Origin of the sequence: Aliivibrio fischeri ATCC 7744 = JCM 18803 = DSM 507, assembly GCF_023983475.1 — a bacterium.
GTDB classification, from domain to species: Bacteria; Pseudomonadota; Gammaproteobacteria; order Enterobacterales; family Vibrionaceae; genus Aliivibrio; species Aliivibrio fischeri.
Map to the genome: position 1 here is coordinate 2,245,510 of NZ_CP092712.1, position 461,373 is coordinate 2,706,882.

Annotated in this window: 379 protein-coding genes, 15 tRNA genes, 6 rRNA genes, 3 other RNA genes, 4 pseudogenes and 1 other annotated feature (1 of these 408 only partly in view); of the genes and pseudogenes, 151 read left to right on the forward strand and 256 right to left on the reverse strand. The window is 39.6% G+C overall.

The window, feature by feature from the left end:
• The 11 genes from lpxD to rpsB form a co-directional block, all read right to left on the reverse strand.
• Positions 1–296, reverse strand: partial view of a UDP-3-O-(3-hydroxymyristoyl)glucosamine N-acyltransferase gene (gene lpxD, locus AVFI_RS10380; RefSeq protein WP_054775628.1) — the 5' end (the start) only. It extends 724 nt beyond the left edge of the window; only the first 296 of its 1,020 coding nucleotides appear in the window; its start codon is at positions 294–296; its stop codon lies beyond the left edge, outside the window.
• Positions 297–304: 8 nt separating this feature from the next.
• Positions 305–820, reverse strand: coding sequence for an OmpH family outer membrane protein (locus tag AVFI_RS10385; protein ID WP_011262427.1), 516 nt, complete (start codon positions 818–820; stop codon positions 305–307).
• Between the two features lie 74 nt (positions 821–894).
• Positions 895–3,324: an outer membrane protein assembly factor BamA gene (gene bamA, locus AVFI_RS10390; RefSeq protein ID WP_012534273.1), complete on the reverse strand. Its 2,430-nt coding sequence runs from the start codon at positions 3,322–3,324 to the stop codon at positions 895–897.
• Positions 3,325–3,353: 29 nt separating this feature from the next.
• Positions 3,354–4,712: a sigma E protease regulator RseP gene (gene rseP / locus AVFI_RS10395; RefSeq protein ID WP_188863563.1), complete on the reverse strand. Its 1,359-nt coding sequence runs from the start codon at positions 4,710–4,712 to the stop codon at positions 3,354–3,356.
• A gap of 2 nt (positions 4,713–4,714) precedes the next feature.
• Positions 4,715–5,917 (reverse strand): 1-deoxy-D-xylulose-5-phosphate reductoisomerase, encoded by a 1,203-nt coding sequence (ispC, locus tag AVFI_RS10400; protein WP_054775626.1) that lies wholly within the window; start codon positions 5,915–5,917, stop codon positions 4,715–4,717.
• A gap of 106 nt (positions 5,918–6,023) precedes the next feature.
• Complete coding sequence (locus AVFI_RS10405) at positions 6,024–6,863, reverse strand: phosphatidate cytidylyltransferase (protein WP_188863564.1); 840 nt, start codon at positions 6,861–6,863, stop codon at positions 6,024–6,026.
• Between the two features lie 3 nt (positions 6,864–6,866).
• The gene (locus tag AVFI_RS10410; RefSeq protein WP_370539781.1) at positions 6,867–7,628 is read right to left on the reverse strand and encodes an isoprenyl transferase; all 762 of its coding nucleotides are present in this window, start codon (positions 7,626–7,628) and stop codon (positions 6,867–6,869) included.
• 133 nt (positions 7,629–7,761) lie between these two features.
• Entirely contained in the window at positions 7,762–8,319 is a 558-nt protein-coding gene (gene frr / locus AVFI_RS10415) for a ribosome recycling factor (protein WP_005420553.1), read from the reverse strand.
• A gap of 35 nt (positions 8,320–8,354) precedes the next feature.
• Entirely contained in the window at positions 8,355–9,086 is a 732-nt protein-coding gene (pyrH, locus tag AVFI_RS10420; RefSeq protein ID WP_005420555.1) for a UMP kinase, read from the reverse strand.
• Positions 9,087–9,238: 152 nt separating this feature from the next.
• Positions 9,239–10,084, reverse strand: a complete 846-nt coding sequence (tsf, locus tag AVFI_RS10425; protein ID WP_005420557.1) for a translation elongation factor Ts — start codon at positions 10,082–10,084, stop codon at positions 9,239–9,241.
• A 133-nt stretch (positions 10,085–10,217) separates the two neighbouring features.
• Positions 10,218–10,946: a 30S ribosomal protein S2 gene (rpsB, locus tag AVFI_RS10430; RefSeq protein ID WP_005420558.1), complete on the reverse strand. Its 729-nt coding sequence runs from the start codon at positions 10,944–10,946 to the stop codon at positions 10,218–10,220.
• A 359-nt stretch (positions 10,947–11,305) separates the two neighbouring features.
• Here rpsB and map point away from each other — a divergent pair, with 359 nt between their 5' ends.
• From map to AVFI_RS10445, 3 genes are all read left to right on the forward strand, one after another.
• Complete coding sequence (map, locus tag AVFI_RS10435; RefSeq protein ID WP_005420560.1) at positions 11,306–12,133, forward strand: type I methionyl aminopeptidase; 828 nt, start codon at positions 11,306–11,308, stop codon at positions 12,131–12,133.
• Between the two features lie 59 nt (positions 12,134–12,192).
• Positions 12,193–14,814: a bifunctional uridylyltransferase/uridylyl-removing protein GlnD gene (gene glnD / locus AVFI_RS10440; protein ID WP_012533646.1), complete on the forward strand. Its 2,622-nt coding sequence runs from the start codon at positions 12,193–12,195 to the stop codon at positions 14,812–14,814.
• A gap of 139 nt (positions 14,815–14,953) precedes the next feature.
• Complete coding sequence (locus AVFI_RS10445; RefSeq protein WP_005420564.1) at positions 14,954–15,334, forward strand: DUF3461 family protein; 381 nt, start codon at positions 14,954–14,956, stop codon at positions 15,332–15,334.
• 69 nt (positions 15,335–15,403) lie between these two features.
• Here AVFI_RS10445 and secF read toward each other — a convergent pair whose 3' ends face one another.
• The 5 genes from secF to queA form a co-directional block, all read right to left on the reverse strand.
• Positions 15,404–16,354, reverse strand: a complete 951-nt coding sequence (gene secF / locus AVFI_RS10450) for a protein translocase subunit SecF (protein ID WP_011262436.1) — start codon at positions 16,352–16,354, stop codon at positions 15,404–15,406.
• Between the two features lie 12 nt (positions 16,355–16,366).
• Positions 16,367–18,223, reverse strand: a complete 1,857-nt coding sequence (gene secD / locus AVFI_RS10455) for a protein translocase subunit SecD (protein ID WP_005420567.1) — start codon at positions 18,221–18,223, stop codon at positions 16,367–16,369.
• Between the two features lie 53 nt (positions 18,224–18,276).
• Positions 18,277–18,612, reverse strand: coding sequence for a preprotein translocase subunit YajC (gene yajC, locus AVFI_RS10460; RefSeq protein ID WP_005420568.1), 336 nt, complete (start codon positions 18,610–18,612; stop codon positions 18,277–18,279).
• 94 nt (positions 18,613–18,706) lie between these two features.
• On the reverse strand, positions 18,707–19,834 hold the full coding sequence (gene tgt / locus AVFI_RS10465; protein ID WP_005420569.1) for a tRNA guanosine(34) transglycosylase Tgt: 1,128 nt from the start codon (positions 19,832–19,834) through the stop codon (positions 18,707–18,709).
• A gap of 212 nt (positions 19,835–20,046) precedes the next feature.
• Complete coding sequence (gene queA, locus AVFI_RS10470; RefSeq protein ID WP_054775624.1) at positions 20,047–21,099, reverse strand: tRNA preQ1(34) S-adenosylmethionine ribosyltransferase-isomerase QueA; 1,053 nt, start codon at positions 21,097–21,099, stop codon at positions 20,047–20,049.
• 232 nt (positions 21,100–21,331) lie between these two features.
• Between queA and AVFI_RS10475 the strand changes: the two genes are divergently transcribed.
• A complete protein-coding gene (locus AVFI_RS10475; RefSeq protein ID WP_005420573.1) occupies positions 21,332–21,775 on the forward strand; it encodes a CBS domain-containing protein in 444 nt (147 codons plus the stop codon).
• An 80-nt stretch (positions 21,776–21,855) separates the two neighbouring features.
• Here the strand turns inward: AVFI_RS10475 and aceA are convergent, their stop codons facing one another.
• The 3 genes from aceA to AVFI_RS10490 form a co-directional block, all read right to left on the reverse strand.
• A complete protein-coding gene (gene aceA, locus AVFI_RS10480) occupies positions 21,856–23,184 on the reverse strand; it encodes an isocitrate lyase (protein ID WP_188863565.1) in 1,329 nt (442 codons plus the stop codon).
• A gap of 14 nt (positions 23,185–23,198) precedes the next feature.
• Positions 23,199–24,803 (reverse strand): malate synthase A, encoded by a 1,605-nt coding sequence (aceB, locus tag AVFI_RS10485; RefSeq protein ID WP_012534257.1) that lies wholly within the window; start codon positions 24,801–24,803, stop codon positions 23,199–23,201.
• A 574-nt stretch (positions 24,804–25,377) separates the two neighbouring features.
• Positions 25,378–26,277 carry a hydrogen peroxide-inducible genes activator gene (locus AVFI_RS10490; RefSeq protein ID WP_012533880.1) on the reverse strand — a complete coding sequence of 300 codons (900 nt, stop codon included), beginning with the start codon at positions 26,275–26,277 and terminating at the stop codon, positions 25,378–25,380.
• A 145-nt stretch (positions 26,278–26,422) separates the two neighbouring features.
• Between AVFI_RS10490 and AVFI_RS10495 the strand changes: the two genes are divergently transcribed.
• Together AVFI_RS10495 and AVFI_RS10500 are read left to right on the forward strand one after the other, a co-directional pair.
• A complete protein-coding gene (locus tag AVFI_RS10495) occupies positions 26,423–27,031 on the forward strand; it encodes a peroxiredoxin C (RefSeq protein ID WP_005420579.1) in 609 nt (202 codons plus the stop codon).
• Between the two features lie 281 nt (positions 27,032–27,312).
• Complete coding sequence (locus AVFI_RS10500; protein WP_012533098.1) at positions 27,313–28,056, forward strand: copper homeostasis protein CutC; 744 nt, start codon at positions 27,313–27,315, stop codon at positions 28,054–28,056.
• 56 nt (positions 28,057–28,112) lie between these two features.
• On the opposite strand, the gene AVFI_RS10505 is transcribed toward AVFI_RS10500, so the two are convergent.
• Both AVFI_RS10505 and AVFI_RS10510 read right to left on the reverse strand, forming a co-directional pair.
• Positions 28,113–28,475 (reverse strand): YgiW/YdeI family stress tolerance OB fold protein, encoded by a 363-nt coding sequence (locus AVFI_RS10505; RefSeq protein ID WP_011262443.1) that lies wholly within the window; start codon positions 28,473–28,475, stop codon positions 28,113–28,115.
• Positions 28,476–28,531: 56 nt separating this feature from the next.
• Complete coding sequence (locus AVFI_RS10510; RefSeq protein ID WP_054775623.1) at positions 28,532–29,167, reverse strand: AcfA family outer membrane beta-barrel protein; 636 nt, start codon at positions 29,165–29,167, stop codon at positions 28,532–28,534.
• Positions 29,168–29,474: 307 nt separating this feature from the next.
• Here AVFI_RS10510 and AVFI_RS10515 point away from each other — a divergent pair, with 307 nt between their 5' ends.
• From AVFI_RS10515 to AVFI_RS10525, 3 genes are all read left to right on the forward strand, one after another.
• Positions 29,475–30,404, forward strand: coding sequence for a LysR family transcriptional regulator (locus AVFI_RS10515; RefSeq protein ID WP_065597973.1), 930 nt, complete (start codon positions 29,475–29,477; stop codon positions 30,402–30,404).
• A 329-nt stretch (positions 30,405–30,733) separates the two neighbouring features.
• On the forward strand, positions 30,734–31,657 hold the full coding sequence (locus tag AVFI_RS10520; RefSeq protein WP_012534236.1) for a LysR family transcriptional regulator: 924 nt from the start codon (positions 30,734–30,736) through the stop codon (positions 31,655–31,657).
• Between the two features lie 397 nt (positions 31,658–32,054).
• Entirely contained in the window at positions 32,055–32,549 is a 495-nt protein-coding gene (locus tag AVFI_RS10525) for a hypothetical protein (protein WP_005420607.1), read from the forward strand.
• Between the two features lie 244 nt (positions 32,550–32,793).
• On the opposite strand, the gene AVFI_RS10530 is transcribed toward AVFI_RS10525, so the two are convergent.
• From AVFI_RS10530 to phoB, 8 genes are all read right to left on the reverse strand, one after another.
• Positions 32,794–33,354, reverse strand: a complete 561-nt coding sequence (locus AVFI_RS10530; RefSeq protein ID WP_005420608.1) for a VC2662 family protein — start codon at positions 33,352–33,354, stop codon at positions 32,794–32,796.
• A gap of 188 nt (positions 33,355–33,542) precedes the next feature.
• Positions 33,543–34,241 (reverse strand): phosphate signaling complex protein PhoU, encoded by a 699-nt coding sequence (phoU, locus tag AVFI_RS10535; RefSeq protein ID WP_011262448.1) that lies wholly within the window; start codon positions 34,239–34,241, stop codon positions 33,543–33,545.
• A gap of 39 nt (positions 34,242–34,280) precedes the next feature.
• Positions 34,281–35,099 carry a phosphate ABC transporter ATP-binding protein PstB gene (pstB, locus tag AVFI_RS10540; protein ID WP_005420610.1) on the reverse strand — a complete coding sequence of 273 codons (819 nt, stop codon included), beginning with the start codon at positions 35,097–35,099 and terminating at the stop codon, positions 34,281–34,283.
• Between the two features lie 4 nt (positions 35,100–35,103).
• A complete protein-coding gene (gene pstA, locus AVFI_RS10545; RefSeq protein WP_065597970.1) occupies positions 35,104–36,639 on the reverse strand; it encodes a phosphate ABC transporter permease PstA in 1,536 nt (511 codons plus the stop codon).
• 10 nt (positions 36,640–36,649) lie between these two features.
• Complete coding sequence (locus tag AVFI_RS10550; protein WP_188863566.1) at positions 36,650–38,857, reverse strand: ABC transporter permease subunit; 2,208 nt, start codon at positions 38,855–38,857, stop codon at positions 36,650–36,652.
• Between the two features lie 109 nt (positions 38,858–38,966).
• A complete protein-coding gene (locus AVFI_RS10555; protein ID WP_054775620.1) occupies positions 38,967–39,956 on the reverse strand; it encodes a PstS family phosphate ABC transporter substrate-binding protein in 990 nt (329 codons plus the stop codon).
• Between the two features lie 14 nt (positions 39,957–39,970).
• Positions 39,971–41,266: a phosphate regulon sensor histidine kinase PhoR gene (gene phoR, locus AVFI_RS10560; protein WP_188863567.1), complete on the reverse strand. Its 1,296-nt coding sequence runs from the start codon at positions 41,264–41,266 to the stop codon at positions 39,971–39,973.
• Between the two features lie 25 nt (positions 41,267–41,291).
• Entirely contained in the window at positions 41,292–41,984 is a 693-nt protein-coding gene (phoB, locus tag AVFI_RS10565) for a phosphate regulon transcriptional regulator PhoB (protein WP_005420619.1), read from the reverse strand.
• Positions 41,985–42,198: 214 nt separating this feature from the next.
• On the opposite strand from phoB, the gene rdgC reads away from it, so the two are divergent.
• The 3 genes from rdgC to AVFI_RS10580 all read left to right on the forward strand — a co-directional run bounded on the left by rdgC (position 42,199) and on the right by AVFI_RS10580 (position 44,998).
• Positions 42,199–43,110, forward strand: a complete 912-nt coding sequence (gene rdgC / locus AVFI_RS10570) for a recombination-associated protein RdgC (RefSeq protein ID WP_026029289.1) — start codon at positions 42,199–42,201, stop codon at positions 43,108–43,110.
• A gap of 241 nt (positions 43,111–43,351) precedes the next feature.
• Positions 43,352–44,740, forward strand: a complete 1,389-nt coding sequence (gene trhP / locus AVFI_RS10575) for a prephenate-dependent tRNA uridine(34) hydroxylase TrhP (protein WP_005420624.1) — start codon at positions 43,352–43,354, stop codon at positions 44,738–44,740.
• Positions 44,741–44,743: 3 nt separating this feature from the next.
• Positions 44,744–44,998: a YfhL family 4Fe-4S dicluster ferredoxin gene (locus tag AVFI_RS10580; RefSeq protein WP_005420626.1), complete on the forward strand. Its 255-nt coding sequence runs from the start codon at positions 44,744–44,746 to the stop codon at positions 44,996–44,998.
• An 81-nt stretch (positions 44,999–45,079) separates the two neighbouring features.
• Here AVFI_RS10580 and AVFI_RS10585 read toward each other — a convergent pair whose 3' ends face one another.
• The 5 genes from AVFI_RS10585 to grpE form a co-directional block, all read right to left on the reverse strand.
• Entirely contained in the window at positions 45,080–46,174 is a 1,095-nt protein-coding gene (locus AVFI_RS10585; RefSeq protein WP_190395213.1) for a DUF3541 domain-containing protein, read from the reverse strand.
• A 178-nt stretch (positions 46,175–46,352) separates the two neighbouring features.
• Positions 46,353–47,492: a molecular chaperone DnaJ gene (dnaJ, locus tag AVFI_RS10590; RefSeq protein ID WP_026029290.1), complete on the reverse strand. Its 1,140-nt coding sequence runs from the start codon at positions 47,490–47,492 to the stop codon at positions 46,353–46,355.
• Between the two features lie 380 nt (positions 47,493–47,872).
• Positions 47,873–49,777 carry a molecular chaperone DnaK gene (gene dnaK, locus AVFI_RS10595; protein ID WP_188863568.1) on the reverse strand — a complete coding sequence of 635 codons (1,905 nt, stop codon included), beginning with the start codon at positions 49,775–49,777 and terminating at the stop codon, positions 47,873–47,875.
• A gap of 221 nt (positions 49,778–49,998) precedes the next feature.
• Entirely contained in the window at positions 49,999–50,946 is a 948-nt protein-coding gene (locus AVFI_RS10600) for a hypothetical protein (protein WP_069582343.1), read from the reverse strand.
• Between the two features lie 241 nt (positions 50,947–51,187).
• Positions 51,188–51,772 (reverse strand): nucleotide exchange factor GrpE, encoded by a 585-nt coding sequence (gene grpE / locus AVFI_RS10605; RefSeq protein ID WP_005420631.1) that lies wholly within the window; start codon positions 51,770–51,772, stop codon positions 51,188–51,190.
• A gap of 177 nt (positions 51,773–51,949) precedes the next feature.
• On the opposite strand from grpE, the gene nadK reads away from it, so the two are divergent.
• The 3 genes from nadK to bamE all read left to right on the forward strand — a co-directional run bounded on the left by nadK (position 51,950) and on the right by bamE (position 55,191).
• Positions 51,950–52,834: an NAD(+) kinase gene (gene nadK / locus AVFI_RS10610; protein WP_026029291.1), complete on the forward strand. Its 885-nt coding sequence runs from the start codon at positions 51,950–51,952 to the stop codon at positions 52,832–52,834.
• A gap of 117 nt (positions 52,835–52,951) precedes the next feature.
• Complete coding sequence (gene recN / locus AVFI_RS10615; protein WP_188863569.1) at positions 52,952–54,619, forward strand: DNA repair protein RecN; 1,668 nt, start codon at positions 52,952–52,954, stop codon at positions 54,617–54,619.
• Positions 54,620–54,834: 215 nt separating this feature from the next.
• Positions 54,835–55,191 (forward strand): outer membrane protein assembly factor BamE, encoded by a 357-nt coding sequence (bamE, locus tag AVFI_RS10620; protein WP_005420634.1) that lies wholly within the window; start codon positions 54,835–54,837, stop codon positions 55,189–55,191.
• Positions 55,192–55,286: 95 nt separating this feature from the next.
• Here the strand turns inward: bamE and AVFI_RS10625 are convergent, their stop codons facing one another.
• Together AVFI_RS10625 and AVFI_RS10630 are read right to left on the reverse strand one after the other, a co-directional pair.
• The gene (locus AVFI_RS10625; protein WP_005420635.1) at positions 55,287–55,598 is read right to left on the reverse strand and encodes an RnfH family protein; all 312 of its coding nucleotides are present in this window, start codon (positions 55,596–55,598) and stop codon (positions 55,287–55,289) included.
• Entirely contained in the window at positions 55,585–56,022 is a 438-nt protein-coding gene (locus AVFI_RS10630; protein ID WP_005420637.1) for an SRPBCC family protein, read from the reverse strand. Before AVFI_RS10630 ends, AVFI_RS10625 begins: the two co-directional genes overlap by 14 nt.
• Before the next feature lie 296 nt (positions 56,023–56,318).
• Here AVFI_RS10630 and smpB point away from each other — a divergent pair, with 296 nt between their 5' ends.
• From smpB to AVFI_RS10645, 3 genes are all read left to right on the forward strand, one after another.
• A complete protein-coding gene (gene smpB, locus AVFI_RS10635) occupies positions 56,319–56,804 on the forward strand; it encodes an SsrA-binding protein SmpB (protein WP_005420639.1) in 486 nt (161 codons plus the stop codon).
• Positions 56,805–56,877: 73 nt separating this feature from the next.
• Positions 56,878–57,244, forward strand: a transfer-messenger RNA (tmRNA) gene (gene ssrA / locus AVFI_RS10640).
• A 164-nt stretch (positions 57,245–57,408) separates the two neighbouring features.
• Positions 57,409–58,647, forward strand: coding sequence for an integrase domain-containing protein (locus AVFI_RS10645; protein ID WP_188863570.1), 1,239 nt, complete (start codon positions 57,409–57,411; stop codon positions 58,645–58,647).
• A 59-nt stretch (positions 58,648–58,706) separates the two neighbouring features.
• Here the strand turns inward: AVFI_RS10645 and AVFI_RS10650 are convergent, their stop codons facing one another.
• From AVFI_RS10650 to AVFI_RS10685, 8 genes are all read right to left on the reverse strand, one after another.
• A complete protein-coding gene (locus AVFI_RS10650) occupies positions 58,707–61,823 on the reverse strand; it encodes an HsdR family type I site-specific deoxyribonuclease (protein WP_188863571.1) in 3,117 nt (1,038 codons plus the stop codon).
• 1 nt (position 61,824) lies between these two features.
• On the reverse strand, positions 61,825–63,006 hold the full coding sequence (locus AVFI_RS10655) for an AAA family ATPase (RefSeq protein WP_188863572.1): 1,182 nt from the start codon (positions 63,004–63,006) through the stop codon (positions 61,825–61,827).
• A 1-nt stretch (position 63,007) separates the two neighbouring features.
• Entirely contained in the window at positions 63,008–64,231 is a 1,224-nt protein-coding gene (locus AVFI_RS10660) for a restriction endonuclease subunit S (protein ID WP_054775616.1), read from the reverse strand.
• Positions 64,228–65,775: a type I restriction-modification system subunit M gene (locus tag AVFI_RS10665; RefSeq protein ID WP_054775615.1), complete on the reverse strand. Its 1,548-nt coding sequence runs from the start codon at positions 65,773–65,775 to the stop codon at positions 64,228–64,230. The genes AVFI_RS10660 and AVFI_RS10665 overlap by 4 nt, the downstream gene beginning before the upstream one ends.
• A 152-nt stretch (positions 65,776–65,927) precedes the next feature.
• Positions 65,928–66,503 carry a recombinase family protein gene (locus AVFI_RS10670; RefSeq protein ID WP_188863573.1) on the reverse strand — a complete coding sequence of 192 codons (576 nt, stop codon included), beginning with the start codon at positions 66,501–66,503 and terminating at the stop codon, positions 65,928–65,930.
• Positions 66,504–66,668: 165 nt separating this feature from the next.
• Entirely contained in the window at positions 66,669–67,769 is a 1,101-nt protein-coding gene (locus tag AVFI_RS10675) for a tyrosine-type recombinase/integrase (RefSeq protein WP_054775614.1), read from the reverse strand.
• Positions 67,759–68,646, reverse strand: a complete 888-nt coding sequence (locus tag AVFI_RS10680) for a hypothetical protein (protein WP_236782078.1) — start codon at positions 68,644–68,646, stop codon at positions 67,759–67,761. The genes AVFI_RS10675 and AVFI_RS10680 overlap by 11 nt, the downstream gene beginning before the upstream one ends.
• A gap of 390 nt (positions 68,647–69,036) precedes the next feature.
• Positions 69,037–69,348 carry a helix-turn-helix domain-containing protein gene (locus AVFI_RS10685; protein ID WP_236782079.1) on the reverse strand — a complete coding sequence of 104 codons (312 nt, stop codon included), beginning with the start codon at positions 69,346–69,348 and terminating at the stop codon, positions 69,037–69,039.
• Between the two features lie 375 nt (positions 69,349–69,723).
• On the opposite strand from AVFI_RS10685, the gene AVFI_RS10690 reads away from it, so the two are divergent.
• Positions 69,724–70,746 (forward strand): IS110 family RNA-guided transposase, encoded by a 1,023-nt coding sequence (locus AVFI_RS10690; RefSeq protein ID WP_065624874.1) that lies wholly within the window; start codon positions 69,724–69,726, stop codon positions 70,744–70,746.
• Positions 70,747–71,192: 446 nt separating this feature from the next.
• Here AVFI_RS10690 and AVFI_RS10695 read toward each other — a convergent pair whose 3' ends face one another.
• Together AVFI_RS10695 and AVFI_RS10700 are read right to left on the reverse strand one after the other, a co-directional pair.
• Positions 71,193–72,452 (reverse strand): type II toxin-antitoxin system HipA family toxin, encoded by a 1,260-nt coding sequence (locus AVFI_RS10695; RefSeq protein ID WP_054776109.1) that lies wholly within the window; start codon positions 72,450–72,452, stop codon positions 71,193–71,195.
• The gene (locus AVFI_RS10700) at positions 72,452–72,778 is read right to left on the reverse strand and encodes a helix-turn-helix domain-containing protein (RefSeq protein WP_054776108.1); all 327 of its coding nucleotides are present in this window, start codon (positions 72,776–72,778) and stop codon (positions 72,452–72,454) included. Before AVFI_RS10700 ends, AVFI_RS10695 begins: the two co-directional genes overlap by 1 nt.
• Before the next feature lie 541 nt (positions 72,779–73,319).
• On the opposite strand from AVFI_RS10700, the gene AVFI_RS10705 reads away from it, so the two are divergent.
• From AVFI_RS10705 to AVFI_RS10740, 8 genes are all read left to right on the forward strand, one after another.
• Complete coding sequence (locus AVFI_RS10705) at positions 73,320–74,453, forward strand: sugar ABC transporter substrate-binding protein (RefSeq protein ID WP_005420642.1); 1,134 nt, start codon at positions 73,320–73,322, stop codon at positions 74,451–74,453.
• A gap of 112 nt (positions 74,454–74,565) precedes the next feature.
• Complete coding sequence (locus AVFI_RS10710; protein ID WP_005420644.1) at positions 74,566–75,864, forward strand: carbohydrate ABC transporter permease; 1,299 nt, start codon at positions 74,566–74,568, stop codon at positions 75,862–75,864.
• A complete protein-coding gene (locus AVFI_RS10715) occupies positions 75,864–76,778 on the forward strand; it encodes a sugar ABC transporter permease (protein WP_065597554.1) in 915 nt (304 codons plus the stop codon). Before AVFI_RS10710 ends, AVFI_RS10715 begins: the two co-directional genes overlap by 1 nt.
• Complete coding sequence (locus tag AVFI_RS10720) at positions 76,778–77,914, forward strand: ABC transporter ATP-binding protein (RefSeq protein WP_065604881.1); 1,137 nt, start codon at positions 76,778–76,780, stop codon at positions 77,912–77,914. The genes AVFI_RS10715 and AVFI_RS10720 overlap by 1 nt, the downstream gene beginning before the upstream one ends.
• A 91-nt stretch (positions 77,915–78,005) precedes the next feature.
• Positions 78,006–78,629 (forward strand): hypothetical protein, encoded by a 624-nt coding sequence (locus tag AVFI_RS10725; RefSeq protein ID WP_047863475.1) that lies wholly within the window; start codon positions 78,006–78,008, stop codon positions 78,627–78,629.
• 89 nt (positions 78,630–78,718) lie between these two features.
• Positions 78,719–80,686: an amylo-alpha-1,6-glucosidase gene (locus tag AVFI_RS10730; protein WP_188863867.1), complete on the forward strand. Its 1,968-nt coding sequence runs from the start codon at positions 78,719–78,721 to the stop codon at positions 80,684–80,686.
• Positions 80,687–80,719: 33 nt separating this feature from the next.
• A complete protein-coding gene (locus AVFI_RS10735) occupies positions 80,720–82,552 on the forward strand; it encodes a glycoside hydrolase family 13 protein (protein ID WP_188863868.1) in 1,833 nt (610 codons plus the stop codon).
• Between the two features lie 69 nt (positions 82,553–82,621).
• Positions 82,622–83,557, forward strand: coding sequence for a LysR family transcriptional regulator (locus AVFI_RS10740; protein ID WP_005420656.1), 936 nt, complete (start codon positions 82,622–82,624; stop codon positions 83,555–83,557).
• 44 nt (positions 83,558–83,601) lie between these two features.
• Here the strand turns inward: AVFI_RS10740 and AVFI_RS10745 are convergent, their stop codons facing one another.
• Entirely contained in the window at positions 83,602–84,228 is a 627-nt protein-coding gene (locus tag AVFI_RS10745; protein ID WP_081301013.1) for a magnesium transporter, read from the reverse strand.
• 368 nt (positions 84,229–84,596) lie between these two features.
• On the opposite strand from AVFI_RS10745, the gene AVFI_RS10750 reads away from it, so the two are divergent.
• Together AVFI_RS10750 and AVFI_RS10755 are read left to right on the forward strand one after the other, a co-directional pair.
• Complete coding sequence (locus tag AVFI_RS10750; RefSeq protein ID WP_054776105.1) at positions 84,597–85,646, forward strand: hypothetical protein; 1,050 nt, start codon at positions 84,597–84,599, stop codon at positions 85,644–85,646.
• Positions 85,646–86,719 (forward strand): hypothetical protein, encoded by a 1,074-nt coding sequence (locus AVFI_RS10755; RefSeq protein ID WP_054776104.1) that lies wholly within the window; start codon positions 85,646–85,648, stop codon positions 86,717–86,719. Before AVFI_RS10750 ends, AVFI_RS10755 begins: the two co-directional genes overlap by 1 nt.
• Before the next feature lie 46 nt (positions 86,720–86,765).
• On the opposite strand, the gene AVFI_RS10760 is transcribed toward AVFI_RS10755, so the two are convergent.
• From AVFI_RS10760 to cadB, 4 genes are all read right to left on the reverse strand, one after another.
• Positions 86,766–88,151: a cytochrome-c peroxidase gene (locus tag AVFI_RS10760; RefSeq protein ID WP_054776103.1), complete on the reverse strand. Its 1,386-nt coding sequence runs from the start codon at positions 88,149–88,151 to the stop codon at positions 86,766–86,768.
• A 317-nt stretch (positions 88,152–88,468) separates the two neighbouring features.
• On the reverse strand, positions 88,469–89,338 hold the full coding sequence (gene pdxY, locus AVFI_RS10765; protein ID WP_065597560.1) for a pyridoxal kinase PdxY: 870 nt from the start codon (positions 89,336–89,338) through the stop codon (positions 88,469–88,471).
• Between the two features lie 76 nt (positions 89,339–89,414).
• Positions 89,415–91,553, reverse strand: a complete 2,139-nt coding sequence (locus tag AVFI_RS10770) for a lysine decarboxylase CadA (RefSeq protein WP_005420668.1) — start codon at positions 91,551–91,553, stop codon at positions 89,415–89,417.
• A 119-nt stretch (positions 91,554–91,672) separates the two neighbouring features.
• Positions 91,673–93,007: a cadaverine/lysine antiporter gene (cadB, locus tag AVFI_RS10775; protein ID WP_012533596.1), complete on the reverse strand. Its 1,335-nt coding sequence runs from the start codon at positions 93,005–93,007 to the stop codon at positions 91,673–91,675.
• Between the two features lie 658 nt (positions 93,008–93,665).
• Between cadB and AVFI_RS10780 the strand changes: the two genes are divergently transcribed.
• A complete protein-coding gene (locus AVFI_RS10780) occupies positions 93,666–95,135 on the forward strand; it encodes an alanine/glycine:cation symporter family protein (RefSeq protein ID WP_188863869.1) in 1,470 nt (489 codons plus the stop codon).
• A gap of 106 nt (positions 95,136–95,241) precedes the next feature.
• Positions 95,242–96,470, forward strand: a protein-coding gene (locus tag AVFI_RS10785; protein WP_408580437.1) for an IS3 family transposase whose coding sequence is annotated in 2 segments (ribosomal slippage) — positions 95,242–95,605 and positions 95,605–96,470 — 1,230 coding nt in all. Because the reading frame shifts where the segments join, the coding sequence is not laid out codon by codon here.
• Positions 96,471–96,541: 71 nt separating this feature from the next.
• On the opposite strand, the gene cadC is transcribed toward AVFI_RS10785, so the two are convergent.
• From cadC to AVFI_RS10800, 3 genes are all read right to left on the reverse strand, one after another.
• Positions 96,542–98,167, reverse strand: coding sequence for a lysine decarboxylation/transport transcriptional activator CadC (gene cadC, locus AVFI_RS10790; RefSeq protein ID WP_017019045.1), 1,626 nt, complete (start codon positions 98,165–98,167; stop codon positions 96,542–96,544).
• 522 nt (positions 98,168–98,689) lie between these two features.
• The gene (locus AVFI_RS10795; protein ID WP_188863574.1) at positions 98,690–99,115 is read right to left on the reverse strand and encodes a YeeE/YedE family protein; all 426 of its coding nucleotides are present in this window, start codon (positions 99,113–99,115) and stop codon (positions 98,690–98,692) included.
• A gap of 10 nt (positions 99,116–99,125) precedes the next feature.
• Positions 99,126–99,539 (reverse strand): YeeE/YedE family protein, encoded by a 414-nt coding sequence (locus AVFI_RS10800; RefSeq protein WP_065597563.1) that lies wholly within the window; start codon positions 99,537–99,539, stop codon positions 99,126–99,128.
• Between the two features lie 190 nt (positions 99,540–99,729).
• Between AVFI_RS10800 and AVFI_RS10805 the strand changes: the two genes are divergently transcribed.
• The 3 genes from AVFI_RS10805 (at position 99,730) to AVFI_RS10815 (ending at position 104,033) form a co-directional block, all read left to right on the forward strand.
• Positions 99,730–101,376 carry an FAD-dependent oxidoreductase gene (locus tag AVFI_RS10805; RefSeq protein ID WP_155662617.1) on the forward strand — a complete coding sequence of 549 codons (1,647 nt, stop codon included), beginning with the start codon at positions 99,730–99,732 and terminating at the stop codon, positions 101,374–101,376.
• A 122-nt stretch (positions 101,377–101,498) separates the two neighbouring features.
• Positions 101,499–102,440: a homoserine O-acetyltransferase MetA gene (metA, locus tag AVFI_RS10810; RefSeq protein ID WP_005420682.1), complete on the forward strand. Its 942-nt coding sequence runs from the start codon at positions 101,499–101,501 to the stop codon at positions 102,438–102,440.
• 264 nt (positions 102,441–102,704) lie between these two features.
• Entirely contained in the window at positions 102,705–104,033 is a 1,329-nt protein-coding gene (locus tag AVFI_RS10815) for an anaerobic C4-dicarboxylate transporter (protein WP_012533838.1), read from the forward strand.
• Between the two features lie 72 nt (positions 104,034–104,105).
• Here the strand turns inward: AVFI_RS10815 and AVFI_RS10820 are convergent, their stop codons facing one another.
• Complete coding sequence (locus AVFI_RS10820; protein ID WP_005420686.1) at positions 104,106–105,320, reverse strand: NupC/NupG family nucleoside CNT transporter; 1,215 nt, start codon at positions 105,318–105,320, stop codon at positions 104,106–104,108.
• Between the two features lie 387 nt (positions 105,321–105,707).
• Between AVFI_RS10820 and AVFI_RS10825 the strand changes: the two genes are divergently transcribed.
• Complete coding sequence (locus AVFI_RS10825; protein ID WP_054775663.1) at positions 105,708–106,271, forward strand: DUF2301 domain-containing membrane protein; 564 nt, start codon at positions 105,708–105,710, stop codon at positions 106,269–106,271.
• A 139-nt stretch (positions 106,272–106,410) separates the two neighbouring features.
• On the opposite strand, the gene rpoS is transcribed toward AVFI_RS10825, so the two are convergent.
• The 14 genes and pseudogenes from rpoS to rlmD all read right to left on the reverse strand — a co-directional run bounded on the left by rpoS (position 106,411) and on the right by rlmD (position 121,577).
• Positions 106,411–107,376 carry an RNA polymerase sigma factor RpoS gene (gene rpoS / locus AVFI_RS10830; RefSeq protein WP_188863575.1) on the reverse strand — a complete coding sequence of 322 codons (966 nt, stop codon included), beginning with the start codon at positions 107,374–107,376 and terminating at the stop codon, positions 106,411–106,413.
• A 54-nt stretch (positions 107,377–107,430) separates the two neighbouring features.
• On the reverse strand, positions 107,431–108,420 hold the full coding sequence (locus AVFI_RS10835) for a peptidoglycan DD-metalloendopeptidase family protein (protein WP_188863576.1): 990 nt from the start codon (positions 108,418–108,420) through the stop codon (positions 107,431–107,433).
• Between the two features lie 13 nt (positions 108,421–108,433).
• The gene (locus AVFI_RS10840; RefSeq protein ID WP_017019051.1) at positions 108,434–109,060 is read right to left on the reverse strand and encodes a protein-L-isoaspartate(D-aspartate) O-methyltransferase; all 627 of its coding nucleotides are present in this window, start codon (positions 109,058–109,060) and stop codon (positions 108,434–108,436) included.
• Positions 109,060–109,833: a 5'/3'-nucleotidase SurE gene (gene surE / locus AVFI_RS10845; RefSeq protein ID WP_081301018.1), complete on the reverse strand. Its 774-nt coding sequence runs from the start codon at positions 109,831–109,833 to the stop codon at positions 109,060–109,062. Before surE ends, AVFI_RS10840 begins: the two co-directional genes overlap by 1 nt.
• Before the next feature lie 7 nt (positions 109,834–109,840).
• Complete coding sequence (truD, locus tag AVFI_RS10850) at positions 109,841–110,896, reverse strand: tRNA pseudouridine(13) synthase TruD (protein ID WP_054775662.1); 1,056 nt, start codon at positions 110,894–110,896, stop codon at positions 109,841–109,843.
• 11 nt (positions 110,897–110,907) lie between these two features.
• Complete coding sequence (ispF, locus tag AVFI_RS10855; protein WP_012534026.1) at positions 110,908–111,384, reverse strand: 2-C-methyl-D-erythritol 2,4-cyclodiphosphate synthase; 477 nt, start codon at positions 111,382–111,384, stop codon at positions 110,908–110,910.
• Entirely contained in the window at positions 111,384–112,100 is a 717-nt protein-coding gene (gene ispD / locus AVFI_RS10860) for a 2-C-methyl-D-erythritol 4-phosphate cytidylyltransferase (RefSeq protein ID WP_155662619.1), read from the reverse strand. The genes ispF and ispD overlap by 1 nt, the downstream gene beginning before the upstream one ends.
• Before the next feature lie 3 nt (positions 112,101–112,103).
• On the reverse strand, positions 112,104–112,388 hold the full coding sequence (ftsB, locus tag AVFI_RS10865; RefSeq protein WP_005420699.1) for a cell division protein FtsB: 285 nt from the start codon (positions 112,386–112,388) through the stop codon (positions 112,104–112,106).
• Between the two features lie 172 nt (positions 112,389–112,560).
• Entirely contained in the window at positions 112,561–113,859 is a 1,299-nt protein-coding gene (gene eno, locus AVFI_RS10870; protein ID WP_005420700.1) for a phosphopyruvate hydratase, read from the reverse strand.
• Positions 113,860–113,937: 78 nt separating this feature from the next.
• Complete coding sequence (locus AVFI_RS10875; RefSeq protein WP_005420701.1) at positions 113,938–115,578, reverse strand: CTP synthase; 1,641 nt, start codon at positions 115,576–115,578, stop codon at positions 113,938–113,940.
• Positions 115,579–115,709: 131 nt separating this feature from the next.
• Positions 115,710–116,536, reverse strand: a pseudogene (mazG, locus tag AVFI_RS10880) (nucleoside triphosphate pyrophosphohydrolase).
• Between the two features lie 93 nt (positions 116,537–116,629).
• Positions 116,630–117,763, reverse strand: a complete 1,134-nt coding sequence (locus tag AVFI_RS10885; protein WP_005420704.1) for a flagellin — start codon at positions 117,761–117,763, stop codon at positions 116,630–116,632.
• 193 nt (positions 117,764–117,956) lie between these two features.
• Entirely contained in the window at positions 117,957–120,194 is a 2,238-nt protein-coding gene (relA, locus tag AVFI_RS10890) for a GTP diphosphokinase (protein WP_012533961.1), read from the reverse strand.
• Between the two features lie 66 nt (positions 120,195–120,260).
• Positions 120,261–121,577 (reverse strand): 23S rRNA (uracil(1939)-C(5))-methyltransferase RlmD, encoded by a 1,317-nt coding sequence (gene rlmD, locus AVFI_RS10895; RefSeq protein ID WP_054775661.1) that lies wholly within the window; start codon positions 121,575–121,577, stop codon positions 120,261–120,263.
• Between the two features lie 163 nt (positions 121,578–121,740).
• Here rlmD and barA point away from each other — a divergent pair, with 163 nt between their 5' ends.
• A complete protein-coding gene (gene barA / locus AVFI_RS10900; RefSeq protein ID WP_188863577.1) occupies positions 121,741–124,536 on the forward strand; it encodes a two-component sensor histidine kinase BarA in 2,796 nt (931 codons plus the stop codon).
• A 57-nt stretch (positions 124,537–124,593) separates the two neighbouring features.
• Here the strand turns inward: barA and acpS are convergent, their stop codons facing one another.
• The 11 genes from acpS to rpoE form a co-directional block, all read right to left on the reverse strand.
• Complete coding sequence (acpS, locus tag AVFI_RS10905) at positions 124,594–124,974, reverse strand: holo-ACP synthase (RefSeq protein WP_012533282.1); 381 nt, start codon at positions 124,972–124,974, stop codon at positions 124,594–124,596.
• Complete coding sequence (gene pdxJ, locus AVFI_RS10910) at positions 124,974–125,705, reverse strand: pyridoxine 5'-phosphate synthase (RefSeq protein WP_017019056.1); 732 nt, start codon at positions 125,703–125,705, stop codon at positions 124,974–124,976. Before pdxJ ends, acpS begins: the two co-directional genes overlap by 1 nt.
• Positions 125,702–126,418, reverse strand: coding sequence for a DNA repair protein RecO (gene recO / locus AVFI_RS10915; RefSeq protein ID WP_005420710.1), 717 nt, complete (start codon positions 126,416–126,418; stop codon positions 125,702–125,704). The genes pdxJ and recO overlap by 4 nt, the downstream gene beginning before the upstream one ends.
• A 176-nt stretch (positions 126,419–126,594) precedes the next feature.
• Positions 126,595–127,563 carry a GTPase Era gene (gene era / locus AVFI_RS10920; protein ID WP_012533166.1) on the reverse strand — a complete coding sequence of 323 codons (969 nt, stop codon included), beginning with the start codon at positions 127,561–127,563 and terminating at the stop codon, positions 126,595–126,597.
• A complete protein-coding gene (rnc, locus tag AVFI_RS10925; RefSeq protein WP_005420714.1) occupies positions 127,563–128,234 on the reverse strand; it encodes a ribonuclease III in 672 nt (223 codons plus the stop codon). The genes era and rnc overlap by 1 nt, the downstream gene beginning before the upstream one ends.
• Before the next feature lie 10 nt (positions 128,235–128,244).
• Positions 128,245–129,147, reverse strand: a complete 903-nt coding sequence (gene lepB, locus AVFI_RS10930) for a signal peptidase I (RefSeq protein WP_188863578.1) — start codon at positions 129,145–129,147, stop codon at positions 128,245–128,247.
• 122 nt (positions 129,148–129,269) lie between these two features.
• Positions 129,270–131,063: a translation elongation factor 4 gene (gene lepA, locus AVFI_RS10935; RefSeq protein ID WP_005420718.1), complete on the reverse strand. Its 1,794-nt coding sequence runs from the start codon at positions 131,061–131,063 to the stop codon at positions 129,270–129,272.
• 89 nt (positions 131,064–131,152) lie between these two features.
• Entirely contained in the window at positions 131,153–131,638 is a 486-nt protein-coding gene (locus AVFI_RS10940) for a SoxR reducing system RseC family protein (protein ID WP_012533636.1), read from the reverse strand.
• Between the two features lie 5 nt (positions 131,639–131,643).
• Positions 131,644–132,621 (reverse strand): sigma-E factor regulatory protein RseB, encoded by a 978-nt coding sequence (rseB, locus tag AVFI_RS10945; protein ID WP_017019059.1) that lies wholly within the window; start codon positions 132,619–132,621, stop codon positions 131,644–131,646.
• Positions 132,622–133,239 (reverse strand): RseA family anti-sigma factor, encoded by a 618-nt coding sequence (locus tag AVFI_RS10950; protein ID WP_054775660.1) that lies wholly within the window; start codon positions 133,237–133,239, stop codon positions 132,622–132,624.
• 29 nt (positions 133,240–133,268) lie between these two features.
• The gene (gene rpoE, locus AVFI_RS10955) at positions 133,269–133,847 is read right to left on the reverse strand and encodes an RNA polymerase sigma factor RpoE (RefSeq protein ID WP_005420724.1); all 579 of its coding nucleotides are present in this window, start codon (positions 133,845–133,847) and stop codon (positions 133,269–133,271) included.
• A 312-nt stretch (positions 133,848–134,159) separates the two neighbouring features.
• On the opposite strand from rpoE, the gene nadB reads away from it, so the two are divergent.
• Complete coding sequence (gene nadB, locus AVFI_RS10960) at positions 134,160–135,779, forward strand: L-aspartate oxidase (RefSeq protein ID WP_005420727.1); 1,620 nt, start codon at positions 134,160–134,162, stop codon at positions 135,777–135,779.
• 35 nt (positions 135,780–135,814) lie between these two features.
• On the opposite strand, the gene AVFI_RS10965 is transcribed toward nadB, so the two are convergent.
• Both AVFI_RS10965 and AVFI_RS10970 read right to left on the reverse strand, forming a co-directional pair.
• Entirely contained in the window at positions 135,815–136,096 is a 282-nt protein-coding gene (locus tag AVFI_RS10965; protein ID WP_188863579.1) for a hypothetical protein, read from the reverse strand.
• A gap of 79 nt (positions 136,097–136,175) precedes the next feature.
• Complete coding sequence (locus tag AVFI_RS10970) at positions 136,176–136,436, reverse strand: FAD assembly factor SdhE (protein WP_054775659.1); 261 nt, start codon at positions 136,434–136,436, stop codon at positions 136,176–136,178.
• Positions 136,437–136,619: 183 nt separating this feature from the next.
• Between AVFI_RS10970 and ygfZ the strand changes: the two genes are divergently transcribed.
• From ygfZ to AVFI_RS10985, 3 genes are all read left to right on the forward strand, one after another.
• A complete protein-coding gene (gene ygfZ, locus AVFI_RS10975) occupies positions 136,620–137,576 on the forward strand; it encodes a tRNA-modifying protein YgfZ (protein ID WP_188863580.1) in 957 nt (318 codons plus the stop codon).
• Positions 137,566–138,048 carry an aminoacyl-tRNA deacylase gene (locus AVFI_RS10980; RefSeq protein WP_054775658.1) on the forward strand — a complete coding sequence of 161 codons (483 nt, stop codon included), beginning with the start codon at positions 137,566–137,568 and terminating at the stop codon, positions 138,046–138,048. Before ygfZ ends, AVFI_RS10980 begins: the two co-directional genes overlap by 11 nt.
• Positions 138,049–138,454: 406 nt before the next feature.
• Positions 138,455–138,658, forward strand: coding sequence for a DUF1107 domain-containing protein (locus AVFI_RS10985; protein ID WP_012533528.1), 204 nt, complete (start codon positions 138,455–138,457; stop codon positions 138,656–138,658).
• A gap of 45 nt (positions 138,659–138,703) precedes the next feature.
• Here the strand turns inward: AVFI_RS10985 and AVFI_RS10990 are convergent, their stop codons facing one another.
• Genes AVFI_RS10990 through AVFI_RS11000 form a run of 3 tightly spaced genes read right to left on the reverse strand, consistent with a single transcriptional unit; the run spans position 138,704 to position 141,683 of the window.
• Positions 138,704–139,912 (reverse strand): FAD-dependent 2-octaprenylphenol hydroxylase, encoded by a 1,209-nt coding sequence (locus AVFI_RS10990; RefSeq protein ID WP_054775657.1) that lies wholly within the window; start codon positions 139,910–139,912, stop codon positions 138,704–138,706.
• A 2-nt stretch (positions 139,913–139,914) separates the two neighbouring features.
• Complete coding sequence (gene ubiH, locus AVFI_RS10995) at positions 139,915–141,102, reverse strand: 2-octaprenyl-6-methoxyphenyl hydroxylase (protein ID WP_188863581.1); 1,188 nt, start codon at positions 141,100–141,102, stop codon at positions 139,915–139,917.
• 11 nt (positions 141,103–141,113) lie between these two features.
• Positions 141,114–141,683 carry a YecA/YgfB family protein gene (locus tag AVFI_RS11000; protein WP_054775656.1) on the reverse strand — a complete coding sequence of 190 codons (570 nt, stop codon included), beginning with the start codon at positions 141,681–141,683 and terminating at the stop codon, positions 141,114–141,116.
• 253 nt (positions 141,684–141,936) lie between these two features.
• Here AVFI_RS11000 and zapA point away from each other — a divergent pair, with 253 nt between their 5' ends.
• The 5 genes from zapA to serA all read left to right on the forward strand — a co-directional run bounded on the left by zapA (position 141,937) and on the right by serA (position 145,278).
• On the forward strand, positions 141,937–142,263 hold the full coding sequence (gene zapA, locus AVFI_RS11005) for a cell division protein ZapA (protein WP_005420743.1): 327 nt from the start codon (positions 141,937–141,939) through the stop codon (positions 142,261–142,263).
• A 31-nt stretch (positions 142,264–142,294) separates the two neighbouring features.
• A non-coding RNA gene (gene ssrS / locus AVFI_RS11010) (6S RNA) lies at positions 142,295–142,475 on the forward strand.
• A gap of 1 nt (position 142,476) precedes the next feature.
• On the forward strand, positions 142,477–143,058 hold the full coding sequence (locus AVFI_RS11015) for a 5-formyltetrahydrofolate cyclo-ligase (protein ID WP_012533056.1): 582 nt from the start codon (positions 142,477–142,479) through the stop codon (positions 143,056–143,058).
• 140 nt (positions 143,059–143,198) lie between these two features.
• Positions 143,199–143,855 carry a ribose-5-phosphate isomerase RpiA gene (gene rpiA / locus AVFI_RS11020; protein ID WP_005420746.1) on the forward strand — a complete coding sequence of 219 codons (657 nt, stop codon included), beginning with the start codon at positions 143,199–143,201 and terminating at the stop codon, positions 143,853–143,855.
• Between the two features lie 193 nt (positions 143,856–144,048).
• Positions 144,049–145,278 carry a phosphoglycerate dehydrogenase gene (serA, locus tag AVFI_RS11025; RefSeq protein ID WP_005420747.1) on the forward strand — a complete coding sequence of 410 codons (1,230 nt, stop codon included), beginning with the start codon at positions 144,049–144,051 and terminating at the stop codon, positions 145,276–145,278.
• Between the two features lie 60 nt (positions 145,279–145,338).
• Here serA and AVFI_RS11030 read toward each other — a convergent pair whose 3' ends face one another.
• The 4 genes from AVFI_RS11030 to AVFI_RS11045 form a co-directional block, all read right to left on the reverse strand.
• The gene (locus AVFI_RS11030) at positions 145,339–146,031 is read right to left on the reverse strand and encodes an oxidative stress defense protein (RefSeq protein WP_005420748.1); all 693 of its coding nucleotides are present in this window, start codon (positions 146,029–146,031) and stop codon (positions 145,339–145,341) included.
• A 131-nt stretch (positions 146,032–146,162) separates the two neighbouring features.
• Positions 146,163–147,023, reverse strand: coding sequence for a small-conductance mechanosensitive channel MscS (gene mscS / locus AVFI_RS11035; protein WP_005420749.1), 861 nt, complete (start codon positions 147,021–147,023; stop codon positions 146,163–146,165).
• 244 nt (positions 147,024–147,267) lie between these two features.
• The gene (yaaA, locus tag AVFI_RS11040) at positions 147,268–148,047 is read right to left on the reverse strand and encodes a peroxide stress protein YaaA (protein WP_054775655.1); all 780 of its coding nucleotides are present in this window, start codon (positions 148,045–148,047) and stop codon (positions 147,268–147,270) included.
• Positions 148,048–148,161: 114 nt separating this feature from the next.
• Positions 148,162–149,595 carry an alanine/glycine:cation symporter family protein gene (locus AVFI_RS11045; RefSeq protein WP_188863582.1) on the reverse strand — a complete coding sequence of 478 codons (1,434 nt, stop codon included), beginning with the start codon at positions 149,593–149,595 and terminating at the stop codon, positions 148,162–148,164.
• 717 nt (positions 149,596–150,312) lie between these two features.
• Between AVFI_RS11045 and AVFI_RS11050 the strand changes: the two genes are divergently transcribed.
• Entirely contained in the window at positions 150,313–150,492 is a 180-nt protein-coding gene (locus AVFI_RS11050) for a DUF3545 family protein (protein WP_005420756.1), read from the forward strand.
• Between the two features lie 49 nt (positions 150,493–150,541).
• On the opposite strand, the gene AVFI_RS11055 is transcribed toward AVFI_RS11050, so the two are convergent.
• From AVFI_RS11055 to nfo, 3 genes are all read right to left on the reverse strand, one after another.
• Positions 150,542–151,069 carry a hemerythrin domain-containing protein gene (locus AVFI_RS11055; RefSeq protein ID WP_188863583.1) on the reverse strand — a complete coding sequence of 176 codons (528 nt, stop codon included), beginning with the start codon at positions 151,067–151,069 and terminating at the stop codon, positions 150,542–150,544.
• Between the two features lie 89 nt (positions 151,070–151,158).
• On the reverse strand, positions 151,159–151,833 hold the full coding sequence (gene ung / locus AVFI_RS11060) for a uracil-DNA glycosylase (protein ID WP_054775654.1): 675 nt from the start codon (positions 151,831–151,833) through the stop codon (positions 151,159–151,161).
• Entirely contained in the window at positions 151,833–152,681 is an 849-nt protein-coding gene (nfo, locus tag AVFI_RS11065; protein ID WP_012533615.1) for a deoxyribonuclease IV, read from the reverse strand. The genes ung and nfo overlap by 1 nt, the downstream gene beginning before the upstream one ends.
• Positions 152,682–153,043: 362 nt before the next feature.
• On the opposite strand from nfo, the gene grcA reads away from it, so the two are divergent.
• Positions 153,044–153,421 (forward strand): autonomous glycyl radical cofactor GrcA, encoded by a 378-nt coding sequence (grcA, locus tag AVFI_RS11070; RefSeq protein WP_005420764.1) that lies wholly within the window; start codon positions 153,044–153,046, stop codon positions 153,419–153,421.
• Positions 153,422–153,612: 191 nt separating this feature from the next.
• On the opposite strand, the gene thrC is transcribed toward grcA, so the two are convergent.
• The 4 genes from thrC to AVFI_RS11090 form a co-directional block, all read right to left on the reverse strand.
• Entirely contained in the window at positions 153,613–154,896 is a 1,284-nt protein-coding gene (gene thrC / locus AVFI_RS11075) for a threonine synthase (protein ID WP_017019070.1), read from the reverse strand.
• Positions 154,893–155,849, reverse strand: a complete 957-nt coding sequence (gene thrB / locus AVFI_RS11080) for a homoserine kinase (RefSeq protein ID WP_054775653.1) — start codon at positions 155,847–155,849, stop codon at positions 154,893–154,895. The genes thrC and thrB overlap by 4 nt, the downstream gene beginning before the upstream one ends.
• Before the next feature lies 1 nt (position 155,850).
• Positions 155,851–158,310: a bifunctional aspartate kinase/homoserine dehydrogenase I gene (thrA, locus tag AVFI_RS11085; RefSeq protein WP_017019071.1), complete on the reverse strand. Its 2,460-nt coding sequence runs from the start codon at positions 158,308–158,310 to the stop codon at positions 155,851–155,853.
• Between the two features lie 115 nt (positions 158,311–158,425).
• Positions 158,426–158,542 (reverse strand) — a sequence feature (Thr leader region).
• A 169-nt stretch (positions 158,543–158,711) separates the two neighbouring features.
• Positions 158,712–159,188, reverse strand: a complete 477-nt coding sequence (locus tag AVFI_RS11090) for a putative 4-hydroxy-4-methyl-2-oxoglutarate aldolase (protein WP_005420773.1) — start codon at positions 159,186–159,188, stop codon at positions 158,712–158,714.
• 448 nt (positions 159,189–159,636) lie between these two features.
• Here AVFI_RS11090 and arcA point away from each other — a divergent pair, with 448 nt between their 5' ends.
• Entirely contained in the window at positions 159,637–160,356 is a 720-nt protein-coding gene (gene arcA / locus AVFI_RS11095) for a two-component system response regulator ArcA (RefSeq protein WP_005420775.1), read from the forward strand.
• Between the two features lie 79 nt (positions 160,357–160,435).
• Here arcA and AVFI_RS11100 read toward each other — a convergent pair whose 3' ends face one another.
• From AVFI_RS11100 to AVFI_RS11110, 3 genes are read right to left on the reverse strand one after another with little or no spacing between them, the layout of a single operon-like run.
• A complete protein-coding gene (locus AVFI_RS11100; protein WP_054775652.1) occupies positions 160,436–160,882 on the reverse strand; it encodes a membrane lipoprotein lipid attachment site-containing protein in 447 nt (148 codons plus the stop codon).
• Positions 160,883–160,890: 8 nt separating this feature from the next.
• Positions 160,891–163,257, reverse strand: coding sequence for an aerobic respiration two-component sensor histidine kinase ArcB (gene arcB, locus AVFI_RS11105; protein ID WP_017019073.1), 2,367 nt, complete (start codon positions 163,255–163,257; stop codon positions 160,891–160,893).
• A 54-nt stretch (positions 163,258–163,311) separates the two neighbouring features.
• Positions 163,312–164,253: a TIGR01212 family radical SAM protein gene (locus tag AVFI_RS11110; protein ID WP_063652530.1), complete on the reverse strand. Its 942-nt coding sequence runs from the start codon at positions 164,251–164,253 to the stop codon at positions 163,312–163,314.
• A 565-nt stretch (positions 164,254–164,818) separates the two neighbouring features.
• Between AVFI_RS11110 and gltB the strand changes: the two genes are divergently transcribed.
• The 4 genes from gltB to AVFI_RS11130 all read left to right on the forward strand — a co-directional run bounded on the left by gltB (position 164,819) and on the right by AVFI_RS11130 (position 173,003).
• On the forward strand, positions 164,819–169,366 hold the full coding sequence (gene gltB / locus AVFI_RS11115; protein WP_188863585.1) for a glutamate synthase large subunit: 4,548 nt from the start codon (positions 164,819–164,821) through the stop codon (positions 169,364–169,366).
• Positions 169,366–170,838, forward strand: coding sequence for a glutamate synthase subunit beta (locus AVFI_RS11120; protein WP_188863584.1), 1,473 nt, complete (start codon positions 169,366–169,368; stop codon positions 170,836–170,838). The genes gltB and AVFI_RS11120 overlap by 1 nt, the downstream gene beginning before the upstream one ends.
• 168 nt (positions 170,839–171,006) lie before the next feature.
• Positions 171,007–171,438, forward strand: a complete 432-nt coding sequence (locus tag AVFI_RS11125; RefSeq protein ID WP_041941377.1) for a DUF1499 domain-containing protein — start codon at positions 171,007–171,009, stop codon at positions 171,436–171,438.
• 336 nt (positions 171,439–171,774) lie between these two features.
• A protein-coding gene (locus AVFI_RS11130) for an IS3 family transposase (RefSeq protein WP_408580437.1) occupies positions 171,775–173,003 on the forward strand; the annotation gives its coding sequence in 2 pieces (ribosomal slippage) (positions 171,775–172,138 and positions 172,138–173,003; 1,230 coding nt in all).
• A 218-nt stretch (positions 173,004–173,221) separates the two neighbouring features.
• Here the strand turns inward: AVFI_RS11130 and rrf (AVFI_RS11135) are convergent.
• From rrf (AVFI_RS11135) to AVFI_RS11150, 4 genes are all read right to left on the reverse strand, one after another.
• A 5S ribosomal RNA gene (rrf, locus tag AVFI_RS11135) occupies positions 173,222–173,337 on the reverse strand.
• A 114-nt stretch (positions 173,338–173,451) separates the two neighbouring features.
• A 23S ribosomal RNA gene (locus AVFI_RS11140) occupies positions 173,452–176,342 on the reverse strand.
• A gap of 369 nt (positions 176,343–176,711) precedes the next feature.
• Positions 176,712–176,787, reverse strand: a tRNA-Glu gene (locus AVFI_RS11145).
• A gap of 67 nt (positions 176,788–176,854) precedes the next feature.
• Positions 176,855–178,407, reverse strand: a 16S ribosomal RNA gene (locus tag AVFI_RS11150).
• Together the 16S, 23S and 5S rRNA genes with 1 tRNA gene alongside form the textbook arrangement of a ribosomal RNA operon.
• A 466-nt stretch (positions 178,408–178,873) precedes the next feature.
• Between AVFI_RS11150 and mtnN the strand changes: the two genes are divergently transcribed.
• The 4 genes from mtnN to AVFI_RS11170 all read left to right on the forward strand — a co-directional run bounded on the left by mtnN (position 178,874) and on the right by AVFI_RS11170 (position 182,740).
• A complete protein-coding gene (gene mtnN / locus AVFI_RS11155; RefSeq protein ID WP_005420787.1) occupies positions 178,874–179,569 on the forward strand; it encodes a 5'-methylthioadenosine/S-adenosylhomocysteine nucleosidase in 696 nt (231 codons plus the stop codon).
• A 66-nt stretch (positions 179,570–179,635) separates the two neighbouring features.
• Positions 179,636–180,589 carry a cobalamin biosynthesis family protein gene (locus AVFI_RS11160; protein WP_188863740.1) on the forward strand — a complete coding sequence of 318 codons (954 nt, stop codon included), beginning with the start codon at positions 179,636–179,638 and terminating at the stop codon, positions 180,587–180,589.
• Between the two features lie 42 nt (positions 180,590–180,631).
• A complete protein-coding gene (locus AVFI_RS11165; RefSeq protein ID WP_005420789.1) occupies positions 180,632–181,243 on the forward strand; it encodes a TRIC cation channel family protein in 612 nt (203 codons plus the stop codon).
• Positions 181,244–181,429: 186 nt separating this feature from the next.
• Complete coding sequence (locus AVFI_RS11170; RefSeq protein ID WP_026029310.1) at positions 181,430–182,740, forward strand: peptidoglycan DD-metalloendopeptidase family protein; 1,311 nt, start codon at positions 181,430–181,432, stop codon at positions 182,738–182,740.
• Between the two features lie 40 nt (positions 182,741–182,780).
• Here AVFI_RS11170 and AVFI_RS11175 read toward each other — a convergent pair whose 3' ends face one another.
• The 3 genes from AVFI_RS11175 to erpA all read right to left on the reverse strand — a co-directional run bounded on the left by AVFI_RS11175 (position 182,781) and on the right by erpA (position 187,475).
• The gene (locus AVFI_RS11175) at positions 182,781–185,879 is read right to left on the reverse strand and encodes an efflux RND transporter permease subunit (protein ID WP_155662802.1); all 3,099 of its coding nucleotides are present in this window, start codon (positions 185,877–185,879) and stop codon (positions 182,781–182,783) included.
• Between the two features lie 9 nt (positions 185,880–185,888).
• Positions 185,889–187,001, reverse strand: coding sequence for an efflux RND transporter periplasmic adaptor subunit (locus tag AVFI_RS11180; RefSeq protein WP_012532887.1), 1,113 nt, complete (start codon positions 186,999–187,001; stop codon positions 185,889–185,891).
• 132 nt (positions 187,002–187,133) lie between these two features.
• A complete protein-coding gene (gene erpA / locus AVFI_RS11185; RefSeq protein WP_005420796.1) occupies positions 187,134–187,475 on the reverse strand; it encodes an iron-sulfur cluster insertion protein ErpA in 342 nt (113 codons plus the stop codon).
• 226 nt (positions 187,476–187,701) lie between these two features.
• Between erpA and hemL the strand changes: the two genes are divergently transcribed.
• The 14 genes from hemL (at position 187,702) to AVFI_RS11255 (ending at position 210,074) form a co-directional block, all read left to right on the forward strand.
• Positions 187,702–188,997 carry a glutamate-1-semialdehyde 2,1-aminomutase gene (gene hemL, locus AVFI_RS11190; protein ID WP_054775905.1) on the forward strand — a complete coding sequence of 432 codons (1,296 nt, stop codon included), beginning with the start codon at positions 187,702–187,704 and terminating at the stop codon, positions 188,995–188,997.
• A 340-nt stretch (positions 188,998–189,337) separates the two neighbouring features.
• Positions 189,338–190,423 (forward strand): AI-2E family transporter, encoded by a 1,086-nt coding sequence (locus AVFI_RS11195; protein WP_012533785.1) that lies wholly within the window; start codon positions 189,338–189,340, stop codon positions 190,421–190,423.
• Positions 190,424–190,540: 117 nt separating this feature from the next.
• Entirely contained in the window at positions 190,541–191,560 is a 1,020-nt protein-coding gene (gene rsmC, locus AVFI_RS11200; RefSeq protein WP_012533401.1) for a 16S rRNA (guanine(1207)-N(2))-methyltransferase RsmC, read from the forward strand.
• A gap of 165 nt (positions 191,561–191,725) precedes the next feature.
• A complete protein-coding gene (locus AVFI_RS11205; protein ID WP_155662803.1) occupies positions 191,726–195,106 on the forward strand; it encodes a hybrid sensor histidine kinase/response regulator in 3,381 nt (1,126 codons plus the stop codon).
• 621 nt (positions 195,107–195,727) lie between these two features.
• Positions 195,728–197,401: an ABC transporter substrate-binding protein gene (locus AVFI_RS11210; protein ID WP_017019173.1), complete on the forward strand. Its 1,674-nt coding sequence runs from the start codon at positions 195,728–195,730 to the stop codon at positions 197,399–197,401.
• A 148-nt stretch (positions 197,402–197,549) separates the two neighbouring features.
• Complete coding sequence (locus AVFI_RS11215; protein WP_012534180.1) at positions 197,550–198,536, forward strand: ABC transporter permease; 987 nt, start codon at positions 197,550–197,552, stop codon at positions 198,534–198,536.
• A 2-nt stretch (positions 198,537–198,538) separates the two neighbouring features.
• Positions 198,539–199,564 (forward strand): ABC transporter permease, encoded by a 1,026-nt coding sequence (locus AVFI_RS11220; RefSeq protein ID WP_065595746.1) that lies wholly within the window; start codon positions 198,539–198,541, stop codon positions 199,562–199,564.
• A 1-nt stretch (position 199,565) separates the two neighbouring features.
• On the forward strand, positions 199,566–200,549 hold the full coding sequence (locus AVFI_RS11225) for an ABC transporter ATP-binding protein (protein WP_005420813.1): 984 nt from the start codon (positions 199,566–199,568) through the stop codon (positions 200,547–200,549).
• Positions 200,550–200,571: 22 nt separating this feature from the next.
• Positions 200,572–201,567, forward strand: a complete 996-nt coding sequence (locus AVFI_RS11230) for an ABC transporter ATP-binding protein (RefSeq protein ID WP_005420816.1) — start codon at positions 200,572–200,574, stop codon at positions 201,565–201,567.
• A gap of 48 nt (positions 201,568–201,615) precedes the next feature.
• Positions 201,616–203,334 (forward strand): glycoside hydrolase family 9 protein, encoded by a 1,719-nt coding sequence (locus AVFI_RS11235; RefSeq protein WP_054775904.1) that lies wholly within the window; start codon positions 201,616–201,618, stop codon positions 203,332–203,334.
• 2 nt (positions 203,335–203,336) lie between these two features.
• Positions 203,337–204,212: an N-acetylglucosamine kinase gene (locus tag AVFI_RS11240; protein ID WP_188863741.1), complete on the forward strand. Its 876-nt coding sequence runs from the start codon at positions 203,337–203,339 to the stop codon at positions 204,210–204,212.
• 20 nt (positions 204,213–204,232) lie between these two features.
• Complete coding sequence (locus AVFI_RS11245) at positions 204,233–206,137, forward strand: beta-N-acetylhexosaminidase (protein ID WP_188863742.1); 1,905 nt, start codon at positions 204,233–204,235, stop codon at positions 206,135–206,137.
• A gap of 38 nt (positions 206,138–206,175) precedes the next feature.
• Positions 206,176–208,581, forward strand: coding sequence for a GH36-type glycosyl hydrolase domain-containing protein (locus AVFI_RS11250; RefSeq protein WP_063650479.1), 2,406 nt, complete (start codon positions 206,176–206,178; stop codon positions 208,579–208,581).
• Positions 208,582–208,661: 80 nt separating this feature from the next.
• The gene (locus AVFI_RS11255; protein WP_005420824.1) at positions 208,662–210,074 is read left to right on the forward strand and encodes a phosphoglucomutase/phosphomannomutase family protein; all 1,413 of its coding nucleotides are present in this window, start codon (positions 208,662–208,664) and stop codon (positions 210,072–210,074) included.
• Positions 210,075–210,150: 76 nt separating this feature from the next.
• Here AVFI_RS11255 and AVFI_RS11260 read toward each other — a convergent pair whose 3' ends face one another.
• From AVFI_RS11260 to AVFI_RS11285, 6 genes are all read right to left on the reverse strand, one after another.
• Positions 210,151–211,191 carry an ABC transporter ATP-binding protein gene (locus tag AVFI_RS11260; RefSeq protein ID WP_065624700.1) on the reverse strand — a complete coding sequence of 347 codons (1,041 nt, stop codon included), beginning with the start codon at positions 211,189–211,191 and terminating at the stop codon, positions 210,151–210,153.
• Entirely contained in the window at positions 211,191–212,822 is a 1,632-nt protein-coding gene (locus AVFI_RS11265) for an ABC transporter permease (protein WP_065597629.1), read from the reverse strand. The genes AVFI_RS11260 and AVFI_RS11265 overlap by 1 nt, the downstream gene beginning before the upstream one ends.
• 67 nt (positions 212,823–212,889) lie before the next feature.
• A complete protein-coding gene (locus AVFI_RS11270) occupies positions 212,890–213,903 on the reverse strand; it encodes a Fe(3+) ABC transporter substrate-binding protein (RefSeq protein ID WP_005420827.1) in 1,014 nt (337 codons plus the stop codon).
• 167 nt (positions 213,904–214,070) lie between these two features.
• Entirely contained in the window at positions 214,071–215,300 is a 1,230-nt protein-coding gene (locus AVFI_RS11275) for an ammonium transporter (RefSeq protein WP_005420828.1), read from the reverse strand.
• Between the two features lie 17 nt (positions 215,301–215,317).
• Entirely contained in the window at positions 215,318–215,656 is a 339-nt protein-coding gene (locus AVFI_RS11280) for a P-II family nitrogen regulator (protein ID WP_005420830.1), read from the reverse strand.
• A gap of 162 nt (positions 215,657–215,818) precedes the next feature.
• The gene (locus tag AVFI_RS11285; protein WP_005420832.1) at positions 215,819–216,187 is read right to left on the reverse strand and encodes a YacL family protein; all 369 of its coding nucleotides are present in this window, start codon (positions 216,185–216,187) and stop codon (positions 215,819–215,821) included.
• Positions 216,188–216,329: 142 nt separating this feature from the next.
• Between AVFI_RS11285 and AVFI_RS11290 the strand changes: the two genes are divergently transcribed.
• The 3 genes from AVFI_RS11290 to AVFI_RS11300 all read left to right on the forward strand — a co-directional run bounded on the left by AVFI_RS11290 (position 216,330) and on the right by AVFI_RS11300 (position 220,011).
• Positions 216,330–217,475 (forward strand): sugar diacid recognition domain-containing protein, encoded by a 1,146-nt coding sequence (locus AVFI_RS11290; protein WP_012533915.1) that lies wholly within the window; start codon positions 216,330–216,332, stop codon positions 217,473–217,475.
• 127 nt (positions 217,476–217,602) lie between these two features.
• The gene (locus tag AVFI_RS11295; protein WP_012533727.1) at positions 217,603–218,868 is read left to right on the forward strand and encodes a GntP family permease; all 1,266 of its coding nucleotides are present in this window, start codon (positions 217,603–217,605) and stop codon (positions 218,866–218,868) included.
• Between the two features lie 12 nt (positions 218,869–218,880).
• Positions 218,881–220,011 (forward strand): glycerate kinase, encoded by a 1,131-nt coding sequence (locus tag AVFI_RS11300; RefSeq protein WP_012533094.1) that lies wholly within the window; start codon positions 218,881–218,883, stop codon positions 220,009–220,011.
• A gap of 67 nt (positions 220,012–220,078) precedes the next feature.
• Here AVFI_RS11300 and acnB read toward each other — a convergent pair whose 3' ends face one another.
• The 9 genes from acnB to AVFI_RS11345 form a co-directional block, all read right to left on the reverse strand.
• Entirely contained in the window at positions 220,079–222,667 is a 2,589-nt protein-coding gene (gene acnB / locus AVFI_RS11305) for a bifunctional aconitate hydratase 2/2-methylisocitrate dehydratase (RefSeq protein WP_005420841.1), read from the reverse strand.
• A gap of 221 nt (positions 222,668–222,888) precedes the next feature.
• Positions 222,889–225,150, reverse strand: a complete 2,262-nt coding sequence (locus AVFI_RS11310) for a patatin-like phospholipase family protein (RefSeq protein ID WP_017019162.1) — start codon at positions 225,148–225,150, stop codon at positions 222,889–222,891.
• Positions 225,151–225,307: 157 nt separating this feature from the next.
• The gene (locus AVFI_RS11315; RefSeq protein WP_199414946.1) at positions 225,308–226,630 is read right to left on the reverse strand and encodes an IS4 family transposase; all 1,323 of its coding nucleotides are present in this window, start codon (positions 226,628–226,630) and stop codon (positions 225,308–225,310) included.
• A gap of 673 nt (positions 226,631–227,303) precedes the next feature.
• Positions 227,304–227,380: transfer RNA gene (locus AVFI_RS11320), tRNA-Asp, on the reverse strand.
• An 81-nt stretch (positions 227,381–227,461) separates the two neighbouring features.
• Positions 227,462–227,577: ribosomal RNA gene (gene rrf, locus AVFI_RS11325) — 5S ribosomal RNA — on the reverse strand.
• 136 nt (positions 227,578–227,713) lie between these two features.
• Positions 227,714–230,604: ribosomal RNA gene (locus AVFI_RS11330) — 23S ribosomal RNA — on the reverse strand.
• 325 nt (positions 230,605–230,929) lie between these two features.
• Positions 230,930–231,005 (reverse strand) — tRNA-Ala (locus tag AVFI_RS11335).
• Between the two features lie 36 nt (positions 231,006–231,041).
• A tRNA-Ile gene (locus AVFI_RS11340) sits at positions 231,042–231,118 on the reverse strand.
• A 69-nt stretch (positions 231,119–231,187) separates the two neighbouring features.
• Positions 231,188–232,740 (reverse strand): 16S ribosomal RNA (locus AVFI_RS11345).
• Between the two features lie 667 nt (positions 232,741–233,407).
• Between AVFI_RS11345 and AVFI_RS11350 the strand changes: the two genes are divergently transcribed.
• Entirely contained in the window at positions 233,408–235,033 is a 1,626-nt protein-coding gene (locus AVFI_RS11350; RefSeq protein WP_005420844.1) for a methyl-accepting chemotaxis protein, read from the forward strand.
• A gap of 141 nt (positions 235,034–235,174) precedes the next feature.
• Here the strand turns inward: AVFI_RS11350 and AVFI_RS11355 are convergent.
• The 5 genes from AVFI_RS11355 to hrpB all read right to left on the reverse strand — a co-directional run bounded on the left by AVFI_RS11355 (position 235,175) and on the right by hrpB (position 240,581).
• Positions 235,175–235,250 (reverse strand) — tRNA-Asn (locus AVFI_RS11355).
• A 29-nt stretch (positions 235,251–235,279) separates the two neighbouring features.
• Positions 235,280–235,355: transfer RNA gene (locus AVFI_RS11360), tRNA-Thr, on the reverse strand.
• A gap of 52 nt (positions 235,356–235,407) precedes the next feature.
• Positions 235,408–235,483: transfer RNA gene (locus AVFI_RS11365), tRNA-Phe, on the reverse strand.
• 235 nt (positions 235,484–235,718) lie between these two features.
• The gene (mrcB, locus tag AVFI_RS11370; protein ID WP_188863887.1) at positions 235,719–238,091 is read right to left on the reverse strand and encodes a penicillin-binding protein 1B; all 2,373 of its coding nucleotides are present in this window, start codon (positions 238,089–238,091) and stop codon (positions 235,719–235,721) included.
• 24 nt (positions 238,092–238,115) lie between these two features.
• Positions 238,116–240,581, reverse strand: a complete 2,466-nt coding sequence (hrpB, locus tag AVFI_RS11375; protein WP_188863886.1) for an ATP-dependent helicase HrpB — start codon at positions 240,579–240,581, stop codon at positions 238,116–238,118.
• A 59-nt stretch (positions 240,582–240,640) separates the two neighbouring features.
• Here hrpB and sfsA point away from each other — a divergent pair, with 59 nt between their 5' ends.
• The 7 genes from sfsA (at position 240,641) to panC (ending at position 246,553) form a co-directional block, all read left to right on the forward strand.
• Complete coding sequence (gene sfsA / locus AVFI_RS11380) at positions 240,641–241,348, forward strand: DNA/RNA nuclease SfsA (protein ID WP_054776184.1); 708 nt, start codon at positions 240,641–240,643, stop codon at positions 241,346–241,348.
• A gap of 165 nt (positions 241,349–241,513) precedes the next feature.
• Positions 241,514–241,963, forward strand: coding sequence for an RNA polymerase-binding protein DksA (gene dksA / locus AVFI_RS11385; RefSeq protein ID WP_005420851.1), 450 nt, complete (start codon positions 241,514–241,516; stop codon positions 241,961–241,963).
• Positions 241,964–242,027: 64 nt separating this feature from the next.
• Positions 242,028–242,921 (forward strand): tRNA glutamyl-Q(34) synthetase GluQRS, encoded by an 894-nt coding sequence (gene gluQRS / locus AVFI_RS11390; protein ID WP_005420853.1) that lies wholly within the window; start codon positions 242,028–242,030, stop codon positions 242,919–242,921.
• A 20-nt stretch (positions 242,922–242,941) separates the two neighbouring features.
• Positions 242,942–244,369 carry a polynucleotide adenylyltransferase PcnB gene (pcnB, locus tag AVFI_RS11395; protein ID WP_035457698.1) on the forward strand — a complete coding sequence of 476 codons (1,428 nt, stop codon included), beginning with the start codon at positions 242,942–242,944 and terminating at the stop codon, positions 244,367–244,369.
• Entirely contained in the window at positions 244,366–244,851 is a 486-nt protein-coding gene (gene folK, locus AVFI_RS11400; RefSeq protein ID WP_005420858.1) for a 2-amino-4-hydroxy-6-hydroxymethyldihydropteridine diphosphokinase, read from the forward strand. The genes pcnB and folK (AVFI_RS11400) overlap by 4 nt, the downstream gene beginning before the upstream one ends.
• A 22-nt stretch (positions 244,852–244,873) precedes the next feature.
• Positions 244,874–245,668: a 3-methyl-2-oxobutanoate hydroxymethyltransferase gene (panB, locus tag AVFI_RS11405; protein ID WP_012533595.1), complete on the forward strand. Its 795-nt coding sequence runs from the start codon at positions 244,874–244,876 to the stop codon at positions 245,666–245,668.
• 9 nt (positions 245,669–245,677) lie between these two features.
• On the forward strand, positions 245,678–246,553 hold the full coding sequence (gene panC, locus AVFI_RS11410) for a pantoate--beta-alanine ligase (RefSeq protein ID WP_012532890.1): 876 nt from the start codon (positions 245,678–245,680) through the stop codon (positions 246,551–246,553).
• A gap of 100 nt (positions 246,554–246,653) precedes the next feature.
• Here the strand turns inward: panC and AVFI_RS11415 are convergent, their stop codons facing one another.
• The 3 genes from AVFI_RS11415 to AVFI_RS11425 form a co-directional block, all read right to left on the reverse strand.
• Entirely contained in the window at positions 246,654–247,388 is a 735-nt protein-coding gene (locus tag AVFI_RS11415) for an ABC transporter permease (RefSeq protein WP_188863888.1), read from the reverse strand.
• 35 nt (positions 247,389–247,423) lie between these two features.
• On the reverse strand, positions 247,424–248,341 hold the full coding sequence (locus AVFI_RS11420; RefSeq protein WP_054776183.1) for an ABC transporter ATP-binding protein: 918 nt from the start codon (positions 248,339–248,341) through the stop codon (positions 247,424–247,426).
• Between the two features lie 152 nt (positions 248,342–248,493).
• Complete coding sequence (locus AVFI_RS11425) at positions 248,494–250,149, reverse strand: SulP family inorganic anion transporter (protein ID WP_054776182.1); 1,656 nt, start codon at positions 250,147–250,149, stop codon at positions 248,494–248,496.
• Between the two features lie 292 nt (positions 250,150–250,441).
• Here AVFI_RS11425 and can point away from each other — a divergent pair, with 292 nt between their 5' ends.
• Positions 250,442–251,098, forward strand: coding sequence for a carbonate dehydratase (can, locus tag AVFI_RS11430; RefSeq protein ID WP_012533718.1), 657 nt, complete (start codon positions 250,442–250,444; stop codon positions 251,096–251,098).
• A gap of 120 nt (positions 251,099–251,218) precedes the next feature.
• On the opposite strand, the gene AVFI_RS11435 is transcribed toward can, so the two are convergent.
• On the reverse strand, positions 251,219–251,470 hold the full coding sequence (locus AVFI_RS11435) for a hypothetical protein (RefSeq protein ID WP_005420873.1): 252 nt from the start codon (positions 251,468–251,470) through the stop codon (positions 251,219–251,221).
• Positions 251,471–252,004: 534 nt separating this feature from the next.
• Complete coding sequence (gene hpt, locus AVFI_RS11440) at positions 252,005–252,535, reverse strand: hypoxanthine phosphoribosyltransferase (RefSeq protein ID WP_054776181.1); 531 nt, start codon at positions 252,533–252,535, stop codon at positions 252,005–252,007.
• Positions 252,536–252,909: 374 nt separating this feature from the next.
• Here hpt and AVFI_RS11445 point away from each other — a divergent pair, with 374 nt between their 5' ends.
• Positions 252,910–253,515 carry a TetR/AcrR family transcriptional regulator gene (locus AVFI_RS11445; protein ID WP_011262617.1) on the forward strand — a complete coding sequence of 202 codons (606 nt, stop codon included), beginning with the start codon at positions 252,910–252,912 and terminating at the stop codon, positions 253,513–253,515.
• A 61-nt stretch (positions 253,516–253,576) separates the two neighbouring features.
• On the opposite strand, the gene AVFI_RS11450 is transcribed toward AVFI_RS11445, so the two are convergent.
• The 6 genes from AVFI_RS11450 to ampD all read right to left on the reverse strand — a co-directional run bounded on the left by AVFI_RS11450 (position 253,577) and on the right by ampD (position 262,810).
• Positions 253,577–254,748, reverse strand: a protein-coding gene (locus AVFI_RS11450) for an IS3 family transposase (RefSeq protein ID WP_139073841.1) whose coding sequence is annotated in 2 segments (ribosomal slippage) — positions 253,577–254,478 and positions 254,478–254,748 — 1,173 coding nt in all. Because the reading frame shifts where the segments join, the coding sequence is not laid out codon by codon here.
• Between the two features lie 117 nt (positions 254,749–254,865).
• Positions 254,866–256,293 carry a dihydrolipoyl dehydrogenase gene (gene lpdA, locus AVFI_RS11455; protein WP_005420880.1) on the reverse strand — a complete coding sequence of 476 codons (1,428 nt, stop codon included), beginning with the start codon at positions 256,291–256,293 and terminating at the stop codon, positions 254,866–254,868.
• Between the two features lie 275 nt (positions 256,294–256,568).
• Positions 256,569–258,455: a pyruvate dehydrogenase complex dihydrolipoyllysine-residue acetyltransferase gene (aceF, locus tag AVFI_RS11460; RefSeq protein WP_155663041.1), complete on the reverse strand. Its 1,887-nt coding sequence runs from the start codon at positions 258,453–258,455 to the stop codon at positions 256,569–256,571.
• Positions 258,456–258,482: 27 nt separating this feature from the next.
• Complete coding sequence (gene aceE / locus AVFI_RS11465; protein WP_065621851.1) at positions 258,483–261,146, reverse strand: pyruvate dehydrogenase (acetyl-transferring), homodimeric type; 2,664 nt, start codon at positions 261,144–261,146, stop codon at positions 258,483–258,485.
• Positions 261,147–261,201: 55 nt separating this feature from the next.
• Positions 261,202–261,972: a pyruvate dehydrogenase complex transcriptional repressor PdhR gene (gene pdhR, locus AVFI_RS11470; protein ID WP_005420885.1), complete on the reverse strand. Its 771-nt coding sequence runs from the start codon at positions 261,970–261,972 to the stop codon at positions 261,202–261,204.
• A 286-nt stretch (positions 261,973–262,258) separates the two neighbouring features.
• A complete protein-coding gene (ampD, locus tag AVFI_RS11475; protein ID WP_155663039.1) occupies positions 262,259–262,810 on the reverse strand; it encodes a 1,6-anhydro-N-acetylmuramyl-L-alanine amidase AmpD in 552 nt (183 codons plus the stop codon).
• 113 nt (positions 262,811–262,923) lie between these two features.
• Here ampD and nadC point away from each other — a divergent pair, with 113 nt between their 5' ends.
• The 8 genes from nadC (at position 262,924) to yacG (ending at position 270,089) form a co-directional block, all read left to right on the forward strand.
• Positions 262,924–263,811 (forward strand): carboxylating nicotinate-nucleotide diphosphorylase, encoded by an 888-nt coding sequence (nadC, locus tag AVFI_RS11480; protein ID WP_012533422.1) that lies wholly within the window; start codon positions 262,924–262,926, stop codon positions 263,809–263,811.
• Between the two features lie 343 nt (positions 263,812–264,154).
• Positions 264,155–264,559, forward strand: coding sequence for a pilin (locus tag AVFI_RS11485; protein ID WP_054775673.1), 405 nt, complete (start codon positions 264,155–264,157; stop codon positions 264,557–264,559).
• A 2-nt stretch (positions 264,560–264,561) separates the two neighbouring features.
• Positions 264,562–266,250 (forward strand): type IV-A pilus assembly ATPase PilB, encoded by a 1,689-nt coding sequence (pilB, locus tag AVFI_RS11490; protein WP_188863586.1) that lies wholly within the window; start codon positions 264,562–264,564, stop codon positions 266,248–266,250.
• A gap of 19 nt (positions 266,251–266,269) precedes the next feature.
• Positions 266,270–267,508: a type II secretion system F family protein gene (locus tag AVFI_RS11495; protein ID WP_188863587.1), complete on the forward strand. Its 1,239-nt coding sequence runs from the start codon at positions 266,270–266,272 to the stop codon at positions 267,506–267,508.
• Positions 267,509–267,612: 104 nt separating this feature from the next.
• Positions 267,613–268,500 (forward strand): prepilin peptidase, encoded by an 888-nt coding sequence (locus AVFI_RS11500; RefSeq protein WP_017019492.1) that lies wholly within the window; start codon positions 267,613–267,615, stop codon positions 268,498–268,500.
• The gene (gene coaE, locus AVFI_RS11505; RefSeq protein WP_188863588.1) at positions 268,497–269,120 is read left to right on the forward strand and encodes a dephospho-CoA kinase; all 624 of its coding nucleotides are present in this window, start codon (positions 268,497–268,499) and stop codon (positions 269,118–269,120) included. The genes AVFI_RS11500 and coaE overlap by 4 nt, the downstream gene beginning before the upstream one ends.
• Before the next feature lie 5 nt (positions 269,121–269,125).
• Positions 269,126–269,872 carry a cell division protein ZapD gene (gene zapD / locus AVFI_RS11510; RefSeq protein WP_005420900.1) on the forward strand — a complete coding sequence of 249 codons (747 nt, stop codon included), beginning with the start codon at positions 269,126–269,128 and terminating at the stop codon, positions 269,870–269,872.
• A 7-nt stretch (positions 269,873–269,879) separates the two neighbouring features.
• Entirely contained in the window at positions 269,880–270,089 is a 210-nt protein-coding gene (yacG, locus tag AVFI_RS11515; protein WP_012534335.1) for a DNA gyrase inhibitor YacG, read from the forward strand.
• 70 nt (positions 270,090–270,159) lie between these two features.
• On the opposite strand, the gene mutT is transcribed toward yacG, so the two are convergent.
• Positions 270,160–270,561 carry an 8-oxo-dGTP diphosphatase MutT gene (gene mutT, locus AVFI_RS11520; protein ID WP_012533258.1) on the reverse strand — a complete coding sequence of 134 codons (402 nt, stop codon included), beginning with the start codon at positions 270,559–270,561 and terminating at the stop codon, positions 270,160–270,162.
• 91 nt (positions 270,562–270,652) lie between these two features.
• Positions 270,653–273,376: a preprotein translocase subunit SecA gene (gene secA, locus AVFI_RS11525; protein WP_012533557.1), complete on the reverse strand. Its 2,724-nt coding sequence runs from the start codon at positions 273,374–273,376 to the stop codon at positions 270,653–270,655.
• 335 nt (positions 273,377–273,711) lie between these two features.
• On the opposite strand from secA, the gene AVFI_RS11530 reads away from it, so the two are divergent.
• A complete protein-coding gene (locus tag AVFI_RS11530) occupies positions 273,712–274,179 on the forward strand; it encodes a DUF721 domain-containing protein (RefSeq protein ID WP_063663670.1) in 468 nt (155 codons plus the stop codon).
• 63 nt (positions 274,180–274,242) lie between these two features.
• Here AVFI_RS11530 and lpxC read toward each other — a convergent pair whose 3' ends face one another.
• The 16 genes from lpxC to rsmI form a co-directional block, all read right to left on the reverse strand.
• Positions 274,243–275,160, reverse strand: a complete 918-nt coding sequence (lpxC, locus tag AVFI_RS11535) for a UDP-3-O-acyl-N-acetylglucosamine deacetylase (RefSeq protein WP_011262630.1) — start codon at positions 275,158–275,160, stop codon at positions 274,243–274,245.
• Positions 275,161–275,265: 105 nt separating this feature from the next.
• Positions 275,266–276,516, reverse strand: a complete 1,251-nt coding sequence (gene ftsZ / locus AVFI_RS11540) for a cell division protein FtsZ (RefSeq protein WP_012532918.1) — start codon at positions 276,514–276,516, stop codon at positions 275,266–275,268.
• A 32-nt stretch (positions 276,517–276,548) separates the two neighbouring features.
• The gene (gene ftsA / locus AVFI_RS11545) at positions 276,549–277,811 is read right to left on the reverse strand and encodes a cell division protein FtsA (protein ID WP_005420913.1); all 1,263 of its coding nucleotides are present in this window, start codon (positions 277,809–277,811) and stop codon (positions 276,549–276,551) included.
• Between the two features lies 1 nt (position 277,812).
• The gene (locus tag AVFI_RS11550) at positions 277,813–278,583 is read right to left on the reverse strand and encodes a cell division protein FtsQ/DivIB (protein WP_005420915.1); all 771 of its coding nucleotides are present in this window, start codon (positions 278,581–278,583) and stop codon (positions 277,813–277,815) included.
• Positions 278,584–278,789: 206 nt separating this feature from the next.
• Complete coding sequence (gene murC / locus AVFI_RS11555) at positions 278,790–280,253, reverse strand: UDP-N-acetylmuramate--L-alanine ligase (protein ID WP_017019495.1); 1,464 nt, start codon at positions 280,251–280,253, stop codon at positions 278,790–278,792.
• A gap of 15 nt (positions 280,254–280,268) precedes the next feature.
• Positions 280,269–281,333, reverse strand: coding sequence for an undecaprenyldiphospho-muramoylpentapeptide beta-N-acetylglucosaminyltransferase (murG, locus tag AVFI_RS11560; protein WP_065604427.1), 1,065 nt, complete (start codon positions 281,331–281,333; stop codon positions 280,269–280,271).
• On the reverse strand, positions 281,317–282,519 hold the full coding sequence (gene ftsW / locus AVFI_RS11565) for a cell division protein FtsW (protein ID WP_005420920.1): 1,203 nt from the start codon (positions 282,517–282,519) through the stop codon (positions 281,317–281,319). The genes murG and ftsW overlap by 17 nt, the downstream gene beginning before the upstream one ends.
• Positions 282,520–282,521: 2 nt before the next feature.
• Positions 282,522–283,844 carry a UDP-N-acetylmuramoyl-L-alanine--D-glutamate ligase gene (gene murD, locus AVFI_RS11570; protein ID WP_012533363.1) on the reverse strand — a complete coding sequence of 441 codons (1,323 nt, stop codon included), beginning with the start codon at positions 283,842–283,844 and terminating at the stop codon, positions 282,522–282,524.
• 1 nt (position 283,845) lies between these two features.
• Positions 283,846–284,928, reverse strand: coding sequence for a phospho-N-acetylmuramoyl-pentapeptide-transferase (mraY, locus tag AVFI_RS11575; protein ID WP_012533666.1), 1,083 nt, complete (start codon positions 284,926–284,928; stop codon positions 283,846–283,848).
• On the reverse strand, positions 284,928–286,286 hold the full coding sequence (locus AVFI_RS11580; protein WP_054775671.1) for a UDP-N-acetylmuramoyl-tripeptide--D-alanyl-D-alanine ligase: 1,359 nt from the start codon (positions 286,284–286,286) through the stop codon (positions 284,928–284,930). Before AVFI_RS11580 ends, mraY begins: the two co-directional genes overlap by 1 nt.
• Positions 286,283–287,764 (reverse strand): UDP-N-acetylmuramoyl-L-alanyl-D-glutamate--2,6-diaminopimelate ligase, encoded by a 1,482-nt coding sequence (murE, locus tag AVFI_RS11585; RefSeq protein WP_155663031.1) that lies wholly within the window; start codon positions 287,762–287,764, stop codon positions 286,283–286,285. The genes AVFI_RS11580 and murE overlap by 4 nt, the downstream gene beginning before the upstream one ends.
• 7 nt (positions 287,765–287,771) lie before the next feature.
• On the reverse strand, positions 287,772–289,511 hold the full coding sequence (locus AVFI_RS11590; protein ID WP_012533967.1) for a peptidoglycan glycosyltransferase FtsI: 1,740 nt from the start codon (positions 289,509–289,511) through the stop codon (positions 287,772–287,774).
• Positions 289,508–289,834, reverse strand: coding sequence for a cell division protein FtsL (gene ftsL / locus AVFI_RS11595; protein WP_005420933.1), 327 nt, complete (start codon positions 289,832–289,834; stop codon positions 289,508–289,510). Before ftsL ends, AVFI_RS11590 begins: the two co-directional genes overlap by 4 nt.
• Positions 289,831–290,781 carry a 16S rRNA (cytosine(1402)-N(4))-methyltransferase RsmH gene (gene rsmH, locus AVFI_RS11600; protein WP_005420935.1) on the reverse strand — a complete coding sequence of 317 codons (951 nt, stop codon included), beginning with the start codon at positions 290,779–290,781 and terminating at the stop codon, positions 289,831–289,833. Before rsmH ends, ftsL begins: the two co-directional genes overlap by 4 nt.
• Before the next feature lie 165 nt (positions 290,782–290,946).
• An RNA gene (gene rnpB, locus AVFI_RS11605) (RNase P RNA component class A) lies at positions 290,947–291,355 on the reverse strand.
• 56 nt (positions 291,356–291,411) lie between these two features.
• A complete protein-coding gene (gene rsmI / locus AVFI_RS11610; RefSeq protein ID WP_054775676.1) occupies positions 291,412–292,275 on the reverse strand; it encodes a 16S rRNA (cytidine(1402)-2'-O)-methyltransferase in 864 nt (287 codons plus the stop codon).
• A gap of 178 nt (positions 292,276–292,453) precedes the next feature.
• On the opposite strand from rsmI, the gene AVFI_RS11615 reads away from it, so the two are divergent.
• Genes AVFI_RS11615 through AVFI_RS11630 form a run of 4 tightly spaced genes read left to right on the forward strand, consistent with a single transcriptional unit; the run spans position 292,454 to position 295,803 of the window.
• Entirely contained in the window at positions 292,454–294,265 is a 1,812-nt protein-coding gene (locus AVFI_RS11615; RefSeq protein WP_188863589.1) for a penicillin-binding protein activator, read from the forward strand.
• A complete protein-coding gene (locus AVFI_RS11620) occupies positions 294,246–294,617 on the forward strand; it encodes a YraN family protein (protein ID WP_005420941.1) in 372 nt (123 codons plus the stop codon). The genes AVFI_RS11615 and AVFI_RS11620 overlap by 20 nt, the downstream gene beginning before the upstream one ends.
• A gap of 3 nt (positions 294,618–294,620) precedes the next feature.
• Positions 294,621–295,211 (forward strand): phosphoheptose isomerase, encoded by a 591-nt coding sequence (locus AVFI_RS11625; protein ID WP_005420943.1) that lies wholly within the window; start codon positions 294,621–294,623, stop codon positions 295,209–295,211.
• A 4-nt stretch (positions 295,212–295,215) separates the two neighbouring features.
• The gene (locus AVFI_RS11630) at positions 295,216–295,803 is read left to right on the forward strand and encodes a BON domain-containing protein (protein WP_005420945.1); all 588 of its coding nucleotides are present in this window, start codon (positions 295,216–295,218) and stop codon (positions 295,801–295,803) included.
• Positions 295,804–295,872: 69 nt separating this feature from the next.
• Here AVFI_RS11630 and sspB read toward each other — a convergent pair whose 3' ends face one another.
• The 8 genes from sspB to zapE form a co-directional block, all read right to left on the reverse strand.
• The gene (gene sspB / locus AVFI_RS11635; RefSeq protein ID WP_005420947.1) at positions 295,873–296,337 is read right to left on the reverse strand and encodes a ClpXP protease specificity-enhancing factor; all 465 of its coding nucleotides are present in this window, start codon (positions 296,335–296,337) and stop codon (positions 295,873–295,875) included.
• On the reverse strand, positions 296,337–296,972 hold the full coding sequence (gene sspA, locus AVFI_RS11640; protein ID WP_005420949.1) for a stringent starvation protein SspA: 636 nt from the start codon (positions 296,970–296,972) through the stop codon (positions 296,337–296,339). The genes sspB and sspA overlap by 1 nt, the downstream gene beginning before the upstream one ends.
• Positions 296,973–297,114: 142 nt before the next feature.
• Positions 297,115–297,852, reverse strand: a complete 738-nt coding sequence (locus AVFI_RS11645; protein WP_012533586.1) for a cytochrome c1 — start codon at positions 297,850–297,852, stop codon at positions 297,115–297,117.
• On the reverse strand, positions 297,849–299,117 hold the full coding sequence (locus AVFI_RS11650; protein WP_005420953.1) for a cytochrome b: 1,269 nt from the start codon (positions 299,115–299,117) through the stop codon (positions 297,849–297,851). Before AVFI_RS11650 ends, AVFI_RS11645 begins: the two co-directional genes overlap by 4 nt.
• Positions 299,117–299,710 carry a ubiquinol-cytochrome c reductase iron-sulfur subunit gene (gene petA, locus AVFI_RS11655; protein ID WP_005420954.1) on the reverse strand — a complete coding sequence of 198 codons (594 nt, stop codon included), beginning with the start codon at positions 299,708–299,710 and terminating at the stop codon, positions 299,117–299,119. Before petA ends, AVFI_RS11650 begins: the two co-directional genes overlap by 1 nt.
• Before the next feature lie 394 nt (positions 299,711–300,104).
• Complete coding sequence (gene rpsI / locus AVFI_RS11660; protein ID WP_005420956.1) at positions 300,105–300,497, reverse strand: 30S ribosomal protein S9; 393 nt, start codon at positions 300,495–300,497, stop codon at positions 300,105–300,107.
• A 15-nt stretch (positions 300,498–300,512) separates the two neighbouring features.
• Positions 300,513–300,941 carry a 50S ribosomal protein L13 gene (gene rplM, locus AVFI_RS11665; RefSeq protein ID WP_005420958.1) on the reverse strand — a complete coding sequence of 143 codons (429 nt, stop codon included), beginning with the start codon at positions 300,939–300,941 and terminating at the stop codon, positions 300,513–300,515.
• A gap of 279 nt (positions 300,942–301,220) precedes the next feature.
• Positions 301,221–302,327, reverse strand: coding sequence for a cell division protein ZapE (gene zapE, locus AVFI_RS11670; RefSeq protein WP_188863594.1), 1,107 nt, complete (start codon positions 302,325–302,327; stop codon positions 301,221–301,223).
• Between the two features lie 124 nt (positions 302,328–302,451).
• On the opposite strand from zapE, the gene zapG reads away from it, so the two are divergent.
• The 3 genes from zapG to degS all read left to right on the forward strand — a co-directional run bounded on the left by zapG (position 302,452) and on the right by degS (position 305,536).
• Positions 302,452–302,907, forward strand: a complete 456-nt coding sequence (gene zapG / locus AVFI_RS11675; RefSeq protein WP_005420963.1) for a Z-ring associated protein ZapG — start codon at positions 302,452–302,454, stop codon at positions 302,905–302,907.
• Positions 302,908–302,986: 79 nt separating this feature from the next.
• Positions 302,987–304,354, forward strand: coding sequence for a Do family serine endopeptidase (locus AVFI_RS11680; protein ID WP_188863590.1), 1,368 nt, complete (start codon positions 302,987–302,989; stop codon positions 304,352–304,354).
• Between the two features lie 114 nt (positions 304,355–304,468).
• Entirely contained in the window at positions 304,469–305,536 is a 1,068-nt protein-coding gene (gene degS, locus AVFI_RS11685) for an outer membrane-stress sensor serine endopeptidase DegS (protein ID WP_012533742.1), read from the forward strand.
• 54 nt (positions 305,537–305,590) lie between these two features.
• On the opposite strand, the gene parC is transcribed toward degS, so the two are convergent.
• The 6 genes from parC to nudF all read right to left on the reverse strand — a co-directional run bounded on the left by parC (position 305,591) and on the right by nudF (position 312,389).
• Positions 305,591–307,867 (reverse strand): DNA topoisomerase IV subunit A, encoded by a 2,277-nt coding sequence (gene parC / locus AVFI_RS11690; RefSeq protein WP_188863591.1) that lies wholly within the window; start codon positions 307,865–307,867, stop codon positions 305,591–305,593.
• A 2-nt stretch (positions 307,868–307,869) separates the two neighbouring features.
• Positions 307,870–309,750, reverse strand: coding sequence for a DNA topoisomerase IV subunit B (parE, locus tag AVFI_RS11695; protein WP_005420972.1), 1,881 nt, complete (start codon positions 309,748–309,750; stop codon positions 307,870–307,872).
• Between the two features lie 143 nt (positions 309,751–309,893).
• Positions 309,894–310,478: an esterase YqiA gene (yqiA, locus tag AVFI_RS11700; RefSeq protein WP_054775670.1), complete on the reverse strand. Its 585-nt coding sequence runs from the start codon at positions 310,476–310,478 to the stop codon at positions 309,894–309,896.
• Complete coding sequence (gene cpdA / locus AVFI_RS11705; RefSeq protein WP_012533436.1) at positions 310,478–311,302, reverse strand: 3',5'-cyclic-AMP phosphodiesterase; 825 nt, start codon at positions 311,300–311,302, stop codon at positions 310,478–310,480. The genes yqiA and cpdA overlap by 1 nt, the downstream gene beginning before the upstream one ends.
• Before the next feature lie 15 nt (positions 311,303–311,317).
• Positions 311,318–311,749 carry a DUF1249 family protein gene (locus tag AVFI_RS11710; protein WP_054775669.1) on the reverse strand — a complete coding sequence of 144 codons (432 nt, stop codon included), beginning with the start codon at positions 311,747–311,749 and terminating at the stop codon, positions 311,318–311,320.
• 1 nt (position 311,750) lies between these two features.
• On the reverse strand, positions 311,751–312,389 hold the full coding sequence (gene nudF, locus AVFI_RS11715) for an ADP-ribose diphosphatase (protein ID WP_065623500.1): 639 nt from the start codon (positions 312,387–312,389) through the stop codon (positions 311,751–311,753).
• Positions 312,390–312,621: 232 nt separating this feature from the next.
• Between nudF and tolC the strand changes: the two genes are divergently transcribed.
• Entirely contained in the window at positions 312,622–313,947 is a 1,326-nt protein-coding gene (gene tolC / locus AVFI_RS11720; protein WP_012533958.1) for an outer membrane channel protein TolC, read from the forward strand.
• Between the two features lie 94 nt (positions 313,948–314,041).
• Here the strand turns inward: tolC and hldE are convergent, their stop codons facing one another.
• The 3 genes from hldE to AVFI_RS11735 all read right to left on the reverse strand — a co-directional run bounded on the left by hldE (position 314,042) and on the right by AVFI_RS11735 (position 320,273).
• Positions 314,042–315,472, reverse strand: a complete 1,431-nt coding sequence (hldE, locus tag AVFI_RS11725; RefSeq protein WP_054775668.1) for a bifunctional D-glycero-beta-D-manno-heptose-7-phosphate kinase/D-glycero-beta-D-manno-heptose 1-phosphate adenylyltransferase HldE — start codon at positions 315,470–315,472, stop codon at positions 314,042–314,044.
• A 135-nt stretch (positions 315,473–315,607) separates the two neighbouring features.
• The gene (gene glnE, locus AVFI_RS11730) at positions 315,608–318,466 is read right to left on the reverse strand and encodes a bifunctional [glutamate--ammonia ligase]-adenylyl-L-tyrosine phosphorylase/[glutamate--ammonia-ligase] adenylyltransferase (protein WP_188863592.1); all 2,859 of its coding nucleotides are present in this window, start codon (positions 318,464–318,466) and stop codon (positions 315,608–315,610) included.
• Between the two features lie 205 nt (positions 318,467–318,671).
• Entirely contained in the window at positions 318,672–320,273 is a 1,602-nt protein-coding gene (locus AVFI_RS11735) for a methyl-accepting chemotaxis protein (protein ID WP_054775667.1), read from the reverse strand.
• A 106-nt stretch (positions 320,274–320,379) separates the two neighbouring features.
• Here AVFI_RS11735 and AVFI_RS11740 point away from each other — a divergent pair, with 106 nt between their 5' ends.
• Positions 320,380–321,144: an ion transporter gene (locus AVFI_RS11740; protein WP_012532909.1), complete on the forward strand. Its 765-nt coding sequence runs from the start codon at positions 320,380–320,382 to the stop codon at positions 321,142–321,144.
• Positions 321,145–321,217: 73 nt separating this feature from the next.
• On the opposite strand, the gene AVFI_RS11745 is transcribed toward AVFI_RS11740, so the two are convergent.
• Positions 321,218–322,735, reverse strand: a complete 1,518-nt coding sequence (locus tag AVFI_RS11745; protein ID WP_005420998.1) for a CYTH and CHAD domain-containing protein — start codon at positions 322,733–322,735, stop codon at positions 321,218–321,220.
• A 185-nt stretch (positions 322,736–322,920) separates the two neighbouring features.
• Between AVFI_RS11745 and AVFI_RS11750 the strand changes: the two genes are divergently transcribed.
• From AVFI_RS11750 to AVFI_RS11760, 3 genes are all read left to right on the forward strand, one after another.
• Positions 322,921–323,601 (forward strand): TIGR00153 family protein, encoded by a 681-nt coding sequence (locus AVFI_RS11750; protein WP_005421000.1) that lies wholly within the window; start codon positions 322,921–322,923, stop codon positions 323,599–323,601.
• A gap of 27 nt (positions 323,602–323,628) precedes the next feature.
• A complete protein-coding gene (locus AVFI_RS11755) occupies positions 323,629–324,909 on the forward strand; it encodes an inorganic phosphate transporter (protein ID WP_005421003.1) in 1,281 nt (426 codons plus the stop codon).
• A gap of 168 nt (positions 324,910–325,077) precedes the next feature.
• Positions 325,078–325,689 (forward strand): TIGR04211 family SH3 domain-containing protein, encoded by a 612-nt coding sequence (locus tag AVFI_RS11760; RefSeq protein ID WP_012533660.1) that lies wholly within the window; start codon positions 325,078–325,080, stop codon positions 325,687–325,689.
• Between the two features lie 63 nt (positions 325,690–325,752).
• Here the strand turns inward: AVFI_RS11760 and AVFI_RS11765 are convergent, their stop codons facing one another.
• Both AVFI_RS11765 and AVFI_RS11770 read right to left on the reverse strand, forming a co-directional pair.
• Positions 325,753–326,433 carry a general secretion pathway protein GspB gene (locus AVFI_RS11765; RefSeq protein WP_054775666.1) on the reverse strand — a complete coding sequence of 227 codons (681 nt, stop codon included), beginning with the start codon at positions 326,431–326,433 and terminating at the stop codon, positions 325,753–325,755.
• 1 nt (position 326,434) lies between these two features.
• Positions 326,435–327,991, reverse strand: a complete 1,557-nt coding sequence (locus AVFI_RS11770) for an ExeA family protein (protein WP_012533328.1) — start codon at positions 327,989–327,991, stop codon at positions 326,435–326,437.
• Positions 327,992–328,128: 137 nt separating this feature from the next.
• Here AVFI_RS11770 and AVFI_RS11775 point away from each other — a divergent pair, with 137 nt between their 5' ends.
• The gene (locus tag AVFI_RS11775; RefSeq protein WP_188863593.1) at positions 328,129–329,352 is read left to right on the forward strand and encodes a multifunctional CCA addition/repair protein; all 1,224 of its coding nucleotides are present in this window, start codon (positions 328,129–328,131) and stop codon (positions 329,350–329,352) included.
• A 129-nt stretch (positions 329,353–329,481) separates the two neighbouring features.
• On the opposite strand, the gene AVFI_RS11780 is transcribed toward AVFI_RS11775, so the two are convergent.
• From AVFI_RS11780 to folB, 4 genes are all read right to left on the reverse strand, one after another.
• A protein-coding gene (locus tag AVFI_RS11780; RefSeq protein WP_139073841.1) for an IS3 family transposase occupies positions 329,482–330,653 on the reverse strand; the annotation gives its coding sequence in 2 pieces (ribosomal slippage) (positions 329,482–330,383 and positions 330,383–330,653; 1,173 coding nt in all).
• A gap of 184 nt (positions 330,654–330,837) precedes the next feature.
• Positions 330,838–331,641, reverse strand: a complete 804-nt coding sequence (locus AVFI_RS11785) for an undecaprenyl-diphosphate phosphatase (RefSeq protein ID WP_012533074.1) — start codon at positions 331,639–331,641, stop codon at positions 330,838–330,840.
• Between the two features lie 9 nt (positions 331,642–331,650).
• Entirely contained in the window at positions 331,651–332,139 is a 489-nt protein-coding gene (folK, locus tag AVFI_RS11790) for a 2-amino-4-hydroxy-6-hydroxymethyldihydropteridine diphosphokinase (RefSeq protein ID WP_017020010.1), read from the reverse strand.
• The gene (gene folB / locus AVFI_RS11795; RefSeq protein WP_005421018.1) at positions 332,136–332,489 is read right to left on the reverse strand and encodes a bifunctional dihydroneopterin aldolase/7,8-dihydroneopterin epimerase; all 354 of its coding nucleotides are present in this window, start codon (positions 332,487–332,489) and stop codon (positions 332,136–332,138) included. The genes folK (AVFI_RS11790) and folB overlap by 4 nt, the downstream gene beginning before the upstream one ends.
• Before the next feature lie 145 nt (positions 332,490–332,634).
• Between folB and plsY the strand changes: the two genes are divergently transcribed.
• A complete protein-coding gene (gene plsY, locus AVFI_RS11800) occupies positions 332,635–333,231 on the forward strand; it encodes a glycerol-3-phosphate 1-O-acyltransferase PlsY (RefSeq protein WP_017020009.1) in 597 nt (198 codons plus the stop codon).
• A gap of 51 nt (positions 333,232–333,282) precedes the next feature.
• Here plsY and tsaD read toward each other — a convergent pair whose 3' ends face one another.
• On the reverse strand, positions 333,283–334,299 hold the full coding sequence (gene tsaD, locus AVFI_RS11805; protein ID WP_054775336.1) for a tRNA (adenosine(37)-N6)-threonylcarbamoyltransferase complex transferase subunit TsaD: 1,017 nt from the start codon (positions 334,297–334,299) through the stop codon (positions 333,283–333,285).
• A gap of 227 nt (positions 334,300–334,526) precedes the next feature.
• On the opposite strand from tsaD, the gene rpsU reads away from it, so the two are divergent.
• From rpsU to AVFI_RS11830, 5 genes are all read left to right on the forward strand, one after another.
• Positions 334,527–334,742 carry a 30S ribosomal protein S21 gene (gene rpsU / locus AVFI_RS11810; protein ID WP_005421025.1) on the forward strand — a complete coding sequence of 72 codons (216 nt, stop codon included), beginning with the start codon at positions 334,527–334,529 and terminating at the stop codon, positions 334,740–334,742.
• 29 nt (positions 334,743–334,771) lie between these two features.
• On the forward strand, positions 334,772–335,215 hold the full coding sequence (locus AVFI_RS11815; RefSeq protein ID WP_005421026.1) for a GatB/YqeY domain-containing protein: 444 nt from the start codon (positions 334,772–334,774) through the stop codon (positions 335,213–335,215).
• Between the two features lie 74 nt (positions 335,216–335,289).
• A complete protein-coding gene (dnaG, locus tag AVFI_RS11820) occupies positions 335,290–337,053 on the forward strand; it encodes a DNA primase (protein ID WP_017020008.1) in 1,764 nt (587 codons plus the stop codon).
• A gap of 99 nt (positions 337,054–337,152) precedes the next feature.
• Positions 337,153–338,994, forward strand: coding sequence for an RNA polymerase sigma factor RpoD (rpoD, locus tag AVFI_RS11825; protein ID WP_012533512.1), 1,842 nt, complete (start codon positions 337,153–337,155; stop codon positions 338,992–338,994).
• 153 nt (positions 338,995–339,147) lie between these two features.
• Positions 339,148–339,223, forward strand: a tRNA-Ile gene (locus AVFI_RS11830).
• 48 nt (positions 339,224–339,271) lie between these two features.
• Here the strand turns inward: AVFI_RS11830 and AVFI_RS11835 are convergent.
• Positions 339,272–339,421: a hypothetical protein gene (locus AVFI_RS11835; RefSeq protein WP_005421029.1), complete on the reverse strand. Its 150-nt coding sequence runs from the start codon at positions 339,419–339,421 to the stop codon at positions 339,272–339,274.
• Positions 339,422–339,605: 184 nt separating this feature from the next.
• Here AVFI_RS11835 and AVFI_RS11840 point away from each other — a divergent pair, with 184 nt between their 5' ends.
• From AVFI_RS11840 to AVFI_RS11860, 5 genes are all read left to right on the forward strand, one after another.
• Positions 339,606–340,226 carry an outer membrane beta-barrel protein gene (locus tag AVFI_RS11840; protein WP_054775335.1) on the forward strand — a complete coding sequence of 207 codons (621 nt, stop codon included), beginning with the start codon at positions 339,606–339,608 and terminating at the stop codon, positions 340,224–340,226.
• Positions 340,227–340,369: 143 nt separating this feature from the next.
• Entirely contained in the window at positions 340,370–341,914 is a 1,545-nt protein-coding gene (locus tag AVFI_RS11845; RefSeq protein ID WP_188863414.1) for a long-chain-fatty-acid--CoA ligase, read from the forward strand.
• An 82-nt stretch (positions 341,915–341,996) separates the two neighbouring features.
• The gene (locus tag AVFI_RS11850; protein ID WP_011262672.1) at positions 341,997–342,398 is read left to right on the forward strand and encodes a hypothetical protein; all 402 of its coding nucleotides are present in this window, start codon (positions 341,997–341,999) and stop codon (positions 342,396–342,398) included.
• Positions 342,399–342,783: 385 nt separating this feature from the next.
• Positions 342,784–344,196: a pyruvate kinase PykF gene (gene pykF, locus AVFI_RS11855; RefSeq protein WP_005421033.1), complete on the forward strand. Its 1,413-nt coding sequence runs from the start codon at positions 342,784–342,786 to the stop codon at positions 344,194–344,196.
• A gap of 140 nt (positions 344,197–344,336) precedes the next feature.
• Complete coding sequence (locus AVFI_RS11860) at positions 344,337–344,999, forward strand: GntR family transcriptional regulator (RefSeq protein WP_041941381.1); 663 nt, start codon at positions 344,337–344,339, stop codon at positions 344,997–344,999.
• A gap of 311 nt (positions 345,000–345,310) precedes the next feature.
• Here AVFI_RS11860 and AVFI_RS11865 read toward each other — a convergent pair whose 3' ends face one another.
• The 7 genes from AVFI_RS11865 to AVFI_RS11895 all read right to left on the reverse strand — a co-directional run bounded on the left by AVFI_RS11865 (position 345,311) and on the right by AVFI_RS11895 (position 356,793).
• Positions 345,311–347,206 carry a sensor domain-containing diguanylate cyclase gene (locus AVFI_RS11865; RefSeq protein WP_065623484.1) on the reverse strand — a complete coding sequence of 632 codons (1,896 nt, stop codon included), beginning with the start codon at positions 347,204–347,206 and terminating at the stop codon, positions 345,311–345,313.
• Between the two features lie 132 nt (positions 347,207–347,338).
• Positions 347,339–347,833, reverse strand: a complete 495-nt coding sequence (ilvN, locus tag AVFI_RS11870; protein ID WP_011262676.1) for an acetolactate synthase small subunit — start codon at positions 347,831–347,833, stop codon at positions 347,339–347,341.
• Positions 347,833–349,554: an acetolactate synthase 3 large subunit gene (locus AVFI_RS11875; RefSeq protein WP_011262677.1), complete on the reverse strand. Its 1,722-nt coding sequence runs from the start codon at positions 349,552–349,554 to the stop codon at positions 347,833–347,835. Before AVFI_RS11875 ends, ilvN begins: the two co-directional genes overlap by 1 nt.
• A 273-nt stretch (positions 349,555–349,827) precedes the next feature.
• Entirely contained in the window at positions 349,828–351,666 is a 1,839-nt protein-coding gene (locus AVFI_RS11880; RefSeq protein ID WP_017020002.1) for an AMP-dependent synthetase/ligase, read from the reverse strand.
• A gap of 246 nt (positions 351,667–351,912) precedes the next feature.
• Positions 351,913–352,884, reverse strand: coding sequence for a transcriptional regulator LeuO (gene leuO, locus AVFI_RS11885; RefSeq protein WP_054775334.1), 972 nt, complete (start codon positions 352,882–352,884; stop codon positions 351,913–351,915).
• Positions 352,885–353,209: 325 nt separating this feature from the next.
• Positions 353,210–355,627: a bifunctional aspartate kinase/homoserine dehydrogenase II gene (locus tag AVFI_RS11890; protein ID WP_054775333.1), complete on the reverse strand. Its 2,418-nt coding sequence runs from the start codon at positions 355,625–355,627 to the stop codon at positions 353,210–353,212.
• Complete coding sequence (locus AVFI_RS11895; RefSeq protein WP_012533250.1) at positions 355,627–356,793, reverse strand: O-succinylhomoserine (thiol)-lyase; 1,167 nt, start codon at positions 356,791–356,793, stop codon at positions 355,627–355,629. The genes AVFI_RS11890 and AVFI_RS11895 overlap by 1 nt, the downstream gene beginning before the upstream one ends.
• A gap of 346 nt (positions 356,794–357,139) precedes the next feature.
• Between AVFI_RS11895 and metJ the strand changes: the two genes are divergently transcribed.
• The 4 genes from metJ (at position 357,140) to AVFI_RS11915 (ending at position 362,245) form a co-directional block, all read left to right on the forward strand.
• The gene (gene metJ, locus AVFI_RS11900; protein ID WP_005421050.1) at positions 357,140–357,460 is read left to right on the forward strand and encodes a met regulon transcriptional regulator MetJ; all 321 of its coding nucleotides are present in this window, start codon (positions 357,140–357,142) and stop codon (positions 357,458–357,460) included.
• Positions 357,461–357,579: 119 nt separating this feature from the next.
• The gene (locus AVFI_RS11905; RefSeq protein WP_188863413.1) at positions 357,580–359,601 is read left to right on the forward strand and encodes an alpha-amylase family glycosyl hydrolase; all 2,022 of its coding nucleotides are present in this window, start codon (positions 357,580–357,582) and stop codon (positions 359,599–359,601) included.
• A 399-nt stretch (positions 359,602–360,000) separates the two neighbouring features.
• Complete coding sequence (locus tag AVFI_RS11910) at positions 360,001–361,344, forward strand: carbohydrate porin (protein ID WP_012533801.1); 1,344 nt, start codon at positions 360,001–360,003, stop codon at positions 361,342–361,344.
• 73 nt (positions 361,345–361,417) lie between these two features.
• A complete protein-coding gene (locus AVFI_RS11915; protein ID WP_065604414.1) occupies positions 361,418–362,245 on the forward strand; it encodes a MalM family protein in 828 nt (275 codons plus the stop codon).
• 73 nt (positions 362,246–362,318) lie between these two features.
• On the opposite strand, the pseudogene AVFI_RS11920 reads toward AVFI_RS11915, so the two are convergent.
• Positions 362,319–363,567, reverse strand: a pseudogene (locus AVFI_RS11920) (malic enzyme-like NAD(P)-binding protein).
• A gap of 265 nt (positions 363,568–363,832) precedes the next feature.
• Positions 363,833–364,051: a 50S ribosomal protein L31 gene (gene rpmE / locus AVFI_RS11925; RefSeq protein ID WP_005421061.1), complete on the reverse strand. Its 219-nt coding sequence runs from the start codon at positions 364,049–364,051 to the stop codon at positions 363,833–363,835.
• Between the two features lie 239 nt (positions 364,052–364,290).
• On the opposite strand from rpmE, the gene priA reads away from it, so the two are divergent.
• From priA to hslU, 5 genes are all read left to right on the forward strand, one after another.
• Positions 364,291–366,492, forward strand: a complete 2,202-nt coding sequence (gene priA, locus AVFI_RS11930; RefSeq protein WP_012533325.1) for a primosomal protein N' — start codon at positions 364,291–364,293, stop codon at positions 366,490–366,492.
• Between the two features lie 192 nt (positions 366,493–366,684).
• Positions 366,685–367,692, forward strand: a complete 1,008-nt coding sequence (cytR, locus tag AVFI_RS11935; protein WP_012533023.1) for a DNA-binding transcriptional regulator CytR — start codon at positions 366,685–366,687, stop codon at positions 367,690–367,692.
• Between the two features lie 171 nt (positions 367,693–367,863).
• Positions 367,864–368,439: an SPOR domain-containing protein gene (locus AVFI_RS11940; protein WP_017019998.1), complete on the forward strand. Its 576-nt coding sequence runs from the start codon at positions 367,864–367,866 to the stop codon at positions 368,437–368,439.
• 179 nt (positions 368,440–368,618) lie between these two features.
• The gene (hslV, locus tag AVFI_RS11945; RefSeq protein ID WP_005421069.1) at positions 368,619–369,143 is read left to right on the forward strand and encodes an ATP-dependent protease subunit HslV; all 525 of its coding nucleotides are present in this window, start codon (positions 368,619–368,621) and stop codon (positions 369,141–369,143) included.
• Positions 369,144–369,162: 19 nt separating this feature from the next.
• Positions 369,163–370,497 carry an HslU--HslV peptidase ATPase subunit gene (gene hslU, locus AVFI_RS11950; protein ID WP_005421071.1) on the forward strand — a complete coding sequence of 445 codons (1,335 nt, stop codon included), beginning with the start codon at positions 369,163–369,165 and terminating at the stop codon, positions 370,495–370,497.
• 81 nt (positions 370,498–370,578) lie between these two features.
• Here the strand turns inward: hslU and AVFI_RS11955 are convergent, their stop codons facing one another.
• The gene (locus tag AVFI_RS11955; protein WP_012534317.1) at positions 370,579–370,983 is read right to left on the reverse strand and encodes an OsmC family protein; all 405 of its coding nucleotides are present in this window, start codon (positions 370,981–370,983) and stop codon (positions 370,579–370,581) included.
• Between the two features lie 245 nt (positions 370,984–371,228).
• Between AVFI_RS11955 and crp the strand changes: the two genes are divergently transcribed.
• Complete coding sequence (gene crp, locus AVFI_RS11960; protein WP_005421074.1) at positions 371,229–371,861, forward strand: cAMP-activated global transcriptional regulator CRP; 633 nt, start codon at positions 371,229–371,231, stop codon at positions 371,859–371,861.
• Positions 371,862–371,934: 73 nt separating this feature from the next.
• Here the strand turns inward: crp and AVFI_RS11965 are convergent, their stop codons facing one another.
• From AVFI_RS11965 to pilM, 17 genes are all read right to left on the reverse strand, one after another.
• A complete protein-coding gene (locus tag AVFI_RS11965; protein WP_188863412.1) occupies positions 371,935–372,729 on the reverse strand; it encodes a DUF1338 domain-containing protein in 795 nt (264 codons plus the stop codon).
• Between the two features lie 11 nt (positions 372,730–372,740).
• The gene (astD, locus tag AVFI_RS11970) at positions 372,741–374,198 is read right to left on the reverse strand and encodes a succinylglutamate-semialdehyde dehydrogenase (protein WP_065597672.1); all 1,458 of its coding nucleotides are present in this window, start codon (positions 374,196–374,198) and stop codon (positions 372,741–372,743) included.
• Between the two features lie 12 nt (positions 374,199–374,210).
• Positions 374,211–375,227, reverse strand: coding sequence for an arginine N-succinyltransferase (astA, locus tag AVFI_RS11975; RefSeq protein WP_155661802.1), 1,017 nt, complete (start codon positions 375,225–375,227; stop codon positions 374,211–374,213).
• 67 nt (positions 375,228–375,294) lie between these two features.
• Complete coding sequence (locus AVFI_RS11980; RefSeq protein WP_017019996.1) at positions 375,295–376,509, reverse strand: aspartate aminotransferase family protein; 1,215 nt, start codon at positions 376,507–376,509, stop codon at positions 375,295–375,297.
• A gap of 304 nt (positions 376,510–376,813) precedes the next feature.
• On the reverse strand, positions 376,814–377,392 hold the full coding sequence (locus AVFI_RS11985; protein ID WP_012533856.1) for an aminodeoxychorismate/anthranilate synthase component II: 579 nt from the start codon (positions 377,390–377,392) through the stop codon (positions 376,814–376,816).
• Positions 377,393–377,480: 88 nt separating this feature from the next.
• The gene (gene trpS / locus AVFI_RS11990; RefSeq protein ID WP_005421081.1) at positions 377,481–378,497 is read right to left on the reverse strand and encodes a tryptophan--tRNA ligase; all 1,017 of its coding nucleotides are present in this window, start codon (positions 378,495–378,497) and stop codon (positions 377,481–377,483) included.
• Positions 378,498–378,616: 119 nt separating this feature from the next.
• The gene (locus tag AVFI_RS11995) at positions 378,617–379,300 is read right to left on the reverse strand and encodes a phosphoglycolate phosphatase (protein WP_065597674.1); all 684 of its coding nucleotides are present in this window, start codon (positions 379,298–379,300) and stop codon (positions 378,617–378,619) included.
• A 5-nt stretch (positions 379,301–379,305) separates the two neighbouring features.
• The gene (gene rpe / locus AVFI_RS12000) at positions 379,306–379,983 is read right to left on the reverse strand and encodes a ribulose-phosphate 3-epimerase (protein WP_005421083.1); all 678 of its coding nucleotides are present in this window, start codon (positions 379,981–379,983) and stop codon (positions 379,306–379,308) included.
• A gap of 167 nt (positions 379,984–380,150) precedes the next feature.
• Positions 380,151–380,981: an adenine-specific DNA-methyltransferase gene (dam, locus tag AVFI_RS12005; protein ID WP_012534276.1), complete on the reverse strand. Its 831-nt coding sequence runs from the start codon at positions 380,979–380,981 to the stop codon at positions 380,151–380,153.
• An 82-nt stretch (positions 380,982–381,063) separates the two neighbouring features.
• On the reverse strand, positions 381,064–382,587 hold the full coding sequence (locus AVFI_RS12010; RefSeq protein ID WP_005421087.1) for an SPOR domain-containing protein: 1,524 nt from the start codon (positions 382,585–382,587) through the stop codon (positions 381,064–381,066).
• An 8-nt stretch (positions 382,588–382,595) separates the two neighbouring features.
• The gene (aroB, locus tag AVFI_RS12015; RefSeq protein ID WP_011262699.1) at positions 382,596–383,684 is read right to left on the reverse strand and encodes a 3-dehydroquinate synthase; all 1,089 of its coding nucleotides are present in this window, start codon (positions 383,682–383,684) and stop codon (positions 382,596–382,598) included.
• A 36-nt stretch (positions 383,685–383,720) separates the two neighbouring features.
• A complete protein-coding gene (gene aroK / locus AVFI_RS12020) occupies positions 383,721–384,239 on the reverse strand; it encodes a shikimate kinase AroK (protein WP_005421091.1) in 519 nt (172 codons plus the stop codon).
• A 224-nt stretch (positions 384,240–384,463) separates the two neighbouring features.
• Complete coding sequence (locus AVFI_RS12025) at positions 384,464–386,152, reverse strand: type IV pilus secretin PilQ (RefSeq protein WP_012533907.1); 1,689 nt, start codon at positions 386,150–386,152, stop codon at positions 384,464–384,466.
• A gap of 86 nt (positions 386,153–386,238) precedes the next feature.
• Positions 386,239–386,757 carry a pilus assembly protein PilP gene (locus AVFI_RS12030; RefSeq protein ID WP_005421095.1) on the reverse strand — a complete coding sequence of 173 codons (519 nt, stop codon included), beginning with the start codon at positions 386,755–386,757 and terminating at the stop codon, positions 386,239–386,241.
• A complete protein-coding gene (locus AVFI_RS12035) occupies positions 386,750–387,328 on the reverse strand; it encodes a type IV pilus inner membrane component PilO (RefSeq protein WP_005421098.1) in 579 nt (192 codons plus the stop codon). Before AVFI_RS12035 ends, AVFI_RS12030 begins: the two co-directional genes overlap by 8 nt.
• Entirely contained in the window at positions 387,328–387,894 is a 567-nt protein-coding gene (locus tag AVFI_RS12040) for a PilN domain-containing protein (protein ID WP_011262703.1), read from the reverse strand. The genes AVFI_RS12035 and AVFI_RS12040 overlap by 1 nt, the downstream gene beginning before the upstream one ends.
• Entirely contained in the window at positions 387,879–388,880 is a 1,002-nt protein-coding gene (gene pilM / locus AVFI_RS12045) for a type IV pilus biogenesis protein PilM (RefSeq protein ID WP_054775331.1), read from the reverse strand. The genes AVFI_RS12040 and pilM overlap by 16 nt, the downstream gene beginning before the upstream one ends.
• 138 nt (positions 388,881–389,018) lie before the next feature.
• Between pilM and AVFI_RS12050 the strand changes: the two genes are divergently transcribed.
• Positions 389,019–391,517, forward strand: coding sequence for a penicillin-binding protein 1A (locus AVFI_RS12050; protein WP_026029395.1), 2,499 nt, complete (start codon positions 389,019–389,021; stop codon positions 391,515–391,517).
• Between the two features lie 66 nt (positions 391,518–391,583).
• On the opposite strand, the pseudogene oxyR reads toward AVFI_RS12050, so the two are convergent.
• Positions 391,584–392,476, reverse strand: a pseudogene (oxyR, locus tag AVFI_RS12055) (DNA-binding transcriptional regulator OxyR).
• A 179-nt stretch (positions 392,477–392,655) separates the two neighbouring features.
• On the opposite strand from oxyR, the gene AVFI_RS12060 reads away from it, so the two are divergent.
• The 3 genes from AVFI_RS12060 to AVFI_RS12070 all read left to right on the forward strand — a co-directional run bounded on the left by AVFI_RS12060 (position 392,656) and on the right by AVFI_RS12070 (position 395,297).
• Positions 392,656–393,384: a redoxin family protein gene (locus AVFI_RS12060; RefSeq protein ID WP_011262707.1), complete on the forward strand. Its 729-nt coding sequence runs from the start codon at positions 392,656–392,658 to the stop codon at positions 393,382–393,384.
• 94 nt (positions 393,385–393,478) lie between these two features.
• Positions 393,479–394,945 (forward strand): dihydrolipoyl dehydrogenase, encoded by a 1,467-nt coding sequence (locus tag AVFI_RS12065; RefSeq protein ID WP_199414888.1) that lies wholly within the window; start codon positions 393,479–393,481, stop codon positions 394,943–394,945.
• A 103-nt stretch (positions 394,946–395,048) separates the two neighbouring features.
• Positions 395,049–395,297, forward strand: coding sequence for a DUF3624 domain-containing protein (locus AVFI_RS12070; protein WP_054775330.1), 249 nt, complete (start codon positions 395,049–395,051; stop codon positions 395,295–395,297).
• Between the two features lie 167 nt (positions 395,298–395,464).
• Here the strand turns inward: AVFI_RS12070 and argH are convergent, their stop codons facing one another.
• From argH to argC, 4 genes are all read right to left on the reverse strand, one after another.
• The gene (gene argH / locus AVFI_RS12075) at positions 395,465–397,339 is read right to left on the reverse strand and encodes an argininosuccinate lyase (protein WP_005421119.1); all 1,875 of its coding nucleotides are present in this window, start codon (positions 397,337–397,339) and stop codon (positions 395,465–395,467) included.
• Between the two features lie 297 nt (positions 397,340–397,636).
• Entirely contained in the window at positions 397,637–398,848 is a 1,212-nt protein-coding gene (locus tag AVFI_RS12080) for an argininosuccinate synthase (RefSeq protein WP_054775329.1), read from the reverse strand.
• Positions 398,849–398,904: 56 nt separating this feature from the next.
• Positions 398,905–399,687 carry an acetylglutamate kinase gene (gene argB, locus AVFI_RS12085; RefSeq protein ID WP_155682459.1) on the reverse strand — a complete coding sequence of 261 codons (783 nt, stop codon included), beginning with the start codon at positions 399,685–399,687 and terminating at the stop codon, positions 398,905–398,907.
• Positions 399,688–399,702: 15 nt separating this feature from the next.
• Positions 399,703–400,707, reverse strand: coding sequence for an N-acetyl-gamma-glutamyl-phosphate reductase (gene argC, locus AVFI_RS12090; RefSeq protein WP_188863411.1), 1,005 nt, complete (start codon positions 400,705–400,707; stop codon positions 399,703–399,705).
• Positions 400,708–400,915: 208 nt separating this feature from the next.
• Between argC and argE the strand changes: the two genes are divergently transcribed.
• Together argE and ppc are read left to right on the forward strand one after the other, a co-directional pair.
• Complete coding sequence (gene argE / locus AVFI_RS12095; protein WP_054775327.1) at positions 400,916–402,052, forward strand: acetylornithine deacetylase; 1,137 nt, start codon at positions 400,916–400,918, stop codon at positions 402,050–402,052.
• Positions 402,053–402,231: 179 nt separating this feature from the next.
• A complete protein-coding gene (ppc, locus tag AVFI_RS12100; RefSeq protein ID WP_005421129.1) occupies positions 402,232–404,862 on the forward strand; it encodes a phosphoenolpyruvate carboxylase in 2,631 nt (876 codons plus the stop codon).
• Positions 404,863–405,012: 150 nt separating this feature from the next.
• Here the strand turns inward: ppc and metF are convergent, their stop codons facing one another.
• The 8 genes from metF to nsrR form a co-directional block, all read right to left on the reverse strand.
• Positions 405,013–405,900, reverse strand: coding sequence for a methylenetetrahydrofolate reductase (metF, locus tag AVFI_RS12105; RefSeq protein WP_005421132.1), 888 nt, complete (start codon positions 405,898–405,900; stop codon positions 405,013–405,015).
• A 268-nt stretch (positions 405,901–406,168) separates the two neighbouring features.
• A complete protein-coding gene (gene rplI, locus AVFI_RS12110) occupies positions 406,169–406,618 on the reverse strand; it encodes a 50S ribosomal protein L9 (protein ID WP_005421134.1) in 450 nt (149 codons plus the stop codon).
• A 40-nt stretch (positions 406,619–406,658) separates the two neighbouring features.
• The gene (gene rpsR / locus AVFI_RS12115) at positions 406,659–406,886 is read right to left on the reverse strand and encodes a 30S ribosomal protein S18 (RefSeq protein ID WP_005421136.1); all 228 of its coding nucleotides are present in this window, start codon (positions 406,884–406,886) and stop codon (positions 406,659–406,661) included.
• A gap of 15 nt (positions 406,887–406,901) precedes the next feature.
• Positions 406,902–407,204, reverse strand: coding sequence for a primosomal replication protein N (gene priB / locus AVFI_RS12120; RefSeq protein WP_005421138.1), 303 nt, complete (start codon positions 407,202–407,204; stop codon positions 406,902–406,904).
• Between the two features lie 8 nt (positions 407,205–407,212).
• Complete coding sequence (gene rpsF / locus AVFI_RS12125) at positions 407,213–407,593, reverse strand: 30S ribosomal protein S6 (RefSeq protein ID WP_054775326.1); 381 nt, start codon at positions 407,591–407,593, stop codon at positions 407,213–407,215.
• 254 nt (positions 407,594–407,847) lie between these two features.
• Complete coding sequence (gene rlmB / locus AVFI_RS12130) at positions 407,848–408,591, reverse strand: 23S rRNA (guanosine(2251)-2'-O)-methyltransferase RlmB (protein WP_012533283.1); 744 nt, start codon at positions 408,589–408,591, stop codon at positions 407,848–407,850.
• A 66-nt stretch (positions 408,592–408,657) separates the two neighbouring features.
• The gene (rnr, locus tag AVFI_RS12135; RefSeq protein WP_188863410.1) at positions 408,658–411,165 is read right to left on the reverse strand and encodes a ribonuclease R; all 2,508 of its coding nucleotides are present in this window, start codon (positions 411,163–411,165) and stop codon (positions 408,658–408,660) included.
• 93 nt (positions 411,166–411,258) lie between these two features.
• Entirely contained in the window at positions 411,259–411,684 is a 426-nt protein-coding gene (nsrR, locus tag AVFI_RS12140) for a nitric oxide-sensing transcriptional repressor NsrR (protein WP_017019986.1), read from the reverse strand.
• Between the two features lie 106 nt (positions 411,685–411,790).
• Here nsrR and hmpA point away from each other — a divergent pair, with 106 nt between their 5' ends.
• Entirely contained in the window at positions 411,791–412,975 is a 1,185-nt protein-coding gene (gene hmpA, locus AVFI_RS12145; RefSeq protein ID WP_199414887.1) for an NO-inducible flavohemoprotein, read from the forward strand.
• Positions 412,976–413,076: 101 nt separating this feature from the next.
• Here the strand turns inward: hmpA and motX are convergent, their stop codons facing one another.
• From motX to tsaE, 11 genes are all read right to left on the reverse strand, one after another.
• Entirely contained in the window at positions 413,077–413,709 is a 633-nt protein-coding gene (motX, locus tag AVFI_RS12150; protein WP_017019984.1) for a flagellar protein MotX, read from the reverse strand.
• A gap of 299 nt (positions 413,710–414,008) precedes the next feature.
• Positions 414,009–415,325, reverse strand: a complete 1,317-nt coding sequence (locus tag AVFI_RS12155; protein ID WP_005421150.1) for an adenylosuccinate synthase — start codon at positions 415,323–415,325, stop codon at positions 414,009–414,011.
• Between the two features lie 177 nt (positions 415,326–415,502).
• Positions 415,503–415,688: a DUF2065 domain-containing protein gene (locus AVFI_RS12160; protein ID WP_005421152.1), complete on the reverse strand. Its 186-nt coding sequence runs from the start codon at positions 415,686–415,688 to the stop codon at positions 415,503–415,505.
• A gap of 97 nt (positions 415,689–415,785) precedes the next feature.
• On the reverse strand, positions 415,786–416,670 hold the full coding sequence (gene hflC, locus AVFI_RS12165) for a protease modulator HflC (protein ID WP_005421154.1): 885 nt from the start codon (positions 416,668–416,670) through the stop codon (positions 415,786–415,788).
• Positions 416,671–416,672: 2 nt separating this feature from the next.
• Positions 416,673–417,881 (reverse strand): FtsH protease activity modulator HflK, encoded by a 1,209-nt coding sequence (gene hflK, locus AVFI_RS12170; RefSeq protein ID WP_012533421.1) that lies wholly within the window; start codon positions 417,879–417,881, stop codon positions 416,673–416,675.
• 36 nt (positions 417,882–417,917) lie between these two features.
• Positions 417,918–419,219, reverse strand: coding sequence for a ribosome rescue GTPase HflX (hflX, locus tag AVFI_RS12175; RefSeq protein ID WP_011262724.1), 1,302 nt, complete (start codon positions 419,217–419,219; stop codon positions 417,918–417,920).
• Positions 419,220–419,259: 40 nt separating this feature from the next.
• Positions 419,260–419,526 (reverse strand): RNA chaperone Hfq, encoded by a 267-nt coding sequence (gene hfq, locus AVFI_RS12180; RefSeq protein WP_011262725.1) that lies wholly within the window; start codon positions 419,524–419,526, stop codon positions 419,260–419,262.
• A gap of 104 nt (positions 419,527–419,630) precedes the next feature.
• Positions 419,631–420,563 carry a tRNA (adenosine(37)-N6)-dimethylallyltransferase MiaA gene (miaA, locus tag AVFI_RS12185; protein WP_065604441.1) on the reverse strand — a complete coding sequence of 311 codons (933 nt, stop codon included), beginning with the start codon at positions 420,561–420,563 and terminating at the stop codon, positions 419,631–419,633.
• Entirely contained in the window at positions 420,556–422,541 is a 1,986-nt protein-coding gene (gene mutL, locus AVFI_RS12190) for a DNA mismatch repair endonuclease MutL (RefSeq protein ID WP_065623469.1), read from the reverse strand. The genes miaA and mutL overlap by 8 nt, the downstream gene beginning before the upstream one ends.
• A gap of 11 nt (positions 422,542–422,552) precedes the next feature.
• Positions 422,553–424,292 (reverse strand): LysM peptidoglycan-binding domain-containing protein, encoded by a 1,740-nt coding sequence (locus AVFI_RS12195; protein WP_065621823.1) that lies wholly within the window; start codon positions 424,290–424,292, stop codon positions 422,553–422,555.
• Positions 424,286–424,750, reverse strand: coding sequence for a tRNA (adenosine(37)-N6)-threonylcarbamoyltransferase complex ATPase subunit type 1 TsaE (tsaE, locus tag AVFI_RS12200; RefSeq protein ID WP_005421169.1), 465 nt, complete (start codon positions 424,748–424,750; stop codon positions 424,286–424,288). The genes AVFI_RS12195 and tsaE overlap by 7 nt, the downstream gene beginning before the upstream one ends.
• A gap of 218 nt (positions 424,751–424,968) precedes the next feature.
• On the opposite strand from tsaE, the gene queG reads away from it, so the two are divergent.
• Entirely contained in the window at positions 424,969–426,078 is a 1,110-nt protein-coding gene (gene queG, locus AVFI_RS12205) for a tRNA epoxyqueuosine(34) reductase QueG (RefSeq protein ID WP_188863416.1), read from the forward strand.
• Between the two features lie 558 nt (positions 426,079–426,636).
• Here queG and AVFI_RS12210 read toward each other — a convergent pair.
• The 8 genes from AVFI_RS12210 to orn form a co-directional block, all read right to left on the reverse strand.
• A tRNA-Gly gene (locus AVFI_RS12210) sits at positions 426,637–426,712 on the reverse strand.
• Between the two features lie 32 nt (positions 426,713–426,744).
• Positions 426,745–426,821: transfer RNA gene (locus AVFI_RS12215), tRNA-Met, on the reverse strand.
• A 60-nt stretch (positions 426,822–426,881) separates the two neighbouring features.
• Positions 426,882–426,957: transfer RNA gene (locus AVFI_RS12220), tRNA-Gly, on the reverse strand.
• Between the two features lie 32 nt (positions 426,958–426,989).
• Positions 426,990–427,066 (reverse strand) — tRNA-Met (locus AVFI_RS12225).
• Between the two features lie 60 nt (positions 427,067–427,126).
• Positions 427,127–427,202: transfer RNA gene (locus tag AVFI_RS12230), tRNA-Gly, on the reverse strand.
• A gap of 32 nt (positions 427,203–427,234) precedes the next feature.
• Positions 427,235–427,311, reverse strand: a tRNA-Met gene (locus AVFI_RS12235).
• A gap of 71 nt (positions 427,312–427,382) precedes the next feature.
• Positions 427,383–427,458: transfer RNA gene (locus AVFI_RS12240), tRNA-Gly, on the reverse strand.
• 137 nt (positions 427,459–427,595) lie between these two features.
• A complete protein-coding gene (gene orn, locus AVFI_RS12245) occupies positions 427,596–428,141 on the reverse strand; it encodes an oligoribonuclease (RefSeq protein ID WP_005421173.1) in 546 nt (181 codons plus the stop codon).
• Positions 428,142–428,239: 98 nt separating this feature from the next.
• Between orn and rsgA the strand changes: the two genes are divergently transcribed.
• The 3 genes from rsgA (at position 428,240) to AVFI_RS12260 (ending at position 431,230) form a co-directional block, all read left to right on the forward strand.
• Positions 428,240–429,304 carry a small ribosomal subunit biogenesis GTPase RsgA gene (gene rsgA, locus AVFI_RS12250; protein ID WP_188863409.1) on the forward strand — a complete coding sequence of 355 codons (1,065 nt, stop codon included), beginning with the start codon at positions 428,240–428,242 and terminating at the stop codon, positions 429,302–429,304.
• 79 nt (positions 429,305–429,383) lie between these two features.
• Positions 429,384–430,247 carry an archaetidylserine decarboxylase gene (asd, locus tag AVFI_RS12255; RefSeq protein ID WP_054775323.1) on the forward strand — a complete coding sequence of 288 codons (864 nt, stop codon included), beginning with the start codon at positions 429,384–429,386 and terminating at the stop codon, positions 430,245–430,247.
• Between the two features lie 95 nt (positions 430,248–430,342).
• A complete protein-coding gene (locus AVFI_RS12260) occupies positions 430,343–431,230 on the forward strand; it encodes a DMT family transporter (RefSeq protein WP_188863408.1) in 888 nt (295 codons plus the stop codon).
• A gap of 36 nt (positions 431,231–431,266) precedes the next feature.
• Here the strand turns inward: AVFI_RS12260 and epmA are convergent, their stop codons facing one another.
• Entirely contained in the window at positions 431,267–432,241 is a 975-nt protein-coding gene (gene epmA / locus AVFI_RS12265; protein WP_188863407.1) for an elongation factor P--(R)-beta-lysine ligase, read from the reverse strand.
• Between the two features lie 407 nt (positions 432,242–432,648).
• On the opposite strand from epmA, the gene frdA reads away from it, so the two are divergent.
• Genes frdA through frdD form a run of 4 tightly spaced genes read left to right on the forward strand, consistent with a single transcriptional unit; the run spans position 432,649 to position 435,957 of the window.
• The gene (gene frdA / locus AVFI_RS12270) at positions 432,649–434,454 is read left to right on the forward strand and encodes a fumarate reductase (quinol) flavoprotein subunit (protein WP_005421181.1); all 1,806 of its coding nucleotides are present in this window, start codon (positions 432,649–432,651) and stop codon (positions 434,452–434,454) included.
• A complete protein-coding gene (locus AVFI_RS12275; protein ID WP_005421182.1) occupies positions 434,454–435,197 on the forward strand; it encodes a succinate dehydrogenase/fumarate reductase iron-sulfur subunit in 744 nt (247 codons plus the stop codon). Before frdA ends, AVFI_RS12275 begins: the two co-directional genes overlap by 1 nt.
• A 2-nt stretch (positions 435,198–435,199) precedes the next feature.
• The gene (frdC, locus tag AVFI_RS12280; RefSeq protein ID WP_005421183.1) at positions 435,200–435,583 is read left to right on the forward strand and encodes a fumarate reductase subunit FrdC; all 384 of its coding nucleotides are present in this window, start codon (positions 435,200–435,202) and stop codon (positions 435,581–435,583) included.
• Positions 435,584–435,594: 11 nt separating this feature from the next.
• Positions 435,595–435,957 carry a fumarate reductase subunit FrdD gene (frdD, locus tag AVFI_RS12285; protein WP_005421184.1) on the forward strand — a complete coding sequence of 121 codons (363 nt, stop codon included), beginning with the start codon at positions 435,595–435,597 and terminating at the stop codon, positions 435,955–435,957.
• A gap of 129 nt (positions 435,958–436,086) precedes the next feature.
• Here the strand turns inward: frdD and efp are convergent, their stop codons facing one another.
• Positions 436,087–436,653 carry an elongation factor P gene (gene efp, locus AVFI_RS12290; RefSeq protein ID WP_005421186.1) on the reverse strand — a complete coding sequence of 189 codons (567 nt, stop codon included), beginning with the start codon at positions 436,651–436,653 and terminating at the stop codon, positions 436,087–436,089.
• Between the two features lie 32 nt (positions 436,654–436,685).
• Here efp and epmB point away from each other — a divergent pair, with 32 nt between their 5' ends.
• Complete coding sequence (gene epmB, locus AVFI_RS12295; RefSeq protein ID WP_054775320.1) at positions 436,686–437,708, forward strand: EF-P beta-lysylation protein EpmB; 1,023 nt, start codon at positions 436,686–436,688, stop codon at positions 437,706–437,708.
• A 63-nt stretch (positions 437,709–437,771) separates the two neighbouring features.
• Here the strand turns inward: epmB and pfkA are convergent, their stop codons facing one another.
• The 3 genes from pfkA to AVFI_RS12310 form a co-directional block, all read right to left on the reverse strand.
• Positions 437,772–438,734: a 6-phosphofructokinase gene (gene pfkA / locus AVFI_RS12300; RefSeq protein WP_005421189.1), complete on the reverse strand. Its 963-nt coding sequence runs from the start codon at positions 438,732–438,734 to the stop codon at positions 437,772–437,774.
• A 219-nt stretch (positions 438,735–438,953) separates the two neighbouring features.
• Positions 438,954–439,859, reverse strand: coding sequence for a CDF family cation-efflux transporter FieF (gene fieF, locus AVFI_RS12305; RefSeq protein ID WP_005421191.1), 906 nt, complete (start codon positions 439,857–439,859; stop codon positions 438,954–438,956).
• A gap of 158 nt (positions 439,860–440,017) precedes the next feature.
• Entirely contained in the window at positions 440,018–440,509 is a 492-nt protein-coding gene (locus AVFI_RS12310) for a CpxP family protein (protein ID WP_005421193.1), read from the reverse strand.
• A gap of 205 nt (positions 440,510–440,714) precedes the next feature.
• Between AVFI_RS12310 and AVFI_RS12315 the strand changes: the two genes are divergently transcribed.
• The 3 genes from AVFI_RS12315 to AVFI_RS12325 all read left to right on the forward strand — a co-directional run bounded on the left by AVFI_RS12315 (position 440,715) and on the right by AVFI_RS12325 (position 443,390).
• On the forward strand, positions 440,715–441,398 hold the full coding sequence (locus tag AVFI_RS12315) for a response regulator (RefSeq protein WP_005421194.1): 684 nt from the start codon (positions 440,715–440,717) through the stop codon (positions 441,396–441,398).
• Between the two features lie 3 nt (positions 441,399–441,401).
• A complete protein-coding gene (gene cpxA / locus AVFI_RS12320; protein ID WP_188863406.1) occupies positions 441,402–442,790 on the forward strand; it encodes an envelope stress sensor histidine kinase CpxA in 1,389 nt (462 codons plus the stop codon).
• Positions 442,791–442,910: 120 nt separating this feature from the next.
• The gene (locus AVFI_RS12325) at positions 442,911–443,390 is read left to right on the forward strand and encodes a tRNA (cytidine(34)-2'-O)-methyltransferase (protein ID WP_005421198.1); all 480 of its coding nucleotides are present in this window, start codon (positions 442,911–442,913) and stop codon (positions 443,388–443,390) included.
• Between the two features lie 77 nt (positions 443,391–443,467).
• Here AVFI_RS12325 and cysE read toward each other — a convergent pair whose 3' ends face one another.
• The 4 genes from cysE to AVFI_RS12345 form a co-directional block, all read right to left on the reverse strand.
• Positions 443,468–444,289, reverse strand: a complete 822-nt coding sequence (gene cysE, locus AVFI_RS12330; RefSeq protein WP_188863415.1) for a serine O-acetyltransferase — start codon at positions 444,287–444,289, stop codon at positions 443,468–443,470.
• Between the two features lie 18 nt (positions 444,290–444,307).
• Positions 444,308–445,339 carry an NAD(P)H-dependent glycerol-3-phosphate dehydrogenase gene (gene gpsA, locus AVFI_RS12335; protein ID WP_188863405.1) on the reverse strand — a complete coding sequence of 344 codons (1,032 nt, stop codon included), beginning with the start codon at positions 445,337–445,339 and terminating at the stop codon, positions 444,308–444,310.
• Between the two features lie 150 nt (positions 445,340–445,489).
• On the reverse strand, positions 445,490–445,960 hold the full coding sequence (gene secB, locus AVFI_RS12340; RefSeq protein WP_130043838.1) for a protein-export chaperone SecB: 471 nt from the start codon (positions 445,958–445,960) through the stop codon (positions 445,490–445,492).
• A 129-nt stretch (positions 445,961–446,089) separates the two neighbouring features.
• Positions 446,090–446,527 (reverse strand): rhodanese-like domain-containing protein, encoded by a 438-nt coding sequence (locus AVFI_RS12345; RefSeq protein WP_130043837.1) that lies wholly within the window; start codon positions 446,525–446,527, stop codon positions 446,090–446,092.
• Positions 446,528–446,749: 222 nt separating this feature from the next.
• Here AVFI_RS12345 and AVFI_RS12350 point away from each other — a divergent pair, with 222 nt between their 5' ends.
• Positions 446,750–447,895 carry a murein hydrolase activator EnvC family protein gene (locus tag AVFI_RS12350; protein ID WP_188863404.1) on the forward strand — a complete coding sequence of 382 codons (1,146 nt, stop codon included), beginning with the start codon at positions 446,750–446,752 and terminating at the stop codon, positions 447,893–447,895.
• Between the two features lie 168 nt (positions 447,896–448,063).
• Here AVFI_RS12350 and AVFI_RS12355 read toward each other — a convergent pair whose 3' ends face one another.
• On the reverse strand, positions 448,064–448,597 hold the full coding sequence (locus tag AVFI_RS12355; protein WP_188863403.1) for an FxsA family protein: 534 nt from the start codon (positions 448,595–448,597) through the stop codon (positions 448,064–448,066).
• 430 nt (positions 448,598–449,027) lie between these two features.
• Here AVFI_RS12355 and aspA point away from each other — a divergent pair, with 430 nt between their 5' ends.
• Positions 449,028–450,476, forward strand: coding sequence for an aspartate ammonia-lyase (gene aspA, locus AVFI_RS12360; protein WP_130048542.1), 1,449 nt, complete (start codon positions 449,028–449,030; stop codon positions 450,474–450,476).
• A gap of 166 nt (positions 450,477–450,642) precedes the next feature.
• Positions 450,643–451,942: pseudogene (locus tag AVFI_RS12365) on the forward strand (anaerobic C4-dicarboxylate transporter).
• Between the two features lie 66 nt (positions 451,943–452,008).
• On the opposite strand, the gene AVFI_RS12370 reads toward AVFI_RS12365, so the two are convergent.
• Positions 452,009–452,434: a universal stress protein gene (locus AVFI_RS12370; protein WP_054775318.1), complete on the reverse strand. Its 426-nt coding sequence runs from the start codon at positions 452,432–452,434 to the stop codon at positions 452,009–452,011.
• A 228-nt stretch (positions 452,435–452,662) separates the two neighbouring features.
• On the opposite strand from AVFI_RS12370, the gene AVFI_RS12375 reads away from it, so the two are divergent.
• Together AVFI_RS12375 and nagB are read left to right on the forward strand one after the other, a co-directional pair.
• Positions 452,663–454,516 carry a protein-disulfide reductase DsbD gene (locus AVFI_RS12375; protein ID WP_188863402.1) on the forward strand — a complete coding sequence of 618 codons (1,854 nt, stop codon included), beginning with the start codon at positions 452,663–452,665 and terminating at the stop codon, positions 454,514–454,516.
• Positions 454,517–454,621: 105 nt separating this feature from the next.
• Positions 454,622–455,422, forward strand: coding sequence for a glucosamine-6-phosphate deaminase (gene nagB, locus AVFI_RS12380; RefSeq protein WP_054775317.1), 801 nt, complete (start codon positions 454,622–454,624; stop codon positions 455,420–455,422).
• Positions 455,423–455,509: 87 nt separating this feature from the next.
• On the opposite strand, the gene arsJ is transcribed toward nagB, so the two are convergent.
• The 4 genes from arsJ to AVFI_RS12400 all read right to left on the reverse strand — a co-directional run bounded on the left by arsJ (position 455,510) and on the right by AVFI_RS12400 (position 458,665).
• A complete protein-coding gene (gene arsJ / locus AVFI_RS12385) occupies positions 455,510–456,721 on the reverse strand; it encodes an organoarsenical effux MFS transporter ArsJ (protein ID WP_054775316.1) in 1,212 nt (403 codons plus the stop codon).
• Positions 456,722–456,789: 68 nt separating this feature from the next.
• Positions 456,790–457,287 (reverse strand): phosphatase domain-containing putative toxin, encoded by a 498-nt coding sequence (locus tag AVFI_RS12390; RefSeq protein WP_054775315.1) that lies wholly within the window; start codon positions 457,285–457,287, stop codon positions 456,790–456,792.
• 30 nt (positions 457,288–457,317) lie between these two features.
• The gene (locus tag AVFI_RS12395) at positions 457,318–458,319 is read right to left on the reverse strand and encodes an ArsJ-associated glyceraldehyde-3-phosphate dehydrogenase (protein WP_054775314.1); all 1,002 of its coding nucleotides are present in this window, start codon (positions 458,317–458,319) and stop codon (positions 457,318–457,320) included.
• A gap of 16 nt (positions 458,320–458,335) precedes the next feature.
• Positions 458,336–458,665 (reverse strand): metalloregulator ArsR/SmtB family transcription factor, encoded by a 330-nt coding sequence (locus AVFI_RS12400; RefSeq protein WP_012533435.1) that lies wholly within the window; start codon positions 458,663–458,665, stop codon positions 458,336–458,338.
• Between the two features lie 129 nt (positions 458,666–458,794).
• Between AVFI_RS12400 and AVFI_RS12405 the strand changes: the two genes are divergently transcribed.
• A complete protein-coding gene (locus AVFI_RS12405) occupies positions 458,795–459,703 on the forward strand; it encodes a substrate-binding domain-containing protein (protein WP_054775313.1) in 909 nt (302 codons plus the stop codon).
• Between the two features lie 65 nt (positions 459,704–459,768).
• Here AVFI_RS12405 and AVFI_RS12410 read toward each other — a convergent pair whose 3' ends face one another.
• Positions 459,769–461,286: a DUF1254 domain-containing protein gene (locus tag AVFI_RS12410; RefSeq protein ID WP_188863401.1), complete on the reverse strand. Its 1,518-nt coding sequence runs from the start codon at positions 461,284–461,286 to the stop codon at positions 459,769–459,771.
• Positions 461,287–461,373: the final 87 nt, after the last annotated feature.

The window sequence follows — 461,373 nt, forward strand, 5'->3', positions numbered from 1 at the left end:
TCACTAGCAGGAGCAGGTGTTGTGTCCAATGCTTGTGCTGCTAGTGCAAAGCCTAAATATGGGTCTCGCATTATTAGAGCGTTAGATTGACAGAATTCCACATCTGCTTCTTTAACAATAACAGCAGAAGCTTGGCACTCAACTAAATGTTTACGATACTTAGCATCAGAAAGGAAAGTAATATCCCCTTCCTTTGCCTTGCTCATCGAAGCGATTGAGTGAACCACAACAGTGCCATCACCATGAACTGTTGCATCTAATTTTTCTGCCAATTCAGCAAGCGTAATACGAGACATATTCAACCTTATTTAATTGCTTTAATAACTTTTTCTGATAGGTTGTCTTCTGGTTTAGCCCAAAGCAATGTTGCAGCGTCAACAACCATATCGTAGCCTTCTTTATTTGCTACTTTCTCTACAGTTTGTTGCACTTGCATAATTAACTTTTGACGCTCTTCACCTTGACGACGACGGTTATCTTCATCTAAAGCTTGTGCTTTTAGTTTGTAATCAGACTGAAGTGAAGCGATTTCACGCTCAAGCTTCGTTTTACCTGATGCACCTAATAACTCACCATCGCGTTTGATAGTTTCAACTTTATCTTTAATTTTTGATTCTAAACCACGTAACTCATCAATACGATCTTTAAATTCAGCACGAAGCTTTTCTGAAATAGCTTCACGTTGTGGCATTTGCTGAACAATTTGAGCCATGTTTACATAACCAACTTTGGTTGCTGCTTCTGCTGCATTAGCAAAAAAAGAACCACTTACCAGAACTGCGCCTAAAGCGGCTACTTTCACTAATTTTTTCAAAATCATATCCTTACTTAACTATTATCGTATATAAACCAATACAGTTTACATTAACACTTTTCTATTAGAGCTATCAATGCTTAGAAAGTTCGACCAATGGTGAAACTGAAGAATTCTTCATCATCACCTTCATAAATTTTCACTGGTTTCGCAATTGAGAATACTAATGGTCCCATTGGTGACATCCATTGTACGGCAGCACCATACGATGAACGGAAGTTTGATGGGTCAGAGTAATCATAGTAGTACTGTTTGCCATCCATTCCCGGCTTAGGTTCTTTATAATCAAATTCAGTATCCCAAACACTTGCCATATCAAAGAAAACGCTGGTTCGAATTTGATTTCGAGTCTCTTCACTTGCAAACGGTGTTGGAACGATTAATTCAATACTTGCTAATGCTGTTGCGTTACCACCAACAGAGTCATCTGTTGCCGCATACGAAGTATTGTTACCTATACCACCATTTGAGCCTTGCGCATATACTGCTTTTGGACCCGCAGAGTTTGAACCAAAACCACGTAGCGTAGTGAAGCCACCCGCATAGAAGTTTTCATAGAATGGATACAGGTTATCATTACCATCAGTTTGACCATAACCATTACCATAACCCGCCTTACCACGCATTAATAAAGCAAACTCATGCTTCTTAGTTAATGGGAAGTACTGTCGAACTTCATATTGTGCTTTAAAGAACTGTGAATCAGAATTTGGCGTTGTAATTTTATACGACGCACGTTGGTAGTTACCCGCAGTTGGGAAATACCCTTTATTCAAGTTATTACGTGTCCACGACAAGGTGACATCAAAATCACTAACGATTAAGGTTTGATCACCACTATCATATGCATCGCCTACAGATTGTAGATACTGTTCAATCTGTACATAACCTTCTAAGTTTGAAATTTTATTGTGCGTATAACCCACACCAATTTCAAAATAGTTCAATTCATCAAATGGGAAACCCCAAGTTAAACTACCGCCATAACTTTGGTTGGTGTAGTCAACAATACCTGCATCTGATGCTTCAAACTCATTATAGAAGATCTTACCGCCAAGACTGACACCATCAAGGTTCCAGTATGGATCACGGTAGTCTAAACTGATGTTCTTTTGATAATCGTTCATCATCGCATTAATACCAACACGATTACCTGAACCAATAAAGTTATCTTGTTGTAAACCTACTTGGAAACTTATGCCTGACTCCGTACCATAACCGACACCAAAGTTAACACTACCGGAGTTCGCTTCTTTTACAGAATAAACCAGATCCACTTCATCATCAGAGCCAGGAACACGAACAGTTTGAACATCAACAGTTTCAAAGAAGCCCAAACGATTTAGACGGTTTTTACCTGTTTCAATTGACTTAGAGTTTAACCAAGCCCCTTCCATTTGACGCATTTCACGACGTAATACTTCATCTTTTGTCGATGTATTACCAACAAATCGAATATCACGAACGTACATACGATTACCTGCTTCAACATTGATGATTAATGATACCGTTTGGTTTTCATCATCAAATTCAGGCATGGTACGAACTTGAGGATAAGCGTAACCCGCTTCCCCTAAAATACGCTTTATGTTTTCTTCTAAACTCGTTACCGCAGAACCGTTGTAAACTTCACCATTTTCAAACGGGATCAGTTTTTTAAACTCTTCTTCTTTCCCAATTAATTCACCTTGGAATTTAACACCGCTTACAGTGTAAGGTTCGCCTTCATCAATCGTTAAAGCGATATACACACCTTTTTTGTCAGGTGAAATAGACACTTGGGTTGAGTCAACTTGAAATTTTAGATAACCGCGATCAAGATAATATGAACGTAATGCTTCGATATCACCAGCAAGCACTTGTTTTTGATATTTTTCATCAGCTAAGAAGTTCCACCAAGCAACATCAACATTTAAGTTAAAACGGCTTAATAGTTGCTCATCAGTAAAAACTTCATTTCCAATAAAGTTAATTTGTTGGATCTTTGCCGATACACCTTCGGTGAACACGAATTTAAGATCTGCACGATTACGAGGAAGTGGCGTTACAACTGCATGAACCGTCGCGTTGTATTTACCTACGCTGTAATAGAAATCTTCTAACCCTTTTTCAATATTACTTAAGGTTGTTCTATCTAGCGCTTCACCAACTCGAATAGAAGAAGCCTCTAGATTTTGCTGCATCTGCTCTTCTTTGATCGCTTTGTTACCAGAGAAAGAGATATTTGCAATCGTTGGGCGTTCAGTTACCTTAATAAGTAATGCATTACCATCACGGAACACTTTTACGTCTTCAAAGTTGCCAGATGCAAAAAGAGCCTGAATAACCTGAGCTACATCTTGTTGGCTCATCGTATCACCAACACGAACAGGTGTTTTAAGTAGTGCAGCACCTAATGCAACACGCTGTAATCCCTCAAAGCGTATGTCATCAATAACAAATGTTTCTGCACTGTGCGCTGCAACACTGCCAAACAGCAGTGAGGCAATCAACAATTTTTTCATCGCCATAATACGTCTAATAATTCCCTTGCTACTACTTAAAGGCGCATAAAGTCGTTAAATAAAGCTATCGCCATCAATGACATAATCATTGCTGTTCCTACTTTATAACCAATTTCTTGAACTCGTTCCGATACTGGCTTACGCGTAATCCCTTCAATAGCAAAGAAGAGTAAATGCCCGCCATCCAATACAGGAAGAGGTAATAAGTTAATAATGCCTAAGTTAACACTGATTAACGCTAAAAATCCTAAAAATGAGACTAAACCATATTCAGCAGTCGTACCAGCCCCTTTTGCAATAGAGATGGGACCACTTAAGTTATTCAGTGCAACATCACCAGTAAAGAGTTTCTTTGTCATGGTGAGGGTTAAATCAATAATATCGCCAGTTTTTGCTAACGCTTTTTCAAACGCAACAATTGGGCCATACTGTTTTTCATAACGGTAGCCTTCTGGCCATTCTTGATATAGAGGAGAAACACCTGCAAATCCGATAACTTTGCCATCTGCAATCTCTTTGCTATCTGGTATTAATACCAAATCAACAGTTTGACCTTCACGAGAAATAACCAAATCAACCGCTTTGCTCGGATTACCTTGTATAACATCAACCATTTCTTGCCATTTCGTTAATGCATTACCATTAACTGAAACCAAACGGTCACCAACTAATAAACCCGATTTTTCAGCTGCACTGTTACTACTAACATTTGCAACATCAAGAGTTAAAGCTGGACGATAAGGAAAAAAGCCTAACGATAATAGTGGCGAATCTTTCTCTGGGTCAAAATTCCATTGGGATAAATCCAAACGCTTCGTTACTTCAACACCAATATTATTTTCATCACTATAAGTCACCGTCATAGAGTCATCACCAATGTGTGACACTATCGCCATGCTTACGGCTTCCCAATCGGATGTTTGGATTCCTGAAATGGCTTTTAGTTCAACACCAGCTGTAATTCCTGCTTTAGAAAAAATAGAGCCATCTTCAACTTGACCTACAACTGGTTTCAATGCGGTTACGCCGATCATAAAAGCAAGCCAGCATGCAAATACAGCAAACAGGAAATTCGCTATTGGTCCAGCAGCAACAATAGCACTGCGCTGCCATAATGGACGATTATTAAACGCTCTTTCTTTTTGCTCTTCTGGAACATCATCAACACGCTCATCTAACATTTTTACGTATCCACCAAGTGGGATCATCGAAATGTTATATTCAGTGGCGTCTTTGCCTTTTTTGCTCCAAAGAGATTTGCCAAAACCAATTGAAAATTTCTCAACAATAACACCACAACGGCGCGCTACCCAGAAGTGGCCAAATTCATGTACTGCAACAAGAATACCCAGTGCAATAATGAATGATGCTAAATTCCATAGAAGTTCTGACATAATTAAACCTTATTAATTGCCTCATCGGCATAACGACGCGCCATTCTATCTAGGTCAATCAGGCTTTCCAAGCTATCTAGCTCAAGGTTTTGGAAGTTTGCACATACTTTATGCAAAACAGCCTCATTAATTCGAGCGATATCCGTAAATTTTATTTTATTGGCTAAAAAGGCAGCAACAGCTTGCTCGTTCGCAGCATTTAGCCCCGTAGTTGCATGTTGACCTAAATAACACGCATCAATGGCTAGTTTCAAACAAGGGTAGCGAGAAAAGTCAGGAGCGATAAACGTAAACTCTCCAACCTTAGTAAAATCTAAAGGTTCAACACCTGCATTGACTCTTTTTGGGTAAGACATAGTACACGCAATGGGTGTTCTCATATCTGGCAATCCCATTTGTGCCAACACAGAACCGTCTTTATATTGGACCATTGAATGAATTACTGATTGTGGATGAATAACAACCTTTAATTGCTCTTTACTCGCATTGAATAACCAACGAGCTTCAATATACTCAAGGCCTTTGTTCATCATCGTTGCTGAATCGACAGAGATCTTTGGCCCCATAGACCAATTAGGGTGCGCAATTGCCATTTCAGGCGTTACGGCTTCAAGCTCTGACACATCGGTATAACGAAAAGGGCCACCAGAACCAGTTAATAAAATAGAACTAACACCGTGTTCCTCTAAATCGCAACGACCTAAATTGGTTTGAATTGATTGCGGTAAACATTGAAAGATAGCGTTATGCTCGCTATCTACTGGCAACAATTCAGCGCCATACTTTTCAACCGCATCAATAAATAGCTGCCCAGACATGACCAAAGCTTCTTTATTAGCAAGCAAAATACGTTTACCAGCTTTAACGGCCGACATGGTTGGTAGAAGCCCTGCTGCTCCTACAATTGCAGCCATCACAGTATCAACTTCGTCAAGTTGCGCAATATGACATAAGCCATCTTCACCAGAGAATACTTCAGCATTAATCGCATGAGCTGATAATAGCTCTTTTAACGCATCTGCCGCTGGTTGAGTTGCCATTGCGACGTATTTTGGTTTCCATTCAAGGCATAGCTCCAACATTTTATCGACATTAGTGCCAGCGCCTAATGCAACAATTTCAAATTGATCGGAATTTTGTTTTGCGACTGATAGTGTGCTACTACCAATAGAGCCTGTCGCTCCTAAAATGGTTAACTTGCGCATAATGAAATGACCATGGTGGTTTAAAGATAGAAAAACGGCAGATAATCCTATCTACCGCATAACTTAAAAATGGATATGGTATTTGTCGTCAAATACCTAATATCAGCTAGAAGAAATATAAAAAAGCAAAAACAGGAAAAGCCGCTGTTAAGCTATCAATGCGATCTAAAATACCGCCATGACCTGGAATAATCGTGCCACTGTCTTTTATTCCTGATGCTCGCTTAAACATGCTTTCTACTAAGTCACCTAAAACAGAGATGATAATTGTTGCAATAAAAATACCTAACATTGACGATGTACTTTCAAATTGAATATTGAATGCACTTGCTGCCCCCCAACCAATAATGATTGCGGTAATCACACCACCAATAAGACCCTCAATGGTTTTATTTGGGCTAACTGCAGGTGACATTTTGCGCTTACCAAATGACTTACCAGCAAAATAAGCACCGCTATCTGCTGCCCATACTAATAAACAAACAAGCAATACAAGTTTAGCGCCATAATAGCTATCTAGCATATAGTGATCAGCACGAAGTAATAAAATACTCCATAGGAAAGGAATCATAGTTAGCCAACCGAAAATATGCTTTAAAGGTAAGTTGCTATACCATAATTTTTTACTGTTTGGGAAAGTGAGTACTAACCCCGATACAATTAACCACCATGTAAAACCAACTAATAATATTATTTGGTGTTCATTACTAGGTATTGTCAGTTCTAACGTTGATGTTGGAAGAAAAAACAAAGACGCTGCTAAGACAGCAACAGAAGGGATAATAGCTAAATAGCGAGATTTTGATTCTGTAAACTGAGTCCACTCCCAGAATCCAACCAATGTAATTGCTGTGATAGCAATTAAGAACCCTTGCATTGGCAACATGAAGATCCCTGCAATAACAAGGGGCGCCAAAATAAGAGCAGTAATAATACGCTGTTTCAAACTTTATTGATCCTTTTCGTTCATTAGAGCTTGGATTTGTTCACCTGTACAACCAAATCGTCTTTCTCGACTAACAAACCAAGCAACAGCATCAGCTAAGCTTTGTTCATTAAAATCAGGCCAATATTGGTCAGTGAAATAGAACTCAGCATAAGCCATTTGCCACAGCATAAAATTGCTGATACGACATTCACCGCTCGTTCTAATCATCAAATCCACTTCAGGCAAATCTGACATCGTCAGTTTAGATGCGATAAGACTTTCATCAATATCATCTGCCTGTAAATTGCCTCGTTCCACTTGATATGCGAGGCGACGTACTGCTTGTGTAATATCCCATTTGCCGCCATAGTTTGCAGCAACGTTTAGTACTAACCCTGTATTTTCAGAAGTTAATGTTTCCGCTTCAACAATTTTCTTCTGAAGGCGAGAACTAAACTGAGAAGTTTCACCAATTATACGCAATTGAATATTATTTTTATGAAGACGTTTTACTTCACGAGAAAGCACCGTGATAAACAACTCCATTAGAACACTTACTTCTTCTTCAGGTCGACGCCAATTCTCACTACTAAAAGCAAAAAGTGTTATGGCATTGATCCCAAGCTTGCTGGCTGCTGAAATGGTTTTTCTTACCGCATCAACACCTGCTTTATGACCAAATACACGAGGTTTTCCCTGAGCCTTAGCCCAGCGTCCATTACCATCCATAATTACCGCAATATGCTTAGGTAATACTTCTAATGATAAAAACTCGTTATTAATTTGACTGGTCATATAACTCCCTTAAAAATAAAAGCGCTGATGTCTCCACCCAGCGCTTCTTATGGTGTTCGTCGCCGACATCATATCATTAATTTAATGAAAAGATCAGTGAGAACAATGAGTATGAAAGCAATTATACTTCCATTAACTCTTTTTCTTTTACTGCAAGTACTTCATCAATACTCTTAACTGCAGCATCTGTAAGCTTTTGAATCTCATCTTGTGCACGGCGATCATCATCTTCAGAAATCTCTTTCTCTTTAAGAAGTGCTTTCACATCACCATTAGCATCACGACGGATATTACGAACAGCTACACGGCCATTTTCAGCTTCGCCACGAACAATCTTAACTAGGTCTTTACGACGCTCTTCTGTTAGCGGTGGAAGTGGTACACGGATTACTGTACCCGCTGACATTGGGTTTAGACCAAGATCTGACATCATGATTGCTTTTTCAACAAGACCAGCAAGTTCTTTATCGAAAACCGTAATTGCAAGAGTACGAGAATCTTCAGCTACAACGTTAGCAACTTGATTTAGAGGTGTTTTTGCACCGTAGTATTCAACTGAAATACCAGATAGAAGACTTGGGTGAGCACGACCTGTACGAACTTTTAACAGGTTGTTTTTCAGTGCTTCAACACTTTTTTCCATACGCTCTTGCGCATCTTTTTTAATTTCGTTAATCACAAGATCACCTTGATTATTTTTGATTCGTAGGAGAATTATTCAGCGTTGCTGATCAGTGTGCCTTCAGTTTCACCCATAACTACACGACGTAATGCACCAGGCTTGTTCATGTTAAATACACGAATAGGCATGTTGTGGTCACGAGCAAGAGTAAACGCTGCTAAGTCCATCACTTTTAATTCTTTTTCAAGAACGCTGTTGTAAGACAGTTTATCATACAATTCTGCATCAGGGTTAGATACTGGATCAGCAGTAAATACACCATCTACTTTTGTTGCTTTTAAAACAACATCAGCTTCAATTTCAATACCACGTAGACATGCAGCAGAATCTGTTGTGAAGAATGGGTTACCTGTACCAGCTGAGAAAATAACCACACGGCCTTGACGTAATTGAGCGATAGCATCAGCCCAGTTGTAATCGTCACATACACCTTTAAGAGGGATAGCTGACATTACTCGAGCATTTACGTATGCACGGTGTAGTGCATCACGCATCGCTAAGCCATTCATTACTGTCGCTAGCATACCCATGTGATCACCTACTACACGGTTCATGCCTGCTTCTGCAAGACCTGCACCACGGAAAAGGTTACCACCACCGATAACAACACCAACTTGAACACCAAGCTCGATCAGCTCTTTTACTTCTTGAGCCATACGATCAAGCGTTGCCGGGTCAATACCAAAACCCTCTTCGCCTTGAAGTGCTTCACCACTAAGTTTTAATAGAATACGCTGATATACTGGTTTCGGGTTCGTCGTCATGGATTTTACCTTTTCACTAGAGTTGTCAAAATAACGGTCACCATTTAGTACTGGATTATTTTCTATTAATAATTCAATAGTAAAAGGTAACAGCTATTCACAAAAAGACCGCAGCATAGCCACGGTCTCTTTCAGTTACAATACAGAAGGGATTAACCTTTTTGTACTGCAGCTACTTCATCAGCAAAGCTCATTTCTGCAGCTTTCTCGATACCTTCACCAACTTCTAGACGTACGAAGTTAGATACTGAAGCGCCTTTCTCTTTAAGAATTTCAGCAACAGTTTTCTTAGGTTCCATGATGAAAGCTTGACCTGTTAGAGAAACTTCGCCCGTGAATTTCTTCATACGGCCGATAACCATTTTCTCAGCGATTTCTTGAGGTTTGCCTTCGTTCATAGCGATTTCAACTTGAACCGCTTTTTCTTTTTCTACTACGTCAGCAGGTACGTCAGATGGGTTAACGTACTCAGGCTTAGAAGCAGCAACGTGCATAGCGATGTGCTTAAGAGTTTCAGCATCGCCTTCACCAGCTACAACAACACCGATTTTCTCGCCGTGACGGTAAGAAGCTAGTGCAGAACCAGCAACGTATTGTACGCGACGGATGTTGATGTTTTCACCGATTTTAGCTACTAGAGCAACACGAGTTTCTTCGAATTGTGCTTGAAGTTCTTCAACAGTCGCTTGAGAAGCAACAGCTGCAGCAGCAACTTCTGCAGCGAATGCTGTGAAGTTAGCATCTTTAGCAACGAAATCAGTTTGACAGTTAACTTCAAGAAGAGCAGCAACGCCGTTTTCTTCTTTGATGATGATTGCGCCTTCAGCAGCAACGTTACCTGCTTTTTTAGCAGCTTTAGCAGCGCCAGATTTACGCATGTTTTCGATCGCTAGTTCGATATCAGCGTTCGCTTCAACTAGCGCTTTTTTACATTCCATCATGCCAGCGCCAGTGCGCTCACGAAGTTCTTTTACAAGAGCAGCAGTTACAGTTGCCATTCTCAATTCCTCAATTTAATTGGTGGAGTTAAAAATCAGGGGCCAAATTGGGCCCCTGCTAACTATTTCAGTTTACTACGAAACGAAAAGACTCACTAGGAGCAAATAATAATTTCGACGAATCGAAAAAATATTATTCAGCTTCTACGAAACCGTCTTTTTCAGCTACAGCTGCAACGTCTTGGTTACGACCAGACTTAACAGCGTCAGCAGCAGCGTTCAGGTAAAGTTGGATAGCGCGGATTGCGTCATCGTTACCTGGGATAATGTAGTCAACACCGTCTGGGTTTGAGTTAGTATCAACAACAGCAAATACTGGGATACCTAGGTTGTTTGCTTCTTTAATAGCGATGTGTTCGTGATCAGCATCGATAACAAATAACGCGTCTGGAAGACCGTTCATGTTTTTGATACCGCCTAGAGATTTCTCTAGTTTTTCCATATCACGTGTACGCATTAGCGCTTCTTTCTTAGTTAGTTTCTCAAAAGTACCGTCTTGAGATTGAACTTCGAAGTCTTTTAGACGCTTGATAGATTGACGAACAGTTTTGTAGTTAGTAAGCATGCCACCTAACCAACGGTTGTTCACGTAGAACTGGTCGCTGTTGATTGCAGCTTCTTTAACAGCTTCAGATGCAGCGCGCTTAGTACCAACGAAAAGTACTTTACCTTTTTTGCTACCGATTTTAGCAAGTTCTGCTAAAGCTTCGTTAAACATTGGTACAGTTTGCTCTAGGTTGATGATATGAACTTTGTTACGAGCACCAAAGATGAATGGCTTCATTTTTGGGTTCCAGTAACGAGTTTGGTGACCGAAGTGAACACCAGCTTTAAGCATATCGCGCATTGATACAGTTGCCATTTTGAGAATTCCTCTGTTAAATGGGGTTAAGCCTCCACATACCCCGCTGATAATCCGACTCTAATTTAAGATTAAACAATCAAAAAAATGAGCACCCCGGACTGCGTGTCGGTATGTGTGTGATTTAAAATAAAAGTATAGTTGGTATTGAGAACAACAAATTGTTCATCAATCCGGCGCGCTTTATACCATAAAAACGCTGTTAAAATCCACTATTTTTCTCTTATAACTCATTTTTAAGGGATCATTTTACTGATCTAGGTATTCCCATCACCTTATAATTGAAAGATACAAGCTGCCTAGGTAAACTTAGAGACATTATCGTTTAATACGATTTAATTTTAGATAGAGAAAAGCCCATGTCAGTAAAGATTAAAAACGCTGCAGAAATTGAAAAAATGCGCGTAGCCGGCCAATTAGCCGCTGAAGTACTTGAAATGATTGAACCTTATGTGAAAGCAGGGGTAACAACAGAAGAACTTGATCAAATTTGCCATAAGCACATTACTGAAGTTCAAGGCGCAATCCCTGCTCCATTAAATTACCATGGTTTCCCTAAATCTATCTGTACATCAATTAACCACATTGTTTGTCATGGCATTCCTGCATCACAAGATGAGCAATACAATGGTTTTGTAAAACCTGCAGTATTAAAAGATGGTGACATCCTTAATATTGATATCACAGTAATCAAAGACGGTTACCACGGTGATACTTCTAAGATGTTCTTAGTTGGTGATGTAAGCCCTACAGATAAGCGTCTGTGTCTAATTGCACAAGAGAGCTTATATGTTGGTATGCGTAAAGTGAAACCAGGTGTAAAACTGGGTGAAATTGGTACTGCCATTCAAAAATACATCAAAGGTACAACACCAAAATGTTCTATCGTACGTGATTACTGTGGGCATGGTATTGGTTCTGAATTCCATGAAGAACCACAAGTTGTTCATTACAAAAACAGCGATCGTACTGTATTAAAAGCAGGCATGACATTTACTATTGAGCCAATGATCAACTTAGGTAAATTCGGCTGTCTTCAAGACGACAACGATGGTTGGACGGTATACACAGGCGACGGAAAAAATACCGCTCAATGGGAACACACTATTTTAGTAACCGAAACCGGTTGTGAAGTGTTAACGTTACGTGCTGAAGAAACCATTCCTCGCCACATGAATAACAAATAACAAAATCGTAAATAAACAGAAGGCTTCGGTCTTCTGTTTTTTTATCAGCAAGGATTGCTATGAAATATCTATCCCCCCTATCCTTATCCGATACTCAACTTAATATTACCGAACTAAAGCAACAACTTACCCTTTTCTCTCAATACCAAATTAACGCTTTTCATCAACACAAAGCCGTTTCAGATTTAGTATTTGAACGATCTCACTATTTTGATCAATTACTCTCTCGACTGTGGCAATTTTTTAAATTTGATGACATCGCAAATACATCCTTGATCGCCGTCGGTGGTTATGGACGAAGTGAACTTCATCCTCTTTCAGATATTGATATTCTCATTTTAACTGAGAACAATACCAATGATACATTCTGCCAAAAAGTAGGAGAGTTAGTCACTCTACTTTGGGACTTAAAATTAGAAATTGGCCATAGTGTTCGTTCAATAGCAGAGTGTATAGAAATAGGTCAGAATGATTTAACTGTGGCAACTAACTTACAAGAAGCCCGCTATATCTGTGGTAATAAAGAACTGTCCCACCAACTAAAATTAAAAATACATTCAGACAGTTTCTGGCCAAGTGAATCTTTTTATCAAGCAAAGATTGATGAGCAAAAAAAACGTCACAGCCGTTACCATGACACCACATACAACTTAGAACCTGACATAAAATCAAGTCCAGGAGGGCTAAGAGACATTCATACTCTAAGCTGGATTGCTCGACGCCACTTTGGAGCAACGTCCCTACTTGAGATGAGTCAAGCCGGTTTTTTAACTGATGCTGAATATCGCGAATTATTAGAATGCCAAGAGTTCTTATGGCGTGTTCGCTTTGCATTGCATATTGAACTGAAACGATACGACAATCGACTCACCTTTGGTCACCAAGCTTCCGTTGCTGAGCATTTGGGTTTCATTGGTGAAGGAAATCGCGGTGTAGAGCGTATGATGAAAGAGTTCTATCGAACTTTACGCCGTGTTGCTGAGCTAAATAGCATGCTGCTCAAAATTTTTGACCAAGCAATCCTTCATCAAGGTGAGCAAGATGATGCCATTATCATAGATGATGATTTCCAACGCCGTGGACGATTAATTGAAGCTCGAAAGCCAGCTCTATTTCAAGCTCGTCCAGACACCATATTAGACATGTTTTTATTAATGGCGAACGACTCTACCATTGACGGAGTTGCGCCTCCTACCATGCGTCAATTACGAACCGCTCGACGTCGACTTAATCGTTTTTTATGTGAGATACCTGAAGCCAAAGAAAAATTTCTACAATTAACTCAGCACCCAAATGCATTAAACAATGCCTTTAGTTCCATGCATAAATTAGGGGTTCTTTCCGCTTATTTACCTCAATGGAGCCATATTGTAGGACAAATGCAATTTGATTTATTTCATGCTTATACGGTTGATGAGCACAGCATTCGTCTGCTTAAGCATATTAATAAATTTTCGGATACTACAAACCGAGATAAACACCCTATCTGTTGTGAAATCTTCCCTAAAATAATGAAAAAAGAGTTACTTATCATAGCTGCCATTTTTCATGATATAGCAAAAGGCCGCGGGGGCGATCACTCTGAATTAGGTGCCGTAGATGCCTATGATTTTTGTATTAGCCATGGACTATCAAAACCGGAAGCCAATTTAGTTTCTTGGCTCGTAAAAAGCCACTTGCTCATGTCTGTTACAGCACAACGTCGTGATATTTACGATCCTGATGTAATTACTGAGTTTGCAAAACAAGTTAGAGATGAAGAACGCTTAGATTATTTAGTGTGTTTAACTGTTGCTGATATCTGTGCGACTAATCCGGATTTATGGAATAGTTGGAAACGATCACTTATCGCAGATTTATACAATGCCACCCAGCGAGCACTGAGAAGAGGACTAGAGAACCCGCCAGACTTACGTGATCGCATTCGTCATAATCAACAAATGGCTTCTGCACAACTTCGTAGTGAAGGATTCACACAGTGGGAAGTCGATGCTTTATGGCGTCGATTTAAAGCGGATTATTTCTTACGTCATACTCATAAACAAATTGCATGGCATGCTAGCCATCTTCTTCGTCATCAAGATAAAGAAAAATCATTAATACTCATCAGTAAAAACGCCTCTCGTGGAGGAACTGAAATTTTTGTTTACAGTAAAGATCAACCGCATCTTTTTGCAACTGTAGCAGCAGAGTTAGATAGACGTAGTATTACTATTTATGATGCTCAAGTTATGTCCAGTAAAGATGGCTATGCACTCGATACCTTTATGGTTCTTGACCAAAATGATGACCCTATTGATGAAGAACGACAACAAAGATTAATTGATCAACTTTACGACGTTAAACTAAATGACCAAGCAACGCACATTAAAACCCGTCGACCGCCACGCCAGCTTCAACATTTTAATGTGAAAACACGCATGGAGTTTTTACCAACTAAAACAGGGAAAAGGACGTTAATGGAGTTTGTTGCATTAGATACTCCAGGGTTATTAGCGACGGTTGGTGCCACATTTGCTCAATTAGGGATCAATTTACATGCCGCCAAGATCACCACAATTGGTGAGCGAGCTGAGGATTTATTCATCCTAACATCTGACGTTGGTGGTCGCCTTGATGATGATAAACAAGCAGAACTTGAAATAGCATTAGTTAAAAATGTGGCGAGATTAAGCTCGTAATATAAATACCTAAAAGCAATAAGTGGGATAGACAAGATCTATCCCACAACTTTCATTCACAGCAGTTGTGATATCCGCTTTCATCGTTAATGCTCATTTAGAGGAATCTGATAACTATATAATAATATTGGAGTAAGCCATGTACCCACACCTTGTTAGCCTTGGAATTTCTGAACCAGAAAAAATTGAACGTTATTCTCTACGACAAGAAGCTCATAAAGACATATTGAAGATCTATTTTTCTAAGCAGAAAGGTGAACTCTTCGCTAAAAGCGTAAAATTCAAATACCCTCGCCAAGTTAAAAATGTACTTGTAGATAGCGGCAGTCATCGCTATAAAGAAACAACTGAAATCAATCGAAATTTAACCCTTATCATTGATGAATTAAACAAAATTACTCGCCCAGAAAAAGAAACACCAACCGACGTGAAAAAGAAAATTCTAAAAGATTTAAGACATTTAGAAAAAGTGGTCGCGAGCAAAATAGAAGAAATAGAAAAAGATTTAGAGAAACTTTAAAGCTTTTAGTAGACATAAAAAAATGGACCATAATGGTCCATTTTTTATTATATAGTTAACAAAATACCGCTAAGGCATCTGTTCAAACTCTTCTTCACCTTCTTTATCAATAGGCGTTGGCATTAAGTGTTCACGAGTGATACCTAATTTCAGAGCTAACGCTGATGCTACATAGATAGAAGAATACGTACCGATAGTGATACCTAACAGCAATGCAAGAGCAAAGCCATGGATCATAGCCCCACCTTGAGTAAATAGAGCGATAACTACAAATAGCGTCGTTGCTGATGTAATCAATGTACGGCTTAATGTTTGCGTAATCGCATCATTAATAATGTCGTTAGAATCCCCCTTACGCATTTTCAAGAAGTTTTCACGAATACGGTCAAATACAACAATGGTATCATTCAAAGAATAACCCACCACCGTTAATAGCGCCGCAATGATCGTCAAATCAACTTCAATTTGTAAGAAAGAAAAAATACCTAACGTAATAATGATATCATGCGCCAAAGCAAGTACCGCACCAGCAGCTAAACGCCATTGGAAACGCATCGAAACATAAGCCAAGATACATAACAGAGAAACTAGGATAGCTAAACCACCCGCTTCGGTAAGTTCATCACCCACATTTGGGCCAACGAACTCAATACGACGCATCTCTACTTGCTCACCAGTACCTTCTTTAATTGCACTGATGATTTGGTTACCTAACTCTTCACCTTTTACGTTTTCACGAGGTTGAAGACGAACGATAACATCACGTGCAGTACCAAAGTTTTGAACCGTAGCATCACCAAAACCTTTCGCTTCTAATGCACTACGGATATCTGGTAATTGTGCAGGCTGTTCAAAGCCAACTTCAATAAGTGTTCCACCCGTGAAGTCTAAGCCCCAGTTTAACCACTTTGTTGATAATGTAGCTATAGAAGCAATAATCATCAACATTGAGAAAAGGAAGGCAGCTTTAGACCAACGCATGAAGTCGATCGTTTTCTCTGCTTTCATTAATTGAAACATAATAATGAGTCCTTAGATCGACAGCTTGTCTACGCGCTTACCGCCGTAAACTAAGTTAATCACACAACGAGTACCAACAATCGCAGTAAACATTGACGTTAAAATACCGATAGATAACGTAACAGCGAAACCTTTAATTGCACCTGTACCAACAGCAAACAAGATAATTGCAGTAATCAGGGTTGTGATGTTCGCATCAGCAATCGTACTAAAGGCATTCGCATAACCTTGGTGAATTGCTTGTTGTGGATTACGCCCATCACGCAACTCTTCTCGAATACGCTCGAAAATAAGTACGTTAGCATCGACCGCCATACCAACCGTTAATACGATACCGGCAATACCTGGAAGCGTCATTGTTGCACCTGGGATCATCGACATAACACCAATGATTAATACCAAGTTTGCCATTAAGGCTAGGTTTGCAACCAGACCAAAACCACGGTAATAAACCAGCGTAAAGATCATTACAGCAACCATACCCCAAATACACGCTTGAATACCCATGTCGATATTCTGTTGACCCATTGATGGACCAATCGTACGTTCTTCAACAATCGAGATAGGCGCAATTAGAGCACCAGCACGAAGTAGAAGAGCTAGGTTATGAGCTTCAGCTTGAGAGTCGATACCGGTAATACGGAAACTACGACCAAGAGCGGATTGAATCGTTGCTTGGTTAATCACTTCTTCCGTTTTAGACAGAATAACGCGACCTTCAGGTGTACGACGACCGCTGTCTTTGTACTCTGTAAATACCGTCGCCATTAGCTTACCGATATTTTTACGAGAGAACGCAGTCATCTTGCTACCACCTTCGCTATCTAGCGAGATGTTTACTTGAGGACGACCATATTCATCAGCACTTGAGCTTGCATCTGTAATGCTTGCACCACCAAGAATAATACGTTTTTTAAGAACAACAGGACGACCATTACGATCTTCTTTGATTTCACTACCCGCAGGAGCTCGACCGCTTGCTGCTGCAGCTAAATCCGCCTTATCATCCACTTCACGGAACTCAAGTGTCGCTGTCGCACCTAAAATTTCTTTAGCACGCGCAGTATCTTGAACACCCGGTAGCTCAACAACAATACGGCTTGCGCCTTGACGTTGAACTAATGGTTCAGCAACACCTAATTCATTAACACGGTTACGAATGATCGTGATGTTTTGCTCAACAGCGTAATTACGAATTTCTTGTAAGCGTTGCTCAGTAAACGTTGCAATTAACTTAAATTGACCGTTTGACTCTGATTCAACAAATGTCATATCACGGTGAGCATCAGATAATACTTTTTTCGCTTCAGCTAATTGCTCTTCGCTGCGAAGAACCACTTCTACGGAATCTTTACCTGAGTCACGAATTGCGCGGTAACGGATCTTAGCTTCACGAAGATCAGTACGGAATGATTCTTCTTGCTGACCAATCAACTTGCTCATTGCTGCATCCATATCCACTTCCATTAAGAAGTGAACACCACCACGTAAATCAAGACCAAGTTTCATTGGTGCAGCACCAATAGAGGTTAACCAGTCAGGAGTTAACGGAGCAAGGTTTAATGCAACAACGTAATCTTTACCTAAAGACTCATTAATAATATCACGAGCACTGATTTGAGAATCAGTATCGTTAAATCGAACAAGAACAGAGCCATTTTCAAATGCAATTGACTTATAATCGATGTCATTGTTCTTTAAATTTTCAGCGACAACATCCAGCGTAGAGGTTTGAACCTCTGTACCACGGCTACCCGTGATTTGAACTGCTGGATCTTCACCATAAAGGTTTGGAAGTGCATAGAGAGCTGAGATAAGTAGTACAGAAACTACCATCAAATACTTCCATAAAGGGAAACGGTTTAGCACAGCGATGTCCTTAACGAAAAATACCCCCTAACCGAAGTTAGAGGGTACAGTTTTTATAGTGATTTCAGAGTGCCCTTTGGCAGAACAGCTGAAACAAAATCTTTCTTAATTGTTACTTCGTTGTTTGCGTTAAGCTCAATTACGATGTAATCATTTTCTTCAGATACTTTAGTGATTTTACCTACTAAGCCACCTGCAGTAAGAACTTCATCACCTTTGCCCATAGAAGCCATTAGGTTTTTGTGTTCTTTTTGACGTTTCGCTTGTGGGCGGTAGATCATAAAGTAGAAGATAACAGCAAACATACCAAGCATGATAAACATTTGCATACCACCGCCTTGTGGCGCTGCTTCACCAGCTGCGTGAGCTTGAGAGATGAAAAAACTCATTTAATAACGTCCTCGTATCTAAGTTTCTAATTTCCAGTTTCTAAAATGTGACCATACACATATCTAATTAGATATATGGGTGATTACTCTGTTTTTAAAGGTCTTTTAATGGTGGAACTTCACGATCACGACGTGCGTAGAATTCTTCTACGAACTGCTCAAAACGATCTTCTTCCAACGCCTTACGAATGCTCGCCATAATACGTTGGTAATAACGTAAGTTATGAATCGTATTTAAACGAGCACCTAAAATTTCATTACAACGGTCTAAGTGATGTAGGTAAGACTTGCTGTAGTTTTGACAAGTATAACAATCACACTCAGGATCCAGTGGTGTTGTATCTGTTTTATGTTTCGCATTACGGATCTTGATCACACCACCAGTCACAAATAGGTGACCATTACGTGCATTTCGAGTTGGCATAACACAGTCAAACATATCAATACCGCGACGAACACCTTCAACCAAGTCTTCTGGTTTACCAACACCCATTAGGTATCGTGGCTTATCTTCAGGTAATTGTGGACATGTATGCTCTAAAATGCGGTGCATGTCTTCTTTTGGTTCACCAACAGCTAGACCACCAACAGCGTAACCATCAAAACCAATCTTAGTTAATGCTTCAACAGAAACATCACGTAAATCTTCGTACACGCCGCCTTGAACAATACCAAACAATGCATTCGGGTTTTCTTGGCGATCAAACTCGTTACGGCTACGTTCAGCCCAACGAATTGAACGTTCCATTGAAATGCGAGCTTCATCGTGAGTTGCTGGGTATGGAGTACATTCATCAAAAATCATAACCACGTCAGAACCAAGATCGTATTGGATTTGCATTGATTTCTCAGCATCCATAAAGATCTTGTCACCATTTACAGGGCTACGGAAATGAACACCCTCTTCAGTGATCTTACGTGTTTTACCAAGACTAAATACTTGGAAACCACCTGAATCCGTTAAGATAGGGCCTTTCCAGTTCATGAAGTCATGTAAATCACCGTGTAATTTCATGATTTCTTGACCAGGACGTAACCATAAATGGAACGTGTTACCTAGTAGGATTTCAGCACCAGTACCTTTTACTTCTTCAGGTGTCATACCCTTAACAGTACCGTAAGTACCTACAGGCATGAACGCAGGAGTTTCAACCGTACCACGGTCAAATTGAAGTTGACCACGACGTGCGCGACCTTGTTTTTTGATCAGTTCGTATTTCACGAAACCTCCAATAAGCCAGAGAAACAATCTGACGACTTGTTTAATTTGCTACATTAATAATAGATTAATGCAGCACCTCCATGAAAACAGTTAAAGCAGTTAACATGGTCGAAAACGTCCTGTTTTCCTAAATATTTCACTGGCTCCGTGAGTGAAATGAATATGTTATTTAACCAGTAATAATAAACCGTACATTACTGGAATCGACATTACTATGCGGTTTTCTTTGTGATGAACATTGCATCACCGTAGCTAAAGAAACGATACTTATTATTTACCGCTTGCTCATACGCTTTCATTGTATTGTCATAACCTGCAAATGCACTCACTAACATGATAAGTGTAGACTCAGGTAAGTGGAAGTTTGTCACCAAAGCGTCAACCACTTGAAATTCATAACCTGGGTAGATGAAGATTTCAGTATCATCAAAAAATGGCGCTAACTCTGTACCTTGTTTTAATGCATGCTGCGCAGCACTTTCTAAAGAACGTACTGATGTCGTACCCACAGAAACTACTCGGCCACCACGCGCTTTTGTTGCGTTGATAGCATCGATAACTTCTTGGGAAACTTCTGCGTATTCAGAGTGCATGTGATGTTCTAAAATATTATCAACACGAACAGGTTGGAATGTACCAGCACCAACATGAAGGGTAACGTAGGCGAATTCTACCCCTTTTGCCTTCATTTTCTCTAAAATCTCTGTATCAAAGTGTAAACCTGCGGTTGGAGCAGCAACTGCACCCGGTTTTTTATTATAAACCGTCTGGTAACGCTCTTTATCCGCATCTTCATCAGGACGATCAATATAAGGAGGAAGTGGCATGTGGCCAATTTCATCTAAAATATCTAAGACTTTCTTATCTGAAGTAAAACGAATCTCAAACAAAGTATCATGACGAGCAACCATTTTAGCTTCATGCTCTTGGTTTTCACCCAATAAAAGCATAGTGCCTGGTTTTGGTGATTTAGAACAACGTACATGAGCTAATACTGAATGCTCATCCAATACACGTTCAACCAACACTTCTAATTTACCACCAGAAGCCTTCATACCGAACATACGAGCAGGGATCACTCGAGTATTGTTGAATACCAATAAATCACCAGCCTGAACTAAATCAAGAATATCAGTAAACTGCCCATCATTAAGTTCGCCACTATTGCCATTTAATTGTAATAGTCGGCTTGCTGTACGCTCAGGTTGAGGGTAACGTGCAATAAGTTCATCAGGTAATTCAAAATGGAAATCGGATACTTGCATGGTTTACTTCTTCATCAAAAATGGCAGACAGAGTAGTATATTCACGCCCAGAGCAATAGCAAGGGATGAAGCTATATACCTCTCACTTTTTCAAAAAATATATCAAAATTGACCTCAAACAGAGAAAGTTTCATCAGTCTCTTTATGTAGTAAAAAATCTAGCTAGCTCGCACTTTTTTATTCTTTAGCATTCTATATTTAGATAAGGACAAAAAAATAGCAGGAGCATACTATGTTTACCGTAAAAGACATGATGACAACACATCCTCATACCCTGCTTCGTTCACACTCTTTAGAAGATGCCAAAGCGTTAATGGACGAGCACTGTATTAGACACATTCCTATCGTCGATACTGACGGCGCTTTAATTGGGCTTGTTACTCAACGAGACTTACTTTCAGCTCAATCGTCATGCTTAGAAAAGCCCACTTTTGAAGAAGTATCAACACTCGATATTCCATTAAATAGCATCATGCATGAAAACGTCATGAGCATTGCTCCATATGGCGGATTAAAAGAAGCGGCGCTGTTTATGCAAAAACATAAAGTTGGTTGCCTACCTGTTGTGGAACGTGGCAAGTTGGTGGGAATTATTACTGATTCTGATTTTGTTTCTATCGCTATCAATTTGTTAGAGTTACAAGAAGAAGTTGATCCATTAGAGCTTGACGAATAACAGCCAAAAAGAAAGGGAGACTCCATTCTCCCTTCAAATCCAGTTAGTGCTATTTATTTTAATTATTGATTACTTAATTCCTATGCACTGGTTTTAAATTGCTCTTCTTCTGTCGACCCCGTGAGTGCGGTTACTGATGATTGACCACCTTGAATGGTATTGGTCATCTTATCAAAATATCCGGTACCAACTTCTTGTTGGTGCGCTACAAAAGTATACCCCTTCTCTGCTGCTTCAAATTCTTTACGTTGAACCATTTCAACATAGTGACGCATGCCTTCACCTTGAGCATAAGAGTGAGCCAATTCAAACATGTTAAACCACATGTTATGAATACCTGCGAGCGTAATGAATTGGTACTTATATCCCATATCCGCCAACTCTTGTTGGAATTTCGCAATCGTTTCTGAATCCAGATTTTTCTCCCAGTTAAATGACGGAGAACAGTTATAAGCTAATAGCTGATTTGGGTATTTTGCATGAATTGCTTCTGCAAATTTACGTGCTTCTTCTAAACAAGGTGTCGCCGTTTCACACCACACCAGATCCGCATAAGGAGAATAAGCCAATCCTCTCGATATTGCCTGATCAATCCCCGCCGTTACCTTATAAAAACCTTCAGGTGTTCGCTCACCTTCAATGAACTCTTGATCGTATGGATCACAATCTGATGTCAGCAAATCAGCCGCATTAGCATCGGTTCGAGCAATTACCAGAGTTCGAGTTCCAGTCACATCAGCAGCAAGACGAGCTGCTACCAGTTTTTGCACCGCTTCTTGGGTTGGTACTAACACCTTTCCTCCCATATGACCGCATTTTTTCACTGATGCTAACTGATCTTCAAAGTGAACACCTGCGGCACCGGCTTCAATCATATTACGCATCAATTCGTAACCATTAAGCACGCCACCAAATCCTGCTTCTGCATCCGCTACAATCGGCAAAAAGTAATCAATGCCCTCTTCAGGAGTTCCACCTGTAGACCATTGAATTTGGTCTGCTCGACGGAATGCATTATTAATTCGTTTCACTACCGATGGTACTGAATCTACCGGATATAAAGATTGGTCTGGGTACATGGTTGATGCGGTATTGTTATCCGCCGCAACTTGCCAACCTGACAAGTAAATAGCCTCAATTCCTGCTTTTGCTTGCTGGACTGCTTGTCCACCAGTCAGCGCACCAAGACAATTCACATACCCTTTTTTAGAAGAACCATTGACTAGGTCCCACAATCTGTCTGCACCCTTTTGTGCTATGGTATTTTCTGGAGCAAAAGAGCCACGAAGATTAATCACTTCTTCAGCTGTATAAGGACGAGTCACCCCATCCCAACGCGGATTTTCAGCCCAATCTTTTTCCAGTGCATCAATTTGCTGTTGGCGAGTTTGTGGTTTAAATGTCGTCATAATCGTTCCCTCTCTTATAGGTATTGGTAGCCAGGTAGTGTTAAAAAGTCCGTAAGTTGATCACTGGTGGTTAGTTGCTCCATCAGCTTTGCAGCTTGAGTGAATTGGCCAGAATCAAAACGCTCTGTTCCCAACTCTTTCTCTATTACTTTCATCTCTTCCAGTAACATGGTTCTAAATAGTTCAGCAGTAACAACTGCACCACTATCTAGTGTTTTTCCATGTTGTATCCATTGCCAAATAGACGTTCGTGATATTTCTGCGGTAGCCGCATCTTCCATTAATCCGTAAATAGGTACGCAGCCATTTCCTGATATCCAAGCTTCAATGTATTGCACTGCAACTCGAATGTTATGACGCATTCCTTCTTCTGTTCTTTCTCCTTCACATGGTGCCAGTAATTCCTCTGCAGTAATTGGAGCATCAGTATCTCGGGTAATATCCAGTTGATTCATTCGTTCACCTAATACTGAGTCAAACTCTGCTCTTGCCGTATCAGCTAAACCAGGGTGAGCGACCCAAGTACCATCGTGTCCATTATTGGCTTCTAAGGATTTATCGGTTTGAATCTTATTGAGTACCCAATCATTTTGTTCTGGATCTTTTGATGGGATAAAGGCGGCCATTCCCCCCATCGCAAATGCGCCTCTTCTGTGGCATGTTCGAATGAGTAATCGTGAATACGCATTGAGAAACGGTTTTTCCATGGTTACCACTTGTCGATCCGGTAATACACGGTCTGGGTGATTTTTTAATGTTTTGATATAACTGAAGATATAATCCCAGCGTCCACAATTTAAGCCCACAATATGCTCTTTTAAGCTATATAAAATTTCATCCATCTCAAATACAGCAGGCAGTGTTTCAATAAGAACAGTGGCTTTAATTGTTCCCTGTTTTAAACCAAATTCACGCTCAGCAAAACTGAACACATCACTCCACCACGCCGCTTCTTGATACGCTTGTAATTTAGGTAAATAAAAATAAGGACCACTGCCTTTTTTTAAGGACGTTTGATAGTTGTGATAAAAATAAAGGGCAAAATCAAACAAAGCTCCAGGTATTGCAACACCATTAAAAAGCACGTGTTTTTCAGGAAGGTGTAAACCACGAACTCGACAAATCAATACTGCCGGATCTTGCTTTAATTGATACACCTTTTGAGTTTGAGGGTTGGTGTATTGGATCGTGCCATCCATAGCATCTCTAAGATTAATCTGTCCATTAAGTACCGCCTCCCAAGACGGAGATAATGAATCTTCAAAATCAGCCATGAATACTTTTACATTGGCATTAAGTGCGTTAATCACCATCTTTCTATCTGTTGGGCCAGTAATTTCTACTCGTCGATCTTGCAAATCTGTTGGAATACCTTGAATACTCCATTCAGACTCTCGGATAGAACGTGTTTCACTTAAAAAATTAGGTAACTGCCCTGCATCTATCTTTTTCTGACGTAGCTGACGAGTTTCTAACAACTCAGGAACTCGGTGTGCAAATTTTTCGACAACATGAGTAAGAAATCGAACAGCACCCGCAGTTAACACCTCTTCAACTTGAGGCAAATGCGGCTTAGTAATGGTTATTTGTTGTTCTTTAATTGTCATGGTATCAGTCATAGTTTGCGCCTCCGGCAAAATTACATTTGTAACTAAAACACTACGATTTAGTATTTATGTATCATCCTGTGGATTACTTTTCTGGCTTACGCTTATTACATTCTCGAAAGTCCGAATCAATTACAACCCCGACTAAAGGCTAATAAAGACTCGAAAAGCCAATAAAACATCAGTAAAAATCCGTAAATTGAGTTATGAGTAAATGCTCTATAGATATGATTGTCAAAATTTAATTTTTACAATCAAGCAACATTAAAACGCTCGTAAGATCTAAATATTACGTAATTAAATTACAAAAAATAAAGTTGTAAAATTTAACATGTAAAATTCACAGTTTTAATTTCACAAGTAAAACAGCAGGATAGAAGTGAATATTATAAAAGGAGGTGTCACAACCTAAGCACACAAGTCAGAAGTGATGACTGACAACAAGAAGAGATAAAACAAACTGATTTGAAGTAATATTATTTAAATATAAAGAAGTGAGAATGCGATCACGATTTTCTTTCATTATTCAAAAGTAGAAAGGCGACTATTTATAAAAATAAATAATCGCCTTGTATAAAGAAATTCACTATAAAATATCTTCGACAATATCAGCTAACTGATGAAATGCTTGTAAACGAGATGAACTTGGACGCCATACTAAGCCAATATCACGTGATGCTTCTTGGCCTGGCGGCTCAACGACAACTAAGTTTTGATTATCGAGTAATCCATGCTTAATCGCCATTTGAGGAATAAAAGTAGTGCCTAACCCATTAGCAACCATCTGTACTAATGTGTGCAAACTTGTCGCTGTGAATGGATTAATTTTTTCTCGTTTCGTTAACTTACACGCTGAAACAGCATGTTCTGTTAAACAATGCTCTTTCTCTAGCAAGAAAACAAACTCATCAGGCAAATCATCATAGCGGATAGGCGTAGAAATAGAACTCGCTTGGTCTTTGCTAATTACCATTTTAAATGGATCTTGACCAACAATCAGACTTTCCATTCCTGCAATATCAACAGGAAGAGCAAGAATCAATACATCTAATTGCCCTTGTCTTAATGCCGCTAATAAATTCGTTGTCGTATCTTCTCTTAGTAATAAAGTGAGTTGAGGGTATTTTTCATTCACCTCTTGCACTAAATCACATAATAAAAAAGGCGCAATAGTCGGTATGCAGCCAACACGTAATTGACCTTGCATTGAATCACCTTGACATAAAGACCCTAACTCAATCAGGTCTTGGCCTTTTGCCAACAATTCTCGTCCTTGCTCTACGACTCTTTCACCTACAGGGGTGAAAACAAGTGTTTTTTTATCTCTTTCATATAATGTACAACCGATCAATTCTTCAAGGTTTTGTATCCCTTTACTTAGGGTTGATTGGCTAACAAAACATTTTTCTGCAGCTTCACCAAAATGACGCGTTTCGTGCAGAGTAATGAAGTAGTGTAGCTGTTTTAATGAGGGCCATTTATTCATCGCTTTTCTCGATTACATCAATCTATTTAATTCGCTTTTTTCAATCATACCTTTTGTACTATAGTTTGTCCCGTCGAAACATTTGTTATGAAAAAACAAAGCCAAACAAGAAGTTTGGATATCTAACTTTTTAGGAGATTCAAAAATGGTACTAGTAGGTCGTCAAGCACCAGACTTTACTGCTGCAGCTGTTCTAGGTAACGGTGAAATCGTTGATAACTTCAACTTCGCAGAATTCACTAAAGGTAAGAAAGCGGTAGTATTTTTCTACCCACTAGACTTCACTTTCGTTTGTCCATCAGAGCTAATCGCTTTTGACAACCGTCTAGAAGATTTCCAAGCGAAAGGCGTTGAAGTAATCGGTGTTTCTATCGATTCTCAATTCTCTCACAACGCATGGCGTAACACTGCTATCGAAGATGGCGGTATCGGTCAAGTTAAGTACCCTCTAGTTGCTGACGTTAAGCACGAAATCTGTAAAGCATACGACGTTGAGCACCCAGAAGCTGGTGTTGCTTTCCGTGGTTCTTTCCTAATCGATGCAGACGGTCTTGTTCGTCACCAAGTAGTTAACGACCTTCCACTAGGCCGTAACATTGACGAAATGCTACGCATGGTAGACGCACTAAACTTCCACGAGAAGAACGGTGAAGTTTGTCCAGCACAATGGGAAGAAGGCAAAGCAGGTATGGACGCATCGCCAAAAGGTGTTGCATCGTTCCTATCTGAACACGCTGACGACCTAAGCAAGTAATTCTATTAGAGCTCTTACCACAAAGAGCTCGATGCACCTAATGCTCAACGGTGCATGTGGCTAGAATATTAAAAGCATATAAATGCGACAGCCAAAAATCAGAAAGTTTGCCTAATACGAAAAGCCCTAAAGTTATCTTTAGGGCTTTTTCTTTGTTTTCAGCAAAATTACACATTTCTGCCTTATTAACTCTAATATAGATTCAATTCTGACGCCCTCTTCACACTACTTTCTTTGTTTATCCCTTACACTACGGGTATCTTTCTTTATCTTTTTATATCATGTCTATCCAAATTGAAGTCTGTATCGACAATCTAGAATCTCTACATAACGCAATAACTGGTGGCGCTGACCGCATTGAACTTTGCTCTTCTTTAGCTCTTGGTGGTTTAACTCCAAGCTTTGGCTTTATGAAAAAAGCCGCTGAGATCTCACCTATTCCTGTCTATGCAATGATAAGACCTCGCCAAGGTGATTTCTTATATGATAACGATGACATAGCAGCCATGATCTCCGATATTCAAGCTGCTAAATTGGCAGGCTTACAAGGCGTGGTATTTGGCGTATTAAAAGCCAATGGCGATATTGATATGCCACTTTCTGCACGCTTAATGAAAATAGCTAACGACAATGATTTAGGCGTGACTTTTCATCGAGCCATAGACCAATGCTCTAACTATAAAAAAGCCATCGAAAATATTGCAGAGCTTGGTTGTGAACGCATTCTAACCTCAGGGTTAGCAGCAAATGCCTATGACGGGATAAATGTATTAGCAGATATGGTTAAACTGGCCAATGGACGTTTTGATATATTAGCAGGTGCTGGTGTTACTGCGGAAAATGCAAAAGAAATAATAGAGAAAACAGGTGTGAAAGAGGTTCACTTATCAGGTAAATCCACACGACCAAGTAAAATGAAATTGATTTTAGATGGCGTAAAAATGGGTGCCGGTGATTTGGATGATTTCATTGTCCCAGTGACAGACGCTAAAAAAATTGATGCCGTTAAGCAACGCATAAAATAAAAACAAAAAAGCCAGAGCATCAAAACTCTGGCTTTTATAACTAAAATGACGAGTAATTATTTAGCTAATTGAACCGTATTCACGTCAATTGTTGTCTCAGTCCACTCTTTATCCACTTCACCATGAATTACCAATTTTGTTTCTGGTGTAGCTTCAATACCATTCCAATCTTTATTATCAATTTCGATTCTAACTTCACCCGTCGCATCTTTAAATTGGTATTCTTCATTACCTAAAGAAGACGTGATGTAGCCAGTTAATACAACCGCCGCATCATCATCAGAATCAAGTGCAGCTCTAACCGTACTAACAGAAACTGAACTAGGGCCAGTAAAACCACCTTTAACTGGTGCATTCTGAGCAGCAAAAACACTTGAAGAAGCGAAAACTAATGCACTAACTAATACGATTTTTTTCATTTTATTGTGTCCAATTAACTTAGATTTGTAATCTTTAACTATTCGATGACGCTATATTAAAAGTAATAAGCTGAACTCAACATGAACGATGTAGAATTAGCAATACTATCTACTTGGTAACTTGCTGAAGCACCTAAAGCAAGATTAGGAATTACCATGTATTCAATGCCAACGCTTGCGATACCACCGAAGACACTTTCTGATTTTGAATCACCAGCAACATAATCCGTTGTATACTCATGATCAGTTAAATCATTTTCATATTCAGTATTCGCAGATGAATCAAATTTATATTGAGTATAAGTTAAACCTAAACCTGTTTTTAATTGTACTTTGTCATTGATATTATAAAAATACACTGGCTTAAAGGTAAATTGAGTTGCATCTAAATCAGCATCCCACTCACGTTCTTTTGTATAACCAACTTTATCTGATTTCAACATTTGACTACGAGAATCATCACTTTCAAATTTTTTGTAGCCAAGCTCAAGACCAAATTCATTAAAACGATAGCCAACAAAACCACCAAAAGCAGAACTAGAGTCATCAGGAGTTAATGACACATTATCATTTGAAAAAGTTGTTGAATAATCGTGGCTCATGTTTGTTAGACCGTATTCTAAACCTACGTATGGAGCAGCAATTGTTGCTGTTGAAGTGGCAGCCATTAGCAAAAATAAATACTTTTTCATTGTAATTCAATCCTATAGTTATGATGTTGAGCTTGGTGTTAATTCGTTAATGTCGCTACTATAAAGAAGAGATCGTGAAGAAAGCGTGAAGAACACTTTCATATAGATTTACAATTCATAATTACATTCATTCTAAATATTTTTACAGCTGTAATAATTTACAGGATGTGATGAAGTGAAATTTATTTTCTTTACTAATTCAATACGATAGTAATAAATTTAATCTTGGTCTTAAGTAATAATATAAGTACTATAGAAAGAAGCCTAAAGGAAGCACACCAAATTATTTATAAGGAAATAAGTAAATATGGCAAAAGATCTATTCGCAACATTGGATTTAAATTTGCTGAGAACATTTTTAATTCTCTCCCAAGAGTTAAATATGCGAAAAGCCTCTGAGCGCTTATTTGTTTCTCAACCAGCAATCAGCCAAGCACTACAAAAATTACGAAACCATTTTAATGATGAGCTATTCATAAAAGTTCGTCATGGGTTAAAACCTACCCCTTTTGCTGAAGAGTTAGCTGAAAATATCCAACCTTATTTAGATGGCCTATCGTCAGTATTAAATGCATCTCAAGAATTCAAACCTGAAAATTTAAATAAAACAATTAAGATAGCCTTAGCCCCTCAAGTGCTAACCTGCTTGTCTGGTGCCTTATTTCATGACATAAAAGAAAAAGCACCGAATGTCGATCTACAACTTGTAAACTGGTCAGAATCAACCTTTGATGATCTTGCTAAAGGTAAGTTAGATCTGGCGATCAATTACGAATATGACAAAGTTCCTAAAGAGTTACTTTCAAAAAATCTAATCACAATAACAGGTTGTGTAATCGTTAGAATAAACCACCCAATTGAAAAAACAGTCGCTACACCTTATGATTTTGAAGGGTATGAACTTGCTTCATTAATTATCCCAGGTTGGAATGATAATAAAAGTTTAGCCAGTGAAGTATTAACCAATATGGATATCGAGCATAAAATAGGATTTCGCTCAGAGCTTCCGATGGCATTGATCGATGTGGTTCAACATACAGATATGTACTTCCCTTCCACTTCGCTTTTCCCTATTCACCAATATTCAAGTTTAAGACGAATCGATTTATCTCTTGATGATGTGCCATTAAATTACCCTATTTATACCTATTATCACCAAAGACATAAAAAAAATGCACTGCACGCTTGGATAAATCAACTTATTACCGATTTATTATCAGAAGCAAATATCAAATAATCATTATAAATAAAACCAAAAACACACTAAAAAATAAGTACTCCTTATAACTTATATAACCACAGGTGATTAGTTTCCTTTCATTAATATTTATATTATCTAGACCAGTCAACAGGAGTGATACTCAGGCGTATTACTACTGTAACTGCGACATTTTCTTTATCAGGGAATGATGAAGTTTTTAAAAAAGATTTATTGCAACTCTACTTTCCGTCTTTGACACTTTACCATTAGGTAACTTCGCCTCTGTTCTCTCATCCAGAGGCTTTTTTTCTTTACCCTTATCACTTTCTTTGCTCAAATAAAGAAAACATCAACGGATTGATATTATGGCTAAAGATTTATTCTCTACTTTAGATTTAAACTTATTACGAACATTTATCGTTCTTCACCAAGAACGAAATATGCGTAAAGCCTCTGAGCGTTTATTTGTTTCTCAGCCTGCAATAAGTAAGGCTCTACAACGCTTACGTGACCATTTTAATGATGAATTGTTTGTCAAAACCCATCACGGGCTGCGTGCAACTGAATACGCAAACCAGCTAGCAGAAAGCATCTCCCCAATACTTGATGATCTTTCTTCTACATTAAATGAAAGTAATGAGTTTAACCCTCAAGAACTTGAAGGTGTGATAAAACTAGCACTATCTCCTTTTCTTTTAAGCGCTATTGCCAATAAATTATTTCAAGCAATCAGAGCTGAAGCACCCAATGTGCAGGTACAGTTATTAAACTGGTCAAAATCTACTATGACCGACATCATTAATGACGAAGTTCAACTCGGTCTTAATTACGAAATTAGTCATGCCCCAAAAGAACTCATCCAAAAGCCTATCGCACAAGACAGCTTTAAAGCGTACGTAAGACAAAATCATCCATACAAAGAGACAGAAATAGAAGTTAAAGATGGGGTTAACTTTGAACTAGCAACAGTAATAGCAGTAGATTGGAACTCTCACCAGTCTCTAGCGGAGAAAATCCTAAAAATTAAAGGCTTAGAAGCCAATGTCGGTTTTCGTTCAGAATTACCTTCAGCCGTAATCGATGTGGTTAATAACTCAGACATGATGTTCCCAGCCTCTAAATTCTTAGATATTGAGCATAATAAACAGCTACGAAGCATTCAAATACTCTTTGATAATAAAGATATTAATCCGAAAGTATGTGCTTATTACCACCATAAAAATCGCAATAACCCCACCATGCTATGGTTAAAAACCATTCTTCAATCATTACTCATTGATAACCAGTAGTTATTAGGTAAATTCACTTCAGTCATTAATAACTCAACATTAAAGCCTCTATTCTTTTAAGGGATTAGAGGCTTTTTTGTGCATTTTATATACTTCTCTCATCGGCTAGGAACGCCACAGATAAGCAAAGACGCTCAAACGGTTAATGAAATACTTAATTATTATGAAAACACTATTCATCTTATCTATCCCTTTTATCCTTCTAATTTTAAGCATCAAATCAATGATAAACGATAAAGAATAGAACTAATTATTTATTAATAACTAGTGATTATCATTGAAATAACGACATGTAATTAGTCCCAAATGAACAATTTTCTTACTATACCCCTATCAAAACACATTACATAAACAAAGCACGGATGCTTTTTTTTAAACAATTATGAGAGTATCCAAAATGAAAAAATCACACCTAGTTCTCGCTATCGCCACCCTATTTAGTGCAAACACTTTTGCTAATAATATTCACTTATCTCCTGAAGTTAAAATTGGCCCTTATGGCGGCTTTGGTATTCAAGCTGGTGTTACTGATGCTTTAGGTTTTGATGCAGCTTATCTTAGTTACGGCCGTACCGTTTACAGCAGTTCAACTTATGATGAAACAATCGATTCATACCGTTTTGGTGTTCAACATATGTTTGGTGCATCTCAAATTCACGGTTTACAACTTGAAGTTGGTTTTGCTGATTACGATGGCAAAAAAACGAGTAAAGGCGAAACAACGAAAGAAAGAGCTTTAGGTTCAAGTATCGGAGCATCTTATGTATTTCAAGCTACTGACCAATTAGGATTAAGAGCAGGGGTAGATCTTAACTACTTCCCAATGAGTGATACGTATATTCCTTATGACTTAGCAACTAACTTTAATCTTGGTATGACATTCACTTTTTAATGAATATCACCGTGATTAGTTATACCAATCGTAGTAAATAACTGATCGCTCTAACTTGTTAAAATGCTCGATAACTACGTTAGAATTTTTGATTGTAGAGTAACTACTTATCAAAAAATTCTGTCTTGTTCTCAAGCATTTTTCCTTCGCTATTTCTGATCACTTACTTACTGTGATTGGTATTAGATACAAAAATGGCGCTGTTTTAAAAAACAGCGCCATTTTTATTTAGTATTTAATCAAATTACATCGCAAAGTTTACGATTGGGAAACAAGGTAAGAAACCATTTTCAGCACAGTTAATAAGACCTACTTGAACCCCTTTAATATCAGACGTCATGTTAAAGAAACCAACTTGAACATGAGAGTCATTTGAAAGGTTAGCAACACCTACATCAACCATTGTGTAGCCTTCTGAATAGTTAACAGCAGATACGTTTGCACCTTTCACATTATTTGTCAGGTTAACAAAGCCTAGGTTAGCACCTAAGTCATCACCTTTGTGCCAGTTAAACAGGCCAAAAGATGCACCAGTCATATTACCGTTAACCTTATTTGCACCGATAAATAGCGGGAAGTTTACACCAGTTAGGTTATCACTTTCAGACATACCGATTGCAAAATCAACACCAGTAACATCACCAGTCTTACCATGCAGTGCAGCTAGACGTACACCTTTTACTTCACTTGCTGCTGGAGCATTAAAGCCATTAAGAGATGAGAACATCACAGGCGTGCTATCAGCCATCGCAAATGATGAAACCATAGATAGAGCAGCGCAAGTACCAACTAAAATCTTCTTCATAATATTTCCTTTATTACTTAGTTTATGATTCTTTGAATCAATTGTTTTATCTATTATTAATCGCACAATAAATGCAATAACTCACAATATACTCGTATTAAGTGATAAATAAAGCATAGTTCAAAAAGTTAGCATGTGATTATTATTTTTAAGTCAATCGGTTATCTAATCTAAACTCTGAATAAAAATCACTTAATTACATCATCAATATTTTGCTCACCAATATGACGAACATCCTTTCCTTTCACAAAATAAATGATGTATTCACAAATATTCTGGCAACGGTCTCCGACACGTTCAATGGCGCGAGCGGCCCACATCACTTTCATAACACTAGGAATAGAACTTGGATCTTCCATCATATAAGTCATTAATTGACGTACAACCGCTTCATATTCCGCATCGATTTTATCATCAAATTTATACGCCTCAGTGGCTGCTTTTACATCCATTCGCGCATAAGCATCTAAAACTGAATGCATCATCTTGACGGATTGACGTCCTAATGACTCTAAAGAGACCAATAACGAATGCTGTTTATTCGTGAAATTTTCCAGTGATACTTTTGCAATTTGAGATGCAACATCACCAATGCGCTCTAAATCAGTAATGGTTTTTATAATCGCCATAACTAAGCGTAAATCACTTGCTGTAGGTTGACGTTTGGCAATGATTCGAGTGCACGCTTCATCAATAGCGACTTCCATAGCATTGACTTTATGGTCTTCATGCATGACGCGTTTAGCTAGCTCTGCATCATGATTATGCAAAGCTTCTAATGCATAGGTGAGCTGCTGTTCCACCATTCCACCCATGGTTAAAACATGAGTACGAATCGCTTCGAGCTCTGAATTGAATTGGCCTGAAATATGTCGACCAAGATGCATGATATGTCCTTATCTTATAAGTGGCCTATCATAGGGTTATTACCCATAACGACCTGTAATATAGTCTTCTGTTTGTTTATGTATAGGGGAAGTGAAAATGGTATTTGCATTGCCATATTCCACTAACTTTCCTTGGTTAATAAAAGCAGTGTAATCGCTTACCCTCGCAGCTTGTTGCATATTATGTGTAACAATAACGACGGTATATTTACTTTTTAATTCGTAAATAAGCTCTTCTATGGTTAGTGTTGATATTGGGTCCAAAGCTGATGTTGGTTCATCAAGTAATAACACTTCAGGCTCAATAGCTATCGCTCGAGCAATAACCAAACGTTGTTGCTGACCACCTGAAAGACCAAATGCATTTTCATGTAAACGATGCTTAACTTCATCCCATAACGCCGCAGCTTTCAGAGCTTCCTCAACCGCTTCATCTAATACTCGCGCTTCTTTAATCCCTTGTAAACGTAAACCGTAAACTACGTTTTCATAAATTGACTTAGGAAACGGATTTGGGCGTTGAAACACCATTCCAACTCTTCGACGCAAGGAAGGAATATCCGTATCAGGGTGATAAATATCATCACCAAATAGCTTAATTGAACCTTTAATTTTGCAGTTATCTACCAAATCATTCATTCGATTAATACAGCGTAATAACGTTGATTTACCACAACCGGATGGCCCAATGAAAGCCGTTACCTGACCTTTTGGTATTCGCATTTCTATATTTGATAGTGCTGATGTCTTGCCATAATTCAAACAAAGATTATTAATTTCTATCGCGGTATTCTCATCAGACAGGTGATTAACATCCATCGGTGATAGAAAAGAAAGATCAGGAGATAATGAATACATATAACTATAACTCCAAAGTTCGGTATTTTTCTCGTAAGTTATTACGAATAGCAATAGCCGCAAGGTTTAACCCGATGATCACTGTGACAAGTAAAAAAGCCGTTGCATACACTATTGGACGAGCAGCTTCTACATTTGGACTTTGAAAACCCACATCATAAATATGATAACCAAGGTGCATGAATTTTCTGTCTAAATGCAAGTAGGGAGCAACGCTATCAACAGGTAACGATGGCGCTAACTTCACTACCCCTACTAACATTAAAGGAGCCACTTCACCTGCTGCACGAGCAACCGCTAAAATTAACCCAGTCATGATAGCAGGACTTGCCATAGGTAATACGATCTTCCACAAAGTTTCAAACTGGGTAGCACCTAATGCTAATGAACCATGTCGAACCGAATTAGGAATACGACTTAAGCCTTCTTCTGTCGCAACAATCACAACGGGTAAAGTTAAGATAGCTAATGTTAACGCTGACCATAATAAACCTGGCGTCCCAAATGTAGGGGTTGGCAACTCATTAGAATAAAAGAGTTGATCAAGTGTTCCACCTACCACATAAACAAAAAAGCCTAACCCAAATACACCATAAACAATCGATGGCACACCTGCTAAGTTAATTACAGCGATACGGATCAATCGAGTTAACACATTTGGTTTTGCATATTCATGTAAGTATATAGCAGCTATCACCCCCAAAGGCATTACGATAACCGACATTAACAACACTAATAAAATAGTACCAAATATCGCAGGAAACACCCCTCCCTCAGAATTAGCTTCACGCGGAGGTTCTGACACAAACTCATAAACAGACTCAAGCCAATGATACACTTTTTCTTTAATCGTCATCGCATTTGGAAACCAAATATCCAACACGTTATCACTGCTTAGTTGATAGCGTGAACCTTGGCTATCTTCTAGTACCAAATAGCTGTGGCTCAACTGCTTAGATATTGCATCAACCTCGTTATTAAGTGCTTTTTCTTGCGTTATAATTTCATTTTTAGAAAGAGCAGAACTAGGTAAAGCATCTAACAAACGATAAAGTTTATAGCGCTCTTGCTCAAGTAAATCGATCTTTGCTTTTTCACTACGAACCCAAGCTTCGACCTGCTGTCGATTTAACTCAAGACCATTTGATGTCTCTATAATCTTGCCAAAATATTTACCATGCTGAACACGATCTACCACCACGAGCTCTTCTGGTTTACTTACCGTTTTAATTTTATCTTTATCAATATTAATAAAGTCAAAACCATTAATATCTCGGTTCCCAACCTTGATAACAAGTCGATCTCTTTTATCCGCATTCGCATCATGTACTTTTTGTACATCGTATAACTGACCAACAATGACCTTCCCATCAACGGTTTGCCATTGCTGTAATGGTGTTGGCCAAAAATAAGAGAGACCTTTCCAACCAATTAACAGCAAAATACCCAATACCGAAATCATACTGATACTTACAGAACCGGCTGTAAGCCATATCCATGGTGATCCTGATTTTATCCACGTTTTCATTTTTATTTTCATTCAGATACACCTACAAACTGCGGTATTTTTCACGTAACCCTTGGCGGATCCATTCAGCCAATGAGTTAACAAAAAAAGTGAAAACAAACAATAAAAATGCAGCTAAGAACAACATTCTAAAGTGCGTACTACCCATTTCCGACTCTGGCATTTCAATAGCAATATTTGCAGCTAAAGTCCTCATACCCTCTAAAATATTACCGTCCATAATTGGCGTATTTCCGGTAGCCATTAACACGATCATCGTCTCTCCAACGGCTCGACCTAGTCCCATCATCACAGCAGAGAAAATACCTGGACTGGCAGTCAATAACACAACCTTTGTGAGCGTTTGCCACTGTGTTGCTCCCAACGCTAATGAACCTTCAGATAAATGTTTTGGCACAGAGAAAATAGCATCTTCCGCAATGGTATAAATGGTCGGAATGATCGCCGCTCCCATCGCAATACCAACAACCAACGCATTACGCTGATCATACGCAACGCCGTTGTCACCTAAATAATTTCGTAAATCACCACCAAACAACCAATCTTCAATCACATATCCATACTTAAAAGTAAAGTAACCAATTACCACTAAAGCGGGGATTAATAAAATTGCATGCTGCCCACGAGGCAACTTACGCATAATATGAGCAGGTAAAATGTGCCATACAAACGCGATAATAATCATACTTAATGGGAAAAACACCAATATACTAAAGACCGCAATTAAGTTATTTTCGACTATTGGGGCTAACCAAATACCAGCTAATAACCCAATAATCACTGTCGGTAGCGCTTCCATAATTTCAATGGTCGGTTTTACATAACGACGCACATTGGCAGACATAAAATACGCGGTATAAATCGCACTACCTATGGCAATCGGCCCTGCAAAAATCAACGCATAAAATGCCGCCTTTAATGTACCAAACGCTAACGGCATTAAACTAAATTTTGATTCAAAATCATCGTTGGCGGCTGTTGATTGCCAAATATAAGCTGGCTCTGGATAGCCTTCATACCATACTTTCCCAAACACAGACTGAATGCTCACTTCTGGATGAGGATTCGTAATATCAAAACATTTCCATCCAGATTTTGTCAGTGTTATTAATTTTTCACCATTTGGTGGTTGAGTAGCAGCCAAAACAACATCATTAAATAAATGCTGTTTAAATAATGCTTTTTCTGTTGTGGTATGAATTAAGGTCAAATTACCTTTTTCATCAATCACACTTACCCCTTTTCGGTATACCTCAGGAGAAAGTTGCTCGATAGGCGCATCAAAATTAAAGGTTCTAATTAAAGTAAGTGAGCGTTTTTCATGATTAATAGTATCGAACCACTGAGAAAAGCTACCATTATCAAACTGAACAAGTACCGAATGGGCTCCAGCTAATAAAGTGAGTTTTTGTGCCGATTCTTTCAAAGGGATACTTTCACGTAGTGAAGCTTGATGATCATTTAAGCTCCACACTTGCAATTCATGTTGATACAGTAAATAAAGAAAATCATTATTAGGAGTGATCACCATTGAAAGCAGATTTTTTACTTCATTTACGTCATTAAAGTGAATGGGAATAGCCTCCCAAAGCGTGTCACCAGTCATTTGATTAACGCTAGCGTCTAACTCAAAACCAAGAAGACGATTATCTTCCGTTTTAGCTAATACAACGCCTTTATTTGGAGTCAAACTTAAAGCCAGTTGAGTTAATGCTTTTTGTTTATCATCCATTTGAAGCGTAGGAAAGGGAAGGAATGATTCAACATAAGGAATAAGCTGACGCTCTCCTTTAGCATAATTTGTTTGAAAGCCTATTTGAGCAAATTGAACTCGACCTTTTTTATCTCCAAAAGCAAACCAATCTTGGCTCTCAATTGTCGTTGTAAATGCCGTTGGGTTACTTATTATTTGTTGCTCACTCACCTGATTTTTATTAATCAAATCAATAAACTGAACTTTTCCTGATTCATCAATACGGTAAACCATTTTGCCTTGTTCATCAGAGCCAATAGCGAGAGTCGAATGAGTGTAATTCACTGCGTATTGATTTATAGGTTCTACATTTACAGAAGTAAAGATAGGAGAGATCACCGCCAATAAATAAAAACAAATAAGTAGAAGCGCAGCAATGATCCCAACACCACTCGATTTAACCCAGACACGCATAATCAGATCAACAACACGACGCTGTTTATCTCGAGCTCTCTGATTAGGTTTGGCGTATGCCATGATGGGTTAACCTCAATTTTGATAATATGGATAAATGGTATTTTTCATTACAGGGGTGACACTATAATGACAAACAAAACCAATCTAGTTAAGTAGATTAATTTTCGTGTTAGTGTAAATTCAATTTTGATAATTCTTGTAAAACAAATCGCTCAGGAAGCGCAATATAACCATCCTGTTCAACTCTATTTTGTCCTTCTCTAGATAACATATAACGAATAAATTCAGCATCAAGAGGAGGCAACTTCGCTGTTGGTGACTTATTTATATAAATATATAAGAAACGCGCTAATGGGTATTGTCCATTAATAATATTGTCTGTGGTTGGTTCAATATAATCGGTTCCAGTTTTACTGATAGGTAAGAGTTTCACTCCCGACATTTGATAACCAACACCAGAATAACCAATACCATTTAAAGAGGCAGAGATCCCTTGAACAACAGATGCCGATCCCGGTTGCTCATTAACATTAACCTTAAAATCTCCATTACATAGCGCATTATTTTTAAAGTATCCGTATGTGCCAGAGACTGAATTTCGACCAAATAATTGAATTCGATGTTTTGCCCAACTGGTATGCACGCCAAGATCTTGCCAACGATTAATCGACTTTAACGCACCACAACGCAAAGTGGCAGAAAAGATAGCATCAAGCTGGGTAAAATTTAGCCCTTTAACTGGGTTATCCTGATGAACAAAAATTCCGAGAGCATCAATTGCGACTCGGATTTCAGTTGGAGGGTAACCAAATTGTCTTTCAAATGCGGCTTTTTCACTTTGCCGCATTTTTCGGCTCATGGGTCCAAATTGCGCAGTACTTTCAATAAGAGCTGGCGCTGCGGTCGAAGAGCCTGATGCTTGAATTTGTATATGAACTCTAGGGTAAATACGTTGAAAATCTTCAGCCCATAGCGTCATCATATTTGCTAACGTATCAGAACCAATTGAAGATAAATTGCCAGAAATACCCGACACTCTCTCATAAGGAGCAAGTTTCCCCTCATAAGCCAAACCATTATTTGCAAAGCACAACCAAAGTAATCCCACAGGGAACAATCCCTTAAACCACTTTTTAATTCTACTTTGCATATTAATCATGATTCTGTACTTACTTAAAGAATGAGTTTTTTAGGTAATGTAAATGAGAAAGTACTGCCTTTTCCTAACTTACTTTTTATTTCAAGCTGAGAGTCATGATGACTAAGTGCATGCTTAACAATTGCTAGCCCTAATCCACTACCACCCGTTTCTCTAGAACGTGCTTTATCTACACGATAGAAACGCTCCGTCAAACGAGGAATATGTTGCGGCTCTATCCCTTGTCCACTATCGGTAACTTTTAACTCAGCACCACTGAATGTTGATTGCCAATCAACAATAATTTCAGCACCATCTGTTGTGTGTTTTACGGCGTTATACACTAAATTTGAAATAGCACTACGTAATTGATCTTCATCGCCTTTAACTTTGAGATTATGATCAACATTAAAGGTGATTTTATGATTTCTTTCGCCGCTTAGCGCTACGGCTTCTTTCTCTAAAATATCCAACATTGAAGGAACATCTACACTATCTTCTAGCATTGATGTTGCTGCTGCTTCTATTTTAGATAAGGTTAATAGTTGTTCGACTAAGCCTTCCATACGAGACAACTGCTCAGTCATTACACCATGCGCACGATTCCACATAGGTCCAACTAACATGTCAGGATCTTCCGACATTTCCAAATAACCACGAAGAACCGTCATTGGTGTACGTAATTCATGAGATACGTTAGCAAAGAAGTTACGACGCATACCTTCAAGTTGCTTAATTTGAGAAACGTCACGTACCACCATTAGATATTCACCATCACTGTATGGCGCAATACGTATTTCTAACGTTTTATCACTATTGATTGGTGATTTCATATCCAATGGAAAATCAAAATGTTGATCCATCAAATACTGCACAAAATCAGGCGTTCTAATCAAGTTAGTGATCGGTTGACCAGAATCATCAGGCCAACGAAAACCTAATAACGATTGTGCTAATGTGTTACACCAAACGATATTTCCTTCGTGGCGAAAAACCACTACCGCATCAGGTAAGGCTTCTGCACCTTGACGGAATCGACGAATCAAACCTGATAACTCTTTGCGACGCTTCTTATGTCTTTTTTGCAGACGGTACGTCTCATCAAAAATAGGTTCCCAACTACCAGATGCAGATGGAGGCGTCGCCTTTCGGCCTTCATGTAACCAACGTGACATCTTAATTTGGTTATGAAGATGCCAAATTAATAAAATAAAAGAGGCAAGGAACAGCAATGGCCATAGAGCATCAAACAGATACCCTACGATGACCCAAGGAACATAGAAAAAAACCAATTCTCCAATCAATTTTTTCCATGATAGACGTTCAACCATTACCCTTTACCTTACAAAAATTAAATTATGACGCTTGTACAGAGAAGCGATAGCCCGCACCACGAACCGTTTGAACTAAACGATCATGACCTTCTACTTCCAACGCTTTACGTAAACGACGAATATGAACATCTACCGTTCTATCTTCTACATACACATTGGTGCCCCATACGTTATTTAATAACTGTTCACGACTGTATACGCGTTCTTGGTGTGTCATAAAGAAATGCAGCATTTTAAACTCAGTTGGCCCCATATCTAACGGCTTATCATTTGCCGTGACACGATGAGATACAGGATCAAGTTTAAGACCTTGCACATCAATGAGTTCTTCAATTGAAGTTGGAGAAACACGGCGGATCACCGCTTTTAAGCGTGCCATTAATTCTTTTGGTGAAAATGGTTTTGTAATGTAATCATCCGCGCCCACTTCTAAGCCACGAACCTTGTCTTCTTCTTCACCGCGTGCAGTTAACATGACCACAGGGATCTTTTTTGTGAACTCATCACGCTTAAGGTGTTTTATTAAATTAATGCCTGAACCACCAGGTAGCATCCAATCTAGCAAGATCAGATCAGGATAAGGTTCACAAAGTAGGGATAGCGCAGAGTCATAATCTTCTGCTTCGATAGGTTCATAACCTTTTTGTTCTAGTACAAAACACAACATTTCACGAATTGGTGCTTCATCTTCTACAACAAGGATCCTTCTAGCCATTCTCTTTTACCTAAGTTAACCAACAAAAATTGTGAAGCTATTATTAAAGCTAATTATGACACTTTTGTGACTATTGAAAAGAAAAGTTCATATTCTATGCAATGAAAAGTCACTTCGTAGGGATTTCTTTAAGATCCTAAAAACTCTACAAGCATAATCCTTCAAAATTTCATATCATAGGCACACTAAAAAAAGATAGGAATTCAGCATCATGATGTGGTTTAAAAATTGTTTAATTTATCGTTTTACTAAAGAGATTGATCTCAATCCAGAACAACTTGAAAAACAACTGAACGATTTTCGTTTCACGCCATGTGGCAGCCAAGATATGCAAAAATTTGGCTGGGTGACAGCAATGGGCCGACACGGTGATATGCTGACTCACGTAGCAAGCAATAATATTCTTATCTGTGCCAAGAAAGAAGAAAAAATGCTTCCAGCATCTGTTATTAAAGAATCAATGAATGCAAAAATTGATGCGCTTGAAGCAGAACAAGGCCGCCCTCTAAAGAAAAAAGAAAAAGACGCAATTAAAGACGATATCGTGGTTGATTTGCTTCCTCGTGCATTCAGTAAGCACCAACAAACGTATGCGTTAATCCTCCCTGAATCTGGCTTTATCATTGTAGATGCAGGTAGTTACAAAAAAGCAGAAGACGTTTTAGCACTGCTTCGTAAATCTATTGGTAGTCTACCTGTTGTTCCTCTAACATCGACTCAACCAATTGAGAATGCATTAACGGAATGGGTGAAAACAGGCACTTGCCCTCAAGGTTTTGAAATGGGTGAAGAAGCCGAGCTAAAAGCAATTTTAGAAGATGGTGGCGTGATTCGTTGTAAGCAACAAGAACTTGTATGTGATGAGATCCACGCTCACATTGATGCGAACAAAGTAGTGACAAAATTAGCGCTAACTTGGCAAGAGCGTTTAGAGTTTATCCTTGCCGATGACCTGTCTCTAAAACGTTTAAAATTCAGCGATGAAATTAAAGATCAAAACGAAGATATTGGTTTTGAAGACAAAGCAGCACGCTTTGATGCCGATTTCTCTCTAATGAGTTCTGAGCTTGATGCACTTTTACCTGATCTTTTCAAAGCGCTTGGTGGCATTGAAGAGAAAGAGTAAGGCGATACGCTTCGCTAACTATAACGCTTCGCGTCTAGAAACTATAAAAGCAGTGTGCATCCGCTCTTATAGTTTCTAGACGCGTAGCGTATAGTCTCTATGCCTATAACTCTTGTTTAAATACAAATCCCCGCCCTCAACCCTAGCACTTCCCTCACTTTCCATGTAAAATCCGGCCTCCTTCATATCTTCAGTGATATGAACTGACTTGAGATCAGAATACTAAAATTGGGAAGCAATCATGTTTAAACCAGAACTACTTTCGCCTGCGGGCAGCCTTAAAAATATGCGTTACGCGTTTGCCTACGGTGCAGATGCTGTATATGCAGGCCAACCACGTTACAGCCTTCGTGTTCGTAACAACGAATTCAACCATGAAAACCTACAAATCGGTATTAATGAAGCGCACGCGCAAGGTAAAAAACTGTATGTGGTATGTAATATCCAACCACATAACTCAAAGTTAAAAACCTTCATTCGTGACTTAAAACCAATCGTAGATATGGGTCCTGATGCCCTAATCATGTCAGATCCTGGTTTAATCATGATGGTTCGTGAAGCTTTCCCTGATGTAGTTATCCACCTATCAGTTCAAGCTAACGCTGTAAACTGGGCTACTGTTAAGTTCTGGGCTACCCAAGGTGTTGAGCGTGTGATCTTATCTCGTGAATTATCACTAGAAGAAATTGAAGAGATCCGTGAACACTGCCCTGATACTGAATTAGAAATTTTCGTACACGGTGCATTATGCATGGCGTACTCAGGTCGTTGTCTGCTATCTGGTTACATGAACAAGCGTGACCCTAACCAAGGTACGTGCACTAATGCATGTCGCTGGGAATACAAAACAGAAGCAGCAAAAGAAGACGAAAATGGTCAAATCGTTGAAGCTAATCCAACTGGTGTTGAGATCCAAGACGTTGAAGTTCAAAACGAACGTCCAGACAACACTCTAGGCTTAGGTAAACCAACAGACGAAGTAGTTCTTCTTTCTGAATCTCACCGTCCTGAAGAGAAAATGGCTGCATTTGAAGATGAGCATGGTACTTACATCATGAACTCTAAAGATCTTCGTGCAATCCAACACGTTGAGCGTCTAACTAAAATGGGTGTTCACTCTCTTAAAATTGAAGGTCGTACTAAGTCTTTCTACTACTGTGCTCGTACAGCTCAAGTTTATCGTAAAGCGATTGATGATGCCGTTGCAGGTAAACCATTTGATGAAAGCCTAATGGGTACGCTAGAAAGCCTAGCTCACCGTGGCTACACAGAAGGTTTCCTACGTCGTCACACACATGATGCATACCAAAACTACGATTACGGTTACTCTATCTCTGACTCTCAACAATTCGTTGGTGAATTCACAGGTAAACGTCGCGGTGATTTAGCTGAAGTTGATGTTAAGAATAAATTCCTATTAGGTGACTCTGTTGAGATCATGACACCACAAGGTAACCTAACACTGACTCTAGATGTAATGGAAAACCGTAAGAGTGAAGCTGTTGAAGAAGCAAAAGGCAATGGCCACTTTGTTTTCATTCCAGTACCTGCAAATGTGGATCTAGAATACGGTCTTCTAATGCGTAACTTACACACGGGTGAAGATACTCGTAACCCACACGGCAAGTAAGTAATGGCGTTATTGATCAATAAAAAATGCATTAACTGCGATATGTGTGAACCTGAGTGTCCAAATGAGGCAATCAGTATGGGTGATGAGATTTACGAAATTAATCCAGATCTTTGTACTGAGTGTAAAGGCCACTACGATGCGCCAACGTGCCAATCAGTTTGCCCTATCAGTAACTGCGTTATTTCAGATCCAGATAATGTAGAAACAGATGAAGAGTTATTAGAAAAATTCGTTAAGATCCAAGGTCTAGCGTAAAGTAATCATCTCTTCTGAACCAAATAAAAATGCCCAGCGATATCACTATCGCTGGGCATTTTTGTATCAGGCTTACAGAGCTTACTTTTTCACAAGGCCGTATGGCTTACTCATGAATATTTTGGGTTGATTTTGAATCGTTGGGGCAGCATTAGGTGTTTGCCAATCCAATAACATAATCGCTAATACATTCCTATGCTCACCTTCTTTCAAATTAGTACCATTCGACGTTGATGGCACCATATTCTTTTCACGATTAATCGCGTTTTGAATGTGCTTTTGTGTTTTATAGACCACAGGATCATCTTCTAACCCTGCAAGTAAAAAAGTAATACCGACTTCTGCAATAATATCTTCTTTGGTTCTTTTTAAAATGATATCGATATTATTACGCAGGTAATCGTATATCCATTGGTGATCGGACTCTTTAATTGGATGCTGATAATACTGAGAATCCGCCAATAAGATATGAGTCAATCCATAAATCTTATTGCCAAATTGCTGATCAGATAACTGCTCATCTTGAGCATCAGGATAAGTTAATCGAAACGCATCTACAAAGTCATTCACCACATCTTGCTCACCGAGTTGACGTAGCCAATATACTTGATTCGCTAACTGAGCCGCCCACGCTTTAATCATCGCGGGATCTGTTGCGTATTTTTTAAAATCGTAACGACGAATTATTTCTCTTAGCTGTTTATCATTCTTATGCTTCAACCCATATTCATCCGCTCTGGCCATAGAACCCAGTAAATCGACACCTAAGTACAAATATTCAGGCATTGTTTTAGTTGCGTTATAACGCAAAACACTTCGTTCATCCGTATCATCAATATACGTATTTAATCGTTTTTTTGCATAAGCTTGGATTTGCTCTGGTGTATGAACTTCAGAAGAAAATTGATTCAAACGACTTGCCACACGAGCCATATCAGACCAAATCGCAGCGCTATACTTTGGATCCATGGTTTGACGATACATACGCAACCCATAATGACCCGATTTAAAAGCTGGTAATGTATAGAGTTGTGTTTCATAGGTATGACGGATTGAAGCTGCATCTTGAGCAAAACTAGGAACAGTCTTGCCACCTTCCATTATTTCAGCATTTACAAATGTTGAGCTCAACAGCACCAACATACATAAATAAATCGTTCTTTTGAATAACGTCATATATCCCTCTTTATTCAATTCGGCCATAACTTACTGGTTAGATATTAAGCTAAAGAGAATAAAAATAGTCAATTGGGTGTCAAAGAATTGAGACGTTAATTAATAGTAGGCATAAAAAAAGAGCAATGACGCTGACTAGCATCATTGCTCTTTTTTAGTATTTAACGAATAAACTAAATTATTTAGTTAAATCATCAAAGAAGTTTTTCACTCCAGATAAGAAGCCTTCTGATTTTGGATTATGCTTTTTCGCATCTTTACCATCAAAAGATTCTTGGAACTCTTGCAGTAATTCTTTTTGGCGTTTAGTTAACTTAACTGGCGTTTCAACAATAAGTTTAACGATTAAGTCACCTGCACTGTGTGTACGAACGCCTTTCACGCCTTTACCGCGCATACGGAACATACGTCCTGTTTGCGTTTCTAGTGGCACTTTTAAGCTTACACGACCATCAAGAGTAGGAACTTCAACTTCACCACCTAATGCAGCCATCGTAAAGCTTACTGGTACTTCACAGTATAAGTTGTTGCCGTCACGCTCAAAAATATTGTGTTCTTTTACGTGAACTTGTACGTATAGATCACCTGCTGGAGCGCCGTGCTCTCCCGCTTCACCTTCGCCAGATAGACGAATACGATCACCGGTATCAACGCCAGATGGGATCTTAACGTTAAGTGTTTTCGTTTTATGGACTCGACCTTCACCATGACATGAATTACATGGGTCTTTAATGATCTTACCTTTACCGTGACACGTTGGACATGCTTGCTGTACAGCAAAGAAGCCTTGACGCATCTGAACTTGGCCTTGACCGTGACAAGTACTACATGTTGTTGATGATGTGCCTTTCTTAGCACCTGTTCCTTCACATGGGTCACAAGAGACTAAAGTCGGTACTTCAATTTCTTTATCACAACCACGAACCGCTTCTTCTAAAGTCAGTTCCATGTTGTAACGTAAATCAGAACCACGCTGTGCACGTTGCTGACCACCACGGCGACCACCACCGAAGATATCACCAAATACATCACCGAAGATATCACCAAAATCTGCACCGCCGCCGCCAAAGCCGCCGCCGCCCATACCACCTTGTTCAAAGGCTGCATGGCCATATTGATCATAAGCTGAACGTTTTTGAGCATCAGTTAAGATTTCATACGCAACTTTAACTTCTTTAAACTTCTCAGCAGCTGTATCGTCACCCTGATTACGGTCAGGGTGGAACTTCATTGCTAAGCGCTTATAGGCTTTCTTAATATCACGCTCTGAAGCATCACGGCTTACGCCCAACACTTCATAAAAATCACGTTTAGACATGCTTTAGTCACCAATTCTTTTGATACCGCCGGTTACAAGCACCATCGGCATGAGTTCAATCTAGATAATCAGGTTCAGGTTCGAGAATGATTATCTAGATTGACCTAATAATATATCAACCTAAACAAGTACCAACTCATTCTTGCTTGTTAGATATTCAGGTTGATATTACAAACTTGCGGGCGGTAGAGAAAACTCCAACGCCCGCAATATATTTTCCATTCGAAGCATTCAAGATATAGGGCTTTTGCTCTTTTCTTAAATAGCTAAGGCAATGATTTCTTTAAGCTAGAAGTGTTAAGTTCAAGGAGAAAGCACGGAGTTTACGTTAGTAAATGAGTACTTTCGACGCAGGAATTAACCCTTCTAGCGACAAGAAATTACTTGTCTTTTACTTCTTCGAATTCAGCGTCTACTACATCGTCATCTTGCTTAGGTTGCTCACCTGCGTCAGCACCTTGTTGTGCTTGAGCTTTCTGTTGAGCAATTTCCATTAGCTTTTGCGCTGCTTGCATTAGCTCTTGAGTTTTCGCATCAATCGCTTCTTTGTCGTTACCAGATTTAACTTCTTCTAACGCTTTGATTGCTGCTTCAATTTTCTCTTTCTCATCAGCTGGAAGTGCATCGCCTGCCTCTTCGATTTGCTTTTGAGTACCGTGGATCATTTGGTCTGCTTGGTTACGTGCTGTTACTAGCTCTTCGAACTTTTTGTCCGCGTCTTTGTTAGCTTCAGCTTCTTGTACCATTGCTTCGATTTCTTCGTCAGTTAGACCGCCTGAAGCTTGGATTGTGATCTTCTGCTCTTTACCAGTAGACTTATCTTTTGCTGATACGTTTAGGATACCATCTGCATCTAGGTCGAATGTTACTTCGATTTGTGGCATGCCACGTGGTGCAGGTTGGATACCTTCTAGGTTAAATTGACCTAGAGACTTGTTGTAAGTCGCTTGTTTACGCTCACCTTGAAGTACGTGGATAGTTACCGCACTTTGGTTGTCTTCAGCTGTTGAGAACGTTTGATCCGCTTTTGTTGGGATTGTTGTGTTCTTTTCGATTAGCTTAGTCATCACGCCACCCATCGTTTCGATACCGAAAGATAGAGGAGTAACGTCTAGTAGTAGAACGTCTTTAACGTCACCAGCTAGTACACCACCTTGAACTGCAGCACCCATTGCTACTGCTTCATCAGGGTTCACGTCACGACGTGCTTCTTTACCGAAGAACTCTGCAACTTTAGCTTGAACCATAGGCATACGTGTTTGACCACCAACTAGGATAACGTCAGTGATTTCATCTACAGATAGATCTGAATCTGCAAGAGCTACTTTTAGTGGCTCAAGAGAACGAATTACTAGGTCTTCAACTAGAGATTCTAGTTTTGCACGAGTAACTTTAACGTTCATGTGCTTAGGACCAGTAGCATCTGCAGTAACGTAAGGTAGGTTTACGTCAGTTTGTTGTGCAGAAGAAAGCTCGATTTTTGCTTTTTCAGCAGCTTCTTTAACACGTTGCATCGCAAGAGGATCGTTCTTAAGGTTGATGCCTTGCTCTTTTTCAAACTCAGATACTAAGTAGTTGATTAGACGGTTATCAAAGTCTTCACCACCTAGGTGTGTGTCACCGTTAGTTGCAAGAACTTCGAACGTTTGCTCGCCATCAACGTTGTCAATTTCGATGATAGAGATATCGAATGTACCACCACCAAGGTCGTAAACAGCGATAGTGCGATCGCCACCTTTTTTGTCTAGACCGTAAGCTAGTGCAGCTGCTGTTGGTTCGTTGATGATACGTTTAACATCAAGACCTGCGATACGACCAGCATCTTTAGTTGCTTGACGTTGAGCATCGTTAAAGTAAGCAGGAACAGTAACAACTGCGCCAGTTACTTCTTCACCTAGGAAGTCTTCAGCTGTTTTCTTCATTTTCTTAAGAACTTCAGCAGATACTTGAGGAGCAGCCATTTTTTGGCCTTTCGCTTCTACCCATGCATCACCGTTGTCAACTTTAACGATTTTGAATGGCATGATTTCGATATCACGCTGTACTTCTTCATCTTCAAAACGACGACCGATAAGACGCTTAATAGCAAATAACGTGTTTTGCGGATTAGTTACCGCTTGACGTTTAGCTGGTTGACCTACAAGAGTTTCGCCATCTGTGTATGCAATTACCGATGCCGTTGTACGTTCACCTTCTGCGTTCTCCAAAACACGTGGCGTATCGCCATCAAGAACAGCAACACAAGAGTTAGTAGTACCTAAGTCAATACCAATGATCTTACCCATCAGGTTATCTCCAAATTTATCTATTCAAACTTACCCAAAACAACTTGAGTAAGGGTTGGGAGTGAATCCCATAATTCATTCTATGACTAATTAATAAGGGCGCTAAATCACAATTCAAGGGATGAAATAAAAAAAATTCAATTTTATTTCCATCTGAGCAAAAAAAAGCCTAACAATCATGTCAGGCTCAATCATTCTAGGTAATTTTCAGTTCATATTAACTAATAAGAATCATTACAACTCATTGGTTCAAAATGAATGGGAGGCGGGTTTTTATGCCATTCTTCTTTTGTTAAATAAGTTTTGCCACCTGATTTAATGTATGGACTGTTATCGTCAACAATAGATAAATCATCAGGAGCTACCGTCCCCATATAATACCAAGTTGGTGTTGTGGTTAAATATTGAAAACGGCTTCCGCCAGCACCTGGAAGGTAATTAGCATTAGATAAATCGCCATGCGAAACGGAAGTATTTACTGTTGGATAATAATCGGCACCCGTACTTATCAATACTTTTGCTGTAGCAACATCTTGTTTGCCTTGTAGCTTATCAGGTACAAGCCAAGCTTTCATTCGAACAAATGCAGCAAGAACGTTTTCTCCATCAATTTCAACTTTACTGGTTCCACCGTGTAATGGGTAATGCTCAGTGTGTAACTCGTATTCTTTAAACCCTTCAGCATTACGACGATAAGGCACATCTTCAATATACTTAATGATGTTATGAGAATAGTAAGCAGCCCAGTTAACTTGTGCTTTAGTTACCGTAACATTTACCCACTCAGCAGTCAGTGGGTCCATCGAACCATCGGTAGATTGAAGCAGCCACATGTCCGCATCACCAATCACCACTCGAACGTTTCTTGATGTATTTTTTTGATCTTCAAAAACCGTAAACCATTGAGTCATTCCACTCCATGGCTCAGAGGTTGTCATACTTTTATCTATGATCTCATCAGCCCAATACGAAGGGGCCGCATCACCTCTAGGGATCCCTTGAACTATTGTTGCTCCACTTGCCCATCCAGAGGTTGTTGGTGCGTTATATAGTTTGGCATCATTAGGTAAGGCCATTGACGAATAAGTGTCTGACGCAACCACATGCTCAGCCAAACTCAATGGGCTGTATAAGCATAATGCACTAAGAAGTATCGATGCTAATTTCATGTTCTTTTCCATATATTTTATATTTAACTCATCTCATTCCATGATGATTAAAATGTAGTAAAAAACAAAACAAATAACGACACTAAATACAATGGATATTCAAACCTTTGAGGTTCATTCCTTATTTATAAGGCAAATTCCAAAAACAAAGACAGTACATCTTAAAAAAAAGACAAAAAAAAGCGATTCCGAACTCGGAACCGCTTGATTTTTAATCATAATTTGAATCAAAAAATGATGATTATTGAGCAACCATTACCATTGCTGGACGTAATACTTGGTCGTTCAACGTATAGCCTTTTTGCATCACGATCATAACTGTGTTTGATTCATGATCTGGGCTTGCTTGCATACCAATCGCTTGGTGAAGTTCAGGATTAAACGCTTCACCCATTGGGTTAATTACCGTTAAACCGAATTTCTCAACCGTCGATACAAACGTTTGAAGTGTTAGCTCAACACCTTCAAGCAGTGCTTTTGCTGCTTCGTTTTCTTTATCGCCGTTTTCAAGAGCACGCTCTAAGTTATCTAGAACAGGAAGAAGCTCACCAGCAAATTTCTTCAGTGCGTATTTACGCGCTTTATCAACGTCTTCTTCAGCACGACGACGAACATTTTGCTCTTCAGCTTTTGCTCGTAGAACCGTATCTTGTTGTTCTTTAATCTGAGCTTGGCTAGCAAGTAGTGCAGCTTCTAGTTCTGCAATTTTTGCTTCTTGGCTGTCTTCAGCAGATTCATTCCATTCCACATCGGCTTCTGTGCCAACTGCTTCAACTTGCTCTTCTACTACTGCTTCTTCGTTTACTTTGTTTTCTTCGTTACTCATTACTGCTTTCTCCAGAATGCTAATGACTAGCTATATAAAGCGATCTTAATACAAACCAAGGCGTCGCTCTATACGCAAATTAAAACTTTGACATTATTATGGGGACTAAATAGTGCGATTCAAGCATAATAGTACGAATTGTAACATTTGTTCCCCATTTCATGATGGATGATGGATATGAAAAGAGCCTTTAACGTTATTGCTATCATTGGTAAACCAAGAGATCCTAATGCGATAAAAACGCATTTATCGATTTATCACTGGCTTACTGATCAAAATTATACGGTCCTTCTCGACGACCGTTTACGTGAAGCCCTACCTGAAATTCCAGCTGACCGTTTCAATCATCTATTAAAGTTAGGGGAATTAGCTGATCTTGCCATTGTTGTTGGTGGTGACGGTAATATGCTAGGTGCCGCTCGTGTACTCTCTCGATTTGATATTTCAGTCATTGGCGTTAATAGAGGTAATCTTGGTTTCTTAACTGATCTTGATCCAGATAATTTTGAAGAACCTCTGCAAGCGGTATTAAATGGTGACTTTGTAAAAGAAGAGCGCTTTTTATTAGAAGCTGAAGTTCATCGCCATGGACAAGTTAAAAGCCATAATTCAGCCTTTAATGAAGTGGTACTTCACCCAGGCCAAGTCGCACATATGATTGAATTTGAAGTGTATATTGATGACACTTTTGCTTTCTCTCAACGCTCAGATGGTTTGATTATCTCAACACCTACAGGATCAACAGCCTATTCACTCTCTGGCGGCGGCCCTATTCTGTCTCCAAACTTAAATGCCATCTCAATTGTACCAATGTTTCCACATACACTTTCAAGTCGCCCTTTGGTGGTCGAAGGGAAACGTCACATTAAGTTGTGCATATCTCCAGAGAACCGTACCACGTTAGAAGTCAGCTGTGATGGGCAAGTCTCTCTGCCTGTTAGTCCGGGTGATGAAGTGCATATTTTCCAAAGCCCATCAAGACTAAAACTGATCCATCCTAAAGATTACAGCTACTATCATATACTTAGAAATAAGCTAGGTTGGTCAAGTAAGTTGTTCTAACAAGTAAAGTTAAGTTAGTCACAAAAAATTTAAATTCACTTTACTGTATAAAGAAACAGTATATACTGTGTCTATATACAGTGTTTTTCGTATTTTAAATTTCGCAGAGACTGACTTATGTTGGCACATATTAAAATTACTCATTTTGCTATCGTAAAATCTTTAGAGCTTGACCTAACCAAAGGCATGACAACCATCACAGGTGAAACTGGTGCTGGTAAATCCATCGCCATTGATGCCCTTGGTTTATGTCTTGGTGATCGCGCAGAAGCTTCCATGGTTCGCCAAGGGGAAGAAAAAGCAGAAATCACCGTTCTTTTTACTCTAGAAAACAACATTAATGCCAAACGCTGGTTAGAAGATAACGAACTTTATGATGGCAATGATTGTATTTTACGTCGTGTCATTACCAAAGAAGGTCGCTCGCGTGGCTTTATCAATGGTAGCCCTGTCCCTGCTGCTCAGCTAAAAACATTAGGCCATTTGTTGATTAACATTCATGGCCAACATGCTCACCATGAACTAATGAAACCTGAATACCAACTCAATATGTTGGATCAATATGCAGGACATGTTTCATTATTAAATAAAACTCGCAGCCGTTATCAAGCATGGCGACAAGCTGACAATGCGTTAAAACAAATGATTAAGCATAGTCAACAAAACGAAGCTCAAAAACAGCTGATCGAATACCAAATAAAAGAGCTGAATGAGCTTGCATTAGGTGAAGAAGAATTCACTCAATTAGAAGAAGACCACAAGCGCCTTTCTAATTCTGGTGAATTGGTTGAATGCAGCCAACAAGCCATCTCTATTTTATATGAAAATGATGAAGTGAATGCGCTTCAATTACTGCAATATGCCAATAATCATATTCAACAATTAGGTCAATTAGATCCTCAACTTGCCCCTTTATCTGAAATGTTGAATGAAGCCATGATTCAGGTTGAAGAAGCCAATCATGAAATCAAAAACTATCTTGATAATATTGATGTTGACCCTGAACAAATTGCTTTTGTTGAAGAGCGCTTTAGTCGAGTAATGTCGATGGCAAAAAAACACCATGTTCTTGCTGACGAATTATATGAACATCACCAACAATTATTAGCAGAATATGATCGCCTTGATTGCTCTGATGAAAAACGTGAACAGCGTGAACAAGAAGTGGAAGAACTAAAACAGCACTTCTTAGAAGCGGCGCATAAGTTAACGAAAAGTCGTCAACGTTACGCAAAAGAATTAAACAACAAAATTACCGACAGCATGCAAACTTTAAGCATGGAAAAAGCGGTATTCGACATTCAAATTGAAAGTGATGCACATACGAAGATTTCACCTCTCGGTATCGATACCTTGTGCTTTAAGGTATCCACAAACCCGGGACAACCACTGCAGCCTATTGCTAAAGTGGCTTCAGGTGGTGAGTTATCACGTATTTCACTGGCTATCCAAGTGATTACAGCGCAAAAAGTCGATACACCAAGCCTGATTTTCGATGAGGTTGATGTGGGTATTAGCGGACCAACTGCAGCAGTAGTAGGTAAAATGCTACGCACTCTAGGTGAATCAACTCAAGTGTTGTGCGTAACTCACTTACCTCAAGTTGCAGGTTGTGGCCATAACCAATTGTTTGTTGCTAAGTATACCAAATCAGGTAAAACGGAAACCCAAATGCGAGCATTAAACTTAGAAGAACGTGTAGAAGAGCTAGCTCGCTTACTTGGCGGAACTCAAATCACTGCTCACACATTAGCCAACGCAAAAGAATTACTGAACGCGGCTTAATATCTACAGCATTCATTTATCGACTCAAAAAGCCAATATTATTTTATTAATATTGGCTTTTTTAATGAAAGTAATCACTAAAATCGAAAGAATCAATGCAACTAGATTCAAAATTTAGGGTCAAAACACACTAGAACACGCTTAACCTTTTTACTTCTTAGGTCAGCTTGTTTATCATCTGTTTAATTATTTAAAAGGCTAAAGCTGTACGAACTATGCAATTCAAAAAATGGATCATTGCTCTACCCCTCGCTGTTGGACTACTGGGTGGTTGCTCGTTATTAGAGCCATTGGTATATCGAATCGATATTGCCCAAGGTAATTACGTTGAACAAGAAGCTGTCGACAAACTGCGATTTGGCATGACCAAACAACAAGTACAGTTTGTAATGGGTTCACCAATGCTTGTTGAGTCTGGTTATCCAAATACGTGGTACTACATTTATCACTTTACTCATGGCCACGAAAAAGCCATTCAAAAGAACTTAATCGTTCACTTTGATGACAATGGTAACCTAACGAATATGGAAGGCGACTTCCCGATGAGTGACAGTTTCTTCGAGAAGCTTTAATTTCCTCACCGTATTTCAAACACAAAAAAACCGGATCTCGTTTAACGAAATCCGGTTTTTTATTTCTATAGCTAATTATCTGTTTATTATTGAAATTACTTTTTTGCCGCTTCTTTCTTAGCTTGCTCAGCTCTTTTACGACGGATTTCTTTTGGATCAGCTAATAGTGGGCGATAGATTTCAATGCGATCTTTATCTCGAATTGTCGCATCTAGTTTAACGTTACGGCTAAACACACCGACTTTATTCACTTTTAAATCAATCTCAGGGTAACGTTCTAATACGCCAGATTGAACAATGATCTCTTCTACGGTTTGTTCTGCTTTTACCGCTAATTTAAATACTACTTGTTCCGTTGGCAGAGCATAAACAACTTCTACGTGGATCATTTCGTTAATTACAGTCATATACTTGCTTCGCTCTTTGAGTAAATGAATTCACCATATTATTAGTTAATTCTTGAAACACTTTCCCAAATGCCATCGCAACTAACGCATTGGAAAATTCAAAATCTAACTTTAACTCAACCTTACAAGCGGTTTCATCGAGTGCCATAAAATGCCAGCCGCCAGTTAATGATTTAAATGGACCATCAACAAGGTTCATTCCAATCATTTCAGAGTCAATTAAGGTATTTTTGGTTGTAAATGTTTTCTTTATGCCCGCTTTTGCGACATCAACAGACGCTACCATTGTACTTTCTGTTTGCTCTAAGATCTTAGAACCTGAGCAACCAGGTAAAAACTGAGGGTATGACGCAACATCATTGACTAAATCGTACATCTGCTTTGCGCTAAACGGCACTAATGCAGATCGGCTAACCTGAGGCATAAATTATCCTTTACATTATAGAGGTAAGCATCATACCATCTTGAATTAGCTTGAGTATATATAACCTGAACTCGAGATAAAAAAGGCTATTAAATACCTATATCTATCATGTAAAGCATTCTATTCAGTGCTGTAATTTTAGATGCATAACTAGGCAAAATCATAAGTCAATAGCGAGTCTATTGCGTTGATTTTAACAACGTTAGGCGCTAAACGTACGGTACTGAAAGGCTTAAGTTGTCTCGAGTTCAGGTTATCTAGTCAAACCACTTCCCTATCAGTATAATGTGGGCATTATGGCAAAGAAAAAATCAAAAGATAAAGCGGGCAGTAATACCATTGCTATGAACAAGCAAGCTCGCCACGAATATTTCATTGATGATGAAATCGAAGCTGGGATTGAACTCCAAGGCTGGGAAGTTAAATCTCTTCGTTCTGGTAAAGTGAACATCGCTGAAAGTTACGTTTACGTACGCGATGGCGAAATTTTTATTAGTGGTATGACAATCACGCCACTACAAGCAGCATCGACTCACGTTGTAGCGAATCCAACTCGTATTCGTAAATTACTGATGAGCCGTAAAGAAATTGATAACCTCATTGGCCGTGTAAATCGTGAAGGTATGACACTGGTTGCAACGACAATGTATTGGGTTCGTTCTTGGGCGAAAATCAAAGTTGGCGTAGCTAAAGGTAAAAAACTGCACGATAAACGTACAGATTCAAAAGAAAAAGACTGGAACCGAGATAAAGCACGAATTATGAAGAGTAGTTTGCGTTAATTTCAACCAGTTAGATTGATACTAGCTAGACAGACGCTGTTTTTCTGTTAGTATCATCTGGTAACAAAACTTTGGGGCTGATTCAGGATTCGACGGGAATTTTGAAACCCGAGGAGCATGTCGTGGGGCGGTTGGCCACGTAAAAAGCCGCAAAAAAATAGTCGCAAACGACGAAAACTACGCACTAGCAGCTTAATAACCTGCTGAGAGCTCTCCTGCCCTAGCTTCTGCTTGTAAGACGGGGAATAACAGGGGATCAAACCCAAACGAGCTAGAACGGATTCTCCCGCCTGAGAGATGAACTTCGAATTATAATTCAGGATAGCCATAAGATAGCGTGTCGGTTCGCAGTTTTACGGTGAAATTAAAGATCGACTAAACATGTAGCGCCAACGGTGAACGATTTTCGGACGGGGGTTCAAATCCCCCCAGCTCCACCAAATACACATTTAAAGACGTCCTAGGGCGTCTTTTTTTGTATCTGAATAACGAAAAATCAATGACTTAGTATCTATTAAGGTCTTTTAGTGTCCTACTGCTTCTTTGATTTTTAGGTACACTACAAGGTACACTGATTTTATTACGTTAACTTGGTGTACCCATTATGGCAAAAATCATAACTCCCCTTACAGACAAAGAAATCAAGGCATCAAAACCAAGCGATAAAGAATACAATCTTTTTGATGGTGATGGACTGCGTTTAAGAATTAAACCTAATGGTTCTAAGCTATGGTTACTGAATTATACTCACCCTATTAAAAAGAAACGCTCCAATCTAAGCTTGGGAAAGTATCCTGACTTATCTCTAGCAAATGCTCGTAAAAATGCATTAGAGGCTAAAGAGTTAATTGCCCAAGGCATTGACCCTCAAGAAAATAAAAAACGCCAACAGCTAGAACATAAATCAATTCATGAACACACTTTTCTTAATGTCTCTACAAAATGGTTTGAAATTAAAAAAGATTCCATAACACCTGATTATGCTGTCGATATCTGGCGTTCTTTGGAATTACATATATTCCCAAGCTTATCCACCACACCAATCAAAGAAATCACTGCACCACTTATCATTGATCTATTAAAACCAATAGAGGCAAAAGGGAGTTTAGAAACCGTTAAACGATTATCACAACGTTTAAATGAAGTGATGAACTTCGCTACCAATTGCGGATTAATTCAAGCAAACCCATTAACAGGTATTAAAGCTGCTTTCAAAAAGCCTAAGAAAGAGAATATGGCAGCTCTTGCACCAGCGGAGTTACCAGAGCTCATGAGTGCGATAGCAAATGCCAGTATTAAGCGCACAACTCGATGCTTAATTGAATGGCAGTTACATACAATGACTCGCCCTAGCGAAGCCTCTGGTACTAAATGGGAAGAAATAAATTTAGAGACAAAAATCTGGACGATTCCCGCAGAACGAATGAAAAAACGAAGAGAGCACCGTATTCCACTAACAGAACAAATGCTTGAGTTATTAGAGGTAATTAAACCTATCAGTGGACATAGAGAATTTGTTTTTCCATCAGATAGAGATCCGAAAAAGCCATGTAATAGCCAAACAGCGAATATGGCACTTAAACGAATGGGATTTGCTGGACGGTTGGTTAGTCACGGATTACGTTCATTGGCTAGTACAACTTTGAACGAGCAAGGATTTGAAGCTGACTTAATTGAAGCGGCCTTAGCTCACGTTGATGATAACCAAGTACGTAGTGCTTATAACCGAACGGACTACTTAGAACGTCGTATTCCAATGATGTACTGGTGGAGTGGGCGTATAGACGAGGCTGCACAAGGCAGCCTCTCTGTTACGGGGACTAAGCAATTGAAAGTGATTTAACTCCCAGAACTTCAGGTGGCAACTGTTGAAGTTGCCGCCCTTGTCTAAACATATTTCGGCTAGAACTTCCCACCAACGCCTTTAAACTTCTCAACAAAAGCAACAATCTTTTGAAAAACAGTCTGCTTCTTCGTTTTGTACTGTGGGTTGAGAGGGCTCATCTTAGGCAAGGTAGAATTTAGCTCTGTACCGTTTTCACTCGCATACTCACGTTTTAACGATGCTGTGATATAACGCTTAGCGGCTTCTTCGTTCAGGTTTTCAGTGCTGATCAGTTTCTCAGCTTCACGCTTTTGTTCAGCTTGAGCAAACTTAAAGAAAGCATCAATGATGCTGGCTTTATCACCGATGTCATCTAAGTTAGTTTGATTAATGAAATCAACAATTAGACTTTCTTTAGCACGGTTGCCAAGACTGGCACGAATCAAGCGGCGTACTTCTTCGATTAACTCAGCTTTGCCTTTACGCTTTTTGTTGTGCTCAAAAATCAGTTCAAGGATGTAGTCTAGGTTGATCTCTTGTGACTTAAGCAAATCGACCTCAAACACCACATCATCCCAATCAATGGTCGACTCATTTTTTTGGTTTGCTGCTTTTTCATGACGTAGCCAGTCACGTGTATCGTTGTAGGTTGAACGATAGTCTTGAACCACACGCTCTGGCGGGACGTCAATCGCTTGCATCGCCTTGATACCGTCGTCATCGACGTAATATTTAGCCTTAAATGCCTCAACCGATTCTGCGTCTTCCATATCGACACTTTGCAGAGCTTTTAGGCCCGCGAACTCATCGTAATTTTGCAATACATTTTCAATGCGTAGGTATTCACCAAACAACTTAGCAAAGGCTTTTTTGTCTTTTTCCGTTTCAATGGCTGACGGGTCAGGAAAACGTTCTTTCAGCTCAGCAACCACCGCCTGATAACCGCGACGAGCCTCACCTGTAGCAATGTCTTTAAAGCCTTCCATATACTCTTGGTAGCTTTTTTCTAGCACGACATTCTTAGTGTTCTTATCACCAAATAGCGTAATCGCATCAACAGTCGCTTTCTCAAGATCGCGGAAGGTAACAATATTGCCAAAAGACTTAGTGGCATCATAAATTCGGTTAGTGCGTGAGTACGCCTGCATTAAGCCGTGGTAGCGCAAGTTCTTATCTACAAACAGAGTATTGAGTGTTGGCGCATCAAAACCAGTGAGGAACATACCGACCACAATCAGTAGGTCTACTTCCTGGTTCTTAACGCGTTGCGCTAAGTCACGGTAGTAGTTTTGGAATCCTTTACTATCCACACCAAAATTGGTTTTAAAGTGAGTGTTATAGTCCGCAATAGCTGCGCTCAAAAACTCCTTAGCACTACTGTTCATCGCTGACACATCGAAACTTTCATCAGTAATGTCACCAATCGCATCTTGCTCTTCGTTAGCAGCAAAAGAGAAGATGGTCGCAACCTTAAGTGGGTGTTTACTGGCTTTGCCCGTTTCGCTTTCACTTTGTAGCGCACTAAAGCACTCGAAGTAAGCTTTTGCGGCATCGACACTACTTACGGCGAACATAGCATTAAAGCCTTTACCACCCGCCTGTAATCGATGCGTCTTTTGGCGGTAGTTGTTTAAGATGTACTGAGAAATCTCACGAATACGATCTTTATGTAAAAAGGCTTTCTTTTTATCAAGCGCAGTTAGCTTGCTCTCGTCGGTCTCAGTTTCAATCGCTTTAAACTGAGGGCGAACATCGTTGTAGTCGACCTTAAACTTCAGCACTTTTTCATCACGGATAGCATCGGTAATGACGTAGGAGTGCAATTGACGACCAAACACATCACCAGTTGTCTCAGCACCTAATGCATTCTCAGGGAAGATTGGTGTTCCAGTAAAACCAAACTGGTAGTATTTTTTAAACTTCTTCTTAATATTCTTCTGCGCTTCGCCAAACTGGCTACGGTGACATTCATCAAAAATAAACACCACTTGCTTATTGAAGATAGATAGACCGCTTTCGCTTTTAATCAGGTTGTTGAGCTTTTGAATGGTTGTCACGATAATTTTATTATCGTCTTTATCTAAGTTGCGCTTCAATCCAGCAGTGCTCTCAGAGCCATTTACGCTGTCTGGTGAGAAGCGTTGATACTCTTTCATCGTTTGATAGTCGAGATCTTTACGGTCAACAACAAAGAATACTTTATCAACAAAATCCAATTCGGTAGCCAAACGCGCTGCTTTAAAGCTAGTGAGTGTTTTACCTGAACCTGTCGTGTGCCAAATGTAGCCGCCGCTCTCAGTATTAGCCCAACCTTTAGTTTGATAAGAACTATTGATCTTCCACATGATGCGCTCAGTAGCCGCAATCTGATATGGGCGCATAACCAGCAATGTGTTACTCACATCGAATACGCAATAATTCAGCAATACATTAAGCAAAGTGTTTTTCTGAAAGAACGTAGCCGTAAAGTCTTTGAGATCTTTAATCAAAGCATTATCTGACTTCGCCCAGTTCATGGTGAAATCAAAACTGTTTTTGTTACGCTTAGTGGTATTAGCAAAGTAACGGGTATCTGTACCGTTGGAGATCACAAATAACTGAAGGTATTTAAACAGCGAGTTTTCAGCGTTAAAGCTCTCTTTGCTATAACGATGCACCTGATTAAAGGCTTCTCTAATCGCGACACCACGTTTTTTAAGTTCAACTTGTACTAATGGCAAGCCATTGACCAAAATGGTTACATCGTAGCGGTTAGCTGCACTACCTGTCTGCTCAAACTGCTTTATCACTTGCACTTTATTGCGAGCGATATTCTGCTTATCCACCAGATAGATGTTTTCAATATGTCCATCATCAAACACAAAATCAAAGATGTAGTCCTCATGAATTTTGCGAGTTTTATCGACGATGTTGTCACTAGGGCTATCTAAGAACTGCTCAACAAAGCGTTGCCACTCTCCATCAAGAAAGCTCACATTGTTCAGTGTTTGCAGCTGATTGCGCACATTCGCTAGCATTTTCTCTGGGCTATTTAAGCCTGCTACGTATTCGTAACCCTGGTTTTGAAGGTCTTCAACTAGCTCACGTTCAAGATCGGCTTCGCTCTGGTAACTTTCTTTGACTTGCCACTCTTTGTTGTACTTATCTAGAACAATAAAGTTATTTGATTCTGCAATGGTTTTGTAATCAATCATTTTATGCTTCCGGTTTCCAGAATTTATATTCACTGCTCAAAAAGCTGACCAATGCTTCCAGGTTATCTTTATCTGAATCTTCTATGATCGCGATCTCTTCTCCGGCATGCGCAGAATGGCTAGAAAGGTTTAGAATTCGATTCGCAAATGGATCAGGACTACCATCAGCAAGCTTAGGTAGTAAAATCTCCCACCTACCGTGACCTAAAAATGTAGCTGTTTTCTCTAAAATATTCCTTAACAAATTGAAGTGATATTTTCTTATATCATTATTGTGAATAGCCATTCTTAACTCGGACAATAAAAACAAGTGATATGAGAAAGGTCTGTCATTTGACTTGGTAAGGGCGAAAGCGTCATTTCCCTTCTTTTCTAATAGATACTTTTCTGATTGCGCACGTTTATAAATCCATCTTTGAGTTCCATCTGGATTGGGTTTTTCAAGATCACTGTTTAACTCATTGTGCAACACATTGTAAAAAAGAGGACTATGAGTTGTAAGAATAAACTTCAGGCCATTGCCTTCAAAGTAAGTACTTTTCTTGACTAATTTAGCCAACTCAACTGCAAGCTCAATCAGGTGATTATCATCAAGAGAGCTCACTGGATCATCAATAAATATATACTTTAAGCCATTGAAACTTTCATCTCTATCATCCTCAGCGCTGCCTAGCTCATCAATGATTAACTCTAAAAAGCTATAAAAAACACTCCAAATAAAGTTACTTTCTTCACCTTTAGAGATCTTTATTGGGGGTTCTTCATCACTTCCTGGTATTTTAAAAGTGACATATGAATAATCTGGGCTGAACACGGGCTCTATACTACTGCTTGTTAACCTTTGGAAGTAGTCGATAATTGCGGGGCCCCGCCCTTGATCTTCCAGCACCCATTTGGTGAACGCGTTCGGATGAATTTTTAGCTTCCTATCTTCATCACCATTTAAGTCGTTATCCCAATAAAACAGGTCTTCGGTAAAGGCGTTGTAGTACAGAATATTCTTGCGAGAGAGCTCTGATGCTTCCGTATCATCGCCGTCTTGAGTATCGATTTCTGCCTCTAGTAGCTCTTTAAACTCTCTAGAAAGGCGTGTTTTTCCTGTTCCGTTAAAGGCATAGATCAACTGCACTTTCTTTGGCGATCCTTTCAGGTCTCGTGCAATCTCTGTTAGTGTTTTGGTCATGCTACACCCCTTCCGTCATTTCTGGCTTAGGGAAGCTGAGTAACAAATCACGGTAGTATTCATACTGCTTTTGACGTAGCTCGATTTCCCGAGGTAAACCTTCTTGGATTGAAGTGGTCAAAGTGTCGAACTTGTCCAAAATAGAGACAATACGTGCCTGTTCAGCAAGTGATTTCTCTGCATCATTTGCATAAGGGATAGGTAACCTAAAGTTCTTAATTATTGTCGAATTAAGATCTCCTCTTGCCCCTTGTCCTAGGTTTTTTATATTTTCATAATTAAAACTGACCCAATGGAAAACATATCGATATAGAGCCTTCTTGCTATCGATTTCCAAGCAACCACAGTGCTGGTTAGTTGTTAATGGTATTTTATTGATTGCAGATCTACCTGCAGTTGCTCCAGAAATAGCAATTATCACGCAATTTTCTGGAATCCATTTGGCTGATGAGTTTTGCAAAGCAGCAAGAGTTACCTTCACCTCTGTTTCTAGGATATTAGTAAATCTAACCTCCTGAGTTCTCAGCCAAGGAATATCGCCGCCTTCGTAATACTCTGGGGTACCAGCTCTTGGTGTACCGCCTGAATACCATTTTTTGGTTACATCACCTAACGTCTTCCACTCAACTTCGCCTTCATCAAAACTAAGTAATTGGTCTCGATAGTAGTTGTATTGCTTTTTGCGTGCGCTAAGCTCGGTTGTCAGCTCGGTTGTCAGCTCGGTTGTCAGCTCGGTAAAAGCATCCAAAATTCGAACGATTTCTGCTTGGATCTCCAGCGACTTTTCTGGGTTGTTTGGGCATGGAATTGGGATTTGAAGTTTTTCAAACCCTATTTTAGATAAACGAGGGATACTAGCCCTTCGAACCTTGGATAAAATCTTATACTGCTGTGTAAGTAAAAAGTGATAAAGGTATTTACTATTTATTTGGCTATTTTTCAGAAAATAGTAGACATCATCAGCAGCCCAAAAATCATCATGACTATAACCGATCTCACCAGCCGATCCCGCGCATATTATAAATGTAGTATCAGAATCAACATTGCTCTCGTGAAAGTATCCCAGCGGAGTCATGCTATTTTGATAAACCGCATATTCTCCTGATTCTTGAAGCTGACTCTTAACAAGCCTTCTCCCGCGCTTAGCTTCAATAACCGCACCAAGCTCCTTCCACTCAACTTTAGCTCCATCAAGTAATTCTTCCATAAAGCTTAATTGGCTCATGCCTCAATCTCCGCAACGATCGCATCAATATCAACACGCAATTGATCAATCTTGGCAACAGTACTTGTTATCTCTCTATTAAGTTGAGTGATATCGACCTGTTCACGAGTGTCTTTAGCTTCAACATAGCTGCTTACTGATAAGTTGTAATCCTTATCCACTACCCCTTCATAGCTAACTGATTTCGCCACATGCTCAACATCAGCTTTGCTATCGAACATGTCCATAATCTGTTTGATATGGTTATTGTTTAGTTCATTGTTATTGGTTTTTTTATCGAAGAAGTCCTCGCCGCTGGCATCGATAAACTGGGTAGTGGTATCGGCTTTACTCTTAGACAACACCAGAATATTTACTGCAATGGTGGTGCCAAAGAACAGGTTAGGGGCAAGCGAGATCACTGTTTCTACATAGTTGTTATCCACTAAATATTGACGGATTTTCTTTTCCGCACCGCCACGATAGAAAATACCTGGGAAGCAAACAATCGCCGCACGGCCTTTGCTGGATAGGTAGTTAAGCGCATGAAGAACAAAGGCAAAATCAGCTTTGGATTTTGGCGCTAATACACCTGCTGGTGCAAAGCGTTCATCGTTGATAAGCGTTGGATCATCGCTACCCACCCACTTCACCGAATAAGGTGGATTAGATACGATGGCGTCAAAAGGCTTGTCGTCAATAAAGTGCGGTTCGGTCAACGTATTGCCCAACTGCATATTGAACTTGTCGTAGTTTATGTTGTGCAAAAACATGTTCATACGTGCAAGATTAAAAGTGGTGTGGTTGATCTCCTGACCAAAGAACCCATCTTCGATGATGTGATTATCAAAGTGTTTTTTTGCTTGCAGTAGCAAAGAGCCCGAACCAGCAGCTGGGTCATAAATTTTATTGACGCTGGTTTGCTTGTGCATGGCTAGCTGTGCAATCAATTTTGAGACATTTTGCGGGGTAAAAAACTCACCGCCAGACTTACCTGCATTAGCGGCATAATTAGAGATTAAAAACTCGTAAGCATCACCAAAGAGGTCGTTTTCATTCTCTTCAAACTGATGAATATTGAGGTCTGCAACCCCTTTTAGCACGGCTGCAAGACGGCTATTTTTATCTTTTACCGTGTTACCTAAGCGGTTACTGGTAGTATCGAAATCGGCAAACAAGCCCTTGATATCCGCCTCTGACGGGTATCCATTAGCTGAGTTTTCAATCGCTTTAAAAATGTTAGCCAAATCGGTATTTAGATTTTCGTTCTTGTTAGCAGTAGCAGCGACTTTTACAAACAGCTCACTTGGGTAGATAAAGTAGCCTTTGGTCTTAACTGCATCTTCAATGATCTCTTCGGTGATAATATCATCGCTTAGTTCAGCATAATTAACGCTATCATCACCACCCTGAATGTAGTTAGCAAAGTTTTCACTGATAAAACGATAGAAAAGCGTACCTAGCACATACTGTTTAAAGTCCCAGCCATCGACTGAGCCACGTACATCATTAGCAATTTTCCAGATTTGATTTTGCAAAGCCTTGCGCTGTTCGGTACTTGTCATTCTTATTATTCCTATTTAATTCTTCTGGATATCTACCAGTTTTTCTACTTAATATTATAACCAGTTGATGAACTTCAACCTAATTACTTATTGGAAAAATAGTAACTATATTGATTAAAATATTTAAAAAGCAAAAATAACCAAACATTATTTTAACTATTCATTTTATTCCAATGTCTTTTCACCGTAGCTATCCCTAGCCCTAACGCTTCTGCAACTTTTGACTGAGATAAGCCTTCTGCTTTTTTTGACTGAACTAAATTTGTTGTGGCATGAGCTTGCGGTCTACCTAACTTTTTTCCTTGAGCTTTAGCTCGTTCAAGCCCTTCTTTTGTTCGCTCTCTAATTCGATTTCGCTCGAACTCCGCAAAAGCCGAAAACATTTGCAACATCAACTTTCCTTCCGAGCTTGCTAGATCGGATACGGGCAAATCTAAGCAAACAACTTTTATCTGCTTTTCAATGAGTAAGTTAATGGTATTTTGAACATCAATGTTATCTCGCCCTAAGCGATCTAGTTTTAAAACTACCAACATATCACCACTTTCCATCTGGTGATTAATAAGCATCTTGAACTTTTCTCGCTTCATAGCTTCAACTGAGCCAGAAACCGTTTCGCTAATAGTTCGAGATTCATTAACGTCATAGCCTTTTTGACCAATCGCTATGATTTGGTTCTCTGTTGTTTGTTCTGTGGTGGATACACGACAATAAGCAAATATACGCATTAGAACTCTCAATCATCAGTTTAGTATCAAATATTAAGGTATCATATAATTTCAGTATCATTAAAACCACCACCTATTTTATTGATACCAATAAAAAGTAAAAAAACTGGTGTCAAAATACGAATGTTTTTTGATACCAGCTTAGTTAGGTTAACTTGATGGGTATTACTTGTTTCCCATCATTTTTTGAAACTCTATGAACTTCTTAAATTGCTCCTCCATATCTGATGGAGTGTTTTCAGCTGGTTTTGCTAGTTTTCGTAATAACTCTGCTTGTTTGTAGTCAGGAACATCACCATAACTGTAAAAACTAGTCAGTACACTTTCATGTCCTAAGTTTTGACTCCATGCTTTAAACTCCTCAGGTGTTCGACAAAGCCTTTCACCCAATCTCACTAAAGTATTCCGAAAGCTATGAGGATTAAAATATGGCAAACCAGAATCTTCAAAAGCTTGAGCAAAAACTTTACGGATTGGGTTTGCATTACTCCAATGATCTTTAAGTAAACCAACAGCTTCAAATTGCTGATTTTTGTTGTGTGCCAATTTAGTCTTAGGAAATAAAGGATCATTTTGCTTGTATCCAAGCTCATTAGTTAAATAATCAATCCATTCATTCAAGACCTTTAATGGCAATTCACCTACAGGGAAAAAATACGAAATGAAGGTTTTACTAAATTTTGTATTTACGTCCCTAGCATCTTGGTAAAAACTTTGCTCAGCAAAATCAATATGTTTTATCTTCGCTGATGCTACAGCACCATCTCTTGCACCAGTCAAAATAATAAAAGCCACCAATGCCCTATTTCGCATTTCAATTGGATTAGAGCAATGCATCTCCTCCAAGACTTTCATTATTTGTTCCAGTGTCGCTACATTTCTTTTTCTCTTAGCATTAGCTATACGAGTGTCTTTTTCAGACAAATTGAAATACTCAATATCACTGTAGTTAATTTTTGCTCTATAGCCTTTCTGGGTGACTAAATATTGAAAGAATGATTTCAAATGACGAGTAGCAGTAAGTACCGTAGCTTTACTTAACTTCTCGCCTGTATGAATAGACTTTTTCTCTAGAAAATGTTTCTTAAATCCAATGGCATGCTTGGCTCTAAATTTCTTAAAATCGATATAAGCTGTATATTCTTCAAAACGATTGACTGACTTAAGAACCCCATCAATAGTCGAGTCATCTAGGCGTTTAGCTTCTTTTAGGTACTTCGTAAATTCATAAATAATTCGTGCATTATTTGTACTATTATTCTTCATTATCAAATACCCCCTCGAAAGGACAATTTAAGAGGTTTTGTCCTCTTAGGATTATGTGTTTTTTAGCTATCGGTGTTCCAGCAGTTTCAGTCATTATCTTAATTGCAGATGCAATACCTTTATTAGAAGGATTAATATCTAGCTCTTTAAGAAGTGAGCCAATAATGGTAACCAGCGTATTGCGCTCTTTAGGCATGAGTGCTTTTTCTTCTTGTGGTACGTCTTCCAATGATTGGATAAAGCGTGTGACCTCCTTTACTTTTACAACCAGAACATGATCCATTTCATCTAACCGACTTGCTGGATAAGCTAGGGCGGAATCAAGTATCCTAGGTATCAATCCATTTACAGTTAGATTATTGTGCCGTTTTCTATATTCTTCTCTAGTTAAAAGTAATTGTAACTGATAAGTTTCCTCTGCACCTTTAACATAAACACCCGTATCTTCGGGCATTTCAACTTTAGCATCTGATAATATTTCTTGTTGCCATAACTGCTTTATACGAAATATTTCCGTACCTATCATCGCTAAATCCAATACACCAGATAGCGATACCACTTTATCTTCTATGCCTTCAATCCAATATTCCTTTGATACCTGATATCTTGCATTAATTGGTTCTTCAAAATATGAGCCTTCAGACATGCTTGGTATATTTTGAGGGAACACTTTTCGATACTGAACATCTTCCGTTTTAATGAACGTTACTTTTTTAGCTTTTACTACATTGACAAAATTAACGGACAATACCAAATGCCCATCCAATGCAAATTGATATATGTCGGCTTTTGTGAAGGACTCACCAAGCACATTAGAGATATGCGCTTCAGCCTCATCAAGTGTTAACCACTTTTTTAGTTTAAATAGTTTGCTCATTATTGATTGATTTCTATTCGTTGAATCGACAGTAATCAAAAATTACCTTGCCGATAATGTAATGGTCCAGCTTTACTGGAGTATTAGGGAAACAGTTAAGCTTAAGCACTTAACTTCTAAATTAAGTGCTTTTCTTTAAAATTAATACGCGCTTGTTGATATAAGCATTAGTAATGTAAATATTATTAAGTACTTCACAAACTATCCTTTTTTTCATGAATTCTATTACTCTCTACGTAATACTTAATAATTCTGTTAATTTACCTAGATTTTTTTTTGCAACAGCAATTTATACCCCTAATAAGTATAAAACCAAGACTTTAACTGGAGGGCTTTATAAAGTAACCGCCTTATAATTGAATATTAAGACCTTCAACCTGCTCTACTTACTTATTCATGAATTAATTCAGAACCAAACCAAAACTCTAAATCATCGGCATCATCTTGCAGATCGCTTTTATTTAGACTTTCAGACGTTTGATTAGAAAGAGCTTTGCTACTCTTGGGAGTAATAGATAGCTCTAAGTCTAATCCTTCTAAAACTCTGAGCAAGGTTGACAGCTTTACATCACTACCAGCTTCAATACGCTGATACTGTTGTTGCTTCATACCAATTCGCATATACATATCTTTCTGATCAACGCCCAACCCTTTACGTTGCTCAATCAGCAATTTTGAAATCTCATCAATATTCTTCATCATTAACTCCAATCGACTCTAATATTACAACAAAACCACAAGCAGCACTTTAGTTGTAAAGTAGAGAGCTAACAACTAAAGAGTTGTATTAAACACACGCAAACAGCATTAAAGTTGTTTATGTGCGTGTAAAATCATGAATATGAATGAAAATAATTAGAGATAAGGACAAAAAACAGGTACACCACAAGGTACATCAGCAAAAAGCAAACCAATACATTATGTTTATTTTCAATTAGATAAAACCCAATATCAACTTACCCCAGCCCAAACGTTTGGAAAAGCCCAACTTCGAAAGAGGTTGGGCTTAATTATATGGTCCGCCTCACTCTCAAACTCCTATGCTTAGAGTAGGCATGCAGAAATGAGGTGAACCATATGTCTTCCATCCAAATTTTAGGTATCGATTTAGGTAAACATAGCTTTCACGTGGTTGGTCATAACCACTTGGGAAAAGAAGTTTTACGGAAAAAATATAGTCGTAATCAATTAATCTCTTTTATTGCGAAGCTAGAACCAACAATAATTGCTTTTGAAGCATGTGGTGGCTCCCATTGGCTCGCTCGAAAATGCATAGACTTAGGCCATCAGGCCAAACTTATCCCGCCTCAATATGTAAAACCTTATGTGAAAGGTAATAAAAATGACTTCATTGATGCGGCTGCGATAGCAGAAGCAGCAAGCCGACCATCTATGCGTTTTGTTGCGGTAAAAACAGAAGATGCACAAGTTATAGCAACCATTCATAGAATTAGAGATGGTTATATAAAAGAACGAACGGCATGTATGTCTAGAATTGGCGCCATTCTACTCGAATTTGGGCTGAGCCTGCCCAAAGGGCATGCGAAGATGAAAGCTCTTTTTCAATGGTTAGCAGAGCAAAATCAAGAATTACCCCCGAGTTTACTCAATGAGTTATGCAGTATTCATGAGCATTACTCTTATTTGAGCCAACAAATAAAGGAACAAGACATTAAGCTTCATGATATTTCTGAAAATAATGAATTAGCTCGGTTATTAAAAACAATTCCTGGTATTGGAGATTTAACATCAACGCTTTGTATCGCTGATGTGAGTTCTTCAAATAACTTTGCAAATGGTCGTAATATGGCAGCATGGCTAGGTCTTGTTCCTAGGCAGTTTTCGACAGGAGGTAAACCCAAGTTATTGGGTGTTAGTAAACGAGGAAATAAACAGCTTCGAACCTTATTTGTTCATGGTGCTAGAGCGGTGCTATCTAGACCTGACACCACAGGGAAAGTATTTGGTCAGTGGTTGGTCAATTTGAGGGCAACCAAGCCGTTTAATGTTGTAGTGGTAGCGCTTGCCAACAAGCTAGCAAGAATAGCTTGGGCGGTGTTACAACACCGCCAAGCTTTTAAGGCTGCAAAGCAGCCATAACCGAGTTTGCAACGTCAATGAATGTGATGACAAAAACGGTCAATCGGCCAGATTAAAAACCTGATACAAAAAACAGCATAAAAATGCTTTCGGCTTTTTAAGGATAATCTGGCGCGGATATCATCGTGGAGCTGGTAAGCCATGGGCTCACCAAACGTGACTCCGAATACATTAGCGCAAACTAACTCCGTCATTAATTAATTGTAGTTGCAATTAAGAGGCGGACCATACATTTTTGTATCTGTAAGTTGACTCCCCTCACATCTTTCACATCATTTCCTCTGCTGAATTATTATTTATATAAATATCATTAAGGCTTTATTTTAACCAGTCGATATATTAGTTAGACAATTCATTAACCTTTTAAAATAGTGAGTTATAACTAAGGTATGCAGCTATGAAAACGATCAAACCGGATTTCACTCCATACTTTATTTTCATTACTTCTAGATAGAAAGTTTAAAATCATCACTTAACTTGAGCCAGTGTTCCTTTAAAGCATCTTTATGTTCAGTATCCATAGGGAGTTCTTCTAGTAGACTTAGCCAGTTTTCACGAGCTAGATGCATCACGTCAATCAAGTGTGGCTTAATTGCAATCCACTCAACTCCAGCTTTTTCTGCCCACTTTTCAAAGTGTTTCATCGTAATTTCAAACCATTGCTTAGTTCCTACCATTTTAAGTGCAAGGTTATCTTTTTCTATATATGGAGAAGTAAATACCACGTCATAAAGAGGTGATAAGCGTGGGGAGTAAGTATCACTATAAATCAACGTCCAATTCTTAAGATGTGCATCACCGTTTCCAAGTAAGATGTTTATCAACAACCTTCTTGCCATCTGCTGAGTATCTTTCAATCGTTCGGTGCTTGATTGATAAATTACGCCACCAAGTTGCTCATAGTTAACTCGTTGATATTTATCTGAGGGGTAAAGACCAAAAACTTGAGCAAAATCTTCAGTATGGATACGCCCTTTCTCACCGCGATCAAACCGCTTGATACCATAGGCATATTTTTCATCAGGTAACTTAATATTGGGTAGTCCCTCAAGCTCATTCAGCTCGATTAGTCGTACTTCCGGAATATTTGCGCCTGCTGCTTCAGCTAATTTCATACAAGTATATTCATTGACAGGTACACCTTTATGTACGGTCGATGGCGTTTTAATAATCCACACATCTTCAGAAATTTCTTTATCGATGTGATATCTGCCATCTAAGTGTGACGAAGAAAACTTCATCTGCACACCTGCCAATGAAAACTTGGTATCAGCATGTTTAACATTAATTTGCTGAGGCTCTGTCGATAGCCGATGCTCTAGCGCCCAATCAGGCACATCACCCGCTTTAATCGGCGTAGCAATTAATGCACCTGCCAAGTTAGAGCCTAAGTAGGCAAGCATCGAAAACTCATTATTCACGTGACATTGAAGTGTTTTAGATGTCAGTTCTCTCAACGCCCCCTCAGGCAACAAATTCGATAATACAGGCGGAATTTTGTCAGTCCGAATCTGAGGCTTACTTAAATAGCCAGTATCACGCAATTGCCTAAGGGTAAAAACAGGCAGTTTCTCATCTGGCATCGCAACGAATTCAGGATTGAATGTCAGTATATTTTTCCCCCCTGCATAATGAGCAATAACAGCGATATCGGTCCCATGTAGCTGAATGTTTAACCCCTCAACTTTTTCGATCTGCTTACTCATTAGTTATCCTCCGAGTCAAACCAGAACCCAAGATCATCAGAGTCATCTTCTAACCCACTGCTATCTTTGCCAAGCTTATTTAGATTAATTGGCATACTCTCGGTTGGCAAAACTGTAGCTTTTCTTCCCTTGGGGGCTATCGATAGTTCTAAGCCTAATCCTTCCAATACTCTCAGCAAAGTCGACAATTTTACATCACTCCCAGCTTCAATACGTTGATACTGTTGCTGCTTCATTCCTATTCGCAGATACATATCTTTTTGCTCAATCCCCAAACTCTTGCGCTGCTCAGCAAGCATTGCGGCGATTTCATTAATGCTCTTCACTACACACCTCAAACAATTCTACAGCTATACTAGTAACCACTTACAACATATTAGTTGTAACCTCCCAGTTAAACAACTAAAAGGTTGTATATTCCACATGAAACAACTAGAGAGTTGTAATTAGGAGGTAAATGAAAGATCTAGGTATTGAGGAAATTCGGAAAAAGTCGGGCTTTTTTCATCTCACCCTACAATCTGTTATAGCCTTCACGTTTTTTAACTTATCTAACCGCTGAACTACCTCTCTTATCGTTTAGTAGATAACATTTATCTATGTGATATGCATTTTATCTATGGCTGACTCGCATAAATAGCATTTCACCCTATCACAACGACCTCCTATTATTAGCCTCAATAAACATTCAGTCGACGCTCTCAACACTCTTTTATAGATAGCGTTTAGGCATGAAATACATCGCAGGGAGCACTCTGGGGAGTATCGATTAAATCAAAGGTAACTCATTGATATAGCAATAAAGCTACCTTTACTCACGTAATTTTATTGATTCAAAATACTTTATCCCTTTTCAGGAGAAATCAAATGATTAAGAAAATATCGCTTGCCGTTTCAGCTGCACTACTCTTTTCAAGCACAGCAATGGCTGCCGATAATATCGTTATCGGCGTAGAAAAAAGCTATGTACCTTACTTCACTGAATTAGCTGAGCAGTTCAACAAAGGTAAAGACTTTAAAGTAGAAGTTGCTGCAACAAGTATGTTCGATTTACTGGCTGCACTACCAACGCAAAAAGGCAATATTGCTGATATTTTCATGATCCCAAATGACCGTATCGGTGAGCTTGCGGACCAACATTTGATCACTCCTGCTAACTTTACTATCAATGGCTTTACTAAAGCAGCGACGGATGCTGCAACGTATAACGGTCAAACGTACATGCTACCAATGTCGACAGATACAACTCTGTTCCTTTACAACAAAGACATGGTGACTGAAGTACCAAAAACATTAAAAGAAATCCCACCATCAGAATGGGCTGCTAAGTTCACAGACTTCTACTTCACTGGTGGTCTATTCATGACTAATGGTGGTTACATTTTCCAAGACAATAATCCTGAAAATATTGGTCTGAACAACGAAGGCTCAATTAAAGCCGGCCTTGCAGCTCAAAGCCTTTACAAGAGTGGCGTAGGCCACTGGACACTAATGCAAGATGACACGGTTGCTTATGACATCATGATGAAATACTTCATGGAAGGTAAGCTAAAAGCCATCATCAATGGTCCTTGGGCAATTGCTGATATTGAAAAATCAGGAATAAACGTTGGTGCAGCTCCAATTCCTAGCTGGGATGGCAGTCATCCATATAAAGCCCTTACCGGCACAAAAGGCATGACAATTAACGGCTACAGCAGCAACAAAGATGGTGCAAATGCCTTTATTAAGTTTATGGCAACACCAGAAAATGCACAAAAATGGTACTCAATGACTCGTGAAGTATCACCTAGCCTTTCTGTTAAGTACGAAGAAGGCTCACTGCATAAAGCTATTTTCGATGCAACGAACATTGGTCAACCTATGCCAAGCATTCCTGAGTTCATGAAAGTATGGGGCCCGATGAAAACGGCTCTAGCTCAAATCGCTCAAGGTCAAGATACCAAAGCAGTACTTGATGCCGCAGTTGAGACAATCGAAATCGACATTGAAGATATGTAATTCACTCTTTTCAACGTACCAACCTCAACGGTGTCCCTATTAAATTAGGGCATCGTTGTCCCCTAAATCCGTTACATATCTACACTAACTTAATAAAAAAGTAGGTTATAACATGAGTCAACAGTTTGTTTTCTGGCTCTCTATGGCAATCCCAGGCAGTGGACACCTTCTACTGCGTCGTATGCGCGAAGCCGTATTTGGTTTCTCGATGCTGGCCTTAGAGATATTGGTTTATATTCAATTTATTCTACCTAATTTCCGTCTATTAGCTGTTGAGCAGCCTAATGGAAAAATCACAATTGGTGCTGAGCGCTTTGTTGACGACTCTTTCCTTATTATGGTCGGTTCAACCATTGGCGCTTTAATGCTATTGGTCTTTTTAGCTCTACACTATGCGTTTGCTCGTGATGCAAAAGATGTGAAGCGCCAAATAGAAGAGTCTGGTTTTGCGATTACCTTTACAGAAAAGGTTCGTGGTTTATCGCACGAAATCGTTCCTAATTTAATTACAGCACCTAAATTTATTCTTCTGTTCATCTTTGCCTTACTACCTGCCATTGTGTCGATAGTGGTAGCTTTCACCAACTATAAACGCCCGATTTTACCTCCAGCGTTTTTAATTGAATGGAAAGGATTAACCAACTTCGAGCGTCTGTTTACCAGTGAACGAACAGCAGCAGCGTTTCAAGAAACATTAACTTGGACACTGACGTGGACTTTCTGTGCTTCAGCATTAACCATCATCTTAGGTACTTTGCTGGCTGTTGTGGCAAACAATAAACACATTCGTGGTAAAAAGTTTTTCCGCACCGTTTACATTTTACCTTGGGCTGTTCCTGCGTTTTTAACCATCTTAGTTTTCCAACTCTTTTTCTCAAAAGTGGGTGGAATGAACACCATGGTTATTCCTTTCTTTACGGGTAATGAATATGACATTAGTACCGCTATTGGGTTCTTCCTTAATGCTGACTACGCAAAAATCACCATTATTTTGATTCAAGCGTGGTTGGGGTTCCCATACGTATTTATTTTAGTAACGGGCGTACTACAAACCATCCCAGATGATCTTTATGAAGCCAGTGGCATTGATGGTGGTAACGCTTGGACTAACTTCTTTGATATTACCCTGCCATTGATTTTAATCAGTGTTGCTCCGGTATTCATCACTCAGTTCACCTTCAACTTTAACAACGTCACCATTGTTTACATGCTAGGTGAAGCAACGGTTCAAACCGTCGGCTCTATCTACAAACCATTGGATACCATTTCATCTCTTGGTTTCCGTTTAATGATGGATGCGAAATACAACGAAGCGGCAGTTTACACCTTGATTACCAGTACGGTTGTGGGTGCGGTCGTTCTGTATTCATGGCTAAAAGCGGGCGCATTTAAAAATGAGGAAGTGATGTAATGGATAAGGCAATCAATCTCAATCATCAAGCAAAAGCAACTAAGTTCAATCGCCATGTCGTCACAAAAAACCTAGGGCTATTCTTTAGCTATGCGTTTTTAATTTCGATGGTGATCGTCATTATTTACCCTATTTTGGTTACGTTAATGAGTGCGTTTAACGTCAGTAACTCACTCTATTCAACCTCATTTTTTCCTGAAAACTTCAGCTTAACGGAAAACTTTGTTTCGCTGTTTACGGATATTCCTTACTTAAGCTGGTATCGAAATACCTTCTTAGTATCGATTATTACTATGGTGCTTTCTACCGCAATTGTAACCGTGTCTGGCTTTGTTTATTCACGCTACCGTTACCAATCACGTAAAAGTGCATTGATGTCACTATTGATCATTCAAATCATCCCATCGGGTAGTGGTTTGATCGCGCTTTACGCTATTGCAAGTTCGATTGGGATCTACAGCTCTGAGAATGCCACGTTATATACCTACATCTTTATGATCCTTATCTACACCACAGGTGGGATAACCATGAACACCATTTTGATGAAAGGTTACTACGATTCCATTCCTCGAGCTTTGGATGAATCAGCAAAAATTGATGGCGCAACACAAATGCAGATCTTCACAGAGATTCTACTGCCGTTAGTAAAACCGATGATCATGGTTATTGCGATTTTCTGTTTCTTAGGCCCGATTGGCGACATCATCATGCCGAAATTCCTGATCGCAAGTATGAGTGCAGAAGCGAAAACATTGGCCGTTGGTCTCATGGGGCTTATCAACAATATTAAAGAATCAAGCTACAACGTGTTTGCTGCTGGGGCGGTCTTGGCTGCAATTCCTCCTGTAGTTGTATTTTATAAATTTCAAGATTATATCGTGGGCGGCTTAACGTCTGGTGGAGTAAAAGGATAATGAGCAAGATTTCACTAAGAAACATCAATAAAAAATACCCTAATTCTGATACCTACTCAGTAAGTAACTTCAACATCGATATTGAAGAAGGTGAGTTTATTGTACTTGTTGGCCCATCGGGGTGCGGTAAGTCCACCACGCTTCGTATGATTGCAGGGTTAGAAGATATTACCGAAGGCGAATTCATCATTGATGGCAAAGTCGTTAACAGCGTAAGCTCTAAAGATCGTGATATTGCGATGGTATTCCAAAGCTATGCACTCTACCCACATATGTCTGTTCGCGACAACATTGGTTATGGATTAAAACTGCGTAACTACCCGGCGAGTGAGATTAAAGATCACGTTGATAATATTTCAAAAGATCTGTTCCTAACAGAATATCTAGAACGCAAACCAAAAGAGCTGTCAGGTGGTCAACGTCAACGTGTCGCCCTTGGTCGTGCCATGGTTCGTACTCCAAAATTGTATCTAATGGATGAGCCGTTAAGTAACTTGGACGCCAAACTTCGCACCACTACTCGTACTGAGATTTCACGTATGCATCGTGATAAAGGTGCGATCACTATTTACGTAACGCATGACCAAGTTGAAGCAATGACAATGGCTGATCGCATTGTATTAATGTCGATGGGCGAAGTTCAGCAAATTGGTACGCCAAAAGAGTTGTTTACTAACCCTAAAAATAGCTTCGTTGCGACCTTTATGGGCATGCCTTCAATGAACATTATTGAAGGGGTTTATGAAGGTGGGCAGTTCACTTGTCACTCTTTCGCCATCACATTAAGTGAAGAAGACCAACGCATATTAAATAACGCTGGTTACAACGGTAAATCTGTCTGCTTGGGCGCACGCTCTAGTGCGATTCGTTCAGGCAAGAAATACGAAGAAGCCTTCCCTGATTGCTGCTTTGAAACCACGGCATTAAACAGTGAATATCTGGGTGATAGCGTCAATGTTTTCTTCGATGCGGCACCAATGAATATGTTTGTTGGTACGTTGGGTACGGGTGAACCTGACGTTGAGATTGATGAAAAAATCACGTTAGTTATCGATAACACCAAACTTCACTTTTTTGATAGTGACACTCAAGAGTCGATTAAATACCCAATCAAAGCGGCTGAGTTCCAAAAATAATTGATCCCATAACCCTTCCCTCTTACGTCACATTACGACGTAGTGAGGGAAGTTCTTCACACATTTCGCCTTAACAAAAAGGAGGCATACCTTGATTTTTCGCGGACAACTTCAACGCATTCACGACTACATGTTTCATATTGCGGTTGCCATCGTTATTTTTATTTCGGGGTTTATTATCGCCTATAGCAATCTGCCAAAACCTTCGTTTGAATTCAGCACCTTTGTTGAACAACAAGAAAAGTTCAAACAATGTGTAAACAATGAGGCGCTCTTTCTTTCTGCTAAAGGGTTTGAAAATAGCTATGCCACCCTTTCGCTCGAATCCATTCAAAACCAATTTAAAGCACTGCGTGATCAGATCCCAAGTGACTGTGGATCATTTCATGTAGAAAGCAGCTATGAACAACTTGAAGAGATGGCCTTACCTGTATTAGCAGAAGCACAACGCTTTTATGGCTCAAAAGAGGTCAAAGCGGTCAATGCCGTTTACACCACGCCATCTCAATACAATGCATTACTTGAACAACCACAACCGTATTTATTTTTTATTTCAGATAAGCACCAAGAGCGCATTGTCGCTATGAAGGTAACACCAACCAAAGAGAGCCTTCACATCACACCACTTTGGGAATATGAACAGAGCCAAGATCTCGCTTATACCCAAGGTGAAGTACAAAAGTTATTACTCGTTTACAACGAAATTAAAAGCTAACACCAATAGCTATTTAACTTATTGGCCTATCGTAGGCCAAAAAGGCACAAGCTAGCCGATTAGGTATTTTTTGTCATAAAGGATTTCACATGAAAATCTCTCTTTCTAAAGCTAACTTTCGCGATATGAATCGCCTTGAAGAATCAAATTACTTACTAACCAATGGGTTAGGCGGTTATTCATCATTAACTCTTGCTGGTTCTTGTAGCCGAAATGATCACGCGCTATTTATGGGAAGCCTAGTGGCTCCTAATAGTCGTTTTTGTTTTGTTCGCCATTTAGATGATCGCCTGACACTGGCAAATGGCACATCACACCCACTCTCTTCTCAAGCAAAAGTGAACCCATACGATACGGTTGATTCATCCCTTTTATTTGATAATTTTAGCCAGACTTACTTACCTCAATACACTTATCGTATCGATGGTATTGAAATCACAAAGACCATCGTCATGGCACAAGGCGTGAATCGCTTAGGGGTTGAATACCGTGTATTTAATCCGTTAAAACACCCATTCACTTTAGATATCACACCGAAATATCACTTCTGTGCGAAAGGTGAGGCATTATCAAAAGAACAAGCTTTCATTCATCAAGAAGGCAAAGTGAGTAGTAACGGACAAACACTGCATTACCGTCATAACGGTTCAAATACGGCCCTATCAGCACCAAGCTATGAGTCTGGATTGTATTTCTCTTATGACGCTCGAGACGGACGTTCGGCAAGTGATGCTCAAGTGGCGCTGCATACCATTACCTTTGATGGCACAGAGAGTAACGAATCCTTTTTTGTTATCTTCGAGGCAGAAGAAGAACGAGCACATTACTTAGCACCAAGCTCTATTGAAACCATGATCAATGAGGAAGTTCAACGTCAGCAAGCCTGTATTACACAATCAGGTCTAAAGAGTACGTTTGCTCAGCAATTGGTTCGAGCAAGTGATCAATTTGTCGTAATGCGCGATTCAACCGAATCGAAATCCATTATTGCTGGCTACCCATTCTTTGCCGATTGGGGACGCGATACCATGATTGCACTTTGGGGATGTAATTTATCCACCAACCAATTTGAAGATGCAAAACAAATATTCAGAACCTTCATCCGTTATGAGCATAAAGGGATCTTACCCAACTTATTCCCAGAAGCGGGTGTCGAACCTATGTACAACACCATTGATGCCGCCCTTTTATTTGTGGTGAGCCTGTATGAATATTACCAAGCCAGTAACGATCTCGATTTTATTCGTGATGAAGCTTACGACTGCATGGTGAATATTTATCAGCATTATCGTAATGGCACCGATTTCGATATCAAAATGCTAGATAACGGCTTAATTAGCGGTGGTAGTGGTTTGGATCAACTGACATGGATGGACGTTCGTTATGGCGATATTCTTCCAACGCCTCGCCAAGGTTGCGCCGTTGAGATCAATGCGCTTTGGTATAACGCGTTATCTATTCTGCATTTCTTTAACCAAAAGTTAGGGAAATCAATGCCAGAATTACCGGCTCTAACTGAGCAAGTAAAAGAAACATTTAATCACGCTTTCTACAATGATAAAGGCTATTTAAACGATTGGATTAAAGGTGAGGAAGTGAATCAACAAATTCGTCCAAACCAAGCTTATGCTGTTGGTCTTCCTTTCCCTATTTTAAGTGAAGAAAAAGCGCGTTCGGTTATTTTAAATATCTACCAGCACCTTTATACCCCGCTTGGTTTACGCTCTTTAGCGATGCAAGATCCCGAGTTTAAATCGGTACATACTGGGTCTCATTATGATCGCGATATGGCTTACCACCAAGGTACCGTTTGGGGCTTTATGATTGGTCAGTTCCTGATGGGTATTTTACGTCACTTCCCTAATGACGCTTCACTCATGCACATTGTCGAGCAGTTCATTGCTCATAACCAAGATGCGCTATCTGAAGGGTGTATTGGTCAATTAGCTGAAATTTATGATGGTTACTCACCTAACCAATCTCGAGGCTGTTTTGCTCAAGCTTGGAGCGTCAGCGAAGTGTTACGTGTTCTTAAACATTATGAAGAACGTATCTAACCATTACGAACTTAACGCTAAACGGTATTAATAATGATTACAAAAGCAGCGATTTATCATCGATCTCACTCTAGTTATTCTTATGCATATGATAAGGACACACTTCATTTGCGAATTCGTACCGCAAAAGGAGAAGTAGACAATGCGACGCTAAGAATTGGCGACCCATACGATTGGAGCTTTGGTGGCGGTGGCGGCAATTTAAATGCAGAAGACGCAAGCGGCTGGACAGGTGGAACCAACTTACCCATGATAAAAGAGTGTGAAACAGAACTGTTTGACTACTGGTTTTGTGAAGCACAACCTCGCTTTTATCGTGCACGTTACGCTTTCCTTCTTGAAGGCAAAGACAGTGAAAAATTACTGGTAAGCGAAAAACTCATCACTCAAATAACCGATGATGCCGATCCAATACTCAGTCAATTACTGAATTTTTATTGCTTCCCATACATGAACCCAACCGATGTATTTAACGCACCAGAATGGGTTAAAGAAACCATTTGGTATCAAATCTTCCCAGAGCGTTTTGCTAATGGTGATCCATCTATCTCACCAAAAAATGTATTACCTTGGGGATCAGAAGATCCAAAAACCAACAGTTTCTTTGGTGGTGATTTACAAGGGGTTATTGATCATCTTGATTACCTGCAAGACCTCGGTATTACTGGTATTTATTTCACGCCAATCACTCAAGGTGAAACGAACCATAAATACGACACCACCGATTATTTAAAAGTAGATCCCGCTTTTGGTAGTGATGAAACGGTTCATACCTTAATAGATGAAGCACATAAACGTGGCATGAAAGTCATGCTAGATGCGGTATTTAATCATATCGGTGCTAATTCAATTCAGTGGCAAGATGTCATTAAACATGGCAAAGACTCTCAATACATCGATTGGTTTTATGTAGAGCAATTTCCGCTGATTGATGAGTCAAAAAAAGCGCACCACAGTAAAGAGCAATTAAATTATCGTGCCTTTGCTTTTGCGCAAAACATGCCAAAACTCAATACAGAAAATCCAGAAGTGATTGAATACCTAATTGAAGTTGGCCGTTACTGGGTGAAAAACTTTGATATTGATGCATGGCGTTTAGATGTAGCAAACGAAGTTGATCAACGTTTTTGGCGACGCTTCCGTGATGAACTAAAAGCCATCAAACCTGAGTTATATATTTTAGGTGAAGTGTGGCACGACTCGATGAACTGGCTAGGTGGCGATCAGTTTGATGGCGTAATGAATTACCCATTAGCGGATGCCATGTTAGGCTTTTTTGCCCATGACAACCTAAGTGCAAATCAGTTTAAATTTGCGGTAAATGACGTTAATGCCAACTACCCTATTAACGTGAATGAAGTGGCCTTTTCATTACTTGATAGCCACGATACACCACGCATTATTAACCGATGCAACGGCAATAAAGAGAAAGCGAAGTTAGCCTATTTGTTCCAATTCACTCACAGTGGTACGCCTTGTATTTATTACGGTGGTGAAATTGGACTAGATGGTGGTGCAGATCCACTTAACCGAAAATGCATGATTTGGGATGAACGTCAGCATGATATGAACATGAAACATCACATCATGCAGATCATCAAACTACGTAAAGCTCACCCAGCGTTACGTGCTCATGCCATAAACTGGCTAGTGGTTGACGATGAACAACAGTGCTTTATCTACCAAAAAGAATATCAGGATGAACGTATTATTATAGCTATGAACAACAGTAATGCCCCCGCTTGTATGACGCTTCCTAGTGAGTGGTGTGATCAAGAGGTCACCGATATTTATCATGAAACTGCCGTTAAATTAACGCAAAGTTTGACGGTGCCTGCATTTGGCTTTGCTGTTTATCAAATTTAAACGCTATAAGTAGCAATGTATTGATAAGAAACATAAAATAGCTCTTTTCGATTAGTCTGAAGAGCTATTATGTTTAAATTAATGCTTCAATTCATACAAGTTGCAAAAGCACAAAATGTTACGCAAGCCGCGAACACCTTATGCTTAAGCCAACCGACGTTAAGTCATAATATGCAGAAACTAGAGGAAAAGCTGGGAAGCAAACTGTTTTATCGCAATTCAAAAGGGATCACCCTCACCTCCAGTGGCGAAGTGCTCTACGAGCAAGCCAAAATGATGCAGCATTTATACGAAAATACCCTTCATAAATTAGAAAAAAATAAGTTACGGCACCAAACGGAATTAAAAATTGGTTGCGGTGATGCTTGGTGGCATCTATTTGTTCGTGACTGTGTTCAAGATTTTAGAGATACCAACCCTCACAGCAATATCACCATTGATGTAGGTGACCACTTGCAGTTAATGAACCTGCTCCTCAGTGATGAAATCAGCATTTTTGTCGGTCATGAAATATTAGGTCTGGCTCAATACGAAGATATCCTTTTCCACCCTCTCTTTAGTAGTCATGAAGAAGTGTATGTTCGAAAAGATCATCCACTCTTAGAGCGAGTGTGCAGTGATGAAGATATTGCCCGTTTTCCTTCAGTTGATTTAGGGGCATCAAAAAAACGCTATGCGCATCTCGTGCAGCAACAAAATAATGAATTAAGTACCTTTCAAAAACGACACTACCTGCAAGAAAAGGTGATTTACAACACCAACTCCTTATTAACGGCTCTTGATTTACTGCAAAATAGTGACGCTATTTTACCTTACCCTGTGGGCATGAAAGCGTATTTTGAAGGTTTTGGAATTGTGCCGTTAAAAATGAAGAAATGCTTTGGTAAAGCGACGATTGGCGCCTATCTGCATAAAGATGGGCAGCAAAATAAACAAAGTATTGCGCTATTAGAACAATTTAAAGAATTAATAAAAAATAATCCTCAAATTAAAGGCAAAGAATAGAAACAATAAAGCCCAGAGCAGTACATCTCTGGGCTTTTACTAGATTAACCGATATCTAATATTGCAGAAGCGATAGCAAAATAAATCAATACACCAGAGATATCAGCAATGGATGTGATCATAGGGGCACTGGCTGATGCAGGGTCCAAGTTGAGTTTATGCAAAACAAAAGGCAGAACAGTTCCAACCAAACTACCAATCAACACAATGGCTACCATACTGATGCCGACGACCATCGCAATTTCATAACCACCACGATATAGCCCCAAAAAATAAACAGCGATTGCCATACTAAAACCAAGACCTAAAGCAACAAACATTTCTCTTGCTAACATTCGTCCCCAATCATTAGGATGAACATCGCCAGTGGCCAGCGCTCGAACCATTAATGTTGCAGATTGCGATCCTGCATTACCACCGCTATCAATTAATAGTGGTAAAAAGAAAACCAACGCAACATAAGAGGTAATGATCTCTTCAAAATACGCGATTCCTGCTCCAGAAAAAATATTTCCAAAAACTAAAATAACGAGCCAAAAAACACGCTTTTTATAAAGTAAACCAATAGAAGCATTCTTGATACTGATCCCCAAGTTTTCTGCATGTGTTTCTTTATGCATCATCTCTGAAGTATCAGTGTGTGAAGTCGAATTTTTTTGTACAAATTCCATAATACGTCCTCTGCTCTGAAGACGTAATTATCCTCAGAACATCATTTATTTAATAAGTTAAACCACCAACTTGGAGGTTCCTGTAGATGTGTGTTCATGAGGTGTTCCTTATAGAAACGAGAAATAATCTGACCACTCTTTACTGGTTGAGTAATCTTGACGGGGGGACTCTAACGAATTCACTCAGTGGTTACCATTACGGACTGTAAGAAGAAATGTCAGAGTTTGTATTTAGTTACATTATTTGTTCTATCTTATTGATGTTAAAGTTCATCTTATAAATGAGAACGCAATCGATTGATTGGTTTGCTTAATAAAGGTAGAGCTTATACTCTATAAACATAATTACTAAAAAAAGAATTACTTTTATGAAATTACTTTCTCAATTGTTGCTATTCACTTCATTAACCTTCCCATTAAGCAGCTTTGCCGCTCTTGGTGAACATCCGATAATTTTGATCCATGGTTTCCAAGCAGGACAATTACAAACCAAACCTAATCATGACGCTGTTGTTGCTGATGGTAAAAATTACTGGCAAGACTATTGGCTAGCCAAGGCCGATGACCGTATTGATTGGCCATCTCAAGAACGAGTAGCAGGAAAAATATCTACCGATTACATCTGGCCAAAACTTCAAGAGCTATCTAAAAATAACATCTGTAAAAATGGTTGTATTTTAGTCACTCACTCTACTGGCGATTTAGTTGCTCGTCATTTGTTAGATAACCAAGAAAACTGGCTGACTAATGCAGGTCTAACACCTTTAAAAATCATTGCGACGTTTGATTTTGCTGGTGCTGGTGGCGGTTCTGAATTAGGTGATCTTGCGATTAATATTTCAGAAGGCAGTGGGTATTTAAATGCCCCTCTAAAATACGCAATGTCATTATGGCTTGGGGAAGTGCCATCACCTAAAAATACGGGGGTTCTTAATGATTTAAAAGTAGCGAATGCTCGTCAAATAGCCGCACTACCTGACAACCGTATCCCCAGAATTCGCTTTGTTGGTAAAGGCAGTGATTATGTTGGTTCAACAAGTCCATTTTTATTAGGTAAAGATGATGGCGTAGTAGCGAGCCACTCTTCATGTGGGGCCAGTGAAGCTGGTAACTTTAATAGTTGCTCTATCAATGTCGCTTTTGATGGAAAAATCAAACCTCAAGCGAACGCAGTGACTCAATTTATGCCTTTTCATTACCCAATGTTAATGGGAGATAATTACAGTCATAGCGGTCTAATTAGCAGTAAACATCAAGGTAAAATCACAGCAGTTAATCCGACACTAACATTACAAGATGGTAGCGTTATCAAAGTAGAAACCACCGATTCTGCATACTGGTTAACAGGAAATATCTATCGTTACGTCAATAATTCAGAAAACGCCACCATGTCAGAATTAGTCAGTGAGCTACTATAATGAATAAAAATGCGTTTGTAATTGGAGCACTGCTGACTTGTTCAGCAGTGTTTTACCATTGGATAATCCAAGAAACGACACCGACCCCAGCGAAAACTTCTCCTTTATCTAAAACGGAGAGTAAATCTGTGTCGACAAACACCTTGCTGCCAAAACCACTCCACCAAAAGCAAGAGAGCCGCACAATAAAATCAATAACACCTGAACCTATCGATTCAGAATCAACACCAGAAGAAGTGAGTCAACAGTTCGCATTATTATCTCAGATATACGAACAAGAGCTTCAATACCCTAGCTACTCTTTGCCATTAACCCCTAATAGTCATAGCTACCTTGAACCCAATCACTTTACTGAAATTGCCTTGCCTGTATTAGATGGAAGTCACTCAGCCTCACTAAGATTAAGTAAATATCGTTTTAGTTACCCTGAGCCTATTAGTGTGACCTTAAATTCTGACCTTAATGTTGACCATATTGAATACCAGCTGATTGATATTGAAACTCAAAAGACACTTGCTAACCTATATACTCAAGAACTAAGCGTTGAATTTTCACCTAAACAAGATTGGCCACAAGAAGTTCGTATAAAAGCGAATATCTCTTTTGACCAAGGTGATGACGTATTAACTGCGGATTTTCAGTTCTCTAACCCAATTGCCTTTGTTAACCAAGTATCAGCCCCTTACTCACAAGGCAGCGATATGATCATTCCTTTACAAGTTGATGTGAAAGAATCTGGTTTATACCGAATTCGAGCTAACTTATATCAAAGTAATGGGAAACCAGTCGCTTCTCTTATGAATAAAATGCCTCTTACAACGGGTGAAGTGACATTTGAACTAAAAGCGCACCATTCTGTATTAAAAGAGAAAGGGAGTGATTTTGAGTTACGCAGCATTACCGTAGAAAAAATGTCAGGCTTTCCTGGTGAAAAAGCACATTATGGAATAAGCAAAGAGCAGAGCTACTCTCTCTCTTCATTTGATGTATCTAGCTTAAATGATCAGCCTTATAAAATGTCAGAAGAAGAAAAGGAACGATTAGATTTTCTCGATGAGATAGCCCACCAATAAAAAAGGAGATCGCATGATCTCCTTTTATCATTTAATGAATCCCGAATTAATTCAGCATTTCACCTTTGTACTCACCAGTTAAGGTTTTCAAATAAGCACTAATATCTTCAACTTCACTTTTAGATAAAGTCACACCAACTTGGTATTGCGCCATAGCTGCAACTGCGTCATCTAGTGTCTCAGCGCTACCATCATGGAAATACGGTGCCGTTAATGCAATATTGCGTAATGTCGGAACTTTAAAGCGGTTCATATCATGTGCTTTACTCGTCACATTAAAACGACCATTATCAACTTCAGATACATTGCCTCGCTCACCAAAGTAATCCGCTTTTAACCCCATGACTTCAAACGTTTGTCCACCCATAGCTTGACCAGCATGACACGTCGAACATTTGTTTTGTTTAAATAATTCATAACCGTGTTGCTCTTGCGCATTCAACGCTAACGCATCACCTTTTAAGAATTGGTCAAATCGACTGTTCGGAGTGATCAAGGTTTTCTCAAACTCAGCAATCGCATCAGTGATGTTTTCACCAGTGATCCCATCAGGGTAAATCTTAGCAAAGGTCGCTTTCATCTCTTCATCAAGTTCAAGTTTTCCTGTAATTTGCTCCCATGATGTCGATCCCATCTCAATAGGGTTCATCGGTGGTCCACCCGCTTGTTCTTGTAAATCATTCGCACGACCGTCCCAGAATTGATGGATATTATAAGATGAGTTAAACACCGTCGGCGCATTGATAGGGCCTTTTGAACCATTAATACCAGTTGATGTAGTTAATCTATCTACTCCGCCCGTTGATAATGAATGACAGCTAGAACAAGCTACCGTGTTATCACCAGAAAGACGTTTATCGTGGTATAACGCATCACCTAATGCCACTTTTTGTTCATCTACAGTGACATGTGCGTTAATCGGTTGAACCGCTTCGTATTTATATTCACTACTAGCCAATGAGTGTTTATTCTTTTGTTCCTGCTTTATCCATGTGCGTAGAGTATGCTTTTCTTCATTAGATAAGCTTGATCTCCAGTGCATCGACAAATACGCTTTTGGTGGCATTGATTCATCATTCAATACACCACTGATTTTAGCTAAGGCAACATCTGAAACTTCATTACCAACTTGAAAGCTATTTAATACATCATCAAATTGGAAATGACGTAATCCACTCTCCACATCTTTTTGCATGATCTGTTTAGCGATAGGAAAGTTAGCATAAAAAGGCATTTCGCTATTTTCAGTATGGCAGTAACCACAGCCGTTCTCTGTTAATACTTTAAACGCAGCAGAAGAGATAGGGTCATCTTTAATCTGCGCTTGAGCTAATTTGCTTTGGCTAAGCGCTTCATCTGATGAATCAACAATGTAAACCGTTCCAAGATAAGCAACGACGCCTAAACCAACTACTAATCCTATTTTTTTCATTATTATCTCCTGCAATACGAATATGCGCACACGATAGAGTGAAAAAAAGAGGCTTTCCAAGGAAGAAATATCATGAGAATCATCGCTTTAATCGATACTTCAAAAATGTAACATTAAATAACCTTACTTTTCATGATGATAAATTACACTCGGCCTTTATATGTGTTATTTTTGTTAAATTAATAGCTGCTAATTCCTTATTTCAGATCAATTTTATAAATTCATTTTCTAAGCTAAAAATAAACAAAAAGCCCATGATACGCATATTACACATCATGGGCTTTTCTATTTTATTTGTGATTTTTATATCGAGTTAATTACGCGACTTTTTCTGCTTTTACGATAATTTCAGGAGCATTAAAACGTTCTTGTGATGCGATAAGTTGCAGTTCATACGCGCCACGATTGAAGGTTTCTTGCATAACAGAATCAACTGCAGCATTAGTACGTTCAAATGCTTCAACGGGTGTATAACCTGACAATAAATTCGCTAGCATTACACCACTGATTAAGTCACCTGCGCCTACGGGTTGACGCTTTGCATCAAAATCATATAAAGGACGAGAAACGTGGTAGCTTCCATCTTCAGTCGTTAATAACATTTCAAAGCGATCTTTTTGAATACCAGCACGGCTTAAATGTTTAACCACCACCATTTTAACGCCCTTCTCAAGTAATTGATTATTCGCTTCAATCACTTGCTCTAAGGTGTTAATTGTCATGCCAGTTAAGCTTTCTAGTTCTAATAAATTAGGCGCGATAATATCCGCTGAACTTAAAGCTGATTCTTTAAAGAAGGTTTCTACTTCTGGAGCAACGATACAGCCTTTTTCAGGATGACCCATTACCGGATCACAGAAGTAAATTGCGTTTGGATTATCTTGTTTGATTTTGTTTACCGCAGTGACAATCTCTTGACCTTGCGCTGCTGATCCTAAGTAACCACTTAACACAGCATCACAAACTTGAGTTGCTTCAATTGCTGATAAACCATCAACTAATTCTGAAATGTGGCCAGCAGGCATTGCGATGCCTTTCCAACCTTGTTGGTATTGTGTGTGATTTGAAAACTGTACCGTATTAATAGGCCATACTTCCATTCCCATTCTTCGCATTGGAAAAACCGCAGCACTGTTGCCTGCGCAACCAAATACCACATGAGATTGAATGGAAAGAATACGTTTCATAACATCACCATAATTTTAAATAGAGTAAGGGCTTCCATGCCCTAAAATAAACGATATTCCATCAAAACCCTAGGGCTTAATTTTGTTTTAGTACTTTCACTGTGTAACTGCCATCTTTTTGAGCATATACACCGTGAATATCAGTCTCAAAACCTGGGTAGTGAGCGCCGATTTCACATAGCATTTCTAAGAAATCAAGTACTGGGCGAGATTCAGCTGTTACCATTTCACCTGGAAGAACTAGAGGCACACCCGGTGGGTAAGGTAGGATCATATTCGCACTTACACGGTCAACCAAATCAGCTAGAGGCACTTCTTCTACGTTACCGCGAAGCTCTTCTTGCCATGCTGCATGTGGTGTTACTTTTAGTTCAGGAAGAACATCGAACGCTTTGAACATCAGTTCTGGTAAACGGTATTTACGAGTTAAATCATGAATACCTTGTGCCAGTTCTTGTACTCGCATGCCTTCATAGAAACTTGGATCTTCGTTGTACAGTGAAGGAAGGAAGTTTTTCACTGTTAAGTTAAGATCGAAGCCACGTTTAAAGTCTGTTAATGCACGTAGTAATTGCATTGCTTTTGATTTATCAATACCGATAGAGAATAGGAACAATAGGTTATATGGACCCGTTTTCTCTACTACGATACCGCGTTCATCTAAGTATTTAGCAACGATTGATGCAGGAATACCTGTCTCGCTCATTTCGCTATTTTCGTTCATTCCTGGAGTTAATAGCGTTACTTTGATTGGATCAAGGTACATGTGATCATCATCGATGTCTTTGAAACCGTGCCATGTATCTTTTGGATCCAGTTTCCAACATTCAGTTGTGTCGATGTTTTCTGGTTGCCATACATCAAAGAACCAGCTGTCACTTTCGCTTTGAAGACGTTTGATCTCTTTACGGAAACGAATCGCACGATCAATTGAATCTTGGATCAGTTTCTTACCTGTATTACCACGCATCATTGCCGCAGCGGTTTCAGTTGATGCAACAATACCGTATTGAGGTGATGTTGATGTGTGCATCATGAAGGCTTCGTTAAATGACTCTTTATCAAATTCCCCTTTTACGTGGATCATTGATGCTTGAGAGAACGCAGCCAGTAGTTTATGAGTTGATTGTGTTTCGTAGAACACTTTACCTGGCATTGCTTCGCCACTCATACCACACTTACCTTCATAGATTTTGTTGAAGTTAGTGTAAGGAACCCAAGCACTATCAAAGTGAATGTATTTAGTATCTAGCGTTTCTTTAATGTATTGAGTGTTATATAGAAGACCATCGTAAGTTGAGTTAGTAATAACCGCATAACCCGGCATAGTTGCGTTTGGTGTTGCTGCTACTTTTTGCTCAATCACTTCACGAGTAAATTCGCTTTGTGGGATGCCACCTAAAATACCGTAAGCATTACGTGTTGGACGGAAATAGATAGGTGTTACATCACTCATCATCATCATGTGAGTCAGTGATTTGTGACAGTTACGGTCAACAAGTACTGTACTACCTGCAGGTGCTGAGTACATACCTACAATTTTGTTTGATGTAGACGTACCGTTAGTTACGATGTAAGAGCTATCTGCATTAAAGGTACGAGCGATGTACTCTTCAGCTTCTTTATGAGGACCTGAGTGATCAAGTAATGAACCTAGTTCAGGCATTGAGATTGATACGTCCGCTTTAAATGCGTTTGGACCGTAGAAATCATAGAAGATACTACCAGCTGGACTTTTTTGGAAAGCCGTACCACCCATGTGACCTGGAGTACAGAAGGTATATTTACCCTCTTCTACATATTTAAATAGTGCCTTAGTAAAAGGAGGCATGATTTGGTCTTTGTACTCTTCTGTCGCTTGATTAATTTTCAAAGCGATATCATCAGCCATATCTAACGCATATTCGAAGAAATGTAGGTTTAGACGTAAATCAGTTAATGAAATATCTAATGTTGAATGTTGGTTTGCAAATGCATATAGCGGCAATTTTTCATTCAGTGCATTAATTTCAGTACATAGATCTAGTGAGTATTTATCCCAGTCAAATAGCACACCACAAATACGTGGGTTCATTTCAATCATTTTATATAGATCTTGTGCATCTACTGGGTAAACCACTTTATAGCCTGCTTTTTCTAAAGAAGCATGCAATTCGCGAACTGGCTCTTCTTTAAAGAAAACACCTGAGTGATTTAGGATAGCAAAAATATTCATTTTATATCTCCAAGACGAAGAGAGGCGCTCCCCATCATTTTGATGGTGAGGTAGTGGAGCGCCGCTAGGGGTAAACTTACTAAGTTGGTAGCGTTAACTGTTTACGCTATCGAGTGACATTAATGGGCTACTGCTTCTGCAGTTACATGTTGCTCTGATTGTTTCAGACCCATTTTTTTTGCGTAGAACATAAGGATGACAAGTGACACGATAAAGGTTGCAGTTAATGTTGCACCCTCTGCGCCAGCCAGTGCAATCATGCAGAACACACAAGCAATACCAGAGAAGAACATGGTGAAGCCGCTGCGTGTTGTCATACCTTCGAAACGAATTAGGTTAATGCTTGAATAGAAGTAAGGAAGCATTGTTAGTAGTACGGCATCAGTCGTTAACTGATTGAATAAGTCAGCAGTGTGAGCTGATTGAGAACTGAATACAGTTAGTGCAACCATCAATGCTGTCATTTTAAGTGAAGCTAGGATTAGACCTTTTTTCGCTACACCATTTTTATCTGTTTCGCCGTAGATTTTAGGGAAGTTACCATCGTGAGCTGCACGTTTACCCGCTTCACCTACTAGCATCATCCAAGAACCTAGAGAAGTGAAACACGCTAACGCGGTGAATGCTGCAACAAATGGTGCTGACCAACTACCGAAGATTTCAGTGGTTGCTAGAGCAAATGGCGCACCAGATGCTGCTACTTCTGCTGCTGGGAACATGCCACTGATTACTTGAGTTGATAGAATATAAATCACACCCGCAATCGCTGTACCTAACATTGTTGCTAGAGGAACTGTACGTTTTGGATTTTTTACCATACCTGATGATACAGCTGCTGATTCAACACCAACAAATGACCATAGACAGATAAGTACAGCACTAATAATAGCGTGAGAACTTGTACCTGAAGATACATTCCAGTTTTGACTATATAGTGTTGGGTCAAAATGGCCCCAACCAACAATTGCAGTACCAACAACAGGAATAAGAATAAGACCTAAGCCTAACGTACATAGACGGCTCACCCAGCTACCACCTAGTAAATTAACTAGGGTAAATAACCATACTGATGCAATCGTCGCGGCAGCTGCAGGGATAGGGTCATTCAAAGCAGGGAAGAAAACGGATAAGTAAGATACACCAGTAATAGCGATAGCTAAGTTACCAATCCAGTTTGCGTGGTAATAAAGAACACCAGTTTGGAAACCAAATACAGGAGACACTTCACCAGCATAAGCGATTGGACCACCTTCTTGAGGGTTTTTCGTCGCTAAGCGAGCAAAAACAAATGCCAAACTTAACGCACCAACCAAACAGATAATCCAACTAAAAATAGATACTGAACCAACCGCTGCTAATGAAGAAGGTAATAGTGCAATACCACTCCCCATCATGTTGCCGGCAACAACACCCGTACAGGCTATTAAGCCAATTTTTTTTGTATTCGATTCCATAACATCTCCAAGGATCATCGAATGGGCAATTTTTTTACCCGTTATACGAAATTTTTTCTTTAAGAAAGCGAGATGTTATTTGAAGCAGGTCATGCAAACTCTGCTGGGGTAGATAAACAGCATCTCGCTCAAATTCTGAGGAGAAGCCTACGCCCAACAAAGCGAAAAAAAATCAGGATAAAATTATCAATAAAATAATGATAAAAACATAACCCTATTGACCTTTATTTTTTTAACCAAAAGAAAAAATACACTTAAATTCAATTAGTTAATATTTTTCTTTTATATTTATGATGGTTTTTATAAAAAATATAAATTTATCAAGAAGGGAATTTTCGACAGGATTATAGTGAGGTTTATCTCATCATTATAAGAATATAAAACCAATTTTTGGTGCTTAACTTCTTATTGGCTACTGAAAGAAAAAGCGCAACGATTATTTTGTAAATCTTTATGCTTATACGTAAAAAAAGTACGACATATTGTTTCATTATTATTGACTAATCAAACTTCGCTGAACTATATTAATCGCCGCAAATCCTTAGCAAACGATATTTTATACAACTTTATAACAAAGTTACTTATATTTCTTAAAGGATAGCGCTCGTTATCCATTATTTAAGAAAAATAAATTAACGATTAATAATAAGGAAATTTCATGACAAACACAGATTCAACGCTTATTGAATCGATGAACGAAGCCTTGCTTTCGGTTATTGGTAGTATCAATGGGCTTCTTTGGGGACAAGTCCTTGTTTATTTATTAGTTGGTGTGGGTGTCTACTTCACTCTGCGTCTTGGTTTTATTCAAATTCGCCAACTAGGACATTCAGTTAAAATCTTACGTAGCGGCCAAGAAATCGAAAATGGCATCAGCTCTTATCAAGTCTTCTGTACTTCTATGGCAGCCCGCGTGGGAACGGGTAACATGGCAGGTGTTGCAGTTGCATTAACCGTCGGTGGCCCTGGTGCTATTTTTTGGATGTGGTTAATTGCTCTATTTGGTATGGCAACAGCTTTCATCGAATCAACACTGGCACAAGTTTACAAAGTAAAAGATGTTGATGGTCAATACCGTGGTGGTCCAGCTTATTATATGGAAAAAGGTTTAGGCCAACGCTGGATGGGTACGCTTTTCTCTATCTTCTTAATCATCGCTTTTGGTCTAGTATTCAACGCAGTTCAAGCAAACACTATCACTGACGCTCTTAACCACTCATTTGGTTTTGATAAAACCATTATGGGTATCGTGATTGTTGTTATCTCTGGTTTCTTTATCATGGGTGGTTTACGTCGTGTTGCTAACGCATCATCGAAAATCGTTCCTGTTATGGCGATCGGTTACCTAGCAATTGCTCTGATCATCGTCGTAATGAATATCACAGAAGTACCAGCAGTACTGACTCTTATCGTTAAAAGTGCATTTGGCTGGCAAGAAGCGGCTGTTGGTGGTGTGGCATACACTATCGCACAAGCTATGCAATCAGGTATTGCTCGTGGTCTATTCTCAAACGAAGCGGGTATGGGTTCTGCTGCTAACATCGCAGCAAGTGCTACACCAAACCCTAACCACCCAGCGTCACAAGGTTTTGTGCAAATGCTAGGTGTGTTTGTAGATACGTTAGTTATCTGTACGGCTTCTGCTGCAATGATTATGCTTTCTGGCGTAATGGATCAACCAGATGCTGCTACGGGTATCAGTCTTCTTCAACAGGCGCTGACTAACGAGTTGGGCGGTTGGACAAGCTACTTTATGGCGCTAGCGATTCTTCTGTTCTGCTTTACTTCTATCATTGCAAACTACAGCTACGCTGAAACAAACGTAATGTTCTTGAATGGCAACTCTAAGAAAGGCTTGTTTGGTTTCCGTCTGTGTGTGCTAGCAATGGTGATGTTCGGTTCAGTAGCGTCTCTGCCAGTAGTATGGAACCTTGCAGATGCTTCTATGGGTATGATGGCTTTAATCAACATTGTTGCTCTAGTTCTACTATCTAAACTAGCAATCAAAGTTATCAAAGATTACGAAGTTCAACTTAAAGCAGGAAAAACACCTGAATTTGACAGAACTAAGTTCCCTGAACTTGATGATTTAAAAGGTGCATGGCACCCAAAGAAAAAACAACACTAATTTAATCCATAATTAGTTAAAAAAAAGCCCGTCGAACTAGATTCGACGGGCTTTTTTATTACACCTGTCTCGTCCTGAAATGTGTTTACACATTTAGGACTTTTATATGACAAATCAAGAAAAAACAAAGAATAAGCGAACTCAACGCGATTATTCATTAGGCTTTAAATTGCAGCTTGTTGCCGCTATAGAAAAAGGCGATATGACCTATAAGCAAGCTCAAAACATTTATGGCATTCAAGGTCGATCTACCGTACTTACTTGGTTAAGAAAACACGGTAAGATGGACTGGTCTCAATCACCTAAGATTATTATGCCTAAATCCCCGAAAGCGAAAGAATCGCCTGCACAAAAAATTAAACGTTTAGAGCGAGAGCTTGATGATGAAAGAATGCGTAATTTATTACTTAATGAAGTAGTGAATATCATGGACGCAGAACATGGTGCAGGCCTTAGAAAAAAGTATATTGCCAAGGAGCAAGAAGTCTTCAAAAGCAGAAAATGATCAGCTTAGAGCGAGCTAGTCAGCTACTTGGCATTACAAGACAATGTATATACCAACAAGAACGTAGAGCTCTGAAACGTGCCGTTGAACTTTCACCGGTTAAAAATATGGTGCAAGAAATTCGTCGATATATGCCTCGTATTGGAGGTAAAAAATTATATTTTTTACTTAAGCCCAAATTCATCACTCATGGCATAAAGTTAGGCAGAGATAACTTTTTTTCCTATTTAAGAAATGAGTGCTTATTAGTAAAACCTAAACGAAGTTATACAAAAACTACCTATAGTAAGCATTGGATGAAAAAACATCCTAATTTACTTAAAGAAGTAACACCTCAAGCATCTGAAGAGGTTTTTGTTAGTGATATCACTTACGTTCAATCACAAAAAGGTATTCATTATTTATCTTTAGTAACAGATGCTTATAGTCGAAAGATAATGGGATATGAATTAAGTGATGAAATGAAAGCTACTGATGTAGTCAAAGCTCTTGATATGGCGATAGATAGCCGTCAATATCAAAGGAGTACGATTCATCATTCAGACCGAGGATTACAGTATTGTTCAAAGGTTTATCAGGAAAAATTGAATAAAAATGATATTAAGCCATCAATGACGGATGGTTATGATTGCTATCAAAATGCATTAGCAGAGCGAATAAATGGGATACTTAAACAAGAGTTTCTTTTGTATGACTGTAAAGATTTAGAGGAGTTAAGGCATTTAGTTGAAGAATCTATTTTTATTTATAATGAAATGCGGCCACATTTAAGCTTGGGAATGAGTACACCAAATCAAGTACACAAAAAAGCCAAGTGCGTACGCACTTAGCTTTCAATTAAAAATCGTCAACGTATTTTAGGACGAGACAACCAATATACTGCATAAATCGTTAATCACGATTACCCCATCAAGCGAACTTCACTCGGGTTAACGGCACGATACATAAAATAAGCAACAGTTTCTAAGTCACTGTAAAATGCAAGGTTTTCAGCAAGCATATAAGTTTCAAGTGACGTATCCATAAAGAAAGCCTTACTGTATGACTCCCCTGCTTGATCTAAATCGCCATCTAACTCAGCAAGTTTCCCTTCTAATATATAAGAGAATGCCGACTCTCTATCCTTAAACGCGAGGTTAAGATAAGCTCTAGCATCCTCTTTGTTATCTTGCTTAATCGCTATCATAGCTAATGCTTCATAAATACGAGGAGGCAACACACCGACATCCGATAAGGCATATCTAGCTTGAAGATCCTGACTTAGCTTTTCAATTTTAGCGGTGTTTTCATCTAATTCTAATTCAGGGTTAAGCGCTGAATAGGCGTTATAAGCAATGTATAACTCCGAAAGCACATAATCATTATTCGGTTCTGCTAACGCAATGTTCTCTAACAGATCGATCCCTTTTTCAAAGTTTTTTTGATCCGTTTGATTAATAAAGTGATTCGCTCGAACCAACATCTCTAATAGACCATGCTCCTTTGGTAAACCAAGCATTAGCCTATTCATATCTTGTTCGGATGCTTTAACGCCTAAAGTACGCATTAAATCTTGAGATGATTGGCGTAACACATGCGCTAAGTTGGCATTGGTCATTAAATATTGACGACTAAACAGCACTCGATTTGAAATATTACTGCGATACTCAACATCTAAATACGTTTTATTTTGCTGTTCTTCTACTCGAACATTCACTGCTTTTCCGGGCAAAATGCCAGTAGTAAATGCGGTTTTATTTAACTGGACTCGGTAGTGACCAACACTTGCTAAATCTGCCATCAATTTTTGACTAATACCATCAGCCAAATATTCTGTTTCATTATTCGAGTTACGGCTTGCGTGATAGGTAAACTCAATTAAATCAGTATCTACAGCCTTGGTTATATGAGTGGTTGTTTGCTGATAAGTAACTGAAAAAATAACCGCAATTAATACGCCAACGAGAAAAAAATCAAACGCTAATAGCTTCCAACGATGTAAAAAGCTAAAACTCTCACCCTGTTTTTTCTTTTCGTTTGATACTTGATTCGAAATATTAGTTACAGCACGTGTTAATGGACCAGCAGGAAAAGAGAGTTGTGCTGTCTCATCTTGTTCTTTTTCTTGTTCTGCAGTGTTCAATTCAACATTATGATTCTGATTTTCATCAGCTTCTGTTGAGGTAAATGTATCGCAAGGTTTCCAATAAGGCGTATCTTCTAATCTTATTTGCTTAGTTTCTGCAACCAACTTATACCCACGTTTTGGTACCGTAACTAAATAACGAGTGTTATCTAAACGACCATCACGCAATACTTTTCGCAGTTCAAATATTGATTGTGTTACCACTTGATCGGTAACAAACGCACCATCCCATACATGTTTAATTAACTCATCTCGACAAAAGACTTCGCCTGAATGCTGCGCTAAAAAGCGAAGTAAATTAATTAAACGTGGTTCAACCGACACTTCCCTATCTTGGCGATATAACTTATTTTCCTCAATAACTAGAGTCCAGTCATTAATTTGAAAACAGATCCCGACCATAAGATACTCATTTGTATGAATTGATATAAATGTAAAAGAAGAAAGGCCTCAAAAATAATAAGGTTTATCTTATTTTCAAGCTCTCCTTTTAAAGAAGTTGGGATTATAGATAACCCTTCTTCTCATTTATATGATATTCCTATTTCAAAAATGGAATCTTAGGATCCAACCACTGTTCAACGAATAGAAAAATTACATAACCATATGAATATAAAGATAACAGACTAATATGGAACGCATTAAAAATAGCCTAATAATTCCATTAACCATCAACAAAAATAAATGAACAGCTCTGTTCTTATCATTAATATTTAACGCATTATATGAATACAACATAAATAGAGTATAAATAGATCAATAAATCTCAACCTATTACTTTTAAATCAACAAAAATAATATTGATATAAAAAAACTAAAATACTATTAATATCTTTATCAAATAATATCAATATACGCGTATCAACAAGATAGAAATAAAAAAGGCCAACCACTTGGTTAGCCTCTAAGAAAACGAATAAATGTTTATTTTTTCACTAAAGCATTGGTCATTGCTAATCCAAACATCATGGCAAATAAGAATACAAATACATCATTATTTCCTAAAGCGATACTTGAAACTACTGGCCCAGGACAGATTCCAGCAAGCCCCCAGCCAATACCAAAAATAGCAGCACCTGAAATCAATTTATTATCAATGTGCTTATTGGTAGATAAACAAAACTCTTCCGCATTCAATGGCTTTGTTTTTGATTTAATAAATAAGAAGTAAGCAGGCATAAATACCAACAACGCCCCTCCCATCACAAACATTAAACTCGGATCCCATGCTCCTGAAACATCCAAAAATCCAACCACTTTTTCAGGATCAGCCATTCCCGATGTTGTCATTCCAAGACCAAACAATCCACCAGAGAGTAAAGCAATAATTCGAAACATAAGATTATTCATGATCACTCCCTTAAAGAACGTGTAATCGGATAAAAACAGTTATTCCAGCCACTAGCATAAATACACAAGTAGCGACAATTGAACGAACAGACAATCGTCCAATCCCACAAATTCCATGCCCACTAGTACAACCATTACCTAGGCGAGTACCAATACCAACCAGTAAACCAGCAATAATCAACAGTGGTGTGTTTGTTGTATATTCCGTAGGAACATGTGCGCCAAAGAAATAAACACCTGCTGCACCACCTGAAATCATACCTAGAACAAACAACCATCGCCAAGCATAGTCCTTTTTTTTCGGTGTCATTAACCCTGTTAATACACCACTTATCCCTGCAATTTTTCCATTTAACAAAAGAAGTAGCGTAGCAGAGACACCTAAAAGCATACCGCCAAACAAAGAGAACCATGGAATCGTCATTTATCAATACCTGTTAGATTGTTTTTTAAACATATATTTTAGATTACGGTCACCAATTAAATTAGTCAATACTTATTTAGCAAATTAAAATTTAACAAAACAAATATTAGACAAAGCTAATTTAAATAACTATAGTAAAAAACAATTGAGCATAAATTGCTCTGATTTTTTCATTATGAGGGAAATCGGAATGACCAAAATTGTAATTATTGGTGGCGTTGCTGGTGGTGCTTCTGCAGCAGCAAGAGCACGTCGTTTAAGTGAAGATGCACAAATTATCATGCTAGAGCGTGGGCCTTTTGTTTCTTTTGCTAACTGTGGATTGCCATATCATATTGGGGGTGACATCAAAGATCGCGATAATTTACTACTACAAACTCCTGATAGTTTTTTAGCTCGTTTTAATGTTGATGTGCGTGTAATGAACGAAGTAATAAGCATTAACCGTGGTGAAAAAACAATTACAATTAAAAACTTAGTCGATAATACTGAGTACCAAGAAAATTATGATTTTCTTTTATTAAGTCCAGGTGCAGGTCCCATTGTTCCCCCTATCCCAGGTATTAATAACTCACTGACATTTTCTCTACGTAATGTCCCTGATATGGATCGTATTATCGCCTCAATTAGAGACAATAAACCACAACATGCAACGGTTGTTGGTGGCGGTTTTATTGGATTAGAAATGATGGAAGCTTTCCATCAACTCGGTATCAAAACAACACTATTAGAGCTAGCAGATCAAGTAATGACTCCAGTTGATCGTGAAATGGCAGGCTTTGTTCATAAAGAAATCAAAGATAAAGGCATAGATCTTCGATTAGGATCAGCACTTCAAGAAGTCATTGAAACTGAAACTGGATTAACACTTTCTTTGAGTACAGGTGAAGTTCTAGACACCAATCTATTAATCATGGCTATTGGTGTTAAGCCTGAAACCAAACTAGCAAATGAGGCTGGATTACAGCTTGGCGAATTAGGTGGTATTTATACTAATGATCAACTACAAACCAGCGACCCATTTATCTATGCCGTTGGTGATGCCATTGAAGAAAAAGATTTTGTTACTGGTAACCAAACTTTAGTTCCACTTGCTGGCCCAGCAAACCGTCAAGGCCGTATGGCCGCTGATAATATGCTCGGTCGAAATGAGAGTTACCAAGGCACTCAAGGCACCGCTATTTGCAAAGTATTCGATTTAGCTATTGCTTCTACAGGTAAAAATGAAAAAACGTTAAAACACGAGGGCATTAGCTACGAAAAAGTATTTGTCCATACAGCAAGCCACGCAAGCTACTATCCTGGCGCTGAAATCGTTTCATTTAAACTGTTGTTTTCGCCAGAAACGAGAAAGATTTTAGGTGCCCAAGCCGTTGGTAAAGATGGCATAGATAAACGAATTGATGTTATGGCTGTTGCTCAACGAGCAGGAATGACAGTTGATCAACTTGAGCATTTAGAACTCACTTATGCTCCACCATTTGGCAGTGCGAAAGATGTAATAAACCAAGCCGCTTTTGTAGCAAATAACCTTATTAAAGGAGATACCAAAGCGATTCATTTTGATGAAGTGGAGCATCTTAATGAAAATCAAATCTTACTTGATGTAAGAAATCCTGCTGAGTTAATCAATGTTGGTTATATTAAAGGAGCAATGAATATTCCAGTAGATCAACTTCGCCAGCGATTGAATGAACTACCTAAAGACAAAGAGATCATCATTTATTGCCAAGTTGGACTACGTGGGAATGTCGCCTATCGTCAGCTTGTAAATAATGGATTTAAAGCTCGGAATCTAATTGGTGGTTATCGTACTTATTCTTTTGCTAATGCCTAATTAATCGCTTTAATCTCTAATAAAGGACGTAATCAGCGTCCTTTATACACTCGACACTCTGACAATTATGAGGTAAGTTTAGAAGTATAGACGTATAGAAACCCAAAACTTAAGGATAAGTTGTGCCGATCAAAATACCTGACCAACTCCCTGCAACTGAAGTATTACGTGAAGAGAATATCTTTTTCATGCAGGAATCTCGTGCTACCACACAAGCGATTCGACCTCTTAAAGTCATTATTTTAAATTTAATGCCAAAAAAGATTGAGACAGAAACTCAATTTTTACGCTTACTATCTAATAGCCCATTACAAGTGGATGTAGAGCTATTACGTATTGATAATCGCACTAGCAAAAATACACCAACCGAGCATTTAGATACTTTTTATCGTCAATTTGAAGGCATTAAAGATCGTAACTTTGATGGCCTGATCATAACAGGAGCACCACTAGGATTGGTGCAGTTTGAAGATGTTATTTATTGGGATCATCTACAAACCATCATGACATGGGCAAAAGATCACGTCACTTCTAGCTTGTATGTATGCTGGGCAGCACAAGCTGGTTTAAAGCTACTTTATGATTTACCAAAGCGTACACGTAAAGAGAAACTTTCAGGCGTTTATAAACATACTAACCTTGACCAACACCACCCTATTCTACGCGGTTTTGATGATCAATTTTTAGCACCTCATTCTCGCTACGCTGATTTCTCTGCTGATTATTTAAAGTCACATACTGATTTGGATATTCTTGCTACTTCCAAAGAAGCTGGTGTGTATTTAGCGGCCACCAAAGATAAGCGAAATGTATTTGTCACTGGTCATCCAGAATATGATTCATTCACATTACACAATGAATACGTTCGTGACTTAGGAGAAGGAATGGAACCAACGATTCCTGTTAATTACTACCCTGATGACAACCCTGATATTACACCAAAAGCGACATGGCGTAGTCACGGACACCTGCTCTTTTCTAATTGGCTTAACTACTGTGTTTACCAACAGACACCGTATGATCTTGAACATTTCTCTGAGCAAAACTTCACAAGAGATGAGTAACCTTAACTCATTTTAATTAGCGGGTATTATTCTTCATACATACCCGCCACAAGCACAAAACCACCACTACAATCTGATAAATAGAGCACATTTTGTCCTTTTTTGATAAAAAATGAGCTTTGGTTTAATTCAGATCAACCCTGCATCTATTTATAAAATCAACAACAATCTAAATGAGAACAAGCTCAATAAAACCCTATGAAATGTAAGGTATTAATAGCCTTAGTTGATTTTAATTATAATTGCGTTAACGCAGGTGGTTGTATGTTGTATTTTGAATTTCTCTTTTTATTACTCGTTCTCTACATCGGTTCTCGATACGGAGGGATCGGATTAGGGGTTGTATCTGGTATTGGTTTGGTGATTGAAGTATTTATCTTCAAAATGCCACCGACTTCTCCGCCCGTTACAGTAATGCTGATCATCTTGGCAGTTGTTACCTGTGCTTCAATATTAGAAGCCGCTGGTGGTTTAAAGTATATGCTGCAAGTTGCTGAGCGGATTTTAAGAAAGAATCCAAAACGCGTCACCATCATCGCTCCATTTGTAACTTATGCAATGACGTTCTTACTAGGTACAGGTCACGCTGTTTATTCAATCATGCCTATCATTGGTGATGTAGCATTAAAAAATGGTATTCGTCCTGAGCGTCCTATGGCTGCCGCATCTGTTGCGTCTCAAATCGCAATCACTGCTTCACCATTATCTGCCGCAGTTGTGTATTACCTAGCTCAACTGGTTGATATTGATGCCTCTATTACATTAATGTCGATTTTAATGGTTACTGTACCTGCAACGTTATTCGGTACTTTAATGCTGTCTCTTTATAGCTTACGTCGTGGTAAAGAGTTAGAGGATGATGAAGAGTATCAAGCACGTTTACAAGATCCGGTTTGGCGTGAAAAAATCCTAAATACAACATCAACATCTCTTGATGAAGAGCTACCAACAACTGCTCGTAATGCCGTTCTGATCTTCTTAGGTGCCATCGTTTCTATCGTTATTATTGCTATGTGGCCAGAAGTACGCACCATTACTGATGGCGGCGCACCAATCAAAATGTCTGTTGTAATTCAAATGATGATGTTGGCTTTTGGTGGTGTGATTTTACTTGCAACGAAAACCGATCCTCGTGATGTTCCAAATGGCGTTGTGTTTAAATCAGGAATGGTGGCGGCAATTGCTATTTTTGGTATCGCATGGATGTCAGATACCTATTTCCAATATGCCATGCCTCAATTTAGAGCCGGTATTGTAGATATGGTAACGCTTCACCCTTGGACGTTCGCTTTATCACTATTTATTGTATCTGTTGTGGTTAACTCACAAGCGGCAACAGCTCGTATGATGCTACCCGTTGGTTTAGCTCTGGGTTTAGAGCCTGCACTGGTTATTGGTTTAATGCCAGCAGTATATGGATACTTCTTTATTCCTAACTACCCATCAGATATTGCAACCGTAAACTTTGATAGCTCGGGTACAACTAAAATTGGTAAGTACTACTTTAACCACTCATTCATGTCAGTCGGTTTAATCGGCGTGGTTTCAGCCTGTATTCTTGGCTATGTCTTAGGCCAAATTGTGATTGGTTAATTCCACTAATCAATACAAAAAAAGCCCATGCAAATACCATTGCATGGGCTTTTATTTTCAATAAACGATGTTTTACATTGCTAAGCTAAAGAATAAACCAGCTAAACATGCACTCATTAAGTTAGCTAATGTACCCGCTAATACTGCTTTAAAGCCCATGTTTGCAACGTCAGCACGACGTTCTGGAGCCATCACACCAATAGAGCCTAATTGCACAGCGATTGAACTGATGTTTGCAAAACCACACAGTGCAAAAGTAATAATTACTTGGCTGTATGCTGATAACTGATCTTTATGCTGAACAAAGTCGATAAATGCAACGAATTCATTAAGAACCACTTTTTGACCAATGTAAGAACCAGCCATTACCATTTCAGCTTTTGGAATACCAATAACCCATGCGATTGGAGCAAATAAGTAACCAAATACGGTTTGCAGTGTAATACCAGCAAAACCAAACCACTCAGCAACCATTTCTAATCCACTGTTAAGCATTGCAATAACACTCACAAAGGCAATCAACATCGTACCTACAGCAACCGCAATCTTCATACCATTCATTGCACCACTTGCAAGAGCATCAATTACGTTGCTTTGCTCACTTTTATCAATGGTTACATCATGTTGGTCAACAGGCGTTTCTTGCTCAGGAATTAAAATCTTAGCCATTAATAAGCTACCAGGAGCAGCCATAAAACTTGCAGCAATCAGATATTTAAGTTCCACACCTAAACCAGCATAACCACCCAGTACACTACCGGCAACCGATGCCATACCACCCGCCATTACAGCGAACAGTTCAGAACGAGTCATTTGAGCTAAGAATGGGCGAATAAGAAGAGGAGATTCACCTTGAGAAAGGAAGATGTTACCTGTTGCAACGAGAGATTCTACTTTACTGGTACCTAAGAATTTTTGAATTCCGCCACCAAGAACAGAAATCACTTTTTGCATAATACCTAGATAATATAGAGCGGAGATTAGAGCACTGAAGAAGATAATAATAGGAAGGACGCGAATAGCAAAAATAAAACCAGAAGAAGCAAGATCACCAAAGAGGAATGCTATCCCTTCATCCGCAAAACCAAGTAAGCTAGAAACACCACTACTTAATCCCGCTAACGCTTTTTGCCCCAAAGGAAAATACAATACTAAAGCAGCAAAAGAGAGTTGTAATAAAAAGGCTTTAAATACTAATTTCCAGTTAATTGCTGAACGCTTCTCTGAAAATACCCAAGCACAAAAAATCAGTGCGCACATGCCTAATAGGCTAAATAAAATATTCATAATTATGCCTATGAGATTTTAGAATAAAATGAAGAAACAAAAGGAGCCGCCATCGTAGATGACGAGATCGGTGAAGAATGACTACACCAAGAGGAAGTTATAATAGAAATAAAGATATTCATTGTTTACCCTTTACAAGCTGTTTAACAGTAGCTGGTCCTAGTCCTTGGGGTCATTCACTGTATCCCTGTGACGGCTTGTATTGGGAGAAGGAGTATACATATAGATGATTTAAAATCACGAAATATGTGACATAAATCACCAAATTTTACTTATTTGAAAAAACAGAAGCATCTATTTACTACAAACAAATAAATTATTTTTCTCTACAGTATCCAAAAATACACATAATCAACTAAATTAATACAATAAGATAAAGGAAATATTATGGCGAGTATTGATCATATCGAAAAACTGGATGCGCTAGATAAGCTAAGTGTGGTGACATATCGTACAGGGATTACCCTTTTTGGTATCGCACTTATCCTTTTTAGTCTTGCGATAGCTGATGATATTGGATTAATCATTATAGAAAACGTTCACTTAATGGATTTTTCATTAACTTTAATCGCAGTATCATCTGCGATGAGTGCGGCTAATCTTCATGTTTATGATAAAACAGTAAGGCTGATTATTACTTGGGCTGCGTGGATAGGCTTAGTTTTACTCATCACGATTGATAGTGAACAATTGATTTGGCTTCCTATTGGGTTTCTCTGTGCTTGCTTCTCAGGCATTGCTCTTAAAGAATCCTTTTGTTTTAAGGTTATTGGTCTAAAAGCCATCCCTTTTCTATTGTGTATATCCATTTTAATGTTGGCTATCGAAGTATGGTTAATCGCTATTATTTGCTTATTTCTATCTGGAATTATCTTCATTTTTCTTGCTATTCAAAAATGGAGAATGCCCCTTCATTTTGATATCGGCAATAAAGCGAATTACCAGATTTAACCTTACACTCGCTGTCGATTTACTATATAGCGACTAATTACGCTTATCTCAACTTATACATCAAAGATTTGTAGCAATAAAAAGCCCTAAGTTACCTTAGGGCTCTCTTACTAACTAAAACGTATATTTAAAAAGTGAGTTAGTATTCTTCTACGGCAAATAGTGTTTCCATATTCAAGCCTTGGTTCGTCATGATTTCTCTTAAACGACGTAGACCTTCTACTTGGATCTGTCTTACGCGTTCGCGAGTTAAACCAATCTCAACGCCTACTTGCTCTAATGTTGCAGCTTCATAACCAAGTAAACCGAAACGGCGAGCAACAACTTCTTTTTGTTTAGGGTTTAATTGCCCTAACCAACCCACCAATGACGTATTAATATCATCCTTTTGTGTTTCTGACTCTGGGTCACTATTTTTAGTATCAGGAAGGATATCTAATAACGCTTTATCTGATTCACCAGCCACCATTGAATCGACTGAAGCGACACGCTCATTTAAACGCAGCATTCGACTAACATCACTTACTGGCTTATCGAGCTTTTCAGCTATTTCTTCTGGTGTTGGTTCATGATCAAGCTTTTGAGAAAGTTCACGTGCTGCACGCAAATAAACGTTAAGCTCTTTTACAACATGAATAGGTAAACGGATGGTACGCGTTTGGTTCATAATGGCACGTTCAATGGTTTGACGTATCCACCATGTGGCGTAAGTAGAGAATCGGAAGCCTCTTTCTGGATCAAACTTTTCAACAGCTCGAATTAGGCCAAGATTTCCCTCTTCCACCAAATCCAATAAAGCAAGACCACGATGATTATAACGACGAGCGATCTTCACGACCAATCGAAGGTTACTCTCAATCATTCGAGCTCGAGCGGCTTCATCACCTTTTAAGGCTAAGCGACTAAAATAAACTTCTTCTTCTGCTGTTAGTAGTGGAGAAAAGCCAATTTCACCAAGATACAGTTGCGTTGTATCCATAACTTTCTGTGAACTGCTTACTTCAAGACGTTCAGACTCTTCTTCAATACTGGTTAATTCAGCATCATTAATTGTGTCTAAATCGAACTCTTCAACTTCTTTAGTTACTGCATTGCTTTTACTCATAGCGCCTCCCCATGGCGAGCCAGCAAGACATTACAACTCAGCTATGTCATCCTTTTATGGTAAATACCTCTGTGGATTTACCGATTTCCCTCTAAAGCGGATCTCAAAATGCAAACGTACACTGCTCGTACTAGAGCTTCCCATCGACGCGATTTTTTGTCCCGCTGTGACGTTTTGGCCTTCTTTCACAAATAATGCTTCGTTATGAGCATAAGCACTTAAGTAATCATCGTTATGTTTAATGATAATTAAGTTACCGTACCCTCTTAATGCATTACCAGCATAGACCACAGTTCCTTTTGCTGTTGAGATGATATCTTGACCACGTTGGCCTGCAATATCGATCCCTTTGTTTCCTTGGTCTCCTGTAGAGAATTTAGCGATGATCCGACCTTTTGTTGGCCATAACCAAGAGTCCACCTTTTCCGTTTTTTGTTGTACTGGTTTCGGCTTCGGTTTAGGAGCTGGTTTTGGCTTAGCAACCGGTTTAGGTTTTGAAGATGTTATCGTTTTGTTGGAATTAACATACTCCTTAGGTTTGCTGTTTTCAACCTTTTTTGTGCTTTCTTTTTGTACAGTTGATATTTTTTTAGCACTCGTTGTGGTTGGTTTTGGCTTAGGAGCAGGCTTATTTGTTGCGACAGGAACAACGGCAACCGCTGTCGCCGTCGAGCTTGAAGACGAATTAGATGGTGTGACTGAATGTCCGTCACTGCCATAGGCAGGAGCAATATATTTAGGCCCCCACAATTTTATTTTTTGGCCAGGATGAATCATATAAGGCGCTTTAAGCTCGTTGTATGCAATGAGCTCTTTTACGTCTTTATTTGTAACATAAGAAATGAAATAAAGAGTATCACCTTTCTCTACGGTGTAATAACTGCCGCGATAACTACCTCGCTCTGCTCCGTTATATGCAGAACTAGAGCTATTAACACTCGACACTGGTGCAGGACGATGTGGTCCCATAGAACAACCAGAAAGAAACAAGCTAACAACAGCTGCCATTAACCATAAGCGTATAGAAATAAGGTTGATAATCATTTTTCTCATTATATTATGCTAATTCACCTGCAACTAAAGGCACAAAACGAACCTCTTCAATCACTTCAGAGAAAAATTCCTCTCCCTGACGAGTAATTCGTAATAACTGCTGCGACTCTTCCCCTACAGGGATAACTAAATGTCCATTATCTTTTAATTGAAATAACAAGTCATTAGGAATAGATTCTGCAGCTGCAGTTACAATGATGGCATCAAATGGACCTTTTGATTCCCATCCCTTCCAACCATCACCATGCTTTGTTGAGACATTATATATATCCAATTGTTTCAACAATCGTTTCGCATTCCATTGTAACGATTTTATACGCTCAATAGAGTTAACATGCTCAACTAATTTAGCTAATACAGCCGTTTGATAACCAGAGCCAGTTCCCACCTCGAGTACATTTGATGTAGGTGTTAACTCTAATAATTCAGTCATTTTCGCTACGATATAAGGCTGTGAGATCGTTTGACCTTCACCAATAGGAAGTGCGTTATTTTGATAAGCTTGATGTGATAAAGCTTCTGGAATAAAACGCTCTCTTGGTAACTCACGAATAGCCGCTAAAATAGCTTCGTTTCTAATGCCTTGTTGGCGCAAAAATTGATCTAATAATTCAGAACGCGAATTAAGCATTATTTAGAACTCTCTAATGATAACCAATCAGTAATCATACCTAATGAATCATGAGCAGTTAAATCGACTTGTAATGGTGTTATTGATACTCGGTGCTGCTTTACAGCAAAGAAGTCCGTTCCCTCACCTGCATCTTGTTTTTTGCCTGGAGGGCCTAACCAATAGATGGTCTCACCACGAGGATCAGTATCTTTAATCATGCTCTCTGCATGATGCCTTGCACCTAATCGTGTCACTTCCCAGCCCGTTAATTGCTCGTATTCGCAATCTGGCACATTCACATTCAATACTTTTTGAGTGGTTAATGGGGAAACTAAATGGTTATTAACTATTTTTAATGCTACTTGAGCTGCCGTATCAAAATGATCGCGTCCAACCAAAGAGATAGCAATAGCGGGCAAACCTAAAAAGTGCCCTTCAGTAGCAGCCGCGACGGTACCTGAGTACAAAGTATCATCACCTAAGTTTGCTCCATGATTGATACCTGCAATAATCAAATCAGGCAAGTTATCTTTCATTAATTCATTCAATGCAAAGTGAACACAATCTGTTGGTGTCCCTTGCACTGAATGAATGTGTTCATCAATTTGACGAACACGTAATGGGGATTCAAGAGTTAAAGAATTTGATGCACCAGAACGATTACGATCAGGAGCTACTATCGTAATATCGGCAATGTCAGCTAATACACGAGCTAACGTATTTATCCCTTCAGCAAATACACCATCATCGTTACTAAGCAAAATGCGTAACTTCTTCACTCTTGTCTCCATATTAATATTAATCGTTTGAGCTATAAGTACGCTCAACTTCAATTTCTTGTAGCAATTCACGTACGATTACCGTAGCAAAACTGCCTGAAGTTAATGAGAAGTTTAGCGTTAACGTATCGCCTTCAGCTGACCATGTTAGGTTTTCAGGATGCAGTTCAATGGCACGACGTTCATGACGCATACGGTTACCACGAATTAGCGCCATTAAATCCGGTTCAGCATCTAAATGAGATTGTTCTAATGTAAGAGCTGTGCCTGTCGTTGGTAATTGATTATCTCCAGCTAATGCTGCCGTGATAGATAATTCGCCATTTTGAATTTTTTGAATACTCTCTTCAGACGTCACATTCTCATTTACGATACGGTCATTGCGATCAAGTAGAATATCACCATCAACAGGTTGAGAGAAGTAACCCTCTGTTATTCTTTGAGAAACAATGTGGTTAAAAATCCAAGAACGAGCTGCTGATAAATAAAAGCTACGCTTGCTGTTATCACGAGTACGAACATTATCTCGTCCCCAACGACGAGCTTCGTTAACGTTATTACCTTCATGTCCAAAACGTTGTGAACCAAAGTAATTAGGAACACCAGTCAGTTTTACTTTTTCTAGACGCGCTAACACATCTTCAATATCGGTGACTTCCGTTGCGATAACTTGAAACTGATTACCTTGTAAATCACCAGGACGTAACTTTTTGTTATGGCGAGTAACTTCTAAGATCTCAACACCAGGATGTGTAGCTTCAAATTTAGCAAAGTTTAATTCATCGCTGTTAGCAACTTGAACACTTAGCCATTGCTCAGTCACGGCATGGCGATCTTTCAACCCAGCCCAACTAACATTTTTAGATTTAACACCACAGAATTTTGCCAATTCATTAGCAACATATTTGGTATTTTCACCCGTTTTACGGATTTTAACCATTAAGTGTTCACCGCTACCTGTGAACTCAAAACCTAAGATCTCTTTTACAATAAAGTGCTCAGGAAGTTGTTTTAATTTACCTGTTGCTACTGGCTTTCCGTATAACCACGAAAAATTAGACATGATGTCTGACATAAATCTATCTCTTAAGATGCTTTAACTAACAGCACTACTGCTTCACAAGCAATGCCTTCTTTTCTACCGGTAAAACCCAAACGCTCAGAGGTTGTGGCTTTTACATTAACGTTATCTAGCTCTGTTTCTAAATCTTCTGCGATTGCATTACACATCGCTTGAATATGAGGAGCCATTTTAGGAGCCTGAGCAATGATAGTGACATCCGCATTTCCCAATACAAAGCCTTTCTCTTTTACACGGCGATATACATCTCGAAGTAAAGCTCGGCTATCCGCCCCTTTCCACTTATCATCTGTATCTGGAAAATGGCGACCAATATCACCTTCAGCTATAGCACCAAGTAGCGCATCACATAACGCATGCAAAGCGACATCACCATCAGAATGAGCAATTAGGCCTTGCTCATAAGGAACGCTTACTCCACCAATAATGACTGGGCCTTCACCGCCAAATTTATGTACATCAAATCCATGTCCAATTCTCATTATTTGGTTTCCTTTTTCATTTTTTGAAGATAAAACTCAGCCAAATCGAGATCTTCTGGTTGGGTGATTTTTAAGTTATCGGCACGACCTTGAACCAGTTTAGGTTGATATCCCATTAACTCAATAGCTGAAGATTCATCAGTAATAGATAAATTTTTATCTAATCCTGTTTGCAGGGCTGAGTACAATAATTCTGTTGTGAATAGTTGTGGTGTTAACGCATGCCACAGCACACTACGATCAATCGTTGTCTCAATGCATTGTGCTTGAGTAGCATGTTTCATCGTATCTCGCACTGGTGATGCTAATATGCCACCAATGTGTTCGGGGATCACTTCTGCAATTAATTTATCAATGTCAGAATGGCGAATACAAGGGCGAGCGGCATCATGAACCATAACCCACTCACTTAATTGATGCTCTTGAACGTACGATAAACCAGACAACACCGAATCCGCACGCTCTTTACCGCCAGAAACTCGAATCACTCGGTTATCATGAACAAGAGTTAATTCTGGGAAATAAGGATCACCGTCAGTAATCGCAACAACGACTTTATTAACTAAAGGGAAAGCTAATAACTGTTCGATTGTATGTTCTAAAACGGTTTTTCCATTTAATAATAAATACTGTTTAGGGCGGTCGGCTTTCATTCGGCTTCCTACCCCTGCGGCAGGAACAATTGCAGTAATCGACAATGGTGTAGTAAGAGCCATTAATTACCCCTCACTGTTTTCATCAATAATTCGATAGAATGTTTCGCCTTTTTTTATCATTCCCAATTCATGACGAGCTCTTTCTTCAATGGCTTCAGAGCCTTTTTTCAAGTCATCAATCTCAGCAAACATTTGTTCATTACGGTTACGTAAACCCTGATTGACTTCTTCTTGCAAAGCAACGTCATTTGATACTTGCGCATAATCGGACATTCCATTTTTTCCAAACCATAAGGTGTATTGCAACCACCCTAAAGCGATCAATAAGAAAATGGCAAATGTACGCATAATTGCTCCGAAAATAAGAAATGATAAAAGAAGGCTAACTATATCAATCCAGCATTAGAACTTCACTAGCTGTCTGACAGAAATAAAAAAAACCGCCTCAAATGAGACGGTTTTATATCGAAATTCTAATCGAACGATTAAGAACTAAAAATCAAATTCTCAAAAATTGAGATTATTGACCTTTAACTTCTTTAAGACCGTTGAAAGGTGCTTTTTCACCTAGAGCTTCTTCGATACGGATTAGTTGGTTGTACTTAGCAACACGGTCAGAACGGCTCATAGAACCAGTTTTGATTTGACCTGCAGCTGTACCTACTGCTAGATCAGCAATAGTTGCATCTTCAGTTTCGCCAGAACGGTGAGAGATTACAGCTGTGTAACCTGCGTCTTTAGCCATCTTAATTGCAGCTAGAGTCTCAGTTAGAGAACCGATTTGGTTGAACTTGATAAGGATAGAGTTAGCTACGCCTTTCTCGATACCTTCAGCAAGAATCTTAGTGTTTGTAACGAATAGATCGTCACCTACTAGTTGAAGTTTGTCACCTAGTAGTTCAGTTTGGTGCTTGAAGCCAGCCCAATCAGACTCGTCTAGACCATCTTCGATAGAAACGATTGGGAATTGGTTAGCTAGCTCAGCTAGGTAGTGGTTGAACTCTTCAGAAGTGAAAGTTTTACCTTCGCCCTTCATGTTGTAGATGCCAGCTTCTTTGTCGAAGAACTCAGATGCTGCACAGTCCATAGCAAGAGTAACGTCTTTACCTAGTTCGTAACCAGCAGCTGCAACAGCTTCTGCGATAACTTCTAGAGCTTCAGCGTTAGACTTAAGGTTAGGAGCGAAACCACCTTCGTCACCAACTGCAGTGCTGTAGCCTTTAGACTTAAGTACTTTAGCTAGGTTGTGGAATACTTCAGCACCGATACGTAGACCTTCTTTAAGAGTTTTAGCACCAACTGGTTGGATCATGAACTCTTGGATGTCAACGTTGTTATCAGCGTGCTCACCACCGTTGATGATGTTCATCATTGGTAGAGGCATAGAGAATACGCCTGGAGTGCCGTTTAGTTCAGCAATGTGAGCGTATAGAGGCATAGATTTAGCAGCTGCAGCAGCTTTAGCATTTGCTAGAGAAACAGCAAGGATTGCGTTAGCACCGAAGTTTGCTTTGTTGTCTGTACCGTCTAGGTCGATCATGATTTGATCGATTTCAGCTTGGTTTTTCGCATCTTTGCCGATTAGAGCTTCAGCGATTGGACCATTTACAGCTGCAACAGCTTTAAGAACACCTTTACCTAGGAAACGTGCTTTGTCGCCATCACGTAGCTCAAGAGCTTCACGAGAACCTGTAGATGCGCCAGATGGAGCAGCAGCCATACCTACAAAACCACTTTCTAGGTGAACTTCAGCTTCAACTGTTGGGTTACCACGAGAATCGATGATTTCACGACCTAGAACTTTAACGATCTTAGACATTGTGTTTCCTCTTTACTTTTCTTTAATTTAAAAGCTAAAAATAGCCGTCCAACATTGGACAGCTACTCGTAAATCCTATTACTTTTCTAATTCACCGCGCACGCTTTCGCCTGCAGCTTTAACAAAACCTTCAAATAATGGGTGACCATCACGAGGTGTTGATGTGAATTCTGGGTGGAATTGCGCAGCCACAAACCATGGGTGGTTAGGGATTTCGATAATTTCCACCAGCTTCTTATCAGCAGATAAACCAGAAACCTTAAGGCCTGCTTTTTCTAGCTGAGGAAGTAAGTTGTTGTTTACTTCATAACGGTGACGGTGACGCTCTTCAACTGTTGCATTACCGTAAAGCTCACGAGCTTTTGAACCTTTAGCAAGATGACATAGTTGAGAACCAAGACGCATTGTACCGCCAAGATCTGATTTCTCAGTACGCTCTTCAACATTGCCTTCGCTGTCAATCCACTCAGTGATAAGACCAACAACAGGGAATTTCGTGTCTTTAGAGAATTCAGAAGAGTGCGCCCCTTCCATATTAGCAACGTTACGCGCATATTCAATTAACGCAACTTGCATACCTAGACAAATTCCTAAATATGGTACTTTATTTTCACGAGCGTATTGTGCAGCAAGGATCTTACCTTCAACACCGCGGTCACCGAAACCACCTGGAACTAGAATTGCGTCTAGGCCTTCAAGGATTTCAGTACCTTTAGATTCTACATCTTGTGAATCTACATACTTAATAGTGACGTTTAGACGGTTTTTCAAGCCCGCATGTTTTAATGCTTCATTTACTGACTTGTAAGCGTCTGGTAATTCAATGTATTTACCAACCATACCGATAACAACATCACCAGTTGGGTTAGCTTCTTCATAAATTACTTGTTCCCACTCAGAAAGATCAGCTTCAGGAGCTGTAATACCAAAGCGTTGACATACTAAATCATCAGTACCTTGTGCTTTAATAAGTTGTGGGATCTTGTAGATTGAATCTACGTCTTTCATTGAGATAACTGCTTTTTCTTGTACGTTACAGAAAAGAGCAATTTTCTTACGTTCGTTTGCTGGAATAACACGGTCAGAACGACAAACTAAGATATCAGGTTGGATACCGATAGAAAGCAGTTCTTTTACTGAGTGTTGAGTTGGTTTAGTTTTTAGCTCACCAGCAGCACCTAGGTAAGGTACTAGTGTTAGGTGCATGAACATTGCACGCTCACGGCCTAATTCTACTGCTAGTTGACGAATCGCTTCCATGAACGGTAGAGATTCAATATCACCAACTGTACCACCAACTTCTACGATTGCGATATCGTGGCCTTCAGCGCCAGAGATAACACGTTCTTTAATCGCATTAGTAATGTGAGGGATAACTTGGATAGTAGCACCTAAGTAATCGCCGCGACGTTCTTTACGTAGAACATCTGCGTATACTCGACCAGCAGTAAAGTTGTTACGCTTAGTCATTTTGGTGCGGATGAAGCGCTCGTAGTGACCTAAGTCTAGATCTGTTTCTGCGCCGTCTTCCGTGACGAATACTTCACCGTGTTGAGTAGGGCTCATTGTGCCTGGATCAACGTTGATGTATGGGTCAAGCTTCATCATAGTGACTTTTAAGCCACGAGCTTCAAGAATAGCTGCTAATGATGCTGCTGCAATACCTTTACCTAGTGAGGATACAACCCCGCCAGTTACAAAAATGTAATTCGTCGTCATACGTTACCTGAAATTGGTGTAATGAGGAATAAAAATGGATTTCATCTGGACGGGAAGTGAATATACCAGAACCGCTTTATCGCCACAACGTGAAAAGTATCACAGTTAATTGATTTATTTTTTGCTCCAAATCAATTCCGCTCACTTCGCTTAATTTTTTCCCACTCAGAATCTAGCTCATTCAAATCACATTGCTCTATTTTTTTACCTTTTTTGGCGACGTTCGCTTCAATTTGACGAAAACGACGCTCAAATTTGTTATTTGCTTTGCTTTGCTTAAAGCTTGCTCTGGATTTTTTTCTAAATGACGCACTAGATTTACCGTAGCAAAAAGTAGATCGCCTAATTCTTCTTCTACTTTTTCTTCATTTCTGGGTACTTTATAGACCTCTTCTAGCACTTCTGCCACTTCTTCATTTACTTTATTTGCAACAGGTTGTAACTCATCCCAATCAAAGCCGACTTTGGCGCACTGCTTTTGTATTTTATTTGCTCTTAGTAAGCTTGGTAAAGCCGTTGGAATTGTATCTAAGATGCTTTCTTGAACTGGTGTTTGTTGATTGTTTTTCTCTTTATCTAAACGTTCTTGTTGTTTTACTTTATCCCAATTGGCTGCAATTTCAGCATCAGATGAAAAATTATCTTCGCCAAAAACATGTGGATGACGGCGAACCAATTTTTCATTTAAAGTTTCTAGTACGTCATTAAAATCGAACAATTGCTCTTCTTTAGCGATTTGCGCGTAGAAAACCACTTGAAACAGTAGATCTCCCAACTCTTCTTTTAAATTGCTCCAGTCCTTTTTATGAATCGCATCCACCACTTCGTATGTTTCTTCTATGGTGTGTGGAACAATAGAATCAAAGGTTTGTTTTTTATCCCAAGGGCACCCTTTCTTTTCGTCTCTTAGTTGAGCCATGATAGAGAGTAACTGTTCAATATTATTTGGGGTGGTCATATTTATTCCCTGTGATTGGTATAAAAACAAAAAAAGCTGTGACCATTATAGTCACAGCTTTCTTAATCACGATGAATTTTATTTTTTAGTCAATTAGCCTAATAGACTTACTGCTGCATTTGGCGCTTGCTTTGCTTGTGCCAAAATAGATGAGCTTGATTGGCTTAAGATCTGACTCTTAGTTAAGTTTGTTGTTTCTTTAGCGAAATCCGTATCTTTAATCTGGCTATTAGAGTCAGAGATATTTTCGTTGATGTTCGTTAAGTTTTTAATTGCACTATCAAAACGGTTTTGAATTGCACCTAATGAAGCACGGTTGCTATCTACGTATTCTAGAGCTGCATCGATAACGTCAATTGAACGCTGTGCACCGCCAACAGTAGTTAAATCCATTGATGCTACTGTATCATCAGATTCGCCACCCATTTTTAGTTCATTAGCTAATGAACCGCTAAATTCTAATGGAGAAGAGATCGTCTCACCTGACATGAATACTTGAAGTACACCATCTTCAGTAACAGATGCGCTTAGCTCATTTGTTTGACCGTTAATGTAAGTCGCTAACTCTTCAATATCATCACCTGTTTTTGCTGTGATATTGATTTCTTGAGCGTTACCATTCTTATCATTGTAAGACACATTGAATTGCGTATTCTCTGCACCAACTTTCCAGTTAATGTCACGACCTTCTTCAGCAAAGTAAGATTTACCGCCCATTGTCGCTTCATCAGCACGCATGCTATTAAGTGTTACTGCAACGGCTTCACCTGAATCTGCACCAATTTGGAATGATTTAGTACCAAATTCGCCGTTAATTAAGCGTGTACCCGCAAAAGATGTTGTTTCAGCAATACGGTTTAATTCATCAGTTAATGAACTTGCTTCTTCTTGCATTGCAGCACGATCAGCATCAGTGTTTGAACCGTTCGCAGATTGAAGAGATAAGTCACGTAGGCGTTGAAGAACGTTAGTTGTTTCCTTCATTGCACCTTCAGCAGTTTGCGTAATAGACATACCTTCATGTGCATTTCGTACTGCCACGTTTAGACCACGACTTTGCGCAGTCATACGGTTTGAAATTTGTAGACCAGAAGCATCATCAGCAGCACTGTTAATTTTCGAACCTGAAGACAATTTTTCCATTGAATCAGTTTGGGCAGCAGTTGCATTGTTCATATAACGTTGTGCTGTCATTGCCGAGATATTTGTATTTACTGAAATTGCCATTGTATTTGCTCCGGTCAGGCTTCATTTATTGTTATAGGGTTGAAGCCTATAATTCATCGTTGATACACATATTTACGGCCTACAATTTCAGAACTTGAGATTTTTTTTCAATAAAAAAGCCGAATATTTTAAAAAATATCCGGCTTTAATCTATCTTATTGATAAAACAGTTAATTTATTTTATCTATGGCGGTTATGACAAGCGAATGGCTTCCATTACATCTTTAACTTGTTCAACTCGTGTAATCAATCGACCGACAATATCGGCATTAAAAACCTCAAGATCAAAGTCCATGATCGTTAACTGCTTCTTGTAATCATTGCGGCTCTTCATGCCTGACACTTTAACTTTTTCATTAGCAAACAGAGTCGTTAGATCCTTTAACAGCCCAGTTCGATCCATTGCTGTAATACGTAAAGTCAGGATATAAGAGCCAACAAAACCACTTCCCCATACCGTATCAATAATACGTTCTGAAGCATGATGACGAAGCTCGTTTAGCTGATCACAGTCACTGCGGTGAACTGAAATACCACGGCCTTGTGTAATATACCCTGCAATTGGGTCACCCGGAATTGGCTGACAACAACGCGCTAAATGCGTCATTAAGTTATCAACCCCTTCAACAACAACTGCATCTTTACGTTGTTTGCTCTGTGCTTGTGCCTGAGCTTGCGCTTTTGCTTCTGATTCTTGAAGTTGCTCAAGCGCCTTTTGATCTTCTTGCTCTGCCGTTGGTTTATTTACTAGCGCATTGATGTGATTTACGATCTGGTTAATACGAAGATCACCACTACCAATCCCAGCAAAAAGTTCATCGGTTGAATTTACATTGAAACGCTTAAGAGCATAACGCTCAGCATCTTTCAATGTTCCACCAATTTTAGCTAATTCAACTTCAAGGATCTCTTTACCTGCGTCTAGGTTTTTCTCACGACTTTGCTTTCTAAACCACGCATTAATCTTAGCGCGAGCACGGCTCGAGTTAACAAAACCCAATGTTGGATTTAACCAATCACGTGATGGATTTGGTTCTTTTTGAGTGATAATTTCAACTTGATCACCCATTGATAATTGATGCGTGAAAGGAACAATGCGTCCACCAACCTTAGCACCAATACAACGATGTCCTACTTCTGAGTGAATATGATAGGCAAAGTCGAGTGGTGTTGCTCCCATAGGTAAATCGACCACATCACCGCGAGGCGTAAAGGCATAAACACGATCATCAAATACTTGGCTACGAAGTTCATCCAGCATTTCGCCCGAATCAGACATCTCTTCTTGCCAATCAAGTAACTTACGTAACCATGTGATTTTTTCATCATAACCACTACGGCTGTTACTACCCGGACCTTCTTTGTATTTCCAGTGAGCAGCAACCCCTAACTCTGAGTCTTCATGCATGTCCTTAGTACGGATCTGAATTTCTATGGTTTTACCTTCAGGACCAAGAACAACAGTATGAATAGATTGATAACCATTGGGTTTTGGGTTTGCTACATAGTCATCAAACTCACTTGGTAGGTGCTTAAATTTGGTATGAACAACCCCCAAAGCCGCATAACAATCTTGCAGTTTATCAGCAATAATTCGAACCGCTCGAACATCAAAAAGCTCATCAAAGGCCAAGCTTTTCTTCTGCATTTTTCGCCAAATACTGTAGATGTGTTTAGGTCTACCGCTTACTTCAGCATTGATATTACATACTTTCATCTCATCACTTAAATCAGTGACAAAATCATGGATGTATTGCTCACGAACAATTCTTCGTTCTGAAAGTTGTTTCGCGATTTTTTTATAGGTATCCGGTTGTTGATAGCGGAAAGAGTAATCCTCAATTTCCCACTTTAATTGACCAATACCTAGACGGTTGGCAAGCGGAGCATAAATATTATTACACTCTTTCGCAGCAGCACGACGCACTTCATCTGGTTCATTTTTCACTTCACGTAGATTACAAATACGTTCAGCTAGTTTAATGATCACACAACGAAAATCATCCACCATAGCCAGTAGCATACGGCGAATATTATCGACTTGGTTTGATGCTGACTCAGGCCCTACGGTTGCATTTAATTGTCCAATTGAGTCCATCTCTTCGACGCCCTCAATGAGTTTTTCAATTTCTTTACTGTAATGCTCTGTGAGGATTTCTTTATCTAGAAGACCACTCGACACCAATGGGAAAAGTTGTGCAGCAACCAAGGTGGCTTTATCCATACTCAGAGTGATTAAAATTTCAATCATCTCTCGGCCACGCCATAACAATAGCTGGCCATTTTCATGGGACGCCACTAATTCCTGACAATGCAGGTAAACTTCTGTCAGTTTTTTTGAAGTGGGTTTATCTTGTTCGAGGCTGTCTATCCATTCAGCTAACTCGAACGTTTCATTTTCCTTTAGATGTGCTCCGCGAACTGCGACCATGTCCGTTTCCTATTAATTCTCTAATCTGTAATTCTTTTGATCCCGCCTAACGAACTCAAGAATGAGTTAACGTTCAAACAATGCCATAGATTCCAAATGCCCTGTATGAGGGAACATATCAAGCATACCTAGCCTAGTAAGCTTGAAACCGTGTTGAATAAGTAATTGGCTATCGCGCGCAAGTGTTGCTGGGTTGCACGAAACATAAACCACGGTTTGAGGCTTTAATTTTGCCACAGTTTCCATCACACCTGCAGCCCCTGCTCTGGCAGGATCCAGTAAAATTTTTGTAAACTTTGTGCTAGCCCACACTTGATCGCTAGCCTCTTCTTCTAAGTTAGCTTGATAAAACGACACATTAGAAAGATGATTTCTTTCGGCGTTCAATTTTGCACGTTGAACCATGTCATCAACCCCTTCAATCCCCACTACTGTTTTTACTTTTTTAGCTAATGGCAAACTAAAGTTTCCTAACCCACAAAATAGATCCAATACGCTGTCGTTTTCATTTAAATCTAACCAAGATAAAGCTTGCTCTACCATTTGTTCATTGACGTTACGATTTACTTGAATGAAATCTTTCGGCGTAAAATAAATTTTGGTGCCATCAATAAGATAAAATGGTTCTTCTCCACGAACATGATTTAATACATCCGCTTCAGGCATTAGGTATAGGATTAAATTGCGTTCTTCACAATAATTAACTAACGCTTTCTGATCCTTCTCATTAAAATCTGCCACATGGCGAATAAGTAAAACGCTGCCATTATCTGCTTGTACAAGCTCAACATGACCTAGGTTTTTCTTACCTTTTAACTGATTTAATAAAGTAAATAATGACTCTAAATGTTGATCTAATTCTTGAACAAGAACAGGGCAATGGCGAACATTTACAATTGCCTTACTCTGTTTTTTACGAAAACCAAAATCAAGCTGATTGGTTTGTTTATTGAGCATTAAACTGATGCGAGCTCGACGACGGTAACTCAGTTCCTCACCCATAATAGGCTGAACCATCTCACATTGTGAGACACCTTGCTTTTTCATCAGTTCTTGTAGCTTTTCATTTTTCGCTACAATTTGTTCTTCATGTTGTAGATGCTGTAAATTACACCCACCACATTCATGATAATGCTGACAAATCGGTGTTTGGCGCTTTTCACTTTTCTGCGCTAACTTGATCAGTTTTGCACGAGAAAATTGCTTCTTTTGCTCAATAAACTGAATGATCGCTTTTTCACCAGGCAATGCTCCCTCAATAAACACGGGTTTCTTATCAACAAAAGCAATTCCAGCTCCGTTGTGATCTAATCGAACCACATCAACTGATAGATGTTTTGTGTTTACAGAAGCTTTCTTTTTCGGTTTGAAGAATTGCGCCATTATTACTGCCTGGTTTACAAAAATTAGCTCCATTATACCGAAACCATATGAAGATGCAGTCTTGATTTACGTTCTATCTTGCGCTTTCGACAGAGAATAATTGAGCTTAGCCTCTAAGTTGATTAAGCTACGCCCTCAAGGAAGTTAAACGAATCGAATTTATATGAAAAAATACGGCCTACGTGCACGAGTCATAACGCTAACATTAGCGCCTACATTAATTATCGGGTTACTGCTGAGTGGTTTCTTTACCATGAACCGATACAATGACTTAGAGAATCAATTAATCTCTAGTGGCACAAGTATTATTGAACCTCTTGCTATCTCTAGTGAATACGGAATGACAGGAAAAAACCGAGAAGCGGTTCGTCGTTTAATTAGTTACGCTCACAGAAAGCATTCCAATATTGTTCGTAGTATTGCCGTATTTGATGAGCATCATGAGCTTTTTGTTACTTCTAACTTCCATCCAAACTTTGAAAGCTTAACGTTTCCTAAAGATAAACCCATTCCATTACTTCTTGATATTTCCTTTCAAGAAGAATCTCTGATTTTAAGAACCCCTATTCTTCCTGAAGGTAAGTTCTCAGCTAATTTCGACTCATCTCATATCAATGAGCCATTAGGTTATATCGCCATTGAACTTGATCTTTCTAGCTTACGCTTACAGCAATACCAAGAGATATTCTCTGCGTTACTCGTTCTTGCTTTAGGTTTAGGTCTATCCGGTATCTTTGCTTATCGTTTAATGCAAGATGTGACTCAACCTATCTCACACATGGTAAGTGTGGTTGATAGGATCCGCCGTGGCCACTTAGATGTTCGTATTGAAAATAAACTGCATGGTGAATTAGATACCCTAAAAAATGGTATCAACGCCATGGCTATCTCACTATCTGAATACCATGTCGAAATGCAACAAAGTATCGACCAAGCAACCTCTGATCTTCGAGAAACCTTAGAACAGTTAGAGATTCAAAACGTTGAGTTAGATATTGCGAAAAAACGTGCTCAAGAAGCCGCTCGTGTGAAATCTGAATTCTTGGCAAACATGTCACACGAGTTAAGAACACCGCTTAATGGTGTAATTGGTTTTACTCGACAAATGCTAAAAACCTCATTGTCTGAGAACCAGCAGGATTATCTACAAACGATTGAACGTTCAGCGAATAACTTACTGACAATCATCAACGATATTTTAGACTTCTCTAAACTGGAAGCGGGTAAATTACTATTAGAAAACCTACCATTTGATTTCCAAGATAGTCTTGATGAAGTTGTTAGTTTATTAGCACCAAGTGCTCACGAGAAAGGATTAGAGATCACCCTAAAAATTGATCAACGTGTACCATCTGGTTTAATCGGCGATCCACTACGTATTCAACAGGTTCTCAATAACTTAGTAGGTAATGCGATTAAGTTTACCGAAAAAGGCAACATTGATATCTCGGTTGAGTTAAAACACTTAACTGATGATTACGTTGACCTGCAGTTTGTGGTTCGTGACACCGGCATTGGTATTTCTGAACGCCAACAAGCGCAACTTTTCCAAGCATTTAGCCAAGCAGATGCCAGTATTTCTCGTCATTACGGTGGTACAGGTTTAGGCCTTGTTATTACCCAAAAACTAATTTCTCAAATGGGTGGTGAGATAGGCTTAAGTAGCCGTCTGCACCAAGGTTCTACCTTCTGGTTTACGATCAGAATGAACCCAACAGATCTACCTATGCTGAATGATCATGACATTACTCAGCTAGAGAAGAAAAAGCTGTTACTTATCGAACCAAATATGCAATCGGCTTCTATTTTGCAGCAACAATTTATTAGTCATGGTGTCTTTGTTACTTATCGCTCAACACTACCTGAAATTATCGAGCCACATGACTACGCGTTGATCAGTTTAAGCTCGAACTCAAAACCGAGTATTGAAACGATCCAAGAGATGACATCTCAACTTTCAGCTAACTGCTCAACGATCATCGTTGGTCTACCAAGTACCGAGCTTGCTTTAACTGACGAACTAAACCAGTTCTCGCATATTACGTGTCTATCTAAACCGTTTGCGAAGAAAAAACTCTTAGACGCTCTACTTGTTGAGAAAGATCTGCAACCCGTTCCTGAGTTGCCTGATTTAATGGCTCATGCTTCTGAAGAGCAAAAATTACCAATTAAAGTCATGGCTGTTGATGATAACCCAGCTAACTTGAAACTGATTTCAGCACTATTAAGTGAGCAAGTAGAAACCGTTATTACCTGTGATAATGGTTTAGATGCGGTTCAACAAGCCACAGAACAGCACTTCGACATTATTCTTATGGACATTCAAATGCCTAAAATGGATGGGGTAATGGCATGTAAAGAAATACGTAAAACAGCACTAAACGCACAAACACCAGTTGTTGCTGTTACTGCACATGCGATGGAAGGTGAGCGTGAACGCTTAATTAGCGAAGGCATGGATGACTACTTAACTAAGCCAATCGAAGAGCATGTTTTACAACAAGTGATCATTCACTGGAGTCCATTAACGGACAACAGCGACGTTGAAAAAATCACAATATTAGCGGATGCAATCCCTGAACTTCATGTCGAAGAAGCCAATGATAAAGTCATGGGCAGTATCGATTGGGAAGCGGCATTAAAACAATCAGCAGGTAAAGAAGACCTTGCACAAGAAATGCTACAGATGTTGATCGACTTCATTCCTGAAGTAAACGAATGGATTGATAAGGCGTTAGAAAGTGATATTTCTGAAGAAGAACTTTGCCATTATATTCATAAGCTACATGGCAGTAGCTCATATTGTGGTGTCCCACGCTTGAAGCAACTTTGTAATTTAATTGAAACGTCATTACGACAACATCAAACTATCTCAGATATTGAACCAGAGCTGTTTGAGCTGCAAGATGAAATGGAAAAAGTAACTAAAGATGCAAACCTGCTATTAAGCAATAAATAACTGAACGTCTGATTAAATGATAAAACCAATCTAACCGTAAGTTAGGTTGGTTTTATTTTAAGATTCGAAGATTACGGTTGCTACTGCATAATGACGTTCATCAGAAATAGTAAGATGAATATTCGCAATATGACTTTTTTGGGAAAGCTCTAACGCCTTTCCTGACAAGGTTAACATTGGTTTTCCATTTTCATCATTTGAAATCGTAAAATCATGAAAAGTAACACCATGAGCAATGCCAGTGCCTAATGCTTTTGATGCCGCTTCTTTAGCAGCAAAACGCTTAGCTAAAAACCGCCCTTTCTGTTTTAACTCTTGATATATTTCAAATTCAGACTGACTTAAAATACGTTCTGCAAATGCATCTCCTGAGCGTGAAAGGGCCTTCTCAACCCTTTCAATCTCTGCAATGTCAGTACCTAAACCAACAATTGCCATTACTTACGAGCACCTAGCATAATACGGTGCATATCCGAAACCGCCTTTTCTAAACCATCAAACATCGCTCGTCCCATAATTGAGTGACCAATGTTTAGCTCGTAAATCTCAGGCAGTGCAGCAATGGCTTCTACATTATGATAAGTCAAACCATGACCAGCATTTACAATAAGCCCTTTACTTGCTGCATAGCTTGCACCAGCTGCTATCTTCTTCAGCTCATCTTGCTGTGCTTCTTCTGTTTCAGCATCAGCATAAGCACCTGTATGAAGTTCGATGAAAGGAGCACCACACTCAACAGCCGCATCAATTTGCTCTTTATCAGCATCAATAAACAAAGATACCTTAATGCCCGCCTCTGTTAGCTTTTGAGTTGCAGCTTTCACTTTTTCTAGCTGACCTGACACATTCAGGCCACCTTCTGTTGTTAACTCTTCACGTTTTTCAGGAACAAGACAAACAAATTCAGGCTTGGTTTCTAAAGCGATCCCAACCATTTCATCTGTAACAGCCATTTCTAAATTCATTCGAGTTTGCAGCGTTTCACGCAGAATACGTACATCTCGATCTTTAATATGACGGCGATCTTCACGTAGGTGAATCGTAATACCTGCAGCACCAGCACGCTCAGCGATTTCTGCTGCGTGTACAGGATCCGGATATTTAGTACCTCGCGCATTTCGAAGGGTTGCTACGTGATCGATATTAACGCCAAGTAAAATTGAACTCATTTTAGAATACTCCTTGTTCTAGGAAGAAACAGTTCCCTACTTTTTAGGGGCTTACCGCCAAGATACGGCTTTAAGGCTATACGTGTAAAGCGTTTTGCCGCTTTTAATTGTTCTGGTGTGGTAAATCGTCGCTCACTAATGGCAATAAGCTCATTACCTTTAAAGCTCATTAAAGGGTCATGACGAATGGACGCCATGAAACCTTGTTGCTCACGGTAACGATAAGTCATTTCAGGAGAGACCATTTCACCACTGCCTGCACAATGTAAGAAATCAACGCCGTAACCCATTGCTGATAATAAAGCCAATTCAAAACGTCGTAGTGCGGGTTCTGGGTTGGTACTCTGAGCTAATTCAGTTAAAGCGGTGAGGTAATCAAGAAAAAGGGCTGGATATGGGGTTTCTTGCTCTACAACTCGCACCAATAATTCATTGATGTACATTGCTGAGTAAAGATTAATGCCAGTAAGAGGAATGCCTAAGCTGATGGTTTCAGCTTGTCGCAGCGTACGCATGGATCCTTTACCTGACCATTTCATCAGCAATGGGGTAAAGGCTTGTAGTACACCTTTTAAATTAGAGCGCTTACTTCTCGCCCCTTTGGATATAATAGATAAACGGCCATACTCTTCGCTAAACACATCTAAAATTAGACTGCTTTCACTATATGGTCTACGGTGCAGGACAAAACAGCGTTGTAAGCCTTCTTCCACGTTTCTTACCCATTTAATTAACTATACGCTTCGCTAACGATAAAGCTTTGCTTCTAGAGACTATAAAAGATCTCTTTCGTTATAACAAAAAATCCCAAACAACTTAAAATAATCTGATTAAGTTATTCGGGATCCTGCTCTCGCTCTTATAGTTTCTAGTTTCTAGTTTCTAGAAATTATAAATCGTCGATGTAACCTAGAGAACGAAGTGCTCGCTCATCATCAGCCCATCCAGATTTCACTTTAACCCAAAGCTCTAAATACACTTTACGGTCAAATAAACCTTCCATATCGATTCGAGCTTCGCGGCCAATAGTTTTGATCTTTTCACCGTTCTTACCGATAACCATTTTCTTCTGGCCATGGCGCTCAACAAGGATCAAACCATTGATGTGGAAACCATCCATTTTTGGATTGTAATCAAAACGCTCAATTTCAACGGTTACTGAATAAGGCAATTCTTCACCAGTAAAACGCATCAATTTTTCACGAATAATTTCTGATGCCATGAAACGTTGAGAACGGTCCGTTACGTATTCCTCAGGGAAGTGGTGAACCGCTTTAGGCAAGTGCTCACGAACTAACTTATGAACCACATCTACGTTAGAACCTGTTTTTGCTGAAATTGGCACAACATCAACAAAATCCATTTTCTCCGTCATCTCTTGTAAGTGAGTCATAACGTCTTTTTTATCTTTAACGTTATCAACTTTATTCACTAACAATACTGTTGGGAATTCAGATTTTTTCAGTTTGTTTAGAACCATTTCATCGTCAGGAGTCCAGTGAGTACCATCCACAAGGAATAATACTAAATTCACATCACTTAACGATGAGTTTGCAGCACGGTTCATTAAACGGTTAATTGCTCGTTTTTCTTCGATATGAAGGCCCGGAGTATCAACATAAATCGCTTGATAATCGCCATCAGTATCAACACCCATAATACGGTGACGAGTCGTCTGAGGTTTACGTGAAGTAATCGAAATCTTCTGACCTAAAATTTGGTTAAGAAGCGTTGATTTACCTACGTTTGGGCGGCCAACAATAGCAATGAAACCACAATGTTGGTTGTCACTTACTGCTTCTGACTTTCCTTCTGATGCGAAATACGCGTCTAAATCAAATTCTTTTTCATCTGACATTAGTTAAGTTGTCCTAATGCAATGTCAGCAGCCGACTGTTCTGCCTTGCGGCGACTGCTTCCTTTTCCGATAACCGGCTTATCCAAGCCAGCCACGATACATTCAATAGTGAACTCTTGATTATGAGCTTCACCTTTAATTTTAGTTACTGTGTACGTTGGTAATGGCTTACGACGACCTTGTAAGTACTCTTGAAGACGTGTTTTCGGGTCTTTTTGAGATACGCCAGGTTCAATTGATTCAAGGCGAGTGTTATACCAAGATAAAATAATGCCACGTACTGTTTCAGTATCACTATCTAAATAGATAGCACCGATAATTGCTTCTACCGCATCCGCTAAAATAGAGTCACGACGGAAACCACCGCTTTTCAATTCGCCAGGGCCTAAGTATAGGTAATCACCTAGCTGAAACTCACGACCAAGCTCTGCTAATGTATGACCACGAACTAATGTTGCACGCATACGACTCATATCACCTTCATCCACTTTAGGGAAACGGTGGTACAAATCATCTGCAACAACAAAACTCAAAATCGAGTCGCCTAAAAACTCTAGACGTTCATTGTGTGTACCATTAGCGCTACGGTGAGTCAGTGCTAACTTAAGAAAACTTTCATCTTTAAATTGATAGCCAATTTTCTTTTCTAAGCGTTGTAGTGAAGAATTCATATATTTTTAATCAGTCTATGCCACCGATGCGATTAAAACGAACACCAGTAGGAATAAAGGAAGGCAGCATGCTATCGCTACCACGGTCAAATTCAAAGCTGATCCAGATCCCGACCGCTTTACCAACCAAGTTCGTTTCAGGAACAAATCCCCAATAACGACTGTCAGCGCTGTTGTCACGATTGTCACCCATCACAAAGTAGTTACCTTCTGGTACTACCCATTCGTTGTAACCAGGTCGAGGTTGATACATCGACACACGATCTGAACGCATAGGGTTAACCAAAATATCATGCGTTGTATCTTTCGCTAATTGCTCAGTATATTGAACTAAATTAGTGCGATCTTGCATGAATTCACTGTCTTTCATATTCGTTAATGGAATGATGTTACATTGGCTTTCGCCTTTTGGTTTCACACACAATTGCTTAGATGAGCTATAGATAACCGTATCACCAGGTTCACCAACTACACGTTTAATATAGTCGATATTTGGTTGTGGTGGGTATTTAAATACCACAATATCACCACGCTCAGGTTTACCCGTTTCTACAAGTTGTGAACGCCAAACAGGGTCTTTAATTCCATAAGAGAATTTTTCAACCAAGATAAAATCACCCACCAATAACGTCGGCATCATCGAACCGGATGGGATCTGGAACGGCTCATAAATAAATGAGCGCAACACTAAAACAATACCAATTACAGGAAAAATAGAGACAGACTGCTCAATCCACGCTGGTTGTGGGGCTACTTTTTCAAGTGTCGCCTCATCAACTTGTCCATTCGCTTGTTCACGTGCTGCTGCAATTTTTTGCTTACGCTTTGGTGCCCATACGAATTTATCAATTGCCCAAATAACACCAGTAAACAGGGTTACTAGAACCAATATCAGTGAAAAAGTGTTAGCCATTACATTCCCTTCGGTTGTTAAGTGTTGCATAACAAAGAAAGCGAAGACCATGGATCATCGCTTTCTTTGAGTTGTAATAAAGCTTAAATTTACAGAACTCTGAAGATTCAGAAATCAGAAAATTAATCTTTACCTACATGAAGAATCGCAAGGAAAGCTTCTTGTGGTAATTCAACATTACCAATCTGCTTCATACGTTTCTTACCTTCTTTTTGCTTCTTCAACAGTTTTTTCTTACGGCTAATATCACCACCGTAACATTTTGCAATTACGTTTTTACGTAGTTGCTTAACTGTTGAACGCGCAATAATGTGAGCACCAATTGCTGCTTGAATCGCGATATCAAACATTTGGCGAGGGATGAATTCTTTCATCTTCTCAACCAACAGACGACCGCGACCTTGTGCATTATCATGGTGAGTAATGATAGCTAATGCATCTACTCGATCACCATTGATTAATACGTCTACGCGAACCATGTTTGATGCTTCGTAACGCTGGAAGTTGTAATCCAGTGATGCATAACCACGAGATGTCGATTTCAGACGGTCAAAGAAGTCCAAAACAACTTCAGACATTGGAATATCGTAAGTTAGTGCAACTTGGTTACCGTGATAAACCATATCAACTTGTACACCACGTTTTTCAACACATAGACTAATTACGTTACCTAAATAATCTGCTGGTACTAAGATGTTACAACGAGCAATTGGTTCACGAATTTCATCTAAATCGTTAACTGCTGGCAGTTTTGATGGACTATCTACGTACAGTAAATCGCCGTTATTTAGTACCACTTCGTAAACTACTGTTGGTGCTGTAGTGATGAGATCAAGATCGTATTCACGCTCGAGACGCTCTTGAATGATTTCCATGTGAAGCATACCAAGGAAGCCACAACGGAAACCAAAACCAAGTGCCGCTGAACTTTCTGGTTCATAGAAAAGTGATGCATCGTTTAGGCTTAATTTACCAAGAGCATCACGGAAGTTTTCATAATCATCAGAAGATACAGGGAATAAACCTGCATATACTTGTGGTTTTACTTTTTGGAAGCCAGGTAGACGCTCTTCACACCCGCCTTTCGCGTGTGTCAATGTATCACCTACAGGAGCACCAAGAATATCTTTGATACCACAAACAACCCAACCAACTTCGCCAGTATTCAACACATCAGTATCGATTTGTTTTGGAGTGAAGATACCAATACGGTCGATACCCCAAACTTGGCCAGTGCTCATTACTTTGATCTTGTCATTTTTCTTCAGTGAACCATTTTTAATTCGAACTAAAGAAACAACACCTAAGTAGTTATCGAACCATGAGTCGATAATAAGTGCTTGTGTTGGTGCGTCAGGATCACCTTCTGGTGCAGGAATAGATTTAACGATAGTTTCAAGAACTTCATCAACACCTAAACCCGTTTTTGCTGAACAGCGCGTTGCGTCTGTTGCATCAATACCAACGATCTCTTCGATTTCTTCAGCTACACGATCTGGATCTGCCGCAGGTAAGTCAATCTTGTTTAAGATTGGCACTACTTCTAGGTCCATTTCTATAGCTGTGTAACAGTTTGCTAGAGTCTGTGCTTCTACACCTTGACCCGCATCGACAACCAATAGCGCACCTTCACAGGCAGCAAGTGAACGCGATACTTCGTAAGAGAAGTCAACGTGTCCAGGTGTGTCGATAAAGTTTAGTTGATAAGTCTCACCATCTTTAGCCGTATAGTCGAGCGTCACACTCTGGGCTTTAATAGTGATACCACGTTCACGTTCTAGATCCATTGAATCAAGAACTTGCGCTGCCATTTCACGGTCTGACAGGCCACCACAAACTTGGATTAGGCGGTCAGATAGTGTCGATTTACCGTGATCGATATGGGCAATAATAGAAAAATTACGAATGTGCTTCATGAATGATGTGACAAACTCAATTAGTTAATAGGATTGGATCGTGAGATCAAGTTGTGGGATTCTACCCAATTTCTGAGCAAGTCGCTATCTTATCGTGCAGCATTTCCCAAGTTTGTGTCGGAAAGTGGCTCTCCTAGCACTCTAAGTAAGCTAACTTGTTGTTCTGTTTTTTGCTCAATATGATGAGAAAGTCTTTTTGCTAATTGGTAACCACCAAGGGAAAATAAAGTCGATACAACAATTGTTGTGAGCTCTCCAACACCAATCATTGGGCTTAAAAACCACTCAGACAATAACGCACCAAGCAATAAAAACAGAAGTGGCGTTAAATAAACAATAGCAGCGGACTGCAATAAATTCTTCTCAGGTAGGCCAATTTCAACCAATTGACCTACTGATAACTTTTTCTCAGTATGAAATGCCCAATGATGGACTTTTCCAGGTAGCGCTTTAGAAACAATCCCTGTTCCACAAGAGTCTTTTGATGAGCAGTGGTTACAACTTGTTTTTTGTTGGCATCCCACTACTACAATATCTTCTTGTACTTCAAGAACGGTAGCTAATGCAGTCATCATTTTGATTACTTATCCTCAATAATTGGTTTTGATTCACTAAAAACCACTGATTCAGCAATACGTTTAGCTGTTAATGCTGGGATGTCACCAACAACACTGATTTCATAATCGCCTTTAATATAACTATGTAATGAACGACGACCTTGGCGAACAAGCTGTTCTTTATGACTGAGTTTATCGGCTTCTGAGATATAAACCGAAAAATTAAATAGACCATCAGAATACATCTGACTTTCCACCGCTCTTTGGTTCATGGCTAAACGATAACGATTAAAGTGAATATTTTTAAATCCACTCGGTATCCATGTTACTTCCCACGTCGCTTTATCATTTGTTGAACTCGGAATCGAAATTACTTTAGGTAACTCAGCATCACCTAATCGTTGTGTCATATACGTCGCAATTTGGTCATTTACGGTATAAGAAATCACACGATACTGTTCGATAATGTCACCTTCTCGACTAACTAAGTCAGTACGCATAGGGAGATGACTACGTTCATCAATCCAAACAATATAAGAGTATCTATTACCGTCTTTTGAAACAATTCGCACTACTTGAGATGCTGTACCCGCTTCTCTTGCTCGACCTACCGATACAAAATCATAATATTGCTTTAATTTCGCAATATCTTTATGCAAAAGAGGAATAATAGGCGCAACAATCGCCTCTGATTTAATCGTAAACGGCTTGCTGCCTTGCTCTAAGTAACTGATCTCATTATTTCTACGTATAACCTCACGCATTGAACCACTAAGATAAACTAAGTGAGACAGTGTCATATTCTCTGAATGTGAGTGACGATACATAAAAGGTTCTATGCTACTTTTCTTAACTAAAATATAAGAAAGCTCATAATTTAAATTATGGCTAGCCTCTCCCATCAGATGCAACAAAGCCTCAGCAGAAGGTTTTTCTTCAGCTGAGGCCATTATTGGAAAGAAGCTGACCAATGCAATAAAGCTGATCAGGATACGTTTCATCTATTCTGCCAATGTTGAATTTTGTTCTAATAGCTCTCTATCAATCGAACCATCGTGAGCATTCAAACGAAGTTGTAATTCATAATCTTGTAACATCGCATTAATACGCTTACGTTGCTCCATTACATCCGCTTCACTTGAGGTTTTATTCACTAATGAATCACGCGTTAAACTCACTGGTTCAGCACTGCCACTAAATGGAATGGTATCAAGTACTTGAATATCCCCACTTGCAGGAATGGTACTTGGCTCTGAACCGTTATACTGCTGAACACCAACAATAACAACCAATGAGAAGCAGGCTGCCATGGCTACTTGGCCAAATTGAGTTAACCAACTAGGTAATGTCTTCTTTACTTCACTTGGTGTAGGTTGCGACGGCATAAACTCCGTCACCGTATCATTCATAGAATGAGCGGGTTCATCCTCAAGAGCGAGAGCAACGTTGGCAGCAATATTCCATTCTTTGCTGTCAGGTGCATCGCCTCTCATAACATCACCAATTAAATGGTAATTTTTCCAAGTCTCTGCATTTTCACTGTTTGATAAGGATTCAATGAACGCATTGTCCATTTCTTCATTATCTATAAACGCAGATATTTGTTCTTTATCAGTCATTGTCTTCACCGTTTGACCGTTGGAAATAATTAACGCTGCATTAGCGGTTGGATTTTTTTCTCAACAACTTCACGAGCTCGGAAAATACGCGAACGAACCGTACCAACCGGACACTCCATTACAGCAGCAATTTCTTCATAACTTAAGCCCTCTAGCTCTCGTAATGTAATTGCTGTTTTTAAATCTTCTGGCAATCCATCAATTGTTGAAAAGACGATTTCTCTTAACTCTTCTGACAACGATAAATTCTCTGGGTTCGTGATTTCCTTTAATGCACTCGCCCCTTCATAATATTCCGCCTCTTCTGCATCAACATCTGATGCTGGCGGCCTGCGTCCTTGAGCAACAAGGTAATTCTTAGCTGTATTGACTGCTATGCGATACAACCAAGTATAAAATGCACTGTCCCCACGAAAGGTTGGTAACGCACGATACGCTTTAATAAACGCTTCCTGGGCTACATCAGGCACATCACCACTGTTCTTTACGTAACGAGCAACAAGGTTACATACTTTGTTTTGATATTTTACAACAAGATGATTAAATGCTTGTTTATCGCCACGTTGAACACGCTCAATTAAAACTTGATCTGTTAACTGCTCACTCATTGGAGCGGGTACTCCCATGTTATTCTTCTTAGATGCGCATTAAGTCTACATAACGCAATAGCTTATAATGAACCAGCTATACCACGATTAACTTGAGCACTATGTATGAGTTTCTAATTCTTAGAAAGTTCCTTTATTATTACATTTTTTTATCAATTTAATATATCTATATCAATCCATGAGGTTTTAAAATCCTTTTTGCTGATATTTACGAACTTTTATTCTTGATATTTAAGATTCCATTCCAAAATGTGACGCAACCGGATAGATTCTGGTAAAATGATCGGATTATCACAGGAAAATGATGAATATATGAACATAACCAATGAACACAGTTGTGACGTTTTAGTCATAGGCAGTGGTGCTGCTGGTCTTTCTCTTGCCCTTAGAGTCGCACCACATGGAAAGGTGATCGTCTTAAGTAAAGGCCCTCGAAATGAAGGCTCAACCTATTACGCTCAAGGCGGTATTGCTGCTGTATTTGATGAAAGTGATACGGTTGAATCACATGTTGAAGATACCCTTGTGGCAGGTGCACACATATGTGACCGAGATGTCGTTACATTTATTGCAGAAAACGCAAAACATTGCGTTCAATGGTTAATTGATGGCGGCGTTCCTTTTGATCACGATGATGAAAAAGAAACCGATATCTCCGATCCTAAATTCCATTTAACTCGTGAAGGTGGACATAGCCACCGTCGTATTTTGCATGCTGCAGATGCGACAGGTAAAGCAATGCAGAATTCACTGCAAGAAAATGTGCTTAACCACCCAAATATTACTATTTTTGAACGCCACAATGCGTTGGATTTAATCACCGAAGATAAAATTGGTGGTGATGCGGATAAAGTTGTTGGTGCTTATATTTGGAATCGTGATGCAGAACACGTTGAAACCGTTCGTGCCAAATTCGTTATTTTAGCCACTGGCGGTGCATCTAAAGTATACCAATATACATCAAACCCAGATGTATCTTCAGGTGACGGTATTGCAATGGCATGGCGTGCTGGTTGTCGAGTTGCTAACTTAGAGTTTAACCAATTCCACCCGACCTGTCTTTTCCACCCTGACGCACGAAACTTCTTAATGACAGAAGCATTACGTGGTGAAGGTGCTTATTTACGCCGTCCAGATGGTACTCGTTTTATGCCAGATTTCGACGAGCGTGGTGAACTTGCTCCACGTGATGTTGTAGCTCGAGCTATCGATTATGAAATGAAGCGTTTAGGGGCAGACTGCATGTATTTAGACATCAGTCATAAGCCTGAAGACTTCATTCACCATCATTTCCCTACCATTAATGAAAAACTGCTTTCATTTGGTATTGATATGACAAAAGAGCCAATCCCTATCGTGCCTGCTGCTCACTATACTTGTGGTGGTGTAATGGTTGATAAACAAGGCCAAACCGATATTGATGGTTTATTTGCCATTGGCGAAGTAAGTTACACCGGCCTTCATGGTGCAAACCGTTTAGCATCAAACTCATTATTAGAGTGTGTTGTATATGCTTGGTCAGCGGCTGAATATATTATTAAAGATATGGATAAACGCGAACTACCACCAACATTACCAGCATGGGATGAAAGCCAAGTTGAATGCTCTGATGAAGAAGTGGTTATTCAGCATAACTGGCACGAATTGCGTCTATTCATGTGGGACTACATGGGTATCGTTCGTACTGATAAACGTTTAGAGCGTGCACTGCGTCGTATTCAGTTACTAAAACAAGAAACTCATGATTATTATAGTAATTTCAGAGTTTCTAATAACTTAATTGAACTACGAAATCTATTAGATGTATCAGAATTGATGGTACGTTGTGCAATGAAACGTAAAGAAAGTTGTGGTTTACACTATACGCTTGACTACCCAGAAGCATTGGAAGAGTCCGGCCCTACTATTTTAGTGCCAACCAACTTTAAGTAAGCGCTAACCAAGTTTATTTAATAACGACAACATGACTACTTTAAGAGCACCATTAATTGATGGTGCTTTTTTTTATCTATCGCATCTGAAAATAAATAAAAGTACTGCTTTGCATAAGCATTTTCAGCATAAATAATGCTTAATGAGCGACTATTCCACAGTACCCGTTTAACAACCCAATCACGATGATCATCGGTTTCTTTCTTTGAAAAAGTATAGCTACCTTGCAACTCTAATAGCTGATGGTAAGTAGCGTTCACTTGTTTATAAATGAAGTAAAAAAACAGGGGAAGGATTGGAAATGGGATTATCCCCATCAATAATATCGCCCATCCAAAGCAGAAATAACTACCATTTAGGAAAAGATAGGCGATATAAGAGAAGTTCAGCGTTATTTTAACGTAACTTGCTGAGGTTGTGCTCAACGATTTTATCTACCATAGATGCATGAGCAAGATTGTCACTGCGCCCATGTCCCATAATCCATGTAAATAAATCAGGATCATCGCACTCTAACAATGAAACAAAAGCTTGTTGTTCAGCTTCTGTAAGCTCTTCAAAATATTCATCAAAGAATGGCATTATTACCACGTCTAATTCCAGCATTCCACGACGGCAAGCCCACTTAACTCGTGCTTTTTCTTCGGCACTGTACATACTGTCCCCTAGCGTAAAAAATAAAATAACGGCCTTGAGTTTATCAGTCTATTTCAACGACAACCATGATCTAAAGTCATAAGATTAAGAAGATGCGACATGAAACTACTTGTTTCTTTTTACTGACATTTAAAATTTAGACATTTACTATAAAGAACATAACCTAACTTAAATAAGAGTTTTATGATGAGCACTCTATTCCCAGCATTAAATTTAAATAAAGATGAGCTATTACCAAGCTTCACTGTCTCCGAGTTAAATGATTGGGCATTAATCACAATGATTGGTGCAGATAAAAAATCATACCTACAAGGTCAAGTTACTTGCGATGTTGTTTCTTTAGCTCAAGATGAGATCACCTTCGGTGGGCATTGTGATGCAAAAGGGAAATTATGGAGTATCTTCCAACTCTTTCATCACAATGATGGCTACGCTTTATTTCAGCGTAAAAGTGCTATCGAAACAGAATTAACTGAAATCAAAAAATACGCTGTATTTTCTAAAGTCGATATTTCAATTAGTGATGAAATTTTACTTGGCTTTACTGGTGATAAAGCCCTTGAATGGATAAATCAGCATACTGATTCAAATGCCAACGTCCGAGTATCTAAATTTGGTACGTTTGCCAAAGTTAGCGATACACAATGGTTACTAGTAACAACCGATGATAAAAAAGAGGAACTTCTTTCTTTATTATCAGAAGCAACACTATGCGATGAGGCTATATGGTCTTTACACCACATTAAACACGCCTTACCACAAATAGATGCCCCACTATGTAACGAACATATCCCTCAAGCATTAAATCTACAAGCTATTAATGGTATTAGCTTTAAAAAAGGGTGCTATACAGGCCAAGAAACCGTAGCAAGAGCAAAATATCGCGGTATAAACAAACGTGCTATGTACTTACTTTCAGGTATCTCTGAAGCACAACCATCTGCCGGCGATGCTATTGAGCGTAGTGTGGGCGAAAATTGGCGTAAAGGCGGAACCATTGTTTCGGCATACCGCTTTGAAGATGGCTATACCCTTGCTCTAGCAATCCTCCCGAATGATTTAGATGAAGATACACAATTCAAACTTCAAGAATCTATCTGGGAAAAAGTAGAATTACCTTACACACTTAATGATGAGTAAGTTGCAAACATCTGTGACGGGTCTGCTTGATAAAGAGCAGATCCCTTATAGAATACTTCCACATAAAACCCCCGTAATCAGTGTTCAAGATGCCGCTGAACAACGTGGAGTATCTCCATCTCAGATGGTTAAGACGATTGTTTTACGAGATATGGGTGGGCGATTGGCTCTCGCTTGCGTTCCTGGAGATCAACAAGTAGATCCAAAAAAAGTACGACAATTATTAGATTGCCGACGCATGACCTGTGTTTCACCTGATGAAGTAAAACTGATTACAGGCTTTGAGATTGGTACGATAAACCCAGTAGTAACCGCGACACCTATGCCTGTTTTTCTAGACATTCATTTCCAACGATATCAATACATTAATATATCCAGCGGCGATAGAATGGCAGGAATTGAATTAACGCTCTCTGACTTATGTCATTTATGTCAACCAACTCTAGCTTCTTTGTGCCGAGAATTGGATTAATTTACATTCTTACATAACGAACTTGATCCATTACTCATTTCGCCACATCAAAAGATGAATTATTATTTATTTTTTATGAATAAGTAGCATTTTGGTTGATTTTTAGTTATTTTAATTATGTTCTTTTCTTACGAAAGAGCGCATAAATTGTTTAACTCCAAACAATTTACTCCAATATACCTATATATATTGGAAATGCATCTGTGACTGTTTGCCCGAACTCTGTTTCGGGCTTTTTTTTAATATTTTTATCTAGATAAAGATCAAATATCAGCATATTAAAATATTAATAATATGCTCCTCCTCACCTTATCCCAGTTTTGCAACATATATGTCACATAAATTTGGTTATAATACTATCCAGAGCATAAAAGCTCGTTTGTTTTAATCACTGAAGGATAATGTGATGCGATTTTTTAAGCACTATGCACCGAGCATGATTGCGAAACATATTAGTCGACTATTTAATGGAAAGATTCATATTCACGGCATTGGCGAGTTTCGATTTAAAGATGGTCGATTAGTGGCTCCTACAGAAGCGGAGCGTAAACACTATAAAATGGTAAAAGAAATTAACTCAGAAATAACTCGGTTGAAAATGGCTTATTAAAAATAAAGGTAGCATTGCGCTACCTTTTTTGTTTTTAGCTAAATATTATTTTTTTGCTATTTCTGGTAAATGCCCAGATAAGCCTAGCGCTCTTTTTAAGCATTCATCTTTAACAGGCGATAACTCATTCGTTAATGACATTCCCACTCCTCGAATGAACTTCTTAACTGGATTGCTTCCAGAAAATAACTCTTTAAACCCTTGCATAGAGGCGATCATTTGAGCGGCTTCTGCTTTTCTCCATCGCTCAAAAGAACGTAAATTAACTTTTAAACCGATGTCTTTACTTTCATTTTGTAACGCTAAAATCGTTTCAGCTAATGCAGCAGCATCGGCAACTCCAAGATTCACACCTTGCCCTGCTAAAGGGTGAATAGTATGCGCAGCATCACCAACTAATACCGCTCGATCACGAACGAAATCTTTGGCATAACGCATCTTTAATGGAAAAGCTTGGCGAGCACCTTCAACAGAACATAACCCAAGTTGATTATCAAATGCCGTAGTTAGACGTTTATTGAAATCGTCTTCAGGCATCGAAACTAAATCTTCGGCTTGCAAAGGATCAAGGGACCATACAATAGAGCTTAAATTCGGTTCACCTAATGGTAAAAATGCAAGCGGTCCTTCTGGTCTAAATATTTGTCGAGCGGTTGCATTATGAGCATCTACCGTTCGAATATTTGCAACCAGAGCGCTATGACCGTAATCCCAATGTGTTAAAGGAATATCTAACTGATTACGTAACCATGAATTTGCACCATCCGCACCAACCACCAGCTTTGCGGTAATGGCTTTACCTGATTCTAAATTAATCCAAGCTTCACTTTCGCCAAACATAATATTAGTGCATCGTTCTGGCGCTAATAATGTAACGTTTTCTTGTTTTGAAATTTTATCCAAAAGAGAAAGTTGTATAACTCGGTTTTCGACAATATGCCCTAAATTATGCTGAGCGATATCCTCTGCTTCAAATTCAATTTTAGCAAAGCTGTCTTGCTCCCATACTCGCATCGATGTGTATGGTGCTGCACGACGTGACAAGATTCCCTGCCATGCTCCAACATTATTTAAAATATTTTCACTTGCTCGACTGATCGCTGAAACTCGAATATCAGGTAAAGAGGCTAATTCCTCTTCAGGCAGTTGGCTTTCAATGACTGCGATTCTTAATCCACTGTTTTCTAATGCAGCGGCTACGGTTAAACCAACCATACCGCCACCAATAATCGCAATATCTACACTCTGCATCATAATTATCTTTTCACTCTACCCATTGCTCGTAATGTCACGGGTTTTAATAAAAAACGTAAAGTATCAACCGCATACAAACCAATATTTCGTCCAATTACCATTGGGAGTGAATGAGTTGCAAAGATAGAAATTAATCCTGCAGTCATCGTTATGGTTTGCTGTTGGTCTGGTTCTCGTCGATTCTGATACTCAGCTAGCACCGAATAATCACCAATATCTTGACCATTCAAAGAAGCTTGAGTAATACATTCGCTTAATGAAAATACATCTCTTATTCCAAGGTTAAACCCTTGGCCTGCTATCGGATGCAGAGTTTGAGCTGCATTACCAATAGCAGCAAAACGATGGGAAACATGCTGTTTTTGACGACGAAGTAACAAAGGATAATGTGCTCGCTTACCCGTTTTTATTAGCTTACCAAGGCGCCAACCAAATTCACTTTGTAAATGCGCTAAAAATTGCTCATCACTGTACTCTAATATTTCCTGCGATGCTTCAGGAGTAACACACCATACAAGTGAGCTACGACCATTAGACATCGGCAAGAGAGCGACAGGACCATGCTCAGTAAAACGCTCAAATGCTTTTCCTTGAGGATGAAGCTCTGTTGTCACATTAGCAATGATAGCGACCTGCTCAAAATCAAACACTTCAGATTCTAATTGCATGCTTTTGCACGTGGCAGATTCAGCGCCATCTGCTGCAACAACCAAAGATGCAGAAATAACCTTTCCTGTAGAGAGCGTTATCTTAGTCAGTGCTAACTCTCGCTCAAGATGAGAAACCGATGCAGGGCAAATAAGTTCTATATCTGAAGAGTTTATTAATTTTTTATGATAAAAGTCACCAATATCAGCAAGCTCAACAACATAACCAAGATCATCAACATTCAATTCTTTTGATGTTAACTCTGTTATTCCTGCGTGTTGCTGATCTGAGATGTGAATATGCTTTATTGGTGTTGCTAACGGGGCGATATCAGACCACAAAGCAATATCTTTCAATAGCTGCGCAGTTCCATTAGAAAGAGCAATACTTCGAGAATCATAGCCTGGGTGAGAATCAAGTTTTGGTTCGACAGCTTCAATAACCGCAATCGAAAGACGCCCTTGATTCATTTTTTCTAATGCTAAAGCGAGTGTTGCTCCCGCCATCGCACCACCAACAATAACTACATCATAATGTGTCATTCTAGAGTCCATTAATGCACTGTTTTAGATGCATCAGTATGTATTTGCTGACCTAATTCGGCATGAATAGTAAGAACACAAATACGTACATGCTCTACTATTTGTTCAAAGAGACTTTCTTGTTCTTCAAGATCATCATCTTCATCAATACCTAAGCGTGCAATTTCTTCTAAATCAGCTAACGCTTCTTTCAATGCATCAGATGTTTTATCTAATTTAAGCTCAACTAAACCTAAACCAGAGATAAAATGGTTAACCCACTCACTTAACCCATCAGCTCGATTCATTAAGCTCTCTTTCTCACTAGGAATTAGTAGCTCTAAAGCCAACTTCTCAGCCGTTAATTCAGCAACTGTGCATTGAAATACCGCACTTCCTACTTTAATTGCACTGTCTGGCCATCCCATCCCATCGTTAGTGTAATCATAAATCAATGGCTTCCAGGTTTGATCGTCAAGAGATAGACCACCGCTTATCATGCCAACTAATAAACCATGCAATTCTGATGGTGTAACTGCAAGTCCACTGTCTTTTAAAGCTGACTCAACGGTTAAAAACTCTGGCATTTTAATTTCGCTCATATTTGACGATCTCTAGATTAGGATTAATATCTCCATGCTACCACTTCATGCATTTTCAGAAAACTCACTATCTCTCGCAATTGAGTATCTTTTCATCAGATTGTTGTTTTATTAAGAATATAGTTAACCACCATCAACAAAGCGATGCGAAATACTTGAATCTTTTTACATCATTTCTTATAGTTTCATTCACTTATCACTGGTTATTTATGAAGTCAGTGAATCTTATAGTTTAACGATGAGTAATGTATTGATGACAAGCCAAGCCGTGCAAGTCCAAATATTAGGACGAGCCATCAAGGTTAACTGCCCTGCTGGTCAAGAAGCTGCATTAAAAGAAGCCGCTCAAGATTTAGATAATCGTGTAAATGAATTATCTGAACGAACCAAAGTAACCAATACTGAACAGTTATTGACTATTACGTCGTTAAATATCTGCTACGAACTTCATGCGGCTAAAAAAGAGGCAAGTAAACACTCTTCTGATGTTTATGAACGCATGGGATTGCTTGCAAGCGCATTAGAAGCTGCAATTTCTACAGTTAAGCCTAGCCAAACAGAAGAAAGTACGGCAGAATAGAAACATCGCTAAGGATAGCAAAAGAATAAAATTTACCCTGGAGTGTTTGTAGGCGGATCTATGTCCCTGAGCCGATAAGCACAAATTAGGGTTAGTACTTGTTTGCTATTGAGCATGCTCGGCTTGTACTGAGAAGCCTACGGTAAACTTTGCTGATCCGCCTTGAACCTAGGGTTCAAGGGCTACGACCACTACGGCACTTTGGGGTATTCCATGACATCTCGTCGACTCATTCGACAATCTACACGTCAACGTCGTAACGCTTTATCTCCTATTGAACAATCTCAAGCAGCCAACGCTCTTGTCCAGCAGTGCTCTATCAACCCTGTAATTCAAAAAGCACACTCTATTGCAGTCTATTTATCTTCCGATGGTGAAATTGATACCAATCCACTCATCACTTGGTTATGGGCACAGGGCAAACAAGTCGCTTTACCTGTAATACACCCATTCTCAAAGGGGCATTTATTATTCCTTGAGTACACTGAAAACTCACCGCTTGTTCATAATAAATATCAGATCCTAGAACCCAAACTAAACAAAACTAAAATTATACCGACCTCTGAATTAGATCTAATTTTGACGCCGTTAGTTGCTTTTGATCATACTGGTAATCGTTTAGGTATGGGCGGAGGATATTATGATCGAACACTCTCTAATTGGCACTCCCATCAGCAAGGTCCAATGCCGATAGGGTTATCACACACTTGCCAGCAAGTTTCATTGTTACCGATTGAATCTTGGGATGTACCACTTCCTCAAATCATCACACCTCAAAAAACATGGCACTGGTAAATAGTTAGCCGAAACCGTTTGCTTTGCTTGTATTTTATTCATTTTTTACGCTTTACTGACTTATTTTTTCTGACGAAGAAAAAACTCTACGCTATAATCACGCCGCTTTCATTTGCACATTATATTTCTAGGAGAAGGTCATGACTCAAGACGAGATGAAAAAAGCAGCTGGTTGGGCAGCGTTAGAATACGTAGAAGCTGGCAGCATTGTTGGTGTGGGTACAGGTTCAACCGTAAACCATTTCATCGACGCACTTGCGACCATGAAGAATGAAATTAAAGGCGCAGTATCAAGCTCAGTAGCTTCAACAGAGAAGTTAAAAGAACTAGGTATTGAAGTTTTTGATTGTAATGATGTTGCAGGCCTTGATGTTTATGTTGATGGTGCCGACGAAATTAACGGCAAAAACGAAATGATTAAAGGCGGCGGCGCAGCTCTTACTCGTGAAAAAATCGTTGCTGCAATTTCTGATAAATTTATCTGTATTGTTGATGACACAAAGCAAGTTGATGTTTTAGGTCAATTCCCTCTTCCTGTTGAAGTTATTCCAATGGCTCGCTCTTATGTTGCTCGTGAGTTAGTTAAATTAGGTGGCGATCCTGCATACCGTGAAGGCGTAATTACCGATAATGGCAATGTGATCCTTGATGTTCACGGTATGAAAATTACAGATGCAAAAGATCTAGAAGATAAAATCAATGCTCTTCCAGGCGTAGTAACTGTAGGTTTATTTGCACACCGCGGTGCAGATGTCCTATTAGTAGGAGCTCCAGAAGGCGTTAAGAAGTTCGACTAAATAACTACCTTAACTTAATGCTCCCTTATTTAATAGGGAACAAAAATGTTATTTCATTACAACGGTGCTCATTAGCACCGTTTTTTATTAACTATTCCGTAATTTTCTTACCCAAACTGATTATTTTTTGATACTTTATAATCAGCAAGCAATAAATCACATCATAATTTTGTTTTTAAGGATAAGAACGACCATGGCAAAAGTATCTCTGGAAAAAGAAAAAATCAAAATTCTTCTTTTAGAAGGATTGCACCCATCTTGTGTTGAAGTTTTCCAAGCAGATGGTTACACCAATATTGAATACCACAAAGGTTCACTCTCTGAAGAAGAACTCTTAGAAGCAGTAAAAGACGTTCATTTTATTGGTCTTCGCTCCCGCACTCAATTAACACAAGAAGTCTTTGATGCTGCAAACAAATTGGTTGCTGTTGGTTGTTTCTGTATCGGCACAAACCAAGTTGATTTAAAAGCAGCCGCAAAGCGTGGTATTCCTGTATTCAATGCTCCTTTTTCTAATACTCGAAGCGTTGCTGAATTAGTTTTAGGTCAAATTCTACTATTACTTCGTGGTATCCCAGAAAAGAATGCATTAGCACACCGTGGTATTTGGAAAAAAAGTGCTGACGCTTCTTTTGAAGCTCGAGGCAAACGTTTGGGTATCATAGGTTATGGACATATCGGTACACAATTAGGGATTTTAGCTGAAAACCTAGGTATGCGAGTTTATTACTACGATATCGAAAATAAACTTTCTCTAGGTAACGCAACTCAAATCCCTACCATGAGTGAATTATTAAATAAGTGTGATGTGATCTCTCTACATGTTCCTGAAACAGCTGGAACAAAAGACATGATGGGGGCAGAGGAATTTGCTCGTATGAAACCAGGCGCTATCTTTATTAACGCTGCACGTGGAACTGTTGTAAAAATTCAAGATCTATGTGACGCATTAGAGTCTGGACATTTAGGTGGCGCAGCGGTTGATGTGTTCCCTGTAGAACCAAAAACAAACGCTGACCCATTTGAGTCACCATTACAAAAATTTGATAATGTAATCTTAACACCACATGTTGGGGGTTCTACTCAAGAAGCTCAAGAAAACATTGGGGTTGAAGTTGCGGGTAAACTAACAAAATACTCAGACAATGGTTCAACATTATCATCAGTTAACTTCCCTGAAGTGTCACTTCCTGAACATACTGATACATCACGTTTATTACATATCCATGAAAACCGTCCAGGTATTCTAACTCAAATAAACAGTATTTTTGCTAATGAAGGCATTAACATTGCAGCTCAATACTTACAAACATCAGCAGATATGGGCTATGTTGTTATTGATGTTGAAACCGCACGAGCTGAAGAAGCTCTGGTTCAACTAAAAGCAATTGAAGGCACTATCCGCGCTCGAATTCTTCATTAAGATAAATAAAAAATGGGCAGCTTAATTAGCTGCCCATTTTATTCATATTAAATAATGTAATCAGTTAAGTCGATATACAACAGATACAGAGTCAGAAATCACCATTTGATTATCCTGATAACTTTCAGCTGTATTTGCAGCACTATCCATCGCCATACTTCTCATTAGTACAGGTTGGCTGTAATTATTATGATATGAAACCTTCCAAACCCCTTTAACAGAAGTACCAAATCCTTTAGCTAAAGATGCCGCTTTTTCATTCGCATCTTTAATCGCTTCTAAACGAGCCGCTTCAATGTATTGCTTTTCTTTACTTGTTTTTAATTCAATATGGTTAATACGATTAATCCCCTCACCCAAGGCTTTATCTAAATAACCATTCAATTTATTCAAATCCATTACGGTAACGGTAATATTTCGAGTGGCTTTGTAACCAACAAGCTCTGGCTTTTTGCCTTTTGGATAACGGTATTCAGGGGTTAAACGAATATTACCACTATTAATATTCTCACGTTTAACGCCTTGTACTTCTAAGCGAGCTAAAAATCCAGTTACTGCTTTATCCGCAGCCTGTTTCGCTTTTTCTGCTGTTGCCTTACTTTCAACGACATCAACTGAGAACTGAGCCATATCAGGTACAACAAACACTTCACCTTTCCCTGATACTTCAAGATGAGGAAAGTCTGGTGATGCAGCCATTGCTACAGGAGTTAAGAAAGCTGATAAACACAAAACACTTATTATTTTTTTCATTTTTTATTCTCAAGATAATGTCATATTTCTATGACTCTAATAACAGCAAATAATTCCTTATCATTATGCATGTTAAGGCAAAAAAAATGCTACCCGAAGGTAGCATTTAATATTTTGATTTAAATAAAAAATTAATCTACTTTATTTAAATGAACATCCATTTGTGGGAATGGGATCTCAATACCTTCGTTATCTAGGCCTTCTTTAATCGCTTGAAGCGTATCAAAGTAAACATCCCAGTACTCAGCAGTTTTACACCATGGACGAACAACAAAGTTCACTGATGAATCAGCTAGAGCAACAACACCAACCGTTGGAGCTGGTGTTTTCAATACACGAGGATCTGACTCAAGTACTTTTGTAATGACTTCTTTTGTTTTCTTCAGATCCGCACTATAAGAAACACCAATAACATGATCTACACGACGCGTTGCATGGCGAGAATAGTTTGTAATTGGACTACCAATAACACCACCATTTGGTACTACAACCATTTTGTTATCAGGTGTAGTTAGGATTGTTTGGAAGATTTGAATTGAATCAACCGAACCCGCAACACCACCAATCTCAACATAATCACCAGATTTAAATGGACGGAAAGCAACAATCAATACACCAGCTGCAAAGTTTGATAGCGAGCCTTGAAGCGCTAAACCAACCGCTAAACCAGCCGCACCAATCACAGCAACAACCGATGCCGTTTGTACGCCAACTTTACCTAATGCAGCAATTAATACGATGATGAATAAAAGGTAACGAACAAGAGTGTGAACAAAGTCAACAACCGCTTTATCCATCTTTTTCTTTTTAAGTACGTTACTTACACTGTTCGCTACTTTTTTAACGATAATGTTACCGATAAAAAGAATCGCGAGAGCTGAAATAATGTTTACACCATAAGTAATAAACAATTCAGTATTATCTGTTAGCCAATGCTCTAAATTAGCTACACCAGTTGTAGCTAAATCAGTTACAGCGCCTTGATCTGCCATTTGATTTGTCCTTTTATAGTTATTCTCAAAAAATTGAGAGGGTTGCCATTATTTTGACATTACGCCGATTTTAACACTTTCTATGTTAACTTGGGGGTAAAATCCATTTAAAAACCAGATTATTTCACGACTTTCTCTTCTATAAGAAGCTGAAAAAGTTTAAATTACAACCACCTAGTTAATATAACTAGTTAGGTACAAATATGAAACACTTTGTTGACATTTTATTTGTTGAAATATGGGGTTATTTATTCTGTTCTTCTCGCTTAAAGACTAACGTAGTCGCCGTAGATTCCGCCTCAACAAAATAATACCCATCACTATCAAAACTCTTTAGCTCTTCAACATTAGAAATCTTATTTTGAATAATAAAGCGAGCCATTAATCCTCGAGCTTTTTTCGCATAAAAACTAATAATTTTATACTGTCCATTTTTACAATCTTTAAAGACAGGAGTAACAATATCGGCTTTTAGCTCCTTTGGCTTAACCGATTTAAAGTACTCATTAGATGCTAAATTAACTAATATTTCAGAATCTTGAGCTTCTAACTCTTGATTAAGTTTATTAGTAATTAAACTCCCCCAAAATTGATACAGGTTTGAACCTCGTCCATTTTCAAGCTTAGTTCCCATTTCAAGACGATACGGCTGCATTAAATCCAACGGCTTTAATAACCCATACAAACCAGATAACATTCTCAAATTGGTTTGGGCATATTCAATCTCACTTTCGCTCAAACTGTTTGCATCTAAACCAGTGTATACATCCCCTTTAAAAGCAAATAAGGCAGGTCGAGCATTCTCTTGAGTAAACGTCGTTGACCACTCTTCAAAGCGAACAGCATTTAGACTGGCAATTTTATCACTTACTTTCATTAACTTAGCGATATCAACAGGCGTTAATGTTCTACATGCTTTAATTAACTCAGCCGAATCTGAAATGAAATCAGGTTGAGTAAAAGCAGATGTTGGTAGCGGTGTTTCATAATCGAGTGTTTTTGCTGGAGAAACCACAATAAGCATGAGCAAGATATCCCTGTGTATTTTTATATATACAAGATATTAACGATTCAAATAAAAAAAAGCCACGCTCGAATGCATGGCTTTATCTATTTATTTGATGGGCAAAAACAATGACTATTTTTGCTCTTTTGTATTATCCCAAATCCCTTCCTCTAATTGCGAGTGAAGCTCTGGATAATCTTTACTATCAAAGGTAGGTAATTTACCTTCTTTAAGTTGCTTATTATAATCTTTAGCAAGCTTAATCACGGTTCCTGACAGCAATGCGATGGCTATTAAGTTTACAATTGCCATTAATCCCATTGATACATCCGCTAATGCCCATACCGTAGGTAATGAGGATAGCGCACCAAACATTACCATACCCAGAACGATCACTCGGAAAATACCAATGCCTGCTTTATGATTATGCTCTAAGAAGATTAAATTCGTTTCTGCATAAGAGTAGTTGGCAATAATCGAAGTAAAAGCGAAAAAGAAAATCGCTACAGCAACAAAAATACCGCCCCAATCACCAACTTGACTTGTTAATGCTAACTGAGTTAATTCAATACCCGTGACTTCACCATGAGGAACATACTCACCAGACATTAAAATGATAGCTACTGTCGCAGAACAAATCACAATTGTATCCATGAATACACCTAGCATTTGCACATAACCTTGAGATGCTGGGTGCGGAGGATATGGTGTCGCAGATGCTGCAGCATTCGGAGCTGACCCCATACCGGCCTCATTCGAAAACAAACCACGCTTAATACCATTAATCATAGCTTGAGCTATTGCATAGCCTAAACCACCAGCGGCAGCTTCTTGTAAGCCAAATGCACTCTTGAATATCAAGCTAATGACACTTGGTAGCTTTTCAATGTTGGTAAACATGATAAAGAAAGCAATTGCCAAATAAGCTAAAGCCATTACTGGAACAACAATTTCAGCAGTACGTGCAATTGTTCTAAATCCGCCAAAAATAACAACGGCAGATAAAATGACAATCGCAATAGCAACATATAAAGGCTTCCACCCAAATGCAGTTTGCATTGCACCAACAATAGAGTTGGCTTGAACAGCGTTAAATACAAGACCAAATGCGATGATTAAAAATACTGAAAAGAGCACGCCCATCCAGCGCATGCCAAGTCCCTTCTCCATATAATAGGCAGGACCACCACGATAATTACCGTCATCGTCTTTGGTTTTATATAATTGCGCTAATGTGCTTTCTGCAAATGATGTTGCCATACCTAACATCGCAATCAACCACATCCAAAAAATAGCACCAGGTCCACCAGCGGTAAGCGCAACAGCGACCCCTGCCATGTTCCCTGTACCAACTCGAGCCGCTAAGCTCGTACATAATGCTTGGAATGATGAGATACCTGATGTGTCTGACTTTCGACTGTCCTTCAATACCGAAAACATATGTCCAAAATGACGGAATTGAATAAAACCCAATCGAACAGTGAAGTAGATACCGATAGCAACTAATAAATATACAAGTACTGAACCCCATAATAGGTCATTCAATAAATTAATAAGACTTGCCACTTTTCCCCCTCAGTTACATTCGTAAAAACACATACACACTTAATATCATTAAGTGTCCCCTTCTCGTCCCAACCTTAAACTATCATTCTATTAATTATGGGATTACCCCTTTATTCACTTTCATGAATTATTTATGCATTTAATGATGCTTAAGATTGGCGTGCTGAATGATGATCAGTATTTAATAAAAAATCAATAGAAAACACATGTTCTGAAGGTGACACTTTTTCTACAATTTCAGAAAAAAGCGCTATCAAAGCAACAAATAATACGCATATTAATGACATTTCAATCAACAAAATTCCAAAATTAGATTGGAATAATGAACAGTAAATAAAGGTAATTAAAAATAATGCCTAAGAGAAAACAACAAGATACTTACTACTATATTAGATATTGTTTTTTAATCGGCATCTTAATACCAAACCAAACGTTTGCTAATAAACCGAATGATGACAGATAACCAATGGCACTCCCGTTAACAAAAAACAAACACAAAAAAATTAGCTATCTTTTAATTTTTTATTCCTTTATGACGCTCATTTTGAGTATTAATTATCTATATATTGCATTTAAGTGATCGTTATCTCATAAAAAATTCATAAAAAATCAACAAATGAGAAACAGTTCAAGGTCATAATCTATTCTCTATGATACTTAATAGCATGCTAAATGGATGGTTTTACTCTTTGTAATAATTAATAAAATGAGGTGCTTATGGATGGGTACACACTAAACGATATATTAGCAACGAAAACAACAACGACAAAAAAGAAGCAAGCCAAACGTCTATGGCGTGAGATTGAAGAGATTCAAGATCGTCGTCAATTATTACATGAACTTAAAGAGCTCGACCCTTTTTTCAACGGCAATCTAGACGATGTTTATCTAAAATAATCAATAAAAAAAGGAGAGTCTAGCGCTCTCCTTTTTTATGAAATGACCTTTACCTAACTTTTTTCGCTAATTCTCGATAACGTTTATCAACGGTCTCACCAAAAACAGGGTCATCTATTTCTTTCCATCCTTTCTCAAGGGCATCCCAATCGTCCGTTGTTAAGTGCGCTTTTAAAAAAGGAAAAATCTCTTGCTCTTCTTGTGTTAAATGATCTTTTATGCGTTTAGTAAATGCCTTCAAATGATCTTTAAATATGTCTTTAGGCACAATGGCATCATTTAGAATCATATCAATCGTAATTGAGAAATCTTCAGTATCTTGTGAAAGAGTATGGTGCGCTTCAAGCAAGTCACTTACCCCCTCATGTTTACCATAATGATCAATGTAATATTGATAAATCATATCTTCTTTAGGATGATGAGTTTTTTCAGCAAAAGAAGATAAATAATCAACGCCTTCACGAATTACATTATAGTTAACTGTTTTTTCATCCTCTAATCGTTCCAACTTACTATCAAGTAATTGCACAATACGATTTATGTATCCATGCTCCTTATAAATACTTTCAATAAGCATCCTGTCCTCCTTTACTTTGTAAACTATTACAATAGATAAGTGTATATCATCAGTATGAGAGCACAGGATTTAGTTCAAATTTTATCCAGTTAACTTAATGTAACCGATCCCCAATTGATTTCAGATAAGTTTTGTTGGCGTAACAATTCATTCGTTTGTGAAAAATGCTTACAACCAAAAAAACCACGATGTGCTGATAAAGGAGATGGATGTGGAGCCTGAAGAATAAAGTGACGTCTTGTATCAATATTCGCTCCTTTTTTCTGAGCGTGAGCCCCCCACAGTAAAAAGATAACGCCTTCCATATCCTCATTGATTTTTTTGATAATGGCATCAGTAAAGGTTTCCCAACCAAACTTGGCATGAGAATGAGCTTTTGCTTCCTCAACAGTCAGAACCGTGTTCAACAACAGCACTCCTTGTTCTGCCCATGTTTTTAAGTAACCATGCTCAGGAATAGTAAAATCAGGAATATCTTCAGCCAGCTCTTTATACATATTACGTAGAGAGGGAGGAATTTTTACTCCTGGTAACACAGAAAAGGACAAACCATGTGCTTGCCCCTCTCCGTGATAAGGATCTTGACCAAGAATAACCACTTTAACGTCATTAAAAGGAGTTAAATCAAACGCAGTAAAAATATGATCTTCTTTTGGAAAAATATGTTTTCCAAGAGAGCGCTGGGCATCAATCTTTTCCGACATAGATTGATAGTAAGCCTTCTTTTTTTCAGCTGATATAATAGAGTCCCAAGTTAATACCATTACTTTTTCTCACTTAGCGTTCTTAATTGAGCTATCTCATCTTTCCAAATATCAGGATCAATCGTTTCCAAAACTAACGGTATATTATTAAATCGGTCATCCTGCATAATATATTCAAAGCAATCCCAACCGATCGTTCCTTGCCCCAACGAATGATGACGATCAACTCGACTACCTAATTCGATTTTCGCATCGTTAATATGCATACCTCGTAAATATTGAAAACCAACAATACGTTCGAATTCAGCGAAAGTATGTTCACACGCTTCTTTTGAACTTAAATCGTATCCAGCAGCAAACGTGTGGCAAGTATCAATACAAATCCCTACTCGAGATTTATCTTCGACTTGTTCAATAATTTGAGCAAGTTGTTCAAATTTCCATCCAAGATTAGTTCCTTGCCCTGCCGTATTTTCAATAACAGCAACAACATCAGGAACCGCTTGATGAGCAAGATTGATCGATTCAGCAATTAAAGATAAACATTCATCTTCTGAAATTTTCTTTAAATGACTCCCTGGGTGGAAGTTTAATAAAGTTAAACCAAGTTGATGACAGCGCTCCATTTCATCAATAAAAGCCGCTCTTGATTTTTCAAGCTTCTCAGTTTCAGGCGCACCTAAATTAATTAGGTATGAGTCATGCGGTAGAATTTGATCACTACTAAAGCCAAATCGCTTACAGTTAGCCTTAAAATCAGAGATGATTTTCTTTGTTAATGGTTTTGCTACCCATTGACGTTGATTTTTTGTAAATAAAGCAAAAGCATTAGCGCCAATTTGATAAGCGCGTTTTGGCGCTTGATCAACACCACCAGCAGCAGATACATGCGCACCAATATATTTCATCTCTGTTATTTCCTTTCAAAATTTATTTCGTCTTATTATTACGGTAAACACTTTATTTGTCAGTACTTCTCTGCCCTACCCATAATTAGCTATATAAATCACGAATGAGGTAAATAGCTAATTTTGTAGTAATTTTACTACAAAATAGAAAAAGACAAACAAAACCAATAACCATAAAAAACGTGCCACAAGCAAGCTATATGGAACTTTATTGATTTAGGACAAGATTTTCAATCTGAATTAATTGAAAGTTTTTGTAGTTTTTTGACATATATCAATATACAAAGTAAGGGTATCATGTATATAATGTGACCCATAAGATATTTAGAAAATAACCACAAAGTGGACTAGGAGAAAGTAAAATGATCACAGGTATCCAAATTACTAAAGCTGCAAATGACGATCTTCTTAACTCAATCTGGCTACTAGATAGCGAGAAAAACGAAGCACGTTGTGTTGTTGCAACAGCAGGTTTTGAAGCTGACCAAGTTATCGCAGCAAGCGAACTAGGTGAGTACGAAAGCCGTGATGTAGCTATCGAAAAAGCACCAAAAATTGAAGGTGGTCAGCACCTAAATGTTAACGTTTTACAACGTGACACTCTAGAAGATGCTGTTAAACACCCAGAGAACTACCCACAACTAACTATCCGTGTATCTGGTTATGCTGTGCGTTTTAACTCTCTAACAACAGAACAACAAAAAGACGTTATCGCACGTACTTTTACTGAATCTCTATAATTTTATAGTCGATTTAAAAATACGAAACGGCACTCAATGCTCATGAGTGCCGTTTTTTTATACCAATCACAGTAAGTATTTAACTGCTAGGGTGCTCAATTATTTACTACGATTGATATTATTACTTTAGCCATATAAAAAAGTCCCTTTGATCATTAACCAAAGAGACTCATCTATTTCAATCTTAGTGCTTATTGAACTTTTCTTAATACTGCTTTAAGTGCATCAAAATCATTATCTAAATCTTCAGATAACAATTCCATCGCATTATGCTTGGCTAATGGAGCAGGTAGCTCAATATCATTGCCTAGGATATCTTCAACTACTTCTTTAAACTTAGCTGGATGTGCTGTACATAAGAAAAGGCCAGTTTCACCGTCAGAGAGTTGCTCATTCAATATACGATAAGCAATGGCACCATGAGGCTCACATAGATAGCCAGCTTGATTCATCTCTTTTAATGTTTCAGCACTTTGCTCATCAGTAACTGCACCTTTACCAAGAGTTTCTAATCCCCATCCTAAACGCTGACATAGCTCTTCAATACGAGGCCAGTTATTTGGTTGACTTACATCCATTGCATTTGAAATCGTTGGGATCGTGACTTTAGGTTCCCATTGACCCGTTTCAAGATAACGAGGAACGGTATCATTAACATTCGTTGCAGCAATAAAGCGTTTTACAGGTAAGCCTAATGATTTCGCCAATAATCCCGCAGTCAAGTTGCCAAAATTACCACTTGGCACTGAAATAACGACATCATTACGTTTTTCTTTTGGTAGTTGAGATACCGCCTCAAAATAGTAACAAATTTGTGCCATCAAACGGCTAATATTGATTGAGTTTGCAGAGTTTAATCCAACTTCTTTACGCAGTTCTGCATCATCAAAAGACTGTTTTACTAATGCTTGGCAATCATCAAAATCACCATCAACAGCAACGGTATGGATATTCTTACCTAATGTACAAAATAACTTCTCTTGCAGCGGACTGATTTTACCTTTCGGGTAAAGAATGACGACCTTAATATTGTCCATACCATAAAATGCATGAGCAACAGCCGCACCGGTATCACCCGATGTTGCCGTTAAAATAGTGATTTGTTCATCGCTATCAGTCACAGCACCTAGAGATTGAGCCATAAAACGGCCACCAAAATCCTTAAATGCTAATGTTGGTCCATGAAATAATTCTAACGCATAGACATCATCTTTAACGGCTTTAATCGGTGCAGGGAATTGAAATGCATTCTCAACCATACTTCTTACGGTATCTTGAGGCAGCTCCTCTTTGATAAAAGCAGATAAAATTTTAGTACTACGAGAAATAAAATCCTCAGCAAGAAGTGCATCAACATCATCAAATTTAGGTAATTCTGATGGAAAAAATAGTCCTTGATTGCGACCTAAACCTTGGCGAACCGCTTGGCCAAAAGAGACCTGCTCATCATTTTCTTTTATGTTATACAGCTTCATAGTTTACTTCCTGTCACTTGTGATCCTTGCTTATCTAAACGACAAACATGAACAAATCCTTCATTATTTTGAATGTAATTTTCTTGTAGCCAACGAGATACTCTATCCGCTACATCTTTATCTGTGCATATACTAAAAAGTGTCGGTCCTGAACCTGAAATCCCTGTCGTTAATGCACCTGCTGATGCTGCGTATTCACGAGCTTTAGCAAAGTTTGGTAACAAGCGCTCTCTATAAGGTTCAGCCACCACATCTTTAATCATCTTTGCTGCGAGTTCTGGTTGTTTTGAGTAACAAGCATGAATAAAACCAGCAAGGTTACGACCATGTGCAATCACATCTTGACGACGGTATTGAGAAGGTAAAATCTCACGAGCTTCAGCGGTTGATACTTTAATTCCAGGATAAGCCATAACCCAATACCATTCATCAAAGCATGGAACTTCTTGACTAATAATACCAAGCTCTTCCACCATTAACTGTAAGCCACCAAGGTAACATGGAGCTACATTATCATAGTGAATACCACCTGATATCTGCCCTTCCATTTCGCCCATTAACGCCAATAGTTCCACGTCATTTAAAGGGTTATCGTGAAATTGGTTTAATGCATCTAACGCCGCAACAATAGAACAAGCACTAGAACCAAGGCCTGAACCAATTGGCATATTTTTCTCTAAAATCATGTGAACATTCTTTAATGCCACATTTTTTTTATTCAATTCACGAGAAAATACACACCAACAGTCGTAAACAATATTGTCTTTAGGGTTTTCAGGTAATTTATCCACAAAGCTGCCAGCGGTAGCTAATGTAAATGCCTCACTTCCAAGCTCAACTAAAACACGATCACCCAATAGTGTACCGTCAATAGGTGAGACTGCTGCGCCTAATACATCAAAGCCAACACTGACATTTCCTATTGATGCAGGAGCATAAACAACAACACTCATTTTATACTCCTAATTTCCAACCAAGCGTACGCATTAAATCAGAGAACACGCCAGCAGCGGTTACTTCGGTTCCTGCGCCATAACCACGCAATACTAATGGGATAGGTTGATAATAACGGCTATAGAAAGCCAATGCGTTTTCACCATCTTTAATCTTAAACATAGGATCATCGCCATCTACTGCAACAATTCTTACTTTACATTTGCCATCTAAGATCTCACCAACATAACGCAATACCTTGCCATCTTCTGCTGCAATAGCCGATTGCTCAGCAAAATACGCATCCGCTTCAGGAAGTCGAGCCATAAACTCTTCAACCGTACCTGAATCGTCAAAGCCCGGAGGTAATGCTTGCTCAACTTCTACATCATCCAGCTCAATTTCAAGTCCAGACTCACGAGCTAAAATTAATAATTTACGTGCAACATCCATTCCTGAAAGATCATCTCGAGGATCTGGCTCTGTAAAGCCATTTTCTTTCGCTACGTTTGTCGCTTCGCTTAATGACATACCTTCATCTAACTTACCAAAGATATAAGAAAGAGAGCCAGACAAGATACCGTTGAACTTTTCAAGCTCATCACCTGCTGCAATCAAATTCTGTAAGTTTTCGATAACAGGTAAGCCAGCACCAACCGTGGTTTCATACATAAATTTACGACGAGTACCACGCGCAGCGTTACGTAACTGATGGTAATAAGCCATTGAATCCGTATTGGCTTTCTTATTCGGTGTAATAACGTGAAAACCAGCTGATAGGAAATCAACGTATTGAGCAGCTATACCATGATCTGATGTACAATCAACAATAACTGGGTTAATGATATGATTACGTTGAACCAAAGCAATTAAACGAGCTAAGCTAAATTCTTCAGACGTATTGCTCATGCGCTCACGCCAATCCTCTAGCGGAATACCTTTGCTATCCAGTAGCAACCCTCGGCTGTTTGCCAAACCACATACTCGAATTTCAATGCCTTTCTCTGCCAGTTTTGACTGTTGGCGTTTGATTTGATCAACTAGTTCACCACCAACACCACCAACACCAACAACAAAGACATCTAAGAAATGTTTACTATTGAATAGGTTTTCATGACATGCTTTTATCGACTCAGATACTTTATCTTCAGGAATAACAGCAGAAATCGCACGCTCAGAAGATCCTTGCGCGATAGCAATAATATTCACATTAACTTCAGTAAGAGAAGTAAAGAATTGAGAGGCTACGCCTTTCGATGTACGCATACCATCGCCAACCAAAGTAACAATGGCAACATTATCTGTAAATTCAACCGGCTCTAATAAGCCATCTTTAAGTTCTAATTCAAAGGCTTCTCTTAGTACTTGCTCTGCCTTGCATTTATCTTCAGCTTCAATACAAAAACTTATACTGTATTCTGATGAGGATTGAGTAATAAGGACAATTGAGATCCCTGTAGCTGACATAGCACCAAATACACGGCTTGCCATACCAACCATGCCTTTCATACCCGGTCCACTAACATTAACCATTGTTAGGTTATTTAGTGTCGTAATCCCTTTAATAGCAAGATTATCTTCACCGGTATCTTGACCAATTAGAGTCCCTGCACCTTGAGGATTAAAGCTGTTTTTAATTAGACAAGGAATGTGGAATTGAGCAATAGGAGCGATTGTTTTCGGGTGAAGAACGGAAGCACCAAAGTAAGAGAGCTCCATAGCTTCTTGATAACTTAATGATTTTAATAGACGAGCATCATCAACTAAACGTGGGTCACAATTATAGACACCATCTACATCAGTCCAAATCTCACAACATTCAGCTCGTAAACATGCTGCAAGCACTGCTGCTGAATAATCAGAACCATTACGACCAAGAGTTACCAACTCTCCTTTAGCATTACCAGCAGTAAAGCCAGGCATAATATTTACATGACCTTGTGGCAATGGTTCATTTTTAAAGTTTAATGTTGATACATCGACATCTACTGCACCTTCAAGGTAATCGCCTTTCGCATATAGATACTTAACGGGATCAATTAAGCTTGCTGGTTGACCTTTTGCTTCTAATACGGCTTTCATCATGACAATAGAAATGCGTTCACCTTTACTGATGATCTTTGCATATACATTATCTGGACACATGCCAAGTAAGGTGATCCCATGGGCATATTGACGTAATTGTGAAATAGAATCTTTCAGCTTATTTTCAAGTAATTTAAGATCAACTTGTGGAAGGGTGTCAGAAATACCGCTAAACAATTGAGTAAAAACAGATTCTAGTTCTGAGATTTGTAATTCTGCCTCACCATTGGTAAGAAGATTATCAACCACTGAAACTAATTTATTTGTTACTTTTCCTGGCGCTGATAATACGACAGAAACTTCTTGTTGCTGTGCATTATTAGCAATAATGTCTGCGGCACGTAAAAAACGTTCTGAATCAGCTAATGACGAACCACCAAATTTTAATACTCGCATTTCTTCCTCCCTAAAAACGAGTGTTACTGCAATATCCTTACTGCATAACTAACATCATCATAACCTTTTCGTTTGATAATAAAAGAATACAATTAAGAATTAGTAACAAATTTGCAAAAAAAAAGCCTGCTCTGGTAATCAGAGCAGGCTTTTTCATATACTTATACGTATCAGCCCACCCCAGCAACCATGGTGCCGGTAATTGTTGTGGTAATAATCATAGAGCTGATAATAAACATATAATAAATTCTAAAGTAAATTGTTTGTCTTATGTAACATTTACCTTACTTAGAGCTAATAAGTCAATGAAAAGTTTATTTATTTACTCAATAAAATATACAAACTAATCACCAAGACCTTGAATAATAAAAACAAATATTTTATTTATTTATAAAATTTATTTAAATTAATAACTCTTTACTCATTAATAACCCATTGAGATCTGCGTAAATATAATCTCCTGGAGAAATCATTTTTCCATTAATAGTAAGAGAAACCTGCTGCTCTCCTGCGCCTCTTTTTTCTGTTTTGAAAGGCGAAGTTCCTAGTGCCTTTAGGCCTAATGGCATGGTTTGTATTGCACCGACATCACGTACAACACCATAAACAATCACTCCTTCCCACTGATTTTCAACAGCTAAGGTAGCAACTTGATCACCAAGTAACGCTTTTTGACGCGATCCATTTCCATCTATGAATAATACTTTGCCCTTTCCATTCTGCTGGAGTACTTCTCTAACCAAAGAATTATCTTTATAACAACGAACCGTTACAATCTCGCCATAAAAACACGCCTTCCCGCCAAAGTTTTTAAAATCGATATCAACTAACTGCACTTTATCTTCAAACTGATCACAAATATCAGGTAATAAATCCATTTTATGTTCTCCTTGTTTGTAAAATCGACTATACAATAACAACATTTTTCAAATTACTTAGTTAGTATTCGCATAGATATTTACAATTTCAATATAGATATGTTGCCTTATTTATTACTACACTCTATTGTTATCGGTTGCTATTGATATAAATCAATAAAATGTATGGAAATAAAAATCGCTTATTGTTAGAGTGGTGTTAAAGGATTAAAATCCTGCTTCTAATGGAGTTTCAGTAAGCAGCTCATCAAATTAGAGCTTTATTTTATTATTGATTTTATATTCAATAATAACCACCAAGGATGGCGTACCGTTTAGGTTTCAATTCTTCTATATTACTTTTTATTAACTATTGAAGAATCTATTTTCCTATTTGTAAATTTTTTATTATAGAATTAAAATTTGTTAATTCTACTTTTGACTTTAACCAGTTAGTTAGGTACCGCCCATGCAAACCCCACAGATCCTAATCGTTGAAGATGAACACGTAACTCGTAATACGTTAAAAAGCATTTTTGAAGCTGAAGGCTACAATGTTTTTGAAGCTAGCGATGGCGAAGAAATGCACAAAGTGCTTTCTGAACAGCAGCTTAATCTTGTGATTATGGATATTAACCTGCCAGGTAAAAATGGCCTTCTTCTTGCTCGCGAACTTCGTGAACGAGGCGATATGGCATTAATGTTCCTAACAGGCCGTGATAATGAAGTTGATAAGATTTTAGGTTTAGAAATTGGCGCTGATGATTACATCACAAAACCATTCAACCCACGTGAACTGACTATTCGTGCACGTAACTTATTAACTCGTTCAATGAACCAAAACACAGTTGTTGAAGATAAGAAAATGGTTGAGCGCTATGTGTTCAACGGTTGGACTGTAGAAATCAACAGCCGTTCTCTTGTTAGCCCAAGCGGTGAGAGCTACAAGCTTCCACGTTCTGAATTCCGTGCTCTGCTTCACTTCTGTGAAAACCCAGGCAAAATCCAGACTCGTGCAGATCTACTGAAAAAAATGACTGGTCGTGAGCTTAAGCCACACGATCGTACAGTAGATGTAACTATCCGTCGCATCCGTAAGCACTTTGAATCTGTAACTGATACTCCAGAGATCATCGCTACAATTCACGGTGAAGGCTACCGCTTCTGTGGTGACCTAGAAGAGCTATAAGAACCTCTTCTTATATGACTTTTAAATAAAATGCCCAGCTATCACTAGCTGGGCATTTTTTTATCTATATAACATAGCATCAATATACAGTATCAACACTCACGTTGGTTTCAATAATCCACTCACCACTTGCTTTAATCGCTATATCTACTTTTTTATTTGCATCTAAAGTGTGGAATGTCTGTCCAGCTATTTCCCAATTATGATTATCTTGAACTCGTACTTCATATTCCTCTTCGGTTACTTCCCAAGAGTCGTCACCTTGACGTAATTCAACACGTTCAATATTCAATTCAGGTGCAATGACTTGTTTTGAGCTCAAACCTAATGCAAAGTTAACTTTACTCTCATCGCTGTCTTCACCAATAGTTGGCATTTGATCAATCCAAATAGCTGAATTCAATTCAATTTTGGCATTCATCATTTCAATTTTATTATCTTGTTTCCAATCCGCTTCTGATTGATTCGTCATTTGACAACCAGATAAAGCTGTTATTAGTGTTGCGGCAAATAGTACCTTTTTCATATTATTCCTTACTTATCTTGCTGCTCTAACCAGCTTTTTAAAATTTGAATATCATGTTCGTATTCATTTTTGATTTCTTCAACCCAATCATCAATATTTTCCCACCACGCAGGTAAATCTGGTGATTGTGCTTTCTGTGCGACTTGTTGGATATGCTTTAACCCAATCGAACCTGCTGCACCTTTCATTTTATGCGTTTCAAACACAATGCCATCTTGGTCTCTGGCCGTCATGTTTGTATCAAGTATTTGAATGTATTCTTTCATGCTTTTTTCAAACATTTCGATATTCGCATAAATAGGTTTTGTTCCTACTATCTCAATATAAGACTCTAACATTTCTAGATCGAGTAAACATTCAATTAGCTGATCATTTTCAGTTGGCTCAGAAGACGCTTCTTGTTCTTGTGGTACCCTTGGCGTTTCTGTCTTCTTCTCTGACATTGAAAATTGCTCAAGTACCTCTGTTAACGCTTTAACACTGAGTGGTTTACTTAATGCTTCATCCATTCCATTTGTAAAGTACTCATCTTTTTCTTTAAGTAAATTAGCCGTTAATGCAATTAATGGTGGTAAATTATCAAACTTATCACGTAATGCTTTAGCAACATCAAACCCAGTCATATCTGGTAATTGAATATCTAAAAGCGCTAAATCATACTTAGTTGGATCAAATTGCTTTATTGCATCTTCACCGCACATAGCAACATCAACGGTATGACCTAAACTTTCTAATAAAGAACACGCAACAGTGACATTAAGTTCAATATCTTCAAGCATAAAAATGCGTAATGATTTTGAGCTTTTGGTTTCCGGCATTGCCTCTTCTTCTTCAACATGATCTACGAGTGGTACATTAATGGTTACCATGAAAGTACTTCCAAAATCGACTTCACTAGTAACAGTGATATCACCACCCATTAAATTTATCAGCTCTTTTGATACCGCTAGTCCAATCCCGGTCCCTACAGCATGTAAATTATCCTTGCCTTGCTTAACTTGATAATACATAGCAAAAACATTTTCTAATTCTTCTTCAGGAATACCGATTCCTGTATCTTCTATCTCAAAGGTTATCTCTGCGCTATCCTGATGTATATCCGCACTCACAGACATAACAACCCCACCTTCTTTGGTAAATTTGGTGGCATTACCAACAAGATTCCATAACACCTGTCTTAATCGAGTGCTATCTACACTGATATGAGGAGGTAAGTCGGTCAAGCGCTCAAGATCAAAACGTAACCCTTTTTGTTCAGCCATAAGCCCCGAAATGTTTTCCATTTCAGTGACAAAACTAATGAAATCTAGCGGTTTAGGGAAAAGCTCTAATTTACGACGATCGAACTTATCCATATCGATAATATCGTTAAAAATATTACCTAATGTAATGGCGCTGACATTAATGGTTCTCATGTAATTATGTTGTTCATCATCTAAACGAGAGTCCAACAACATTCGGCTTAAACCGACAATACCATTTAATGGCGTACGTAATTCATGACTGATGGTTGAAATAAAGGTCGTTTTATCACGGCTCGCTTTTTGTAATGCATCTTCATATTCTTTACGTTCAGTAATATTTCGTCCAAAACCAACCAAGCCTAAACGACGACCATCTTTGCTATAAAATGGAATTTTACTCAATTCAAAACACGCTTTACGACCATCAGGGTAATCAAGCCATTGTTCATAGGTTAATGCTTGGTTTTCTTGTAAAACTTGCCTATCCGTATCAATAACTTTTGCGGCAACTTCGGCATCGTATACATCTTTAGGAGAGAGGCCAATCAGCTCTTTTTCTAACTTGCCAGTCAGCTGCTCCATGGCTTTATTACAGCCAGAGAATAGACCAAGATCGTTTCGGTAATAAATAATATCGGGAGAGGTATCTAAGTAAGATCGTAATAATGCGGTTTGTTCTGCTAATTCTAATTGTGCTTTCTCACGTTGGAATACTTCATTTTCGAGATCTTCCATCGCTTCTTGTCGTGCTTCTTCTGCTTTTTCACGTTCTTCAATTTCTTGATTTAGCTTCTTTACATTCCCTTTTAGCTTTTTGTTTAAATCAAGATCTCGAGTGCGCATCTCTTCAAGTTTACTCACCAATTTAGACAATCGTTGACGAGAATCTTCTAAATGTTCAACCACCACAGATAAAAAGAACACAGCCCAAGGCGTGATCAATAAACCAAAAAATACAGAGCGAATAATATCGAGGTCATTCACTTCACCGCTCAGAACAAGCGTTACACCAACTTGAACAATAACGGCGAGTGCAACTAAGGCAATGGCAAGTAATAGACTAAAACGGACAATGCCAAGCCTTACCATAAGATCGACATAAAATTGCGCGAGAATTTTTAACTGCTTCATAAACATACCCTGATAATATTCACATAAATAATATCAGGGTTAGATGCATTTGAGTTATTTTTTCAGCTCTGGGGCAGTATATTTGAAAGGTTGATCAATCAATGAACCTTGAGGACCACTATTATTTAATGCCATACCGACATTAGTTAATCCTAACCATCTTGGTTCACACCACAATGGAGATAATAGTGTTGGTTGACGTGCGGTTGCTGACACTCGGTGATAAACCACTTCAGGTGGCGTTAAACGAATAAGCTCACAAGCAATATCAACATATTCATCCATTTCTGGCGCATCGAGTTTGCCAGCACGCCATGCTTTTGCCATTGTACTACCTTCAACAATATGCAAAGGATGCAATTTAATACCATCAGTTCCTGTCGCTAATACTTTATCTAACGTTTGGCGGTTATCATCTCTAGTATCACCAGGTAATCCAATAATTAAATGCGTACATACTTTAATACCTAAAGAGCGAGCTTTACGAGTAATGGCATCATAACAAGCAAAATCATGTCCACGATTAATACGTTTCAATGTTTTATCATTCGCTGTTTGTAGACCTAGCTCTAACCATACTTCATAGCCATCGTCGACGTACCCTTTAAGCAAATCTAATACCGCATCTGGAACACAATCAGGACGAGTGCCGACACAAAGCCCGACAATATTGGCAGCTTTTAACGCCTCTTCGTACATATTTTTTAAAACTTGTACTTCAGCAAAAGTACTTGTATAAGCTTGAAAATAAGCCAAATACTTTTTCGCCCGCTGAACTTCACCCGCTCTATCGGTCAATTGATCATGAATCGATTTAAATTGTTCTTGTTCGTCAGCAAATGAAGCAACATTACAAAATGTACAGCCACCTTTACCTATTGTTCCATCTCGATTCGGGCAGCTAAATCCACCGTGCAACGTCAGTTTATGTACTTTTTCGCCATATCTGCGTTGTAAATCTTGTCCAAAAGTATTTGCTAATTCGTGAAGTTGCATTGGAGTAACCAGTATTAAATCAAGCACTTACTTTACAAATAAAAAGAAGTTTTCTTGTTATTTATGAAAGTTGCTAACTCGTTTGTAAAAAAAGACCGTAAATAATAACGATATTCCGCTATCTCTATTCTAATTTATATCAATAAAAGTCGCATAAACTGGCAATTATTAGAGGAAAACACCGTTTTATATTAAATATTTATTCATTTTGATGAAAAAAAGTGAAATTTACGTGCAACTTTAGTTGGTATTTAATATGACAAAAATGTAGGATAGTTACATCGTTAATTAGTTTAATTTGCCACCAATATGGTTATTGGGGCGTTTCGATAGTGATATCTACCCTCTTTAAACAAGTACTACGGATAAAAGTATTTGATGGATATCACAATGGATTGGTTAGTTTGCACGTCACAATAAGTGATGCCAGTAAACACCAGAATGGATTCAAACTTGCAACCTCTTGAGACTAACTCACTGCAAGTTCGATTTGAAAATTAGCAAAGGACTAGACAGAAACTTACGTAGAGAAGTTGTGTCTGCATTAAACTGGAAGGAAGTATCTATGGTAGATAGAGAGCAGAATGCACAAGGCATGTATACTCCAGAACTGGAGCATGATGCGTGTGGTATCGGTTTTGTCGCTCACCTAAAGAACCGCAAATCTCATGATGTGGTAACTCAAGCACTTGATATGCTAGCTCGAATGGAGCACCGTGGCGGTCAAGGCTGTGATCCATGCAGTGGTGATGGCGCGGGTATTCTTTTACAGAAGCCACATGAGTTTTTATTAGAAGAAGCCGTTAAACTCAGCATTAAATTACCTTCTTTTGAAAAATATGGTGTTGGTGTTGTTCTATTCCCTAAAGATGAACACAAACGTCAACAATGTAGAGATATTTTAGAGCGTAATGCACAACGCTTGGATTTAGAAATCCTTGGCTACCGCGTTCTTCCTGTCGATAACTCAATGCTAGGAGATGATCCTCTAAGCACAGAACCACAATTTGAACACGTATTTATTTCTGGTGGCCCATCAATGAGCCCTGAAGAACTAGAACGTAAATTATATGTTTTACGTAACTATACAGTTCGTGTGTGTTTAGAAAGCATTTCAAATATCGGTGATGATTTTTACATTAACTCTCTATCGTACAAAACCTTGGTATATAAAGGTCAATTAACGACTGAACAAGTACCACAGTACTTCTTAGATTTACAAAATCCAACGATGGTAACAGCCTTAGCGTTAGTTCACTCTCGTTTCTCAACCAATACTTTCCCTCGCTGGCGTTTAGCTCAACCATTCCGTTACATTGCACATAACGGTGAAATCAATACAGTTCGTGGTAACTTAAATTGGATGAAAGCGCGTGAAGCGATCATCGAATCTGATTTATTCACTCAACAAGAAATTGATATGCTACTGCCTATCTGTCAAGAAGGCAGCTCTGACTCATCTAACTTTGATATGGCTTTAGAGCTTCTGGTTCTTTCTGGCCGTAGCTTGCCACATGCACTAATGATGATGATCCCTGAAGCATGGCAAGAAAATAAAAACATGGACCCAACGCGTCGTGCATTTTACCAATACCATGCAAACGTAATGGAACCATGGGATGGCCCTGCTTCTGTTTGTTTCACCGATGGTGTACAGGTAGGTGCAACGCTTGACCGTAATGGTCTTCGCCCTTCTCGTTATACTGTGACAAAAGATGATTTCCTTGTCATGGCTTCAGAATCAGGTGTTGTTGACATTGCACCTGAAAACGTTGAATTCCGTGGTCGTTTACAGCCAGGACGTATCTTTGTTGCTGATTTAGAGCAAGGCCGCATTATTTCAGATGAAGAAGTAAAAGATGGTATTGCTAACGCACAGCCTTATCAAAAATGGGTTGAAGAAAACCTATTAAGTTTGAATAAACTGCCTGAAGCAACAAACCAATTCAGTCAACCATCTCCTGAACGTCTACTAAACCGTCAACAAGCGTTTGGTGTGACATCAGAAGAAGTAAACGAAATTATCCTGCCATTAGCAAAAACTGCGTATGAACCCTTAACTGCAATGGGTGCCGATTGGCCATTAGCGATTCTTTCACATCAATCTCAGCATTTATCTAACTACTTTAAGCAATTATTTGCACAGGTAACTAACCCGCCGATCGATCCGATCCGTGAGCGTATGGTGATGTCTCTGAATACCTATTTAGGTAAAGATCAGAACTTACTGACTGAAACACCTGAACACTGTCAAAAAGTAGAACTTGAATCCCCTGTTCTTTCTAACTCTGAGTTAGAAAAGCTTCGTGCGATTGATAACGAACACTTACAAGCTAAAACGCTTGATATCGTTTTCCAAGCAAATGAAGACGCAGGCAAACTTGAACGAGCACTTAAACGTATTTGTCAGTATGCAGAAGATGCTGTAATCGATGGTTACTCTATTATCCTTCTGACAGACCGTGCAGTGAACTCAAACCATGCTGCAATTCCTGCAATGCTTGCTGTAGGTGCTGTTCATCACCATCTAATTCGTAAAGGTTTACGAGCTAAATGTGACATAGTTATTGAAACGGGTGACGCTCGTGAAACTCACCATTTTGCAACACTCGTTGGCTATGGCGCTAACGCAGTAAACCCATACCTTGTTATTGAAACCATTGTTGAACTGCAGAGAACAAAGAAACTTGATCCTGAAGTATCAACAAAAGAATATTTTGATAACTACCGTAAAGGGGTTAATGGCGGTTTACTTAAGATCTTCTCTAAAATGGGTATTTCAACACTGCAGTCTTATCATGGAGCTCAAATCTTTGAAGCGCTTGGTATTAGTAAGCCAGTTGTTGATAAATACTTCACTGGTACCGTTTCTCGTATCCAAGGTCTAACGATTGATGATATCGCAAAAGAAGTACTTATCCGTCACCGTGTAGGTTATCCAACGCGTGAAATCCCAGTGCAAGTTCTTGATGTTGGTGGTGTATACCAATGGAAACAACGTGGTGAAAAACATCTGTTTAATCCTGAAACGATTTCACTACTACAAGAATCAACTCGTAATAAAGATTACGCTCAATTTAAGAAATATGCGAAAGCAGTAGATGATCAAGGTGATGATGCAGCAACACTACGTAGCCAACTTGATTTCATTAAAAACCCTGCAGGTTCAATCCCTCTAGAAGAAGTAGAGCCAATTGAGAATATTCTGAAACGTTTTGCAACTGGTGCAATGTCGTTTGGTTCAATTTCTCATGAAGCTCACTCAACACTTGCAGTGGCAATGAACCGCATTGGTGCTAAATCTAACTCAGGCGAAGGTGGTGAAGACCCTATCCGTTTTGAGAAGAAAGATAATGGTGACTGGGAACGTTCAGCTATCAAACAAGTCGCATCTGGTCGTTTTGGTGTTACCTCTTATTACCTAACTAACGCTGATGAGCTGCAAATTAAGATGGCTCAAGGTGCAAAACCAGGCGAAGGTGGTCAACTACCTGGTGATAAAGTCGATGATTGGATTGGTGCAACACGTCACTCTACTCCTGGGGTTGGTCTGATTTCACCACCGCCACATCATGATATTTATTCTATCGAAGATTTAGCACAACTTATCTACGATCTGAAAAATGCCAACCGTAAAGGACGCGTTAACGTTAAGTTAGTATCTGAGGCGGGTGTTGGTACTATCGCTTCTGGTGTAGCGAAAGCAAAAGCCGATGTGGTTCTTATTGCTGGTTTTGATGGTGGTACAGGTGCATCTCCAATGTCATCTATCCGTCATACCGGTCTTCCATGGGAGCTAGGTCTAGCAGAAACACACCAAACGCTACTGAAAAATGGTTTACGTAACCGTATCATTGTTCAGTCAGATGGCCAAATGAAAACACCTCGAGATCTTGCAGTAGCAACGCTTCTTGGTGCAGAAGAATGGGGTGTAGCAACGGCTGCTCTTGTCGTTGAAGGCTGTATCATGATGCGTAAGTGTCATAAAAATACGTGCCCTGTAGGTATCGCAACGCAAAACAAAACACTTCGTGAGCGCTTTGATGGACGTGTTGAAGACGTGGTGACGTTCTTCCAATATATGGCTGAAGGCCTACGTGAAGTGATGGCAGAACTTGGTTTCCGCTCTATAGATGAAATGGTTGGTCAATCTCATAAACTTAAGGTTCGTGATGACATCGGTCATTGGAAATATAAAAACCTAGACTTAACACCGGTTCTTCATATTGAACAACCACGTGCTGAAGATGGTATTTATAACCAAATTCAACAACAGCATAACCTTGAAGATGTTCTGGATCGCAAACTTATCCAAGCCGCAATTCCAGCATTAGAACGAGGCGAAGCCGTTACTGCTGAATTTGACATCATTAATACAGACCGAAGTGTCGGTACTATGCTGTCAAACGAGATTTCAAAAGTGTATAAAGACCAAGGTTTACCTCAACCGATGAACGTTAAATTCAACGGTTCTGCAGGTCAAAGTTTGGGAGCATTCCTAGCTAAAGGCGTGAAATTTGAAGTTGAAGGCGATGCGAACGATTACTGGGGTAAGGGCCTATCAGGTGGTACGCTAGTTCTTTACCCAGATGCTAAATCAACGATTGTCGCTGAAGATAACATTGTTGTTGGTAACGTTTGTTTCTACGGTGCAACGTCAGGTGAATCTTACATTCGTGGTATGGCTGGTGAACGTTTCTGTGTTCGTAACTCAGGTGCCAAAGTGGTCGTTGAAGGTGTTGGTGATCACGGTTGTGAATACATGACTGGTGGGGTTGCTGTTATCCTTGGTTCAACGGGTCGTAACTTTGCTGCTGGCATGAGCGGTGGTATCGCTTATGTTTGGGATAAATCAGGCGATTTTGAATCCAAACTAAATCCTGAGCTTGTTGATTTAGACCCTATTGAACAAGAAGATAAAGATCTTCTATTAGAAATGCTAACCAAGCATGTTGAATTCACAGGAAGTGAAGTTGCTCAGTCTTTCTTAGATAACTTTGAAGCTAACTTAGCCTCTTTGGCTAAAGTAATGCCGCGAGATTACAAAGCGGTACTTCAAAAGCGTAAAGCTGAAGCACAACAAGCACAAACGGAAGAAGTGGAGGCAGTATAATGGGTAAGCCTACTGGTTTTTTAGAGCATGGTCGTGAACTTCCAAAGAAGATCGACCCTAGTGTTCGAATTCAAGACAATAAAGAATTCGTCTTAAACGAAGAGTTTGGCGACAAAATTAATACTCAAGCATCTCGCTGTATGGATTGTGGTGTACCGTTTTGTCATAACGGATGCCCTATCGGTAACATTATTCCTGAATTTAACGATGCCGTTTATCGTGATAGTTGGGAAGAAGCATGGAAGATCTTAAGTTCAACAAATAACTTTCCAGAATTTACTGGTCGAGTATGTCCAGCTCCTTGTGAAAGTGCCTGTGTTCTTGGTATCAACCAAGATCCAATCACAATTTGTAATATCGAGAAAACAATTGTAGAGACGGCATATCGTGAGGGCTACGCACAACCGAAAAAACCTCGTTCACGAACAGGTAAAACGGTAGCCATTGTTGGTTCAGGTCCTGCTGGCCTAGCAGCAGCAGAGCAACTTAATAGTGCAGGCCATTCAGTCACCGTATATGAGCGTGACGAAAAAGTAGGTGGACTACTTCGATTTGGTATTCCAGATTTTAAATTAGGCATGGACATTATTGATCGTAAAATCAATTTAATGGCTGATGCAGGTATTAAGTTCGAAGTTAATGCTCATATTGGTATTGATGTTAATGCACAGCAATTACGCCAAGATTTTGATGTAGTTCTACTTACTGGTGGTTCTACCGTGCCACGAGATCTACCTATTCCTGGTCGTGACCTCAATGGGGTTCACTTTGCAATGGAGTTCCTAGGTCAAAATAACCGCCGTGCTAATAACATGGATTTAAAAACCAAAGAAATCCACGCTAAAGGTAAACACGTTGTGGTTATTGGTGGTGGAGATACAGGTTCTGACTGTGTTGGTACTTCCAATCGCCATGGTGCAGCAAGCATTACTCAGGTAGAGATCATGCCGATCCCACCAGAAAAACGCCCTGCAAATATGCCTTGGCCTCAATATCCGATGATCATGAAAACAACCACTTCTCACGAAGAAGGTTGTGAGCGTCATTGGAATATTTTAACCAAAGAATTTATCTCTGATGATGCTGGTAATGTAAAAGGTCTTCGTATTGCAGATATCGTTTGGCAAGATGCGAAGCCAGGTGAACGCCCAGGTTTTGATGAAGTTGCAGGCAGTGAACGAGTTATTCCTTGTGACCAAGCCTTCTTAGCTATGGGCTTCTTACATCCAGAACCAACCGGTGTATTAGCGCAATTAGACATCAAGTTAGACGATCGTGGTAATGTGGCTACAGAGGGCTTTGCGACAAATCAGAAAGGTGTTTTTACGGCAGGAGATATGCGAACAGGACAATCTCTGGTTGTTCGTTGTATTAATGAAGGTCGTGAATGTGCTCGTGAAATAGATAGCTATTTAATGGGTGGCTCTAATTTAGAAGCAAAAGCGGATTCATTAATGCTTTCTGCTTCATAATTTACTAAATTCAGGTTTCCTTCCAAACCTTTGGCCAACATTTCGATGTTGGCCTTTTTTCTGCTTCATAGCTAAAAACCGACAATTTAAATACGATTTTTAGTATTTTGTACTTATACTTCTTTAATAAACACCTAAATCTATAATAAAAAGTGATTAATTATATTTATGAAAAAATTACTTCTCACTCTAGTTAGCTCTTCATTACTTGTTGCTTGTAGTCAAAGGACGGAATCAATGGAAGACAAATCAATCGCTCCTTGTGGAGATAAACCCAACTGCATATCAACACTCGACGAGCGTGAGGAGTTTACTGCAAAACCCTTTATATTAACTAGTTCAGCAAATATGAAAGCAATCAGCCATATTGCCAGCCAATTAAAAGGAGCTAAATTAGTTGATATTAATAATGATTACGCTCGCATTGAATGTACAAGCTCTATATTTCGTTTTGTTGATGACTTAGAGCTACGAATTTACGGTAATACTCTTATTGTTCGCTCTGAATCGCGAACAGGTTATTCAGATTTTGGAGTAAACCGGAAGCGAGTGGAAAAACTAAGAGCATTATTAGAAGAAAAGGGACTGATTTCCCAATAAAAAGCCTAACCAACTGAACTGCCACTTCGCAGTGTCAACTTCACTTATTCCTGTTTCTATAGACGTAAAAAAGCCCTAATCTTTCGATTAGGGCTTTTTCAAATAAGTGGCTACGTTAACGGGACTTTCTATCGACCTTGAAAGCGACACGTCCCCCGGCGTGACAGGCCGCTAAGCTCTCCAATAAAAAGCCTAACCAACTGAACTGCCACTTCGCAGTATCTACATTCACTTATCCAGTTTCTACAGACGTAAAAAAGCCCTAATCTTTCGATTAGGGCTTTTTTAAATAAGTTGTCTCGTCCTGAAATGTGTTTACACATTTAGGACTTTTATATGACAAATCAAGAAAAAACAAAGAATAAGCGAACTCAACGCGATTATTCATTAGGCTTTAAATTGCAGCTTGTTGCCGCTATAGAAAAAGGCGATATGACCTATAAGCAAGCTCAAAACATTTATGGCATTCAAGGTCGATCTACCGTACTTACTTGGTTAAGAAAACACGGTAAGATGGACTGGTCTCAATCACCTAAGATTATTATGCCTAAATCCCCGAAAGCGAAAGAATCGCCTGCACAAAAAATTAAACGTTTAGAGCGAGAGCTTGATGATGAAAGAATGCGTAATTTATTACTTAATGAAGTAGTGAATATCATGGACGCAGAACATGGTGCAGGCCTTAGAAAAAAGTATATTGCCAAGGAGCAAGAAGTCTTCAAAAGCAGAAAATGATCAGCTTAGAGCGAGCTAGTCAGCTACTTGGCATTACAAGACAATGTATATACCAACAAGAACGTAGAGCTCTGAAACGTGCCGTTGAACTTTCACCGGTTAAAAATATGGTGCAAGAAATTCGTCGATATATGCCTCGTATTGGAGGTAAAAAATTATATTTTTTACTTAAGCCCAAATTCATCACTCATGGCATAAAGTTAGGCAGAGATAACTTTTTTTCCTATTTAAGAAATGAGTGCTTATTAGTAAAACCTAAACGAAGTTATACAAAAACTACCTATAGTAAGCATTGGATGAAAAAACATCCTAATTTACTTAAAGAAGTAACACCTCAAGCATCTGAAGAGGTTTTTGTTAGTGATATCACTTACGTTCAATCACAAAAAGGTATTCATTATTTATCTTTAGTAACAGATGCTTATAGTCGAAAGATAATGGGATATGAATTAAGTGATGAAATGAAAGCTACTGATGTAGTCAAAGCTCTTGATATGGCGATAGATAGCCGTCAATATCAAAGGAGTACGATTCATCATTCAGACCGAGGATTACAGTATTGTTCAAAGGTTTATCAGGAAAAATTGAATAAAAATGATATTAAGCCATCAATGACGGATGGTTATGATTGCTATCAAAATGCATTAGCAGAGCGAATAAATGGGATACTTAAACAAGAGTTTCTTTTGTATGACTGTAAAGATTTAGAGGAGTTAAGGCATTTAGTTGAAGAATCTATTTTTATTTATAATGAAATGCGGCCACATTTAAGCTTGGGAATGAGTACACCAAATCAAGTACACAAAAAAGCCAAGTGCGTACGCACTTAGCTTTCAATTAAAAATCGTCAACGTATTTTAGGACGAGACAAGTGGCTACGTTAACGGGACTTTCTATCAACCTTGAAAGCAACATGTCCCCCGGCGTGACAGGCCGCTAAGCTCTCCAATAAAAAGCCTAACCAACTGAACTACCACTCCGCAGTGTCTATTCAGCATATTGCTATTTTTGATTTTACTTTTTATCAAAAAGTAAAAATAAATTGGAAGCCTGGCGATGTCCTACTCTCACATGGGGAAACCCCACACTACCATCGGCGCTATTACGTTTCACTTCTGAGTTCGGCATGGGATCAGGTGGGTCCATAATGCTATGGTCGCCAAGCAAATTCTTTCTCTTTATTTAATAAAGAGTATCTGGAAAGCTATATTGTGTTCTTAATCACATTCAATTCGTTTCTTGCAACTTTAAATCCGTTCAAACCCCCTTGGGTGTTGTATGGTTAAGCCTCACGGGCAATTAGTATCAGTTAGCTCAATGCCTCGCAGCACTTACACACCTGACCTATCTACGTCGTAGTCTCCAACAACCCTTTAGGATACTTAAAGTATCAGGGATGACTCATCTCAGGGCTCGCTTCACGCTTAGATGCTTTCAGCGTTTATCGATTCCGAACTTAGCTACCGGGCAATGCCACTGGCGTGACAACCCGAACACCAGAGGTTCGTCCACTCCGGTCCTCTCGTACTAGGAGCAGCCCCCTTCAATCATCCAACGCCCACGGCAGATAGGGACCGAACTGTCTCACGACGTTCTAAACCCAGCTCGCGTACCACTTTAAATGGCGAACAGCCATACCCTTGGGACCGACTTCAGCCCCAGGATGTGATGAGCCGACATCGAGGTGCCAAACACCGCCGTCGATATGAACTCTTGGGCGGTATCAGCCTGTTATCCCCGGAGTACCTTTTATCCGTTGAGCGATGGCCCTTCCATTCAGAACCACCGGATCACTATGACCTGCTTTCGCACCTGCTCGAATTGTCATTCTCGCAGTCAAGCGGGCTTATGCCATTGCACTAACCTCACGATGTCCAACCGTGATTAGCCCACCTTCGTGCTCCTCCGTTACTCTTTGGGAGGAGACCGCCCCAGTCAAACTACCCACCAGGCACTGTCCGCAACCCCGATAAGGGGCCAACGTTAGAACATCAAGCATACAAGGGTGGTATTTCAAGATTGCCTCCACAAATACTGGCGTACTTGCTTCAAAGGCTCCCACCTATCCTACACATGTAGGGTCAATGTTCAGTGCCAAGCTGTAGTAAAGGTTCACGGGGTCTTTCCGTCTAGCCGCGGGTACACTGCATCTTCACAGCGATTTCAATTTCACTGAGTCTCGGGTGGAGACAGCGTGGCCATCATTACGCCATTCGTGCAGGTCGGAACTTACCCGACAAGGAATTTCGCTACCTTAGGACCGTTATAGTTACGGCCGCCGTTTACTTGGGCTTCGATCAAGAGCTTCGACCGAAGTCTAACCCCATCAATTAACCTTCAAGCACCGGGCAGGCGTCACACCGTATACGTCATCTTACGATTTAGCACAGTGCTATGTTTTTAATAAACAGTTGCAGCCACCTGGTATCTGCGACTCCCGGCAGCTTAGAGAGCAAGTCTCATCACCGCTAGGAGCGTACCTTCTCCCGAAGTTACGGTACCATTTTGCCTAGTTCCTTCACCCGAGTTCTCTCAAGCGCCTTAGTATTCTCTACTCGACCACCTGTGTCGGTTTGGGGTACGATTCCTTACAATCTGAAGCTTAGAGGCTTTTCCTGGAAGCATGGCATCAATGGCTTCACTACCGTAGTAGCTCGACATCGTATCTCAGCCTAGTGTATTCCCGGATTTGCCTAAGAATACAGCCTACATACTTGAACTTGGACGACCGTCGCCAAGCCCACCTAGCCTTCTCCGTCCCCCCATCGCAATTGTAAGAAGTACGGGAATATTAACCCGTTTCCCATCGACTACGCCTTTCGGCCTCGCCTTAGGGGTCGACTTACCCTGCCCCGATTAACGTTGGACAGGAACCCTTGGTCTTCCGGCGAGCGGGTTTTTCACCCGCTTTATCGTTACTCATGTCAGCATTCGCACTTCTGATACGTCCAGCACGCTTTACAACGCACCTTCAACCGCTTACAGAACGCTCCCCTACCCAATACAGTAAACTGTATTGCCGCAGCTTCGGTGTATAGTTTAGCCCCGTTACATCTTCCGCGCAGGCCGACTCGACCAGTGAGCTATTACGCTTTCTTTAAATGATGGCTGCTTCTAAGCCAACATCCTGGCTGTCTGAGCCTTCCCACATCGTTTCCCACTTAACTATAACTTTGGGACCTTAGCTGGCGGTCTGGGTTGTTTCCCTCTCCACGACGGACGTTAGCACCCGCCGTGTGTCTCCCGGATAGTACTTACTGGTATTCGGAGTTTGCAAAGGGTTGGTAAGTCGGGATGACCCCCTAGCCTTAACAGTGCTCTACCCCCAGTAGTATTCGTCCGAGGCTCTACCTAAATAGATTTCGGGGAGAACCAGCTATCTCCAGGTTTGATTGGCCTTTCACCCCTAGCCACAAGTCATCCGCTAATTTTTCAACATTAGTCGGTTCGGTCCTCCAATTGATGTTACTCAATCTTCAACCTGCCCATGGCTAGATCACCTGGTTTCGGGTCTATATCCAGAGACTGAACGCCCAGTTAAGACTCGGTTTCCCTACGGCTCCCCTAAACGGTTAACCTTGCCACTGAATATAAGTCGCTGACCCATTATACAAAAGGTACGCAGTCACACCACGAGGGTGCTCCTACTGCTTGTACGTACACGGTTTCAGGTTCTATTTCACTCCCCTCACAGGGGTTCTTTTCGCCTTTCCCTCACGGTACTGGTTCACTATCGGTCAGTCAGTAGTATTTAGCCTTGGAGGATGGTCCCCCCATATTCAGACAGGATATCACGTGTCCCGCCTTACTCGTTTTCACTGATGATGAGATGTCGGTTACGGGGCTATCACCCTGTATCGCGGCACTTTCCAGAGCCTTCACCTGTCTCATTAAAAGCTTAAGGGCTAACCCAATTTCGCTCGCCGCTACTTTCGGGATCTCGGTTGATTTCTCTTCCTCGGGGTACTTAGATGTTTCAGTTCTCCCGGTTCGCCTCACTACGCTATGTATTCACGTAGTGATACGTGCTTATGCACGTGGGTTTCCCCATTCAGAAATCCCAGACTCAAATGGTTTTTACTACCTAATCTGGGCTTATCGCAAGTTAATACGTCTTTCATCGCCTCTGACTGCCAAGGCATCCACCGTGTACGCTTAGTCACTTAACCATACAACCCCAAGAGGTTTCGTATGGACCATTTGCTTTCACTTTTAAAAAGTGAAGACAAAACAGCAACCAAGGTTGAACTCGTCGCTATCTCTGTATAAAAGATAGGGAGTTCTGGTTTTTCGCCGGATTCAAAATACAAGAACACTTGAATGTGTTGTTCTTCGTTTTACAAAGTAAAACAAAGGATATTAAGAACTTTTAAATTTTGATTTAACTTAATTACAGCCTTGAGCTGTTTTGTTTTACTTTATCAAAAGTAAAAATAAATTAAGCTAAATCAGTCAGCTTTCCAAATTGTTAAAGAGCGATTTCACGCTTATGCGTGTAACCATTTTTAAAGACACTCAAAAGAGAGAATATTTAAAGATGGTATCCCGTAGGGGAGTCGAACCCCTGTTACCGCCGTGAAAGGGCGGTGTCCTAGGCCTCTAGACGAACGGGACACTAAGATACTCTAAATTTAAAACCTAATTAATCTGTGTGAACACTCATAAATCGCAATCTATCGTTTAAGGAGGTGATCCAGCCCCAGGTTCCCCTAGGGCTACCTTGTTACGACTTCACCCCAGTCATGAACCACAAAGTGGTGAGCGTCCTCCCGAAGGTTAAACTACCCACTTCTTTTGCAGCCCACTCCCATGGTGTGACGGGCGGTGTGTACAAGGCCCGGGAACGTATTCACCGTAGCATTCTGATCTACGATTACTAGCGATTCCGACTTCATGGAGTCGAGTTGCAGACTCCAATCCGGACTACGACGCACTTTTTGGGATTCGCTCACTATCGCTAGCTTGCAGCCCTCTGTATGCGCCATTGTAGCACGTGTGTAGCCCTACTCGTAAGGGCCATGATGACTTGACGTCGTCCCCACCTTCCTCCGGTTTATCACCGGCAGTCTCCCTGGAGTTCCCACCATTACGTGCTGGCAAACAAGGATAAGGGTTGCGCTCGTTGCGGGACTTAACCCAACATTTCACAACACGAGCTGACGACAGCCATGCAGCACCTGTCTCAGAGTTCCCGAAGGCACTAAGCTATCTCTAGCGAATTCTCTGGATGTCAAGAGTAGGTAAGGTTCTTCGCGTTGCATCGAATTAAACCACATGCTCCACCGCTTGTGCGGGCCCCCGTCAATTCATTTGAGTTTTAATCTTGCGACCGTACTCCCCAGGCGGTCTACTTAACGCGTTAGCTCCGAAAGCCACTCCTCAAGGGAACAACCTCCAAGTAGACATCGTTTACGGCGTGGACTACCAGGGTATCTAATCCTGTTTGCTCCCCACGCTTTCGCATCTGAGTGTCAGTGTCTGTCCAGGGGGCCGCCTTCGCCACTGGTATTCCTTCAGATCTCTACGCATTTCACCGCTACACCTGAAATTCTACCCCCCTCTACAGCACTCTAGTTCACCAGTTTCAAATGCGGTTCCGAGGTTGAGCCCCGGGCTTTCACATCTGACTTAATGAACCACCTGCATGCGCTTTACGCCCAGTAATTCCGATTAACGCTCGCACCCTCCGTATTACCGCGGCTGCTGGCACGGAGTTAGCCGGTGCTTCTTCTGTAGGTAACGTCAAATGCTGCAGCTATTAACTACAACACCTTCCTCCCTACTGAAAGTACTTTACAACCCGAAGGCCTTCTTCATACACGCGGCATGGCTGCATCAGGCTTTCGCCCATTGTGCAATATTCCCCACTGCTGCCTCCCGTAGGAGTCTGGACCGTGTCTCAGTTCCAGTGTGGCTGATCATCCTCTCAGACCAGCTAGAGATCGTCGCCTTGGTGAGCTCTTACCTCACCAACTAGCTAATCTCACCTGGGCTAATCTTAGCGCGAGAGGCCCGAAGGTCCCCCTCTTTGGTCCGAAGACATTATGCGGTATTAGCTATCGTTTCCAATAGTTATCCCCCACACTAAGGCATATTCCCAGGCATTACTCACCCGTCCGCCGCTCGACGCCCTTAACGTTCCCCGAAGGTTCAGTTAAGTCGTTTCCGCTCGACTTGCATGTGTTAGGCCTGCCGCCAGCGTTCAATCTGAGCCATGATCAAACTCTTCAATTAAAGTTTTTTTGGTTGCTCTGTCTTTTCTATAAAGAGAAGCAGAAACAAAACCGACTCAATGATTAATACTGATTGTTACATAAAAGTAATTTTGTGTAGTCACTCAGTTCATTGATATCTTGTTTACTTTCATTTTAAAAAATGAAAACAAACTGGTTTGATTATCAATTCACAAGTGCCCACACAGATTAATAGGTTTCTAATTTTTAAAGAGCTTACTAACAAAGCAGACTGTGATGTGAATCACTCTCTCCGTGTCAGTGGATGCGCAGTATAGGCGTATCAGATTTTGATGCAAGCATTTTTATTAAAAAAATAACCAACCGAACAATAAATAAACACAACGTTCAAAATACAAGCAAATTTACTTATTTATTTCAGAATAAACATCAAATTCCATATCTCCTAAGTACTATATACCTATGTTACAATCATCTACTACTCTAACTTTTATTGAGATATAAACATGAAAATTGGCATTATTGGCGCTATGGAACAAGAAGTTGCCATTCTTAAAGACAAAATTGAAGGTCTATCAACAATAACTAAAGCTGGTTGTACTTTTTATACTGGTACATTAAATGGCGCTGACGTTGTTTTATTACAATCAGGGATTGGTAAAGTTGCAGCAGCAGTTGGAACCACTCTTCTTATTGCTGAGCATAATGTTGATGTCGTTCTTAATACAGGTTCTGCGGGTGGCTTTGATTCATCATTAAATCTTGGTGACGTGGTCATCTCAACAGAAGTTCGCCACCACGATGCTGACGTAACTGCTTTTGGTTACGAAATGGGACAAATGGCTCAACAGCCAGCTGCATTTATTGCTGACGAAAAGCTAATCACAACTGCTGAGCAAGCGTTAACTGAAATGAGTGATAAGCACGCTGTTCGCGGATTAATTTGTACTGGTGATGTTTTTGTTTGTACTCCTGAACGCCAAGAGTTTATCCGTACTCACTTCCCTTCAGTAATTGCAGTAGAAATGGAAGCCTCAGCGATTGCTCAAACATGTCACCAATTCAATACACCTTTTGTTGTCGTTCGAGCTATTTCAGACGTAGCAGATAAAGAGTCACCAATGAGCTTTGATGAATTCCTTCCTCTTGCAGCACAAAGCTCATCAGAAATGGTATTAAACATGGTTACTTTATTAAAGTAATCTTATTTAATTGAGTCAGTTCCTCTGGCTCAATTTTATCTTCTTTTATATATAAAGAATCACCTCATGCTAGATAAATTAACTCTCTTTATTTCTGATTACTCTTTACTGGTATTATGGGGGGCTTTAATTTTTCACCTCATCATTCCTATTTCACCCCAGTTTCATCCAATGTCTTTTTGGCACAAATTTGCTTTAATCCTAGCTGAAAAGGTAAATACATCTCGTCCTTATCAACAACGTTTATTATCAGGGTCCCTTGCATGGGCATTAATGATTATTCCTGTAATCATTGTATATATTGCAGCTGTGCCTCTCATTTGGAACATCCCTCTTTTTAATCTTGGGTTACTATTGTTATCACTAGAATGGCGTGGTGTCGAAAAACTGTGTAAAGATACGATTCATGCCATAAATAAAGAAGACAAAAGTAAAGCAAAAGAAACCCTCAAGCATTGGGTAAATAGAGACGTAGAACCATTATCATTACTAGGTTTAGGAAAAGCGTCTAGTGAAACGATCATTTTGGCTTATGCGAGAACCGTTATTGGGGTTTTATTTTGGTATGGTATTGCTGGTGGAATTGGAGCCTTTATTTATCGATTATCATTAGAGTTAGCAAGAGCGTGGTCTCCATCTAGAGATTCCTTTCGACCTTTTGGCATCCCTGCTCTACGCATTCAATATATTTTAGATTTTCTCCCACTTAAGCTTTTCACCCTCCTTTGTTTTATAGGCAAAAACATCCGTCATTCTTTTCAACAGTTACAATTACAAAAAAAGAACTGGGCCAATAAAAATAATGTAGGGCTACTTATTATTATTGGAAAAAAGTTTGAGCTTTCTTTAGGTGGACCTGTTATTTATCAAGGAAAGAAAATCAACCGAGCAAAACTAGGTGGAAAAATAGCCCCATCAGCGATTCATTTAGCACAAATTCACCATTTTTTAAGCTGGAGAATAGCAATTTGGCTCATTATTCAAAGCTCAATAATGGTCATATTAAAACAAGGTTTATAACTTTCTTTCAACAACATCATGCAGTAAGTCATAGAGGACAAGATGTTAATCTATACAATTGATATGTTTGGTACTGCCATTTTTGCCATTTCAGGAGTGTTACTGGCTGGTCGATTAAAAATGGACCCATTTGGCGTCACGGTTTTAGCAAGTGTTACCGCAATAGGTGGCGGTACGATAAGGGATATGGCTTTAGGTGCAACTCCCGTTTTCTGGATTAACGACACCAATTATTTATTGGTCATTTTCATTACCTGCATTTTAACTATGTTAATCATCAGAAGACCTAGACGTCTACCTTGGTATGTACTTCCCGTTTCCGATGCTATTGGATTAGCTGTCTTTGTTGGGATTGGTGTAGAAAAAGCACTTAATTACAATGCAGATCCAATGGTCGCCGTTATTATGGGGGTAATTACAGGTTGCGGCGGCGGCATTATTCGAGATGTACTAGCCAGAGAAGTCCCTATGGTATTAAGAAGTGAAGTGTATGCTACTGCGTGCATCCTTGGTGGCATCGTTCATACTTCTGCTCTAGAGTTCAATGTTCAAAGCTCGACCGCAATGCTACTCGGTGTCACTGCTACATTAATCATTAGATTAGCTGCCATTCGATGGCATTTATCCTTACCAACCTTTGCTCTTAATAAATAATTTGTTTAATAGGCCATAGCTATAAATCTTATGCTTGGCCTATTTTCTATTTATTTCTTTAAATTAATGAACTTTTTTTTATAAAAAGGTGACCAAACTACAAGTTCCTCACATAGTAGTTAACTTCAAAACACGATACACTTCTAGGTTGTTATTTTTATTCACTCTTTACTAACTAATCGAATGATATTATCTAAATTAACTCGCATTCCTGTAATCCATCGCATTCTGATTGGTCTTTGCAGCGCAGGGATTGTTGTAGCTATTGCAACAATACCAGACTCTGTCGCCCCTGATTCAGGCTTTTATAAATTAGCGGTAGGTCAAACATACCCAATTGAGATAAGAAAAGAAGCCCTCGTTTCTCATGAAAAAAATGCTCAAAACCAACAATTATCTTGGGAAACCTATACCGTAAAATCAGGGGAAAGCGCCTCTGTTTTATTTAGTCGCATCGGTTTGGGATACAGCCAACTTCTAAAACTCACCAGTAGCGATAAAGAAATTGAAAACCAACTCACTCGCTTACGTCCTGGTGACAAATTAAAATTTGGGTTTAACCAAGATCAAGACATCGTCCAACTTATACGCCCTATCAGTAAATTTGAAACTTACCGTATTAGTAAAGTTGGTGACAGCTATATTGGTTTATTTGAAAAACAAGATATTGAAACTCAGCTTAATTATACTAAAGCAACTATCACCTCAAATTTTTGGAATGCTTCAATTGGTGCGGGACTAAACCCTAATCAAATTATGGAGCTTGCAGGTATCTTTGGATGGGATATCGATTTTGCTTTAGATATTCGAGAAGGCGACAATTTTAAAGTTCTTTATGAAGAGAAGTATGTTGAAGGTGAATATGCTGGAAAAGGCAATATTATCGCCGCTTCTTTTACTAACCGTGGCGATACTTTCACCGCGATAAGAAACGATAAAAACGGCAATTTTTACGAACCAAATGGCCGAGCGATGAAAAAAGCTTTCTTGCGTTCACCAATCAATTTCCGTTACGTTAGCTCTAATTTTAACCCTCGCCGTCTGCATCCAGTAACAGGACAAAGAAAAGCTCATAGAGGGACTGATTATGTTGCGCCAGTTGGCACCCCTATTTGGGCTGCCGGTGATGGCGTAGTAGATAAAGCAGGTTATAATCAATTTAATGGTAATTATGTCTTTATTCGACATAGCAATACTTACATAACGAAATACCTACACATGACTAAACGTTATGTACGTGCAGGTCAAAGAGTTAAGCAAGGTGAAACTATTGGTACTCTTGGTGGAACAGGCCGAGTAACAGGTCCACATCTTCATTATGAATTCTTAGTAAATGGCGTTCATAAAGATGCTCGAACAGTATCTTTACCACAGTCAAAATCCTTAACAGGTAAAGACAAAAAAGAGTTTGAAATTGTGGCTAAAGAACGCTTAAAGCAATTAGAGCAATACAGTCAGTTTATTGTTGGTAACCATCCAGTAATTAACCATGAATAACTAAAATTAAAGCCCTAATTAGAGATAATTAGGGCTTTTTTTAATCAAGTAATTCTCTTATTTTTTTGTCTCTTCCAAGCATTAACAAGCAAGGTGTCAGTACTAATGTTAGAACGGTTGCAAAGGCCAAGCCTCCTGCAACAGCAGTGGCTAATTGCGACCACCACTGAGTACTTGGTGCACCAAATTCCACTTTTTGATTAACTAAATCAATATTCATTTCTAGCACCATTGGCATTAATCCCAAAATGGTCGTTACCGTGGTTAACATAACAGGTCGTAAACGCTGAACGCCAGTTCGCAAAATAGCATCGACTTTTTCAATGCCTTCTTTGCGTAAGGTGTTATAGGTGTCAATCAGTACAATATTATTATTAACGACGATCCCTGCTAATGAAATTACCCCAATGCCTGACATAATAATGCCAAACGGGCGCTGGAAAATAAGTAAACCAGCAAACACGCCAACGGTTGAAAAAAGAACTGCACTTAAGATTAAGAATGCCTGATAAAAACTATTAAATTGAGTAACTAAAATAATTGCCATAACAGCAAGTGCTACAAGAAAAGCATTCTGCAAAAATGCGGCTGAATTATTTTGCTCTTCATTTTGTCCTCTTAATTTAAATTCAACGCCCTTAGGTAAGTCTAGATTTTTTAGTACCTCCTCAACTTTAGGAAGCTCAATGCTCAGGTTATACCCTTCACTCATGTCGGCTTTTACCGATAAAATTCTGTGCCCATCTATTCGGTGAATAGTATCTTGTTTGTGCGTAGGAATAATGCGTGCAAAATTAGTAATTGGAACAAGTCCATTATTCGTCTTTACTCTAAGCTCATCAAATCGCCCGATATCTCGATGCTCTTCAGGAAAACGTACAAGAATATCGACCTGTTCATCATTATCATCAGGTAGGTAGTCACCAATTTTTAAACCATTAGTGACAAACTGAACGGTATTACCAACTAATGTTGCATCGGCACCAAATCTTGCTGCATCATCTCGTCGAATATCAATTTTCCAATCAATACCCTGCTTATTAGAAGTATCACTAACATTAGTAAATGCTGCATTTGAATCAACCCATTTACGAACTTGAGTGATGGATTGATTTAATAGTTCTCCATTTCTCGCACTGAGTTCTATCACTAAATCATGCTCGCTAGGAGGCCCTGCATTTGGTGTACTGAACTCCAATTCAACACCTGCAATATCTTTCGTTTTCACTCGGAGATCTTCAATTATCTCTTTTACTGGCCTTCTGTTTTGCCAATCAATTGGAGTAATTTGGATACGTCCTATTTCATCGTCGCCACCCGTTCGAGTATAAATACTGTCTAACTCTTCCATTCCTAATATTTGATTTTGAACCTGAACCATAATTTTATCTTTCTCATCAATAGAAAGATCACCATGAGAACGAACTTTTACGGTTAAAAATGGAGGATCGACATCAGGAAAGAAAACAACACCGAGTCCCGCTTTGGCGTAAGTAAATCCAATACCGACAGCAAACGTTATTGCTAATAATAAAATCTTAAAGGGGTGCTTTAATGAAAATGAAAGCGTTTGATAATATAGCTTAGTGACCCCTTCAGCTTGAGTATAGTCTCCTCTGCTTAGTGCCTGTAATTTCACTCTTTTTTTAGGGAGGACTTGCTGCGGTTTACCAAACAAACTCCCTAAAACGGGAACAAATAACAGAGCCATAACTAAAGATGCACTTAACGTCGCAATCAAAGTTAATGGCAGATACTTCATAAATTCCCCAGTAATATCAGGCCAGAATAATAGAGGAGCAAATGCCGCTAATGTTGTCGCTGTTGATGCAATAATTGGCCATGCCATTCGTTGTGCAGCTTCTCTATAAGCTTCTACACGATGAGCTCCCTCTTGCATTCGACGATCAGCGTATTCAGTTACAACAATAGCGCCGTCAACCAACATTCCTACGGCCATGATTAATGAAAATAGAACAACAATATTGATGGTTAACCCTGAAACTGCAAGTATAAGTAAACCTGTTAAGAAAGAGCCGGGAATTGATATTCCAACTAAAAGAGCAGTTCTTGCTCCTAAAATTGCAATGATAACGATAACAACCAATAAAATAGCGGAAAGAATATTATTCTGAAGATCATTAAGCATGATCTTTACATCTTTAGATTCATCCCACGTGTATTTAACTAATAAATTATTTGGCCAATCATCAAGTTGCTGAGCTCCCGATAGTACCGCTTTTACAATCTCAACGGTTTCAATGATATTTTCCCCGGAACGTTTTTTTATATCGAGAACAATGGCTTTTTCACCATTTAATCGAGCATAACTATTAGGATCTCTAAATGCTTTACGAACCGTGGCAATATCACCAAAAGTGACCACTTGTTTTCCATCGACTTTGATTGGCAGCTCTAGTACATCTTTTAATGATTCAAAAACAGAAGGGACTTTTACTGAAAACCGACCATAACCAGTATCAACAAAACCAGCAGCAACAACACGATTATTTAATGCGATTAAATTATAGATGGCGGCCTGATCTAACCCGTAACTCTCAAGCAAAAGAGGATCGACAATAATTTCAACGACATCTTCTCTATCTCCTGCAATATCAACTTCAAGTATCTGTTTGTAACTTTCGAGTTTATCCTGCAGCTTTCTTGCAATTTGAACCGCGGTTCGCTCAGGAACAGTGCCATATAAAACCACGGATAATACGGCTTGCTCAGCCGCTAATGTAACCTCATGAACCGTTGGCTCATCACTCTCTTCTGGAAGGTTTGGCTTAACTAAATCAACCGCATCTCTCACGTCCGTTAAGGCTTTATCTAAATCGACTCCAACACTAAACTCTAATGTCACTGAGCCATGCCCTTCCCCTGCAACCGCAGTCATTTCCTTTATCCCTTCAATAGAGCGTAATTCTTGCTCCATTGGGCGCACGAGTAAACGCTCAGAATCTTCAGGAGAAATACCTTGGTGACTCATAGATACATAAATAATAGGGATCGTAATATCTGGATTGGACTCTTTTGGTATAACGAGATACGTCGACACACCAGCAATAAGTAATAAAACCAACAGCATCAACATGGTACGAGAGCGACCCAATGCCGCATTAATAATAGCTAGCATATAATGTCCCTATTTACGCTGAATATGAATGAAGTCACCATCACGAACAAATCCTTGTCCAACAGTAATAATATCCACTTCATTCCCAAGCCCTGTTAACCAAACACCATCATCTTCAGCCTTAACTAACTGAATAGGAACAAACTTAACTTTATGAGCCGTCTCACTATGCCCTTCAGCTTCTATCGCTGTTTTTACCCCCAAATCCCCACTTTCATTTAATGCGAGCATTGCTGGAGTGACTTTTATTGCTGGTTGAAGCGCTAAATTAATAGCGACTTCAGAACTCACACCTGCAGGGATCTTTCCACCAATATTGGGAATTTCTATTTCTACTGAAAATGTATTGGTTGATGACGATGATATTTTTGAAATATAACGAACATAGCCTTCAATTGAAGCACCATTAATAAAACTAACATCTGCTTTTTGTTGTTTTGTTATTTGACTGATATGCCTTTCACTAACATTGACATCAATAACAAGTGGATCAAGAACAACGACTTTAGCAACAGGATCACCACGACTGACAAAGTCACCGACTTCAATAAACAGGTGCTCAACAATGCCATCAAATGGCGCCGTGATCGTAGTATTTTCTAATATTAACTCAGCATTACGAACTCTTGCTTTTGCTTCAGCAAGTGAGGCTTGTGACTGGCTAAACGCAACTTCTCCTTGTAAGCCTTTACGTTTTAATTCTTTTGCTGCATTAAACTCTTTCATTCGAACTGAGTAGATGGCTTTAGCTTGGCTTAATTGCAAATCAAGATCGGCCATATCTAAACGAGCGATGGGTTGCCCTTTTGTGACTCTAACGCCTTTATTTACTAACAATTCTTCAATCTGAGCTGCAACTTGAGCTCCTAATATGGCTTGTTTATCAGGGCTAGTTCGTCCATACAAAGAAATGGTTTTATGAGTAGGGATAGATTCAAAACGTTCAATAACCACGTTGGCTAATGGTATGGTAAGAGGCGAGCTTTTTGTCTCTATTGATGATTCTTCCGCGTTTGAAGGTCCACTCATGACCCATAAAAATAAGCTGAGGAATAAAAGAAAAGAGATAATCCAAGGTCTATGGATAAGATAAGAAAAAAAAACAGATGTAAATTTACCCATAGCAACAATCCTTAGCGCTTAGGAAACAAGAACTAACAGCAATACATCTGAACTTGCTGTTACTCAAAATTATGATTTTTTATAATAAAAAAGGTAAGTAAACTCCGCTACTTACCTTTGAATACTCAGGACTTACACACTGAATGATGCACCACAACCACACGTTGTCGTTGCATTTGGGTTATCAATGAAGAAACGTGAACCTTCCAAACCTTCGGTGTAATCAACTTTACCGCCAATCAAATATTGTAAGCTCATTGGATCAACAACTAATGTAACGCCATCGTTTTCAATTGTCATATCACCTTCATTTACGTCTTCATCAAAAGTAAAGCCGTATTGGAAACCACTACAACCACCACCAGTAATATAAACTCGTAGTTTTAGATTTGGGTTTTCTTCTTCTGCAATTAACGTTTTTACTTTTGCTGCTGCAACATCAGAAAACGTTAACGGCACAGATACATCACTCATTTAAACCTCTCAGGATTGGTTTCCAATTCTATTTTATAGGCGATTATCTAATACCTGACTGTTTCATTCAAGTATTCAATCGCTCTTCTCTGCGTTCTCATAAAATGAAGATCGCATTTATCAGTACTATTTTACTATTAGATGGGGATTAATACGATCAACTCAAGCTTTTTTAGGTACAATAGCGCCCAACTGGTCCAAATTAATTACTATGAGGATATAAGTAATGACCAAATCAGCAGAACTATTTGCAAAAGCGCAAGATAAAATCCCTGGCGGTGTAAACTCTCCTGTTCGTGCTTTTGCTGGCGTTGGTGGCTCACCAATTTTCGTTGAGCGTGCCGATGGCCCTTTAATTTTTGATGCCGATGGCAAAGCTTATATTGATTATGTTGGTTCTTGGGGTCCAATGATCCTTGGTCATAACCATGCCGCAATTCGTGAAGCAGTTATCTCTGCAGCACAACGTGGTTTAAGTTTTGGTGCACCCACTGAAACTGAAATTACTATGGCTGAATTAGTTTCTGAACTCGTACCATCAATGGAACAAGTTCGCATGGTAAGTTCAGGTACTGAAGCAACAATGAGTGCTATTCGTTTGGCTCGTGGTTACACAGGCCGTGATAAAATCATGAAATTTGAAGGCTGTTACCATGGCCATGCTGATAGCTTACTTGTTAAAGCAGGTTCTGGTGCATTAACCCTAGGTCAGCCAAGTTCTCCTGGTGTTCCTGCTGATTTTGCTAAATACACATTAACAGCAACTTTTAATGATTTAGATTCTGTTCGTGAACTATTCACTGCAAATAAAGGCGAAATCGCTTGTATTATTGTTGAGCCAGTAGCTGGTAACATGAACTGTATTCCACCAGTAGAAGGGTTCCACGAAGGACTTCGTCAAATTTGTGATGAAGAAGGTGCTCTATTAATTTTTGATGAAGTAATGACTGGTTTCCGTGTGGCTGAAAACTGTGCTCAAGGTTACTACAACATCAAACCAGACCTAACAACATTAGGTAAAGTAATCGGCGGTGGTATGCCTGTTGGTGCATTTGGTGGTCGTAAAGACGTAATGCAATACATTGCACCTACTGGACCAGTTTACCAAGCAGGTACACTTTCAGGTAACCCTGTAGCGATGGCTGCTGGTTTTGCCTGCTTAAAAGTATTAACTGAAGAAGGTAATGAAAAACGCCTTGCAGATACAACGAAACATCTAGCTAATGGTTTTAAAGAGTTAGCAAATAAACACGGCATCCCAATGGTTGTGAACCAAGTGGGCGGAATGTTTGGTTTCTTCTTTACCGATCAAGAAACAGTAACCAGCTACGCTGATGTTGCTAAGTGTGATATTGAAAGATTTAAACGCTTTTTCCACCTAATGCTTAAGAAAGGGGTATACCTAGCACCTTCAGCATTTGAAGCAAGCTTCACTTCTTTGGCTCATGGACCAAAAGAAATCGAAGCGACATTAGAAGCTGCTAACCAGTGTTTCGCGATCATTGCTTCTGAAACTAAATAAGATTTATTTTAATCAGATAAAGGCTTTCATTATTGAGAGCCTTTTTTCATATAATATAGCCATAATAACCCAGTAACAGCTTAATCACCCTACCATGAAAAAGTGATAATACTTAATAAGTAATTATTGCCAAAAATACACAACTGCCACCAATAACCCGATAACTATCACAGGAATAATTGGAAATCTTTTTTTCTTACTTCCCGCGCATGTCTCTTTATCACAACAGCCCATCGTTACTCTCCATTAATCTTGCTATGATGATCAACTAGCTATATAACTATCTAAATTGCTATCATCTTAATTTTATAAACCGATAATCGCATCATAAGGGAATAATGTGTCTCATTTCAATAAACTGAACTCCAGTCATTGGGTTTTAATTGCTGCTTTGCTTGCTGCTGGTTACGCATGCTTCCTTTTAATTGAACCCTACTTAAACCCAATCATTCTTGCTTTTATTATGTCGTTATTATTTGCACCTTTACATAATAAAATCAGTGACCGACTCCCTAACAGCCCAAATAGTGCTGCAATACTTTCTTGTATGGCGTTAACTTTTATTATCGCTATTCCTCTATTCTTTGTTTTTATTGCCATTGTTCAACAAGGTGCAACATTCTCAAAAGACGCTTACCACTGGGTTATTGATGGTGGAATACAAACCTTATTCCAACACCCGTTTGTCGCAAAAGCGTTATCTTTTATTAATAAATACCTACCTTTTGATGCCATAGATCCTGCAGAGGTCACTCAAAAAGTGGCGCAACTTGCATCGCAAATAGGCACTCGAATTGTTGGAATGAGTGCTCAAATTGTTGGTGATGTAACTAATGTTCTAATGAATTTCTTTTTAATGTTATTCGTTTTGTTCTTTTTACTTCGTGACCAAGACAAAATCATTTCAGCATTTCGCCATGTATTACCTCTTTCACGCAGCCAAGAAGATCGTTTATTAGATGAAATTGAACAAGTCTCGAAATCAGCAGTTCTTGGTTCATTTTTGACAGCAATAGCACAAGGTATTGCCGGTGGTTTTGCTATGTGGCTTGCAGGGTTCCCTGGTCTATTTTGGGGAACAATGATGGGGTTTGCTTCATTTATTCCAGTTGTAGGAACCGCTTTAATTTGGGTTCCAGCAACCATTTATCTATTGCTTACTAATCAATGGGAATGGGCCATCTTCTTAACTGCATGGGGCGTATTAGTTGTAGGATCTATTGATAACATCGTACGACCACTCTTAATGCAAGGAAACTCTGGTATGAATACCTTACTGATTTTCTTCTCATTATTAGGTGGTATACAGCTTTATGGTTTAATTGGATTAATTTATGGTCCAATCATTTTTGCTCTAACATTAGTTTTATTTAATATGTACGAAACTGAATTTAAGACTTTTTTAGATCAACAAGATAAGAACTAAAGCGATTTAAAACCATTTAAGGCCACTGATTTTTCATCATCTTCAGTGGCCTTTTCTTTTCCTTCCTATCACTTTGTGGGACAATCCTGCCAGTTTTTATATTATTTCGAGGCCATAATGTCTTACTCTGCACCAAGTCAAATTACTCAACGCCAACTTGCTTATTTTGAAGGCAAGCATGTTCTCATTGCTGGTGAGTTAATCGATGACTTTCCTTTTGAGCTAGCAAAGCATTGTGAATCAACCTCAATTTTCACGACTAACTATTCATACTATAAGCAATTTGCTGAGCATGATTCTATTCACTGCTATTTTGGTTCTGAATTAACAGAAACAACCAATGCCGATATGATTTTACTCTACTGGCCTAAAGCAAAAGCAGAAGCAGAATACTTACTAACGATGCTGTTAGCAAAACTGGGCAAAAGCACGGAAATTGTTGTTGTTGGTGAAAACCGAAGTGGTGTAAAAAGCATTGAAAAAATGTTTGCTGATTTTGGTCCGATAAATAAATTTGATTCAGCTCGTCGTTGTAGCTTTTATTGGGGTCAGTGTACTGAAGAAGCGCCAACATTCAATCAGCAAGATTGGTTTAAAGAATACCAAGTTGAATTTGAAAACCACACTATCGAAGTAAGAAGCTTACCTGGTGTATTCAGCCACGGCGAATTTGATAAAGGCTCTGAGCTTTTACTACAAACCTTACCCGCACTACGAGGCCATGTACTTGATTTTGGATGTGGTGCTGGTGTTATTGGTTCGGTAATGAAAACAATCAATCCTAAAATTCACTTAGATATGGTTGATATCAGTGCGCTTGCTATAGCCTCTTCTATTGAAACGTTAAAAGCCAATAACCTTGAAGGCTGTGTATTTGCAAGTGATGTGTATTCAGATACTAAAGAGAATTACCAATTTATTGTCAGTAATCCTCCTTTCCATGCAGGTCTTAAAACACATTATTCTTCAACAGAAGAGCTATTAGAAAAAGCACCACAAAATTTAACCCATGAAGGGCAATTAATTTTAGTGGCCAATAGCTTTTTACAGTACCCACCAATCATTGAAAAAGCATTTGGTGAGTGCCTAACATTAGCTAAAAATAACAAATTTAAGATCTATTCAGCTCAAAAATAATTCTTGCCTCCCGCCGCACTTTATCACTCTGCTGCTTGATTTTTAACATGAATTAAGTATAAGAAGCAGCAGAGTTTCTCGTTAAAATCAAACTCAATAAAACTTACTGACACGTTAAATATGTCAATTTCGCTGAATGGATAACAGTGTGGACTAGGCCTTCAAATGGATAAAAAACAACACTTTAAACGTCTACAAAATACGTTGATGATTGCGTTTCTTGTTTTAAGCATAACGCCATTGTCACTTATTGCAATTTTCTTTCTTCACTCTCACAGCCAAGATCTTGCAACACAAAGTACCGCGCATCTTGTGTCATTACGAGATAACAAAGAACAACAAATTACAAATTACTTTAAAGGGCGTAAGTCCGAAGTATTAGGATTTGCTCGCTCTGAGCTAGCTAATGCAAGTGGTGGTCGATTTTATGGTTTAGTTAGTGCGTTTCCACACTTAGGTACATCCATAGAAGACGCTCGTAAAAACGCACAACTGCGATATATCACAGGCTCTGGTGATAAAATTAGAACCAGTGTTCTTCCTGAATCAGACTCTTATATTGGTAGTGAACGCTACCGTCTTTTACATAAACGTTACCATTGGGCATATTTAGAACTCTTAAAACGTTCAGACTTTAGTGACGTTCTATTAGTTGATATTAATGGCAACGTTGTGTATTCCAAAGCCAAAGAAGACAATTATGGTACGAATTTATTAACAGGTAAGTACAAAGACAGTACGTTAGCGGATACATATAAAAAGATCCGAACATTAATGAAAAAGCCTGAGAGCGAAGATAATATTCCTATCATTTTTTCTGATTTCAATACCATAAATAACGAAACGGTAGCATGGTTTGCAGCTCCAATAGTACAGCAAGGTTACTTACATAGTTTTGCTCTATTCAAATTACCAAATACAGGTCTAATTGAATTGATTGGAGATAATACTGATACAAGTTCCATCAAAACCAACTTTGTAGGCCAAGACTCTTATTCCCGTATCAGCAATGAAGACATTGAAAAAAACCTCTCTGAAAATATGAAGTTGGCGCTATCAGGTGAATCAAATGTCGGTAGCTTTATTGATAAGCACGGAGAAAAAGTGCTTGCCGCATTTACTTCTATTAATGTTGATGGACATTTATGGGGACTATCACTTGAACTTCCAGAAAAAGAGGCTTTTGCTCGCATTCAACAACTTGAGCAAATCTTTGTTATTGCAATGATAATAGCCATTGTCTGTGTTGTTATTGCTTCGCATTTCTTATCTAACTCAATCACAGCGCCACTTTTACGCTTAACATGGGCGGCAGAACGAGTATCTGCTGGTGATCTTGATCAGGAGATGATCAGCACGGATAGAAAAGATGAAATTGGTCGCTTAGCAGTTAGTTTTGCACGAATGCAACGCTCAATAAGAGAAAAAATCCAACTAATTAAAGATCAAAATGAAGAACTTGAAGCTAACTTAGCTACCATTCAATTAAAGAACAATGAACTGGAAGCTGCTGATAAATTAAAAGATGAATTCTTAGCAACCACATCGCATGAGTTAAGAACACCACTACATGGTATGGTTGGCATCGCAGAAGCCTTATATACAGGAGCCAACGGTCCAATATCGGCATCTCACCGCCATCAATTGGAGATAATTATAAATAGTGGTCAACGCTTAACAAGTCTGGTTAATGACCTACTTGATTATCATAAAATGCGTCATGGTAACCTTGATATAAATAAGCATGTTACCGATCTATCCTCAGCAACCAGTTTAGTTCTGGAGTTATCACAACACCTTCTTGGAAATAAATCCATTCGCATTATTAACCAAGTAGATAAATCATTACCTGTTGTTTTTGTCGATGAGCAACGACTTGAACAGGTTCTTTATAATCTTATTGGCAATGCGATTAAATATACATCAGAAGGTAAAATTGTTATTTCAGCAAGTGTTGTAGATCAATTCTTGCGAGTTCAGGTCGTAGACACTGGGCACGGAATTCCGGCAGATGAATTAGAACATATTTTCGAACCATTAATTCAAGCAGGTCATGATTCAAACCGCTATCGTCAAGGCTCAGGTCTTGGTTTATCAATCAGTCGACAATTAATTGAATTAATGGGTGGCTCTTTATATGTAAGTAGCCAACCAATGGTAGGAGCGACATTTAGCTTTACCCTTCCTCTTGCAACTAAAGAACAAATTCAACAACACAAATTGCTTGCTCAAGAAGGTATTACTCACTATCAAACACCTGAAAAACTTGAATATAATTTAGATGAGATTGATGAGGAATTACCAGAAAACCCTGAGGGTCCACTTTTATTAGTTGCGGATGATGAGCCCGTTAATCTACAAGTACTTACTAGTTTCTTAAAACTCGAAGGCTACCGAGTGAAAGTAGCTAATGATGGACCTGAAACATTAAAAGTATTTGAAGAAGAAAAGCCTGAATTATTATTGCTTGATGTCATGATGCCTGGAATGAGCGGCTATGAAGTATGCCAATCATTAAGAGAGACTTATAGCCACTCTCAACTGCCTATTATTATGTTAACGGCCTTAAATCAAACTCAAGATAGGATTCGAGGTTTTGAGTCAGGCGCTAACGACTATTTAAGTAAGCCTTTTAATAAACAAGAACTAGCAGCTCGAATAAAAGCGCATCTTAAAGCAAGTAAGGCTGAACTATTTTTAAGTGAAAATGATCGCCTACAGCAAGAAATTCGCCATAGAGAAAAAGTGGAAGCCAGTTTGCTCGAGACACAAGCTCATATATTAGAGCAACTTAACCATGCACAAGAGGCCATTATATGTGCCAAGAGTGATGGAAAAATTAAGTATGTAAATAACTCTGCAGCGAAACTATTTCAAAGAACAGAAGAACAACTTTCACGTTACTCTATCGATGAGTTAATCGCTAAACGCAGCCTTATTGAAAGTAAACAAAATCACCGTGGCAATATTGATGTTTATATTGATGGTGAAATAACACAAATAAACGCTGATTTATTACATCTTCCTGCAGAGTCAGGGTTATCTCTTATTCTTGTAGTTAGCCATAAACACGAGGCAAGCGAACAACGAATTCATGACTTAGAAAGTGCAGTAGAAGCACTATCTGCATTTGCATTCGAAGGCGATAAACAAAAACTAAACTCGCTATCGTTAGTTGGTGGAGATATTGCGCAACTAGCCACTAAGGCTAATGAAAATAAAGAAGATAAAGGCACCATCATGCGAGAGCTCATTGTTGACGGCATGATCTCAGGCCTTTCTTATTGGGAGGAGTCCACAGGGCAAACCAAATACACTCTCGCAGAAGAGAGTGGATTATGGCGAGTGTATTTAGATAGAAGCACACTACAAACACGTACACTTGATAAATACTTACGAGTAGAAACCCTGCCGAAAACACCACGCTGGAGAACCGTAATTAGTACTTTAGAGTACATTTTAGAACATTGTGAGCAATACAATGACCAACGTGACAAACTAGTTAGAATTAAAGATAAGCTACAAATACTCATATCCAACAACTAATATTTACCATCGTAACTCAACCTAAAAGTCCGTAATATTTACGGGCTTTTTTTTCGCCACAACCAAATTCACGGTTCAAAAAAAGCACTTAATCAGCACTGTAATTTGACTGTATTTAGCTATTTTTTAGTGGAAAAAACTCATCTATTATATATTTGTCATAATTATGAGAAGCGACTCACAACAAACCTTGCCCAATAATTTTAGCGATAAAATTAACGATAGAGATCACAGGTGATCAAGGTCACCACTATAGAGCAAGAAAAAAGAAAGTATAATTATAAAGGCTAAAACTGTAAGTAAACACTAACTTAACAACATACAGGACGACGTACATGAGATAAAGGTCACACCACTTAAATAGAGTAAAAAACACACACAATTACAGAAAATAACGTTTTTGACGTTAAAAAAAGTTATTTTGCCGTTTTTAACGGTAATCCAAATTGACGTTTTGAGCCGAAAACGGTTTCCTATACATGCCCAAGGCCTACAGACCACTCAAAAACCATTAGAAAGGCAATTTGGAAAAATGGATTTGAGGTAAGCCTTTAATGTGTGTTTATCAAATTGATAAAGACGTATATATCGTGAAACTAAAGCAAAGAGTAAGGAACAGCTATGCTTGCCAATATTAAAAAAACTACATTAGCTGCTGCAGTACTTGCAGCAACAACGGGTTTTGCAGCTACAGATGCAGCGGCACGAAGTGAGCTAACAGTGGTACCAGATTTCTACCCTACAATGATCCAAAACTTTAACCCATACCTTGCAACTAACCTTCGTACAACAACAGATTTTGTTTACGAACCACTAGTTATCTTTAATGAAATGCATGGTAACAAACCAGTTATGCGTCTTGCGGAAGATTTCCGTATGTCTGATGACCTTATGAGTGTAACTTTTGACATTCGTAAAGGTGTTAAATGGTCTGATGGTGAGAAATTCACAGCTGACGACGTAATTTACTCTTATAAACTACTAAAAGATAAGCCTGAGCTTGATCAACGTGGTATCAATAAGTGGGTTACAAACGTTGAACGCGTAAATGAATACCAAGTTAAATTCAGCCTATCTGAAGCTAACTCAAACGTTCCATACGAAATTTCACTAGTTCCAATCGTTGCTGAGCACATTTGGTCTAAAGTGAAAGATCCAACAACATTTACAAACGAAAACCCAGTAGGTACAGGTCCATTTACTGAGATCGATACTTTTACACCTCAACTTTACATTCAGTGTCGTAACCCTAACTACTGGGATAACGATAACCTAGATGTGGACTGTTTACGTGTACCTCAAATCGCAAACAACGACCAATTACTAGGTAAGATTGTTAACTCTGAACTAGACTGGACATCTTCTTTCGTTCCAGATATCGATCGTACATACGCTTCAGCAAGTCCTAACCACCAATACTGGTACCCGCCATCAGGTACACAAGCATTCATGGTTAACTTTAAAAACCCTGATGCAGCTAAAAACGAAGCACTAACAAATGTTGAGTTCCGTCGTGCTATGGGTATGGCTCTTGACCGTCAAACAATCATTGATATCGCATTCTACGGCGGCGGTACAGTGAATGATTTCGCATCTGGTCTTGGTTATGCATTTGAAGCATGGTCTGATGAAGGTACTCACAACAAGTACAAGAAATTCAACACATACAACGTTGAAGGCGCTAAAAAGCAACTAGCTAAAGCTGGCTTTAAAGACGTAAACGGCGATGGGTATGTTGATACTCCATCAGGTAAGCCTTTCGAGCTTCTAATCCAATCTCCAAACGGCTGGACTGACTTTAACAACACAGTTCAACTTGCTGTAGAGCAATTAGATGAAGTTGGTATCAAAGCGAAAGCTCGTACTCCTGAGTTCGCGGTATACAACCAAGCAATGCTAGAAGGTACTTATGATGTAGCTTACACAAACTACTTCCACGGTGCCGATCCACACCTATACTGGAACAGTGCTTACAACTCAGCACTTCAAGAAGGTGATGGCATGCCTCGTTTCGCAATGCACTACTTCAAAGATGCGAAACTTGACGCTCTACTTGATAGCTTCTACAAAACAGCTGACCGTGATGAGCAATTAGAAATCGCTCATGGCATTCAGAAAATCATCGCTGAAAACCAAGTAACACTCCCTGTGATGTCTGGTGCTTACATGTACCAATACAACACAAAACGCTTCAGCGGTTGGTGGAACGAGAAGAATCCTAAGGGCCGTCCAAATATCTGGGCTGGTATCCCTGAGCGTCTTCTACACGTTCTTGACCTAAAGCCTGTTAAGTAATATGTAACTGTCTTTGCGGTGCACCCTTTGTGCACCGCCTATTCCCCCCCTTCCCTACTAGCTAAAGGAATGGCGCTCGTCGTCAGGGGATTTTATGTCCTGATTTCCAGGTCAGGCAAACAATATCTGGATGAGTAAGGTGTGAGTTATGGGATTTTTTCTAAGACGTTTATCGTTCTATTTTATTGCGTTGGTCGTTGCTGCAACGATTAACTTTATCATTCCGCGAGCAATGCCAGGTGACCCTGTTGTCATGATGTTCGCTAATGCAACCACTCAGGTAACTCCTGAGCGTATTGAAGCAATGAAACAATTGCTTGGCTTTGTTGATGGCCCTCTATATGAGCAATACTTTATCTACATCAAAAACATCCTAACTTGGGAATTAGGTACTTCTATCAAATTCTATCCGCTAAGTGTAAATGATTTACTTGGTGGTGCATTTGGTTGGTCATTATTCCTAGCAGGTACTGCGGTAATTTTATCATTCTCTCTAGGTTCTATTCTTGGCATCTTTGCAGCATGGAAACGCGGTAGCGCTTACGATACATTCATCTCTCCAGGGATGTTGGTTATCCAAGCTGTACCTCAAGTCGTTATTGCAATGTTAGCTATGTTTACCTTTGCTGTCGGTTTGAAATGGTTCCCTACAGGCTACGCATATACTCCAGGCACAATTCCAGATTGGACAAGCTGGGCATTCATTAAAGATGTTGCTTATCACGCTATTCTTCCACTGTTCTGTGCGGCTATTGTTCAAATTGGTGGCTTCCTAATTAACATGCGTAACAACATGATTAACCTACTTGGTGAAGACTACATCACCATGGCTAAAGGTAAAGGCTTAAGCGAAAACCGCGTTGTATTTAACTATGCAGCACGAAACGCAATGCTTCCAAGTGTTACTGCTCTATCAATGTCATTAGGTATGGCAATTGGTGGTCAGTTAATCGTTGAAATCATCTTCAACTATCCAGGTCTTGGTTCTGTACTGTTTAACGCAATCACTTCTCGTGACTACCAAGTTCTCCAAGGTCAGCTACTTATCATGACTCTGTTCATGCTGTTCTTTAACCTTCTTGCTGACATGTTATACGTTGTTCTAGACCCTCGCCTACGCAAGGGAGGAAAATAATAATGAAAGGCTTAATTAAACTACTTTCAGGTAACCCTAAATCTCTGTTTGGTTTAGGTATCCTATTCATGTTTATCTTTATTGCTGTGTTCGCACCATTTCTTAGCGACCATGCTCCAGATAAACGTACTGGTAAACCACATGAATACCCAAGCTTTGTTGTAAACGCTGCTCAAAATAACCCTGAAGGTTGGGTTGCAGAAAACCTAGCAACCGATCGCCGTACATTACTGATGTCTAAAAAAGCAGATCACGTAATGGGTACAACTCGTATGGGTCGTGACGTTTGGTCTCAACTTGCACACGGTGCACGCGTATCACTTGCTGTTGGCTTTGGTGCTGGTGTTGTTGTTTGTTTCTTAGCAACCATCATCGGTGTTTCTGCGGGTTACTTTGGCGGTAAAGTTGATGATGTATTAACAGCAGCAATGAACATCATGCTTGTTATACCTCAATATCCACTACTATTCGTTCTTGCAGCATTTATTGGTGAGGCAGGGCCAATGACCATCGCCCTCATTATCGGTTGTACCTCCTGGGCTTGGGGCGCACGTGTAATTCGTTCTCAAACCTTAGCACTACGTGAAAAAGAATTCGTTAAGGCCGCAGAAGTTCTTGGTGAATCAGCATGGCGCATCATCTTTGTTGAGATTCTTCCAAACCTTATCTCTATCGTTGGTGCAAGTTTCATCGGCTCAGTGATGTACGCAATCATGATGGAAGCAACCATCTCGTTCTTAGGTCTTGGTGACCCAAGTACAATCAGTTGGGGCATCATGCTTTACAACGTACAAACATCATCATCAATTCTAATTGGCGCATGGTGGGAACTGATTGCTCCTTGTATGGCTCTGACGCTACTCGCAATTGGTCTAGCAATGCTTAACTTTGCGGTCGATGAAATTGCTAACCCTCAACTACGTTCTCATAAAGGTATGAAACGCTGGAAGAAAATGGCATCTCAAGACACTGAAGAACGTAAGCCAGATTTAGGTAAACCAGAATTAAATTGGAACAGGGAAGATTAATATGACTGACCCACAAATTTCTATCCGCAATCTGTGTGTGGATTACATTACTGACGCAGGTGATGTACGTGCTGTAAACAATGTGAGTTTTGACATTGGTAAAGGTGAAGTCTTTGGTCTAGCAGGCGAATCTGGTTGTGGTAAATCAACCGTAGCATTCTCTTTAATGCGTCTGCATAAGCCGCCAGCATTCATTACCGGTGGTGAAGTGTTCTTCGATGGTAAAGATATTTTAAAGTACAGCGATGCTCAAATGCAGGCATTCCGTTGGAGTGAAATGTCAATGGTATTCCAAAGCGCCATGAACGCATTGAACCCAGTACTCACGATGGAAGAACAATTTTGTGACGTGATTATGCGCCACACAACCATGACTCGTGAACAAGCCATTTCTCGTGCACAAGGTTTACTTGAAATTGTTGATATTCACCCTAGTCGTTTGACTGATTACCCACACCAGTTCTCTGGTGGTATGCGTCAACGTTTAGTTATTGCAATTGCGTTAGCGTTAAACCCGAAAATGATCATTATGGATGAACCAACTACTGCTCTTGATGTGGTTGTTCAACGTGAGATCTTACAAAAAATCTATGCGCTTAAAGAAGAGTTTGGTTTCTCTATTCTGTTCATTACGCACGATTTATCGTTAATGGTTGAGTTCTCTGATCGTATTGGGATCATGTATTCAGGTGAATTAATCGAAGTTGCTTCTTCTAAAGAAATCTTAACTTCACCTTATCACCCATATACAAAAGGCCTTGGTAGCTCATTCCCACCGTTAACGGGACCAAAAACGAAATTAACAGGGATCCCAGGAAACCCTCTTAACTTACTAGAGGTTCCACAAGGCTGTCGCTTCCAAGCTCGCTGTGATCGTGTACATGAAGCATGTCGTTCGATTCCAACACAGCTTCGTCAGATCGAGCCTGGACACTTGTCAAACTGTCACCTTTACGGTGAAACCATTGCACAAGTAAAAGCATAAAACGGATTTTCTGGAGTAAATTATGAGCAAAGAATTTGGCGAATTACTGATTGAAGGTAAAAATCTGGTTAAAGATTTCCCTGTAAGCAGTAACGCACTTAAAAACCCAATGATGCGTGCTATTAATGACGTATCTTTCAAAATGTACAAAAGCCGCGGTCTTTCTGTTGTTGGTGAATCAGGTTCAGGTAAATCCACCACAGCAAAAATGATAGCAAAAATGTATGCACCAACAGATGGTGTAATCGAATACAAAGGTCGTGATATTCAAACTATCGTTAAGAAAAACGATTTAATGACTTATCGCGAAGGTGTTCAAATGGTATGGCAAGATCCGTTTGGTTCTTTAAACCCTACTCACAACATCTTCCACCATATTGCCCGTCCTCTTCTTATCCATAAGAAAGTGACTCCAGGCAATAAAAAGGAATTAGAAGAGCGCGTTTACGATCTTCTAGAACAAGTTGGTTTGATCCCACCTAAAGAAACAGCGGCAAAGTTCCCGCACCAACTTTCAGGTGGCCAACGTCAACGTGTAAACCTTGCAAGAAACATTGCTGTTGGTGCTGAAGTGGTATTAGCTGACGAACCAACCTCAATGCTTGATGTGTCGATTCGTGCTGGTGTTCTAAACCTAATGGAAGAGATGAAGTTCGAGAAAAAAATGTCTCTTCTTTATATCACTCACGATATCGCAACTGCACGTTACATTGCAGAAGATCTTGCGGTTATGTATGTCGGTCACATGGTTGAATGGGGTGATACGGATGAGATCATCCACGATCCACAACACCCATACACTCAACTACTTGTATCAGCAGTTCCAGATCCAAGTAAGTCGATCCATACAGAACTAAAAGGCAACAAAGGTGAAATTCCATTATGGACACCTGAATCAGTAGGCTGTCCTTTTGCTGGCCGCTGTCTTCACGCAAGTGCTAAATGTAAAGAACAAATGCCTGGCGTAACAAAACTGTCAGACAACCATTTTGTTCGTTGTTACTTATACGAAAATTAATTTCATTTGTAATTCTGAACAGCAGTAATTGGTATTTTGGAGAAATAGATGCAACTGTTAACTAACCATATTGGATATGAAACAAACGGACCGAAATCAGCAGTATTATTGGCTACCACTGCCCTTACGCAGCCAATATCAGGTCATATTGTTTGTACTCAAACACAAGAGGTCAAATACCGTTTTTCTATTTCTTCATCAGACCAAGTCGCTCATTGGCATCAAGGTTATTTTGCTGAGATAACATTTACTGATTTTACTGAAGAAGGTGAATTCATTCTTGTTATCGAAGGTGTAATGTCTCACTCTTTTGTTATCAAAACCAACTTATTAATGGCGCACACATTTTCTGATGTTATGCACTATTTCAAATCACAACGATGTGGTGGGATTTTCGATAAACAAGATAAACAAGCTCCTTTATTAAATAGCAACGAAACCGTGGATGTTCATGGCGGTTGGTATGATGCATCCGGTGATGTGAGTAAATACCTTAGTCACTTATCTTATGCTAATTACCTTAATCCTCAGCAAATTCCGATGGTTGTTTGGAATATGCTTAAAGGATTAGAACTAACACAAAACCTATCGGATTTTGCCGCTTTCTCTCGCACCCGTCTTACGGAAGAGGCGTTATTTGGTGCAGACTTCCTAGTTCGAATGCAAAATCCGGCAGGTTTCTTTTATATGACCGTCTTTGATAAATGGAGTAAAGATATCAATCAACGTGATATTTGTGCTTATGCTACTCAAGAAGGTCATAAATCCGATGATTATCAAGCAGGATTTCGTCAAGGTGGTGGCGTATCTATCGCTGCTCTTGCCGCTGCATCTCAATTAACACTTGATGGCGAATTTACTCGCGAAGAATACTTAGCCGCAGCAACTAAAGGCTACTGGCACTTAAAAGAAAACAACCTTAGTTATTTAAATAATGGCGAAGAAAACATTATTGATGAATATTGTGCTCTTCTTGCTGTTATTGAACTGTTTAAAGCAACACAAGAAAATAGCTTCTTAATTGAAGCTCGAATCTGGGCCGATAAACTTTCTGCACGTCAACAAAGTGATGATAATTTCTCACACTTCTGGTCAGCGACTGATAATGGCGAACGTCCATATTTTCACGCAGCAGAAGCAGGCCTTCCTGTTATTGCCCTCTCTCAGTACTTAGAGATTGAAACCGATAATAGCCGCAAAGCTCATACTCAACTAGTGATCAATCAAGCGGTTGAATTTGAATTGACTATTTCATCGGAGACATTCAATCCATTTGGTTACCCAAGACAATACGTTAAAGCCGTTAATGGTCAAAAACGCAGTGCTTTCTTTGTTGCTCACGACAATGAGTCTGGTTACTGGTGGCAAGGCGAAAATGCTCGACTCGGCTCTCTAGCGAGTATGAGCTACCTTGTGTTACCACACCTAACCTCTAACGAGCTAAAACAAAGACTAGCCTCATTTGCTCAACATAACCTGAACTGGGTGCTAGGTCTAAATCCTTATGACATGTGTATGTTAGACGGTCATGGCCACAATAATCCTGATTACCTTCCTCATCTTGGTTTCTTTAATGCCAAAGGTGGTGTTTGTAATGGAATTACTGGTGGTTTTGAAGACGAAGAAAATATTGCATTTAATCCTGCACCACATGGCGATGATATGTTGCAAAACTGGCGTTGGGGTGAGCAATGGATCCCTCACGCCGCATGGTATCTGTTAGCTATGATGTCTCAATCCGCTTATTACTCAGAGCAAGGAGCATAATCATGACGCATTTATATGTCGGTATTGATGGTGGCGGTACGTCTTGTCGAGCTCGTATTCGCAATGAACAAGGTGAATTATTAGGTGAAGCAAAAAGTGGAAGCGCGAATATCCTACTTGGCGTTGATGTAGCAATGAATTCAATCATTGATGCCATCACCCAAGCTGCTGCACAGCATAATCTAACGGATGCGGATTTCTCTCGCATGCACCTTGGTTTGGCTCTTGCTGGCGCTGAACAAAAATCAGCTTGGCATCACTTTATGCAACAAGCTCACCCTTTTGCCTCAATAGTACTTAATACTGATGCTTATGGCGCTTGTTTAGGTGCTCATAACGGTGAGAATGGCGCGATCATGATCGCAGGTACAGGTTCTTGTGGCATCTATATTAGCAACGGTCAACAACATGTTGTTGGTGGGCGCGAGTTCCCTATTTCAGATCAAGGCGGCGGCGCTATTATGGGACTTCGTTTAATTCAATATACCCTATTGGCCTCCGATGGTATTAAACCTACCACTACTCTTACCGAACACGTATTAGCGCACTTTGAGAATGATATTGATAGTATCGTTGATTGGTCTAAAACGGCTCGTCCTTGTGACTATGGTCAGTTCTCACCAGCTATTTTTGAACTTGCATTAAAAGGAGACACGCTTGCTATCGATATGCTGCAACAAACAGCAAGCGATATTGAAATGTTTTTAACCGCACTAAACAAAAAAGGAGCCACAAAAATCGCTCTTATGGGAAGTATTGGTGAACGCATTGTTGAATGGCTATCGCCTTCTATTCGTCAATATTTAGTACAGCCGCAATTTGATGCCATTGAAGGTGGCATTATGATGGCAATAAACAAAGAACATAACCTGTTCTAGTCTTTTATAAGGAAAAGATGATGGATTATCGTGTAGACCTTGTTGTCTTATCAGACAAAGAAAAGTTAAACCGTTTTGGCTTAACCTTACATAATTTAAGCGATGTAGCTCTTCATCATTGGCAATTACAATTTACTATTGATCGTTTTATTGCACCTGAAAGTAATTCCCAAGGAACATTAGAGCAAGTCGGTAGTTTTTGTAAATTAACTCCAGATGCCCACCAAGTACTAAAGGCAAATAATCACTATTATGTTGAGTTTAGTATTGGCACCGCACCTTTTCGCTTTATCACTGATGGTTTAGATGATGCTGCCATTTTTGTTGATGATGGCAAAAATACTCATTTTTTAGATGTATCGATCTCACCAATTGTTTTGGCTTCACCTTACTCAGAAAGAACATCTATCCCTAGAGTTGCTCCTTCTGAACTGTCTCTTATTCCAAAACCAGAATCAGTACAACGTCTTGATGGGCAATTTAATCTAAAAAATAAAATATCTCTAGAAACGCAAACCCATTTAGCACAGGGTGCTGCACAGTGGCTAAGTGATGAATTAGAAAACATGACTTCTTTAAAGTATCCGATTAAATCACAAGGTCAGATCCAATTCATTGCTAATCCAACATTAGATAAAGGTGCATATCAACTTTCGGTATCTGAAGATGTCATCACTCTTAATGCAGGCTCTAATGAGGGATTCGTTCACGCATCTGCGACGCTTTTGCAATTAATAAATGAAAATACACACTTGATCCCGTGTGCAAAAATCAAAGACCAACCACGCTTTCACTATCGTGGAATGATGCTAGATTGTGCAAGACACTTCCATCCACTAGAGCGTGTAAAACGTTTAATTAATCAATTAGCTCATTATAAATTTAACACTTTCCATTGGCATTTAACGGATGACGAAGGATGGCGAGTAGAAATAAAAGCCTTTCCTGAATTAACGCAAATTGGTGCATGGCGTGGGCCAGAAGAAGTGATTGAGCCACAATACACTCATATAGCAGAAAAGCATGGGGGTTATTATTCTCAAGAAGAGATTAAAGACGTCATTGCTTATGCAGAACAACGTGGAATAACAGTAATACCTGAAATCGATATTCCAGGTCATTGCCGTGCAGCTATTAAATCACTGCCTCATTTATTAATTGATTCTGACGATAATTCGGCTTATCGCAGTATTCAACACTACACAGATAATGTGCTATCACCTGCAATCGAAGGCACCTACCAGTTTATTGATACCGTACTCGAAGAAATTGCCGCTCTTTTCCCTGCTCCATACGTTCATATTGGTGCTGATGAAGTTCCAAAAGGGGTCTGGACTGATAGTGAAAAATGTCAAAAATTGATGAAAGAGCAAGGTTATAGCGACCCTGTTGAATTGCAAGGCCACCTACTTCGTCATGCTGAAAACAAATTAAAACAACTAGGCAAACAGATGCTTGGTTGGGAAGAAGCTCAGCATGGTAATAAAGTCAGCAAAGATACCGTTATTTACTCTTGGTTGAGTGAAGAAGCAGCATTAAATTGTGCTAAACAAGGTTTTGATGTCGTACTCCAACCGGGTCAAACCACCTATTTAGATATGGCACAAGATTATGCTCCTGAAGAACCTGGAGTAGATTGGGCAAATGTACTTCCTCTTGAAGAGGCTTATAACTACGAACCTCTTGCTGAATTAGCTGATAACGACCCTATTCGTAAACGCATTCTCGGAATTCAATGTGCACTTTGGTGTGAAATCATCAATAACCAAGAGCGCATGGATTACATGATTTTCCCACGTCTTTTAGCAATATCTGAAGGAATGTGGACACAAAAACAACACAGAAACTGGACAGACTTTTTAGCAAGGTTAAATGGACGATTACCAACCCTAACACGTCAGGGTATTAATTTCCGTCAACCATAAGTCACCCATTTATTAGTATTTTAGTTAAGGATAAAAAAATGAAATACGGTTTTTTCGATAACGACAATCGTGAATATGTCATCACACGCCCTGACGTACCAGCACCATGGACTAACTACTTAGGTACAGAAAAGTTCTGTACTGTTATTTCTCACAATGCTGGCGGTTACTCTTTCTATAACTCTCCAGAGTACAACCGTGTTACTAAGTTCCGCCCAAATGGCACATTTGATCGCCCAGGACATTATGTTTATTTACGTGATGATGAAACTGGTGATTACTGGTCAATCTCATGGCAACCAGTAGCAAAAAGCTTAGACGAAGCAAACTATGAAGTTCGCCACGGTCTTTCTTACTCAAAATTCAAATGTGAATACAACGGTATTGAAGCAACAAAAACATTATTCGTACCAAAAGGTGAAGATGCTGAAGTATGGGATGTCGTGATTAAAAACACGAGCGATAAACCACGCACTATTTCAACGTTCTCATTTGTTGAGTTTTCATTTAGCCATATTCAATCTGATAATCAAAACCACCAGATGTCTCTTTACTCTGCGGGTACAGAATACAAAAATGGCGTACTTGAATACGATCTTTACTACAACACCAATGACTTTGAAGGCTTCTACTACCTAGCTTCAACGTTTGACCCTGATTCATACGATGGCCAACGCGATACCTTCTTAGGTCTATACCGTGATGAAGCAAATCCGATTGCCGTTGAAAAAGGACGTTGTTCAAACTCAGCGCAAACTTGTTATAACCACTGTGGTTCTCTGCATAAACAATTCACAATTCAACCTGGTGAAGAAGTGCGTTTTGCTTACGTACTAGGTATTGGTAAAGGTAATGGCGAACGTCTACGTGAAAAATATCAAGACGTGGCAAATGTGGATGCGGCATTCCAAGAAATTAAAAATCACTGGAATGAGCGCTGTGAGAAATTCCAAGTATCATCACCAAACGAAGGCCTAGATACAATGATCAACACATGGACGCTATACCAAGCTGAAACGTGTGTTGTATGGTCTCGCTTTGCTTCATTCATCGAAGTAGGCGGACGTACAGGTCTTGGTTATCGTGATACTGCTCAAGATGCGATTTCTGTGCCTCACGCTAACCCAGCAATGACTCGCAAACGTATTGTGGATTTACTACGCGGACAAGTAAAAGCAGGTTACGGTCTACATCTATTCGATCCAGATTGGTTTGATCCAGAAAAAGCAGATGTTAAACCATCTAAATCACCGACAGTGGTTCCAACACCATCTGACGACGACAAGATCCACGGTATTGAAGATACGTGTTCTGATGACCACTTATGGATCGTTCCTACTATTATCAAATACGTAATGGAAACCGGTGAGCATTCTTTCTTTGATGAAGTGATCCCATATGCTGATGGTGGCGATGCAACGGTTTATGAACACATGAAAGCAGCATTAGATTTTTCTGCTGAATATGTTGGTCAAACAGGTATCTGTAAAGGGTTACGAGCTGACTGGAACGACTGTCTAAACCTAGGTGGTGGTGAATCATCAATGGTTTCATTCTTACACTTCTGGGCGCTTCAAGAGTTCCTAGATTTAGCTAAATTCCGTAATAACGATGCTGACGTAACGAAATATACAGAAATGGCAGCAAATGTTCGTGAAGCGTGTGAAACACACCTTTGGGATGACGAAGGCGGTTGGTACATTCGTGGCCTAACAAAAGATGGCGACAAAATTGGTACAGCACAACAAACCGAAGGTCGAGTGCATCTTGAATCAAATACATTAGCGGTACTTTCTGGTGCGGTGTCTCAAGAACGTGGCGAGAAAGCGATGGATGCCGTTGATGAAAACCTATTCTCTGAATACGGTCTTCACCTAAATTCACCATCATTTGCAACACCAAATGATGATATCGGTTTTGTTACTCGTGTTTATCAAGGCGTAAAAGAAAATGGCGCAATCTTCTCTCATCCAAACCCATGGGCTTGGGTAGCAGAAGCGAAACTTGGTCGTGGTGACCGTGCGATGAAGTTCTACGATGCACTTAACCCATATAACCAAAATGACATCATTGAAAAACGTATTGCTGAACCATACTCATACGTTCAATTCATTATGGGTAAAGATCACCAAGATCATGGTCGTGCAAACCACCCTTGGTTAACTGGAACATCGGGTTGGGCTTACTTTGCAGTAACTAACTTTATCTTGGGTGTTCGTACTGGTTTTGATGGATTAACGATTGATCCATGTATTCCAACAAACTGGCCTGAATTTACCGTTACTCGCCAATGGCGTGGCGCCACTTACAACATTCAGGTGAAAAACCCGAATTCTGTAAGTAAAGGGGTTCAAAGCATTACGCTTAATGGTACAGAAGTTGTGGGTTCAGTACCGGTTCAAGCCGAAGGTTCTATTAACGAAGTTGTCGTAATTATGGGCTAAGCTCGTTTAATGATGAGCTAAGTTTTATAGACAAAAGTAAGGCACCTTATTTTGGTGCCTTACTATAAAAGGAATTTACTATGATTCAATTTGGTACAGGTGGTTGGCGCGCATTTATTGGTGAAGAATTTACCAAAGACAACGTACGTCTTGTTGCTCAAGCACTATCAAATATTATGATTAACGAACAAGTCCAAGATAAAGGGTTTGTTATTGGTTTTGACCGTCGCTTCTTATCAGATAAAGCAGGAAAATGGTTTGCAGAAGTTGTTGCAGCCAATGGCATTAAAGTAAGTTTTATTGATAAGTTTGTTCCAACCCCTATCGTTATGTTCCAAACAAAAGAGATGGGTTGTATCTATTCAGCTTGTATCACTGCATCTCATAACCCTGCAGACTACAACGGTGTGAAAGTGTTCATCGAAGGTGGTCGTGACGCCGATGAAATCATTACCCAAAAAATCGAACAACAAATTGCTCATTTAACTCAACAAGATGTTAATGCATTAGAATTTGAAGAAGCGGTTACTGCGGGAAAAATTGAAATCATTAACCCAATGAACGCATTTGTTGACTCAATCATCGACTTTATTGATATCGAATCAATTAAAAAAGCCAACTTACGTGTACTTATCGATCCAATGTTTGGTGTAGCAAAAAATGCGCTTCAAACGGTGTTAATTAATGGTCGTTGCGATGTTGACGTTATCAACGATGGTGAAAACCCTGCATTTGGAGGCTTAATGCCATCGCCAAGTGCCGCTACTTTGTATCGCTTAAAACACTTAGTTGCACACGAAGGTTATGACATTGGTATTGGTACTGATGGAGATGCTGACCGTCTAGGTATTATCGATGAAAAAGGTAACTTTATTCACCCTAATGAAGTCCTAATTCTCCTTTACTACTATTTACTTGAGTACAAAGGCTGGAAAGGCTCAGTGGTTCGTAATATTGCAACGACTCACTTACTTGATAAAGTCGCAGCAGATCACGGCGAAAAATGCTTTGAGGTTCCTGTAGGCTTTAAGCACATCAGCTCTCAAATGGAAGCGGATGACTCTTTAATCGGTGGTGAAAGTTCTGGTGGTTTAACCATTCGTGGACATATTAAAGGTAAAGATGGCGTATTCGCTTCTAGCTTATTAGTTGAAATGATCAGTGTTACAGGTAAAAAACTATCTGAAATGCTTGATGAGATTTACGCTAAATATGGTTACGCCTATACAGCGGAAGGCGATTGCACCTTTAAACCTGCAGAAAAAGAAGCCCTATATAATAAAATTTATGTAGAGAAGCAACTGCCTGAATTTGAATATGAAATAGAAAAAGTAAGCTATGAAGATGGTGCTAAAGTTTACTTTAAAAATGGAGGTTGGGTCATTGCTCGCTTCTCTGGTACCGAACCATTACTACGTATTTTTGCTGAAATGGAAGACAAACCAACGGCAGAAAAAGTACTTAATGAAATGAAAGCTTTCCTTTCTCTTTAGTTTCTACGTTTTAACTAAAACAAAAGCTCTAAAGAATTAACCCAGCTAATATCAGAGTCTGTTAGCTGGGTTCTTTTTATTTATTTTCTTGAACAAAAACAATTGGGCAATGTGGTTTGATTTCAAACTTCACTTTTTCACCTATCGTTAATGAATCATTAGAAACAGCGATTAATTCCACACCATCACTATCGATAACATAACGACACGTATCCCCCATAAATTGCAGCTCTTTCACTATCGCCTCACCGCTTGCATCACGATATAAGGTAATATTTTGTGGTCGCAATAACACCTCAGCTTTTTTATCGGCTTCCGTTGTACTTCTACCACAAGAGATGAAACCAACTTGAGTATCAATATTTCCATTCTGGTTAATCGTACCAGACACATAAGAACCACCACCTAAAAAATCAGCAACAAAGCGACTATTAGGGGAGTAATATAAATCGTTAGAGCTACCAAACTGTTCAATCACGCCATGATTCATTACTGCTAATTTATCTGAAAAAGCGAAGGCTTCTTCACGACTGTGAGTAACAAAAATAGCCGTCACACCTTGAGCCTTAAAAATTCGACGGATCTCTTTAATCAAGTCATGACGTACTTGTGTATCAATATTTGAAAATGGCTCATCAAGTAAAAGTAAATCAGGTTCACTCGCCAACGCTCGCGCAATGGCGACACGCTGTTGTTGTCCACCAGACAATTGATGAGGATAACGATCACCAAATCCGCTTAAATGAACTAGGTGTAACATCGACTCAACTTTATCATCGGCTTTTTTCTTATCCCAATCCTTTAAGCCAAAACCAATATTTTGAGTCACCGTCAAATGAGGGAAAAGTGCATAATCTTGAAAAATCATGCCGATGTTTCTTTGCTCTGGTGGTAACCAAGTATTGTTATCCGTTATCACCTTACCATTTAAGTTCATCTCACCAGACGATAAAGGCAACAGACCTGCAATGGATTTTAATAACGTCGTTTTTCCACACCCACTTGCACCAAGTAAACAAACAATCTCACCTTGTTCAACATTTAATGAAAGCTGAGATAAGATATCTTGATCGTGATAGCGACAAGTCAAATTTGAAATAGATAATGCAGACTTCATTAATGATGTTGCTCCAAAGAACGGTTAACAATAATTAATGGAATTAACCCCACTAAAACCAATAGCACCGCAGGCATCGCTGCGATCTCTAGTTGCTCATCAGAAGCAAAATTAAACACGTAAGTTGCCAGTGTTTCAAAATTAAATGGGCGCAATAATAACGCCGCGTTAAGCTCTTTCATTGTCTCAATGAACACTAAAAGCCCCGCAATTAAACAGCCACGACGAATCAAAGGAAAATGTACTCGACACAGCATAGACCAAGTCCCACATCCCAATGTGCGAGAAGCCATATCTAATGATGGCGGTATCTTATTTAAGTTACTTTCAATAGAACCGATAGCGACCGCTGAAAATCGAGTTACAGAAGCAAAAATTAACGCAAAAATAGAACCGGAGAAAATCAGCCCAATAACCCCAAAGCCAAACTGTTTTGATACATCATTAATAAAATGGTCCAAACCAATCATAGGTAGCATAACGCCAATAGCTAAAACCGTTCCCGGTACAGCATAACCCAATGAAGCCAAACGCATAGGAATAACGCTCCATTTACTCGCAGGCTTTAAGCGACGTAAGAAATTAACCACAACAGCAATGATTACGGCAATAACGGCAGAAATACTGGAGACATATAAACTATTGATGGCATATTCTTGAAATTCTGCAGTCCAACTTTGCTCAAAGTAATCAATGGCATAACTGATTAACTGCATTAATGGGAAAATAAAAGCTATCGAAACAAGTCCCCAACACCAAATAAAGGCGCTCCACTTTTTCCAACCATGCAGCTGATATTGAAATTCCTCGCTAGTATTAAATTTTTCTTGGAACATTTTTTGTTTACGGCGGCTATAACGTTCACCACTGATCAACAATAAAATACCCATCAGCATAAAAGCAGAAACCTTGGCAGCCGCATTCAAATTTGAATAACCAAGCCAAGTATCATAAACCGCCGTCGTTAACGTATTAACCGCAAAATAGCTCACAGTACCAAAATCCCCTAATGCCTCCATTGCAACTAATGACAGTGCAACAGCAATCGATGGTCTAGCAAGAGGTAAAGAAATACGTTTAAAACTTTCCCAAGGTGTACATTTTAGTAAGCGTGCTGATTGTAACAAACTGATGTTTTGTTCCATAAAAGCTGCGCGAGCTAATAAATATACATAAGGGTACAAAACTAAAGACATAACTAAGATGGCACCAGTTAATGTACGAATATCTGGGAACCAATAATCGCTATAAGACTGCCAGCCAAAAATATCACGTAATAACACTTGTATTGGACCAGCAAAATCTAACCAATCCGTATAGATGTACCCAACGATATAAGCAGGCATAGCAAGAGGCAAAACCAAAGCCCATTGTAAAATGGAAGAGCTAGGAATACGGCACATAGCCATAAACCACGCAGAAGGAACACCCAAAATAAGAGAGAAGAACATCGCACCAAACACTAATAAAACCGTGTTGAGTGTGTATGTAGGAAGCACAGTATTAAACAGATGAGTAAATATATCATCTGTATTACCTAATGCTGTGTATAGGATCGCTAAGATCGGTAAAACCAGTAGCAGAGAAAGACTCCAACTACTGGTTTTCCAGAATAATAATTTTTCTTTCATTGCCTAAACTGCAAGGCTCTTATAAAAATGATGAGGTATTGTTACCTCACCATTATTAAATATCAAATTAAAGATCGAATTTAACTTCATCTAAAAGCTTAATCGCTTTTGTATGGTTATCTGCGATTTCATCTAAAGAAAGTGTATCCGCTTTAAAATCTCCCCAAGAGGCAACTAACTCTGAACGCTTCACACCTGGTTTTACAGGGTATTCATAATTAACTTCAGCATACATACCTTGTGCTACATCACCAGTTAAGAACTCCATTAATTTTAATGCGTTATCTTTATTCGGTGCATATTTTGCCATCGCCATACCACTCACATTCACATGTGTACCGTCAGTATTTTGATTTGGGAAGTTAATGTATACCGACTCAGCCCAAGAAACTTGCTTTGGATCGTTAACCATTTTGCCTAAGTAGTAACTATTACCTAAAGCAAGATCACAAAGACCTTCTTTAATCGCTTTAACTTGTGCACGATCATTACCCTGAGGCTTACGAGCAAGGTTCGATTTTACGCCTTCTAACCACGTTTTCGCTTCTGCTTCACCATGATGAGCAATCATTGAAGAAACAAGAGATACATTGTAAGGATGCTTACCACTACGAGTACAAATCTTACCTTTCCATTCTGGCTTAGCTAAATCAGCATAATCAAAATCAGCACCTAATTTACCCACACGGTCACGAGATGAATAAACGTTACGAGCGCGAAGTGTTAGAGCAAACCACTCATCTTCAGCATCACGATATTGTGCAGGAACATTTGCATCAATAACTTTACTATCAACAGGTTGAACTAAATTTTTATTAGTTAATTCAGCTAAACGGCTAATATCAGTTGTTAAAATAACATCAGCAGGGCTTAATTCCCCTTCTTGAGCCAATTTCTCAGCTAAACCTTTTTTAGCGAATTTAACATTAACCTGAATACCGGTCTCTTTTGTGAACTCTTTAAACATAGGCTCAACTAAGAAAGGTTGGCGGTAAGAGTAAACGTTAACTTCTTCAGCAGCCATAACACTTGGTGCAAACATACCTGCAATTAAAGCAGAAACTGATAGTAATTTTTTCATGTTATTCCTTTAAAATCTTTACTTATAAATGCTAATAAGAATAATTATCAATATCGACATTATACGAAGAGATTTTAAAATGGCAATGATCCAATTTCATTTTTATCAAAAAAAGCCCTAATACGTTCGTATTAGGGCTCTTGAATTTGTAAGGAAATATTAACTTTCTATTTTACACTTACAAACTCTGGATAAGCATCGATACCACAATCATGTACATCCATACCTTCAAGCTCCTCTTCCTCAGTTACTCGAATACCAACGGTTGCTTTCAGCACTGCCCACACAGCTAAACTTGCACCAAATACCCATGCGAAGATCACAACAGCACCAAGTAGTTGCGCTCCAAATGTGGCATCAGAGTTACTCAAAGGAACCACCATTAAGCCAAAGAAGCCACACACACCATGAACAGAAATAGCACCTACAGGATCATCAATTTTAATTTTATCAAAACCAACAATACTAAATACAACCAGAGCTCCAGCGACTGCACCAACACTTACAGCAGCTAATGGTGACGGTGATAACGGATCTGCAGTGATAGCAACTAAACCTGCTAATGCCCCATTTAATACCATGGTTAAATCAGCTTTACCCCATGTGCTCTTACATACAAATAATGCCGTAATTGCTCCTGCCGCCGCTGCTGCATTCGTATTCAAAAAGATCTGTCCGACCGCCGTTGCATTCTCAAAGTCAGAAACCATTAACTGAGAGCCGCCATTAAAACCAAACCAACCAAACCATAAAATAAAAGTACCCAGTGTAGCTAAAGGCATATTTGAACCTGGAATTGGATATATTTGACCTTTCTTACCGTACTTACCTTTACGAGCCCCTAGTAATAGAACGCCTGCAAGCGCCGCAGATGCACCAGCCATATGAACGATACCTGAGCCAGCAAAGTCACTGAATCCTGCTTCTGATAGGAAGCCACCACCCCATGTCCAATAACCTTCCATTGGATAAATAAAAGCGGTTAAAATCGCTGAAAAAATAAGGAATGACCATAGCTTCATACGCTCAGCAACCGCTCCTGAAACCACAGACATTGCAGTAGCTACAAACACCACCTGGAAGAAAAAGTCTGATTCTAATGAATGATCGGCACCTTCAGCCTGTGTACCAATTAAGGTTCCTATCGAAGGTAAAAAACCACCTGAGCCGTTATCAACATACATAATGTTATAACCAACCACTAAATACGTGGTACAAGCGATTGCATATAAACAGATATTTTTAGTTAGGATCTCTGTTGTATTTTTTGAACGAACTAAACCTGCTTCTAGCATGGCAAACCCTGCTGCCATCCACATAACTAATGCACCTGACATCAAAAAGAAGAAGGTATCTAACGCATAACGAAGTTCTGATACTGTTGTTGAAAGTTCCATAATATAGTCCTCTATCCTTAAAGTGCTTCGGTATCGGTTTCACCAGTACGAATACGCACAGCTTGCTGAAGGTCATAAACGAAAATCTTTCCATCCCCAATCTTACCTGTGTGCGCCGCTTTGCTGATCGCTTCAACAATACGGTCAACCCCTTCCGCTTGAACCGCTATTTCTAATTTTACTTTTGGAAGAAAATCGACTTGATACTCAGCCCCTCGATATAGTTCAGTATGACCTTTTTGACGTCCAAATCCTTTCACTTCTGAAACGGTCATGCCATCTACTCCAGCATCAGCAAGCGCTTCTCTAACATCGTCTAATTTAAATGGTTTAATTATGGCGTTAATTATTTTCATAGCTCAGTCCCTTGAATTTATTTGTTACTTATCCTTAACAATTCAATCGGTATGCCAACATTAAAAATAATTATTATTCAATAAGATAGGGAATTGCAGAGTAACAAAACAAAAAAGGCCGCACTAATATAGTGCAGCCTTTCCCTATCAATGAGCATTAGATTAAAAACGATTTATAAATGCTTCCCAGCTTTGAAGCATAGTTTCAAAATCTTCTAATCCACATACTGATATACATTCATCATCATACATATGAATATCTTCTTCGAACTCTTCATCAGATTGTTCAAACAATGCGTTCTCTTGAACAATGACTTCTTGATCGCTCAATACTAATGTCATCACCTTGCCTGATAACGTCCACTCATCCTGTGTATTTTTAATTAAAGCGATGTGCTTATATATTTCTGCGAGTAAATCCGTATTTTTCGCTACATCTTCAACTAACCAACGTCCCATGGCTTCATGCCCCATAGAAAAATTCGCATGGTATGTACCCTCAAGGGTATTTTTCTTAAATTCGTAATCCATCGGATATCCTAACAATTATATCGGCGTTAACTCACACGTTTTGGATCAAAGACAATGCCGAGCTCTTTTACTCCAGTATAATCTTATCCCTATTTTTTTTATAGCTAACTCCCTCCTTTCTTAATAGCTAAAAGGTTTAAAGATGCAGTTAACCACAATGATCGCCAAACAAATTGTTGAGCGTTCAATGAAAATTATCAAACACTCTGTCAATGTGATGGATGAGTATGGTGTGATTATTGGTTCAGGGGACCCATCAAGATTAAACTGTCGCCATGAAGGAGCGATACTCGCTATTAATGAAAATCGAGAAGTTGAAATCGATTACTCTACAGCTCAACAATTACGTGGTGTAAAAGCTGGGATTAACTTACCCATTGTGTTTCAAAATAAGGTTATTGGGGTTGTTGGTATTTCTGGAAAACCTTCAGAAATCCAACAGTACGGTGAGTTAGTAAAAATGACCGCCGAACTTATCATTGAGCAAGCCGCTTTAATGACAGAAATCCAGTGGTCTAAACGTCACAAAGAAGAATTAGTTCTACAATTAATTCAACCATCAGACTTAAATACACAACAGCTTTATTCAATTGCTGAACGATTAGAACTCGATCTTAATCAACCACGAATCGCAACCATCATTAAGGTAGATTCTTTTAATGGTGAAAACCTTTCTCTCAGCCATCTTCAAAAATTAGTTCATTTATTAGAATATCCAGAGCGCGATAATTTAGTGGCAATCAGCTCCGTGACCTTAAACGAAGTTGTGGTATTAAAACCAATTACATTAACGGATACAGGATGGAATAGAAGCCATGAAGAAAAAAGGATCCGCCAATTATTTCAACGCATCTCCCATGATGAGAAATTCACAATAAAAATAGCATTGGGTGATTACTTTCCAAATCTAGAAGGACTAGCGCAATCTTATATGACAGCAAAAGCGACCATGAGTACTGCTAATGCTAAACATCGCATTTTATTTTTCCAAGATAACAAGTTACCCGTTTTAATTAATGGACTAAAATCCGATACTTGGCGAATGGAACAATTAAAGCAACCTATCGTTAATCTTCAAAAAGCAGATCCTAAAGGGATATTACTCAAAACCCTTAAAGCCTTTTTTAATCATAATTGTGATTCAGCTCAAACCTGTAAATCACTCCATATTCATAGAAATACACTTCGTTATCGACTTGATAAAATAAACAAAGAAACTGGCTTAGATATCAATAAGATAAATGATTCTACCTATTTATATCTTGCTTCATTAATGAGTAATAAATAACACTCAATTTGTGCAACTGCATAATGAATTAAATATTTAACTCATGAAATTTGGGCATTCGACTAAAGCATATTGATAACGATAACGTTAGATTACCGACATCTTAATTATTAAATGGAACGTTAATATGATCGAAGTATCTACCCTAGGCGCTATTTCAGCGCTCGTTGTTGCTATCGCCCTCATCCTTAAAAAGGTCCCGCCTGCTTATGGCATGATTATTGGTGCTCTAATTGGTGGTATTGTCGGTGGCGTTTCATTAACAGATACAGTTAACTTGATGATTGGCGGTGCTCAAGGAATTGTTACCGCTGTTTTACGAATTCTTGCAGCTGGTGTTCTTGCTGGTGTATTAATTGAATCAGGTGCCGCAACCTCTATTGCAGAAACCATAGTAAAAAAAGTAGGCGAAACCAGAGCACTACTAGCATTAGCGGTTGCAACAATGATCTTAACGGCTGTGGGGGTTTTCGTAGACGTTGCTGTAATTACTGTTGCTCCTATTGCACTTGCGATTGCTCAGCGTGCAGACCTATCTAAAATGGCTATCTTATTAGCGATGGTTGGCGGCGGTAAAGCTGGTAACGTAATGTCACCTAACCCAAATGCGATTGCGGCAGCCGATGCTTTTAATGTGCCTTTAACTTCAGTGATGGCAGCTGGTGTTATCCCTGGATTATTTGGGTTAGTCTTTGCTTATTTCATCGCTAAAAAACTTGTCAATAAAGGCAGTAAAGTCCAAGCTCATGAAGTGGTTTCTGTTGATCATTCTCGCCTACCTAGTTTTACTACTTCAATCGTAGCCCCTCTTGTTGCCATCAGTCTTTTAGCCCTACGCCCAATAGCGGGTATTAATGTCGATCCCCTCATTGCTCTTCCTTTAGGCGGTCTACTGGGTGCTGTTGCAATGGGACGCTTTAGAGATACCAATCATTTTGCAGTCTCTGGCTTAACTCGTATGGCTCCTGTTGCTGTAATGCTACTTGGTACCGGTACATTAGCAGGTATCATTGCAAACTCAGGGTTGAAATCTGGCCTTATAGATATCTTAACGGCTTCTGGACTTCCATCTTATCTACTTGCTCCGATTTCTGGTGCCATGATGTCGTTAGCAACAGCATCAACAACCGCAGGTACTGCCGTTGCAGCAAGTGTATTTAGTCACACAATTCTAGAACTTGGCGTTCCAGCTCTTGCTGGTGCTGCAATGATTCACGCTGGTGCAACCGTATTAGATCACATGCCACACGGTAGTTTCTTCCATGCCACTGGTGGCGCTGTACATATGGATATTAAAGAGCGTTTAAAACTTATTCCATACGAATCAGCGGTTGGTCTCATGATCGCAACGGTTTCAACCCTCATCTTTGGCGTCTTCGGTTTATTTGTTTAATAAGGCTATATTATGAAAATCGTTATTGCTCCTGACTCTTACAAAGAAAGTTTAACGGCGATGGAAGTCGCTACGGCCATTGAAGCTGGATTTAAACAAGTATTACCTCATGCTGAATATATAAAGTTACCTATGGCCGATGGTGGTGAAGGTACGGTTCAATCACTGATTGATGCAACTGGAGGCTCAATTATCGAGCACACAGTAACTGCGCCTCTTGGTGAACAAATTACTGGTTTTTATGGATTATTTGGCGATGGCCAAACAGCCATTATCGAGATGGCAGCTGCATCAGGTTTACACCTTGTTGAACCAAGTTTACGTAACCCTCTAAATACCACTACTTATGGTACTGGCGAACTAATTAAAGCGGCGCTTGATAAAGGTGTAAAACACATCATTGTAGGAATCGGCGGTAGTGCGACTAATGATGGCGGCATTGGCATGGCTCAAGCACTTGGTATCAAACTTCTGGATAAAGATGGTAATGATCTTGCTTTTGGTGGAGGTTCGTTAGCACAGCTTGTAACGATCGATACATCAAATAAAGATCCTCGTCTTGATGATATTACACTTGAAGTTGCATGCGATGTTGATAACCCACTGTGTGGACCTAAAGGTGCTTCTTTCGTGTTTGGCCCACAAAAAGGGGCAACTCCTGAGATGGTTAGCACGTTAGATAACAATCTAAGCCATTATGCCGATATAATGAAAGATCAACTTGATAAAGACGTAAAAGACACTGCCGGAGCTGGCGCTGCAGGTGGGCTTGGTGCCGCCTTACTTGGTTTATTTAGTGCAACTCTGCGTCCTGGTATTGAAATCGTAATGGATGCCGTAAATCTATCAGATGTTGTATCAAGTGCCGATCTTGTTATCACTGGAGAAGGTCGAATCGATAGCCAAACTATTCATGGAAAAACACCGATTGGCGTAGCAAGAACAGCGAAAAAATTTGATTTACCTGTTATTGGTATTGCAGGTTGTTTATCTGATGATTGTGCAATTGTTCATGAGTATGGTATTGATGCAGTATTTAGTGTTGTGCCTCGCTCAGTGTCTCTTGAGCTTGCATTAAAAGAAGCCGCTATTAACGTAGAAAATACCGCTCGTAATGTTGCAGCAATATATTCAATGAAATAGGTAAGTATCCAGCCCTCTAAATAAAAAAGCAGCCAATTGGCTGCTTTTTGTATTTATGAAGATAAGGTTAAGCTGGCTCTTGGAAAATAACCGTATCCGCTTTCTCTGTATATGCTCCCATTTTATGGAAGTTCAAATAACGGTAAGTATCTGCAGCGGTTGCATTAATCTTATCTGCGTACTCTAGGTACTCTTCCTTCGTTGGAATACGACCAAGAATCGCACCAACCGCAGAAAGTTCAGCAGACGCTAGGTAAACATTCGCACCTGTACCCAAACGGTTCGGGAAGTTACGAGTAGATGTAGACATTACTGTCGACTTGTCTGCCACACGTGCCTGATTACCCATACATAGTGAACAACCCGGAGTTTCAATACGAACTCCAGCGCGACCGAAGATGCCGTAGTAGCCTTCTTCTGTTAGCTGGTCTTTATCCATCTTAGTTGGCGGAGCCACCCATAGACGAGTGCTTAGCGAGCCGTTGAACTCTTCAAGCATCTTACCAGCAGCACGGAAGTGACCGATGTTCGTCATACAAGAACCGATGAACACTTCTTGAATCTCAGTGCCTTGAACGTCAGAAAGAAGACGAGCATCATCTGGATCATTTGGTGCACATAGGATTGGCTGATCGATGTCAGCAAGGTCGATCTCGATAACGTGAGCGTATTCAGCATCTGAATCAGCAGACAGTAACTCAGGGTTCGCTAGCCACTCTTCCATAGCAGTAATACGACGTTCGATAGTACGAACATCACCATAGCCTTCAGCAATCATCCACTTAAGCATCACGATGTTTGAGTTCAGGTACTCTTCGATAGACTCTTGAGACAACTTAACTGTACAACCTGCTGCAGAACGCTCAGCTGATGCATCTGAAAGCTCAAACGCTTGCTCAACAGATAAGTGTTCAACGCCTTCAATTTCTAGTACACGACCAGAGAATTCGTTGATCTTACCTGCTTTCTCTACCGTTAGTAGACCTTGCTTGATGCCGTATAGAGGAATCGCGTGTACTAAATCACGTAGCGTGATGCCCGGTTGCATTTCACCTTTAAAACGAACCAAAATAGATTCAGGCATATCAAGAGGCATAACACCTGTTGCTGCTGCAAATGCCACTAGACCTGAGCCTGCAGGGAACGAAATACCTAGAGGGAAACGAGTATGCGAGTCACCACCAGTACCAACAGTATCAGGTAGGAGCATACGGTTTAACCATGAGTGGATAACACCATCACCCGGACGCAGTGAAACACCTGCACGGTTCATGATGAAATCAGGTAGCGTGTGATGCGTGTTTACGTCAACAGGTTTTGGGTATGCCGATGTGTGACAGAAAGATTGCATCACAAGATCCGCAGAGAAGCCAAGACATGCAAGATCTTTAAGCTCATCACGCGTCATAGGACCCGTCGTATCCTGAGAGCCTACCGTTGTCATCTTAGGCTCACAATATTGACCAGCACGAACGCCTTCAACACCACATGCTTTACCAACCATCTTCTGAGCTAGCGTGTAGCCTTTATCAGATGCAGATGGATCAATTGGCTTAGCAAATAGATCGGTTTCTTCTAAACCAAGAGAAATACGAGCACGGCTTGTTAATCCACGACCAATAATTAGAGGAATACGACCTCCAGCACGAACTTCATCAAGCAACACTGCGCTCAATTTAAAGCTAGAGATCTCTTCATTATTTTTACGAACTACACCTTCATAAGGGAAAATATCAATAATATCTCCCATATTCATGTTTTGAACATCAAGTTCAATCGGTAGTGCTCCTGAATCTTCCATTGTGTTATAGAAGATCGGGGCAATTTTACCACCAAGACAAACACCGCCAGTGCGCTTATTTGGTACGAATGGAATATCTTCACCCATGAACCAAAGCACTGAGTTAGTCGCTGATTTACGAGAAGAACCAGTACCAACAACATCACCCACATAAGCTAATGGGATGCCGTCTTTTTGCATTTCTTCGATTTGAGTAATAGGACCAACGCTACCCTGTTCATCTGGAGTGATACCATCGCGTTCCATTTTCAACATTGCTTTTGCATGTACAGGAATATCAGGACGCGACCATGCATCTGGTGCAGGAGAAAGATCATCGGTGTTCGTTTCACCTGTGACTTTAAATACTTTTACAGTGATCTTTTCAGCTACTTTATCTTTTGATGTAAACCATTCTGCATCAGCCCATGATTGAAGTACTTGCTGCGCTGAAACATTGCCTGCTTTTGCTTTTTCTTCTACATCATAGAAAGCATCAAACATCAAAAGTGTGTGTGATAGTGCTTTAACTGCAATTGGTGCCAGTTCAGTGTCATCTAATAAAGAAACAAGAGGCTCTATATTATAACCACCTTGCATTGTACCAAGTAATTCTGCTGCTTTTTCTTTACTAACAAGTGGAGAAGAGACTTCTCCTTTAGTAACTGCTGTTAAGAAGCCAGCTTTAACATAAGCGGCTTCATCAACGCCAGGGGGAATACGATTCTCTAGTAAATCAAGAATAACTTCTTCTTCGCCTTGAGGCGGATTTTTTACTAATTCAACTAATGCTGCTACTTGCTCAGCATCCAGTGGTCTTGGGACCACGCCTTCTGAAGCACGTTCTTCGACGTGTTTACGATAAGCTTCAAGCACGACTTAATTCCTCACTTTCTGGTCTACTCTTAATGAGTAAACATCCTTGGAAACAATTCAGTTTATATCCATTAACTTTTTAATTCTGTTATAAATCTCAATAAAACAAGAGAATATGTATCGGAATAGACTAAAAATGTGACGAGATGATATCAAATTTAACTCAAAATTAAAATCTCACCACATCAAACAACATACGACTTATGGCGCACTTTTAAACATTATAAAGTTGCACCAATACTTAAATATACTGATTCATGATTTTGCTCTGTGCGACCATAAGCGAAAATAATAGGGCCTATTGGTGAGTCTATTCCTGCAAAAATAGAGCCTGCTGCATACATAGGGGCATCACTAAAATGTTCATCATTCCAGACACTTCCTTGCTCAAGAGATCCACCTAAATATATAGGCGACTGGAATAATCCAAAATCATTGTCCATTAAACGATAACGATAAACTAAACTTGCAAATGCTAAATTCTCACCAGATAAACTGTCTTTTGATATTCCTGATAAATGTAGAAAGCCCCCCAGAGATTTAGGCTCAAGAGGAATACCTCCATTTTTATTTTCTACAACACCATACTCACCGTGCACGACTAAAGTATGACGCTTTATTGTATAAGCAAATCGCCCATTAACGGTTAACTCTACAACTGAATCATCAATCGTATCGCTACTACTAATTTCGCCTAATGTATCTTCGCTATATAAATACTCAGTAAATAAATAAAAACCTTTAGTCGGAAAAGTAAAATTATCCAACGTATCTAAACGATATTGTGCAAATATTCCTTGTCTCTCATAATCACTATTATAATCTGGAATAATATTTAAAACTAAATCACCCGTTGTATATCTCCCCCCGATCCTAAAATCACTCCAAAGCGCGGGTTGTATACCTAGAGATGCTTCAAATTCAAGTTCGTTATATTCAGTTGGTAGGTAGTTATCTATATTATCAAGAGTAGGAGTTGGCCTAAATTGAGTTTGAGTAACGCTATAAGTCCCTTTTAAAGAAGAAAACAATAATTGATTACTAAGAAAAGGCGTATATAGCTCTGCTTGCATCAACTTATCTGTACCTAATTCAAAATTTGTCCTTAACTCAGAACTGTTTTCAGATAAACCAATTATGTTAATATCTGTAAAATTGATAGAAAAACCAAGCGAGTATTTACTTTGATTATAAAAGTCATCTTCTAATGAAAAACGAAAATCTAAATAATTTGGTCCCCAACTTTTTTCATTTACATCAACAACGAGTTCTGTAGATCCATCATTGGCTGTCTGATAAAAATAATCTATTCTTTCAAACCTATCAATCGTATACAGCGCTCTAACTTTAGCTTCTAATTGTTCTGAAGTATAAGTTTTACCCTCATCTATTTGAAGATATTCAAATAACATACGTTCACTGTATGAACTGTTATTATTTAACGTTACATGATCTATTTTAAGATTATCACCACGTTTTAACTGACTGGTTTTTTGTTCTTTTTCTTTTAAATAAGTTTGATATTCAGCGGTAGGTAATACCAATTTATCTAACTCTAAATGCTGTTCATAAGCGATATCATAACCTTTTCCATACGCAAAAGGCATCTTACTAAACTCTGCAGTTTCCATCTTCCCTACATGGGGAGAAAGTAATATATCGTTTTCACCTAATAGTTTTTCTTGCTGAAGGGTGCTATTTTTTACAATGTAATTTGTTAATTGCCCCATTACAGATAAATAACTGGAGATATCTTTTGCCTCTAAGTAATCAGAACCTATATCTACAGCGATAATAATATCTGCCCCCATCTCCCTTGCTATATCCACAGGCATATTATTTACACTACCGCCGTCAACCAACAAACGCCCTTCATATTCAACAGGTGGAAGCGCTCCAGGAACTGACATACTTGCCATCATTGCTTCTGCTAAATTGCCATGATCTAATATCACAGGCTCTAGCTTCTCTATATCAGTAGCAACAGCTCTGAATGGGATAGGAAGATCATCAAATGACTCTAAATAAGGAACATTTCCAGAGGTTGTTCTCAGGATTTTGGCCATATTTTGGCCCTGAACAAAGCCTTTTGGTGCTTTTAGTTCTGTGAATGAGAAGCCAATATCTGTCCCTATTTGATAACGGTCTTCATATTCCTTATCTCTAATTTGTCTTTCACTTCGTTCAACTTTATCAACAAATCCGCTATTCCAATCAATAGTATCAATAAAGATTTCGATTTCATCCGCACTTAACCCTGATGCATATAACCCCCCAATATAAGCCCCCATACTGGTACCTGTAATATAATCAATGGGGATTTTCATTTCTTCTAGTGCTTTAAGTACCCCAATATGTGCTGCACCCTTTGCTCCACCGCCAGCAAGCACCAACCCAATTTTAGGGCGAGTTTCATCAGCGAATGCCACAGAAGAAGATAGATATAAAAAAATAGAAGAAAACAGGAGAGGCTTGAAGCGCATAATATCATCCTTGAAATATTGATATAAAAAGAATACAGGATGATGAGAGAGATAAAAAGCTTAACTAGCAAGAACTGACAATGAGCAAACTCTATTTTCACATTCAATTTTCTACAAACGTAAAAAAGCCCTAATCTTTCAATTTAATGCCGCTCGCTTAACAGCTAGTGGCTCTTTTTTTATAAGGGTAGCGCGGTGCTTTATAAAGCACTTGTCGCGGAAATGGTTTTCGCTTTCTTTTCTTTGGCAGGATTAGACGCTTTCCGCTTTCTCGTAGATTTTTCAGCTTCTTGGGCACTGTTCCTGGTGTTCGCCCTGAACACCACAGGAACTCATCTTGGATTAGCCTTAACGCATTAATAAAGCTTATTCTTAATGGTTCCATTTTATGAAAATCGGCCATTCTTTTCATTTCTAGACGAACGAGGTTATAAGAAATCAAAATCCCCCATAACTCTTGATATATTCCTTCTATTTTCAAGCTTCTAAGCACTGCTTGATTGTTAAGTTGACCTTGTTTTAATTCACCATAACCTTGTTCTATTTCCCATCGTTCCCAGTAAATTTCAACAATATCTTTCAATGGATAAGTCACAGGACACTCTAATGAAGTAATAAACCCTTTGATCTCTCCTTTCGGCTCAGGTATTAAAACTAAACGAGCTTGCCAGCTATCTCCGAGGTGAGGATATTTCTGTTTTGCATCAGGCGAAACTGGCATTTTAATCAGTTTATCGTAGTCTGAAAACTCTTCTAAAACGTCGTACCTAAATTTACTTTTTATTGGAGTTAACCAATGAGTATTTTTTCCTGCATTACGCCATGATTCAAAAAGTTCAGCGGACATAAAACCACGGTCAAAAAGAGTTAATGAATTATTTGGAGCGGAGCCAACTAATTGTTGTGCATAAGATATTTCACTATTGGTTATTGGTCCAAAAGCAGCATCTGAAATAAGGTGGGTGCGTGTAGACATGAGGGTAACAGCAAGAACTGAAGGAAATGTAGCCTTACCTGTCGCGTAGCCTAGCTTTTGGTTATCCTTAGTTTCAGGGGTTTTAAATTGAGTCCCGTCAACGCTCATGAGTTTAAGTCCACAAACTAAATCAGGCGATTCTTCTGTCTCCCATTTACTCGCAGTGGTATGAAATAGGTAACGTAATGGTTCATAACCAATACGCTGTCTAGCTTTTACGATACTACTTGTGGCCAAGGGAGGGAGCTCCCCTTTAGCATCAGGGAAGGCTAATTCTAATTTATCACAAACATCGCTAATGGAGCGGTTACGCATTAAGCCAATTCCAAGCACTAACCAAACAGCTTGTTCAGCAGGAAATCTGCGCTTTCTGATAGCGGCGCGACCAGTTTGGTTAACGGCTTCTGAAATCCACTCAATAGGAATATTTTTCCGAAATGAATCCATAGATTCAGGAAGGTGAAATTCTGCAGTTAATTGTAATTCACGAGAAAACTCAGACATAAAAAATCGGCCTTAAAATAAATTTAAGACCGATTATGAAGGCTGCAAAGGATCGTTCAAGTCCCTTAAACGATCGGCATTAAATCTTTCAATTAGGGCTTTTTAAAATAAGTGGCTACGTTAACGGGACTTTCTATCGACCTTGAAAGCGACACGTCCCCCAGCGTGACAGGCCGCTAAGCTCTCCAATAAAAAGCCTAACCAACGGAGCTACCACTTCGCAGTGTTCAACTTCACTCATCCTGTTTCTATAGATGTAAAAAAGCCCTAATCTTTCGATTAGGACTTCTTCAAATAAGTGGCTTCGTTAACGGGACTTTCTATCAACCTTGAAAGCAACACGTCTCCCGGCGTGATAGGCCGCTAAGCTCTCCAATAAAAAGCCTAACCAACTGAACTGCCACTTCGCAGTGTCAACTTCACTTATTCCTGTTTCTATAGACGTAAAAAAGCCCTAATCTTTCGATTAGGGCTTTTTCAAATAAGTGGCTACGTTAACGGGACTTTCTATTGACCTTGAAAGCGACACGTCCCCCGGCGTGACAGGCCGCTAAGCTCTCCAATAAAAAGCCTAACCAACTAAACTACCGCTTCGCAGTGTCAACTTCACTTATTCCTGTTTCTATAGACGTAAAAAAGCCCTAATCTTTCGATTAGGGCTTTTTTAAATAAGTGGCGGAGTGGACGGGACTCGAACCCGCGACCCCCGGCGTGACAGGCCGGTATTCTAACCAACTGAACTACCACTCCGCAGTGGACTACTTGTCGTCGCTGACAAGTGTTCATAACACTTTTGTCTTCACTTTTTAAAAAAGTGAAAATAAATTGGAAGCCTGGCGATGTCCTACTCTCACATGGGGAAACCCCACACTACCATCGGCGCTATTACGTTTCACTTCTGAGTTCGGCATGGGATCAGGTGGGTCCATAATGCTATGGTCGCCAAGCAAATTCTTTCTATCTACCTCAATAAGAGATAAATAATAATCTGGAAAGCTGTTTCTCTATATAAAGAGCTGTTCTTAATCACATTCAATTCGTTTCTTGCAACTTTAAATCCGTTCAAAACCCCTTGGGTGTTGTATGGTTAAGCCTCACGGGCAATTAGTATCAGTTAGCTCAATGCCTCGCAGCACTTACACACCTGACCTATCTACGTCGTAGTCTCCAACAACCCTTTAGGATACTTAAAGTATCAGGGATGACTCATCTCAGGGCTCGCTTCACGCTTAGATGCTTTCAGCGTTTATCGATTCCGAACTTAGCTACCGGGCAATGCCACTGGCGTGACAACCCGAACACCAGAGGTTCGTCCACTCCGGTCCTCTCGTACTAGGAGCAGCCCCCTTCAATCATCCAACGCCCACGGCAGATAGGGACCGAACTGTCTCACGACGTTCTAAACCCAGCTCGCGTACCACTTTAAATGGCGAACAGCCATACCCTTGGGACCGACTTCAGCCCCAGGATGTGATGAGCCGACATCGAGGTGCCAAACACCGCCGTCGATATGAACTCTTGGGCGGTATCAGCCTGTTATCCCCGGAGTACCTTTTATCCGTTGAGCGATGGCCCTTCCATTCAGAACCACCGGATCACTATGACCTGCTTTCGCACCTGCTCGAATTGTCATTCTCGCAGTCAAGCGGGCTTATGCCATTGCACTAACCTCACGATGTCCAACCGTGATTAGCCCACCTTCGTGCTCCTCCGTTACTCTTTGGGAGGAGACCGCCCCAGTCAAACTACCCACCAGGCACTGTCCGCAACCCCGATAAGGGGCCAACGTTAGAACATCAAGCATACAAGGGTGGTATTTCAAGATTGCCTCCACAAATACTGGCGTACTTGCTTCAAAGGCTCCCACCTATCCTACACATGTAGGGTCAATGTTCAGTGCCAAGCTGTAGTAAAGGTTCACGGGGTCTTTCCGTCTAGCCGCGGGTACACTGCATCTTCACAGCGATTTCAATTTCACTGAGTCTCGGGTGGAGACAGCGTGGCCATCATTACGCCATTCGTGCAGGTCGGAACTTACCCGACAAGGAATTTCGCTACCTTAGGACCGTTATAGTTACGGCCGCCGTTTACTTGGGCTTCGATCAAGAGCTTCGACCGAAGTCTAACCCCATCAATTAACCTTCAAGCACCGGGCAGGCGTCACACCGTATACGTCATCTTACGATTTAGCACAGTGCTATGTTTTTAATAAACAGTTGCAGCCACCTGGTATCTGCGACTCCCGGCAGCTTAGAGAGCAAGTCTCATCACCGCTAGGAGCGTACCTTCTCCCGAAGTTACGGTACCATTTTGCCTAGTTCCTTCACCCGAGTTCTCTCAAGCGCCTTAGTATTCTCTACTCGACCACCTGTGTCGGTTTGGGGTACGATTCCTTACAATCTGAAGCTTAGAGGCTTTTCCTGGAAGCATGGCATCAATGGCTTCACTACCGTAGTAGCTCGACATCGTATCTCAGCCTAGTGTATTCCCGGATTTGCCTAAGAATACAGCCTACATACTTGAACTTGGACGACCGTCGCCAAGCCCACCTAGCCTTCTCCGTCCCCCCATCGCAATTGTAAGAAGTACGGGAATATTAACCCGTTTCCCATCGACTACGCCTTTCGGCCTCGCCTTAGGGGTCGACTTACCCTGCCCCGATTAACGTTGGACAGGAACCCTTGGTCTTCCGGCGAGCGGGTTTTTCACCCGCTTTATCGTTACTCATGTCAGCATTCGCACTTCTGATACGTCCAGCACGCTTTACAACGCACCTTCAACCGCTTACAGAACGCTCCCCTACCCAATACAGTAAACTGTATTGCCGCAGCTTCGGTGTATAGTTTAGCCCCGTTACATCTTCCGCGCAGGCCGACTCGACCAGTGAGCTATTACGCTTTCTTTAAATGATGGCTGCTTCTAAGCCAACATCCTGGCTGTCTGAGCCTTCCCACATCGTTTCCCACTTAACTATAACTTTGGGACCTTAGCTGGCGGTCTGGGTTGTTTCCCTCTCCACGACGGACGTTAGCACCCGCCGTGTGTCTCCCGGATAGTACTTACTGGTATTCGGAGTTTGCAAAGGGTTGGTAAGTCGGGATGACCCCCTAGCCTTAACAGTGCTCTACCCCCAGTAGTATTCGTCCGAGGCTCTACCTAAATAGATTTCGGGGAGAACCAGCTATCTCCAGGTTTGATTGGCCTTTCACCCCTAGCCACAAGTCATCCGCTAATTTTTCAACATTAGTCGGTTCGGTCCTCCAATTGATGTTACTCAATCTTCAACCTGCCCATGGCTAGATCACCTGGTTTCGGGTCTATATCCAGAGACTGAACGCCCAGTTAAGACTCGGTTTCCCTACGGCTCCCCTAAACGGTTAACCTTGCCACTGAATATAAGTCGCTGACCCATTATACAAAAGGTACGCAGTCACACCACGAGGGTGCTCCTACTGCTTGTACGTACACGGTTTCAGGTTCTATTTCACTCCCCTCACAGGGGTTCTTTTCGCCTTTCCCTCACGGTACTGGTTCACTATCGGTCAGTCAGTAGTATTTAGCCTTGGAGGATGGTCCCCCCATATTCAGACAGGATATCACGTGTCCCGCCTTACTCGTTTTCACTGATGATGAGATGTCGGTTACGGGGCTATCACCCTGTATCGCGGCACTTTCCAGAGCCTTCACCTGTCTCATTAAAAGCTTAAGGGCTAACCCAATTTCGCTCGCCGCTACTTTCGGGATCTCGGTTGATTTCTCTTCCTCGGGGTACTTAGATGTTTCAGTTCTCCCGGTTCGCCTCGCTACGCTATGTATTCACGTAGCGATACATGCTTATGCATGTGGGTTTCCCCATTCAGAAATCCCAGACTCAAATGGTTTTTACTACCTAATCTGGGCTTATCGCAAGTTAATACGTCTTTCATCGCCTCTGACTGCCAAGGCATCCACCGTGTACGCTTAGTCACTTAACCATACAACCCCAAGAGGTTTCGTATGGACCATTTGCTTTCACTTTTTGAAAGTGAAGACAAAACAGCAACCAAGGTTGAACTCGTCGCTATCTCTGTATAAAAGATAGGGAGTTCTGGTTTTTCGCCGGATTCAAAATACAAGAACACTTGAATGTGTTGTTCTTCGTTTTACAGAGTAAAACAAAGGATATTAAGAACTTTTAAATTTTGATTTAAATAACTCGTAAGTTATTTGAATCAGTCAGCTTTCCAAATTGTTAAAGAGCGATTTCACGCTTATGCGTGTAACCATTTTTAAAGACTCTCAAGTGAGAATACTTAAAGATGGTGGAGCTATGCGGGATCGAACCGCAGACCTCCTGCGTGCAAGGCAGGCGCTCTCCCAGCTGAGCTATAACCCCAAATATAATGTTATCCAATACTTTCTGGAGAAGTATTGGTGGGTCTGAGTGGATTTGAACCACCGACCTCACCCTTATCAGGGGTGCGCTCTAACCAACTGAGCTACAGACCCAACATTAAGTCTCTTAATCTTTTAACCTAATCAATCTGTGTGAACACTCATAAACCGTAATCTATCGTTTAAGGAGGTGATCCAGCCCCAGGTTCCCCTAGGGCTACCTTGTTACGACTTCACCCCAGTCATGAACCACAAAGTGGTGAGCGTCCTCCCGAAGGTTAAACTACCCACTTCTTTTGCAGCCCACTCCCATGGTGTGACGGGCGGTGTGTACAAGGCCCGGGAACGTATTCACCGTAGCATTCTGATCTACGATTACTAGCGATTCCGACTTCATGGAGTCGAGTTGCAGACTCCAATCCGGACTACGACGCACTTTTTGGGATTCGCTCACTATCGCTAGCTTGCAGCCCTCTGTATGCGCCATTGTAGCACGTGTGTAGCCCTACTCGTAAGGGCCATGATGACTTGACGTCGTCCCCACCTTCCTCCGGTTTATCACCGGCAGTCTCCCTGGAGTTCCCACCATTACGTGCTGGCAAACAAGGATAAGGGTTGCGCTCGTTGCGGGACTTAACCCAACATTTCACAACACGAGCTGACGACAGCCATGCAGCACCTGTCTCAGAGTTCCCGAAGGCACTAAGCTATCTCTAGCGAATTCTCTGGATGTCAAGAGTAGGTAAGGTTCTTCGCGTTGCATCGAATTAAACCACATGCTCCACCGCTTGTGCGGGCCCCCGTCAATTCATTTGAGTTTTAATCTTGCGACCGTACTCCCCAGGCGGTCTACTTAACGCGTTAGCTCCGAAAGCCACTCCTCAAGGGAACAACCTCCAAGTAGACATCGTTTACGGCGTGGACTACCAGGGTATCTAATCCTGTTTGCTCCCCACGCTTTCGCATCTGAGTGTCAGTGTCTGTCCAGGGGGCCGCCTTCGCCACTGGTATTCCTTCAGATCTCTACGCATTTCACCGCTACACCTGAAATTCTACCCCCCTCTACAGCACTCTAGTTCACCAGTTTCAAATGCGGTTCCGAGGTTGAGCCCCGGGCTTTCACATCTGACTTAATGAACCACCTGCATGCGCTTTACGCCCAGTAATTCCGATTAACGCTCGCACCCTCCGTATTACCGCGGCTGCTGGCACGGAGTTAGCCGGTGCTTCTTCTGTAGGTAACGTCAAATGCTGCAGCTATTAACTACAACACCTTCCTCCCTACTGAAAGTACTTTACAACCCGAAGGCCTTCTTCATACACGCGGCATGGCTGCATCAGGCTTTCGCCCATTGTGCAATATTCCCCACTGCTGCCTCCCGTAGGAGTCTGGACCGTGTCTCAGTTCCAGTGTGGCTGATCATCCTCTCAGACCAGCTAGAGATCGTCGCCTTGGTGAGCTCTTACCTCACCAACTAGCTAATCTCACCTGGGCTAATCTTAGCGCGAGAGGCCCGAAGGTCCCCCTCTTTGGTCCGAAGACATTATGCGGTATTAGCTATCGTTTCCAATAGTTATCCCCCACACTAAGGCATATTCCCAGGCATTACTCACCCGTCCGCCGCTCGACGCCCTTAACGTTCCCCGAAGGTTCAGTTAAGTCGTTTCCGCTCGACTTGCATGTGTTAGGCCTGCCGCCAGCGTTCAATCTGAGCCATGATCAAACTCTTCAATTAAAGTTTTTTAGTTTGTTTCAGCAGAAACAAAACCGACTCAATGATTAATACTGATTGTTACATAAAAGTAATTTTGTGTAGTCACTCAGTTCATTGATATCTCGTTTACTTTCATTTAAAAAAAATGAAAACAAACTGGTTTGATTATCAATTCACAAGTGCCCACACAGATTGATTTGGTTAAATTGTTAAAGAGCTTTCTTCTACTTTTAAGCCATTAAGGCTTTCTTTCGAAGAGGATAGTCATTTTATTCATTTAAGCTTCAGTGTCAAGCACTTATTTGAAACCAATTTTAAAAAACTATCTAGACCAACCTGATTGCAAACCCTTACTGGATAAGCCCTCCGTGTCAGTGAGGTCGCATTATAGAGACCTAATTCATATTGGCAAGCATTTTATTTAAGATTCAATTCAAATGCATAGAATATAAACAAAACGTTCAATATGAAGCCATAAAACTTATTAAAACATCCTAAAACTGATTAAAATCTAGGCTCTCAATCATAAATACCAATGATATTTAATAAATAGTGAACTTGTTCTTGTTATTTATTCCCTTCTTATTATATAAAGCGCGGAAATTCCACTCCAAAGTGGCATTTATTAAACTTATGAATAATTCTGCCGATATATATACATCAGACTAATAATCAAGGATCACAAGGCATGAAGCTAAAAAACCAATCTTACGTTCTGGCTACCATCATTTTTTGTTCTCTTATATTAATGACAGCAACAGGCTTATGGACTTTACGAGTTGCTAGTACAATAGATAACAAATCTCGAGTAACTGAGATTTTTCAAACTACCTATAACTTAATTACCAATATGGAGAATATGGTAGAAGAAGGAAAGATTGAAGAAGCAAAAGCAAAAGAACTTACTATTACTATATTACGTAATAACATTTATAAAGATAATGAATACGTTTATGTTGCTGATGAAAACTTAACTTTTCTTGCTGCACCTTTAGATCCTCAGCTACACGACACAAGTTTTCATGAATTTAGAGATAGTGAAGGTCGTAGCGTAGGACAAATTTTAGAAAATGCCATTAATCAAAATCCAAATGGTATGGCTGAATATACTTGGTCCTTAAAAATGCCAGATGGCAGTATTGATAAAAAGCTATCTATTGCTGAAAAAACACATAAATGGAATTGGATTGTCGGTACTGGTATTGGCGAAACAGAAGTAAATGAACGCTTTTGGGCAACAGCACAATGGCAATTCGGATTGGCTTTTATCATTGCTAGCTTAATACTTAGTATTTTAATGATTGCAATTAAGCGTATGCTTGCACTGCTTGGTGGCGAACCTCACGATGTACGCTCTGCAATTCAAACAGTTGCAGCTGGGCAAATCGTCACTCAATTTGAGACTAAAGCTCCTGAAGGTAGTATTTATCAAGCAGTTCAAACAATGAACCTTTCTTTAGCTGAACTTGTTGAGCATTTAACCCAATCAATGATTGCATTGAAAGACGAGTTATCTGATGTACATTCTCGTTCAGGTACCGTAAGTCAACTAACTGAAGATCAGCACCAATCAACAGAAATGATTGCTACAGCTATAACTGAAATGGCATCTTCTGCAAACAACGTAGCAGAATCAGCACAGCAAACAGCTATCAATACAGATAATGCAGACAAACAAAGTGTACGTACACAAGAGTTAATTAATGCTACCGTATCAAACATTGAAGGTTTAGCTGAACAATTAAGTACTGCAAGTACAGCCGTAGCTGAGCTAGATAATGAAGTAAATAGTATTGTTAAAGTGCTAGATGTAATTGGTGATATTGCTGAACAAACAAACTTATTAGCATTAAACGCAGCAATTGAAGCAGCACGAGCAGGTGAGCAAGGACGTGGGTTTGCTGTTGTTGCAGATGAAGTTCGTAACCTTGCAGGCCGAACTCAAGGCAGCACTAAAGAAATTCAGCAAATGATTTCTAACCTTCAAGAAGGTTCACATAATGCTATTTCTACTATGGAAGTATGTGCTGAAACGAGTAAGAGCACAGTATCTGAATCTAAAAATGCTTCTGATGCTTTACAACAAATTGTAACGGCTCTTGAAACTATCTCTAGCATGAGCCATCAGATAGCAAGTGCATCTGAAGAGCAAAAATACGTTAGTGAAGATATTACACAGCGAGTGAATATCATTGAAGAAAGTGGTCAACAACTAGCGAAAGTTGTCGCTGATAGCCAAAACAGCACTCAAACATTAACAGAACTTGCTGATGACCTTGAGACTTGGTTAAATAAATTCCAAGTTAAACATTAAGTTTAAAATCCATCGCCACTCTTTGAAAGCATGCTACTACAGCATGCTTTTTTTATAGTACCAATTTATTCAAGACGAAGTAGGAAATACAAATTTCAAATATAAAAAAAGCCTCGTCATTTCTGACAAGGCTTTAAAAAGTGGCTCCCTTTGCTGGACTTGAACCAGCGACATACGGATTAACAGTCCGCCGTTCTACCGACTGAACTAAAAGGGAACAGATTTTTATTCTCAAAAGAGAAGAGATGGTGCCGACTACCGGAGTCGAACTGGTGACCTACTGATTACAAGTCAGTTGCTCTACCTACTGAGCTAAGTCGGCACACTTAATTTCATTGCTCGTGCTAATCATGTTAGACACCAACAAATTAATATGGTGCCCGGAGGCGGAATCGAACCACCGACACGAGGATTTTCAATCCTCTGCTCTACCGACTGAGCTATCCGGGCAACGAGGTGTATTAGAATGCTTTTTAGTTTCAGGGTCAACAACTAATTACAAAAAAAGGATTGTTTGGTGAAAATATACTCGCAACGGTCGATTTTATAACATTTTCATCAAAAGATAATCGACTTTATTCAATATATCCTCTTTAAACTCTCATTCAATAATTAGTAAAATTGTATGCCTCTCTTAATTATCTAGCATGATTTGATAATTAAGAGAGGATCTCTTTGTTAACCGTTAAAAACCAAAAATATCAGTTAACCAAGCTGCAGGCTTATTCTTTTCACACTCAGCTTTATACTGCCCTTTTTGATCCCAAATAGGTAACTTCACTCGACCTGAACAATCTGGTTCTAGTGTTTTATTGCTTTGTAAATCAAATCCAGCGGTTGTCACTTCATTTGGCCACGGTAATTGAAGCACTTCAGGAGAGCGCATACTTAGATAATCAGCATAAACTCGTAACGCACCACTTGAACCTGTCAATTTCATTGGTTTGTTATCATCACGACCTAACCAAGTAATAGCAACCTCACGACCATCAATACCTGCATACCAACTGTCTCTTGAATCATTACTTGTTCCCGTTTTACCAGCTAAAGCCGCCCAACTATATTTACTATTTAAGAAGCGAGCCGTTCCTTCACTCACCGTTCGTTTCATTCCATACACAGTTAACCACGTTGCTTGTTCAGGAACTACTGCGGCTGATTTAGGGAAGTTTTCATAAAGTAAATTTCCATCATTATCTACAACCGCCTTAAGTGCTGTTAAAGCGGCTTTTCTCCCACCGTTACCAATCGTTTGATACATTTGAGCGACTTGATATGGCGATAAGTTGATGGATCCTAATAGCATTGATGGCACTTGATTAATCTCATTTGCATCAACCCCTAATTTAACTAAAGTGTCAGTTACTTTGCTTAAACCAACCATTAAACCGAGATTTACTGTCGGTACATTTAGAGAACGAGAAAGAGCATAATAAAGAGGAACCTCTCCTCTGAATTTACGATCAAAGTTTCTTGGCGTCCAAGTTGTACCTTTACTTCCTTTTAATGCAATCGGTTTATCATCTAACGTTGTCGCTAATGAAAACTTATCCGGTGTTTCTAATGCACTCAAATAGATAGCAGGTTTAACTAATGACCCAATTGGTCGTTTAGCATTAATCGCTCGGTTAAATCCATCAAATCCAGTTCGGCTACCACCAATCATTGCTCGAATTTCACCACTTTGGCGATCAACAATCACCATTGCAGCTTCCAAGCCTTTCCCTGCTCTTTTTTCTAACTGAGGTACTGTTCTCTCAACAGCCCGCTCTGCTTTTTGTTGAGACAGAGGATCCAGAGTAGTGAATACTCGTAGCCCTTCCCCTTTCTGATATGCCTTACCCGCTTTCTCTTTCAGTTCCCATTTTAATTGCTGGAAATAAGCCGGCTGTCTTGTCGCTATAGTTGCTCGTTTTTTTACATCTAGTGGACGGCTGGCTGCCATTTCATATTGATGCGGCGACAAGATCTCTTCTTGCATCATTAATCGAAGAACTAAATCTCGGCGCTCTTTCACTCGTTCAGGGAAACGCATCGGATTGTAATAAGACGGGCCTTTCACCATACCAACTAACATTGCTAGTTGATCAATACGCAACTCTTCTATAGGTCGTCCAAAATACACCTGTGCAGCCAAGCCAAAACCATGAATGGCCTCTCCACCAGTTTGCCCTAAATACACCTCATTTAAATACGCTTCTAAAATACGGTCTTTGCTGTAACGATAATCTAAAATTAATGCAAGATACGCTTCTCGAACTTTTCGCCATAATGTACGTTCACGAGAAAGAAATAAGTTTTTCGCCAATTGTTGAGTCAGCGTACTACCACCTTGCACGGTTCGTCCTGCCTTAGCATTCACTACCATAGCTCGAGCTATAGCAAGAGGAGAAACGCCATCATGCTGATAAAAATCACGATCTTCGGTCGCTAGTAAGGCATCAACCATTACCTCAGGAAACTGCTCTCTACGTAAGAATAAACGTTGTTGATCATCATCAGCATCCAACATACCTAAGAACTGAGGCTCTATTTGTAAAAAACCCATCTGCTTCATTACGCTTCTATTTTCAATTTTCTGAAGTCCTTCAGAATTAAAATAAAGCATGACGTGGCGATCTGGTTCTGGTCCTTGTTGAAATTCAAAAGGACGACGAATTAATTCAATTTTTGTTGATGATGATGAATATTCACCAGGGCGTTGAGGTTGACGTACTTTTTGATATTTAAGTAAATCCAACTCATTTTGAACCGTTTTTAAACTGATATTTTGCCCAGGAGATAACGTTAACACTCGGCTATAAACAACCGTTGGTAAGCTAAATAATTGACCATCAAAACGTTTCTTAACTACGGTATCAAGATAAATACCGGCGATAACAAGAATAGCTAAAACAACCAAACTTAATTTAAAGCCTAAAATCATCAGACTCTTCCAAAAAGGACGAGACGATTGCGCTTTTTTCTTAGATGATGTTTTTCTTTTCGCTGGTGCTTTTTTCTTTGCTGTCGTTTTTTTAGGGGCAGCTTTTGTTGGTGTTTTTTTCTTTTCAGCCATGAGAAATCTTTTTAATTATGAATATTAGTTAAAGTGACGTTTTGTTTTTTTGGTTGCTTGATGTGTTGCAGGATCATCTGGCCAAATATGCTTTGGATAACGTCCTTTCATCTCTTTTTGTACTTCTTTATAAGAACCTTGCCAAAAACCAGCAAGATCGCTTGTTGTTTGTAATGGTCTTTGCGCTGGTGACAATAGCTCCATCATTAGTTTCTTTGTTCCTTTTGCTAATAATGGCGTTTCAGCCTCTCCATATACTTCTTGCATTCGAACTGAGATCTTAGGTTCTGATTGTAATTGATACTGTATCTTTGCTTTTGTTCCTGTCGGTAATACGTAATGATTAGGTAAATATTCATTAATTAACTGCATATTATTCCAACCAACATAAGCCTCTAGCACTTCCATAATGTTCAGTGCTTTTAGTTGTTTATCACTTTTGATGTGATTCATAAAAGGTTGCAGCCACTTATCGACATCATTTAATAAATGGGTTTCATCTAACAAAGGTAAACCCAATTCAGGCAACCATATCGATGCACATAGCAAACGAGAATGAAATGCTTCTACTGTGTCACTCCAATTTAAGCTAGATAATCCTTGTCTCTGAACCATGCGTAGCAATGCTTCTGATATTTTACTTTCATCTGGTGACTTTATTAGTTGACGCTTAATCACCAACGCCCCTAATTGAGTCCGTTGTTCGGCAAGCATGCGACCATTTTTTTCATCCCAATCAACATACTCTACTTCAGATAGTAAATCAGAACAGGAGTCTAAAAGTGATGACAGTGTTAAAGAAGCACCAAGTAAAACCTGACTGCGGTTATTTACGCCTTTTAATAAATCAACCACCACCAAATAATCACTTTGAGCAAGATTTTCTAGTTCATCAACTTGAACCCCATGCCCATTAGATAATTGAAATTGACCAGAGTTACCTTTAGCCATTGCAAGTCTATCGGGAAAACCATTAACTAATACTTCTCCTACATAAGTAGGTGATGCCAATTCTTTATCTTCATTAACTAAGAGTATTTTAGCTAATCGGTGAGCTCTTTGATGATAATAATTTGATTTCGGATACTTCCCATCTAGCAGCAAAGAAAGGTGGTAACTTACGTCTTTTGACTTTATCGACTGAGCAGGCTCTTCAATAATCGGCAAAAGAAATAATGCCGTATTTAGATGAGCCAATGACATTTCCTTTGCACGAAGCAATATCCTAGAAAGTCGAGGATCCATTCCTAAATGTTGTGATTGTTCACCAAGCACTGTCAATTGTCCTTGGGTATCAAGTTGTCCCAATTGTTTTAACAATTCTTTTGCTTGTTGAACATTAGAATTGGGTGGCAATGTTAACCATTGTAAATCCGAGGGTTGTGTCACTCCCCACTTGGCTAACTCTACAATCAAAGAACTAAGATCTGACGATTCAATTTCAGGGGTAGGAACTAACGCTTGTTGTTTGAATTGCGACTCACTGTACAGTTGAATGCAGACACCTGATTCTAAACGTCCTGCTCGTCCTTTTCTTTGCTCTGATGCTGATTGTGCTATACGCCTTTTTTCTAATTTTGTAATTCCTGTTTTCGCATCAAAGCTCGCCTTATTTTCATACCCACTATCGATAACGACTCGAACACCTTCAATCGTTAAACTGGTTTCAGCGATATTCGTTGCAAGTACAACTTTTCTTTGTCCTATTGGTGCAGGTATTAATGCTTGTTGTTGCTTTCTTATTTCCAGTTGACCATACAAAGGAGCAAGAATCACCTCTGATGAAAGATCACTTAACCTTTCTTCCAGTTGTTTAATCTCCCCGACTCCAGAAAGAAAAACCAAAATTGAGCCAGTTTCATTAATCAAAGTTTGTCGAATAGCATTCTCTGTTGCATCAAGTAATTTTTGATTCGCTTTTAATGGCTGATAACGTGTTTCAACTGGAAATAAACGACCGTCTGACTCTAAATAGGCCGCATTCGGTAATAATTTTTGCAGTGCTGCCTGATCTAATGTTGCTGACATCACCAATAATTTAAGATCTTCCCTCAGAGCCTCTTGGACTTCCAGAGCAAAAGCTAAAGAAGTATCTGCGTGAATGCTTCTTTCATGGTATTCATCAAAAATAAGTAACCCTACGCCTGATAATTCAGGATCAGACTGAATCATACGAGTCATGATCCCTTCTGTCACAATCTCCAAACGAGTTTTAGAGCTGACCTTTGCTTCACCACGCACTCTAAAACCAACCTGTTCCCCCACCTTTTCACCTAATTGAGATGCTAAGTAATTCGCAATATTACGGGCAGCTAAGCGCCTTGGCTCTAACATAATAATTTTGCCGTCAATCAGATTCTCTCTTAATAAAGTAAGCGGCAAAAAAGTAGACTTACCAGCACCTGTCGACGCTTTTAATATAAGCTGAGAGTGGTGCTTTAATTTCTCAATCAGTGATGGGATCACTGTTTCAATAGGTAACTGTGACAATGGGTTCGCCTTATGGCATTATCTCGAATTAAACCATTGTACAAAAAAACAGTAGTTAAATGAAATTTGAACCTGAATTAGAATCTGGGAAGCTGATAAAACGCTATAAACGCTTTTTAGCTGATATTAAACTTGAAGATAATAGTGAACGCACGATTCATTGTGCTAACACTGGGGCAATGACTGGCTGTGCAGAACCTGACAGTACGGTGTTTTTTTCAACATCCAGTAATCTCAAGCGCAAATACCCTAACAGTTGGGAGCTCAGCGTCACAGAAAACAATCACACAATATGCGTTAATACCCTTCGAGCTAATCAATTAGTTGTCGAGGCGATTCAAGAGCAGAACATAAAAGAACTGACTGAATATGACGAGCTAAAAACCGAAGTAAAATACGGCTCAGAGAACAGTCGAATTGATATTTTACTTACTGGTAAATCGTTACCTGACTGCTATATTGAAGTGAAGAGCGTCACATTATTAAGTGAATCGGGGCAAGGTTTCTTTCCTGATGCCGTTACAACTCGAGGCCAAAAACACTTAAGGGGATTAAGCGAAATGGCACAACTTGGCCATAAAGCCATATTATTTTTCGCTGTTTTACATTCAGGTATTGAAAAAGTCTCAATCGCACACCATATAGACCAGCAATATCATTCTTTATTAATTGATGCGATTGAAAATGGGGTCAATATTCTCTGCTACCAAGCAGAGATGTCATCAAAAGAGATGAAGATCGTACGCAAGCTACCTTTTAGTATTTAGTCACTTCACTAGTGTAATAAATACATTCTTTTTAAGAAAAGTGCTACGTTCTTGCTACTGGATCTCAATTGATGAAATCAATATTTGATTGCCTCTTTTCTTTCTGCTATAGATAGCGCCCTCATTTGGCTAGTGAGAGTCAAAGACGTTTTAGGAGAAGCTGTAATGCCAGAGAGCAATACAAAAAGAACGCTAGGAATTCTAGCTATCGCTGGTGTTGAACCTTATCAGGAAAAAGCCGGTGAGGAATACATGGGCCCAGCCCAAGTTGAACACTTTACAAAGATTCTAGAAGCTTGGCGTAACCAACTTAGGGAAGAAGTTGCACGCACTGTGAACCACATGAAAGATGAAGCAGCGAACTTTCCAGATCCAGTTGATCGCGCGGCTCAAGAAGAAGAATTTAGTTTAGAACTGCGTAATCGTGACCGTGAGCGCCGTTTAATTAAGAAAATTGAGAAAACACTAACAAAAATCGAAGAAGAAGAATTCGGCTTCTGTGATTCTTGTGGTGTTGAAATCGGTATTCGTCGATTAGAAGCACGTCCAACTGCTGATCTTTGTATTGACTGTAAAACTCTTGCAGAAATCAAAGAAAAGCAAATGGCAGGTTAATACCTATCAAATCATAAAAAAGGGAGCATTAGCTCCCTTTTTTACGTTTAAATAGTGAATATTTATGACAACTCAATACATTGGTCGTTTTGCACCATCACCTTCTGGTCCATTACACTTTGGCTCTCTTGTTGCAGCGCTAGGGAGCTACTTACAAGCTAAATCTCATCAAGGAAAATGGCTCCTTCGTATTGAAGATCTTGACCCACCAAGAGAAGTACCAGGCGCCGCTTCCTTAATCATTCAAACCATAGAGAATTACGGTCTAGAATGGGACGAAGAAATTGTATACCAAAGTCAACGACACGATTTATATCAATCTCAAATAGATAAATGGCTGCAAGAAAACAACGCTTATTATTGCCAGTGCACACGTAAACAAATAAAAGAAGACGGTGGTTTTTATTTAGGTCACTGCAAAGATAAGCTCCATTCAGAAAAAAATTCCGCTGTTCGTTTGGTTATGCAACATCCTGTTGAATCATTTAATGATATTAAACATGGCACGATTACAATCCCAAGCCAACTTGCACAAGAAGACTTTATTATTAAACGTCGAGATGGATTGTTTGCTTATAATCTCGCCGTGGTTCTTGATGATATAGACCAAGGAGTTACCGAAGTGGTCCGCGGTGCCGATCTCATTGAACCGACAGGACGCCAAATATCACTTTACCGTCAACTGGGTGCGAATGAAGTTAGCTACCTTCATTTACCCCTTGCTGTTGATGAAAAAGGTAATAAACTTTCTAAACAAAACTATGCACCCGCTATTGATAATAGTACCCCTAAACCAACACTATTAGCTGCATTAGCATTTTTAGGGTTTATAATTCCATTAGAAGTAAAACAAGCTACATTGAATGAAATTCTTCAATGGGCAATCCAACATTGGCAATTAAATCAGCTTCCAACTGGGCTCGAGATCACTACCCCATTCTCAAAACCCTCAATTTAAGCTATGATGTGCGCCTATTTTTGACTGCTCACTTGAATATCGAGGTTATTATCTTTAATCAAGTTGCCCGTTTTTGTCGTAATTTACTCAAAAACAACAGTGATATTTGCTCAACAGAGGATTTGAAACTGAACGTTATCACACGCCAAGAACATAATATTTCACGTAAAGATTTGAGTGATAATGCACTTAAAGTTCTTTACCGTCTAAGTAATGCTGGATATGACGCTTATCTGGTAGGCGGAGGTGTGCGCGATATCTTATTAGGTCAAGAGCCTAAGGACTTTGATATTGCAACCAATGCAACTCCAGAGCAAATCAAAAAACTATTCAGAAACTGTCGTTTAATTGGTCGACGATTCCGTCTTGCTCATATTCTTTTTGGTCGAGATGTTATTGAAGTTGCCACCTTCCGTGGTCACCACAAAGAAGAGAATGAGAAAAAGAATATCTCAGCTCAATCTGACGAAGGGATGCTACTACGCGATAACGTATATGGCACAGTAGAAGAAGATGCTGAGCGTCGTGATTTTACGGTTAATGCGATGTACTACAATATCGCAGACTACTCGATACACGATTACGCTAACGGCATTGAAGATTTAAAAAATGGCATTATCCGTTTAATTGGTGATCCAGAAACTCGTTATCGCGAAGACCCAGTCCGTATGCTTCGTGCAGTTCGTTTTGCTGCAAAATTAGATATGACTATTTGTGATAAAACAGCAGCACCTATTGCTGAGCTTTCACCTCTACTTAGAGACATTCCTGCTGCTCGATTATTTGAAGAGTCATTAAAACTACTGCAAACAGGTAATGGATTAAACACTTACTGGATGCTACGAGATTTTAATCTTTTCCAACAATTGTTCCCTGTGCTAACTCCTTTCTTAACTGAAGAAGGAAATAGCCCAGCTGAACAAATGATCGAGCTTGTATTACGCTCTACAGATAAGCGAATTAACAGCGGTAAGCGTGTAAACCCTGCGTTTATGTTTGCTGCAATGCTTTGGTATCCATTAACGGCAAAAGCGCAAGAAATCCAAGATGACAATCCAAAATTTGATCACTACGAATCAATAATGGAAGCATCTAATCTAATTCTTGATACTCAAGTAAGAAGCACTGCGATCCCACGTCGCTTAACTGCAACAATTCGTGATATTTGGCAACTTCAATTACGCTTACCTCGTCGCACAGGTAAACGAGCTTTTGTACTTATTGAACAACAAAAATTCCGTGCCGCTTATGATTTCTTAGAAATGCGCGGCAAAGTTGAAGGCGGCGAAACTAAAGATTTATGTGACTGGTGGACTGAGTTCCAAGATGCACCAGCACCACATCGAAACAATATGGTTCAAAATTTAAACGGTGGTCGCCGCTCTGGTGGACCTCGTAAGCGTCGCAGCCCATATCGTAAGAAAAAAAGAGCAAATAACGACTCATGATCAAAGTAATTATTGCGATTGGGAGTAACCTTGGAGATCCCGTAGCTCAAGCAAAAGTGGCTATCAATGCCCTGCACCAGCTCCCGGACTCTAAAGTAACAGCGGTATCGTCGCTTTACAGCAGCTCACCTATGGGCCCTCAAGATCAACCTGACTACATTAACGCAGTTGTTGAGATTGAAACCAACCTTGCTCCAATGGAATTACTGGATCTCACTCAAAAGATTGAGCTTGAGCAAGGTCGTGTGCGTAAGGAAGAGCGCTGGGGACCAAGAACTTTAGATCTCGATATTATTTTATTTGGCGATCAAACGATCGACAATGAGCGATTAACCGTGCCTCATTACGGCATGAAAGAACGTGAATTTGTTCTTTATCCGCTCGCTGAAATTTATAATGATTTAACTTTACCTGATGGCACAACCCTCTCTCAGTTACTAAAAACTGTCGATAGAAATGGTTTGTCTATTTGGGAAGATTAATCGCTTCTAGTAAGGATGTTTTATGAAAAAAATCTCTATTCATGACTTAATGAAGTGGAAGCAAGAAGGCAAAAAATTTGCCACTGTTACAGCATATGATGCTAGCTTCGCACAACTATTTGAACAGCAAGAAGTCCCTGTTCTATTAGTCGGTGATTCATTAGGTATGGTTTTACAAGGTAAGAGTGACACGCTACCTGTAACCACTGAAGAGATCGCTTACCATACTCGCTGTGTGCGTGCTGGTAGCCCAAATAGTTTAGTTATGGCTGATATGCCATTCATGAGCTATGCTACTCCAGAACAAGCGTGTGAAAATGCAGGCAAGCTAATGCAAGCAGGCGCTAACATGGTAAAAATTGAAGGCGGAGAATGGATAGCTGAAACCGTTCGCATCCTTGCTGAGCGCGCTGTACCGGTTTGTGCACACCTTGGTTTAACACCTCAATCAGTTAATATTTTTGGTGGATTCCGCATTCAAGGCCGTGATGAAGCTAAAGCAGAGCAAATGGTAAAAGATGCACTAACACTTGAAGCTGCTGGTGCTCAAATTATTCTATTAGAATGTGTTCCTGCTTCTCTTGCTGAACGCATTACAAAAGCATGTACCGTTCCTGTTATTGGTATTGGTGCAGGCAATGCAACGGATGGTCAGATCCTTGTAATGCACGATATGTTTGGTATTTCAGCTAACTACATGCCTAAATTCTCTAAAAACTTTTTGGCAGAAACTGGTGATATGCGTAAAGCCGTCACTAAATATATTCAAGATGTTGAGCAAGGTACATTCCCTGCTGCTGAACATACATTTAACTAAGGAAACGTAATGGACATTTTTTCTGAAATTTTACCATTACGCGAGCAGATCAAAACTTGGAAACGCGAAGGTAAACGCATTGCTTTCGTACCAACAATGGGAAATCTGCACGAAGGTCATTTAACCCTAATTCGCACAGCTCGCGAACATGCTGATATTGTTGTTGCTAGTATTTTTGTTAATCCGATGCAATTTAACAATGTTGATGACCTAACTAACTACCCAAGAACAATGGACGAAGATGTTGAAAAACTTACTTCTGAAAACGTTGATCTTGTCTTCACACCAACACCTGAGATCATGTACCCAGAAGGATTAGAGAAACAAACAACTGTTGATGTTCCTGTTATCTCTACCATTTTAGAAGGTGCTTCTCGTCCAGGTCACTTTAAAGGTGTTTCGACGGTTGTTAATAAGCTATTCAATATTGTTCAACCTGATGTTGCTTGCTTTGGTGAAAAAGATTTCCAACAGCTTGCGCTTATTCGTCAAATGGTTATCGATATGGCGTTAGATGTTGAAATCGTTGGCGTACCAACCGTTCGTGAAATGGATGGATTGGCAATGAGCTCACGCAATAACCTATTAACACTTAATGAACGTCAGCGTGCACCAGTTTTAGCTCGCACTATGCGTTGGATCAGTAGCCAAATGCGTGGCGGCCGTAATGATTATCTATCTCTAATTGAAGATGCTAGTGATCAACTACGCGCAGCGGATCTGCAACCGGATGAGATCTTCATTCGTGATGCAAGAACGCTACAAGAACCAACAGAAGAGACAACTCAAGCCGTTATTCTAATGGCAGCCTTCCTTGGTCAAGTTCGTTTAATTGATAACTTAGTTGTTGAATTATCGGCGACATCGAGCGACGAAGAAGAGTAATCTTTTCTAAAAGAAAAATAAAAGGGCTGAAGATAATCACTATCTTCAGCCCTTTTTTCATCTATGATTTTACATGTAACATATAATAGTAATGTAGCGATTAACTTCTTAAGCCAATCCCCTTAGAGACCAGGTGCCAAGCAATACTATATAAAGCAATAATAAACACAGACAACACAGCAAATGCCGTACCGATCCCAACATCAGAGACACCTAAGAAACCGTAACGGAACGCATTTACCATATAAACTATCGGGTTTAACTTAGAAACCCCTTGCCAAAATTCAGGCAATAGACTTATCGAGTAAAAAACACCACCTAAATACGTTAATGGCGTTAATACAAACGTTGGGATAATACTAATGTCATCAAATGTTCTAGCAAAAACGGCATTAATCAATCCACCCAATGAAAAAACAATGGATGTCATTAATACCGTCAGCATGATCACGCCAAGATGAGCAATTTGAATATCAACGAAAAATAGAGACACACAAGTAACTAATGCACCAACCAACAAGCCTCGAACAACACCACCACCAACAAATCCTGCGATAATAATGTAGTTAGGTACAGGAGCCACAAGTAACTCTTCTATGTTCTTTTGAAACTTAGAACTAAAGAAAGAAGAAGCTACATTTGAATATGAGTTAGTTATAACTGACATCATGATCAAACCAGGAACAATATATTCCATATAACTAAAGCCACTCATTTCACCAATGCGTGACCCAATTAAATTACCAAAAATAATGAAATAGAGCGTCATGGTTATTGCTGGTGGAACTAATGTTTGAACCCAAATACGAACAAAACGGTTTATTTCTTTTGAGATAAGGCTTTTAAATGCTGTTCAATATAAATTCATCATTATTTTGCTTCTCCTGAACGAACAATACTAACAAACAATTCTTCTAATCGATTTGCTTTATTCCTCATAGAGAGCACATTAATACCTTGATGATTTAACTGCTCAAAAAGGTAATTAAGTCCCTGAGATTTATCAATTTCAACTTCAATAGAGCCATCTTTACAACTGGTTATTTTTGCACCGTCTAAAACAGGAACAGGGCTATTTTCAGCAAGATCCAAAATAAAGGTTTCAACTTGAAGTTTATTCAATAATGACTTCATTGAGGTATTCTCTATTACCTCACCTTTATTAATAATTCCTATATTTCGACAAAGCATTTCAGCTTCTTCAAGATAGTGCGTAGTTAATATGATCGTCACTCCTTGTTCATTAATTTGCTTTAGAAACTCCCACATAGAACGACGAAGCTCAATATCAACACCAGCTGTTGGTTCATCAAGAATTAATAATTTAGGTTCATGCATTAAAGCACGAGCAATCATTAAGCGACGTTTCATACCTCCAGATAAGTTACGTGCACGATCATTTCTTTTTTCCCACAGATCCAACTGAGTTAAATATTTTTGAGCTCTCTCTTTTGCTAATGTACGAGATACACCATAATAACCCGCTTGTTGAATTACAATTTGCAACACGGTTTCAAATGGATTGAAATTAAACTCTTGTGGTACCAAGCCTATTTGCTGCTTTGCCTGTACTAGTTGGGTATCAATGTCATAACCAAATACTTGTACTTGGCCTGATGTTTTGTTTACCAAAGAGCTAATGACACCTATTGTCGTCGACTTTCCTGCCCCATTAGGACCAAGTAAGGCATAAAAATCTCCTTTTTCAACGGTTAAGCTCACTCCTTTTAGAGCTTCAAAACCACCTGAATAGGTTTTTCTTAATTGTTCAATTTCTAATGCGTACATTTATTTACCTATTATCTGGAAGTAAATATCTAATAATTGATCTAGATTATCGTTAAATTACGATGAATGCAAATTCGCGTCTTTAATGAATAATAAAAAAACCGCAGAGTGATTCACCCTACGGTTTGATTTATTCCAATTAAGCTAATACGTTACTCTTCATTCGGTGAAACATATTTTATTGCAGACTTAAGCGCTTCATAACGAAATTTATAGGTGTTCTCACTCGGAATTAAATCCGTAACATGAAACTTCTCTAACTGTTCTTTCGTTTGCTCATTGGGACATAATAAGTACACTTTACAATCTGCATCTAATGCATCATTAATCGCATTCTCTAACGCCAACCCAACGGTCACATCAATCATAGGCACATCGGTTAAATCAAGTATCATGACTTCATAATCAGAAATACTGCTGTGCTGTCTTGAAATGGCTTTAGACACACTGAATATCATTGGGCCCGATAAGTAAAAGAAGAGTACTTTTCCATTGGCTTTATCTAATAGTGCTTTTTCACTGTCCGTTAAAGGAACATCATCTTCATCAGCATCGCTGATCGCTTTTACTTGCCTTGCTTGCTCTCGGCTTAATCGCTCTATAATAATAATATTAGAGATAAATACACCAAGGCCAACCGCCACAATTAAATCAACAAATACGGTTAATAACATAACACCGTACATAATGGCCATGCCTGCAAAGCTAACTTTATGAGCGCGTTGAATAAAACTCCAATCCAAAATATTAAAACCGACATACACAGCAATACCAGCTAATACCGCCATCGGAATAGGTTCAGTTAATCCACCTGCAACCAATACGACTAAAGCGAGCACTGCTGCCCTAAACACCCCAGATAACGGTGAGCGAGCGCCAACTTGAATATTAGTTACCGTCCCCATAGTAGCACCAGCACCAGGTAAAGCACCAAATAAGCCAGAGATCATATTCGCTAAACCTTGGCCTCGTAACTCTTTATCTGAATCGTGCTCCTTACGTGTTAATGAGTCACCAATCACGGCAGTCAACAAGGTATCTATACAACCCAATGTGCCAAGAACCAAAGCGTCAATAACCATGGTGGTGAACATTTCAAAATTAATGGTTGGAATAACCAGAGAAGGTAGACCGGCAGGTATCTCACCAATTCGACGAATAGATTCCATATCAAAAAAGAGAACAGAGAGCAGAGTTACCGCAACAAGAGCCACTAATTGAGCTGGTACGTATTTTCGATATTTATCAGGAAATAAAAATAAAACCCCAAGCGTTAATAACCCAAGAAATAACTCTTTAATGTCCAAGTTAGCTAATGTATCAGGTAATGCAGATAAGGTTCCGATAACTCCCCCCGCAGGTGCTGCATGCCCTAATAAAGGAGAAAGTTGAAGAATGATAAGAATAATACCGATACCAGACATAAAGCCAGAGATAACACTATAAGGCATCAAGGTAATGTATTTACCCAGTTTTAGTGTACCGAGTAAAATTTGGAACGCACCGGCCATCATTACAACAGTAAACGTCATAGCCATACCCGTTTCAGGATATTTCGCTACCATACTAGTTAAAACAGCAGTCATGATAACGGTCATGGGACCTGTTGGCTCAGAGATTAACGTTGAAGAGCCCCCAAATAATGAAGCAAAAAGCCCCACCATTATCGCCCCCCAAAGACCGGCCTCAGCTCCAGCACCAGATGCCACACCAAACGCCAGTGCGAGAGGGAGCGATATTATGGCCGTGGTAACCCCTCCAAAGAGATCCCCTTTTAAATTAATATTGTCAAACCGTTGACCAAACACCGTTAGCTCCTTGTTTATAAACACGTTAACCTCATTAATTTAACAAATGTTATTCATCTCTCATAATAGTTAATTAGAACTAATCACTACTACTTATGTTCTAACTATAAATAAAGACTAAAAAGCCATTTTTAAAAGCATGAACTCGTCAGATGAGTACTTTTAAAAGCATTTTTTAGCAGATTGAAATTGTAACATTGTGTATAGTAAATAAACCTGTTGAGGTTTTTAACAGAAAGAAGTTTAGGTAATACTCTTCCTTCTTATGTATTTAAGGGATGAAAAATTTAAAATGCCAGAAATTAAAGAACTTTTTGAGAATAATTCTAAATGGGCTAAATCAATAAAAGCAGAACGCCCTGAATATTTTGCAAAACTAGAAGAAGGTCAACACCCAGGTTTTTTATGGATAGGTTGCTCAGATAGTCGAGTACCAGCAGAACGTTTAACTGGGTTATATTCCGGCGAACTATTTGTACATCGAAATGTAGCAAACCAAGTTATTCATACAGATTTAAACTGCTTATCCGTTCTTCAATATGCTGTCGATGTTTTAAAAATCAGACATATTATTGTTTGTGGCCATTATGGCTGTGGTGGTGTAAATGCAGCTATTGATAATCCTCCTTTAGGCTTAATCAACAACTGGCTACTACATATTAGAGATTTATTCCTAAAACACAGAACTGTATTTGGTAAATTACCTCGTGAAGAATGGGGTGATAAGTTATGTGAAATTAACGTCGCAGAACAAGTATATAACGTAGGTAACTCAACCATTATGCAAAACGCTTGGGAACGTGGACAAGACGTTCAAATTCATGGTGTTGTGTATGGCATGGGGGATGGCGTTTTAAATGATCTTGGCGTAAAAGGTCATAGTCGTGAATCATTAGAAATATCATATCAAGCAGCAATGTCTAATATTACTAATGTTGGTGATGAATGATAAAAGGGAAATAATATCGTTCCCTTTTATCATAAAAAATATATACACTGCATTATAACAAACACAAATAATATAAGTTGCCAGAGAAAGCATTCACCACTTACTTTCTCTGGCTATTTATTACGTCGCTATTCTCAAGCGTATGAGTCGACGAAGATGACGTACTTGGCGCTCGGCTTTAAATACAGGCTGTTCAAGATCGCTGATAGTTCGACCATCAAGATGCAAACCTATATCTTTTAGTAAATACTCATTTCCCCATGGAATTTCATATTGTACTTTACGTACGGCACGTTTCCACTCTCGCTCTTCACGAGCTAAATCCGCTTTAATAAGTAAAGTCGCTAAACGTAGGTATATTGAATGACGCATAATATTTCTCCAAATATGTATATGTGAGAGATATTGCGACTAATGCTAAAGGAATATACAAAGGAACCCTTCTAAAGATAGCCGCAATATTCGCAGCCTTAGAAGGTTACGAATTAATTAATCGTTTCGAACGCTCGTAAATGCAAACGAGGTATTAGGGGTACAACATTGTTTGTACATATGAATAACCATCATGTTGACCTCCTAAAACGTAAAATTAATTCTTTAAATAGGTAAGATGTAAATTTTATTTACGGTTAAATTGTAACCGCCAGCGATTATTTTTCAACCACAAATTTGAAACATTTAAAAAACAAAATAAACACATTGAAATACTTTATTTACTTAACATTCATTCTAATATTGGAATAAAAAAATGTTTCTAACCGAAGCTTTCGCTATATAAAATAACCAATAGTTATATCAGTAAAAAAGCCAAAGAACATGAAGATTCTTTGGCTTTATTCTTCTACTTAATAGCATTATTAAGCATCAAGATTAGAAAACGGTAATGCGTGAACACCCGCTTTCAAATTATTCTTGCGGTACCACTTTTCCGATATACGATAAGTTACGGTACTTCTGAGCATAATCAATACCCACACCAACAACAAATTCGTCAGGGATTGAAAAACCAATCCAATCAACATTGACTTCAACTTCACGACGAGAAGGTTTATCAAGTAATGTACAAATCGTAATTGAATTTGGTTCACGAATTGATAGGATCTCACAAACCTTACTTAACGTATTACCTGTATCAATAATATCTTCAACTAGAAGAACATCTTTACCTTTAATATCGTCATCTAAATCTTTTAAGATTCGTACATCACGAGTACTTTCCATATTGTTGCCGTAACTTGATGCTGTCATAAAGTCTACAGTCATTGGCACATCAATAGCTCGCGCTAAATCAGCCATGAATACGAATGAACCTCGTAATAAGCCAACCATTACTAATCCTTCAGAATCTTTATAGTGTTCTGAAATTTGTTGACCTAGTTCTTTTACACGTTGGTTGACCTCTTGCTCCGAGATCATTACCTCTACTGTATGTTTCATACTATCTCACTTATTCGTTGAACCTACTAAGAGTAGGATTAGACCTGCACAGTTTACAGCAAAATAGAAAATGAAACGTGAGTAATTATAAAAGTTTTTCTCAACTGAGATTAAGAAAGAGCTGTTAACGCGTTTATAGTGACATAAAAAGATAATCAACACTTGGCAATAACTACATTCAAAATGTAAACTTCACTTTCTATTTATTGCGTAAATATATGCAATATTGAAAAAAATTCTTTAAGTTCGTCATAAATTTCATTGATCAGCTGAATAACTGTTGAATATATAAGCAGCCTTATGTAAAGTTATTGAGAATAATAATAATAAAACCCTATATAAAATAATAATTTGTTGGCAAGGATATAAATATAATGGATACAATCCAAAAAAGGCCTAGAACAAGGCTATCTCCAGAAAAGCGCAAAGAACAATTACTTGATATCGCAATTGAAGTATTTTCACAACGTGGCATCGGTCGCGGTGGTCATGCTGATATTGCAGAAATCGCTCAGGTCTCTGTCGCTACCGTGTTTAATTACTTCCCAACAAGAGAAGATCTTGTTGATGATGTATTAAATAAAGTTGAAAACGAATTTCACCAATTCATCAATAATTCAATTTCTCTTGATCTTGATGTTCGTTCTAACCTTAATACTCTTCTTCTGAATATCATTGACAGTGTTCAAACTGGTAATAAGTGGATCAAAGTATGGTTTGAATGGAGTACCTCTACTCGTGATGAAGTATGGCCTCTTTTCTTAAGTACTCACTCAAATACAAATCAAGTTATCAAAACTATGTTTGAAGAAGGTATTGAACGTAACGAAGTATGTAACGATCATACCCCTGAAAACCTAACAAAAATGCTTCATGGTATTTGTTACTCTGTTTTCATTCAGGCTAACCGTAATAGTTCATCTGAAGAAATGGAAGAAACAGCAAATTGCTTCTTGAATATGTTGTGTATTTATAAATAGATTCAGGATTCAGGATTCAGGATTCAGGATGATATGACCCCTTAAAAGTAGACACGGGGTTTTAGTTACTTAACTCAAAATCTATGGGGCTCTTTCCTCCTAGAGTCCCATGCCTTCTTATCGGATTATAATAGCCATCGATATAAAGTCGACTTTGCATTGTCATCTCTTCTCTTGATAGTTGCCCTAAACAGCTTATCCATTCCTTTTTATACTGAGCAAAGAAACTCTCTGAACAAGCATTATCCCAACAGTTTCCTTTACGGGACATACTGATTGTTATTCCTCTCTTGTACAACCAACGCATCGTCATCTCTGACGTATACTGAACTCCTTGGTCTGAATGAAACATCAATTGACTACCATCAGGTCTACGTCTTTCCCAAGCCTTCTTTAAACTACGAACTACAAGCTCTGCGTTGTTAATCCTACTCGTCGACCAACTGATGACCTTTCTTGAGTAAAGGTCTAATACAACACATAAGTACTGCCAACCCTCACTACATCGGACCTGAGTAATGTCTGAAGTCCAAACCCTGTTTGGCTGTGATACTGAAAACTTTCGGTCCAGTAAATTAAAAGCTGGAAAGCCTAATTTCTGCTTAGGCGCACACCCATGCCTCTTCTTACTCGCTCTGGAACGATAACCAAGACTTTGAAGCAGACGTTGGATCCGTTTCTTATTACAAATAAAACCATAAGAGATAGCGGCTTCATAGAGTTTTCTATAGCCAGGGACACAGTGTTGACGTTCGCTTTCGTCTTTTAAAAAACACTTCAATTCAGCGTTATATCTATCGCGAAGCGTAGGCTCTCTATTTAACCACTTATAATACCCTGAAGTGGACACATCAAGATAGCGACAAAGTTTTACTACCGGCCTTACTGGGCTTGAGTACTTGGAAATAAACTCAAATCTTATTCTCTTCGTCTTTCGAAGTAGGCCGTCGCCTTTTTTAAGATATCGTTCTCCAACTCCGCATCTGCTAAGCGTTTTTTAAGTTCGACAACCTCACGCTCTAGTTCTTTTAGCGATTTTTCAGGGCCTTTATTAGGAATGGGCGCTACTGTGTGTTTTTTAGATGTCATCTGGCTTCTCCATTTTACCAATAGCTGAGGAGCGATCCCAATAGAGATCGCCACTGATTTTACTGTATCTGGAGAGTCTAATGACTGTTGAACTGCGTTTCTTTTGAACTCATTAGAAAACTTTCGTTGTGATTTGATTTTCATGTCACTCAATCCTCGTGATCGAGTGTCCACTTTATTGGGGTCAAATCAGGAAATGATAATAATAAAAAACCGCTGATTTCTCAGCGGTTTTTTTATGTCTTAACAAATGCGTCAGAATTATTTTTTCTTTTTAACTGCTTTTTTGTTTGGAAGGTCAGTGATTGAACCTTCAAATACTTCCGCAGCTAGACCCACAGATTCATGTAGAGTTGGGTGAGCGTGGATAGTAAGAGCGATATCTTCTGCATCACAACCCATTTCGATTGCTAGGCCGATTTCACCAAGAAGTTCACCACCGTTTGTACCAACGATAGCACCACCAATTACACGGTGAGTTTCTTTATCAAAGATAAGCTTAGTCATACCATCAGCACAATCAGATGCGATTGCACGACCTGATGCAGCCCATGGGAAAGTAGCAACTTCAAAGTTTAGGCCTTCTTCTTTTGCTTCTTTCTCTGTTTTACCAACCCAAGCAACTTCTGGCTCAGTGTAAGCAATTGAAGGAATTACTTTAGGATCGAAGTAGTGCTTCTTACCAGAAATAACTTCAGCCGCTACGTGACCTTCATGCACACCTTTGTGAGCAAGCATTGGTTGACCAACAACATCACCGATCGCATGAATGTGAGCAACGTTAGTACGCATTTGCTTATCAACATTGATGAAACCACGCTCATCAACTTCGATACCTGCTTTTTCAGCATCGATAAGTTTACCGTTTGGTACACGACCGATAGCAACAAGAACCGCATCGTAACGCTCAGCTTCAGCTGGTGCTTTTTTGCCTTCCATTGAAACGTAGATACCGTCTTCTTTTGCTTCAACAGCTGTTACTTTTGTCTCAAGCATTAGCTTGAATTTGTCTTTAATGCGTTTTGTGTACACTTTAACGATGTCTTTATCCGCTGCAGGGATAACTTGATCAAACATCTCAACCACTTCAACTTTAGAGCCTAAAGAGTGGTAAACCGTACCCATTTCAAGACCGATGATACCACCGCCCATAATCAGTAATTTTTCTGGTACTTCTTTTAGTTCTAGCGCATCAGTTGAATCCCAAATACGTGGGTCTTCATGCGGAATGAACGGAAGTTTAATCGGACGAGAACCAGCTGCAATGATAGCGTTATCAAAAGTAACTGTTGTGTTTTCTTCGCCTTCAACTTCGATTGTGTTAGGGCCTGTAAATTTACCGTAGCCATTTACTACAGTAACGTTACGCATCTTAGCCATACCACCAAGGCCGCCAGTCAGTTGAGTTACAACTTTATCTTTCCAGATACGGATCTTGTTAATATCAGTTTGTGGTTCACCAAAAACAACACCGTGTTCAGCCATTGCTTTTGCTTCTTCGATTACTTTAGATACGTGAAGAAGAGCTTTCGATGGAATACAACCCACGTTTAAACATACACCACCAAGAGTGCTGTAACGCTCGATTAATACTGTTTCTAGACCTAAATCTGCGCAACGGAAAGCAGCAGAGTAACCAGCAGGACCTGAACCAAGTACAACTACTTGGGCTTTAACTTGTTTGCTCATTTTGACCTCGTTATAGTCATTTCCCTAACAGGCTGACAGATGTTCTATTATTGTTTTCAAACCGCATTCATTTTACATATATGTTAACAGTGTGAAAGCAAGTTGGGGTTAGCCTGTGAGCTAGACAACAATTCACATTCAGCATGCTCCTTTTGGAACATTAAAAAAAACTGCAAATTGCTTTAAAAAATATAATGTAAGGAATAAATCCTTAAGCTTATTAAGCAATAAGGTGACCTATTAGCCACCTTATTGTTTGTTTCAATAACCGCTAATTACAGTACTAGACGACGAATGTCTGATAATGCACTGTTTAAGAAAGTAATGAAACGAGCACCCTCTGCGCCATCGATAACACGGTGGTCATAAGACAGAGACAGTGGAAGCTGTAGACGCGGAGCGAACTCTTTGCCATTCCATACTGGTTTAATCTCAGACTTAGAAACACCTAGGATACCAACTTCTGGTGCATTTACGATTGGTGTAAATGCAGTACCACCGATACCACCAAGGCTTGAGATTGTGAAACAACCGCCTTGCATATCAGAAGCGGTTAGTTTACCAGCACGTGCTTTCTTAGAAACAGCCATTAGCTCTTCAGATAGCTCGTAAATACCTTTTTTGTTCACGTCTTTAAATACAGGAACTACTAGGCCATTTGGCGTATCAACTGCGATACCTACGTTTACATACTTCTTAAGAATGATGCTTTCGCCATCTTCAGATAGAGAAGAGTTAAACGCTGGGAACGCTTCAAGTGCTTTAGCAACTGCTTTCATAATGAATACAAGTGGCGTGATCTTCATGCCTGTATCATTTTTAGCTTCGATTGCATTTTGCTCTTTACGGAATGCTTCTAGCTCAGTGATGTCTGCGTTATCCCACTGTGTAACGTGAGGGATCATTACCCAGTTACGGTGTAGGTTTGCACCAGAAATCTTCTTGATCTTAGAAAGTTTCTGAACTTCTGTTTCACCAAACTTGCTGAAATCAACTTTTGGCCAAGGAAGTAAACCAAGCGCTGAACCGTCACCACCTTTACCTGATGCAGCTGCACCAGACTCAAGGCGTTTAAGTGCATCTTTCACGAAACCTTGAACGTCTTCTTTAAGGATACGGTTCTTACGGCCAGTACCTTTAACTTTCGCTAGGTTTACACCAAATTCACGAGCAAGACGACGTACAACTGGAGACGCATGGGCGTAATCGTTGTTCGCTTCAAATTCACCTGTTGATGCAGGAGCAGAAGCTGCTGCAACTGGTGCCGCTGCAGGAGCTGCTTGTGCAACTGGAGCTGCCGCCGCTTGAGGAGCCGCTGGTGCCGCACCTTCAACAACAAATGTCATGATTAAAGAGCCAGTCGATACTTTATCGCCTGCAGCAATCTTAATTTCTTTTACTGTACCAGCAAATGGTGCAGGAACTTCCATTGATGCTTTGTCGCCTTCAACAGTAATTAAAGATTGCTCTTCTTCTACTGTATCACCAACGGCAACCATGATTTCAGTTACTTCTACTTCATCACCGCCGATATCTGGAACGTTCACTTCTTTCTCTGCAGATGCCGCAGGAGCTGCTGCAACTGGCGCTGCCGCTTCAACTGCTGGTGCAGTTGGTGCTGAACCTGCAACTTCAAAGATCATCACTAGAGAACCAGTTGATACTGAATCACCAGAAGCAATTTTGATTTCTTTTACCGTGCCTGCAAATGGAGCTGGAACTTCCATAGATGCTTTGTCGCCTTCAACAGTTAAAAGAGATTGCTCTTCTTCTACTGTATCGCCAACTGCAACCATGATTTCAGTTACTTCAACTTCATCACCACCGATATCAGGAACGTGAACTTCTTTAAGCTCTGCAACTGATGCTGCAGCAGGAGCAGCAACTGGTGCCGCTTCAACTGCTGGAGCAGCAGGTGCTTCTGCCGCACCCTCTGCTTCAAAGATCATAATAAGAGAACCCGTTGTTACTGAATCACCTTCAGCAATTTTGATCTCTTTAACGATACCCGCTTGAGACGCAGGAACTTCCATAGAAGCTTTATCGCCTTCAACAGTGATCAGTGACTGCTCTTCTTCAACTCGGTCACCGACCTTAACTAGAATCTCAGTTACTTCAACCTCATCTGCACCGATGTCAGGTACATTAATTTCGATTGTCATTGTTTGTTTCCTTAATTAATGGAAGTCTTATGCGTATTGCGGGTTAGTTTTTTCTGTGTCGATATTGAATTTAGCAATTGCTTCTGTAACAACAGATTTCTCAATATCACCACGTTTCACTAATTCAGTTAGAGCAGCAACAACTACGTAGCCTGCGTTAACTTCGAAGTGACGACGTAGGTTCTCACGGCTGTCTGAACGACCAAAACCATCAGTACCAAGTACTTTATAAGATTCAGTTGGCATGTACGCACGTACTTGTTCAGCGTAGTTCTTCATGTAATCAGTCGCAGCGATTGCTGGTTCGTTACCAAGAACCGTTGTGATGTACGGTACTTTCGCTTCTGCTTCTGGGTGTAGCATGTTGTAACGCTCTGCATCTTGACCATCACGAGTTAGCTCGTTGAAAGACGTTACAGAGAAGATATCAGATGCTACGCCGTACTCTTCACTTAGAATTTGTGCTGCTTTACGCACTTCATTCATGATAGTACCAGAGCTCATTAACTGAACTTTGCCTTTAGCACCAGCGTGAGATTCAAGCTTGTAGATACCTTTACGGATGCCTTCTTCAGCGCCTTCTGGCATTGCTGGCATTGCGTAGTTTTCATTCATTACTGTTAGGTAGTAGTAAATGTTTTCTTGGTTCTCACCATACATACGACGGATACCGTCTTGCATGATTACCGCTAGCTCGTAAGCAAACGTTGGGTCGTAAGAGATACAGTTAGGAACTGTGTTTGCCATAATGTGTGAATGGCCGTCTTCGTGCTGTAGACCTTCACCATTTAGCGTTGTACGACCAGCTGTTGCACCTAATAGGAAACCACGAGCTTGTTGGTCACCTGCTAACCATGCCATGTCACCAATACGTTGGAAACCGAACATTGAGTAGTAGATGTAGAATGGGATCATTGGTAGATCGTTTGTGCTGTAAGAAGTCGCAGCAGCAACCCAAGATGCCATTGAACCTAATTCATTGATACCTTCTTGAAGAACTTGGCCTGAAGTAGCTTCTTTGTAGTAAGAAACAATGCCTTTATCTTCAGGAGTATATTCTTGACCGTGTGGGTTGTAGATACCAATCTGACGGAACAGACCTTCCATACCGAATGTACGAGCTTCATCACAGATAATAGGAACAATGTTTTTACCGATGTTCTTATTTTTAAGTAGGATGTTTAACGTACGAACGTAAGCCATCGTTGTAGAGATGTCACGCTTTTGCTCACCTAGTAGAGGTGCAAATTCTTCAAGCTCAGGAACTTTAAATTCTTGAGTGAATTTAGGTAGACGCTTAGGCGTGTAACCTTGTAGCGCTTTACGACGAGCGTGTAGGTATTCGTATTCAGCAGAACCTTCTTCCAGTTTCAAGTAAGGTAGTTCAGCTACTTTCTCGTCAGAAAGAATGTCTTGTAGACCTAGACGATCACGTAGGTATTGTACGTGAGTCATGTCCATTTTCTTAACACCGTGTGCGATGTTTTTGCCTTCTGCAGCATCACCCATGCCGTAACCTTTAACTGTTTTAGCTAGGATTACTGTTGGTTTACCACCTGTTTCTTTTGCATTATTAAATGCAGCAAACAGTTTAGAAGAATCGTGACCACCACGCTTCAATTCGAAGATTTGGTCATCAGTCATATCTGCAACTAGTGCAGCTGTTTCAGGGTACTTACCAAAGAAGTGCTCACGTACGTATGCGCCATCTTTAGATTTAAATGTTTGGTAATCGCCATCGATAGTTTCATTCATAAGCTGAAGAAGCTTACCAGTTGTATCTTTAGCTAGTAGAGCATCCCAGTTGTTGCCCCAGATAACTTTAACAACGTTCCAACCAGCACCTTTGAATAGACCTTCAAGCTCTTGAATGATCTTACCATTACCCATAACAGGGCCATCTAGACGCTGTAGGTTACAGTTGATTAGGAAACATAGGTTGTCTAGTTTTTCACGTGCAGCGAAAGAAATCGCACCACGTGATTCTGGCTCATCCATCTCACCGTCGCCTAGGAAAGCGTATACACGTTGAGCTGAAGTATCTTTAAGACCACGGCCTTCAAGGTACTTAAGGAAACGTGCTTGGTAGATAGCAGAAATTGGACCAAGACCCATAGATACTGTAGGGAACTGCCAGAACTCAGGCATTAATTTAGGGTGTGGGTATGAAGGAATACCTTTGCCATCTACTTCTTGACGGAAATTATCTAGCTGCTCTTCAGTTAGACGGCCTTCAACGAATGCACGAGAGTAGATACCTGGAGAGATATGACCTTGGTAATAAACTAAATCACCGCCATCTTTCTCGTTAGGAGCACGGAAGAAGTGGTTGAAACATACTTCGTAGAATGCAGCTGCAGATTGGTAAGAAGCCATGTGGCCACCTAGATCCAAATCTTTCTTCGAAGCACGTAGAACGATCATGATTGCGTTCCAACGAATAATTGAACGGATACGACGTTCAAGAGTAACATCACCTGGGTAAGCAGGCTCTTGTGCCGCTGGGATGGTATTGATGTAGTTGGTATTAATACCTGTTGGCATATCAACGCCATCTAAACGAGCTTTATCAAGAACTTGCTCTAATAGATACTGGGCGCGTTCAACACCTTCTTCACGTACAACAGACTCAAGAGCTTCTAACCAATCCTGAGTTTCTAGTGCATCAACGTCATGCTTCATGTCAGACATGCGAGCTATCCTTTTATTTGTTGGTTCAAATAGGGTATCAACGATATTCTCTTACTTAATTCATATCGTTATTTTGCTGAATTCGACGAAGTGAACACTCACGTCGTGATTCTTCTTTGGTCAATTCCAGCAACGTTTCTTCAATATAAGCGAGATGAGAATGCGAGGCTAAACGTGCTTCTTCAGGCTTACCTGACACGATAGCTTCTACAATTTCAGCTCTGTGCTCTCTTACCTTTTCCACCACCGATTCTCGACGATTTAATAAGGTAAAATTTTGTAATACGTTTTGTTCAAGCAAAGGTTCCAGACTACGAACCATATGGAGCAGCACCACATTATGTGCTGATTCGGTTACTGTTATAAGATAGTGCATAACCGCAGAAGCTTCCGCTTCAAGATCACCATTTTTTTGTGCTTGTTGGATCAAACGATGTGACTCTTTGATCCGTTTAAAATCTTCTTCGTTACCACGTAAAGCGGCATAGTAGGCTGAAATACCTTCTAGTGCGTGGCGTGACTCAAGTAAATCAAATTGCGTTTCAGGGTGAGTGGCCAATAAATCTAACAATGGCTCAGAAAAACTTTGCCATAACCCTTTATTTACAAAGGTTCCGCCACCTTGACGCCGAGTCAATAAATGCTTCGCTTCTAAACGTTGTATCGCCTCTCGAACTGATGGTCGAGAAACATCAAACTGTTTTGCTAACTCTCTTTCTGCCGGTAACTTCTGACCAGGAGAAAGGATTCCTTCTAATATCAGCCTTTCTAACTCTTGTTCGATTACATCGGACAATTTTGGCTGGCGTATCCTTTGATATGTCATCGTAGCTCAACCTAATTTAAGTTGATTACTTCCCACATTTCCGTGAGTCATTCGTCACTTTAATAATTGGTATTACCAATTTTATTTAATGCAAAAGTTATCATGAAAAAAGGGATACTGTCTAGATAAAAATTGATTTGAATCATAGAAAGGGGTTAGCGCATACATTTAGTTAACATTCACTGTACGCGCTAATAATAATTGGTAAGACCAATTTGGAGATTTCAGCTAATAAAGCGTGTCATAAGTAAGAAAAACAAAATTCTCTACTTTAAAGTAAATCCTTTTATTTCCTTAACTTATGGTATTTTTTCCAGTCAAATGAAAGGCCGGGATCTGTCTTTCGCAATGGTGCAATATATTGATGCCCCGTAATTCGTTCATTAACTATTTGGGGGTAAGCGGCTTGTAGCACGTTTGTTACAACCGCTAAAGCTTCATATTGTTTTTGAGTATAGGCCGTAAAATCCGTCCCTTCTAACTCAATTCCAATACTATAATCGTTGCATCGTTCACGTCCTACGAACGAAGAAACACCTGCATGCCAAGCTCTTGCATTAAAAGGGACAAACTGAATAACACTTCCATCGCGGCGAATTAGGCAATGTGCTGATACTTTAAATTGATGAATGACTTTAAAGAAAGGATGTTCATTTGGATCAAGCTTACCGGTAAATAATTGCTCGATATAAGGCCCACCAAACTGCCCCGGTGGTAAGCTAATATTGTGTACAACGAGCAATGAAATATCATCTTCATCAGAGCGTTCATCATAAAAAGGAGAGGCAACATGTTTTGCTTCGTTTAGCCAGTGATCTGCTGATAAAGTAAATTTCATGTTCATTCCTGCGTAAATTGAAGTAACTTTGAGTATCTTATGATGAAATTCTACTCTAGCGCGAGTATTATTATTGCCATAAACGTATTTCAAATAATTCAATGGACTTCATCATGATCAAAACTCACGACAGCGCATCTCGTCTTGAATATTTACAACAGCAACTTCCTACTGAAATTACTCGTGCCGTTGCAGATACTTTACGTGAAGATTTAGGCGGTACATTAGATGTAAGTACAGACATCACAGCTAGTCTAATTGCTGAAGATACTCAATCTGTTGCAACGATTATTACTCGTGAGCATGGTGTTTTCTGTGGCCAAATGTGGGCTGATGAAGTGTTTAAACAACTGGGCGGCACAGTAAGCATTGAATGGCATGTTAAAGATGGCGATAAAGTTGAACCAAACCAAACGCTTTGTACCTTAACGGGACCTGCTCGCACACTATTAACTGGTGAACGAAATGCAATGAACTTTATTCAAACGCTATCTGGTTGCTCAACAGTAACTGCAACCTACGCTGAAAAAATTGCACACACGAATTGTCGTCTACTTGATACTCGTAAAACCATTCCAGGTTTGCGCAGTGCATTAAAATATGCCGTAGCGTGTGGCGGTGGTTTCAATCACCGTATTGGCGTGTTTGATGCTTACCTAATTAAAGAAAACCATATCATTGCGTGTGGCGGAATTGAAAAAGCCATCACAACAGCAAAAGAGCTGAACCCAGGTAAACCAGTAGAAGTTGAAACTGAAAGTCTAGAAGAGCTACAGCAAGCGATTGATGCTGGTGCTGACATTATTATGCTAGATAACTTCACCACTGACATGATGCGTAAAGCAGTAAAAATTAACGCAGGTCGTGCCGCACTAGAAAACTCAGGTAACGTGACTTTAGATACGATTGCTGAATATGCTGAAACAGGCGTTGATTACATCTCTGTTGGTGCATTAACCAAGCATCTTAAAGCCATGGATTTATCGATGCGTTTTAAATAAATCGCAGAATTATCGATAAACAAAAAGCCAGTAAATTTACTGGCTTTTTTTATTTTTAGTACACAACTACTCTCTTATATCTTTGATACTATTCACATAATCAACAGCTCACCTAACAAGTTAAACAGCCGTATCTAAATTAAGACTTGCGATCGACAACAAGGTTTAATTTATGACTTCTTGAAGTGAATCGTATTTGATTTTGCTGTTTACATTTATCACAGCATAAATTTATTACTCACTCGAAAGGCTCTCTTTTCGCTCTACCATATCTCTCTATTCGTTTTATTATTTTACGCATCAAATAAAACATGAATCACCCCGATTCATCTTGGAGATAAATATGAAAAAGCGTCAAGGACAGAAAGGTTTTACTCTAATTGAGTTAATGATTGTAGTTGCAATTATTGGTGTATTATCAGCAATCGCAATTCCTGCATATAAAGATTATGTATCAAAAAGCCAAGCAGCTTCAGGACTAGCTACATTAAAATCATTAGTTACCCCTGCTGAATTAATTATACAAGATAATGGTGAATTAAGCGGAGCTATAACAACTTTAAATATTAGTGAAGATGCCAATAAACTTGGTAAGTTATCAATTTCAGGTGCAACTTCAATCGTTTTTACATTTGGTGCTGATGCCGGGAAATTAAAGACTAAGACAATCTCAATGAACAGAAATGCAAGCACTGGCTGGTCTTGTAGTACAACGGTTACTGATGGTGTAGAGGGCTGTTCTAAATAGTTATGCACACCAACCTCGCCTCTATCTTGCGTCAAGCTGAGTTAATCAGTGCGACGCAAGAAAGCAGTATCATAGAGTCAGTTCAAGCAGAAACGCACACCGTGCCTTCTGCTCTTTTAGCTCAGGGGATATTTACTCCTGATGAACTCGTGAGTCACCTTGCACAAATATTTGGGCTTGAGGTGATCAACGTGACTCAATTCGATTATGCTGCCACTTGTCAAAAACTAGGGCTTCGCGATCTCATTACTCGCTATCAAGCCCTTCCAGTTAATCACGACAGTTGCACGATTCGTCTTGCTGTCGCTGATCCAAGTATTGCTCAAATAGAAGATGACTTTCGCTTTACCAGCGGAAAACAAATTGAATTAGTACTTGCGGATCAAGGACAAATCCAAGCCGCTATTCGACGAGTCTACGGTGCAGGATTGTCTGCAAATGACAATCAACATAAAGAGATAACCCAAGATGAGTTAGCCTCACTGGTTGATGTTTCACTTGATGAGATAAGCGCTACAGAAGATCTCAGCCAAGACGATGCTCCAGTCACTCGCTTTATTAACCAAATTTTATTAGAAGCGGTGCGTAAAGGAGTATCAGATATTCACTTTGAACCCTATGAAGATAATTATCGAGTGCGTTTTCGCTGCGATGGGATCTTAGTGGAAAACAGCCGCCCATCGGCTCATTTAAGCCGTCGTTTATCTGCTCGCCTTAAAATCATGGCAAAATTAGACATTGCAGAACGTCGTCTACCACAAGATGGGCGTATTAAACTCAAATTAAACAGTACCACTTCGATTGATATGCGTGTTTCTTCACTGCCAACCTTATGGGGTGAAAAAATTGTTCTGCGTTTATTAGACAGCAGCGCGGCTAATTTAAATATTGATAAACTAGGCTATAGCGATCAACAAAAAGCCCTATATTTAGAAGCCTTAAAACGCCCTCAAGGGATGATATTAATGACAGGTCCTACAGGCAGTGGGAAAACCGTCTCTCTTTATTCTGGTCTTAATATTCTCAACACTACAGAACAAAACATTTCAACAGCGGAAGATCCAGTTGAGATCAACTTGAATGGGATAAACCAAGTTCAAGTGAATCCAAAAATCGGCCTTACTTTCGCTCACGCTTTACGATCTTTTTTACGTCAAGATCCAGATATCGTCATGGTAGGTGAAATACGAGATCTCGAAACGGCAGAGATTGCGGTCAAGGCTGCTCAAACTGGGCACTTAGTTCTTTCTACCCTACATACAAATTCCGCAGCAGAAACCGTCGTTAGGCTAGGCAACATGGGAATTGAAAATTTCAACTTAGCTTCCTCTCTTAGTTTGATCATTGCCCAACGGTTGGCTCGTCGTCTCTGTAATTTATGCAAACAAGAAGATCATTTAAGTGATGAGTTACGAGAAGAATATAACATTGCACCTTCAGCCATTATTTATCAAGCCAATAAAGAAGGGTGTAATGAATGCACTCATGGTTACTCAGGGCGTATTGGTATTTATGAAGTGATGCCATTCACCCGAGAACTGTCTGTTGCCATTTTAAAAGGTGCAACCGTTAGACAAATAGAACAAATTGCCATTCAGCAAGGTATGGATAACCTAAAAACCTCAGGAATTAAACGATTAGAAGATGGCACAACCAGCTTACAAGAACTAAACCGTGTACTCTATTTTTAAAGATAAGTAGATAATTCAAATGCCTAAAACAAAAAAGAAATCCAAAGCAATCGTATTAAAAAGCTTTCAATGGCGTGGCATTAACAGTTCAGGAAAAAAGGTATCTGGAAAACAGCTCGCATTAAGTGATGTAGAAGTCAGAATAAAATTAACTGAGCAGAACATCCAGATAAAAAAAATTAAAAAGCGTAGTATTTCTAGCTTTGAAAAAATGAAGCACGCCGTTAAGCGCAAAGACATCACCCTCTTTACTCGCCAGCTTTCCACCATGCTTGCCTCTGGTGTTCCGGTTGTTCAATCACTGCAACTCATCGCAGAAAACAACACCAAAGCGGAAATGAAATCCATCTTGCATCAAGTGTGCTTATCCATCGAAGCTGGTACTCAATTATCTAAAGCGCTTTCTAGTAGCTGTTCCCATTTTAATTCTTTTTATATCGACCTTATAGCGACCGGGGAAGAGACTGGCAGCTTAGCTCAAGCTTTCGCTCGTTTGGCAGAGTATAGGGAAAAAAGTGATGCTTTACGTTCTAAAGTAATCAAAGCCATGATCTATCCAAGCATGGTCTTTTTAGTTGCAATAACCGTAACGATTTTAATGCTTACTTTTGTTATCCCAGAGTTCGAGAATATTTTTAAAGGCTTTGGCGCTGAATTACCTTGGTTTACTCAACAAGTAATTAATATCTCTCATAACTTACAAGAGTATGGGCTACATATTCTTTTACTTATGATGCTCACCATCCTAATGCTCAGTGCATTAAAGAAGAAGTCCTACTTTTTTAGAATGAAAGTGAGTCGCCATAGCTTGCAAGTTCCCATCATTGGTACCGTACTGTCTAAAGCGGCCATTGCTAAATTTTCCCGTACTTTAGCAACCAGTTTTAGTTCAGGTTTACCGATTTTGCACAGCTTACAAACCACCAGTAAAACCGCCGGTAATCTTTACTATCAAGAAGCCATCTTATCTGTACAACAGCACACCGCTGCTGGTATGCCGCTTTATATTGCCATGCGACATACCGAAGCCTTTCCTGAAATGGTACTGCAAATGGTTATGATTGGAGAAGAATCAGGAAAGCTAGATGACATGCTAAATAAAATTGCTCATGTTTATGAGGAAGATGTTGATAACACCGTTGATAACTTAGGTAAAATTCTAGAGCCGTTTATTATCGTTTTTCTTGGCACCATGATTGGTGGTTTAGTGGTGTCTATGTACCTTCCAATCTTTAACCTAATGAGTGTTATTGGCTAAAACGTGTAATAAGTGCGTTAAGTTTATACTCTTAACTACTTCATTTTAATGAATTCTGATACCATCAGCTAAATACGTTAATTACTGATATTGGACGCTTTTACATGGCTGTTTTTGATTATTACCCTTGGCTTTTCCCTCTATTTGCCACCCTATTTGGTTTGCTTGTTGGTAGTTTTTTAAATGTCGTAATTTATCGTTTACCCATCATGATGGAAAAGGAATGGAAAAAAGACTGCATTGATTGCTTTCCAGATCTCGCCCCAGAAAAAACCAATGAAGAAAAAGAAGAAACCTTTAATTTAAGTGTTCCTCGTTCTCGCTGTCCAAAATGTCAAACTCAAATTAAATTCTATGACAACATTCCTGTCATTAGTTGGCTTTTGTTAAAAGGAAAGTGTCGTAAATGCAGTAACCCTATCAGTTTTCGATATCCTGCAATTGAACTACTATCAGGCGCAATGTGTTTTGCCGTTTCGTACTTATTACCCTTCTCATATTTTGCTGTTGCTGCCGTTCTATTTACTCTAGTTTTGATCGCATTAACCTTTATTGATATTGATACCATGTTACTGCCAGATCAAATCACCCTACCTCTACTATGGAGTGGTCTATACTTAGCTCTAGTGGGCTGGAGTTCAGTAAGCTTAGTTGATTCCGTTGTCGGAGCAATGGCTGGCTATTTGATTTTATGGTCTATTTACTGGGGCTTTAAGCTACTTACAGGCAAAGAAGGCATGGGTTATGGTGATTTCAAATTACTCGCAGCTCTTGGAGCATGGCTTGGTTGGCAGCAGCTACCATTGCTTATTCTATTGTCTTCTGTTGTCGGAGCAATCATTGGTGTCATCATGCTAACCGCTCAAAAGAAAGGGTTTGATAAAGCAATTCCTTTTGGTCCTTATTTAGCCATTGCTGGCTGGGTCTGCCTATTATGGGGACAAAACATTAGCCAATGGTATTTTAATCACATTCTAGGTTTGCCACTATGAGTTATGTCGTAGCAATTACTGGTGGTATTGGTAGTGGAAAGACCACCGTTGCCGATCGCTTTCAAGCGCTCTATAACATCAATATTGTTGATGCTGATATTATTGCTCGTGAAGTTGTTAATCCAGGTACCGAAGGATTGACTCAAATAGAGCAACATTTTGGACCACAGATTTTATTGAACGATGGTCATTTAAATAGAGCGAAGTTGCGTGAGTGTATTTTTTCTGAACCTAGTGAAAAACAGTGGCTCAATGATTTATTACATCCATTGATCCGTTCAGAGATGCAACGTCAAATAGCTTTATCCACTTCAGAGTACACATTGCTTGTAGTGCCTCTTTTAGTTGAGAATAAGTTACAATATTTAGCAAATCGTGTGCTTGTTGTTGATGTTTTGGAGCAAACTCAAATTAATCGTACTGTAAATCGTGATAAAGTAAATCATCAACAAGTTAAAGCTATTCTTGCTTCACAAGCATCAAGAGAAGAACGTTTAGCGGCTGCGGATGATATAATTAATAACGATCAACAAAATAACGACTTAGATATGAAAATATCTCTGCTACATGAGAAATATCTGCTATTGTCTCTGGCATCTATAAATAAAGAGAATGAATAACGACTATGAATGGATTGGGTATGCAAAAATTTGAACACCCTTTAAATGAAAGGACTCGAATTTATTTACGAATAGAATCGCTATTTCGTAAATTAGGGCATTCCGCTGATTTAACACAACCATTTGAATACCAAGTTTTTTTCAGTTCTTTATTTAATATGCTTGATATCTTAGAACAGGTACAAGTAAAAGCAGAGCTAGGTAAAGATCTAGAAAAGCTTCGCTTACAATATCGAGCTTGGATGGACATTGAAGGCGTTGATCAATCAGCACTACTTTCTGTACTTGAACAGATCAGTCAGGTACATCAAAACCTAATGCAAACCACTCGCCCAGGTCACTCTTTAAAAGAGGATCGCTTCCTTTCTGCATTAAAACAACGTTTCTTTATTCCTGGTGGAGATTGCTGTTTTGACTTACCAGCTCTACATCATTGGCTACATTTACCATTAGAAGTGCGCTGCCGTAATACGCATAATTGGATGGCACAACTGCTTTCTCTTTCTGATGCCTTATCTTTATGGTTAAGACTTACTAGAGAAACAGCACGCTTTGAGCCTCAAATCGCTCGTAATGGATTCATGCAGAGTGAAATGGAAAATGCCAACTTGCTTCGTCTTGAAATACCAATTGATCAAGGTGTTTATCCAATGATCTCTGGGCATAAAAGTCGTTTTGCGTTACGCTTTATGTCTTTTGAAACAAATAAGAATTGCGAAAAAGATATCGAGTTCACGCTTGCTGTCTGCTGAGGAAACTATGACAAAACCAACTACAGAGCAACCAACTATCGTTAAATGTCCAACATGTCAGTCTGCTGTTGTTTGGAATGCTGAAAGCCCATTTCGTCCATTTTGCAGTAAAAAATGCCAAATGATTGATTTTGGTGAATGGGCCGATGAAGAAAAATCGATTCCGGGAGCTCCCGATATGTCAGACTCTGATGGTTGGTCTGAAGATCAATACTAATACCAATTCCAAATAAAAAAGCGATCATCATGATCGCTTTTTTTATGCCTATTATATGATAGTCACTGAATTACGAACTAAATTGCTCTACGACTTTATTTAATACAGGCACATTCGCTTCAGGAAACTCATACTCTTTAAGCGAGGAAATAGATACCCATAAACCTTCTTGGCCTTCTTTACCATAAGGTTGGTTTTCAAACTGAGTTACCGTAAAAAAATCAAAATAAAGCGATTTATCCGGATAGTCATGAGATAAAGATTCAAATATATCGAGCTCCGTTGAGTTAATTCCAACCTCTTCATTCAACTCTCTTATCAGAGCTTGTTTTGCACTTTCTCCTGCTTCAACTTTGCCTCCAGGAAACTCCCAAAAGCCTCCTTTATGTGCCTTATCTGGACGTTTAGTAATAAAGACTTGGTTCTTTTCTGCATTTAAAATGATTGCAGCAACTATATGTAATCGTTTCATGTATAACCTTTTCTATATCCATATCACGCTTATAAAAAAGCCGCTAAATGATAGCGGCTTTTATTTTTCAATGAAGAACAATAAGTATCAACTAGATCTTACCGTGACATTGTTTGTATTTCTTACCTGAACCACATGGGCAAGGTTCATTACGACCCACTTTACGTTCTTCACGAACCATTGGAGAATGAGCTTCTTCCGCACCTTCGCCATCATCTAGCTGATTTTCAGCATTTTGATGTTGTAACTGTTGACGTCGAGCGGCTTCTTCAGCTTGTAAACGACGTTGCTCTTCCATACGCTCTACATCTTCTTGCTGTTGAACTCGAACTTTACTTAAGATCGAAACAACATCAAATTTTAGCGTATCAAGTAAACCTTCAAACAACTCAAACGACTCACGCTTGTACTCTTGTTTCGGGTTTTTCTGAGCGTAACCACGTAAGTGAATACCTTGACGTAGGTGATCCATTGCAGCTAAGTGCTCTTTCCATAGACCATCAAGTGTTTGTAACATAACCGCTTTTTCAAAGTTACGTAGAACTGATTCGCCAACAGACTCTTCTTTTTCTTTGTAAACTTGAACTGCAGCTTCGATGATTTTTTCACGTAGGTTATCTTCATGAAGTTTATCATCGTTATCTAGCCACTCTTGAAGCGGAAGATCCAAATCAAAATCAGCACGTAGACGAGTCGTTAGTCCTTCGACATCCCACATTTCTTCTAAAGATTGAGGTGGAATGTATTGACCAAATAGACCTTCAAGAACTTCTTGACGGTTGTAACCGATCATTTCGCTGATATCATCAACATTCATTAACTCGTCACGCAGTTCATAAACAACTTTACGTTGATCATTTGCTACATCATCGTATTCAAGCAGTTGCTTACGAATATCAAAGTTACGACCTTCAACTTTACGTTGTGCATTTTCAATCGCTTTAGTTACCCATGGGTGCTCGATTGCTTCACCTTCTTCCATACCTAACTTCTTCATCATGCCTGATACACGATCCGAAGCAAAGATACGCATTAGTGCATCTTCCATCGATAAGTAGAAACGAGAAGAACCAGCATCACCTTGACGACCAGCACGACCACGTAATTGGTTATCAATACGGCGAGATTCATGGCGCTCAGTACCGATAATATGCAAACCACCAGAAGCAAGAACAGCATCATGTGCTTCTTTCCATTTCGCTTTTACCGCTTGGATTTGCTCTTCTGTTGGATCTGATAGTTTAGCTACATCTGCCTGCCAACTACCACCTAACACGATATCTGTACCACGACCAGCCATGTTAGTTGCGATAGTTACAGCGCTTGCTGTACCTGCATTTGCAACGATATCGGCCTCTTGTTCGTGGAATTTCGCATTAAGTACATTATGTTTAATTTTTGCTTTTTTCAGTGCATTTGAAAGCAATTCTGATTTTTCAATCGAAACCGTACCAACAAGAACCGGTTGGCCACGCTCAGAACAGCCCTTAATGTCTTCAATGATAGCCGCAAATTTTTCTGCTTCTGTCATATAAACTAAATCACCCATGTCATTACGAGCCATTGGGCGGTTAGTTGGAATAACAACCGTATCTAAACCATAGATTGATTGGAATTCAAATGCTTCTGTATCCGCTGTACCTGTCATACCTGACAGTTTTTCATATAAACGGAAGAAGTTTTGGAATGTAATAGAAGCCAATGTTTGGTTTTCATTCTGAATCTTAACACCTTCTTTTGCTTCAACAGCTTGGTGTAAACCTTCAGACCAACGACGACCAGGCATTGTACGACCTGTATGCTCATCAACAATGATCACTTCATCATCTTTTACAATGTAATCGACGTCTTTTTCAAATAACACATGCGCACGTAAAGCAGCATTAATATGATGAAGCAGGCTAATATTTGCAGGAGAATACAACGTATCATCTTCTTCCATTAAGCCAGCATCTTTAAGCAGTTGCTCAACAAACTCTTGACCATTTTCGGTTAAGTGCGTTTGTTTGCCTTTTTCATCTAGTGTGTAGTGACCTTCACCACGGTATTCTTCACTGTCTTCTTCGTCTTGCTTAACAAGTTGAGGGATAAGAGTGTTGATACGGATATACAGTTCAGAACTATCTTCAGCAGGACCAGAAATAATTAGAGGAGTACGAGCTTCATCGATTAAGATTGAATCCACTTCATCGACTACCGCAAAATAACGCTCACGTTGAACACGATCTTCCGCACGGAAAGCCATATTGTCACGTAGGTAATCAAAACCAAATTCGTTGTTTGTGCCGTATAGAATGTCACATAAGTAAGCTTGTTTCTTCTCTTGAGGTGGCATGTTTGGAACGTTTACACCAACAGTCATGCCTAAGAATTCAAATAACTCACGGTTTGTTTCAGCATCACGCTTAGCTAAGTAGTCATTCACGGTAACAACGTGAACGCCTTTACCAGTTAATGCATTCAAATAACATGGCAATGTTGCTGTTAGTGTTTTACCTTCACCTGTACGCATCTCTGCGATTTGGCTATCGTTTAGTACCATACCGCCAATCATTTGAACATCAAAGTGACGCATACCATATAAACGCTTAGATGCTTCACGTACTGTAGCAAATGCTTCTGGAAGTAAATTGTCTAAATCTTCACCTTGCTCTAAACGTGCACGGAACTCGATTGTTTTCGCTTTTAATTCTTCATCTTGTAGTGATTCGAATTGTGGTTCAAGTTTATTAATTTGGTCTACGATTTTACGTAGCTTACGTAATGTACGATCATTACGGCTACCAATAACTTTAGTTAGAATTTTAGAAAACATGATTCCGTTGCTTCTCTTTATCTCTTGATCATTAATGATCTGGTTTAATCTGAAATGTGAATCAATCGCCTAGAGTTTACTCTAAGAAAAATACTTCTTTTATATACTTACCTTATGGGGATGAGGCTTTGATTTTTCAAGGCCACATTAGATAGTTGTGTTGCTTGTCATCATAAGTAATAATTAAGAAAGTATAAGCGATAACGTGAAGCAATCCTAAGGTAAATCTGTAGAGTTTGATTTCAATTCTGAAAAATTCAGATCTAATTGGCATTTATTACTTTTTCTTTAGTACTCACCACCAAATAACGCACGATTTATAAGAGTTTTTAGTGATGCGAGACCATAGACCACAACCGGCAAACGATTTTTTCAATAATACTCGTTTTAAAGATCTGCAAGAAAAAGCGATCATTTTGTCAAAGCTATCTCATGTACTTGAAGATGCATTGCCTACAGGCTGTGAAAATCATTGCCGTGTGGCAAATTATCGCCAAGGATCATTGGTGATCGAGGTATCAAGTAGTGTTTGGGCAACAAGAATTAATTACGAAAGACTAACTTTGTTGTCTGTTTTTCGTAAGCACGGCTTACCTAGTCTTTCTAACTTAGAAGTAAAGATCAACCCTGATCTTGCTCGATCCTTTGTCGGTGAAAAACCTGCCGTTTATAAATCAGAGAAACAGGCAAAACGTGAGCTATCGGCAGCGGCCGCTAGTGCATTAGAAATGGTAGCTGAAACAGCATCTCCTAAATTAAAAAAGCGTTTAGAAAGTCTCGCTGCATTAGCAAATAAAAAATAAAAATATATCAGATACAAAAAAGCCAAGCATTCGCTTGGCTTTTTTAATTTGATGATGTGTTACTTACGCAAGTACCATTCCTGGTTGCATAAATGCAACTGGAGACTCTTGCTCATCCTCAATGGTCGTCCACTCCCATGCTTCTTGATCTGCAAGAACTGCACGAAGTAGCTGATTATTCAAAGCGTGACCTGATTTGTATGCACGAAGTTCACCTAGAATACTATGACCTGACATATATAGGTCACCCACAGCATCTAGAACTTTATGCGTTACAAATTCATTATCAAAGCGTAGACCGTCTTCATTTAGGATTCGGTAATCATCAAGTACGATTGCACAATCAAAGCTACCACCTAAACATAGATTTTGCGATTGTAAGTACTCGATATCACGCATAAACCCAAAAGTACGAGCTCGTGAAATATCTTTGATAAACGATTGGCTTGAAAAATCAAACACTAGCTTTTGGTCATCTGATTCAATCGCAGGGTGATTAAAGTCAATAGTGAAATCTAAACGGAAACCGTTGTAAGGACGAATTTCAGCCCACTTATCACCATCTTCTATGCGAACAGGTTTCTTAATACGAATGAATTTCTTCGCTGTATTAAGTTCTTCAATACCTGCAGATTGTAAAAGATATACAAAAGGACTTGCACTGCCATCCATAATTGGAATTTCAGGAGCATCAACTTCGATAACAACGTTATCAATGCCCATGCCAGCTAAAGCAGCATTCAAGTGCTCAACCGTTGAGATACGTACGCCTTCATCATTAACTAACGCTGTACATAGCATCGTGTCACGAACTGACTCTGGATCCGCAGGGAAATCAACTGGCGGATTAAGGTCTGTACGACGATAAATCACACCTGTGTTCGCAGCTGCTGGACGAAGAGTAAGCGTAACTTTACGGCCTGAGTGTAAACCCACGCCTGTCATTTGTACGATACTTTTCAGTGTACGTTGTCTGATCATATGCTCATCTCAACTATAAATATGCTTAATTTCAAACCAATTCTAAGAACTGGTCTGATATTCTAGCACACAATTTTTCATTAAACCAAATCGTTTGATGATTAATTAGTCAGCTTGGCGTCGTAAAAACGCTGGGATATCTAAGTAATCTTCTTTCTGATCTGGCTTAGCTTGTGCCGCACCCGCATTCTGAACACCAGCTGCTGGTGATGTAGATGGCGCAGATGGTTGTGCTGCTGGTTTAGTTACTTGCACGTTTTGTGCCGCTTTTTCAACCACAGGTTCAACTGGTGCTTCAACTTTTGGTTTTACTTGTGCTTGAGCCGCAGGTTGAGCTGCTGGAGCCGATTGAGCAGGAGCCGCTGCTTTATTCGTCACTAACGTGATTTCAGGCTTTTTTTCAGTACCGATACCTGTAGCAACAACCGTTACGCGAATTTCGTCACTCATATCAGGATCAAGAGAAGTACCAATAACAACCGTTGCGTTATCTGATGCAAATGCTTTTACTGTATTACCTACAGTTTCAAATTCATCAAGACGCATATCTAAACCTGCAGTGATGTTTACAAGAACACCACGAGCGCCAGCAAGATCGATATCTTCAAGTAACGGACTTGAAATCGCTTCTTCTGCTGCTTGTTCTGCACGATCTTCGCCTACTGCGATACCGCTACCCATCATTGCATGTCCCATTTCAGACATAACGGTACGAACATCGGCGAAATCGACGTTGATCATACCAGGACGAGTAATAAGCTCTGCGATACCTTGAACAGCATTACGAAGAACATCATTCGCTTTTGCAAATGCTTCTAATAACGTAATACCACGGCCAAGAACTTTTAATAATTTTTCGTTTGGAATCGTAATTAATGAGTCAACATGTTTTGATAACTCTTCGATACCTTGCTCAGCAAAAGCAAGACGCTTACGACCTTCAAAGCTAAATGGTTTGGTAACCACAGCAACTGTTAGAATATTTAATTCTTTAGCAACTTCAGCAATAATAGGAGCTGCACCAGTACCTGTACCGCCACCCATACCAGCTGCGATAAATACCATATCAGCGCCCGCTAACACTTCTTTCAGTGCTTCACGGTCTTCTAGAGCTGCATCACGGCCTACTTGCGGGTTTGCACCAGCACCTAATCCTTTAGTGATGTCGCCACCAATTTGAATAACGGTATTTACACTCGTTTTACGAAGTGCTTGTGCATCAGTATTTACACTGATGAACTCAACACCTTCAATTGATTCTCGTACCATGTGCTCGATAGCATTACCGCCACCGCCACCTACACCAACAACTTTAATTACTGCGTCGTCGGACATTTCCATCATCGGCTCAAACATTTGTTCTCTCCGTTTCTTCCTGTTCGCTCAGGTTAAAACTCTTTTAGTATCCAATTTTTAAATTTCTTTATTACGGTAGTAAAAGATTGGCTCTTACTTGGCACATAATCTTCATCGTCATGTAACTGACTTTCTTTACCGTAATGTAAAAGCCCTACAGCTGTCGCTTGATAAGGTTCTTTTACGTAATCTGTTAGGCCTGTCACCTCTAAAGGTTGACCAATTCTAACTTGAGTTTGGAACACACGCTCAGCGCAGTCAACCAAACCTTCAATCTGTGACCCACCACCAGTCAATACAATACCGGCAGCAAGATGATGTTTTGTACCTTCAGCGCGTAATTGGTCTTGAATTGAGACAATTCGCTGATTTACAAGACCGAGCAGTTCAGAATACCTTGGTTCGATAACTTCTGCTAGCATTCTTCGCTGTAAACTTCGAGATGGACGCCCGCCAACACTTGGAACATTGACCGTTTCATCTCGATTAATATGTTCACTTATCGCACAACCATATTTTACTTTTAATTTTTCAGCATCGTTAAATGGCGTACCAAAAGCATAAGCTATATCACTTGTTACTGCATTTCCGGCATAAGGTAATACTTCAGCATGACGTAATGAACCGTCAGTCCAAATTGCGATATCCATTGTGCCAGCACCGATATCAACAACACAAACACCTAAATCACGCTCATCTTCTGTAATAACTGCATTACTTGAAGCCAAACCAGAAAAAATAATATGTTCAACTTTTAAACCACAACGTTCTACCGCTTTCACTATATTACGTGCCATATCATTATGGCAGGTAATAAGATGAACGCTAACTTCCATTCTCATTCCTGATAACCCAATAGGGTTTCTGATCCCTTTTTGAACATCAATAGAGAATTCTTGTGGAATTACATGCAATGTACGCTGTTCATCACCTATCTTAACAGATTTTGCAGTATGAATAACGCTATCCATGTCATCTTGAGTCACTTCTTCTTCAGAAATTGACCCCATACCTTTCTCGATTTGGCTAGCAATATGTTTGCCAGAAAGAGAGATAAACACTGATGTAATGGTACATTCAGCCATCAATTCAGCTTGATCAATCGCTCTTTGAACCGATTTTACAACCGATTCTAGGTCGTTTACACCACCTTTATCCATACCACGAGATGGACATGAACCAGAGCCGATAACACTCACTTGGCCATCAGGTAAAACTTCGCCAACTAACGCTGAAACTTTGTTTGTACCAATGTCTAAACCAACAATAATACTGCCTTCTGGCGTTTTACTCATGTCAATTCTCTTCTTTATTTTCTACATCATCGGATTTCCATCCAACGGCAGCACCAGTGTCATAACGAAGATCTATATAATCTATCGAATCTTTTTTACTTTCTAATTGTTTATATAAAGCAATAAAACGTTCAACTCGTTCTTCTCTTGAATCACGCCCTAATTCTAAACGGATACCGTTATCAAGAACGACCTGCCAAGATAATCGTTCAGTCAATGCCACGCTATGAACGGTTACATGTATTGGTTCAAATTGCTTTTGTAATTGGTGCCAAAAATCGAGTACATCTTTACTGCTGGTTTCAGGGCCAAATAACGCAGGTTTAGGTTCGCGTAAATCACTCATAGGCGCATTAAAAACAACACCTTCTGGATTAACGATAACTCGATTATTCCATGTTGCTTCTGGCTGATGCTCAACAACAAAAACCTTAATAGTTTCAGGCCACTGTTTACGTACTGATACTTGGGCTATCCAAGGCAAAGATAATAAAGCATCTTGCAGTTTATTCACATCTTGCGTCATAAAAGTGCCGATGGAATCCATAGAATCTATTGCTTCACGGATATCATCAGCCGTAATATGCTTCAACTGCCCTTGAATAATCATATGTGATAATGGCAATCGGTCCTCATCTGTCATCCAACTTATCGTCGAAATAACCAACCAAAGTGAAGTAATCACGACTAAAGAAAGAAAAATAGCACCTGGTAGATGTTTTCTTACTTTTTCTTTATCAAATGAAGTATTCATTTTGACAGCTTTAATCATATTAACGTCACAACAATGCCAAAAATAATGTCATATCAATCAATTTAACCAATAAAAATAGAGATATAACATTTCAATTAATTTATATAATAATTATAGGGTGCAAAAACCCTCTATCCAAACTCTGATAGCATATTATTAATACAATGAGGATTCTATCCCATTATTCGTTTTTTTATTAGAAGTTCTAACTAATTAAACAATAATTATCCTAACTTTTTCATTGTTTCAATATTTAATTTCATTGAAGCCAATTGCTTAGCTAATTTACCAACATCTCCAGCGCCTTGCGTCAGGATTAAGTCACCTTCTTGAATTATATTCGCTAAAACAGGTGGTAATGCCTCTATTGTTGGTACAAATACCGGATCTATTTTTCCACGACCACGGATAGTACGACATAACGCTCGCCCATCAGCACCTGCAATTGGCGTTTCACCCGCTGAGTAAACATCAAGCATAATTAATACATCAACATTATCCAATACATTGGCGAAGTCGTCATATAAATCACGAGTTCGGCTATAACGGTGTGGTTGGAAAATCATAACCAGACGCTTTTCAGCCCAGCCTGCACGTGCTGCTTTAATGGTTACGTCAACTTCTGTTGGGTGATGACCATAATCATCTACTAACATTGCTGAGCCATTGCCAGTTTCAAATTCGCCAAGTTGATCGAAACGACGACCCGCACCTTCAAAGTTTAATAGCGCAGTAAGAATAGCTTCATCTTCAACATCTTCTTCTGTTGCTACTGCAATTGCAGCGGTAGCATTCAACGCATTATGTTTGCCAGGGATATTCAAAACAATATCTAAATCAGTACGATCTTTTCTTTGAACCGTAAAGAAACTTTGCTGGCCAACTTGACGATAGTTAATTAAACGTACATCTGCATCATCAGAGAAACCATAAGTAATCACCTGACGGCTCACTTGCGGTAGTAATTCTCGAACAACTGGGTCATCAACACACATTACCGCTTGACCATAAAATGGAAGGTTATGTAAAAAATCGATAAACGTTTGTTTTAACGTTTCAAAATCACCACCATACGTATCCATATGATCTGCTTCGATATTCGTAACAATACTGACCATAGGTTGTAGGTGTAAGAACGAAGCATCACTTTCATCAGCTTCAGCAATTAAGAATCGACTTGAACCTAAACGTGCATTTGTACCTGCGTTTTTAACTAATCCACCATTTACAAATGTTGGATCTAACCCTGCTTCTGAATAAATTTGAGTTGTTAACGCCGTGGTTGTGGTTTTACCATGCGTGCCAGCAACAGCAATACCATGACGGTAACGCATTAACTCAGCTAACATTTCTGCACGACGAATCACTGGAATACGATTTTCTTTCGCCGCTACAATTTCAGGGTTACTTGGATCAATGGCAGTAGATACAACTACAACACTCGCTTTTTCAACATTACTTGCTTGATGCCCAAAGAAAATCTCAGCACCTTTTTGCGCTAAACGAACAGTGACTGTGTTCTCAGCCATATCGGAACCACTGATGTGATAACCTTCATTTAAAAGTACTTCCGCAATACCACTCATTCCTGCGCCACCAATACCAACGAAGTGAATGCACTCAACACGACGCATTTCAGGGATCATGGTTCTTATTTCAGCTAATTGCAGTTTCTGTTCTTTTGTCATTCTTAATCTCAATTCTTATTTAGCGAGGCTTTTTATTGCATTAGCAACACGCACATCAGCATCGATAATTGCTGCGTCTCGAGCATTACATGCCATGTCGAGTAATTGTTTTCGCTCTAAACCGTTCAGTGTATCAACCAATCCCTGAACTGTTAAATCTTGTTGTTCAATCATTTGCGCTGCGCCACATTGTACTAGGTGATCAGCATTCAATGCTTGTTGGCGATCTTTATGCATAAATGGAATAAATATAGAACCAACACCAGCTGCAGATACTTCCGAAACCGTTAATGCACCAGAACGACAAACCAATAAGTCAGCCCACGCATAAGCTTCTGCTACATTATCGATAAACTCTGTCACTTTGGCATCAGCAATACCGTTATCACGATACGCTTGTTCTACTGTTTCTTGTGAGCCTTTACCTGCTTGATGCCAAATTTCAATATCATGGCTTAATTGAGGTAATGCTTCTGGTAGTGTTGTATTTAAAATACGAGCACCTTGACTGCCTCCCATCACTAACAAACGGATAGGGCCAGTTCTCTGTGCAAATCTTTCTTTTGGATGAGGTAATTGACACACATCCTCACGAACAGGGTTCCCTACAACTTCAGCATTAGGAAAAGCACCAGGAAATGCTTGGAACACACGTTTTGCAATTTTAGATAACCATTGATTAGTTAAACCAGCAACCGCATTTTGTTCATGCAATACAACAGGAATACCTGATAACCAAGCAGCGATACCACCTGGACCACTTACATAGCCCCCCATTCCTAGTACCACATCTGGTTGCCATGCTTTAATGTGTTTTTTCGCTTGAGAGATTGCCCCTAAGATTTGAAATGGTGCTGCAATTAACTTTTTAAGTCCTTGCCCACGAAGGCCTTTAACTTTAATAAAATCAATTTCAATACCATGTTTAGGAACTAAATCTGCTTCCATTCGGTCAGCGGTTCCCAACCAACGGATCTCCCATCCTTCACTTTGTAATTGCTTTGCAACAGCAAGACCTGGGAAAACATGACCGCCAGTACCACCAGCCATCACTAATAAACGTTTATTTTTGTTCTTCATTTTCACTCCGAGGAGGCTCATTTTCTAAATAGAGACGACATTCATGATCAATGCGGATGAGTAACGATACGGCAACTGACATGATAATCAAACTGGAACCACCATAACTGATAAGTGGTAGTGTTAAGCCTTTTGTCGGAACAATACCAGCAGCAGCACCAACATTGACTAAGGTTTGAAATGCAAACCAAATCCCAATACCAAATGCTAAAAACCCACCAAAACGTTGATCATGTTGAAGACATTTTCGCCCAATAAGTAATGCTTTTAATACTAAAGCGAAAATTAAAACCAAGATCAGAGTGACGCCAACAAAACCTAACTCTTCAGCAACCACAGCAAATACAAAGTCAGTATGTGCCTCAGGTAGGTACTCTAACTTTTGAATCGAATTACCTAAACCTTCACCAAACCAACTACCACGACCAAATGCCATAAGAGATTGAGTTAGTTGGTAACCACTACCAAATGGGTCTTGCCATGGGTCTAAGAAAGAGGTTACACGACGCATACGATAAGGTTCTGCAATAATCAGAACAATCACTAATGAAATGCCACTCATCACTAAAGCAATAAATTGCCAAAGCTTTGCACCCGCAATAAATAGCATACCGATAGTAGTGACAAACATTACAATCGTGGTACCTAAGTCGGGTTGCAATAATAAGAAAAATGCTAGAGTGATAAGTACGATTAATGGTTTAACAAAACCTTTAAAACTTTCTCTCACTTCACCATGACGGCGAACTAAGTATCCCGAAATAAAAATAAATAGAGAAAGTTTTGCAACTTCGGCTGGCTGCAAGTTGAAGATACCAAGAGGTAACCAACGAGCAGCACCATTTACCGATTTACCAACCAGCAATACTGCAATTAATAATAAGATGGATACAAATAAGAATTTTCCACTGTATTTTAGCCAGGTATCTAATTGGATTCGCAATACAACAGATGAGGCACCAAGAGCCAAACACACAAATAGCATGTGACGAAGCATAAAGTGAAAAGGCTGATCAGTTAAGCGTGTACTAATAGGAAACGACGCAGAACCTACCATGATCAATCCAGTAAGCATTAAACCTAAAGAAATCCATATCAGCTGACGATCGAACATGACTTTAGGTGACGGTGTTAAACACCAATCTTGAATGGAAAAGATCCCTTGTTTAATTCGCTCAAATGCCAAAATTAACTCTCAATTGAATACTGTTTTGCTAACTGGGTGAATGCATCCCCTCTAGCCATAAAATTTGCGTATTGGTCGAAGCTTGCACATGCTGGAGATAGCATCACCATATCGCCTTTATTTAAAGTTGGGTATAGAGTAGCAACGGCTTCATCCATGGTTTCACATAAGAGTGAACGAGGATCAAGTGATACAAATTGATCACCATCTTCACCAAAGCAGTACATCATTAAATTTAAATCATGCAGCGCTGGTGATAATTCTGAAAAATCAGCACCTTTACCTACACCACCAACAAGTAGGTGTAATTTACCTTCAAGCTGTAAACCAGATAAGGCTGCCAATGTACTTGCTACATTTGTCGCTTTTGAATCATTGACCCAGCGAATGCCATTATTATCTGCGACAACTTGGCATCTATGTGTCAATCCATTGTAAGTTCTTAATGTATCTAATGTTGCATCTAAATTGATACCAACGGCATCAAGTAATGCAATTGCAACTAGGCTGTTTGCAATATTGTGCTTTCCGACTAATCCTAATTCATTTGCAGCAAGCAATGACATTGCATCTTTAGCTAAATACTCAATGCCATCTTTTTCAATACAGCCATAATCACCTTGGTCAAACCCAAAGCTTTTTAATGTTTTCTCAACATCAGGGTAAGTTTGTTTATCGTCACGATTAACAATGCATACTTCTGCATGATCAAAGATACGTAGCTTAGCTTGACGATAATCCGCCATGCCTTGATAACGATCCATATGATCTTCAGACAGATTAAGAAAAGCAGCGGCTTTCAGCTTTAATGTGGATGTTGTTTCAAGTTGGAAACTCGAAAGCTCAAGAACATAAAGCTCTGCATCTTGCTCTAATAAATCAAGAGCTGCAAAACCAATATTTCCACCAACGGCTGTTTTTACTCCAGCCGCTTTTGCCATTTCCCCAGTTAGATCGGTCACCGTACTTTTGCCATTCGAGCCAGTGATTGCGATAACAGGCGCATTCACCGCCCAAGCAAATAACTCGATGTCACCAACAATTTGAATTCCTTTATCAATCGCAGGCTTAAGTTGAGGTGACGCTAAGGCGATTCCAGGATTCGTTACAATCAAATCGGCATTAATCAACCAATCTTGCTGCCATCCTCCAGAATGCAGTTCTACATTTTCAGGCAATTGGTCATGGCCTGGCGGTGTATCACGAGTATCAATCACTTTAATTGTTAACGCTTCTGGTTGTCTTAGTAAATGCTTAACAACAGATAAACCTGTCATACCTAAGCCAACTACTACAACATTTTTTACACCACCAAAACCACTCATATTAACGTACCTTCAATGTCGCTAATGCAATAAGAACCAATAACATAGAAATAATCCAGAAACGCACAATAACGCGAGGCTCTGGCCAGCCTTTTAATTCGTAATGGTGATGAATTGGTGCCATACGGAAAATACGCTGACCACGTAGTTTGTATGAACCCACTTGTAAGATCACCGATAACGTTTCAACAACGAATACACCACCCATGATAACCAATAGGAACTCTTGACGAACTAGCACTGCAATCGTACCTAGTGCACCACCAAGAGCCAGTGAGCCTACATCGCCCATAAATACTTGTGCTGGGTATGTGTTGAACCATAAGAAACCAAAACCAGCACCAACAATCGCAGCACACACCACCACTAGCTCACTCGCTAATGGAATATGCGGAATATGTAAGTAGTTTGCGAATTGCACGTTACCTGTTGCCCAAGCGATAAAGGCAAAACCTGCAGCAACAAATACCGTAGGCATGATTGCAAGACCATCAAGACCATCGGTTAAGTTCACCGCATTACTAGTTCCTACGATAACAAAGTAGGTAAGAAGAATATAAGCAAGACCAAGTTGAGGCATGACTTCTTTAAAGAAAGGAACGACTAACTGCGTTGCTGCCGTATCTTTTCCGTAAGCATAAAGAGCAAAAGCGACAACTAACGCAATAGAAGATTGCCAAAAATACTTCCAACGAGCGATTAGACCATCTGTATTTTTACGAACCACTTTACGGTAGTCATCAACAAAACCAACAGCACCATAGCCTAGCAACACAAACATAACAGCCCAAACATAAGGGTTAGTTAAGTCTGCCCACAAGAACACAGTCACACTGATCGCAGTTAAAATCATGATGCCGCCCATGGTTGGGGTACCACGTTTGCTAAAGTGGGATTCAGGACCGTCATCACGTACCACTTGACCGATTTGAAGGTTTTGCAACCAAGCAATCAGTTTTGGTCCCATCCATAAAGAGATCGTTAATGCCGTGATAATGCTTAAGATGGCTCTAAAACTTAAATATTCAAATAAGCGAAAAAATGGAAAATATTGCTCTAGAAAATTGGATAACCAAATAATCATTACTGACACTCCTTAAGAGCTGAAACCACTTCGCTCATTCGTGAACTGTTGGCACCTTTAACTAACACGGTAACCTCATTATGTTTAATTAATTGTAATTCTTTAAGTAAGTAAGCGTTCAAATCAGAACGTGTTTCAAAATGGCGGCCATTACATAGCTCGCTGATCACTTTTGTATCATCGCCAAATGTCACTACTTGCTCAAATTGATATGGGGCAGCATATTCCCCAACTTCACGATGAAGTGCAAGGCTTTCTTCACCTAGCTCAGCCATATTCCCTAAAACAAGCCAACGCTGACCTTTAAATCCACCAAGTAACTCCACTGCGGCTTTCATAGCAGGAACACTGGCATTATAAGTGTCATCGATAACCTTCAATCCAGATGCTAATGTTTCGACTGCAACACGCCCTTTCACACTACCTAACTCTTGTAGCCCTTGTTGAATATCATTTAATGATGAATTCGCTTGAATAGCTAACGCAGCCGCTGCAACGGCATTCGTTACGTTATGCTTACCAATAATCCCTAAAGAAACTTGAATACTTCCTTTAGGCGTATTTAATTGAAAGCTAGGTTCACCAATCGCATTTACTTCAATATTTGATGCATAAAAATCAGCTCTAGAGTCATCCATAGCAAAGCTAACTACTTGTTTACCTTCAAATAGTGATGACCATTTTGGTAAACCATTACTATCTAGATTATAAATAGCAATACCGTTTTCTTTTAGCCCTTCAAAAATCTCGCCTTTCGCTTTTGCTACCCCCTCAATAGAACCAAAACCTTCTAAATGTGCCGCTGCAATATTATTGACCAATGCGACATTAGGTTGCGCTAACTGAGTAGTGTATGAGATTTCATTTTGGTGATTTGCACCCAATTCGATAACGGCAAAATCATTACTTGGTTGAGAACGTAATAACGTTAACGGAACGCCGATCTCATTATTAAGGTTACCTGCGGTTGCTAACACTTCGCCAGAACGAGCTAAAATAGAAGCGAGCATCTCTTTTACTGTGGTTTTGCCACAACTACCCGTTAAGGCAAACGTAAAGGTCTGACAAACTTGATGTACATGTTTCGCTATTAAGCCTAACGCCTTTTGTGTATCAGAAACAATTACTTGAGGAAGTGTCGTATCGACTTCTTTTGATACAAGAAGCGCAGTTGCTCCTTGCTCTTGTACTGCTGGTATAAAATCATGAGCATCAAAGCGTTCACCGATAAGAGCAACAAAAAGCCCTTGTTCATCAATGTGTCGACTGTCTGTTGATACTGACGATATTTGACAATCAGCCCCAACCAAACGCCCATCACACGCTTTTGCTATTTCGCTAAGTAACATAGTTATCATGATTGTAGCCCTAATAATGTTTGTGCGGTTTCACGATCAGAGTAATGAACGGTCTTATCCGCTAACACTTGATAATCTTCATGCCCTTTACCGGCAAGTAAAATGATATCGTTCTCATTTGCTTGAGATAATGCAAACTGACAAGCTTCAAAACGATCATGAATAACATGTGCAGATTCAGAATTTTTTAATCCAGCCAGCATATCATTAGTAATTAAGCTTGGTTCTTCTGAGCGAGGGTTATCATCACTTAAGATAATCACATCTGCTTGTTGCTCAGCAATGCTTGCCATCATTGGTCGTTTCCCTGTATCTCTATCGCCACCACAGCCGAAAATACACCACAACTTACCTTCACAATGAACTCGTAATGCTTGCAACGCTTTATCTAAAGCATCTGGCGTATGCGCATAATCGACAACCACTTTGGCTTTATTATCTGCAGTAAACAACTCCATTCTGCCAATAACTGCATTCAGCTGAGACGCCGTTTGAGCTAAAGCTTGGATGTCATAACCTAAAGAAAGAAGTGTTGCGAAAGCAACGAGAATATTGCTCGCGTTAAATGCTCCAATTAAAGGCACTGAAAAAGCAACATTTCCCCAATCTGAAGAAACGGAAAGTTGAATGCCTTCGGTTGAATAAACAACCGATGTTGCAAATACCTTCTTACCGGAATGAAAAGAGATGTTTTCTTCATTTAAAGAAACCGCGACGGCATGAGGCATCTCTTTTAACCATTGGCAGCCCACTTGGTCATCCGCATTGATGATTGAGTGTTTTGGCCTATGAGAAGTAAAAAGTAACTTTTTAGCTTCAGCATAGTTTTCCATATCACCATGATAATCAAGATGGTCACGGCTTAAGTTAGTAAATACTGCTGCATCAAAAGATAACGCATTAACACGCCCTTGAACTAAACCATGAGACGACACTTCTAACGCCGTCAGTTTGGCTCCGATATTCTCAAGCTCAGTCAGTGTTTGTTGGATTTCAATTGGACTACCAGTGGTGTTCAAGGCTGGCTTAAGATCCGACAGTAAGCCATTACCCGTTGTTCCCATTACGGCAGCAGGTTGATCTAATAATGTCGTCCATTGAGCAATGATCTGAGAAATCGTCGTTTTACCATTAGTACCAGTAATACCGACGAGTTGCATGCTTCTCTTATTCGCTTGATAAAAAGCTCCTGCAATCGCACTTAACTGCGTATAAAGAGAATCAATGTAAACAACAATAGCGTTATTGATAACCTTTACCGTTCCTGCAATATTATCTTCATCAGCGTCAGCAATAACTGCAACAGCACCTTGTTCAATTGCTGATGAAATAAATTGGCGACCATCTACTGCATGGCCTTTAATTGCTACAAATAAACAGCCAGGAGATACTTGGCGACTGTCCAATGTCATAGATGAAATTGCCACAGATTGATTTAACTCGCACCAAGGCAACAGTAATTCAGATAACTGCATCATCACTTTCCTAATTCAATACATCGATATGTTTTACGGTACTTTCATCTGGCGCTACATTTAAAATTTGTAGTGCATCTTTCATTACCTGACCAAAAATCGGTGCCGCAACTTGACCTGCGTAATACTCATCACCTTGTGGTTGGTTCACGATAGTAACTAACGCAATTCGAGGGTTACTAACTGGCGCAACACCAGCTGTCACCGTCATGTATTCATCACTGTAACCACCACGAACCGCTTTTCGTGACGTACCGGTTTTAGCCGCAACTCGGTAGCCAGGTACAGCAGCTCTTGTTGCTGTACCGCCTGGTTGAGTTACGGTTTCCATCATTTCTAATACCGCTTTTGCATGCTGTCGATTAACCACTTGCTTACCCGGTGTTGGTCCAGTAGTTTTCAAAATTGAAAGTGGTCTATATTCACCATAAGCCCCTAATGTGGCATAAGCGTGCGCTAACTGAATTGGCGTAACCGACAGACCATATCCAAAGGCTAATGTGGCGATTTCAAAATCAGACCAACGACGACGATCAGGGAAAATACCTGTCGCTTCACCGATTAGATTTAAGCCTGATGGATCAGCAAGACCAACCGCTGCATACTCAGCTAACAACTCTTGTAAAGGCATTCCCAACGCTAAGTGTGCAACACCGATGTTACTTGATTTCTTCAAGATAGTAGTTAAATCGGCTTTACCCACTTTCGAACTATCACGCACACGACTACCGCCAATACGCATGATGCCATTACCGGTATCAATAATCGTATCTAAGTTCGCAGTTCCACCATCTAGAGCAGCTAATACAACAAAAGGTTTTACTGTAGAGCCCGGTTCTAACGTATCAGTAATGACACGGTTACGCATTCTAAAGCTCTGTAACTGCTCACGATTATTCGGGTTATAAGAAGGAGCATTTACCATTGCAAGTACTTCACCCGTCTTAATATCGATCATCACAACCGAGCCAGACATCGCTCTAAAGTCAGATACTGCTTGTTTAATTGCACGGTAAGCAATCGCCTGTAAACGCTGATCGATACTTAGGGTTAATGGTTTACCTTCTTGTTTCTCTTTTAAAGAAATATTTTCAACCACTCGGCCATAACGGTCTTTACGTACAGTTCTACGTCCCGGCTCACCAGTTAACCAACCATCATAACTACGCTCAACCCCTTCAAGGCCATGACTATCAATACCTGTTACACCAATAACATGGGCACTGATTTCACCAGTTGGGTAATAACGACGTGATTCAGCTTTTAAACCAATACCCGCTAATTTCAGTTTTTTAATATAGGCAGCAACCGCTGGAGATATTTGGCGCTGAAGATAAATAAAACGACGTTTCTTGTTTTTTTCAATTTTAGATATTAACTCTTTACGCTTAAGTCCTAATACATCCGCAAGCGCATACCAACGTTCAATCTCAACCAAACCACCTTCTTTATAGATCGTCACAGGATCAGCCCAAACCGCATCAACAGGCACACTTACAGCAAGCTGTTCATCATTACGATCAGAGATAATACCTCTGGCAGAAGGGAGAGATTTAACACGGATAGAACGCATATCACCTTGCTTAACAAGGTTATCTGGTTCAATAACTTGGATATAAGCGGCTCGCGCAATAAGAATAGCTAAGGCAAGAAAGACAAAGAAAACAATAACGCCAAAGCGCCACTGGATAAAAGTTGGCGGCGCTTTAGTTATACGCTTATTGTTTTTTTTTCTATTTGGTAATTTCATCGTAGTTTTATGATTACTTCTTTATCTGGCGCGGGACGTTCCATATCTAATTCACGAACTGAACGAGATTGAACTCGGCTATGCTCAGCAAGCGCACTTTCTTCTAAAATTAAATTACGCCATTCACCATCTAAGATATCTTTTTCAAGCAATAAGTTTTCACGTTGAACCGTCATTTGACGAGTATTGTGAGTAGCTAATACCACACCGATTGCACTTAAAAAAATACAAATTAATAGAATTGCATGAAGGCGGCCTACACCAAAAATGTCTAGGCCGATAAGTTTTGTAAGACTTGGTTGTGAAGCGGTATTTTTACTCATAAACGCTCAGCAATACGTAAAACAGAACTGCGTGAACGCACATTAACATCCACTTCATTCTTCGTTGGTTTAATCGCTTTACCAACAGGTTTCATTTTTGCACTGCCTAATGCTTTAATTTGTTCTTCTGTTAACGGCAGACCATGAGGTACTTGTGGTCCCTTACTTTCTTTACGAATAAAGTGCTTAACCATACGATCTTCCAATGAGTGGAAGCTGATCACTGATAAACGTCCTTCTGGAGCTAATACATCTAACGCTCCTTTTAAAGCCGTATCAATTTCGTCTAACTCACTGTTGATGTAGATTCGAAATGCTTGGAATGCACGCGTTGCTGGGTGTTTTTTCTCTTTAAAACTCTTAGGTGCAACCTCAGAAATCAATTTAGCTAACTGGCTAGTACGAGTTAGAGGTTCATTTTCTTCATTTTCACGGTAAGCAACGATGCCTTTAGCAATACGCCATGCATGTTTATCTTCACCAAACTCACGGATCACCCAAGTGATATCTTCAACATCCGCTTCTTGTAACCATTGAGATACAGGAATGCCTGATGTTGGATCCATACGCATATCCAATGGGCCATCTTTCATAAAGCTAAAACCACGTTCAGCATCATCTAGTTGTGGAGATGACACACCTAAATCCAGTAATACTCCATCAATTTTTCCTACAAGATCAAGCTCTTCAACATATTGTTTAAGGCCTGAAAATGGACCATGAATGATGGTAAATTTAGGATCAGTAATCGTTTTTGCTTCAGCAATTGCTTGAGGATCACGGTCAATACTGTACAAGCGACCATTCTCACCTAATTGAGATAAGATCTGACGGCTGTGGCCACCACGACCAAACGTACCATCGATGTAGATACCATCAGGTTTGATAGCTAAACCATCAATAGATTCATGAAGAAGAACGGATACGTGTTGGAATTGTTCAGACATAGTGAGTATTTACTACCGTAATTATATGAATAAGCAGTTAAAATTAAGCCAAAGCTTAACCTAAAAATGCAGGAATGTGTGTCAAATTAGTGATAATTCTAAACCAATGTAGCAGAAAGCACAAAGCCCACCATAACACTACCGAAATAGTACTATGGTGGGCTAAGTTAGAGCCGACATATAAGCCGGGTTCTGTCCCGCTTGCGCGGTGGTAACCATTCGTCTAGGCCTGCAATCGCTCACAGGCTCAAGCAATCTACCCGCCCCCAAACACGAGCAATGCTATGCGAGGGCCTATTTGATCTTGCTCCGGGTGGAGTTTACCTTGCAACGATCTATTACTAGACGTCCGGTGCGCTCTTACCGCACCCTTTCACCCTTACCTGTGCTTACTTCCCTACTCCGAAGAATAAAAGAAGATTAAGCCATCGGCGGTTTCCTCTCTGCTGCACTTGTCGTAGGCTTGCGCCCCCCAGGCGTTACCTGGCACCCTGCTCTATGGAGCCCGGACTTTCCTCCCCTCCATCAGTCTCCCTAAGGACATCAATGAAGCAGCGATTACCGAGTCAGCTCATGGGGTGAATGATATAAGAGTCAGTTATAACTTACCACCCCTTTTTCTCAATTCTCTTAATCTAAATGCTCTAAACCCCATTTATATAGCGCATTTTTCTTCACACCATGTATTTCAGCAGCCATTGCCGCTGCTTTTTTAAGCGGAAGTTCTTTTACAAGAATAGAAAGTGAACGCGTTGCTTCGAATGGGAGTTCATCTTTTGCTTCGCTTCTAAAGCCATGGATAAGCAAAACCATCTCTCCACGCTTACGATTATCGTCTTCTTTTATCCATTCAATTAACTCACCTAATGGTGCGCCATAAATCGTTTCATAGGTTTTTGTCAGTTCACGAGCTAATACAACTTGTCGCTCAGGACCAAGAACCGTCAACATATCATCTAATGAATCCATAATACGGTGTGGAGACTCATAGAAAATACAAGTGCGCTCAGCTTGTGCAATCTCTTCAAACTTATCACGACGACCTTTACTTTTGGGAGGGAGGAATCCTTCAAAGCTAAAGCGGTCAGAAGGAAGTCCAGCGGCTGAAAGTGCGGTAATAACGGCACAAGCACCAGGTAATGGCACAACATTTACATTCGCTTGACGACAACGATTGACTAAATGATAACCTGGATCACTGATTAATGGTGTTCCCGCATCTGAGACAAGAGCTATAGATAAGCCCTGCTGCAATTTACTGATCACTAAGTCTGCTTTATGCTGTTCATTATGATCATGCAGCGCAAATGTTTGACTCGCTATACCAAAATGAGACAATAACTTACCAGTATGTCGTGTATCTTCCGCGGCAATAAGGTCAACGGACTTTAAAACCTCGATGGCTCGCTGCGTGATATCCCCTAAATTACCGATTGGTGTAGGAACAATGTACAAAGTTGCAGTATTCACCACAGATAAATTGTGTTCTGTCATTTGTTTACTATCTCTTCTGCGATTAATATAGGGAATAATACCAATCTTACTGAAAAATTGTTTCATAGATTAGGTATTAGACTAAGCAATCACTATAATCAAAAATATATTTTAGCTGTTTGGGTGATGAGCATCCATAGTAACAACAGCCCTTTTTAGTAGGACCAGTATATTACCCATGGCAAATATGACCCCGAGAAAGAACAGTGTAACACGCTTGATTGCTCCTGTAGCCTTAGCCCTAACATTGGCTGCTTGTTCAAGCTCACCAAAAGCACCTGAACGTCTGGATATTACTCAATCTCCAACTGAAACGAGTAATGCATATATTTTAAAAGCAGACCAGCAACAAGGGGCGCTTGAAGCTGATTTCTTAATCATGGCATTAAAAGCAGCAGTACAAGAGCAGAACTTTGATCTTGCAGATAAGCTATTAACACGCCTAGCGACAATGCAACTGTCTCCAGCACAAACCGCAGAAATGCAACTTTCCCATGCCAAAATGCTGAAATCACAAAGCCAGTACGAAGAGGCACTACAAACGCTAAATTTTGAGGCATGGTGGAAGTTAGAAGACAGCCAATGGGTCGAATATCACAAGTTACGTCATGAGTTATATTTACTAAGTGGTGATAATCTAAACTCAGCCCGTGAACTAATTAAATTAGAACCATTCACAGCTGAAGACAAAAAAGCACAACTTTGGACTCAAGTTTGGACAAGTGTTTCTTCACTAAACAGCACAGCTCTTGAAGAAGTAAAACTTGATGAAAGTGAAACTAACTTACATGGTTGGGTGCAGCTTGCAACTTACCTAGATACATTGAAGCATTCACCGATGCGATTACAAGAAGCCTTAAATGAGTGGTTACTTGCAAACCCAACTCATCCAGCAACGACATACACACCTCAAGTTATCTTAGATATTCTTGCTCTTGAGATTGTTCGCCCTGAAAACGTTGCGCTATTACTACCTTTAAGTGGTCGTTTTGGTCCTCAAGGTATTCGTGTACGTGATGGTTTCATTAACGCCATGATGGAAGACAAAGAGCGAGATGAGTTTACCAAACTTAAAATCATCGACACTCAAGCGACATCAATGACAGAAATAATGGCAACCTTAGAAAAAGAAGAAATTCAATTTGTTGTTGGCCCATTAGTTCGTAGTGAGATTGAAGAATTCCAATCTTTAAATACAACGGACATTGCTCAATTAGCACTGAATATTCCAAGTAAAATAAATACTGATATAAACAGTTGTTATTTCACTTTATCGCCAGAACAAGAAGCTGAGCAAGCGGCTGTACACTTATTTAAACAAGGCTTTAAACACCCACTATACCTTGCACCACAAGGCACTATGGGTGAGCGATTAAGCCAAGCGTTCAGTGATAAATGGTTCCAACTAACAGCAAAACGTCCATCAATAAGCTACTTTGGCTCAAAAGCGCAACTACAACAGAAAGTAAACAGCGTTTTTGGTATTGAAAGTAGCCAAGCACGTATCTACCAAATGAACGCATTAGCAAACATGGAATTAGAAGCTCAGCCACGTAGTCGTCGTGACATCGATGCAGTTTACATGGTTGCTAAAAGCAGTGAATTGGTTCTATTAAAACCTTTCATTGAAGTTGCAATTAACCCTGGAATCAAACCACCAAAACTGTATGCAAGCTCTCGTAGTAACAGTGGCCGTCAAACTAAGCTCGTTGAAATTAAAGGCATTGAGTTTAGTGACATTCCATTATTAACAAATGAAAACCACAGTTTTAAAGCGCAATACGATGAGCTGTGGCCAAAAAGTAGCAACGGTGAGACTCGACTTCATGCTCTAGGTATGGACGCTTATCAGTTGGTTGCTGAACTACCTCAAATGAAAGCCGTTGATAATTATCGTATGGAAGGTAAAACAGGCGAACTAAGCCTGAACCAAGAGTGCGTAATCCAACGTAAAATGAGCTGGGCTACTCATGGAGAAGAAACAGAATAAGCGAGCAAAGGGCGAATTTTATGAGTTGATGGCACAACGCTATTTAGAACAACATCAACTCACATTCATTGCCCGAAATTTCCAGTCAAAAACCGGAGAGCTTGATCTCATCATGCGAGATCAAGACTCTTTTGTGTTTGTGGAAGTAAAATACCGTAACACTTCAAATTTCGGTTCTGCGCAAGAAATGGTAACATGGCAAAAACAGCGCAAATTACAACGAACCGCTCTCTTCTGGCTTATGAAGAATAAGCTCTCTGTTGAACATACATCTTTTAGATTTGATGTCGTTGCTATCCATGCTCAAGGTAAGGAAATCAACTGGATCAAAAATGCTATTGTTGAAGGGTAAACAATGCTAGAAAATATCAAAGAAAGCTTTACTGAAAGCATTCAAATCCAAATTGCCGCAGCGGAAGCTCTACCAGATCATATTATGCATGCTTCTCAAGCGATGGTAGCAACTTTGCTAAACGGTAACAAAATTTTATGTTGTGGTAACGGTGGGTCAGCATCAAACGCCCAACAATTTGCCTCTTGCCTATTAAATCGATTTGAAACTGAACGTCCTAGCCTTCCTGCAATGGCTCTTACTGCTGATACCTCAACATTGACGGCAATTGCTAATGATTACAATTACTCTGAAATCTTTTCAAAGCAAGTTCGAGCACTAGGTCAACCTGGCGATATTTTATTAGCCATATCAACAAGCGGAAACAGCCAAGATATCCTAAAAGCAATGGAAGCAGCGGTAAGCCGTGACATGACGATTATTGCCTTAACAGGCATGGATGGTGGCGTTATGGCAGGTTTGCTTGGTGAATCGGATGTTGAGATTCGCATTCCTTCCCACCGTGTCGCGCGCATTCAAGAAGTACACCTATTAACATTGCATTGTATTTGTGATCTTGTTGATCAGGTCCTTTTCCCACAACACACCGAGTAATAATATGAAATTAGTGAAATTAAGTGCTTTACTGCTTTCTGCGGTATTACTGCAAGGTTGTGCTGGCTTGTTCATTGCTGGCGCTGCAACAACTGCGTCTGTTGTAACAGATAACCGCACAGTTAAAGAGCAACTATCAGACAAAAACCTCTCTTTAGAAGCAACAGGGCTTGCGAATAAAGCGCCTTACCAATACAACATGCGAGTAAACGCGGTTACTTATGATGGTAAAGTGCTGTTAATGGGACAAGCAAAAGATGCTCAAATGAATCAAGAGTTTGAGAAAAAAATAAAAGACATGAAAGGGGTTAACACAGTTTATAACCAAATTAGAGTTCGCCCACTACTCACTTTTACTCAAATCAATAACGACAGCTGGATCACGACAAAAGTGAAATCGTCACTGCTCGCTAAAAGTGAATTAAACGGGATCAAAATCAGTGTATTTACTGAAGCTCAAGAAGTGTTCTTAGTTGGCTTTGTAACAGAAGAACAAGGCAATATTGCAGCAGACGTTGCTCGTAATATCAAGGGTGTAAAAGGCGTAATTAAAGCGTTTGAATACGGCCAAGGTGGCAGTGTCGAGCAATAGTTAAAACCAAAGCACAATAAAAAAGCCTACATTTCTGTAGGCTTTTTAGTAGGATTCAATTGTTGCACTTTACTTAACGACTCTTAAGCTCGGACGACCACTTGGACGCGGAGGTTCAGGCTCATCATCTGATGACGTATTATCTTCAGAAACAGCATTTAAATTTGTTTCTTCTTCGAAAATACCTTCATCATCTGTCATCTCATACGCTTCTTCTGGTTCAAACATGGTTCCTGCACCGTTTTCACGAGCATAAATAGCTTGAATTGCGTATAAAGGTAAAATGATTGAATGTGGGCGACCACTGAAACGTGCGTTAAATGTCACGGCTTCATTACCCATCTCCAAGTTACCAACAGAGTGTGGTGCTACGTTTAAAACGATTTGACCATCTTGAACAAACTCTTCTGGCACTCGAACACCATTCATTGTTGCATCAACAACAAGATGAGGCGTCAACTCGTTATCTACGATCCATTCATAAAATGCTCGTAACAAATAAGGGCGACGCGGCATCATTGAACGAATATCCATTAGTTAGTTAAACGTAGTTCACGTTCTGCTTCTGTTAGAGAAGCTAGGAATGAATCACGCTCAAATACTCGGTTCATGTATACTTTTAATTCTTTAGCGCCAGGGCCTGATAATTCAATACCCATAGATGGCAAACGCCATAATAACGGAGCTAAGTAACAATCCACTAAGCTAAACTCATCACTCATGAAGTATGTGTATTCAGCAAAGATTGGACCTAACATTAGTAGGTCATTGCGTAGCTTGTTACGTGCAGCTTCAGATTCTTCGAATGAACCTTTAACTACTTTCTCAGCTAGTGAGTACCAGTTTGTCTCAACACGGTGCATCATTAGACGGCTGTTACCACGAGCTACAGGGTAAACAGGCATCAATGGTGGATGAGGAAAACGCTCATCTAAGTATTCCATGATGATGTTAGAGTTGTATAGAGCAAGCTCACGATCAACTAGTGTAGGTACAGTTTTGTAAGGGTTTAATTCTACAAGTTCTGCAGGTAAGTTGGATGGATCAACCAATTCAACTTCAACACTTACTCCTTTCTCAGCAAGTACGATACGTACTTGATGACTGTACATGTCAGAAGCGTCTGAAAAAAGCGTCATTACTGAGCGTTTGTTGGCAGCAACAGCCATTGAGCCCTCCGGTATTTATCTAGGAGCAAAAGCACCACACTTAGGGTGCCGTCATCTATTATTGTTATTAAAATAATAGTGACACAAAAACAATGGAGGCTAAGCCTCCATTGCGTACAATTAACGATCTAGAATATCACGATTAGTGGACATCACGCCAATATTCTTTCTTAAGTAAATAAGAAACAAAGGCAAATATCACTAAAAAGCCCATAACCCACCAACCCAAACGATGACGTTCAAGTTTTACAGGATCACCTGAATATTCTAAAAAGTTGACCAAATCGCGAACTGCCATATCGTATTCGCCAGAGCTAAGCTCTCCAGTACCATCTGACTCAACACCAACAACAGCTTTATGCTCAACACCATCAACAATAGTTGTCTCATAAACTGGTGTAGTTACCCCTTGCAGCTCTTGAAGAACATGAGGCATACCAACACTTGGGAATACCATGTTATTCACACCAAATGGACGAGTTGGATCGGCATAAAAAGTACGTAAATAGGTATATAACCAATCAGTACCTCGAACGCGAGCAACAAGCGTTAAATCTGGTGGTGGAGCACCAAACCAGCCTGCGGCTTGCTTTTCAGGTATTGCACTCTTCATTAGGTCACCGATCTTCGCATCAGGATTAAATACTAGGTTTTCCATCATCAAATCTGGTGGAATGCCTAGATCTTCTGCAACACGGTTATAGCGCTGGTATTGTGTTGAGTGACAACCCGCACAATAGTTCATAAAGATCTTGGCACCATTTTGTAGAGATGCTTGATCGCTAATATCATTATTCGCTTTATCTAATGGTACATTTGCACCTGCTGCCATCGCCATTGACGGCAACAAAGCAAAAAGCACTAAAATCAACTTTTTCATTTGAATGTCACCCTCTCTGGTAATGGTTTTGTGGCTTCATTTTTGCTGTAAATAAACAGAATAACGAAGAACATAAAGTACATCAGACTAAAGATTTGAGCTAACAGCGTATAAGTTGGTGTTGCAGGTAATGCACCTAATACACCTAATGCAATAAAGCTGATAGTAAATTGGATAATATTCAATAAATGTAACTTACTACGGTAACGATAAGAGCGAACCTTACAACGGTCTAACCATGGAAGTAAGAACAACACGACAATCGATGCCCCCATTGCTACTACCCCTAATAATTTATCAGGAACCGCACGCAAAATTGCATAGAATGGTGTGAAATACCAAACAGGCGCAATGTGCTCAGGTGTTTTTAATGGGTTTGCTGCTTCAAAGTTAGGCGGCTCAAGGAAGTAACCTCCCATTTCAGGGTTAAAGAACAACACGTAACAGAAGAAAAATAAGAAACCAGCCACACCAATCATATCTTTAACCGTTCCATAAGGATGGAAAGGCACTGAATCAATGATGTTATATTTACTTGTGTAATATTCGTGGAACTTAAACTGTGTTTTATGCTCACCTTTATCGTCTTTTGCTTTTGGTAGCTTAGTTTCAATACCATCAGGGTTATTAGAACCAACCTCATGCAGAGCTAAAATATGAAGAACAACTAAAAGTAACAAAACAATTGGTAGTGCAATAACATGAAGCGCAAAGAAGCGATTTAGTGTCGCCCCCGAAATAACATAATCACCACGGATCCAAAGTGTAAGATCATCACCAATAACAGGAATTGCACCAAACAAAGAAATGATTACTTGAGCTCCCCAATAAGACATCTGCCCCCACGGTAATAAGTACCCCATGAATGCTTCAGCCATTAAAACTAAGAAGATCAACATACCAAATAACCACAACAGTTCACGCGGCTTTTGGTAAGAACCATAAATCAGACCACGGAACATATGCAGATAAACAACAACAAAAAAGGCAGACGCCCCAGTTGAGTGCATATAACGAAGTAACCATCCATAATCAACATCACGCATGATGTATTCAACAGAGGCAAATGCTCCTTCTCCAGAAGGAACGTAATTCATTGTTAACCAAATACCAGTTACGATCTGATTAACTAAAACCAACATGGCCAAAGAGCCAAAGAAATACCAAAAGTTAAAGTTTTTTGGCATTGGGTACTCAGATAAATGCTTTTTATATGCATTCATCGCAGGCAGACGCTTTTCTACCCAATCAAGTAACGGTTGCATTAGGCTTCCCCTCCTTCATCAACCCCAACTAGGATACGAGTATCACTAAGGTACATGTGCTTAGGAACAACAAGATTCAAAGGTGCAGGTACACCTTGGAATACTCGACCAGCCATATCAAATTTAGAACCATGACATGGGCAGAAGAAACCAGAATTAACCCCTTCAACTTGTTCACTAAAACTGTCAGGTAAATAGGTAGGTGAACAGCCAAGGTGAGTACAGATGCCAACGGCTAAAAAGATTTCTGGCTTAATTGAGCGATATGCATTTTGGGCATATTCAGGTTGTTGTTCTTCTCCAGAAGACGGGTCTCGAAGTTGACCCTCAATCTCAGTTAATGATTGTAAAAGTGCTTCTGAACGACGAACGACCCATACAGGCTTTCCTCGCCACTCAACACGAACCATTTGCCCATCCTCGAGCTTACTGATATCGACTTCAACCGGAGCACCAGCAGCTTTCGCTTTTGCACTCGGGTTCCAAGATTTAATAAAAGGTACGGCCACCGCAGCAGCTCCTAGCCCACCAACAACAGCTGTTGTGGCGGTTAAGAAACGACGTCGACCATTACTCACTGGCGCATTGCTCATCCAACTTTCTCCCATTTGCTCTATGCGGTTTTTATTATGTCCATACATTTACGAGCTACGGCTAACTTTCAATGGTGTGATACAACAGAACTTTACTATTCCAAACGCTCTAAAGAGGCTCAAAATTAATTCATATATTATTAGGCTGCTGTTTTAACCCATAAATGATAAAGAAAACCTTACTTTTTGACAAGATAAAGCTACTTTTTTGCAACATTTGTGAGATATGTAGAGTTTTTGTAGTGAGATTGGAGAAAGGATAAAAAAAGAGAAAGGAATTCAAGACTTAAAAATGTTTTAAGCTCACAAAAACAACAAAAGCCCAGCATAAATGCTGGGCTTTTGACCACAATACCAAAGGAGCTTTGAAACAAAACTCCTTGGAAGCGTAAAATTAACGCTTAGAGAATTGTGGTTTACGACGTGCTTTACGTAGACCAACTTTCTTACGTTCAACGCAACGTGCGTCACGAGTAACGTAGCCAGCTGCGCGTAGTGCAGGACGTAGTGATTCATCGTATTGCATTAGAGCACGTGTGATACCGTGACGGATCGCACCAGCTTGACCAGAAATACCACCACCAGAAACAGTGATGTATAGGTCTAGTTTATCAGTCATTTCAACTAGCTCTAGAGGTTGGTTAACAACCATACGTGCTGTTGGACGACCGAAGTAAACTTCAAGGCTGCGCTTGTTGATTACGATGTTGCCAGTACCCGGTTTGATGAAAACACGAGCTGCTGAGCTTTTACGGCGACCAGTGCCGTAGTATTGATTCTCTGCCATTGCCATAATCCTCGATTAAATGTCTAGTACTTGTGGTTGTTGAGCAGTGTGGTTATGCTCAGCGCCAGCGTAAACTTTAAGTTTACGGTACATAGCACGACCAAGAGGACCACGTGGAAGCATACCTTTAACAGCTAATTCAATAACCATTTCAGGTTTACGATCGATCAGTTTCTCGAAAGAAATAGATTTTAGACCGCCTGGGAATTCAGAGTGACGGTAGTAGATCTTGTCAGATGCTTTCTTACCAGTTACTCGTACTTTCTCAGCGTTGATAACGATGATGTAATCACCAGTATCTACGTGAGGAGTGTATTCTGCTTTATGCTTACCGCGTAGGCGAGATGCGATTTCAGTTGCGATACGACCAAGAGTTTTACCTTCAGCGTCTACAACATACCAGTCACGCTTTACAGCGGCTGGTTTAGCAACGAAAGTTTTCATGCTAATGATACCCGTTATTAAATAATTTCACTGATTAGGAGCTTTCGCTCCCACTGTATATTTTTGAGCCCAGTCATCACCCCTTCGAGTGGTTGGCACTCTTGGCAATTAAGCCAGTACAGTAACGGTGGGTCGGAGGATTATAGAGAAGCATGAAGAAAAAATCACCTTTTTTTTGAAGATATTTCACATATCGGTCAAAAAGTTTAAAAAAAACGAGTTTTGAGCTTCATCACAGTAAATGAAGCTCTTAAATCATCAAAAAATGACTCTCTTTTATTAAGATAAATGTTCTTTTGCTAGATACTCATGACTTTGCATTTCAATCAACCTTGACTGACAACGTTTAAATTCAAACGTTAGACGACCTTTTTGATATATAGAGGCTAAATCTGTCTCTGCAGAGATGATTAATTTTACATTTCGCTCATAAAACTCATCAACCATAGCGATAAATCGGCGAGCCGCATCATCATTTAGCTCCCCCATGATTTTCACATTAGATAGCAAGACCGTATGATACAAGCGGGAGAGCTCAATATAATCATGCTGACTACGAGCACTTTCACATAGAGATGCAAAGTCAAAATGAACCACCCCATCCCCTTCGGCTTTTACCTCTAAGAGACGATGATTAATTTCTATTTGAGTCGATTTGTAATCGCAACCAGAAACTAACTGTAAGAAGTAACCTTTCATATTCGTTTCAGCATCGCTATCTAATGGGTAGTGATATATTTCTGCCTGCTCTAGCGTTCTAAGGCGATAATCAACACCACTATCCACATTGATAATGTCACAATGTTGCTCAATTAGAGAAATAGCAGGTAAAAAACGAGCTCGCTGTAGCCCATTACGATATAAGTCTTGAGGCAATATATTCGACGTAGCGACTAACGTTATCCCTCTATCAAATAAAGCCTCCAATAAAGTTGCTAAGATCATCGCATCAGTAATATCTGAAACAAAAAACTCATCAAAGCAGATAATGTCGGTTTCTTGTTTAAATTTATCAGCAACAATAAGCAAAGGATCAGACTGCTGTTTTAATTCTCCTAGCTCATCATGAACTCGCTGCATAAAACGATGAAAATGAACTCGCATTTTTCTTTGGGTGGGTAATGCATCATAAAAGGTATCAACTAAATAGGTTTTACCCCGACCGACCCCACCCCAAAAATACAAGCCTTTTTCGGGAATTAACTTTGGTGGTTCTGCTTTTATAAAAAAGTGTTTCCAGGATCTTTTTACTGGTTGTTGAGGAACTTTTAATTCTAAAAAACGTCGATATAAATCATCAAGATGTTCTACAGCATTTTGTTGAGCGCTATCATGCATAAACCCCTCTTGATTGAGGTCTTGCTGATATTTTTCTAATGGTGTCATCACTTTTAATCTTTTCTTTTGTTGATTGACTCCCTTCATAGTAGCATGTTCTCAACACACCCTATGAGTGGGCTAACTCACAGTTATGCCGACCCATATTAATTAAAACGGTAAGGAGTATTTCATGGCGTGGACGTACGCTTTAATTGGCTTAGCTGTTGGTATTACCATTGGCTTTATGATTTCTCGTTTTACAGTACCCGGTATTAAACACCAAAAATCATTAAAACAAGATTTAGAAAAATCCAAATATGAATTGGAGCAATACCGTCAAGAGTTGGTTGATCACTTCGCAACAAGTGCAACAATGCTAGAAGCGTTAGCAAAAGACTTCAATAAGATGTATGACCACATGGCTTCAACATCAAAAGAGTTGATGCCTAATCTTCCAGAGCAAGACAACCCGTTTTCAGCGCGTTTAGGAGAAATGACCCTTTCACCAGAGCTAAACAAAAAAGTAGCTCATGTAAAAGATGAAATTAGTAAACAACCTAAAGATTACGCCAATGGAGCGACAGGCCTTTTAAAGGATGAGCACCTAGTTGATATCAACGCAAAAAAAGAAGATAAAATCGCTTAAAATACGATGTTATCGATGAACTTTCTCAAAGGTTTTTGAGTCGAATAAGTACACTTTGTTTAATTAAGAGTACATTTCGATGAAAAAGCCTTTGCTCGTTTTAGGTGCTTTATCTTTAAGCATCAGTGCGATAATTACACCGATTCAATCCCAAGCAGCCTTACCACTTGCGGTGAATTCACAACAATTACCAAGCCTTGCACCTATGTTGGAGAAAATCACTCCAGCGGTCGTGAGTATTGCCGTAGAAGGAACCCAAGTATCTAAGCGTCATATACCCGAACAGTTTCGTTTCTTTTTTGGTCCAGACTTTCCTTCAGAACAAGTTCAAGAACAACCTTTTAGAGGGCAAGGTTCCGGCGTTATTGTCGATGCTAAAAAAGGATATATTGTTACCAATCATCACGTCATTAATAACGCAGAAAAAATACTGGTGCAGTTACACGATGGACGTGAATACACTGCCGAATTAATTGGCAGTGACGAATTATCTGACATCGCTTTACTTAAACTTGAAGAGGCAAAAAACCTAACCGAAATAAAGTTAGCTGATTCTGACAATTTACGGGTCGGCGATTTTAGTGTTGCCATTGGTAACCCTTTTGGCCTTGGTCAAACCGTAACATCTGGCATTATTTCAGCCTTAGGTCGCAGTGGATTAAACCTAGATAACTTTGAAAACTTTATTCAAACTGATGCCGCAATAAACAGCGGTAATTCAGGAGGTGCACTTGTAAACCTAAATGGTGATTTAATTGGTATTAACACCGCAATACTAGGACCAAATGGCGGCAACGTAGGCATCGGCTTTGCTATCCCATCAAATATGGTTCGTAATTTATCAGAGCAGATTTTAGAGTTTGGTCATGTTAAGCGCGGTATTCTTGGCGTTCAAGGAGGAGAGTTAACACCAGAACTCGCTGAAGCATTCGGTTATGAAACCAATCATGGTGCTTTTGTTAGCCAAGTTGTACCAGATAGTGCAGCTGACAAAGCTGGTATTCAAGCGGGTGACATTCTGATCTCTATCAATGGTAAAAAAATTCAAACTTTTGGTGAGTTACGAGCAAAAGTCGCCACGTTAGGTGCAGGGAAAAAAGTGACCCTAGGCCTGATCCGTGATGGAAAAGAAAAAACCATTACAGCAACACTAAAAGAAGCAGAGCAAATTAAAGCACAAGCTGAAAATCTTCATAACGGACTAAAAGGTGCAGAACTACAAAACACCTCTCAATCAGATCCAGTTAAAGGTGTGAAGATCAGTAATGTAGAAAAAGCATCCATGGCACAACGCTACGGTTTACAAAAAGACGACGTCATTATCGGTGTTAACCGTAAACCAGTGAAAAATTTACAACAATTTAGAAAGCTACTAGAAAGCAAACCGCCGATACTCGCATTAAACATTCAACGTGGTGAACACTCTCTTTATCTAGTCATTAAGTAACCTAGAAGCAAGCACTCATTCTTTAAGTGCTTGCTCTTTCATCCTCTACTTTTTAACTAGATTCAATGTTATCCTAATCAATTATTCTTTTTATTCATCAAGGTTAGGAAGCCAATGCTCTCATTCTTATTGCGTTCAGCTATGATAGGTGTCGCAACAGCTGCGATACTGCTGTTTGCATTCCCTAACCTACGCTCAAGCATCACCCCTGAGCAAAATACGATAGAGCAAACCTCTCAGAACAGTAAGCAAATTTCATTTAATTATGCCGTTCGTCGAGCAGCTCCTGCTGTTGTAAATATCTATAGTCGCAAATACAACGATAATGACCGTCTACGTTTAGATACAGAAGGCTTAGGCTCGGGCGTTATCGTTAGCGATAAAGGCTACATTATTACTAACTATCACGTTGTTGCCGATGCAGACCAAGTTATTGTTGCCCTTCAAGATGGACGTCTATTTAACTCTCAATTAATTGGTAAAGATAAACGTACTGATTTAGCTGTATTACAAATTAAAGATACCAACCTACCTGTTATTCCATTAAACCCAAACTATCAAGCTGATATTGGTGATGTTGTGCTGGCTATTGGTAATCCATACAACCTAGGACAAACCACGACCTTTGGCATTATCTCAGCGACAGGTCGTGCCGCATTGAGTGCTGATGGTACACAAGGACTAATCCAAACCGATGCTGCCATTAACAGAGGTAATTCTGGTGGAGCTCTGGTCAATACCAGAGGTGAGTTAGTGGGTATCAATACCGCCTCATTCCAGCAAGCCACTGAGCTAGAAACTTATGGTATTTCATTTGCAATTCCTTATGCTCTTGCGGATAAAATCATGCGTCGATTGATTGCCGATGGACAAGTAATTCGTGGCTACATTGGCATCGATGGAAGAGACATTAACCCTGCCATGGCAAGATTAATGAATGCAGATAATATCAACGGTATTTTAGTTTTAGGTGTTTCACCAAATAGCCCAGCAGAAAAAGCAGGTATTATTACTCAAGATATAATTACCAGTATCGATGGTAAAAGTGTGACCAATAGACAAAGTGTCATTGATATCGTAACAGAGTTAAGACCGGGTACTGAAGTGGATGTCGATGTGATTCGTAAAGGAATAACCAAAACAATTAAAGTGACAATTGAAGAAGACCCAAGTAATGAATAAAAAAATAGCGCATTAAAAAATGCGCTATTTTTGTATCTAAGCAATGACTAAAGGTTATTCACTTTCTTCTTCAGTCGCTGTGCTCTCACCATTAATATCAATGCGAGTAACTCGTTGTAGGCCTCTTGGCAGTAAACTACCACGACGACCACGCTCCCCACGGAAGTTATCTAAATCCGTAGGTTTCAATCCTAACTTACGTTTACCTGCATACAAGGTAATGGTTGCACCTTGAGGTAATGGCAATAAGTGAGACAAGAATTCTTCACGAGATTTTGAACGTGCTGCTGGTATATTAATGATCTTATTCCCCTTACCTTTACCTAATTGTGGTAAATCTTTAATAGGGAATAAAAGCATTCGACCTTCGTTAGTGATAGCTAAAATCTCATCACTTTCTAAATCAGACACCGCTTCAGGGTTCATTACTTGTGAGTTTTCAGGAAGAGTTAACAGAGCTTTACCGTTTTTATTTTTAGACAGTAAATCAGCACCCTTACAAACAAAACCGTAACCAGCATCAGAGCTGATTAACCATGTCTGTTCTTCTTCACCCATAACCACATGCGTAATTTGACTACCCGCAGTAATATTTAGACGACCCGTAATTGGCTCACCCTGACTTCTTGCTGAAGGCAATGTATGTGATTCAAGTGCATAGCTTCGACCATTACTGCCCATAAAGACAGCTGGCGCGTTACTCTTACCACGCGCATGCGCTAAGTATTTATCGCCTGATTTATAATTCAATGTTGTTGGGTCAACATCATGACCTTTAGCATGACGAATCCAACCTTTATCAGAAAGAACAACCGTAATCGCTTCACTTGGGATTAAGTCACGCTCTGTCATCGCTTTCGCTTCTGCACGCTCAACCAATGGAGAACGGCGATCATCACCAAACTTCTCAGCATCCGCTAAGATTTCTTTCTTAATTAATGTGTTTAAACGACGCTCTGAACCTAATAGTTTCTCAAGATAATCACGCTCTTTAGCTAATTCATCTTGTTCACCACGGATCTTAATCTCTTCCAGTTTAGCTAACTGACGAAGTTTAATTTCTAAAATCGCTTCCGCTTGTTTCTCAGATAAATCAAAGCGAGTCATTAACTCATGCTTTGGATCATCTTCAGTACGGATGATTTCAATCACTTCATCAATATTTAAGTAAGCCGCTAAAAGACCTTCTAAAATATGTAGACGAGCCAGCACTTTATCTAAACGGTGTTGAAGACGTTTACGCACTGTTGTGCGACGGAATTCAATCCATTCAGAAAGAATAGATACCAAACCTTTCACTTGAGGACGCTGATCCAAACCAATCATGTTTAAGTTAACACGGTAGCTTTTTTCAAGATCTGTCGAAGCAAATAAATGGTTCATTAATGGTTCCGCATCCACTCGGTTTGAGCGAGGAACAATAACGATACGTGTTGGATTCTCATGATCAGATTCATCACGAAGATCATCTACCATAGGTAACTTCTTCGCTCGCATTTGGTTTGCGATTTGCTCTAATAATTTACTACCAGATACTTGATGTGGCAGAGCGGTAATAACAATATCACCCTCTTCTTTATGCCATACCGCACGCATTTTAATGCTGCCTCTACCTGAACGGTAAATCTTTTTAATTTCACTTGATGGTGAAATAATTTCAGCTTTGGTTGGATAATCTGGACCTTTTACAAAATCCATCACCTCATCTAAATCCGCTTTTGGATTTTCTAATAGGTGAACTGTTGCATTTGCGACTTCACGTACATTGTGAGGTGGAATGTCTGTTGCCATACCAACCGCGATACCAGTAATACCGTTCAATAAAATATGAGGTAAACGTGAAGGTAATATCGTTGGCTCTTTCATTGTGCCATCGAAGTTTGGCTGCCAATCAACTGTACCTTGACCAATTTCGCCTAATAATACATCAGCAAACTTAGACAGTTTTGATTCCGTATAACGCATTGCAGCAAATGATTTAGGATCATCTGGCGCACCCCAGTTACCTTGACCATCAACTAATGGATAGCGATAAGAGAAAGGTTGAGCCATTAACACCATGGCTTCATAACACGCAGAGTCACCGTGTGGGTGGTATTTACCTAATACATCACCAACGGTACGTGCTGATTTCTTATACTTTGCGTTTGCTGATAAACCAAGTTCAGACATCGCGTAAATAATACGACGTTGAACTGGTTTTAAACCATCACCGATATACGGTAATGCACGGTCCATGATTACGTACATGGAGTAATTTAGATAAGCGTCTTCTGTAAACTTGCGCAGTGGCAGCTGTTCAACACCTTCTAAGGACATTTCTGTACTCATTTTTATACCTCTGCCTGATCGCCGTTAGATTGTAGCCAAGCACGACGATCGTCTGCACGTTTCTTACCTAAAAGCATATCCATCATTTCATCAGTTTGTTCATCATCATCGATCGTTAACTGAACAAGACGTCGTGTATTTGGATCCATCGTCGTTTCACGCAATTGAAGTGGGTTCATCTCACCCAATCCTTTAAATCGCTGTACATTAATTTTTGCGCGCTTATTGCTTAGACGATCTAATACGCCTTCTTTTTCTTCTTCATCAAGTGCGTAGAACACCTCTTTACCGCAATCAATACGATACAAAGGAGGCATGGCAACATAAACGTGGCCAGCTTGAACTAATGCTTTGAAGTGTTTTAGATAAAGTGCACATAACAGGGTTGCGATATGAAGACCGTCGGAGTCAGCATCGGCAAGGATACATACTTTACCGTAACGCAAACCAGATAAGTCATCAGAGTCGGGGTCAATACCCAAAGCAACAGAAATATCATGTACTTCTTGAGATGCTAATACTTGGTCAGCTGATACTTCCCATGTATTCAAAATTTTACCACGCAGTGGCATAACCGCTTGGAACTCACGATCACGAGCTTGTTTAGCAGAACCACCCGCCGAGTCCCCTTCCACTAAGAACAATTCGGTACGAGCTAAATCTTGAACAGAACAATCGGTCAACTTACCCGGAAGAGCTGGACCTGAAGCGATTTTCTTACGAACCACTTTTTTAGCAGCACGCATACGACGGTGCGCGTTCGCAATACATGCTTCAGCAAGTTGTTCTGCGATTTGTGGCTTCTCATTCAACCATAAGCTAAATGCGTCTTTTACCACACCAGAAACAAACGCCGCACACTGACGTGAAGATAAACGCTCTTTAGTTTGACCTGCAAATTGTGGGTCTTGCATTTTCACCGATAATACGTAGGCACAACGGTCCCAAATATCATCAGCAGTTAACTTAACGCCACGAGGAACAAGGTTACGGAACTCACAGAACTCACGCATTGCATCAAGAAGACCTTGGCGCATGCCATTTACGTGCGTACCACCTTGTGCTGTAGGAATAAGGTTTACATAACTTTCAGCAACTAGCTCACCGCCTTCTGGTAGCCAAGTTACCGCCCAATCTGCCGCTTCACCAGTGCCAGAAAAAGCACCAGTAAATGGAATTTCTGGTAATAATGTAAAACCAGTTACACCTTCAAGAAGATAATCTTTAAGACCGTCTTCATAACACCAGTTGTGTTCTTTATCGTTAACTTTATCTTTAAAAACAATTTCTAAGCCAGGACAAAGTACTGCTTTAGCTTTTAAATTATTGATAAGGCGAGTAACAGAGAATTTTGCGGAATCAAAATAGCTCGCATCAGGCCAGAAATGAACACTGGTACCACGGTTACGACGACCACAAGTGCCCGTTACGGTTAAATCTGATACTTTATCACCGTGTTCAAATGCAATTTCATACACTTGGCCATCACGACGAACCGTTACTTCAACTCGTTTTGACAAGGCATTTACTACAGAGATACCAACCCCGTGTAAGCCACCTGAGAATTCGTAGTTTTTACCTGAGAATTTACCACCAGCATGTAACTTACACAAAATAAGTTCAACGCCAGATACTTTTTCTACTGGATGGATATCAACAGGCATACCACGCCCATCATCAATAACTTCAAGTGATTGATCGGCATGTAAAATTACTTCAACTTTTTTCGCGTGTCCGGCTAGGGCTTCATCGACACTGTTATCAATAACTTCTTGGCCCAAATGGTTTGGACGGACAGTGTCGGTATACATACCAGGACGGCGACGAACGGGCTCAAGGCCATTTAGAACCTCAATGGCTCCTGCATTATATTGTTCAGTCATATCTCGGAAGGCTTCTTAAAATTTGTCACATAGTCTGAAAGGGAGAAGGGAAAGTCAAGCAAACGCCCCTATTCCACTCTAAATATGTGGCTTTGTATTAAAGATTGTATAGATACTGTGTCTCTTGCGTAGAGAAACAGTAACTATAAATTTAGAAATTGAATAATTTGTTCAGGATAACGCTCAAAGTTAACAAAACTATGATCGCCGCCTTTTTCTATTGTTTGTTTACAAGCTGAATACTTATCTACAGCTTGTCGGTAATCGAGGACTTCATCGCCTTCTTGTTGCAATAACCATAAGTCATCAACAGAATGTAACGTTTCTACTTGCAATGCTAACAGCTCTTCCATGTGCTTCTCTTCAAGAAAGTATTCTTCTTGAGTATATGGATTTACTTGCTTTCCAAGGTAATCGGCGAGTAACTCATAAGGCTTAACTGCAGGGTTAACTAAAGCCGCTTTAAAACCATATTGATGATTTAACCAAGTAGATAAGTACCCACCAAGAGAACTACCGACCAAACCAATCTGATGTGTGTCTTTATATTTTTCAACAAGTTGAACTAAAAACTCTGCCGCTTGTGAAGGATAAGAAGGTAAACGAGGCACGATAACCTTGATATCTGGCCGGTGTACTTTGCAATACTCAGCCATGACTTGCGCCTTATGAGATAAAGGAGAGCTGTTAAAACCGTGGATATACAAAAGCAAACTTGGTTTATGCATTAGTAGCCCCCTGCCTCACTATCCGCTGAAAAGTCACAATCTTTAAGTCGATATACCTGCGTTTCAATATCACCATTTGGTAATAAATCTAACGTTCTCCAACCTGGAGCTTGAGAGTCCAAAGCAAAATCATCCGAATCAGGTAGGAATTGAACACAAGTGGATGGCGTTGCTAATAAACGAACACCATTAACGATACGATCTAACTCTTGGTGAATATGTCCGCAAACTATCCCATTCACATTGCGATGTTTTGCTAAAACAGACCAAAATTGATCACTTTCTTTAAGTTGGTGTTGGTCTAACCAAGCGCTTCCAGCGGGCAATGGATGGTGATGCAATAATACCAACGAATGACGTTGAGGATGTTGAGATAATGCGTTATCTAATAATGTTAGTTGCTCATCAGATAATGCACCATGAGGAACACCTACAACTTGACTATCCAGAATAATCACTTGCCAATGCTGACCAATAAGTAAGTGTTCACACGCACTAATTTGAGGAGAAGGCAAAACACCGCCCATACTTGGCTTATAGTCATGATTACCAGGAAGCCAGAAACAAGGCTTTTTTAGAGGTGTTATTCCTTTAACGAAGTGCTGATAAGATTCAACGGTATGATCTTGAGAAATATCACCCGTAGCAAGAATGGCATCAAAATCAGGAGTTCGCTGTAATACTTGTTCTACAACACTTTGAAAGCTTTTTCGTGTAGGTACGCCAAGTAATGCGCCATCTTCTGGCGCAAACAAGTGGGTATCTGTTATCTGTAACAAGCGAATCGAATCGCTTTCTTCATTAAGTAATGTTTCAGAGAGCAAAATAGCTACAACCTTTTAATTCTTTTCTAAAAAAATGGGTTCTTGGCTTATCCCATTTTTTAAACAAAACGTCAGCCAGTCACTTAGGAACTGGTTTAATTGATGCTTTTCATCTTTCTGAAGCATCTTTCCATTTGGATAATCATATTTTGCTTTGATATAAGCAAGTTGCTGACTTGCACATACCTCAGCAACTCTCGCATCATGATAAAGTCGAACCGTTAATTTCGGAAGTGGATATATCGGTTGTTCATCAATCTGATAAACCTCAACCAATGTGGTATAAACAGTGACTTCCAAGACTTTTATCTGATACTGCTGCTGGCACACTTGATAGCTTACTAATGCACCTATATTTTCTTTCTTTGGTAAAAGAGACACTAATTTAGCGTAATTAGTTTCATATACTCTCATCAAGCTCGCTAAATCTACATGGTATTTACGCATGTTATTGCGCATTCCACTGTGATCGCAAACGCGAAACATTTAATTCTAACCATTGAAGAGCAATAATTGAGGCTGCATTCTCAATTATGCCACGATTAACAAGGGCATACGCCTCTTCACGAGAAACAACATGTACTTGAATATCTTCGTTTTCATCTTCTAAACCGTGGATACCTTCGGCTTTAGAAGCATCAACACACCCAACAAAAACATCGATTCTCTCAGTACAGCCACCCGAAGATGGATAAAAATGCGATATTTTTTCTAAATGTGCAACGGTTATACCAGCTTCTTCATTGGCTTCACGAACGGCCACTTGTTCTGCCGATTCATCTTTATCGATCATGCCTGCAACAATTTCATATTGCCAAGGAGCACTTGATTCTAATGCTCCCACTCGGATCTGTTCAATTAACACAACCTGATCCGTTTTAGGATCATAAGGTAATAATGCAACCGCATGACCTCGCTCAAAAAGCTCTCGTTCAATGACTTCACTCCAACCGCCGCTAAACAATTGGTGACGAAAAGCAACTTTTGTCATTTTAAAGAAACCATTAAACAAAGGCTCTTTCGATATTATTTCAACATCTTTAGAATCAAACTGATTCACTGAATTTATATTTAATGATGAAACCATCGATTCCTCTCAATATCTCGCATTGTTTTATCACTCATTTTTACGAGCAACAATTCATTAACTCAACTTTTTTGATAATGCTTACATTTTTTTTATAAGCTTTCCATTATATTTGTTTGAAGTAATGCTTATAAAACGTAAAAAAACGTAATCTTTAGAGCCAGAGGGTGTCTAGATAAGGTACACTCTATGAACTATATTATATAAAACAATTTTTGCAGGACAAACCACCATGAGAAAACTGCTTCCACTCTTTATTGGAATGGCACTAGGTAGTTTCAGCTCTTTAGCTGCTGCCGATGATCTAGCACAAGTCTATAACCAAGCTAAAGAAAATGACCCTCAGCTATTAAGAGCTGCTGCTACGAAAGATGCAGCGTTTGAAGCGGTAAACTCTTCGCAAAGTTCATTGTTACCTCAAATCGATTTAACTGCTGGTTACAACATTTTACGTAGTGATGAAGATCGTCGCGATAATGATCGCCTTACTGCAGGTATCAATCTTTCTCAAGAGCTATACCAACAATCTAGCTGGGTTAGCCTAGACATAGCTGAGAAAAGCGCTCGCCAAGCAGATTCAGCCTATGCCGCAGAACAACAAGGTGTCATTCTACGTGTCGCACAAGCTTACTTTGATGTATTGCGTGCCAACGATAACCTAGAATTTGTACGAGCAGAGAAAGCAGCCGTTGCTCGTCAACTTGAACAAACTAAACAACGCTTTGATGTTGGTCTATCAGCAATTACCGACGTACATGATGCACAAGCTCAATACGATAGCGTATTAGCAAATGAAGTATTAACAGAAAACCAATTGGTAAATAGCTACGAAGATTTACGAGTAATTACAGGCCAAGGCCATACTCACCTAAGCGTACTTGATACTAAACGCTTTTCAGCAAGCCCATCTGAGCAAACATCTGATAGCTTAATTGAAGAAGCACAAGAGAAAAACTTAAGCTTATTAGCCGCTCGTATCAGCGCTGATGTAGCAAAAGATAATATCTCTCTAGCAAGTTCAGGTCATATGCCATCTCTAACTTTTGATGCTGGCTATAATTACACTGACCAAAGTAACTCTGGCATCTCTGCAAATGATGGAAGCTACGGCGATATCAATGCGGGCATTAACCTATATATTCCACTGTACACTGGTGGTAATACAAGCTCACTAACAAGCCAAGCTGAATTCCAATATGTAGCAGCAAGCCAAGAGCTAGAAGCAACGTACCGTGATGTAACTAAAAACGTACGTGCATTTAATAACAACATCAATGCGTCAATTGGTGCTTTAAAAGCATATGAACAAACAGTTATCTCTGCACAATCAGCATTAGAAGCAACAGAGGCTGGTTTTGATGTAGGAACTCGTACTATTGTTGATGTATTAGACTCTACTCGTCGTTTGTATGATGCCAACCGTAACTTAGCAAACGCTCGTTATGATTACATCATTAGCGTACTTCAGCTAAAACAAGCAGTTGGTACACTAAGCGAACAAGATATTATGGATATCAACATGGGTTTAAAAGCGAATAAGACGACGCAAACCAAATAAGTTGATACCAATTATGTAATTACTACATAATTAGCACACAAACAAAAAAGCCACATTACTATAATGTGGCTTTTCTTTTATCCGTTGCCGCTATTTAACCGCGACCGCCTTTAATTGCTTCAATAATACCCGTTGTTGAACAGCCATCTTCAAAGTTTAATACTTTCACTTCACCACCTGCAGCAATCACTTCAGCACCACCAGCGATCTCTTCAATCGCGTAGTCGCCACCTTTAACCAATAGCGATGGTAATACTTGTGAGATCAATCGTTGTGGTGTGTCTTCAGAGAAAGGAACAACCCAATCAACTGCACCTAAACCAGCCAATACCGCCATGCGACGATCCGTTGGGTTAATAGGACGACCAGGACCTTTTAATCGTTGTACTGATTCATTAGTGTTTACAGCAACAATCAAACGGTCACCCAGTTCAGCAGCATGATTTAAATAAGAAACATGACCTGCATGTAAAATATCAAAACAACCATTTGTCATGACGACTTTCTCGCCACGAGCACGCGCTTGTTTTACAGCACTGATCAATTGTTCTTCACCGATAATACCAAAGCCAGAATCTTGGCTACCATGAATCGCTTCTGCAAGTTCAATGGTTGATAGCGTAGAAGTACCCAATTTACCAACAACAACACCCGCAGCGGCGTTTGCTAATGCGCACGCTTCATCTAGCGGTTTACCTGTTGATACTGATGCAGCCAATACTGAAATAACCGTATCACCAGCACCGGTCACATCAAATACTTCTCGTGCTTGAGTAGGTAAATGCAATGGTTCCATATTACGGCGTAGTAATGTCATACCATGTTCACTACGAGTAACAAGTAATGCTTCAAAATCAAACTCTTCGATAATCTGTTGGCCTTTTGCTACTAGATCATCTTCATCTTTAACTTTGCCAACGACCGTTTCAAATTCAAGCATATTAGGCGTTAATAACGTTGCACCACGGTAACGCTCAAAGTCTGCGCCTTTTGGATCAATAAACACAGGTACATTGACTTTACGTGCTTCTTGAATCATCAACTGAACGTGCTCTAAAGCGCCTTTCGCATAATCAGAAAGAACAACTGCTTTTACGCTTGATAGTGCTTGTTGCATACGACTAATAATTGGTTCTGCCGCAACATCATGGAAGCTATCTTCAAAATCCAAACGAATAAGTTGCTGGCCGCGACTCATCACTCGTAATTTAGTAATAGTTGGAAATTCAGGAAGAGCTACAAAGTCACAATGTACTTTTAATGACTCTAATGTTGTTGTTAACGCTTGCGCTGGCTCATCTTCACCAACCAATCCAACTAAGTGCGCATCACCACCTAATGCGGCAATATTCATTGCTACGTTTGCTGCACCACCTGGACGTTCTTCAATTTTTTCAACTTTAACAACAGGTACTGGTGCTTCTGGTGAAATACGACTCGTAGGGCCACCCCAGTAACGGTCAAGCATCACATCACCAACAATCAATACGCTTGATTGATCATAATTTGGAAGTGTCGGTTTCATTATTTTCTCCGGCAATAAATAGCAAACTATCCACCATTATTGGTTCGAACTATTTATAAAAAATCTACTGTTACAAATGGTAGCATTTACGCAAGTTCTACGCCAACTTAGTCGTTTTAAACCTAACGTTAACTATTATTTAAGCCAATGCTCCCAAGCTTTTATTACGGCGTTTCTTTCATCACTGAATTTATCGTCTTCAACGTCGGCATCAAAGCCGAGTAAATTACGGTGATGTATTTCATTTCTTAATGTGCAATAAGCCTCAATGAGCTCATTTGCAGTGCCATTGTCCATCACATCTTGCTGAGCAAAACTTTCAAATATTCTAACGTTATCTGACCAATGGGTTAACTTTGGAAGCGTATGGCTGTATTTCAAAACAAGATATTGTGCCAAAAACTCAATATCTGTAATTCCCCCAGCATCTTGCTTAATCATGAAGCGATGTGCTTTTTTCCCACCAAGGTGATCACGCATTTTTTCTCGCATATCAAGAACATCTTGTTTTAGCTTTTCATCTTCTCGCTCTAAGCACAAAATCTCATGCCGCGTGGTTCTAAAAGCTTGTTGCAATTGTTCATCGCCATAAATCATACGAGCTCGAACCAAAGCTTGATGTTCCCATGTCCACGCATCTTCTCTTTGGTATTCATCAAACGCCTCACTCGTACTAACGAGCAGACCCGATGCGCCAGATGGACGCAAACGAGTATCCACTTCATACAAAATGCCTGATGCGGTACGAACTGAAAAAATATGAATAATGCGCTGCGCTAATCGTAAATAAAATTGGCGACCATCAATCTCTTTTTTACCATTGGTATACGTATTAACATCACAATCGTGCATGAATACGATATCCAGATCAGAGTTATAACCTAACTCCCATCCACCCACTTTACCATAACCAATAACCGCAAAACCTTTACTATCTCTACCATCTAAATGAGAGGGTTCACCAAACTTCTCTGTTACTTGTAACCAAGCTTGGTTTACAACCGCTTCTACTATTGCTTCTGATAGATAAGTTAAGTGATCACTCACTTTCATTAACGATAACCCACCAGCAATATCCGATGCGGCAATTCTAAGCAAACATATTTGCTTAAACTGGCGCAACGCTTCCATTTGCTGTTCCATGTCATCTTCAGGAATACGAGCTAAAAACTCTCGCAATTCGACTTTATATTGGCTTAATTCAATAGGATTATAGAGTTGATTAATGTCCAATAGTTCATCTAATAATATTGGATATCGCGTTAATTGCTCTGCAACCATTGGACTTGCTGAACACAAACGAACTAAATGCTGCAGTGCTCCATTATGTTCATCCAATAGTTCCAGATACGTCGTTCGAGTTGCAATGGCCTGAATCAATTTAGTTAAGCGAGGTAAAGTATCTGCTGCGTCTTCTCGCTGAATCACAATATTGAACAATTTCGGCATTAAATGCGTAATCGCATCTCGCCCTCTTGGCCCTAAGGTTTTCTTTTTAAGCTCACCTTTAAAATCAATAATCTGATTAGTGAGTTGTACTGATTGCTCTGGATTGAGCTCTTCGAGAATGTGTTCTAGTACTTCTTTGTTATGAGCCATATCCCATAACTCACGGTAGGATGAATCGATACTGTTCTCTGACTCGTCGTCGTCATCGCCAATCAGGTCATGAAACACCGCATTAATTGACGTCATGTGTCGCTGTATTTCAGCATACAAGGTTGGCCAATCTTGCATTCCCATCGCAAAAGCTAAACGCATTTGATCTCTTTCATCATCAGGTAACGTCTGCGTTTGTTTGTCATTGATGGCTTGTAACAGGTTTTCTAAACGTCTTAAAAAACAATACCCCACCATCAAGGTATCAACATCTGAAACAGAAAGTTGCCCTAATTCTTTAATCGCAAATAAGGTTTCTAATAACCCACGACCACGTAATGACGGTTCACGCCCACCACGAATGAGTTGGAATACTTGAGCAATGAACTCAACTTCTCGAATACCACCTGCGCCTAATTTAATATTGTTACTTAATCCACGACGGCGGACTTCACTGGTGATCATGGATTTCATTCGACGTAATGCTTGAATGGCACCAAAATCAATATAGCGACGGAAAACAAAGGGACGCAGCATTTGGCGAAGTTCTTGATAATGGCTATACGTTTCTTTACCCATTACTCGCGCTTTTATCATTGCGTAACGTTCCCAGTCACGCCCTTGCTCTTGATAATAATCTTCCAACGCAGCGTAACTCATGACTAATGGTCCACTGTCTCCAAATGGGCGAAGTCGTAAATCAACTCGATAACAGAAACCATCAAAGGTCTTTTGATCTAATGCTTTAATCAGCTTTTGACCTAATCGAGTAAAAAATTGCGCATTGGCAATGCTACGGCGAGCGCCTTCTGTCTCACCGTTTTCAGGATAAGTAAAAATCAAATCAATATCGGATGAGAAGTTCAACTCTCCACCACCCAATTTCCCCATGCCAATAATGAGCATGGGTTGCTCTTCACCTTTCTCGTTCTTAGGTGTTCCCCAATCAATACACGCTTGCTTATATAACCATTGATAAGACTCAACAATTAGGGCTTCAGCCAGTAAAGATAAGTGAGATAAACTTTGCTCTAATGACCAATTGGATATTTCATTGTGAGCTAAATTAAAATCCTGCCATGCAATGTAACTCATCTCTCTACGACGAAAATAGCGAAGCTCCCGCATTAAGCTATTTTCATCGGTACATTTGACTAACTGGGCTTGTAATAATTCTCGATATTGTTCACTACGGCACTCCACCTCGAATAAACTTGGAAAATGCTGACAAAGATATTCATCTTGTTCAAACGCTTCATGAAGAAAATCACTGCATCCCAAAGCTATCATTAATTGAGTTTTAAACGCTTCTGGCCACGATTGAATATGGTCAAGATATGTAAGCTCTTGCAAACGATGTTCAGCGAGAGAAAGTAGAGATGATGGCAAAGACATGATATTCCTTATCGAAAATTCCATTCATACCAATTCAAGCGAATAAATGAATCGGTTATGTTAACAAGTAAAATAGCCATATACTTATTTGGATTAGTCACATAGTACATAGAGCAAATAACACTGTGCCAAATTTTAGTTTTAGCCGCAAACAAAAACGCCTACAACTGGAGTGTAGGCGTTATTAATTTTAAAACAGGACAGGCTAGATTTTAAAAACCTTCATTTTTGACTCTAACTCTTCTGCATTTTTCTGCATTTCTTCTGAGGTTTCAGTTAACTCAGTCATCACCACAACAGAAGCATCAACCAACTCTCTAACATTCGTTAGGTTTTGATCCATTTCCTCCGCAACACTGCTTTGCTGGTCGGCCGCACTTGCGATCTGAAAATTCATTTCGTTGATTTTATTTACTTGCTCAACAATACGATCGAGTTCAGATCCTGCATTCGTAACAAGTTCAACGCCTTCCGCAGCTTCAACTACGCTTTTTTCCATCAACTCTACTGCTTGATTAGCACTATTTTGAAGTTGCGTGATCATGTCTTGAATTTCGACTGTTGCTCCTTGAGTGCTTTGAGCAAGATTTCTCACTTCATCAGCAACAACAGCAAAACCACGGCCAGCATCACCAGCACGAGCAGCTTCAATTGCCGCATTAAGAGCAAGTAAGTTAGTTTGTTCTGAAATACCACGAATGGTTTCAACAACAGAGCTAATAGAAACCACTCGTTCTTCAACTTGATTTACCACTTCTGCTGAGGCAGCAATATCGCCAGACAATGCTTGGATCTTAACAATTGTACCTTCAACAAATTCTTGACCAATTTTCGCTTGAGATTGAGCTTGCTCAGTTCCAATAGAGGCATTACGTGCATTCTCTGCCACATTTTGAACCGTTGAGTTCATTTCACTCATCGCCGTTGCTAGTTGGTCAATTTCTGCAAACTCCTCTTGAGCCGCTTCTTTTGTGCCTTCCATACTGATAGTCATGACTTCAGTTAGACCCGCTAGCTCTTGAGAAGCTGATAACTGAGTCTCAACAACACTCTTTAGTTGTAATCGTGTTTTATTCAACTCTCTTGCTAAATCACCAAATTCATCTTTACAGTTCATCTCTACTGGCTCTGATAAATTTTGCTCCGCGATCTGCTTCATTGATGTATTCAAATATTTCATTTGTCGCAACATAATGCTTGAAGCACCAAGTAAAATAACCATGAATGACACAATCATTGCCAAGGTTTGCCAGATCACTTGAGTGAGATAATCTTGATAATATTGTTCTGCAACACTGGCTGATTGAGAGGCCACAACAACCCAATTATGGTCTGGAACTTTCACCGCTGACTCATATCGAGTGTGATCAAGTAATGAATAGGTTTTATTAGAAGTGAGTTGTTCAAATACTTTCTGCAATGACCCACCGTCGTCTAACGATTGAGTCAAAGATGACAGTGATGTCGCTGATTGATGCCCAAAGACTTTACCTGTATCACGGTCAATAACATAAATGTAGTTACCGTCTTTCCACCCCTTAGCTTGAATTGTGATGGCTTCTGCAGCTAACTCTTTTCCTTCAGCGTTATAATTAAGTAGGCGATTAACAAGTTCAGCATTCGCCATTGCTGATTCTTGTGCTCGCTCTTTCTGAATAGTAATAACGGATTGATAAAATGTGTTTGCATCCCATAACTGTTTCGTTACCAATAATATAGTACTAAATACCATTAACATGACCAATTTTGGTACCAGTTTAATATCGGTGACTAGCCTTTCCCATGGCTTAAACGTTATTACTGACATAGTTTCTCCCGCAACCTTTCAGAATTAAATTTTTTAGTGCATGATAAAAATACTTCATGCAGATACACACATCAATTTTGTTTTTAACGGAAATGCATAAATAATTATGATGAATCATAACAAAGTTGACCTTAAACCGATGAGCTTAATGTCACTGATACTTTCCTTTTTATCGCTAATTGTGATCTCTAGCTTACTGTTTGTACCACTAGAACATAATAGCCGCACCATACTGATCGCACTTGATACTATTATCTGCGCACTCTTTTTATTTCAACTATCTCTAGACTTATTCCGTACAAAACATAAAACACAATATCTGAAAGAGCATTGGATAGATTTTGTTGCTAGCATTCCGATTATTGAACCTGTTCGCTATGCTCGTATTTTTCATATTTTGCGTGTTTTCCGTTTACTACGATCTAGCCAATCATTACTAAAACAAATCCGTTCAAATCGTAAAGAAGCCACTATTGCCTCTATTTTAGTATTGATGGTCACGCTCATTTCTTTAGGTTCTGTCTTTATGCTGATGTTTGAAGGCAATAACCCTAATGCAAACATACAAACCGCAGGGGATGCTATATGGTGGGCCTTTGTAACCATTTCAACGGTTGGTTATGGCGATCATTATCCAATAACAGTGGCTGGTAAAATTTTAGCCGTAATGATTATTCTATCGGGTGTTGGTATTTTCGGTATGATCTCAGGCTTAATAACATCGATCATTACAGAGCCTGCGAAACTAGAGCAAAGACGGCATGAGCAACAAGAAAAGCGAGAAAGAGATGAAAAAATCAATTTACTCTTACAACAGCAAGCTGAAATTCTGAAAAAAATTGAGTTAATGGAAAATAAAAAAGAGAAGTAATCAGCCCTAATATAGGGTGATGACTTCTCTTTTCTGTTAGGTCTAACTCTTAGTTAACTAAGAACTAGTACGGCTATTGCCAATAAGGAGGATACTCAAGCCCTGCACGACGAGTTTGCTCCATAGCATGCAAGATTGATCGCTCTTGGCGCAACAACCAACGTCCAAGTTGTTCTTTCTCTTCTTCATCTTCCAGAAGTTGCACTCGTGAACGTAATGGCTCTAAACTCATCAAATCACCAATGCCTTGCAATAAATCCAGCCAAGGCAATCGGAATCCTTTTCTTCGCTCTTCATCATAAATTAGAGCAAAGCAAGTTCCTGTCATCAAATTACGACGCAAACGCATTTTCTGTTTAAAGTAATCAACAGGTAATAATTGGTTCTCTGTAGAAAATGCAGAGTCTAACGCCTCCCAAGTACGATCAAGCAATATACCTGAATGACTATCGATAGACTCTTGCAGCACTTGACGTTTTTTATCATCAAGGAAAGGCTGCCAATCACGAGTTAATATCCAACGACTTAAATCAAGTAAGAGACCACAATAACGAGCCGACATTAATAATTTCATCATTTCATCGGTTGTAGGTAATGCTTCTGCACTCTCTTTTAAGCTAGCAACTAAAAACTTACGAGCATCTAGTTTTCTTAATACATTGCCTTTTTCTTCAATTAAATACTCAAGGTGTTCAGATTCATCCAGCCAGTGCAACTCTTCTTCTAACCACTTTAGCTCTTGGCGTAATAATTCACTGGCTCGTTTAGGTACCATTTCACCAAATACCAAGAAGATTTGTCGCAAGAATGCGATAGCAATGCGAATTTCTTGTAGTGCTAATTTATCCTGAGTATCGATATAAATTTGTTCATGATAATGCCAATGTGACAATGCATGCTCTAGAGAATTAACAAAGCACGTTTCTACACTATCACTTGATTCGGTTCTTACTAAGGTTAACGGTTTTACGCTATCCGCAGGCGTATCCATCGCTAAACGATACCCTTTTGCCGCTTTACTTTGGTTGCCCAATCGCATTCCGCCAGAGCTACACAAATCACGAGCTAGGGTAAATAATGCATCAGTTTGACCCGATTTCAGTTCTAACTCCACTTCACAAATCGGTGTAGTTTTATCACCTGAAATCACTTCACCTTGGTCAAATGCCAATTCAATTTCACTGCCATCAGGCATAGCAACTAACCATTGTTGACGAACAAAATTGGTAGAAAAAAGAGGAGAAAGTTGCTGCTGAAGATCTTCTAAAGCAATGTCATCAGGCCATGCATCGGAAGGATGTAAATACACATTTGGAATGTCAGAATCGTGATCTGCATTGTATTCTGGTCGTTGATGCAAACCGGCAACAACTCTTCCCGCAGTCTTTAATGTTTGAATGCGTTCATCATTAAATCGTCGGATTCTAAGTCCAGTATCATGCTTACGAAGATGCTGTTCAGGAGTATCAAAATAGATGTTTCCTAGGTTAAGACAGCTTTGTTCTATGACTTTCGCGCCTGAAATTTTGTCTATAATAGTGTCTACAAACTCAGGAAATACAAAAAATTTCAATTCTATTTCAGTTTCCATAATGACCTCATAACCGTTGTCTTTCCAAGGATATGGCTTAAACTGTTCGGTATCAAGCAAGAAATAATGCCCAAACCATGATCTAAAGTAGTTTTATTGAGTCTAGGATTGGGTTAACATTCGCGCCTTTATGGCCATCGTCTAACAAATCACCATTAGGTGCTTGTTTTATAGGTTAAGAAACCATGCCAGTAAATACTATTATGGGGTTATTCGCAAAGTCCCCTATGAAACCTTTGCAGCGTCACGTTGTTTGTGTCAATGAATGCTGCTCACTTCTTGTTCCGTTTTTCGAAACGTGCACAAAAGGTGATTGGGAAAAAGCGAATGAAATTCGTACGCAGATTTCTCATTTAGAGAAAGAAGCGGATGTATTAAAACGTGAAATCCGTTTGAAGCTTCCACGCGGTTTATTCATGCCAGTTGATCGTACCGATATGCTTGGTCTTTTAACTCAGCAAGATAAACTTGCTAACTTAGCTAAAGATATTGCTGGCCGCGTTGTTGGTCGCCAACTTGAAATTCCAAGCTCCATGCAGGATGCATTTTTAGCTTATGTTCAACGCTGTTTAGATGCTGCTAGTCAAGCACAAGAAGTGATCAGCGAATTGGACGAGCTATTGGAAACAGGCTTTAAAGGACGTGAAGTCACTTTGGTTGCAGAGATGATCAATAAATTAGATATCATTGAAGATGATACTGATGAATTGCAAATTAAACTGCGCCAACAACTCATGAGCATCGAACACAAGTACAATCCGATCGATGTTATGTTCCTTTATAAAATCCTTGAGTGGGTTGGCGGCATTGCCGACCAAGCACAACGTGTTGGTTCTCGTTTAGAACTAATGCTATCTCGCTCATAAGTTTGTGATTCAGTAACAGGTAATACAATGGATATTCTTGCTAACTACGGCACGACCCTTATTTTAATCGCAGCCTTCTTTGGCTTCCTTATGGCTATTGGTATTGGTGCAAATGATGTTGCCAATGCAATGGGCACATCTGTAGGGTCTAAAGCACTAACAGTAAAACAAGCAATCATCATTGCTATGATCTTCGAATTTGCAGGGGCATACCTTGCAGGTGGTGAGGTTACAGATACAATCCGCAAAGGGGTAATTGATACCTCTCTATTCGCTAGCCAACCTGAAGTTTTAGTTTACGGTATGATGTCAGCACTACTTGCTGCTGGTACTTGGCTATTACTTGCTTCTTACATGGGCTGGCCAGTATCAACAACTCACTCAATCATTGGTGCTATCATTGGTTTCGCGTGTGTTGCTGTTGGTACTGAAGCGGTTGATTGGAGCTCTGTTCAAGGTATCGTTGGTAGCTGGTTAGTTACCCCGCTTATCTCTGGTATCTTTGCTTATATGATCTTTATCAGTGCTCAACGACTGATATTCGATACAGATAAGCCACTGATGAATGCGAAACGTTTTGTTCCTGTTTACATGTTCATTACGACTATGGTTATTGCACTTGTTACGATCAAAAAAGGTCTAAAACATGTTGGCTTACACCTAAGTAATGGTGAGGCATGGATTGCTTCTGCAGGTATCTCTGCATTAGTAATGGTTGGTGGTTACATGTATATTTCTCGTAAATTTGCAAACACTGTAAACGATGAGAAAGACAGCCGTGGTTTTACTGGCGTAGAAAGTATCTTCAGTACTCTAATGGTTATCACAGCGTGTGCGATGGCTTTCGCTCACGGTTCAAACGATGTTGCTAATGCGATTGGTCCTCTATCAGCGGTTGTTTCAACAGTTGAGCACATGGGCGAAATCACAGCGAAAAGCACCATTGCTTGGTGGATTCTTCCATTAGGTGGTATCGGTATTGTTGTTGGTCTTGCGACTTTAGGTCACAAAGTAATGGCAACAGTTGGTACTGGTATTACAGAACTGACTCCTAGCCGTGGTTTTGCTGCTCAATTAGCAACAGCATCAACGGTTGTATTAGCGTCAGGTACTGGTCTTCCAATCTCAACAACACAAACATTAGTTGGTGCGGTTCTAGGTGTAGGTTTTGCACGTGGTATTGGCGCACTAAACTTAGGTGTTGTTCGTAACATTGTTGCATCTTGGGTTGTTACTCTACCTGCAGGTGCGTTATTAGCGGTAGTTTTCTACTACGCAATGCAAGCGATCTTTGGTATCGGCGCATAAGCTTAATCAATTTTGCAACAATGGCACAAAGAGGAGAGTAATATCTCCTCTTTTCTTGCATCTGGGCCCAATTATTTTTAGTATCTATAGCTTCGTTTGAATCGATAAGATATCAACACTTGGTGATCTCAAAATGATTCAGGGTCCATTTTTCAAAGGAATATTATTGTGAAGCATTTTATTAGCCTGATTCTACTTGCTTGGGCTATTGCTGCGCCAGCACAAGCTCAAACTCGTTATATTTCTGATAACCTGTTTACTTACATGCATTCAGGTCCAAGCAACCAATACAAAATTATTGGTAGTGTTAATGCGGGTGATCGAATCACTCAATTGGCAAGTAACAGAAGTACTGGTTTTACGCAAATCGTAGATACTAAAGGCCGTAAAGGCTGGGTTGAAAGTAAGTTTGTTTCTCGTCAAGCAGGTTTAGGTGAGCGTTTACCAAAAGTTGAACAAGAACTGGCTACAGTTAAAACACAACTGGCTAACGCTCGTAAAGCGGCTAACAATGAAAAAGCAGGGTTAGCTGATAGCTTGGAACAACGTAATAAACAAATTCAAGATTTAGAGCAAAGCTACAGCGATGTAAATAATCAGCTAATTAGCTCTCAAACAGAAGTTCGTGAACTACGAGCTAAACTTGATACACAAAAAGAAGACCTACTACTAAAATACTTTATGTACGGTGGTGGTGTCGCTGGTATCGGTCTACTGTTTGGTTTATTACTGCCACACATGATCCCAAGTCGTAAGAAGAAACCAAATGGTTGGTCTTAATCGATAAGTTTTATGTCATAAAAAAGCTCAGACTATTCTGAGCTTTTTTGTATGTGTTACAAATTACCCTTTCCATTCATACAGAGCAGGAATTTCAATTTTCTGCCCTTTAAATTCAACAACCACGTTTCTTGGGTTAATTTCTAACAAAGAAATATTCGATGTAATGTGTCCACCAATATTCACTTCTTTCCCATTAACTTTTACCCAACGGCGGCTTGGTTTCGACGTGTAGTTATGCGTTTGAAAATTCATTGCAGGTAAACGCCCGATAAATTGAGCTGCATTTTTATCTAATGCGACAATACCAGAATAAGTATCTGACGACTCTTCAACTTCTGACTCAACATAATCATTCTCAGGATCATTCAATATTGATTCAAATCGAGCGGCTAATTCTGGAGATAACCCTGACAGATCCAACTCATTTACATTGAAATCACCAGACTCTTCCATGCTTTTATTTTTTACAGGCATCCTTGTTTCAGGTTCTGAAACCAAAGGAGCTTCAGTCGTATTATTCCTATTTTTAACAGACGAAACTAATGCGAGTTTCGTTGCCTGAATAGGTAATTTTTGAGTATCTACCTCTGGAAATGAAAGCTCTGTATAGGTCGAAGGTGGCATAATTATCTCTTGTTGCTGGGCTTGGTAATAAGGCCAAGCTATATACGCACTAAGCGATAACGGAGGTAAGATAATAATTGCTCCAATGAGTACCGGAGATATCGATTTCGACAACATATTAATCTTCTCCTTGTAATAACGGAGCATTTGCATTGGTAACACTATCTAACCACATCAAGGTACTAGAACCAGCAATTCCATCCTCTTTCAAACCAAAAATTTCCTGAAACTGTTTTACTTGTTGTTCCGTTTTTTCATCGAAGCGATCTGACTCAACCATTGGCTGCTCTAATGCGGTTGAAAGTAAGTGATTTAAAGCAAAAATGGCTGCACCTTCGTCGCCTTTTCGCATTGCGCGTTCTGTTATTATTGGCTTTTGCCATAATTGCACGTATGCCCCATTCCAGTGGCGACTAAACCATTGATGTGATACTTCCACACGCTTAGAAGGAAGCAACAACTCAACACCTTTAGAGCTCACACGATATACAATAGCTAGCAGGCCTTCGCCAGAATATTCTTGTAACCAAACAACCGCAGGACGATTCACAGCAAGCAAATCATTTAAAGATCCATTGTCATCTAAACAATATAATTGCGCACGTTTTGCATTGGTACAGTTAGCTTGGAATGAATTGACAGAGTAGCCCCATACGGAAAGTAACTGTTTAAATGCATCAGATTGATCATGAAACCCCACTAAAGGCGCTTCAACAACTGGTTCTTGTATTGGAAAATGCTTATCTAAATAACTAGGCAGCATAGAATAAATGCCAAAGCACAACAAAGCCGATACACCGATAGCGGCTAACGGAATAAAGCGACGCGCTTGAATATTTATAGATGAATGTTCAGTAGTAGAAGCAACTTGCCAGTCAAGAACCAACTCACTTGCTTTTTTAAGCGCCGCTTGATCTACTTTTTGATTGCCATTTTGATAGCTCACCCACAGTGCTTTATCACATAATAAGTTAACTAAACGAGGTATCCCATTTGAATACTGAGCAATTTTCTTAATTAATGGGGGGGAGAAAAGTGTGGTATCTCCGCCAGCAACATTCAAACGATGAGTAATATAATGCTCAATTTCTTGAGGCGTTAAAGGCAGTAAATGATACCTTGCCGTAATTCGCTGCGCTAATTGTCGTAAGTTAGTTTGCTGGAGTTTTTGTTGCAGTTCAGGTTGACCAATTAGTAAGACTTTTAATAACTTATCGCTATCGGTTTCAAAGTTTGTTAATAAACGCAACTGCTCAAGAACATCAGGACCGAGATGCTGAGCTTCGTCGATAGCAACAATGGTCTGATAACCTTTTTCGTTTTCACTTTTTAAGTAGTGAACAATGTTATCGGTTAGCTGCTTTAATGAAGCAAGAGAAGAATAAGCAATTTCAAATTCATCACAAATCGCTTCCAATAGCTCTTGAGCACTAAACATAGGGTTTAAAATTAAAGCTAAATTCACCTTTTCATCTAACTGAGAAAATAACGCTCTTGAAACTGTTGTTTTACCAGTCCCTACCTCTCCTGTTAATAATGCAAAACCACCACCTTGCCCTAAACCAGATAATAGGTAATTCAATGCTTCTTTATGACGATCACTTAAATAAAGAAATCGCGCATTTGGTGTCATTGAAAATGGCAGCTCATCAAAGCCAAAAAAATCTTGGTACATAAGGTTAAATCTATCCTAATCGGCTCAACAAAAACAAAGCATGGGAAAAAAAGTCGAAAAACTCTATTTGCACGGTATCATTGGATGTAAGAAAGTAAAGAAAGTTCTCTTTATCTTGGCAGCGATTAGGACAAAACGTGAAAATTTATTTAGTTGGTGGTGCAGTTCGAGATTCACTTCTCAATATTGACGTAAAAGATAAGGATTGGGTTGTTGTTGGATCTACTCCACAAGAAATGGGAGCTCTAGGTTATCAAACCGTTGGACAAGATTTCCCTGTATTCCTGCACCCGAAAACTAAAGAAGAATACGCCCTCGCACGAACCGAACGAAAAAGTGGCCAAGGCTATAAAGGATTTACCTGTTACGCTGAACCAGACGTTACATTAGAAGAAGATTTATTACGCCGAGACCTTACCATAAATGCCATCGCTCAAGCTGATAATGGTGAACTCATCGATCCTTATAACGGCCAACAAGACATTATAGACCGCACACTTCGTCACGTATCTGGTGCATTTACAGAAGATCCCTTACGAGTTCTACGTGTAGCTCGTTTTGCTGCTCGTTTTCACCATCTAGGCTTTACGATTGCCCATGAAACCATGAACTTAATGAAAGTGTTGGTGGATAGTGGTGAACTCTCTCATTTAACGGCTGAGCGAGTATGGCAAGAATGGCAAAAATCATTATCTAGCCAGCACCCTGAAATCTTTCTTTCTACGTTAAAAGAGTGTGGTGCACTTGCTATTGTACTACCTGAACTCAATGCTTTATTTGGTGTACCGCAACCAGAAAAATGGCACCCTGAAATTGATACTGGAATGCACACCCTAATGGTTGCTCAGCAAGCGGCTCTATTAAGCCAAGACTTACCGACTCGCTTTGCAGCACAAGTGCATGACCTTGGGAAAGGTGTCACGCCAGAATCAGAATGGCCAAGCCATAAATTGCATTGCCATACAGGTATAAAACTGATTAAAAGATTGTGTGATCGTGTTCGTGTTCCAAATGACTATCGAGATCTTGCTCTATTAGTATGCGAACATCACTCTAATATCCACAGAGCAGCAGAATTACGAGCACAAACCTTCATTAAAATATTCGATAAAATGGATGTATGGCGTAAACCAGAGCGCTTAGCTCCTATACTACTTTGCTGCCAAGCTGATCATGCAGGAAGGTTGGGGTTAGAAACTCAGCCTTACCCACAAAAACAACGTTTTGAAGCAGCATTTGATGCAGCAAAGAATGTGGAAGTGAAAGATGTGGTTGCAGCAGGATTTAAAGGCCAGGAGATCAGAGACGAGTTAAATAAAAGACGAATTGAAGCGGTAAAGGATAAGTTAGATATAAAATAAGCTATACGCTACGCTGACTAGAAACTAGAACGCTTCGCTCTAGAGACTATAAAAGCCAAGGTTTCAGGTTTCAGGTTTCAGGTTTCAGGTTTCAGGTTGATATGACCCCTTAAAAGTAGACACGGGGTTTTAGTTACTTAACTCAAAATCTATGGGGCTCTTTCCTCCTAGAGTCCCATGCCTTCTTATCGGATTATAATAGCCATCGATATAAAGTCGACTTTGCATTGTCATCTCTTCTCTTGATAGTTGCCCTAAACAGCTTATCCATTCCTTTTTATACTGAGCAAAGAAACTCTCTGAACAAGCATTATCCCAACAGTTTCCTTTACGGGACATACTGATTGTTATTCCTCTCTTGTACAACCAACGCATCGTCATCTCTGACGTATACTGAACTCCTTGGTCTGAATGAAACATCAATTGACTACCATCAGGTCTACGTCTTTCCCAAGCCTTCTTTAAACTACGAACTACAAGCTCTGCGTTGTTAATCCTACTCGTCGACCAACTGATGACCTTTCTTGAGTAAAGGTCTAATACAACACATAAGTACTGCCAACCCTCACTACATCGGACCTGAGTAATGTCTGAAGTCCAAACCCTGTTTGGCTGTGATACTGAAAACTTTCGGTCCAGTAAATTAAAAGCTGGAAAGCCTAATTTCTGCTTAGGCGCACACCCATGCCTCTTCTTACTCGCTCTGGAACGATAACCAAGACTTTGAAGCAGACGTTGGATCCGTTTCTTATTACAAATAAAACCATAAGAGATAGCGGCTTCATAGAGTTTTCTATAGCCAGGGACACAGTGTTGACGTTCGCTTTCGTCTTTTAAAAAACACTTCAATTCAGCGTTATATCTATCGCGAAGCGTAGGCTCTCTATTTAACCACTTATAATACCCTGAAGTGGACACATCAAGATAGCGACAAAGTTTTACTACCGGCCTTACTGGGCTTGAGTACTTGGAAATAAACTCAAATCTTATTCTCTTCGTCTTTCGAAGTAGGCCGTCGCCTTTTTTAAGATATCGTTCTCCAACTCCGCATCTGCTAAGCGTTTTTTAAGTTCGACAACCTCACGCTCTAGTTCTTTTAGCGATTTTTCAGGGCCTTTATTAGGAATGGGCGCTACTGTGTGTTTTTTAGATGTCATCTGGCTTCTCCATTTTACCAATAGCTGAGGAGCGATCCCAATAGAGATCGCCACTGATTTTACTGTATCTGGAGAGTCTAATGACTGTTGAACTGCGTTTCTTTTGAACTCATTAGAAAACTTTCGTTGTGATTTGATTTTCATGTCACTCAATCCTCGTGATCGAGTGTCCACTTTATTGGGGTCAAATCAGGTTTCAGGTTTCAGGAAAATAAAACCGAATACACCCGAAACCTGCAAGCATAGTATCCTGAAGCCTAGAACATTGTCACTCTAGCAATACTTGCTCTTATCGTTTCTAGTTAGCGAAGCGTATAGTCTCTAGTCTCTAATGCAAAGCTAACCATACCAATAGGCTTGAACCTAATAAGATACGGTAGATAACAAACGGCATCATTCCCATACTTGAAATTAGCTTCAAAAAGAAATGAATACAGATATAAGCACTAATAAAAGAAACAATCACACCAGTACTTAATAAGCCTAAGTGAATTGAAATATCACTCATCGCCAATTTAAGACCAAGATAAGATCCAGCAAGTGTAATAATTGGAATGGACATTAGGAAAGAAAAACGTGCCGCAGCCTCACGAGTAAATCCAAGATACAACGCTGCGGTAATTGTGATTCCTGAGCGAGAAGTTCCAGGAATCATCGCCATTGCCTGAGCAATGCCTAAAAATAACGCCTTTTTCCACGTCATCTGGTATTCATCTTTTGCTAGCGTCGCATTCTTATCAACCCACCAAAGCAATAAACCAAAAACAATCGTTGTTGCAGCAATAACCCATGCACTACGTAAATATATTTCAATAAAATCTTTAAATAGTAAGCCAAATAAAGCCGCTGGAATCGTAGCTAACACGATTAACCAAGCCAAATTTGATTCCTTGTTATGCTCTTTTTTTACAATAGAACCTACCCAAGCGGTTAATAATGTCACCACTTCTTTTCTAAAGTAGATAACCACCGCAGCTAATGTGCCAACATGAACGGCAACATCAAAAGCTAAACCTTGATCTGGCCAACCTAAAATTGCAGAGGGTAAAATTAAATGAGCTGAACTTGAGATAGGTAAAAACTCTGTGAATCCTTGCAGAAGAGCAAGAAAGAAAGCTTCAAAGTACGTCATGATATTCCATTAAGACCTTAAGTTAATTAACGCGGGTTTGAGTGATTGATTGTGAGTGAAATGATTCCATATCTCACTAATAGTTGTTTTTGTACCAGGTACAATTAAATCAGGGTTAAGCTCAACAAGAGGCAAAATAGCAAATGCAAACTTAAATAGATCCTCTCTCGGTAATTTAGGATCATCATTTGAGATCACATCACCATACAACAAAATATCCAGATCTAACGTTCGATCTTGATTCTTTTGTGCATTAGGTAATCTTCCCCATTTTAGTTCAATCGCACGTAATTGAGTTACAAGTTCACTTAATGAACACGTAACTTCTAATTCAGCGACTAAATTAAAAAAATTATTACTTGAAAAGCCTACCGGCTCAGCCTCATATACGGTTGATATTTGAGTTATGCTTCCTAACAGCTTTAACTCATCTATCGCAGCCTTTACATGCTTTTCTGGTTCAATATTGGAGCCAATGCCAATATAGGTTGTGATCATTTACTTCCTCGCTCAATCACAACGCCGACGCTATGCGCATTTACAACTGCACCAGGCTTAGATAAATGAATTCGAACCCAAGGAACAGAAAAACGAGTCATGATTAACTCGGCAATTTCTTCTGCTACACGTTCAACTAATAAAAATCGACCATTTTGAATATACTCTGTTACCGCTTCGCTCACTTCTGCATAATTTAAACAATGCTCAACATCGTCCGATTTTGCTGCTGGTTTGTTATCGTGAGCCATATCAATATCTAATACGAGCTTTTGTTTAATTCCTTGTTCCCATTCATAAACACCAATGGTGGTAATTACTTCAAGCTGTTTTATAAATACTAAATCCATCTTTGATCACACTTTTTATTAAGAGGTCGGATACCCATCAAAAGAAAAACAACGTAATATTGATATTACTTTGCTTAATGTGTCGAGCAATATACTATAAAAATGATTTCTGATCGCTCTCGATCGCTTAAATTAAGGCTCATTCATGACCCCTCTTGCACTAATTATGATCATCATCGCCTATCTGCTAGGATCGATCTCTAGTGCGGTTTTAATTTGCCGATTAAAAGGATTACCTGACCCTCGAACTTCTGGGTCTCATAATCCAGGAGCCACTAATGTATTTAGAATTGGTGGAAGAAGTGCCGCAGGGCTAGTCCTCTTATGCGATATCCTAAAAGGAATGTTGCCAGTATGGGGTGGTTACTTTCTTGAAATAAATCCTTTTATGCTTGGTATCATTGCGATCTCTGCTTGCTTAGGTCACATGTACCCGCTCTTTTTCCATTTTAAAGGTGGTAAAGGTGTTGCGACCGCTCTTGGAGCGTTAGCCCCGATAGGATTAGATTTAACAGGAATGTTATTTGGTTGCTGGGTCGCCACTGTACTTGTAACTGGATACTCTTCATTAGCTTCAATGATCACCGCTTTACTTGCCCCTCTATTTACTTGGCTTGTAAAACCTCAATATACCTTACCTGTTGCTATGCTCTCTTGCTTAATCGTTTTAAAGCATCATGAAAATATAAAACGTTTCTTTGAAGGCAAAGAGACAAAAATATGGCAAAGAAAAAGGGACTAAATAGCCCCTTTATATAGATAACGATCTTTTATGATCCAAACGGATCACTTTTTATTTAATTGGCGCTAACTGATCGATTGGCCAACGAGGTTTAGCTTGAACCGCTAAATCTGTCGTTTCGCCGTTTTTCAAACGTTGCATTCCAGCATAAGCAATCATGGCACCATTATCGGTACAAAATTCAGTTCTAGGGTAATACACCTCACCACCAATTTTCTTCATCATCATTTCTAGTTCTTGACGTAAATATTTATTCGCACTTACGCCACCAGCCATCACTAAACGTTTCATGCCTGTTTGCTTTAAAGCTCGGCGACATTTAATCGCTAATGTATCAACTACCGCTTCTTGGAAAGCAAAAGCGATATCAGCTCGTGTTTGCAGATCATCTTCATTGCCACGAATCGTATTTGCAGCAAATGTTTTCAAACCCGAAAAACTAAAATCCAAGCCAGGACGATCGGTCATAGGACGTGGAAATTTAAAACGCCCTTTTGTGCCACTCTCTGCTAATTTAGAAAGTAATGGACCACCAGGGTAATCTAATCCCATCAGTTTTGCTGTTTTATCAAATGCTTCACCAGCCGCATCATCCACAGATTCACCAAGGATCTGATATTCACCAATGCCTTTTACTTCAACCATCATGGTGTGACCACCAGAAACAAGTAAAGCAACAAATGGAAATGCTGGTGGCTCATCCTCAAGCATCGGAGCAAGCAAATGCCCTTCCATATGATGAACAGGAATTGCAGGAACATCCCATGCATAAGCAATGCTTCGACCAATAGTTGAACCAACAAGTAAGGCGCCCACTAGACCAGGGCCAGCAGTATACGCAATCCCATCGATATCATCTTTGGTTAAACCAGCATCATTTAGTGCTGCTTTAATCAACGGAATAGTCTTTTTAACATGATCACGAGAAGCCAATTCAGGCACTACACCGCCGTAATCAGCATGCAGTTTTACTTGGCTATACAGCTGATGAGCTAATAACCCTTTTTCATCATCATAAATCGCAACACCCGTTTCATCACACGAGGTTTCAATGCCTAAAATTCGCATATTTTTCTCAGCTACCTGTTAATTTATCGCCATATTACCTACATCCCTGAGCTACCTCAAGCAAGGAGATGCCTTAAGAAGGCAAAATAAACAAAGAAATTACTCAATTCTTAATCAAGAATGCTTTACAAAGAGACTAGATCGGATTAAAATTCGGCACCAATTTGAATAATAGCTGGTTAATTATAACTACCAGCGAATTGACTAACACCTGAGGTGAAAGGCATATGCCAGTAGTTAAAGTACGTGAAAACGAACCGTTCGACGTTGCACTACGTCGTTTCAAGCGCTCTTGCGAAAAAGCAGGTATTCTTTCTGAAGTTCGCCGTCGTGAACATTACGAAAAACCTACTACAGTACGTAAACGCGCTAAAGCAGCAGCTCAAAAGCGTCACGCTAAGAAGCTGTCTCGCGAAAACGCACGTCGCGTTCGCCTGTACTAATAACTTACCTAACTATTTAGGACTAAGTTATGGCTCTAATTGAACAACTCAAAGAAGAGCAAAAGTTAGCGATGAAAGCCAAGGATAAATTACGCCTTGGCACTATTCGTTTAGCTTTATCTGAAATTAAACAGCGTGAAGTTGATGGTCAAACAACTTTGTCTGACGATGAAATCATCGCTGTATTAACTAAGATGGTTAAACAACGTCGCGATTCAGTTTCGCAGTTTACTGCTGCTGGTCGTGATGATCTTGCTGAAAAAGAAAGTGCTGAAATAACAGTACTGGAAGATTTCATGCCACAAGCATTGACCGATGAAGAAGTTGCTGAGTTATTAGACAAAGCAATTGCTGAATCAGGTGCCGCTGGTATGCAAGATATGGGCAAGGTGATGGGTGTGTTAAAACCTCAAATCCAAGGCCGCGCTGACATGGGTAAAGTAAGCCAATTAGTTAAATCTAAACTGGCTTAATAATACTCTATTTATAAAACAAGCCGTGCTATCTTTGATTGCACGGCTTGTTTGTATCTACAGGAAAAGAAAAGATGGCTGGACATATCCCTCGCAGTTTTATTGATGAGCTTTTAAATCGACACGACATTGTCGATATCATTGACGCAAGAGTAAAACTGAAAAAACAAGGGAAAAACTATGGTGCCTGCTGTCCATTCCATAATGAAAAATCCCCTTCTTTCTCTGTAAGCCAAGAAAAACAATTCTATCACTGCTTCGGTTGTGGTGTTCATGGTAACGCCATTGACTTCCTTATGGAGTTTGACCGATTAGAATTCGTTGAAGCTATCGAAGAACTTGCATCTATGCTTGGTCTTGATGTACCTCGCGAACAACGCAGTGGTTTTAATGCCCCATCATCAGGTCCAACTGCAAATTCAGAACAAAAACGCAGTTTATATGACTTAATGGGTGGCATTAGTCAGTTTTATCGCTCCCAATTAAAATCCGCAGCAAATATTCACGCAATCAACTATCTTAAAGATAGAGGTCTCTCTGGTGAGATTGTCCAAAAATTTGGTATTGGTTATATTGCTGATGAATGGGAGTTAGTTAAAAATAACTTTGGTCGCGATAAAGCATCACAAGATGCCCTTGTTAGCGGCGGGATGTTAATTGAAAGCGATAATGGACGCCGTTACGATCGTTTCCGTGGTCGAGTCATGTTCCCAATCCGAGACCGCCGTGGTCGCGTTATTGGCTTCGGTGGACGCGTAATTGGTGAAGGCACTCCCAAATATTTAAATTCACCTGAAACGCCTATTTTCCATAAAGGCAAAGAGCTTTATGGTTTATATGAAGCATTGCAAGCCTACAAAGACTTACCACAAGCCTTAGTTGTTGAAGGTTATATGGATGTAGTTGCCTTGGCTCAATATGGTGTCGACTATGCCGTTGCCTCTCTAGGAACAGCAACAACAGGCGATCATATGCAGCTTCTTTTCCGCCAAACCAGTACCGTTGTTTGTTGTTATGACGGTGACCGAGCTGGACGCGAAGCGGCATGGCGAGCGATGGAGCAAGCGCTTCCCTATTTAAATGATGGGCGCCAACTTAAATTTATGTTCTTACCTGATGGTGAAGATCCAGATACTTACATCCGTCAATATGGAAAAGAAGCATTCGAACAAGAAATCGCTAACGCTGAATCACTAATCAACTTCATGTTTAGAACATTGGTTGACCAAATCGATACCAGTACACGTGAAGGGAAAGCAAAATTAACAACACTTGCAGTGCCACTAATTGATAAAGTACCAGGTGGTACATTACGCCTTTATTTACGTGAGCAACTTGGCAAAACGCTTGGAATTCTCGATGAAAGTCAATTACAGCAACTAATATCTAAACAAGGTGCTGTAGAGCCTAAACGCCTTGCGCAACCAGAAATAAAACGCACGGCTATGCGAGAAGTAATAACCTTATTATTACAAAACCCAGAATTAACTCAATTAGTACCAGATTTAGAAAGTGTTAAAGAAATTCCACTTCCTGGATTAAGTTTATTTCTTCAGCTACTTGAAAGTTGTCGACATAATCCCCATATCACCACAGGCCTGTTATTAGAACATTGGCGCGGTGATAAAAATGAAAAACTATTATCACGCTTGGCAGCATGGGAACTTCCTATAGACCAAGACAATATACAAGATGTATTTATGGATTCACTGGACAGCGTTTTAGCCCAGTGCATCAATCAACAAATTGAAAGTTTGCAGACGAAAGAAAGAACACTTGGCTTATCAGTCGAAGAAAAAAGGGAGCTGCTAGCCTTAATGCTAGAATTAAAAGCGTAGAACCCAAATTGTCGTCATCAATGAAAAAATTTGTTATTATTAGTGGTTTGCATATCGCATACTAATTCCGTCACACAGACCAGAAGTAGGATACCGTCTATGGATCAAAATCCGCAGTCACAGCTAAAATTACTTGTAATCAAAGGCAAGGAACAAGGCTACCTGACCTACGCAGAAGTTAACGATCACCTACCAGAAGAGATTGTCGATTCTGAGCAGGTTGAAGATATTATCCAAATGATCAATGACATGGGTATCAAAGTGGTAGAAACCGCTCCTGATGCTGATGACATGTCATTAAATGATGATGATGCCGTAACTGATGAAGATGCAGCAGAAGCCGCTGCAGCAGCACTATCAAGTGTAGAAAGTGAAATTGGCCGTACAACTGACCCAGTACGTATGTACATGCGTGAAATGGGCACAGTTGAACTTCTTACTCGTGAAGGCGAAATTGACATCGCTAAACGTATTGAAGAAGGTATCAATGAAGTTCAGTGTTCTGTTGCTGAATTCCCTGGCGCTATTTCATACTTACTAGAACAGTTTGACAAAGTACAAACTGAAGAAATTCGTTTAACTGACATTATTTCAGGATTTGTTGATCCAAATGATGACGGTTCATCTGCACCAACAGCGACTCATATCGGTTCTGAATTAAGCGAAGCTGAGCTTGATGATGAAGATGATGAAGATGATGAAGGTGAAACGGAAGAAGAAGAAGATGCAGGTATTGACCCTGAACTTGCTCTAGAGAAATTCACAGAGCTTCGAACTTCTTACCACAACATGCAATTAGCATTTGAAGAATTTGGTCGTGATGATGCGAAATCACGCGAAGCGATTGGTGAATTAACGGATATTTTCCGTGAATTTAAGCTGATCCCTAAACAATTCGACTACCTAGTAAAAGAAATGCGTGATGGTATGGATCGTGTTCGTACACAAGAACGCCTAATTATGCGTATGTGTGTTGAATACGGCAAAATGCCTAAGAAATCATTCATTGCACTGTTCACAGGTAATGAATCTTCTGATGAGTGGTTCAATGAAATTATGGCTTCAGATAAGCCATATGTTGAACGCCTACAACGTTACGAAGAAGACATTCGTCGCTCTATCGCAAAACTAGATAGCATCGAAAAAGAAACAGGTTTACCTGTAGAGAACATTAAAGACATCAGTCGTCGTATGTCTATCGGTGAAGCAAAAGCTCGCCGTGCGAAAAAAGAGATGGTTGAAGCAAACTTACGTCTTGTAATCTCTATTGCTAAGAAATACACAAACCGTGGTCTTCAATTCCTAGATCTTATCCAAGAGGGTAACATCGGTCTAATGAAGGCAGTAGATAAATTTGAATACCGTCGTGGTTACAAATTCTCTACTTACGCTACATGGTGGATCCGTCAAGCTATCACTCGTTCGATTGCTGACCAAGCACGTACGATCCGTATTCCAGTACACATGATCGAAACGATCAATAAACTGAATCGTATCTCACGTCAAATGCTACAAGAAATGGGCCGTGAGCCATTACCTGAAGAACTTGCTGAACGCATGCAAATGCCAGAAGACAAGATCCGCAAGGTTCTGAAGATCGCTAAAGAGCCTATTTCAATGGAAACGCCAATCGGTGATGATGAAGATTCGCACCTAGGTGATTTCATCGAGGATAACACGCTTGAACTGCCTGTAGATTCAGCGACATCAACTAGCTTGAAGTTTGCTACAAATGACGTTCTTGCAGGTCTAACTCCTCGTGAAGCAAAAGTACTTCGTATGCGTTTTGGTATCGACATGAATACTGACCATACTCTAGAAGAAGTGGGTAAACAATTTGACGTAACACGTGAGCGTATTCGTCAAATCGAAGCAAAAGCGCTTCGTAAATTGCGTCACCCAAGTCGTTCAGAAGTATTACGTAGCTTCTTAGACGAATAATTAAACACAATTATTTGTTAATAGAATCAAAAAGGTGGGCTTAGGCTCACCTTTTTTCGATCTGAACGCATATTTTCAATCAACTGATTAAAAAGCAGTCGCCTTATGTCTAGACACTGTTTTCATCTTCCCCTATAATCGACCACCTACAAAGGCCCCTTAGCTCAGTGGTTAGAGCGCACGACTCATAATCGTTCGGTCCCCAGTTCAAATCTGGGAGGGGCCACCAAATTAAAAAAGGCTGATGAGTATTTTTACTCATCAGCCTTTTTGCTTTTTATTTTATCTTCTTTTTTTTGACGATGAATAAGTAGCCCATCAAAAGTAAAAATATTGATAGTTCTATCGCCGCTCTCATTAAACCTGAAGTACATACTGCGACAATAATTAATATCGTGACAATCGCCAATAATCCTTTTTTATTCATATACTCCATCCTAGAAATAACTCAAAGACTATTATTCAAGATCCTTTCAATAATGAAAAATAGCTAATCGCACTATCAAAGAACCAATTGCACTATCAATAGATCACAAAAAGTCATTAATAATTTGGATATTAAATAAAGCTACCTATACTGATTGATAATTACTTTGATTATGGAGCTATCAATGAAACGAATATTTCTTCCTCTCCTTATCTCTACCGCCTCTTTCTACACGCTTGCTAACGATAATATGGACATATCTCAGCCCAAAATCAGCGGCTTTTATGCCGGGGTAGGTTTTGGTTCATTTGGTTACTCTGAAGAAGATTCTTGGGGCTATAGTAATAACCCTATTTCAGCAGAAGCGGATGGTAACTCAACAAAAGTCTATCTAGGGTACCAATTCAATAAAATTGTCGGGATTGAAGGGACATACACTAATTATGGTACAGCTAAAGCGAAGGTTGGTAATTATTCAATGAAACCCACCTCTATTTCCTTAGCGGCAAACTTAGGTTATACCTTTGCAAATGGTATTAGACCCTTTGGACTCGTTGGTATGTCGAATTTAGATTTGAATCAAAGTGAAGAGTTACTCACTGACGATAGCGGAGCCGCTTTTAAGTTTGGATTTGGCGTTGAATACACCCCAAAAGCATTAGGTGGAGTTCAATTTAGAGCCGCTTATGAAATGGATATGTATGCTGTTGAATATCTTGATTATCAAAGTGGTACAGGACTAACAACAGAAACAAACTTATATGCCTTAGACTCTTTATATGTCGGTGCTTCATATAAATTTTAATGATTAAATAGAGCATTGGTATTCATCCTTTGCTCTTATTCTTAATATAATCAATAAAATCTTTTTTTCCTTTCTGCTTTTATTTCTTTCTTGATATACACTTCCATATATTCACCATTAACTAATAACAATAAAGGTTATCTATGTACAATTTAGCCAATAATCTTGAGCGTAACGCGACTTTTCGTCCAAACAACATTGCTTTAATCTTTCAAGAGCTAAAAATTACTTACCAAGAACTAAATCAAAAAGTAAACGCGATTGCAGATCACCTAAGTCAGTTAAATATTAAACCAAATGAAAAAATAGCCCTCTCTTGCCCTAACACACCAGAATTCGTTATTGCCTATTATGCCATTCAAAAAATAGGAGCCGTTGTTGTTCCTTTAAATGTCATGCTAAAAGGCGAAGAAGTGGCTTATCACTTAAAAGATTCAGATGCTGTAGCTCTTATTTCATATCAAGGTTCTGATGCGATGCCTATCGGCCAATTTGGTTACGAAGGCTATACTAAAGCTGATTTTTGTGAGCATTTTATTCTTATCGAAACCGCTCCTGTATCTGAAAAGCCAGCCGAAGCACACTCTTTTGATCAATGGTTAGAAACGGGTAGAAAAACCTTCGAAACCGTTTATCGCTCAGCAGAAGATAGCTGCGTAATCCTATACACATCAGGCACAACAGGTGCAGCAAAAGGAGCAGAGCTTAGCCAAAGTAATATGCTATGTAATGCTCAAGCTTGCCAAGCATTAACTAACCAAAAAGGTACAGATGTAAGTATTGCGATCTTGCCTCTTTTCCACACTTTCGGCCAATCATTAATAATGAACACTTCCATCCTTGCTGGTAGTGCTTTAGTTCTTATTCCTCGCTTTGTTCCAAAAACAGTGGTTCAGCAAATACATGAGCATAAAGTAACTCACTTAGCAGGTGTTCCAACTATGTTTATTGGCTTGTTAGCCTATGCAGAAAAACATCCGGGGGCTTACCTTAAAGAAATTGCACAAACATTGAAAGTTGCGATCTCCGGTGGTGCCTCTATGCCTGTGGAAGTTCTAAAACAATTTGAAGAGAAACTACAGGTACCGGTTATCGAAGGTTACGGTTTATCTGAATCTTCACCAGTAGCTGCATTTAACCACCTAGAGTTTGAACGCAAGCCGGGAAGTATTGGCCAACCATTACCGGGGGTAACCATGAAAGTCGTCGACAAAAATGGTCATGACGTTCCAAACGGTCAAGAAGGTGAATTAGTGATTCGTGGTCATAACGTAATGAAAGGTTATTACAAGAAACCACAAGAAACAGCAAAAACAATCGTCAATGGTTGGCTTCATACTGGTGATATTGTTCGCTTTGATGATGAAGGATATATCTATGTTGTTGATCGTTTAAAAGAACTGATCATTAGCGGTGGTTACAATATTTACCCAAGAGAAGTAGAAGAAGTGTATATGACACACCCTTCTGTTCACCTTGTGGCTGTTATTGGTGTTGAGCACCCTCGCTTTGGTGAAGAAGTGAAAGCCTTTGTCATTCTAAAAGAAGGACACTCTATTTCAGAAAAAGAATTAATGAAATGGAGTCGTCAGCATTTAGCTGATTATAAATGTCCTAAACATCTTGATATTGTTGAAGCTTTACCAATGACAGCAACCGGTAAAATTCTAAAAAGAATGCTGAAATAATCGCTACTACTCAGCAAGTATATTCCCATAATAAAAATAAGGTATATACTTGCTACATTCATTTCATTACTGGACAAATATTATGTCAAAGAAAACAGATAATGGTATTTGGTTTGCTTATATTGCAAGCCTACTAACTCCAATCACTCTTATGGTTTCAGGTATTATTGCCATTATTTATGCGGGCTACCAAATGAATAAAGGCACTAATGATGAAGTCATCGATAGTCATTACTACGCGATCATAAAAAGCTTTTTCCTTTTTCTTACATTTTTCGTTGTTTTGGCAGTAACAGCTGCAACAATGAGTGGTATGGCTGCGGGTCTCGATTACTGGGTAGATAGCTCTATCCTTGATAAAGTTTACGCTGCAATTCCAGTTGTTGGTGCGGTAATCTCAGTACTTGCTATTGGTACTTGGTTCGTTAAATTAGCGAAAGGCATGCAAAAACTTAAAGCATATCAACCAATTGAAAATCAATAATATAAAGGCACTTAATGTGCCTTTTTTATTTCGAGTCATAAAATAAATATTTGACGAAGATCATACTAACTAGAAAGTGATCTTCACTGGTTTTACTGTTAGAATTTGCGTCAAAATAGATAGAAACTTACGAAAAAGACATGTTCGAAATTATGTCGAGTAATGTAAATTTGTTTTTAATATTGTGATTAAAGTACAAATTGTTTACCTGAATCAATAATCCATTACTCTTTTCGAGCTAAAATACAGGTAATTACTGAATTTCAATGCTTAGCTATCGTGTTATTTGAAGATAAAATTGTTGTAATTTTTCAACACTTCAAACATTAGCTGGGCATTACTGCGTTTATCATTTTAAATATACTCATCTGGAGAGATTTCTCACATGAAAAAGACCAAAATCGTTTGTACGATCGGCCCAAAAACTGAATCAGTTGAAAAACTAACTGAACTAGCAAATGCTGGTATGAACGTTATGCGCCTAAACTTCTCACACGGCGACTTCGCAGAACACGGCCAACGTATTGATAACGTACGTCAAGTAATGAAAAACACTGGCAAACAACTTGCTATTCTTCTTGATACTAAAGGTCCTGAAATCCGCACAATCAAACTAGAAAACGGCGACGACGTTGCTCTAGTTGCAGGTCAAGATTTCACATTCACAACAGATACTTCAGTTGTTGGTAACAAAGACGTTGTTGCTGTAACTTACCCAGGTTTCGCAAACGACCTTGAAGTTGGTAACACTATCCTTGTTGATGATGGTCTAATCGAAATGGAAGTTGTTGCGACAACTGAAACTGAAGTTAAGTGTAAAGTTCTTAACAACGGTGACCTAGGCGAAAACAAAGGTGTTAACCTTCCTGGCGTTTCTGTTCAACTTCCTGCTCTATCTGAAAAAGATAAAGCTGACCTTAAATTTGGTTGTGAGCAAGGTGTTGATTTCGTAGCTGCTTCTTTCATCCGTAAAGAAGAAGACGTTAAAGAAATCCGTGAACTACTTGTTGCTAATGGCGGCGAGAACATTCAAATCATCTCTAAGATTGAAAACCAAGAAGGTGTTGATAACTTCGATTCAATCCTAGAAGCTTCTGACGGTATCATGGTTGCTCGTGGTGACCTTGGTGTTGAAATCCCAGTTGAAGAAGTAATCTTCGCTCAGAAGATGATGATCGAGAAATGTAACCGTGCACGTAAAGTTGTAATCACTGCAACTCAAATGCTTGATTCTATGATCAAAAACCCACGTCCAACTCGTGCTGAAGCGGGCGACGTTGCGAACGCAATCATGGATGGTACTGATGCTGTAATGCTTTCAGGTGAATCTGCTAAAGGTAAATACCCAGTAGAAGCTGTAACTATCATGGCTCAAATCTGTGCTCGTACTGATGCAGCTCTTAAAGCAGAACTAGGTTCTCGTCTAGATAGCCCACGTCTACGTATCACTGAAGCGGTATGTAAAGGTGCAGTAGATACAGCTGAGAAACTAAACGCTCCTGTTATCGTTGTTGCAACTGAAGCTGGTAAATCAGCTCGTTCAATCCGTAAGTACTTCCCAACAGCTAAAATCATCGCTGTAACTACTAATACTAAGACTGCTGCACAACTATGTCTTTCTAAAGGTATTACTCCAATGATCGTTGATTCTATCGATAGCACTGACGCATTCTACCTACGTGGTAAAGAGTTAGCTCTTGAATCAGGTATTGGCGCTAAAGGCGATATCGTTGTTATGGTTTCTGGTGCTCTAGTTCCATCTGGTACTACAAACACAGCTTCTGTACACGTTCTATAATTCATTGAATTAATAAACGAATACAACTAGTTAATAAAAAGAGGGCTTTCGCCCTCTTTTTTTATGAAATTTTCTTGCCCAAAACAAACAATACGCTATACTATCAAACAATATTAACCGCACGCCAAATTGTATATAAGATGTCTAGCTTAACTCTCACAGATAAAGTTTCAAAAATGATCTACAAAGATATTCTCTCAGGGAAATTAAAACCTGGTCAGAAGTTGGTCGTTGCTGAACTAAAAGAACGTTATAACGTAGGAGCATCTCCTATTCGTGAAGCTCTAGTTCAATTATCTTGGAATAAATACGTCAAACTTGAACCTCAAAAAGGATGTTGGGTTGCTTCAATTTCACTTGATGAACTTAAAGAACTGTTTGAGAGTTTGCGAACTATCAGCCAAGTTTTATTAGCTAAAGCTATCGCTAATGGGAATGAAAATTGGGAATTAAATGTATTAACCAGTTTCCATAAACTAAGTAAGATTGAATTAAAAGATGCGGAGTTAGAAAAGTTAAGAGAATGGGAAGATCGATATACTCACTTCCACAACGCACTACTAGAGGGTGCTAAATCTCCTATCATGTATCAATTCTACCAAGATATATCGAATCAAATCACACGTTACCGACATCTAAATAATAATCCTCAAGTAATTAGTGAAACTTATGCTCAATACTTAGAAGAGCATGAAACCATGATGAAATTCACTTTATCACGCGACTCAGAGCAAGCAACAAAGCATTTAAATAACCATTATTCAAAAGCTATTGATCTTATATCGGGTTACTTTTCTGCTTAAAAACAAAAAAGCCAGACATCATGATGTCTGGCTTTTACCAAAACAGTTACCACCCAAAAAACTCTTTATTATGGGTACTGATCAACAATACCATTAATAAAAAATAAATTGCGCTTAGTTTGAAACCTAAAATAGCTAAACTACCAACTGTGAGCCTTACTAAAAAATCAGTAAACATATTAACCTCACTTCATTCTCAGTCCTCTTCCATCACTCTATTAGAGTCATGCTTTCCCATTAGACTTATGTATCGGTAATCATAAGTATAGACAAGGTTAGACTTTAGTCTAATAGGTCTTTTATTTCATCGGTTATGCTAAATCTTCCAAACTAGAACAAATCGACACTTGATTTCGCCCATTAGTTTTTGATTCATATAACGCGAGATCCGCACACTTATAAGCGTCTTTTTTTGAACGACCTAAATCAGTTAGGCCACCACTTATTGTTACGTGATATTCCTCTAATTGAGAAACAGCTACTCGCAATCTATTTATCACCATTTCAGCGTCTATCAACGTGGTATGAGGCATTATAATGGCAAACTCTTCCCCACCTATCCTAGCCACAAAATCCGTTTCTCGACTCCCATTATTTAAGATATCAGAAACTAAACGTATAACTTGATCACCAACGTCATGCCCTTTTGTATCATTAATTCGTTTAAATAGATCAATATCTAATATGGCAAGACAGCACTGATGCACTGGGTAATAACGCTGAGTTAATAAAGTCTGATTCTCTAATTCAAATTCAAATTTTCTACGATTCCAACAGCCAGAAAGAACGTCTTTTTCGCTTAAATAGCGCAATTCTTTTTCTAGCTCTTTACGCTTAGTAATATCAATATAGGAAATAATATAATACTGAGTCGCTTTTCTTTTACTTTTCACAGATTGAATACGAACCAGTAGGCTTAGCTTTCTCTTATTTTTACTCAGTACATCGAGCTCCCCCTGCCAAGCACCAAGCTCTTCAACTTGCTTCCATGTATTTAGACGTTTATCAATATTTTCACTCTCAGATAGCAATACATCGAAAGTATTTTTTCCTATGACTTCACTTGCAGAGAAACCACTAATTGAAGTAAATGCAGGATTCACCTTTAAAATTCGTCTATGTTTATCAGTGATAACAACAGCAGACATACCTTCTAATGCAGATTTGGCTAACTGACTTTCTAAATTAGAGTTATCCCAAAAACTAAGTAGAATCCCAAAAGGAATAACGATAAGGCTTAATAATAGAAAAATGATTGCCGCTTCTTCCATTATTTCAACACGAATTAATTCAAATAAAACATTCACTTCATAAGTGGGGTAATAGAGTAAAAAATACATTTTTTTATTTGGAATTTCTTTTTCCATATCAAAACGATAAAAAGAATAAATACCATCATCAAGTGATAAGCTTCCTTCTTTTTGTTTCGACATTACACTCCATAATGCAGGCTTTTGAATTTTTAGTGTTTTACCCACTCGTTCACTAACAAGATGCCCAAGCATGTTTTGATTATCATCAGATAAAAGATAATAACCATCTTGATTGATCATGGCAGGAGAAATACTCAATGTAGGAGAGAATTTTACTACGTTGATAATGATGGATGCATTCAGCTCTGCAAGAATATATCCCTTTCTCTTCCCTGATATATCAATAGGAATAGCAACTTGCATTAGCGGCTCATAAACTCCAGAAACAGCCAATGCTTCATTTAATCTTACGCCTTCAGAGAAAGCCTGCCCTTTAGGTAATGGAGTTAACTTATCAAGCAAAGAATGATTAACAGAAAGAGAAGTGGGGTGTTGTTTCACTGCTTGCTTATTATCATTTGAATAAACGATAGAAAGTAAATAGTTTCCTTCATCATCAATGAGTTCTAATCGAGAAAAAAACTTTTCCAGTGCCACCAATTTCAACCATGATGATTCGACAGTATTTGTTACTCTTTCTGAAGGATGTATAAAATAATCATATAAAGGTCGACTGTCAGCAAGAAGCTCTAATGTATTAGATATCCGGATCGATAACTCATTAAATTCATTATGTGTATAAGCTAATTGACGTGTTGATTCATTCTGAATTTGTTCAACCGCAATCAATTTCTTTTTTTGATAATCACTATATAAGTATAAAAAAATAAATAAGGAAAAGATCATATATACAGCAGCTGAATAGGTTGCAGCTTTCGTTTTTTTATAATGCATACTTTACCTTATGATTTGATGATTAACCTACGGTACGAAATTCTATATAATCATTTTGTATTACACAAGATAAAATAAAACCCTTCTGAGAAGGGCTTTATTTATAGGATGAAGGTTCTTAATTAAGTGTATTTATACTTTTAATGCCTTGTCTCCACGAGCAATACCAACCACACCGCTTCGAGCAACTTCTACCACATCTGTAACCTCTGATACCGCCGAAATAAACGCATCTAACTTTTCAGACGTACCTGCTAATTGAATGGTATAGAGCGAGCTGGTTACATCAACAATTTGGCCACGAAAAATATCAGCGGTACGCTTAACTTCCGCTCGAGCAAAGCCACTTGCTTTTACTTTTACCAGTAATAATTCACGCTCAACATAATCTGCTTCTGTCACTTCTTGAACTTTGATGACATCAATTAATTTATGAAGCTGTTTTTGAATTTGCTCCAACTCCATCGCATCACTGGCTGTTGTGATATTTAATCGCGATAATGTTTGATCTTCAGTTGGAGATACCGTTAAAGATTCAATGTTGTATCCACGCTGAGAAAATAAGCCAACAACACGTGATAAAGAACCCGGCTCATTCTCTAATAATAGTGAAATAATATGTCTCATTAGGTTCTCTCCGTTTTACTTAGCCACATTTTATCCATCGCTTCCCCTTTAATTTGCATTGGGTAAACGTGTTCTGTTTCATCAACATTAATATCCACAAACACAAGGCGATCTTTTAGAGAAAGCGCCTTTTCTAAACCTGATTCCAGCTCATCAGGATGATTAATACGAATTCCTACATGACCATACGCCTCAGCAATTGCGGCAAAATCAGGAACTGAACTCATATAAGAGTTTGAATGACGGCCTTGATAAATAATATCTTGCCACTGCTTCACCATTCCTAAGAAACGGTTATTCAAATTAATGATTTTTACAGGGATATCGTATTGCAATGCGGTGGATAGCTCCTGAATATTCATCTGAATACTGCCATCACCAGTAACACAAACCACCACTTCATCAGGATGTGTAAACTTAACCCCAAGAGCTGCTGGCAAACCAAAGCCCATAGTTCCTAGTCCACCAGAATTAATCCAGCGACGTGGTTTATTAAATGGATAATACAAAGCAGCAAACATCTGATGTTGTCCAACATCGGAAGCAACATAAGCATCACCATTGGTTAGTTTATGAAGCGTTTCGATAACCTGCTGTGGTTTAATGCGATCAGGAGAGGTTTCATAAGCCAAGCAATTACGCTCTTGCCAAACTCCAATTTCTTCCCACCATGTTGCTAAGGCTGCCTCATCATTTGTTCCTCCCTGCTCCACCAATAGCTTTAGCATAGAATCAAGAACGATCTCTGCAGAGCCAACAATTGGAACATCAACTCGAACATTCTTTGAAATCGACGATGGATCAATGTCGATATGCATGATCGTGGCATTCGGACAATATTTCTCTAAGTTATTGGTGGTTCTATCATCAAAACGAACCCCAACACCAAAAATAAGATCTGCGTTATGCATAGCCATATTAGCTTCATACTTACCATGCATACCTAACATGCCAAGTGCATTTTTATGAGTGCCAGGAAAAGCCCCCAATCCCATCAAGGTACTTACAACAGGTAAATTAAGAGTCTCAGCTAATTTAAGAATTTGTTTTTCTGCAGAAGAAATTATCGCGCCACCACCAACATACAAAACAGGCTTCTTAGCCTCTAATAATGTTTTTAATCCTTTTTTAATCTGTCCTTTATGACCAGATGTTGTTGGATTATACGAACGCATCTTCATGGATTCAGGGTATTGATATGAAAACTTAATAGCAGGATTCATTACATCTTTAGGGATATCAATTACCACAGGGCCTGGACGGCCTGTAGAAGCAATATAAAAGGCTTTTTTAAGGGTTTCAGGGATATCTTCGGCTTTCTTAACTAAGAAGCTGTGTTTGACTACTGGTCGAGAGACACCAACCATGTCACATTCTTGAAAAGCATCGTTACCGATCATATTAGTAGGAACGTTGCCAGAAAGAACAACCATTGGGATTGAGTCCATATAAGCAGTGGCGATACCTGTAATGGTATTGGTTGCACCTGGACCAGAACACACAAGAACGACACCAGGCTTTCCTGTTGCTCTCGCATAGCCATCAGCCATATGCGTAGCTGCTTGCTCATGTCTTACAAGTACATGCTGAATCACATCACTTTTCATGTGCAACGCATCATATATATCCAACACAGAGCCACCAGGGTAGCCAAATATGTGCTCAACACCTTCATCAATCAGAGATTGTACGATCATCTCTGAACCAGATAACATTTCCATATTGTTCTCCAGACACTGAAAACCTTAAAACAGTCGACGTGAATTATCGCTAAATTAACGGTTTTACATAGTTAGGGCTTATTTTTAGCCTAAACTGAAATTAATTAGATTAAATTCCTATGTAGGTGGTAAATGTAGGTAACAAAACCACCTTTTACGAAACAACTTTAACCTTTTATTAGCACTCAGGTCTAGGGGAAATTTTAACCAAATAAAAAAAGCCAACTCTTTCAAGTTGGCTTTTATTGATTAAATCGTATTTAGAGTTTGATATTACTTATCTTTCTTCTCTTTTTTTTCATCGTACATTTCTTCAATCTCGTCTTGATAACGCTCATTGATTACTTTACGACGCAGTTTTTGTGTTGGTGTCAACTCACCTTTATCCATAGAGAACTCTTTAGATAATAAAGTAAATTTCTTCACTTGCTCAAAACGAGCTAGCTCTTTTTGCAAATTAGCCACACGCTTTTCAAGCATTTCAACAATTTCACTGTGCTTCACAAGCTCCATGCGATCATGATAAGCAATGTTCAGCTCCTTTGCGTACTCTTCTAGAGCGTCATAACAAGGAACAATTAACGCAGATACGAATTTACGCGTATCAGCAATAACAGCAATCTGTTCAATAAAGTGGTCCTTACCAATTGCGCCTTCGATAACTTGAGGTGCAATGTATTTACCACCAGATGTTTTCATTAACTCTTTAATACGGTCAGTAATGTATAAGTTACCATCGGCATCAAACTCACCAGCATCACCGGTTTTTAAGAAACCATCTTCAGTGAAGTTACTCTCTGTTTCTTCAGGTTTATTGTAGTAACCTTTCATGACCATTGGGCCACGAACTAGGATTTCGCTGTTTTCACCAATTTTAACTTCAGCACCTGGCATTAACGTACCGATTGAATCAGGGTGGAATTTACCATCCTCCCAGCATGAAATCGTAGCGGTTGTTTCTGTCATGCCATAACCTAGTTTCACATTCACGCCAAGAGCATGGAAGAAACGACCAATAGTCACATCCAGTTTAGCGCCACCACATGGCATAAAGTTAATATTACCACCTAAGATCATGCGAAGTTTTGATAGAACTAACTTATCTGCAACCTTATAAGACTGTTTCAATATCCATGATGGTTCTTTGCCTTCTTGTTGACAAGCTGACATCTTAGCGCCCATATTGACCGCCCAAGTAAACATCACTTTACGATGTGCAGGCGCACGAGATACCTTTTCATGAACCGTTGAGAAAATCTTCTCATAGAAGCGTGGAACCGCACACATAACAGTAGGCTTAACCTCTGTTAAGGCTTCCTTAATTAGATTTGTATTTGGTAGGTAGCAGTTAGTTGCTCCTTTGTACAAAACATAAAAAGTCCATGCACGTTCAAATACATGTGATAACGGTAAAAAACACAAAGAAACGTCTTGCTCTGTTAACGCTAAGCGAGTGTTATGTCCTTCTAATTGAGAAGCAATGTTTTCATAATCTAACATTACCCCTTTAGGCTCACCCGTGGTTCCTGATGTATAGATTAACGTTATAAGATCATCCATTTTTGCTTCATCAAGACGAGTTAATAGTTCGCTTTGATGTGCTTCATCAGCTTTTGCAATAAAGTCATTCCATGAAATACCCGCTTCATGATCGTTTAAATCGATATCATCACTTAAAGCAACAATATGAGTTAATTGCGGGCACTGTTCGAAAATAACAACAGCAGCGTTATATTGTGCTTGTTCACCAACAAACAAAATACGAATATCCGCATCGTTAATAATGTATGCGGCTTGCGTTGGCGTATTTGTTGGGTAAATAGGAACGGGTACTGAACGTAATTGCATTGAGGCAAAATCAGCAACAGTCCAACGAGGCATGTTATTAGAGAAAATTCCTACTTTTTCTTGTACTTTCAATCCATGGGCAAGTAAAGCTAATGATAGCTTATCCATTTGCTCACCAAATTCTCCCCACGTAATATCACTCCATGCAGAGCATTGCGTATCAATTAAAATACTGCATTGACGCTCACGCATTGCCGTGTCATTTGGCTTATTTGCGATATGTTGGCGGATCTCTTTTACAATATGTAGGTTTTGAATAGTCATCTCGTATCACCTTTAGGCTTACAGGTGTAAGCTATAATCTGCACAAAGTGTACAATTGGTGACAAAAAAGGCAACTGTTTCTCTGTATAAAATGTAAGTATTGTTGTGTGAAACCCATTTCAGAGAACCACAATTAACAACTTTATTATTAATAATCTACATTTTCGTTATATCGAATAATGTGTTTAAAAAAAAGGTTACGTAAAATACGCAACCTTTTTCTATTATCATTTCTATTTTAAAGGCTTAAAACATCATGCCTTTGCTTGATGCAACCACTTCTTCACCACAAATAAGCATCAACTGATCTCTCATCCAAATATGACCTTTGTCTTTTTGGTAAGAGTCGTGCCAGCTTAAATAGCCACTAATGCCTTTTGACTCGATAGGCAGTGGTAAAACTATCAATTGATCACGATTTGGCATTGAGTTCACTAACCATTTTGGCGCAACAGTGATCAGTTCTGATTGAGAAACAACATACAAAATATTACTAATACTTGCGCCTTTATAAGCTTGTTCATATAAAGAATCTGTATATAAATGATCAGCAAAACCTTTTGTATTTTCAATACGAGCAGGTACAGCATGCTTTTCACTTGCTAATTGCTCTTTATTGATACCATTCTGTAGACGTGGATGATTAACAGAAGCTACCACAACTAATTCATCAGTAAACAATTCTGTACTCATAAAACCAGGTTCGTCGAATCGAACGTAATCGATAACAAAATCCACTTCCTGATAACGCAGCTTTTGAGCAATGTTTGGCTCATGTTCACCAGAAAGCTTTAAGCTAATATGTGGCGCTTTATTTTGAATATCTTTCATAATGCGTGGTGCAAAACGAATATCTGATGGGCTGCAAATAGATAGCTTAAATTGTCTCATTGATGTTTCAGGTGAGAATGTTGAGCTTGGTAATTCGTTTTTAACCAATTGAAGCGCCTGACGCATCGGTGCAAATAACTGACGAGCACGTTGTGTCGGTTGAATACCACGGCCATGACGAATAAATAATTCATCATTAAACATTAATTTTAAACGTGATACAGCATTACTTACTGCTGGCTGTGACATGCCTAAGTTTTGTGCTGCTCTTGTTATATTTTGTTCTTGCATTACCGCATCAAAAACAGTCAATAAGTTAAGATCAACACCACGTAATATTTGTTCTGTACGTGCAACAGAAGATAAAGAAGTTTCAGGCGTATTCATGTATTACTCTCTCAGCAATTAATCATTATCATAAAGAAAACGATTACATACATTTTATTTTTGTTATAGATATTGAACAGACGTATGTTAATCGAACTTCAATTATCATTACTGAATAGATTTACAAAATCCATAGCATGTTAATTATTTTAATTTTAATTTATGCTTAATTGTTTTTAAGTGCTACATAAGCTTTTTTATTCAAACAGTTAACTAAAAATATAAATTAATCTAAATATTGAAAATATGCGTATTTCAAGACAATGGGTACAAAAAAGCCATACAAGGTGTATGGCTTAATAAATATGCATAAGGTTAAATGATGTTAAAACAGCGAAGCAATACGATTTAAATCAGATTGAATCGCACCTGCAGTCACCTCTCGTCCAGCTCCTGGACCTCGAATCACCAGTGGATTATCTTTATACCATTTGCTCTCTATGGCAAAAATATTATCGCATGGTAATAGATTGGCTAATGCGTGATATTCAGGTAATGCCTCTATTCCAACCGTTGCGCTACCGTCTTTATTTAAACGAGCCACATAGCGTAATACTTTCTGTTCTTTCTTAGCTTTTGTTAGTCGTTCAAGCAATAATTCATTAATCACTTCACCTTGAGACAGAAAATCATCAAGGCTTGTTTCTAATAATTCACTAGGAACAAGTGATTCAACTTTTACCTGATTAGGTTCAATATGAAGTCCTGCTTCACGAGCAAGGATCACCAATTTGCGCATGACATCCGACCCATCAAGATCGTGTCTTGGATCCGGTTCAGTCAATCCTTGTTGCCAAGCTAAATCGACTAATTCAGTGAAAGGAACATCACCATTATATTGTTGAAACAGCCACGATAACGTACCAGAAAAAATACCCGATAATGCGATAATTTCATCACCACTTTCACGAAGATCTCTTACGGTATGATTAATAGGCAAACCAGCTCCAACCGTTGCATTATATAACCAGTGACGCGATGTTTTAGCAAAGGCATCAATTACCGCTTGATAATCAGCACTTGGCGCTGAGCCAGCAACTTTATTCGCTGAGATCAGATGCATTCCTTGTTCTGCAATTTTTGAATATCGATTAGCAAGATCAGCACTTGCCGTTACATCTAAAACAACAACATCATCATAACCTTGAACGGCGCCGACTTTTTCAATCCAATCAAAATCCGTATAGTTTGTTGCTTCATCATCAAACTTAGCAACCACCTCAGTACTATTTAACCCATCAAAATCAAGCCAACAACGCTCTCTATCAACAACACCAATGAGTGAAAACTGCATTCCATGACGCTTTTCAAGTTGACGTTTTTGTTGAGTAAATAGTGATAACCATTGAGAACCAATATTTCCATGTCCACACAGGATCAATCCCACTCGTTTTTGCGCTTGGAATAAGCTGTTATGAATGGCATTAATGATCGATGAGGTATCAACTTTACGTAAAATAGCGACAAGGCTTAAACCCGATTCTGATGCGTACACAAATTCAAGAGGGGAATTTTTCAGTTGATGATAAAAACCATGACTATGAATGGCATTCGCGGTAACCCCCGCACCAACAGCAGCAACCATTGAATAGCCTTCTTTTAGCTTAATTTCAGCATGTACCGCTGAGTTTTGTAGCACTTCTAACGCTTCATTCACGACTTCAGAAGTATAAGCGAGCAATAATGTAAACTGATCAGCTTGAGGCTCTAAGGCTAATGGCTGCAGTTGAGAACGAGTAAGTAAAGAAAGAACCTCTTGTTGAGCGCGTTCAAAATCTTGTCCACGACCAAAGCCAAGCTGGATCAAATAGACATCTTCTAATGACGTGACAATTTTTGCGCCTCGTCCAGAAACCAATACACGCTCAATTCGGGTTGAACCAGATTCAGGCTGATAACTGCAACGTAGACTCAAATCTAATGCACTTTGAGCTACAGGTTGTAATGTTCTACTGTGCAATACAGGCGCGGCTAAACGAGCTAACTCACTCGCTTCATCCAATCTTAATAATGGCAGTAAACACGCATCTTCAACTTTTCTAGGATCAGCACTAAACACACCAGCAACATCACTCCAGATAGTAACGCACGACGCCTCACCAAGGGCACCAATCATGGTTGCCGAATAATCAGAACCATTTCGACCAAGAAGTACGGTTTCTCCTTTTTGATTGCGAGCCATAAAACCAGTAATCACAATTCGTCCATGTGGATGCTGAGCTACCTGCTCTTTAAACAAAGGCCAAGACTGCACACGATCCACTTCAGGTTGCGCTGCTCGCTCTGCCCTTAGAAAGGTTCGAGAATCAAGAGGAGCTGCTTGTAAATCAATTTGATTTAAATACGCAGAAAGTAATCTTGAAGACCATACTTCACCATGACCTAATACATCAGCTTGCTGCACCTCTGTTAACGGTGCATGTAATTGCCCTATCGCAATCAATTCTTGATGTAAAACAGCCAATAAAGGTTCAGCATTCTCAGCAGACAGTAATTCAGTTATCAGTTCCTGTTGGTATGTCCGCAAAGACTCTAATGTGTTATGAGCTAAACGCCCATCTTTAGAAAGGTTATCTATCCACTCTAAAATACGGTTTGTTGTATTACCTGCAGCAGAAACAACAATCAAATCATGTTCATTTGAATATTCTTTTAAGATGGTGGCAACTCGGCGGTAGCACTCAGGGTCAGCTAAGCTGCTACCACCAAATTTGTGTAATTGACGAGAACAAGGTTTTGTCATTATTTCACCTCTGCGGCAATCGTAAATGCTTGTTGAAGATCAGCGATAAGATCTCGGCTATCTTCTAATCCAACAGATAATCTCAATAATGTTGGAGCTAATCCGGCTTCTTCTTGAGCTTCATCAGACATCGCTCTATGTGTCATAGTTCCTGGATGCGCAATCAAACTTTCAACACCACCTAAAGACTCGGCTAAAGAGAAGTATTTCAATTCTTTAACGAATACTTTCAATTGCTCAAGTGAACCATTTAGTTCAAAACTGAGCATAGCACCAAAGCCTGCTTGTTGACGCTTTGCAATTTCATGACCGGGATGATCAGGTAAACTTGGGTGGTAAATCGTACCTACTAATGACTGTTCTTGAAGACATTTGAGAACTTCCATTGCATTTTCTTCATGCACACGCATACGTGCACCCAATGTTCGAATACCACGCAGTGTTAAGTAGCTATCAAATGCAGTACCAGTAGCTCCAATACAGTTCCCCCACCATGCAAGCTCATCCGCATGATCTTTTGTTTTAGCGATAAGTACACCACCAACAACATCAGAATGTCCGTTAATATATTTAGTCGTAGAGTGAATAACAAAATCCGCCCCTAAAGAGAGAGGCTGCTGTAGTACAGGTGAAAGGAAAGTGTTGTCTACTGCGACTAACGCACCAACTTGAGCCGCTTTTTGGCAAATTTCAGCAATATCCACCACACGTACTAATGGATTTGAAGGGGTTTCAAGTAAGATTAATTTTGGCTTTTTAGCAATTGCAGCATCTAAAGCTTCAGTATTAGATTGGTCTACAAATAAAGTTTGAAAATCTCCTTTATTTGCACGGGTATTAAACAATCGATAAGTTCCTCCATAACAATCATGGGGAGCAACAATTAAATCGTCAGGACCAAGCAGTGCCGATACCATTAAATTAAGAGCGGATGTTCCACAGTTAGTTACTACTGCACCTGCACCACCTTCTAAATCTGAAAGAGTGGTTTCTAATTGAGTTCGAGTTGGATTTCCAGAACGAGCATAATCATACTTAGGCACATCCCCAAATTCTGGGAAACTATAGTTAGTTGATAAGTAGATAGGTGGCACAACAGCGTTATGTTGTGAGTCTGTTTCAATGCCGGTACGAACAGCAATAGTTGCAGGTTTTCTTTCGCTCATAATTTCCCTTCCAAACTGCGGTGCAGTAATGTAATACCAACGATATAAACTATCTAAACAGGCTTACAAGGGAATGTCTTTATCTTCATGTCTTAAATTTCATAATTACATAAAATTAATTACCGAAATTTATTTCTAATAATAGATAATTTTCCTTCGCAATTTCCCGCTCATATAATTAATATGACTGATATACGCTAATCCATAAGTATATAGTCTACTTTACCACCACAAAATGAGACGTCAACACTTCTAGACGTCTATATGTCTTTACTTTTAGCGGTAAATATCGCTAAAATCGCCTATTCTACTTATATACATCAATAATTCTGAACGAAGGTGAACAATGGCTGATTGGAATGGTGACTATTTAAGTCCTTATGCCGAACATGGTAAAAAAAGCGAACAAGTAAAAAAAATTACTGTTTCTATTCCAACAAAGGTACTTCAAATCCTTACTGACGAGCGTACTCGTCGCCAAGTAAGCAACCTACGTCATGCGACAAACAGTGAATTATTGTGTGAAGCATTCCTCCACGCATACACTGGCCAGCCTTTACCAACAGATGAAGATCTACGTAAAGATCGTCCAGATGATATTCCAGCTGAAGCAAAAGCATTAATGACGGCAATGGGGATCGAATTCGAAGCGTTTGACGAAGAGTAAATACGTTTTATTCCTCCTCCTTTTGTCTCCTCCTTCTTTTAATAAAATTAGGAGGATTACATTCCCTCTTGGCTAATAAATAATCACAGTGCCCTACTTATAAATATAAAGGACTTACTGTGAAAAAACAGATCGCAAAAACAACAATAGCCCTCGCTATTACCTCACTTTTGAGCGCATGTAGCTCAACATCTAATAATGACCTCTCTTCCTTAGCTTATCAGTGTGATCCGCAAATGACGGCACAAAGCGATAACTTACGAATTTACCAAATCATGGTCGAAAGCTTTGTCGATGGTGATAACACAATCGGACATGGCACTGGCTATGGCCCAAGTCATCATAATGGCGACTTACAAGGAATTATTGATTCATTAGATTACATTCAATCGCTTGGTATGAATGCCATTTGGATGACTCCTGTCTTTGAATCTGCCCCTCTAGATAATCAAGACCATTGGGCTGATAAACTCGATGCTACCGGATATTTTGCTACTGACTTTTTTAAAATAGATCCACGCTTTGGCACATTAGAAAAAGCCAAAGAACTGGTTGAAGAGGCTCACAAGCGTGGTATTTACGTATTATTTGATGGCGTATTTGGCCACCATAAAAAAGGACTGATTAAGCCATCGCCAACAGGGTTACTTCCAGCAGGAGAGCACAATCCTGTTAACTACCCTGAAAGCGAAGCTTTTTATAAAGAAGTCGCAACCTACTGGATTAAAGAATTAAAAATCGACGGCTGGCGATTAGACCAAGCCTACCAAGTGCCAACACAATCTTGGACGAACATTCGTAAAGCCGTTGACGCCGCATCAAAAGAAACCTTTTATACCAATAATAAAGGTGAACAAGTAAATCCACTCGGCTATATGGTTGCCGAGATCTGGAATAACGAAAACTACATAACTGAAACAGGTTATGGCAGCGAACAAAATCCTGCTCTTTGCTCAGCTTTTGACTTTCCTCTGCGTTTTCGCATTGCTGAAACCTTTGCAGTTAATGAAAGTGGCGTAGGACATAAAGGAGGGGATTGGCTTAATCAAGGTATGCAAATGCACGAGCTTTACCCTCCTCATGCTGTACCGAATTTAATGCTAGGAAATCACGATGTTGTTCGCTTTGGTGACTTACTTCAACGTGGTGATATTGCTAATCCAAATGACAAAAACTATTGGACTCGACACAAAGCAGCCCTCTCTTTTCAAGCCGCTTATACAGGCCCAATAACCCTATACTATGGTGATGAAATTGGTGATCAAGTTGACGGTTTTTCCAAAAAAGAGAATAAAGATACCTGTGCCATTAAAGGGCTTTGTGATGATCACATAGCTCGATCATCTGCCAAAATTGATGGTCTTACCGCCAAGTTGACTCCAGAGCAAACGGATTTAAAAAATTACGTTACCGCATTAATGCAATTACGTATTAAGCACCCTGCTTTATCTAAGGGTAAAAGAGTTAATTTAGTAGCAAATAAAGAAGTCTATATCGATCATAAACAATCTGAAAATGATGCAATTGTTTATATGGTAAGTACTCAAGAGGCAGATCAAACGCTCTCCTTAGATGCAGAACAGCTTGGGTCAAAAGGTAACTTAATTGATCTCATCACCGAGCAGATTTTTACTCCAATGAATGGAATATACACCATCCCATTATCCAACTTTGAAAGTCGATTTTTAACAATAGAAGAGCCAAATAGTACAGGACCTATCACAGAGCAAAAAGAAATAGCGCTATATGGCAGTGGTTTTATGGCGCAATGCGATAACCCTACTATCACAGACACCAACGCCCCTTTACAAGATACCTTATATTTAATTGGCGATTTCTCTGACTCTCGTTGGAGCCATAAAGAAACCAGAGCGTATCAATATAAAGGAAACAACATTTATCAAGTGGTCATCAATGAAAAACGAGGCCCTTATAAAATGCAATATGCAACAAAAGACTGGGGCGCTCAATACACAGCCGAAGGACTATCACCCAAATTGGGACAATCAAATAAACTCATTACTGGTGGCTATGGCCAAGATACCGCCATCTATCTTCCTGAAGATGGTAACTACGTTTGGAGCTTAGAGTTCACTTCCCAAGGAGAGCCAAAATCAATGATGGTTTCTAAGTGTAAATAACCCCTCCTTTACCTTAAATTAATGAATAAAATATGAACTATTTCTAGCCAACAATGTCTATTGTTGGTTAGATCACATTTCTGATTATTTCTTAATTTCCCTCTTTTACGATTTTCTTCATTATTTCTAATTTCAAAATATCTTTCGACGTGAGCCTTATCTCATAAATATTTTCAATCACTCCTACTAAGTGTGATTATTATCAAAAGAAGACCTGCCATTCATTTTTCTCATCCTTAGTACTACGCCCTATCATCCTTAAAAAGAGGAGGAGGGCAAAATACCTATTTATTTTTAATCTGTGTCTCGTTCGATAACGACAGATGTTTACTTCACTTCCCTACACTGCCATGAGTTAAGTAAACGTTTTCAAATCAAAATATGAAATAGGATTTTAAGATGAAAATGAATAAATACACATTGCTTGCCGCAGCTGTTTCTACAGCACTATTTTCTGGCGCTACACTTGCAGAAACCGATGTTGCACTGGATGTCATCGCAGGTGATGAAGCTGCACCAAAAGTTGAAAAAGTAAATGGAACTGATGTTATTTCAGATGGTTGGGAAGTTCACGGTTACGCGTCAATGAACTTCCGTATGGTTGATGGCGAAACAGTAGATACTGAATTTGGTAAGCCAGACTATAAAACAGCAGGTACTCACGGAAAAAGTACTAACCAAGTTGAATTCGTAATCAAAAAACATACTGAACATGCTAATGGTGTTTGGTCTGACTTTGTCGTTCGTTCTGAATACGGTAATGGTAACTCTTACGCTTACTCATCTCCTGGTAGCCAAAAAGCCAACACAACGGCACAATTTGAAATCAAAGAAACTTATGTTGAAATTGGTGGTTTATCTTACCTAGGTGAAGATACGTCTATCTGGGGTGGTCAACGTTACCTAAACCGTTCTGCAAGTGCACTATCGGGTGAATTCTGGAAACAATCATCAGGTGTTGGTGCAGGTATTCAAACTAAACTTGGTGGCAACACAGCAGGTTTTGCAATTGTTGCTGCAGATACAGACGGTGATATCAATAATGGTCCCGGTGCTGATGGTCGACAAACACTAACCTCACACGATTTATACTACTACGGTGTTGATGTTGGCTTTGGTAGCTTAGATTTTGATTTCAAATACATCACTCAAGCTAATGTTCAAGATGATGACGGTTTTGGCGCATCTATCACATTAAACTCTAGTTACTACGGCCTAGATGGTTGGTCACAAACAGCGATTGCTTACGGTAAAGGCGCAGCGCAAAACCGTGGTGTGAACTTTGGTAGCTGGTCAGGTGGCGATGACAATGCTGAATCTATCTTCTTCACTTCAGGCGGTGTGGTAAACATTTCGGAAAACTGGCAAATGGGTTCAGAAGTAACGTATTTTGCGGCATTAGATGAACTATTTGGTGCTAAAGACCTAAAACGTTACATCGTTGCAGCACGTCCATCATACAAAGTGAACGATAACCTTCGTCTTGAAGCGACAGGTTCTTACGCTCATGAAGAAGGTGCTGAAGGTTACTGGGGACGTACTGGCGATGATCTGAAGAGTGACATTATTAACGTTGAATTAGCGGCAGCATTTACAGTTAACGCTGACTATTTCGGTCGCCCACAAATCAAACCATACGTGAGCTACATTACCGCTGATGATGAAGCAAGTGCTAAACAAATTGGCATTAAAGATGGTAAGTCAGAAACAATTATCGGTGTACACACTGAAATCTGGTTCTAACTGAGTTAAAGTGAAAGGCGGCCAAATGGCTGCCTTTTTGCGTTTATTATCACCTTAATAATGGAGTATCGTGATGAACACGAAAAAATTGTTACTTAGCTTATTTATCGGTCTCTCTTTGACTGCGTGTTCTTCAACCGAAGCCGTACAACAACAGCCAATAGAACCGCTCGCAAATTCTCAAGTATGCTGTAATGACTTTTCTCAATATCCTTGGATACAGCTAGCGACAACGGAAGATATCGATTTCCAATTAGATAAAGATTCACCTATTGGTCATTTTTCTGATGGAAACAGCTATTTTAATGCCTTCAAATTCGCTGAACGTTCAGGAAAAGTACAACTTCGTCTCTCTAGTTTAATGATTAATGACTCAGTTGCAGCACCAAAACTCATTGCTCTCGATCATGAATTTAATGTGGTAAGTACAACAAGTTTAGACCAATTTGATGTCAAACCATCCGATGCATTTACTCGTACTCAGTTTCAATTAAATTTCCAACTTGATGCAGCTAAAACCCCTTATTTTATTATCTATTCTTCTAATGAGTATTTAGGTCAATCTATTAAGGTGAAGCACCCAGCAAGGATCAGAGCGGAAGAATTAGGTGAACCGATGCCAATAGTGACGGATCCGACTTATGCCTATGAGCGTTTTGGTAAACTAAAGCTATCGATAAAAACGCTTTCATTACAAGCGCATAAACAAACACCTCAACAATCTAAAGTAGCAATAAAATCGGCACAACCAGAAACGCACACTTTCTATAAAGAAGCCATTGTTGAAGCAGTAAAAACAAACGACATACCTAAAGCATTAGCGCTACTAGAAGAAGCAAAAGCGTTGGGAATTAAAGATGCTCAAGATACATTTGTTCAAGCTTTAGAAAGTCAAAAATAATTTCTTACTTAAATAAAAAAAGGCTTCTAACTTAATTAGTTAGAAGCCTTTTCTACATAAAAGATAAAACGAATTACGCTTCCATGTATCCTTCAGGCATTTCTATACGAGCGACCCCTGAGTCAACAGCAGCTTGTGCTACCGCTTTAGCAACTCGTGGAAGTAGACGAGGATCCATTGGTTTTGGAATGATATAGTCAGAGCCAAATGTCAGTGATTCAACGCCAGCGGCTTTTAATACCTCAACGGGCACTTCTTCTTTAGCTAATTGACGAATGGCATCAACAGCAGCTAGCTTCATTTCATCATTAATTTCACTTGCACGCACATCTAGCGCACCACGGAAGATAAATGGGAAACAAAGTACGTTATTTACTTGGTTTGGATAATCAGAACGGCCTGTACCCATGATTAAGTCAGAACGAACTTCATGAGCCAATTCAGGTTTAATTTCAGGATCTGGATTTGAACAAGCAAACACAACTGGTTTATCAGCCATTAGCTTCAGATCTTCTGCATCTAATAAATTTGGACCAGATACACCCAAGAATAAATCGGCACCTTCGATAACATCTTGCAATGTGCGCTTATCGGTATTGTTTGCAAAACGTTGTTTGTACTCATTAATGTCGTCACGGCGAGTATGAATCACACCTTTACGATCCAGCATGTAGATCTTCTCACGCATTGCGCCACACTTAATAAGTAGCTCCATACATGCAACAGCTGCTGCACCAGCACCTAAACATACAATGATCGCATCTTCTAACTTCTTACCTTGCAGCTCAATCGCATTTAGCATACCAGCAGCAGTTACGATCGCTGTACCATGTTGATCATCATGGAATACAGGTACATCACAAAGTTCAATAAGGCGACGTTCAATCTCAAAACAGTCTGGTGCTTTAATATCTTCTAAGTTAATACCACCAAATGTATCTGCAATATTAGCAACCGTATCAACAAACTCATCAATCGTACGGTGTTTTACTTCGATATCAATCGAGTCTAAGCCTGCAAAACGTTTAAAAAGAAGCGACTTACCTTCCATTACAGGTTTTGATGCAAGAGGACCTAAATTACCTAAACCAAGAATTGCCGTACCATTTGAAATAACCGCAACCATATTACCTTTTGATGTGTACTTATAAAACATCATCAGGATTCTTTGCAATTTCACGTACAGGCTCAGCCACACCAGGGCTGTAAGCCAAAGCAAGGTCTTCTACTGTGTCAGCCGGTTTAGTCAATGCAACTTCAATTTTACCTGGAGTTGGGTAAGCGTGATAATCTAGAGCTTGCTTGCGAAATTCTTCAGACATGATGGTTTCCTGATTTAAAAGGTAACGTCAAAATAGTAAACCTCTATATTAGTTGATCTAGCTCAAACTTCATAGCCTTTGCTTACAGATCGTACCAACAAAAATGCCGACCTATCGTACAAATTTGAGTTAGTGATCATTCAACTAAATACAGAAAAAAGAAAAGACACAATAAGAATAATCGAATACAGAAATGAGAAAATCGTAAATTGCAGGTATAAAAAAAGGAGCCCTACTGGACTCCTCTTTTATCGGAAATTGGTAATTATTTCTTAGAACCAATTGCACCGAAACGTTTGTTGAAGCGATCAACACGGCCGCCTGTATCAACGATACGTTGCTTACCAGTGTAGAACGGGTGACATTTGTCACATACGTCTAGGTGGATTGAATCTTTGCCTAGTGCAGAGTTGAATTCGAACTCGTTGCCGCAAGAACAAGTAGCTTTAACAGCTGTGTATTCTGGGTGGATACCTACTTTCATGGGAAAACCTTAATAGTTTAGGCCGTGTCGCTATCCGATTCTAATGCCGGACACCACACGTAGTTTAACAAAAATAGTAAGCGTAAATGGATTACACTTACTTAAGGTCGCGTATAGTAATGAATCTGGAGCGATCAATCAACTGATCTGTTACTTTTTTCACCGATTTTTTTACCCATTTGCGATATTTCTATCTAAAGGTAGACTATTCTCATTCCAATTTCTTAATGATGTTAACCATGCCCTATTCAATCGCTCATGTTGCACTGCCTGTTCCACTTGATCGCACCTTTGATTATCTTATTAAATCAGAGCAAAAACCTGTGGTCGGTGGGCGAGTAAAAGTCCCTTTTGGGCGTCAGCGTTTAATTGGTGTGGTAACAAAACTTAGCAATGAATCTGAGTTTGCTCGTGAAAAATTAAAAGCCATTGATGCGGTGCTTGATGAGCAAAGTTTATGGCCAACTAATCTATACAAATTATTAAATTGGAGCAGCACGTATTATCAGTATCCATTAGGGGATACGTTGGCAAATGCGATGCCGTCATGGTTAAGAAAAGGAAGAGAAGCCAATTTTGCTTCGTTAAAAGCTTGGCAAATTACCGAGCTTGGTAAAAATCAAGATTTAAATAAGCTAACACGAGCTCCAAAACAAGCCAAAGCACTCAATTTAGTAAGACATCAACAATGCAGTCATGAGCAAATGCTTGAAGAAGAAGTGACTGCTGCCACACTAAAAGCGATTTCAGATAAAGGTTGGATTGAAGAGATATCCCTTGCTCCGACACCAAGCTACTGGTATCGAGATGTTGAAGTCACTCAAGAGAAACCTCAACTCAATGAAGAGCAATCTATCGCTATTGCTACGGTCAATGCAAATCATGAATTTGGTTGTTATCTGTTGGAAGGGGTTACGGGTTCAGGAAAAACTGAAGTCTATTTACAGCTTCTAGAACCGATTTTAAAAGCTGGACGACAAGCGCTTATCTTGGTTCCTGAAATTGGTTTAACTCCACAAACCATTAATCGTTTTAAGCGTCGCTTTAATGTACCTGTTGATGTTATTCATTCAGGACTTAATGACACTGAGCGTTTAAATGCATGGTTAGCAGCAAGGGATAATCACGCCGGTATCATCATTGGTACTCGTTCGGCTCTGTTTACGCCTTTTCATGATTTAGGGATCATCATTGTTGATGAAGAACATGATGCCTCTTATAAGCAACAAGACAGCATGAGATATCATGCGCGCGATTTAGCCGTGATGAGAGCCAACTTAGATAACATCCCTATTATTCTGGGTTCAGCAACCCCTGCGTTAGAAACATTACACAATGCGAATGTTGGAAAATATCATCACCTAACACTAACCAAACGCGCAGGTACTGCCATTCCTGCTCGCCATGGTGTTCTTGATGTAAAAGGCTTATATCTTAACAGCGGCCTATCTGCCCCTTTAATTGCTCAAATGAGAAAACACTTATCTGAGGGCAATCAGGTCATGCTGTTTTTAAACCGCAGAGGCTTTTCACCTGCATTAATGTGTCATGAATGCGGTTGGATGGCTGAATGTAAACGTTGCGATGCTTTCTATACTTTCCATCAACACTCAAATGAAATTCGTTGTCACCACTGTGGTTCACAACAGCCCATTATTCATCAATGTCAAGGGTGCGGATCGACACAATTAATTTCTGTCGGTGTAGGTACAGAACAACTAGAAACACAATTAACCAATCTATTTCCTGAGTACAAAACGGTACGTATTGATAGAGATAGCACTCGTCGTAAAGGTAGCTTAGAAGACTATTTAGAAGCGATTAAGAACAATGAATACCAAATTTTAATTGGTACTCAAATGCTAGCAAAAGGCCACCATTTTCCTAACGTTACTTTGGTTGGATTAATCGACGTAGACAGCTCTCTGTTTAGTAGTGATTTTCGAGCGCCTGAAAGATTAGCTCAATTATTTATTCAGGTTGCAGGGCGTGCAGGACGTGCAAGTAAACCAGGTGAAGTAATTTTGCAAACTCACCACCCTGAGCACTCACTACTACAAAGCTTATTACATCATGGTTATGGGCATTTTGCAGAGCACGCTTTAAAAGAACGTAAATTTGCTCAATTACCACCTTATACCCATTTATCTCTTTTTAGAGCAGAAGCAAATAATAACGAAAACGTGGAACAATTCTTACGACAAGTACGTGATATTTTAGAAAGCCACCCACAATTTCATGATGCAACACCAGTACTTGGGCCGATCCCCGCACCATTAGCCCGTCGTGCAGGTAAATACCGCTGGCAACTATTATTCCAAGCACCAAACCGCACGGTAATGCAATCAATGCTTCGTGGTGCAAAAACCGCCATCGAACTTTTACCTCTAGCAAAAAAAGTTCGATGGACTTTAGATATTGAGCCGCAAGATTTAAGTTAATGTCGGTTTTATCAACAATTTTCCTGTTGAAAAAGTGAAACAATCGGTCTTCATGTGAGAGAAATCACAATACAGATGTAATTTTTGTTAAACGAGCCGTATTTAAATCTTTATTTTATGAATAAAATATCTTCTCATTCAAATAGAGCAATCGTTTACTTTTAAGATAAAAGTATTGGGGAGAAGATAATTATGGCGACAATGAAGGACGTTGCTTTATCGGCAGGAGTGTCAACAGCAACGGTATCACGAGCACTAATGACACCAGAAAAAGTATCATTATCCACTCGTAAGCGCGTTGAAGATGCAGTATTAGAAACGGGTTACTCACCCACCACGTTAACTCGAACATTACGACGCAATGAATCAAAAACCATTGTGACGATTGTGCCTGACATTTGCGATCCTTACTTTAGCGATATCATTCGCGGCATTGAAGATGCAGCCGTTGAAAATGGTTATGTCATCTTAGTAGGCGATAGCAGTCAACAGAAAAAACGTGAACACTCCTTTGTTAACCTTGTATACACCAAACAAGTCGACGGTATGGTATTACTTGGTTCAGACCTCCCTTTTAACGTTAGTCGCCAAGAACAAAAAAATTTACCGCCTCTTGTGATGGCGTGTGAATATGCACCAGAATTAGAACTACCAACTGTTCATATCGATAACCTTACAGCAGCCTATGAAGCAGTTAACTACCTAACTAAACTAGGGCATAAAAACATCGCAGAATTATCTGGCCCTGAAAGCTCCGCGCTCTGTCAGTTTCGACACCAAGGTTACCAGCAAGCACTTCGCCGAGCGGGTATCACCATGAATGCCTCTTATGTTCAATATGGTGATTTCACTTTCGAAGCAGGTGCAAAAGCAATAACTCAACTTCTTTCTCTTTCAACGCCACCAACTGCCGTCTTTTGTCATAACGATATTATGGCAATCGGAGCGATTCAAAAAGCGAAACAAATGGGCTTTAGAGTACCTCAAGACATTTCTATCATGGGATTTGATGATATTGAATTCTCTCAATATTGTGATCCAGCATTAACCACGATTTCGCAACCTCGTTATGAAATTGGTCGTCAATCCATGTTGATGCTACTTGAATTATTAAAAGGCCATGATGTTCGTTCTGGCTCACGATTACTCGAATCATCATTAATCGTAAGAGAGAGTACGGCGTCCCCAAAAAACAAATAAGCGCCTTTAATTCATTCTTTGAACGACATTAAACGTAAAAAGTCATAATTCTAGATAATCAATTTGTCTAAATAGTGACTTTTTGCGTACTTTTTTACACAAATACTGGTATGAGTTCACACAACTGATTACCATAAACGACCATCAGTGAATTTGTGTAAAGTAAAGATCGTGGCCAATAAAGATTATGTAAAACGTGGACGCTCTCCTAAGAAAGCGACAAAAAAAACAACTAAGAAAAAAGGCGCTAAACAACCTATGTCTAACGGCTCTACGCCGTGGAAAGCGGTTGCTGTTGCAGCTCTTCTAGTTATGGTTTTTGGCTACGCACTCTATTTCCTTAATGACTCACCAGAGCCAGAAGTAAAAGCACCAGTAACCGAAGTTGTTCCTGTTAAACCGAAGAAACCAACATCAACAGAAGACATCCCACCACTGCCAGAAGAGCAATGGAGCTACATGGATGAGCTGCCAAATAAAGAAATAACAGTTGAACAAAAAGAATTAAAAGTATCTGAGATCCCTTACATTATGCAGTGTGGTGCTTATAAAAACCGCTCACAAGCTGAAGAACGTAAGATGAATATCGCTTTCCAAGGCATAACCTCTACTGTTCGTCATGCTGAAGGAAGTAGCTGGTATAAAGTGGTACTTGGCCCATATAAATTCAAACGTGATGCAGAGAAAGATCGTCACAAACTGCAACGCGCAAAAATCGAACCTTGTGCTATTTGGAAAGATCAATAAAACCATCATCCGAAATCAATAACACATCACATATTTAATAAAAGGAGCCCATTGAGTGCTCCTTTTTTCTATCTATTCATCTTGAAAAGCGTCTTACCTTCCCCCATTACAATAGTAATAATCATGAAGATGGTCGTCTGCTTTCATTTATTGGCGCCATCGAAAAAGAGGTTTTACTCGTGACTACAATTGTTTCTGTACGCCGTGAAGGCAAAGTCGTGGTTGCTGGCGATGGCCAAGCATCTCAAGGCGATATGATCGCAAAAGGCAACGTAAAAAAAGTACGTCGCTTATACAATGACTCAGTATTAGTTGGCTTTGCTGGTAGCACAGCTGATGCATTTATTCTGTTCGACCTGTGTGAACGTAAGCTAGAAATGCATCAAGGTAATCTAACAAAAGCCGCAGTAGAACTAGCAAAAGAGTGGCGTAGTGACCGTGCATTGCGTCGTCTTGAAGCAATGCTAATTGTTGCGGATAAAACAACATCATTAATCATCAGTGGTACAGGTGATCTAATCAATGCTGATAATGACTTATTAACTATTGGTTCTGGTGGTTATTTCGCTCGTTCTGCAGCAACAGCGCTGTTAGAAAACACCGATTTAGACGCTCGCGAAATTGCAACTAAAGCACTGACTATTGCTGGCGATATCGATGTATACACCAACCACAACCACACAGTTGAAGAACTGAACGCTTAATCAAGAATAAGGAATTACCATGTCTGAGATGACTCCTCGTGAAATCGTACACGAATTAGATAGCCATATTATTGGTCAAGATAAAGCAAAACGTTCAGTTGCCATTGCACTTCGTAACCGTTGGCGTCGTATGCAACTTGCTCCTGAGTTGCGCACAGAAGTAACACCAAAAAACATTCTGATGATTGGTCCAACAGGTGTCGGTAAAACCGAAATCGCTCGTCGTTTAGCAAAACTTGCAAACGCACCTTTCATCAAAGTTGAAGCAACTAAATTCACTGAAGTGGGTTACGTTGGTAAAGAAGTAGAAAGCATCATTCGTGATTTAACCGATGTTGCTATTAAAATGACGCATCAACAAGCGGTTGAAAAAGTAAAATTCCGAGCTGAAGAGCACGCAGAAGATCGCATTCTAGATATCTTACTGCCACCAGCTCGTGACGCTTGGGGTAATAATGAAGAAGGCGATAACGATTCTGGTACACGACAATCTTTCCGTAAAAAATTACGCGAAGGTAAGTTAGACGATAAAGAAATCGAAGTGGATGTTGCTGCACCTCAAGTTGGCGTTGAAATCATGGCTCCTCCAGGTATGGAAGAGATGACAAACCAACTTCAAGGTATGTTCCAAAACCTATCAGGCGGCAATACAACCAAAAAGCGCAAGATGAAAATCGTTGATGCACTTAAAGCGCTAACAGAAGAAGAAGGTGCGAAGCTGGTTAACCCTGAAGAGCTAAAAGAACAAGCGATCTTCAATGTAGAAAACCACGGTATCGTGTTTATCGATGAAATTGATAAAATCTGTAAAGGTTCAAACTCTCACTCTGGTGATGTATCTCGTGAAGGTGTTCAACGTGATTTACTTCCATTAGTAGAAGGCAGCACGGTTAGTACTAAACACGGCATGGTGAAAACCGATCATATGTTATTCATCACTTCAGGTGCATTCCAAATGGCAAAACCATCTGACTTGATCCCTGAATTACAAGGTCGTTTACCAATCCGTGTTGAACTTGAAGCGCTAACAGCAAATGATTTCAAACGCATTTTAACCGAACCTAATGCATCATTAACTGAGCAATACATTGCTCTATTAGCGACCGAAAATGTAAAAGTTGAATTTACTGAAGATGGCATCAGTCGTATTGCTGAATCCGCATTCCAAGTAAATGAAACCACTGAAAACATCGGTGCTCGCCGTCTACACACAGTGATGGAACGACTAATGGAAGAGATCTCTTATGATGCTTCTGAAAAAAATGGCGAAAGCTTAATTGTTGATGCTGAATATGTAAGTTCACGCCTAGGTGAACTTGTTGCTGATGAAGACCTAAGCCGCTTCATTCTGTAATCTCTCATAACTTAAAATAAAGCCTCACAAGGGTTAACTTGCGAGGCTTTTTAATATTAACTCACCCTGTAGTTCTAAAGTTTAAGCAGAGATAATTTCCCATGAGTGCGTCATTTTTACGCCCTCACCAAGCATTAAACATACAGAGCAATATTTCTGTAATGAATCCGCAGTGACTCTCTCGACAACCGTTGAATCTAGGTTGTTACCTGTTACTTCAAAGTGAATATTAATGTAAGTAAACAACTTTGGTGCAGTTTCACGACGCTCACTAGATAGCTTAGCAACGCAAGCTGTGACTTCTTGATTTGCCGATTTAAGTCCATCAACAACATCAACAGAACTGCATCCTCCAGCAGCCATTAAGACCATTTCCATCGGACTTGGTGCTTTTTCTCCCCCATTACCATCCATAACAATAGAGTGACCTGATTGAGATTGACCTAGAAAAGACAATCCCTCAATCCATTTAACTTCAGCGTTCATAAAAGCCTCTTTACTACTTAAAAGGAAAACTCGTGATCCATTTCACGAAACTGTGCCCTTGGTCGCACAATTCATACGATCAAAGTCAAGAAATCAATTGCGAAACAAGGTATGATTTTGTTAATTATCTCAACGAACATGCAGCCTTGTTCCGATAACCATATTGTATAGGCCAAACTGATATTTGGCTCAGTTATTTTAAAATGGACATCGCCTACTTGGCAAACGCAGAGGAAGTATAAAGTATGGTTCTAGGTAAACCTCAAACAGATCCAACATTAGAGTGGTTCTTGTCTCACTGTCACATTCATAAGTACCCTTCAAAGAGCACGCTAATTCACGCGGGTGAAAAAGCGGAAACTCTTTACTACATTGTAAAAGGTTCTGTTGCTGTACTTATCAAAGATGAAGAAGGTAAAGAAATGATCCTTTCTTACCTAAACCAAGGTGACTTCATTGGTGAGCTTGGCTTATTTGAAGAAGGTCAAGAGCGTTCAGCGTGGGTTCGTGCGAAAAGCCCTTGTGAAGTAGCAGAAATTTCATTCAAGAAATTCCGCCAACTTATCCAAGTTAACCCAGATATCCTAATGCGTCTTTCTGCGCAAATGGCAACTCGTTTACAAATCACTAGCCAAAAAGTAGGTGACTTAGCATTCCTAGACGTAACAGGCCGTATCGCTCAAACGCTACTAAACCTTGCTAAACAACCTGATGCAATGACTCACCCAGACGGCATGCAAATTAAGATCACTCGTCAAGAGATCGGTCAAATTGTTGGTTGTTCACGTGAAACTGTTGGCCGTATCTTAAAGATGCTTGAAGAGCAAAACCTGATTTCAGCGCACGGCAAAACAATTGTAGTTTACGGTACTCGTTAATTTAACGTCGTTACCATAAGCAAATAAAAACGCAGCTCAATAGCTGCGTTTTTTATGTCTAGAGATGACAGCTTTACCCGTCAGTACTTTCAAAGATTTTGTCCGCAGAAGCCGCAACAAACCCTGTGTATAGTTCACCATTTGGTAATTCATAACGTTTAGCAAATTCGTAAAATCCACCAGGGATCTCAAACTCACCATCACTAAATTTAACCATCACTTTATCCGCCATTGTAGATGATTGCTCTAAACAAACCTCTGGAGAGCCTTTTACTTCTCCACCAACCTCATTAATACTAAATCCAGCATTACGTAAGTGCTGATTAACATCAACTACTTCATCAAAACCATCAAGTTGATTAACATACACGGTAAAATGATTCGCTCCATAACCATGAGCAGCTAACCAAGAAGCATACTCACTCTCTTTTGCTAACACCTTATATTCATCAAAACTTAAAGACCACGGTCTACCTGAAGACAGAAAGTCACGAGTTGCAAAATAATGAGCAGGAACTTGTTCTACTAATGATTTAATTATGGTTTGAGCATCATCAGATAATTTTTCAACCAATAGCTCACTGATAAACACAAGTGGTGCATTAGGATCTGGGTGCTCAAAATGTTGTGCTTTCAATTTTTTAGCAATAAATTCATATTCATCACACGGTTTATACCCAATAGCTAAAAAGGGCGCGGCTAATGTGGATAAACCAACCTTAGGCAAATTAAACGTCCGCAAGGCAATATGATCATTTACAATATCACCACCACTGGATAGCAATTGATGCACTTGGTCTGCCGATGGCGACAAACGTGTAATATAGTCTTGCCATAATGATGAAAAAAGTGTGTTTACATTATTCATTTTCAGCACTCCTACAAAGTTAAACCTGGAGATAATTGCTCAGGAATCTCACATGCATCACCTTCCATTGATGCCATCGGATAAGCACAATAATCTGCCGCATAATAAGCACTTGGTTTTAAGTTGCCTGATGCACCCGGCCCACCAAATGGCGCATCACCACTTGCTCCTGTTAATTGACGATTTCGATTCACAATTCCAGCTCGAATATGCTCCACGAAATAATCCCATTCACTGTCATCGGTTGAAACTAATCCCGCAGATAATCCATAGCGAGTGTCATTAGCAAGCTCCACAGCTTGCGCTAATGTGGTGTAACGTATGACTTGCAATAGTGGGCCAAAGTATTCTTCATCTGGTAATTCCGCGACATTTGTTGCATCTATTATCCCTGGAGATACAAATGCATGCCCCAAACTTCTCGCTTCCAGTAACAATTCACCGCCTAATGCTTGTAACTTTTTCTGAGCATTTAAGATAAATTCAGCCGCAGCAATCGATATTTGTGCCCCCATAAATGGCGTCGTTTCAGAAAAAGGTTGATCAACATGAATATTTTTCGTGACGTCAACTAAACGTGCTAATAAAGCATCACCCTTTTCACCTTCAGGAACATACAAGCGTCGAGCACAAGTACAGCGTTGTCCTGCACTAATAAATGCAGATTGCACTATGGTATATACCGTTGCATCTAAATCACCGAATGCTTTTGATATCACCATTGGGTTATTGCCTCCCATTTCGAGAGCCAACATTTTCCCCGTATCACCTGCAAATTGACGGTGTAGGATGTGACCAGTATTCGCACTGCCTGTAAATAAAAGACCATCAATACCTTTCGCGTTTGCTAATGCCTCACCCGTTGATCGCGCCCCCTGAACAAGATTAATGACCCCTTTAGGTAATCCAGCCTTTTGCCAAAGCTTCATGATCACTTCACTTGTCCATGGTGTTTGTTCCGATGGCTTTAATACCACCGTATTTCCTGCAAGCAACGCAGGAACAATATGACCGTTAGGTAAGTGCCCAGGGAAGTTATACGGGCCAAAGACAGCCATAACACCTAATGGGCGATGTCTAAGTACAATTTTATTTCCTGCGGCTTCACGCTCTCTATAGGGGGTTCTTTCATGGTAAGCTCGAATCGATATCGCTATCTTCCCCACCATTGCACCTGCTTCTGTTTTGGTTTCCCAAAATGGCTTACCCGTTTCTTTTGCTATTACTTCTGCAATCGAATCCGCATTATCTTTCACTAGCTCAGCAAAGCGTTCCACAATGGCTTGGCGATTTTCAAATGGCAATTTCTTCCACTCAATAAAAGCATTACGAGCAGCATTCACAGCAGACTCGACCTGAGCCTCAGTAGCACTTTCGCCTTTCCACACTACCTCACTGTTATAAGGGCTTAACGATTGTATCGTTTCACCTTCGCCTAAAACCCAATCACCTGCAATCCAATGTGTCATATTCTATGTCCCCTATTGAGCTAATAAACGTACGTAATCATCAACGTCAACTTGCAATGCTTCTGCTGCTTCTGGTGTTAAATGAACAGTATCAGTGGCTTTATCGTAGGCAGCCGTTGTTGCGGTTGCTCTAAAATTTTCAAATGACGTATTTGCAATCAAATACTGTTGTGAACAGCTGTGCTCTGTAATAATCACTTTGGCTTTAAACGAATTACGAACTGACTCTATACTGCGTAAATCACATTCAACGGTTGGGCCTGCATCAAAAATATCTACGTAGCCACGACAACGGAACCCTTCATTTTCTAAAAGTTTTAAAGCAGGTTTTGTATTATCATGAACTTTACCGATTACAGCCTGAGCTTCTTTACTTAATAAGCTGACATAAATAGGAAGTTTTGGCATAAGATCTGCGATAAAGCCTTTGTAGCCAATGCCAGTTAAGTAATCAGCTTCAGTAAAATCGATAGAGAAAAAATGCTTTTGTAGCCACTTCCAAAATGGCGATTCACCTTCTTTATCTGAAACACCGCGCATTTCAGCAAAAATAGTATCGGAGAAGCGATGGGGATGCTCTGCCATCATCAAAAATCGAGCTTTCGACATCAATCGCCCATTTAATCCTTCTCGATATTCAGGACGAAGAAATAAGGTACATATCTCGGTACTTCCTGTGTAATTACTACCAAATGTCAGCACTTTCACGACATTATGTACATCTAATTTACGAGAAAAATGCACGACTTTACTAATATGATAATTATAGAATGGCGAATCTAAACCGACAGCTGCTTCAATGCCTGTTGTACCAGTTACCTCTCCAGTAACTGAATCTTGACCAACCATGAGGTAGCCTTCAACACCCGGCTCTGTCACGTCTTTCTGAAAGCTATCTATCGAATGATCGATACGATTTCTTAACTGTTCTTCATTAACAGGAAGCGAAGTGAACCCATGTCCAGATTCAACAGCACATTGATGAAGGGCAGGATAATCTTCTTGAGTAATAGGACGGATAACAAGCATCAATATTCCCTCCGATGCCAAAAACAAAGGCAACTCGACCATGAGTTGCCTAATATTCTTTAAAGCGTTATTTCGTTAGAGAAGCAAGCGCCTTATCTAAGCGCTCAAAACCTAACTCAACTTCTTCTTTTGTAATCACTAATGATGGGGTAAATCGAACCACATTAACGCCAGCAACAAGTACCATCAAACCTTGCTCTCCTGCTGCCACCAATATGTCACGAGCTCGACCTTGCCACTCTTCATTTAGAGCAGCACCAAGCAATAAACCTTTACCGCGGATCTCTGAAAACATATGATATTTGGCATTTAATGCTTCTAGACCGGAACGGAACCATTGCTCGCGCTCTTTAACGCCATTTAAAACGTCAGGTTTTGATACTTCTTCAACCACCGCTTCCGCAATAGCACAAGCAAGTGGATTACCACCATAAGTCGAACCATGGGTTCCTACTTTTAAATGCTGAGCCAGTTCAGTCGTAGTGAGCATAGCTCCGATAGGGAAACCACCACCAAGTGATTTAGCAGTACTGAGAATATCAGGTGTAACACCTAATCCTTGATAGGCATAAAAATCACCAGTTCGGCCATTACCTGTTTGAACTTCATCAAAAATCAGCAACGCATTGTACTTTTCACATAATGCTTTTACGCCTTTTACAAACTCAGAAGTAGGTGAAATTATCCCTCCTTCTCCCTGTAATGGCTCCATCATTACCGCACACGTTTTATCTGACATATGCGCTTCAAGTTCAGCAAGATTATTGTATTCTAAATGAGTAATATCACCCGGTTTAGGACCAAAACCATCAGAATACGCAGCTTGACCTCCAACGGTTACAGTAAAGAAAGTTCGACCATGGAAGCCCTGTTTAAAAGCAATAATTTCACTTTTTTCTTCGCTATGAACATCAACAGCCCAACGACGAGCTAACTTCAACGCCGCTTCATTCGCTTCAGCACCTGAGTTCGCAAAAAATACTTTTTCAGCAAAAGAAACTTCAGTTAACTTTTTAGCAAGCCGAATAGCAGGCTCATTGGTCATAACATTACTTAAATGCCATAGCTTTTGTGACTGCTCTTGCAGTGCATTAACCATGATAGGATGACAGTGACCTAAACAGCTCACTGCAATACCTCCAGCAAAATCGATGTAATCCTTACCCGTTTGATCCCATACTCGAGCGCCCTCACCTTTTACAGGGATCACTTCCATTGGGTTATAACAAGGTACCATTACATCATTAAAATCTTTACGTTCAACTTGTGAATTGGTCGTCATCACACTTTCCTTCTGCGTATGCCGTTATCCTGCATAATATTTACAAACCATTAACCTTTTCAATAGCACAAAATTCTTTTTTTGAACTAAAAAAGCATTAACCGATACAATTCAATGACTGATAAATCAGTTTTTTAGAATAGTTATAAACTCAAGCTATCGCAGCTTGCTTGATATGTAAACGATTTTATAAGAACAGAAACGCTTCACGCCATGCATAAAGTTGCACAAAAATAAAAACGTTATAAAAGTAAAGAAAAAGTAAGAAGAGTGAGCTAGATCGCTCATCATTATGAGGTAATAGTTATTTTTGGATAAAGTTACGTAAGATCTCATGACCTTGTTCAGTCAAAATAGACTCAGGGTGAAACTGTACGCCTTCAATAGGTAAACTTTTATGACAAAATCCCATGATCTCATCCATGTCACCTGATTCAGTTTCTGTCCATGCTGTCACTTCAAAGCACTCTGGTAGCGTCTCTTTTTTCACAATCAATGAATGGTAACGTGTCACCGTAAGCGGATTATTTAATCCTTTGAAAACGCTACGACTAGTGTGAACAATTGCTGAAGTTTTACCATGCATGACTTTTTTAGCACGAACCACATCGCCACCAAATACTTGAGCAATGGATTGATGACCTAAGCATACGCCAAGAATCGGTAATTTATCGGCAAAATACTTAATGGCTTGTAATGAAATACCAGCTTCATTTGGTGTACATGGGCCGGGGGAGATAACTAAATGAGAAGGGTTTAGTGCTTCAATACCTACAATATCGATTTCATCATTACGAACGACTTTTACTTCAACACCCAATTCACAGAAATACTGATATAGGTTGTAAGTAAACGAATCATAATTGTCGATCATTAATAGCATAAAAGAACTACTTTATAAGATGGATAAAATAAAAATTGCTCGCAGGTCAACCTACGAGCAATTGATGATACCTAAATACAATAAGATGCTATGGGCGAGTAACAAAACCTACTGCTTCATACGCTTTTTTCAATGTCACAGCTGCACGCTCAGACGCTTTCTCAGCACCCGCTTTCATTACAGCATCCATGTAAGCACGATCTTCACGAATACGCTTGTATTCTTCTTGGATCGGCTCAAGCATAGTAACAATCGCTTCACCCACATCTTTCTTGAAAGGACCGTACATTTCAACACCTTGGTATTGTGCTTCGATCTCTTCAAACGTTTTGCCAGTCGCAGCAGAGTACAGACCCATAAGGTTTGAAATACCCGCCTTATTTTCCCAATCGTGAGCAATGCGTGGCGGCATTTCTGCATCCGTTTGTGCCTTATTGATCTTCTTAAGAATTGACTTAGGCTCTTCTAACAGCGTGATTACGTTCTTACGGTTATCATCTGATTTAGACATTTTCTTCGTCGCATCTTGTAGGCTCATAACACGAGCATTCACTTGTGGAATGTAAGGTTCTGGTACCGTAAAGATTGGCGCTTCTGGGCTATAAATATTATTAAAGCGTGTTGCGATATCTCGCGCTAATTCTAAGTGTTGTTTCTGATCACTACCTACAGGCACTTGATGTGCACCATAAAGTAGAATATCCGCTGCCATTAGCACAGGGTAATCAAATAAACCAACATTGACATCATTTGAATGACGTGCTGATTTATCTTTAAATTGAGTCATACGGCTCAACTCACCCATTTGAGTGTAACAGTTAAGAAGCCAACCAAGCTGAGCATGCTCTGGAACGTGTGACTGAACAAATAGCGTGCTCTTCTTTGGATCAACACCAACTGCTAGACAAATTGCCAACGCATCTAGTGTCGCTTCATGCAGTGCTTTAGGATCTTGACGAACCGTAATTGCATGCAAATCTACCACACAGTACTGACAATCATAATCGTCTTGCATCTGTTGCCATTGACGTAGAGCACCCAAGTAGTTACCGATACTTAGTTCACCTGATGGTTGAACGCCACTTAATACGATGGGCTTGCTCATGGTTATGATTCCTTGTTTAACTGTAAAAATTAAATGATCCGCTGTGGGATCATTTAATGGTTATTCTATATAGTTTGATAAGCCTGAACATTATTAGTTACTGTACTTATCAATGAATACTATCTTGCCATACTCAACACGGCTAATAAATACTTAAATTCATCGCTAACTACATCAGGTTGGCTATCTGAGATAGATTCGCCATGATTATAGCCATAAGTCAGTGCAAAGCTATGACATCCAGCAGCTTGAGCCGCTTGTATATCATTTTTAGAATCCCCAACCATGAGCATTTGAGACGCCGTTAAACCATGTTTATCAAGCAGCCAATTTAGCGCAAAAGGATTCGGTTTCTTCTCGGCGAACGTATCACCACCAATCACATCACTAAATAAGTGAGTAAGCTGATGCTGCTCAAGAAGTTCAGGTACAAATTGAGACGGTTTGTTTGTCACCAAGGCTAAGGTATAACCTTGCTGATGCAATCGTTCTAACGTGTCTTTAACATCAGGATAGAGGTGACTAAGTTGATGACCACCGTCATGATAATGTTGATCTAATCTTGCACGAGCTTGCTTTATTAATTCAGCATCAAGATCATCTTTCACGATATAGTTTTGACTTAACGCGCGAGAGACGAGTACATCAGCACCATTACCAATCCAATGAGATGCTTGCTCCAATGTAACGCGAGGGTGTCCCATGTCTTGCATCGCAAGATCCACCGCTCGAGCTAAATCAGGAACGCTATCAAGTAGCGTCCCATCTAAATCAAAAGCAATCAGTTTGATATCTTCAAACATGAATCTTAGTTACCTTTCACTTTTGCTAATTCAGCACGCATTTCATCAATCACTTCTTTGTAGTTTGGTTGATTAAAGATAGCTGAACCTGCAACAAACATATCTGCACCCGCTTCTGCGATTTCACGGATGTTATCTACTTTTACACCACCATCAATTTCAAGGCGAATATCACGACCTGACTCGTCAATCATTTTGCGTACTGCACGTAGTTTATCAAGTGTATTTGGAATGAAAGATTGACCGCCAAAGCCTGGGTTTACAGACATTAGTAAGATCATATCAACTTTATCCATGATGTATTCAAGGCATGATAATGGTGTTGCAGGGTTTAAAACTACACCAGCCTGACAACCGTGCTCTTTGATTAATTGAAGTGTACGATCAATATGCTCTGAAGCTTCTACATGGAAAGTGATCATTGTTGCACCCGCTTTTGCAAACTCAGGAACAATACTATCAACAGGCTTAACCATTAAATGAACATCAATAGGAGCTGTGATACCGTAATCACGTAATGCTTTGCAGATTGGAGCACCAAAAGTTAGATTTGGAACATAGTGGTTATCCATTACATCGAAGTGAACCACATCAGCACCTGACGCTAGTACTTTTTCAACGTCTTCGCCTAGACGAGCGAAATCAGCAGAGAGAATAGATGGTGCGATCAAAAAATCTTTCATGTTGAGCCTCAGGTTAGTAATTATTTAGATACCGCTAAATTGATATAGCGCAATCGATTAAATCGACGGCGCAATTCTACCTGATATTTTGGGGGCTGTCTTATGTGAATAAAGGGACACAAATCACATAAATCTGGCGTTCGAAGAAAAAAGAGTCTTAAGTTAACTTATTCTGTGCATTTAGGTGCATGAAACAAAGCCATAAGCTCATCCACTTTATTTCGCCCTGCACCATTTCGGCTAATGGTTCTTTTCACTTTAATCGTATTAAGTGTCGCACCATGATATAAGCGTCGAGTCAATGTTGTGTCGTGATTTGAAATCAATACGGGTATATCACGCTCAAATGCGGCTTTCTCTGCAACATCAGCTAATGCAGCTTGATCATCCAACGAAAAACCATTTCCTGCATAAGAGGTAAAGTTAGCGGTCGTTGATAACGGCGCATAAGGAGGATCACAATAAACAACCGCACCTTTGCGAGCACGTTTAAATGTATCCATATACCCTTCACAAACAAATGTTGCTTTCTTCGCTTTTTCAGCAAAAAACACCATCTCTTTTTCTGGGAAATATGGTTTTTTATACGAACCAAATGGCACATTAAAGCCACCTTTCTTGTTATAACGGCATAAACCATTAAAACCATGACGATTCATGTATAAAAACAATAACGAACGACGATAAGTATCAGTACACTGATTAAACTCAACACGTAACGCTAAATACACTTCTTTTTTATTGTATTCAGGTTGAAATAACGCGCGAGCGTCTTCAATAAAACGCTGCGGTTCATCTTTAAGGTGATTATAAAGATTGATAAGATCTGGATTAATATCCGCTAATAGATAATGATCATAATCTGTATTCAAAAATACAGAACCCGCCCCAACAAAAGGCTCTATCAATTTTCTAGCATCAGGGAGATGACGTTGAATTTCTTCTACTAGGCTATATTTACCGCCAGCCCACTTGAGAAATGCGCGATGCTTTTTCATACGTCTTTTACGCCTTTTTACCTTAATCCAGAAAGCGGGGGATTGTACCCTATTTTTTAGCTAGGATCTGTTTATCTTATGGTTATTTTACAGAATCAATCTCGCGATGGACTTGTACTAACGATTTAGCCCAAGGACCCAAGCTTTGAACTGACGCTGGCAAAGTTTTTACTGCCCCACGAGCGGATGAAATTGATTCATAATCACCATAACTAACAATATACCAAATAGAACCATTTCTTAATGCTTGATAAATACGAGCAGAACCTTCTATTTTATGGTCATCCAAAAATTCTTGCACCGCCTCTTCATTAGTCAAAGCCGCTAATTGCAATATATAACGCTTACTTGAAATCGCTTTTAGCTCTTTATCCGCTAAAGTAAATGTGATTTTAGAATCTGCTTTGTCAGGCGTTACTGTAGAAACCGATGTTTTTTCATCTTTTTTCTTACTTTCAGATGTTGTTTTTGGTTTATCCGCTTTTTCTTGTGTTGCTGTAGGTGCTTTTTCAACCGTTGGCTTTTCTTCTGGTTGAACAGGTTCAACGTCCAGTGTTGGCTTCTCTTGTACTTCTTTATCTTCAGTTACTAAAGAGTCAACTAACTCTGAAGGAACAACCACACGTTTCCCTGTTTCTTCTTTTGTATCAGCAATGACCGGAGTATCGATTACATCTGGCGGAATAGAATGCGTATCGTCTTCTGGTTGATTCGTCTTATCTACTTCAGTATCAATTGACGTTGGATTTCCATCTAAATCTAATGCAACTCGAGTATCTTGCTCTAATGTGTTATCGACAATAGATGAAATTGGCATCGTTGATGATTGATTTAACCACCAATACGCTCCAGCAGAGCCAAGTAATAAAACAGACGCTAGCCCTAAAATACCAACAGGTGATCGAGTCACCGAACGAATAATAACGCGACGCTCTGTTTTCTTCTCCCCAAGAGCAACTAGCTCAGCAGGCAGACGATTACATTTACGAGCCAAAGTACGAAGACGCGATTTTTCGTCTTTATCGACAGCAAAGCGAACCACTAACATTTCAGCAAAGGTAACGGCTTCTTCTTCTGTTAACGGATTAATATCAATATCAACAGGCTTATTATCCTGTCCATAAGACATTTGAGACAGTGTTTGAGTTAGCTTTCCTTTTTCAGCAAATAATAAAATATTAATTTGCCAATTTGGTGCCGATTGCGCTTTTTGAACCAATAGCCATAGCTCACTCAAAAGCTCAGATGAAAGCAAATGTGCATCATCAATCGCTAAGACTAAATTACACTTTTCACCGGCAAGCATTCGACCAACACTATCGACAACAGAATCAGACTCATTAAACAAAGGGTCTCGAACCACTTGCTTTAAAATAATGCCACGCTGTTGTTGAATAGATTGATTTGGGTGACACATCAATAGCACTTGATCTGCATCATCACACCATTTTTCAAGATAACGCTGAGCTAGCCACGATTTACCAGAGCCTTTGACTCCTTCTATGTGAACTAAATTAGAACCAAAACGAGAAACAAACTGAATGCGAGATAACACATCAATTTGGCTTTCTAATTCCAAAACAGTTAAATCATGACCAATACTCATATCTTTTTCTATGCCTTACATTGCTCAATTACTTCAGCAAGTACGCTTTCAGAAACACCTGTAACTACTTCAGAGCTACCAATGGAAGTTGGTAGAACCAAACGCAATTTACCTGATAAGACCTTCTTATCACGCATCATGTGCTTCATAAACGCATCTACTGTCATTTCTTTTGGTGCTTTTAATGGTAACTTGGCTTTTTCTAAGATAGAACAAATGCGCTCTACATCAGACTGGGAAATTAATCCCTCTTTTTGCGCGGTTACCGCTGCCATAACCGTTCCGGCAGAAACTGCTTCACCATGAAGCCAATTACCGTAACCCATTTCAGCTTCAATCGCATGACCAAAAGTATGACCTAGGTTCAAGAGTGCACGCATTCCTGATTCTTTTTCATCTTTAGCAACGACATCCGCTTTGATTTGACAACAACGTGAAATCGCATAAATCAACGCATCATGATCTAACGCGTATAATTTATCCATATTCTCATCAAGCCAATCAAAAAACTCTCTATCAACAATGATGCCATATTTAATCACCTCAGCCATTCCTGCAGCAAATTCACGCTCAGGTAATGTTTTAAGGCAGTTTATATCAATAATAACGGCTTTTGGTTGATAGAAAGCACCAACCATATTCTTACCAAGGGGGTGATTAATGGCCGTCTTGCCGCCAACAGATGAATCAACCTGAGAAAGAAGCGTGGTAGGTATTTGAATAAAGTCGACACCTCGTTGATAGCAAGCAGAAGCAAAACCAACAACATCACCAACAACACCACCACCTAAAGCAACAATCGTCACATCACGACTGTGATTTTCTTCAAGTAAGAAAGTAAGTATTTGGTTAAAAGTATCTAAATTTTTATATTGTTCACCATCGTCTAATTCAAGCAGTGATACTTGGCATTCAAAGGTGTTTAAAGTGTCAATAATTTGTTGGGCATACAGAGGCGCAACCGTCACATTACTGATAACGACAACACGTTTTTTGGCAGGTATTACAGATGAAAAATGCGCCGGGTTGCAAAACAACTCGGCGCCGATAGAGATGGGATAGCTACGTTCTGCTAAATCTACATGAATCGTTTCCATGATTCGTTCCCACTTTATGTCTATTAATTGCTTAAATTAACGCTCTTCAAGCATTTGAATGATTTGGTTTGCAACTACTTTTGCACTTTGATCATCGGTACGAACAACGTAATCAGACACTTCTTCATAAAGTGCGTTACGTTCTTTCGCTAGTGCTTCTAACACTTCACGAGGCTCATCAGTTTGAAGCAGTGGACGTTTTTTATCACGTTGTGTGCGTGCTAACTGCTTCTCAATTGTAGTTTCAAGATATACAACAACACCACGAGCAGATAAACGATTACGACTCTCTTTACTAATTACAGAGCCACCACCCGTCGCAAGAACAATACCTTGCTCTTGAGTAAGATCGTTAATCACACCTTCTTCACGTTTACGGAAACCTTCTTCACCTTCAACATCGAAAACCCAAGCAATATCTGCGCCTGTGCGTTCTTCGATTACCGTATCAGAATCAAGAAACTCCATATGAAGTTGTTGAGCTAAGTGTCTACCAATTGTGCTTTTGCCGGCGCCCATTGGGCCAACAAGGAAAATATTTCGTTTTTCAGCCATTTTTCAGAAATTATGCAAAGTTCATTAACGACATTGCCAACAGTTGTCTCTTTAATAGACGCTCGCCTGTGGCACCATATTCCTCACAGATATTTCGTGATCAGACCGAAAATTATCTCAGCTAACTAGTAGTGATTGCAATAGCTAGATGAAAAGTTCAGCATAATTATTTTTTTTTACCGCTTTTTTTCCTATAAATCATGCTGAATTTGAATACTATCTCATTACTGTATAACAACTTTTGGCGTAACGAATATCAATAATTCTTTTTTACCTATATTTTCAGAGCTTCGACGAAATAACGCCCCAAGCAGAGGTAAGTCACCAAGAAGAGGCACTTTCTCAACGCTATTTGATAACGAATGTTGATAAATACCACCTAAAACAACCGTTTCTCCATTATCAACTAATACTTGAGTACCAATACGTTGAGTATCAATAGCTACCGCCTCACCAGTACCCGTTTTAACCACTTGCCCAGGTCTATCTTGTGTCACCGTTAAGTCTAAAACTAATCGATTATCTGGGGTAATCTGCGGTGTTACCATCAAGCTTAATACCGCTTTTTTAAACGATACCGATGTTGCTCCGCTGGATGAAGCTTCTAAGTAAGGAATTTCTGTACCTTGCTCAATATAGGCAGGTTTTTTATTGGTCGTAATCAAACGTGGACTAGAGATGATCTCAGCCTTCGATTCTGCTTGAAGTGCCGAAAGTTCTAAATCAAGCAATAAATCAGAGCCTAATTTCGCCACCTGAAAAGCAATGCTTGAAGCGGCAGGATTCGCTAGCCCTAAATTCACATTTAAGAAATCATCGACAGGAAGACTATTATTGCCACTCTTCTTATCATCACTTCCACCGCCATCATACAATCCCACAGCGGCTAAATTGCTTTCAATAGAGCCACCAACTGTTGTACTGCCGTTGGTATTGGTTATCCCCCAACGAACCCCTAACTCATCTAAGTTACCTTCATTTACCGTTACAATACGAGCTTCAATTTGAACCTGTTTAATTGGAATATCTAACGTATCAATGATGTCTTTGATTACCGTAATGTTCTCTGGAAGGTCTCTTAACAATAAAGAGTTTGTACGTTCATCTACCGTGATACTGCCACGGCTAGATAACATGGTAATTTCACCTTCACCAACAAGCAGCTCTGCAATATCTGACGCTTTAGCGTATTTAATAGAAAGGATCTCAGATGATAGCGCAGCCAGCTCAGATGCCATTTGAGCTTGCTCTAATACTTGCTGCTCTTGTGCATCAAGCTCTGTTTTAGGTGCGATCAAAACAACGTTACCCTCGACACGTTTATCTAACCCTTTAACTTGAAGAATAATATCAAGCACTTGCTGCCATGGCACACCATCCAGACGTAAGGTTAAATTCCCCGTAACAGAGTCCGCAACAACCAAGTTAAAATCATTATAATCCGCGATCAGCTGCAATACATGACGAACTGGAATATCTTGGAAGTTAATCGAAATAGGCTTACTTTTATCTTCACTATTCGAGCTAATTGGCGATTTTTTCTCACTTTCTGGCAATTGAGATACCACCACTTGCAAAGAAGGCCCTTTCAGGAAGTAGTCATATTGATAGTCGCCTTTAACATCAACAGATAAAACGGTACTACTTGGCTCTCTAAATGTTTCAATACGAGAAACAAGAGTGGCAAAATCTTCAACATCTAAGATAACCAATTTATCATCGCTGACTTTGGTGTCATGCAATTCAATAATCAACTTATCTTTTTCTTTACGTAAATCCACAGTCGCAGCAGCAGAAGCTAACTCTACTGTTATGACACCTTCTTTTTTCTTACTTAGTTGAAAATCTACTTCAACAAGCTGATTCATCACTGACTCTTCAGCAATGGCATTCAAATGAACGAAACTGAACATAATAAATGCACATAACCGAATACAATATGAATTGATGAGTTTATTGCGTCCTAGCGACATGAGAGATTCCTAATCCTTTATTTCAATTAATGTTTCAACGCCAGTTTTACATATCTTTGTTGCCAGCATCCCATTCCATCTGGCAGGGTTTCTTTCAACGTAATTTGTTTTGATTTAATCGCAACCACTTGACCATTATTGGTCCCCATGTACTGCCCTTTGCGAACTTTAATCACACTCCCTTTCGGTGTTTGTATCAGAGCGGTAATGTCTTGGTCTGCTCCCATCACGCCTTTTAAACGTAACTTACGCAATGAATATCGCTCTAATGCTCCTGTTTTTTTTCTGTATTTCGGCTGCCAACACGTTTTTTTCTTTTTCGGTTGGGTTACTCGCTCAGGTTGCTTAGGAAGAACAAAGGGGGAACGAGCTTCTGATTGGGCATACACTTCCACCTCAAAAGGTACAACGTTAGCTAATACTTCCACCTCTTTATGTCCTGATCGTTTAGCATCAGTATAAAAAGTATCAAGAGAGTCCTTATTCGCTTTACACCCAACCATCAACATCAAGGTTATGGCTGAAACAAACATCCGACTATTCATGGTCCCCCCTAAATTGGTAGGTATAAGCCATTACACGAAAGTGCAATGTACTACTCTCCTTACTCACCCTTTGAATATCAATATTTTCCAAGCTGACAATACGTGGTAAATCAGCCATGGCTTCAGAAAACGACCCGATGTCGTGGTATTGCCCTGTCAGCTCAATATTCAGAGGTAACTTATATAAAAAGGTTTTATTTTGCTTCTCACCCCAGTCAATCCGAGTAAAAGTAAGCTTATTTTGAATACCAACCTGGTTGATACCTGAAAGCATGCTTGCTAACTCTTTTTGAGCGGGTAACTGCTGCGACAAAAACTCATATCGTAGATTCAATTCATTCAATTGATCTTTCATTTTTGGCATAGCAGCAACTTGGTTATATTTATATTTCACCGTTGTTTTTAAGCTTATTTCATCCAATTTTGACTGCTCGATACTTTCTTGTATTGGTTGTAACCAAAACCAGTATCCAGCACCTTGAATACATAAACACAACAACAAAATCACTAACAGCTGCGGAACAATCGGCCATTCCGTAATTTCATCTAAATCTAATTCGCGCCAATCCATTACGACGGTTCCTTTTTCACTGGAGGAAGTAATTTAAACGAGACTTCAAAACTACTGACATCATGACCAAATATTTTTTGCCCTGAGATAATCGAGTGCATTTCTACTGAAGTAATTTGAGAGGAACGCTCTAATTTATCCAACATGCTTGCTAACCGAGAGTTACTATCACTGAACCCCTTAATCTCAACTTCCCTTTCATGCATGCGTACTTTATTTAAATAAATACCTTCAGTAATGATGTCGGGTAAAATGTTCAATAACTGAGTGGTTTTGTTTCGGTTCTGCTGTAATTGTTCGACAACATCAAGACGAGTTAATATCGCTTCATGCTCCTTTCCAACTTCGTTAAGATCTTTTAATTCATTGTTTAACCAAGAGATATGCTTTTCTAACGATTGCTTACGTTGTGTCTGAATCGAAACTTGTTGCTCTAGATATTGCGCAATCCCCCATTGAATACCGACAGATAGCGTCACCCCTGCACAAAGTAATGCAATAAAACGTTGCTTATATCTTGCTCTCTGCTTTTCTCGCCAAGGTAGTAGGTTTATTTGGTAAGCCATTCGATCCCTCTCAATGCCAATCCAAGAGCTGATGCGTATTGATTTTTTTGTTCATGAAACGAACCCACTCTTTTCTTTGGCGTTTGAAACAAAGAAAGAAGATTTAAATCCACCGTTGGTAGCGATAGTTCGTAGCTTAACGAATCCGATAATCCCGGTAGCATAGAGCCACCACCAGTAATCCATACTCCTTCAACCTTATGTTGGTTAACCGATGAATAAAGAGTAACTTGACGATGAATATGTTCAGATAACTGCTTAATAAAAAGCGTCCCAGCGGACAGGTCAATTGAGTTATCTTCGTTAATTGAGTTTGTCTCTTTCTCTTGAGCTACAGCACCAAATGAAATGTGTTTGCTATATAAATGTTGACTCGGAGAAGCAATACAGAAAACAGTCTGCATATAACCAATATCGATCAGCATCCAATTCTTTTTGTCGGGATAAACCGCTATCGCTCTCTGCCATAACGTTAAAAGTGCATTTGAATGAGCATCTGCAAGCACAGGTTTAAGTCCAGCAGATTCAAAACAACGCTGACGAGAGTTAACTAAATCTTTTCGGGTCGCAAAAACTTGGTAAGTGATCGTCTGTAAGCTGCCAGTCCCTCTATGTTCAGAGGCAACATAATCAATATTAAGGTCATCTGATGAAAAAGAAGAATGCTGCTCAAAATTATGGGCAATCGCAAATTCCGTTTCTCGTTCATCGAGTTGACTATCAATTTGCACTACTTTGCTCGTAATACTGCTATCAGGGATAGAGAACGCGATTTGCTTTTGATTTAGCTTTAACTGTTTCTTTATTCGAGATAAATAAGGCTTTAATTCTTCGACATTTAAATTATTGGTATCCACAAATACAGATTCAGGCAATAAAACTTCGAAAGAACTAACGAGATCTAATTGACCTTTCTTTAACCTTACAGATACGGCTTTAATGCTATGATGCCCTACATCTAAACCTGTAATAGTGGGGTAGATCATCCTGATTTAACTCCAAGTAATAAATAAATATCTCAAAATTAAGCGTTTATTTGCGTTATTTTTTGTTGTGTTATATTTATACTACTCAGTTATGGGTCAGAAACGATAATACAGATTAAAGTAAACGGGAAATATCAGGTGAAGTTCATAAAGGCACTACTAATAGTTACATTGGTTTGCATAATTCTTGGGGTCACAACAATTTTTGGTTTCTACCAATATGTGAAGCCAGAATTACCAGATGTGGCAACATTAAAAGATGTTCAACTGCAAACACCAATGCAGGTATATAGCCGCGATGGTAAGTTAATCGCACAATTTGGTGAAAAGCGCCGTATTCCATTGAAACTGGAAGAAATGCCGCCTCATCTACTTGAAGCCGTCATTGCCACTGAAGATAGCCGCTTTTATAGCCACTATGGTTTTGACCCAATCGGTATTACTCGTGCCGCCTTTGCGGTATTAGCTTCTGGCTCTGCAAAGCAAGGGGCAAGTACCATCACTCAACAACTTGCACGTAACTTCTTTTTATCTAATGAAAAGAAAATCATGCGTAAAGTTAAAGAGATCTTTATTGCCGTTCACATTGAGCAACTATTAACAAAACAAGAGATCTTAGAGCTCTACCTAAATAAAATTTACTTAGGTTATCGTTCTTATGGTGTTGGTGCGGCCGCTCATGTTTACTTTGGTAAAGAAGTGAGCCAACTGACCTTAGGTGAAGTTGCTATTATCGCAGGTTTACCAAAAGCCCCATCAACAATGAACCCTATTTATTCTGTTGATCGTGCAACAACACGTCGTAATGTTGTTCTTGCTCGTATGCTTGATGAAGGCTACATAACAAAACAAGAATTTGATGATGCAAAGGCCGAGGTGGTTATTTCCAAATACCACGGTGCAGAAATCGAATTACAAGCACCCTATATTGCTGAAATTGCTCGTGCTTGGATGGTAAACAAATACGGTGAAGAAGCGGCTTATACTTCGGGTATGAACATCTACACAACCGTAGATTCAAAAATGCAAGCTGCTGCTAATAAAGCATCAATTGATAACCTATTAGCTTATGACGAGCGTCATGGTTACCGTGGTGCAGTTAAAACTGTATGGGAACCAAAAGCAACACCTCTTGATGAAGAAGCAATTACTAAGCACCTTAAAAACGAACCGTCATACGGTGAGTTAATGCCTGCTGTTGTTACTTCAATTAAAGGTAAAACAGCAACGGTTGATATTAAAAATAATGGCGTCGCAACTATTCCTTGGGATGGTCTAAAGTGGGCTCGTCGCTTTAAAACAGACAAGCGCCAAGGACCTGCACCACGTCGTGCTTCTGATATCTTAGCGGTTGGTGAACAAATTTATGTTCGTCCATTAAGCCAAGAGACAACAGACGATGTAACAACAACCGTATGGAAGCTAAGCCAAGTACCTGCAGCGAACACAGCATTTGTTGCTATGGACCCAAGAGATGGTGCAATTACTTCTTTGGTTGGTGGTTTTAACTTTGTTCATAACAAGTTTAACCGAGCAACTCAATCTGTTCGTCAGGTTGGTTCAAGTATCAAGCCATTTATTTATTCCGCGGCACTTTACCACGGTAAAACATTAGCTAGTTTAATTAACGATGCGCCAATTAATACATGGGATGAGAGTCAAGGTACAGCATGGAGACCGAAAAATTCACCACCAACTTATGTTGGCCCTGCTCGTTTACGTATTGGTTTAGCTCAATCTAAAAACGTAATGGCGGTTCGTGTTTTACGTGATGTTGGTTTAGATGAAACTATTGATTACCTAACACGTTTTGGCTTTAAGAAAGATGAACTTCCACGCTCTGAAACCATTGCTCTTGGTGCTGGTAGTTTAACACCAGTTCAAATGGCACAAGGCTTCGCAGTATTTGCTAACAATGGTTATTACGTAGAACCTTACTATATTGACCACATTACTGGTCCATTTGGTGATGAAGTTTACAAAGCAACACCAAAAACCATTTGCCAACGTGATTGTTCTCATCAAAATGATGAAGACTCACCTTATGCGAAAAAAGTAATTTCTGCACAAAATGCGTTCTTAACTAAACAAATGATGTACAGCAACATTTGGGGTGGCGGTAGTTGGCGTAAAGGTACAGGTTGGAATGGTACTGGCTGGCGTGCACAAGTATTAAAACGTCGTGATATTGGTGGTAAAACAGGTACAACTAATGACTCTGTTGATGCTTGGTATAACGGATATGGTCCAAACGTAGTAGCAACAGCATGGGTTGGTTTTGATAATCCATCACATCGATTAGGTTATACAACCAAAAACGACAACATGACCAAAGAAGAGATGTCTTTTGGTGGTGAAGCTGGTGGTAAAACGGCTATTTACGCTTGGGTTAATTTCATGAAGGTCGCATTAGAAGGTGTTCCTGAAGAAAAACAACAACTTCCTGCAAACATCATTAAAGTGAAGATAGATCGAGAAACAGGTCTACTAACCAACAAAAATGATGAAACCAGTATGTGGGAATATTTTGCTGGTGGAACTCAACCAACAGAATACGTAGAACAAGATTTCCAAGACACTATTTATTCATCACACGATGCAGATGGTGACGGAATGGAAGACGAAAGTCTGTTCTAATCCCTTAAAATCACTTTAATACAAAGGCACGCTAGATATGTAGCGTGCCTTTTTTATAAGCTTAATTTAGCTACGAATAACATTAGACATTTTATTCTCAATCTCTTTAGCCAGTGACTCATATCGAGCTCTTAGTGGTGAACCAGGGCGATAAGCTAAAACGATTTGACGATGAGGAACAGGATCTTGAGCAGGTAAATAACACACACCATCACGCTCTTTTTCTTTTGGTACTGACAAGTACGGCATTAACGTAATACCCCCGCCGGCAGCGACCATATTACGTAACGTTTCTAAACTGGTTGCTTTAAAATGATCATCATCTTTAGCCCCTGCAGCAAAACAAAAACCTAAGGCTTGATCTCGTAAACAATGCCCATCTCCTAACATAAGAACCGATTCACCACTCAACCGAGACATATCAATCGACACTTCTGTTGCCCATTTATGATCTTTAGGCACAGCAAGTACCATAGGCTCATCGTAAACAGGAACCTCGATAAACATATTAGTTTCTTCTACTGAAGCCAAAATCATGCAGTCAATTTTCCCCTCTTCTAGCATTTTCACTAATTGATGCGTCTGCGCTTCATGAAGGTATAAATTTAAATCTGGGAACTGTGCTTTCAATGTTGGAACAATCCATGGCAACACATAAGGCCCAACAGTAGGTATAAACCCTAAATGCAACGGGCCTGTCATTTCCTTACCTTGTTGATTGGCAAGTTCAGAAAAGCGTTTTACTTCAAGTAAGATCTTTTTCGCTTGCTCGACTAATTGCAACCCAGCCTCAGTGAACAAGACTTTGCGACTGGTTCTCTCTAATAAAGCCAAACCAACTTCATCTTCTAACTTTGTACACTTAATGTCGGCTGACTAACAAAACAAGATTCTGCCGCTTTACGAAAGTGTTTATGCTCAGCAAGTGCGACCAAGTACTCAAAATCTCGGATATTCATGTATTAAACTCCCGTAAGCTTTACCACTTTATTATCAAATATTAATTGATAGATTTTAACGATTGAAACGATAACACCAAACGATTAGAGCTATCAAGGTAACTTTTGCATAATAGCTACATCAAACGGGCAGACCCCGAAAAAGAAATTCAAAATTATTTAAATTAAAGGACATCATTATGTTTACATCTAAAGAAGGTCAATCAGTTCCTCAAGTAACTTTCCCTACTCGTCAAGGTGATGCTTGGGTTAACGTAACAACAGAAGAACTATTTAAAGACAAAACAGTTATCGTATTCAGTCTTCCAGGTGCTTTTACACCAACATGTTCTTCAAGCCACCTACCTCGCTACAACGAGTTGCATTCTGTATTTAAAGAGAATGGCGTTGATGACATCCTATGTGTATCAGTAAACGATACTTTCGTAATGAACGCATGGAAAGCAGACCAAGAAGCAGAAAACATCACTTTCATCCCTGATGGTAATGGTGAATTCACAGACGGCATGGGTATGTTAGTTGAGAAAAACGACCTTGGTTTTGGCAAGCGCTCATGGCGTTACAGCATGCTAGTTAAAAATGGCGTAGTTGAAAAAATGTTCATCGAAGAAGACGTACCAGGCGACCCGTTCAAAGTATCTGATGCAGACACTATGCTGAACTACCTTGCTCCTGAACATAAAGAACAAGAGTCAATTACAGTATTCACAAAACCAGGTTGTCCTTTCTGTATGAAAGCGAAACAAAACCTAATCGACAAAGGCCTAAACTACGAAGAAGTGGTACTAGGTAAAGATGCAACCACAGTAAGTCTACGAGCTATCACTGGTCGCACTACAGTTCCTCAAGTATTCATCGGTGGTAAACACATCGGTGGTAGCGAAGAACTAGAAGCTTTCCTAGCTTAATCGTTAACGTAACCGTTAATGAAAAGTAGCCCACAAATCGTGGGCTACCATTTCAAACTCTTCTTCTAAAATAAATCTACGTGAGATATGAATTATGAAACAAGTCAATGTTGATGTAGCTGTTATCGGTGGCGGTACAGCAGGTTTAGGCTCTTACCGTGCAGCAAAAGCACATACTGACAGTGTTGTCATGATTGAAGGCGGCCCTTACAGTACCACTTGTGCTCGCGTTGGTTGTATGCCATCTAAGCTATTAATTGCTGCAGCAGAAAGCGTTCACCAAATTGAAAAAGCACCTAAATTTGGTATCCACCCTCAAGGTGAAATCGTAATTAATGGCCGTGAAGTAATGGAACGCGTTAAGTTTGAGCGTGACCGTTTTGTTGGGTTTGTTTTAGAAGGCGTTGATGAAATTCCGGCTGAAGATAAAATCTCTGGCTACGCAAAATTTTTAGATGACAACACGCTTCAAGTTGATGATCACACCATCATTAATGCAAAACGTATTGTTATCGCTACTGGTTCTCGTCCTGCTTATCCAGCAGTTTGGAATGAACTGGGTGATCGTTTAATCATTAATGATGACGTATTTAACTGGGATGACCTTCCAAAATCAGTTGCGGTATTTGGCCCTGGTGTTATTGGTCTTGAACTTGGTCAAGCTCTTCACCGTTTAGGTGTTGAAACCAAACTGTTTGGCTTAGGTGGTCAAGTAGGTCCTGTTACTGACCCAGAAGTAATGGCGTATGCAAACAAAGCGTTCAATGAAGAGTTTTATCTTGATGCAGACGTAAAAGTTGAAAGCATGAAGCGTATTACCACCGAATCAGGTGAAGATCGCGTTGAAATTCAATTCATCAACAAACAAGGTGAGCTAGAAACTAATATTGTTGAATATGTATTAGCAGCAACGGGCCGTCGTCCAAATACCGATAAACTGGGCTTAGAAAATACATCAATTGAATTAGATGAACGTGGTGTACCAACAGCCGATTTCTACACACTACAAACATCACTACCAACGGTATTTATTGCTGGTGACGCAAGTAACCAATTGCCGTTATTACACGAAGCCGCAGACCAAGCGCGTATTGCTGGTGATAATGCAGGTCGCTTCCCTGAGATCCGTGCAGGCCTTCGCCGCTCAAAAATCTCAGCGGTATTCTCTGACCCACAGATTGCCATGGTTGGTGAAACGTATAAAGAAATCACAACACGCTTAGGTACTTGTGGCTGTTTTGCAACAGGTGAAGTCTCTTTTGAAAACCAAGGCCGCTCACGAGTGATGTTACGCAATAAAGGCATTCTTCATGTATACGGTGAGCAAGGGACAGGTCGTTTCCTTGGTGCTGAAATGATGGGACCAAACGCAGAACACTTAGCTCACTTGTTAGCTTGGGCACACCAAAACAAGATGACAGTGTCAGAAATGCTAGATATGCCTTTCTATCACCCAGTAATCGAAGAAGGTGTTCGTACTGCTCTTCGTGATTTAAATGCGAAATTACATTTAGGTCCTGAAATGATCAAACACTGCATGGATTGTGGTCCGGGCTGTTAATCAGATTAAAAAGTCACAAAAAATAAAAAGACCAATGTTTGCGCATTGGTCTTTTTGCATTTAAAGTTCTCTCCACTTGCTTATCAATCAAAGAACTCAATACATGACATGTAAAACTTGTCGCTCAGACATTTTCAAACAAAAACTAGGTCGCTGTACGCGTTGTATGAAACAACTGACGTTTCTTTCTATTGGCGGATGGTTGACTTGGTTGGAGTTCTTTCAAATGACGCCATATAAAATAGAAGCAATCGCCACATTTATGGTGAGCTCAGCCTTTACTGGCTTACTTGTTTTACATCTTATCGCTATGGCTTATTACCGCTTGAATAATACCAATCACAGTAAGTAAGCAGATAAAATAAAGCCCCAATACCATATAAGCATTGGGGCCTCTTAGAATCTTTCTAAGAAAAAGCAGTATTAATAAGACTAATACTTAATTAAAAAGTTCACCACTTTTTCTTTTTTATTCCGCTTATTTAGTTAACTCAATCGCATAAATATTTGCAATACGAACTAAGCTACACTGCTTTTAATGATCACTTGCTCTTGTAGATTCACTTCTAGTGCTACCTCATCACACGCATGTTGACGTGGGCATTGATCACAATCTTTCAGCACCTTTTCTGGCAACAATGAACGAGAGGTAGGAATAAAGTCTTGTTTCATAAAGAACTCTGGAACACGAGTTAATACAAAGACTTTCTTAATCGCCATCTCACGTGCTTTTTCAACTAAATGCTGAACAATGGCTTTACCTTGACCTTGACTCTGCCACCCAGCTTCAACACCTAATGAACGAATTTCTGCAAGACCTGAGTCATACACATACAAAGAGGCACAGCCTGTGACTTCTCCGTGATGCTCTGCCACAGCAAATGAACCAATATCACGGACTAATTCATTACGATTACGTGGTAAGTTTTCACCCAGCCCAGCCCAGTAAGCAACCATACCTTCCAGTGCATCTAGATCAGTTAAACGAGCTGGACGAACCTTCACACCTGCATTATCACGCTCTTGTAGACGTTTACCTGCTTGCTCAACGGCATATGCAACTTGCTCAGGCGCAACGCCACCTAATGCACAACGTTTTGCAAGACAAGATTCAATGGTGAGGATTTCATACACATCATTTTCAATCACCTCAGAGAACGCTTTCAGTTCAGCAAGAGAAAGTTCTTCTAATGCACAACCTTTTTCAATCGCACCGACAACGGCAACACCAACAATATGGTGAGCTTCACGGAATGGAATGCCTTTCGCTACCAAGTAATCAGCCAGTTCTGTTGAGTTTGCATACCCTTGTTTTGCTGCTTCAAGCGTACGTTCACCATTAATCTTGATTCCTTCAAAACACAACGCAGCCATTTCAATACAATCAGACCAGCTATCCAGTGCATCAAATAAGCCTTCTTTATCTTCTTGCATGTCTTTATTGTAAGCCAATGGCAATGCTTTTACTGTCATCATCATGCCAGCCATTGCACCATATACCCGTCCACACTTACCACGGATTAACTCCAGTGCATCTGGGTTTTTCTTCTGTGGCATAAGTGAAGAGCCTGACGTCACTGTATCAGCCAATTCGATGAAATTAGATTCACCTGAATTGTAGAAAATCATGTCTTCAGCAAGACGAGAAAGGTGCAACATTGAAATGGAAGCGATCGACATGAGTTCCATGACATGATCACGATCCGATACCGAGTCCAAACTATTACGTGTTGCACGTTGGAATCCAAGGTTACGAGCTAGCTTTTCACGATCCATAGGGTAAGCGGTACCAGCAAGAGCCCCTGAACCTAACGGACAAGTATCCAAACGAGTAATGGCATCTTCAAGACGAGAATAATCACGCTCAATCATCTCAACATAAGCTAAACACCAATGAGCAAAAGTCACTGGCTGCGCACGTTGTAAGTGCGTATAACCAGGAAGAACTGTCGCTTGATGCTCACTTGCCACATTCACTAATTGATTAAGTAATTGATCAAGCGTACGTAACAATTGATGCCCTTGTTGACGACACCAAAGTTTTAAATCAGTTGCTACTTGGTCATTACGAGAGCGGCCAGTATGGAGCTTTTTACCTAAGTCACCGACTTTACCAATCAATTGAGTTTCTACCCAACTGTGAATATCTTCAGCATCAGACAATAAGATCTGTTCAGGATCTTCCATTACTTCTAATTTTAATTCATTCAGTGCTAATTCAAGCTTTTGCTGCTCAAGTTCGGTAATAACACCTACTGAAAGCAATGCTTTAGACCATGCAATCGAACCAACAATATCTTGTTCTGCAAGGCGGTAATCAATACGAAGTGAATCGTTAAACTGTTTGAATCTGGTGTCTGCTGCTTGACTAAAACGTCCGCCCCATAATGCCATGCTGTCTCTCCTAAATGCACAATGCTCACTGCTTTTGTTCTGATTAAATTCAGTATTTTTCTTGATGGTTTTAACTTACGGTAATTACAGATAAAAATAAAGAAAAAATTCACTATTTTTACATATTTATTCAGGTTAATTTTATTCAACTTAGATTACATTAATCAATATAATTGGATATTGGCTTGGTATTCACCGTTATATACAAAAAATCGAAGCCCGTTTATATAAAACGAGCTTCGACATAGTGTAAAACAAATTGTTTAAATGTTGTTCTTAATAAACAACACGCATTACTTATTTGCTATTTAGCGCACGAATACGACTTGATAGTGAGTAAAGACGAATAAAGCCTTCGGCATGACTTTGGTCATACACTTCATCAGCACCAAAAGTAGCAAATTCTTCTGAATATAAACTGTTATCAGAACGCTTTTGAATTACCGTCGCATGACCTTTATACAACTTAATAACGACCTCACCATTTACGTCTTTTGCTAGCTCTTCTGATGCCGCTAAGATAGATTTACATAACGGTGTAAACCAACGACCATCATAAACAAGGTGAGAAGCTTTAATGCCTAGCTCTTCACGGAACTCAAATGACGTTTTATCTAAAACAAGTTGCTCAACTGCACGCAGCGCTTCATTAATGATCGTGCCCCCTGGAGTTTCATAACAGCCACGAGACTTCATTCCTACCAAACGGTTTTCAACGATATCAATACGCCCAACACCGTGTTTTGCCCCTTTCTCATTTAGGCATACAACCACTTCATAAGGCGTCATCGCTTTACCATCCACCGCAACAACCGCGCCCTTTTCTACTTTTAATGAGATCGTTTCTGATTCATTTGGTGCTTGCTCAGGATCAACAGTCCATGCCCAACAATCGTCATTTGGTGCATTCCATGTTTCTTCTAAAACCCCACCTTCCGTTGAGATATGCCATGCATTAGCATCACGAGAGTAGATCTTAGTAAGAGAAGCGGTACAAGGGATATTACGCTCAGCCAAATAATCTAAACACTCTTCGCGGCTCACAAGATCCCACTCACGCCATGGAGCAATAACATGAAGATCTGGAGCTAGTGCAGCAAACGCACCTTCAAAACGAATCTGGTCATTACCTTTACCAGTACAACCATGACAAAGCGCATCTGCACCCACATTACGAGCCACTTCAACTTGTGCTTTAGCAATGATAGGACGTGCCATTGACGTTCCTAGTAAATATTTACCTTCATACAACGCGCCTGTTTTTAGCGTTGGGAAAATATACTCAGAAACCATTTCTTCTTTTAAATCAGCGATGTAACACTCAGTCGCCCCCGATGCAATTGCCTTCGCTTCAATACCTTCAAGTTCTTCTTCGCCTTGACCAACATCCGCAACAAAAGCAATCACTTCACAGTTATAATTCTCTTTTAACCATGGGATGATCACAGAGGTATCTAAGCCACCAGAGTATGCGACAACAACCTTGTTTACTTCTACTTTCTTACTCATTCTATTCTCCTTGAACCGCACAACTCGCGGCGACTATATTCTTAAAATTACATTGCCTATTGAGGCTGAAATTGTGTGCCAATGCTGTTTCCAATAAACAACTCAGCTAATTTTTCTGGTGAGCGCCATGAAGCCACTTCTATTGCTCGCCCTAATTCTTGAGCAGCATCCAACGCTGCACGAACTTTAACTATCATGCCATCGGTAATAACAGCTTGGTGAATTAACATTTCAGCTTGCGCTGAGTCCAAACTCTTAATCAGCTGTTTTTCTGCATCCAGTACTCCGGGAACGTCTGACAATAGAACCAAATCAGCATCGAGAGTAGTAGCTACCGCGACCGCAGCTTGATCTGCGTTCACATTCATTAATTCGCCATCATTCGTAATACCGATAGAGCTAATAATCGGCGTTACTTGAGTCGCTAAAATCGCCTCTACTACCTTTGCATCACCAGCCGTTGCTAAGCCTACATTACCTAATTCAGGATTTAGCTGAGTGATTTTACATAAACCACCATCAGCCAAACTTAGACCAATCGCTTTCACACCATTTTTCATCGCTTGGCCCTGTAGCATTTTATTTGCCGTTCCAGCCAACGCACCTGTGATATAACCAATCTGATCTTTTGGAGTAACTCGTAACCCCTCTTTTTTTATTGTTTCTAATTGAAGCTTTGCCATAAGCTCATCAACAAGATAGCCACCACCATGAACAATAATAAGAGAACGCTTGGCTTGCTGTTGATAATTTGAAATTGTTTTAAATAACAGCGTGAGCGTATCGATTGAAGACAATACTGCTCCACCAAGCTTTATAACCAATGGACGTTGATTCATATTTATTATTCTTCCTTAAATCAATGCAGTTAATACCGGAAAACCAAAACGAATATTAATGCATTGCATTGCTTGACTTGATGCACCTTTCAACAAGTTATCAATGGCAGAAACAACGATTAAATGCTCTCCTTGCACTTTCCATCCAATATCGCAAAAAGGGGTTTTCTCGACGGATTGTATTTTTGGCATTTCATTACCTAATAAACGCACCGCTGGCGTTTGGGTATAAGCCGTTTCAAACGCCTCTTGGATTTCTTTTTCTGTCACGCCTTGCGCTAATTTAGTCGTGATCGTCGCTAAAATTCCACGCTTAAAATTACCTAAATGAGGAGTGAAAATTACATCACAACCAAGGTGAGCCGCAATTTCTGGTTGATGGCGATGATTGAACACTCCGTAAGGTTGTAAGCTCACTTCACAAAAAGCACTGGTTAAACTTGCTTTACGTCCTGCTCCTGTTACCCCACTGGTTGCATTGATAACCGGCCATTGATTCTTATCTAATAGCTCAGATTTAACTAACGGTTTTAGTGCTAATTGTGACGCAGTCGGATAACAGCCAGGCACAGCAACCAATTGAGCTTTCGCGATAGCATCGGCATTCCACTCGGCCAAACCATAAACCGCTTTATCTAACCACGCTTCATATTGATGCTCAAAACCATAGAACTCACTGTAAAAGCCTTCTTTTTTAACACGGAAGGCACCAGATAAATCAAACACTACACAGCCATTCTCTAAAAATGTTGCAGCTAAGTTATGGCTGACTTCATGAGCGGTTGCTAGCAAAATAACATCACACTCTTTAGCAACTTGGTTCACATTAACTAATGGTTGCAATGCTTCATCAACAATTCCTTTTAATGAACCATGCAATTCACTGATCGCTTTTCCTTTATCTAAACTGTTTTCTGAAACATATAAACCCGATAAAGAAAGATGTGGATGCTTAAATACCATCAGAGCTAATTCAGCTCCTGTGTATCCACTCGCTCCAATAATGGCTGTTTTCAACATAATTAGTCCCTGCTATCTCTTAAATCTTATTGAAGGGAAAAGCCATTCAGGGTAACGTGAGTGTTGCCCATATTGAAGGTATCCTTTCCTTCTCTCAATTTAGTTATTCACTCAAACTCAACTAAATTGTATTTTTATTCACTTAATGTGATTTAATATGTGTTTTACAGAATTCTCTCTTTTGTGTCAACAGTGGATGTATGAATAAATGAAATTTCCGGAATTTAAAGATTATTATCAACAACTCATTTCAACCTCTTCAATAAGCTCAACCGACTCAAGTTGGGATGAAGGCAATGCAGAAGTCATAAATAAACTTGCACAATGGTGCGAAGATCTTGGGTGTGAAGTTGAGATTGAAGAAATTGAAAAAGGTAAACTCAATCTATTAGCAAAATTAGGATCTGGTGAAGGTGGGTTATTATTAGCAGGTCATACCGATACGGTCCCATACGATGAAGGCCGTTGGAATTATGAACCACACGCATTAACTGAAGCTAACGACCGATTTTATGGATTAGGCACCGCAGACATGAAAGGTTTCTTTGCTTTTATTCTAGAAGCCATTAAAAACATTAATTGGAAAGATCAGTCTAAACCTCTCTATATTCTGGCGACTTGTGATGAAGAAACCACCATGCTTGGTGCTCGTCACTTTGCATCGAATACTAAAATTCAACCCGATTATTGCATCATCGGTGAGCCAACCAGCCTAAAACCGATCCGTGGACATAAAGGACATGTAGCTAATGCCATTCGAGTAACGGGTAAATCGGGACACTCTTCCGATCCCGCTCATGGTGTAAATGCCTTAGAGATCATGAATGAGATCATGTTCGCACTCATGACATTAAAAAATAAATTAGTTAAGGAATACCATAATCCTGGTTTCTCTATTCCTTACCCGACACTTAATCTTGGTCATATCCATGGTGGGGACAGCCCAAACCGTATTTGTGGCTGTTGTGAGCTACATTATGATGTTCGTCCACTGCCGGGGATCAGCTTAGATGGTCTTGATAATATGCTTCGAGATGCTCTAAAAGAGGTTGAAACAAAATGGCCCGGACGTATTGATATTACCCCACTTCATGAGCCAATTCCTGGTTATGAATGCAGCGCCGATAGTCCGATAGTAACGAGTACTGCTGACATTTGTGGGCAAGATGTAGAAACCGTGAACTACTGTACTGAAGCGCCTTTTTTACAAGATCTTTGTCCTACATTAGTACTTGGCCCCGGTTCTATTGAACAAGCTCATCAACCTGATGAGTATCTGGCTTTTTCTTTTATAGACCCAACCATCAGTGTATTAAGTAAATTAATGTACAAACACTGCTTTTAAGCTGAAATAAATTTACAAAACTCGTCAATATGAAAAGTAAGGTTCGATGATCTACGGCAAATTAGCGTTCAAAAAACCAACAAATATTCACCAATATTTGACGAGTAGCCTTAAATTCGGATAGATTGAAGGCAGTAAAAAATCAGGATGTAACAAAATTACAAGTATAGGAAGTATGTATGAATGAAAAGTACGCTGCTTTAAAAAGCAATGTCAGCATGTTGGGTCACCTGCTTGGTAACACGATTCGAGACGCACATGGTGAAGAGCTATTAGCAAAAGTTGAAACCATTCGTAAGCTGTCTAAAACAGCGCGCGCAGGAAGCGACGAAGACCGCAATGCACTGATTGAAGAAATTAAAAGCCTTCCAGACGATCAACTGACACCTGTTGCTCGAGCATTCAGCCAATTTCTAAACCTTACCAATATGGCAGAACAATATCATACTATCTCACGCCATTGTGAAGCACATGTATGTGAACCTGATGCTATTAGTACCTTATTCTCAAAACTAAGCCAAAGTAACGTAAGTAAGCTAGATACTGCACAAGCCGTTCGTGAATTAAATATCGAATTGGTTCTTACTGCACACCCTACTGAAATCGCACGTCGCACCATGATCAACAAGTTGGTTAAAATCAACGAGTGTTTATCAAAGCTTGAGCTTGGTGATATCTCTTTTTCAGAACGAGATAAAACAGAGCGTCGTCTAGAGCAACTGATTGCTCAAGCATGGCACTCGGACGTTATTCGTCAAGAACGTCCAACTCCGCTAGATGAGGCTAAATGGGGCTTTGCTGTTGTTGAAAACTCATTGTGGCAAGGTATTCCAGAGTTCTTACGTGAATTCGACCAACGCCTAGAAGGCCACTTAGGTGAAGGACTTCCAATCGATGCGCGTCCAGTTCACATGTCATCTTGGATGGGTGGAGACCGTGATGGTAACCCATTTGTAACGCACAAAATTACTCGTGAAGTGATGCTTCTTTCTCGTTGGAAAGCAGCTGATCTTTACTTAAAAGACATTAATGAGCTAATCAGCGAACTTTCAATGGTTAAATGTACTGATGAAGTTCGTGAATTGGCAGGGGATCAGCACGAACCTTATCGTGCCATTCTAAAACAACTACGTACATTACTAGGCGATACTCTTGAAAGCCTAGATGCACAAATGAAGGGTGAGCTAGTACCAAATAAAGCTATCCTGACTGATGCTGACCAACTTTGGAACCCTCTATACGCATGTTACCAATCACTGCATGCTTGTGGCATGGGGATCATTGCTGATGGTTCATTGCTGGATACATTACGTCGAGTAAAAGCATTTGGTGCTCACTTAGTTCGTTTGGATATCCGCCAAGAAAGTACCCGTCACTCAGATGTATTATCTGAACTGACTCGTTACTTAGGCATTGGTGATTATGACCAATGGAGCGAACAAGATAAAATTTCATTCCTTGTTAATGAACTAAGCTCGAAACGTCCTCTTCTTCCACGCAAATGGGAACCGTCTCCAGAAGTTCAAGAAGTTATTGATACTTGTAGAGTAGTTGCAGAACAATCTAAAGAAGCATTAGGCTCTTATGTCATTTCAATGGCTCGTACGGCATCAGACGTACTGGCTGTTCATCTGTTACTTCAAGAAGCAGGTTGTCCATTCCGTATGGATGTGTGTCCATTATTCGAAACTTTAGACGATTTAAATCGCTCTAAAGAAGTAATGGAACAACTATTCTCTATTGATTGGTATCGTGGATTTATCCAAAACCATCAAATGGTGATGATCGGTTACTCTGATTCAGCTAAAGATGCCGGTGTAATGTCTGCTGGTTGGGCTCAGTACAGCGCAATGGAAGCACTTGTCGAAGTCTGTGAGAAAGAAAGTATTGAACTGACACTTTTCCACGGTCGTGGCGGTACTATCGGTCGTGGCGGTGCACCAGCGCACGCTGCACTCTTATCTCAACCACCTAAGAGCTTAAAAGGTGGTCTACGAGTAACAGAACAAGGTGAGATGATCCGATTCAAACTGGGTCTTCCTGAAGTAGCAGTCAACAGCTTTAACTTGTACGCAAGTGCAATTCTTGAAGCAAACCTTCTGCCACCACCGGAACCGAAACAAGAATGGCGCGACTTAATGGAAGTGCTATCAGAAGTATCGTGTGAAGCTTACCGTAACGTCGTTCGTGGCGAAAAAGACTTTGTACCTTATTTCCGCGCAGCAACACCAGAACTAGAGCTAGGTAAACTTCCTCTCGGTTCTCGCCCAGCAAAACGTAATCCAAATGGTGGCGTTGAAAGTTTACGTGCTATTCCATGGATTTTCTCATGGAGTCAAAACCGCCTTGTGCTTCCTGCATGGTTAGGAGCAGGTGAAGCGATTCAATATTCAATTGATAAGGGTCACCAAGAACTACTAGAAGAGATGTGTCGTGAATGGCCATTCTTCTCAACACGCCTTGGTATGCTTGAAATGGTTTACACTAAATGTAATCCACAGATGTCTGAATACTACGATCAACGTTTGACTGATAAATCACTATGGCCGTTAGGCGAGCGTCTACGTAATCAACTACAGACAGATATCAAAGCGGTACTAAATGTAGAAAACAATGACCACTTGATGGAACGTGACCCATGGGGTTCAGAATCCATTCGTCTACGTAATATCTATGTTGACCCACTAAATATGCTACAAGCAGAGCTTCTGTTCCGTACTCGTCAACAAGAAGAGACGTCACCAGAGCTTGAAGAAGCACTTATGGTAACTATAGCGGGTATTGCAGCGGGTATGCGTAACACAGGTTAACTTATCGCAGATAAAAAGAATCCTTCCTAATTTAAGGTCACTTCGGTGGCCTTTTTTATTTTAGTTTTCTCTTTGCTTCTCAAGACTTCAACATCAAAAACAAAAAAAGTCGCTACCATGAGCGACTTTTATTATAAGTAATAATAAATATTATTTTGGACGAACACCTAATGTATGACACAGTGCGTAAGTATGCTCGGCACGGTTAAGCGTATAGAAATGGAAATCTTTCACTCCTTCACGACTCAAAATACGAGTCATATCAATCGCATGACTTGCTCCAACCATTTGACGAGTCACAGGATCATCATCTAACCCTTCAAACTGTTGTGCCATCCAACCTGGAATTTTCACATTATTCATTTTGGCAAAACGAGAAGCTTGCTTAAAGTTCGACACAGGTAAGATCCCTGGAATGATTTCCACATCAATACCAGCAGAAACGCAGCGATCACGAAAACGTAAATAGCTCTCTACATCAAAAAAGAACTGAGTAATCGCACGGCTTGCACCTGCATCCACTTTACGTTTCAAGTTAAGTAAATCAGCTTGAGCACTCTTCGCTTCTGGGTGTACTTCAGGGAAAGCGGCAACAGAAATATCAAAATCATGTTGGGACTTAAGTAACTCTACTAAATCTGAAGCATACATCTCAGGAGCTCCACCACCCGGAGGAATATCACCACGTAAAGCAACGATATCTTTAATACCATTTGCCCAATAATCATTAGCAATATCAATTAGCTCTGAGCGACTCGCATCAATACACGTTAGATGGGGAGCGGCAATTAAACCAGTTTGCTCTTTAATTTCTTTAATAATTGAGTGGGTGCGATCACGTTCACCAGAGTTTGCACCATAAGTTACTGATACAAATTTAGGTTTTAGTGTTTTCAAGCGGTGGATAGAATTCCATAGTGTTTCTTCCATCTTCTCTGAACTTGGCGGAAAAAACTCAAAAGATACGTTGATATTGCCGTCTAATTCAGCAATATTTTGATTCAGTGACTCTAAGTGGCTTGCGTGTGAATATGCCATGTCTTGCTCTCCCTGCCGTAGTATCAAAAGGTAATACTACAAAATCTCATCATCCATGATGACATCATTTAGACGTCTATATGTCTACAGAATGTATGCAATAGAGTTCAAAGTCAAGGTTCTGATTATGAATTTTTCTCAAGTTGTAATTGAGCTTTTTTCAAGATAGAAAAAATAAGATGAGGAAGTAGAAACTGTGGGAGATATTTAAAAATAAAAAAAACGCCAGTCCGAGGACTAGCGTTTTAAATCATAAGTTGGCTATTGATTACTCAGCAGCAACAACTTCTAATTTCAATGTAGCAAATACTTCAGAGTGAAGTTGGATGCTAACTTCGAAAGAACCAGTTGTACGTAGAGCGCCTTCAGGAAGACGAACTTCGCTTTTCGCGATTTCAACGCCAGCAGCTGTAGCAGCTTCAGCGATGTCACGAGTACCGATTGAACCGAATAGTTTACCTTCGTCACCAGATTTTGATGCGATTGTAACTTCTAGAGCGTTAACTTTCTCAGCGCGAGCTTCAGCAGCAGCTAGTTGCTTAGCAACGTTAGCTTCTAGTTCAGCACGACGAGTTTCAAACATCTCTACGTTAGCTTTAGTTGCCATAACAGCCTTACCTTGTGGGATAAGGAAGTTACGTGCGTAACCAGCTTTAACGTTAACTTGGTCGCCAAGGCTACCTAGGTTACCGATTTTATCAAGTAGAATAACTTGCATTATCTTAGTCCTCTATAAACTTAATTAAACAACTAACGACTTACAGATGCTTATCTGTGTACGGTAGAAGTGCAAGGTAACGAGAACGCTTGATAGCGCGAGCTAGCTGACGTTGGTATTTAGCACGAGTACCAGTGATACGGCTAGGTACGATTTTACCAGCTTCAGTGATGTAGTTTTTTAGAGTTGCTACGTCTTTGTAGTCAATCTCTTGTACGCCTTCTGCAGTAAAACGGCAGAATTTACGACGACGGAAGAAACGAGCCATGGGCTATCTCCAGATCTAAATTAGTTTAATATGCTCAGCATGTAACACTACTCTCGACACACCATTTCGGCCTGTCTGGTATGTGATAAAACCACCTACCGTAACGTTACTGCCTTGAGCTAAATTTGCAGTTAAAGCTTGTGACCCTTGTCCACTCACTACCACGTTCATTCTGCAATAGACTTGTCGTGATAAGTCAGCTTCCTGTTTAATCGAACGATGCTCAATGACAAAATGACAATGAGGTATGCCCGCAGGACTTAGACTTCGAACCGGAGCCTTTGCGATAACACCGCTTAACTCCAATCGATTGGTCATCAAATCAATTACTCAGCAGCAGCTTCTTCAGCGCGTGGTGCAGCGTCTTCACGCTTAGCAGAACGCTCTTCTTTAGCTTTCATCATTACTGATGGCTCAGTGATCGCAGCTTTTGTACGCATGATCATGTTACGTAGAACAGCATCGTTGTAACGGAATGCAGTTTCTAGTTCATCAATAACAGCTTGCTCAGACTCAACGTTCATAAGAACGTAGTGTGCTTTGTGCAGCTTGTTGATTGGGTAAGCCATTTTACGACGACCCCAATCTTCTAGACGGTGGATAGTACCGCCAGCTTCAGTGATTGAACCAGTGTAACGCTCGATCATGCCAGCAACTTGCTCGCTTTGATCAGGATGCACCATGAATACGATTTCATAATGACGCATTGGTTGCTCCTTACGGATTATTCAGCTTCCACGAACGGCTCGGTCATCCAAGGGAAGCAAGGAACTAAAAAAAAGACCGAGAATTAAGGACGGCAGATAGTATATAAAAACAGCGCTAGTAGCAAGAAAAAGATACTTAAATCACAAAAATATTTTCGTCTTTACCAAGAAAAAAAGAGAATGAAAAAACATCCTCTTTTTTGAGCTTATTTCATAATGCTAATCAGGTAATTAGCATCTAAATGCCTACTTATTTAGCCTTGTAACGCTCGTTGACGTACTGCTTCAAATAAACAGATACCAGACGCTACAGAAACATTTAAACTTGATACAGAGCCAGCCATTGGGATTTTAATTAAGTCATCACACGTTTCACGTGTTAAGCGACGCATGCCATCCCCTTCAGCACCCATAACTATTGCTAAAGGACCAGTTAATTTAGACTGGAATACATCATGAGTTGCCTCACCAGCAGTCCCAACAAACCATACGCCCTTTTCTTGTAATGCACGCATTGTACGAGCTAGGTTAGTTACACGTACTAAAGGAACCGTTTCAGCCGCACCACATGCAACTTTACTTACGGTTGCTGTCATTGATGCAGATTTGTCTTTTGGTACGATAACCGCAGCAACACCTGCCGCATCAGCATTACGTAAACATGCACCTAGATTGTGCGGATCAGTCACACCATCAAGAACAAGCAATAATGGATTATCTGTTTGAGACACGATATCGTCTAAATCATGTTCATTCAGTTGCTTAGCTGGCGTTACACGAGCAATAATTCCTTGGTGATTTGCACCTTTCGCTTTGTCATCCAACGTTTTACGTGGCAGTTCTTGAATCTTAAAACCCAACTGCGTTAATTCATTCAAGATTGGTAATAAGCGATCGTCTTGACGACCTTTTAATACAAATACTTCAATAAAACGGGCAGGATCACGCTCTAGTACTGCTTTGGCTGCGTGGATACCAAAAATATAATCATTACTCATGCTGTCGCTTCTTTTCTTTACTTATTTGTTTATCTAAATGGGGCTATAACCGCCCCATTATCGAAATTACTTATTTGCCTTTGGCTTTCTTGCTTTAACTTTTTTCTTGTGCTTCGGCTTTTTCTTAGCTTTCACACCTTCTGTTGAGCCGTCAGGGCGTTTTGTTGGTTCAACCATCGCTTGCGCTTTTGATTTTACCTTACCTTTTTTACCCTTAGATTTTCGTTCGCCAAGTTGACCTAAACCTTTAGGTTCAGACTTATCACCTTTTTTCTTTGGCTTGAAATTAGGATCACGACGTGGCTCTTTTGCACCACGTTTTTTCGCATTTTCTTTTGCTGTTTTACCATGTCCACGAGCTTTACGCATTGAGCTAGTGCACTCGAAATCGATATTACGATCATCAAGGTTTACCGCAACAACTTTAACCGTAACTTGATCGCCAAGACGGAAAACTTGACCAGAACTTTCACCAGTTAAACGCTGCCCTGCAGGATCAAACTGGTAGTAGTCATTAGCTAGTGATGAAATATGAACTAAACCATCAATATGAAGATCGTTTAATCGAACAAAGAAACCAAAGCCTGTGACATTAGCAATCACACCTTCAAGCTCTTCACCGATATGATCTTGCATGTATTCACATTTCAGCCAATCAGATACATCACGTGTTGCATCATCAGCACGACGCTCTGTCATTGAACATTGCTCACCAAATACATCCATATCATCGAATGAATAATGGTAACCACCTGTTGGTGTCCAACGATCGTTATTCTGACCTTTTTCTTTTGCAATAAGATACTTAATTGCACGGTGCAGCAATAAGTCTGGGTAACGACGAATTGGTGACGTAAAGTGTGCGTAACGTTTCAATGCCAAACCAAAGTGCCCAGCATTATCTGCGTTATATACCGCCTGCTTCATTGAGCGTAGCAGCATAGTTTGAATCAATTCTTTGTCTGGGCGATCAGCAATCACATGCACCAATTGACCGTAATCCGTTGGTGATGGTGTTAATCCACCAGATAGGCTTAAACCTAGCTCCCCTAAGAAGTCACGGAACCCTTGAAGGCGTTCTTCTCCTGGAGATTCATGCACACGATACAAAGCTGGCTCTTTGGCTTTTTCAACAAAAGTAGCCGATGCAATGTTAGCTAGAATCATACACTCTTCGATGATCTTGTGTGCATCATTACGTATCACTGGCTCAATACTGTCAATCTTACGATCCGCATTGAAGATAAATTTAGTTTCAATGGTTTCAAACTCAATCGCACCACGTGCTTCACGTGCTGTTTTTAGCACTTGATACATGTTGTGAAGCTCTTTTAAGTGTGGAACTAAAGGCTCATAACGCTGTGTTAGCTCTTCATCACCATCAAGAATGTCACTTACTTTATTGTAAGTAAGGCGAGCGTGTGAATTCATCACCGCTTCATAATGCTTGTAACCAGAAAGCTTACCTGATGCAGAGATAGTCATCTCACACACCATACATAAACGGTCGACTTGTGGGTTCAATGAACATAGTCCATTAGAGAGAACCTCTGGCAACATTGGAACCACTTGCGCAGGGAAGTAAACCGAGTTACCACGTTGAATCGCTTCTTTATCTAATGCGTTATCAGGGCGAACATAATAACTTACATCAGCAATCGCCACCCATAAGCGCCAGCCACCAGAAGCTTTAGCTTGACAGAATACAGCATCATCAAAATCTCGTGCATCTTCACCATCAATCGTAACCAATGGTAATTCACGTAAATCAACACGACCTTCTTTTGCTTCTTCTGGTACTTCTTCACCTAGCCCTTCAACTTGTTTCTCAACCGCTGTTGGCCATACGTGTGGAATATTATGAGTACGAAGTGCAATATCAATTTCCATTCCTGGTGCCATATTTTCACCAAGAACTTCTGTAATTTTACCTGTCATACCTCGAGCACGGCTACCACGATCAGTGATATCCATAACAACAACGTTACCCATTCGGGCACCCATTTTGTGCTCTTTAGGAATGAAGATATCTTGGCTAATACGAGAATCATCAGGAACAACGAATCCCATGCCATCTTCAATAAAGAACCGACCAACAATGCCTTCGTTACGAGGCTCTAATACACGAACCACTCGGCCTTCTTTTCGGCCTCGTTTATCCGTTCCTGTTGGTTGTACTAATACCACATCACCATGAATCACTTTCTTCATTTGGTGGAAAGGAAGCAGTACATCGTTATCTTTACCTAGGCTACCTTCTGGACGGATCCAACCGAAACCATCACGGTGCCCTAATACCACACCTTTTAACATTTCGATGCGTTCTGGCAATGCATAACATTGACGACGAGTGAATACTAACTGGCCATCACGCTCCATTGCACGTAAACGACGACGTAAACCTTCATAGCTATCTTCACCAGATAAACCTAGGGCTTCGAATAAGTCATTACGATTTAACGGTGCATCGGCTTTTTCAAAAAATTCTAGAATAAATTCACGACTTGGAATTGGATTCTCGTATTTTTCAGCTTCTCGATCTTGAAAAGGATCGTTTTGAATAATCTTAGACATAGGCTGACCTGCTTAGTCGGAGAGACAAGAAATATAGTTATATTGTACCTGAGTATGCCTATAACAGATAGGAAAGGATCTGGAATTCAAGTCTTAAATTCGCTTCAAAAGAATGAGTAATTCACTGTTATCAGTAAGCATGTCTTGAATCGTATGTTTATCAAGCTCATCTAAAAACGCTTGCTTTGCTTTCGCTAATACACCTTTTAAACGACATGCCGGTGTAATATGGCAAAACTCAGGAGCACAGTTAACCACTTGTAATGGTTCAATTGCTCGAATGACGTCACCAATAATAATTTGATCCGCAGGTTTTCCTAAACAGATCCCACCATTTTTACCTCGAACGGTTTTGACATACCCTTCTTGGCCCAACTTGTTAATTATTTTCACCATATGATTACGCGATACATCAAAAGTTTCAGTAACCACTGTAATGCTGGTCAACTCACCTTCTGGTAATGACGCTAAATAAATCAAGGCTCTCAAGCCAAAATCAGTGAAATTTGTTAATTGCATATCCTCTCCTTCTCTTTTTTCATTGTAATTCTTCTCTTGACTAAAAGATATATTTTAGATACAACTTATAACATACATTATAAATACACCTTTAAAGGTAAACAATATGCTCAACAAAAATACCATTGATATCGTTAAATCAACAATTCCATTACTTGCAGAAACTGGCCCTGCTTTAACTGCGCATTTTTACGATCGCATGTTTACACATAATCCTGAGTTAAAAGATATTTTTAACATGAGTAATCAACGCAATGGCGACCAACGAGAAGCATTATTTAATGCTATTTGCGCTTACGCGGTGAATATTGAAAATCTTGAAGTGCTATTACCAGCGGTTGAAAAAATTGCCCATAAACATACAAGTTTTATGATCACAGCAGAACAATACAGTATTGTTGGTGGTCATTTACTTGCCACTATTGATGAAATGCTTTCTCCTGGACAAGAAGTATTAGATGCTTGGGGTGAGGCCTATGGCGTTCTTGCAAATGTCTTTATTCAACGTGAAGAACAAATTTACCAAGAGAATGATAACCAAGAAGGCGGCTGGCGTGGTCTACGTGAATTTGAGCTTATTGCAAAAGAAAAAGAAAGTGAACTAATCACAAGTTTTACCTTTACCCCAACAGATGATCGACCTGTTTCTCACTTTAAGCCAGGTCAATACTTAGGTATCTACTTAACTTCTGAAGAATTTGAAAATCAAGAAATTCGTCAATACAGTTTATCTTCAGCTCCACAAGAAAAAACATACCGTATATCAGTAAAACGAGAAGATGGCGGTAAAGCATCAAACTATCTGCATAATCAATTGAATATTGGAGATAAAGTAAATCTTGCCGCCCCTGCTGGTGACTTTTTCTTAGATGTTGAAGCATCAACACCAGTAACTCTTATTTCTGCTGGTGTAGGGTTAACACCGACTCTTTCTATGCTTGAGACATTAACAGAGCATAACGCAAGCGTGAACTGGTTACATGCGACAGAAAATGGTACTCAGCATGCCTTCAGAGAACATGTAAATACGTTAGCAGAAGCACATTCACATATCTCAACTTACACTTGGTATAACCAACCACAAGAAATAGATAAATTAGCTCAGCATTTTAACTTCTCAGGCCTTATGAATTTATCTGAAGTTAAAAATGAAATTATTACAGATAATGGCCATTACTATTTCTGTGGACCAGTTGGCTTTATGCAACACGTCGCAAAACAATTAGTTGAGCTAGGTGTTTCCGAAGACCGTATCCATTACGAATGCTTTGGACCACATAAAGTGCTTTAATTTTTATAAAGTAGAAATGCAAAAACGCCCAATGACATAATCATTGGGCGTTTTTTCGAGTTGATGAAACTCAATCGACTAAAATGAATCTTCTTTCAGGTTTACCAGAAAGTGTCTCGGCGCTTAGCCCTAGCGATCACATTACCTGGCATACGCATTTCTAATCCACTTCTTAAATTAGCAATTCGCTTATGTTTACGTCCATCAGCAGTAACAGAATTATACAGCCAACGGTACGCATCTTCGTAATCTAATGGACTACCATAATCACTAAGTAGCAATTCAGCTAAATGAATACGCGCATTAATGTTTCCCATGCCTGCTGCTTCACGCAAGTATGGAATTGCTCGCTCTCTATCCTGCTGAACTAATGTGCCTTTGGCATAATAACGGCCAATTTGCTCTAACGCAGCAGGTAAGCCTTGTCTCGCAGCATTTTCCATATAATACAGGCCAAGTTCGACATCACGATCAACACATACACCCCATGCAAGCATATCTCCGTAAAGGAACTCATAAGCAGGTGAATCGATTTTAGTTGCTCGCGCAACGATATCTTGAACTAACTGACAATTATCAACGTTCTTCACCTGATTTAAGTGTGAATTGGTATCAAACAGTCGAAATAATTGGTTTTCGGTATAAATTGGGATCGGCTCTCCGATCTCTTCGCTAGCTGCATAAGTTGGCGCAAATGCCACCAAACATGCCGCTACGAGGTGTCGTAGTTTCATAATTCATCAACTCTTTATAACTGTATTTATTATATCGACGTTGGCGGCAACATCTTTAGACAAAATTTGCCCTAAGTGGCAATTTTTTGCCCACTAGATATAAGTTATTGATTCAACGATATTTGAGTATTTGATGGGGGAAGAGATAGGGACTAGGGACTAGGGACTAAGGACTAAGGACTAGGGACTAGGGACTAAGGACTAAGGACTAGGGACTAGGGACTAGAAACTAGAAACTAGAATACCAGACATAAAAAAACCAGCTACATGAGCTGGTTTTTCTTTCATTCACTAAGCCATTAAGCTTGGAATGGGTGTACTTTGATGATTGTCTCGTTACGGTCAGGACCTGTAGAGATAATATCAATTGGCACGCCTGTTAGATCTTCAATACGCTTGATGTAGTTTAGTGCAGCTTGTGGAAGCTCTTCTAATGTTTTCGCACCAAATGTGTTTTCAGACCAGCCTGGCATTGTTTCGTATACTGGAGTTGCTTCTTCAAATGCTTCAGCAGCCATTGGAGAAACTTCTAGTAAAGAACCATCTTTCATCTGGTAACCAGTACAGATTTTTAGTTCTTCTAGACCATCTAATACGTCTAGTTTAGTTAGACACATACCAGATAGTGAGTTGATTTGGATTGCACGACGCATCGCAACAGCATCAAACCAACCAGTACGACGTAGACGACCAGTTGTTGCGCCAAACTCGTGGCCAACAGTACCAAGGTGTTTACCAATTGGATCTTGCTTCTCTAAACCATCGTATAACTCTGTAGGGAATGGACCTGAACCTACACGAGTACAGTATGCTTTAGTAATACCTAGGATGTAACCTAAGTGACGAGGACCAAAACCAGAACCTGCAGCAACGCCACCAGCGGTAGTATTAGAAGATGTTACGTAAGGGTAAGTACCGTGGTCGATATCTAGAAGAGTACCTTGAGCACCTTCAAACATGATCTTGTCGCCGCGCTTACGTGCTGCATCAAGAGTATCAGTAACATCGATAACCATTGAAGTTAGTAGATCAGCATAGCTCATTGCTTGCTCAAGTACTTCTTCGTAGCTTACTGGTTCAACTTTGTAGTAGTTAACTAATGCAAAGTTATGGAATTCCATTACTTCTTTTAGTTTTTCTGCGAAAGCAACTTTATCAAATAGATCGCCAACACGTAGACCACGACGAGATACTTTATCTTCGTACGCTGGACCGATACCACGACCTGTTGTACCAATTGCTTTGTTACCACGTGCGATTTCACGCGCTTGGTCTAGCGCAACGTGATAAGGAAGAATTAGAGGACAAGCTTCAGAAATGAATAGGCGTTCACGAACTGGAATACCACGCGCTTCAAGTGGCGCCATTTCTTTTAGTAAAGCATCAGGTGAAAGCACTACGCCATTACCGATAATGCATTCAACATTATCACGTAAAATACCTGATGGAATTAAGTGTAGAACGGTTTTTTCACCGTCGATAACTAGAGTGTGGCCTGCATTGTGCCCGCCTTGATAGCGAACTACATACTTTGCATCTTCAGTTAAAAGGTCTACGATTTTACCTTTACCTTCGTCACCCCATTGGGTGCCCAGAACGACAACGTTATTTCCCATCTTTCCAAGTCTGCTTGTTAGTTAAAAATGGATTCTAGCATTGATAGAAAAATCTTTCAGTTATTTTTAACCGAAATCTCACTTTCACTATAAAGCGCTATTAATATTCCATTATTTATTATTTCTTTTTCTAATAAAATCAGAAATTAGTCTGCGATTTTATATTTAAACAAAAAATCAAAGCATCACACTACAAATAACAAGCCCTGCGACCACTAAACATCCACCAATTCGACGCAGCGTATTATCCGGCTGCTCACTCAATTGAGCGACCATATTACGCCAACCATTAGGGGCAATTAATGGTCCCAAACCCTCAACAATTAATACCATACCAATCGCTAACCAAATTGCGTTACTCATTGCCAGTCCTTAATTCGATTCAATTTCTATACGCTAAATACAAAACAAGGCCCCGAAGGACCTTGTTATTTTATACGTTAATTAAACAAATGAATGTTTACTTTCCGCCTTTTGGATCATTCATGTACTTGAAGAAGTCAGTCTTAGGATCAAGTACTAAGATATCACTCTTACTATTAAATGATTTTTCATACGCTCTTAATGAACGAATGAAGCTAAAGAACTCAGGCTCTTTATTAAATGCATCTGCATACAATTTAGCGACTTTTGCGTCTGCATTACCACGAGTAATACGTGCTGTTTTATCTGCTTCAGCAATAATTGTCGCTACTTCAAGCTCTGATTGAGCACGAATAACTTCGGCTTTCTCACGACCTTGAGAACGTAGTTTACGAGCAACAGCTTCACGCTCTGCACGCATACGACGATAAATAGATTCAGAGATCTCTTCTGGTAAGTTGATTTTCTTAATTCGTAAATCAATTACCTCAATCCCTAAATCACCCGTTCCATCTTGCGAATCTAGAAGTACTGTTGCCATTACCTCTTCACGCTTTTCAGAAACAAGCTCTTTTACTGTCGTGCTACCAATCTCTGCACGTAGACCATCAGATACACGGCGTTGTAATAACGCTTCCGCCGTTAGGATATTACCACCGCCCGTAGCTAGGTAGAATTGACCAAAATCTTTAATCTTCCACTTAACATATGAGTCGATGATAACGTCTTTTTTCTCTGACGTTACGAAACGGTCTGATTGATCATCCATTGTTTGGATACGAGCATCTAACGTATTTACACGATCGAACAGTGGCATTTTAAAGTGCAGACCAGGTTCGTAGATACGTGTAATGTTGTTATCTTCTTTAATCAAACGACCAAAACGAGTAACAATACCGCGCTCACCTTCTGGGATCACAAATAGTGACATCAGGAAAATAGCAACAACAACGATAAGTGTTGGGATCATTAACTTACGCATGATTAATATCTCCCTTCACGTGTTGAGTTACGGCCAGTAGAGTTCGTAGTAGTTGGTTGGTTCTTTTTCTCTAATTCAATCGTGTAATCTTTTGAAGACGATGTTGACGTCTTAGGAGATACGTTTGTCGCTCCTTGTTGATTACCCGTAATTTTATCTAATGGAAGATATAAAAGATTTCCATTTGATTCTGAATCGATCAAAACCTTACTTGTATTGCTGTATACACGTTCCATAGTATCAAGGTACAAACGAGTACGAGTTACTTCTGGCGCTTTATTGTATTCAGGCAATAGTTTTTCAAACTGTGCAATTTGACCAATTGCTTCGTTAACTTTACGTTCAGTATAACCTTGAGCTTCTTTCTTCAAACGTTCAGCACGACCTGTCGCTTTTGGAAGAATGTCATTACTGTACGCTTCAGCTTCACGAATGAAACGCTCTTCATCTTCTCGAGCTGCAATTGCATCATCAAATGACGCTTTTACTTGCTCAGGTGGACGAGCTGATTGGAAGTTCACATCAACGACAATTAAACCCATGTCGTATTTATCAATAATACGATTCAGTGTTTCTTGAGTACGTTGACGAATCTCTTGACGACCACTGGTCAAGATGTCATCCATTTTTGCATCACCAATAACAGCACGTAATGCAGAATCTGTCGCTTGACGTAAGCTGTCATCAGCATTCGTTACGGTATAAAGATATTTATGAGCATCAGCAACACGGTATTGAACACCCATCTCAACAGTAACTACGTTTTCATCTTTCGTTAGCATTAAACCTTTTGAGTTTAAAGAACGAATAGACTGAATGTTTACTGGTGTAACTTGATCAATAAAGGTTGGTTTCCAGTTTAGACCTGGATCAACCATACGATCGTATTGGCCAAAACGTAATACAACGCCTCGGTCACTTTCACCAATAGTATAGAAACCAGAGAATACCCAAATAGCAATAGCGACAACTGCAATCAGTCCTAAACCAACTGCACCACCATTACCAAATGAAGGTAAACCACTGCCACCTTTATTGCTTCCACCGTTATTACCACCACCAAACTTACCGCTTAGCTTCTGGCTTAACTTGTTAAACACCTCATCAAGATCTGGTGGACCTTGATCACGACCACCGCGATTTTTATTACCCCAAGGGTCTTTATCGCCGCCGTTATTGTTGTTGTTATTTCCAGGCTCATTCCACGCCATTAGAAAACTCCATGATAATTATGAAGATAAAGAATTCTATGCACTCTCTTTAGTGATAATAAAATCACTTAAGGGAGCATCTTCACGTTTTTCCAACTTAGACCAATCAACTTGCTGCATACGTACATCAACCAGCAAACTGCCATCATCTTGATATTCTTCGTTAAGAATACATTGCATTTGAAAGAATTTACTTCGAAGACGTCCAACCCAATCAGGTGGTAAAAGCAAAGAATGCTCAACCATCTGTCCAGATAAGCGCTCTGTTAATGCTTGGAATAATAACTCTATGCCTTTGCCTTCCATCGCGGAAACCCAAACACATCGAGGTATACCTTCCTCATCACGCTCAATTCGTGGTTGCTGATCTTCTAAGTTATCAATCTTATTCATTACAAGAAGAGTCGGTACCTCATTGGCATCTATCTCTTCAAGAACAATATCTACTGCTTCAATATTCTCACGAAAACGTTCATCACTCGCATCTACAACATGTAACAAGATATTAGCTTCTTGTGTTTCTTGTAATGTCGCTTTAAAAGCGGCAACCAAATCATGTGGCAAATGACGAATAAAACCTACCGTATCAGCAAGAATTGAGGTTCCTACATCGGCAACTTCTATTTTTCGTAATGTTGGGTCCAAAGTCGCAAACAATTGGTCAGCGGCATAAACCCCAGCCTCTGTAATCCGGTTAAACAACGTAGATTTACCTGCGTTGGTGTAGCCGACTAAAGAAATGGTTGGAATTTCAGCACGGTGTCGAGCTCGACGCCCTTGCTCACGTTGTTTGGCTACTTTGCCTAACCTACGAAGAATCGCTTTAATACGTTCACGCAACAATCGTCTATCTGTCTCTAACTGAGTCTCACCTGGACCACGTAAACCTATACCGCCTTTTTGACGTTCAAGGTGAGTCCAACCACGGATTAATCGCGTAGAGATATGACGTAATTGTGCTAACTCAACTTGCAACTTACCTTCGTAAGTTCGTGCTCGTTGAGCAAATATATCCAGTATTAGACCCGTACGATCTATTACTCGACACTGACATAATTGTTCTAAATTTCGTTCTTGAGCTGGCGATAATGCGTGATTAAAAATCACAATATCTGCGTTATTAGCTCGAACAGCATCGGCAATTTCTTGTGCTTTGCCTTCACCAACATAATATTTAGGGAGTGGAGATTGACGGGTTCCCGTCACAACACCTACTGTGTTTACCCCCGCAGAAGAAATTAACATTTTACATTCGTTAAGATCTTCAATCTCCCCTTGATAGGTAAAGTCAATGTGCACAAGAATAGCCTGTTCACCGGATTCATAACGGTCAAACAAGCGTTAACTCCTTAACTGATTAACTATCTCTAGAATAGTATTACTCTTCAGTTTTTTCTTGTGGACGCTCGCCTTGTGGGCGATCACTCGCTGAGTGATGGCTTACAGCACGAGCCGGAACAACAGTAGAAATCGCATGCTTGTATACCATTTGGTTTACTGTGTTCTTAAGTAGGATAACAAATTGGTCAAATGACTCGATTTGTCCCTGTAGTTTGATCCCGTTAACTAAATAGATAGATACTGGAATCCTTTCACGACGCAGCGCATTCAAAAATGGGTCTTGCAAAGATTGCCCTTTAGCCATTTTTATTTTCCTTTTTGGTTTGTAATTGTAATTTTATTTAGCTATGAGCCTTTAGCTTATGACTAAACGCACTTAAGTTAAACAACATTGAAGCATTTTTGTGCTTATTTTTTCTCTAATTGAGTCGAAATCAACTCTAAAGCGCCGTCAATGTCATCACTATCAAGCCAAGTTAACTCTTTCCAGCTACGTAGCCAGGTAATTTGTCGCTTGGCTAATTGACGAGTAGCACAGATACCACGGAAAACCGCCTCATCCAATGTCCCCTCCCCGTCAAAATAGTCCCACATTTGTCGATAACCGACACATCGAATTGATGGTAAATCAGCATGAAGATCATCACGTTCATATAATGCTCGTGCTTCAGCTTCAAACCCTTCTTCCATCATATTCGCAAAGCGAAGTTCAATACGACGATGAATTTCTGCTCTCTCTTTTGGTGCTATCGCAAATTGATGCACCTCATAAGGCAAAGCATCACCTTTAATCTGGGTTAATTCTGTTAATGTTTTACCCGAAATTCGAAATACTTCCAACGCTCGGGAAAGTCGTTGTGGATCATTTGGATGAATTCTTTCAGCTGAGACAGGATCAATCGATTTTAATTGATCATGCATGGCTTCCCATCCAAATTGTTCCGCTTCTTGCTCAATTTGAGCTCTAATATCAGCATCCGCTGCCGGTAATGGCGAAAGACCTTCAAGAAGTGCTTTGTAATACAACATAGTACCACCCACTAACAATGGGATCTTTCCTTGAGCAACGATATCATCCATCTCTTTAAGAGCATCACGACGAAAATCCGCTGCCGAATAACTCTCTGTTGGATCAAGAATATCAATAAGACGATGAGGAGCCTGTAAAAGTTCCTCTGCATTTGGTTTTGCCGTACCAATATCCATACCCTTATAGATAAGGGCGGAGTCTACGCTAATCAACTCCACAGGAAAACGTTTTCGCAATTCAATCGCTAAGTTTGTTTTCCCTGATGCCGTCGGTCCCATCAAAAAGATGGCTTTTGGTAATGCTTTATTCATGACTAAATGCTTGTATCACTTGTGTAATATCGATGTCTTTTAACAATTTAGGGTAGAAATCATTCAATTTACCTCCCCATAATTGCTCTAATTCCATCACTAATTGAATTGCCTGAGCTGTAGTATAACTTACTTCATCATGTTGAATTTGATGAGAAAGCCATTTTATTACTTGCTCTAACGATGGATTAATTTGTTCTAGATACCTTAACAGATTCGGGATCAATTGTTGTAAGTTCTGCTGTCTGATTGGTTGACAAACAGCCATTACGATAATATTTGTTCTATTTTTAACTTTAAGATCAATACCTAAAGATTTCAACAAAGAGGCGTAATTAGATAAATTGTTACAAATTGACTCATCAATACCAACAGAAAGCGGTATCAATAAAGGTTGAGGCTTTAACGGCTCAACATTAACCGAACTTAACTGACCGTAGATTTTGACAAACTCGGCATAGCGTAAGTTCAATAACTGAAGTTGCTTACCTTGCTGCAACAAGGCAAAGGTCGATTCAACAACACTTAAAACTTTACCTAATGTGATGTCATTTTTAGACACATGAGTAACTTGAGGTGCAACTCGTTCAATTTGTTGAGTAGTACTGAATGTAAGTGATTGCTCATTCACCTGAGAGCTACTTTCTCTCTGAACTCTATTTTGGGTGGTAAGCAACTCATTATAATTAGAAAGTGCTTTTTCTGCTGGTTTATCATTATTATAAAATGAACGAGGTAACGCGCTAGGCTTCGAAGATGAATTTCCAGTAGGGCTTTTCGGGATCCATGAATCTAATGGAGCCTTATTTGGATAACTTGGCGTAGATTCTACCGCAACCCTTAATTGTTCAGATTTAGGATAATGCGATTGTTGAGGCTGTCGAACATATTCCTTCATTGGTGGAAAATACGATTCTTTATTCTCAATTACTTGTTCTTCTACCAATGGTTGATCATTACATACTACGTTTGATAATGATGCACCTTGCTGTAATGCACCAAAAATAGCTTGGTAAATAAAGTCATGTACTAATCGTGCTTGATGAAAACGTACCTCGTGCTTTGCCGGATGCACGTTAACATCAACATCATGTGGATTGATCTCAATAAATAAAATATACGCTGCATATTGGTTTGCAGGCAAAGATGATTCATAACCTTGACGGATAGCATGATTGATTAGCTTATCTTTCATCATACGTCCGTTCACATAGCAGTATTGAATATCACCCTGTGCTCTTGCTCCTTCGGGAGACGATATCCAACCATGAAACTTCAACTCTCCATGCTCTAACTCGACTTCTAATGCATGTTGTAAGAAATTAGCACCACATACGGCCGCTAAACGTTTTTCTATTTGAGGTTTAGTTTGTGCTGCTCGATATTGACGAACCATCTTACCGTTATGACGTAAATTAATCGTCACATCCAATCGGCTTAATGCAATACGCTTTAATAGTTCATCAATATGAGTAAATTCTGTTTTATCTGCTCGCAGGAACTTACGACGTGCTGGAGTATTAAAAAACAGATCAACCACATCAATAGTCGTTCCAATGGGATGAGCAGCCGGCTTTAATTTCACATTCATTTCTCGACCTTCAGCATAAGCAGACCATGCCTCTTCTTGGGCAACAGTACGAGAAGTTAGTGTTAAACGTGAAACGGAACTAATAGAAGCAAGAGCTTCACCTCGAAACCCCAAACTAACAATGGCTTCAAGATCATCTAATGAAGTGATTTTTGATGTGGCATGACGACTTAAGGCTAAGGTAAGTTCATCTTTTGGGATCCCCGATCCATTATCGCGAATTCGGATTAACTTGCTGCCACCTTTTTCGATATCAATATCGATGCGAGTTGCTCCCGCATCGATACTGTTTTCTACCAATTCTTTAACAACAGAAGCCGGACGCTCCACAACCTCACCCGCCGCAATTTGGTTGGCTAATCGTGCTGGTAAGATTTGAATTGGCATGACCTTGTTCCTTAACTGGTTGGAATAATGAGCACCTGCCCTATAGCAAGCTCATCTGAACGTAACTTGTTTGCTTTTCTTAAGCTGGAAACAGATACGCCATATTTACTTGCAATTTTACCTAAGAATTCACCGCGTTTCACCGTGTGTTTCTTAACGGGAGCTACAATACTCACTTTCAATTTTTGTCCAACAAACAAAGTATCTGACTTCAATTTATTTAATGAACGAATACTGCTTGTTGTTACTTTATATTTCGATGCAATCTTTCCTAAATACTCACCAGAACGTACTTTATGAGTAATAATAGTACGAGCCTGACTTGATGATGTATTCGCAGAAGAAACCGTATTCTTCGGTGCAACATACACAGGTTTATTGCTTGGGATAACTAAAACTTGTCCAATCTTTAAGCTCGTGCTTTTAAGATTATTTTCACTTTTAATTTTCGCCATCGTCGTTCCATATTTCTTTGCAATTAAAGACAAAGACTCACCAGAACGTACTTTATGTTTTGTTTGACCATCTTGTGCAGCAAGTAGTGTACCTTGCGGCGGGTTATCATGAAGATAACGAATGATTGCTTTTGAAATAGAACGTGCAATTTTATCTTGATGAGCTCGTTGGAATAATTGCTTTTCTTCCGTTGGGTTCGAAATAAACCCGGTTTCAATCAAAATAGATGGAATATCTGGTGACTTTAATACTGCCAAGCTCGCATTCACAGGCTCTTTTTTATGCAGTCGAATCACTTTACCCATTTCTGATAACACGTTCTTTGCTAATTTATACCCTTCTTTTTGAGAATGACTAAATTGCAGATCCAATAGCGTTTGACTTACGTTTCTATCGTTACTGTTTTTCGCTAGTACGTCTCCTGCACCACCCAATAACTCTGATTGTTTCTCGTGTTTTTCCACCCAACGACCAATTTCAGTATTTGCTCTACGTGTATTCAAAACGAACACAGAACCACCTCTTGGCTGCGGTGAGCGGAAGCTATCAGCGTGAATAGAAACTAATAAATGCGATTTATTTTTTCGAGCTATCTCTGTACGTTTATTTAAATTCACAAAATAATCGCCACTACGAGTCATTACTGCTCGCATGCCTGGCTGAGCATTAATTTGAGCAACCACTTTTTTCGAAATCGCTAATGTCGCATGCTTTTCGTACTTTCGTGTTGGACCAATAGAACCAGGGTCTTCACCACCATGGCCAGCATCAATAGCAACAACAATTTCACCATTACCAATAATATGACTATTATTTGAATTAATTACAGGTTTAGAAGGTGTACTTGGTTTGCTCGGTGTTGGCGTTGAATTAGTTGTTCCTGAATGAGGTAAGTCCATCACCAAACGATGGCCATACTGCCCACCTGGAGTTGGTGCTAACTTAAACACCTCAGCCGTAACAGAGTGCTTTAATTCAAAAACCAAACGTGTAGTGTTTTTTGATGGTGGTGAACTCTTTCTTATCTTAGTCAGTACCTTGCTGTCTTTAACATTTAAAGGCAACTTAGCTTTTACATTCGTATTCTTAAGATCAACAACCAAACGGTATGGGCTACTTAATGTAAAGTAGCTGTAATTTGCTTCTGAATTTAAGTCAATAACAATACGAGTTTCATCAGGCGAAGGCCAAACTCGTATTCCCTCTAACGTGTTTGCAGATACAAAAAAGCTACTTGTTGAAAGAACAACAAATAGCGTATACCAAATAATTCGAAAATATTTACCGATTAACACAAATCCAACCGCTGTACTAAACTACATCCATACTCATTATTACCTGTGATCACAACATGACGAGCTTCACCATCGTAGCGAATATCAATATCAAGATCTGGTGCTGGTAATAACCCTTCCCCTTTCTCAGGCCATTCAACTAAACAAATTGCATCATCAGTAAAATAATCACGGATCCCCATAAACTCAAGTTCTTCAGGATCAGCTAAACGATATAGATCGAAATGATATACCTGCCACTTATCAAGTTCATATGGTTCAACTAATGTATAAGTTGGGCTTTTTACATTACCAGTATGACCTAATGAACGAATGAATCCGCGACTAAACGTAGTTTTACCTGCGCCAAGATCACCATGTAAGAAAATTGTTGTTTGTTGAGTACAAGCTTGAGAAAGCTGTCTACCGAATTCAACCGTATCGTCTTCAGTAGCTAAATTAAATTCAAAGCGTTCCATTATTCACTAATTTCACTATTTTAATTGTCTAAATTGATGGACTTGGTATCAAATTCACAATTTAATGTGATGAATGTTTATACACAAGTTATCTTATCGGTTTGTTAATCTCATTGAGTAGAACTTTTATAATCAGTATCTAATTACGAGTTATCTTGTCTATATGATAAACTTTTACTCATTATACTGTAATAAAAAAATGTAATCTCCCTGTGAAAATTAACTATCAAGAACTCGCAAATAACATCAAACTTTGGGCAAAAGAGCTTGGCTTTCAAAAAGTCGGGATCTGTGATGTCGATTTATCTCATCATGAGGCAGCATTAGAGCAATGGTTAGATGCGGGTTATCACGGCTCAATGGATTGGATGGCACGTCATGGTGCCATGCGAGCAAGACCAGACGAGCTTCATCCTGGGACAATTCGAGTAATCAGTGCTCGAATGGGTTACCTTCCTCCTGAAGCCAATTTTGCCAGTAACTTAAAAGATCCAAACCAAGCTTATATTAGTCGTTACGCTCTCGGACGCGATTACCATAAACTGATCCGTAATCAATTAAAAAAGCTAGGGCAAAAAATTGAAAAAGAAGTCGAACAATTAGGTTATCGACCGTTTGTGGACTCTGCTCCAATTTTAGAGCGCCCATTAGCAGAAAAAGCCGGGTTAGGCTGGACAGGAAAGCACTCACTTCTTCTTGATAAACATGCAGGCTCTTGGTTCTTTCTTGGCGAACTATTAGTTGATATACCATTACCAGTTGATACACCTGTTGAGAACCAATGTGGCAAATGCACCGCCTGTGTATCTTCTTGCCCTACCAACGCGATTCTTGAAAATGGTGTAATTGATGCTCGTCGCTGTATTTCTTACTTAACCATAGAAAACAGTGGTGTCATTCCTGAAGAGTTTCGTTCATTAATGGGAAATCGTATTTACGGTTGCGATGACTGCCAACTTGTTTGTCCTTGGAACCGAGAAGCTGAAATTACTCAACAAGCGGACTTTCATCGTAGAAGCTCATTAGGTGACTCTGATCTTATTTCACTTTTCTCTTGGGATGAAAGTACCTTCTTAAAAAATATGGAAGGCTCTGCGATTCGCCGCATAGGACATACCCAATGGCTACGTAATCTTTCCATCGCAATGGGAAATGCACCTCATTCCGAAGCAATAATATCTGCACTACGAGATCGATTAGGCTTAGATGAGAATTTAGATATCCATATTCAATGGGCGATAAAGCAACAATCTCTCGCTATCACTTCAAATAGAAAAGAACAACGCTTAATCCGTATCATTGAAAAAGGGCTTCCAAGAGATGCCTAACTAGTATGATCTCAATAAAGTCATTCTCTGTTGATAACCATTTAAGATTACATATAGCGTATGTGGAAAAGATTTCTATCTTTAGCAAACAACGGGAATATTAAAAAAGTTAAACACAAGACAGGAATATGATTAGGATCAAAGAAGTCAAGCAAAAAGATCTTTAAAAATCTTGCAAATAATGCATAAAAAAACAAAAAACCTTATTTTTCAAATAGATAAAAAATAAAAGCAAATTTAACGATCAAAAAATAAAAGCAAGATCCTTGATAAAACTCATTTCTTTCAGTTTTTTCATAAACAACTAACAGAGTTATCCACAGAAAGCGAGATGTGGATAAGTTTGTTGATTATATGGTAGTTAACAAACATAACTAACCCTCTGCGCTTACTCTTTATATGAAAAAGAGACCAGATGCAGATAGATTATTCGATTCTTTCATTGGTTATGAATCTGAGTATTCTAAAGAGCAGGATTTGTAGTGGAGTTAATGCTTCACAGCATTAATTTTAAAGAAAATAAAAGCGCTGAATATGATTCAGCGCTTTTATTTTGTTTGGAGCGACACACGAGGTTCGAACTCGTGACCTCAACCTTGGCAAGGTTGCGCTCTACCAGCTGAGCTAGTGTCGCATGATTAACCGCTAATGCGTTTAATCTAAATGTGGTTGCGGGAGCAGGATTTGAACCTACGACCTTCGGGTTATGAGCCCGACGAGCTACCAAGCTGCTCCATCCCGCGTCCGGATGCATTGTTTAAGACAATGAGACTATAAACCATTTTTCTCTTCGAGAAAGAAAATGGAGCGACACACGAGGTTCGAACTCGTGACCTCAACCTTGGCAAGGTTGCGCTCTACCAGCTGAGCTAGTGTCGCATGATCAACCGCTAATGCGTTCAATCTAAATGTGGTTGCGGGAGCAGGATTTGAACCTACGACCTTCGGGTTATGAGCCCGACGAGCTACCAAGCTGCTCCATCCCGCGTCCGGATGCATTGTTTAAGACAATGAGACTATAAACCATTTTTCTCTTCGAGAAAGAAAATGGAGCGACACACGAGGTTCGAACTCGTGACCTCAACCTTGGCAAGGTTGCGCTCTACCAGCTGAGCTAGTGTCGCATGATTAACCGCTAATGCGTTCAATCTAAATGTGGTTGCGGGAGCAGGATTTGAACCTACGACCTTCGGGTTATGAGCCCGACGAGCTACCAAGCTGCTCCATCCCGCGTCCGGATGCATTGTTAAGTACAATGAAACTTTATCTTATCATTCAATTACTTGAACAAGAAGCTTTAAATTTGGAGCGACACACGAGGTTCGAACTCGTGACCTCAACCTTGGCAAGGTTGCGCTCTACCAGCTGAGCTAGTGTCGCATTCTGATAAGGAGTAGCTCCTCGTTCAGAGGCTGCGAATTATACGAGTAAACTGTGATGATGCAAGCGTATTTTGAAAAAAAATGCGATTTTTTTTCAAAATCGCGTTTTTCCGCTCAACAAATCATCAAATGAAATTAAATTGTGAAAATATGTTGGCGATAATACTTCAATTCTGCAATAGATTCGCGAATATCATCTAGCGCTAAATGTGTGCCTGCTTTGGTAAAACCATCTAAAACTTCAGGTTTCCATCGACGTGCTAGCTCTTTAATTGTACTTACATCAACATAGCGGTAATGAAAATACTCTTCTAATGTTGGCATATGCTTATATAAGAAACGACGATCTTGTCCAATACTATTACCACAAATTGGTGATACGCCTTTTGGAACCCATTGCTCAAGAAAAGCAATAGTTTCTGCAATTGCCGCTTCTTCATTGTATTTACTTTCTTGTACTCGAGCGACTAATCCGCTATTTGTATGAGTATTGGTACACCAATCGTCCATTTTAGCCAACTCTTCTTCTGGCTGATGGATCGCAATTACTGGACCTTCTGCTAAAATATTCAGTTGTGCATCTGTCACAATAGATGCAATTTCGATGATTTTATGAGTTTCAGGATCCAATCCTGTCATCTCTAAATCCACCCAAATCAGGTTTTGATCATTAATTGCCATAGAGAGTTGCCTATTTTGTAACTAAAAAGGGTATGATACTCGGGCCGATTTATCTTTCAACATAAAACTGAAAGCCAACCAACAAGTGAATTAATTTCGTGGCAAAGAAGAAAAAGCTAACCAAAGGCCAAGTTCGCCGAGTACGCTCAAATCAAAAAAAGCGTATTGAAAAAATTGAAGACAGTGTGCAATGGGATGAAACCCTACTAGAAGCTGCTAAAGAAGGCCTAGTCATTACACGCTTTGGTCAACATGCTGATATTGAAGACCCTGATACTAAAGAAATCCATCGTTGTAATTTACGTCGAGGTATTGAAAGTTTAGTTTCGGGTGATCGTGTTATTTGGCGTCCAGGGACTGAAGTCCTTGCTGGTATTTCAGGTGTCGTTGAAGCTGTAAAACCAAGAACATCAATGTTAACCCGTCCAGACTATTATGACGGTATTAAACCAGTAGCAGCTAACGTTGATCAGATGGTAATCGTGTCTTCAATTCTTCCTGAGCTGTCTCTTAATATTATTGATCGATACCTTATTGCTTCTGAAACTCTACATATCAAACCATTAATTGTATTAAACAAAGTGGATTTACTGTCTGAAGAAGAGTTCACCAAGGTACAACAACTACTGAGCTTATATGAAGATATTGGTTATAAAGTTCGATATGTAAGTAAAGAATCAGGCTACGGTGTAGAAGAGCTTGAAGCTGAATTACGAAATCACATTAATATTTTCGTTGGTCAGTCTGGCGTAGGTAAATCAAGCCTTGTAAATGCACTGATGCCTGAACTTGAGATTGAGGTGGAAGAAGGGGCAGTATCTGAAAACTCAGGTCTTGGTCAACATACAACAACTGCAGCACGTCTGTATCACTTCCCACACGGTGGTGATTTAATTGACTCTCCAGGAGTTCGTGAATTTGGTTTGTGGCACTTAGAAGCTGAACAAGTCACAGACTCTTTTATTGAATTTAAAGACTTTTTAGGTGGCTGTAAGTTTAGAGACTGTAAACACAAAGATGACCCAGGTTGTTTACTGCAAGAAGCGGTTGCAGAAGGAAAAATTAATAAACAACGCTTTGAAAGCTACCACCGTATTATTGAAAGCATGTCTGAGAATAAAGCAAATCGCCAATTCTCACGAAACAAAAAAGCCGATTTATAGCCAGAATAAACCTTGGGTTTAGCGACAATGTAAATATGTGGTAATATCCACAGCAAATGATAACTATTAGGCAAACAACGTGTCAGATAATTTAAAGATTGGGTTACAATATCTAACTCCAAAACATGCACTTACTCGTTTGGCTGGCAAATTAGCATCAGCAAAAATGGGATGGTTAACAACTGCTGTTATTAAGTGGTTTATCAAACAATACAACGTAAATATGGATGAGGCTAAAAAACCAGATCCTGAAGCGTATTCAACATTTAATAACTTCTTCGTTCGTGAATTAGAGGATGGTGCTCGTCCTATTAATGAGGATGATTCTGTTATTTCTCACCCTGCTGATGCTTGCGTTAGTCAATTTGGTCCAATTATGGACGGTAAATTAGTACAAGCAAAAGGCCACGTATATTCTGCACAAGAATTACTTGGTGGTGATGAAGCACTTGCTGCTGAATTTATGGGTGGTGAGTTTGCAACGCTGTATTTATCACCAAGCGATTACCATCGTGTTCATATGCCTTGTGATGCAACGCTACGTAAAATGATTTATGTTCCTGGTGACTTATTTTCAGTTAACCCATTAACGGCTGAAAACGTACCGAACTTATTTGCACGCAATGAACGTGTTGTTTGTATTTTTGATACCGAGTTTGGTCCTATGGCTCAAATTCTGGTTGGTGCAACGATCGTTGGTAGTATTGAAACTACATGGGCTGAAACCGTAACACCACCAACAGGTCCTGCGGTTAAAACATGGCACTACCCTCTTTCTGGTGACGACATGATTTGCTTTAAGAAAGGTGAAGAAATGGGTCGCTTTAAGTTAGGTTCTACTGTAATTAACTTGTTTGCTCCTAACTCAATTAAATTTGATGACTCAATGGTAAATGGTACTCCTACTCGTATGGGTACACCATTTGCTCATATCGCAAAATAATCAAATTTTATTAAGAAATAATAAATAGCGGACAATATGTTCGCTATTTTTTTATCTTTAGATAGTCAGAATCAATTAACTCAATGGAATGAATGATGGGATATGAATGGTTAGCGTTGGCTGCTGCTTGTTTATGGGCGCTATCAAGTATGATTTCTGTAACCCCTGCAAGGCATCTTGGTGCATTCGCTTATAGTCGTTGGCGTATGGGCTGCGTAACTATCATGCTCTCTAGTCTTGCTTGGTTTACTGGCGGTTGGCTCTCTATTGAATCTTCTCACTTATATCCAATGATCCTCTCTGGTCTCATTGGTATTTTTATTGGCGATACGGCTCTATTTGCGTGTTTTAATCGCATGGGACCACGCCAAGCCGGTTTACTCTTTTCTTGTCATGCTCTATTTTCTGCCATTCTTGGTTACTGGTTATTTAATGAAACCCTACAAGGTTGGGAACTCGTCGGTGCCATCTCTGTTTTTTCTGGTGTTTCTATTGCTATTTTCTTTGGTAGAAAAACAGATAATCAAGGAACATGGGATGAAGTAAGAGGTAATATCTGGATAGCAATCTTCTTAGGGTTGCTTGCTGCTTTTTGCCAAGCACTTGGTGGTGTTATCGCAAAACCTGTAATGCTTACCAATGCAGACCCAATTGCAGCCTCAGCAATACGAATGGCTTCAGCTTTTGCAGCTCACAGCTTATTAAGATTAATGAACGTTCCAATATCTCGCCCTATTACGCCAATTAATTTTCGCATTCTTGGAATTGTGGCGTTAAATGGTTTTCTAGCAATGACTGTGGGTATGACACTCATTTTATATGCATTGCAAAAAGGAAATGTAGGGATGGTTGCTCTACTCTCTTCTACAACCCCTATTATGATCTTGCCGTTATTATGGTTATATACAAAAAAAGCACCGAACCGCTCTGCATGGCTTGGTGCTTTTTTAGCTGTAATGGGTACGGGATTAATCGTCAGTTAATCTTACAATTAGATTCATAACCTTTAATCTGGGAAGTTATGCCCTATCAAAAGGAAATGCTGTAACTTGATCGATGTGCTTCTCGCCCATCGCAAGCATGATTAAACGATCAATACCTAAAGCAACACCAGAACAATTAGGTAAACCCGCTTCTAGCGCAGCGATCAAATGATAATCAATGGGTTGTTCAATTAGCCCCATTGATTTACGTTTTGCATTATCTTCTTCAAAACGCATGAGCTGCTCTTTTGCATTATCCAACTCATGAAAGCCATTCGCTAACTCAATTCCCTTAAAGTACACCTCAAATCGTTCAGCTACTCGTGGATCGCTTGGATTAATTTTAGCTAACGCTGCTTGAGAAGCAGGAAAATCATAAACAAAAGCAGGCACATCTTGCCCAATTTTTACTTCAACTCCCATACTGAATAAAAGCTGCAATAATGTGTCACGATCTTCTTCAATATCTGCAATATCAGATAAACCTAATGGCGCAGCAACCGCTCTTAATTCATCCATACTCGCTTCTAAAGGGCAAACACCAAGTACTTGAATAAAAGCTTCTTGATAAGTCATACGTTCAGCATTGTCACATTTCAACACTAACGTTAATAACTCATTCATCTCATCCATTAGGTTATGATGATCAAAACCTAAACGATACCACTCTAGCATAGTGAATTCAGGGTTATGGTAACGTCCTGCTTCTTCGTTTCGAAATGCTTTATTTATTTGGTAAATACACCCACTTCCAGCGGCTAATAAGCGCTTCATATGAAACTCTGGACTAGTCATGAAATAAAGATGAGTGCCATCTGCATATCCCGGCCCAATAAAGTCTGTTTGGAAAGTATGTAAATGCACATCCGTTACCGTCGCATGACTCATTGCAGGCGTATCCACCTCCATTACTTTTCGCTCAGAAAAGAACGAACGGATTGCAGTTAAAATATCAGCTCGTTGCTGTAATTGCTCAATTGATGCACTAGGCATCCAGTTTTGACTAGTCATAATCTTATACATTAGAAAAACTTATCCGAAATAATACCTTATCTCACAATTTTACGTTACCTATTTTTTAACTTTATAAATACCCTTAAGCATCAAAGGGATACAGAACCAATAAGAATCATTATCACTTATAAAGCAACAACTTAACTACAATTTGCCGCCAAAATTAACAGCTTTAACTAGTTGACGGAGATCACACTATAAGCAACAAACTGCCCCATTAGTGGTACTTGCTCTACAAAACTTTATCCATATCAATTTTTATTACAAAAGCTCACATAGAATAGAGAACAGAATTTTTAAGTTATTATTTGCTCTTTTTTGTCATATGAGCAGGTTAGATTCTCATAATTAGTCACAATTACGTGATTAGTTTAATTTTTTATCTTTTATCCCGGAGGATAACTGTGAAGACTATAACCACAGATATCGCAGTAATCGGCGCGGGCGGTGCAGGTTTACGTACTGCCATTGCAGCTGCAGAAGCTAACCCAGAGCTGGAGATTGCTCTGATTTCAAAAGTATACCCAATGCGTTCACATACAGTGGCTGCAGAAGGTGGTTCCGCTGCCGTGACCAAGGAAGAAGATACACTAGACAATCACTTCAACGATACTGTTGGTGGTGGTGATTGGCTGTGTGAACAGGATGTTGTTGAGTACTTTGTAGAAAATGCATACCGTGAAATGACCCAATTAGAACAATGGGGTTGTCCATGGAGCCGTAAAGAAAATGGTGAAGTTAACGTTCGCCGTTTTGGTGGTATGAAAGTTGAACGTACATGGTTTGCTGCGGATAAAACCGGCTTCCACATGCTTCACACTCTATTCCAAACATCAATGAAATACCCTCAAATCAACCGTTTTGATGAGTACTTCGTTGTTGACCTTCTTGTGGAAGAAGGCCAAGTTCAAGGTCTGATTGCTATTCATATGGCAGAAGGCGAACTTATCTGTATTAAAGCAAAATCTGTTGTTCTTGCAACGGGTGGCGCAGGTCGTGTTTACCACTGTAACACCAATGGAGGTATCGTTACTGGTGATGGTATGGCTATGGCGTTCCGTCACGGTGTTCCACTACGTGATATGGAATTCGTACAATACCACCCAACAGGCTTACCAGGTACTGGTATCCTGATGACTGAAGGTTGTCGTGGTGAAGGCGGTATCATCGTAAACAAAAATGGTTACCGTTACCTACAAGATTACGGCATGGGTCCTGAGACTCCTGTTGGCGAGCCAAAGAACAAATACATGGAACTTGGTCCTCGTGACAAAGTATCTCAAGCGTTCTGGCATGAGCAGCAAAAAGGCAACACAATTAAACACCCTCTAGGTGATGTTGTGCATCTAGATCTTCGTCACCTTGGTGAAGAATATCTACATGAGCGTCTACCATTTATCTGTGAATTAGCAAAGGCATACGTAAACGTTGATCCAGCTAAAGAGCCAATCCCAATCCGTCCAACGGTTCACTACACTATGGGTGGTATCGAAACGGATAAGAACAATGAAACAAGCATCAAAGGTCTATTTGCTGTTGGTGAGTGTTCTTCTGTTGGTCTTCACGGTGCAAACCGTCTAGGTTCAAACTCTCTAGCTGAGCTAGTTGTATTCGGCCGCCTTGCTGGTGAAAAAGCCGCTGAACGTGCTGCTGAATTCACATCTTGGAATGATGAATCAATCCAGAAACAAATTACTGAAGTTCAAGCTCGCATTGATGCGCTAATGGCGCAAGAAGGTGACGAAAACTGGGCAACTATCCGTACTGAAATGGGTCACTCTATGGAAGCGGGTTGTGGTATCTATCGTAAAGAGCATGAAATGCAAGATACGATTGATAAACTGGCTGAACTAAAAGAGCGTTACAAGAAAATCAGCATCAAAGATAAAGGTAAAGTATTCAACACTGACCTTTTATACGCTATCGAAGTTGGTTACGGTCTTGAAGTTGCAGAAGCAATGGCTCACTCAGCGATTCTACGTAAAGAATCTCGTGGTGCACACCAACGTCTAGATGAAGGTTGTACAGAGCGTGATGATGAGAACTTCCTAAAACACTCATTAGCGTTCTACAACAAAGATGCAGCGCCTACTATCAAGTACAGCGATGTAACGATCACTAAATCACAACCAAAAGCTCGCCTATATGGTGAAGCAGCTGAAAAAGCAGCAGCAGAAGAAGCGGCGAAGAACGCAGAGGAGCACGCATAATGACGGGTGGCAATCGAATCCAAAAAGTAAGCATCCTGCGTTACGACCCAATGAAAGATGAGAAACCTTATCTTCAAACGTTTGATGTTCCTTGTGATGAAACAACGTCTGTATTAGACGCTATTGGTTACATCAAAGATAACCTAGACAAAGACCTATCTTACCGTTGGTCTTGTCGTATGGCGATCTGTGGCTCTTGTGGCATGATGGTAAACAACGTACCTAAGCTTGCTTGTAAAGCGTTCTTACGTGATTACCCAGATGGTTTAACATTAGAACCATTAGCTAACTTCCCAATTGAAAAAGATTTAATTGTTGATATGACGCCATTCATTGAGCGTTTAGAAGCAATCAAACCTTATATTTTAGGAAATGATCGTACACCTGAACAAGGTCCAAACACTCAGACTCCTGAGCAAATGGCGAAATACAAACAATTCGCTGGTTGTATCAACTGTGGTCTATGTTATGCAGCGTGTCCTCAATTCGGTCTAAACCCTGAATTCATCGGTCCTGCAGCACTAACACTTGCACACCGTTACAATCTTGATAGCCGTGATAACGGCTCAGCTGAGCGTATGAAGCTAATCAATGGTGACAACGGCGCATGGGGCTGTACATTTGTTGGTTACTGTTCTGAAGTGTGTCCAAAACACGTTGACCCAGCAGCAGCTGTAAACCAAGGTAAGATCGCATCGTCTCAAGACTTTGTTATCGCAATGCTTAAACCTCAGGAGGCATAAGGATGAGCAATCGTAAACCTTACGTTCGCGAAATGACACGTACTTGGTGGAAAGATCATCCTTTCTACCGCTTCTACATGGTTCGTGAAGCAACGGTTCTACCACTAATTTTCTTTACTATCTGTCTGCTTGTTGGTCTAGGTAGCTTAGTTAAAGGTCCACTTGCTTGGGCTTCTTGGTTAGATTTCATGGCAAACCCTATTGTGGTTGCTCTGAACATTGTTGCTTTAGCTGGTAGCTTATTCCATGCTCAAACATTCTTTAGCATGATGCCGCAAGTAATGCCGATTCGTCTTGGTGGTAAAACACTGGATAAGAAAGTGGTTGTTCTTGCACAATGGGCAGCAGTTGCTGCAATCACATTACTTGTACTGGTTATCGTTTAAGGAGAATTATTGTGGTAAATCGTAATCCAAAGCGTTCTGACGAACCAGTATGGTGGGGCTTATTTGGTGCTGGCGGCACTTGGTTTGCAATGCTAACACCAGTAACTATCTTAGTTCTTGGTATCTTAGTTCCACTAGGTGTGATCGGTCCTGAGTCAATGAACTACCTACGTGTTGCTGGTTTTGTTACTAGCATCATTGGTGCATTATTTGTTATCGGTTCTATCTCTATGCCAATGTGGCATGCGATGCACCGTCTGCACCACGGTATGCATGACCTAAAATTCCACACAGGTACTGCGGGTAAAATCGCATGTTACGCAGCGGCTGCTCTAGCAACTGTATTATCTGTTGTGTTTATCTTCATGATCTAATCATCATCTAGATACTGAAAAAGGTTGGCTTTATGCCAACCTTTTTTGTGTCTGCTATTTATAAATAAGCAATAAAAAAGGCCACCGAAGTGACCTTTTATATAAAGCTATTCTCGATATAAATCGAAATTACTTCACACGACCAACGTATTCGCCAGTACGTGTATCAACTTTAACTACTTCACCAATAGCGATGAATAGTGGAACACGAACTACTGCACCAGTAGATAATGTTGCTGGTTTACCGCCAGTACCTTGAGTATCGCCTTTTAGACCTGGGTCTGTTTCAGTTACTTCAAGTTCAACAAAGTTTGGTGGTGTCACTGTAATTGGATTATCATTCCAAAGAGTCAGTGTACAAGTATCGTTTTCTACTAGCCATTTAGCAGCATCACCAACAGCTTTAACATCAGCTGCGATTTGCTCAAAGCTTACGCTATTCATGAAGTGATAGAATTCACCATCGCTGTATAGGTAGTCAAGATCAACATCTACTACATCAGCTAGCTCAAAACTTTCACCTGATTTAAATGTTTTTTCTAGTGTTTTACCAGAAAGCAATCGACGAAGTTTTACACGGTTGAATGCTTGACCTTTACCTGGCTTAACATATTCGTTTTCGATAATTGAGCATGGCTCATTATCTAACATAAATTTCAAACCGCCTTTGAATTCATTGGTACTTACTGACGCCATGATTTCCTCTTAACATCGTTGAGTTATAAATAATGTCACACATAATAACCCGAAATGACGCTCCTGTTGAGCAAAACTGGCTCAAAGAACTAGCGAATGCGATCTCTAACCCTCATCAACTACTTTCAATACTAGGTATTGATAGCGCTCCGTGGGAAAAAGGATTGGAAGCGAAAAAGTTATTTGCGTTACGTGTGCCGACAAGTTTTGTCGATAGAATGGAATTTGGCAACCCTTTTGATCCTTTATTACGCCAAGTATTGCCTTTAGATCAAGAATTCGAGGTACATGAGGGATATTCGAACGATCCTTTAGAAGAACAAGACAACGCTCAACCGGGATTATTGCATAAATACAAAAACCGAGTTCTACTGATTGTAAAAGGAGGTTGTGCTGTTAATTGTCGTTATTGCTTCCGTCGTCACTTTCCATATCAAGACAATAAAGGCAGCAAAACCGTTTGGCAAGAATCCATTGATTACATCGCCAACCACCCAGAAATAAATGAAGTTATTTTCTCTGGCGGTGACCCATTAATGGCAAAAGATCATGAGCTTCAATGGTTAATTGAACATATTGAAGCGATTCCGCACATCAAGCGCCTTCGCATCCACTCTCGTTTGCCGGTAGTAATACCAAACCGTATTACTGATACACTATGTCAGCTATTTAAAAAAACACGCTTACAAATCATTCTAGTGACTCATATCAACCATGCTAATGAAATTAATCAAGCCCTTATTAATAGCATGCAAAAACTGAAACTTGCTCATGTCACTCTATTAAATCAAAGCGTGTTATTAAAAGGCGTTAATGATAATGCAGATACATTAACTCAATTAAGTGAAGCATTATTTGATGCGGGTATTTTGCCTTATTACCTTCATGTATTAGATAAAGTCCAAGGGGCCGCTCATTTCTTTGTTTCTGACGAAAAAGCCAAACAATTAATGGGGGAGTTGATAGAAAATGTATCTGGTTATCTTGTTCCTACATTAGCTAGAGAGATTGGTGGTAGAAAAAGCAAAACACCTCTCGACTTATATTTGGAATAATTACAGACATAAAAAAACCGAAGCACTCGCTTCGGTTTTTTGTATCTAGAATTCAATTCTAAATTAGAATAACTCTTCAGCTACTTTGTATAGCTCAAGTTTTTCTGGACGACGCATGTTTTCAATTGCATCGATGATATCGTGGTGAACAAGTTGTTCATTTTGAATACCAACACAACGGCCACCGTGACCATCAATCAGCAATTTAACACCGTAGTTACCCATACGAGAAGCTAGGATACGGTCGAATGCACCAGGTTGACCACCACGTTGAATATGACCAAGAACCGTTGCGCGAGTTTCACGACCAGTTTCAGCCTCGATTTCTTTTGCAAGTTGGTTAACATCAGTCATCAGCTCAGTGATCGCGATGATTGCGTGTTTTTTACCTTTCGCAATACCATCTTGGATATTTTGAATTAGAGCTTCTTTGTTTAAACCTGTTTCAGGAGTAATAACGTACTCACAACCACCAGCAATTGCAGACATAAGAGTTAAGTCACCACAGTGACGACCCATAACTTCTACAATAGAAATACGTTGGTGAGAAGAAGACGTGTCACGTAGACGGTCAATTGCATCAATAACAGTGTTTAATGCTGTTAGGTAACCAATTGTGTAGTCAGTACCCGCGATATCATTATCGATTGTGCCAGGAAGACCGATACATGGGTAACCCATTTCAGTTAATTTCTTCGCACCCATGTAAGAACCGTCACCACCGATAACGATTAGCGCATCAATGTCGTGTTTCTTAAGGTTTTCGATCGCTTTTTCACGAACAGCTACTTCTTTAAACTCAGGAAAACGTGCTGAACCTAAGAATGTACCGCCGCGGTTGATCATATCAGATACGCTGTGACGCTCTAATTTTTCGATACGATCTTCAACAAGACCTAAGTAGCCATCATGAATACCAAATACTTCTAGGCCTTCCGTCAATGCTGTACGAACAACACCACGAACTGCCGCATTCATACCCGGCGCATCGCCACCACTTGTTAAAACACCAATCTTCTTGACCATGGTTACCCTCTAAATATGGTTGGGAATTTCAATTTCAATTTTGAACACAGCAAGCAAACTCCCTAATCTGCTCACCATTAATAATCTGTAATTTTTTTTCTTATGTAAGAGTATTACCAGTTTACTGAAAAAGTTCGTTGATTCACATCAGAATCAATCATGACAATTTTATTTTTCTGTTACCAAAAAACAAAAAACGCTAATAATACTACCAAACACTTAGCTAAACTGTTGTTGCTCTCTGTCTGAGTCTAGCACAACTGATAATGGGTCTTGATGAATTATAATATCAGAATGTGGGAATACAGATAAAAGCTCATCTTCCACCGCATCTGCAATCTTATGCGCTTGAACTAAAGGCATTTGATCCGGCAGCTCTAAATGTAGTTGAATAAATCGAGTTGGGCCAGCTAAACGAGTACGTAAATCATGAATCCCCTTAACTCCTTCAACTCGACAACACGCTTCTCTTATTTGCTCTAACTCTTCTACTGGTAATTGTCTATCAAGTAATAATTGAATCGCTTCATAGGCCATTTTAAAGGCACTTACTAATATATACGCCCCAATCACTAAAGCAAAAATAGCATCGGCTTGATGCCAACCGTACCAGCTCAATGCCAATGCCAACATAATAGCCGCATTCATAAATAAATCCGTTTTATAATGCAGAGAGTCGGCGGCAATCGCTTGGCTTCCCGTTTGTTTAACGACCCACTGCTGAACCATTACAAGACCAAGAGTTAACACAATAGCGAAGCCACTCACATAAACACCTAATTCAGGTGCAATCACATCTTGAGGACGGAAAAAGCGCTCAACGCCATTAAGTAATAAGAAACAGGCAGAACCAGAAATAAACATAGCTTGAGCCAATGCAGCGAGCGATTCAGCCTTACCATGTCCAAATCGATGTTCTTCATCTGGTGGCTGAAGTGCATAGCGAACAACCAATAAATTAGTAATAGATGCGCCCATATCAAGCAATGAATCAACGAGGGAAGCCAGTAAGCTCACCGACCCCGTTACCCACCAAGTTCCTAATTTAAATAACATTAAAACCGTTGCCACTATGGTTGCAAGCCATGCAGCCATCGTTACTAAAGAGGCGTATTTCTGAGTCATGTTTTTTCCATTGCTTAAAAATCAATCCCTAGTATAAAGATTTAATCACAAAATCGTAATTCCATTTTTTAATATATTTACAACAATATTGGCATAAACAAAAAAACGAGCCCTTACTTTCATAAGGACTCGTTTTATTTTTATTCGACTAAAGCGAATTAATGTGCGCAATCAGCAATATATTTGTCTTGATTTGCTTTAAATTCTACTTTTTGCTCAGGCGTTAAAATGTTCATCATTTCGTGACGTTTTTTCATCATTTCTACACGACGATCGATCTGACGTTGTGACATTTTTTCAGCTAAATCACGTACCGCTTGCTCATCAAAATTATCTGCTAAGATTAAGTCCTGCATAGCTTGGTGATCGGCTTTCATTTCAGCAGTTGGTTGACGATGCTCACCTCTTTTCGCTTTATATTCAGCTTTACGCTCGTCACGCATTTTTTCAAATTTTGCTTTCTGCTCATCGGTTAGATCAAGATCTTTAAATGCTTTTTTATTGGCTTTCATCATGCATTTACCACCGTGCATCCCTTCACCTTTCATTCCCCCCTCATGATGACCACCACCAAAAGCAAACGCCGATGCTGAAGCAAAAGAAAGAGGAAGAACAACTGCGCCTAAAACCATTTTTTTCATCATGTTCATTGTATTATCTCCGTTGAAGAAATCTTATTGTATGGGTACAACAACTCTGCGTTGTTTGGTATGAGGTAAGAATAGCTCAGTCAACGTAAATGAGTGTATTTTGAGCGTAAAGCAACGTAAAGGTTATTTTGAAGGTTGGTATTCCTTCGTTTATTTGGCGATACTATCATTACCAAATGGTTGGTAAGAAAGCGAGTAGATAAGAATGGCAAAGATTTTATTAGTTGATGATGATATTGAACTGACAGCTCTGTTAAAAGATATCTTAAGTTTAGAAGGCTATAACGTAATAGAAGCTAATAATGGTATTGAAGGTTTAGCTGCCATAACCGATGATCTTGACCTTATTTTGCTTGATATCATGATGCCTAAAATGAATGGCATGGATATGCTCCGTAAATTACGCGAGACAAATGAAACGCCCGTTCTTATGCTCACAGCCAAAGGCGAAGAGATTGATCGTGTGATTGGTCTTGAGCTTGGTGCAGATGATTACTTACCAAAGCCATTTAGCGACAGAGAATTACTGGCTCGAATTCGTGCCATCTTACGACGTACTCAAGGCAAAACAAAAGAGAGTAATAGCAGTAGTATCAAATACCAAGATATTGAACTCTTTATTGGTAAACAAGAAGCTTATCGTAATGGTGAAATGATGGAGCTAACAGGAACAGAATTCGGTCTATTATCCCAATTCATCCAAAAACCAGGTGAAATCATATCTAAAGAAGAACTCAGCTTAGAAGTACTAGGTAAACGCCTTGCACCATTTGATCGTGCTATTGATATGCACGTGTCTAATTTACGTAAAAAATTACCGCCATTATCAGAAGGAAAACCTCGAATTAAAACATTACGAGGCCGCGGCTATTTGTTTGTAGAGGAGTAATCGGTGTTTAAGGTAAATACTCGCTTCCCTCTTTTATCCAGCTTATATGGCCGGATCTTTGCCATTTTTTGGTTAACCTTACTATTGGTTCTTATTGGGGTTGTTATTGGCCCCAACTTTGACCCTCGTTCTCGTCACAATATTGCAGCTGAGCATCTAACTAAAATGACTCAAATTGCCGCTTACATTACAGGAAAGTACTCTGAGCGTGACAATTTGAAAAAGACGTTGAAAGAGATCAGTCACCGAGCGCATCGACATGACGAAAATCTTGATCTATTTTTTACTACCCCAACGGGTGAGATTTTAGATAAACCAAAAGAACTTCGAGGAAGAAAAAAAGCCTTACTTAACTTTTTAACGCTATCGGATAACCCTGAACTTCCTCAACAAAAACTGTATGGGAAAACCATGATGGCTGGCCCTTTTGATATCGTGATTGCTCATGAAACCGTTTATATGTATGTGGGACGATATTGGAAAAAGCCACCACCATTTATTCTTAGAATATTAGATAAGCCAGGACAATTACTCTTAGTTACCATGCTCGTTAGTACGCCCTTTTTACTTTGGCTTGCTTGGGCATTAAGTCAACCTGCAAGGCGTTTACAAAAGGCGGCAGAGCGAGTTGCTAAAGGTCAATTTGAAAAAGATAAAGATCTTGAAAAAGGCCCTAGAGAATTTAGAAAAACCGGACAAAGCTTTAACCAAATGGTTGGTTCGTTAAATACCATGATCTCAGGTCAACAACGTTTACTTTCTGATATTTCACATGAATTGCGCTCCCCGTTAACTCGTCTAAGAATGGCTACGGCTCTTGCTACTCGTAAACAAGGGGAAAGCGCAGAGTTATCTCGAATAGATATGGAAGCAGATCGCTTAGAACAAATGATATCTGAGTTATTAGAGCTTTCTCGTATTCAAGTAAATAGTCATCAAGAGCGAGAGAGAACCGATGCTTACTCATTATGGTTTGATATTTTAGAAGACGCCAAATTTGAGGCAGAAAATTCAAATAAAGTGCTGACTTACTCTGATTTAAAAGAAACCCCTATTTTTGGGAATCCGAATCTATTAATGAGCGCAGTAGAGAACGTAATACGTAATGCCATTAAATACGGTAACGATGTAGTCACGGTGAACATTAATGACACAGGTAAAATTCTCACTATCATTGTTGATGATAATGGCGAAGGCGTACCTGAAGATGAACTACAAGATATCTTTAAACCTTTCTATCGAGTATCAACCGCTCGTGATCGAAGCAGCGGCGGAACCGGTCTTGGTTTAGCCATTACTGAAAGTGCCATTTATCAACACAATGGGACAATTATTGCGAGCCGAAGTCCATTAGGTGGATTACGAATGACAATAACACTGCCAATAGAATAAGTTCTTCAAACCAATCACACATGGCCTATATCAAACAGAATTAATCTCGATATAAGTCATGTGTTATTTGGGTGAGTTTAGATATACTGCTTTTAATTTCCGTTTATTCAAGAGTTCATTATGTTTGATATTGCGCTATACGAACCTGAAATTGCCCCAAATACGGGCAACATTATCCGATTATCTGCTAACTGTGGTGCAAACCTACATTTGATTGAACCACTGGGCTTTGATTTAGAAGAAAAGAAATTACGTCGCGCAGGTTTAGACTACCACGATTTAGCACACGTAAAACGCCACAAAAACTACGCCGCATTTCTTGAATATTTAGCCAATGACAGTGATGTAGAGCACCGTATTTTTGCTTGTACAACTAAGACAACTGGTCACCACACAACACCAACCTATCAGAAAGGTGATGTGTTGTTATTTGGTCCTGAAACTCGTGGATTGCCTGCTGATTTAATTGATGGTTTACCTATGGAACAGCGTATTCGCATTCCTATGATGCCAGACAGCCGCAGTTTAAACTTATCAAACTCTGTTGCTATCATCGTATTTGAAGCGTGGCGTCAAATGGGATTTGAAGGCGGGTTATAATTCCAAAGCTCATAGCTCAAATACAAAAATAGCCACTCAATAGTGGCTATTTTTATACGCATAAGGAATGGGATATATTAAATCCCATCACCAGACATAAACGTTTGTGACTTACCATTAAACTGTTGGTCCATATCGAGCGATGGCATTTCAGAGCTAGGGCGCCCAACAATTTTAGCAGGAACACCGGCAACCGTAGTATGTGGAGGAACGGCTTGCAGAACCACAGAGCACGAACCAATCTTAGCACCAACACCCACTTCAATATTACCTAAAATCTTCGCACCCGCTCCGATCATAACGCCTTCACGGATCTTAGGGTGACGATCGCCACTCTCTTTGCCTGTACCACCCAATGTCACGTCTTGTAGGATAGAAACATCATTCTCAACCACGGCCGTTTCACCAATGACGATGCCCGTCGCATGGTCAAACATGATCCCTTTACCAATGGTCGCCGCAGGATGCACATCCACCTGACAAGCAACAGAAATTTCATTTTGCAGATACGTCGCTAATGCAACACGACCTTGCTTCCAAAGCCAGTTCGATACACGGTACCCTTGCAATGCATGATAGCCTTTTAAATACAATAAAGGCATTGAGTACATAGAAACCGCAGGATCTCGAGTCACAGTCGCGCAAATATCGCACGCAGCCGCATCGGTAAGAGAAGGATCAGAAGCAAATGCTTCCTCTACCACTTCACGAACTGCCATTGCAGGCATAGAGGCTGTCGCCAACTTATTCGCTAAAATATAACTTAATGCTGCAGCAAGGTTTTCATGTTTTATGATGGTGGCATGATAAAAGCTTGCAAGCATAGGTTCTTGTTCTGACTGCTCACGCGCTTCTCGAACAATGCACTCCCATACTTGGTGTTTTTTACATTCTTTCATTTTCATACCATCCTTGAATTACGATTCTGATTTCTTATCTCGCGCTAATAAGTCCTGCGCAGCAACTCTTGCATCTTTTCCTTGATACAATACTTGATAAATTTGCTCAACTATAGGCATTTCAACCCCCATACGATCAGCAAGTAGCCATACTTCTTTGGTATTGCGATACCCTTCAACCACTTGACCAATTTCTGCTTGAGCGCTATCTACGTCACCGCCTTGACCTAAAGCCAAACCAAAACGACGGTTACGAGATTGGTTATCGGTACACGTTAACACTAAATCACCTAAGCCAGCCATCCCCATAAAGGTTTCAGCTTCTGCGCCTAAAGCCACGCCTAAACGAGTCATTTCAGCCAAACCACGGGTAATTAATGCAGTACGAGCATTAGCACCAAAGCCAATACCATCAGACATACCCGCACCAATAGCGATTACGTTCTTCACCGCTCCGCCTAATTGCATTCCAGTAAAATCATTATTGGCATAAACACGGAATGTCTTTGAGCAGTGGATTTTTTCTTGTAAATCTTTAACAAACTCTTGGTCAGGAGACGCAACAGCAATCGCCGTTGGCATACCAGATGCAAGTTCTTTAGCAAAAGTAGGTCCAGAAAGCACAGCCAGTGAATGAGATTCACCTAACGCTTCTACTGCCACTTCTTTTAATAAACGACCTGTTTCAGGCTCTAGTCCTTTTGTCGCCCAACATATACGAGAATCATCACGTAAGAATGGTTTTACATTACCTAGTACCAAACCAAAAACATGACTTGGAACTACAACCAGTAAATCACGGCTTGCTTGCACTGATTTTTCAAGATCCGTAGACATGATTAATGACGGTGGGAAAGCAACACCCGGCAAAAACTCTTCATTAGCACGATCGGTTTCAAGGCGAGCCATATGTGATTCTTCATGACCCCATAAAATCACTTTTGCGCCATTACGAGCAAGAGAGATAGCAAGAGAAGTTCCGTATGAGCCAGCACCAAGTACGGTCATGGAAATATCAGAGTAATCGGTTTGTGTTGTCATTGTGACCATCCAAAACAAGTATCAAAGGATACTAGAGTAATAAAAGCAAAATGCACTTTTTATCAAAATTTAATTTCTATATTCAGTATAGAAACTATCTTAGATAAAAAAGTGCATTTATTCTCTACAAATTAATCAATAGCGCAAGGCTATTCATTATTAAGCTTCAGAAGGCGCAGCTGCGTTTTCTTGAGCTTGGTTTTGTAGGTAATTCATGAACAATGCGTCAAAGTTAACTGGTGCAAGGTTCAATTGTGGGAACGTACCTTTAACCACTAGGCTAGAGATCGTTTCACGAGCATATGGGAACAGAATGTTCGGGCAGAATGCACCTAGGCAATGTGCTAGTTGAGCTTCTTCCATTTGGCCAGCAGTAAAGATACCACCTTGTTGTACTTCACAAAGGAATGCAGTTTCTTCTTCGTTCTTAACCGTAACAGTTAAACGTAGAACGACTTCGTAAACACCTTCGCCTAGTTCACGGCTTTGAGTATCAAGGTCCAGTTTAACATCTGGATTCCACTCTTTTTGGAACATTGTTGGAGAGTTAGGAGCCTCAAAAGATACGTCTTTTAGGAAGATACGTTGAATTGCAAAGTTTTGTTGCTCTTGTTGTGCTGCTTCAGCCATGGGAAAGTCCTTTCTATATATGTATGTATGAATGCAGAATAACGCTGTGATATTACTCTGCATTCGTGATATCTAAAAAATGAGCCAGATATCACATCAAAATGAATCAGTTGCTTATGAAATGGGCAATTACTTTTTGCCTTTTACTAACGGTAGGTTAGCTTCATTCCAAGAGATTAGGCCATTCTTAAGCAATTTAACTTGCTCAAAACCTTCTTTATGCAGATCATTTGCTGATGCTTGAGCGGTTTGGCCTGTTTTACATACCACAATAATTGGGGTTGTTTTTGAGTTTTCAAGACCAGCTAGGTTACCGGCTTTAATATCACTTGGTAAAATGTGACGAGCACCCGTAATATGGCCTGATTTAAACTCGTCTTTAGAGCGAATATCTAGCACAATCGCATCTTCGCGGTTCATCAGTGTTGTTGCTTGCGAAGGATCCACTTCTTGGTAGCCAGCGGTTTTCTGTTTTACTACGTTTTGAATCAACGCAACAACAATACCAATCCACACAACAGCTAAAATCATGTTATTGGTTACAAAATCGATGATTGACGTTTCCATATTCTTTATCTCTGATTTTTGGATAACCACATGCCATTAGACAATGTCAGTTACCATGGGCTCTAAAATGAAGTCGAAAGTATACCCTAGGGTTTGTTCGGAGACTAGCGAGGATAAAAAAACTGATAAGAACAACAAAAATGCTGTGATATTGGTTTTACAATTGAGACCAAATAAAAACTCTATCTAGTCAGAACTCACTCTATCTGAAATAATGCAGCGATGAACATATCCTTTTTTAATAAGCCTATTCCTAGTCGTAAATTTGTTACGACCGCGATCGTGTGCCTGACATTTGCACTTCCTCTTATCGCTCATGCGAATGACGCTGAATTAAAAGGAATGAAACAAGAAATATCTCGTCAGAGCTCGGTATTAAGTAAACAGAAGAAAGAGCTATCAAGTCTTCAATCTAGCCTTAAAAAGCATGAACTATCCATTGCTAACGCCTCCAAAAAAGCGCGCAATGCAGAGCGAGAACTCGCAGCGGTAAAACGCTCGATAACCGAATTAAAACAGCAACAATCAGAGCTTACTCAACAACAAATTGGACAAACTGAAGTATTAAAAGACTTACTCGTCAATTACTACTTAATAAGTCGTAATAATCAACTTTCTAATGTGCTCAGTGGCGATGACGTCACTAAAATCGATCGCATGACACAATACGCCCAACGTATTTCTGAAGCCCGAGTGGGTGCGATTTCTCAGTTAGAATTCACAACGATGCAGTTGAAAGAGAAAGAGGTTTCTCTTCTTAAACAGCAACAACGACAAAGTGAGTTATTAGCTCAATACAAACAAGAAAAAACCACACTGCAAACATCACAAAACAAACGTAAGAAAACCGTTTCCAGTATCAAAAAACGCATTTCAAATGAAAATGGTTATTTAAATGAACTGCAGCAAAATGAAAAACGCTTAAAAGTTGCCATCGCAAAAGCGAAAGCAAGTAACAATGTACCTATGGATGGTATTGCTCGTCAAAAAGGGCGTTTACCTTGGCCTATTAGCAACGCCAAAACACTTCATAGTTTTGGAACACAACAAACAGGGCAGCTCACTTGGAAAGGCATGGTGCTAGCCAGTGAATACGGTACACCAGTAAAAGCCGTTGATTCTGGTAAGGTCGTTTTTGCTGATTGGTTACGAGGCTATGGCTTAATGGTGTTAATCGATCACGGTAAAGGTGATATGACACTTTATGGCTACAACCAAAGCTTAATGAAGAAAGAAGGCGATAAGGTGCAAGCAGGAGAGACGATTGCGGTTGTTGGTGACAGTGGCGGTCAAGACAGAGCTTCACTTTACTTTGAGATCCGCCGTAACAGTAAGGCACAAAACCCACGCTCTTGGTTAAGGCGTTAGTAGTTTAGTGATTTGCTAAAATAACAATTATGAATAGAGTTCAGATCGCTTCGCTCGCAGAATTCAGAGGTGATCGCAGTAATAACAGCGATCAATCTGAGCCCTTTAAGGGAGCTTGCGACCGATCTGAATTCTTATCTTTCTAAACGTTAAAATATTAAAGCTAGATTATTTTAGGGTTTTATTTGGATCGTCTTCTTTACGTTGAAACTCACCTTCAAATACATCGCCTTGCTGATCGTTCTGATTTGTGCGATCAAATGGGTTACCTTGATTAAACGGACCGTTTTGATCAAAGCCACCACCAAAACCTGCATGGAAGCCACCTTGTGATGCTCCTATGCCATTCACTTTAATTCGACTCATTAACTGTTTAGCTAAATACGCTCTCGGTGCTGGAAGCAATACCAGCATACCTAATGCATCAGTCATAAAACCAGGGACAAGCAATAACACACCAGCAACGGCAAGCATGACACCTTCTACTATTTGCTGTGCAGGTAATTCACCTTGTTGTAATTTTGATTGCACTGACATTAGAGTCTGAATGCCTTGGCTACGGACTAATGACGCACCAACAAAAGCGGTGATCAATACTAACCCAAGTGTTGGCCACATCCCTAACATGCCCCCGACTTGCACAAACAGCGCAATTTCAATAATGGGAACAAAAATAAACAATAATAATAAAATAGGAAACACAATATACCTCGATTAGATTTGATACGAACTTTCACTTTTCGCTTCATTTAGTGTAGCAGGCATTCTCTGCGAACCACTTTTACTCTCTCTATTATGATAGATGCGGCACATCCCCTCATTTTTCAAGAAAATCTTCTGTAAAAGAGTGTAAACAGCCATCAAATTCATTAACTCGATTAGCAGTTATATAACCTATAAAGTAAATATATTAACAACTAGTGAGAGCATTATCTCAATTTGAAATATTTTGCAAAAACTAGACTTAAAAAGTGATCAACTTAACACTTTTACCACTAAAGAGGTGTATGATGACGTTAAAACAAGGCATCAGGTACGATATTGATCACCCTCTGACGAACGGACTCTACTCGCAGATATGATCACTTGGACAGAATCTAATAATTAAAATATAGAACCTTAAAGGCTTACTATGACTCAGATGCTTGATTTAGAAAAAACGAATACTGCAACTCGTATTGAAGAAGATTTGCTAGGTGAACGTCACGTTCCTTCAGAGGCTTACTACGGTATTCACACTCTTCGCGCTATGGAAAACTTCAACATTTCAAATGTAACTATTTCTGATGTTCCTGAGTTTGTTCGTGGCATGATCTACACTAAAAAAGCAGCCGCTTTAGCTAACAAAGAATTAGGTGCTATCCCTTCACAAGTTGGTGAGTACATCATCAAAGCATGTGATTTAATTCTTGAAACTGGCAAGTGTATGGATCAATTCCCATCAGATGTTTACCAAGGCGGTGCTGGTACTTCAGTTAACATGAATGCTAACGAAGTTATTGCTAACGTTGCTCTTGAACTAATGGGTAAAGAGAAAGGCGAATACGACATCATTAACCCTAATGATCACGTTAACCGTTCTCAATCAACTAACTGTGCATACCCTACAGGTTTCCGTATTGCTGTATACAACAGCATGATGAAACTGATCGAAGCGATTGAATACCTAAAAGGTGCATTCGATCTTAAAGATCAAGAATTCCGTAACATTCTGAAGATGGGTCGTACTCAACTTCAAGATGCGGTTCCAATGACAGTTGGTCAAGAGTTCCACGCTTGGGGTGTTTTACTTCAGGAAGAAGTGAAAAACCTTAACTACACAGCGCAACTTCTTTTAGAAGTAAACATCGGCGCTACGGCAATCGGTACTGGCTTAAACGCAGCGACTGGTTACCAAGAAGCGGCAGTTCGTCATCTAGCAGAAGTAACAGGTCTACCATGTGTTGCTGCTGAAGACTTAATCGAAGCAACATCTGACTGTGGTGCTTACGTAATGATCCACGGTGCGCTAAAACGTACTGCGGTTAAAATGTCTAAAATTTGTAATGACTTACGTCTTCTTTCTTCTGGTCCTCGTGCTGGTCTAAATGAATTGAACCTTCCAGAGCTTCAAGCTGGTTCTTCAATCATGCCTGCAAAAGTTAACCCAGTAATCCCAGAAGTAGTTAACCAAGTATGTTTCAAAGTAATTGGTAACGATATTACAGTGACTTTCGCTGCTGAAGCGGGCCAACTGCAATTAAACGTAATGGAACCAGTAATTGGCCAAGCACTGTTCGAATCTATCGACATCTTGAAAAATGCCTGTGTGAACCTACGTGACAAATGTATCGATGGCATCACTGTGAACAAAGAAGTATGTGAAGCTCACGTATTTAACTCTATCGGTATCGTTACTTATCTAAACCCATTCATTGGCCACCACGAAGGTGACATTGTTGGTAAGATTTGTGCTGAAACAGGTAAAAACGTTCGTGATGTAGTTCTTGAGCGTGGTCTTCTAACAGAAGAACAATTAGATGACATCTTCTCTGTAGAGAACCTGATGCATCCTGAATACAAAGCAAAACGTTACGATTAATCCGTAACACCTAAAATAGCGAGCTCACTGAAGCTCGCTTTTTTTATCGTCCTAATTTTTAATCAAAAAAAACTAAGTAATCATTCATACTTTTATTGGTTTGCTGTATATAGCTGTTCAATAAAAATCTGAATAATTATTTTAAATTTAAACACTGGAGTTATCTATGATTGCTGTACAGCTTCTCGTCGTACTACTGTTCATCTATTTAGGTGCACGTATTGGCGGTATCGGTATCGGTTTTGCGGGTGGTGCGGGCGTACTTGTTCTTACCATGATCTTAGGACTGGACGCAGGTTCTATCCCTATCGACGTTATTTTAATCATCATGTCTGTTATCACTGCGATTGCTGCTATGCAAGTGGCTGGTGGTATGGATTGGTTGGTTGACCTAGCAGAAAAATTCTTACGTAAAAATCCAAAACGCATTACTTTCTACGCACCAATCGTGACTTATTTCATGACGATGCTAGCAGGTACAGGCCACACTGCATTCTCAACACTTCCTGTTATTGCAGAAGTTGCTAAAGAACAAGGTGTTCGTCCTTCTCGCCCACTTTCTATCGCTGTTGTTGCTTCTCAAATTGCAATCACTGCGTCTCCAATCTCGGCGGCGGTTGTTTTCTTCTCTGGTATCCTTGAGCCTCTAGGTGTGGATTATCTAACGCTATTAGCTGTATGTATTCCATCAACGTTCCTAGCGTGTATGGTTGGTGCATTCGTTGCTAACTTCCTAGGCTGTGAGCTAAAAGATGATGCTGTTTATCAAGAACGTCTTGCAAAAGGCCTAATTAAGATGAATGGCGAAGGTAAGCGTGAAATTTTACCAACAGCAAAAGCATCTGTTTATATCTTCTGTGTTGCTATCGTTGCGGTTGTTGCTTATGCAACGATGATCAGTGGCAGTGTTGGCCTGATTGAACACCCAACCATTGGTCGTAACGAAGCTATCATGGCATTAATGCTAACCGCCGCTGCTGCTATTGTGACGTTCACTAAAATTGATGCGTCTAAAATTGCTAATGCTGCGACATTCAAATCAGGTATGAGTGCTTGTGTGTGTTCTTGGTGTTGCATGGCTTGGTGATACGTTTGTGTCTTCTCACATTGGTGAAATCAAAGAGTTCTCAGCTGAGATCCTTGCACAATACCCGTGGATGCTAGCGATTGTTTTATTCTTTGCTTCAATGCTTCTTTACTCTCAAGGTGCAACAACAACGGCTCTAATGCCTGCAGCCCTTGCGATTGGTGTTGCTCCAATTACGGCAGTTGCGTCATTTGCTGCTGTTAGTGCACTGTTCGTTCTTCCTACTTACCCTACGCTACTTGCTGCGGTTGAAATGGATGACACAGGTTCAACACGTATTGGTAATCTTGTATTTAACCACCCGTTCTTCATTCCGGGTGTTGCTACGATTACGACTTCAGTTGCACTAGGTTTTGTATTCGGTGGTATTATTCTTTAATAGGTGAATTGCAATAATATCCCTCAAAATGGCAGCTAATTTAGCTGCCATTTTTTTATTTCTAGCTTATGACGTAATCGGCACGACCAATATATCAATAGGAGAGTGGTGAATTAGCGGTCGAGAATAAGAAATAATTTTACTTAAGAAATCATGATGATGTCCGCAAATCAATAAATCGATTTCATTCGCTTTTACTGCTTTATCAACTTTATGGCTAAGATCTCCCGTTCCCACCCAAAAGCTCTCAATTGGAAACTGAGTATACTGCTGAAAATCATTAAGCCACTTATTTGAAGGTTCATTTAATGGTTTACGCTCAGGCTCTGCTTCTATATCAATGAGCTCAGGATAAATCTCACCATGAGTACCATCAATATGAATAAAAGACACTTTGGCTCCTAATAGCTCCGCCATAGAAACGGCTCTATCAATCAACACATGACTCTCTTCTGAAAGATCCAGCGCCACAAGAATATGTTTGTATTTCATCACTATACCCTCTGGTTATTCACCCTAATAATTAATCATCGTAACAAGCATAGTTTCTGTTCAATAAAAAGTGTGTCGTAGGGATCTCGAAACCGTGACAAATAAAAAATAATTACGCAGCTCTCCAAAGAGAAAGGAGCAGATCATTAATGCAATTGATACTATACTTGTCGAACTCTTGACCATTTCGATAGTCATACCCGTATCTATTTTAATAAAGACTTTCACATGACGAACTTACTCCGTTTTCGAGCTGCCCTTTTATCATTTTTTATTCTATTGACCTCCTTTGCCCCTCAAGCTGTCGCGTCTTTTGATCTGACTAAATTACAGGGTAAGCAAACCTCTTCTTTTGTGACCGTAAATGAAGCCTTCCCGTTTAATTTCATGCAGCAAGGAGATAGAGTCTATTTAGATTGGCAAGTGATGCCTGATTATTACCTATACCAACAACGTATTTCGGTAACGGTTAATGGCGCAAAGATTGCTGATTTAGTGATGGAAGAAGGCACGCCTTATAACGATGAATTTTTTGGTGATGTAAACATCTACACTGAACCACTAACGATCACGGTTCCTCTTATTTCGGTTAGTGATAATGCCGAGTTAACTGTTCGATACCAAGGTTGTGCGAAAGCCGGATTCTGTTATCCACCAGAGATCCGCAAAATTCCACTATCTGCATTAACAGGGCTAAGTTCATATCAAGATGAAACGGCAAATACGCATGTTGTGGCCAAAAATGATAACGCGCCAGTTGGCGTAGAAAAGAAAACATCATCAAATTCAGAGCCAAAAGAAGTATCTCAAACTCAACAGCAAGAGCTGGCTGACAACTTAGGTGATGCTTGGTGGACTCCATTTTTATTCTTAGCGCTTGGCATTGGTCTTGCGTTTACGCCTTGTGTATTGCCTATGTACCCTATCTTAACGGGCATTGTTTTAGGTGGCGGTAAACTGTCTCATGGCAAAGCTTTCAAGCTCTCTTTTGTTTACGTTCAAGGCATGGCGTTAACCTATACTTTACTTGGGTTAGTGGTTGCTTCTGCAGGCCTTCAATTCCAGGCGGCACTACAACACCCTTATGTTCTCATAGGCTTAAGCGTAATGTTTGTTCTGCTTGCCCTATCAATGTTTGGTGCTTACACCATTCAACTGCCAAGCAGCTTACAAACTAAATTAAATGACATCAGTAACCAGCAAAAAGGCGGAAACTTAGGTGGCGTATTTGCCATGGGTGCGATTTCAGGTTTAGTGTGCTCTCCATGCACGACCGCTCCTCTTTCGGGTGCATTGCTTTATGTTGCCAAAAGTGGTGATTTACTTACTGGTGCTGTCGCTCTGTACGCTTTGGCTATTGGTATGGGTATCCCATTAATTTTAGCCGCTGTATTTGGTAATAAACTGCTACCAAAAGCAGGTGTATGGATGACGCATGTGAAAACGCTGTTTGGCTTTATTTTACTTGCCGTTCCTGTGTTCTTATTAGAGCGAATCCTTCCACATAACGTAACTCCATTTGTTTGGTCTGCGTTAGGTGTTGCAGCATTTGGTTGGCTTTATCATGTTAAAGCAACCATGCCCCAATCTTGGAAAACGAGTGTCGCTGGGATCATCGCGATCTTAGGTATTGTTGGCTCAGCAATCCCTGTAATTGATGCTATTTCAGGTAAAACACATACTGAAGTAAACACCACTACTCAAACTGTCACGTTTAAAAAAATCGCTAATTTAGAAGATTTGAATCGAGAACTTGAGGCAGCAAAAGCCCAAGAAAAACCAGTCATGCTCGACTTTTATGCTGACTGGTGTGTCGCGTGTAAAGAATTTGAAAAATACACCTTCCATAATGAAAAGGTAGAGCCGCTCTTAGGTCAATTTATCTTGTTGCAAGCCGATGTAACCAAAAACAGCCCAGAAGATATTACCCTATTACAACAGCTAAAAGTTCTTGGGTTACCAACCATCGATTTTTGGAATTCAAATGGGGATTATTTATCGAATGCTCGATTAACAGGATTTATGAAAGCAGAGCCATTTATGAACCATTTAAGTACAAACGTGACCAATGTTGAAAAATAATGTTTCTTTATTGAGCAAAATCATTGGTGATACACAGAAACTTATTTTATAATGCGAATTAATGATTTTTGATTCTACGACTTACGTTTTTATTGAGGTATACAAATGAGATTAATCCCGCTAAATCGCGCAGAACAAGTTGGCGCATGGTCAGCACAACACATTGTTAACCGTATTAATGCATTCAACCCAACAGCAGATCGTCCATTTGTTCTTGGCTTACCAACTGGCGGTACTCCACTAAACACGTATAAGAAACTTATTGAGCTTCATAAAGCTGGCGAAGTAAGCTTTAAGCACGTAGTAACATTCAACATGGATGAGTACATTGGCTTAGATGCTGATCACCCAGAATCTTACCGTACTTTCATGCACGAGAACTTCTTCAACCACATCGATATTCAAGCAGAAAACATCAACCTATTAGATGGTAATGCAGCAGATAACGAAGCTGAATGTCAACGTTACGAAGACAAGATCAAGTCTTACGGTCGCATCAACCTATTTATGGGTGGCGTGGGCAACGACGGTCACATCGCATTCAACGAACCAGCATCATCTTTATCTTCTCGTACTCGCATCAAAACGTTAACTGAAGATACGCGTATTGCAAACTCTCGCTTCTTCGGTGGCGACATGGATCTTGTTCCTAAGTACTCACTAACTATCGGTGTTGGTACTCTGCTTGATTCTGAAGAGATCATGATCCTAATCACAGGCCACAACAAAGGTCTTGCACTGCAAGCTGCGGTTGAAGGTTCTGTAAACCACATGTGGACTGTATCTGCACTTCAACTTCACCCTAAATCAGTAATCGTTTGTGATGAGCCATCAACACAAGAACTGAAAGTGAAAACAGTGAAATACTTCCAACAGCTTGAAGCTAAAAATATGGAAGGCTTTTAATTTATAGTGAACATTCACTTTAAATTAAGCTAAAAAAAACCACCGATTAAAAACGGTGGTTTTTTTATGCATGAAACTTACTTGAGCTTAAGCCTTTAATCTCTTAGGCAACTTAATCGATATCAACGCAGCCAATAACAAAAATCCAAACGACACCCATAAGCACGCAGCAAAGCCTGCAACTTGGAATACCCAGCCAGATAAAATGGTACCCACTAAACGCCCCATCGCATTGGCCATATAGTAGAAACCAACATCCATCGATACTCCATCACCTTTGGCATAACTCACAATTAAATAAGAGTGAAGTGATGAGTTAACAGCAAAAATACCACCGAAAATCAACAAGCCAATCACGATGACATATTCAGGTTGCCACCCCATCTGAACACTATAAGCAATAATCCCTGTCACCAAGGCTAATAAACTCACCCACCACATTGCAGCTCGGCCGTCAGGTACTTTCCCTTCCGCTTTACCGGTAATTTTAGGAGCAAAGCCTTGTACAAAACCATACGCAATTACCCATAACGCTAAAAAGCCACCGACCAATGAATGATCCCAATTAAAAACGCTACCAAGGTAAATGGGTAAAGCGACAACAAACCATACATCTCGAGCCCCAAACAGAAATAGGCGAGCGGCCGAAAGCGTATTAATTTGCTCTGATTTTGAAAACAATTGTGTAAATTTAGGCTTTGATTTTGCTTTCCCAATATCACCATCAAGTAAAAGTACGCTACCAATAAAGACCACAAACAGCACACTCGCCATTGCAATAACAGCAAACTGAAAACCAATTGTCGTTAGCAGTAAACCACCTAAAAAGAAGCCCGCTCCTTTAAGGGCATTTTTAGATCCTGTTAATATGGCAACCCACTTATAAAGCGCTCCTTCTTGCTCACTTGGAACAAGGGTTTTTATCGCACTTTTAGCACTCATTTTATTCAGATCTTTTGCGATACCAGAAAAGGCTTGAGCCGCCATCACCCAAGGTATGGTGAGCCAACTGCTTGGCAGGGCAAGCATTAATAACGCCCCAACCTGCATCAATAGACCAATGTTCATGGTTTTATTTAATCCAAGCCTTGCACCAAGCCAACCTCCAACTAAATTAGTCACCACACCAAAAAATTCATAAAACAAAAAGAGCGAAGCAATAGCTAATGTGCTGTATCCCAGATCATGAAAATAAAGCACCACTAACATGCGTAATGCACCATCAGTAATGGTGAAGTTCCAGTAGTTGAACGTCACTATCATATACTGGCGTACACTGTGGCTTAATTGTGAAAACATAAAAATCATCCGTTCAAATAAAAAAGCCCCAGAAGATAATCACTTTCTGAGGCCTTATCTAAAATTGATTATTTGCTAGCAATGGCATCAATGTATTCAATTTGCACAGGTTTTGTGAATGCGCCCGGACGTAATGCTTGTACTTGTTGCTTAATCACGTCTAGATCCCAACCTAAATCCAATAACAAATGCCCAGCCAGCAAACCTGTGCGGCCTGAACCACCCATACAATGCATTGCTACCTTGCCATTCTTTTCTAATACTTGTTGCAGCTCAGGAGTCGCTGATTTCCATTGTGCAGCAAACTCATCACCCGGTGCACAATCGTCTTCAATTGGCAAATAAAACCATTTCATGCCTAGACGTTGCACTTCTTCACCAAGAGCACCTACGCCTTTTTCTGTTAACTCATCTTGATTTAATGCCGTTGCTACTGCTTCAACACCTTGTGCTTTTAACTGCTCTAATGAGGCCGTTAACTCAACCCCTTTAGTTCCTGGGCACGGAGTTAAAACCAATGCGCTACCATTATCTGATACGGGTAATTCCCAAGTAGGATGTGTCATTTAAAATTCCTTAAACCAATGTCATTACTATTAAGCTAAACCAACGTTACGAACTAACTCAGCAGTACGCGTTGCGTAGCCCATTTCGTTATCATACCAAGCGTAAATCTTCACCATGCGCTTGCCCACAAGCATAGTAGATAGTGCATCTACAATCGTTGAGCGTTGGTCGCCTTTGTAATCAATCGATACGAGTGGGCGCTCCTCGTAACCTAAAATACCTTTTAGATCACCCTGTGCCGCATCCTTTAATAACTGATTTACTTCTTCAGCCGTGGTATCTCTTTTTACTTCAAAAATAATGTCAGTCAGTGATGCATTCGCTAAAGGAACTCGAACTGCATGACCATCAATTTTATTTTTAAGCTCAGGGAAGATTTCTACAATAGCTTTAGCAGAGCCCGTTGTTGTTGGGATCAAGCTCATGCCACACGCACGAGCACGGCGAAGATCTTTATGAGGAGCATCTAAAATGGTTTGTGTGTTGGTCAAATCATGAATAGTGGTAAATGCTGCATTTTCGATACCTAACTCCTTATTGATAACTTTAACAATTGGAGCAAGGCAGTTGGTAGTACAAGATGCCGCAGTCACAATTTGGTGAACCGCTGGATCAAAAATATCATCATTCACACCAACGACAATGTTTGCTACCCCGTCTTCTTTAACTGGAGCAGACACAACTACACGCTTAACACCTTGTGCTAAGTATTTATCTAAAAATGAACGTGAACGATGCACGCCAGTTGCTTCAATAACAACATCACAACCAGACCAATCAACCGCATCGATCTCTTTTTCTTGTGTTGTTTTAATGGTTTGACCATCAATGATCATATCACTTCCATTACTTGTCACTTCATGGTGCCAACGACCTTGAATAGAATCAAATTCAAGTAAATGTGCCAGTGTATGGGTATTACCCGCAACATCATTAATCTGTACAAACTCTAACTCAGGCCAATCGAATGCTGCTCTTAATGCCAAGCGTCCAATACGACCAAACCCATTAATACCTACTTTAATTGTCATCGTCTTAATCCTTAATTTAGCAACATACTTTCATTGCGTTTAATTTATCAGTGTCTTTTTGATACTCAGCCTGTAAACAATTGGATTGCTTCAAACCTACTATAATTTTGTTTAGCCAACCCGGTAAATCAGAGCTGACTTGGTAATACACCCATTGACCTTCACGGGTATCAACCAATACGCCGGATTGGCGTAGTTGAGCTAAATGACGAGAGATCTTTGGTTGACTCTCTTCTAGTGCTTCCGTTAATTGGTTTACACACAAGCGACCTTCACGAGCAATAAGCAATAAACAACGCATTCGTGTTTCATCTGATAGCATTTTGAAAAATTGATGAGGTAACATATTCAACCTTATATATGGATATATGCATTTCCATATATAATAGATTGAAAGACGCAAAGATCAAGACTAAAAGACAAACTGTCATAAAAGATTCATACTAGAAAAAATATTGGCAAGGAAAGCTAGAACATGAAAAGCAGCATAGACTTAAATTTATATCGTTTTCTTGATTCACTCTATGAACAAAAATCGTTAGCTAAAGTTTGTCATACATTAGATATCAGCAGAGCAACCTTTAATCGCTACTTATCTGAATGCCGCGAACTCTTTGGTAATGAATTATTCATTGCAGATAAAGGCCTTTATGCACCAACGCTTTTCACCACCCAGCTGATAAATATTATTAAAACCCCCTTAGAACAGCTTGAACAAGCACAGCAAACGGCTAAATCGTTTAATAATAAAGATGCCAATATCGAATATGTTTTTCATTTAGCAAATCCACTAAGCAGCTTGTTAACTGTTCCTCTTTTACAAGGGTTAACCCAAGATGATTGGCATCCTAAAATATCTATTGTTGATTGGTCTTTAGAAGGAATAGAGTTTCCTAAATCAGGCGCATTATCTATCGGAATCTCAGGTTACCCGAATCAACTAAATGAACGCATTATTGAACGAAAACTCGGGGAGTTAGATTTATTTGTATATGTATCTAAGCAGCACCCGTTAGCTTGTTCATCCCAAATTAGTCTCTCTGATTTAGCCCAATTTGATACTGTAAGGGTTTCGATGGGAAACCTCGATGACAATACGTACTATGAGCGACTACGTAAACAAACAGGAATAAACCTTGCTCAAAAACTCACGGTTTCTTCTGTCTCTTCTGCTATTGAGTGCGTAGAAATAAGCCAATACGCTTTTGTTTGCTTTGATATTTTAAAAAACAAACGTCCAATAAACGTATGTAAGCTACCTTTAACTCTCGATAATAAAGCAATGACGTTTAATGTTGGAATTCAATATCATCGTGCTTACTATCAACATCCTATTATTAAAAATATTGAAAAACTTCTGATTCAAAACCTAGAAAGTCATTAGATATAAAAAAGCCTCTGCTCATTAGTAATAACAAGCAGAGGCTATGGTTAAATTGTAACAATCACTTATTTAATTAACTCAATATCACCCGGTTTCCAAGAGTGATCATACCAAGCCTCTTGCGGTCCGTATAAACGTAAAATAGTAAACCACCCTTTACCCGGAACGGTTTCGACCCAGTTAGCTTCTTTGCCTTTTGGTGCTTTAGGTCCAAAATAAATATCAACTGAACCATCTTTATTTTCAATTAACTTATCACGTTGATTATTTTTACTTGGTAACGCTTGACCTGTTTGTAGTTCAGAGCGTGTTTGCGGATCATAAGCCACCACTGACCAAAAGTTTTTTGCTGGTACATTCGCAGGTATATTCAACTTATAATTTTTACCACCATCAAGATAATCTCCACCTTTCGATTTATCTACAATGGCATATTGGGAACCTTTATCGATGAGTTTCAGAGCCATTGCTGGCGTATTTACTGTCGCCATGTAGAAGAAATAGGTACGCGCATCCAGATTACGTCCCCCTTCTCCTTTATCGACTAACCACTGATAATCCTTTCCAATAAATGCGGTTTTCCATAAACGATCCGAGTAGATATAAGCCCCTTTATCGCGAGGTTGGAATATCAAAGCTCTTGCCGTTGCATTACCAATCGCTACGCCGTCTTTTAAGATCTTTTGCATACGAGCATCAGGTGCAAAAGGCTTTCCTTTTTGCAGACCGATACTCGACATTAAACCGCGCATTTCAGGGTCAATAAATGAAATTGGTTCTTTATCTAACACAACTTTTAGCTCATCGAAAAAATGCTCATTATTCGCATGAATAGTATTAAACTCTTTTTCACTTCCTGAGATAAATTCCATTTTAGGAGGTTGATTCTTCTGCGCTAACGGGTAAATTTTTAGCTCATTTTTATATGCATTGACTGCCGCATCTGTTTTACCGTCTTTTAAAAACCCACGAGCAATAAACCAGTTAACATAACTTGTTGATTGGGAAACAAAGTAACCCTCTGGAACCTCTCCGTCATAACCTGGAGGAAGAATTAAATATTTCCCGCCTTTACCTTTATCAGGACCAACAATACCTAAGTCAGTAACAAATCTGAAAAAAGCGTCATTGACCGTTGTTGGCCCCATGCCCGCAGGAACTTCAATAACCGTAGGGCCATCACGTTCAAGATCTAAAAATGCAGAAGCATAAACGGTATCGGTATTCCCGGTTAAAAACAGCGGGTTCGAATCCATTAATTTATCAAACACTACCACTTGGTTTGATTTACTCACTCCAATGCTTTCATGCCCCATTCTTAATGCTTCTAATGATGCCATTGGGATTGCATTCAAAAAAACTTCTGTTGAACGGATGGTATCTAAATTATCGTAAAGCTTTTGAGTGGTTTCTATTGTTGGTGCACCATCAGTAAAATTCAGCTCTCCAATACTCGTACTTACGGCATCCGGAGTCATGATGCTTGTTGGTATATCTGTATTGTACTTATCAGTCGCAAACGCTTGTGCCGTAAAAGCCAATGCAGTTAATGCTACCAACGTTTTCAATTTTGATTTGATCATCTTTTCACCTTCATGGTTAGTGTTGATGGTTTAACTATAGGTTTATCCATAATTTATTTCTGATATTCACCAAGCTCAAATTTAAGC

Coding starts and splice junctions, on each gene's coding strand:
- rpoE (WP_005420724.1), bottom strand. CDS start 133,847: ATGAGTGAGCAGTTAACAGATCAAGTTTTAATTGAGCGTGTTCAACGT.
- pyrH (WP_005420555.1), bottom strand. CDS start 9,086: ATGACGACGAACCCGAAACCAGTATATCAGCGTATTCTATTAAAACTT.
- AVFI_RS10505 (WP_011262443.1), bottom strand. CDS start 28,475: ATGAAAAAAATCGTATTAGTTAGTGCATTAGTTTTCGCTTCTTCAAGT.
- AVFI_RS11205 (WP_155662803.1), top strand. CDS start 191,726: ATGGATAAAAAACAACACTTTAAACGTCTACAAAATACGTTGATGATT.
- AVFI_RS11255 (WP_005420824.1), top strand. CDS start 208,662: ATGATTCAATTTGGTACAGGTGGTTGGCGCGCATTTATTGGTGAAGAA.
- AVFI_RS11000 (WP_054775656.1), bottom strand. CDS start 141,683: ATGAGCGAAATTAAAATGCCAGAGTTTTTAACCGTTGAGTCAGCTTTA.
- AVFI_RS11485 (WP_054775673.1), top strand. CDS start 264,155: ATGAAAAAGCGTCAAGGACAGAAAGGTTTTACTCTAATTGAGTTAATG.
- glnE (WP_188863592.1), bottom strand. CDS start 318,466: ATGTCTTTGCCATCATCTCTACTTTCTCTCGCTGAACATCGTTTGCAA.
- zapD (WP_005420900.1), top strand. CDS start 269,126: ATGAATGGATTGGGTATGCAAAAATTTGAACACCCTTTAAATGAAAGG.
- ispC (WP_054775626.1), bottom strand. CDS start 5,917: ATGCGCAAGTTAACCATTTTAGGAGCGACAGGCTCTATTGGTAGTAGC.
- AVFI_RS10985 (WP_012533528.1), top strand. CDS start 138,455: ATGCGATTTTTTAAGCACTATGCACCGAGCATGATTGCGAAACATATT.
- AVFI_RS10950 (WP_054775660.1), bottom strand. CDS start 133,239: ATGACTGATAAAGAACAAATATCTGCGTTTATAGATAATGAAGAAATG.
- gluQRS (WP_005420853.1), top strand. CDS start 242,028: ATGACAACTCAATACATTGGTCGTTTTGCACCATCACCTTCTGGTCCA.
- yacG (WP_012534335.1), top strand. CDS start 269,880: ATGACAAAACCAACTACAGAGCAACCAACTATCGTTAAATGTCCAACA.
- AVFI_RS11265 (WP_065597629.1), bottom strand. CDS start 212,822: ATGAAAGAAAAATTATTATTCTGGAAAACCAGTAGTTGGAGTCTTTCT.
- AVFI_RS12065 (WP_199414888.1), top strand. CDS start 393,479: ATGAAACAAGTCAATGTTGATGTAGCTGTTATCGGTGGCGGTACAGCA.
- AVFI_RS12400 (WP_012533435.1), bottom strand. CDS start 458,665: ATGTTACCTCATCAATTTTTCAAAATGCTATCAGATGAAACACGAATG.
- hslU (WP_005421071.1), top strand. CDS start 369,163: ATGTCTGAGATGACTCCTCGTGAAATCGTACACGAATTAGATAGCCAT.
- AVFI_RS11285 (WP_005420832.1), bottom strand. CDS start 216,187: ATGGATTACGAATTTAAGAAAAATACCCTTGAGGGTACATACCATGCG.
- AVFI_RS12025 (WP_012533907.1), bottom strand. CDS start 386,152: ATGTTCAGTTTCGTTCATTTGAATGCCATTGCTGAAGAGTCAGTGATG.
- AVFI_RS12030 (WP_005421095.1), bottom strand. CDS start 386,757: ATGAATAGTCGGATGTTTGTTTCAGCCATAACCTTGATGTTGATGGTT.
- rnc (WP_005420714.1), bottom strand. CDS start 128,234: ATGAATTCTTCACTACAACGCTTAGAAAAGAAAATTGGCTATCAATTT.
- AVFI_RS11160 (WP_188863740.1), top strand. CDS start 179,636: ATGCTAGATAAATTAACTCTCTTTATTTCTGATTACTCTTTACTGGTA.
- rpsR (WP_005421136.1), bottom strand. CDS start 406,886: ATGGCTCGTTTCTTCCGTCGTCGTAAATTCTGCCGTTTTACTGCAGAA.
- AVFI_RS11030 (WP_005420748.1), bottom strand. CDS start 146,031: ATGAAAAAAATAATAAGTGTTTTGTGTTTATCAGCTTTCTTAACTCCT.
- AVFI_RS12315 (WP_005421194.1), top strand. CDS start 440,715: ATGGCAAAGATTTTATTAGTTGATGATGATATTGAACTGACAGCTCTG.
- sspB (WP_005420947.1), bottom strand. CDS start 296,337: ATGGATATTCGTTCAATGATGCCGCGTCGCCCTTATTTGTTACGAGCA.
- argC (WP_188863411.1), bottom strand. CDS start 400,707: ATGTTGAAAACAGCCATTATTGGAGCGAGTGGATACACAGGAGCTGAA.
- AVFI_RS10530 (WP_005420608.1), bottom strand. CDS start 33,354: ATGAAGAAGATTTTAGTTGGTACTTGCGCTGCTCTATCTATGGTTTCA.
- AVFI_RS10660 (WP_054775616.1), bottom strand. CDS start 64,231: ATGAGCCAATTAAGCTTTATGGAAGAATTACTTGATGGAGCTAAAGTT.
- thrB (WP_054775653.1), bottom strand. CDS start 155,849: ATGAGTGTTGTTGTTTATGCTCCTGCATCAATAGGAAATGTCAGTGTT.
- AVFI_RS12375 (WP_188863402.1), top strand. CDS start 452,663: ATGACGAACTTACTCCGTTTTCGAGCTGCCCTTTTATCATTTTTTATT.
- AVFI_RS11220 (WP_065595746.1), top strand. CDS start 198,539: ATGAAAGGCTTAATTAAACTACTTTCAGGTAACCCTAAATCTCTGTTT.
- AVFI_RS10510 (WP_054775623.1), bottom strand. CDS start 29,167: ATGAAAAAGTATTTATTTTTGCTAATGGCTGCCACTTCAACAGCAACA.
- AVFI_RS10690 (WP_065624874.1), top strand. CDS start 69,724: ATGTCTTCCATCCAAATTTTAGGTATCGATTTAGGTAAACATAGCTTT.
- AVFI_RS11710 (WP_054775669.1), bottom strand. CDS start 311,749: ATGCGTAAATACCATGTAGATTTAGCGAGCTTGATGAGAGTATATGAA.
- AVFI_RS11740 (WP_012532909.1), top strand. CDS start 320,380: ATGATGAATCATAACAAAGTTGACCTTAAACCGATGAGCTTAATGTCA.
- rpoD (WP_012533512.1), top strand. CDS start 337,153: ATGGATCAAAATCCGCAGTCACAGCTAAAATTACTTGTAATCAAAGGC.
- AVFI_RS11090 (WP_005420773.1), bottom strand. CDS start 159,188: ATGGATTTATTACCTGATATTTGTGATCAGTTTGAAGATAAAGTGCAG.
- AVFI_RS11980 (WP_017019996.1), bottom strand. CDS start 376,509: ATGACGACCAATTCACAAGTTGAACGTAAAGATTTTAATGATGTAATG.
- AVFI_RS11235 (WP_054775904.1), top strand. CDS start 201,616: ATGCAACTGTTAACTAACCATATTGGATATGAAACAAACGGACCGAAA.
- AVFI_RS11995 (WP_065597674.1), bottom strand. CDS start 379,300: ATGTTTGAAGATATCAAACTGATTGCTTTTGATTTAGATGGGACGCTA.
- rsmC (WP_012533401.1), top strand. CDS start 190,541: ATGTCTTACTCTGCACCAAGTCAAATTACTCAACGCCAACTTGCTTAT.
- panC (WP_012532890.1), top strand. CDS start 245,678: ATGGACATTTTTTCTGAAATTTTACCATTACGCGAGCAGATCAAAACT.
- AVFI_RS11100 (WP_054775652.1), bottom strand. CDS start 160,882: ATGAAAAAGGTACTATTTGCCGCAACACTAATAACAGCTTTATCTGGT.
- AVFI_RS11915 (WP_065604414.1), top strand. CDS start 361,418: ATGAACACGAAAAAATTGTTACTTAGCTTATTTATCGGTCTCTCTTTG.
- AVFI_RS12310 (WP_005421193.1), bottom strand. CDS start 440,509: ATGAACATGATGAAAAAAATGGTTTTAGGCGCAGTTGTTCTTCCTCTT.
- AVFI_RS12010 (WP_005421087.1), bottom strand. CDS start 382,587: ATGAGTATTGGTCATGATTTAACTGTTTTGGAATTAGAAAGCCAAATT.
- AVFI_RS10680 (WP_236782078.1), bottom strand. CDS start 68,646: ATGAGCAAACTATTTAAACTAAAAAAGTGGTTAACACTTGATGAGGCT.
- AVFI_RS11860 (WP_041941381.1), top strand. CDS start 344,337: ATGTCTAGCTTAACTCTCACAGATAAAGTTTCAAAAATGATCTACAAA.
- priA (WP_012533325.1), top strand. CDS start 364,291: ATGCCCTATTCAATCGCTCATGTTGCACTGCCTGTTCCACTTGATCGC.
- AVFI_RS12060 (WP_011262707.1), top strand. CDS start 392,656: ATGTTTACATCTAAAGAAGGTCAATCAGTTCCTCAAGTAACTTTCCCT.
- AVFI_RS11310 (WP_017019162.1), bottom strand. CDS start 225,150: ATGCGCTTCAAGCCTCTCCTGTTTTCTTCTATTTTTTTATATCTATCT.
- sspA (WP_005420949.1), bottom strand. CDS start 296,972: ATGGCTGTTGCTGCCAACAAACGCTCAGTAATGACGCTTTTTTCAGAC.
- AVFI_RS10750 (WP_054776105.1), top strand. CDS start 84,597: ATGAAATTACTTTCTCAATTGTTGCTATTCACTTCATTAACCTTCCCA.
- AVFI_RS11530 (WP_063663670.1), top strand. CDS start 273,712: ATGCGAGACCATAGACCACAACCGGCAAACGATTTTTTCAATAATACT.
- AVFI_RS10705 (WP_005420642.1), top strand. CDS start 73,320: ATGATTAAGAAAATATCGCTTGCCGTTTCAGCTGCACTACTCTTTTCA.
- nudF (WP_065623500.1), bottom strand. CDS start 312,389: ATGGTTTCATCATTAAATATAAATTCAGTGAATCAGTTTGATTCTAAA.
- nagB (WP_054775317.1), top strand. CDS start 454,622: ATGAGATTAATCCCGCTAAATCGCGCAGAACAAGTTGGCGCATGGTCA.
- pstB (WP_005420610.1), bottom strand. CDS start 35,099: ATGTATTCATTATCTCCTGATCTTTCTTTTCTATCACCGATGGATGTT.
- AVFI_RS11175 (WP_155662802.1), bottom strand. CDS start 185,879: ATGCTAGCTATTATTAATGCGGCATTGGGTCGCTCTCGTACCATGTTG.
- AVFI_RS11590 (WP_012533967.1), bottom strand. CDS start 289,511: ATGAAATTACCAAATAGAAAAAAAAACAATAAGCGTATAACTAAAGCG.
- epmA (WP_188863407.1), bottom strand. CDS start 432,241: ATGACTAGTCAAAACTGGATGCCTAGTGCATCAATTGAGCAATTACAG.
- hflK (WP_012533421.1), bottom strand. CDS start 417,881: ATGGCGTGGAATGAGCCTGGAAATAACAACAACAATAACGGCGGCGAT.
- AVFI_RS10670 (WP_188863573.1), bottom strand. CDS start 66,503: ATGCGTATATTTGCTTATTGTCGTGTATCCACCACAGAACAAACAACA.
- AVFI_RS10740 (WP_005420656.1), top strand. CDS start 82,622: ATGTTTAAATTAATGCTTCAATTCATACAAGTTGCAAAAGCACAAAAT.
- secF (WP_011262436.1), bottom strand. CDS start 16,354: ATGTTTCAATTAATGAAAGCAGAGAAAACGATCGACTTCATGCGTTGG.
- rplI (WP_005421134.1), bottom strand. CDS start 406,618: ATGCAAGTTATTCTACTTGATAAAATCGGTAACCTAGGTAGCCTTGGC.
- degS (WP_012533742.1), top strand. CDS start 304,469: ATGCTCTCATTCTTATTGCGTTCAGCTATGATAGGTGTCGCAACAGCT.
- parE (WP_005420972.1), bottom strand. CDS start 309,750: ATGACTGAACAATATAATGCAGGAGCCATTGAGGTTCTAAATGGCCTT.
- AVFI_RS12410 (WP_188863401.1), bottom strand. CDS start 461,286: ATGATCAAATCAAAATTGAAAACGTTGGTAGCATTAACTGCATTGGCT.
- ubiH (WP_188863581.1), bottom strand. CDS start 141,102: ATGACACATTATGATGTAGTTATTGTTGGTGGTGCGATGGCGGGAGCA.
- AVFI_RS11275 (WP_005420828.1), bottom strand. CDS start 215,300: ATGGAACTTTCAACAACAGTATCAGAACTTCGTTATGCGTTAGATACC.
- AVFI_RS10840 (WP_017019051.1), bottom strand. CDS start 109,060: ATGCTTAATTCGCGTTCTGAATTATTAGATCAATTTTTGCGCCAACAA.
- cytR (WP_012533023.1), top strand. CDS start 366,685: ATGGCGACAATGAAGGACGTTGCTTTATCGGCAGGAGTGTCAACAGCA.
- arcB (WP_017019073.1), bottom strand. CDS start 163,257: ATGAAGCAGTTAAAAATTCTCGCGCAATTTTATGTCGATCTTATGGTA.
- AVFI_RS10815 (WP_012533838.1), top strand. CDS start 102,705: ATGTTGTATTTTGAATTTCTCTTTTTATTACTCGTTCTCTACATCGGT.
- AVFI_RS11260 (WP_065624700.1), bottom strand. CDS start 211,191: ATGAAGTCTGCATTATCTATTTCAAATTTGACTTGTCGCTATCACGAT.
- AVFI_RS10475 (WP_005420573.1), top strand. CDS start 21,332: ATGTTTACCGTAAAAGACATGATGACAACACATCCTCATACCCTGCTT.
- rpsB (WP_005420558.1), bottom strand. CDS start 10,946: ATGGCAACTGTATCAATGCGCGATATGCTTAAAGCTGGTGTTCACTTC.
- AVFI_RS11300 (WP_012533094.1), top strand. CDS start 218,881: ATGAAAATCGTTATTGCTCCTGACTCTTACAAAGAAAGTTTAACGGCG.
- pykF (WP_005421033.1), top strand. CDS start 342,784: ATGAAAAAGACCAAAATCGTTTGTACGATCGGCCCAAAAACTGAATCA.
- astD (WP_065597672.1), bottom strand. CDS start 374,198: ATGACACATTGGATTGCAGGTGATTGGGTTTTAGGCGAAGGTGAAACG.
- panB (WP_012533595.1), top strand. CDS start 244,874: ATGAAAAAAATCTCTATTCATGACTTAATGAAGTGGAAGCAAGAAGGC.
- AVFI_RS10515 (WP_065597973.1), top strand. CDS start 29,475: ATGGCAAAAGATCTATTCGCAACATTGGATTTAAATTTGCTGAGAACA.
- argE (WP_054775327.1), top strand. CDS start 400,916: ATGAAATTTCCGGAATTTAAAGATTATTATCAACAACTCATTTCAACC.
- eno (WP_005420700.1), bottom strand. CDS start 113,859: ATGTCTAAGATCGTTAAAGTTCTAGGTCGTGAAATCATCGATTCTCGT.
- AVFI_RS10550 (WP_188863566.1), bottom strand. CDS start 38,857: ATGGCATACGCCAAACCTAATCAGAGAGCTCGAGATAAACAGCGTCGT.
- mtnN (WP_005420787.1), top strand. CDS start 178,874: ATGAAAATTGGCATTATTGGCGCTATGGAACAAGAAGTTGCCATTCTT.
- thrA (WP_017019071.1), bottom strand. CDS start 158,310: ATGCGAGTATTAAAATTTGGTGGTTCGTCATTAGCTGATTCAGAACGT.
- rlmB (WP_012533283.1), bottom strand. CDS start 408,591: ATGAGTAATGATTATATTTTTGGTATCCACGCAGCCAAAGCAGTACTA.
- AVFI_RS11215 (WP_012534180.1), top strand. CDS start 197,550: ATGGGATTTTTTCTAAGACGTTTATCGTTCTATTTTATTGCGTTGGTC.
- can (WP_012533718.1), top strand. CDS start 250,442: ATGCCAGAAATTAAAGAACTTTTTGAGAATAATTCTAAATGGGCTAAA.
- murC (WP_017019495.1), bottom strand. CDS start 280,253: ATGACAAAAGAACAGAAACTGCAATTAGCTGAAATAAGAACCATGATC.
- nadK (WP_026029291.1), top strand. CDS start 51,950: ATGAAAAGAGCCTTTAACGTTATTGCTATCATTGGTAAACCAAGAGAT.
- AVFI_RS10760 (WP_054776103.1), bottom strand. CDS start 88,151: ATGAAAAAAATAGGATTAGTAGTTGGTTTAGGCGTCGTTGCTTATCTT.
- AVFI_RS11295 (WP_012533727.1), top strand. CDS start 217,603: ATGATCGAAGTATCTACCCTAGGCGCTATTTCAGCGCTCGTTGTTGCT.
- dnaK (WP_188863568.1), bottom strand. CDS start 49,777: ATGGGTAAGATCATTGGTATTGACTTAGGTACTACTAACTCTTGTGTT.
- plsY (WP_017020009.1), top strand. CDS start 332,635: ATGACCCCTCTTGCACTAATTATGATCATCATCGCCTATCTGCTAGGA.
- AVFI_RS11815 (WP_005421026.1), top strand. CDS start 334,772: ATGGCTCTAATTGAACAACTCAAAGAAGAGCAAAAGTTAGCGATGAAA.
- ispD (WP_155662619.1), bottom strand. CDS start 112,100: ATGGCTCTTACTACACCATTGTCGATTACTGCAATTGTTCCTGCCGCA.
- AVFI_RS11495 (WP_188863587.1), top strand. CDS start 266,270: ATGCCTAAAACAAAAAAGAAATCCAAAGCAATCGTATTAAAAAGCTTT.
- AVFI_RS11875 (WP_011262677.1), bottom strand. CDS start 349,554: ATGGAAATGTTATCTGGTTCAGAGATGATCGTACAATCTCTGATTGAT.
- metJ (WP_005421050.1), top strand. CDS start 357,140: ATGGCTGATTGGAATGGTGACTATTTAAGTCCTTATGCCGAACATGGT.
- AVFI_RS11050 (WP_005420756.1), top strand. CDS start 150,313: ATGGATGGGTACACACTAAACGATATATTAGCAACGAAAACAACAACG.
- AVFI_RS11890 (WP_054775333.1), bottom strand. CDS start 355,627: ATGACAAAACCTTGTTCTCGTCAATTACACAAATTTGGTGGTAGCAGC.
- AVFI_RS12370 (WP_054775318.1), bottom strand. CDS start 452,434: ATGAAATACAAACATATTCTTGTGGCGCTGGATCTTTCAGAAGAGAGT.
- hpt (WP_054776181.1), bottom strand. CDS start 252,535: ATGAAACATACAGTAGAGGTAATGATCTCGGAGCAAGAGGTCAACCAA.
- yajC (WP_005420568.1), bottom strand. CDS start 18,612: ATGAGTTTTTTCATCTCTCAAGCTCACGCAGCTGGTGAAGCAGCGCCA.
- barA (WP_188863577.1), top strand. CDS start 121,741: ATGAAAAAATACGGCCTACGTGCACGAGTCATAACGCTAACATTAGCG.
- AVFI_RS10970 (WP_054775659.1), bottom strand. CDS start 136,436: ATGTACAGTGCCGAAGAAAAAGCACGAGTTAAGTGGGCTTGCCGTCGT.
- AVFI_RS11840 (WP_054775335.1), top strand. CDS start 339,606: ATGAAACGAATATTTCTTCCTCTCCTTATCTCTACCGCCTCTTTCTAC.
- arsJ (WP_054775316.1), bottom strand. CDS start 456,721: ATGTTTTCACAATTAAGCCACAGTGTACGCCAGTATATGATAGTGACG.
- rpe (WP_005421083.1), bottom strand. CDS start 379,983: ATGAAAGATTTTTTGATCGCACCATCTATTCTCTCTGCTGATTTCGCT.
- AVFI_RS11620 (WP_005420941.1), top strand. CDS start 294,246: ATGGAGAAGAAACAGAATAAGCGAGCAAAGGGCGAATTTTATGAGTTG.
- AVFI_RS11850 (WP_011262672.1), top strand. CDS start 341,997: ATGTCAAAGAAAACAGATAATGGTATTTGGTTTGCTTATATTGCAAGC.
- ftsZ (WP_012532918.1), bottom strand. CDS start 276,516: ATGTTTGAGCCGATGATGGAAATGTCCGACGACGCAGTAATTAAAGTT.
- AVFI_RS10445 (WP_005420564.1), top strand. CDS start 14,954: ATGTACCCACACCTTGTTAGCCTTGGAATTTCTGAACCAGAAAAAATT.
- recN (WP_188863569.1), top strand. CDS start 52,952: ATGTTGGCACATATTAAAATTACTCATTTTGCTATCGTAAAATCTTTA.
- lpdA (WP_005420880.1), bottom strand. CDS start 256,293: ATGAGCAAACAAGTTAAAGCCCAAGTAGTTGTACTTGGTTCAGGTCCT.
- AVFI_RS11625 (WP_005420943.1), top strand. CDS start 294,621: ATGCTAGAAAATATCAAAGAAAGCTTTACTGAAAGCATTCAAATCCAA.
- AVFI_RS11055 (WP_188863583.1), bottom strand. CDS start 151,069: ATGCTTATTGAAAGTATTTATAAGGAGCATGGATACATAAATCGTATT.
- rseP (WP_188863563.1), bottom strand. CDS start 4,712: ATGTCAGAACTTCTATGGAATTTAGCATCATTCATTATTGCACTGGGT.
- aceF (WP_155663041.1), bottom strand. CDS start 258,455: ATGACAATCGAAATTAATGTACCTGACATCGGTGCAGATGAGGTTGAA.
- miaA (WP_065604441.1), bottom strand. CDS start 420,563: ATGAATAAAGCATTACCAAAAGCCATCTTTTTGATGGGACCGACGGCA.
- AVFI_RS11680 (WP_188863590.1), top strand. CDS start 302,987: ATGAAAAAGCCTTTGCTCGTTTTAGGTGCTTTATCTTTAAGCATCAGT.
- AVFI_RS11550 (WP_005420915.1), bottom strand. CDS start 278,583: ATGATTAAAGCTGTCAAAATGAATACTTCATTTGATAAAGAAAAAGTA.
- nfo (WP_012533615.1), bottom strand. CDS start 152,681: ATGAAATATATTGGTGCGCATGTATCTGCTGCTGGTGGTGTTGATCAA.
- bamA (WP_012534273.1), bottom strand. CDS start 3,324: ATGGCGATGAAAAAATTGTTGATTGCCTCACTGCTGTTTGGCAGTGTT.
- AVFI_RS10735 (WP_188863868.1), top strand. CDS start 80,720: ATGATTACAAAAGCAGCGATTTATCATCGATCTCACTCTAGTTATTCT.
- AVFI_RS11845 (WP_188863414.1), top strand. CDS start 340,370: ATGTACAATTTAGCCAATAATCTTGAGCGTAACGCGACTTTTCGTCCA.
- AVFI_RS11435 (WP_005420873.1), bottom strand. CDS start 251,470: ATGCGTCATTCAATATACCTACGTTTAGCGACTTTACTTATTAAAGCG.
- aceA (WP_188863565.1), bottom strand. CDS start 23,184: ATGACGACATTTAAACCACAAACTCGCCAACAGCAAATTGATGCACTG.
- AVFI_RS11630 (WP_005420945.1), top strand. CDS start 295,216: ATGAAATTAGTGAAATTAAGTGCTTTACTGCTTTCTGCGGTATTACTG.
- thrC (WP_017019070.1), bottom strand. CDS start 154,896: ATGAAGCTGTATAACATAAAAGAAAATGATGAGCAGGTCTCTTTTGGC.
- folB (WP_005421018.1), bottom strand. CDS start 332,489: ATGGATTTAGTATTTATAAAACAGCTTGAAGTAATTACCACCATTGGT.
- AVFI_RS11755 (WP_005421003.1), top strand. CDS start 323,629: ATGGATATTCTTGCTAACTACGGCACGACCCTTATTTTAATCGCAGCC.
- AVFI_RS10685 (WP_236782079.1), bottom strand. CDS start 69,348: ATGATGAAGAATATTGATGAGATTTCAAAATTGCTGATTGAGCAACGT.
- mutL (WP_065623469.1), bottom strand. CDS start 422,541: ATGCCAATTCAAATCTTACCAGCACGATTAGCCAACCAAATTGCGGCG.
- zapG (WP_005420963.1), top strand. CDS start 302,452: ATGGCGTGGACGTACGCTTTAATTGGCTTAGCTGTTGGTATTACCATT.
- bamE (WP_005420634.1), top strand. CDS start 54,835: ATGCAATTCAAAAAATGGATCATTGCTCTACCCCTCGCTGTTGGACTA.
- AVFI_RS10820 (WP_005420686.1), bottom strand. CDS start 105,320: ATGAATATTTTATTTAGCCTATTAGGCATGTGCGCACTGATTTTTTGT.
- AVFI_RS11245 (WP_188863742.1), top strand. CDS start 204,233: ATGGATTATCGTGTAGACCTTGTTGTCTTATCAGACAAAGAAAAGTTA.
- folK (WP_005420858.1), top strand. CDS start 244,366: ATGATCAAAGTAATTATTGCGATTGGGAGTAACCTTGGAGATCCCGTA.
- efp (WP_005421186.1), bottom strand. CDS start 436,653: ATGGCGTCAGTAAGTACCAATGAATTCAAAGGCGGTTTGAAATTTATG.
- cysE (WP_188863415.1), bottom strand. CDS start 444,289: ATGAAAGAATGTAAAAAACACCAAGTATGGGAGTGCATTGTTCGAGAA.
- trpS (WP_005421081.1), bottom strand. CDS start 378,497: ATGAGCAAGCCCATCGTATTAAGTGGCGTTCAACCATCAGGTGAACTA.
- ftsA (WP_005420913.1), bottom strand. CDS start 277,811: ATGAGTAAAACGCCAGAAGGCAGTATTATTGTTGGTTTAGACATTGGT.
- gpsA (WP_188863405.1), bottom strand. CDS start 445,339: ATGGTCACAATGACAACACAAACCGATTACTCTGATATTTCCATGACC.
- leuO (WP_054775334.1), bottom strand. CDS start 352,884: ATGAATACGCCTGAAACTTCTTTATCTTCTGTTGCACGTACAGAACAA.
- acpS (WP_012533282.1), bottom strand. CDS start 124,974: ATGGCAATTGTTGGTTTAGGTACTGACATTGCAGAGATTGAAAGGGTT.
- AVFI_RS11965 (WP_188863412.1), bottom strand. CDS start 372,729: ATGAATAATGTAAACACACTTTTTTCATCATTATGGCAAGACTATATT.
- rsmI (WP_054775676.1), bottom strand. CDS start 292,275: ATGACAGAACACAATTTATCTGTGGTGAATACTGCAACTTTGTACATT.
- rseB (WP_017019059.1), bottom strand. CDS start 132,621: ATGAAACGTATCCTGATCAGCTTTATTGCATTGGTCAGCTTCTTTCCA.
- aspA (WP_130048542.1), top strand. CDS start 449,028: ATGACTCAGATGCTTGATTTAGAAAAAACGAATACTGCAACTCGTATT.
- glnD (WP_012533646.1), top strand. CDS start 12,193: ATGAAATATCTATCCCCCCTATCCTTATCCGATACTCAACTTAATATT.
- folK (WP_017020010.1), bottom strand. CDS start 332,139: ATGATCACAACCTATATTGGCATTGGCTCCAATATTGAACCAGAAAAG.
- AVFI_RS10650 (WP_188863571.1), bottom strand. CDS start 61,823: ATGATTGATTACAAAACCATTGCAGAATCAAATAACTTTATTGTTCTA.
- AVFI_RS10675 (WP_054775614.1), bottom strand. CDS start 67,769: ATGAAGAATAATAGTACAAATAATGCACGAATTATTTATGAATTTACG.
- frdC (WP_005421183.1), top strand. CDS start 435,200: ATGAGCAATCGTAAACCTTACGTTCGCGAAATGACACGTACTTGGTGG.
- AVFI_RS10885 (WP_005420704.1), bottom strand. CDS start 117,763: ATGGCAATTTCAGTAAATACAAATATCTCGGCAATGACAGCACAACGT.
- AVFI_RS11125 (WP_041941377.1), top strand. CDS start 171,007: ATGAAAAAATTACTTCTCACTCTAGTTAGCTCTTCATTACTTGTTGCT.
- yqiA (WP_054775670.1), bottom strand. CDS start 310,478: ATGCATAAACCAAGTTTGCTTTTGTATATCCACGGTTTTAACAGCTCT.
- map (WP_005420560.1), top strand. CDS start 11,306: ATGTCAGTAAAGATTAAAAACGCTGCAGAAATTGAAAAAATGCGCGTA.
- dnaG (WP_017020008.1), top strand. CDS start 335,290: ATGGCTGGACATATCCCTCGCAGTTTTATTGATGAGCTTTTAAATCGA.
- ampD (WP_155663039.1), bottom strand. CDS start 262,810: ATGAAATTTACTTTATCAGCAGATCACTGGCTAAACGAAGCAAAACAT.
- AVFI_RS10730 (WP_188863867.1), top strand. CDS start 78,719: ATGAAAATCTCTCTTTCTAAAGCTAACTTTCGCGATATGAATCGCCTT.
- aceB (WP_012534257.1), bottom strand. CDS start 24,803: ATGACTGATACCATGACAATTAAAGAACAACAAATAACCATTACTAAG.
- AVFI_RS11955 (WP_012534317.1), bottom strand. CDS start 370,983: ATGAACGCTGAAGTTAAATGGATTGAGGGATTGTCTTTTCTAGGTCAA.
- lepB (WP_188863578.1), bottom strand. CDS start 129,147: ATGGCTAACACTTTTTCACTGATATTGGTTCTAGTAACCCTGTTTACT.
- AVFI_RS10755 (WP_054776104.1), top strand. CDS start 85,646: ATGAATAAAAATGCGTTTGTAATTGGAGCACTGCTGACTTGTTCAGCA.
- nadC (WP_012533422.1), top strand. CDS start 262,924: ATGATCAAAACTCACGACAGCGCATCTCGTCTTGAATATTTACAACAG.
- argH (WP_005421119.1), bottom strand. CDS start 397,339: ATGGCATTATGGGGCGGACGTTTTAGTCAAGCAGCAGACACCAGATTC.
- AVFI_RS12080 (WP_054775329.1), bottom strand. CDS start 398,848: ATGAGTAAGAAAGTAGAAGTAAACAAGGTTGTTGTCGCATACTCTGGT.
- grpE (WP_005420631.1), bottom strand. CDS start 51,772: ATGAGTAACGAAGAAAACAAAGTAAACGAAGAAGCAGTAGTAGAAGAG.
- pdhR (WP_005420885.1), bottom strand. CDS start 261,972: ATGACATATCAAAGGATACGCCAGCCAAAATTGTCCGATGTAATCGAA.
- AVFI_RS10980 (WP_054775658.1), top strand. CDS start 137,566: ATGATGAGTAAGTTGCAAACATCTGTGACGGGTCTGCTTGATAAAGAG.
- mrcB (WP_188863887.1), bottom strand. CDS start 238,091: ATGGCTGAAAAGAAAAAAACACCAACAAAAGCTGCCCCTAAAAAAACG.
- AVFI_RS11280 (WP_005420830.1), bottom strand. CDS start 215,656: ATGAAAATAATTAACGCCATAATTAAACCATTTAAATTAGACGATGTT.
- rsmH (WP_005420935.1), bottom strand. CDS start 290,781: ATGTCTGAACAATTCCAACACGTATCCGTTCTTCTTCATGAATCTATT.
- AVFI_RS11015 (WP_012533056.1), top strand. CDS start 142,477: ATGACATCTCGTCGACTCATTCGACAATCTACACGTCAACGTCGTAAC.
- AVFI_RS10805 (WP_155662617.1), top strand. CDS start 99,730: ATGACCAAAATTGTAATTATTGGTGGCGTTGCTGGTGGTGCTTCTGCA.
- AVFI_RS11645 (WP_012533586.1), bottom strand. CDS start 297,852: ATGAAAAAGTTGATTTTAGTGCTTTTTGCTTTGTTGCCGTCAATGGCG.
- AVFI_RS10665 (WP_054775615.1), bottom strand. CDS start 65,775: ATGACAAGTACCGAACAGCGCAAGGCTTTGCAAAATCAAATCTGGAAA.
- AVFI_RS11110 (WP_063652530.1), bottom strand. CDS start 164,253: ATGCAACTTCACGAATTAGCAAATACTTTTGGACAAGATTTACAACGC.
- motX (WP_017019984.1), bottom strand. CDS start 413,709: ATGAAACTACGACACCTCGTAGCGGCATGTTTGGTGGCATTTGCGCCA.
- hfq (WP_011262725.1), bottom strand. CDS start 419,526: ATGGCTAAAGGGCAATCTTTGCAAGACCCATTTTTGAATGCGCTGCGT.
- AVFI_RS12350 (WP_188863404.1), top strand. CDS start 446,750: ATGAACATATCCTTTTTTAATAAGCCTATTCCTAGTCGTAAATTTGTT.
- AVFI_RS11180 (WP_012532887.1), bottom strand. CDS start 187,001: ATGGGTAAATTTACATCTGTTTTTTTTTCTTATCTTATCCATAGACCT.
- AVFI_RS11835 (WP_005421029.1), bottom strand. CDS start 339,421: ATGAATAAAAAAGGATTATTGGCGATTGTCACGATATTAATTATTGTC.
- murD (WP_012533363.1), bottom strand. CDS start 283,844: ATGAGTGGTTTTGGTGGTGTAAAAAATGTTGTAGTAGTTGGCTTAGGT.
- pfkA (WP_005421189.1), bottom strand. CDS start 438,734: ATGGTCAAGAAGATTGGTGTTTTAACAAGTGGTGGCGATGCGCCGGGT.
- AVFI_RS10965 (WP_188863579.1), bottom strand. CDS start 136,096: ATGGGGATAATCCCATTTCCAATCCTTCCCCTGTTTTTTTACTTCATT.
- hflC (WP_005421154.1), bottom strand. CDS start 416,670: ATGCGTAAGTTAATGATCCCAACACTTATCGTTGTTGTTGCTATTTTC.
- aroK (WP_005421091.1), bottom strand. CDS start 384,239: ATGGCTGAAAAACGAAATATTTTCCTTGTTGGCCCAATGGGCGCCGGC.
- era (WP_012533166.1), bottom strand. CDS start 127,563: ATGTCAGATGAAAAAGAATTTGATTTAGACGCGTATTTCGCATCAGAA.
- AVFI_RS10385 (WP_011262427.1), bottom strand. CDS start 820: ATGATTTTGAAAAAATTAGTGAAAGTAGCCGCTTTAGGCGCAGTTCTG.
- nadB (WP_005420727.1), top strand. CDS start 134,160: ATGAACATAACCAATGAACACAGTTGTGACGTTTTAGTCATAGGCAGT.
- AVFI_RS11735 (WP_054775667.1), bottom strand. CDS start 320,273: ATGTCAGTAATAACGTTTAAGCCATGGGAAAGGCTAGTCACCGATATT.
- AVFI_RS10580 (WP_005420626.1), top strand. CDS start 44,744: ATGGCGTTATTGATCAATAAAAAATGCATTAACTGCGATATGTGTGAA.
- AVFI_RS10940 (WP_012533636.1), bottom strand. CDS start 131,638: ATGATGACTGCATTAGCTACCGTTCTTGAAGTACAAGAAGATATTGTA.
- AVFI_RS11240 (WP_188863741.1), top strand. CDS start 203,337: ATGACGCATTTATATGTCGGTATTGATGGTGGCGGTACGTCTTGTCGA.
- arcA (WP_005420775.1), top strand. CDS start 159,637: ATGCAAACCCCACAGATCCTAATCGTTGAAGATGAACACGTAACTCGT.
- AVFI_RS11350 (WP_005420844.1), top strand. CDS start 233,408: ATGAAGCTAAAAAACCAATCTTACGTTCTGGCTACCATCATTTTTTGT.
- AVFI_RS10490 (WP_012533880.1), bottom strand. CDS start 26,277: ATGAATAAATGGCCCTCATTAAAACAGCTACACTACTTCATTACTCTG.
- rdgC (WP_026029289.1), top strand. CDS start 42,199: ATGTGGTTTAAAAATTGTTTAATTTATCGTTTTACTAAAGAGATTGAT.
- dnaJ (WP_026029290.1), bottom strand. CDS start 47,492: ATGTCTAAACGTGATTTTTATGAAGTGTTGGGCGTAAGCCGTGATGCT.
- pdxJ (WP_017019056.1), bottom strand. CDS start 125,705: ATGAGTTCAATTTTACTTGGCGTTAATATCGATCACGTAGCAACCCTT.
- AVFI_RS10625 (WP_005420635.1), bottom strand. CDS start 55,598: ATGACTGTAATTAACGAAATGATCCACGTAGAAGTTGTTTATGCTCTG.
- AVFI_RS10645 (WP_188863570.1), top strand. CDS start 57,409: ATGGCAAAAATCATAACTCCCCTTACAGACAAAGAAATCAAGGCATCA.
- hmpA (WP_199414887.1), top strand. CDS start 411,791: ATGCTCAACAAAAATACCATTGATATCGTTAAATCAACAATTCCATTA.
- ispF (WP_012534026.1), bottom strand. CDS start 111,384: ATGAGAATTGGACATGGATTTGATGTACATAAATTTGGCGGTGAAGGC.
- AVFI_RS10800 (WP_065597563.1), bottom strand. CDS start 99,539: ATGACGATTCCATGGTTCTCTTTGTTTGGCGGTATGCTTTTAGGTGTC.
- AVFI_RS10655 (WP_188863572.1), bottom strand. CDS start 63,006: ATGACCAAAACACTAACAGAGATTGCACGAGACCTGAAAGGATCGCCA.
- AVFI_RS11910 (WP_012533801.1), top strand. CDS start 360,001: ATGAAAATGAATAAATACACATTGCTTGCCGCAGCTGTTTCTACAGCA.
- nsrR (WP_017019986.1), bottom strand. CDS start 411,684: ATGCAATTAACAAATTTCACTGATTTTGGCTTGAGAGCCTTGATTTAT.
- AVFI_RS12405 (WP_054775313.1), top strand. CDS start 458,795: ATGAAAAGCAGCATAGACTTAAATTTATATCGTTTTCTTGATTCACTC.
- AVFI_RS12325 (WP_005421198.1), top strand. CDS start 442,911: ATGTTTGATATTGCGCTATACGAACCTGAAATTGCCCCAAATACGGGC.
- cadC (WP_017019045.1), bottom strand. CDS start 98,167: ATGGTCGGGATCTGTTTTCAAATTAATGACTGGACTCTAGTTATTGAG.
- AVFI_RS11650 (WP_005420953.1), bottom strand. CDS start 299,117: ATGCAACCGTTACTTGATTGGGTAGAAAAGCGTCTGCCTGCGATGAAT.
- AVFI_RS11120 (WP_188863584.1), top strand. CDS start 169,366: ATGGGTAAGCCTACTGGTTTTTTAGAGCATGGTCGTGAACTTCCAAAG.
- AVFI_RS11210 (WP_017019173.1), top strand. CDS start 195,728: ATGCTTGCCAATATTAAAAAAACTACATTAGCTGCTGCAGTACTTGCA.
- erpA (WP_005420796.1), bottom strand. CDS start 187,475: ATGAGTGATGTATCTGTGCCGTTAACGTTTTCTGATGTTGCAGCAGCA.
- AVFI_RS12070 (WP_054775330.1), top strand. CDS start 395,049: ATGACATGTAAAACTTGTCGCTCAGACATTTTCAAACAAAAACTAGGT.
- metF (WP_005421132.1), bottom strand. CDS start 405,900: ATGGCATATTCACACGCAAGCCACTTAGAGTCACTGAATCAAAATATT.
- mscS (WP_005420749.1), bottom strand. CDS start 147,023: ATGGCAGATCAAGGCGCTGTAACTGATTTAGCTACAACTGGTGTAGCT.
- tolC (WP_012533958.1), top strand. CDS start 312,622: ATGAGAAAACTGCTTCCACTCTTTATTGGAATGGCACTAGGTAGTTTC.
- AVFI_RS11750 (WP_005421000.1), top strand. CDS start 322,921: ATGCCAGTAAATACTATTATGGGGTTATTCGCAAAGTCCCCTATGAAA.
- AVFI_RS11445 (WP_011262617.1), top strand. CDS start 252,910: ATGGATACAATCCAAAAAAGGCCTAGAACAAGGCTATCTCCAGAAAAG.
- rpsI (WP_005420956.1), bottom strand. CDS start 300,497: ATGGCAGAGAATCAATACTACGGCACTGGTCGCCGTAAAAGCTCAGCA.
- AVFI_RS11865 (WP_065623484.1), bottom strand. CDS start 347,206: ATGCATTATAAAAAAACGAAAGCTGCAACCTATTCAGCTGCTGTATAT.
- AVFI_RS10600 (WP_069582343.1), bottom strand. CDS start 50,946: ATGAAATTAGCATCGATACTTCTTAGTGCATTATGCTTATACAGCCCA.
- rpmE (WP_005421061.1), bottom strand. CDS start 364,051: ATGAAAGTAGGTATCCACCCAGAATACACAGCTGTTAAAGCTACTTGT.
- rpoS (WP_188863575.1), bottom strand. CDS start 107,376: ATGAGTAAAAGCAATGCAGTAACTAAAGAAGTTGAAGAGTTCGATTTA.
- AVFI_RS10745 (WP_081301013.1), bottom strand. CDS start 84,228: ATGGAATTTGTACAAAAAAATTCGACTTCACACACTGATACTTCAGAG.
- pilB (WP_188863586.1), top strand. CDS start 264,562: ATGCACACCAACCTCGCCTCTATCTTGCGTCAAGCTGAGTTAATCAGT.
- pdxY (WP_065597560.1), bottom strand. CDS start 89,338: ATGAAACGTATTCTTTCCATTCAATCTCATGTGGTATTTGGTTGCGCA.
- astA (WP_155661802.1), bottom strand. CDS start 375,227: ATGCTTGTTATCCGTCCTATTACTCAAGAAGATTATCCTGCCCTTCAT.
- AVFI_RS11615 (WP_188863589.1), top strand. CDS start 292,454: ATGGCAAATATGACCCCGAGAAAGAACAGTGTAACACGCTTGATTGCT.
- AVFI_RS10835 (WP_188863576.1), bottom strand. CDS start 108,420: ATGATTATCAACCTTATTTCTATACGCTTATGGTTAATGGCAGCTGTT.
- AVFI_RS12260 (WP_188863408.1), top strand. CDS start 430,343: ATGGGATATGAATGGTTAGCGTTGGCTGCTGCTTGTTTATGGGCGCTA.
- AVFI_RS12275 (WP_005421182.1), top strand. CDS start 434,454: ATGACGGGTGGCAATCGAATCCAAAAAGTAAGCATCCTGCGTTACGAC.
- aroB (WP_011262699.1), bottom strand. CDS start 383,684: ATGGAAACGATTCATGTAGATTTAGCAGAACGTAGCTATCCCATCTCT.
- AVFI_RS11745 (WP_005420998.1), bottom strand. CDS start 322,735: ATGGAAACTGAAATAGAATTGAAATTTTTTGTATTTCCTGAGTTTGTA.
- AVFI_RS12155 (WP_005421150.1), bottom strand. CDS start 415,325: ATGGGAAATAACGTTGTCGTTCTGGGCACCCAATGGGGTGACGAAGGT.
- pilM (WP_054775331.1), bottom strand. CDS start 388,880: ATGATCTACCCCACTATTACAGGTTTAGATGTAGGGCATCATAGCATT.
- AVFI_RS11290 (WP_012533915.1), top strand. CDS start 216,330: ATGCAGTTAACCACAATGATCGCCAAACAAATTGTTGAGCGTTCAATG.
- AVFI_RS10555 (WP_054775620.1), bottom strand. CDS start 39,956: ATGATTAATATGCAAAGTAGAATTAAAAAGTGGTTTAAGGGATTGTTC.
- AVFI_RS11315 (WP_199414946.1), bottom strand. CDS start 226,630: ATGTCTGAGTTTTCTCGTGAATTACAATTAACTGCAGAATTTCACCTT.
- orn (WP_005421173.1), bottom strand. CDS start 428,141: ATGGCAATTAATGATCAAAACCTGATTTGGGTGGATTTAGAGATGACA.
- AVFI_RS10630 (WP_005420637.1), bottom strand. CDS start 56,022: ATGCCTCAGGTTAGCCGATCTGCATTAGTGCCGTTTAGCGCAAAGCAG.
- AVFI_RS10875 (WP_005420701.1), bottom strand. CDS start 115,578: ATGACGACGAATTACATTTTTGTAACTGGCGGGGTTGTATCCTCACTA.
- murG (WP_065604427.1), bottom strand. CDS start 281,333: ATGAAGAACAAAAATAAACGTTTATTAGTGATGGCTGGTGGTACTGGC.
- AVFI_RS11580 (WP_054775671.1), bottom strand. CDS start 286,286: ATGATAACTATGTTACTTAGCGAAATAGCAAAAGCGTGTGATGGGCGT.
- rpsF (WP_054775326.1), bottom strand. CDS start 407,593: ATGCGTCATTATGAAATCGTATTCATGGTGCATCCTGATCAAAGCGAG.
- AVFI_RS10715 (WP_065597554.1), top strand. CDS start 75,864: ATGGATAAGGCAATCAATCTCAATCATCAAGCAAAAGCAACTAAGTTC.
- AVFI_RS10585 (WP_190395213.1), bottom strand. CDS start 46,174: ATGACGTTATTCAAAAGAACGATTTATTTATGTATGTTGGTGCTGTTG.
- AVFI_RS10770 (WP_005420668.1), bottom strand. CDS start 91,553: ATGAATATTTTTGCTATCCTAAATCACTCAGGTGTTTTCTTTAAAGAA.
- AVFI_RS11765 (WP_054775666.1), bottom strand. CDS start 326,433: ATGTTGTCGAAATCGATATCTCCGGTACTCATTGGAGCAATTATTATC.
- rpiA (WP_005420746.1), top strand. CDS start 143,199: ATGACTCAAGACGAGATGAAAAAAGCAGCTGGTTGGGCAGCGTTAGAA.
- AVFI_RS12035 (WP_005421098.1), bottom strand. CDS start 387,328: ATGGATTGGCGCGAATTAGATTTAGATGAAATTACGGAATGGCCGATT.
- hldE (WP_054775668.1), bottom strand. CDS start 315,472: ATGAAACCGACACTTCCAAATTATGATCAATCAAGCGTATTGATTGTT.
- AVFI_RS12390 (WP_054775315.1), bottom strand. CDS start 457,287: ATGACACATCCTACTTGGGAATTACCCGTATCAGATAATGGTAGCGCA.
- AVFI_RS11880 (WP_017020002.1), bottom strand. CDS start 351,666: ATGACTATTCAAAACCTACATATTGTAAAAGAGATCCGCCAACATATC.
- AVFI_RS11420 (WP_054776183.1), bottom strand. CDS start 248,341: ATGTACGCATTAGAAATTGAACAATTAAGAAAAACCTATTCAGGTGGT.
- pstA (WP_065597970.1), bottom strand. CDS start 36,639: ATGAAAATAAAAATGAAAACGTGGATAAAATCAGGATCACCATGGATA.
- tsaE (WP_005421169.1), bottom strand. CDS start 424,750: ATGGAACGCTTTGAATTTAATTTAGCTACTGAAGACGATACGGTTGAA.
- AVFI_RS12345 (WP_130043837.1), bottom strand. CDS start 446,527: ATGGAAACGTCAATCATCGATTTTGTAACCAATAACATGATTTTAGCT.
- AVFI_RS11785 (WP_012533074.1), bottom strand. CDS start 331,641: ATGACGTACTTTGAAGCTTTCTTTCTTGCTCTTCTGCAAGGATTCACA.
- truD (WP_054775662.1), bottom strand. CDS start 110,896: ATGTCAGACATCATGTCTAATTTTTCGTGGTTATACGGAAAGCCAGTA.
- AVFI_RS10500 (WP_012533098.1), top strand. CDS start 27,313: ATGTCTATCCAAATTGAAGTCTGTATCGACAATCTAGAATCTCTACAT.
- rnr (WP_188863410.1), bottom strand. CDS start 411,165: ATGTCTAAGATTATTCAAAACGATCCTTTTCAAGATCGAGAAGCTGAA.
- zapA (WP_005420743.1), top strand. CDS start 141,937: ATGACAAGCCAAGCCGTGCAAGTCCAAATATTAGGACGAGCCATCAAG.
- AVFI_RS12040 (WP_011262703.1), bottom strand. CDS start 387,894: ATGGCTTACCAAATAAACCTACTACCTTGGCGAGAAAAGCAGAGAGCA.
- serA (WP_005420747.1), top strand. CDS start 144,049: ATGGCAAAAGTATCTCTGGAAAAAGAAAAAATCAAAATTCTTCTTTTA.
- hemL (WP_054775905.1), top strand. CDS start 187,702: ATGACCAAATCAGCAGAACTATTTGCAAAAGCGCAAGATAAAATCCCT.
- dam (WP_012534276.1), bottom strand. CDS start 380,981: ATGAAAAAGCATCGCGCATTTCTCAAGTGGGCTGGCGGTAAATATAGC.
- lpxC (WP_011262630.1), bottom strand. CDS start 275,160: ATGATCAGACAACGTACACTGAAAAGTATCGTACAAATGACAGGCGTG.
- AVFI_RS10520 (WP_012534236.1), top strand. CDS start 30,734: ATGGCTAAAGATTTATTCTCTACTTTAGATTTAAACTTATTACGAACA.
- epmB (WP_054775320.1), top strand. CDS start 436,686: ATGTCACACATAATAACCCGAAATGACGCTCCTGTTGAGCAAAACTGG.
- AVFI_RS10825 (WP_054775663.1), top strand. CDS start 105,708: ATGGCGAGTATTGATCATATCGAAAAACTGGATGCGCTAGATAAGCTA.
- ftsL (WP_005420933.1), bottom strand. CDS start 289,834: ATGAGTAAAAATACCGCTTCACAACCAAGTCTTACAAAACTTATCGGC.
- grcA (WP_005420764.1), top strand. CDS start 153,044: ATGATCACAGGTATCCAAATTACTAAAGCTGCAAATGACGATCTTCTT.
- AVFI_RS11500 (WP_017019492.1), top strand. CDS start 267,613: ATGGCTGTTTTTGATTATTACCCTTGGCTTTTCCCTCTATTTGCCACC.
- relA (WP_012533961.1), bottom strand. CDS start 120,194: ATGGTCGCAGTTCGCGGAGCACATCTAAAGGAAAATGAAACGTTCGAG.
- zapE (WP_188863594.1), bottom strand. CDS start 302,327: ATGACACCATTAGAAAAATATCAGCAAGACCTCAATCAAGAGGGGTTT.
- phoR (WP_188863567.1), bottom strand. CDS start 41,266: ATGGTTGAACGTCTATCATGGAAAAAATTGATTGGAGAATTGGTTTTT.
- surE (WP_081301018.1), bottom strand. CDS start 109,833: ATGGAGACAAGAGTGAAGAAGTTACGCATTTTGCTTAGTAACGATGAT.
- crp (WP_005421074.1), top strand. CDS start 371,229: ATGGTTCTAGGTAAACCTCAAACAGATCCAACATTAGAGTGGTTCTTG.
- phoB (WP_005420619.1), bottom strand. CDS start 41,984: ATGGCTAGAAGGATCCTTGTTGTAGAAGATGAAGCACCAATTCGTGAA.
- AVFI_RS10720 (WP_065604881.1), top strand. CDS start 76,778: ATGAGCAAGATTTCACTAAGAAACATCAATAAAAAATACCCTAATTCT.
- priB (WP_005421138.1), bottom strand. CDS start 407,204: ATGACCAATCGATTGGAGTTAAGCGGTGTTATCGCAAAGGCTCCGGTT.
- tsf (WP_005420557.1), bottom strand. CDS start 10,084: ATGGCAACTGTAACTGCTGCTCTTGTAAAAGAACTTCGTGAGCGCACT.
- murE (WP_155663031.1), bottom strand. CDS start 287,764: ATGATGCAGTTATCTGAATTACTGTTGCCTTGGTGCGAGTTAAATCAA.
- dksA (WP_005420851.1), top strand. CDS start 241,514: ATGCCAGAGAGCAATACAAAAAGAACGCTAGGAATTCTAGCTATCGCT.
- phoU (WP_011262448.1), bottom strand. CDS start 34,241: ATGCATCTTGGTCGACATATTTCAGGCCAATTCAATTCAGAGCTCGAA.
- AVFI_RS11165 (WP_005420789.1), top strand. CDS start 180,632: ATGTTAATCTATACAATTGATATGTTTGGTACTGCCATTTTTGCCATT.
- AVFI_RS12160 (WP_005421152.1), bottom strand. CDS start 415,688: ATGAGTAACGCAATTTGGTTAGCGATTGGTATGGTATTAATTGTTGAG.
- secB (WP_130043838.1), bottom strand. CDS start 445,960: ATGGCTGAAGCAGCACAACAAGAGCAACAAAACTTTGCAATTCAACGT.
- AVFI_RS10990 (WP_054775657.1), bottom strand. CDS start 139,912: ATGATGCAGAGTGTAGATATTGCGATTATTGGTGGCGGTATGGTTGGT.
- AVFI_RS11230 (WP_005420816.1), top strand. CDS start 200,572: ATGAGCAAAGAATTTGGCGAATTACTGATTGAAGGTAAAAATCTGGTT.
- ppc (WP_005421129.1), top strand. CDS start 402,232: ATGAATGAAAAGTACGCTGCTTTAAAAAGCAATGTCAGCATGTTGGGT.
- parC (WP_188863591.1), bottom strand. CDS start 307,867: ATGAGTACAGAAATGTCCTTAGAAGGTGTTGAACAGCTGCCACTGCGC.
- AVFI_RS11225 (WP_005420813.1), top strand. CDS start 199,566: ATGACTGACCCACAAATTTCTATCCGCAATCTGTGTGTGGATTACATT.
- ygfZ (WP_188863580.1), top strand. CDS start 136,620: ATGATGAGCACTCTATTCCCAGCATTAAATTTAAATAAAGATGAGCTA.
- rlmD (WP_054775661.1), bottom strand. CDS start 121,577: ATGGCGCAATTCTTCAAACCGAAAAAGAAAGCTTCTGTAAACACAAAA.
- gltB (WP_188863585.1), top strand. CDS start 164,819: ATGGTAGATAGAGAGCAGAATGCACAAGGCATGTATACTCCAGAACTG.
- ilvN (WP_011262676.1), bottom strand. CDS start 347,833: ATGAGACATATTATTTCACTATTATTAGAGAATGAGCCGGGTTCTTTA.
- AVFI_RS11270 (WP_005420827.1), bottom strand. CDS start 213,903: ATGAAAAAATTACTATCAGTTTCTGCTTTAATTGCAGGTATGTTTGCA.
- AVFI_RS11250 (WP_063650479.1), top strand. CDS start 206,176: ATGAAATACGGTTTTTTCGATAACGACAATCGTGAATATGTCATCACA.
- AVFI_RS11895 (WP_012533250.1), bottom strand. CDS start 356,793: ATGAGCGAAAGAAAACCTGCAACTATTGCTGTTCGTACCGGCATTGAA.
- smpB (WP_005420639.1), top strand. CDS start 56,319: ATGGCAAAGAAAAAATCAAAAGATAAAGCGGGCAGTAATACCATTGCT.
- sfsA (WP_054776184.1), top strand. CDS start 240,641: ATGAAATTTGAACCTGAATTAGAATCTGGGAAGCTGATAAAACGCTAT.
- cadB (WP_012533596.1), bottom strand. CDS start 93,007: ATGGAATCGAATACAAAAAAAATTGGCTTAATAGCCTGTACGGGTGTT.
- queA (WP_054775624.1), bottom strand. CDS start 21,099: ATGCAAGTATCCGATTTCCATTTTGAATTACCTGATGAACTTATTGCA.
- mutT (WP_012533258.1), bottom strand. CDS start 270,561: ATGAAACGATTACATATAGTTGCTGCAATCATTTTAAATGCAGAAAAG.
- rpsU (WP_005421025.1), top strand. CDS start 334,527: ATGCCAGTAGTTAAAGTACGTGAAAACGAACCGTTCGACGTTGCACTA.
- lepA (WP_005420718.1), bottom strand. CDS start 131,063: ATGAAGCACATTCGTAATTTTTCTATTATTGCCCATATCGATCACGGT.
- AVFI_RS10495 (WP_005420579.1), top strand. CDS start 26,423: ATGGTACTAGTAGGTCGTCAAGCACCAGACTTTACTGCTGCAGCTGTT.
- coaE (WP_188863588.1), top strand. CDS start 268,497: ATGAGTTATGTCGTAGCAATTACTGGTGGTATTGGTAGTGGAAAGACC.
- AVFI_RS10780 (WP_188863869.1), top strand. CDS start 93,666: ATGACAAACACAGATTCAACGCTTATTGAATCGATGAACGAAGCCTTG.
- secA (WP_012533557.1), bottom strand. CDS start 273,376: ATGTTTTCTAAAATTCTAACTAAAGTTATTGGTAGCCGTAATGATCGT.
- AVFI_RS10525 (WP_005420607.1), top strand. CDS start 32,055: ATGAAAAAATCACACCTAGTTCTCGCTATCGCCACCCTATTTAGTGCA.
- ung (WP_054775654.1), bottom strand. CDS start 151,833: ATGGTATTAACTTGGGACTCTATTATATCAGCTGAAAAAAAGAAGGCT.
- AVFI_RS11985 (WP_012533856.1), bottom strand. CDS start 377,392: ATGCTATTAATGATCGACAATTATGATTCGTTTACTTACAACCTATAT.
- AVFI_RS12395 (WP_054775314.1), bottom strand. CDS start 458,319: ATGACAATTAAAGTAGGTATTAATGGGTTTGGTCGTATTGGACGCTTG.
- AVFI_RS10695 (WP_054776109.1), bottom strand. CDS start 72,452: ATGAGTAAGCAGATCGAAAAAGTTGAGGGGTTAAACATTCAGCTACAT.
- petA (WP_005420954.1), bottom strand. CDS start 299,710: ATGAGCAATGCGCCAGTGAGTAATGGTCGACGTCGTTTCTTAACCGCC.
- aceE (WP_065621851.1), bottom strand. CDS start 261,146: ATGTCTGACATGAAGCATGACGTTGATGCACTAGAAACTCAGGATTGG.
- mraY (WP_012533666.1), bottom strand. CDS start 284,928: ATGATTATTTGGTTATCCAATTTTCTAGAGCAATATTTTCCATTTTTT.
- tsaD (WP_054775336.1), bottom strand. CDS start 334,299: ATGCGAATTTTAGGCATTGAAACCTCGTGTGATGAAACGGGTGTTGCG.
- argB (WP_155682459.1), bottom strand. CDS start 399,687: ATGAATCAACGTCCATTGGTTATAAAGCTTGGTGGAGCAGTATTGTCT.
- rplM (WP_005420958.1), bottom strand. CDS start 300,941: ATGAAAACTTTCGTTGCTAAACCAGCCGCTGTAAAGCGTGACTGGTAT.
- AVFI_RS10710 (WP_005420644.1), top strand. CDS start 74,566: ATGAGTCAACAGTTTGTTTTCTGGCTCTCTATGGCAATCCCAGGCAGT.
- fieF (WP_005421191.1), bottom strand. CDS start 439,859: ATGACTCAGAAATACGCCTCTTTAGTAACGATGGCTGCATGGCTTGCA.
- AVFI_RS10795 (WP_188863574.1), bottom strand. CDS start 99,115: ATGAATAATCTTATGTTTCGAATTATTGCTTTACTCTCTGGTGGATTG.
- AVFI_RS11770 (WP_012533328.1), bottom strand. CDS start 327,991: ATGTACCAAGATTTTTTTGGCTTTGATGAGCTGCCATTTTCAATGACA.
- ftsB (WP_005420699.1), bottom strand. CDS start 112,388: ATGCGTACATTTGCCATTTTCTTATTGATCGCTTTAGGGTGGTTGCAA.
- trhP (WP_005420624.1), top strand. CDS start 43,352: ATGTTTAAACCAGAACTACTTTCGCCTGCGGGCAGCCTTAAAAATATG.
- yaaA (WP_054775655.1), bottom strand. CDS start 148,047: ATGCTTATTGTGGTTTCTCCAGCAAAAACACTCGATTATGAAACACCG.